This is a genomic window from Bacillus sp. FSL M7-1345 (assembly GCF_038006985.1).
Classification (GTDB): domain Bacteria; phylum Bacillota; class Bacilli; order Bacillales; family Bacillaceae_G; genus Bacillus_A; species Bacillus_A cereus_U.
Window position 1 is genome coordinate 3,477,101 of sequence record NZ_JBBOWG010000001.1, and the last position, 461,373, is coordinate 3,938,473.

The following is a 461,373-nucleotide window of genomic DNA, read 5'->3' on the forward strand; positions in this document are numbered from 1 at the left end:
CCCGAATAGTTCAGAGAATACATATTGAAACTCTGTTCGAATCCCTTCGAACGTAGTAGAAAAGCGTTTTTTCATCTCTTCATCCATTTCCATAATAAGTTGATGCAATGTCGATTTCGCTTCTTCTAGGTCATCTCTTTGCTCTAATAAGAATGTATGGCGCTCTGCTACACGTTCATATTCATCAATTGCCCCTAAATTTACTGCGCCTAACTCTTCGATGGATAGTTTAATTAGTTTCACCTTTTTACGTGCATCTTCTGCAGGCATCATCATTGTATACTTAAGTTTTGCTGCTTCAAATGAAATAGTATATGTTTCACGTAAATGTTGCAATCTATTTTCCAGCTCTACATCAAGTCGGTTAATTTTCACTTCTTGATCTTTCAGCATCTCAAGAATATATTTATGTTTACCTATTGTTTCTTTCGCACCGCGCTCTAAATGCTCGACTCTTTCTTGCAATGATACGCGTTGTTCACGACGAGAACGAATTAACTCCGAAGTTTGATTACGATCATACGCTTTCTTCTCAATCATATTCGTAATTTGTTCTTCGCCACTTGAATTAGATGTCATCTCTTGCTTTAAGAACGCTAAATCTTCCTTCGTTTTTACAAGCGTCGCATCAGTCTCTTCTTTTGCCTTCGTCAATCGTTCGACTTTTTCTTTTTGATTAGACAAACGTTGTTGTTGTTCAGCAGCTTGTACTTTTAGCTCCGTCATTTCCTTCTGAACTTTTTCTTTTGAAGAATGTTGTTCACTTTTTTGTTTCGTTAAAACGACGATTTTGCTATCTAATTCCCCAATCTCCGCTTGAAGAGTCGCTAAAATCTTTTCTAACTCTTCTTTACGCCCTTGCATTTTTACTTGATCTTGTAAAAATCCTTCAATCTCTAAATCGTAAATCGATAAACGATCATTAATACGATGTTCATCTAATTCTAAACGATTAATTTCTTCTCTTAGCTTCTGTTCATCTACACGTTCGGTCTCTACACCTTGGCGTAGCTCTCGTATTTGTACTTCTTTTTCTTGAATCTCTTGCTTTACTGCTTTAACAAAGTTTTCTAGCTTCGTTGTTTTTTCTTCCATGTCAGTTAGTTTTTTAGTCCACTCTTCAAGTTCACGTTGACGTCCCAATAAAGAGGATTTCGCCTGTTTTACAGCTCCACCCGTCATAGAACCACCCGGATTCACTACGTCACCTTCGAGTGTTACAATACGATAGCGGTATTGCAGTTGTTTCGCTAACTCATTTGCTCCGCGTAAATCTTTCGCAACAACAACAGTACCTAATAAACTGGAAACTACATTCTCATATTTATTATTGTACTGCACAAGTTCTGCCGCTACACCGACAAACGATGGATGCTGATTCACAATGCGTAATTGATCAAATGATAGCGATCGGCTTTTAATAACAGCTTGAGGTAAAAAAGTTGCACGGCCATGTTTATTTTGCTTTAAAAATGCAATTGCATTACGAGCATGTTCTTCTGTTTGTACTACGATATGTTGCATCGCTGCCCCAAGGGCGATTTCCATTGCGATTTCATATTCTTTCGGCACAGTCAGAAGTTCTGCAACAGCTCCCTCAATACCTTGTAGCCTATTTTCTCTAGCCTTTAATACTTCACGTACCCCTTGATAGAAGCCAGAATAGTCCTCTTGCATCTCTTCTAACATTTCTTTCCGAGAGCGCGCCTGTTGCACAAATTGATACGCTTGATACAGTTTCGTTTCATTTTCACTATACTGTGACTTACATTTCCCAAGTGCCGTTTCTGTCTTCTGTATGTTAGAAATAATGCCAGCTATTTTCTCTCTCGCTTGCTCATAACTTTCTACAAGTTTCGCCTTTTTCGCTGTAATTCCCACACGCATCTGTACGTACTTTTCATTTTCTTCATCAAGTCGTTCGTTTTTAGAGTTTTGCTGTTTTGATTGTTCTTCAATCATAGATAATTCATTACGAAGACTTGCTTGTTGATTTAAAAGTTCAATATAGTCACCTTTTAAATTCTCAATTTGTTCCTCTAAATTCTCGGCAAAAGTCGCAAGTAATTGCTCGTTATCATGCAATTTCTTCTCCAATTCTTTTACTTGATTCACAAATTGCATTAACGCTTCTGTACTTGTTTCAATTTCGTCATCATAACTTGTAGCTTTCTCTGTTAACTCAACAATTAGCTTTTCAAGCTGCGCACAATGCGTCGTTGCATTTTGCTTTCTTTCCTTTAACAGCTCGCGTTGCCCTTCTAGTTTTTCTAGTTCTTTACTAGACAGAAGGAGAACTTCTTGTAAGGAATTTACAGATTCATCAACGGCTTGTAATTGCCCGCGTAATTCCTCAAGCTCTTCTTCACTTTTTTGTAAGTTCGCCGACATTTTAGCTTCTTCATCTTTATTATGCCCAAATTGATTTCGAAGCGCTTCCCACTTTTCATGTAATTCTTCAATTTCATGTACAATAAGCGCAGCTTCTACTTTCTCTAATTCTTCTTTTTTCTCAAGATAATCTTTCGCAATAGAAGCTTGTCTTTCTAGTGGTTCTACTTGACTACTTAATTCGTGAATAATATCTTGTACACGATTTAAGTTTTCTTGTGTTTCCGCCAATTTCCCTTCAGCTTTCTTTTTACGAAGTTTGTATTTCAGCACACCCGCAGCTTCTTCAAATACACCACGACGTTCTTCTGATTTACTACTCAAAATCTCTTCGACTTTCCCCTGGCTAATAATTGAAAAAGCTTCTCTTCCCATACCAGAGTCCATAAATAAATCAATAATATCTTTCAATCTACAAGATTGTTTATTAATATAAAAATCACTATCACCCGAACGAGATACACGACGCGTTACACACACCTCGTTATATTCAATCGGTAAGCGTTGGTCTTCATTATTTAAAGTTAATGTAACTTCAGCAACATTAACCGCTCTTCTCGTATCACTGCCGGCAAAAATAATATCCTCCATCTTTGCACCGCGTAATGACTTTGCAGATTGTTCACCAAGTACCCAGCGAATTGCATCAGTAATATTACTTTTCCCGCTCCCGTTAGGTCCTACTACAGAAGTTACACCTGGAACAAAATCGACAGATACACGCTCAGCAAAAGATTTAAATCCTGCTATTTCTAATCTTTTTAAAAACACGAAAGGCCTTCCTCCTATTCTCCGTTGTTGTAAACGTTGTCTGTATGAAAACAAGCTACTATACGGATTTCCCACTCCTTTTATTTATAAATAAAAGGAAAGTTTCATTCTATGCATAAGGAATCCCCCTCATTCAAAGGGGGATTCCTTATGATTGTTCTTTTAATTTTTTCAATGCTTCTGCAGCAGCTTGTTGCTCTGCCTCTTTTTTTGACTTACCACTTCCAAGACCTAATGCCTCATTATTTAAAGTTACACGGGACACAAATTCTCGGTTGTGGGCCGGTCCTTTTTCTTGCAAAATTTGATACTCAACATTGCCACTACCATCACGCTGAATCAATTCTTGCAATTGACTCTTATAATCCATCACATGAGAAAAAGCACCTTCATTAATTTTTGGATATACAACTTCTTTTAAGTATCCCCAAACTGTTTCGAGCCCTTGATCAAGATAAAGGGCACCAATAAACGCTTCAAAGACATCCGCTAATAAAGCTGGTCGTTCACGTCCACCCGTCATTTCCTCACCTTTTCCTAATAAAACAAGGCTACCAAATGACATTTCGTTTGCAAAACGAACAAGAGATGGCTCACATACAATAGCTGCACGTAGTTTTGTTAACTCTCCTTCGCTCATTGTCGGATATTTTTGAAACAGATACTGTGATACAGTGAGTTCCAATACAGCATCGCCAAGAAATTCAAGACGCTCATTGTCCTCATGCGGTTTTTTTCGATGCTCATTCACATACGATGAATGCGTAAATGCTTGAATCAATAATTTTTCATCTGTAAACGTAATACCTATCTTTTCTTGAAATACTTTAAAAGCTTCACGATATTTTGTTTCGTATTTTTTTTCTCTATGTTTTCGGTACGGCATAGGTCCCTCCAGATATAAGCCGAGAAGCCCCGTTAAAAAACGGGACTTCACTTAAGCATTATAGATGACTCTCTATGTAAGTCACAGCATCGCCAACAGTAGCAATCTTTTCAGCATCTTCATCAGAAATTTCCATTTCGAATTCATCTTCTAATTGCATTACAAGTTCTACTACATCTAGGGAGTCTGCGCCCAAATCTTCTTTGAAGCTTGCAGCTGGTACTACTTCAGTTTCTTCTACTCCTAAACGATCAACGACAATTTTTGTTACACGCTCTAAAACATCTGCCATTTTATTCACCTCCCCTCAAATATTATATAAAATATTGTCCAAAAAAACTAGGTGAAATCGATTCTTTTATTACATTACCATACCGCCGTCAACATTTAACGTTTGACCTGTAACATATTTACTTTGATCAGAAGCGAAAAACGTTACAGTATTTGCGATATCTTGTGCTTCTCCAAACTGAGCCGCAGGAATTAATTTTAACATTTCTGCTTTTATATTTTCATCTAATACATCCGTCATATCAGTCGCAATAAACCCTGGAGCAATTGCATTTACAGTAATATTTCGGCTCGCTAATTCTTTTGCTGATGTTTTTGTTAATCCAATTACACCAGCTTTAGCAGCTACATAATTTGCTTGTCCTGGGTTTCCTGTTACACCAACAACAGAAGCGATATTAATAATACGTCCATGACGTTGACGCATCATATAGCGCGATACTGCTTTCGTACATAAGAAAACACCTTTTAAGTTTGTATTAATAACTGTATCCCATTCTTCTTCTTTCATACGCATTAATAAATTATCTTTTGTTACACCAGCGTTATTTACAAGAATATCAACTTGTCCAAACGTATCTACAGTTTGTTTCACCATACTTGTAACATCATCAGCATTTGCAACATCTGCTCTTACTGCAATGGCATCTGAACCTAATTTCTTTATTTCATCAACTACTTCATTCGCCTTTTGCTCATTACCAGCATAATTTACTACAACATTTGCCCCTTGTTTCGCTAAATCAATGGCAATCGCACGACCAATCCCACGTGAAGCACCAGTTACTAATGCTACTTTCCCTTTTAACATCAGCTTTCTCCTCTCAAATTTGAAATGGTATCTTTTAATGTCTCTTCATCATATATCGCATATGCTTTCACTGAAGAATCAATCGACTTCATAAGACCAGCAAGTACTTTTCCAGGTCCGATTTCAATGAATGTATCTACCCCTTGATTCACCATATACTCAATAGATGGGTACCATAATACAGGCGAATAGAGCTGTTCAATTAGCTTTTCTTGAATATCTGTACCACGTGTAATAACATCCGCCGTAACATTTGCAATAATAGGAATATTCGTGTCTTGAATTGTAATTTCATTTAAAACACTTTGGAATTTCTCAGCAGCTGGTTTCATAAGCGAGGAATGAAACGGTCCACTTACTTTGAGCGGAATTGCTCTTTTAGCGCCATTTTCTTTCGCTCTTTGAGAAGCAAGTTCTACTCCTTGCTTTGTTCCAGAAATAACAATTTGCTTCGTACTATTCATATTAGCAATTTGTACTGCGTATCCTTCACTTGTTACTTCTTCTGTAACTCGTTTCAGCATATCCGGATCCGCACCTAAAATAGCTGCCATTGCACCTTCCCCGCCTGGAACAGCTTCTTCCATATATTCCCCGCGTTTCCTTACAGCATATACAGCGTCTTCAAATGTTAATGCACCAGCAGCTACAAGAGCGCTATATTCACCCAAACTATGTCCTGCGACAAAATCAGGTGTAATATCATACTCCTTCAAAGCTGTTAAAATTGCAAAGCTCGTTGTTAATAGTGCCGGCTGCGCATTTGTCGTTAATGTTAACTTTTCCTGCGGTCCTTCAAAAATCACTTCTGAAAGAGAATCATGCAAAACCTCATCCGCTTTTGCAAACACTTTCGCAACCTCTTTATTATTCTCCGCTAACTGTCTACCCATTCCAACTGCCTGTGAACCTTGGCCCGGAAAAAGAAATGCTATTTTTCCCATTTCAAATCCTCCTCTTATTGAAGCGGCTCCTTCTCCATTACACTTGAAATTGTAGGAATTACTTCTTTCGCTACCATTTCTCTCGTTTGACGAATCGCACTAAATATCGATTGGTCATTAGAAGAACCGTGAGCCTTAATGACAGGAGCTTTCAATCCAAACAACGCCGCTCCTCCATACTCCGAATAATCCATTTTATCTTTCAATACCATAAGTTTTGGTTTTAATACCGCTGCTGCTAATTTGCTCGTAAACGAACTCATTAATTGTTCTTTTAACATAGAGAATAACGCAAGTGCTGTTCCTTCTAATGATTTTAGCGCTACATTACCCGTAAAACCATCACATACAACAACGTCTGCTACACCTTGCAATAAATCTCTTGATTCAACGTTTCCAACGAAATTAATTGGTGCATCCTTGAGCATAGCAAAGACCTGTTTTGAAAGCTCGTTTCCTTTACCATCCTCTGTTCCAACGTTTAAAAGTCCAACGCGTGGATTTTTAATTCCTCTTACCTTCTCTGCGTAAACAGAGCCCATTACTGCATATTGATATAAATGAATTGGTTTTGCATCAACGTTGGCTCCAACATCTAACATAACAAAACCTTCTCCATCAACAGTTGGCATTGTAGGTGATAAAGCTGGTCGTTCAATTCCTTCCATACGACCAATAACAAACAATCCAGCTGCCATCAAAGCTCCTGTACTACCTGCTGATATACAAGCATCCGCTACGCCGTCTTTTACTTGCTGCGCCGCTAGTACCATTGAAGCTTGTTTTTTTCGACGAACCGCTCTTACTGGTTCGTCTGTCGATTCAATTTTTTCGTCCGTATGAAGTATAGTAATTCGTTCTTCACTCGTTAAATATTGACGAATTCCCTCTTCTTTCCCTACTAACGTAATATGTAAATCTGAGTATTCCTTAATAGCTTTCATTGCTCCTAATACTACAGCCTTTGGTGCATGATCGCCGCCCATTGCATCTATTGCGATTTTCATAAGTTGTTACCTTCCTCACTATAATTACTAGATCGATACATTTCAAAAGTGCCTGTAAAAACAAGTTCTTCTCCTACAAAGCTACGCACTTTGACAACCGTCCGTCCTTTATCATTCTCTACATCTTCAACACGTGCTTTTGCAACAACACGCTCTCCTAATTTTACAGGACGAATATATCGAATGGTGGACTTTGCAGTTAAAGCTAATTCTTCATCAATAACCGCAACAGCTAGTGAGTTTGCTTGCGCAAACAAATGATGCCCACGAGCAATTTGATTTCTTTTAAATACATGTTCTACCTTTACTTCAAAGATAGAAATCGCATGTCTATCTAATTCTATATCGATAATTTCTCCGACAACCTCTTCTAACGGTAAAGATTTCACATCTTCTTCATGTTGTTTTGTAGCCACATACTTAATTCGTTCTCTTAATTCAGGAATAGATAATTCCATACGATCAAGACGAACAGTTTGTATGCTCACTTGAAATTTTTCCGCTAAATCTTCATCCGTTATAAAAGGATTCGTTTCTATTGTTTGTTGTAATAATTCTTGTCTTTCTTTTTTACTTCTTCTTTTTTTCATACCGCACCATCCATTTTTTATGACTAGGTACTAAAAGTAGTATATAATCATTAAAAGTAGAATGCAACAAAAACTTTTGCAGACTACTTTTAATCGAGCTTCTCTCCCTGGAACACACCTGTCCCATTAAGATAAGTACGCAGCGAAGCATACTGATCATTATGCCAAAACGCTTCTGAATCAACTAGTATCGCCGCATCTTGTCTTGCTGTTTCTAACGCCCGATAATCATGCACCATATCAGCAACCTTAAATTCTGGTAGACCACTTTGCTTACTTCCAAAGAAATCCCCAGGACCTCGTAACTCTAAATCTTTTTCTGATAATACAAATCCATCATTTGTTTCAGTCATAATGCGCATTCTTTCTTTTCCCGTTTCTGATTTTGGGTCCGCAATTAATAAACAATATGATTGTTCACTACCACGCCCAACACGCCCCCTCAGCTGATGGAGCTGTGATAAACCGAAACGTTCCGCATCATAAATAACCATAACAGTCGCATTTGGTACATTCACACCTACTTCAACAACTGTTGTCGACACAAGAATTTGCACTTTATTTTCACTAAACTGTCCCATTATCTCTTCTTTTTCTTGGGATGATAGTCTCCCATGCATTAATCCAACTTGGCATTTCCCTTGATAATGATGAGTCAGCATACTATGTAAGTCGATAGCATTTTGTACATCAAGCTTCTCAGACTCTTCAATAAGAGGGCAAATAACATATGCCTGTCTTCCTTTTTTTATCTCTTTCTCCACAAAGCCGAGAACACGATCTAACATATCATGTTTTGCCCAGTACGTTTCGATTACCTTTCTACCAGCTGGCATTTCATCGATAATAGAAACGTCCATCTCTCCAAATGCAGTGATAGCTAACGTACGCGGGATTGGGGTCGCCGTCATAAACAACACATCTGGACTTTCACCTTTCTCACGTAAAACCCGGCGCTGCGCCACACCAAATCGATGCTGTTCATCGGTAATAACGAGACCTAACCTATGAAATATAACTTCGTCTTGAATTAAAGCGTGCGTCCCAACAAGGATGTCTACCTCTCCTTGTTCTAATCTCGACAAAATTTCTCGACGTCTCGCACCTTTAACAGAACTTGTTAGCAATTCAACCTTCATACCGAAATGTGAAAACGTCTCCGCGAGCGACTGATAATGTTGTTCGGCTAAAATTTCTGTAGGAACCATCAAAGCACCTTGATAATGAGCCAATTTCGCCGCATAAAGAGCAATCGCAGCAACAACTGTTTTCCCAGAACCTACATCCCCTTGCAATAATCGATTCATTCGGTACGGAGATGTCATATCTTTCATTATTTCATCTACAACCCGGCGTTGTGCACCAGTTAAGGGAAACGGAAGTGCATCAGTAAACTCTTGCAATTCTACTAATGAAATTTCTTTTTTCGTCCCTTTCGAGTTTTCCCTTTCCATTTTCCGTAATGTTTGCATTTTCAACTGAAACAAGAAAAACTCCTCATATACAAAACGGCGACGCGCTTGCTTTAAGTCTTCCTGTCCCACTGGAAAATGTAACCCTCTGAGCGCTTCATAGCGTGATAATAATTTATATCGACTTAACAAACCATCTGGTAACACTTCGACTATAGAATCTCCATACTCCTTAAATGCTTGTGCAACAAAACGGCGCATCTGTTTTACTGTCAGTTTTCCTTTCACTGAATATACAGGTTCTACTTCTTGTTGTCGTACAACCGGTCCAAAATTCAGTTCTGATACAGCAATTGTTTGGCGATGCTGATCCCATTTACCAGTAATCGTTACCGTTTCATCTAGATTTAACTTTTGTTTATAGTATGGTCTATTAAAACATACAGCTGTAATTAAATAACGACCGACGAGAACACGAACTGTAAGACGTGACTTCTTCTTCCCATAATATTGCAGTAAAGGAGCACTATGAACTTTTCCCTCAACTGTTACACGCTCGTCATGCTTTACTTCAGCAAGATCTTTCATCGCATAGTCTTCATAGCGGTACGGAAAATGTTCTAATAGATGAGAAACTGTATAAATTCCCATCTCGTGTAACAACTCAGATGTTTCTCCTCCGATTCCCTTTACATCCGTAACAGGAACTTGTACAACTTCATTCAAGATTCTCACGCTCCGTCACATTATTTTCTTTGATTCATTCTATTGATTATCCATTAATATCATTGACATCTGTAATTGCTCTCTTTCACCTTATATATTCTATCATAGGCATTCTAAGAGAAACTACTCTAATCCCTCTGTATAAAGTGAAACTATAATCAGTGGGGGTTTTGTTCATCCCCCACTGATTATTAGCCTTCACCAATCGGGCGTTTACGGGCAGTTTATCTCCCACCTAACTTCTTTGCTCCAGCCGAATTTAGGGATGGAAGTTTTACTGCCCACAAATAGCGGGATAAAACAAAGTTGTACAATACGTAAGAAAAGAGCCTCACTATTAGCAGCAAGGCTCTTTTCTATCATCAATATGCTAGCCTTTTGAATAAAAACTAGTAATAAATTTCATATCACTATTTCTTATCCATTAGCAAGTAAGTAACCCATTTATTTTCAAATCTTATCTTATTCTACAGAGAAGATGAAAGAATACACCGGTTGGTTCCCTGCATGTACTTCTACTTCTGCATCTTCAAAGTTCTCTTCTACAAATGCAACTAATTCAGCCACTTCTTCATCTGTTGCATCTTCACCTTGTAGGATCGTTACGATTTCAGAATCCTCATCAATTAGCGCTTCTAGTAATTGCTTTGCAGCTCCTACTTTCTCAGCATTTGTAGATACGATTTTCCCATCTGCAAGACACATGAAATCATCTTTTTGAATCGCTACACCGTCAATTTCCGTATCACGAACAGCATACGTAATCTGACCTGTTTTCACATGAGCTAAAGCTTCTTTCATGTTTTCTTCATTCTCTTCTAGCGTTCCAACTGGATTAAATGCTAACATTGCAGCCATACCTTGAGGAACTGTTTTTGAACGAATAACAATAACTTCTTGTTCTACAACTGACGCTGCTTGTTCTGCTGCCATCACGATATTCCCGTTATTTGGTAAGATGATGATTTTTTCAGCATTCGCCTCTTCAATCGCCTTCACAATATCCTCCGTACTCGGATTCATCGTTTGGCCACCTTCGATAACTTTCGTTGCGCCAATGCTCTCAAATAAAGTTTTAATACCCGATCCCATAGCTACAGTTACAATACCATACGGTTGTTTCTCTATTGGCTGATTCGTTTGTTCAGGCACCATGGTAGGTTCATCTAATAAAGCAGTATGCTGTTCACGCATATTTTCTACTTTGATCTTAATTAGACTACCGTAACGTTGTCCATAGTTCATAGGTTCTCCAGGATGTTCCGCATGAATATGAACCTTTACAACCTCATCATCCGATACAACAAGTAGTGAATCTCCGTACACACTAATATCTTCACGGAATTTTTGTTCAGAGAAATTATGTTCCTTCATTTTTTCAGGCTCTAATTTCACCATGAATTCCGTACAATATCCATACTTAATATCTTCTGTACTCAATTGGCTTTGTACACTACGGTGATGTTCTGCGCGTACCATGTCATTCATAGATGGTTGGGCAGGCATATTAGAAGAAATCGTTTCTCCTTTTAAGTCAGCTAAAAATCCTTCATACACAACAACAAGACCTTTACCACCGCTATCTACAACGCCAACTTGTTTTAATACAGGTAATAAATCTGGCGTACGATTTAACGATGCGTTTGCTTCTTTTACAACGTCTTCCATAAACAAAACAAAGTCGCGCTGTTTTTTCGCAACTGTCACTGCATATTTACCCGTTTCTCTTGCAACCGTTAAAATCGTTCCTTCAATTGGTTTCATAACCGCTTTGTAAGCTGCCTCTACTCCAGCTTCTAAAGCTGCAGCAAAATCAACTGTCGTTAATTCTTCTTTTTGTTCAATGGATTTAGAGAAACCACGGAATAACTGAGATAAAATAACCCCAGAGTTACCACGAGCCCCCATTAATAATCCTTTGGCTAAACTTACGCCGACTTTACCAGCATGCTGTGAAAGATTTGCTTTCACTTCACGTGCGCCTGAAGTCATTGATAAGTTCATGTTTGTACCGGTATCGCCATCTGGAACTGGAAATACGTTTAATGCATCAACAAGCTGAACATTATTTGTTAAATTATTGGCTCCTTGAATGATCATTTGTGATAAACGTTTTCCATCAATTTTTTGAATTGACACAGATTTTCCTCCTTAATGCACATTACAAGTTTATTACTTTAACTCCTTGTACGTAGATGTTTACAGAATCTACTGCTAGTCCTACAGTTTGATCTAATGTATATTTCACTTTAGTCTGCACGTTATGTGCTACTTCTGAAATTTTCGTACCATAGCTCACAATAATATACATATCAATATGTACTTCATCTTCATCTTTACGAACAATAACGCCTCTAGTGAAGTTTTCTTTTCGTAAAATGTCTGTTAATCCATCTTTTAACTGATTTTTTGATGCCATACCTACGATACCGTAGCAATCTACTGCGGCACCTCCAGCAATTGTTGCAATTACATCTGTACTAATATCAATTTGACCGTACTTCGTTTTAATTTCAATTGACATCTCGTTTCCCCCTTCATAAATGGTGAAAGTGAGCTAGACTACTTTAGTTACTATCATATAATCTTTTCAAAGAAAATTCCATCGTTCTTTCTTTTTCACTCTCATATTTTATGTTTTAAATTACATTTTTTTATGATGAGCAAAATAGTCCATTGTTATTATACAACATGTACCACTATAATATGTCAAGCAATTTTTCTTGATTTCACCTTTTCTTCATTGACATATAGTGTCAAGTATTTTTTCTTGATTTCTTTTTCCTACGGTGTTGCATTCTCTTTTTAGTTGTGTTAAATTATAGTAGTGTTTTTAGCATCGCATAAAAGGCTAACATTGAAAAATTACGTATGTTACGGTAGTTAAGGGAGGGAAATATAAATGGCTCGTGTTTGTGCTATCACTGGAAGAAAAGCTCGTTCTGGTAACTCTCGTTCTCACGCAATGAACGCTACAAAACGTAAATGGGGCGCTAACCTTCAAAAAGTTCGCGTACGCATCGACGGAAAAGTTCAACGTGTTTACGTTTCTGCTAGAGCATTAAAATCTGGCAAAATCGAACGTGTTTAATAATAAAAAAAAGAGCCGCTAGGCTCTTTTTTTATTATACCAATGGAAAAAGCACCGGTAATAGGTGCTTTTTTTAGTCTTTTTTGAAGGTATTTAACATCGCACGAACAATTCCACCAAGAAATTTAGGTAACTTAATTGTATAAAATCTCATGGTTTCCCTCCTAATCCCCATTACTCCACTTGTTCACTATATGATGCAAGGAGCAAAATTGTTTCTTCAATCAGTGCTTCTTATCATCATTAATATGCCAGAAGTAAATGAAAAATTACCTTTTTCCTCAATGAGTTCATTACTAATACAAAGTGTCGATCCCCACTCTATTGTTTTATTAGTAAGAGGGTACTTAAAACCGTGAAGTGTAATACCTTCTACCCTTTCAGTAACTGGTACAAATGATACGTATGGAAAATGTTCGTTTCCTTCAATTATATACATACCAAACTTTTTCACCATTATTTCATTTTTATTGTCTACAATACACATCTCTATGTTTACTTCTAATCCCTTTAAAAGCATCTGAATATTTGCTAAACCATGATCAAGTCTTCCACCAGTAGCACCAAAAATACGAATTAACTTTGGTTTCTGTTCTAAAGCCCAGCTAATTGCAATTTCTAAATCTGTTTGATCTTTTTCTCGCGGGACAATATGTAATTCATTTGTCTGCTGTCCCATCCATGCTAATTCCTCATCAGTAACTGAATCATAATCCCCAAACGCAACAGCCGGAGTGATTCCCCTTTTCAACAAACGGTACACTCCTCTATCAACGGCCGCCCAAACTACTTCTTCATTTTCATACCGAGAAAAATCTGCGCAGTATTCTGCAGGTCCTCCCGCTAAAATATGAATAATCATTTTTCCTTCCCCTTCTATTGTAAAAAGGCAATCTGCCATTCGGTAGATTGCCTTTCTCCTTATTTGCCACTCTAACATGTATAAATAGTGAAGTCTTAATGAACTAGAAGCTTCACTAGGATAACGGTTCATTCTTTATCCGCGAATTACACGAATTGCTTCACCGCGGTCTTTTTGATTGTATACTGCTGATCCCGCTACAAGAACATTCGCTCCTGCTTCAATACAAAGTCTTGCTGTTTCAGCGTTGACACCACCATCAACTTCAATTTCCACTTGTAGATTTCGCTCTTTAACCATTTCTGCAACTTGTTTGATTTTCGGTAATACAGAATGAATAAATTTCTGTCCGCCAAATCCAGGATTTACTGTCATAAGTAATACCATGTCTATATCTTCTAATACATGCTCAATCGTTGAAACTGGAGTATGTGGATTTAATACAACTCCCGCTTTAATGTCATGAGATTTAATTAACTGAATTGTACGATGTAGATGTGGACAAGCTTCTACATGGACAGTAATAATATCAGCTCCTGCTTTTGCGAAAGTTGGGATATAGTTATCAGGATTTTCAATCATTAAATGTACATCTAACGGTAATGATGTAATCGGACGGATTGCTTCTACAATTAATGGTCCAATCGTAATATTTGGTACGAAATGTCCATCCATTACATCGACGTGAATGTAGTCAGCTCCACCTTTTTCTACATCTTTAATCTCTTCCCCTAATCTTGAAAAATCTGCTGATAAAATCGATGGTGCAATTTTAATCATGACTAATACCTCGGCTTTCTCTCTCTAATTTCTTCTACGAATTGTTTGTAATTCTTATAACGATATTCGGTAATCTTTCCTTCTTCAATCGCAGCTTTCACCGCGCATTTCGGTTCAGCAAGGTGTGTACACCCTCTAAATTTACAGTATTGGCTCGCTTCTTTCAACTCTGGAAAACAATATGTAAGATCTTCTACCTCTATATCTATGAAATCAAGCGAACTAAAACCAGGTGTATCCGCAACAAGTCCGCTTCCAACTGTAATTAATTCCACGTGTCTTGTCGTATGCTTTCCACGTCCTAAATGTGAAGAAATATCATTAGTTTTCAATTCTAAATCTGGACGTAATACGTTTAGCATTGAAGATTTCCCAACACCAGATTGGCCTGCAACGACGGAAATACAACCTTCTAAGAATGGTTTCAGAATATCAATACTTTCCGATGTATTTATAGAAGTAAACAACACATCATAACCCATTTCACGATAATCATTTGCATAAGATTCAACAGTTTCTCTCATTTTTTCATCTACTAAATCCATCTTACTAATACAAATAATCGGTTTAATGTTATGATATTCAATCAATACTAAAAATCGATCTAACAGTCCTGGATTAAAATCTGGTTCTACTGCAGAGAAAACAAGAATAGCTTGATCAACATTAGCAATAGGAGGTCTAACAAGTTCATTTTTTCGATCAAATACTTCTAACACATAACCTTCATTCGGATTATCCGCTTGAAAAACAACTTGGTCTCCTACAAGTGGTGTAATTTTATTCTTTCTAAATACACCACGCCCGCGACATTGTGTAATCCCTTCCTCATTCTGCACATAATAAAACCCACTTAGAGCTTTTACAATTTTTCCTTCTGGCATATAATTCTCCTTTATTTTGTATAAAATGAAACTGCAATTAAATATGAATAGACTAGAGTTCTTTAAACAATTATTTCAAAACCCACCAAATATATATCCAGGTTCATATATTTAATCTACCATCAAATTTGAAATATTATTTACAACAGTATCACTTTTACAGCTTTTTGAATCATATATTTTTGCCTGTTATACAGTCCACGATGTAGACAGCATAACAGGCAAGAGTAGTGAATTCCATCTTCTATATAAGGACGATGGAATTCACTATTATTGAGCTGGATATGGTACTTCTTTGTCCATAATCGTTACTCCATCTCGGACAATCTTATAGTGTCCCTTTGCACCTTCTTGAATTACAAATTCTAAAGAAATAATCGCTGACTCAGTAATTGTTCTCGTTTCAACTGGTTTATCCATTTTTTGCTGCATATCTTCTTTATAAATTTCTATTGTTTGCGGCTTTTTATCACCTGTTGCAGAAGCTTCATATGGGATAGAAATGTTATCCACTTTTACCGTTTTCGTCACTTTAGGCTTCGGACCATCGGAGATAACAATCGATACTTTATCTCCTTCTTTTAAAGGTGTCCCAGGCTTTGGTAACTGTGAAATAACAAGGCCTTTATCAACCGTATCTGAATACTCTCTTTTTATATCAGAAACGAGCTTTCTTTCATTTAAATAACCTTTTACACTATTTTCAGTCCATCCTGAAAAATCACCTGGTCTTATTTGATAAGGTCCTTTACTTACCCAAACTTTCAGTTCTTGTTCCGCCTCTATAACCATTTGATCAGGCGTTGGTATTTGCTCTACAATTTCACCTTTCGGCTTATCATTTTCAATATAATTTATTGTAACTTGTTTATATTTTTCTTCTAACTCAGCTCTTATACTCTCGAAATCTTTTCCTGTCAAATCACGCATCTTACTTTTCTTTTTTCCACCTGATTGATAGATAGTAATTTTAGAGTTTTCTTTTACTACTCTTCCTGCTATAGGATCTGTTTTTATCACTTTTCCGGCTTCAACATCATCTGTATATACAAGATTAGGTTCAGTAACTTCAAACCCTTTTTCAACTAATGTATTTACAGCTGTCGTATATTTCATACCAGCCACATCAGGAACCTTCACATCTTTCGGAATAAAGAAGCCTGGAATAACAGTAAGTGCTAAGGTTATCCCTATTGCTAAAAATAAAAATGTTGTAATTAAAACTTTCAGCCATTTATTACTTCGTTTTTTCTTCTTACCTGATTCGGTCTCTTCTTTTCTTACTTGTTCATCCACTTTACTTCCTTTTAATACAATCGTTTCATCACTTACATTTTGAAATAGTTGTTCTTGTTGAATAATCGGAATCGCTTTCGTTGCTTCCATATCTTCTGGTATGTAAAATGGTTGTTCATTTATTCGTTCTGGGTATAGTGCTGTTTCAATATCTCGTTTCATCGCGTTAGCAGATTGATATCGATGAAATGGATCTTTCGCAGTCGCCTTTAATATAATATTTTCAACACTTTGTGGAATATTTTCATTCCATCTTTTTGGAGATGGCATTTCATTTTGTAAATGTTTTAACGCAATTGCAACAGCAGATTCACCAGAAAACGGTTGTCTTCCTGTTAACAATTCAAACATAACAATCCCAAGTGAATAAATATCTGATTGTTTATTCGCTATACCGCCGCGCGCTTGTTCTGGTGATAAATAATGCACCGAACCGAGCACCGAATTTGTATGTGTAATCGTTGCTGCACTTGTAGCTGTCGCAATTCCAAAGTCTGTTACTTTTATCACTCCGTCATCTCGAATCAAAATATTGTGCGGTTTAATATCGCGATGTACAATCTCAAAATGATGGGCGTGTGCCATAGCGGACGTTAACTGCTCCATTATATCAAGAGCTTCTCCTATCGGTAACATCCCTCGATCGATTATGTATTGCTTCAATGTTCGTCCAGGTACATATTCCATTACAAGATAATATATACCATCCTCTTCCCCAACATCATACATATTCACAATATTTGGATGCGACAACGTTGTAACAGATTGCGCTTCTCGATGGAAACGTTTAATAAACTCTTCATTATTTGAATAGTCGAGTCTTAATATTTTTACCGCTACATCTCGGCCAAGTATATCATCATGAGCTAAATATACATTGGCCATTCCTCCACCGCCAATCATTTTCAGCAGCTTATAACGGTCATTTAAGCGTTTTCCAATCAGCACGTTGCACTTCACCTACTTTCGTTTGTCGAATCCGCATAATCAATAATAACGAGGGTGATATTATCTTCTCCACCACGATCATTTGCTAATTGAATGAGATGCTCTCCCTTCGCCTCGAGCTGTTCATTCAATTGTAAAATTTGTTGCATATCAGCCATAGGGACTTTGTTAGACAATCCATCAGAGCAAAGAAGCAATTGATCGTCTTCTTCGAGCACCAATGTTTTAACATCTAGTCCGACTTTTTCTTCTGTTCCTAACGCTCTTAACAGAACATTCTTTTTCGGGTGATATTCTGCATCTTCTTTTGAAATTTCACCGTGCCTAACAAGTTCATTTACAAGTGAGTGATCTTCCGTTACAAGCGATGTTTCTCCCTCTGATACCATATAACAACGACTATCTCCTATATGACCTATTGTTACAAAGCTAGGTGTACAAATCGCCACGATAACCGTTGTTCCCATGCCATTACATTCTACATGCTGCTGAGAGTAAGCATATATGCGCTCATTAATAATTCCAACGTTAGTATGTAACCACTTTTCTACCTTTTTAGGCTCATTCATATTATGCGTTTGCTTCCAATAATCATGGAATAATTGAATAGCCATCGAGCTAGCTACATCGCCAGCTCGATGACCTCCCATTCCATCTGCTACTACCGCTAAAATATTTCCATCTAAATTGCGAAAAACTCCTGCACTATCTTCATTATGTTGACGAACTTTCCCTTTATCCGATAGAAACACGGCTTTCATCTCGTCACCTCGTCTCTTCTTTGCGCTCCTTTGCACGCAACTGACCGCAGGCTGCATCAATATCATGACCTTGTTCACGGCGAATTGTTACATTCACTCCACGATCTTTTAACGTCTTTTCAAATAAGAAAATTTGCTCTCGTGGCGTACGTACATAATCACGTTCTGGCACGTAGTTTACCGGAATTAAGTTTACATGACATTTTACACCTTTTAAGAGCGCAGCAAGTTCTTCAGCGTGCTCAACTTGGTCATTTTCTCCTCCAAATAAGCCATATTCAAATGTAATACGACGCCCTGTTCTATTTACATAGTATTTAACAGCTTCCATTAAATCAGGTAGCTTATAAGCACGGTTAATCGGCATTAATTTTGAACGTATCTCTGTATTTGCAGCATGCAATGAAATCGCAAAATTGATTTGCATATCTTCTTCAGCGAACTTATAAATTTTCGGAACAATTCCACTTGTTGAAACTGTCATATGTCTTGCACCAATATGAATTCCTTTTTCATGATTTACAATGCGTAAGAATGACATTAAGTTATCATAATTATCAAACGGTTCTCCAATTCCCATAACAACAAGAGAACTTACACGTTCTTCTGTTTCATCAAGTGCACGCTGAACTTCTACTACTTGCGCTACAATTTCTCCAGCCTCTAAGTTTCGTTTTAACCCACCAAGTGTAGATGCACAGAACGTACAGCCAATGCGGCAACCCACCTGTGTTGTTACACAAATGGAATTTCCATACTCATGTCGCATTAGTACAGTTTCAATAGAGTACCCATCATATAACTGGAATAGGAATTTAATCGTTCCATCCGAAGACGTTTGTTTTACTAAAGTGTTTAAAGTAGTAATATCAAAGGAATTCGACAATTTATCGCGCAATCCTTTAGCAAGGTTTGACATATCCTCATAATTTTTTACACGTTTTTTATATAGCCAATCAAAAATTTGTCCTGCACGGAACTTAGGTTCTCCTTGTTCCTTTAACCAATCTTGCATTTCATGAAGTTGTAAAGAATAAATTGATGGTTTCTTTGTTTCTAGATTCTTCTTTTGTTTTTTTACAGTCGTTTCCATGATGCTACACCTTCTTTCTTAAACAAGCAATATAAAAGCCATCTGTTGCAAAATAATGCGGTAAAATTCGTACTTGACCTTCATCAATATACGGATTTAACTTTTCTGGCATACGGTCTTTTATCGTAGTATCCCATTCAAATTCAGGATGCTCTTGTAAAAATTGCTTTATTACTTGTTCATTTTCTATTTTTTCAATTGTGCACGTACTATAAACAAGGCGACCACCTTGTTTTAACAATGGTGCTATTTTTTCTAGTATCGCAAGTTGAATCGTTGATAACCTTTCACTATCGCCCTTATCTTTACCTAACTTAATATCAGGTTTACGTCTAATAACACCAAATCCAGAACATGGTGCATCTACTAATATTTTGTCAAAAGATTCATTTGCAAAATGCTCTTGAACTTTTCTAGCATCTAAAGCCATCGTTTCTACATTTTCTAAACCAAGTCTCTTCGCCTGTTGTTCAATTAAACGTACTTTATGTGCGTGTAAATCAAGCGACATTACCTTACCAGTTCCGTCCAAACGCTCTGCAATATGAGTTGTTTTTCCGCCAGGAGCAGCACAACTATCTAGAACTGCATCTCCTTTATTCGGTTCTAAAGCACGTGCTACAAGCATTGAGCTTTCATCTTGAATAGAAAGGAAACCTTTTTTGAACGCTTCTGTATGTGCGACATTTCCTCTTTCAATTTGAATTGCATCCTCTGACAATTCGCCACGTTTTGCTTCTATACCCTCATCAGCTAATAACGCAACCGCTTCTTCTACCGTTACTTTATCAACATTTACACGTGCTGTTGGTACAGGTGGCAACATATTTACTTCACACATTTTCTCTGCTGTCTCTAAACCATATTCGGATGCCCATTCTTGTACAAGCCACATTGGGTGACTCGTTGCAATTGCAAGACGTTCTACTGGATTTTCGATTTCTTCTAACGAAGGTACACCTTCTCGCTGAATTGAACGCAATACTCCGTTCACCATACCTGAAATCCCTTTATGCCCACGACGCTTTGCAATCTCAACAGCTTCATGAATAGCCGCTCTTTCGGGAACTCGGTCTAAATATAACATTTGATATAAAGATAGGCGAAGCAACACTCTTACCCACGCTTCAACCTTTTTTCTTAAAAATGGTTGTAAATAATAATCTAGTGTGTCACGACGTTGAATTGTTCCATATACCATTTCAGTTAATAAACCAATATCTTTTCTGTCAATTGTATTTTTTTCGATCAGATTATTTAAAAGTAAGTTGCTATATGCACCACTTTTTTCTACTTGAATTAAGCCATCCAGAGCTAACTCACGAACATTTTGTCTCATGCATTTTCTCCTAACTTCGTACCAATTTCAGGTTTTGTTCCACGTAAAAATTGTGAACAACTCATACGCTTTTTACCAGACGGTTGCAATTCAGTGATTTTAACACCTGTCTCATTCCCTGTTGCAACAACAAATCCATCTTCTTCAAGAGCTACTATTGTACCTGGTTCAGCTTTCTCTGTAATAGAGATTTTCTCTCCCCACCATACTTTAATAACTTGTCCTGCCAAAGTCGTATAAGCAACTGGCCATGGATTCAATCCGCGAATGTGATTGTATACTTCTTCACCTGTTTTTGTCCAATCAATTATCTCTTGCTCACGTTTAATATTATATGCAAACGTCACTTCAGCTTCACTTTGTTTAATTGGTTCTAGTTTACCCTGAATTAGTAAAGGAACCGTTTTAGATAAAAGGTGTGCTCCTGCTTCGCTTAACTTATCAAATAATGAACCTGTTGTTTCACGCTCTTCAATTTCTACTTCTACTTGTGTTAATATATCGCCAGCATCTAATTTTTCTACCATATACATAATTGTAATACCTGTTTTCTCTTTACCTTCCATGATCGCATAATGAATTGGTGCACCACCGCGAAGTTCTGGAAGTAATGACGCGTGGACATTAATACATCTATACTTTGGCGCTTCTAAAATTTCATTCGGTACGATTTGTCCAAATGCCGCTGTTACAATTAAGTCTGGCTCTAGTGCTAATACTTTTTCATATTCGTCTTTTTCACGAATTTTTAACGGTTGTAATACTGGAATACCATGTTTTTCCGCTTCTACTTTAACAGGAGTAGGTGTTAAAACCTTTTTTCTACCAACTGGACGATCCGGTTGCGTTACAACACCCACTACGTCATATCCGTCCTCGATAAGACGACGAAGCACCGGCACAGAAAAGTCCGGTGTCCCCATAAATACTACTTTCATCATTCAAAAACCGCTCCTTTTAAACCTATTCTAATTCGCCTGCTTCATAATATCTTTTCACTTTAGATGTAAATAAAACACCGTGTAAATGATCGATTTCATGCTGAATTGCACGCGCTAAGAAGTCATCCGCTTCTAATAAAAATATTTTACCGCGACGATTTTGCGCACGTACTTTAATGTAATCTGCACGCTCCACTTCACCATAAAGTCCCGGAAAGCTTAAGCAGCCTTCGGGACCTACTTGTTCACCACGTTTTTCTAAAATAACAGGATTAATTAATTCAATTTTACCCGTATCATCACCTATATCAACAACAGCAACTTGTAAGCTTACACCTACTTGTGGCGCAGCTAGACCAACTCCGTCTGCAATTAACATTGTTTCATGCATATCTTTTAACAATTTCACTAACTTTTTATCAAAGTTAATTACTCTTTCGCATGGTGTTTCTAACACTTCATTTGGATGCTTTACAATTTCTAAAACTGCCATATTTCCCTCCGCTACATTAACATTGTTGGATTAAAATCAATTGAGATTTGTAGCTCTTTTTGCATTTCTGCTTGATAATGTTCATTTACCATTTTGAGCACGTTCTTTAAGTTTGGTTCCCGTTTGTATTTTATCATGCATTGGTAACGATATCTATCTTTTATCCTTGGAATTGCTGAAGCAACCGGCCCTAACACCATTGTTTGCCTTGAACAATGCGTTCGTAAATGACCGACAATTTTTTCCGTCACTTGGACTGCCTTTAATAATTCCGGATGAGATACAGTTACAAGTACAACGTAGTAATATGGCGGATATTGTCTCATTTGCCTCATTTGCATTTCGTGCTCATAAAATACATCATATTGTTGATTCTTTGCTAATTCTACACTGTAATGTTCCGGCGTATACGTTTGAATTACAACTTCCCCTGGCAATTCATGTCTTCCTGCACGTCCACTCACTTGTGTCAATAGCTGATACGTCTTTTCACTCGCCCGAAAATCAGGTAGATGAAGCATCGTATCCGCCGTTAAAACGCCAACAAGCGTCACCTTCGGAAAATCAAGCCCTTTTGCAATCATTTGTGTTCCAAGTAATATATCTGCTTTCTCTTCACCAAACGCCTTTAATAATTTTTCATGCATTCCTTTACGGCTTGTTGTATCCACATCCATTCGAATGACCCGCGCCTCAGGGAATAGTTTTGTGATTTCTTCTTCAACCTTTTGCGTCCCTGTACCAAAGAAACGAATATACGTACTATTACAAGCAGGACACTCCGTTGGCATATTTTCCTCATGACTACAATAATGACATTTTAAACGATGGTTCATTTTGTGATATGTCAACGAAATATCACAATGCGGACATTGTACGACATACCCACAATCACGGCACATCACAAACGTAGAATGCCCCCTTCTATTTAAAAAGAGAACCATTTGTTCTTTCTTTTCTAATCGATCTGCTATTTTTTCATGCAGTGCCTTTGAAAACATTGAGCGATTTCCATCACGAAGCTCTTCACGCATATCAACAATTTCTACAGTCGGCAAAGCTTGTTTGTTCATACGTTTTTCCATTGTAAGCAACCCATAGACACCTTTTTTCGCTCTAGCAAACGATTCAAGTGTCGGCGTTGCACTTCCGAGAACGATTGGACACTTATGGTATTGTCCTCTCCACACTGCTACATCTCTCGCATGATACTTCGGGTTATCTTCTTGCTTATAACTCGATTCATGTTCCTCATCAATAATAATGATTCCTAAATTTTCAAAGGGAGCAAAAATAGCTGAACGCGCACCAACTACCACTTTCACTTCTTTTCTTAAAATTTTGCGCCATTCATCATACTTTTCTCCAACAGAAAGCGCACTGTGAAGAACTGCAACTTGCGAACCGAACCTACCTTTAAAGCGATCTACCATCTGGGGCGTTAGCGCAATTTCAGGAACAAGCACAATTGCTTCTTTTCCTTTCTCAAGCACCGCTGCTATAGATTGTAAATACACTTCAGTCTTACCACTTCCTGTAACACCATATAGTAAAAATGGATTGTAAGTTTCATTTGTAATTGATGACAAAATCGGTGTAATTACTTGTTTTTGTTCCTCAGTAAGCGGAAATGGTTTCGTTTGTTCAAAATCATCATCGTCATACGGATTCCGGTATACTTCTACATACTTTTCTGAGATTAGACCCTTTTTAACAAGTGATTTTATTGGAGCATCTGTTATTTGTAATTCTTCTGTTAAATTTTTCAACGGTACACTTCTGTAGTTTTCTACAAAATAATAGAGTACATCTTGTTGTTTTTTACTTTTCAGTTCAAATGCTGCTAATTCCAATTTATCTGCCGGCAACTCCGGTTGAACTACTCTTTGTTTCTTCTTCTGCACTTTATCCTTTACTTGATAAACCACTTCAGTCGTACCATTTTTAATTTCTTGTTGAATAGTGCGATATAGGTGCGGCTGCGCTTCGATAGCTTCCCAATCTATCGTTTCCTTCCCTTGAAATAAAGAAAGAATTTCTGGCACTACTTCTTCTTGGTTACGAAGTTGCAGACGCTTTTTATATGTTGCTTTTATCGCCGTCGGAAGCATCACCTGAAAGGCTGATATCATATAACATAACGTTTCATTTGTAAGCCAATACCCAAGCTTTAATAATTCATCATTTAAAACCGGAGTGACATCTAATATTTCATACAACGCTTTTAACTTTTTACTTTCTAGATCAACCGAATCCTTTATGCCAATAATAAAACCTTGCAATTTCCTCGGACCGAATGGGACTACTACACGCATTCCTGTTTGCACGATATCTTCCCATTTTTCAGGGATAATATAATCAAACGGTCGATCTGTTTGACGTGCAGGTACATCAACAATTACACTTGCAAACTTCATACATGATCATCTTCTAACATCATTTCTATTTGCTTTAATATTTCACGAGCCACTTCTTTCTTCGTTAAAAGTGGCAGCTCAATAATTTCTCCATCTTTTCTATACATTGTCACAATATTTGTATCTGTACCAAAGCCAGCTCCTTGCGCCTTCACGTCATTCGCAACAATCATATTTGCATTTTTCTCACGTAATTTTCTCGTTGCGTATTCCTCTATGTTTGTCGTTTCAGCTGCAAAACCGATAAGTAACTGTTGGTCCTTTTTCTCACCTAACGTTTTTAAAATATCCACTGTTCTTTCTAATTCAATTACAGCATCGCCATTTTTCTTTTTCATTTTATTATCATGCACATATTTTGGGCGGTAATCTGCAACTGCTGCTGTTTTGATGACAACATCCACATTCTGATAATGTTGAAGGACTGCCTCTAACATATCTTGTGCAGATTCTACTTGTATTCTTGTTACATGTAATGGTGACTCTAATGCTGTCGGTCCTGACACAAGTATGACATCAGCACCTAAGCCTGCTGCAACTTCTGCGATCGCATACCCCATCTTTCCAGAAGAAAAATTCGTCATAAAACGAACCGGATCAATCTTTTCACGTGTCGGTCCAGCTGTTATTAATATTCGCTTTCCTTGCAATGGTTTTTGTTCTGAGAAAGCCTCTTCTAGCCGTCCAATAATCGCTTCAGGTTCTTCCAGTCTTCCTTTTGCTACATAACCACATGCTAAAAAACCTTCCCCAGGCTCAATAAATGTATATCCTAATGTTTTTAACGTCATCATGTTTTTTTGAACAATTTTATTTTCATACATATGCACATTCATAGCCGGTGCAATCCACACTGGAGCTGTAGTAGCTAACAAAGTAGTTGTAATCATATCATCAGCAATACCGCCAGCTAACTTTCCAATGCAATTAGCTGTAGCCGGTGCAACAAGTACAACATCTGCCCAATCCGCTAAATCAATATGAGCGATAACAGCCGAGTCTCTCTCATCAAACGTATCCGTATATACATCATGGCGAGAAAGTGCTTGAAATGTAAGAGGCGTAACAAACTTCATTGCCGACTCACTCATCATTACTTTTACAAGAGCGCCAGCTTGTGTTAATTTACTTGTTAACGCAGCCGCTTTAAAAACTGCAATGCCTCCTGTTACACATAGAAGTATCTTTTTCCCTTTTAGCATATGACTCGTCCTCTTTCTTTTTCAAACTTATTCTACTGAAATAGAATTTTCAGCTCGTCAGTACCAGTATTTCGTTCCGTCTTTTTCGATTCCTTTTCATCCCTATCGTAAAAAAATAACAACCTACTTGTAAATAGGTTGTTACCGTTACATAGAAAATTATAAAGTCTATGTTTTAATTTGTCGAAAAGAATGTCTTAATCGATTATTTTGTCATCGCATGGTACATATTTTAATACTTCTGCATCGATTTCTTCTAATGATTTACCTACACATTTATGAGAAACAGGCTTTTCAATAACACAATTGTCAGCAATTTGCATTTCACGTGCACGCTTTGCAGCTACTGTTACAAGTGTATATTTAGAATCGATTTTTGTTAATAATGAGTCAATTGATGGATTTAACATAATTATAGACCCTCCGTCATTTCTTTATAGTATTTTGCCACTCTTTCGCGGCGGCAATGTTCACCAACCACAATTGCTTTAATTCGGTCGCAAGCTAATTCAACTTGATCGTTTTCTACAACATAGTCATAAGCGTCCATCATTTCGATTTCTTCTTTCGCTACAGTTAAACGATTTTCAATAACATCTTCAGTTTCTGTACCACGGCCGACAATTCGGTTCTTTAGTTCAGATAAACTTGGAGGTGCTAAGAAAATAAATACACCTTCAGGGAAAGCTTTCTTAACTTGAATTGCTCCTTGTACTTCAATTTCTAAGAACACATCTTTTCCTTCTTGTAACGTTTTTTCAACATAATCAATCGGTGTTCCGTAATAATTACCAACGAACTCAGCCCATTCAAGTAACTTTTCATTACGAATCATTTCTTCAAATTCTTCTCTCTCTTTAAAGAAATAATCCACACCATCTACTTCACCTTCACGCGGTTTACGTGTCGTTACTGAAATAGAGTACTGAAAACGTGTGTCTTCATGGCTAAACAGCTCTTTTCGAACCGTTCCTTTCCCGACACCAGAAGGTCCCGAAAGAACGATGAGCAATCCTCTTCTACTTCTCATAAATATGTAAAACCTACCCTTCCTCACTTAAATCTTCTTTATTATTCAAACGATGTGCAATCGTCTCTGGCTGAATTGGACTTAATACTACATGCCCATCATCCATAACAATAACCGCCCTTGTTTTTCTCCCATACGTAGCATCAAGCAAAGCATTATGTTCACGCGCTTCCTGTACTGTTCGTTTAATAGGAGCTGACTCCGGACTTACAATAGCAATAATTCGATGAGCAGATACAATATTTCCGTATCCAATATTTAAAAACCGCATGGCCATAGTTTGCGCCTCCTAGTAAGTCTATCCGATTTCTCCACCACGTATAACTTTATATATTTTTTGAAAGCTACTCAATATTTTGTACTTGTTCACGAATTTTTTCAAGGTTATTTTTCATTTCTACGACATATTTTGAAATTGTTAAGTCATTTGCCTTAGAACCTATCGTATTTACTTCCCTATGCATCTCTTGCACAATGAAGTCCATTTTCCTTCCAACAGGCTCTGTAATTTGCAGTGCTTCACGAAATTGATCTAAATGACTCTGTAATCGAACTAATTCTTCGTGAATATCTGAACGCTCTGCAAATATTGCTATTTCTGTCAACAATCGTTGTTCATCTAAATCTTGATTATGTAATTCTTTTAAGCGATTTTCTAATCGTTCACGATATTTTTGTGTGACAATTGGTGCATGTGGAATAATTGCATTTACACAATTATGAATCTCTTGCAAACGATATGCTATATCTTTATGTAATCGTTCTCCTTCGCCATCTCTCATCGTTTTCAACATATGAGCAGCTTGGCGAACAGCCTCATATAAACCGGTTTCAAATTGTTCATTTACATTTTCTATTTCTTCAACTGCCGTTACTTCTGGCATTCTCATTAGTTGCCCAAGTGTAATAGAATCTTGTAATTGAAATTTCCCTTTTATATTTTCCATAATGGATTGGTACTGTTCAAGAAGTTCCCAATTCACAGTTAATTTTCTTTCAACAAGCCCTTCACCTGTTATACTAATAGACACTTCAATACGTCCACGGCGAACTTGCTTTGCAATTATTTTACGAATCTTGTCTTCAAACACCATCATTTGCTTCGGAAGCCGAATACTCATTTCTAAAAAACGATGGTTCACCGACTTCATTTCTACTGTTATTTGAAAAGTATCGTTTTCTACCTTCGATCTTCCAAATCCTGTCATACTACAAATCATCTTTATCACATCCAAGCCATGAAATAACTCAATGAAAAAGGTAATAGAGATGCAACTCTACTACCTTCTGTAAATTATATCATATTTTCATATCATTGACTATTTCAAGTTTAATCCCTTCTTATATAACAGTGGCTTTTTCTTTTTTTCCTTTTTTCTTGTTAATAAGGATCCTACTAATAAGAAGGTAGGAATAGATGATAATCCCCCAATTAACAACCAATCTCGTGCTTGTATCGGCATTGTGCTAAAAATCGGCTGTAATGGTGGATAATATATAACTACAAGCATTAACAGTAAAGAAATAATAACCGCCCCTACTAAATATATATTTCCAAACGGGTTGCGGTGAAATATAGAATGTTCACTACGACAATCAAATACATGAATAAGCTGAGCCAGTACTAATGTTGCGAAGGCTACCGTTTGTGCATACTTCAATTCATTCGGATGCTGGTTAAATGCAATAATAAACGCTACTAATGTCACTGCTCCGATTAGAAAACCACGACTTATAATTTTCCACGCAAGCCCTCTAGCGAACACCCCTTCTTTCGGATGGCGTGGTGTTCTCTTCATCACATCTCCTTCAGCCTTATCCAAACCTAATGCCATCGCTGGTAAACCGTCAGTAACTAAGTTCACCCATAAAATTTGAATTGGAACCATCGGCAATGGCAGTGCCAGTAACATCGCAAATAACATAACTAAAATTTCACCAACGTTAGATGCTAACAAATACCGAATAAACTTCCGAATATTTTCATATATGTTTCTACCTTCTTTAATCGCCGATTTAATCGTAGCAAAGTTATCATCTAACAACACAAGTGAAGAAGCTTCTTTTGCAACATCTGTCCCTGTAATTCCCATCGCAATCCCTATATCAGCTGTTTTAATAGCTGGAGCATCGTTCACTCCATCACCTGTCATAGCTACTATATGCCCCTTATTTTGCAGCGCCTTAACGATTTTCAATTTATGCTCAGGAGACACACGAGCGAATACATACGTATCTTCTACAATATCTTCTAATGCCTCTACATCCATATTCGCAAGTTCTACACCTTCAACAACGCGTCCACCCGCTGGTAAAACCCCTAACTGTTCCGCAATTGCCATTGCTGTCACTTTATGATCTCCCGTAATCATTACCGTTCTAATACCAGCTTCCTTACACTCTTTCACCGCTTGCGCCACTTCTGGTCTTGGCGGATCTATCATTCCTTGTATTCCAACAAGCATAAAATCCTGTTCGACTTCTCTTTCGTGTTCAATTGAATCTGTAGCTTTTAACGGTTTAAATGCCACCGCAATCGTTCGTAAAGCCTGACTTCCTAAACTATGAATCGCTGCCTGCACTTCTTTTCGATACATTTCACTTAAAGGCTGCTGCTTATTTCCCCACAAAATTGTTTGACTCATTTGCAAAAGAACATCTGGCGCTCCTTTTGTAATAACAAATTTTTTACCTTCACGATCACGAACGATAACGCTCATCATTTTTCTAGTTGAATCAAAAGGAAATTCACGAATGACTTCAAACTTTCCTTTAAGAGCTTCACGTGATATTCCCGCCTTCATTGCAGCCGCAACGAGAGCTCCCTCTGTTGGATCTCCATCTAACACATACGTCTTTTTCTTTTGAATAACATTCGCATTATTACATAAACAGCCAAATGTAAGTAGTTGATACAATGATTTCGTCTTAGTAGGGTCAATTACTTCTTCACCTTTCATAAACGAACCCGTTGGCTCATAGCCTTGACCTGTTACTTTCCACAATTCTCCGCCTGACCACATATGCGTTACCATCATTTTATTTTGTGTCATTGTTCCTGTTTTATCTGAGCAAATAACAGAAGCACAGCCTAACGTTTCTACAGCTGGTAACTTTCGCACAATTGCCCTCTTTTTAATCATACGCTGTACACCAAGTGATAGCGCAACCGTAACGATAGCTGGTAATCCTTCTGGAATAGCTGCAACAGCAAGCGAAACCCCAGCCAAAAACATGTGATACACTTCATTCCCTTGATATACACCAGCTAATACAACAAGAGCTGTCAAAATAAGAGCAACAATAATCAAAATTTTCCCAAGCTGTTCTAATCTTCTTTGTAATGGCGTTTCCATTTGTACAGCATTTTGCAACATATTTGCAATTTGCCCCATAGCTGTATTCATTCCAGTCGCTACGACTACTCCTGTTCCAGCACCTCTCGTTATCATCGTCCCCATAAATGCCATGTTTTTTTGATCACCAATTGAAACATCTTGGCCTTGTAACGCCTCTACCTTCTTTTGTACAGGCAATGACTCTCCTGTAAGAGCCGATTCTTCAATATATAAACTTGAAGATTCCACAAGGCGAACATCCGCGCCAATACGGTCACCACTAGAAAACTTAATAATATCACCTAGTACAAGTGCTTTTGACGGCGCTTTTATCCACTTCCCATTTCTTAGTACAGTAACTTGAGGAGCTGCCAATTCTTTTAAAGCTTCCAACGATTTTTCAGCTTTCCTCTCTTGAAAAAAACCGAGGACACCATTGATAATAACAATTGCAACAATTGCAATCGAATCAATATACTCTCCTAAAAAAGCTGAAATAATTGTAGCACCAAATAAAACAAGTACCATAAAATCTTTAAATTGCGCTAAAAACACCATAAGCGCAGAAGGCCGCTTTGCTTCTTGCAATTCATTTGTACCAAATTTCTTTAATCGGCCCTCTGCTTCTTGCTCTGTAAGACCTACCTCCACATTCGTATTCGTTCTTTCCTCCACTTCATGTGCTCGCATTTCATACCAATTCATCCTGCCATCGACCTCCTGATTCCAGACATACTCTAATGAAAGCTTATTCAGCCTCGTCCAAAAAAATGCTATAATTAACTTTTAGTTAGAAAGGAGTGTTCATTCATGGCATTCGATGGATTATTTACAAGAGCAATTACACATGAAATTGCAAATTCTCTTCAAACAGGAAGAATTTCAAAAATATATCAACCCTCAAAATATGAAGTTTTATTACATATTCGAGCAAACGGAAAAAATCAAAAGCTGATTCTTTCATCTCACCCTACATATGCGCGTATGCACTTAACAAATCAAAACTACGATTCACCAGCGCTACCGCCGATGTTTTGTATGCTTCTTCGCAAGCATTTAGAAGGTGGATTTATTGAAAAAATTGAACAAATTGACTTAGAACGTATTATTCAAATTACAGTCCGCAGTCGTAATGAAATCGGTGACGAATCAGTAAAAACATTAGTAATCGAAATAATGGGACGACACAGTAATATTATCTTAGTAGATACGAAAACAAATGTTATTTTAGATAGCTTAAAACACGTTTCTTTAGCGGTAAACCGACATCGTACTGTATATGCTGGAGCTGAATATGTTGCCCCACCAGCACAACATAAAGTTAATCCGCTTCTTATCGAAACAGAAGATGATTTCATTAAACCGCTCGACTTTTTATCTGGCAACATGGACAAACAACTTGTCGGAGCATTCATGGGAATTTCCCCATTATTTGCAAAAGAAGTTGTAAAAAAAGCAGGTATGGCAAATGAAAAAGCATTATCTGAAGCTTTCTTCAGCTTGCAAAAACCATTGCTAACACATCAGTACGTGCCAGCAATGATAACAGCAAATGGAAAAGAGTTCTTTTACCTATTCCCTCTTTCTCACTTACAAGGAAATGAAAAAACATTTTCATCTGTTAGTGTATTATTAGATCGTTTCTTCTTTGGTAAAGCAGAGCGCGATCGTGTAAAACAACAAGCTCACGATTTAGAACGATTTATGCAAAATGAGAAGTCAAAAAATGAAAAGAAACTAATTAAACTGGAAAAAACATTACAAGATGCCGGAAAAGCAGATAAATATCAACTATTTGGAGAGCTACTTACAGCCAATATGTACGCCTTGAAAAAGGGTGATAAAGAGATTGAAGTCGTTAACTATTACGACGAAAATGGTGGGACTGTAAAAATCACATTAAATCCTTTAAAAACACCATCTGAAAATGCACAACGCTATTTCCAAAAGTACCAAAAAGCGAAAAATTCAGTTGCTATTGTAGAAGAACAAATCGTAAAAACAAATGAAGAAATTCTTTATTTTGATAGCTTACTTCAACAAATGGAGGCTGCTTCTTCAAAAGATATTGAAGAGATTCGTGAAGAACTGGCCGAAGAAGGTTATGTGCGCAATCGTAAGAAGAAAAATGCAAAGAAAAAACCGACAAAACCAGTATTGGACAAATATTTAGCTAGTGATGGTACAGAAATTTTCGTCGGTAAAAACAATAAGCAAAATGATTATTTAACAACGAAATTCTCCCGTCGCGATGAAATTTGGTTACATACGAAAGACATACCTGGGTCCCACGTTGTCATTCGTTCTCTTGAACCTACGGAAGAGACTTTACATGAGGCCGCTAAAATCGCTGCTTATTACAGTAAAGCAAAAGATTCTAGCTCTGTTCCTGTGGATTTCACAAAGGTACGCCATGTCAAAAAACCGAGCGGTGCAAAACTTGGATTTGTTACATATGACAATCAACAAACATTATATGTAACACCAGATGCTGATACAGTAATGAAATTAAAAGCGTAAATACTTAAAAATGCGTTGCTAGCAAGCAACGCATTTTTCTATGTTTTCAGCTTAGTTCATATACCCATTCACTAATTCATAACATCTTTCTTTTGTCATCTTATATTTTTCATCTGCAGCTTTGATATATCTCATCGTTCCATTATTTTCATCTGTAGCAATTGCTTTAACTTTACTTTCCTAACTTCAATATTGTCAAAAAATTTGACAGTGCTATTTCATATTTGTATAAATTTTTTGACAGTGTGTAAAGAAAGTGAATCTTGAGTTGATGTTTTTTTCATTCTCCCAACTGCTAATTGAAGTAATCTGTATTTCACGAGCAGCCCACCGCCCACAAATAATGGGCTAAATTTCTTATCTTCTCTAAAACATATGTAATTCCCACTATCTTTTCTCTAAAGATATTTTTTGGCACGCTATTTGCTTTATTCAATACTGTGAAAAGGGGGCATTAACATGACTTTAAGAATTAATAAAATCCAAAATCAACTAAAAAACTATGAAATTGACGGATTACTTATTACAAAAAAAGAAAATCGCCAATATGCAACAGGCTTTACAGGTAGTGCTGGCGTCGTCTTAATCTCTGCGGATAACGCTGTTTTTATAACTGATTTTCGCTATGTAGATCAAGCAAAATCACAAATAAAAGACGCTGAAATTATTATGCATACAGGAAATTTAGAGAAAGAAGTTGCAAATCAAGTATCGAAATTAAACATTCAAAAACTTGGAATTGAAGAAAATAACATGACATTGCAACAATATAAAAACTTACAAAAATACATACATGCGGAAATCGTTCAGGTGTGCGAAATCATCGAAGATATTCGTATTATTAAAGACACACCCGAAATAGAAACAATGAAAATTGCCGCTACTATTGCTGACGAAGCTTTCCAACACATTCTCAGCTTTCTAAAACCGGGAATAAGCGAAACTGAAGTCCGAGATGAATTAGAATTTTTCATGCGAAAAAAAGGAGCTACGTCCTCATCGTTTCAAATCATTGTAGCTTCTGGTGTTCGTTCTTCTCTTCCTCATGGCGTTGCATCAAATAAAATCATTGAACGAGGCGATATGATTACATTAGATTTCGGTGCGCTTTATAACGGATATTGTTCCGATTTAACACGTACTGTAGCAATCGGCGAACCATCAGAAGAATTCAAAAAAATATATAATGTTGTATTAGAAGCATTGAAGCGTGGAACTGAAGCCATTAAACCTGGAGAAACTGCGAAAAGTATCGATGATATAACGAGAGATTACATTACAGAACATGGATACGGTCAATACTTTGGCCACTCTACCGGGCACGGTCTCGGGTTAGAAATACATGAACCGCTTCGCCTATCCCAAGAAAGTAAGGCAACTTTACAAGAAGGTATGGTTGTTACAGTTGAGCCGGGTATTTACATACCAAACTGGGGCGGTTGTAGAATTGAAGACGATATCGTCATTACAAAAGAAGGCTATGAGGTTATTACAAAGGCAAATCGGGAACTAATTGTCATTCCCTGTTAAAAATCATGAACTTTTAAACAGGAGTTTTTTCTTTACACATAGAATTCCTTCTCTGGAGTAATTGTTTAAAGAGGGGGAATTTTAATTGAACTTTGTAATCGATAAGATAGATGGTTTACAGCTTGAATTTTCAAAACTTGTTTCCATGATGAATTACGCTCGCTATACAACAATGCAGGCTGCCGAAGGCTTAACAATTGAAGAACTTGATTATTTGTATGATGATGAAGCAAACTCAATTGGTATGCTTTTGTACCATATGGCTGCTATTGAATTTTACTACCAAATTCATACCTTTGAAGATCGTGAACCAACAGATGCTGAATTAGAACACTGGTTACCTGCTGTTGAGTTAGGAAATCTTGGACGCGAGAAAATAAAAGGCAACTCAATAGAATTTTACATCAATACATTACAAGAAGTGCGCTCTAAAACGATTGAAATATTTCAATCGTTACCTGATGAATGGCTATTTAAAACGACAGATTTTTGGCATGACAAACCAGCAAATAACTACTTTAAATGGTTTCACGTATTTGAAGATGAAATCAATCATCGCGGACAAATTCGTTTAATTAAAAAGATGCAAAAAGCTCATGCAGTGAAATAAGAAAGTGCCACCGAATAAGGTGGCATTTTCTTTTATTCATTTACAGTACATGAAATTTCACTTTTTTCTTTTTCCTATACTCACATACTTTCACTGCTTTCATACAATAAACTACACGAACGCCTAAAGGATGTGAATGTTATGGGAGTTGAATTAACGCTTTTACATGCTCTCTATGTTCTTTGTTTACTGACTATCATTACCTTCTTTATTCTTCGAAAAGATACAACGATCATTTGTATCTTTTTTATCTTTTTGTTAGCACTTACCGCAACAAGTTCTATCCCTCTTGCCATTAGCGGTATTTTTCAAAGTTTCATTTACGCCATTACTGAATTATTACCAACTATATTAATCATCTCCATTATCGTATCAATGAGCAATCTACTCGTTCATACCGGCATAAATGATACGATGATTTCACCGTTTACAAAGATGATTCGTACCCCTACCCTCGCCTACTGGATTATCGGTCTTTTAATGATGACAATTTCTTTCTTCTTTTGGCCCTCTCCTGCTGTCGCCTTAATGGGAGCTATTTTATTACCAGTCGCTGTACGCGTCGGCCTTCCTCCGATTGGAGTCGCAATTGCTATGAACTTATTTGGACACGGCATCGCCTTATCTGGCGACTTCGTTATTCAAGGTGCTCCGAAATTAACAGCGGACGCTGCTGGTCTCCCTGTTTCCAGTGTCGTATCTGCAAGTGTTCCCCTCGTTATTGTTATGGGCGTTGTTACAACTTCTGTCGCTTTTTTCTTCTTACGAAAAGAATTTCATACAGGATTATCGTTGCAAAATTCCTCTTCATCAACTGAACCATCTAAAACTACTATTTTTTTATCTCCTCGCATAAAGAAATGGCTCGCTATATGTATCCCTATCGTATATATCATTGATATCCTTTGTATGATGCAGTTTAAACTACAAGGAAGCGATGCTACAGCGCTTATCGGCGGAACGACTGTTATTATGATCATTATCATTTCTCTCATCGCCTACAAAGGAAATGGTCTAAATAAAACGACCGATTATTTTATAACAGGGCTCCAATTTGGATTTAAAATTTTTGGTCCAGTTATTCCGATTGCTGCACTTTTTTATTTAGGAGATAGTGGCTTTGTAAAAATTATTGGGGACTATTTACCGAAAGGTTCACATGGAATCATAAATGACTTAGGAATCGCATTATCTCAAACGGTTCCTTTAAATCAATATGTATCAGCTGGGACATTAACTATCGTTGGTGTTATAACAGGCTTGGATGGATCTGGTTTTTCAGGTATATCACTCGCTGGTTCAATTGCCAATCTTTTCGGAACAGCACTTGGCCATGGAACAGCCACCCTAACAGCACTCGGGCAAATTGCAGCTATATGGACCGGGGGCGGAACCTTAATTCCTTGGGCGCTTATTCCTGCCGCTGCTATTTGTAAAGTAGATCCATTTGAACTTGCACGCCGCAATTTTTTACCAGTTGGGATTGGTTTAATTGTCACCACGATTGTTGCGATGTTTATCCTATAACGTAAGCAAATATTCTCTTGCTTACGTTTTTTTATTGTACAATTCATCATAATGTACTGACTTTCAAAAGGGATTAGTTATTACTTAGCGAAATTATATTAGGAGAGTAATTCTTTTAAAACGTTTACGAAAAACAGATTACTGCAATTAGAAAAGGGGACATAACTATGAATGAATTGATTTTCGTCTTATTTCTTTGTCCATTACTTATTTTTATCGTTTCTGTTATCGGAACACGTAGAACGAAAACGTATTACGTAATGCCGATTGTAACGTTTGCTAGTTTTTTAATAATAGGTGTTTTCGCCTTTACTTCAAAATTTTTCTTTTGGGTTGGTATGTATAGTATCTTCTCATTTATCGTTTCTTATATGACTCTATTATTTGTGAAAGGATATGAAGTTGTAGAAAGCAATAAGTAGTTATTAGTAAGGAGATTGTAATATGCTTTTTTAACAATGATATAAAAAACGACTGCGTTTCCCCCCGCAGTCGTTTTTTTCGTGTTACGCTGTAACCCAAGCTTCATCAGCTGGATTTTTACGCCACTCTTGTAATTTTTTCGTTTCAGCTTGTCCGATCATACCTTTTTCTGCTGCAACTTCAGTTAATGCACTGTAATCACTTAAAGAATATGACGCTACGTTTGCTGCTTCTAGTTTCTCTTTTCCTGACTCGAGCTCGTACGTGAAGATTGATACGATTCCTAATACTTCACAGCCAGCTTCACGAAGTGCTTCTACACATGTAATTGCACTACCGCCAGTTGAAATTAAGTCTTCTACTACTACTACTTTTTGACCTTTTTCAGCTTTTCCTTCGATTTGGTTCCCTTTACCGTGACCTTTTGCCTTACTACGTACGTAGCACATTGGTAAATCCATACGTTCGCTTACCCATGCAGCGTGCGCAATACCAGCAGTTGCTGTTCCTGCAATAACTTCTACAGTTGGGAAGTGCTCTTTAATTAATTCTTCTAATCCAGCTGCGATCGCTTGGCGTACTTTTGGATAAGATAAAGTTAAACGATTATCACAGTAAATTGGTGATTTCATACCAGAAGACCAAGTGAATGGATCATTCGGTTGTAAAAATACTGCTCCAATTTCTAATAAATGCGATGCGATTTCTTTTTTCATACTGTTACACCTTCCCACTGTTGTTTTACTGTTTTATACGCTTCAAGCGGATTTTCTGCTTTTGTAATACTACGTCCAACTACGATGTAGCTTGAACCAAGTTCCCTCGCACGTTTCGGTGTTGCTACGCGCACTTGGTCATTCACATCATCACTTGCAAGACGAATCCCCGGTGTTACTGTTACAAATTCATTTCCGCATACTTCACGTAATTTTGGTACTTCAAGTGTTGAACAAACAACGCCATCAAGTCCACTTTCTTTCGTTAATTTTGCATAATGAGCAACCGCTTCTTCTAACGTTTTCTCAATACCAATCTCTTTTTTCATCATAGCTTCCGAAGTGCTTGTTAGTTGTGTAACTGCAATACAAATCGGTCTCTCTTTTCCTTCTTGCTTACCTTCCTCTAATCCCTCAATCGCAGCTTTCATCATACTACTTCCCCCAGCAGCATGAACATTTACCATATCTACATCTAGACTAGCTAGGCTACGCATAGCGCTTTTTACCGTATTCGGAATATCATGAAGTTTTAAATCTAGAAAAATCTTATGCCCTTTTTCTTTTAAGTACGTAATAATTGCAGGACCCTCTTTGTAAAATAACTCCATACCCACTTTGACAAATAACTCTTCCCCTTCAAAGTGATGTAAGAATTGTTCTACCTCTTGTTTCCCTGGAAAATCTAGTGCAACAATTAGCGACTGTGACATACTTACTTCCAGCTCCTTCCTCGACATTCCGAAATGTGATCAAATCCTAATTCATCTAGTAATGCTGGTAATTCTTCAATAATTGTCGGACATACGAACGGATCGATAAAGTTCGCCGTTCCAACTGCAACCGCGCTTGCGCCAGCATAGAAGAATTCAATTACATCTTCCGCTGTTTCAATACCACCCATTCCGATAATCGGAATGTTAACCGCTTGACTTACTTCATGTACCATACGAATTGCTACTGGCTTAATCGCAGGCCCTGATAGTCCGCCCGTACGGTTTGCTAAAATTGGTTTTGCAGTTTTTAAATCTAGACGCATACCAAGCAATGTATTAATCATCGTTAAACCGTCCGCACCCGCATTTTCAATTGCTTTTGCAATTTCCACAATGTTTGCCACGTTCGGTGACAATTTCACATATACCGGTACTTCAGAAACCTCTTTTACTCGCTTCGTTAAATCAGCAGCAATTTCAGGATTTGTACCAAAAGCGATACCACCCGTTTTTACGTTTGGACAAGAAATATTTAATTCTAGCGCATGAACATTAGGTGCCTTTGAAATTGCCTTCGCAACCGCTACGTAATCCTCAGCTTGTGAACCCGCAACGTTTGCAATAATCGGAAGATCAAATTGCTCGAGAAAAGGTAATTCAGAATTCATTACCTTTTCTAATCCAGGATTTTGAAGCCCGATTGCATTTAGCATTCCGCCTGGTGTTTCAGCAACACGAGGCGTTGGGTTTCCATAACGAGGTTGTTCTGTTGTCGCTTTAATCATAATTGATCCAAGTACACTTAAATCATAGAACTGTGCATACTCACGACCAAATCCGAAGCAACCAGATGCTGGGATGATTGGATTTTTTAATGATAACCCTGGTAATTCAACTTGCAATCTGTTCATAGTACAACCTCCCCGATTGGAAATACTGGTCCGTCGCTACACACCTTCTTGTAAGAATGTCCACTCGGATCTGCTTGTAAATGGCATACACATGCGAAACATGCTCCGATGCCACAGCCCATACGTTCTTCTAATGAAATGTAGGCTTTTCTCTCCTTATAGCGCCCTTCTAATGCACGAAGCATCGCTAAAGGTCCACATGAGTAGAGAATGTCAAAGTCCATTCCATAGCTATCAATTACATCTGTTACAAACCCTTTTGTACCATGTGTACCATCAACTGTTGCAACATACGTATCACCAAGCTCTGCGAATTTCTCTTCATAGAAGACAACATCTTTCGTTTGGAAACCTAAGATGTGAATAACGCGTACTCCTTTTGCTACAAGACGCTGTGACAATTCATATAGTGGTGGTACACCAATCCCCCCACCAACTAATAGAGCCGTTTGTCCAGATTGCGCTTCTTCTACAGGAAATCCATGACCAAGTGGTCCTAACACATCTACAAGTTCACCTTGTTTTCTTTTCGCTAATGTTTTTGTTCCTTGTCCTTCCGCACGATATAGCATTGTAAATTCGTTCTTGTCTTGATCAACATTACAAATACTAATTGGGCGGCGCAGAAGGGGCGTAATGCCCTCTGCTACCTTAATGTGTACAAACTGCCCTGGATCCTTCATTTGCTGCACTAGATCCCCTTGAAGCACTAATTCGTAAATGTTTTTTGCGATTTCTTTTTGGTTAACGACGATCATATTTTGCTTTTGCATCATGCATGTACCACCTCGTGACGCTTCGTTTGCGTAATTTCTTTCATTGAATGAGCTGAGAATGTCATAGATTCTAATACTCTCAAGATTGCTCTCGTTGTATCAAGTGATGTTAAGCAAGCCACACCATTTTCTACTGATTCACGGCGAATGCGGAAACCATCACGCGCTGGTTGTTTTCCTTTTGTTAATGTATTGATTACAAACTGCGCTTTCCCTTGACGGATAATATCAAGTAAGTTGTAGTCTTCAGAATCAATTTTGTTTACAACTTGCACCGGAATGTTTTGTTCTGTTAGGGATTGTGCTGTTCCTGCTGTTGCTAATAAATTATAGCCGATTTCATGGAAGCGTTTTGCAATTTCCAGCGCTTCTTCTTTATCTTTATCCGCTACAGTGATAATTACTGATCCGTGCGTTGGAATGTTAATTCCTGAAGCAACAAGTCCTTTATATAATGCTTTTTCAAGCGTTAAATCTTTACCCATTACTTCCCCTGTTGATTTCATTTCAGGCCCTAATGTTGTATCAACTGAGCGTAGTTTCGCAAATGAGAATACCGGTGCTTTTACATACACTTCCTTCTCTTCTGGGTGATAGCCAGTTCCATATCCTTGTTCTACAAGGTTTTGACCTAAAATAACTTTCGTTGCGATATTTGCCATCGGTACGCCTGTAATTTTACTTAAGAATGGTACTGTACGGCTCGCACGTGGATTTACTTCAATTACATACACTTCATCTTTGAATACTACAAACTGAATGTTTAGTAATCCAACAATGTTTAAACCTTTTCCAAGCGCAATTGTATGTTCAATAATTTGTTCTTTTAGTTTTTCAGATAAGCTCTGTGGTGGATATACTCCAATTGAATCCCCAGAGTGAACTCCAGCGCGTTCGATATGTTCCATAATACCTGGAATGAATACATTCTCACCGTCTGAAATTGCATCTACTTCAATTTCTTTACCAACCATATAACGGTCGATTAATACTGGGTGATCTGCGTGAACTTTAACCGCATTTTTCATGTAATGCAGTAATTCTTCTTGACGATATACGATTTCCATCGCACGTCCACCTAGTACGTAAGATGGTCTTACTAATACTGGGTAACCAATTTTGTCAGCGATCGCTACTGCTTGCTCTACAGTCGTTGCTGTTTTACCAACTGGTTGCGGGATACCAAGCTTTGTTAAAGCTGCTTCAAACTTATCACGATCTTCTGCACGGTCTAAATCTTCAAGTGATGTTCCTAAGATCTTCACACCGTGTGCTTCTAATTTAGCTGCTAAGTTAATTGCCGTTTGTCCACCGAATTGGACGATAACACCTTCTGGCTTTTCTAAATCGATAATGTGCATTACATCTTCGATTGTTAATGGTTCAAAGTATAATTTGTCAGAAATACTGAAGTCTGTTGAAACTGTTTCAGGGTTGTTATTAACAATGATTGCCTCATATCCAGCTTCTTTTATTGCCCATACAGAGTGAACTGTTGCATAATCAAACTCAACACCTTGACCAATACGGATTGGACCAGATCCTAGTACAACTACACTCTTACGATCTGTTACAATCGATTCATTCTCGTCACCATATGTGCTGTAGTAGTATGGTGTTGCAGATTCAAACTCTGCCGCACAAGTATCTACCATCTTATAAACAGGAGTCATATTGCTTTCTTTACGCATATCGTAAATTTCACGCTCTGTTTTGTTCCAAGCATTGGCGATGTAATGGTCACTGAAGCCCATTTCTTTCGCAGATTGTAACACTTCCATATTTCCTACATTCGCTTTTACTTCGCGTTCCATGTTTACGATATTTTCAACTTTTTGTAAGAAGAAGAAGTCCATTTCACACCATTCGTTGATTTCTTCTTTCGTTACACCTTGACGGATCGCTTCTGCTACAACGAACAGACGCTCGTCATCAGCTTTTATAATACGCTTTTTCATCGTTTCTTTATCAAGCTCTTTTAAGTGGTCTAACTCTAGGTGATAAACGCCAAGCTCTAAAGAACGGATCGCTTTTAATAATGATTGTTCTAAGTTACGTCCGATTGACATAACTTCACCAGTTGCCTTCATTTGTGTACCAAGTGTTCTGTTTGCTGATTCAAACTTATCAAATGGCCAACGTGGAATTTTTGAAACAACATAGTCTAATGCTGGCTCGAAGCAAGCGTATGTTTTTTGTGTTACTGGGTTTACAATTTCATCTAATGTTAAACCGACTGCAATTTTCGCCGCTAGCTTCGCAATTGGATATCCAGTTGCTTTAGATGCTAGTGCAGACGAACGACTCACACGCGGGTTTACTTCGATTACATAGTATTGGAAGCTATGTGGATCAAGTGCAAGCTGAACGTTACATCCACCTTCAATTCCTAATGCGCGAATAATTCGTAATGAAGTGTTTCGTAACATTTGATACTCACGGTCACTTAATGTTTGGCTCGGTGCTACAACGATAGAATCACCTGTGTGAACCCCAACCGGATCGATATTTTCCATGTTACATACTACAATCGCGTTATCATTCGAATCACGCATTACTTCATATTCAATTTCCTTACAACCAGCAATACTCTTTTCTAATAAACATTGTGTTACTGGACTATGTTTTAATCCACCTGATACGATTTCAATTAGTTCCTCTTCATTATTACAGATTCCGCCACCTGTTCCCCCCATTGTAAATGCTGGGCGAACAATAACTGGATAACCAATTTCTTTTACAAATTCATGTGCTTCTTCCAGCGTATGAATAATAGTACTAGATGGAATTGGTTCATTTAATTCCTGCATTAATGTACGGAATAAGTCACGATCCTCGGCTTGCTCGATTGCTGATAATTTTGTTCCTAAAATTTCAACTCCGCACTCTTCAAGTATGCCTGATTTCGCAAGTTCAACAGCCATATTCAGGCCTGTTTGACCACCTAATGTTGGTAGGAGTGCATCTGGACGTTCTTTACGAATAATACGGCTTACAAATTCTAGTGTTAATGGTTCTATATATACTTTATCTGCTGTTGCAGTATCTGTCATAATTGTTGCTGGGTTAGAGTTAACAAGGATTACTTTGTAACCTTCTTCTCTAAGAGATTGACAAGCTTGTGTACCAGAGTAATCAAACTCTGCTGCTTGCCCAATTACAATTGGTCCTGATCCGATTACTAAAATTGTGTTAATGTCTAGGCGTTTTGGCATAACTCTTCCCCTTCTTTCTTGAAGTTTTCAATCATTGCTAAGAAATCTTCGAATAAATCATTTGCATCTTCTGGTCCTGCAGAAGCTTCTGGATGGTATTGCACTGTAAATGCTGGGAATTTCGTATGACGAAGACCTTCTACTGTTCCATCATTTAAAGCAACATGTGTAATTTCAAGTTCTGTATTTCCAACTGATTCCTCTTCTACTGCGTAACCATGGTTTTGAGATGTAATTGCTACTTTTCCAGTTGCAAGATTTTTTACTGGATGATTTAAACCACGGTGACCGAATTTTAACTTACTTGTATTCGCACCAGATGCTAGCGCGAACAATTGATGTCCTAGGCAAATCCCGAATAAAGGAACTTTACCAATAATGTCTTTTAACATTTCAATTGCTTCTGGTACATCTTTTGGGTCCCCAGGTCCATTACTTAACATAATTCCATCTGGGCTAAGACGTAAAATTTCTTCTGCTGTTGTATTGTAAGGTACAACAATTACATCACAGTCACGCTTATTTAATTCTCGCAAAATACCATGTTTCATTCCGAAGTCTACAAGTACAACGCGATGACCACGGCCTGGACTTGGGTATGGGTCTTTTGTTGATACGCGTTTCACATGATCTGTAAAGACAGTTGCTTTCAATTGGCTAACGATGTCCTCTACATCCACATCCATATTGCAAAGACGTCCGCGTAAAGTTCCATATTCACGAATTTTTCTTGTTAATTTTCTCGTATCAATTCCTGCTAATCCTGGGATATTTCTTTCTTTCAAGTAATCATTTAACGAAATTTCATTACGGAAATTTGATGGGTGATCACAAATTTCGTTTACGATTAAACCATTTACAGATGGGTGAATTGATTCAAAATCATCACGGTTAATGCCGTAGTTTCCGATTAATGGATACGTAAATGTTACGATTTGACCGCAGTATGATGGATCAGATAAAGTTTCTTGATATCCAGTCATCCCAGTTGTAAATACAACCTCACCTGACTTTTCGATTTCTCCTCCGAAACCTTTTCCAATTAATACCGTTCCATCTTCTAAGATAAGTTGTCTTTTCATACTAATGCACTCTCCTTTTGCCATGCGATCTTACCACCAACGATTGTCATAACCGGCCAACCTTGGCATTTCCAACCTGCGAATGGTGTATTTTTTCCTTTTGATAAGAATGTTGTTGGATCAATTTCTTCTTCTTGTTCTAAATCGATAATTGTAATATCCGCTGTTCTACCTTCTGTTAGGCGCCCTGCTTCTAAACCGAATGTGTCAGCTGGTTTTTCTGTTAAGAATTGAATTAGTTGCTCTAATGTAATGATTTCTTTTTTCACAAGGTTCGTATATAAAAGCGGGAATGCTGTTTCAAAACCAGTAATTCCGAACGGCGCTCTTTCAATCCCTTGCGCTTTCTCTTCTGCAGTATGCGGTGCATGGTCAGTTGCGATCATATCAATTGTTCCATCTAATAGTCCTTCAATTAACGCTGCATGATCTTCTTTTCCTCGAAGCGGTGGATTCATTTTAAAGTTAGGATCAGCCGATGGGATATCATCTTCACATAATACTAAGTGATGCGGTGTTACTTCTGCTGTCACCTTAATTCCAGCACGTTTCGCGTCACGGATTACACGTACAGATCCTTTTGTACTTACGTGACATACGTGATAGTGACAATTTGCAGCTTCCGCAAGTAAGATGTCCCGGGCAATATGTACGGATTCACATACTGATGGGATACCGTTTAATCCGTGTTTCTCAGAAAACTTCCCTTCATGTACACATCCTTTATTAATAAGTGTGTTCTCTTCACAGTGTGCAACAACTGCCATATTTAATTTCGCTGCACGCTTCATTGCAGCTAACATCATGCTTGCACCTTGCACACCTACGCCATCATCAGTGAAAGCAAACGCTCCAAGTTCTTTTAACGTTTCAAAATCAGTCATTTCAGAACCTGCTTGACGTACTGTAATGGCTCCATATGGTAATACATTTACATGTGCTTTTTCTTTAATACGCTTTTGCAGGTCTTCCATATGTTCTTTACAATCTGGTACTGGGCGTGTGTTTGGCATTGCGCAAATTGTAGTAAATCCACCTTTTGCTGCTGCAAGTGTTCCTGTTTCAATTGTTTCTTTATGTTCACCACCTGGTTCACGAAGATGAACGTGTACATCTACTAATCCAGGTGCGATTAACTTTCCATTTACATCGATTACTTCAGCATTATCTGCCGTAATATTTTCTGCTACCTTCGCAATTTTACCGTCTTGTACGAGAAGATCTGTTGCTACAATTTTTCCTTCTTCATTCATATAACGACCGTTTTTAAACAAATAATTCATGTTTCATTCCTCCTAATACATTTGGTAATGCGCGTTTTAGTACAGCCATTCTTACGTAGACCCCGTTTTCCATTTGCTTAAATATGCGTGAGCGTTCACACTCGACAAGTTCACTCGCAATTTCAACATCACGGTTTACAGGGGCTGGATGCATAATAATGCTTCCTTCTTTCATACTTTTTTCTCTTTCAACTGTTAACCCATGTTGATCGTGATACTCTTTCATAATGTCCGTTTCATAATGATCATGACGCTCATGTTGTACACGAAGTAACATCATCACATCCACTTCTGGAACAAGTTCATCTAAACTCTTGTACGTTCCAAATGTGTTCTCTTCATCTTTCCACTCTTCTGGGCTTGCAAAGTAAATTGTCGCGCCCAGTTTCGTTAATGCTTCTGCATTAGAACGTGCTACTCGGCTATGACGAACATCCCCAACTATTGCAATCTTCAAACCTTCAAATCTTCCAAACTCTTGTTTAATTGTTAGAAGATCGAGTAGACATTGCGTTGGATGATTTCCACATCCATCTCCAGCGTTCAAGATTGGGATATTCACCTGATTTTTTAATTCATCGAAGTAACGATCTTGCTCATGGCGGATGACTACCGCTTTTGTTCCGATTGATTCTAGTGTTCTTATCGTATCGTATAAAGTTTCTCCTTTTTGTACGCTAGATGCATCTGCGGAAAAGTCTAATACTTCAAGTCCTAATCTCTTCTCAGCAACTTCAAAGCTAAATCTCGTCCTCGTACTATTCTCAAAGAACAAGTTCGCAACAAATGTTTGCTCTGTCGTTTTTCTCTCTTTTCCATTCGCGAAATCTTCTGCGTCTTTTAGGATTTCTGAAATTTCTTGTTCCGATAATTCACTCATCGTTAACAAATGGCTCATCGTCATCCCTCATCTTTCTGTTTTTTATGATAACACCATCGAATTTTTATAACAATAACTGTATAAAAATACCCTAGCCTTTTGAGACTAGGGTGCGTTAAAGTAGCCACCCTTTTCTATCTCACAGGACTGAATTAAAAGGTTATTTTTATGAAGCAATCTGCTTAGATTGTTTTGTTTTGTTTGTTTGTTTTGTCTCTGGTAGTAGTAGATTTAATAGTACACCTACAATTGCTGCTAGTGCCATTCCTTCTACTTGGAACGATTCACCTACGTGTAGTACCGCCCCGCCAATACCGATTACTAGTATAACTGATGCAATCATTAAGTTTCGTTTGTCGCCTAAGTCTGTTTTATCGTCTACCATCATACGTAAACCACTTGATGCGATTACACCGAAGAGTAGGATTGATACACCACCCATAACCGGTGTTGGAATCGAATGAATCAGTGCTGAAATCTTCCCGATAAATCCAAACATGATTGCGAACACTGCTGAACCGATGAATAAGTATACACTGTATGCTCTCGTAATTGCTAGCACACCGATGTTTTCACCGTACGTTGTATTCGGTGGTCCTCCTATTAGTGATGCGATCAATGTTGCTACCCCATCACCGAAGATTGAACGATGTAAACCTGGTTTTTCAATTAAATCTCTTTTAATAACATTTCCAAGTACAATTTGATGTCCGATATGTTCTGAAATTGTTACAAGTGCAACTGGTACCATTAAGAGTACAATTTTCCAGGAAAACTCCGGAGTATATGTTACAAACGGTACTGTGAAGTCTGGTATGACAAACCATTTCGCCTCAGCTACTGGCTTTAAATCTACTAGCCCTTGGAAGTAAGCGAATATATACCCACCGATGATTCCAAGTAGCACTGGTATGATACTGAAAAACCCTCTCCCGAATATGGAGCAAATGATTGTAATTGCTAATGTTACTAATGCTACTGAAAAGTGTGTAATGCTATACTTACCATCAGCACCGTTCATCGCCATGTTCACTGCTGTATGCGCTAAAGATAAACCGATTACCATTACGACTGGTCCAACTACGATTGGAGGAAGTAATTTCATAATCCACTCTGACCCAGATTTCTTAATTCCGAGTGAGATTAAGATGTACACAAGTCCCGCAAGCATTCCTCCAAGCATTGCTGCTCCAGGTCCACCTGCTGTTTTTGCCGTAATAATTGGTGCAATAAAGGCAAATGATGATCCTAAATATGCTGGTACTTGACCTTTCGTTATTAGAAGAAACGCTAGCGTTCCTAATCCACTTGATATTAAAGCTACTGATGGATTCAGTCCTGTTAAAAATGGAACAAGCACTGTTGATCCAAACATCGCGAACAAATGTTGTATACTTAATAATAACCATTTTCCCGGTTTCGGTACTTCATGAATGTCTAACACTGGCTTTTGCTCCATTGTTACATCCTCCTTCAGTTTTAATTTTTGCAATAAAAAAACTCTTTGTGCCTGTGCACAAAGAGTCCTACACTTTCGTATGCCAAATTTGACACATGAAAGCCAAGACCCTTTGGCAGCCTCACAGGACTACATTTAAAAGGGCTTTACTTATCGTATATGCTTACTCGATCTTGTTGATCTGTCTCTTGCAAATCAACTTCGATACGCTCTTCACTAGATGTTGGAATGTTCTTTCCTACATAATCAGCGCGAATTGGTAATTCTCGATGACCTCTATCAACAAGAACAGCCAATTGGATTTGTGATGGTCTACCTAAATCCATAAGAGCATCCATTGCTGCTCGAACTGTTCTTCCTGTATATAACACATCATCCACAAGGATAACTTTTTTCTTCGTAATATCTACAGGAATATCAGAACCTTTTACAAGTGGTTCTTTATGTTTCGATTGTAGTGTTAAATCATCACGATATAACGTAATATCTAACTCTCCTACTTCCATCTCTTTTCCTTCAATTTGACCAATTCGTTCTGCCAAACGTTGTGCAATAAAAATTCCACGTGTTTTTATTCCGACAAGAACACAATTATCGACACCTTTATTTCGTTCCACGATTTCATGACTAATTCGTGTTAAAGCGCGGCGAATCATTTGGTCATCTAAAACGACAGCTTTCTCTTGCATGCTCTACACCTCCAAGTTTTTTTCTTGCGTGAGAGTAATGGTATAAAAAAAGTCCTCTCAGCGTGTGCGAGAGGACTTTTGAAAAAAGGGTATAGCATACCCTAAGTATTTCAAACCGTTACCTTCTCAACCTCACGGGGCTGTGTTAAAGGATCATTATTTAACTGTTGTCAGTATCTCAGTTTTCTTATGATTTGTCAATACTATTTCCGTAAAATATTTAGCGCTTCTTCAAACACTTCTGGAATCGGTGCCTCAAACTCAATATATTCATCCGTACGAGGGTGATCGAAACCTAAAATCCCTGCATGAAGTGCTTGTCCATTCATGTCTAATGTTTTCTTCGGACCATACTTTGGATCCCCTGCAAGTGGATAACCAATATATTTCATATGAACACGAATTTGATGTGTACGTCCCGTTTCTAAACGACATTCTACAAGTGTGAAATCCTTAAATCGCTCTAACACTTGGAAATGTGTAACTGCATTCTTACCATTTTCATCAACGGTCATACTTTGACGTTCTTTTTTATCACGACCAATTGGAGCATCAATTGTGCCTTTATCATGTGGAATTACACCATGTACAATCGCTTTATAACGTCTCGTTACCGTTTTGGCTACAAGTTGATTTACAAGTGATTCGTGCGCCATATCATTTTTAGCAACCATTAATAATCCAGATGTATCCTTATCAATACGGTGTACTATACCAGGACGCATTACACCGTTAATACCTGATAGGTCTGTACAATGATGCATAAGTCCGTTTACAAGCGTACCCTTCGTATGCCCTGGTGCTGGATGTACTACCATGCCACGCGGCTTATTTACAACTAGTACATCGGCATCTTCATAATAAACTTCTAAATTCATATCTTCCGGTTGAATATCTAACTCTTCTGGCTCGGGAATTGTTACTGTAATTTCATCATTTCCCTTTACTTTATAATTCCCTTTAACTGATTTCCCATTTACTGTCACAACAGCATCTTTAATCCATTGCTGCACTTGTGAACGTGACCATTCACTGTTTATTTCTGCAACGAATTTATCAATTCGCTCGCCTTTTTGTTCTTCTGCAACTGTTACTTGTACTACTTCACTCATTCAATTACTCCTTCGTTTTCTTTCCTTCTAATACTGTTTGAATAATAATTAATACAACTCCAATACATAATGCTGAGTCAGCTATATTGAATACTGGATAGTTGTACGAGAAAATATACACGTGAATGAAATCCACTACTTCTTGTCTAAATACACGATCAATAAAATTGCCAATTGCTCCGCCTAAAATTAGACCTAATGAAATACCTAGAAGCTTGTCCGTTTTCGCATATTTTTTCATATAAAATACGATAAATGCTACGAAAATGACTGTAATAATGTAGAAAAACCACATTTTATTTTCTAAAATACCCCAGGCAGCTCCTCTATTTCGATGTGATGTTATGTATAATACATTATCGATAATCGGAATGCTCGTACCCAATTCCATGTTCTTTACAATTAGCCATTTCGATATTTGATCGATGGCAATGACAAATAACGCTATTACATAATATATCATTTTCATTTCCCCCATAAAGACAGTGTACCTCAAAATTTTAGCATAGCTGCTGCCTTTTCACAATGAACCTTTATAGAAGAATAAAATAAATTAAAAAAAGGTAACATAATATCGTTGTGCGTATTCATACATTTACCTTTTCATAGAAAAATTCATGAATAGTACGAGCAGTCGGCATTGTTTTCATTTGTTTTGTAGAAATCGCTCTTCCAGTTTCTTCACAAATACCGTACATATCTATTTCCATTTTAAACAATGCACGTTCTACATCTTTTAAATCCTCTTTTATATCATGTAATAGCAATTTTTTCTTTGTCTCTTCCTTTATGCCGTATCCAAGTTCTTGCCCAAATTCCATATAGTATGTGTGCATTACTTCTTTCGCCAGTCTATCTTGCAACTCTTTTCTCATCAATTGCAATTCTTCTTTTATTTCCATATAAATTTCATTCACGTGTACATTCCTCCCAGCTGCAATGTACAATTAGTGTGTCCGAAATTTCTACGCTTACCTCACACACATTTTTCCTTCATAGGAAAGAGAGTGAAAGTTATTTCGATATATCATCAACAAAAAACTGACTACTCTTATGAGCAGTCAGTTTTTTCATTATTTTACGTAGTTTTCTTTAACAACTGTTGCACAGCGCTCACACAATGTTTCATGTTCCGCATCTTTGCCAATTGTTTCTGAAACAACCCAACAACGTTCACACGTATCACCAGTTGCTTGAGCTACAACAACCGCTGTATGCTCATACTTAGGTGCATCTGCCGGAGCTTCTTCTATCATACCACCAAGTTTATACTCAGAAACAATAAATAGTTGCTTTAAGTCTTCACTAATAGACTCTAACATAGCTTTCATTTCTGCAGTCGGATATAGTGTAATACTTGCATTTAATGACTTACCAATTACTTTTTCATTACGAGCGACTTCTAACGCTTTTAATACGTCATCACGTAACGTCATAAATGCATCCCATTTTGTTTTTAACGCTTCGGCACCATCTACTTCTACAACTTCTGGCATATTAGTTAACTGTACACTTTCTTCTTCTGCACCAGGAACATAAGGCCATACTTCATCAGCTGTATGAGGTAAGATTGGTGTTACAAGTTTTGTTAATGCAACAAGAACATCATATAATACTGTTTGAATCGCGCGGCGATCTTGGTGATTTGCACCTTCAATGTATAAAATGTCTTTCGCAAAGTCTAAATAGAATGAGCTTAAATCAATTGTACAGAAGTTATGAATTGCGTGATATACTGCTGCAAAGTCATATGCTTCATACGCTTCTTTCACTTTTGTAATTAATTCATTTAATTTTACTAACATATAACGGTCAACTTCACGAAGCTCAGCTGCCACCACTGTATTTTCACTTGGATTAAAGTCATCTAAGTTTCCTAATAAGAAACGGAATGTATTACGGATTTTACGATATACTTCTGCTACTTGTTTTAAAATATCATCTGAAATACGTACATCAGATTGATAGTCAACAGAAGATACCCATAAGCGTAAAATATCTCCGCCTAATTGATCCATAATTTTCTTCGGTACGACGATGTTTCCAATCGACTTACTCATTTTACGTCCGTCACCATCTAGTACGAAACCGTGGCTTAGAACACCTTTATACGGTGCTTTACCTGTTACAGCAACTGCTGTTGATAATGAAGAGTTAAACCAACCACGATATTGGTCAGATCCTTCTAAATATAAATCTGCTGGACGTTGTAAATCATCACGCTCTTCTAATACCGCTTGGTGAGAAGAACCTGAATCAAACCATACATCCATAATGTCTGTTTCTTTACGGAATTCACCATTTGGGCTACCTGGATGTGTAAATCCTTCTGGTAATAGATCTTTCGCTTCACGCTCGAACCATACGTTAGAACCGTGTTCACGGAATAAATCTGCTACATTGCTAATTGTTTCATCTGTAATAATTGGGTCTCCATTTTCCGCATAAAATACTGGAATCGGTACACCCCATGCACGTTGACGAGAAATACACCAATCACCACGGTCACGAACCATATTATGAAGACGAGTTTCACCCCATGCTGGAACCCATTTCGTTTCTTCAACAGCTTGTAATAATTCTTTACGGAATGCTTCAATAGATGCAAACCACTGTGCTGTTGCACGGAAAATAATTGGTTTTTTCGTTCTCCAATCATGTGGGTATGAATGCGTAATAAATGTTAATTTTAGTAACGCACCTACTTCTTCTAATTTTTCCGTAATTGGTTTATTAGCTTTATCATAGAATAGACCTTCAAATCCAGGTGCTTCATTTGTTAATACACCTTTATCATCAACTGGACAAAGAACTTCTAAACCATATTTCTTACCAACAAGGAAATCGTCTTCCCCGTGTCCTGGTGCTGTATGAACACAACCTGTACCAGCATCTGTTGTAACGTGCTCCCCTAGCATAACTAATGAGTCACGATCGTAGAATGGGTGTTTTGCAACTGTATACTCAAGTTCGCTACCTTTTACCGTTTTCACAACTTCAGCATTTTCCCATTCTAACGTTTTTTCAACTGTCTCAAATAGTTCAGAAGCAATAATATATTTCTCATCATTTACGTTCACAATAGCATATTCAAGTTCTGGATGAACAGAAATACCTAAGTTAGCAGGTAACGTCCAAGGTGTTGTTGTCCAAATAATGAACTTCTCATCACCTTCTAATACGTTCTTTCCGTCTTTTACAGGGAATGCTACGTAAATAGATGCTGATTTTTTATCTTGGTATTCAATTTCAGCTTCTGCTAAAGCTGATTCACTCGTTGGAGACCAGTAAACTGGTTTCTGTCCTTTATAGATATAACCTTTTTTCGCCATGTCACCAAACACTTTAATTTGTTGTGCTTCATAAGCTGGCTCTAAAGTAATATATGGATTATCCCAATCTGCACGTACACCTAAACGCTTAAATTGTTCACGTTGACGTTCTACTTGCTCATATGCATACTCTGCGCATAATTTACGGAACTCAGCAACTGTCATTTCTTTACGCTTTACACCTTTATTCGTTAAAGCTTGTTCAATTGGTAAACCGTGCGTATCCCAACCTGGCACATATGGTGCACAGTATCCTGTCATTGATTTAAAACGAACAATAAAGTCTTTTAACACTTTATTTAGTGCGTGTCCCATATGGATGTCACCATTTGCATATGGAGGTCCATCATGTAGTACAAATAAAGGACGACCTTTTGTATGTTCTTGTACCTTTTCATAAATATTCATTTCAGCCCATGTTTCTTGCATTGCAGGCTCACGTTTCGGTAAATTCCCACGCATCGGGAATTCTGTTTTTGGCATTAGTAATGTATTTTTGTACTCCATGCTCAATTCCTCCTTAAATATATAAACGACAGACCTTAAAAAAGGGAATAAAAAAGAGACCTCTCATCCCAAAAAGGGACGAGAAAGTCTCCCGCGGTACCACCCTAGTAGACCATATACAAATGCATAAGGTCCTCTTTATATTCTTAACGCGAATATACGCCTACGCTTACTAAATTTGTTCAGCGCGGAACTCCAGGGTGATATTCCCATTATCTCCTTATCCTGAGCTTACACTATCCTCAGTTCGCTATATAAGGTATGAAAAAGGTACTTATCCCTATCTTCGTTTTTCTTAATAAATATGCTGTTTAAAATTATATGTAATAATGAGAAAAACGTCAAGCTTACACTGTTTCTTCTTTTTTCAACAGTTCGTCCACTTCGTCTTCTAACTCAATTAATTTGTCCCAATCATCGTTGCTTAACATTTCAAGCTGTGTTTCTAACAACATACGGAAACGAGTGCGGAATACTTTCGCTTGTTTCTTTAACTCTTCAATATCAAATGCAACTTTTCTTGATTTTACTAATGCTTCGTTAATGATACGATCTGCATTTTTTTCTGCTTCACGTACAATTAATTTTGCTTCTTTTTGCGCATTACGCTTCACTTCTTCAGCAGCTTCTTGTGCGACAATGATAGATTTGTTCAGTGTATCTTCAATATTAGAAAAATGATCTAACTTTCCTTCTAATTGTGCAACCTTTTCTTCTAAAGCTTTTTTCTCACGAATGACTAATTCATAATCTTTGATGATTTGATCAAGAAACTCATTTACTTGATCTTCATCGTAGCCACGAAATCCGCGACCAAATTCTTTGTTATGAATATCTAATGGTGTTAACGGCACAACGCCACCTCCAAGTAATTATCTAAATTTCCTCTTTCAATTATATCTTTTCTTCGACAAAATAAGAGAATTTCCTTCTAAAAAACCAATCATTTTAGTATACCATACAAAACTCTCCATTTGTCGCGCTTCGTTTTACCTTCTACAGAAAATAATTTACTTCGTCCATACCCTCTAACCGAGAAAACATCCCCCGGAAAACATTCATACGAAGTTTGCTCTACTGTTTTCCAATTGACTTTTACTAGGCCACCTTTTATAAGAGGCTGTACTTTCTGCCTAGATATATGCAGCATTTCAGCTAATAAAACATCTAGACGAAGTGACGAAACTGTTCCAGATTTTTCTCCCCACTTTTCACCTACACGCAAAACTTTCTCTACTTGTATAGGAGAGAGTGTGACTTTCATTTTCCCTATTGATTGTAAGTTCATTTCAATATAGGATACAACTTCTTTCGCAACTGCAATTTGGGCACGATCTTCTTGAAGCAAAATATCACCACATTTTTCCCTTGTTAAACCAAGTGACATGAATGCACCTAATATTTGCCTATGTTCTAGCGTGAAAAACTTGGAAGGATAGTCAATTTCTAATACTTCTACTTGAAATTCCTCTTCATTTAATTCTAGATAATCTGGATAAATTAGTGCTCTTTTTCGTTCGGCTTCAGGCATCGCACCATCAAACCGTACAGCTACATCTCCTTGCCCTATTACCATAGAAACAATTTGTTGCTGTCTTGGATCAAGAAAATCTGTTAACTTGACTTGATGGTACTCAGCAGCCTGTTTCCACTCTATTACTTTATCCACAAAGACCTCTTCATCAGGTCTAAAATGCTCGTAGATGCTCATGTATTTAACCTCACACTATAAAAAATAGTTGAATAAACTCACTAAACCACCTCTAGCAAGTTTCAAGGCAATAATAGCAACAAGTGGAGAAATATCAATCATACCCAATGGTGGAATAAACCTCCTAAACGGCTCTAAATACGGTTCACAAATACGCGCAAGAATATCTCCAAAAGCTGATTCCTTTGCGCCAGGAAACCATGATAGGAGAATGTAAATAATTAGTGCCCACGAGTAAATCTCGATAGCAGTAAGTAACACTGTTAAAACTGTTGTCATGGCGTATTACCACCTCTTTATATTTGTCTCTTCTTCTTCACCGAATAACTCTGAAATCGCACCAACGATATCAACATTTTCAGGTGTACACATAAATGTTTTCGGGCCTATTTTTTGAATATCCCCGCCTATAGCGTATACAGTACCACTTAAAAAGTCAACGATACGTACAGCTTGATCTGTAGACATTCTTTGCAAATTAATTACAACAGCTCGTCTACCTTTTAAGTGATCCGAAATGCCTTGCGCTTCCGAATATGTGCGTGGTTCTAGTAAAACAACTTTTGAAGATTGCTTCGCTGTTTCAATACTCACTACATTTTGCTTCGGTTGCACTTTCGCAAACGGAACATCTTGTTGTTCTGGGGGATCTTGTTGTTTTTTCATGTCTGTTTGCTCCTTTTCATAACTATATTGAGCTGCTTCTTTTTCTTCCGGTGTGTCAAAAAAGAAGTATTTTACTTTTGACCAACTCATAATAACTTTCTCCTTCCTCTTACGCTTTTCCTACTAAAACCGTTCCCAAACGAATATATGTAGCGCCTTCCTCAATTGCAATCGTGTAATCATTTGACATTCCCATTGATAATTCTTTACATGGTGCATGTAATAATTCTAGCTCCTGCACCTCTGTTTGTAGCATGCGTAATTCCTTAAAGCAGCGACGAATCTCTTCCTCTTCTCCTGTAAACGGAGCCATTGTCATTAATCCTACCACTTCAATCTTATCCAATTCTTGCAAACTTTGAATAAAAGAAATTGTTTCTTCTATCGCCAATCCTTGCTTTGATTCTTCAGATGATGTTTTCACTTGAATAAAGCATTTAACTTTCTTATCAGCACGTTTTTGAATTTCTTTTGCAAGCGAAAGACGATCTAATGAATGTAAATAATCAATCTCATTAATGATTTCTTTTACTTTTCTCGTTTGCAATGAGCCAATAAAATGCCAATTCACTTTTGAACCGAAATGCTCGTATTTTTGTAAGAAACCTTCATTTCTATTTTCACCTAAGTCAATAATTCCTGCTTCAATTACTTCGCTTGTTTTTTCAATTCCTACAGTTTTTGTAACTGCAACGAGCTTAATATCTTTCGTCGAACGTCCAGCTCGTGCACAAGATTCTTTAATTGCTTCGTTTACATCTGCTAAATTCCCTTGCACTGTCACTTGCTTCACTCCTCCTTAAAACCTATGAAACTCAACATTCTCCCCGTCTTACCTTGATCACGACGATGAGAGAAAAATAATTGTTCTTCACAGCTTGTACAAAGAGATGACATTACAATATGTTCTTCTTTTATACCTGCTTGTACACATAATATACGATTAACTTCTTTTAAATTAATTGCATACTGACCATCAGAAATTACTTTATAGGGAACAGATCCGTTTACTACTTGCTGTGCTGCTGTTAATACACGATCATCAACAACATAACAACATGATCCGATTGCAGGACCAATTGCGACATGAATTTCATCACTTGAAACACCTTCTGCATTCCACTTTTGAATCATTTCTTTCGCAATCTCTGTTACAGTCCCTTTCCACCCAGCATGCGCAAGTCCTATCATATCATGTGATGGTGCATAAAAATAGAGCGGAACACAATCAGCGTAACAAGATGTTAAGAGAACATCTTTGTTAGTCGTATAAATGCCATCCGTTTTTGGAATACCGTCTTCATATGAATAAACGCCTTTCCCTTTTTCTTGCAGTCCTACTTTCTCAACATGATGATCATGAACTTGTTCAGAGCAAATCCATTTTTCTAATGGTTTTTGTAACTTATTCGCTAAAATGCGTCTGTTTTCATGAACATTCTCCACGATATCATTCACATGTAATCCTAAATTCATCGCATGAAAGGAGCCTGTACTTACTCCACCATCTTTTGTCGTAAATCCAACAGTAATGTTTCCAAGTTCTTTCCACGCTTGTAAATACAGTATACCGTCCACATATTTAAATGGTTCTCTCATAAAGCGGCTCCTTTTAATTAAAATAACAGAAAAAAGCATGGTACTTCCTGTCTATTTTACCATACTTTTATTTTTTCATAATGACAACTGAAAAAAAAGGGGAATTTGTAATATTCTTTATGAAATTGTCGGTGTTTGTATTGATTCTGTTACAGAATTAATATTATCTACTCTGACAAGTATGACATCTTCCCCAATTTTCATAATTTGCTCCCAAGGAATCACAAATTCTACTTCCTTTCCAAAGAGTCCTAGCATACGTGTCTGCTTGGAAATAATAACTGTCCTAATCTTACCTGTGTCTATATCAAAATCAATATCTCCAATATTTCCAAGCCTTTTTCCATCTAAAATATTTACAACATCCTTCATTTGAAACTCCGAAATTCGTATCATATTCATCCTCTCCCTTATATCATGAATCATAAGTACACTCTCAAATAAAGTGAAACCTTAATCAGTGGGATTTTTCCCATCCCTACTGATTATTAGCCCATGCTAATCGGACTTTTTCGGGTAGCTCCGCTTCCATCTAACTTTTTACTTCAGCCGAATTTTGAAGCGGGTAAACAGTATATAACCGCTACTAATAGAACATCCATTTTATTTTCATTATATGAACCTACCCACTCTACTATGAGAGCAAAATATTATATATAAAAAAGGCCTCACCATAACTGGTGAGGACCTTATCCTTGAATCGTCTTATTCATTTGCTTAATAGCAGACTTCTCCAAACGTGATACTTGTGCTTGAGAAATCCCAATTTCTTCGGCAACTTCCATCTGTGTCTTTCCTTGGAAGAACCGTTTTCGAATAATCATTTTCTCACGATCATTCAAACGCTTCATCCCTTCTTTCAACGCTAGTTCTTCAACCCACTGCTCGTCCTTTTGTTTTTCATCACTTAACTGATCCATAACAAAGATAGGATCTCCTCCATCATTATAAATCGGTTCAAATAATGAAACTGGATCTTGAATAGCATCTAACGCAAAGACAATTTCTTCATGTGTCACTTCAAGAACTTTGGCAATATCCATTGCTGTTGGTTCTTTGGAATTTTCAGCAATCAATTTTTCTCTTACTTGCAACGCTTTATACGCAATATCTCGTAATGAGCGAGATACGCGAATTGGATTGTTATCACGCAAATATCTGCGTATTTCCCCAATAATCATCGGCACAGCATACGTTGAAAATTTTACATTTTGGCCTAAATCAAAGTTATCAATGGATTTCATAAGTCCAATGCAACCAACTTGAAATAAATCATCAACATATTCTCCTCTGTTATTAAATCTTTGGATGACGCTCAGTACAAGACGTAAGTTTCCATTCACTAATTTCTCTCTGGCGCTTATCTCTCCACTTTGCATTTCACGAAATAATTTACGCATCTCTTCATTTTTTAGTACTGGAAGTTTAGCTGTATCAACACCGCAAATTTCTACTTTGTTTCTCGTCAAAGTGTTCCCTCCTATCGGGAGTTGCTGTACAGTGTAAAGTATTTCCTTTGAAGGGGATTTTATGCATACGGTTTTCCCATCGTTTTTCACAAACATCATATTTCCTAATGCACAAAAAGAAAATAAGACCAGTCTAGATACCGACTGGTCTTATTCTTCACACCATTTTATTAAATTCTTTTCGTAATCTTTTTATAATTCTTTTTTCCAAACGAGAAATATACGACTGTGAAATTCCAAGCATATCAGCCACATCTTTTTGTGTCTTCTCTTCGCCACCAGCGAGTCCAAATCGAAGCTCCATAATTTGTTTTTCACGATCATTTAATTGATGCAATGCTTTCATTAAAAGATGACGATCTACAGTAGCTTCTAAATCTTTTGTAATAATGTCATCATCTGTACCTAACACATCTGATAATAACAGTTCATTTCCGTCCCAATCAATGTTAAGCGGTTCATCAAAAGAAACTTCCGAACGATTTTTATTATTTCGACGCAAATGCATTAAAATTTCATTTTCTATACAACGAGATGCATATGTTGCTAATTTAATTTTCTTTTCTGGATTAAATGTATTCACTGCCTTAATAAGACCAATTGTTCCTATACTAATCAAATCCTCAATATTTATCCCTGTATTTTCAAATTTTCTTGCTATATATACAACAAGCCGTAGATTACGTTCAATAAGCATCGATCTGGCAGCTTGATCTCCATTTGGTAATTTATTCAAAAGAACTGCCTCTTCGTCTTTCGTTAACGGCGGTGGCAACGCTTCACTTCCGCCAATATAATAAATTTCATCGGTCTTAATTCCTAATTTCAGCAATACTTTATACCAAAGGTATACCAAATAAAATTTAAATTTCACCATATTATCCCGCCTCTCATAATTAAGCAATTACCATCTTTTGCGAAATCAACATTTTCGGATGTACAATGCATTGATACTCTCCATTGGTAGATAATTGTTGTGTATTTAATCCAATCAGTACTTTGTTTACAACAACCAAACCTTCATGATAAACTTGCACACAATCTGGCTTAATTGCCCATAAAAATTGATTCTCTACTCCTACTGCTCGGAAAGGAATTAAACGTAGTTTCGTCGCCCACCCAGAATCATTTTCTGGTATTTGAGGAATTTCTGTTTTGGAATAAATTTGTTCTGTTAACCAAGCTGGCAAACAATGTTCTAATGATGAAATATGCATAATCATAACGGGTGTTTTTGTTAACGGGTCATAAAGTTGGTTCCCACTATCAATTAGACCTGCTAGTTCTAGTTCCTCTCCAGCTAATTGAATTTTCACTTTCACGATTTGATCATAGTGTATCTTTGTGACCTCTACGCTTTCTATACGCTTTTTAGAAAAATAATAAATTACTGGAAAACCAAAAATAACAAACAACCAACTAATTGGATCACCGTAAGAAACTGATTTAGATTGAACTAACCCATTTACCATTTCGTTCGTTTGTAAAAAGTAATGCGTTCCAATTAATCCTCCACCAACCATAAAGGTTACAAAATAGAAAGTAAAAACAGTTTGTGCATAATTTCTAAATGTTGAAAATCCAAATGCTGTATACACAATAAGTAACGAGTACAATAGTTTCATAATTGGATGTGTCATCATAGAAGCAAAAGGCGTAAAGGCGAAAATAACAATAGTTGAACCTATAAATGCCCCTAACACAAGCCTCCATCTTTTGATTCTCTTTTTTAACACGGTGGCTGTTAATAAAAGTAAAAGAAAATCAATGCAGGCGTTTAACAACCAAACAATGTCGGCGTAAACAACCAAACAATTCACCTCTTTTTTTAAGTTGAGACTAGTATAATGCATATCCAATAGGAAAGTGTGTCAATTGGTGGAGGGTTTTTTTTTGTTATTTTGTGATTTCTAGACATAATCTGTCGGTAAAAAATAAAAGTGTATTTTTCATAGAATAATATAAATCTCTTACTTGTATACATAATAATTGAATTATATATATACAAAGCTAATCTTGCTATTTGCGGGCAGTAACACCCCTGCCTCAAAATTCAGCTACAAAAAAGTACAGAAATTAAGCGGGAGTCAGGCTAACAATCATTTTGGATGAACAATCCCTACTAATTAAAGTTTCACTTTATTTATCACAGCTTATAGCTCCAAAATAGGACTGGACTCTCCATATGCAAAATAATAAAAAAAGATCTGCTTAGCAGATCTTTTCCATTTAGACAACAAAAAAAAGGAGCATGAAAGCTCCTTTTCTTTTATCGTCTACGACGGTTACGTAAGAATGCTGGAATATCGATGTCATCTGAATCTGTATGACGATCATGCATAACCGGCTCTTCACGTTTCATTTCACGCTTAACTTCACGTTGTTTTGAAGGTTGAGCTACTGGTTGTTGTTGTTGCTGTTGTGAATGATTCGCAGTCGGACGGATAATTGGTTTTGGTGGTTGCGTCGAAGCACTATCATCAAAACCAGTTGCAATTACAGTGACAACGATATCATCTTTTAATCCTTCATTAATAACAGAACCGAAGATCATATTTACTTCTGGATCCGAAGCTGAAGCTACAATGTCTGCTGCTTCTTGTACTTCATATAAACTTAAGTTTGCGCCGCCCGTAATGTTCATAATAACACCTTGAGCTCCATCAATAGATGTTTCTAGTAATGGACTAGAAATCGCTTTTTTCGCAGCTTCAGCAGCACGATTTTCACCATTACCAGAACCGATACCCATTAAAGCAGAACCTCTATTAGACATAATTGTTTTTACGTCTGCAAAGTCTAAGTTAATTAGACCTGGTGTAGCAATTAAATCAGAAATACCTTGAACACCTTGACGTAATACGTTATCAGCTTCACGGAACGCTTCTAACATTGGCGTATTTTTATCAACAATCTCTAATAAGCGATCATTTGGAATTACAATAAGTGTATCTACATTTTCTTTAAATGAAGCAATACCAGATGCAGCTTGAGTTGCACGTTTACGTCCTTCAAATGTAAATGGGCGTGTTACAACACCAACTGTTAACGCACCTAGTTCTTTTGCAACTTGAGCAACAACTGGAGCTGCACCAGTTCCAGTTCCGCCGCCCATACCAGCAGTTACGAAGACCATATCCGCACCACGAAGTGCTTCCTGAATCTGTTCTTTACTTTCTTCTGCAGCTTTTTTCCCTACTTCAGGGTTTGCGCCTGCACCAAGTCCACGCGTTAATTTTCCACCAATTTGCATTTTCGTTTCAGCTTTTGATAGATTTAATGCTTGTGCATCAGTATTCACAGCGATAAAGTCTACACCTTGTACACCATGTTCAATCATACGGTTTACAGCATTGTTTCCGCCACCGCCGACACCGATAACTTTTATATTTGCTAATTGATCTTGAGTAGTATCAAACTCTAACATGTCGAAATCCCCCTAGAACCTCATTTTTCGTGTCCAATTTTAATCCCATAAATAACGGAATACACGTTTTACTTTTGACATCATGCGGTCATCATTTTGATTAGTATTATTTTGATTACGATTTTTCTGTTTCGCAGGTTGCTGTTGTACCGGCATTGGTGCTGGTACTGGTTCAAAATGTTCTTGCTTTTCCTGCACATTTTTCCCACGTAATTTAGCTTTTTGATAAGAATGTTTAATTAATCCAACTCCACTTGTATATTGGGGCTCACGAACACCAATATAATCAGGAGTTGCTATACGAACATTTTCATGTAAAATATCGTATGCAAGATCAAGAATACCTGGCATAGAAGCTATCCCACCAGTTAGTACATATCCAGAAGCTACTTGCTTTACTCCTAACTTACGCACTTCATCTTGAACAAACATTAAAATTTCCTCTACACGAGCCTCTATTATATCCGATAATTCCAACTGAGAATATTGTTCTGTTTGATCGCTTCCCATAATAGGAACCGTAAACATCTCTTCTTCAGATGCTGTATCATAAAAAGCATGTCCATATTTCAGCTTAATTTGATCTGCATTTTCTGTTGAAGTTTTCAGCCCAATCGCTATATCCTTCGTTATATGATCTCCACCTAATGGCAATACGCTCGTTGCTTGCAACTCTCCATCTTTAAAAATAGATAAGGTTGTAGATCCTCCACCCATATCAACAAGGGCTACCCCTCTATGTCTTTCATCCGAAGATAACGCAACTGTCGCTGCCGCTAAAGGTTGCAGACAAATATCAACAATTTCAAGACCTGCTTTTTCTACACAACGAAGTAGGTTATGTAGTAAAGTTCTCGAGCCTGTAATAAGTGTACCTTCCATTTCTAATCTTACACCGATCATCCCGCGTGGATCGTTAATCTCGTCAAGACCGTCTACAATGAACTGTCGAGGTACCACATCAATAAATTCACGTTCAGGAGCAATTGACACAACTTGCGCTGCATCTAGAACGCGTAAGACATCTTCATTCCCGATTTCACGATCTTCATTTGAAACAGCGACTACTCCGTGACACGGGAGCAACTGTACCTGGTTTGCATTGACACCTACTACAACTTGCTCAATGTGGATACCCACCATGCGCTCAGCCTGTTCAATTGCTTTTTTAATTGATCGAACAGTTTCATCTATATCAACTATCGATCCCTTCTTCAAACCATTTGATTTTACGTTTCCAACACCAATAATGTTTAAGCTATCATTAACCATTTCACCAATGATGACTTTAACATTGGATGTACCGATGTCAAGACTAACATAAATTTCATTGCTGTTCATTCTTTGGCACCTCCTTCTTTATTTATACCATACAACTCAATATATGGAACAACAATCGCAACTTTACTATTTATAAGAAAAATATTCAACGTCTTTATACGTTTCCCTTTTTTAACCCTATATTTTTCTTATTTTTATTTAACATTCATTTAAGAATATCGCAGTAACCTGTGAATAACTGCTCTATCTTGAAATAATTATATTTCAAGTGTAAAGATTACCGCCAAGTATAAGTCTACACTAAGATGTACTTGTAGAAAAGTGAAACTTGTACCAATCCTAGTATGAATCTAAGAAAATTTACATTTTTTTCATCAAATTAAGCATTCTTGCAAATTAGCATCCATATAAAAGAACATTCGTTTCATTCCATACGTAATAACGCAATAAAAACTATCATTCTATTCTTTCTTTTCTTCAGCACCTAGTTCCTTCGTATATGCACCCACTTCTAAGTCAATTAAAACCTTCTTACCAGGTTCAATTGTTTTTAAAATAAGTGGATAAGCTTCCATTCGCTTTGCGAAATTTTGAATAGTGGTGCTCACTTCATATCCTTCATTCATATATAAAGTAAGATGATCTTCATTTGCGTTCGTTGGTGTATAACGAATTTCAGAAATAGACCTTAAAATAGTTGGCGTTAATTTTTCTAGTTCTGCAATTAATTCCTTCATTTTTTCCTCTTTAAACGGTTCAAAAATTGGTGCTGCAACTGGAAGCTTTCCGTTCGGAAGTACATCGAGTGTTTTCCCATTTTCTAATAACGGTTGTAATTTCCCATCTTTGTTTATATAGCCAATTGTTAAATATTCTTCGATATGAACATCAATTTTGTTTGGGAAACGTTTTTTTACATTTACCGCTTTAATTTCTTTTCGTTTCGTTAAGTTTTCTTCTGCTTTATGTGCTGTTACTCGGAAATAACTCGTATCATATGTCACACCTGATTCCTTCATAACTTGTTCATCTGTCATATAATGATTTCCAAACACACTTATCTTTTTTATATTACTAAGCGGAGACCGAAAATAAATTAAAAAGAGTACTAATAAAAATAAAATCGATATGTATAAAATTAACCGATGATTAACAGGTTTCTTATTTTTTTTCTTTTGATTCTTTAATTTTGGTACACGATCTTGTAGTTTAATCACTTTACTATTTTTCATGTACGATCCCCCTATGTAACATAAAGAACGGCATGTTCCTCATGCCGTTCTTATCTTCTTATTATAACATAAATGATAATGAGCGGAACGAACAACCGTTATCTTCCAATTATTTCTACTTCTGTATGCATATCAACACCAAATTTATCCTTAATTGTACGCTTTATCAATGCGATTAAGTCTAATACATCTTGCGCTGAAGCCACACCAGTATTAACAATAAAATTTCCATGCATTTCAGAAATTTGAGCTCCACCTATTTTATAGCCACGCAGCCCTGATTTTTCTATTAAATCGCCTGCAAAATATGGGACTGGATTTCGAAATATACTTCCTGCACAAGGGTGATTCCAAGGCTGCGTTTCACGGCGATACTCTTTATTCTTTTGCATGCTTCTTACAATTTCCTCGCGTTCGCCTACCTCCAATTGGAATTCAGCTTCTAAAACAATACCAGGGCGTTTCATTTGCAATACAGATGTGCGATAAGAAAACCCCATTTCGGTATTCGTCAACCAATTAATTGTTCCATTGTCAAACAAAATACGAGCTCTCGTTAATACACTCGATATGTCGGACTTATGAGCGCCTGCATTCATATACACTGCACCGCCAACACTTCCTGGAATACCACTTGCAAATTCCAAGCCAGCTAATCCCTGTCGACTAAGTAAAGTTGACAATTTAATAAGGGGGTATCCAGCACCAACTCTTACTCTATGTTTTTCGACTTCTAAGTGATCTAATCCTTCTCCTAAACGAATAACCACACCTTCTATACCTTGATCAGATACGAGAAGATTTGAACCACGACCAATTGCAGTCCACCCTGTCTTGTACTTCTTTACTAACTCTAGCGTCTTCTCAATACCAGCAACATGCTTTGGCACAATTAAAATATCAGCTGGTCCGCCTATTTTCATAGTCGTGTAACGCGCTAACGGTTCATTAACTAACACGCGACCAACATTTGCTTCTAAAAGCTCTTTTACTAATTGTTCCATAGACAATCTCCCCCATATTAAGTCTCCTTATTACAGTAATATGCAGGGCGTTCACCTAATGTTATTTTTTAATAAGCTTGTTCATTACTTCATATAGCTTATTTGCTGCATCTGGAATACCAAGTTGCTTAGTAGCCAGTTTCATATTTTGTAATGTTTGTGTATCCAATAAAATCTCATCAATGTCACGAATAAGCGTTTCAGATGTTAAATCTTTTTCAAGTAGCATTTTAGCTGCTCCTTTATCAACAACTGATCGTGCATTTTTTTCTTGATGGTTATTTGTTACGTACGGACTTGGAATTAATACACTTGGCTTTCCTAACGCTGTTAATTCTGCAAGCGTTGTAGCCCCTGCTCTTGAAACAACAAGATCTACACCAGTCAGTACCTCTGGCATATTATGAATAAAAGGTTTAATAATAACATTATTCGGATTCCCTTTTTGTTTCACGGCTTCCATAACTTTATCATAATGTACTTCGCCTGTTACATATAATACTTCGTAACTTTTATTCCCAAATTGTTCAATCGCTTCTACAAAAGCATCGTTAATCGGTCTAGCCCCGCGACTCCCACCAAAAATGAGCACGGATTTTTTAGAAAGGGATAGTCCTACCGAACGTTTTCCTTTCATTCCATTTTGGTCCATTACTTCTGATGCACGTGGATTACCTGTCATAACCACTTTTGACTGTGGGAAATGTTCTGCAGCTGCTTCAAAGCAAACTGCAACTTTATCGACATAACGACTTAAAAATTTATTCGTTACACCAGGTACACTATTTTGTTCATGTACAATAGTCGGAATACCTAATTTAGCCGCAGCATATACAACTGGCCCACATACGTATCCACCCGTACCAATCACAATATCAGGGTTAAAACGACGAATATATCGTTTACTATCTTGAACACCTTTTAGGAAACGCATCACTGTTTTTACATTATCAAGAGATATTTTTCGTTTAAATCCACTTATAACAATAGATTGGAACGGAATACCCGCTTTCGGTACGATGGTACTCTCTAATCCATTCTCTGTACCAATGTATAAAAATCTTGCTTCCGGATTTAGTTTTTTTATTTCTCTAATTAAAGCAAGAGCTGGATAAATATGTCCTCCAGTACCCCCACCACTTACTAATACTCGCACTACTGATTCCTCCACTTCCCTGTTCTTATTCAATCGTATTTATTTCTATATACATATTGTATTTTCACACACACACGAAAAACCCTGTCTTTTAAACAGGGTTTAATAGCGAGAATGGCGACTTATATTCAATAATACACCTACTGCCATTAACATTAAGGTCAAACTTGATCCACCATAACTTAAAAACGGCAAAGTAATACCCGTAACAGGCATCAGTCCTGTTACAACACCAACATTAATCATTACTTGAATCGCAATCATCGCCACAATACCTACTGCTAAAAACGTACCATATAAATCTGGCGCTCCTAATGCTATACGAATCCCGCGCCATAATAATAGACTAAATAATAATAACACAAATGAACCACCAATAAAACCTAATTCCTCGGATAAGATTGCAAATATAAAGTCTGTTTGTGGTTCAGGTAAATAAAGAAATTTTTGTCTACTTTGTCCAAGTCCAAGCCCAAATAAACCACCAGGTCCAATTGCGAGTAACGATTGGATAATTTGAAATCCACTTCCGAGCGGATCCGACCACGGATCTAAATATGATGTGATGCGTTTCATTCGATATGGTGCTGATGCAATTAACCCTACAAATCCCGCTGCACCAAGCAAACCAAACATTGCAAAGTGAAAAATCCTTGCTCCCGAAATGAATATCATAATAATACATGTCCCAACCATTACCGTTCCCGTACCAAGATCTGGTTGTAACATAATCATCCCAAAAGCAAGAAATACAAAACTAAGAGCCGGTAGCAAACCTCGTTTAAACGATGTAATTAATTTTTGTCGTTCCGCTAAAAATTTTGCTAAGAAAATAATCATCGCGAATTTCATAAACTCTGACGGTTGGATAGAAAATGCTCCGATTCCAATCCAACTTCGCGCTCCCCCACGAACGAGACCTACTCCAGGAATAAGAACGAGAATAAGAAGAACGAAACAAACTAGTAAAATTACTTTTGAATACGTACGCCACACCCAATAATCAATTTTCATGAGAGAAAACATAGCTACTACCCCAAGACTTGCAAATAACAATTGTCTTTTTGCAAAAAAGAATGAATCCCCCATTTTATAAGAGGCCCAAACCGCACTCGCACTATAAACCATAATCATTCCGATTGTTAACAACGCAAGTGTAACGATGATGAGAATAAAATCAGGCGTTTTCTTCATTACCCATGAACACCACCTCTTTGGGCAGAAACTTTGCCCTATGTAACAAAACATCAGTAGGTGTTAGCCTACTGATGTTTTGATTTACTTTATATAAGTTTATGCACAGCTTGTATAAAAATGTCTCCTCTTTCTTCAAATGTTTTAAATTGATCCCAGCTTGCACATGCTGGTGAAAGAAGAATAATATCACCAGCCGTAGAATGAGCATAAGCCTTCACTACTGCATCATCTAAAGTATCGACACTTTCAATTACATCTAATCCTGCTTTTTCTGCCGCTCTTACTAATTTTGGTGCAGTTTGTCCAAATGTTACAATCGCTTTGACATGTTTAAAGTATGGAATTAAATCATCAAATTCATTACCACGATCAAGTCCACCAGCCAATAATACAATCGGTTGTGTAAATGCAGATAATGCTTTTTCTGTCGCTAGCATATTCGTCGCTTTTGAATCATTATAAAATTTACGATTATTAATCGTTGTTACATATTCTAAGCGATGTTTTACACCTGTAAAACTTTTTAACACAGCAGTAATTGCTTCATTAGAAACACCTAGTAATTTAGCAATACTCATTGCTGCTAAAATATTTTCTAAATTGTGCTTACCAGGTAAAACAATATCGCTTACTTTAACTACTTTTTCGCCTTTAAAATAAAGAGCGTTATCTTTTATACACGCACCATCTTCAATTTCTTTCGTCGTCGAAAATAATACTTTCTGTCCTTTACTATATGCAGATAATGCCATTACATCTGCATCATCTGCGTTAATTACACTATAATCTGTTTCATTTTGGTTTTTGAAAATATTCGCTTTCGCCAAACCATACTCTTTCTTCGTCCCGTGATAATCTAAATGCGCTTCAAATAAATTTAAAAAGGCTGCAATTTTTGGTTGGAACGATTCCACTCCCATCAATTGAAACGATGAAAGTTCCGTAACGACAACTTCATTTTCTTTCGCCAATTGTGCAACTTCACAAGCTACAGTACCTATATTCCCCGCAATAACTGGGTGCTTTTGTCCTTCTTTTAACATTTCAAACGTTAACATTGTCGTTGTTGTTTTGCCGTTAGATCCCGTAATCCCAACAAACGGTGCTGCTGAAATGCGATATGCTAATTCAACCTCAGTTACAATTGGAATTTGCTTTTCCTTCGCCGCCACTAAGAGTGGATTAGAATATGGAATTCCTGGGTTTTTTACGACAAGTGAAATGTTTCTCTCCAGCAATTCTAACGGATGCCCACCACATACAACATCCATTCCTTCCACTTGTAACTCAGCAGCAAGCACATTACCCACTAATGGTTTCCCATCATTTACAATGACGTTTGCCCCTAATTTTTTTAATAAAGTAGCTGCTGCATAACCACTTTTAGCAATACCTAATACAAGAACATTTTTATTTTGATATTCAGTTACAGTTTTCAATTACATCCACACCCCGATATAAATTCCTAGCACAGCTAATAAAAATCCTACAGACCAAAACGTTACAACAACGCGCCACTCTGACCAACCACATAATTCATAATGATGATGTAATGGACTCATTTTAAAGACACGCTTTCCTGTTGTTTTGAACGAAATAACTTGGATAATAACAGATAAAGTTTCCGCTACGAATACACCGCCAATAATAACGAGTAACAATTCTTGTTTTAACAAAATCGCTACAGCTGCGATAGCACCACCTAAAGCTAGAGAACCTGTATCCCCCATAAATACTTTTGCTGGATTCGCATTGAATACTAAAAAGCCAAGTACAGCTCCTACAACTGCCATACAGAAAATCGCTACCCCAAATTGTTCTTGAGCTACAGCAATAATACTAAATGCTCCGAATGCAATAGCAGCTGTTCCTGATAATAAACCATCTAAACCATCTGTTAAATTAACCGCATTTGATCCACCAATAAGCATAAATAATACAAGAACAAAATATGCCCAGCCTAATTCAAATTTAACATCAGTTCCCGGAATCATGATATAAGTGTGAAATGCTTGCCCTTTTCCAATTAAAAAGAACGCAATAGCAATTACAAGCTGACCGATCAATTTTTGTTTTGATGTTAAACCAAGATTTCTTTTCTTTACTACTTTTATGTAGTCATCTAAAAATCCGATTAATCCGTACCCAAATGTAACTAATAATAACAATGATACTTCTGCACCTAAATTGTTAAATTTAATCGCCATAATAAGCGTAGTCACCATCATAGATACATATATGACAATACCACCCATCGTTGGTGTCCCTGATTTCTTTTGGTGTGACTTCGGTCCTTCGTCACGAATACTCTGTCCGAACTTTAACTTTCTTAAAAATGGAATAAATAATGGCGAAAGGGCAACAGAAATTAAGAATGCTACCCCAGCCGTTACTAATAAACCTTGTTCAAGCACATGTAGTCCTCCTCTCATGCTGTTACACTTCGTTGTTTAAACGCTCCGTGATTGCTTCTTTAGCAACTTCACGATCGTCAAAATGATGAACTTCTTTACCAATAATTTGATACGTTTCATGCCCTTTACCAGCAATAATAATAATATCTTCTGCTTTCACTTTCGAGATAGTGGAACGTATCGCTTCTTTTCGATCGACAATTACTTCATAATTATTCCCTTTTACATCATTTACCATATCATCTAAAATAGCATTCGGATCTTCACTTCTTGGATTATCTGATGTATAAATTGCGTGAGTTGCATATTCGGTTGCAACACTTGCCATTATTGGTCTTTTCGTTCTATCTCTATCACCACCGCAACCAACGATACAATATACATCACCTTTTGCAAACTGTTTTGCTGTTTTTAGTACGTTCTCTAAGCTATCAGGTGTATGTGCATAGTCAACAATAACTGTGTAATTTTGTCCACCATCAACAACTTCAAAACGTCCAGGAACGCCAGCAAGCTCTTTAATTACATCAATAATTGTTTGTAAGCTCACTCCTGAAACAAGACCTGCTGCTGTAGCAGCTAACACGTTGTATACATTAAACTTACCAATTAATTTCATCGTAACATTTACAGTTTCATACGGTGTTACAAGTGTAAATGTTGTACCGCCACTCGTCATTACGATATCTCGTGCCATAATGTCGCTTGCAACATCTATACCGTATGTTACAACAGTAGCTGCTGTACTTCTCATATACTCTTCTGCTACTGGATCATCACTGTTTAATATAGCGTATTTTTCACGATTATGATGATAACTATTGCCAAGCTGTGCAAAAAGCAACCCTTTCGCATGTTTATATTCTTCCATCGTTTTATGATAGTCTAAATGATCTTGTGTTAAATTCGTAAATACTGCAACATCGTAATCGCACCCGTGTACACGGCCAAGATCTAAAGCATGAGACGAAACTTCCATTACTGTGCTATCCACACCTTGTTCAACCATTTTTGAAAATGTCTGTTGAAGTGTTAGTGCATCTGGTGTTGTATTTTTCACCTCAAATGTTTCATCACCGATTTTCATATTAATCGTTCCAATTAGCCCTGTTTTATGACCATGTGCGCGCATAATTTCATCCATAATATGCGATGTTGTTGTCTTTCCATTTGTACCTGTAATACCGATTAAATGTAACTTGTGTGTTGGTTGGCCATAAAAATAATCAGCTAACACTGCTAGCGAACGAAAAGTATTTTTCACAAGTACAACTGGAACGTCAACATCAATTGGTCTTTCCGCAACAATAGCAGCCGCTCCTTGTGCCGCTGCTTGCTTAGCAAAATCATGGCTATCAACCGTATATCCTTTCATACATATAAATAAGCTTCCCTCTTTCACTTTACGTGAATCCGCTTCAATAGATGTTATTTCTGGATTTTCTGTTGGAACAACTGGAAAATCATGCAAACATGATACAAGTGTATGCAACTTCATTTCACTAAACCCTCTCTACATTGTTTATTTATCTCTTATTTTAGCAAGTAACACGTTACCTCCTAGTTATATAAAAATAGGAGGTAAGTGCTACTATAGTCTAATCAATAGATTTATTTATTAATGAGACACTTATCGTCTCAAATAAAGCAATTTTTCTATAAAGAACTCACTTCCACCAATTGTACCATAAAACACAATCAGTTACCTTTAATTCCCGAAGTAAATTCTAACTTTTGAACCCTCTTTTACTTTAGCTCCTGCTTCTGGTGATTGTTTAATTACTTTCCCACCATCACCACTTATATCAAGCTTCAAGTCTACAAGTTGCGTTTGTAAATCTTTCTTTTTCATACCAATTAAATTCGGAACTTCCACAGTTGGTGTATCGCCCCATTTATATTCTTTCTCAACTTGCTCTTTTCTCGGTTCCACTCCCATTACAGGAAGTGCGTCACGAAGAATATTCCCAACAATAGGTGCTGCTACAACTCCACCAAATTGAGTGACTCCTTTTGGATTATCCACTGCTACATAAACAACAATTTGCGGATCGTCAGCTGGAGCAAAACCGATAAATGATACAATATAGTTATTATCTAAATATTTTCCATCTTTCACCTTTTGAGCAGTTCCAGTTTTTCCACCTACACGATATCCATCAATATAAGCCCCTTTACCAGAACCTTTCGCTACAACATTCTCTAATGCGTAACGAACTTTCTCTGAAGTTTCCTTGGAAATAACTTCCCTTTTCGCAACAGGTGTCTTTTTGCTGACAACTTGATTATTCTTCGGATCAATAAATTCCTTCGCTATATATGGCTGATACAAAGTTCCACCATTTACAGCGGCCGCTACAGCTGCTACTTGTTGAATCGGTGTAACAGAAACACCTTGCCCAAATGAAGTCGTCGCTTGCTCGACTGGACCAACTTTATCTAAATTAAATAAAATCCCGCTACCTTCACCTTGTAAGTCAATTCCGGTCTTCTGTCCAAACCCGAAATTGCGAATGTATTTAAACAATCGATCTTTACCAAGACGATCACCGAGTTCAATAAATCCTGGGTTACAAGAGTTTTGAACTACCTCTAAAAACGTTTGGCTACCATGGCCTCCAGCTTTCCAACACCGCAATCTAGCTCCACCAACTTCAGCTGCCCCATCATCATAAAATGTATCTTTCTCTAAGTCTACCAAATTTTCATTCAAGGCTGCAGCTAATGTAATAATCTTAAATGTTGACCCCGGCTCATACGTACTCCATACAGGTAAGTTTCTGTTATATACTTCCGGAGAAACACTTTGGAAATCTGCTGGATCAAAACTTGGTCGACTTGACATACCTAAAATTTCACCATTTTTCGGATTCATTGCAATTGCTATCATACCGTCAGGATTATACGTTGATTCCGCAATATTCATTTCTCTTTCCATAATCCTCGTAATGCGTGAATCAATTGTTAATCCTAAATTCAAGCCGGCTTCTGGTTTTTTGAAATCATCTCCAACGTTAGGCATTCTCTGTCCTTTCGCGTCTGCAAAAAATCGCACATGACCTTTATCACCATTTAGCTCTTTATCATAATATTTCTCTAGTCCCATAAGCCCTTGATTATCACTGCCCGCAAATCCTAATACGTGTGATAAAAAATTACCGAATGGATAGTACCGGATAGAATCCTCTGCGATGTACACACCCTTTAAACTTAATCCGCGTACTTCTTTCGCTTTGTCATGCGATATTTTCCTTCCGCCTTTATCAAGCCTTACAATCGATTCTTTTTTTGTAATCCGCTTATAAACATCATCTTTTTCCACACCTAATACTGCAGCTAACTTCTCTGCAGTCTCTGCTGGTTTTTCAATTTGCCTTGGCACAACAAAGACGGTAGGTGCACTTTTATTCGTAGCAAGCTCCACACCATTTCGATCTAAAATTTTCCCTCGCTCTGGTTCAAAAGTAATATTACGACTCCATGAATCCTTCGCACGATCCGTTAACATATTTCCAAGAAAAAATTGCACATATCCAAGACGAATATCGATGATGGTGAAAATGAGTATACCCGATATAAGTATAAAAATAAGTCGTTTCCTAACCGTTACATTTGATACACGCATATTGGAACAAGCCTCCCTTACGCCTAGCTTGTTCCAATATATGCTTGTACTTATTTAATTAGAACTTCTTCCCTATTACCATTATGGCTTTTCTGCTTCTTGCTGCGGCTCAAGTGGTGGTACGAGTGTTACACCTAATTCCGTACCAGGTTGCAACACTGTTCCTTCTGCCACACTTTGTTCCGTTACATACCCTGTACCAGAAGGTTTTAAGTTAAGCTTTAATGTTTTTGCTAAATTCATAACATCACGCAGTGCCCACCCCTGTATATTTGGCATTGTAGGTTTATCTCCTACTAAGAAGACTCGATCACCCTTTAATGTTTGTTCAGTTGCTTTTGGCACTTGCTGCTGCACTTTACCTTCACCTAATACGATTGGACGAAGTTTTGCTTTATCAATTGTTTTTTTCGCTTCTTCCATCGTTTTTCCAGTTACATCTGGAACGACAGTTTGTTGTTCTTTCACATATTTTTTCGGGTCTTTTACTTCATTTGGCTTAATCTTTAAATACTCTAAACTATTTTTCGTTACATATTTAAAGATATCAGCTAAAGGTTTAGCCCCGTTTTCATCATCTTTTAATTTTGGTTGTTTAACGGCCACATACACAACAAGTTGCGGATCGTCCATCGGTGCCATACCTAAGAATGAGAATATATAATTCTCTCTTCCCGTCATATAGCCACCTTTCCCGTCAGGAATTTGTGCTGTACCTGTTTTACCACCGACTGAGTACCCATCAATTTTATATGCAGTCCCTGTTCCTTTCGGTGATGTAACAACACGTTCTAGTAATTGCCTTACTTGCGCTGCTGTCTCTTTGGAAACAGGTTTTCCTACTTCTTCTGGTTTATGCTCTAGCTGTACTTTACCTGTTATTGGATCCACAATTTTATCAATTGTATAAGGTTTCATCATTTTCCCATCATTTGCAATCGCTGTTGCAGCTTGTACAAGTTGAATTGGTGTAACTGTAGAACCTTGTCCAAATGCTGTTGTTACTTGTTGTATTTGTTGATCAAATAAAATTGTATTTGACCCTTCACCAGGTAAATCAATGTTTGTTTTTTCATCTAATCCAAAATTATGAATATATTTTCGGAAACGATCTGGACCAAGTTTTTGATCACCTAAAATTGCAAACGCTACGTTTGAAGAGCGCTCTACCCCTTCATCAAAAGTAATAGAACCCCATCCAGCGCCGCCGTTATGATCTTTTATTTTGCGATTACCAACTTGATATGTACCAGACTGATAAAAGTCTTGTCCATTGTATACACCTTCATTAATGGCCGCTGCTAATGTGAAAATCTTCATTGTTGATCCCGGTTCAAATGCATTTGCAATTGCGTCGTTGAAGAAATATTTAATTTGACGATCATTAGGGTCATAACTAGGTTTACTAGACATCGCTAATATTTTTCCCGTCTTTGGATCCGCTACAATTCCAATTAAATTTTCTGGCTCATAATGTTTACTTGCTTCTTTCATTGCGTCTTCTAAATAACTTTGAATACGTTGGTCAAGCGTTAAATACACATTATCTCCATTTTTAGGCGCCTTTACATTCACCTTTCCACCGTCAAGAGATACACCTTTACGGTCCCCTGTATAAGCTACCTCACCATTAGAAGCACCTAAATACTTATCTAAACTCTTTTCTAAGCCAAATTGACCTACTGCGATTCCATTCTCATCAGGGCTGGCATGCCCTATGACGTAAGATGCGAAATCACCGTTTGGATACACTCTCGCATTTTCGGTGATAAAAGAGATTCCTGGCAATTTCAATGCTTCTATTTGTTCTTTCTTTTCTTTCGTCAAGTCCTTACCTAATGTTCCAAATTCCACTTGACTTCTGCCTTCTTTAGTTAAAGTAGCTAAAATTTTATCTTCATCTTTTCCGAGTACTCCTGCGATTTTTTTTGCAGTATCCTCTTTATCCTTAACGGCATTGGCTCCTTTTAACTCGGCTACAAGTTTATAAGAATTTGCGTCTTGCGCTAGTACATGGCCATTTTGATCATAAATTGTTCCTCGATTCGCTTCGAGAACTCCTTTTTTACTATGTTTCTGTTCAGCAAGTTTTTTCAAATCATGATTATCCACTGTTCCTGTTGCTTGTATGTAAAAAAATCGGGCTAATAATAGAAAAAAGAGCAGGAGGAAAAATATCATAAAATAACCTGCTCCCTTATTGGTATGAAATTTGGTCATATTTTTATTCATCTTTTCTTCACACCTATTTGCCTTACTTTAGGCCTTTCACATTATTCGCATTAATTTCTAGCCCGTGTTTTTTTGCAACTTCAGCGATACGCTCATAACGACTTAACTTCTCTACTTCAGCCTGCAATTCTTGATTTTCCTTTTGTTTTTTCACAATTTCTTCTTCTATCGTCGCTGCTTCTACATTAACTTGATATAGACCCGCTTTATTCCCAATAAAAGCTACACAGGCATATAATAAAAATCCAATAAACGTTACGTACAATAGCTTTTCAATTCTTGTAATTTTCGTTTTAACTTTTGGTTTAACCATCTGCTGTGGCGGCGTTTGAATTTGTACCTCTTCTTGCGCCTGTTGTTTATACTTTACAGCTAAATTAGTCATACCTCTCTCTCCTTTTTATCGTTTTTCAGCGATTCTCAACTTCGCAGAACGCGCTCGATTATTTTCTTCTAATTCAATGTCAGAAGGTAAAATCGGTTTCCTTGTAATAAGCTTTAATTTCGGCTTAAATTCATCCGGAATAATCGGTAGTCCCTGTGGTAATTGCGGTGTTGTGCTATTTCGCTTAAACGTCGTTTTACAAATACGATCTTCTAAAGAATGGAATGTTATAACACTAACTCTTCCACCAGGCTTGACCATATCAATTGCAGATTCCAACGCTTCTTCAAATACTTTTAATTCATCATTTACAGCGATACGAATCGCTTGGAATACTCGCTTCGCAGGATGTCCACCTGTTCTACGTGCCGGAGCTGGAATACCTTCTTTAATTAATTCCACTAATTCTCCTGTCGTTTCAATAGCCTTATTCTCGCGATACGCTTCAATTTTCCTTACTATTTGCTTTGAAAATTTTTCTTCGCCGTATTGGAAGAAAATTCTTACGAGTTGTTCATATGACCAGCTGTTCACAACATCATATGCTGTTAATGGGGCATCTTGATCCATCCGCATATCTAACGGTGCATCATGATGATAACTAAAGCCACGCTCTGGTGTATCTAATTGTGGGGATGAAACACCTAAATCGAATAAAATCCCGTCTACTTCTGTGATACCTAATTCATGTAGTTTTTCAGATAAATAACGGAAGTTGCTCTTCACTGTTACAAATTGTTCACCATAAGAAGAAAATTTTTCCTTCGCATTTTGAATCGCTATTTCATCTTGATCAAATGCTATTAATTTTCCACCATCTGTTAGCTGAGATAATAAATAAGAACTATGTCCTCCTCCACCCAGTGTACAATCTACATATGTACCACTCGGTTTTATATCTAAGCCATCTACTGTTTCTTTCAAAAGTACTGTTACGTGTTTGAACATTGCTGCACCTACTCTTTTTCCAATTAATTATGTTAAATACATTTCTCACTCTACAAACACAATTTACTACTAGAGGATGAAATGCTACTAAAGAACGACTCATTTAACTTCCAACAAGGTAGTACGCTATACAAATCGCTATTTTATTTTATTATATACTAAATTTTATCATTTTTTGCGGGAATTTAAACAAAAACCTGTCGAAAAAGATAATAATCCGTTTACATTTTGTGCTATTTTGTCATATATATATACCTGATACATAGCGATTCATTACAATAACATAAGATGAATAATTCAGAAATATTTCACTTCACAGTTAATTCAACAGAATAAAAATAAAATCCTGCTCAAAAGAGCAAGATTCTATAGTTTTATTACATGATGTTTTCCGTCCCACGAAAAAGATTGTTCCATTACCCGGTCAACAAAATCAAGGCCGAACTGATTTAAATAATAACACACATTCCACACACGTTCTTGCGGTGCTCCTAATGGACGAAGCGCAAATTGTAAACGGCGGAATTTATTCAGTTGAACCTCATGTTTCTTCTCAACATTTCTTTTCAACATTCTTTCTAACAGTTCAATTTGCTCATTAATTTTCAGTTCATTTTTCCCTGCAAACTCATTTAACCCTGGATCTATTTTTTTCACGAATTGTTGTAATGATGTATGGATATCCATTATTTCTTTTTTCGCTTCTATAAATCGCTCGTCTATCGGTTCCTCTATTTGATTAGAAAGCCAATTGTCACGTAGATTATCTATATCATTTAGAAATGGATCAATTTCTCGCAAATCTAAATCATATAAATCTGTCGCTATATCTCGCTCCATATAAGTAATTGTAAGGCGCGGAACAACAGGTGGCATTTGGAAACCGGCCGTATGAAACACTTGTTGCAATTCACTCCAATAAGCTAACTCCCCTGGACCGCCAATAAACGCTAACGTAGGAAACACATATTCTTGCATAAGAGGGCGCGTTACAACATTATTACTAAAACGTTCTGGACTTCTTTCCATCTCTTCCATCAATTCTTCATACGAAAATGAATGCACTCCATCTTTTCCAATAAACTTCCCTTGATTCTCTTCAAGCAATACTCGCTCATTATCAATTTCCATAAATATATGCACTGCATTTGTCTTCGTTTCAATAATCGGTTTAAATCCTAATTCCTTAATTACTTCCTGTTGATTATGAAGTGCTACTTGAATTTCTTTATATTTACTTATAATTTGTTGTAAAAACGGCACTTCTAATTTTCTTAATGCAGGATGATGTGAATCTACAAGAATTAAACCAGAATTTGCGAACATTTTCGTAATAAGGCGTGCAAAGAAATCTACATATGTATGCGATTTACCTAAAGCATCATCAACAAATTGTAATACATCCTTTGTAAAATTCGTTTCCGGATATGTTTTAAAAATCTCTTCGACCCATTTTCTACAGTCTTCAATAGAAAGTTCAGACTCAGAAGCACTCGCCTTTTTCGGATAACGTTCATGAAAAATGGTCTTTTTTATTTTTTTATTTTTCGTTACAAATGTATGATTAATTTCATCCATATCATGGTCTTCACCAGCAATCCAAAAGACAGGAACAACCCGAACCCCTAAACTCTCTTCTTTTTCTTTTGCAAGCTGTAAAATTGAAATGATCTTATGCACTGTATAAAGCGGACCAGTTAATAACCCAGCTTGTTGTCCAGCTATAACTACATATGTATTTTCATCTTCAAGCGCTTTTATATTTTGAATTGTAAATTCTCCCGCTTGCAATTGTGTATTATATTCTAATAAATGCGTTACTAAATCTTGACGGAAGAACTCTCTCTCTCGCAAATCATGTAAACGCTGTTTAAAAGCATCCTCTGTTAACAGATAATCAAAACATGACTGTATCTCTTTTTTAACGTTCATATAGTCCGCTACAACACCTTGTAGTGGAACAGAGATCTCTTTTATCTCCATATAATTCTCCCTTTCGTATCCTGTTCTCTCACCAACCCACATTGTAGTCAATGTTTCACGTAAAAGCAAAGAAAAACACTTATAATTCCATTCCTTTTATTGCATTGAACAAAAATCGAAGTGTCGGAACAGATTGTTGTTGTTCCTTAGCTTCTTCTAATACATATCCAACAATCGCATTAACTTCTGTTTGTCTATTCCCTCTTACGTCCGCTAACATAGATGAAGTATTATGAGATGTTTTTTCACATACTTGGCATACCATTTGCCATAGCATTTCCCTATCTTCTTCTTTAACAAGAAATGCAACTTCCTGAAATACTTGCTCCATCATTTGATAAAAAAACGGGTTTGAAATTAACTCCCCGTTCTCAACCCGCAATAATGCCGTCAATGGATTAATACATACATTGACTACTAATTTATTACGCATAATCCCCTTCCAATCATCTTCTATCTGAATCGGAAAATAATCAAAAGGAAAACAATTAAATACCTTTTTAAAACAACTAGATTGACCACGCACTACACCAAACTTTGTAACACCTATTCCAGTATGACGAACTGTATGTCCATCCTCTTTTTTTGCACCATGCTCCACAATCCCGACTGCTATACGTTCATTTCCTATTTTTTGCATAACGTGAAGATGCGACATTCCATTTTGCAAAAAGATTAATGACGATTCTCCCTGCACAAAAGGTAATATATCAGTTACATGATATTGCTTTACAGCAATAAATGTATAATCTAACTGTTTATCCAGCATACTTTCTATCGGTAAAATAGATGGAAATACTGTTTCACGTTCTCCATTCCTAATACAACTTACACCCGTTAAGTTTAATTCTTCTGCTTGCTTAGCGTTTCTTGTAAACAACGTAACATCTTGATTGCTTTTTTGTAAATAAAATGTATATAGGAGACCAATAGCTCCCGGTCCAACAATTCCAATTTTCATCTTCACACAAAGAACTCATATTAACAAGTGATATAAGTTCCCTTGCCCTCCCCCCTTTACATCTTATTAAATTACAATTACATAGTTAAGGATTCAATTATCTTGTAACAAATGCAACCCCTTCTTTCACTATGTATATACTACCTATATACATAGTTCTATTCTTAGTTTAGCAAATCCTCAAAAAAATAATGAAAGAAATATTCTATCTTCTTCATAAAAATTAAAAAATGAGTTATAATATTATTATAAATATTTTAACTTTTCTGCATTCAACAAGATAAGAAAAGGATGTGATGTAATGGGATTCCCAAAAGTTGAACGCTTGCTCATCAATTATAAAACATTAGATGCATTTAAAAAATTTAAAGGGTGCGGAGCTCAAGAACTATCCATGTTGGAAGAATTACAAGCAAACATTATTGAAAATGATAGTGAGTCTCCATTTTATGGTATTTATTATGGAGGATCGCTAATCGCACGTATGAGTCTATACATGAAAAGGAACGGTGGAGAACCATTTGAAATTACAGGTACTTACCTAGAACTTTATAAACTCGAAGTGTTGCCGACTTTTCAAAAACAAGGATTCGGACAAATGCTTGTTAATTATGCGCAACAACTACAATTCCCAATTAAAACGATAGCACGTATCCAGTCAGCTGGTTTTTGGGATAAATTAAGTTTCCAGCCAGTATCAGTAACTAATGGTGATTTTTATATTTGGCAACCAGAAACAAATTCGAATGCGATTACAAACGAAGAATCTGCATGAGAAATAAAAAAAACAGCTGTTACGCAGCTGTTTTTATTTCTTTAATTTTTCTAATTCTCCATTCGAGCGAGCGCCATTTCTTTCTGCTACCATTACACTTCTTTTTTGATCAATATAATCAAGTAATGTTCTATATTCTTCCTCATATACTGATAATCGCTCCAGAAGACGTTCTTTCTCTGTTTGTAACGATTCAATTTGTTGTTGTAACATCATTAAAGAGCTTTCATCTTTATAATTTCGCAAGAATTCAATAACATCATTCAATGTAATAGATTTTGGCTCTAATACCGTTGTCTCTTTCACTTCATAATTTTCTACCTTACGAAGTTGCTTTGCTTCTTCAATACGTTCTTTATACTGCTTTCTAACGTAAGAATTCCACCTAAATCCACAAGCTGCAGGTGTACGAGACAAATGCCTCCCCACTTCTTTAAAAGCGGAAAGTTGCGTTCCACCTTCACGAATATGCCGGAGTACTACTTCTGCCAGAAGCAAATCTTCATCATCAGTCCAAGCATCTTGTCTTGTTGTCGCCATCTCTCTAGTCCTCCCTATGCATTTTTTATTAAGCATATGCAGTTACTAGAAAAGATAGAATACAACAAATAAAGAATAAGACAAAAAAAATAAACGTAGAAGATATCTTCTACGTTTATTTTTCGCAATTACTTGCTGATTACTTCTTTACCTTTGTAAGTACCGCATGCTTTACATACACGGTGAGCTAATTTCGCTTCACCACAGCTTGGGCACTCTACCATACCAGGTACTGATAATTTGAAATGCGTACGACGCTTTCTTTTTACTGTTTTAGAAGTTCTTCTAAAAGGTACAGCCATTCTTCCCACCTCCTTAAAAGAAATAATTATTTTCATATGAAGGCCTAAACCAGTCTTCCGATTATTTGTCAAAAAACTTTGCAAGTCCTGCTAATCTTGGATCAACAGTCTTTTCTTTGTTTTCTTCCGAAATCACTTGCCAGTCTTGACCTTGCATCGGTGCTCCACCAGAAACATCATCACTGAAAATTTGCATTGGAATCTCCAAAAGTATATTTTCCTTGATTACGGGCAGTAAGTCAAGTACTTCTCCTTCTAAACAATGAATTTCAGCTTCTGTTTCAAATTCTTCTTCTGAAGTTTGGAACACCTCAGTTGTTTTAATGTCAAATGGTAATGTCACATCTACTAAAGAGCGAGAACATGGTAAAACCATGCTTCCAGTTATATGTAGATGAAACGTAAACTTACCGGAGCCAAAATCAACTCTTCCTGTTACATGAACAGGATTAATTTCACGAATATCTTTCTCGACCTCTTTTAGCTCACTTACATCTACCATTTCATTTAATGTCAATCCTTTATTTCTCAATTTATTCAATTGATGGATGGACCATTTCATATCATATCACCTCAAGGCAACAAACAAAATTATAGCTAGCCATTTTATATTTGTCAATGTTTTTTCTTTACACTATAATGAAGTCATCATAGGAAATAATATATACATTATCACGTTTTCCAAAAAGATGCTACATCGAAAGGAGAGATTACCATAAAATCCAGTGGTATTGTTGTTGAATATAACCCTTTTCATAACGGTCATGCTTATCATGTGCAAGAAACAAAAAAGTTAACACAGTCTGATATTATTATCGCCGTTATGAGTGGTCCTTTTTTGCAGCGTGGTGAGCCCGCACTCATCTCCAAATGGTATCGTACTAAAATGGCCTTAACAAACGGCGTAGACCTTGTTGTAGAGCTTCCTTATGCATTCGCAACACAAAAGGCCGAAACTTTCGCAAATGGCGCAATTTCGATTTTAAACGCCCTTGGTGTTTCTGAAATTTGTTTTGGTAGTGAAGATGGACAAACTGAAAATTTCTACACTACCATCGCTATACAAAAAAATGAAGAAAAGACTTTTAATCGTCTTGTGAAGCAATTTATGAATGCAGGTAATAGTTATGCAAAAGCTACATCTGAAGCCTTTCTACACATCTTACCACCCGAAAAAAACGTAGATATGTCACAACCAAATAACATTTTAGGCTTACAGTACATTAAAGCCATTCTCTTACAAAATAGTTCCATGCAAGCACAAACTATAAAAAGATTCGCCTCTCATTATCATGATGAAACATTTCACGATCAACATATTGCAAGTGCAACAAGTATTCGCAAACAGCTATTTATTGAAAACAGTTCCTCTACAACTATTGAGCCTTTTATCCCGAAAATGACTGCTTCTCTTTTAGAAAACTACAAGCAAAACTACGGGACGTTACATAACTGGGAAAAATACTTTTCATTTTTTAAATACAAACTTATGACGATGTCTTCTCGAGACTTACAACATATATATGAAATGGAAGAAGGTTTAGAGCATCGTATTTTATCAAAAATACAAAACAGTTCATCTTTCTATTCATTCATGGAAGCATTAAAAACAAAACGTTATACATGGACTAGATTACAAAGAGCTTGTACACATATTTTAACAAATACAACGAAGGAAGAAATACACAAAGCAAATATAGCGCAACATGCGCCGTATATCCGTCTTCTCGGAATGTCACAAAAGGGACAAACTTATCTTTCTAAAAATAAGAAAAAAATAGAACTTCCAATCCTTACTCATACAAAAACTTTTGAACATCCGACTTTAGACATAGAACGAAAATCAAATGCTGTATATTTCTCCATAATGCAAGAACCTTTGCGGACACAACTACTAAAACAAGACGCAACGCATCATCCAATTCGTTATGATGAAATAATGAAAAAATTCCTATAAGAAAAACCTCTCTTCTTCAGAGAGGTTTACTTTATTTCACCCATTTTTTCCAAATACGTTAATGCATCATCCAGTGTATCCACCGGTACAATTTTCATCTTTGTTTTAATATCTTTCGCAGCTTCAAGAGCATCTTTATAATTCGATTTCTCTACACCTTTTTCATTTGGCGCAAAAAACACTTCAGCTCCTGCATCACTAGCAGCTACTACTTTTTGCTGAATACCACCAATTGGACCAATTTCCCCTTTATCATTGATTGTACCTGTTCCAGCTATTTCATGTCCGTTTGTTAAATCTTCTTCAACGAGCTGATTATAAATTTCTAGTGTAAACATTAACCCTGCTGATGGCCCCCCTATTTCATGGGAATCAATTTTCACTTTCGGATCTACTACTAACTCTCTTTCCGTAACGATAGAGACCCCTATACCGACACGTCCATTCCCATTAGGGATTGTCTTTACATTTAAATTTTCTTTAAACTGTTTTCCGCCCCGCTTGTATTCAATATTTACTGTATCCCCTTCTTTTTTCCCTGTCATATACTCAATAAATTGTTCCGTCTTGTCGAATATTTTTCCATCGACAGCTACTATAACATCTCCAAGCTTAAGCTTTCCTTCTGACGGCATACCCTTTGCTACACCAGCCACTAGTACACCTTTATTTTCAAAAGAAACAGAGCGATTTGCACGTTTATATGCATTATAAATTGCAGCGTTTTGTGAATCTTTCATCGCATAATCTTGACGAAATTGATATTCTTCATCACTCTCACCTTTTTGCAATATTTCTTCCGCCTTCGAAATGTGTGTATATTTATTAAATTGCGCGGCTATTAAGTTCACAACATTTGCAGGCCCCATTGAGACAGTGACAAGCATAAAATCACCAGACTCTTTAGTACCACCGTCAACTTGCACGTACGGCGCTAATTTTGCGGCCATACCTGGTTTTGTCACAAAGTATGGCAAACGCACATAAACAAGTAGCATCGCCAATATAACCCCTATTAAAATTGCATATATAAACCGAAAACGCTTAAACATTATGTTTCTCCTTCCACTGCTCAATTAGTAAATAAATGTTTGAAATGTGTTTTTCTGCTTCCACTTCTCCGACCCGAATGATGTCTTCAATATGTGTAAAAGCACGCGAACTAAATTGTTCTACTGCTGGCCGCATCATTAAATCTGATGCTATTTGCCGATTCATCACAAGTTCATGTTGCATAATTTCAATACTTTGCATAATTACATCATAAATCGATGTAACCTCTCCATTCACCTTAATTGGAGATACATCTACAGCAATAACAATATCAGCCCCTAAATCTTTTACAACCGATACGGGAATACGGTCAATTACCCCTCCATCCACTAATAAGCGGCCATCTATTTTCTCTGGAACAAACACCCCTGGCACAGATATACTAGCTCGAACCGCCTCCGCAATCGGACCGCTTGTAAAAACAACTTTTTCCCCCTTCAAAATGTCAGTAGCCACAACAGCCGTCGGGATATCTAACTCTTCTAAATTTTTATTATATGTAAACATTTTAATCATATCTTTAATACGTTTTCCAGCAATAAATCCCATTTTAGGAACTGTAAAATCCAAATAATATTTCCTTTTAAAAACAGCTGCCAATTTATACAATCTTTCAACGTCACAACTCGCTGCATAGAATGTACCAATTAACGCTCCTATACTACTACCTGCTATCATATGAATAGGGATACCAGCTTCCCTTAATACTTTTATTACCCCTATGTGAGCAAAACCTTTTGCACCTCCGGATCCAAGCGCTAAACCGATTTTTGGTTCCTTCATTTTTCTCACCCTTTAATTTTTTTCATTCCTTTTTCATACTTATGGTCTAAATTCACCACATATCCACGTATACTGAAATGAACGTTTTTGGGACAAAGGGGGATTTTCTTACATGTACGAAAAATGGAAAACTGCTTTTCTTACCATATCAATGTTATTTTTAACCTTTTCTCTTGTACTTCACCCCCAAGCTGCTTTGCAAGCTTCCATTCGCGGGTTAAATATATGGTGGGAAGTTGTATTCCCTTCACTACTACCGTTTTTCATCATTGCGGAACTTCTAATCAGTATTGGTATTGTAAAATTTATCGGTGTTATATTAGAACCACTAATGCGTCCACTGTTTCGTGTTCCAGGGGTAGGTGGGTTTGTTTGGGCAATGGGAATGGCTTCAGGATTCCCCGCTGGCGCCAAATTAAGCGCTAGACTACGCAAGAGCAATCAACTAACACAAATCGAAGCGGAACGACTCGTATCTTTCACAAATTCTTCTAATCCACTTTTTATTTTCGGAGCAGTTTCTATTGGTTTTTTCAATAATCCGAAATTAGGGCTCGTATTAGCAGCAGCACATTATATAAGTAACTTTATCGTCGGATTACTTATGCGCTTTTATGGTAATAACGATACTTACATAAAAGACAAACATACGAATCAAAAGCGTGCCTTTCAAAACCCTTTTTCCATCCTCCACCAAACACGTATGCAAGAAAAAAGACCGATTGGAAAACTACTCGGTGACGCTATCGTTTCTTCTATTCAAACATTGCTCATGATTGGTGGGTTTATTATTTTATTCTCTGTTTTAAATAAAATGATTACTGTTTTCGAAATTACAGAAGCGCTTTCTTTTATTATGCAACATATTTTATCATTCTTCCAACTTACATCCCAATTTAGTATTCCGATATTATCCGGTATTTTTGAAATGACGCTTGGAAGCCAAATGATTAGTCAAATTAATGAATCAACACTTCTTCAACAAGCGATGGTAACAAGCTTCATTTTAGCATTTAGCGGCCTTTCTATTCAGGCACAAGTAGCAAGCATATTAGCGGAGACAGATATCCGCTTTAAACCATATTTTTTAGCTCGAATTATCCAAAGTATTCTCGCTCCTATTTTCACTTTTATATTTTGGGGGCCATTTTATGAAAAGGTTCATTCTTTCTCGCCTACGCAAGAAGATCTTCCCGTATTTTTATTGAATCATTCTTACACACTAACTGATATTTGGACATCATTTATACACTACGGACCAATCTTCACCTTATTTTGTTTATATTTATATGTTATCTTATTGTTTTTACGCATTCATAAAGAAAAACCCCGTTCACTTTAACGGGGTTTGAAACTTTTCTTTTAAAGCACGCTCTACAATCGGAGGAACAAGGTCTACTACACTTCCCCCATATCTCGCAACTTCTTTCACAATACTTGAACTTAAAAATGAATATTGATTATTTGTCATAATGAAGAAGGTTTCGATATTTTCGTCTAATTTTCGATTCATTGAAGTAATTTGCATCTCATATTCAAAATCAGAAACCGCTCGCAAACCACGTAATATTGCATTTGCATTACGCATTTTTGCATATTCCACCAATAATCCACTATGTGAATCAACTTTTACATTCGGTATATCCTTTGTCGCCTCTCGAATTAACTCTAGGCGTTCTTCTACCGAAAAGAATGGTTTTTTTGATGAATTGTTTAAAACAACTACATATACTTCATCAAATACTTTTGCTCCCCTTTTAATAATATCCAAATGTCCAAGGGTAATTGGATCAAAACTCCCTGAAGAAATAGCTATACTTGTCATTCTGTCCCCTCACCTTCATACTTATAAATCGAAATTGCTGTAATCCCGTAGTTTTCTGCCCGTACTTTTACAAGTTCTCCTATGGAATCAGGTAAAACCACGTCATCCCCATGCTCTGCCATAATGATGCCATCTTTATTTAACAATCCATGTTGATCGATCACACTAATTAAAGACACAATTTTTCGACCTTTATATGGAGGGTCTATTAGTATAAGATCGAATGATATTTCACGCTTTATAAGCGCCTTTACCGCCCGTTCCGCATCATTTCGATACACTTCAGCTTGTTCTTGTATTCTACAGCTTTCTAAATTTTGATGAATGACTTTTATCGCTTTACTATCTCGGTCAACAAAAATCGCTTTATCAATCCCTCTACTTATGGCCTCAATTCCAAGACCACCACTACCACCAAATAAGTCAAGAGCGATACCACCATCATAATAAGGACCTATCATATTAAAAATAGATTCTTTCACTTTATCTGTCGTTGGACGTGTTGTATTACCAGGTACCGCTTTAAGTGGGTGCCCTTTACATTTTCCTGAAACTACTCTCATCTGTTGTCACTACCTTTATTTCAATCTATCGAGCGATTACAGTAAATCCATCTCAAGTCAGTAACCGCTACCAAACCATACAATTCTTCACTAATTCGTTACTTAACCTATAGAGAACTTTAGTTAAAATAACCGTTCGCTATTTCTTGCATATTCATCTCACTATTTGCGAACAAAAACCCTTTATGTACATCAGTTCCACTTTACCTTTTTTATCCTATCATAAAATAAAAAAAAGAAAAATAAAAAGCCTAACATAAATTTTAATTTCATTATGTATATCTTCATTCAGATTGGACATAAATAAATATAACAACATCATCGATGTTGTTGCCAACCGCGGAGAAGACTTACGTTTCCCCATAAGTTCTTCCTCCGGTTTCTCCTCTCCCTTTGCCTTCTTACTAGTAGTACATACTAGTATTAGAAGGGCCCTGCTTTGCAGGGTTTTTTTATTTGTCTACTTTTCATTTAAAAAGTGAGATGGTACAGTAAAAGAAAGAGGAGGAAAAAATATGATTCAACGCTTTATAGAACTCGGAGAAGGCTACTCTGACTTATATGAATTACTTGAAATTGCCAAAACAAACCAAGAACGTGTAACACATATGCTACAATTCGAAACTGTAAAAAACGAAAAAAAAATGTGTTCACTTGTTGTAATACTAAAACCGACAACTACTGGTGATTTCCAACCATTATACATATGTCGTGAAGGCATTCCTTTACTGGAAAATAAGAAAAGTAAACGTGTCGTTTTATTTGAAGAAATGGCGGAACAAATAGGGAAAAAAGTTACTCCCTTTACTGTAAAACCATCAACAACTTTCCCTGAAAAAGAACTATTTTTTAATCATCTAATTGGTATTTTACGAATGAACAATTTCATTCCTCCAATGAAATAACACGTTATTTCAAATAAAAAAAACCCCTGCTAAATTTAGCAGGGGTTTTTTTCACTTAGCTATAATCGTATTCTTTTGCCCGATCAGGACGCGAATTTTCGAATTCTGTTTTTAAAAATGGGCGATACGACTGTTCTACTTTTTTCACAAAAGGAAGTTTATTCAATTTTTGCATCATATGCTCAATTTGTTCCATATCACAATATACAACGGCATATTTCAAACGTTTTGATATGTAATGAATGTTACCATATTTCCTTAAAATCTTGGCATGTTTCAATGAATGTAAATAAACAATCATACTTTGTCGTTGCCCGAACATAATCTTCTCCATCTTCTCCTTTTAAAAACTTATATTCTTATATTTTATGAAAACCAATCAAAAATTTATGACATTAAAGGACAAACTCTGTATACGTTTTCTTCTATATTCTAAAAAACAGGGTAAATTACCCCGTTTTTTTACAACCACAACCGCCTCCGGTACCACAACCACCGCCACAGCCACCCGCATCAAAAAACGGATTTCCTGTTGGGACTTTAACGGAAGATGACACCTCAGAACCTATTGCTACACTAACTTCATCTAATAACTTTTGTAAAGCAGTTTCTGCTCTTTTAAAGGCTGCAACCTTATCATGCATATCTACAGAACGCTTTAATTCCCTCATTTTCGTTGAAACGAAAGTATAATCAGGATGATATTTACCAAAACGTTGCACTTCTTCGTATCGCTCTTTCATCACTGTAAATTGCTGAATTAGCGTCTGGACCTCTATATCTTCTTGTAAATCCTTATAATACTTACGATAATCTTCTGCTATATCTGAACAGATAATCGCTTTTGCAAGCTGCTCTGCCTTATCTAAAATCAATACGCTTTCCAGCGTCGCTACAATCATGAGAGACACCTCCGAGTATTCATCATAACACATTTGGAACAGAACTACTAATTGAAGTGTCTCACCTAAAAGAAAGATATGATACTAACTACTTTTCATACCATCCCCTTGCACTCTTATACACTAATATGCTCCGCAATATTATATTTAAGAACATCCCATTTCCCGCTATTCTCTTTCACGTAGCTAATACATGCGTTTTTTAACGGCGTTTTAAATGTAATTTCATCTGGTGCAATTGCGTGTAAAATAGCTTTTATTGCATGTGAATGCGCAACAATGATAATACGTTTATCTCCATGTGCTACTGCAACCTCTTGTAAAGCCGTAAAACAGCGCTCTACAATTTCTTTATCCTGCTCCATTCCTTCTACATTACCTTCTGCAATTAACTCTCTAACGGCCGCAACTGGTTTCCCAGAAGCTTCCCCAAAATTACGTTCCATAAATCGCTCATCTAATAAAATAGATGGTAATCCAATAGCCCCAGCAATTTCCTTAGCTGTTTCTTGCGCTCTAATTAACGGACTACTTATAATTATATCCCACGATTCCGCTTGCAAGGCAGCTGCACTTTGACTCGCTTGCTTCTTCCCAACCTCGTTAAGTGGAATATCTTCGCGCCCTTGAATAATCTCTTGAAAGTTCCAATCAGTTTGTCCATGTCGTACTAAACAAATTTCCGTCATGCTGCAACTCCTTTTTTAAATAATGCGATTCTATTGTAACAAAAGTTTTGCATAACGGACATAGTTTTCCCTTCCAATTACGTCGTATTTTGCTGCTTCATATACTGGAACATATCAATCATAATTGAAGCAACCGCCAATTGATTTTGAAATTTTTCCACTTTATCTGGTATCGTTTTTTTGAAATGCTGCATGGCAGCTAACTCAAAAGCTTCTTTTTCTTCTGGGTTACGCGTCAATTTCCGGTACCAGTATGGCTGTTCCCGAATATAGCGAGCTAAATCCTCATCAGCTTTTATAAACTCCATAAGCTCTGCTCTCATCCTCTTTCCCCCTAATCCTTTTGAAAGAAAAAAGGATTATTTTCAGAAGTACTTTGTTCTGGCTGCGCACGGTTCCCTTGAAATTGTTGGATAACTTGTTGCACGCTACCAATCGCACTCGTTACATTTGCTAAATGATGTTGCATTTGTTCTACGTCTAACTTTTTAAAGAAAGAAAGCATTTGCCCCATCACATCAGCAGTTTTTTCCTCTTCTGTTCGACTTTCTTTTTCTTCTTTATTTTCTTTTACCGAAGAAAAAGCAGGTGCTCCATCAGGTCTATACGCTGTCCATATTTGATCTTCTTCACCAAGTAAGTACCATTCTTCATAAAATTGCTGCCAAGTTTTTTGACCACCTCTAACCTCATGAACCATTTTAGGGTGATGGTTTACAAACTCTTTAAACTGTTGAACCGATGGATGTAACGGCCCTTTTGTTGTTGGCATAATCCTCACCTCTTCATGTATATCTACTATATTGTAAGAAAAAAAAGGCACATGGTTCGCCTATTTTTAGACGATTCATGCACCTTTTTATCTCCCTATTTGTGGACAGTAAGACTCCTACTGATTAAAGTTTCATTTTATTTTCGGATAAAGTTTTGAGTGTAAAATTTATCATATACCCCAACACCTAATCCAGTAAATTGTTCATTTAATAAATTCTTTCTATGCCCCTCACTATTTAACCAACCTTGTACCGCCGCAATTCCATCACTATGTTGCGCCGCTATATTCTCACCAGCAAGTTGAAAAGCCACTTGCCCACGTTGCAAACGATCTCCTAACGTACCAAAAGTAGGTGAATCGTGTGAAAAATAATTATTATCCTTCATATCTTTACTATGGCCAAATGCAACATCTGCAGTTTGTTGGTCCGATGTTAACAACGGTAATTGATGACGACTTCGAATAACATTTGTTAAATCGAGAATTTGTTGCATATTCCCATTTTCAACTTGCTTCATTTTTTCTGGCGTCAGCGGCTGTTCCGCTATTAATTCACCTGAATAAACAAGTTGATATGGTCTTTGTCGTAATAACGTTTCATCATCCATATAACGAAGACCAACAAGCTCATGTGTAAAGTGATCAAAGTATAATTGTGCCCATCCATCTTCTACAGGTACTAGCGGTTGTTCCATTACTTCCGTATCAGATAACTCAAATTGATAACTATTCTTTCCTCTTTTTAATGAAATCTCATGTGAAAGTGGATTCTTTTTATATACCTCTTCATACTTTTCATTTATATAATAGGGAGCCACCTTAACTTGCTCACCAGCAACATACGCCGTTACAACTTTACGTTCAGCAACTCCAAATTGAACATACTGAGCTAAATCTTGGTTATACACCCACCATTCATATCCATAAGCAGACGGCTCTATTCGAGACGGTTCGCCCCACTTCGCTAATAAATTCTCAGAGTCCCCACCAATCATACTTAAAACAGTATCTGTGGATTCTTCATTTACTTGCTTCTTCTTTTTCACAATTTTATTTTCTTGCTTAGAGTGAGATGGGGTTAATATATATTGTGATACGAGTAACTTCCCGTATAAATCAACAGCTAAAATTAAAAATGTAATCATTACGATACGCAATAATTTCTTCAAACGATATACCTCCTGAACAAAGCATAAAATCGAGATATACACAAATCCTTTTCTTTCCTTTTTTGTGTGTACCGTACTCTTTTCACTATATCATATTTTCACGAAAAAAGTCTGGAATATCCCTTTTCTCGCAATATGAATTGCACTTTCTTATTATTCATACTATTATAAAAATAATGCACTAACATTAAAAGAAGGAGGTATTCTATGCAATTTACAAATACAAACTTTAATGATGCAGTCGTTGATTTAACTCTTTTAACTGAGATTATGGAAAACAATCATTTTGTACTTGCTGGACAATGGGATTACGAACGCGTTACATATGATTATAAATTTGAAATATTAAAGGATATTTATTATTTACGTGTACAAGGATTTGCTGTTGAAGGTGACATCGGCGGCAGACACGCTCAAGTAAAACTATTGCCACCCTTATTAGGAAAACATTATTATCCTCATGGCGTTGAATATGGAGATGACGAGATTTTCCCAACGAATGTACTTCAAAAAAGCGAACAACTCCTACAAAATATTGAAAAAGAGTTGAAAGAATTTCAAATTATTGAATAACAAAAAAACTAGCGCATTAACACGATGCGCTAGTTTTTATTTCGTCTGCAAATAAGGAGGTAACTCTTGCAGCTGCTCTTTATCCTTTTCACGCTCTCTACGTGCCCAGTTAAAGAACACATAACCGATAATCGTACCGTACACTATTTCCTGGACAATTTTCATAATGATACCACCTGTTTGCTGGTCTTGTACTACCGGCATCCAATGTAAAAATTCTGGTCCAGTTATATTTAAATCTGATAAAGTACCCGCCGGTACACAGAGTTCCATTGCCTTCATCCAAGCGGCCGGATCTGTATATGTTGCAAATAATGGTGCAGTCGCAAAAATTATTAACGCACAAGCTGGCGTTAATAACATACCATTAGCAAACATATAACCAAGCTTCTTAATATCACTTAAAGTTTGATATTCTGGCAGCGGATTTAACATCGGCCACCACATCATCATTGCTGCAAAAAACAATATAGCAAGGCAAATCGGATGCGCTATTTGACTTTGTTTTACTGCATCAAAAACAATTGGCAAATGATAAAAGGAAAACAGGCCATTAAATACAAACAACGCAATAAGCGGCTTAGCAAAAAACTTTATCCCAATTTGAATGAACTTAAAAGAAGTAATATAACGATATAACCAAACTGGTATACCAAGCAGTAATAACGGCGGCACCGCAATATACATTACTGCCATCTCAAACATATGTGCACTAAATATAATATGACCAATTAAATCAATAGGTCCTCCCTTTACAAAATACAAAAGAACAATCCCAGTCGTAAAATAAAAAATTTGCTTCTTACTTACCTTCGTCGCATTTTCAAATCGCGTTCTATATGGTCCAATAATTAAAAAATAACTAATAAGAATCGAGATCATAAATAATAAAAAAATTGGACTCCATAAAGCTTGAAAACCAAATACCCATAAGTTTTCCATTTCCACACCTACCTTTTCAAAATCCTTATATTTCATATAAAAAGAGGGCTATGATAAATCAGAGCCCCCTACTATCACTGTTTAAATCCACACAATTGTCATAAAGGCTAATATTGTTAATAAACCAATTAACAATCCAGAGTACAAGAAGAAACTCGCCGCTTCATGCCCTTTATGACTCATATGCATGAAATAATATAACTGAAATATAACTTGAATGACTGCTAACAATAATATAAATGGAACCGAAAAAATCGGGCTAAATGTTTTCGGATATGCCACCGCTGCAAATGCAACTAATGTTAAAAAAATCATTAGTGAAAATGTAACAACTTGGTGCTTCATTTCCTCTGCACTTTTTCTCTTCCGATAAACAAGATCCACCTTAGGATTATTCGTTTGCTTAACCGCCATTGTTTATCCCACCATTCCCATCAAATATACTACAGTGAAAATAAACACCCAAACTACGTCAATAAAGTGCCAATAAATTGATGCAACATAAAACTTTGGTGCGTTGTATAAATTTAAACCTCTCTTCGCGTTTCTAAAGATTAATGTTAAAATCCAACATAATCCAAACAACACGTGGAGCCCGTGTGTACCAACAAGAGCATAAAATGCAGAACCAAATGCACTACTTCTCATAGTATGCTTAAATTCATGCGTATAATGATAAAACTCATATATTTCAAACCCCAAAAATCCTAAGCCAAGCAACACTGTTACAAGTAACCAAAGTTGCATTTTCTTAAAGTTAAAATTTTTCATATGATACATTGCGTATACACTCGTTAAACTACTTGTTAACAAAAGCATCGTCATAATGAAAACGAGTGGCATTTGAAACATCTCTTGAGATGTTGGTCCACCATTTGTAGAGTTCTTTAACGCTAAATATGTGCCAAATAAGGAAGCGAACAACACTGTTTCGCCTCCAAGAAATAACCAAAAACCAACAAACTTATTTTTCCCCTCAAGGGTCGCTTTTTCAGGCTCTGCTGGAAATGTTTCATTCGTTAATTTCTCATCTACATGCATTACGCCTTGCCCCCCTTATCATCTAGATCTTCCTTATGAATATGATATCCATGATCATCAATTACTGAACGAAGGAACATTGTACCAAACGTAATGATTAAACCGATAATCGCTACTAATAACCAAAATTTATCTTTGCCACCCTGCATATACATCGCACCAAAAGCAGCTATAAATAGACCTAGAGAAATAATAAACGGTGAAAATGAAGAATTTGGCATATGAATATCACCGACCGGTTCCGCTGCTGTCATCTCTTTATTACCCTCACGTTTTTCAATCCAAAACGGATCTAATCCACGAACAAATGGTAACTGTTTGAAATTATATTCCGGTGTAGGTGCTGGCATTGTCCACTCTAACGTACGCGCATCCCACGGATCACGACCAGCCTTCTCTTTTGATACCGTTGTTTTTATTACATTGAATAAAAGAACAATCGTTCCAAGAGCCATAAACACTGCTCCAATAGAACTAATCATATTCCCCATTTCCAATCCTTGCCCCTCTAGATATGTGTAGTAACGACGCGGCATACCGATTAGGCCCAGGAAATGCTGAATAAAGAACGTTAAATGGAAACCGATAAAGAATAACCAAAATGTTATCTTTCCTAACGTTTCATTTAATACTTTATTAAACATAAGTGGCCAATAATAATGCGCACCTGCAAGTAAACCAAATACAACACCACCAACAATTACATAATGAAAGTGTGCTACTACGAAATAATTATCATGAAACTGATAATCAGCTGGTGCAGAAGCAAGCATAACTCCTGTAACTCCACCCATAACGAAGGATGGAATAAAAGCTACCGCCCACATCATTGGTGTTGTAAACCTAATACTTCCACCCCACATTGTAAAGAGCCAGTTAAATATTTTAATACCCGTCGGAACTGCAATTGCCATTGTTGCAACCGAGAAGATAGCATTTGCAACAGGCCCAAGACCAACAGTAAACATATGATGCGCCCATACCATAAATCCTAAAAATCCTATTAATACTGTCGCGAACACCATCGAGGAATAACCGAATAATCGTTTTTTCGAAAATGTGGCGAAGATTTCTGAGAATATTCCGAAAGCTGGGAGTATAAGAATGTATACTTCCGGATGACCGAAGATCCAGAATAAATGCTCCCATATAATCGTGTTCCCACCTAGTGCCGGATTAAAGAAACTTGTGCCAAATAAACGATCTAACATTAAAAGTCCTAATCCTACAGTTAATGGTGGAAATGCAAATAAAATAAGTGAAGATGTTACAAATGTTGTCCATGTAAACATCGGCATGCGCATGTAAGTCATCCCTGGCGCGCGCATATTAATAATTGTAACAAGGAAGTTAATACCTCCAATTAATGTACCGATACCTGATATTTGCAAGCCGAGTACATAAAAATCAACACCATGTCCTTTAGAGGCTAAAGCTAAAGATGCATACGATGTCCACCCTGCATCAGGCGCTCCTCCTAAAAACCAACTTAAATTCAAAAATAATCCACCAAAGAAAAATAACCAAAATCCGAGCGAATTCAAAAACGGGAACGCCACATCACGTGCTCCAATTTGAAGTGGTACAGCGGCGTTCATAAATGCAAACACGAGTGGCATAGCTGCGAGGAAAATCATTGTTGTACCGTGCATCGTTAATACTTGATTATAGGCATCCCCAACAAGAAAAGCATTGTTAGGAATCGCTAACTGCAGGCGAATAAATAGTGCTTCTATTCCACCTATTACAAAAAACAATCCACCTGCAATTAAATAGAGAATGGCAATCTTTTTATGGTCTACTGTCGTTAAATAATCCCATATGACAGCACCCATCCCCTGTTTTTTTGCTACAGAACTCACGTTTTCAACCTCCCCTTCGCAAATGATCCCTCTTTACTTTTCAATCTTTAACGTTTGTAAATATGCATTTAATGCATTAATTTGATCATCCGTTAAGTTGCCATATTTACCAGTCATTTTATTACCTGGTTTCATATTTTCAGGATCTTTGAGCCATTTTTTTAAGTTCTCCTCATTATTTTCGGCAATACCAGCAACCATATCGCGATCTGCAAAGTTTGCTAAGTTCGGTGCGATACGAGCAGAAGGTGGTCTACTATCATTTGATCCAACTGCATGACAACCAATACAGCTTTTATTAAATATTTCTTGACCTTCTTGCGCCTTTGTAGAAGCTACTTCTTTTTTCCCATCAATCTTCTTCATGTCAGCAAGCCATTTTTTGTACTCGCTTTCATCCAGAGCTTTCACTTTGAACTGCATTAAAGAATGTGATGGGCCACAAAATTCTGTGCAAAAACCATTATAAGTGCCCGATTTATCTGCCTTTAACCACATTTTGTTTACATTATCTGTATTTGTATCCATTTTCCCAGCTAAAGATGGAACCCAAAACGAATGTTTAATATCGGCACCCTTCAAATTCAAATACACTTTCTTACCTGTGGGGATAACTAAATCTTGAGAAGTTACTATTTTTTCTGATTTATAAGAAAATTCCCACCAATAAAGATTCGCTGTTACATCAACAACGATAGTATCTTTATCAATATTCTTTTTCTCCATCGCACTTACATCAGCAAGCTTGAATGTATATGTAACAGTCGGAACAGCCAAGATTAACAAAAGAATAATCGGAATAACTGTCCATATAATTTCTAGTTTGTGATTTCCTTCAACTTGCTCTGGAATATAATCTTCCTCACCCTTTTTTTGTCGGAAACGCACAATTACATATAAGAAAATAATAGTAACTACAAGTACTACTCCTACCATGATTGCACTCGCTAGCAAGAGCAAATCATATTGCATTTTTGCTACTTCCCCTTGCGGAATTAAAGTAGACTGAAAAGCTTTACCGCATCCCCCTAACAGTAAAGCCAGCAGTGAAACGAACGAAAGCAGTCGCCACTGTTTCTTCATACAAACAACCCCCACTTTCTTTGTGAATTAGATTGTACTTTATAGTTAAGTAAAGTAAATCTCAACGTAAAGAAATCCAATTATGTCGTTGTCTTAGAAGAATGTAACTACAATCATTGACACAAATAAGATTGTTAAGTAATTCAGGGAATAAACAAACATTTTTACGGACCACTTGATGTCATCTTGCTTACGGAAGCCATAAAACCCTAATGCGATCCATCCGATGTTAAGCAATGTTGCAATTACCATGAATGTTATTCCAAGCCCACTCATATAAAATGGTAGTGGTAATAAACATACTGTCCAAATCATAATCTGACGTTTCGTAATATCAAATCCCTGTACAACAGGAAGCATTGGGATTCCTGCATTTCGATATTCATCAACACGCTTCATCGCTAATGCGAGGAAATGTGGGATTTGCCAAATAAACATAATTAAAAATAACATCCAAGCAATTGGATGATTTAAAGACGGATCAATTGCCGCCCATCCAATTAAAGGTGGAACTGCTCCTGATATACTACCTACAACAGTATTTAACGTATATTTTCTCTTCGTCCATAACGTATATAAAACAACATACGTGAAGGCACCAATAAATGAGATTAACACTGCCATCGGTGTAGTAAGTAATAAAAATGCAAAGCCAAGAAGTAAAATTACAAGTCCAAATGCAAGTGCAAAGCCAGGTTTATATTTACCTGTTACCGTTGGACGGTTTTTTGTTCTTTCCATTAATGGATCGATATCTCGGTCAATGTAGTTATTTAAACAACATACCCCAGCCATAATTAATGCAGAACCAACGATTGTGAAAAATAGCTTATCTAGATTGTCCATAACACTCAATCCATTAAAATGTAAAGCCAACCAAAATCCTGTAAATACAGTAAGTGTATTTGAGTTTACAATCCCCATTTTAACGAGCGCTGATAAATCTTGTAACCGAGTTGTTTCCGGTACACTTGAAACAGCTGACTCATCATGCAGCTCACTTGTTGCATGGTTCATCACTTTAACCCCCTCTTAAACCTATCATCTTTCTAAGCACATATTTCATGTGAAATATTTCGCTTCTATACAGCAATATTATTACAGTAGAAATATTGTTAACCCATTCTACTACTAATCTACGCCCATACTCCAATATATTAAATCACATTTCCCGAACATTTTGTGAAGAAAACATGAACTTTTTGTGTCGAACATTAAAAAACTTTATTCCAATTTATCCTTATCATAACATGATGTTATCTTCTATAATAAACTATTTTGTCATATTTAGCATGTATTCTCCCCATTTCTTTTCAAAACAGCCTGAATTTCACCTAAAATATGTATTTAAAATCCCATTTTTTTCTTTATACTACGTAGGTTGTCCTCGCCCTCCATTTCTTTGCTATTTTATTATTTTTTATATATCATAGGACTGTAGCACGTTTTATTCTATACATAATGGAATGAAAATATTTCGCAATAACTTCATAGCAGAAAGATGGTGAAAGAGATTGCAACGCTTTATTAAATGGTTAGCAGTCATTACAAGTCTCGATTTATTAGTAGTTTTACTAGGAGGCGCTTTAGTTACAAAAACAGGTTCAGGCCAAGGATGCGGCAAATCATGGCCACTTTGTAACGGTGAATGGTTTCCATCTAATTTATCAATGGAAACTATTATTGAGCTAAGTCACCGCTTAACATCGGGATCAGCAGGAATCCTTGTTACTCTTCTTTGTATCTTGTCCTGGAAATATTATAAACATGTGCGCGAAACAAAAACGTTAGCAATTTTATCCTTCGTATTTTTAGTTGCACAAGCATTAATGGGGGCGGCAGCAGTTGTTTGGGGACAAATGCCTGCAGTATTAGCTATTCACTTCGGTATTTCCTTAATTTCATTTGCTTCTGTCATCTTGTTAACGTGTCTTATTTTTGAAATTGATCAGAAATTTGATGCACGTTCACTTATTATGGACAAAAAAATGAAATTTCATATTTATGGTGTAACAATTTACAGTTATATTGTTGTCTACACAGGAGCTTTAGTACGTCACGAACGAGCTACCTTAGCCTGTCCAGACTTCCCTTTATGTAGTAAAAACAGACCTATGCCAACTCAACTACATGAGTGGGTCCAAATGGGGCATAGAGTTGCAGCGATGTTAATATTCGTTTGGATACTTTACGCGATGTTTATAGCTATTCGTCATTACAAGCAGCAGCGTGTAGTATACTGGGGATGGATTATTTCATTTATCCTTGTTACACTTCAAGCTATAGTAGGGATTTTAGTCGTATTTACAAATGCTAGTTTAGCGATGGCATTATTACATTCACTCTTCATTTCTTGCCTGTTTGCTGTACTATGCTATTTAGTTATGATAGGTACAAGAAGTACAGTCAATGCAAAAGAAACTGAATCAACTTCTAAACAAAACAAAATAAAGTAAAACTTTAATACCTTGCCAATTCGGCAAGGTATTATTTACACACAAAAAAGAGCTGCTTTCGCACAGCTCTTTTTCTTTATTTTAATGATCTAATTCAATGAGTAAATCTCCCGTTTGAATTGCATCCCCATCATTTACATATACTTTTTTCACTTTACCACTGAATGGCGCTTGAACCGTCGTTTCCATTTTCATCGCTTCTGTAATTGCCATGGAATCACCTTTTTTCACTTCATCGCCTTCTTTTACAACTACTTTAATAACAGTTCCCGGCATCGTTGCGCTAATATGATTTGGATTTTCACGATTCCCCTTCACACGCTGTGCAACAGTTGATTTCACGCTTTCATCTTTCACTACGATTTCACGCGGTTGTCCATTAAATTCCAAGTAAAGCACACGATTTCCATCTGGCTGCGGTTCTCCAATGGAAACTAGTTTAACCATCAATGTTTTACCTTGTTCGATTTCTACATCAATTTCTTCACCAAGTCTCATTCCATAGAAGAAAGTAGGTGTATCAAGCACAGATACATTTCCATAAAGCCCAACAACTTTTTCGTAGTCCATAAACACTTTTGGATACAATGCATATGCGACTACATCAAAAATTGTTACTTCGCGTCCAAGTTTGTGGAATAACTCTTCTTTTAAAGCATCAAAATCTACTGGCTCTAATAATTCACCTGGTCTTACTGTCAACGGCTCTTTCCCTTTTAAAATAATATTTTGTAATTCTTTCGGGAAACCACCATATGGTTGACCTAAATCTCCAGAGAACATTTCAACAACAGATCCTGGGAAGTCCATAGAATCTCCACGCTCTAAAATATCTTGTTCTGTCAGATGGTTTTGAACCATAAATAATGCCATATCACCGACAACTTTAGATGATGGTGTTACTTTTACAATATCTCCAAACATATCATTAACACGACGGTACATCACTTTAACTTCATCAAAGCGATCTCCTAAACCAACCGCCTTCGCTTGTTGTTGAAGATTACTATATTGTCCACCTGGCATTTCGTGCATATATACCTCTGTGTGAGGAGCGTTCATACCACTTTCAAATGGTGCATAATATTTACGTACATCTTCCCAATAATGAGATAGTTTTTCTAATGAGTCTATATTAACATCTGGTTGTCTTTCATTTCCGCCTAACGCATAGTATAGTGTATTCGCACTCGGTTGTGACGTTTGACCAGCCATAGAACTCACCGCTACATCGACAATATCAACGCCTGCTTCAATTGCCTTCGTATACGTTAAAATACCATTTCCGCTCGTATCATGTGTATGCAGGTGAATTGGAATCGACACCGTCTCTTTTAGTGCTGAAACTAAATCATATGCTGCGTTTGGCTTTAATAAGCCCGCCATATCTTTAATCCCTAAAATATGAGCTCCTGATGCTTCCAACTCTTTTGCTAAATTTTTATAATAATTTAAATCATATTTACTGCGTAACGGATCATGAATGTCTCCTGTGTAACACATTGTTGCTTCTGCAATTTTACCAGTATCTCGTACAGCATCAATTGCAACTCTCATACCTTCTACCCAGTTTAAGCTATCAAAAATACGAAACACATCAATTCCAGCTTGCGCGGAACATTCTACAAATTTTTGAATTAAATTATCTGGATAGTTTTTGTATCCAACTGCGTTTGAAGAACGAAGTAACATTTGGAATAAAACGTTTGGCATTTTTTCACGAAGATCTAGTAATCGTTCCCATGGATCTTCTTTTAAGAAGCGATACGCAACATCAAACGTTGCACCGCCCCACATTTCCGCTGAGAATAAGTTTGGTAACATTCTCGCTGTCGGCTCTGCAATATGATGTAAATCTTTTGTACGAACACGCGTTGCAAGTAATGACTGATGCCCATCACGGAATGTTGTATCCGTTAAAAGTACACGCTTTTGATCTTGTACCCACTTTACTAATCCATCCGCTCCACGTTCATCTAAAATTTGTTTCGTTCCATTTTGGATTGGCTCTGAGTGTAGTACATTCGGTATACGAGCATCCGGGAAAATTGGTTTCTCTTTTTTCCCTACTCCTGGGAAACCATTTACTGTTACTGTACCAATGTAATTTAACATTTTCGTTCCGCGGTCTTTACGTTTCGGGAACAAGAACAGTTCAGGTGACGCGTCAATAAACGAAGTATCATACTCTCCCGATAAGAAGTTTCTATGTTTTACTACATTCTCTAAGAATGGAATATTTGTTTTAATGCCACGAATACGGAATTCTTTTAAATTACGTTCCATTTTTGCAGCAGCTTGTTCAAAAGTAAGCGCCCAAGTTGTAACTTTTACAAGTAAAGAGTCATAGTACGGTGTAATAACTGCACCTTGGAAACTATTACCTGTGTCAAGACGCACACCAAAGCCACCGCCTGATCGATACGCCATAATCTTCCCTGTATCAGGCATAAAGTTATTAAGTGGGTCTTCTGTCGTTACACGAGATTGAATTGCATAACCATGCACAATAATCTCTTCTTGTTTCGGCACACTTACCATCTTGCTATGTAAAGCATGTCCATCTGCAATTAAAATTTGTGATTGAACAATATCGATTCCTGTAATCATTTCTGTAATTGTATGTTCTACTTGAACACGTGGGTTTACTTCAATAAAGTAAAATTCATCATCTTTCACTAGGAATTCAACTGTTCCAGCATTTAAATAATTTACATTTTTCGTTAACTTTACTGCAGCATCACAAATACGCTGGCGCAAATCATCTGAAAGCGACACGCTCGGTGCAATTTCAACTACTTTTTGATGGCGTCGTTGTACAGAGCAATCACGCTCATATAAATGTACAACATTACCTTCTTCATCTGCTAAAATTTGTACTTCTATATGTTTAGGTTTTTCAACGAATTTTTCAACGTACACTTCATCATTACCAAAGGCTGCTTTTGCTTCTGATTTCGCGCGATTATACGATTCTCTTAATTCTTCACTAGCACGTACAATACGCATACCGCGACCGCCGCCACCAAGGGATGCTTTAATAATAATCGGGTAATCATACTTTTCAGCAAATTCTTTAACTTCTTCTATTGAATCTACTGGACCATCACTACCAGGAATAATTGGAATTTGTGCTAGCTGCGCTTGTGTTCTTGCTTTAACTTTATCTCCAAACATGTCTAAATGCTTACTTTTTGGACCGATAAAGATAATCCCTTCTTCTTCACAACGTTTTGCAAATTGAATATTTTCTGACAAGAAACCATATCCAGGGTGGATTGCATCTACATGATTACTTTTCGCAATCTCAATAATGCCTTCAATATCTAGATAAGCATCAATTGGCTTTTTCCCTTCCCCAACTAAATAGGACTCATCGGCTTTATAGCGATGATAAGAACCGCTATCCTCTTTAGAATAGATCGCAACTGTGTTTAATCCCAGTTCTGAACATGCTCGGAACACACGAATTGCTATCTCTCCACGGTTAGCTACCAATACTTTTTGAATACGTTGCAGCTTTGTCATGATTTTCCCCCTCTATTTTCTTACCACTCTAGAGATAAAATACATACACACTCTAAAGAGCGTGAAGTTCTTCACTTTCTACATTATATTATACTTAGAAAGCTTCACTTTATTTTTATCCATCATACCTTATTTTTCAACAAATGATAAGTTTTCTGATCAATTTGTTTCACAAAAATAGTATAGCATACCTCTTCCTTTTCTAACAACACTATTGTATATCACATTCACTTAAATGTAATATACTTTTCATTTTAAAAGAATCAATATTATATCACATTTGAAACCTAACAAAATAAAAAACACATTGAACTCTAGAGTTCAATGTGTTTTTTATTTTACAACAACAAGATGTGGTCCACCTTGTTCTATTTCTTTAGTCATTTCATTTTGTTGTTTCTCTTGTCGTTTGACTTGACTAGCAATATTTAATAATATGCCCATTGCAAGTAGATTAGCTAATAAGGAACTCCCACCGTAACTAACAAACGGTAACGGTACCCCTGTAAGCGGTATTAACCCCGACATACCACCGACATTTATAAAAGTTTGAACTCCAAGCAAGCTTGCAATTCCGATAGCTATTAAACTTCCAAACGGATCTTTACACTTTTGTGCAATTCTAAATGAACGAATAATAATGAGTAACAAGCAAATCAAAATAACAGCTACACCAATAAAACCTAGCTCTTCAGATATAATTGCCATAATAAAATCTGTTTGCGGTTCTGGTAAGTAGCCATATTTTTGGACACTGTTCCCTAATCCTCTACCGTTTAGCTCTCCTGAAGCAATTCCAATAAATGAATTTATTAATTGGAATCCATCCTTTTGCGGATCGCTAAATGGATCAAGAAAAACTGAAAAACGTGCCTTTTGATATGGGCTTAATGCATAATTTCCGAGAAAATATAGTGCCGGAATCCACACTATAGAAGTTAAAACAATTCGTTTAATCCATAAGTTAATCCGGACTCCCGAACAAAGAAACATAATTCCTACCGTTCCCGCAATTAACAAATCGGTACCTAAGTCATTTTGAAGTAAAATTAATCCCATCGCTCCACCAACAACAGCTAGAGGAGGAATTATCCCTTGTACAAAAGCTGTTTGCGTTTCTTGTTTCTTAGCAAAAAAGTTTGCTAACGTAATAATAACCGTTATTTTCACAAACTCAGCTGGTTGTATACCTAATATCCATCCTTTTGCACCATTTACGTCCTTACCGAAAATCAAGGCTGCTGATAATAGACCAATACTCCCTATTCCCATTGCGATCAAAACTATTCGCTTTCTCCACAACTTATAAGGAATAGCAACGATAATCGCTAACATTATCGTTCCAATAGCTAAAGCAATTAATTGTTTTTTAAAAAAGTAATTTGCTGGCCAGTTATGCCTCGAAATCGCAACAATGGAACTAGAACTATATACCATTATAACTCCCAACACACATAAGATAACAAGAGGAAGTAATAATGAATAATCCATCGATTTCCATACTTTTTTCATTTCATTTCCTCTTTCTGTTTCAATTTAATTATTGTTGTATTCCATATGTATATAGGTTCTTCCTTCTTTATTATACAAATAAAAAGCCCAAACTATTTCAGTTTGAGCCCCCTTATTTGAACCCGTTATTGTTGTTTGTTTGTAAACGCTTCATGAAGTGCAGACAACTCACGTTCGAGCTCTCCTAACATGGCTTTCCCTTGTTCTTCTGCAATAAGACCAAGGCGAACCGCAAAATCGACCTCGCGGGATAGTCCAAACATTTGTGTGTCTAATACTTCTTCATATAATGGACATTGCGGCATTGTAAGATTGTCCATTTGTACCTTAATAAGTCTTAAAATCTTCTCTGCATCCGCTTGTAGAAGGGCTAGTGCCTTTTCCTGATGATTTGATACTGTCTCAGACGCCAAATTGATTCCCTCCGTTTCCGTCCTACTCTCTCATATCTATTAATATTAGCGATAGTTTTAATAAATTGCAATAGAAACATTTTTTGTGACAACAGTGCCTAATACTATTATACTGAAAAGTGGGAGTATAACACAAATGGGGGAACAACAATGAGCGAAATTTTATTTATTAATGGAAAAGTTCGTTTTCCAATCACTATCGATCCAACTGTATGGATTTTCGATGATCGAAAAATAGATTTGACAACTTACTTTGATGAAACTAGAGAAGAATCATCCGAATTAGAAACATACTTAAAACATACTTCAGAGCATTGGGATCGCGAAATCCGTGATGGCGCTGCCTTCCCGCCAATACAACAAAGTGTAAAGAAATATAAAAAAGAACAGCTTATTAACGGGACATTTGGCATACCACTTCATCCATTTCTTAAAAATGCTGAAATTTTAGAAGATGCTACTCAAGTCGAAATTGAAACCACAGACAATACAATTACACTTCCGTTAGAAACAGCCCATAAAGCTATTCTCGGTTTTTCAAAAGAAGGTAAACCATTACGAGAAGACGGGCCTGTTCATCTATATTTCCATGATGGATCTAATAGACAAAACCCGATTCGTAACATCCGTAAATTTACAATCATTTAAATTGTATAATTAAAAGAAAAAAAAGGAGTGAGCTTAGGCTCACTCCTTTTTATAATAAATCCGCTGCTAGTTGTGCTAAATTAGAACGCTCTCCTTTAACAAACTTTACATGACCACTAATACGTTGTTCTTTAAACTTCTCTACAACGTATGTTAAACCATTATTATATTCATCTAAATACGGGTGATCAATTTGCTGAGGATCCCCCATTAATACAATCTTACTTTTTTCGCCTACCCTTGTTAATATCGTCTTCACTTCATGCTTCGTTAAATTTTGTGCCTCGTCAATAATAATAAACTGATCTGGAATACTTCTCCCGCGTATATAGGTAAGCGCTTCTACTTCAATCGAACCCATTCCAGCTAAAATAGCATCTAGCTCCCCAGGCTTTTTCGTATTGAATAAATACTCTAGATTATCAAAAATCGGCTGCATCCACGGTCTTAATTTTTCCTCTTTCTCTCCTGGTAAATAGCCTATATCTTTTCCTACCGGTACAATTGGTCTCGCGACAAGTAGTTTTTTATATAACCCTAAATCTTCCGTTTGCATTAGTCCCGAAGCTAATGCAAGTAACGTTTTTCCTGTACCGGCTTTCCCTGTTAACGTTACAAGTGGAATATCTTCCCGAAGTAGCAATTCCAACCCCATAATTTGCTGCACGTTTCGTGGGCGTATCCCCCACACTTGCTCATTGTGAAAAATAAGTTTTTTTACCTTCTTACCTAAATGATCCACAATCCCAAGTGCAGAGCTAGAACCCCCTAGTGCATCTTTCATTACAACAAACTGATTTGGATAAAAAGGATGATTTGCGATTTCAGATAAAGGTAGTTCACCTTTTTCATAAAAATAATCTAACTGTTCTTTTGATATATACCCTTCTAAAAATCCTGAATATATATTTTCCACTTCGATTACTCGGTCACTTAAATAATCTTCGGCCTGCAATCCGATTGCATCAGCTTTTACCCTTACGAGTACATCTTTACTTACTAAAATAACTGATTTTCCGTCCTCTTTTTCTTGTTCTTCTAAAGAGAGGTTTTTCGCTACCGCTAAAATTCGATTATCATTTGTTTTTTCTACAAAAATATCTTGCAGTTGAACAAATGAGCGATGATTTAATTCAATACGAAATGTACCGCCGTTTTCTAACGGAATACTTTCATGCAGCTTTCCTATTTCGCGAAATTTGTCGATTAACTTAGATACATAGCGAGCATTTCGTCCTACTTCATCCATATAACGTTTTTTCGAATCAACCTCTTCTAATACAACTGCTGGAATCACTACTTCATTTGTTGCAAATGAAAAAATAGATAAAGGATCCTGCAAAAGTACATTCGTATCTAACACATAAATTTTATCCAACCTGTTACCCCCTGACTCCACTTTTAAATTTGTAGAACAAGGGTTTCATCCATAAAATATGGACGAACCATTGTTATAATTATATGTACCGTAAAAACGAGGTAGAATCGAAATTCATAGAAATTAAACCTTTTCTTTATTTTTTATTCATTTCTATTCAATATATTACTTTTTATTATAATTTTTCACATTAAATCACAATACTCACTTATAAAAGTTTATGAACGATGTTCCTATTCATCTTCTTTATAATTCTTTCATTCCTACTAATACTTGATTATCAAGCTTTTTAGCAGCTCGAAGATCATATGTTTTTTCATATGTTGGTTCAGTAGCAAGTTTCGCACCATAAAACATAACATCACGAACTTCTTGTACATTCACTTCTACTACCGTTAATTTTAGAGGAATCCCTTCCATTCTATCTGTTAAAATTTTACTTTCACCACTTATGGAAAATACGGATTCATTCGCCATTATAGTCAATACAACCCCTGCACTATGCCGTATATTCCCCACAATACGTGAGCGTTGATCTACCGCAAATCGAATACTAGTTTCACTCACTGCATATACCCAAGAAATAGCACTTACGTTAGGAATTTGTTTTTCGAAATCTATTGTTGCTATCATAACGATACACTCTTTACGCAAAGATTGTACTAAATCACCTGTCAATGTAGGCTCAACTACATTCGCCATATTTCCACCTCCAAATATTATTTATATATCCTTATCATAACCTATTTTTCGAATTGCGAAAATATTATTTTTTCCCGCTATTATTCAAAAACATTATACTTCCATGATATACTTATACTGATAGAATTCGTATTGAGGTGACGAAATGAGAGTCAAATGTATGATTTGTGATAAAAAAGATATGTTAGATGACGAAAATCCTATGGCAAAAAAACTGCGTAATCGCCCTATTCATACATATATGTGCATGGAATGTACGGAACGAATTGCAGAGCGTACTATGGAACGCCATGCGAGTGGTAATTTCCGATTATATCGTGATAAAAAAGTAGAAGACGATTGGTAAACCGGAAATAAGTCCTTAATCATATAGATAAGGACTTATTTGTATTTTTCTGGTTCACGATTCATCTGATCCAAAAAACAATCAATGGCTTCTACCGGAAATCTTGCACACCTTATTTCTCCATCAATTTCATATGTAATCAAATACATTTCCTCGTTCTTTTCAACTTCTACATTTCGTAATTTATGCTCTTCATATATCATATTTTGAAATAATACATACGTTTCTTGTGCAGCGCTATCATCTGGACGTGCTTCCGCAACCGTTTTAATTGTTAACCAATTATATAATGCATCTTGTACTGAGCGCATGAAAGCCCCTCCTTTTCTCACCCTGTTTTTTGTTGTTTGGCTTGACGTAAACGCAGTCTATAAATTCCAAGTACAATTGCCGCTACAACGAGCCCCTCTCCAACGGGTAAAAAAACTGCAAAAAAAGTTAATACCGTGCATCCAATTGCTAAAGATGTATATATCACTATATTTTTTAGTACCGATAGCTTCCTTGCAAATCCTAAATTATATACAAGTGCACTTAATAAAATTATTGTTCCATAAAGCAACCACATCCCTACCTCTGGATTTTCATCAACTTTACAAAGTTTCGCGAAAAATGACATTCTTTCTAACACTATCTTTCACCTCTCCTCATGAAACAAATTCTCTTTTATGTACTTAATACAAGAGTAACTCGCAAAAAAAATACTGTCCACAAAAAAGAGTAAATATTCAAAAAAAATAAACATAAAACAAAAAAACAGCTACCTTTTATAAAGGTAGCTGTTCTATTATTTTATGCTTCAACAGATTTCTTTTTCTTAGCAGCTCTTTCGCGCTCACTCTTATCAAGAATCTTTTTACGTAGACGAATTGATTCTGGAGTTACTTCACAGAACTCGTCATCGTTTAAGTACTCTAATGACTCTTCTAAAGTCATTAAGCGTGGTTTTTTCATTGTTGAAGTTTGATCTTTCGTCGCAGAACGAATGTTAGTTTGTTGTTTCATTTTTACAACGTTAACTGTTAAATCATTCTCACGTGTGTGTTCTCCAACGATCATACCAGCATATACTTCTGTACCTGGTTCAACGAAGATTACACCGCGATCTTCAACTTGCATAATACCGTATTGTGATGCTTTTCCTGCGTCAAGTGAAACTAGAACACCTTGGCGACGTCCACCCACTTGTCCAGCATGTACTGGTTGGTAGCAATCAAATGTGTGGTTTAAAATACCATAACCACGAGTTAATGTTAGGAATTCTGTTGTGTAACCAATTAAACCACGTGCTGGAACCATGAAAGTAAGGCGAACTTGACCGTTTCCGTTATTCACCATATCTAACATTTCACCTTTACGTGCACCCATTGATTCCATAATAGAACCAGTGTATTCTTCAGGCACATCGATTTGTACGCGCTCTACAGGCTCACTTCTTACGCCATCGACATCTTTAATAATTACTTCAGGCTTAGATACTTGTAGTTCATAACCTTCACGACGCATGTTTTCAATTAAGATAGATAAATGTAATTCCCCGCGTCCAGATACGATCCATGCATCAGGAGAATCTGTATTATCTACACGTAAACTTACATCTGTTTCTAATTGTGAACGAAGACGCTCTTCAATTTTACGAGATGTAATGAATTTACCTTCACGACCTGCAAATGGGCTGTTATTTACAAGGAATGTCATTTGTAGTGTTGGCTCATCAATACGTAATAATGGTAAAGCCTCTTCATGCTCAACCGGACATACCGTTTCACCTACGTTAATGTCTTCCATACCTGAAACAGCTACTAAATCTCCAGCTTTTGCTTCTTGAATTTCTTGACGTTTTAATCCAATGTAACCAAATAATTTAGTTACACGGAATTGTTTTACACTTCCGTCAACTTTCATTAATGCAACTTGTTGTCCTACTTTCATTGTACCACGGAATACGCGTCCAACCCCGATACGACCAACATAGTCATTGTAATCAAGAAGTGCTACTTGGAATTGAAGTGGCTCTTCGCTGTTATCAACTGGTGCTGGAATATGTTCAATAATTGTGTCAAACAATGATTTCATATTCTCTTCTTGATTTGCTGGATTTGAATCTAAGCTTGCTGTTCCGTTCATTGCTGATGCAAATACAACTGGGAACTCTAATTGATCTTCGTTTGCACCAAGTTCGATGAATAAGTCAACTACTTCATCAACTACTTCATCAGGGCGAGCGAAGTCACGGTCAATTTTGTTTACAACAACGATTGGAGTTAAGTTTTGCTCAAGAGCTTTCTTTAAAACAAATCGTGTTTGTGGCATACAACCTTCATATGCATCAACAACAAGTAGAACACCATCAACCATTTTCATGATACGTTCTACTTCTCCACCGAAGTCAGCGTGACCAGGTGTATCTAAAATGTTAATTCTTTTATCTTCATAGTGAATCGCAGTATTCTTCGCTAAAATTGTAATACCACGTTCTCTTTCTAGATCATTTGAGTCCATTGCGCGTTCTTCAATATGTTCATTCGCACGGAACGTCCCCGCTTGACGTAATAACTGGTCAACAAGTGTTGTTTTACCATGGTCAACGTGGGCAATAATTGCTATATTTCGTAAATCTTGTCGTTTTTTCAACATGTCCAACTCCTAATGTCTTTTTAATCCTTCTCTATTATAAGAGCGAAGGGGATACAATGGCAATCAAAATAAAATCAAGAATGAAAATATAGTTGTATTCTTACTTTTGTGAAAGTAAAATGAGATTGGAGGGTGAAGAAATGGAACACATTCAATATCGCTTTTTATTAACAGCAATTATCGGTGTTATCTTCTTAATTGGTATCGGAATTATGATTGCTGAAAATAGTCCCATCGGCATTATCATTTGCATTATCGGCACATTTGTTACAGTCGGATACGGTTTTGTAACAAAAAGAAAAATGCGTAAATCGCAATAACATTAAAAAGTAAGAAGCTTCTTTATGCCTCTTACTTTTTTTTATTATTGCGATACAAATGGTAATAATTCTTCGTATACTCCTGGTTTTGCAACTAACACACTGCTTTTCTCTACAATAGAAAGAGGTGTTCCCAAGAACGTTGTCACTTTACCGCCAACTTCTTCTACAATAATCTGTCCCCCGCCAAAGTCCCATGGCGATAAGCGCGGTGTTACATATGCATCTAATCTTCCCGTTGCAACATATACCATTTCTAACGCTGCACAACCATATGACCTCGTACCTCTCGCCTTCTTAACGAGCATCATCATTTTTTCCATATTAAGCAATGGATTATCAGTAAGCCATATCGCATTCAAAGCTATAATTCCATGCTCTACCGTTCCTTTTTCCAACATGGGAATAGCTAAATCATTGCAAAAAGCCCCTTCTCCCTTTACCGCATGATATAGTTCGTCATGAACTGGATCATAAATAAGACCAATCTTTCCGATACCGTTCTCATAAATCCCGATTGAGATTGCGAAATTCCTTTTTTGATGAACAAAGTTCATCGTGCCGTCAATTGGATCAATTAACCAAACAACCCCATTAGAAGAGGTAATCTCATCTCCGTAGCCTTCTTCTCCTAAAATATTATGAGCCGGGAATGTTTCTTTAATTTTCCCAATTAAAAACTGCTCCGTTTCTCGGTCCATGTTTGTTACTAGATCAGCTGCATTTGACTTTGTTTCTATAATAAGTGTTTTTTTCAGTGACGCCATTAAATGTTCTCCCGCTTCTCGAATCCACTGTTTCGCGTGTGTATCGATGTCTTTCCATACTTCTTGCATGTTTAAACACTCCGATCTATACTGTTCACAGAAAAAACGAACCCTTTATAAGGTTCGCACCAACTAATTATTTATACATATACTATTATTACGCTTCTAAACGGATCATTTCAAGTCTTAACACTTCTAATTTTTGTACGCACTCTTCTTTTTTCTGGTTGTCGTTATCCATCATCGCATCATATAAAGTTGCTAATTCATAATCTAGCTCCAAACGTAGCACCGGAATTCTCTTTTCAGCATCTGTTCTCTTTAACGCATTAATCACCTGTCTCATTTTTTTGCCTCCTCCCAATATTCGTCTGCCCTCGGACTAGAATTGATTCAATTTTCTGATTTTTTGTTTTATACTATACTATGTTGGATAAATCATCTATGCAACACAATTATATTTTTTTATTTAAATTTTTTTGTGCTGTTTTTTTTATGAATAGTACAAGCTATGCTAAAATTAAAACAAAATAGGAGTTGGAGGAACAATCATGACACTACAAACATTCACATCAACTGATTTTGAAGTCTTTACTGTTGATGGTCTTGAAGAACGAATGAGCGCAATTAAAACGAATATTCATCCTAAGCTAGAAGCTTTAGGGGAACAGTTTGCAGAATATTTATCACAACAAACCGATGAAAACTTTTTCTACCATGTAGCAAAACATGCACGCCGCAAAGTCAATCCACCAAACGATACTTGGGTTGCTTTTTCAACAAATAAACGTGGATATAAAATGTTACCACACTTCCAAATTGGTTTATGGGGTACTCATGCCTTCATATACTTTGGTTTAATCTATGAGTGTCCACAAAAAGTGGAGACGGCTCACGCCTTCTTAGAACATTTAAATGATTTAAAAACAAATATTCCAAATGACTTCGTTTGGTCCATTGACCATACTAAACCAGGTGTAAAATCACATAAAACGCTTGAAACGGAAGACTTACAAAAGATGATTGAACGTTTAGCTACTGTGAAAAAAGCAGAATTATTAGTCGGTATTCATATATCACCAGAGGAGTTTTCAGCAATGACCAACGAACAATTCCTTGCTAAGATTGAATCTACGATGCAATCACTCCTTCCTTTATATGCGATTTCTAATCGATAAATCGATAGTAGAAAACGGACAATTTATATTGTCCGTTTTTAGTTGTTATCACATTATAGCACTTTGTATTTTATTTTTCAAAATATTTTTACATTTTAACAATCTTTTTTTCCGCTACTTCTTTTGCTCTTTGAATCGTACGATATATAGAATATCCACTTACTTCTTGAAATTCTTTATCAATTGTTTTCTCCGCTGCCTTTGATGGCACAATCTCTTTAAAACGACGATATAATTCCATCAAATCTTCTCTCAAAACTCCTTTTTCATATACCTTTTCAATCGCTTCATAAAACTTTACAACTGCTACCATTTCTTCGTTTGACCAATCGTAATCAAGTGGATATTGATATTCCATTTTTGCACCTCATTCAGTATTCTTTCTTTTTCCATTATGCTACCTTTAAGAGAACCTTTTATTCCTCACTATAGCCACTCTGCATTATACACCATTTATCCATTTCGATGGAATTGTCTTCCTCTTTGTATTATTTAAAATATAACTATTAAACATACTCACCTTGAAAATGAGATTTTTCTATACATCTATAATTATTGGTGATATAATGCTTGTGTTTTATAGAGAATAAAGTGAGACTACCATCCCCAAAAAGACGCTTGCGAATGGCAGAAAAACAAGTCAAGTTCTAAAAGTTTGTCATCTTAATTTCCTTTTAGAATGAGATGAAATCATATAAAACAAACTCTAATAAATATTACGAAGAAGAAGGGGTGTATAGATTGTCCCAATACGAAACACCATTGTTTACCACTTTAGTTGAGCACAGTAAGCGAAATCCAGTTCAATTCCATATTCCTGGTCATAAAAAAGGACAGGGCATGGATCCTACATTTCGCGAATTTATTGGGCATAATGCATTAGCAATTGATTTAATTAATATTGCGCCGCTCGATGATTTACATCATCCAAAAGGTATGATTAAAGAAGCACAGGATTTAGCAGCCGCTGCTTTCGGTGCAGATCATACGTTCTTTTCTATTCAAGGTACAAGTGGTGCAATTATGACAATGGTGATGAGCGTGTGCGGTCCTGGGGATAAAATCCTCGTGCCACGGAATGTGCATAAATCAGTAATGTCAGCTATTATTTTCTCAGGTGCAAAACCAATTTTCATGCATCCTGAGATTGATCCGAAGCTCGGTATTTCACATGGGATCACAATTCAATCTGTCAAAAAAGCTCTTGAAGAGCACTCAGATGCGAAAGGCTTACTTGTTATAAATCCAACATATTTTGGATTTGCTGCAGATTTAGAGCAGATTGTAGAATTAGCTCATTCTTACGATATTCCTGTACTTGTTGATGAAGCTCACGGTGTTCATATCCATTTTCATGATGAACTGCCGATGTCAGCTATGCAAGCAGGTGCAGATATGGCAGCAACAAGTGTTCACAAATTAGGAGGGTCTTTAACCCAAAGCTCTATTCTTAATGTAAAAGAGGGTCTTGTTAACGTAAAACATGTTCAATCCATTATTAGCATGCTTACGACTACATCAACTTCTTACATTTTGTTAGCATCTCTTGATGTTGCCAGAAAACGTCTTGCTACAGAAGGAACAGCTCTCATAGAACAAACAATACAATTAGCTGAACATGTTCGTGATGCTATAAATGTTATTGAGCATCTTTATTGTCCTGGAAAAGAGATGCTAGGTACAGATGCTACTTTTAACTATGATCCTACAAAGATAATTGTATCTGTAAAAGATTTAGGTATTACAGGCCATCAGGCTGAAGTATGGCTTAGAGAACATTACAACATTGAAGTAGAACTCTCTGATTTATATAACATACTTTGTCTTATCACATTTGGAGATACAGAAAGTGAAACAGATATACTTATTACAGCATTACAAGATTTAGCAGCAACATATGGAAATAGAGCAGATAAAGGTGTTCAGGTACAAGTAGAAATACCAGAAATACCTGTGCTAGCACTTTCTCCTAGAGATGCTTTTTATTCAGAAACAGAAGTCATTCCATTTGAAAACGCAGCAGGTCGTATTATAGCTGATTTTGTTATGGTTTATCCGCCAGGGATTCCAATCTTTACTCCGGGGGAAATTATTACACAAGATAACTTAGAGTATATTCGTAAAAATTTAGAAGCTGGGTTACCTGTACAAGGTCCCGAAGATATGACATTACAAACATTACGTGTTATTAAAGAGTACAAGCCTATCAGTTGATAGGCTTTTCTTTCACCTTTTTTCTCTTTTTTTCATACGATACTAAAGAATTTGACATTCCCACCCCTAATGGGGCCAGCTGACTAACGTCAGTGGGACTCTTGCTATAAAAGGCGAAGTCCATTTCTGGTATCGCTGACGCGCTAGATTGCGGTGTGCCATCACCACTCTCACAACAGACCGTATAGGTTCGTGAGCTACGGTACTAACCGTACAGATTCGTGTTCAAGTGTTTTAGCGCTTTGTTCTTGACGACACATATCATGCTTGAATTCGGCTATCGAACTCCATATGATATCTTTTATTCAAGGAACACATTGGCGTTTTAAAGACTTGTACTTGTCTATAGTTAACGTATACCAAAATATAAATGTTTTTCTATGAAAAAGCGATACTTTCATCCTATGCTTAAAGGCGGATTAAAGTCCAATATGGGATTTCCCGTATCGCGAAATCTGTAACGTATAGGTGGGGATACCATTATGATTGTGATAGGCCGTTCTATTGTACACCCTTATATCACAAATGAATATGAGCCATTTGCAGCTGAAAAACAACAGATTTTATCCATAATGGCTGGAAATCAAGAAGTTCATTCCTTCCGAACAGCCGATGAACTCAGCTTTGATCTTAATTTACGAGTTAATATTATTACTTCCGCGCTAGAACTTTTTCAAAGTGGCTTTCAGTTTCGTACATTTCAACAATCTTTTTGCAACCCTCAGTTTTGGGAAAGAACATCACTTGGCGGATTTCAACTACTCCCAAACGTACCATCCTCTATTGCCATCCAAGATATTTTTAAAAACGGAAAACTATATGGAACTGAATGTGCCACCGCAATGATTATCATTTTTTACAAAGCATTACTATCATTATATGAGGAAAAAACTTTCAACCGTCTATTCGCAAACCTCTTACTTTATACATGGGACTACGATCGCGACTTAAAGCTCATAACAAAAACGAGTGGCGATATCGTTCCAGGTGACCTCGTTTACTTTAAAAACCCACAAGTTAATCCAGCTACGATTGAGTGGCAAGGAGAAAATACAATCTATCTAGGAAACTTCTTTTTTTACGGACATGGCGTAGGCGTAAAAACGAAAGAGGAAATTATTTATTCATTGAATGAACGAAGGATTCCTTATGCTTTTATTTCAGCTTATTTAACCGATTTTATTACTCGTATTGATAGCCGTATGATGAGTCAATATGCCTCTCCTAACACGCCACAAACATCAATAGGATTTATTCCTATTAGAGATGATGCAATCGTTGCAACAGTCGGACATACAACTACAATCTATTAAAAAAACGCCTACATGTGTAGGCGTTTTTTCTTAATTATTAAGCTTTTGTATGTTCTGTATGGTCACATTCGCAATGAGATCCACATTTCCCATAAAGTACTGTTGATTTTTCATCTTCAAAATGTCCGATTGTTCCTTCACAAACTTGGCATACGATTGTTCCCATTTTCATTTCCCCCTGAGTTTTAAGAATAATCTACTTATATATGATTAAGCTTTCGCATTGTCTCTACTAGCACAGTCACAATTTGAACCACATTTTCCATAAAGTACTGTCGTTTTCTCATCCTCAAAATGTCCGATTGTTCCTTCACAAACTTGGCATACGATTGTTCCCATTTTCATTTCCCCCTGAGTTTATGGTCCTAAAAACTTTTAGTTGTCCATTTCCTATCAATTATTGGGCTTTTGTATGTTCTGTGTGCTCACATCCGCAAGATCCACATTTCCCGTAAAGTACCGTTACTTTCTCATCCTCGAAGTGTGCAATTGTACCTTCACAATCTTGACATACGATTGTTCCCATTTTTCATTTCCCCCTAAGTTTATAATCCCAAAAACTTTTGTAACCGCTTAACTTTCTGTCTTTATTTTAATATGTTATACTTTTTACGTCAATAGGTTTTTAGTATAACACATTAAATATTTTAAAATTAAATTAGTATGCGATATTAACACAAAAAAACAGCCATATTTCATACATACGACTGTTTCTTGTTAATTATTCTTCATACTCCGCATGCAAAGAAGTAGACGGAACAAGAAATTTAAAAAACTGAGCTAATTCCTCCGCCTCCTCTTCCGATCCTAACTTAAAAGTTTCTTGTATATATGGAACATTTTCTACATCATCTCGCCCAAGCAAAGTAGATCTCCCTGTTTGCATACAAACAATAAGTGGCTTTCCAAAAAACATATTTGTATAAATAACTCCAAAATCATAACGTGTATCATGCGTCATAAATCCTAAAAATCGTACCTTCACACTTTCATGCTCATCATACAATTTTTCAAACATGAGTTTCCACCTTTCTAAATAACACTTCCTATTCATAATATATTAAACAAAAAAAGTAATACTCCTTTTAATTGTCAAAAAATTCAGTAGGATGTAGAATGATATTATTCTACTAAACTAGGGGGGGGAATTTGTATGCAACACGCCTTTATCACACTTGTACCTAAATCTAATCAACAATCTGTTTCAATAGAAGATGTAAAACACCTTTTTCATAACTATAAAACCGTTACTTCCAAGACTGGTGATCAAATTAATTATGCTTATACAAATACAGCTTTTCCTTATGAAATATTAGACACATCAGCAACAACATTAAAACTCCAATCAAGTCACGATCGATATGATTCTATTTATGTGGGGATTGGAATAGAAAAGGAACAATCTTTCATTCAGGTTTCTTTACCTACTACAGCAACATTTGGTGATAAAGGAAAAGCAAATGAATTTAGCCGTTTTCTAGCGAAGAAATTAGAAGGAGAGTTACAACTATTTAATGGAAGAACAATGTATTTCTATAAACGTTAATTTTTAAAAATAGAGAATAGAATTAAAAAGAGTATACAATTCGAACACGTAAGTAATAAAGCCTGCTTCCTTACGTGTAATAGAAAACATGCAATTACATATGCTAAATAAAGAAATACGAAAAAAAGTATTACTTTATAATGAAACTTATCACCATTCGATAATGTTAATACAACGGAAAAACCACTCCATAATAGAAAATGATAAAATATAACATGTAATATTTTCATGGAACCTTCTCCTTTGACATGCTCTATTTTATTAATATATGGGATTAAGTTTGAATCAATTACATATTATACAACGGCATATATTCTAACGATTCATTTAAAGTATTATATATTCATTCGACAAGTACATATAAAGACCTTGCAAGTCATTTTATGAAAATAAAAATAACCCATCTCTTTAAATAAGAGATGGGTTATTTACATTACTTAAATTATTTTACAATGTGAATTGGCATTCCAAGAGCAACTTCAGCTGCTTCCATTGTGATTTCACCTAATGTTGGGTGAGCATGGATTGTTTGAGCGATATCTTCAGCTGTCATTCCAGCTTCGATAGCTAAACCAATCTCAGAGATAATATCAGAAGCACCTGTACCTGCAACTTGTGCACCTACAAGAAGACCATCTTCTTTACGTGTTACAAGTTGTAAGAAACCGTCAGTGCTGTTTAATGATAACGCACGACCGTTTGCAGCGAATGGGAACTTAGATACAGCTACTGTCATTCCTGCTTCTTCAGCTTGTTTCTTAGTGTAACCAACAGATGCTAATTCTGGATCAGTGAAGCATACTGCAGGAATTCCGATGTAATCGATTGCTGATGCATGGCCACTAATTACTTCAACAGCTACTTTACCTTCGTAAGAAGCTTTGTGAGCTAATGGTGGTCCAGGAACGATATCACCGATTGCATAGATGTTTGAAATATTTGTACGGCATTGCTCATCAATTTCGATGATGCCACGGTCAGTCATTTTAATTCCAACTTGCTCAAGACCGATTTCTTGAGTGTTTGGACGACGACCTACAGTTACTAATACGTAATCTGCTTCTACAGTTTGGATTTCACCTTTAACTTCAAAGCTAACTTTTACGCCAGTTTCTGTTTCTTCAACGCCTTTAGCCATAGCTTTTGTATGGATATTTACGTTACCTTTTTTCTGTAGAGCACGTTTAACAACAGAGCTCATAGCTTTTTCGAAACCAGCTAAGATTTCGTCGCCAGCTTCTACTACAGTAACTTCTGTACCGAAGTTAGCATATGCAGTACCTAATTCCATACCGATGTAACCGCCGCCGATTACAACAAGTTTTTTAGGAATTTCAGGTAAGCTTAAAGCGCCTGTAGAGTTGATAACACGTTTAGAGTATTTGAATCCAGGAATTTCGATTGGTGTAGAACCAGTTGCAAGAACAGCATTTTTAAACGTATAAGTTTGTGCTGCATCTTCAGTCATTACGCGTAATGTGTTAGCATCTACGAAGTAAGCTTCACCGCGAATGATTTCAACTTTGTTACCTTTAAGAAGGCCTTCAACACCGCCAGTTAATTTCTTAACTACGCCGTTTTTCCATTCTTGAACTTTTGTAAAGTCAACTTTTACGTTCTCTGCAGTGATACCCATGTCATCAGAATGCATTGCATTCTCATAACGATGACCTGCATTGATTAACGCTTTTGAAGGAATACATCCAACGTTTAAGCATACGCCACCAAGGTTAGCTTTTTCAATAATCGCTACCTTTTGACCTAATTGTGCTGCACGAATTGCCGCAACGTATCCACCAGGACCTGCACCAACAACGACTGTATCTAATTCAATTGGGAAATCTCCTACTACCATTGTTATTACGCCTCCATTACTAATAATTGTGGGTCATTCAATAGACGTTTAATTTGGTTTAATGCTTTTTGAGCAGTTGCGCCGTCAATTAAACGATGGTCAAAGCTTAGAGATAATGCTAATACTGGAGCTGCAACGATTTCACCGTTTTTCACAACTGGTTTCTCAGCGATACGGCCGATACCAAGGATTGCTACTTCTGGGTGATTGATAACTGGAGTGAACCATTGTCCACCTGCAGAACCAATGTTTGTAATTGTGCAAGAAGCACCTTTCATTTCAGTTGGAGCTAAACGACCGTCACGTGCTTTACCAGCAAGTTCATTGATCTCGTTAGAGATAGTAAAGATAGATTTACGATCTGTATCTTTAACAACTGGTACTAATAGACCTTTGTCTGTATCAGCTGCGATACCGATGTTGAAGTAATGTTTATGAACGATTTCTTGAGAAGCATCGTCTAAAGCAGTATTCAACATTGGGAATTCACGTAATGCAGATGTTAAAGCTTTTACAACGTATGGAAGGTAAGTTAATTTAATACCTTTGTCAGCTGCAACAGCTTTGAACTTCTTACGGTGAGCAACAAGTTCTGTTACATCTACTTCGTCCATTAATGTTACGTGAGGAGCTGTATGCTTAGAGTTAACCATTGCTTTCGCAATCGCTTTACGGATACCACTCATTTTCTCACGAGTTTCTGGATATTCACCAGCTGGGATTGGCTGTGCTTTTGGTGCTTCTTCTTTCGCTGCTGCTGCTGGAGTAGCTTCTACTGCTGCTGGAGCCTCAGTTGCTGCTACAGTTTGTCCACCATTTGCAAATGCATCGATGTCAGTTTTCACAACACGGCCGTTCTTACCAGAACCAGCTACTTTATGAATATCTACACCTTTTTCACGAGCATATTTACGAACAGATGGCATAGCGATTACACGCTCATTTACTACTTCTGCAGTTGCTGCTGGAGTAGTTTCCGCTGCTGGAGCTTCTACTGCTGCTTCTTCAGCTTTTGGAGCTTCATCATGATCGTCACCTTTAAATTTAAGGTTTTCGTATCCAGGAGCATCAAATTTAATTAATGTATCTCCTACTATTGCAACTGTTCCTTCTTCTACAAGTACTTCAAGTACTTTACCTTTAACAGGAGAAGGGATTTCTACTACTGCTTTATCATTTTGCACTTCAAGAAGTACATCGTCTTCATTTACTTCATCGCCTGGTTTAATAAACCATTTTACGATTTCACCTTCGTGGATACCTTCACCGATATCTGGTAGTTTAAATTCAAATGCCACGGAATTCAGCCCCCTGATTCATTTCATTATTATGGAATATGTACAAAAGAAACCAGCATGTGCTGATTTCTTTTGCACATGAAAAACTAAAAATTAGAAGTTCATTACTTTGTTAACAGCTTCAACAATATCTTTATGGTTTGGTAACCATACGCTCTCAGCTTGAGAGAATGGGAATACTGTATCAGCAGCTGCAACACGAACAACTGGAGCTTCTAAGTTTAAGATTGCACGGTCGTTAATTTCCGCTACAACGTTAGCTGCAATACCAGCTTGTTTTTGAGCTTCTTGAACTACAACTACGCGACCTGTTTTTTCAACAGAAGCAATGATTGTTTCGATATCTAATGGTTGAACTGTACGTAAGTCAACAACCTCTAAAGAGATACCTTCTTTTTCAAGTTCTTCAGCAGCTTTTAATGCAGCATGAACCATAGCACCATAAGCGATAACAGATACATCTGTACCTTCACGTTTGATATCAGCTTTACCTAAATCAATTGTGTAATCGCCTTCTGGTACATCTTGACGGAATGAACGGTACAATTTCATATGCTCTAAGTAGATAACTGGATCGTTGTCACGAATCGCAGAGATTAAAAGACCTTTTGCATCGTATGGAGTAGATGGAATAACAACTTTTAGACCAGGTTGTTGAGCCACTAATCCTTCTAAGCTATCAGCATGTAGTTCTGGAGTATGAACGCCACCACCGAATGGAGAACGAATTGTTACTGGAGCAGTCCAACGTCCACCAGAACGGTAACGCATACGAGCTAATTGACCAGAAACTGAATCCATTACTTCATAAATGAAACCGAAGAATTGGATTTCTGGAACTGGACGGAAGCCTTCAAGTGCAAGTCCAACTGCAAGTCCACCAATACCAGACTCTGCAAGTGGAGTATCCATTACACGATCTTCACCGAATTCAGCTTGTAAACCTTCAGTAGCACGGAATACTCCGCCGTTTACACCAACGTCTTCACCAAACACAAGTACGTTAGGATCATTTTTCATTTCAACGCGTAAAGCATCAGTGATTGCTTGAATCATTGTCATTTGAGCCATGGCTTACTTCGACTCCTTTTCTTTGTAAATTTCATATTGTTCAGCTAAGTTGTAAGGCATTTTTTCGTACATGATTTCCATTAAATCAGTAACTTTTTGTTTTGGAGCTTGGTCAGCCTTAGCAATTGCTTGTTTGATATCTTCTTTTGCTTCTTCGATTACTTTCTCTTCAACTTCTTGAGACCATAGGCCTTTGTTTTCTAAGAATGCACGGAAGCGTACGATTGGATCTTTTTGTTCCCATTCGTTTTCGATATCTTTTGTACGGTAACGAGTTGGGTCATCACCAGCCATTGTATGTGGACCATAACGGAATGTTAAAGTCTCAATTAAAGTAGGGCCTTCACCATTTACTGCGCGCTCACGAGCGAATGCAGTTGCTGCGTATACAGCTAATGGATCCATACCGTCTACTTGAATTCCGTAAATACCTGCTGCTACTGCTTTTTGTGCTACAGTTTTAGCTGCAGATTGCTTTTCTACTGGAGTAGAGATTGCATAACGGTTATTTTGTACAACGAAGATTGCTGGAGCTTTGAATGCACCCGCAAAGTTCATACCTTCGTAGAAGTCACCTTGTGAAGCACCACCGTCACCAGTGTAAGTAATTGCAACAGATTTTTTACCACGTAGTTTCATACCTAACGCAACACCAGCAGTTTGGATGATTTGCGCACCGATAATGATTTGTGGAGCAAGTGCATTTACATTCTCAGGCATTTGGTTACCCATGAAATGTCCACGAGAGAATAAGAATGCTTGATATAATGGTAGACCGTGCCACACTAATTGTGGAACATCACGATATCCTGGTAAGATGAAATCTTCTGCTTCAAGTGCGAAATGACTTGCTAATTGAGAAGCCTCTTGTCCAGCAGTTGGTGCGTAGAAACCTAAACGTCCTTGACGGTTTAAAGAAATAGAACGTTGATCTAGTACGCGAGTATACACCATACGGCGCATTAACTCTTTTAATTGATCATCTGATAATTCAGGCATAGCTGCTTCATTCACAACTTCGCCTTTTTCATTTAAAATTTGTAATGTTTCAAATTGAGCTGCGATAGCTTTCATTTGCTCATCAACATTAAATAGGGTGTTTTTTGTTTTAGTACCCATTCCGTTCACCTCTTCCTCTCTTGAACCATATTCTGAAACGCTTTCACTATCTATTAGCTAGACTGAAAGCGCAACAATGTAAACCAACAAGTTTGTCTGTCGGTTGAGAATAATTTTGTGTACCTAACAATCTGTACTAATGTTTTTTCAAAAACATATTAATACAATCTTGATCACGTTTTTTAGTTTACAACTATTCTAATTACGATGTCAATTACTTTGAATACGTTTTTTTATAAATAATATGCAGGTTTCCTCTACACAAACATGTTTTTATTTTTCACATCTGTATTAGTAAGCAATAACCTACTGTTATATTATTCCCTTTTTAACTTGTTTTTTCTCTTAGAATAATATGTAAACGATTTAATTCTCTTTAGTTTTTCTCTCTTCTCAATAAAATTATACAAACACTTCTTCCTTTTATAGGTAAATACCTATACATTTCTAATCATTCCTCCATACATTATAGTAACCGCAGTATTAGCGGGAAATGATAAAGGAGGTCATCTCATGTACGGATACTCATATTGCTATCCAACAACTTGTTCATATCCTTCCTACGGTTATGGCGGTTCTTGTGGCGAATCTGGACGCGGCTTCGCCTTAATCGTTGTGTTGTTTATCCTTTTAATTATCGTTGGTGCTGCTTGCATTCGCTAATTAATGTAAAATGAAACAACTATGGAAAGAAACAGACGGCTTTGCCGTCTTTTCTTTTATTACATAACTTATCTATAGAAGATTTGTTTCCAAGTAGTTCTTCCTTACTTGCCGATGACTTTTTTTATCTCCTTTGGTAGACTAAAGAAGAAAGGAGAGATTACATATGCTTACAATGAATGAGGTAATTCGTGAAGGAAATCCTATTTTGCGCGAAGTCGCAGAAGAGGTCTCCTTACCTGCTAGCGAGGAAGATACAAATACTCTTAAAGAAATGATTGAATTTGTAATAAATAGCCAGGACCCTGAAATGGCTGAAAAATATAATTTACGCCCCGGAATCGGATTAGCGGCTCCGCAAATCGGTATTTCAAAGAAAATGATTGCGGTTCATGTAACTGATACGAACGATACGTTATATAGCTACGCATTATTCAACCCAAAAATCATTAGTCATTCTGTTGAACGTACATATTTACAAAATGGTGAAGGCTGTCTATCTGTAGACCGTGAAGTACCTGGTTATGTCCCTCGTTACACAAGAATTACAGTAAAGGCAACAACGATTAACGGTGAAGACGTAAAACTGCGATTAAAAGGTTTACCAGCAATTGTATTCCAACATGAAATCGACCATCTAAACGGTGTTATGTTCTATGACCATATTAATAAAGACAATCCATTTGTGGCTCCCGATGATTCAAAACCTCTCGAGCGATAATAGTAAAAAGGCGGAAGTTAACCTTCCGCCTTTTTATTATATGAAATGGGTTCCATACTTACCTATAACAAGCCAGCCCACTTTAATCCGTGATAAATACCGTCTTCATTAACATCTTTTGTCACATAATTAGCAAGTTTTTTCAAATCCTCATGACCATTCCCCATCACAATGCCCGTTCCTACTGCTTCAATCATTTCTAAATCATTTAATCCGTCCCCAAATGCATATACTTGTTCACGATTAAATCCTATTTTCTCAATAAACTTCTCAATCCCTTTTGCCTTAGAACCACCATTAGGAATAATATCCATTGAATATGCATGCCAGCGTATAAAATGAAAATCTGGATAATGATGAATAAACTTTTCTTCTTCGTTTACTTCACAAAAAAGAAGCGTTTGATAAATATCGCGTTTCTCATAAAAATCAGGTTCATATGCCGGATGCTCGAATTGTAAGCTTCCAAAACCTTCTTTTACATAATCATGATATTCCACTGACGCTCTCATTTCTTGATGGTCAAGATATACAAGTGGATATCCTTCTTGTTTTGCAAACTGAGTAAACTTATGTAGAGCATCAGGATGTAATGGATTATTAAATAATACCTCATCCTCAAATACAACATACTGTCCGTTAAAACTAACATAATTATGTATATTGAGTTCCTCACGAATATCTTCAAACATAAATGGCGCACGCCCTGTCGCAATCGCTACATGCACACCTTTTTCTTGTAAATCTCTTACTGCATCTCTTGTAGATTGCGGAATTTTCTTATCATGATCTAATAATGTTCCATCAATATCAAAAAAGACAATTTTATCATTCATTTGTCAAAATCCTTTCTGGCACTCTATATTCCTATTTTGATTATCACTTTTCAAATTTCAAAAAAAAGTATAACATATTAAACATCTGTGAAGAAAGCGTTCACTTTCTGACCTTATTTATGAAATGTGCATATACTATTAGTGAAAAAATGTGGATACTTGTTCGGATGAATTTTCTTTTCTATTCTTCCTCATACTATATCTATAACTAACGGCTACTAATCGTTACTACAAGATAACTTACACTATACTAAAAAGAACAAGATTCACTATTCACTTCTAATCTTCTTTCTTGTATGGGAGACAGAGTTATCATTAGTAATATGCATGTTTAAAATAAGGAAAGGAAGGAGTAATCATGCTGAAGAAGCTGAAGAAAAAGCTCAAGCGTTATTTAAACGATTTAGTCCGTAAGAAGACAATCGCTTAAATTGTGCCCATTTCGGGCTTTTTCTTCATTCTCATTCGAAAAAACATGAAAATCGTGACTGTTTGCTTTATAATAAGTAACAGATAATGCAAAACATAGACAAGGAGAGGTTTTCCCAATGATTTTTAAAGTATTTTATCAAGAAAAATTAACTGAGGTCCCAGTACGTGAAAATACAAAAGTTTTATATTTAGAGGCTACGTCTCAAAAGGATGTTCGTAAAAAATTAAATAAGTTCGCATATAATATCGAGTTCGTTCAGTCTGTTACTGGTGCTCATCTTGAATATGAAAAACAAAACGCTGATTTAATATTAGCGGAAATCGTATAGTCATATGAAATTCCTAAAAAATGATCAAGCTGCCGTTTTTGCCCTCGGTGGTCTTGGTGAAATCGGTAAAAATACATATGCTGTTCAATTTCAAGATGAAATTATTATAATTGATGCTGGAATTAAATTTCCAGAAGACGAACTCCTCGGGATCGATTATGTAATACCAGATTACACTTATTTTGTGCGAAACGAAGATAAAATTAAAGGGTTATTCATTACACATGGTCACGAAGATCATATTGGTGGAATTCCTTATCTATTACGTCAAGTAAACATTCCAATTTACGGCGGAAAATTAGCAATTGCCCTAATAAAAAACAAATTAGAAGAGCACGGATTACTTCGTAAAGCAAAACTTTATGAAATTCAAGAAGATGATGTTATTAAATTTAAAAAGACATCTGTTTCCTTCTTCCGTACAACTCACAGTATTCCGGATTCATACGGAGTTGTTGTGAAAACACCTCAAGGACAAGTCGTTCATACAGGTGATTTCAAATTTGATTTCACACCAGTAGGTGAGCCAGCAGATTTAACAAAAATGGCCGAAATCGGAAAAGACGGTGTACTTTGTCTCTTATCTGATAGTACAAACAGTGAAGTGCCAAACTTTACGATGTCTGAGCGCCGCGTTGGTGATAGTATTCAAGATATATTCCGCAAAGTAGACGGTCGTATTATATTCGCAACCTTTGCATCGAATATCCATCGCTTACAACAAGTTGTTGAGGCTGCTGTTGAAAACAATCGTAAAGTAGCTGTATTCGGTCGAAGTATGGAAGCGGCTATTGAAATCGGACAAAACCTTGGTTATATCCGGTGTCCAAAGGATACATTCATAGACACATCTCAGCTAAACCGCCTACCAGCTAATAAAGTTGTTATGTTATGTACAGGTAGTCAAGGGGAGCCGATGGCAGCACTTTCACGTATTGCCAATGGTACACATCGTCAAATTCAAATTATCCCTGGCGATACAGTTGTTTTCTCTTCTTCACCAATCCCAGGCAATACAATTAGTGTAAGTCGTACAATTAACATGTTGTACCGCGCTGGTGCTGATGTAATCCATGGTAAACTCTCAAATATTCATACGAGTGGACACGGTGGACAAGAAGAACAAAAGTTAATGCTACGTCTTATTAAGCCGAAATATTTCATGCCAATTCATGGTGAATATCGTATGCAACGTATGCATATGAAATTAGCGAATGATTGTGGTATTCCAGAAGAAAATTGTTTCATTATGGATAATGGAGATGTTCTTGCTTTACGTTCTGATGAAGCAAGCGTAGCTGGGAAAATCCCATCTGGCTCTGTCTATATCGATGGAAATGGTATTGGAGATATCGGTAATATCGTATTACGTGATCGTCGCATTCTTTCTGAAGAAGGACTTGTTATTGTAGTTGTAAGCATTGATATGAAAGAATTTAAAGTTGCAGCAGGACCTGATATCATCTCGCGTGGTTTCGTTTATATGCGTGAAAGCAGCGATTTAATCAACGATGCTCAAACATTAATTACAACACATTTAGAAAAAGTAATGGAGCGAAAAACAACACAATGGTCTGAAATTAAAAATGAGATTACAGACACATTAGCACCATTCCTATACGAAAAAACGAAACGTCGTCCAATGATTTTACCAATCATTATGGAAATATAAGAAAAAGGACAATGCCTCCTCGGCATTGTCCTTTTCTCTTATCTTAAAAAATGCTTAAAACGATCTACTTCATCGTCATGACCAATTACAATTAATATATCTCCCGCCTGAACGTTTTCTGTAGCTCGAGGAGATACGATAACTTCTTTTCCACGTTTAATTGCTACAATGTTCAAACCAAACTTCGCACGAATATCTAATTCAATTAAAGAGTGCCCATCAATTTTTTTATTTGCGATAATCTCTACAATACTATGCTCATCTGAAAGCTCTAGGTAATCTAACACATTACTTGATGCGATATTATTAGCAATCCTTTTTCCCATATCTCGTTCTGGATGCACAATATGATCTGCCCCTATTTTACTTAACACTTTTTCATGATAGTCATTTTGAGCTTTTACAGTAATATTTTTCACACCTAATTCTTTCAAAATTAACGTTGTTAAAATACTTGAATTCAAATTATCTCCAATAGCAACGACTACATGATCAAAATTACGAATACCAAGACTTTTTAATACCATCTCATCTGTTGAATCTGCAATTACAGCATGCGAAGCTATATTTGCAAACTCATTAATTTTATCCTCATCTGAGTCAATTGCCATTACTTCCATACCTAATTGAGCTAATTCACGGCAAATACTTCCACCAAAACGGCCAAGCCCAATAACAGCAAATTCTTTCTCTTTTTCGCCCACAGGAATTCCTCCAATAACATCAAATACTATGTACTTTTATTGTAACATACTTTAAATTCGCTACAAAAACCTGTATATACTTCTTATTTTTGTTTTTGCATATAAAAATACTGTTGTAAATAAAACGCGATACCGAAAATTAACATACCAAATACAAATATATTTCCAAATGAACTAAATGTTTCAAAAACGAACAATAGCGTTTCTTGTCCGAAAAAAGCAAATAAAAGTTGTGTAAATGCGAATAACAGTGCCAATATGTAATGATGTTGATGGAATAAATAATGTGTTGCGCCTAAAAAAGCTACAAGCGAAACAATGAAGATCCACCAAGTTTCTAAAAACAATTGCCAATTAGTAAATTGATATCCATTTACTAATATCGCAATAATTCCTATAACTGCCATCGTCGGCACACTCCATAATAATGCACGCCCTCTAAAGAAGTGCGCACCTTTTGCATCTCCTTTTTCATTTGCGATGTATGTTAGCACGACAGTACTTATATACAAAACAGAGAGGATTGTTAAAACAATGATAAGCCAAAAATGTAATTGATAATATTCATGTTCTATATTCGTCACAATTGCAGCTAACATACATGGAATAAACATCCCTGTCCAACCATCTATTTTTCTTTCGTTCCAAAACACCGTATTACCAATCCGAATTCCTAATAGCATAAAAATAATGATACCTAGTACAAATAACGTAGTCTTATTCCCCACTAAACTCGTTGAGAAAGCAATTAATCCAATAAATAAAAAAAGAACAAATCCATTCATAATTTCTAGTACAGGTGACAAATATCTTTTCACCCATTTGTATGTTTCTTCATATTCACTATTATTTGCTAAACGATAGGCGTAAAAACTTATCCCAAAATAAACCGCCGCAATAATAACATATGCATATAAGACGAAACATAAAATCGCACTGCTAATTTGCACGTAATTCCCCACCCTTTTTTCTATGTATCACATTGATTTTACACACTTTTCATACTAAAAGTAAACCTGTATAAGGTAGTTAAATAATTATCTTACCTATTAGTACTAATTAATAATGAGCAGTGGCTAAAAACCCCTGCTCATTATTAAGACGTCAAATTTAACTCTACTCATTTGTATGAAGATGTCTAACACTAACAAATACAAAAGATGTTTTCGTCTCGGAACTAAAAAATCCCCACTCTAAACTGTTGCACAATTAGCGAGTAAGTTCACTTTCTATTTCCCTTCCACTTCACATATTGATTTAAAAATACAATCGCTTTCTCAATAACCTCTTCGTCTGGTTTTAATTTCGCATGATGTAAACCATATTCTGAATTTACTCCCAGCCAAAACATAAATCCAGGTATCTCTCGAAGCATATAACCGAAGTCTTCACCTGTCATTGCCTCCGTACATTTAATTACGTCCATATTCGTTTGTTCACGTGTAAATTGCATAAACTCTCTCGTTAACTCTTCATGGTTATACACTTGATGATACATCGCTCCGTAGTCAATAACAGCTTCACATTGAAAGGAAGCTTCTATTCCCGCAACAATTGCCTCAATTCGGCTTTTAACACGTTTCATTGATTCCACTGATAGCGTTCGAATTGTTCCTTCTAAACGAGACTTTTCTGCGATAATGTTTTGAACTGTACCACCTGTAATTTTCCCAATTGTAATTACCGCACTGTCAAGGGGATCCACATTACGACTAATAACTGATTGAAGTTGTGTAACGAGATGACTCGCTGCAACAATCATATCATTTGCTGTATGCGGATATGCAGCATGTCCACCTTTTCCTTTTAAATCAACGTATAACTCTGATGTATTCGCAAATAATAAACCTTCTTTTGTCGCAATTGTTCCCACAGAGTATTCAGGCGCAATATGAAGTCCAAGAATCATATTAGGCTTCCATTCTTTTAACTCATCACTTTCTAACATAGGAAGTGCACCACCTGGACCTTCTTCAGCTGGTTGGAATATAAATACAAGATCATCATCTATTCTTTCGCTTACAGCCGCTGTTAGAAGGCCTAAACCGATTGTTGCATGCAAATCATGTCCACATGCATGCATCATTCCTTCATGGACAGAAGAGAATTCATATCCAGTTTCCTCTGTAATAGGTAGACCGTCTATATCTGCACGATAACCTATTATTTTTTCAGGATTTTTCCCATTTACTTTAACAATTACACCTGTTTTCCATGTTCTCACTTCCAAGCGTTCGTTAGGAAGCGTTCCTATATAATCTAAAATATACTGTTGTGTTTTCCACTCTTTAAATCCGATTTCCGGAATTTTATGTAAATCTCTACGAACTTGGACAAATTTGCTTACTGTCATTTTTGCACCTCTATCTATAAAAAGCGTAAGAGCACATTCATGCTCTTACGCTTTTTGTTTTTTATTTCTCTGGGTTTAATTGACGAAGCTCTTGTTTGATTTCAGTTTTTGCTTTTGTCTTCTCATCAATTTCTTTAATTACACGTGCCGGAGTTCCCGCAACAACTGTATATGGAGGCACATCTTCTGTTACAACAGCTCCTGCTGCTACAACTGCACCTTTACCTACTGTAACGCCTTCTAAAACCACTACATTTGCACCAATTACAACATCATCTTCAACGATAACTGGTTTTGCAGAAGGTGGCTCAATAACACCGGCAAGTACAGCACCTGCACCTACGTGACAGTTTTTGCCAACTGTTGCACGTCCACCAAGCACTGCGTTCATGTCGATCATAGTACCTTCACCAATTACAGCACCGATGTTAATTGTTGCATTCATCATGATAACAGCGTTGTCACCAATTTCTACATGGTCACGAATAATCGCGCCTGGCTCAATACGAGCTTTAATACCTTTTAAATCAAGCATTGGAATTGCAGAATTACGACGGTCGTTCTCAACTACATAGTCAACAATGTGCTTGTTATTTTCATCAAGAATTGTCTTAATTTCAGACCATTCTCCGAATAATACACCAGATTTTTTATTTACAAATGCTTGTACCGTTTCAGGGAATGTTACTTCTTTTAAATCCCCTTTTATGTATACCTTTACAGGAGTTTTCTTTTCACTGTTTTGAATAAACGAAATAATTTCGTTAGCGTCCATCATTTTCATTCTTGTTGCCTCCTAAATCCATTTATAATGTTACTCTACCAAACGATAGAGCGAGTAGCAAGACAATAATCTTATTTTTCCATTTGAATTTCTTCTATAATTTCTAAAAATGCTTGTACTTGCTTCAACTGCCTTGCCGAGTCACTCGTCAATAACCATGTTTCTCTCGTTAATTGAACAGGTGTTTTATACATATTTTCCTGCACTTCTTTTAAAACAGTCGAAGGTAAAAGAGCGTAACCTATTCCATTTAAAACAAGCTGTTTGCACGTTTCAATTTGGTCAACTACAATCGTTCGCTTAGGTGGATTTGAAAATAATCCATACCACCAATTTTGTATTTGTCCATAGTAGGTCGAATCACTTTTAAATTGAATAAATGGTCTATTTGTCTCTTTTAACATCGAAATATCTTTTATTTCTTTATCAACTAAATATAATTCATCTTCAAATAATTGTTGTTTCTGCCCTTTGTATTCTTGTGATCCTCTCAGTATAGCAACATGAACGTCTCCTTCATAAAATTGCTTTTGCACTTCACTACTCCAGCCAGTAAACAGAGCTATCTTCACAGAAGGATACTTATGCACAAATTTTTTCAAAACAGGTGGAAGCCAATATTGCCCAATGACTGATGCAACAGCTATTTTTAACGTACCGTATGTTTCCGTTCTAAAAAGAGCCAGTTCACTTTTAATATCCTCTTCCCGTTGTAACATTTCTTTTGCATAATTTGCAACTTTTTCCCCTTCGGGTGTAATTGTTAATCCTTTTTGTGAACGAATAAAAAATTTCATTCCCCATTGTTTCTCCATAGATTGTAATCGTTGACTAAGCGCAGGTTGGGAAACAAATAAACGTTCCGCCGCTTTTCTCATATTTGATTCCTGAGCTAACACAACCATCATTTGAAAATCATCAATTTGCAACTTTCTCCCTCTTTCCTTAGCTTCCATACACCTAATTTTAATAAGCATTTCATCCTTAATTTAATTGCATACTTTTATACATTAGAACGGTTTGTTAGTTCAAAGTTTTCTTATGCTTTATGTCTTTTTAAATATAATACATACACAACTGATATGCACGAAAAAAAGTGACTTCGCCTTTTCAGTGAAGTCACTTTCCCTACGTTATCGATTATGCTGTCTCACTTTTTTATTCAATAATTTTAAAATAGCCCGACGTGTTAAAATACCCTCGAAGTAACCTTCTTCATTGACAGCGCAAATAAAAGGATGATCAATTGTCATTTCTAAAGCTTTTGCAAAAGAATCTTCTAACATAAGAACTGGAATCTCTTCCTTCATCACTTGTTCCACTTTCATATTCTCAAGTCTTTCAAACTCAATGTGATCTAATCCTAAAATACCATCTAAAATCATAGCAGTACTAATTAACCCATGTAATTTATACATAGGGTCTAAAACAGGAATCGCCGAATATCCAGATTTCACAAGAACGAGTAAAGCATGTTCTAAACCATTCCCTATTTGGACATGTGCTACTTTTTCTGATGAAATCATTAAATCCTTCACAAGAATTTGTTGAAACTCATCTTTCGGAATACTAATCATGTTACATCCCCCATTTCTCTTGCTTATATTCTCCAATCCTACTCACATTTTATGATAGCGTTTTCATATTATTATTTTGTCCTAACATTCTTCTAATAAAAATAAAGATACACAACTATTTTAGCATACAACATAAAAAAAAGACTACCATTCCGGTAGTGCTTAATACCCTTTATTTTTTAATCGGTAAAACAATCTTGTAATTTTTTTATATTGCGTCACATCTGTCTGTTTTAAACCATTCTCAATGTCTGTAAGCTCCACCGCTAAAATTTCGCTCGCGTAATTTTGCTGAAACAGAATATCCAACAATAAATTTTCTTCTTCTCTTGTTAAAACAAATTCCTTTTCCATATGCTCCTCTCCTTGCACTCTCATTATATAAATTTTTCAGCTTATTTAGTAGATGTAATATTCAGTTTTCGTTAGGGATACTTAACGACTGCGAATATATAGACATCATTTCACATTATTTCGTATATCTGTTCGCATAACTAAATGCCGCATAAGCATCTGGTTTAATTTTTGCTGTTAATCCCATTGCTTGAATTTTCATCGTCATATCTAAAATAAATTCTTTTGTTAAACCATCATTCCCGATATCTAAATGAATTTCCATTATGAATCCTGCTCCATCTTGAGCGTATGGGTGCAATAAATCCCATATTGTTTGTATATGATTGGGAGTAAATAAATAGGCGATTTCTTGACTAAACTGTGTTTCTAAATATATTTTCTCTCGTAACGTTGCTGGCTTATTTTTCACTGATTTATGATGCAAACATCCCCATGCTCCTTTTCCAACCCGATGAATATGTATCGCTGTAATAAACCTCGTATCCTTTTGATGCGCTTGTGAGTCTGTCCCAATAGATAATCGATATAAATTTCGTGGATCCTTTTCAATGAAACTACAAATACGGTTAAATACCATATCAAAATTCAAATGTCTCTCTGAAACATTATAAAATGTATGCTCACCGTCCACATAGTCACGTCCTTTCAATTAGACAGACTTTTCGTATTCTCATTGTATGGGACAAAAATAAAAATTATAACTTACTACCCTTTATTCGTTTCAATATTTCGAATTACATAATTACAAAACCTACATGTATAAATTACATTTTGATTAGACTGGGCGGTTAATACATGATTAATTTCAGCATGACTGTGACAATTAGGACAAATAACAATCGGTAAGCGTTCCATCCTTTGCACCTCCTATTAATATTTACTATCATTGTAGGAAAAATAAAAAATTCCTATACATATACATTTGTAAAAAACCTTTTATTTAATCGCGCCTTAAATTGCAACTTCTACTACCTGTATAGCCCATTAATTAATATAACTAAAAAAGGTACCGCCATTTGGCAGTACCTTTTTTATATGTATCAATTAATGATATCATAAATCTCAATTGCAACCATATCGATGTTATCGAATTGATACACTTGAGGTTTTTCACCTTGTTGATACACTTCTAATTCATACATTTCACTTTTATCGAAAAATTTCACGCTACATTTGCGCTCACCGTTCACTTCAAAATAGCGTTGTGCTACTTCACCGCTTTCAGCTTGTTCTTGTAGACTAACAAGTCGAGTTAAAATTCCTTGGAGTAGAGACATGAAATCTCTCCTTTCTCTGATCTTCCTACCAATAGGTTTTACAGCTATACTCATTCTATCCGTCATAACAGAAAAAACGTTCCACAATCTAGGATAAAGGTTCTTGGCCAGAAACTCAACTAAAATTTGTCGAAATAAGAAGTAAAAAGATGAAAGAGCATCTTTTTACTTCTTTATTGCGCTTTTTATACTGGCAGAATATAATAAAAAACAGAAAAAGGGAGGAATTACAATGAAAAAAATTGAGGTTTATACACAACCAGATTGTCCGCCTTGTACCATTGTGAAAGAATTTTTAAAACATAATAACGTTGTATATGAAGAATTTGACGTAAAAAAAGACGCTGCTGCACGCAATCGTCTTTTATATGACTATGAATCCTATTCAACTCCAACAGTTGTAATTGACGGAGAAGTGGTCGCAGGTTTTCAAATTGAAAAATTACAACAGCTACTCGGTATAGAATAGGAATAGGGGACACCTATCCCTATTCTCATAATTGTTGTAACCTTTTTATTTCAGTCAACAGTTCCTGACTTTCATGATACCCTGCTAGTTTCCATTTCCCATTATCTTTTTGCAATGTCACAATTTGATATTGTCCACTCTTTGCCCGCTCGTAGACATATAAATTTTTATGCTCTTCATCATAAGACATTTTTGTTTCTGAATTAAAGGAAAACGGAGCTTCTTTTGCTGGAAGTAAATATTCACCACTTTGTTTTTCATTTCTACTGTTTTCATCTGTAAAAACTTGAAGGAAATTATTTGTAAAATATGGTGATAACGTCTCTATCATCTTATTCATAGATATTTGCTTCCCGCGAATTGAAAATTGCGTCTCATAACCTTTTTGTATCGTTGTAAACACTTCTTTCCGATCCACTTTCACTTCTTCTTTTCCTAAAACAGTTGTGACACTATAGCCAACTAGAAAGGCAACACATATAAATAGAACAAACCATATTCCATATTTCTTCATTTTTTCACCTTCCTTTTAAAAGAGCTTGTCTTTGTAGTATTCATTGTAACAATGATTATGCAAAGAAAGGGATGATTTCGTTCGTAAAATCTTTACAACGATAGACAGCATTTTCATCAGCATTTTCACTATTACCAATTTATGATAAAAACAAACAAAAAAAATGCACGAATCTCTTCGTGCATTAAAATAAAACATCTTCCTCATATAAATATTCATACGATAAATCTATAAATAAAAAGTTTTCATCATCAATCGGGAATGAAAATGTTCGTACCATTTCACCAGTTTCGATATCAGCATATAAATCTGAAAGTCTTGCCTTATTCTCAAAACGCATTTTCATTATATTTTCTAAAAAATACGGGCGCCAGCTCCAGTTCTTCATATAATACTCTGGCATAATGATCCATTCACCATCTTTTTTCATAATATTACCAGATTGTTGGAAACCATCTTCATTACAAATAAATATCCGAAAACTATATTGTGATATGCTTTGGCTAAATTGTAATAACCAATCATTTATATCTTCATTCTTTTTTTGTTTTGACAGAACATCACCAATTCGATCACGTAACATCTCTGTTAAATTATAAATTTTTTGTAACTTCTTCTTCTCATGCAGAATAAATTGATGACATTCATTACCAAGTCGCTCTTTTAAAACATTCGTTTCAATAAAATCAGGTAAACATTCTTTCAAATAATTACCTTGATAATATCTACCGCCGTTTTTCCAAGCATATTGTAGTTGATAAAAAGCATCAATTTCTTCATATAACAATGTCGCACCAATTCTTCTAGCAAGTAAAGATAAGGAATATAAAATATCTTGATAAGATTGTAAAAGTGCAGTTTGCCTTAAATTTGTTAAATCTACTTTTAAAATATCCGGTGCTAACACGCTAATACGCTCTAAATTACTTGTACCCGTTCCGACTTTATTAATCGAAATTTGAATACCATATGTACGATAATACATCAGTAAATGATTAAATTGTTCTATATCTTCTTTACATTCATGTTCTGTTATTTCTAGAACAATGCGTTGTAAGTTCAAACCTTGTTCTTCATACATCAGCAAAAGTTGAAGTAAACTTTCATCTTCATCATTCATTAATACATTAGCATTCCGATGTATAAATAATAATAATTTTTGATCCGTTTCTAAATACCTATTTAACGCTTTTTCTACAATGATGTTATCCGCTTCAAGTTGGAACTCACTCGGAATAGAATCATCATGGAAGAAAGATGCTAAACTTTGTATGCCCTCTTCTGTTTGAATACGTCCTACAACTTCATATCCAATTACTGTATGCTCATCAGCACTAAAAATAGCTTGATAATAAGGAAGGACTTTATCCAAGTTACTCATTACATCTAACGCATCTATCAACGTGCTTCCCTCCCTTTACTTTTCAAAAATTATAACACGATATTTACGGAAAAATAATAAAAAATCCCTTCAGTTTTCCTGAAGGGATTAGAGGGGTAAAATGCTAAGGGGAATTAGCAATTCTACTATGAAGAAAAAAGAGGTCTTAAATATAACGTATATATTCCCCTTTGTAAACACATTTCTCTCACATGTCACAACTTCGTCACATTTTACCAAAGAAAAAATAATAAATCATTCATTTTCCATCCCTTTTAAAATGGATATTGGTGCAAATGCTGGCCACCATCCATTGTCATACAAGTTCCATTTATGTATGCAGCTTCATCTGAACATAAATAATAAGCTAGACCCGCAATTTCTTCTGGTGTCCCCAGCCTACCAAGTGGGACACTTTGTATTGTACGCTTAGCCATTTCTTCTGAAATCCATAATTTATCGGCACCACCTGTACGTTCAATTGGTCCTGGTGCGATAGCGTTAACTCGTATCCCATATTTACGTCCCCACTCAACAGCAAGAGTTTTTGTCATTGCTAATACACCAGCTTTAGCTGCTGCCGAATGGATAACCCCTGGGCCTGCATCCCATGCATATGTTGCCACCATGTTAATAATATTTCCTTTTATACCTTTTTCAATCCAATATTTACCAACAGCCTGACTGCAATAAAATGTACCATTTAATACAATATTAATTACCGAATTCCAGCCATTAACAGATAAGTCCTCTGCTGGACAAATAAAGTTTCCGGCTGCATTATTTATTAAAATATCAATTCGTCCAAACTTCTCATCAATATGTTCAATCATTTTTTGAATATCATCAGTATTTCGTACATCCATTTGTACAGATAATACTTGCCCTGGAAACTGTTCAATTTCTAACTTTGCTTCTTCTAGCTTTTCTTTTGTACGCCCTGTAATAACAACTCGTGCCCCTTCTTTCGCAAAACGAGTCGCCATCCCTTTTCCCATTCCACTTGATCCACCTGTTATAATAACTACCTTCTCTTTCACATACATCCCCTCCAAAAAATGAATACACATTCATTTTATCACTTTATTTGATAGAAATCTTTATATTTTTCAATTTTTCTGATATTTTAACGTAAAGGGGTTTCTTTTCGTTCATTTTTTCGTAATCTATACTACTTTTTTAGTGTTTAAAATATATTTCCAAAAAACTGAAGGGAGATTCGAGTAACCTGTATATGAAGAAAATTACAAGAAGAAATTTTTTAAAATCTGGAATACGCACTTGTCTATATTCATTTATAACCGCTAGTATCGGCTATTATTATGCTAAATATATAGAGCCCTATTTGCTTTCTTTTACGCAACACACACTTAAATCACAGCTCATACCAAAAGGTTTTCATGGTATGAAAATCCTTCAATTTAGCGATTTACATCTAGGATACTATTTCTCTCTCCAACATTTATCTCAAATCGTTTCCAAGATTAATGCTGAAAAGCCAGATATTGTCCTTTTTACTGGTGATCTCATTGATAATTACCAAACATATACCGAGGCTCCTTTTGTTGCATCCATTTTAAAGAATATACAGGCACCCTTCGGTAAATTTTCTATTTATGGTAACCACGACCATGGTGGATATGGAACTGAATACTATGATCACATCATGCGCGAATCTGGATTTGAACTTTTGCAAAATAGTGAAAAACGAATTCGTTTACTGGATAATAGTGAAATTTCTATTTTCGGGCTCGATGATATGCTACTAGGTAAACCAAAAATAGCGGAAACTTTACAACATGCAAAACAAAACATTTATACAATTGTTCTCGTTCACGAACCAGATATCGCGCCACAAATCGCTACCTATCCAATCAATCTTCAACTTTCTGGTCATAGCCATGGCGGACAAGTACAAATTCCTTTTTTAGGTGCTATTATTACCCCGTCGCTTGCAAAAGAATATATTGAAGGTTTCTATAACATTCAAGGTTTGACTCTTTATGTCAATCGAGGTATTGGAAGAACACGTGTCCCATTCCGCTTTATGTCAAAACCTGAAATTACACTCTTCATCCTACAACATTCGTAACAATTCGCCTATTTTCTTACATATCCTTTCTTGTACGCGCTCATCCACACTTGGTCCACCATATGATAAAAATGAGTCCAGTAAAGGAGGTTTGTTCATGTATCCATATTATCAACCAATCCCAGTTCGTTCAGCATCTATTGGCCCAGCAGGCGACTCACGCTTCTTTCCATTTTTCGGTGTTCCATTTCTAGCTGGAATTGCTGGAGGGTTACTCGGTGGAGCATTAGCTTTCGGCCCTAGACCGTTTTATCCGCCATATCCACCGCCTTTCCCACCACCAGCACCCTTTCCTTGTTACGGAGGGCCTTGTCAACAACCATACTATTATTAATTTAAAACAACGATTCTTCTAATGTTTTTCTATCAACGAACCGATTTATCACACGCCTATAATAAAAAACTATTCTCTCTACTCATTCTTCCATTTATGGAAGAATGAGTAGAGAAAAAAATAAAAACCTCTTAATTTCGATTAAGAGGTTTTTACTTTTTCTCTATTATTCAGCATCTGTATTTTGGTACGCCATCTTAAATAAATTCACTTGGCTATCAATTTCTTCTATACTACTATTAATTATATAATAATAGTCACCATCTTTATTTTGTTCACGTGTTTTCACATTATCGGCTAAAATTAGCTGTAAAATTGCCTTTATTCTCGCTTTCATTTCAATATCTAAAATCGGGAAGGATATTTCTACTCGTTTTTCCATATTTCGCGTCATCAAATCAGCTGAAGATAAATATATTTTTTCATCTCCATTATGATAGAAATAATAAATACGGCTATGTTCTAAATATCTTCCCACAACACTAACTACACGAATATTTTCACTTACATTTGGAATACCAGGTCTTAAACAACATGTCCCTCTAACGATGAGCTCTATCCTTACCCCAGCTTGCGATGCTTCATACATTTTTTTTATTAACGGTTTATCTGTTAACGAATTCATCTTAGCGATAATATATCCATTTCCATATTGTCTATGGTAACGAATTTCCTCATCTATTAACTCCATAAACTGCTCTCTTATATCAAACGGGGCAACAGATAAATGATGAAAATGCGGTTTTTTTGTATAACCACTCAAATAATTAAAGAAATTTGTTGCATCTACACCAAAGTCTTTTCGCGATGTAATATATCCAAAATCGGTATACAACTTCGCTGTTGCATCATTATAATTTCCGGTTCCAAGATGTACAAACCTTTCAATTTTTCCGTTTCTTCTTCTTACAACTAACGTAATTTTACTATGCGTTTTCAAGTGACTTACTCCGTAAATAACGTGACATCCGGCCTGTTCCAATTCTTTAGCCCAATTAACATTATTCTCTTCATCAAACCTCGCCTTTAACTCAACCAATACCGTCACTTGTTTTCCTTTTTCAGCTGCTACCTTCAACGCCTGAATTATTGGAGAATCTCCACTTACACGATATAATGTTTGTTTGATTGCAAGTACATTCGAGTCATCTGCCGCATCACGGACAAAATCAACGACTGGCTGAAACGACTCAAAGGGATGGTGTAATAAAATATCATGTTCTATCGCTTTTTCAAATACATCTTCCTCATCACCTAAATCTTGAGGAGGTTGAGGAATAAGAGCCGGATATACTAGATGTTCATATAAAGGCGCTAATTTTTTATATAAGGAGAATAAACATGTTAAATCTAACGGTCCATCCATCATGTACACATCTTCATCTTTTACTTCCAACACCTCATACAATAACGCTAACACTCTTTCATCAATGTGTTCTTTACCAACTTCTAAACGAACGGCAGCTCCCCACTTACGCTTTTTCAATTCTTTTTCAATTACTTTTAATAAATCGCGTGCACCTTCTTCATGGATTGTTAAATCCGCATTACGTGTAATACGGAAACGAGTAACAGGTGATACGTTATATCCTGTGAATAATTTATGAGTAAAACCACTAATTACATCTTCTAATAAAATAAATTTATGTTTTTGCCCTTCACTCGGTAAAAATATGAAACGCTCCAGTAAAGAAGGCACTTGGACAATTCCTAACTTCGTGCGATTTTCTTCCTCTGCCTGCTTCTCATCGTATAAAATAGTAGCTAAATTCAGGCTTTTATTTAATAACATAGGAAATGGACGATACGCATCAATAGCTACAGGAGTTAACACTGGAAAGATTTGTTCATCAAAATACTCTTCGATAAATTCCCTCTGCTCTTTCGTCAAATCATGGAATGTTAGACGCTCAATCCCCTCTAGTTCAAGCGCTGGCAATACGTAACCTTTAAACGTATCATACTGTACAGTCATTAAGTCATGAGCTTTTATCGCAATCTTATTTAATTGTTTCTTCGGTGTTAAACCTGCTTTATTTTCTGGCTGATTAAATCCAGCACTTACTTGATCTTTCAAACCTGCTACGCGCACCATAAAAAATTCATCTAAATTTGAACTGAAAATACTAATAAACTTTAATCTTTCTAAAAGTGGATTATTTTCATCTTGCGCTTCTTGTAGTACACGTTCATTAAAAGCTAACCAGCTCAACTCGCGGTTATTATAATACGCTGTATCATTTAAATTTACTAAATTCCCCTTTAGCAATTCCATTCTCTTCACACTTCCCTTTGAAACTTTTTCACTATAATTTAGTTACTTTTATTTTATCAAATTATAATATTCCAAAGTGTTAATTTTTCGTAAAGACATCCGTACAACTTAACATCCTGATTCGAATAATAAGTTAATATTCGTTTTCAATACTCTTTCTAACTGCTTTTTTTGTTTTTCAGCTTGCACTTTTTCCGCTAATGCCGATTGCTCACATACAATTCTAAATGTTAATCCTTCTTTACTTTCTGTTATAGATATCGTTTCAACAAGCGCTCTTTGTCTCACATTTAAAGCGGCTGAAAATTGCAAAACAGCTCCTAATAACCGGATTTTTTTTTGTTCACTTTTATCAAACCATCCTTCAAATGGGGCTAAATGTTGTTTAAATAACATTTTTGATTTGTATGAAGCAATAAGTGCTAATCTAACTCGATCTTTATGCATCATGCCATCAATTGTTTTATTCGCTAGTAAATAAAACGTATGTAAGCGGCTCGCTTCTTCATCAATGTACTTCCCTATATTAAATACTTTCGCCGCTTGATGAAATATTTCCCAGTCTTTTTCCGACATAGAAATAAGTCCTACTCCTTCAAGTTGTTTACAAATCAATGTTCCTTGTTTAATAAGTTGAACTACAAATTCCATATCCATTTCGTATTCATATGATAATAAATATAAACTTTCTTCTACTACGTTCGGATAGTACGAAATCCCCAAATCTTTCGCTAATTCTTCATAAAAAACACCTTCTCTTAATCCTTTTTTACTCAATATAAATGCCGGTGCCTCTATAACGTTAACAAGCATATGAAAGACTTCGACTGCTGGAATAATTGTATCTGCTCGATCTTTTGCTAACCCCTCCATCTTTTGAAGCTCTATGAACGACAATTCTTTTAATTCCTCTTTTACATGTTTAATATCTTCTTCTTTCATTTTGTATAAATGTAATCCAGCTATAGGATAACAAATTAAATTTTGATGGATTTTCACCATATTCCTCGCACTCCCCCCAATTGCGATAAGGGGTAATTCTTTATCGATTAACCATGGTAGCGTTCGAAATTGATACCATAAATAGTTTTTTATTCCCTCTAACTCTTCTGTAGTAGGAATATCACCTTGAATAAATTGTTGCTTTAAAGAAAGTGCTCCAAAAGGAAAGCTATGATATTCTAAAATTTCTCTATTTTGAAAGTATGTAACTTCTGTACTCCCCCCACCAATATCAACTGTAATTCCTTCTGAAAATGAAGTGGAATTCATAACTGCTAAATAACCGTAACGTGCTTCTTCATATTCTGATAAAACTCTAAGAGTAAAATCTGTTTGCCCTTCAACAAGTTTTTTAATTTCATCTTGATTCTCAGCCTGTCTAATTGTTGCCGTTGCAACGCAAAGTACATGATGTAACTTATGGAATCGTGTACTTTCTTGAAATTGAAATAATGTTTGTAATAATACTTCTATTCCTTCTTCACTTAATACACCATTTACTAAATAATTTCTTAACCTAGCGACCACTTTCGTATTTTCAATCTCTTTATAAAAACCCCCGCTTTGTTTTTCATAAATAACTAAACGCATTGTATTAGAACCAATGTCTATAATGGCATATTGTAGTTTTAATATTTTTTTCAAACTTCTCACTCTTTCATTATCAAATTTCTGAAACATATTCTATCACTATTATACAAAATAGTTGTTTTTTGTAACAATATTGCTTTAATATTGAAAATATATACAATTACTTTTTGCATATAATAAAAACCCATTTTATTTATGCTATAATAAGGAAAACTTGAAAGGAGATTCAATATGAAACCTTCACAACCCCAATCTCAATTACATAATCAACATTCTATTAATAGACTAGCTCAATCTATTTTCGTTGTGAATCGTCATGCTAAAGCTGCAACTAACCCTAAGTACTTATATTGGTTAAAAAAGACTGCTTTAGAACGCTTAATTACTGAAAAAAAGGCTATCAAAGAAGGATTACATTTTTCTAGAAATCCACGTTTTAGTCAACAACAATCCGATGTTCTTATACGTTTAGGTGATTATTTTTTCCATATCCCTCCTACGAAAGATGATTTTCGCACCCTACCGCATCTTGGTCACCTTGAATCCTCCTATCGAAATCCGAAAACAACCTTATCTTTAACAATAGCAAAAAAAACACTTCAAGATTATATTGGTCCTGAAGCATTAAAACAAGAAAAAAAATTAAACGAAGCAGTTCCATGGTATAGCCGTACCTATACAAAAAAATAAAACAGTTTGGCCCATATTAGGCCAAACTGTTTTATTTTTTATCTTCCTTAATTTTAATATTCGCTTGTTTATAGAATGCAACTTTTTCTGTATTATATGATTTCGTATATTCATTAAACTTATCTTTTTCTGTCTCAATATCTTTATATGCTTGGTTTACTAACTTTACTTTCTCGCTAATATCTTTTAATTTTGTACCTTTATCTTGTAGCATTGTATATAATTCTTTTTCTTGCTTTAAAGATTTATTATAGCTATCGTACATCTTTTGGAATGAATCATGTCGTTTCTCATAAGTACTCTTTACTTTATCCGCCTGGTCTTTTAATTTATTATCTTCAATTTTCTTCACATGCTTATCAGCTGACTTCACTTCTTCTTGCGCTTTATTTAAAGCCTCTTTTTCTTTAATAAGAACTTTTTCCCGTTCAGCTGTATTTTTCACTGCTTGATCAAGCTTATCCTTAACAGCCTGATTATTATCTTTTCCTTCTTGGACAATTTGATTATATAATACTTGCCCCTCTTTCTCTAATGACTCTAATTTTTTCGCATCTTCAAACATTGTTTTTTCTTGCTTGGCAGCATTTTCAAATGCAACATATAGCTCCTCTTCTGGTTTTGGGCCGAAACAACCAGCTAGTAAAGTCATTGATAATGCAGTTACAATTGCTAATTTATTATATTTCAACATCTTTTCCTCCTATTAATAAACGATCATCGTGCCAAAAATTCCATGAAAAACATGTAACTTCTTTATCTATTTCACGCTCGCATCTTTTTTACGAAGATCATCAATAATTATTTATACTGCTTGTACAATTTTCGCACTTGAAATTATGTAATATCTTAAAACATAAAGGTATTTACCTTAATCTTACCTACTGCAAGAAACACTATAATGTTTCACCTGATAAAAGATGATCGTTGACCTCTCACGTCTATCATTCCCTTTCTCACTTTCTATCAAATAACCTCTTTGTCCATTTTACATAGTGCAAAGGTGACCTCGCAACTCTTACAAAGATTCTTTTAATTTCTTAAAAAGGAAAAGTGTAGAGCATGCTTTCCTCTACACTTTTAAAATGAAACGCATTGTGCAAAATGCATTGACACATCCACAGACAATTATATGCTGATTTCATATATTTTTAAAGACTTTTGTTACAAAAAAAAGTTTTCTTGTAACAAAAGACAAAAAAATGTTACAAAAAATTCTTTATATCATACTTCTTCAAATCAAAGTTTCATTCATGACTTTGCAAGTTTCTATAATTATACAATTGATTTTGTGCCTTTCTAAACAAATCTTCAAAAGTTTTCCCTTCTATCGGATAACTTGCAGCCCCAAATAATAGTGTGACACTTAATAAATCATTCGCTATTTCATTTTGAATATTTTTGATTAATCGATTTGTTATTGTTGACTTTTCATAGCCATTATCAACAGCTACGATAACATATTTATTTTCATCCCACCTCGTAACTACATCGCCTTTTCGAACTGTCTTTACAATTGTACGTTCTACTCTTTGGACTAGCTCATCTAACTTTTTTTCTTGCACTGTGTCTTTTAATACATCCCATTCTTTTACGGAAAGAATATACACTGTAATATTACGAGAATCTCTTTCTGATAAAGCAGCTACTTTCCCAAAAAAATCAACGACAAAATCGTTATTTGTCATTCCTCCTACTTCAATATTTACACGCGCATTCGCTCTTTTATCGTACCAATGTCCAAAATAATAGCTTAGTATCATTTGCAATATATAAATAATAAAGACGGTATAAAATGATCGCGAATCCAGTTTTGTAATTACGTCCTGCAGCGCAATCCATTCTGTAACTGCCACTGTATTCCCAAGTAGTAATCCACTTATTTTCCCTTTATATTTCATACTTTCCCTCCCTTCTATACTAATATATGCTTCTATAACAATAATGTTTTTCTACAAAATAAAAAATGTACATATTCCATGTACATTTCTACTTAAGCTCGTATACCTTTTCTATTTTATTTCATATATATACTATATATCGTTTTTAGAAAGGAGTGACCTATATGCCTCAAAAAGAAAATCTATCAGATATTATGCGCTTACTAGCTGGCTTTTTATTATCATTAAACTTACTATTTAACTCTTTCGGAATAAACTTCATTACAAACGATCAAATTGACGCTCTAGTAAATGTTATTTCATTTCTATTCATTCTATATTTTGGATACAAAAATAACTATGTTGGAAAAAAAGGAGTGGAACAAAAGAAATTACTCAAGAAGCACAATCTTCATTAAAGATGGAACCTTTCGCACAGGTTCCTTCTTATCATTTTCTGACAACCACTTCATTTGTTTGTAGCGGTCCATATGATACTCCTTTATATTGAAATGTATATGTAGCCTGAAATAATGAATTGGGAGGAGCTTTATCTTTATTTGCTTTTATTTGACAAATTAATTCTACCCTTTCACTCGGCGATAGATTATCGATTCGCCACCTTACAAGCTGAAATAAAAACTCACTTATTCCCTTATCTGCTTTTAAAGAGTTTGGGATATACGCGAAATAATCACGAATCATATGACTTACAACTACTCGCGAAATCATTTCAACACCTTTGTTTTCAACTTCAAGTCGAATAATTAGTATGTCATTAACATCATAGATTATCTCATATGAAAATTTTTCTTTATACATACTACGGATTTGCAATGTGACTGCTACATTAGATGCTTCCGTATCCTTTTTAGAACCATCAATCCACAAAACCGGCTGTAACGGTATAGAATACCTTCCTTGATCCGAAATTCGTTTCCATATTTTCATAATATATTCACCTCATTCCAGATGTATCATCTATACAAATTTATTCTGCCTCTCGATGCAATAAACTACACTAAGAAAAAATATTGAGCTTGTTACAAACCATTTTAAATTTTTCTTTTCCTTTTATCCTATTCGACAATATAAAGAAAAAACCATTTTTAATAGGTTGACACAGGTTATTCTTTAATTAAATATTTTTTTACAATTTCCTTCCGTAACTACATAAAAAAATAAATTCTTACTCTCTCTTTTCGTCAATATAATAAAATACTTTGGCTTAAGAAAACATTTACCTTTTAGTCAAATTTGACTATAATATAATTTATGATTTCCATCCTTTATATCATGTCAATGCAATTTTTTATAAATGAAGAGGGAACGATACAAACTGTACATAAAGTTTGTACGCATTGCACTAAAAAACTTAAGTTAGTTTAATTTTCATTAAAGGAGGGCTATATTTGGAAGCACAACTTTCAAAAAAAGATTCAAGTAAAACAAAATTTGTTGTTGCTGGTTTACTACTTGGTATTCTAATGGCAGCAATGGATAACACAATCGTCGCAACTGCGATGGCAACGATTGTCGGAGACTTAGGAGGGTTCGACAAATTCGTTTGGGTCACATCTGCCTACATGGTAGCAACAATGGCCGGAATGCCTATATTCGGTAAGCTTTCTGATATGTACGGGCGGAAACGTTTTTATATTGGCGGACTAATTCTTTTCTTATTCGGTTCTGCACTTTGCGGGACAGCATCAAGTATTGAACAACTAAGTATTTATAGAGCCATTCAAGGAATTGGTGGCGGAGCTCTTATGCCTATCGCATTTACAATTATGTATGATATATTCCCGCCTGAAAAACGCGGAAAAATGACCGGACTATTTGGTGCTGTTTTCGGAACATCTAGTGTTTTCGGACCTTTATTAGGTGCTTACATTACAGATTATATAAGTTGGCACTGGGTCTTCTATATTAATATTCCATTAGGACTTATTTCCTTCTTCTTCATTACTAAATACTATAACGAGTCTCTAGAATATAGAAAACAAAAAATTGACTGGGCTGGTGCCATTACACTTGTCATTAGTATCATTTGCTTAATGTTTGCCCTAGAACTTGGTGGTAAGGAATATGCATGGAACTCTAATGTGATTATTGGTTTATTTTCAACTGTTATTATTATGCTTATTATTTTCTTCTTCGTAGAAAGAAACGCAACCGAGCCTATTATTTCTTTCCATTTATTTAAAAAACCTTTATTTGCAGCTAGCCAAGGTGTTGCCTTTTTCTATGGCGCAGCTTTTATCATCTGTACAGTTTATATTCCAATCTTCGTTCAAGGTGTTCTCGGTGGTTCAGCCTCAAATGCTGGATTAATTTTGACACCTATGATGGTAGGTTCTGTAATTGGAAGTCAAACTGGTGGACAGTTAGCTTCACGAACAAGTTATCGTAACATCATGATAGTATCTGGAGTTTTCTTCGTTCTTGGTATTTATTTACTAAGTACTTTAACAATGGAAACACCTCGTACACTCGTAACAATGTTTATGGTACTTGCTGGACTTGGAGTTGGATTCTCCTTCTCAGTTTTAAGTATGGCATCTATTCACAAACTAGAAATGAGAGATCGCGGTTCTGCTACATCAACAAATTCATTCTTCCGTTCACTCGGTATGACTCTTGGTGTAACGATTTTCGGTACAATTCAAAATCATGTTTTCACTGATAAATTAAAAGCAGTCTTCCCTCCTGAACTAGCAAAAATGGCTCCTAAAGGTGGAGACACAAGCTTTTTATTATCACCAAATGCTACTGAAAAGCTACCTCCTGAAGTACTGAGCGGAATTAAGGAGGCTCTTGCAACATCTATTGCTAATACGTTCTTCTGGGCACTTATTCCGGCCATACTAAGTATTATTTGTATTTTGCTTATGGGAAATGAGCGCCTCTTCACAGGACCAGAAACGAAACAAAAACAAAAGAAAGTAAGTTAGTATAGAAAAAAGAAACGGCATATCCCTTTATGAAAAAGGATATGCCGTTTATAATATATATAAAGTTTCTATATACAGGAGTTGAGACAGCATGAGTATGAAATTAGTCATTCTCGGCTTGCTACTCGAAGGAGATAAACATCCATATGAAGTGCAGCACATTATGAAAGAACGACACATGGATTGTTATATTAAATACGCAAAAGGATCACTGTACTACGCCTTCGAGCAATTAGAAAAGCAAGGCGCAATTCGCATTACAACTATTGTTCGAGATACGAATAGACCAGATAAAACAATCTTTCATATAACAGAAGAAGGTAAACGGCTATTTCACACGTTACTATTAAAACAGTTCGAAGCAAAAAACCAAATATATAAACCGATCTATTCCGCACTCTCTTTTGCTCATTTTGGTGATGATCGAGAGTTAGTTCCTATTTTAGAAAAAAAGAAAAATGATACCGTTCAATATTTACATAAAATGCAAACTATATACGATTGTAGCAAAGGGAACATTCCACGTGCACAACTATACATTTTACAAAGCGTTATTGAGCATATTACCGTTGAATTACAATGGTTAAACACCCTCCTTACAGATGCAGTGGCAGGACGGCTTTCAGAAATTGATATTGATGAAGGTTAAGTTTCCGAAGAAGATAGCCCTCTTCTTCGGAAACTTAACCACAATTTATTTCAATTCTCACACCTTTTCTCCACTTATAAAAATCAGAATATTTAAAATAATAATTAATAAAAAACTTTAGAATTTTCTCTTTTTAAAACAGTGGACAAAATTCAAAAAATTGTGTTAGAATTTGTTTCAATATCATATCGCTTGTTAAATTCCTTTCAAAAGGAAAATAGGTACACGGAAATTTCGTTTCGTGTTTAAAAGGGAAGATTGGTGAAACTCCAACACGGTCCCGCCACTGTAAATGCTGAGATTTCTTTTCTATGCCACTGTGAAAACGGGAAGGTGAAAGAAATTATATAAAGCATAAGTCAGGAGACCTGCCTGTTTTAACAACACTGATAGACTCACGGATGATGATGAGGTGTTAAAAACAAAAAGGAAGGCTTATTTTTCTATGCCTTTATGCTTTTTGTTATAGGTATTTCCGAGTAAACGGAAATGCTTACTTTCAATTAGGGAGGAATTTAAAATGGCAATTCAAACAAGTAACTTAGGTTATCCACGTATCGGACTACAACGAGAGTGGAAAAAAACATTGGAAGCTTTTTGGTCCAATAAAATTGATGAAGAACAATTTTTAACGACAATGAAAGAAATTCGCCTTCAACACGTCAAAGTACAGCAAGAAAAAGGAATTGAATTAATTCCAGTTGGCGATTTTACATATTATGACCACGTTCTGGATACGGCCTACATGTTAGGATTCATCCCGTCACGTTTTTCAGAGTTTACCTCTTACCTTGATGTATATTTTGCAATGGCACGCGGCTCTAAAGATCATGTTGCTTCTGAAATGACAAAATGGTTTAACACAAACTATCATTACATTGTTCCTGAATATGAAGAAGGATTACAAATCTCTTTAAAAGACAATCGTCCTCTTCGTTTATATGAAGAAGCGAAAAAAGAGTTAGGTGTTGATGGAAAACCAGTTATTTTAGGACCTTATACATTCCTAAAACTAGCAAAAGGTTATAACGAAGAGCAATTTGCCACTATTTTAAAAGAGCTAGTTGCACCTTATGTACAATTATTCTCTGAATTACACGCAGCTGGAGCACAAATTATTCAAGTTGACGAACCAATCTTCGCATCTTTAACAAAAGATGAAATTAATCAAGCGAAAGAACTTTACGAAGCTATTCATAAAGAAGTTCCGAATGCTAATCTTCTTCTACAAACATATTTTGATAGTGTAGAAGAGAACTATGAAGAAATCATTACATTCCCTGTTTCTGGTATTGGATTAGACTTTGTTCATGGCAAAGAAGGTAATGTAAATGCTATTTCAAAATATGGATTCCCAGCTGATAAAATTTTAGCTATCGGTTGTATAGATGGCCGTAACATTTGGAGAGCTGATCTTGATGATGTACTTTCTTTATTTACAACATTACAAAATCAAATCACAGCAAAAGGTTTCATTGTTCAACCTTCTTGTAGCTTATTGCATACTCCAATTGATAAAACGGGAGAAACGCACTTAGCAACTGAATTATTTGATGCACTTGCATTTGCTAATCAAAAATTAGAAGAACTAGTCCTTATCCATTCTGCTCTTACTAAAGGTGTAGAAAGCATAAGTAGCGATTTGACAACATATCGTAATGCACATCATGCAATCCGCTCATCAGCTGCACGTAATCGTGAAGATGTAAAAGTGGCACGTACATCACTTAAAGAAGATGATTTCTCACGTCCCCTTCCATTTGAAAAACGATATGAACTACAGCAAGTAGCTTTACAATTACCGTTGTTACCAACAACAACTATCGGTAGCTTCCCGCAAACATCTGAAGTTCGTCAAACACGTAAACAGTGGCGTAACGGCGATATTACAAATGAACAATATAATCAATTCATTGAACAAGAAACTGCAAAGTGGATTCGTTACCAAGAAGATATTGGTCTTGATGTACTAGTACATGGTGAATTCGAAAGAACTGACATGGTGGAATATTTTGGCGAAAGACTTGCTGGTTTCTCCTTTACTAAAAACGGATGGGTACAATCATACGGTTCCCGTTGCGTAAAACCACCTGTTATTTATGGTGATGTTGCCTTTATAAGTGGAATGACTATTAAAGAAACTGTATATGCACAAAGCTTAACAGAGAAAGTAGTAAAAGGTATGCTCACTGGACCTGTCACTATTTTAAATTGGTCATTCGTTCGAAATGATATTTCAAGAAAAGAAGTTTCATATCAAATTGCATTAGCACTTCGTCATGAAATTGAATTACTTGAATCTTCCGGAATTAGAGTAATCCAAGTCGATGAGCCTGCACTTCGTGAAGGTATGCCGTTAAAAGAAAAAGATTGGGATGCATACATTACATGGGCAGTTCAATCATTCCTTTTAGCAACATCTTCTGTAGAAAATGAAACACAAATTCATACTCATATGTGTTACAGTAACTTCGAAGATATTGTAGATGCAATTCGTGCATTAGATGCAGATGTTATTTCTATCGAAACATCAAGAAGTCATGGAGAATTTATTAATACATTAAAACATACAACATATGAAAAAGGAATTGGTCTAGGTGTATATGATATTCATAGCCCACGTGTCCCAAGTAAAGATGAAATGTTCGCAATCTTAGAACAATCTTTACAAGTATGTGATCCTAAATATTTCTGGATTAATCCAGACTGTGGTTTAAAAACACGAAGAACTGAGGAAGTTATACCTGCTTTAGAGCACATGGTTCAGGCAGCAAAAGACGCTCGTTCTCTCCTAAAAACAAACGCATAATAAAAAAACGTGTTATCCTTCAAAAAGGATAACACGTTTTTTTATTCTACACTCTCAAAATAGAAGTCGTATTGTACTTTATACAATTCATCGTCTGTTGGCTCTTCAAGAGGAGTTGCCTGCAAGACTATCATATATTCCCCGTTAGGAATAGGAATATGCAATTTATTAGAAAGAATACTTGTTATATATACTTCTTCATTCTTCACTGTGAAAGGAACTGATATCGTTCTAACCACTTCTTCTTTCTCAATATGATTTCCGCAAGTAACTTCTACTTCACAAGTATAGTCAGAGATTGCTTCAAAAATAATAGCTCCATCCACCTCAGCATAGCCTCTTTCAAAATCTTCAGGAGTCCAATCTACATAAGGCTGCTGACCATCATAATTCATTATCATTAATTGCGAATATGAAATTGTTAATTCCATAACTACCCCTCTCCTCCACTATGAAATGTACGCCAATTACTATTTCACTTCAAATTTCACACGCGTACCATCTGGATATTTGTCTAGCTTATTCCCTACCCAAGAACCTGCACCGCGGTTATCTGCTGGACTTATATATTCAATATGGGCTCCTTTTCCACCCTCCTTACACATCGCCATCGGCCATTCATCACGATCATAACCTTTCTTCGTCGGATATGGCGCTAGCGATAATTTCCTTCTATCCGCTGCACCATTACGATCAATTGTGCACATTTCTGAATGCCCTTCTTTTATAGCATCCGTTATATGTTTCCCGGTCTCTGGATATCGTTCTTTCGGGAACTCTAGAATTTGATCATACGTAGTTGTTTTTTTAGTACTTGTCTCCTCTGGCACAAGTACTTCATATACCGCTACCAAAAGAGAAAGAATTGCAATAATTGAAATGATAATACCTTTAAATTGCTTCATGTGTACCTCCGTGTTCCTACCAATTTCTTTTCCTCAGTTATTATAACAAACTTCTTCTATGTATGTTTTCAGACATTATTTTAGCTCTTCCTCTCCATTTCGCCAAAAACATTCATTTTTCCTCATCTTTTCACTAATGCTGTAGAAAACTAATAACCTTCCGACATTCTTTTTCAAAGGAAGTCCTCATAAAAGATTGAAATGATATATACGATACTTTTTGGGGAGGAACTATCATGGAAGCTATTTATAAAACGAAAGATGTTACAAATAAAACAGGTATCCCAAAACATATAGTCCGAAAATATAGCCAACTCTTAGAGGAACACGGTTATATTATTTCCAAAACAGCTGATGCTCGTATTTATAAATTGGATGATTTAAAACTATTGAAATCTATACATGAAAGAGCTGCTACATTACAAGAAGACATTTCAGAAACAATACCTATTATTTTAAAAGAAAAAGAGGCCCCACCTGTCCCTGTTATTCAAGATAAACAAGAGATACAACCGAAAGAAGATGGACGTAACTTTGAGGAGTTCATGTTAAAACTTGAAATGCTTGCTCAATTAAATGAAGCAATTATTCATCAAAACTCTACTCTCATTACACAAAATCGTTTAAAAGACGAGAAATTAGATGAACTAATGCAACAAGTTTATGTAAAAGAAGGCTCTCAAGAAAAAATGTTACAAGAGCTAGTTGTTCACGCCGCTCAAACAGATGCACTCCAAAAAGAAAAGATGGACTTATTAATGAATCATATGTATAAGCGAGAATCCAAACAAGAAGAAAAAATGAATAAACTTGTCAATCAAATTTACAATAAAGATAGCAACCGCGATGCACAACTTATGCAAGTTATTCGCGAAATTCAAGAAACAAAAAAATTAGTCGCCGCCTCAAAAGAGCAAAGCTTCTTTCAATCATTTAAAAGTTTATTCGTTCGAACAAAACAAGATAAAATAAATGAATGAATGAAATTTCGTATATTTTTCTAATGCAAGATAAAATAAAAAGTTACCTTCTACCGGTAACTTTTATTCCTTATATCGTACAGCTGGCAATATAATAATAGCTTCAGTTCCTTTTCCGCTTTCACTTTTATATTCCAATGTACCATTATGCGCTTGTAAAATACTAAATGTTACCATAAGACCTAATCCTGTTCCTTTTTCTTTTAAAGAATAATACGGTTGTCCAAGCCTTGCTAACTGTTCTTTTGTCATTCCAACACCACTATCTTTAACTCTTATTACTATCATTTCATCTTTTTGAATAGCCGTTACTTTTAAATACCCTTTGTTTCCTTGAATTGCTTCAATACCGTTTTTAACAACATTCATAATAGCTTGCTTCAATTTCGCCTTATCGCCGATAGTATAAAGGCTCTCAGAAATCTCAACTTGCAAATAAACGCCCTGCATCGCTGCAAATGATGACATAAGAGTTGTCATTTCAATTAATTGTGCTGATAAACAAATATGTTCTTTTTTTTCAATTTGAGGCCTTGCTAAATTTAAATAATCTGAAATAATCTGTTCAGCACGATCCAGTTCAGCTAATACGAGACGCATATAATCTTTGTTTTTTACGTCTTCCGTACTCTCTAGCAATTGAATAAACCCTCGTACAACAGTGAGAGGGTTTCGAACTTCATGTGCAACACTTGCAGCTAACTCACTTATAATATTAAGTTTTTCTGATTTTTGCATTTCTGTACGCAATAATGCATTTTCGTTTAAATACTCAGTCAAATACACTTGAAATACCATTGTCATAACCATAATAAGTGATGCAAATATATACCCACTATATAGATTAGATATGTACGGTGTAAAACCTGTTTCTAAAAGGACATTCAACATCCCGACTACTAATGAAACAAGAACATAAAATGATGCAATCATAAAAGCTAATATTAGCTTCTTATCTCTTGAAAACAGAGACCATTTCTTTGACAAAAACAATGGAATTATCGAAAGAAATATAACTTCTACGATAGGCAACCAACTGAGCCCCTTAGAAATCCATTCATATGCAACAAAAATAATGGCAGGGATGAGCCCAACAATCCCACCATATAAAAAACCACTAACAATTGGGATTGGATGGAAATTGTATCCGCAAACGGTACCAAAACAAATAGAGTATGTCATGGAGAGAACGAGTGTAACGCTAGATAAAAACATAATAAAGTAGCGATTAGGCTTCGGAAGCATTTCTTGATAACGATTTAAACGAATCGCTTCATATAAAAATAGTGGTAAAATAATGATGGCAATTTGGATCATTAAATCACGAATCAGCTCCATAGCCTGTCATCCCCTATATGTATTTTGATATGATTATATCATTTTACAACTCTATTTGTTTTAAAATTTCGATTTTTCTTAACATTTTTGTTAATTATTTGTTAACAACTAATAATAAATGTTACAAATTTCCGAAATGATTGTAAACCCTGTACCAAATTTCCTTCGTGCAGTATACAATGAATACGGATTACAAAGAAAATAAAAAACACTTCACTAGACGGACAACTATTGCAAAATACAGCATATAATCCATACTATCTATGTTTACAAATAAGTGATCATTACTTTAGTAGGAGGAAGATAAATATGGCGGGTACTACGCTTGTTTTAAAAGAAGAAAATTTGGTTGTGCTAGAAAACGTTGAAAAATCAGTATACGAAGAATTGCAACATAAAGCAGGGGAAGAAGATTGTACATGTGCTGTAAATGAATCCGTTGTCCATCTTGGCAGAGTATCTTCCGTACTTTGGAACGAAGATGAAATAGATTGGGAATACGGTTATTAAAAGTCGCTTGCAGCGGCTTTTTTTTTGTTTATGCTTAAACAAATGGAGTGAAACTTTAATTAACTCACACAACTTATACTCTTATGGACATTTGGATCCTCACATAATTTCTTACTTCCACTGAATTTTAAAAATAGCGGGGGAATTTTATAAACAAAGCGTAATAGTTAAAAATATGATAAAATGAACTTAATTTTCAAACGGAAGAAAGGGAGATACAATGGAACAATTCATTAATCCTAGAGTGAAGGACATCCAAATTTCTGGAATCCGTCAGTTCTCTAACATGATTCAAAACTATGATAATCTCATCTCTTTAACAATTGGGCAACCCGACTTCCCTACACCTTCTTTAGTAAAAGAAGCTGCTAAACGGGCCATTACAGAAAATTATACAAGCTATACACATAACGCTGGTTTACTAGAATTACGCGAGGCGGCTTGTAACTTTGTAAAAGATAATTACGATTTACATTATTCACCTGAAAACGAAACCATCGTTACAATCGGTGCTAGTGAAGCGATTGATGTTGCATTTCGAACAATTTTAGAGCCAGGAACGGAAGTGATTTTACCTGCTCCTATTTATCCTGGTTACGAGCCGATTATTCGACTATGCGGTGCAACTCCCATTTTTATAGATGTTCGTGAAACTGGATTTCGTTTAACAGCTGAAGCTCTGCAAAATGCAATTACAGAACGAACAAGATGCGTCGTTTTACCGTATCCTTCTAATCCAACTGGTGTTACCTTATCAAAAGAAGAATTAGAAGATATTGTATCTATCTTAAAAGATAAGAATATTTTCGTTCTTTCCGATGAAATTTATAGCGAACTTGTATATGAAGGGCAACACACATCTATTGCTCAATTCCCAGAAATGCGTGAGAAGACTATTGTCATTAATGGCTTAGCCAAATCACATTCTATGACAGGATGGCGTATTGGATTTTTATTTGCTCCTAATTATTTAGCAAATCATATATTAAAAGTTCATCAATACAATGTGACATGCGCTAATTCAATCGCCCAACATGCTGCAATTGAAGCGTTAACAGCTGCTAAAGATGCACCTAAGATGATGCGTCATCAATATAAAAAGCGCCGTGATTACGTATATAATAGACTCATTCAAATGGACTTAACAGTCGAGAAGCCAACGGGTGCATTTTATTTATTCCCATATGTCGGAAACTTAACATCTTCATCATTTGATTTTGCACTTGATCTTGTAAAAGAAGCTGGGCTGGCCGTCGTTCCTGGAACGGCATTTTCTGAATATGGTGAAGGCTACCTTCGCCTTTCCTATGCTTATAGTATGGAAACTTTAAAAGAAGGCTGCGACCGTTTAGAAGCCTTTCTAAAGCAAAAAGCTAAGAGTTAAACTCTTAGCTTTTTTTACGCATAATGATCACAAGTTTGGCGCTTCAATAATTTATGCGGAATAATAATGCATTTTGAAGTAGACTCAGAATGCTCTACCTTATCAACTAAAGCTTTTGCCGCTTCATACCCTAATTGATAAATATTCACATCAACTGTTGAAAGCGGTGGACTAGCAATTTCTGATAATAAAGCATTATTAAAACTTACAATAGAAACATCTTTCGGTACAACAAACCCTTTTTTAGAAAGTGCACTTAGTACGCCAAGTCCAATTAAATCATCAGTTGCGATAATTGCTGTTGGTGGTTGCTTTAGTCCCATTAATTCCTCAACAGCCTGTTGACCACTCTCTCTTGAAAAATCAAAATGTAAAATGTACTCTTTCGGTAGTAGAATATCTCCTAATTTCAAAGCATCACTCATACCTGCCAAACGATCTCTCGTTACAAGTAAATCTGATCCCCCACCAATGAATGCGATTTGTTTATGCCCTAATGAAATTAAATACTCGGCTACTTCTCTTGCGGCTGTATAATTATCATTATCTACATATGTAATTTCATCTTTTCGATCATATGGTTTTCCGATTAAGACAAACGGGAAATTTTGATTATGCAGATATTGAATGATCCGATCGTTTTCTCTTGAATACAAAAGAATAATTCCACCAATTTGGCGCCCTTGTACCATCTTTACAACACCATTAAAAATTTCGTCCTCCGTTTCACCTGTCGACATATAGAGCGCATACCCTTCCATATGTGCAAATGAACTAATTCCTCTTATAACTTCTGGGAAAAATGGATTTTGAAAAGCTTTACTTGCTGAGCTCGGCATAACGAGCCCAAGTGTTTTCGTTGTTTGATTTGCAAGGTTTCTTGCATTTAAATTTGGGTGATAGCCTAGTTCACTCATCACTTTTCGAACACGGCGCTTTGTCTTTTCACTTATACTTGGATTATCAGCAATTACACGGGAAACTGTCGATGGTGCAACATTTGCCTTCTTCGCCACATCTTTAATTGTAACTGTCATAAAAATCCCCCCTCTCACTTCTCTGCCATATTTCATATATTGTTATCTTGCAATCGGTGCAAGTAATAGGAGAAGTCGTAAACTTTCATCACTTTGTTTTATCTTGCAAAAATCATCTTATTCTCCCTCTCCATGTATTGTAAGGGATATAGCTCTTTTTTCCTATACTATAATATACTATTTATTTCACATTTTTTCACATTTAATGTCAAATCTCTTTTCATCTCCCTACAAATCCTTTTATAGAGAGATGAAAAGAGAAATGGGACGTAATGTCCCATTTTCATCCTTTCGTACCACCAGCTGTTAAACCAGAAATGAAGTATTTTTGTAATGATAGGAATAAAATCGAAATTGGTATTGCAATTAATACTGAACCCGCTGCAAACGTCGTAAATTCATTACCAAATTTTTTCGCTACCATTTCATATAATCCAACTGCTAAAGTGTAATTTTCCGGCGTGCGTAAAATAATACTTGCTAAAATGAAATCTGTAAATGGACCGATGAAAGTGAATAATGCTACAACCGCTACGATTGGCTTTGCAAGCGGCATAATGATTTGCCAAAAAATACGGAAGTGCCCTGCTCCATCCATGCGGGCTGACTCATCCAACTCTTTCGGAATCGTATCAAAATACCCTTTCATTAGCCAAGTATTCATTGGAATTGCTCCACCTACATAAATGAAAATTAATGCAAGATGTGTATCAATTAATCCTGTTAACTGCGCTAATACGTATAGTGCGATTAACGCTGCAAAGTTCGGAATCATTTGTAGAATTAAAAATGTTAATAAACCATTTTTTCTTCCGACAAAACGATATCTCGAAAATGCATAAGCAGTAAAGCTAATTGCTAACACAGAAAAAATCATCGTCATAACACTAACTTTTAACGTATTTTTATACCAAAGTAAGTACTTACTTGAATCAAGATCAAGTAGCTTACGATAATGATCTAACGTAGCATTTTTCGGAATAATGCTAGAACCAGACAAACTATCTCCTGGATTAAACGATGAACCAATAATCCATAGTAATGGATAGAAAATAATCGCACACATTATGAAGATAACCAAATAACTTAATGAAAGACGTAACATCTTTTGTCGTTTAATATTCATTTACATCATATCCTCTTCTTGGAATGATTTTGTTCTCTTAAATTGCCATAACGCAACTGTAATAACGATTAACGATAAAATCATTGTAAGAGCTGCTGCTTTTCCGTACTGCGCTGAAGTCATCGTTAACTTATAAATCCATGAAATTAAAATATCCGTTCCACCTGCATCTTGCCCCGCTACAGCAGGACCTCCGCCGTTAAATAGATAAATGATACTAAAGTTATTAAAGTTAAACGTATATTGTGTAATTAAAATTGGTGCTGTTGCGTATAAAACAAGTGGCAATGTAATTTTGCGGAACTGTTGCCAAGCAGTTGCTCCATCTACTGTAGCAGCTTCATATAATTCTCCTGGAATCGATTGCAATATACCTGTTGTCATTGCAAAAACGAATGGGAAACCGAGCCACGTTTGGATCATAATTAAAGCAATCTTCGCCCAAAACGGATCTGTCATCCAAGCAATCTTTTCAATCCCGAATAAAGCTAATACTTGATTATTAATTGCTCCAAATGTTTCATTAAACATACCCGAAAAGACAAGAATAGATACGAATGCTGGAACAGCCCACGGTAAAATGAAGATTGTTCGAATAATTGCCTTACCTTTAATACCAGGCTGATTTACGATAATCGCTAAGAAAATACCAAGTGCAACTTGTAATGTTGTTGCAACAAATGTCCAAATGACAGTCCAAGAAAATACACTTAAAAATGTCTCTCTCCACATTGGTAATGTGAAAATATCAATAAAGTTTTTAAAGCCCACCCAATCTACTAATTTAGCTGGAGGAGAGTGATATAAGTCATAGTTCGTAAATCCAATTAAGATTACAAAAATGATTGGAAATACAACTACAAAGATAAGTAATAGAAATCCTGGTGAAACCATTAAATATGGAAAACCTTGATCTAATAAGTTACGGTATTGCTCTTTTACTGAGTTTAATGGTGTTCCTATATCACGTTTCTTCCCATTTTGGTATGCATCATATAAGTTAAATCCATATATTCCAAGTCCGAACACTATGACGATAAGTGCCAAAATCCCTTCTACTAATAGAAAGACAGAATGGTCACGTGGAACTTCTGTACCGAGCGTTACAATTCCCCATAATCCAATATTTAACAAATCAGCAAATGCTACAATAAATGAACCTGTTAATACTAGAAGAATAAGACCTTTTACATATTGTTTATTATATATTTGGCCCATGCCTGGAATAATAGATAACATGGTCGCCATTTTCCTATGTTTCGAACCGTTCATATCTTTCATTGGTTCCATAGATGTTTGCATGTTCCTTCCCCCTTTTTTCTTCCTACTTGGAAGGGAGAGAATTCGTGCCTCTCATATTAGAGGCACGAATTTCACCTTATTTTTGCTTACTATGATTTGCCTCAATATTTCCTTTAATTTGTTTCACTGCACTATCAAGCGCGGCTTTTGGTGCCTCTTTATCTGTAACAACTAACTGAAGAGCGTCTCCAGCTGGTTTCCATACTTCTTGCATTTCTGGAATATTCGGCATTGGAATTCCATTTTCTGATTGAGTTGCAACTGCTTTTGCAGCTTCATTATCTTTAATAATTGGATCTTCCATTACTGATTTTACTGGAGGAATTTCTTTTGTCTTCTCAAATCTAATTTTTGCGTTTTCTTCGTTCGTTACCCACTCAGTGAATTTTGTAGCTAAATCATTTTGTTTAGAGAAGCTTGTTACATGCCATCCTTTTACCCCAACAAATGTTTTCATCGGTTGACCATTTGGTAATTTCGGCATTGGAGCAACACCATAATCAATTCCGTTCTTTTCCATCGCTTGGAACGCCCACGGTCCGTTCATAATAGATGCTGCTTTTCCTTCATTGAATAATCCATCAGCAGCCGGGCCACCAGATTCACCGATAATACCTTTCGGGAATAACTTTTCTTTGTACCATTTTTGAAGATATTCAGCACCCTGTACTGCTCCGCTATTATTTAATCCAACATCACTTGCATTTGGCTTTCCGTCTTTCTCACCAAATACATATCCGCCCATACCTGCCATAAACGCGTTAGCAAAGTAGAAGTTATCTCCTAATGTTAAAAATCCGTACTTGCCATCCTTCGTAAAGTCTTTTGAGAAGTTAAATAGCTCGTCCATCGTTTCTGGAGCTTTTTGCATTAATTTTTTATTGTAAATAAAAATTGGTGTTTCAATTGCTTTTGGTAAACCATATAATTTCCCGTTGTATGTTTGTGCCTTTATTGATAAGTCAGTAAATTTACTCTTCACAGCATCATCTGCTTTTACTTCAGAAAGTAAGCCTTCTGTTACTGCATTTCCGATTTGATCGTGTGGCAATGTTACAACATCTGGTCCCGTCCCCGCTGGTCCATCAAGACGTAACTTCTTCACTTGATCTGTCATTTGCATTTCAACAACTTTTACTTTTACTTTATATTTTTCCTCAAAGCTTTTCACTGCTGGTTCTAAACCAACACCTTTTTTATCATCTTCCCAAACGAGAAGATCATAGTCTTTCTTCGCTTTACTTTCCTCTTTTTTTCCTGAATCTTTCGGTCCACATGCAGATAACATGCCAATTGACAATGCTGAAATCGTTAATAGTGATAATGCTTTCTTCATCCCAAAAACCTCCCTAAATTGTCTATGTACCTCTTTAATTGAAAACGTTTGCATTTGATTGTTTAATAGAAGCGCAAACAATATCTAAATCTATGAAAACGTTTGCGCTATTTGTCTATCATTATACATCCTTTTATTCATTTTGCAAATATTAATTTTCAAAATAATCTTATCATACTCTTTATTCATTGACTTTACATAAAATGAATACTACTCTTATAAGCAATATTAAAGTTATGTGGAAAGCAATCGTTTGCAACATAATCTTTATTATTTCATTTACGGGAACTATATGTATAGAGATATTAAAGGGGGATTTTCTATATGCTTAAAGAAGCGATCTATCATAGGCCAAAAGATAATTATGCATACGCTTACGACGAAAAAACAATTCACATCCGAATACACACAAAAAGAGATGATGTTCACAGCGCCGCTCTCATCTACGGGGATCCGTACGAATGGCAGGACGGGAAATGGATTACAGCAAGTACACCAATGAAAAAAACCGGATCTACTGAGTTATTTGATTATTGGTCGGTTTCAATCAAACCGAAATTTAAACGCTTACGTTATGGATTCGAATTAAAAAACGACGTAGAAACTCTTATTTATACAGAAAGAGGATTTTTTTCTAATATTCCAAATGACGATGTCGGTAACTTTTTCTGCTTTCCATTCATTCATGCAAAAGACGTTTTCAGGGCACCATCCTGGATTAAAGACACAGTATGGTATCAAATTTTCCCGGAACGATTCGCTAACGGGGATAGCACATTAAATCCTGCAAACACCCTTCCTTGGGGAAGTACCGAACCAACTCCAACTAATTTTTTCGGCGGAGATTTTGCTGGTATTATTCAAAACCTTGATTACCTTGTGAAGCTTGGAATTTCCGGAATATATTTCACTCCTATTTTCAAAGCTCATTCGAATCATAAATATGACACAATTGATTACATGGAAATCGATCCACAATTTGGGACGAAAGAAACTTTCAAAGAACTCATTGAAGCGTGTCATAAACGTGGTATAAAAGTAATGCTCGATGCTGTTTTTAATCATAGCGGGTACTTCTTTGATAAATTTCAAGACGTGCTGGAACAAGGTGAAAATTCCGCCTATAAAGATTGGTTCCATATTCATGAATTTCCAATTATAACCGATCCACTTCCTAATTATGATACTTTCGCATTTACACCGTATATGCCTAAATTAAATACAGCACACCCAGATGTAAAAGAATATTTACTTGAAGTAGGGCGTTATTGGGTAAGAGAATTCAATATAGACGGTTGGCGCCTTGATGTAGCAAATGAAGTCGATCACAGTTTTTGGAGAGAATTCCGAAGTGAAATAAAAGCACTAAATCCTGAAGTATATATTTTAGGTGAAATTTGGCACGATGCACTCCCATGGCTACAAGGTGACCAATTTGATGCTGTAATGAGCTATCCTGTTACAAACGCTCTACTTTCTTACTTTGCTAACGAATCCATTCATGCAAGTGAATTTATGAAACAAATTACCGATTCTCTACATTCCTACTCTATGAATGTAAATGAAGCGGCATTTCATTTATTAGACAGTCATGACACACCTAGAATTTTAGCAACATGTAACGGGGATAAAAATAAGTTAAAGTTACTCTATGTATTTCACCTTTCTTTCATCGGTTCTCCTTGTATTTATTACGGCGATGAAATCGGTATGGATGGTGGAATGGACCCTGGCTGCCGCAAATGTATGATATGGGATGAAAAAGAACAAGATACTCTTTTATTTACACATATACAAACATTAATTTCATTACGGAAACAACATAAAGCATTTGGAGGAAATGGTACTTTTCAATTCATTGAGGCAAATGATGAACATAATTATATTTCTTATACAAAAACATATGAAGATGAAACTATCTTTTTCGTTTTAAATCCTACTAACAGTGAAGTTACAACTTCACTCCCTCTTCATATTACCAGGAAGAAAATAATTAACATTTATACAAACGAAGAATTTTCAGCGGAAGCAAGTGTATTACAAGTTACACTTCCACCGTATGGATTCTCTATTTTAAAATGGTAATAGTAAAAGCCTTATGCCAGGGTGGCATAAGGCTTTTTCTTATTTCAATTTAAATACCATTGCTTCATATGGTCGTAACGTAATGTTTTCTATCGATACATTTTCTACGTCATAATTGTATATTAATAACTCTGATTCACTATAAATAATATCCTCAGGCAATTCAAATACACATTCATCTGCAGTGAAGTTTGCAATCACCAGAAGCTTTTCTTCTTCATATGTTCTTACATAAGCAAAAATAGAAGGGTTATTTTCTAGTATTAAATCATATGTTCCATACACAACTATTTCATTGTTTTTGCGTAACTCAATCAATTTTTTATAGTAATAAAAAATCGATTCTTCGTCTTGGATTGCATGTTTCACATTAATCTCTTTGTAGTTAGGGTTTACCGCAATCCAAGGCTCACCCGTTGTGAATCCAGCATGTTCTCTATCATCCCACTGCATCGGGGTTCTAGCATTATCTCGGCCCTTTATATATATAGACTGCATCACTTTATCTATATCTTCGCCGCGCTCTATAACTTTTTCTTTATACATATTTAATGTTTCAATATCTCGATATTCATCAATCGATTCAAATCGAACATTGGTCATTCCGATTTCTTCTCCTTGATAAATATATGGTGTCCCTTTCATCATATGAAGCACTGTCGCTAACATTTTTGCTGATTCAGTATGATAAGCTCCATCATTACCAAAACGAGATACAACGCGAGGCTGGTCATGGTTATTCCAATAAAGGCTATTCCAGCCTGTTTGTTCTAATGCTTTTTGCCACTTTGTTAAATTTTGTTTCAAAGTAATAAGTGAGCATGGTTTTACATCCCATTTCCCACCTTCTCCAGAATCTAAATCCATATGTTCAAATTGGAATACCATTTGCAGTTCTTTTCTAGCTTCTCCTGTATACAATTTAGCTTCTTCTGTCGTTACACCAGGCATTTCCCCAACCGTCATAATGTCATACTGAGACAATACGTCTTCATTCATTTCATGCAAATACTTATGAATGTTCGGACCGTTCATAAAATGTTTATGCCCTGAAACATATCCTTCTTCATCCGTTTCAACAGCTGGTAAGCCATCTTCTTTAGAAATAAAATTAATAACATCCATACGGAACCCATCAATTCCTTTTTCTAACCAAAACTTCATCATGTCATAAACATCTTGTCTTACCTTTTCATTATCCCAGTTTAAATCTGGCTGTTTTTTAGAAAACAGATGCAAATAATATTCATCTGTCATTTCATCATATTGCCATGCAGAGCCACTAAATGCTGCTCCCCAGTTATTCGGCTCGTTCCCTTCATTTCCAGGACGCCATATATAATAGTCTCTATATTTATTTTCTTTTGATTTACGTGATTCAATAAACCAATTATGTTCATCTGAAGTATGATTAACAACTAAGTCCATCATAAGTCTCATATTACGTTTATGCATTTCATGTAATAGTTCATCCCAGTCTTCCATTGTTCCGAACTCATTCATAATTTTACAATAATCACTTATATCGTAACCATTATCATCGTTTGGAGATTCATAGACTGGTGATAACCAAATTACATCAATACCTAGTTCTTTTAAGTAATCTAGCTTTGAAAGAATACCACGAAGATCCCCTACGCCATCACCGTTACTATCCATAAAACTACGAGGATAAATTTGATATACTACACTTTCTTTCCACCATTGTTTTTCCATTATGCTACCCCATTTCATCTATACTATTGATTCTTTTTTCTTTTTTTCCAAGGCGCAAACGTTTTCATTACTGAATGATAACAGATTCTATCCAAATTTAAAATAGCGCTTACAATATTTATTTTCTTTTTCTGATAAAACATGTGGAACTTATTATATATTCATAGGAATAATGAAAACGTTTTATTTTTTTATAGTGTTTTTATTTCTTTTTTGGATCTATTCGTTTATAATAAATCCAAAGAAAACGTTTGCATAAACTTTCTAGGGGGAAATATCATGGCAGAACTTAAATTAGAAAATATTTATAAAATATATGATAATAACGTAACAGCCGTAACAGATTTTAATTTACACATTCAAGATAAAGAATTTATCGTATTCGTTGGTCCTTCTGGCTGTGGAAAATCTACAACACTACGAATGGTAGCTGGACTTGAAGATATTTCAAAAGGAGAATTTTCAATTGATGGTAAGCTAATGAACGATGTTCCTCCAAAAGATCGAGATATCGCAATGGTCTTCCAAAACTACGCTCTTTATCCACATATGAGTGTGTATGATAATATGGCATTTGGATTAAAACTTCGAAAAATACCGAAAGATGAAATCGACCGTCGAGTGAAACATGCAGCTCAAATTTTAGGGCTTGAACAATATTTAGATAGAAAACCGAAAGCTTTATCAGGTGGACAACGCCAACGTGTCGCATTAGGTAGAGCGATTGTTCGAGACGCTAAAGTCTTCTTAATGGATGAACCATTATCAAACTTAGACGCTAAACTACGTGTTGCAATGCGATCAGAAATTTCTAAATTACACCACCGCCTTGGTACAACGACAATTTATGTAACACATGATCAAACTGAGGCAATGACAATGGCTTCCCGTCTTGTTGTTATGAAAGACGGAAAAATCCAACAAATTGGAACTCCAAAAGAAGTATATGAAACACCTGAAAATATTTTCGTTGGTGGTTTTATCGGTTCACCCGCAATGAATTTCTTCCGTGGAAAATTAACTGAAACCGATTTCGTTATAGACAGTTCACTAAAGATTAAAGTATCTGAAGGAAAAATGAAGTTATTACGCGAACAAGGCTATGTAAATAAAGAAATTGTTTTAGGTATTCGTCCAGAAGATATTCATGATGAACTATTATTTTTAGAAGCTTCACAATCTACTACTTTCACAACAAAAATTGAAGTTGCAGAGTTGTTAGGGGCTGAATCCATTTTATATATGAAACTTGGAAATCAAGATTTTGCAGCACGTGTTGATGCAAGACATATCTTTTCACCTGGTGACCAAATTAACCTTGCTTTTGATATGAATAAAGCACATTTCTTTGATAGTCAAACCGAACAACGTATTCGCTAAGTATACATGCAAATACAACACCTTCTTTTTTAGGTAGAAAAGAGAACCTAGCCATGCATAGAAACGGTCAAATTCTCTTCCTACCCCGTGCCAAATTAAAACAAAGAAAATAGTGGGTACGAAATCACTTGTATTCTGTATAGTTTCTACTTATACGATAAGAAATTAGAATGGCTGAAAATACACACAAAAAAACCGTCCACATATATACTGAGGGCGGTTTTCCATTATTATACTAGGGCTTCTATTGTATGAAATGATTGTCCTCTCGTGCTAATAATACCGAAAACTGGTAAATCACTGAGCACCACTTCTTCTTGCTGTTTCATAAAAGATGACGTTAATTGTTTTATCTCTATCCAAACGTCATTAATACAAAGTACATTGGAATCGTTCTCTTGTTGGCGAGAAAAAATAGAATCTATTTTATACAGACCAGCATTTTGAAAAAGCATATCAACACGACTATATGCCTCCATAGCAAAACTGATAACACGTTGCCAATCTCCTTGTTTTCCCATATCGTAGGATACAAAAAGTGCCTCTCCGCCTAGATTCGTAATTTCCTCAGCTGTTGCTTGTCCACTTTCTTGATCAATGTCCGTCACAATTACTTTTGCGCCTTGCTTAGCCAACAAAAGAGCTGTACTACGTCCAATACCGATGCCACCACCAGTTACAATGGCAACCTTTCCTGCAAGCTTCATTTTCATTACCCCTTCTATAAGTCTTACCGTCATTCAGTATACTCTTTTATTAGATTAATCCGCAAGCAGGAAAAGTTAACTCGACAACTTGTAAGCGATTACTTGTTTGTTTCTTTTTTTTTCTTACTATTATACTGATCGAAGGTTAAACCAATAAAAATAAGAATTCCCCAAAATATTAAGCTACCTCCAGTCATTGCAAATCCCCCTTTGTTATATAACGATATTATTTATATCCATTATACCATTCTCTTAATTTTCAATCTATTCAAAACGGAAATAGGGTGTTTGAATTAGCTACCGCTTCTTTAAACATCCTTCAGTAATATGGAAGGTACTATATAGGAGATATCCTCCCTATATAATCAAATTTTTTACGAAATTAAAAATAAGACTTTTTATATACAAACAATAAAAAGTCTTATTTCATTAGTAGCACCTATAATTTAAATATTAATTATACAAGACTCATCACTTTCGTCTTTGCAATTAAATCATGGAAGCCACAATTATCTTTGCGGAATAACATCATATATACATTGCATATTAATGGAACTCCAAGTAATAATATGCTTGGTAATAATAATACCAAAAATCGTATTATTAATGTTTGTAACGTTAGTTTTTCACTTGTTAACGAGATTATTTTTGTTCTTGTTACCTTTTTACCAAGTGTAGAACCGTTCCAAAGAAAAGGTAACACAATAAAATTTATAGCCATTAATACGAAAACAAGTGTAAGGTCATATCTATAGTCACCTAAACTTATATTAAAACGATTGAAAATAGCACTATAGTTCCCGGTAATAATAGCTACTACTGCACCGTACGTAACTGAGATTAAAAACATGTCAATAAGGGAAGCACCTATGCGATTCATTACAAGCGCTGGACGATGCATCTTTAACTTCATTTTGTGTCGACTCCTTCATATCCTTCTTTACCCGTTTCATCGTACCACTTCTAAAAAACATTGTAAACTGGCGTTTCGCTTACTTTTCTTGTACAATGTGTTACAACAGCATTGTAAAGGAGGTTCCCATATTGAAAAGATGGATAATCCTATTTGCCGCACTCTTATTAACAGGTTGTACAGGCAATACAAACCATTTAACTTATACAATTAACGATGAATATGAACTCATACATACTTCTGGAGATGCATTTGAACTTTTCCCCTCTCAGGATGCTGTATATGCTACACAATACATCCCTGCAAAAATTACAGAAATTGCTTGGGACGATAAATACATTATCACAAAACAAATTGAGGAAAAATCAGATCCAAATAATCCTGACGCAGCAATTACAAATAAAAAAAGTGAACATTATTGGATTATCGATGTAAAGCATAATAAACGATTCGGTCCTTATAATGAAAAACAATTTAACGAGCAAAAAGATGCTTTTAAAATTACAGTACCTTTTCAAAGTGTAGATTCATATGTGAAAGAGCTAAAAAAACAGTCAGCATAACTTTTTATGCTGACTGTTTTCGTTTAAAGTACACACCTTACTTAGAAAATGAGATATTGAAAGTTTGTGGCTCTTTAACAGCTTCATGAGTATCTCCCACTGCTAAATCATCTGTTGTAAACTTAATATCCTTTACCTTCTCTTTTCCATCATCGAGTATTAAACCGATAATTCCTTCTCGTGTCTCACCAGGCTTATAATCTTCCCTTGATACACTCTTTGTGCCTACAAGTGTGTCTTCTTCATATAAAAAGTTTTGAGTCGCTACATTAAAATGCTGTTTGTCATTAATAATAACATCATTCATAGAGAAGAATTGCATGTTCTTATTTCCACTATTCTCTACCTTATATGTAATTTCAACATACCGAATCGTATCGCTAATCTCTGTTCCACTTAACGATGCATATAATTCAGCGTCTTCTTGACTCACTTTATCTCCTAATCTACGCTTTACTTCTTCAGGAGTTAATGCAGTATACACTTTCAATGTATTTTTTGCATCTTTGCTCATTTGTGATAATGAGATAACTTTAACGTCTTGTACGTGAATTTTCATTGGGGCTACTTCAAATGTCTGATTCACAGAATGAATCTGTTCTAATTCAAATGTCCCCCACCCTTTTTCTTTCACTTTTTGTCCTACTTTTTTAAGCTCACGCCCACCATACTCTTTTGTTTCTGGAATAGATTCTTTCTTCTTAGGTTCTGCCTTCTTTTCTTCTTGATGGAAGCAACCACTTAACATAAGAAGAAAACTACATAAAACAAAAATACTTTTCCATGCTTTCATCATTTAATTTCTCCTAACACTATCATTCATTAAAATATATTAGTCCCTTGATTTGTAAACTATAGAAACAATAAGAAGTCCACAAAACGAACTTGTCAGTCCAGATACTATTATACCTCCTATTTGGAAAATATGAAAATAGGGGTCTAATAACGCGTGCACGATAAATATAATGGCCGCCACAACGATAGATGAAGCCCAATATTTCTTTTTTTCCGAAGTTAAACTAGTATCTTGATCAGTTTCCCTCCTATATTTCCATAGTACATATATTAGTAATAGTAGACCAAAACATGTACTCCCATGCTGTAAAAATTTATACATCGGAATACTATATACTTCTTGCTGTAACAGCGGCATTTTCATAACAAAATAGCCTGTCTTATGGGTAAAAGCATCCCAAACGACATGCGTCACCATACCGAATAAAGCAGAATAGCAAAATACAAAAAAATCTTTCCGAGTATAAAGCCCCCACTTCTCATCTACTACATATTTATAGTAACTAGCAAAAGGCTTAGGTAAATGGGTTATAAATGGTCCTTTTAAAATACGATGATATGCATATGCTAATAAAAAAACGAGTGGTAAATTCAAATATAAGAAACCAGCCCATGTATGGCCAATAATACCGTATGGCCTAAAATGTAAAAAATATTCAAAATCAGGTGCCATACTACCTAATATAAGAGCCGTCACTGAAATATAACTAGAATGTTTCTTAGCAAAAGGGAGAACAGCTGCTGGATGTGCAAATGTAAACGGCATATTTTAACTGCTACAAAAAATATAGACAAATGTATATTCTTAGAGTATTCCTGCTTCTACGTGTCCTGTCTCGCCAATCACTCGCTACTACAGTTTGCTGTAACACTCCACAGGCGTAAATTCCGATGTAGCCCACCGTACATATATACAATCTATTCACGTTAGTATTGTATATTTTTTTGCTTGTAAAAGGTTGATTGACGCGTTCAAATCTCTATCCATTACATTTCCACAGTCACATATATATACTCGGTCAGATAGCTTTACATTCGCTTTCTTTTGACCGCAACATGAACATAGCTTTGAAGATGGATAGAACCTGCCTACTTGACGTAGTTCAATTCCATATTCCTCACATTTCGTCAATAACCATGTTTTAAATGTATAAAAGCACTGCTTAGTAACTGCTTTAGATAGATGTTTATTCTTCATCATACCTTTCACATTCAAATCTTCCACTGTAATAAACGTTGGCTTGGTTTTCGCCACATCATTTACAATAGACTTTACATACGCTAATCGAATATTTGCTAGCCTGGCATGTAGTTTTTGCACTCTAAGAATATTTTTATCTATATTCGCTCTTTTTTTAGTAACAGGTTGTTCACCTCTCTTTTTTATATTTTCAAATTTACGCGATAAAGAACGTTGCTCACGTCTTAACCGTTTTTCTATTTTTTTTACTTGTATTGTTTTGTTGATGTTTTCATGAACGATACCGTCGCTACGTATAGCGAAATCCTTCACCCCTAAATCAATACCTAAACCTGTTTGATTGAGAGGTGGCTTCTTTTCTGTTTCTTCCAATTCGCAAAGCACAGATACAAAATATCTTCCTGCTCTTTTACCTATCGTTCCACTTTTTACAATCGCGTTTTTGGGGATATACCCATATTCTTTTAACCTCATCCAACCAATCGTTGGGACTTTTACTCTATGTCTTTCTACTGTCCAATCTGTTTTGTTGTTTTTAGGAAAATAGCATTTCACATCTTGATTCTTCTTTTTCTTATAACATGGAAATCCAGATAAACCCTTAAAAAATCTTTTAAAAGCTTTATCTCCATTCATAATTGCCTGTTTTACCGCTTTACTAGATACCTTTTTAATCCATTGGCTACATTCTTTTGTATAGACATTGTTTAGCCATTTAGAAAAATCATATCCACTCAAAAACTTTCCCTCTGATTCATACATCTCTTTGTTTTTGGAGAGGTACAGATTGTAAACGTACCTACACACTCCAATTGTTTGATTAATCTTGGTTATTTGTTCATTTGTCGGTTTTATCTCTATAAAATATGCTCTTCTCATATCTCTTTATCCCTCGACATTTTTTATATTTTCTCAATCATATATCTCACGACTACATACATGAATGATAGATAGCAAATCTTGAACAAGTTCTTCTTGTGGAGAGCGTTTTTCATTTTTTTTGATTTCGATAAACAGTTAAAATAAAACACCTGGATTATCCCATCTTTCCAATGTTTCAATAGACATATGAATCATCCCCAAAAATTCTTTCAACATATACAAGTTCATAATTACATTTTAATACATATGTCTATGATGGTTTACTTTTTTGATTACTGTTTAATACTCCTCTTCCTATTTCCAATAGAATACATATTATCATAACGATATGAACAATCTCTATGCAATATTTATTTTCACATTGGAATATGATAGTTTAAATGTTATAATCCACATGAAATATTCAGAAAATAAGGGAGGATCACGTGTCGTTAACACTTGTCTTTTTTCTTGTTCTGTTTACCTTGTTTTTAAGTACATACATTGTCTTCTTTCTATGGAAGCACTTAAAAATTATAAAATATATGCCTGCTCTCTTTAGCTTTATGAGCGTTCTTTTCATTTTTATATGGAAGAGAATTACTTTCGGCTGGGAAGGTCTCGGTTTTGGCATGCTTCAATATACATTATTATTCGCAAGTTGTCTTACACTTGTATTCGCTGCTTTTTTAGAAACAAAATCCCTTATGAATTGAGGTTTATATATTGATTGACGTACCCTTTTTAAAAAGTGTCACATTAAAAAAAGAAGATATCCCTAGCTTTTCCGCATATCCTTACTGTTTACCCGCCATTCGAACATTACAATCGCTCCTTTTCCATCCAAATGTAACATTCATTATTGGAGAAAATGGAACGGGTAAATCAACATTACTCGAAGCGATTGCAGTTGCTTTAGGTTTTAATGCAGAAGGTGGAACGAAGAACTTCCGTTTTAACACGTACAATTCACATTCATCTTTACATGAATACATTCGAATTTCAAAAAGTTTTAATACCCCAAAAGACGGATTCTTTCTACGTGCTGAATCATTTTATAACGTCGCTTCTTATATTGATGAAATGGATGCTGATTCAGAAGCACGCGGAAATCCAGTTATTGACTCATATGGTGGTATCTCACTACACAAACAATCCCACGGCGAATCATTCTTCTCATTATTTATGAACCGCTTTTCAGGACAAGGTTTATACATTTTAGATGAGCCTGAGGCAGCATTATCCCCGATGAGACAACTTTCAATGCTCATTCGCATGCATGAGCTAGCTGAAAAAGGTTCACAATTTGTTATCGCAACGCATTCCCCCATTTTAATGGCTTATCCTGAATCTACTATATACTCTTTAACTCAAGAAGGGATTCACGAATCGACATTAGAAGAAACGGAGCATTATCAAACGACGAAACTTTTCTTTGAAAATCGCGATCGATTATTTCATCACTTATTTGAGTCATAAAAAAAGAGGCAGCAATCGCTGCCTCTTTTTTATAATGCTTCTATAAATAAAGCTACTCCAATACCGCCTCCAACGCATAGAGAGGCAATACCTTTCTCTAATCCACGTCTTTTTAATTCGTGAATTAAACTTACCGTAATACGAGCTCCTGTACAACCGATTGGATGTCCAAGTCCTACACCACTACCGTTTACATTCACTTTCTCACGGTCTAACCCTAACTCTTTCTCTACAGCTAGGTATTGTGCAGCGAAAGCTTCATTAATTTCAAGTAAATCTGCATCTTCTAATGACCAATCTACTTTTTCTAACCCTTTGCGAATTGCTGGTGCTGGTCCAATACCCATAATTTTCGGATCTACACCTGCTACTGAATATCCAACAATTCGAGCTAACGGTTGTAAACCTTTTTCTTTCGCCTTTTCTTCACTCATTAATACTAAAACGGCACTTCCGTCATTAAGACCAGATGAATTCCCTGCAGTTACTGATCCATCTTTACGGAAAGCTGGTTTTAATCCCGCTAACTTTTCAGCTGTAATATCTGCACGTGGATGTTCATCCTTCGAAAATACAACTTCTTTTCTACGTTCTTTTATCGAAATAGGAACAATTTGATCGTCAAAGTATCCAGACTCAATCGCTTGCAACGCTAATGTGTGGCTACGAAGCGCAACTTCATCTTGTTCCTCTCTTGTAATTTCATATTGTTCAACTAAATTTTCCGCTGTTTCACCCATCATAATATGGTGAATCGGATCTTCTAAAACTTCCCACACCGTATCACGAATTTCTCCGTGCTGTAGACGTTGTCCCCAGCGGTGTTGTTTTAATGCATAAGGGCTTGAGCTCATTGCCTCTACTCCACCTGCAACAACAATATCACTTACACCTAATTGAATTTGCATTGCAGCAGACATAATTGCTTGCATACCTGAAGAACATTGACGTTGAATTGTATAACCAGTAACTGTGTCAGGAAATCCTGCCGCTAATGCAGCTGTTCTTGCCGTATTTGCTTCATCAGTTCTTTGAATACAGTGACCTAAAATTACTTCATCAACTTCATGTGGCTCTACTCCGCCTCTTTTTACAGCTTCCTGAAGTACAGGAACAGCTAATTCTACTGGTGTTATATTTTTTAGTGCTCCTCCGAAAGTTCCAATTGGTGAACGAACTGCAGCTGTAATGACAACATTATGCATTTTGTACTTGCCCCTCTCTTATGTAACCTAGTAAGTTTTTAGGTGAAATTCCATAAGTTGTATGTCTACAATTATCATACTATAAACATACCAAAAAATCAAAATATTTAATATAATAAAAATAGAAGGAATTAACCTTCTATTCTGTCAATGCATATAAGAATTTTTGTAATATCTTCTCTGTCGTTTCATTCAATTTCGGTAACTTGTCTACTGGAAAATATTGAAGTTGTAACCCTTCATGATCGAGCTTTAATTCTCCGCTTACATGATGTGCCTGATACAGATGAATCACATTAAAAATTTCATCTCCATTTGGATAACGGAAATAAACTTCCTTTCCTGAAAGAACACCAAGAAATTGCATTATTTTTGCACTTAGCCCCGTCTCCTCGAATAATTCTCTACGAGCAGTTTCTTCTGTCGTTTCTCCCAGTTCCATTGCCCCGCCAGGCACACCCCAATCATATGTATCTGAACGATATTGAAGCAATACTTCTTGATTATCATTTAATATAATAATTGCTGATCCTACTAAAATAAGTGGTCTCGTACCAACTACTTTGCGTAACTCTTCAATATACCCCAATATGTAAACTCCCCTTTCCTCACCCTTCCTTATCATAACAAAATTCTCTTCCTTTTGTTGCTGTAATTTTCAATAAGAAAAGGAAGCTTCCGCTTCCTTTTTTTACCGTTATCCCGCTATTTGCGAGCAGTAAGACCCCTACCTCAAAATTCAGCGAAAGTAAAGAAGTTAGGTGGGGGTCGGGCTGCCCGTAAAAGCCCGATTGGTGAGGGCTAATAATCAGCGGGGGATGAAAAACCACCCCACTGATTAAAGTTTCACTTTATTTCTTAAAGCTTTCGTATTTTACAGCTTCAAAAGCTTCTTCAATTTCCTCATTGCTATAATGGACATATGTAAAACGCCCTAATTCTACTAATCTAGCTATTTCTTGTAACGCTTTATGCTGATCATATGTTTCTTCAATTGTAATATGTACATAAAACTTCATTAATGGATGTTCATATAAAGGTTCTCCCACCTCTACATATACACCTTCAACCCCTTGCACAACTCTTACATAGCTCGCAAATTGATACAGAGCTTCTCTGTCTGAAACGATTTTTAATGTATACATATATTCTCCCCCTTTTCTTTACTATATCAAAAAGATGACCATACTACGTTATAGAACTATGAAATTTTTTCGACTTGTAGTCTATATATTCGTGTAATAAACAAGGCGTTTATCCATACATAGGACCTTTTCCCCACATATATTATAGAAAGAATTTTTTCCTTTGAGGTGTTCCTTATGGATTCATACATTAATATATGTGTTTGCATTACTCCAGGCGCCGATATTTCTGACGACCGTATTGCAAAAGATTTAGCAGTTGCAGAATCAATTTGGCATCCCATTACATTTCAAATTAAAGAAGTAATTGTACTAAACGAGCTTTTCCGTTTTTCTAATCGGGAAATTAGTTATAAAAACTCCATTCAAAGTCAGGAAAAATTATCATCCTTTTTTCAAACTTGTGTTAACGAAGCTCCTGAATGTGACCTTTATATTTGTTATATTGGCAGTGATTATTTCAAAGAAACCGCAGTAATCGCTTGCGCTTACTCTCTAGCGAAACAACAACAAATTACTGGTTACATCGTTCTAACAAACTCAGCTGCTCCAATGAAAAATATATACACCCTCGCTCACGAAATTGGTCATATTTTATTCACAAGACGAATTCATGGAAAACTTACGCACGCAGATCCCCACTCTCCAACCGGTTCTGAACATCACCATTCACCATCGAACCTTATGTACCCTATAGTCCCTAGCCCTAATAAAGTTCACATCAATTCATTATTAACAAATGAACAAAAAGCGCTCTCTTTACAAAGTCCCTTATTACAAAGAAAAAAACAGTAACGATATTGTTACTGTTTAAAACAATATATTCCAATCAATAAACCAAATACCGGCTGCGAGAAATAAAAACATACAACTAAAAGTAAATGTAATCCCTCTAAAAATCCCAATATAATATTTCTTTGGAAATACTTTTTTGCATATCCAAAGCAGCCCTTTTCCTATTAAACCGAAAAACAAAACATATCCTGATGTATCATCTAATAAAGTATTAAAATATTCATCATGTATTCTTTTGGTGAAAGCAGTATAAATCCCTAAAATTGCTAATCCTAGAAACATAATAGTTAATATACATATAAATATATTTTGCATATTTGTACCCCACTTAATAGAAAATTCCGTTTGCTAATTATTTGCTCGTTACTTTCGTATCGTACAGCTAGTTTATACTTTTTCGCTCTTCAATTTTTAAATACCATCGCATTAATCCATATATACTTCCATACATAAGTAAAATCTTTGCAATTCCCCAAAATACATTTCTTTCTTCTAAGTCTTTAAATATAAACATAATTGCCAAAGGAACAATTAGCACCAAAACGCCCATCCAACCAAGAACATACACTTCTCCAATGAAAAGTAATAAAAAGATACTTGCTGCTAATATATATGTTTGTATTGTCGACAATTGCAAAATAGGTGTACCGTACCATTTATCAATAAACATCAATAATACTAATAATAAGATAGGAACCATTACTATTACGTAAATAATCCCAAACTCTACAAACTTATTTTTAAAAGAAGACATTCTAAAGGCAACAATTGTTCCAATAATCGTAATGATTAAGACGATAGGATAGCCAATTAACTGTATATTTGTTAGCGTAAATTGCTGATTCGGATTATTAAACAAAATATGTGTTAATATCCAGTACCCGCCAACCCCAATTATCATCGCAAGAATACTCTTTATACTCCCGCTTTTATCCTTCTCCATCTCTTTCGCCAATTCTTCCGCATACGCTTTTGGCGAATCACCAAATATGTCACTTACCGTCTTTCCCTCTTGCTCACCTTCTATTAAATGCAGTTCTGCATCCTCTAGAAAAGTATCCACATCTTCTTCTTTAATTCCCTTCGTTATTAAATACACTTTCGTATCGATTAAAAACTTTTCCCCTTCTTTAGAAACCTTCTTTAGAAACCTTCATTATAACCCCTCCCTTATTTAACCGTTTCTCTTCTATTCGCCTTCATCATAATTTCAAGGAAAATTAAAATAAATAAACTTCCATACAAGCATACAATTTGAAATAACATTGGCATAAGATCTTCCGATGTAAATGTTTTAAACACTAACATAATAGAAAGCGGAATAATTAAATATAAGTTTTTAAACCATCCTTCAAAATATATATTTATAGCTACCGTGAGGATAAAGATCCCTCCAGCTAATATATAACTTTGGACTAGAGTCAACGTAAACATCGTTGTAGGATATATCACATCTAGTATCGTAACTGCTCCTAATAAAAACATTGGCGCGATCATGACTAAAAACCACATGGAAAACCACGTTTTTGTAAGACTTGTTACAAATGTCATTTTACGAAGCAGAAAATTAGGACCCACAACAGCTAAAATCAATGTAAAACTATAGCCAATACACTGAATAAGCGAAATCTGTAAAATCCCATTATTAACTATTAAAATAGAAGCAATAATCCAAAGCGAAACGATATTCATTACCGTAAACCCAATTTGCTTCCACGTTTCCTGTCTATCCCTTTCCATCACTTTTACAAGTTCATTCGCGTATTCTTTCGGTGAACTTCCGAAAATATCTTCTACACTTTTCCCTTCACCCTCACCTTCTATTAAATGCAACTCTGCATCTTCTAAAAAGCTTTCAATATCGCTTTCTTTCACACTCTTTGCAGTTAAAAATAATCTCATATCCAATAAAAAATTTCGCGCTTCATTTGATAGCATTATTTTTTTCTCCCCTTCCCTTCAAGTAGACGCTCTACACTACTTTGCATCACTTCCCAGCGATCCATAAATTCATCCAGTGCTTCCTCGCCTTTTTCTGTTAATGTATAATATTTTCGCTTTGGACCTGATGGAGATTCCTTCATCACACTTGTTATTAATCCTTCCTTTTGCATTCGTATTAATAACGGATAAATACTTCCCTCACTCGCCATTGTGAAACCATATTTCGCTAGTTTTTCACTCATTTCATAACCATATATTTCACCTTCAGAAATAATAGCAAGTAAGCAACCTTCTAAAATCCCTTTTAGCATTTGACTTGTCGACATATTTCAAATCCTCCCACTATCTTGTTTTACAAGATAGATAAGCGTAAGTATCTTGCTTTACAAAATAGTATAGCAGAGACTATTTTGCAAAACAAGATAGCTAAATATATTTTTCCAAATGTTTGCAGGAATTTCATTATCACCTCTCTAAATAGAGCAATAAGAGAACTTTTATTATGAAGGAGTGTTTTTCATCATGGTTACAAATCGAGTTGTCTTTTTAACAGGTGCTGCGAGTGGTATTGGTTATGAAATGGGAAGTGCTTTCGCAAAAGAAGGTGCTAAAGTTGTCATTAGTGATCGCCTTGAAGATCGTGCAAAAGAAGCTGCTGAACAATTGCAAAAAGAAGGCTATCAAGCTATCGGTTTAAAATGTGACGTTACAGCTGAAGAAGAAATTGCAGCAGCAATTTCTCAAACAGTTACTCACTTCGGTTCATTAGACGTATTAATTAACAATGCAGGCATGCAACACGTCTCACCAATTGAAGATTTTCCAACGGATAAGTTCGAACTTCTTATTAAAATTATGCAAATTGCTCCATTTATTGCAACCAAGCTTGCCTTTCCTATTATGAAGAAACAAAAATATGGACGTATTATTAATATCGCTTCTATTAACGGCCTTGTCGGATTTGCTGGAAAAGCTGCTTATAATAGTGCGAAACATGGCGTAATCGGATTAACAAAAGTGGCTGCTTTAGAGGGAGCAACTCATGGAATTACTGTAAATGCTCTTTGTCCCGGATATGTTGATACTCCCCTTGTACGAAATCAACTACAAGATTTAGCAACTACACGAAATGTACCACTTGAAAATGTTTTAGAAGATATTATTTATCCTCTTGTACCGCAGAAGCGCTTGTTGCAAGTACAAGAAATTGCAGATTATGCTATGTTTTTAGCAAGTGAAAAGGCAAAAGGCATAACTGGTCAAGCTGTTGTTATCGATGGTGGATATACTGCTCAATAAAGTGAAACTTTAATCAGTGGGGGTTTTGTTCATCCCCCACTGATTATTAGCCTTCACCAATCGGACTTTTACGGGCAGTTAATGCGGGATAAAAAATAAAGTTTGCTCACGAAGAGCAAACTTTATTTTACTTTCTATCGCGAGGATCTTCCTACTTTAGTAATTGTTTAGGGAGTTTCTCAATTGCAACAATCGGAAACCCCACATTACCTATCATCCTGATCCACTCTTCCATCTTTCTCTCCTCCCTTCATTACATAAATAAGAGGAAAAGAGAATCTTAGGCATAAAAAAACAAGCTATTTGTGATTAGCTTGTTTTTTCAAATAATGACGTAATTTCTTGCTTATAATCTCCACGTAAAATACCTTTCTCAGTTATAATTCCTGTAATTAATTCATGCGGTGTTACGTCAAATGCAGGGTTAAATACAGGCGTTCCAAGTGGCGCCACTTGTTTCCCAAAAATTTTCGTAACTTCTGTTTCATCTCTTTCTTCAATGACAATTTCAGCACCTGTTTGTTTCGTAGTATCAAATGTAGATAACGGTGCTGCAACGTAAAATGGGATACCGAAATACTTTGCTAATATAGCTAAATTTAATGTTCCTATTTTATTAGCAGTATCACCGTTTTCAACGATTCGATCTGCCCCTACGATAATCGCATTAATTTCTTTCGTTCGAATTGCATGTGCTGCAGTATTATCCGTAATAAGCGTTACATCAATGTCTGCTTGCTTCAATTCCCATGTCGTTAAACGACCACCTTGTAAAACCGGTCTCGTTTCACACGCATAGGCATGTAAACGTACACCCTTCTCTTTCCCAATATAAAATGGGGCTAATGCTGTTCCATATCTAGCAGTTGCAATACTTCCAGCGTTACAAATTGTTAAAATTTTATCACCGTCTTTAAAACATGTTAAAGCATGTTCTCCAATACTTCGGCACACCACTTCATCCTCTTGCTGAATACGAAGTGCTTCCTCTTCTAATATTTTTTGTGCTTCTTTTATTGTAGAAATCCCTCGTATAGCTTCTCTCATGCGATCAATTGCCCAAAATAAATTGACTGCCGTCGGACGTGATGTCCCTAAATAGTTACAATCTCTATTAAACTTCTTTTGAAATTCATCGATATTTGTAGCATCGTATTTCTTTGCCGCAAGCGCCAAACCAAACGCAGCTACAATTCCAATTGCAGGTGCTCCGCGTACTTCTAACATAATGATACTTTTCCATACATCTTCAACATTCGTTAATGTTTTGTATTCAGTGACATGCGGCAACTTTGTTTGGTTTAATACCGCGATGGTATCTCCTTTCCAACTTACAGATCTCGGAATAGTAATGATTGTACTCATGCCTTTACGCCTCCTGAAATTGTATGTTGAAATAATGTTCGGAACAGTTGTATATCTGCGCTCTTTGATTCATATTTTAATAGTTCTTTCCCTAAATAAAGTGCTTGTTTTTTAGCTTGAATTCTTCTTTCTTTATCTGATATTTCATCTAAATCTGCCACGTGTGCTAGACCAATTGTTCTACGAATAAGTTCACATCCAGCAAATCCAACAATATCACTAAAAATATTTTGCAAAATAATTGGTAACCATTGTTTCTCTTTCGTATATACTTCTACACCTTCTCCAATCCATAGCTTTGTAAAAGCTTCTACAAAATAACTCCATGTTTTCTCGATATGGAAAAATAGCACACTTCTTTTTTCCTCTTCACGCGATAACGCATTTAATAATAAATTTGCAATAAATTGGCCAAGATCAAATCCAAATGGACCGTACGTTGCAAATTCTGGATCAATTACTTTCGTTTCAGAAGGCGATGAAAATATACTACCAGTATGTAAATCCCCATGAATGAGCGCTTCTTTTCTCGTTAAAAACTTATACTTATACTGTGCTACTTTTAATTTTAAATTTTTGTCACTCCACAGTTCATCAACCGCTAGTTGTAACTCTGGCTCATAATCATTCGTATCATAATGACCAAACGGATCTGTAAACACTAAATCTTCTGTGATTTTACTAAGATCTGGATTAACAAATTCACTATCTAACACTCTTTTCTCTTCTGAACGTACGCCGAAATCTGAAGTATAAAATAAAACATGTGCTAGAAAGCGACCAATATGCTGGGATAAAAGAGGATACTCTTCTCCGTCTATTAATCCTTTTCTTGTAATCGTTAGCCTTGATAAATCTTCTATTACTGTCACTGCCAACTCCTCATCATGACTGTATACTTCTGGAACGTATTCCGGTACATACTTCGCGAAAATTTGTAGTGCTTTACTTTCAATCGTTGCTCTTTTTATTGACAATGGCCAACTCTCACCAACTACTTTTGCATATGGAAGTGCTTGTTTTAATATAATTGTCTTCTCTCCATCATCTAATTTGAATACGTAATTTAAATTGCCATCTCCAATTTCATGGCAAATTACATTCGCTTTCTTATCAAAGTATCCATGTTCTTTTGCGTAGTGTACAGCTGTTACTTCTGTTAATGAATAATATCCCATCGTCTTCTCCCCCTTTTAATTCAGAGGTTTTTCTAGCACAGAAAAACCTCTTCCCACAAAGAAAGAGGTTTGAAGTTTATCTTCTCCCCTCTTATCTGCCAGAAAGTTTACTTTCTGCTGGAATTAGCACCGTGCCTTTTGACGTCATAAACGCCCCATTTCACAATGGTATTGCGGTCGGTTGCTGGGCTTCATCGGGCCAAATCCCTCCACCTGCTCTTGATAAGAGTTTTATAATTTTTTGAATTTTTAACTTTATGATGAAGACTATACCAAGAATAAAAATCACTTGTCAACATTTTATTTGTATAATTCTGGACGACGATCTGCAAAAACTGGAATTCCTTTGCGAACCTCTTTAATTTTCTCGAATTTAAGCTCTCCAAATAAAATAGATTCCTCTTCATTTGCCTCTACTACAACTTCACCCCACGGATCGACAATTAAAGAATGACCTGCAAACTCATTATTCGGATCCTTTCCCGCCCTATTACATGCTACAACATAACACTGGTTTTCAACTGCTCTCGCCTGTAAAAGCAAACGCCAATGCGCTAAACGTACTAATGGCCATTCTGCTACAACAAATAAAACTTTTGCACCTTTAGCAGTATGAACACGCATCCACTCCGGAAAACGAATATCATAGCAAATTGTGCCAGCACACTCTACATCATCTAGCTTAAATTCACCTGTCTCATTACCAGCTACTAAATATTTATGTTCATCCATAAGCTGAAATAAATGTACTTTACTATATTCATTGACTAGATTCCCTTCATTGTTTACAACATACATTGTATTTGTAACACCTTGCTCTGTTTGCTTCGCTATGGAACCACCAACAATATGTACACCATATTGTTTCGACCACTCTTTCAACTTTTCTTTCGTTTCCAATCCATCCCTATCTGCAATTTCAGAAAGTCTTGTTAAATCATATCCTGTTGTCCATAATTCTGGTAAGACGATAACATCTGGTCTTTCCTTCATCGCTTCGCTTATTTTATTTTTAGCGTTCTCAATATTTTTTTCTACATCACCAAAGACAATATCCATTTGAATACATGCGACTTTCATTTTGTCCGCCCCATTCCTAATTTTTTCTTTACAAAATACTGGAAAGATTATATCATTTGTCACTAGAATTGTAACAACTTTCAAAAGAGGTGAAAAGTATGAAAAATTTTCAACCTTCCGAAGTAGTAACATCATTGCCGACACAATTTTTCGCTTCACTTGTTGCAAAAGTTAACAAAGTCGTTGCAGCTGGTCACGATGTTATTAATCTAGGTCAAGGTAATCCAGATCAACCAACACCACAGCATATCGTAAAAACTTTACAAGATGCTGCTGAAAAGGCCATTCATCATAAATATCCGCCATTTCGCGGACATGAAAGCTTAAAAGAAGCCGTGGCAACATTCTATCAACGTGAATATGATGTAGTAGTAAATCCAAAAACTGAAGTTGCTATTTTGTTTGGTGGAAAGGCTGGATTAGTAGAATTACCAATTTGTTTTACAAACCCTGGTGATACCATTCTCGTTCCAGATCCAGGCTATCCAGATTATTTATCCGGAGTTGCTTTAGCAAAAGCGCACTTTGAAACAATGCCGCTTATTGCAGAAAATAATTTTTTACCAGACTATACGAAAATTGATGACTCTGTTACGGAGCAAGCAAAGTTAATGTTTTTAAACTATCCTAATAATCCTACCGGTGCTACTGCATCAAAAGAATTCTTTGATGCAACCATTCATTTTGCTAGTAAACATAATATATTAGTTGTTCATGATTTTGCTTACGGTGCTATCGGATTTGATGGTCAAAAGCCTGTTAGTTTCTTGCAAGCAGACGGCGCCAAAGATACAGGAATTGAAATTTACACTTTATCAAAAACTTTCAATATGGCTGGCTGGCGTATTGCTTTTGCAGTGGGGAATGAAAGTGTCATCGAAACAATTAACCTATTGCAAGATCATATGTATGTTAGTATTTTTGGTGCAGTTCAAGATGCTGCCCGCGAAGCACTATTAGGCTCGCAGTCTTGTGTGGTAGAACTTGTTAATAGTTATGAATCTCGGAGAAACGCTCTTATTTCAGCTTGTCACTCAATTGGTTGGAATGTAGATATTCCAACAGGATCATTCTTTGCATGGCTTCCTGTACCAGAAGGATATACATCTGAGCAATTTTCTGATATTTTGCTAGAAAAAGCACACGTTGCAGTTGCTCCTGGTGTTGGATTTGGTGAGCACGGCGAAGGGTATGTCCGTGTTGGTCTCTTGCATACAGAAGATAGATTACGAGAAGCTATTAATCGAATTGATAAATTAAATTTTTTCAAAAAGTCATTGACAACATGAAAAATATCTGACAAAATTCAGTTATCTTAAAAATTTAAACATTTCTAAATACTTCTTATCAAGAGCAGGTGGAGGGACGAGCCCGACGAAACCCGGCAACCGATCTACAATTGTAGACACGGTGCTAATTCTCGCAGCGTTACGCTGACAGATAAGGAGCTGGTTGTAAAAAAACCTCTCCTTAGCTGAGAGGTTTTTTTATTTAACTAGGAGGTTTTAACAATGAGCGGAATTATAGCGACATATTTAATCCACGATGATTCTCACAACTTAGAAAAGAAAGCGGAACAAATTGCAATTGGTTTAACAATTGGCTCTTGGACTCATTTGCCACACTTATTACAAGAACAATTAAAACAACATAAAGGCAATGTCATTCATATTGAAGCGTTAGACGAACAAGAACATATTAACTCTTACCTTGGCAAAAAAGTATCACGTGGACTCATTAAAATTCATTATCCATCGCTGAACTTTAGCCCCGACTTACCAGCCATTTTGACAACAACATTTGGAAAACTTTCGTTAGATGGAGAAATTAAACTAATTGATTTAACATTCTCAGACGAATTAAAGAAACAGTTTCCTGGACCAAAATTTGGAATCGAAGGCATTCGAAACCTGTTACAAGTTCAAGATCGCCCTCTTCTAATGAGTATTTTTAAAGGAATGATTGGACGGAATATTGGATATTTAAAAACTCAACTACGCGATCAGGCAATTGGAGGCGTAGATATTGTAAAAGATGATGAAATTTTATTCGAAAACTCATTAACACCACTTACAAAAAGAATTGAATCTGGGAAAGAAGTTTTACAATCTGTATACGAAACTTACGGACATAAAACTTTATACGCAGTAAATTTAACAGGGCGAACTTATGATTTAAAAGAGAACGCGAAACGTGCGGTGGTAGCTGGAGCAGACATTCTTTTATTTAATGTATTTTCTTATGGATTAGATGTACTGCAATCACTTGTAGAAGACGATGAAATTCCAATTCCTATTATGGCACACCCTGCTGTAAGTGGCGCATATTCGTCATCGAAACTATACGGGTTCTCTTCTCCATTACTACTTGGAAAATTACTACGTTACGCTGGTGCTGATTTCTCTTTATTCCCATCACCATACGGCAACGTTGCATTAGAAAAAGAGGAAGCTCTTCTCATTACAGAAGCATTAACTGAGGAAGACCACTATTTCAAGAAAAGTTTTTCTGTTCCATCTGCTGGAATTCATCCTGGTTTCGTTCCCTTTATTTTACGAGATTTTGGTAAGGATGTTGTTATTAATGCCGGTGGCGGGATTCATGGGCATCCAAATGGAGCTCAAGGTGGTGGCAAAGCTTTCCGTGCTGCAATTGAAGCTACTTTACAAGGTAAACCACTCCATGAAGTGGATGAAATAAATTTGCATAGCGCACTACAAATATGGGGAAATCCTTCTCATGAGGTGAAATTATGAGCATTCAAGTATTTTGTGATTTCGATGGTACGATTACAAATAACGATAATATCATGTCCATTATGGAAAAATTCGCACCACCAGAAGCAGAGGAAATAAAGCAAAAAATTTTATCGCAAGAACTTTCTATTCAAGAAGGTGTTTCTCAATTATTTCGATTAATACCTATTAATCTACACGATGATATTATTCAGTTTTTACAAGAAACTGCTGAAATCCGTACAGGTTTTCATGAATTCATACAATTCATTAATGAAAATAACATTTCCTTTTACGTTATATCAGGTGGAATGGATTTCTTCGTCTATCCACTCTTACAAGAAATAATCCCTAAAGAACAAATTTATTGTAATGCAACTGACTTTTCAGGAGAATTTGTTGAAGTTAAATGGCCGCACCCTTGTGACGAGCAATGTCAGCATAGTTGCGGTCTCTGTAAATCATCATTAATTCGGAAACTAAGCTCTAAAGATGATTTTCATATTGTGATAGGAGATTCCATTACTGATTTACAAGCAGCAAAACAAGCAGATAAAGTATTTGCCCGTGACTTCCTTATTACAAAATGTGAAGAAAATCATATTGCTTATACATCCTTTAACACATTTCACGATATTCAAGTCGAATTACAACATTTGTTGGAGGTGAAATCATGAAACAACTTTTTCGTCAATGGTATGACTTAAGTGAAATAAAAAAAGAATTAACAACTCGGAATTGGTTTCCAGCAACAAGTGGAAATATTTCTATAAAAGTCAGTCATGATCCCCTTACTTTTCTTATTACAGCAAGTGGAAAAGATAAAACAAAAACCACTCCAGATGATTTTCTATTAGTAAATCATCAAGGAGTTCCCGTTTTAGAAACTGAGTTACGCCCTTCAGCAGAAACAATATTGCATACACATATTTATAACAGTACGAATGCTGGGTGCGTACTTCATGTTCATACAACTGATAATAATGTCATCACAAATTTGTATAGCGATAAAGTCACCCTTCAAAATCAAGAGATTATTAAAGCTCTTGATATTTGGGAAGAAGGTGCAACGATTAACATTCCTATTATCGAAAATGATGCTCATATCCCAACGCTTGGAGAGAAATTTCGAAAGCATATACAAGGAGATTCAGGAGCAGTATTAATTCGAAACCATGGCATTACCGTATGGGGCCGTGATAGCTTTGATGCAAAAAAAAGATTAGAAGCTTATGAGTTTTTATTCCAATTTCATATAAAATTATTATCAATTCAAGGAGGCGTTTCTAATGGCGCAAATTCGTATTCATGAGGAAAATACTCGTATTGAAAATGAAGTAGAAGTATCAAACTTTCTACAAGGAGAAGATGTTTTATATGAGAAATGGAATATTTCTAAACTCCCTACTCATTTAAAAGAAAATTACTCCTTAACAGATGAAAACAAAGCTGAAATATTAACGGTGTTTTCCAAAGAAATTGCTGATGTTTCAGAGCGTAGAGGTTATAAAGCATATGATGTGATTTCACTTTCAAATAGCACACCTAGCCTTGACGAGTTATTAATTAATTTCCAAAAAGAACACCATCATACTGACGATGAAGTTCGCTTTATTGTCAGCGGTCATGGCATCTTCGCTATTGAAGGAAAAGATGGTCGATTCTTTGACGTTGAACTTGAGCCTGGTGATCTTATATCTGTACCTGAAAATGCAAGACACTATTTTACCTTACAAGATGATCGCCAAGTTGTAGCTATTCGTATTTTTGTTACAACAGAAGGTTGGGTTCCAATTTATTAAGGTAGCTAGTTGAATAAAAGGTTGGAACCCCTTTTCCAACCTTTTATTCACTCTACATATATACATCCTCCTATGGAACAGGCTTATTTCATAACATTGAAGTAAGCCTGATTTTTTATTTACTAAAATGATTTGTCCCTTTCGTTTGTTTAAATCAAATATCTCGAATCATAATTCCACTTTATCAAGTACATTTCGGAATACTTTTTGAACATTTATTGAACTTTTTTTGAATTTTTTCTGAAAATTCTGTTTTACGTATGATATACTACAACTAATAAGAAGGAAAAGAATATTGCAAACAGAGGGGGATAATCATGAGTTTACTTATCGCACTTATACTAGGAGTTATATGCGGAGCTATTCCTGTCATTTTAGGAGCTATTATGGAAGAATTAGAAGTTGGTGTTTTAGGTTTTGCTGCATCGTGTGTAAGCGCTTTATTTTTCGGTTTATATGGTGCTATTCCTGTTGCTATTCTGTGCGCATTTTATATACTACGCCATGCTCGCGCGAAACAGTTGGGTCCTAATCACATTGCACAAGTTATTCCATTCCCAATTGAAAGATGCCGTCGCGCTTCCAGCCTATAGATTATCCAACTTAAATATTATGCCTGCCTAAATAAATAAAAAGTCCTCAAATGAGGACTTTTTATTTATTTTCTTCTAGAAATTGAAACAATTCTTGCAAATGAAGTGCATCCTCGCTATAGCTAACGGATACATGACATGTCCCTTCAATCTCAGCATGCATATAAAGGGCAATTCCATCCCGATCATATTTCAATGCCAAATAAAACTCCATTTCCTCTAACATCTTTTTCGAGGTTCGGATAACATAATGCCCTTTCTCATCTCTTCCATATTCAAAATCTGGTCCAAAATCGTATTTTTGTTTAAAAGCTTCTTTTTGCTTATCATTAATCTGTACACAAGTTGCTCGCTGCACAGCATCAATCATTTCGTCAAACTTTTGGAGATCCATTTCATTTACCCCCTTATATACTTTTTGTATAATACTTGTGTTCCGCTATTCTCTTTTCCATCTACGATTAGCTCTTCATACAATTCCTTCGCTAGGGTTAAACCCGGTACTGGTAATTGTAATTTTTCAGCTTCATCTAAAGCAATCTTCATATCTTTCATAAAATGCTTTACATAAAAGCCAGGTTCAAAATCTCCTTTTAACATTCGAGGAGCTAAATTACTTAATGACCAGCTACCTGCAGCTCCTGTCGAAATACTCTCTAATACTTTATCTGCATTAAGTCCCGCCTTTTTCGCATACGCTACCGCTTCACATACTCCTATCATGTTAGAAGCAATTGCAATTTGATTGCACATTTTTGTATGTTGTCCACTCCCAGCAGGGCCTTGCAACTGAATATTTGTTCCTAGTTTTTCAAATAGAGGTAAGCAAATATCATATATTCTGTTCTCTCCACCGACCATAATTGCTAGTCTAGCTTCTTTAGCTCCAACATCCCCTCCAGATACTGGTGCATCTAATGTATATATATTCTTGCTTTTCGCAACTTCATTAATACGTTTTGCCAATGTTGGTGTCGATGTTGTAAAGTCAATTGCTATCGTACCTTCATTTGCATGTTCTAAAATTCCATCTATCCCAAAGTACACTTCTTCTACATCATGAGGATAACCAACCATCGTCATAACAACATCAACTTGCTTTACTAACGCTTTCGGTGTATCACACCAAGTCGCACCCTCTTGCACTAAAGAATCCGCTTTTTCCTTCGTTCTATTATATACATATACTTTATAACCACTTTGCATTAAATGGTTAACCATACTTTTTCCCATCACACCAATACCAATAAAACCTATTGATAAATTTTTATTTTCCATCTTCTCATCCCCTTTGTTCTAATAAATCATTTACCATCTTCCGAAATTCCTTATTAAAATCATCATCCAAACCATTCTTCACATTTGAAAATAAAATAACAAACGTTCCTTTTTCTTTATTGAAATTATTAAACGTATTCCAACCAGATAGTACACCATGGTTATGGAAAAAATCAGGATATATGTAAAAGCTAAATGCATATTTTCTTTCTTGTGAAGGTGTAAACATCGCTTGTATACTTTGTTCAGAAAGAAGCTTGCCATTTATAATCGCTTCATCTAATTTCTTCATATCTCCTACTGTCGTATACATCTCACCAGAGCCATATAACCAGTCCATCCCTAATTTTTGCGCTGGTACAAGTTCTTGATCTTTCTTCACATAACCCTTCGTGAAGTTTTTATCTCCAGGCACCATATTTCCCATACCTGATTCATGCATCTCTGCCTTTGTAAATATATTTTCTTTTATATAATCTCCTAAAGGCTTTTTCGTTATATTTTCTATAATATAAGCGAGCACCATATAATTATAATCCGTATACTTCCAACCTGTTCCTGGTGGAAAATCTAACTTTTGACTTCCAATCCAATTTATTAAATTTATACGTGAAGCTACATTAACCTTTCCTTTCCCATTTTCCGGTAAACCAGATGTATGCGTTAATAAGTGATATAACGTGATGTTTTTATCTGCTGGAAATGAAGGAATGTATTTATTTACATTATCTTGGATATTTAACTTCCCTTGTTCTTGTAACTGTAGAATGGATGTAGCAACAACTGTTTTCGTAATAGAACCGATACGATATTTTGTTTGAGGTGTATTTTCTATTTTATTTTGAACATCAGCATATCCATATCCTTTATTCAATATAACATGCTCTTTATCTGTCACCAAAACTGTCCCATTAAATTGCTTTCCTACTAAATACTGATCTAATTTTTGAGATATACTAGCATAATCAATTTTTTGTACTTCTTCTATATTATCTTGTACCTCTGACTCAATAGCAGGCGTTACCTTTGTTGTTAATACTGCTTGTTCCTTTGGATCTGGACTATAGAGAAAATAGTATACTCCGCCGCAAACTACAGCAGACAGTGAAACCATAGCCATTATTTTTTTTATCATATTGTTCCTCCGTCGTTACTTCATTTAAAATGGTCCCCCATATTCTATTATCAGGTAATAAAAAAAAATCGCAACAATTTGTTGCGAAAAATCACATTTTTTCTTTCCTATATATACATACTTGATTTTTCCCATTTTTTTTTGCTTCATATAATGCAATATCCGCTCTTTGCATTAATTCTTCTTTAGTAATCCCATTCTCATGTAACGCAACTCCAAAACTCGCTGTTAACTTTGAAATTCCAGAGAATTGCTTTGTTTCAATAAAAAATCGTAATGACTCCGCAACTTGAAACGCTTCTTTTTCTACCGTATTTGTCACTAATATTATAAATTCCTCTCCTCCCCACCTTGCAAATATATGTTGATTTTCAACTTTAGATTTCATAAGATCTGCAAGCTGTACTAATGCTAAATCGCCAAAATCATGACCATATGTGTCATTTACTGATTTAAAATTATCTATATCAAACAAAATAAGTGCTATTTTTTCATCGTTACGTATTACATTCTCCCACTCTTTCTCCAATATTTGTTGGAATTTCAAACGATTATATATTTCTGTCAATGAATCTATCATTGCAAGTCTTTCTTGCTCTTGATAGATTTCATCTAATTCTGTAATCTCTGTGCATTTTACTATAAATCGCGATAAGTCTTCTGGTAATGGTATCGCACGTAATAGAAAAGTCAATGCTTCTCCTTCATGATTGTACATTTTAATTCTTCTTCCATTTGATAAAGTATCATCCAACCATGTTATATCGTGAGTCGTCGAATAATATCCGTTCTCTCTAATAAGATGTTCTGCAAACACTAAATGTTGTTCGCGATACGTAAATAAATTATCATATCCGAAGAATTGTAAAAAATTCGTATTACAATCAACAATCTCATCATCTTCTACTATAAATAATAAATCATTTTGAAAATCAAACATCGTTTGAAGCAATTCTTGTTGTAAACCTACTTGCCGCACTAAAGAAAGTTGATATAAACTCTTATTCACTTCCTCTATTACCACTTGTGGGGTTACTGGTGCTATAACAATATTACGTATTCCTAACATGAGTAAATCTGCAAACTCATTGTTTATCTGTTGATCCCAAATGATAATGAATGTACTCCGTGAATCATATATATTCTTTATATATTTTATTTGATCAACATCTGTTACATACATAATTACAATATGCGGTCTAGTTCTATGAAACAATATTTCTCCTTCTTCAAAACTATTTGCTATAAACATACATTTTGGATGGACATTTTCTATCGTTTGTTGATGTGTACATCCATCTTCTATATAAAGGACATTCAACTGAAGATCTTGTAATACATTTTGGAAAACAGTATTCTCTAATAAAAAATGTAGTATGTTCATCACTAGTCTTCACTCACTTCATATATCTTGTTTTACTGAATTCCTCACAATCATTTTATAAAAGATTGTTCTCAAAAAAATTCGATTAGTGAGGGATACATATTAACAAGCTAATTGAGAATGTTATCTTCGCCTTTTTACTCAATAAATTCCTTTTTTAGTGTATGATTGTAGGAATTGTATCGTTTGTATGAATGCCCTCCTTAGCACTTAAAACTTGACAATTAAAATAAAGTTATTATATCCTTAAATTCAATAACTTACAAAATGTAAGTAGAATATATTACATGTATTTTAAATTAAGCTGATATGTAATTTGGAGGATATATCATGACAAACAGTGACTTTTTTAACGTTTTATATGAACGCACATCTACACGTGCATTCAACCCCGAAAAAGAGATTTCATCTACAGAATTACACGAAATTTTAAAAGCAGCTGCTCAAGCACCTTCTGCTTGGAACCTGCAACACTGGAAATTCCTTGTTTTCCAAGGCGAAGATGTACAAAAACGATTACATCCAATTGCTTATAACCAACAACAAATTCTTGATGCTTCTGCAGTAGTCGCTATTTTAGGTGATTTAGAAGCTTATAAAAACGTTGAACCCGTTTATGGTCCAATCGTAGAACAAGGATTTATGAAAGAAGAAGCAAAAGAACTCTTAGCTAAAAACATTGAATCTGCATATGCTCGTGAGCAATTCCCAAGAGATGCTGCCTTTTCAAATGCTGCTTTAGCAGCAATGCAACTTATGCTTGCTGCTAAAGCAACTGGCTGGGATACTTGCGCAATTGGTGGTTTCAACCCACAAGCACTAATGGAAGAATTTAATGTTTCATCGCGTTACGTACCAATTATGCTTATTACAATTGGTGAATCAACTTTAAAAGGTCATCCTGCACCACGCATGAGCGTAGAACAAGTAAGTGAATGGGCGAAATAATAAAAACGAAGGTAATTTCATTACCTTCGTTTTTTTATATTCTGTCACACATCCGTAATATTACAATGTATTATTCGACATCTATACATAGAGAAATCGTAATTTTCATGCTATCCCCATAAACAAATATGGCGTTTTGTGTCGAAATTTGTTAAAGTATCGAAATATAACCGTGTATATTTGTTACAATTGTGATACAATGATAACAAATAGATAACAAGAGAGGGATTTTCATTGAGTTCATACGGAAGCTTTATCGCACTTTTAAGTTACATAGTAACTGTACTGCTGCTATATTTTATTGGCGATGCTGCAAACATATCAGTGTTACAATTCCCAAAAGAAGAAGCGTTACAATTAGAAGCAGAAAAACATACTGTACGATCCATTGCACCACTACTCTTAGCTCTTCCTGTATATATCATCGTTTTATATAAAAGCAAAAAAGTGTAAAGGCTACCTATTTCATTCATTTCGGTGGTCTTTACATTTTTTTGTGACATTTCCCCTATTTTAAACATCATTCCATACTAAATACCCATCTAGTCATTTAAAATGAGAAAATCCCCTAGAAAAATTTCCATTATCTGTCCAGTCACCGACTGCCGAACTTACATAGATTATAAGTGTGAAGGGGGTGATGAGGATTATGTTTGGATCATTTGGATGCTGTGATAACTTTAGAGAATGTCATCATCATGAAAGAGAGCGCAACCACAACCATCGTGAGAAAGAGAAAGAAGAAATTAGACCACAACGACATGCTGTATGTAACGTGCTTGCACATCTTTCTATAGGAACTGAGGTTTCGCTTCTTAAACTAAAAGGAAATGCAACATTCCGCAATTTAGTTTTTGAGGGGTTCTGTAACGGTGTTGCTCTATTCTCTCAATTAAGAAAAGATGACGACAAAGACAACAACAAAGATGATAAGAATGGAAACAATCGTAATGACGATAGATTTGAAGGGATTTTACGTGTTTGCCCAGAGGATGTTATCGCAATTGCTCTTTAAGATAAGTTTAATCAATAAAATCACCTAAGGTATAAGTATAAAAAAACCTGAGACCGATTTCAAATCGACTCAGGTTTTTTTATACTTATATGCTTTTAACTAATTCAACAACTTCTTCAGCAGTTGACATCATTAATGCCTTTTCTGCTAAAGTTTCCATTTCTGCTTTTGACAACTTGCTTAGTTGTGTTCTTGCAGGAAGAATTGATGTTGCACTCATACTGAACTCATCTAAACCTAATCCTAATAATAATGGGATAGCAAGTGAATCTCCTGCCATCTCACCACACATACCAGCCCATTTGCCTTCTTTATGAGCAGCATCGATAACCATTTTTACAAGACGTAAAATAGATGGGTTATACGGTTGGTATAAGTAAGCTACTTGTTCGTTCATACGGTCTGCAGCCATTGTGTATTGGATTAAGTCATTTGTTCCGATAGAGAAGAAATCAACTTCTTTTGCGAATTGATCTGCTAATACTGCTGAAGCTGGAATTTCAACCATCATCCCCACTTCAATAGAATCAGAAACAGTTGTACCCGCTTCTACAAGTCTTTCTTTCTCTTCTAATAAGATTGCTTTCGCTTGACGGAACTCATCAAGAGTTGCAATCATCGGGAACATAATTTTTAAGTTACCGTATACGCTAGCACGAAGTAATGCACGAAGTTGTGTACGGAACACATCTTGCTCATCAAGACATAAGCGAATTGCACGGTATCCTAAGAATGGGTTCATTTCTTTTGGTAAATGTAAGTATGGAAGCTCTTTATCTCCACCGATGTCAAGTGTACGAACAACGACTGGTTGATCTTCTTTTACACCTTCAAGAACTGCTTTATACGCTTCGAACTGCTCTTCTTCTGTTGGAAGATTGTCACGGCCCATGTATAAGAATTCTGTACGGTATAAACCAACACCTTCTCCGCCATTATCGATAATACCTTGTACATCATTTGGTGTTCCGATATTAGCAACAAGCTCAACGTGATGTCCATCACTTGTTACAGTTGCTTGGTCTTTTAATTTTGCCCATACAGCTTTTTGCTCTTCAAATTTCGCTTTCTTTTCTTCAAAAGAACGAAGAGTTTCTTCAGATGGGTTTACAATTACTTCTCCATCTAAACCGTCAATGATTACGATATCGCCGTTTTGGATTTTCTCCATAACAACCTTCGTACCAACAACAGCTGGAATTTCCATAGAACGAGCCATAATTGCAGAGTGAGATGTACGTCCACCGATATCAGTTGTGAAACCTTTTGCATACTCACGGTTTAACTGAGCTGTATCAGATGGTGTTAAATCTTCAGCAATGATGATTACTTCTTCAGAAATTGTACCAGGGTTTGAGAAGTTAATTCCTAGTAAATGCGCAAGAACACGTTTTGTTACGTCGCGAATATCCGCAGCACGTTCTTTCATGTATTCGTTATCCATGTTTTCAAACATAGAAATAAACATTGATGCAACTTCATCCATTGCAAATTCAGCATTTACTTTTTCGCTATTTACTTTATCTTTTACTGGATTTACTAATTCCGGATCATTTAATACTAATAAATGTGCTTCAAAGATAGCAGCTTTATCAGCACCTAGCTCAGCAAAAGCGTGGTCCTTAATAGCTTCTAGTTCAGATTTTGCTTTCTCAAGCGCAGCGTCTAAGCGTGCAATTTCAGCAGCTTCGTTTGTAATTGATTTCTTTTCAATGTTAAATTCAGGATTCTCAAGTCTGAAAGCCTTTGCAATAGCAATCCCACTTGATGCAGCGATCCCTTGGATATTAAGAGTCATTATTCTCCTAATCCTTCGTTTTTCATAGTTTCTTCGATAGCTGCTAGTGCTTGAGCTGCATCATCACCATTTGCAGTGACCTTAATTTCCGCGCCTTGTTGAATTCCTAAAGACATAACACCCATGATTGATTTTAAGTTAACGTTTTTTCCGTTATACTCTAAGTTAATGTCAGAACCGAATTTGCTTGCAGTGTTTACAAGTAGAGTTGCTGGACGAGCATGAATTCCTGAGTCGCTAGTTACTTTAAAGATTTTTTCCATGATAATTTATCTCCTTTAAATACAGTATTTTTTTAGTTGTATAGACGTGAGTACTACATCATCTATTGTATATAATAGGCGATGTTCGGTCAACCACATCGCCTATTATAATTATAAACATTTTGCGTCAAATTCCTACTGAATGTCAATAATAGCGTTTTCGCCCTTCTTAACATTTCCATCTTTTTTCAATTCGACTTGTTGCCCTTGTTGTAAATTCGTAAAGACGATTGGTGTAATAATAGATGGTGCATTTTCTTTTACAAATGCAAGATCTACTTTTAATAATGGTTGTCCTTGCTTCACTTTATCACCTTGTGCTACAAGTGCTTCAAAGCCTTCACCATTTAATTTTACAGTATCAATACCGAAGTGGATTAAAATTTCTTTTCCGCCTTCAGACTGAATACCAATCGCATGTTTTGTAGGGAATACATTTACAATCTCACCATTAACCGGAGAAACTACTGTTCCTTCTGTTGGCTCAATCGCAAATCCATCTCCCATCATTTTTCCTGAGAATACTTGGTCAGGTACTTCTGTAATCGGTAAGATTTTTCCTTCAATTGGTGAAACGATTGTTTCATTTTCATCAACCTGTTGAGGAGCTTCTTCCGCTTTTACAGGCGCTTCTTTTTCAACATGAGGTGTACGACCTGACATAATATCATGAATTTGTGATTTTAATGTGTCAGATTTCGGTCCGAAAATAGCTTGAATGTTATTTCCAACTTCAAGTACACCGGCTGCTCCAAGCTCTTTTAAGCGGTCTTTATTTACATTTTTTTGTTCGTTAACTTGAACGCGTAAACGAGTAATACAAGCATCTAACGAAGCAATGTTTTCTTTACCACCAAGTGCTACTAATACTTCACGTGGAAGTTCTCCTGCTTCTGTTTTCCCTGCGCCTTCATTAGCATTCGCTACTTCACGACCAGGTGTTTTTAAGTTCCATTTACGGATTGCGAAACGGAATCCGAAGTAGTAAATAACTGCTAGTACAAGACCAACAATAATTACCCACCACCATGCCGTACGACCTGGTAGTACACCGAATAATATGAAGTCAATTAAACCACCAGAGAATGTCATACCAATTTTAACACCTAAAATTTGCATTGTCATAAATGATAGACCAGCGAATACTGCATGAATTCCGAATAATACTGGTGCTACGAATAAGAATGAAAATTCAAGCGGTTCTGTAATACCTGTTAAGAAAGATGTTAATGCAGCAGATCCTAAAATACCAGCTGCTAATTTTTTATTTTCTGGACGTGCTTCATGGTACATTGCTAAAGCTGCTGCTGGAAGACCGAACATCATGAACGGATACTTACCAGTTGTAAATGTACCAGCTGTTAATTCTACGCCGTCTTTTAACTGTGCCATAAAGATTTTTTGGTCACCACGGATTAATTCGCCAGCTGCATTTGTATACTGACCGAATTCGAACCAGAACGGTGAATAGAAAATATGATGTAATCCAAATGGAATTAATGAACGTTCGATTAAACCGAATATAAATGCTGCTATCGTTCTATTTGCATCAATCATTTGATGTGAGAACGTATTTAAGCCACCCTGAATGTATGGCCAAATGAAGCACATGATAATACCTACTACTAAAGAGAATGTTGCAGTTGCGATCGGTACGAAACGCTTACCTGCAAAGAAACCTAAGTATGATGGTAATTCAATGTTGAAGTATTTATTATAACAATATGCCGCTACTATCCCGACGATAATACCACCAAACACTCCTGTTTGCAGCGTTGGAATTCCTAATACGTTTGCATATGCTGGATCTGAAAATCCAATTTTCACTGGATCTGTTCCAGTGCTTGTTACTTTCACTAGTTTATCTACTTCTAAGAACACACTCATCGTTTTGTTCATAATTAAGTAGCCGACGAACGCTGCTAAACCAGCTACTCCGTCTCCACCAGCTAAACCGATTGCTACCCCAACTGCGAATAATAGCGCAAGGTTAGCGAAAATAATATCACCAGATTGTTCCATAATTTTTGCAACCATTACGAACCAATCTGCTTTTAAAGCAGGAATAACATTTGTTAGTTGTGGATTTTGAAATGCATTACCAAATCCAAGTAAAATACCTGCTGCCGGTAAAATCGCTACTGGAAGCATAAGCGCTTTTCCGACTTTTTGAAGAACACCAAAGATCTTCTTAAACATGGAAACCCTTCCTCTCTTATCTATATTGATACTTTTCGACAAACGCCAAAAAGGCATGAGGAAAAAAAAGATAGAACGATAGCTATACAAAGGGTAGTATGTCCCTTTCTTTAGCTTACATTCCCAGCTTTTCTCCACTCATGCCTGATCGAATCAGTAACACGTGTCAAAAATAGGATTACGTATAAGTTCACTATAATTAAAGCAAACGTTTTCGTTATTTACCTTAATTTGTTTGTCGAATTTTGTATAACTTTGCAATAGTTATTATACATAACTATTGTAAGCGATTCAATCATTTTTTTTAACGTTTTCATTTTAGACAAAAATATATGTCTTTTTACACATGTTCTGCTTTCACTAATCGTTGTAAATGCATCGTTAAATAAATACTCTCTGCTTCATAAACAGGAAGTTGTAATTCTTTTTGCATTACCTTAACTAGCTTCCAAGCTAAGTTATAACAGACTGGATATTCTGCCTTTAATAAATCAGCAAAACTTTGTGCTTCTTCTACTTTTTCTCCTTTTTTCACCCGTTCAATAGCATATTGCAAATGACGAATAAGGCGTAAATAATGAATGCTTTCTTGGTCTAATGTAATTTGTAGGCTTATCTCAATTAAAGAAACAAGTTGTGCAATAAGACGGGAATTTTGATTAACAGAAGATAAATCAGAGTTTGTAAGCGAGCTGTAAATATGGAGTGCGATAAAGCCAACTTCTCCTTCTGGCAATGTAATTTGCAAACGAGAATTTAAAAGTTGCACAACTCCTTCAGCAATTTCATATTCCTCTGGATATAGCATTTTCGTTTCAACTAAAAAAGGATTATCTATTGTAAGTCCTTGTTTTAGCCTTTTAATTGCAAAAGAAATATGATCTGTTAAAGCGATATGAATATGTTCATTTAATGGAGACTCCGCTTTTTCTTGAATGTATAACATAATATCATTCATCAATTCAATTAGCTTTTCACTCACATGTGGCACTAAAAGTTTGTATTGTTCTCGATCACGTTCATTTTTTAAAACAAACATTTTCTCAATTTGTTCTTGCTCCAACACATCTTCAGCCTTTTTTCCAAATCCAATTCCTTTACCGATCACTACTACTTCCTCGTGTTCAGGATGGCTAGCAATGATGACATTATTATTTAAAACTTTTTTAATTTCTAGATAATTACTCATATAACACCACCCTCGTACTTAAATAGCCTACTTTTATGTTACAGAATATTCTTCTTTGTCGTCAATGTAAAACATCTACCATTTGATAAAAATTCATTTTTTAGACATGTTTGTATATGATGCGTATAATGTAAGAGCAACTGTACATAGAAAGGAGATAGCAACATGATTAAAATGTTTGTAAGTGATATCGACGGTACAATGATGCAACATGGAGGTCTAATTGATGAACAAGATATTGTAGCACTTCGCAGTCTTGCTGAGCAAAATGTTATTCTTTGTTTCGCTTCCGGGCGACTTGATAATGAAATCGCAGACTTAATGAAGGCTGTAAATACAAATTTCCATCGCATTAGTGTGAACGGTGTTTTCGTATATACACAAGAAAATAAACAACTATTATCTGCAACATTCGATTCCAGTATTCTACCTGATTTGTTATCAATGACAAATGAAGACCCTTATTTCCGTTATGTAAGTGATGAGCATAATTACTATATTGAAGAAAAGACACCTTTTATTCATGAACTCGAAAAACAAATAACAATGACTTCTGTTGAAGAACCAAATTTATTACAGAAAATCGATGATACAATTTTTCCAAATAAAATTTCTATCGGTGGAACAAAGGAAAACTTACAACTCCTTCAAAAAAAGATTGATGAAAAATTCCATGGAAAAGTTAGTACTTTCATTTCAGCTGAACAATGTTTAGATGTAATGCCACCAAATATTAGTAAAGGTTCTGCTATTTCTGTTTTATTACAAGAGTTTCAAATACAACCAGAGGAGGTTGCGTGCATAGGGGATTCTTACAATGATATTCCAATGTTTTCTTTAACTCCTCATAGTTTTGCTATGTCTCAAGCTGATGACGCGGTAAAAGAGCACGCTCACTATGTAGTAGATGCTGTCAAAGATGCCGTTAACCAAGTACTTGTTTATAATGAAGAAGCAAATAAAAATACGACTCGATCCTTATAAGGATGAGTCGTGTTTTTATTTCTTTACATGTTGAAAACATCAAAGTTCACTGTACTTCACAAACTGAAATATATTACTTGTTACGTGCGATGTTCGTAATAAACTTGTAACGATCCCCACGATAAATACATTTCACATACTCTAACGGTAACTCACCTTCTGAATATGACCATTGACGCATTACAAGTACAGGCGCCTTTTTAGGAATATGCAGATGTTCAGCTTCATTATCCGTTGCAATTGAAGCTTCAATTGATTGAGTAGCGCGAACAAGCTTAAAGCCCAGTTTTTTCTCTAAATGTTCATATAAAGATTGTTGCAATATTTCTTCGTTAATATCTTTCACAAGAGTTGGCGACAAATATGTCGTCTCAAATGCAATCGGTTCGTCATCAGCTAAGCGCGTACGCCTCACTTCATAAACCGATTCTCCCTCTTGTATTCTCAGCCGGTCTGCTATTTTAGCAGTAGCTGGAACTAGGCGGAAACTTAATAACTGGCTGCTCGGTTTCATACCACGAGAAATCATATCTTCTGTGAATCCCGTCATTCCTTGCAACTTTTGCTCCACTTTCGGAAGTTGGACGAACGTTCCAATCCCACGTTTCCGGTATAAATAACCTTGTTCCACTAAGTTATTAATCGCCTGTCTGATTGTCATACGACTCACTTCGAACTTATCACAAAGTTCATTCTCAGATGGAATTTTATCTCCCGGCTTCCATTCGCCTTCCTCAATTAGCTGTTTCACCCACTCTTGAATCTGATAATAGATCGGAAATGGTGAATACTTGTCGATGTTCATCAGCAATCGCCTCACTGCATAAAGATAGAGCTTCTGGATCTGCGATTACGGTTACATTCGGATGACGTTGTAAAACTGTAGCAGGACACGCCTCACTATATTCACCTTGCAATAGCTCTTTAATAGCTTCTGCCTTTTTAGATCCCATAGCAACAAGTAGAATTTGTTTTGCTTTCATAATACTTCCAATTCCCATTGTAATCGCATGAGTCGGCACATCTTCTTCATTTTCAAAGAAGCGAAGGTTTGCTTGGCGCGTAGATTCTGTTAATTCTACAATGTTAGTTGGAGAATTAAATGGTGTTCCTGGCTCATTAAATCCGATGTGACCGTTTTCACCGATTCCAAGAATCTGTAAGTCAACTGGGTTAGCTACTAGAATGCCTTCATAACGCTTGCACTCTTCCTCTAAATCACTTGCCATCCCATTCGGTACATAAGTTTGTTTAAATGGAAGATGATCAAACAACTGTTCTTGCATGAAATAGTGATAGCTGTTTTTATCTTCGTGTGGTAAATTTACGTACTCATCTAAGTTTACAGTGGTTGTATGACTTGTATCAAGTTTATTTTTTCGCATTTCTGCATAAATACCTAATGGAGAGCTTCCTGTAGCCATTCCTAAAGTTGGATTTTCTTTTGATTTTACAACCTCTTTAATTAACTTATAACCTGCTTCTGCTAATTCTTCTGGAGTTTTTACAACAAGAATATTCATCTTATTACTTCCCTTCCTTCATATGAATTCCTAAACGAACCGTATCATATACATGTAATTCTTCAGTCATAACAACAAAGTCTGCATCTTTGCCTGCCGCTAACGCGCCTTTATTATTTAATCCAAACTCTTCTGCTTGGTTAACTGATGTCATCAACACTGCATCCTCGATTGAACATCCTGTAAATTCAATTACATTTCGGAAAGCTTGATCCATTTTTAAAATACTACCAGCTAACGTTCCATCTTCTAATCGAGCACTGCCATCTTTTACATGTACTGGCTGTCCGCCAAGTTCATATAATCCTTCTTCAAGACCTTTTGCACGCATTGCATCTGTAATGACACTTACTTTTTTCGGCCCTTTTAATTTATACGCTAATTTCACCATATCAGGGTGAATGTGAATACCATCTGTAATTACTTCAACCATTACATCTGGATTTAATAACACATGACCAACAACTCCTGGTTCACGATGATGTAATCCACGCATTTGGTTATATAAATGTGTTGCATGTGTAATTTTTCTATTTTTCAGTTGTGCATCAATCGCATCTGTATGCCCCATTGTGCCAACAACACCTGTTTCAGCAAGATACTGTTCAAACTCTAACGCACCTTCTTCTTCCGGTGCATATGTTACTAATTTAATTAGATTACCGCTTGCTTCCTGCCATTGTTTAAATTGCTCGATACTCGCAGGAACAATATGTTCAAGTGGTTGTGCACCCGCACGTTTTTTTGAAACATATGGTCCTTCTAAGTGAATATATTCGAAATGTGCTCCTTTATCTTTCGCTTCCTTCGCAGCAAGTAGCGCCGCTTCAATCGCTTCTGGAGCTTGTGTCATTGTTGTTGGGAAGTAAGTTGTAACTCCTTCTTTTAACATTTCTTTACCAAGAGTTACTAATCCATCGCTATTTGCATCCATCGCATCAATATCGTATCCACCATGAATATGAACATCAATCATACCTGGAATCACAATCTTTCCTGCCGCATCTAACACAGTTTCATTTTCTTGTGATACATATTGAGCCATCAAACCAATTTCTTTAACTGTTTCTGCGTAACGAATAAATCCGTTTTCCACTACTTCTTTACCTGTATAAATTTTGGCATTGATGACAACTTGCGTTTTCATTTTCATCGATCCTTTCCCATGAAATACCTACTTATTATTATTACCTTATTCGCCTAATCCCATCTTAATATACACACAAGTAGTTGTCTATACATTCTAATGAAATTTCCTCTTCGTTCAGCGAAAAAAGGAAATTGATTTCTTTTTCATTATAATATATATTATCCATTTTTTCCAAAATGGATAATAACCTCTTATATAATTAGTTACTTAAGTAATGGCATAAGACCGCTTGCCCCCATAGTAATATGTTCACCATCTGTTTCTATTTCTACAGTTCGCTTGTTTGTTCCGTATATCATTATACCACGCTGTTTTAATCGTCTTACTACACTTTGATGAGGATGCCCATACGGATTTCTACTCCCGTACGAAAGAATAGCGAATTGTGGATCTACTTTTTTTAAGAATGTTTCACTCGTTGAAGTATACGAGCCATGATGCCCAACTTTTAATACATCTGCATGTACATCAAATTGCTTTAATATTTCATTTTCCGTCCGTATATCAGCATCACCCATTAATAAAAAGTCCGCTTTACCATATCGAATCTTTAACACAATTGAGGACTCGTTATTCTCGTCTTTTGATTTACCATTGTTCAATACTTGTATAGAAACATGTGGATCTAGCGGTATGTATTGTCCTTCCTTCACTGAAATGAAAGGAATGCCTCTTTTTTTAATGTTATTCCGATACGTATGATAAGTAAATGAACTATATGTTTTCCCACTATCTAATACGAGTGAAACTGGCATTTGTTCTACAATTGGAATAAGCCCCCCTATATGGTCCATATCAGGATGAGTACTTACAATCACATCTAAATGATTAATTCCTTTTTCAATTAGTTTTTGAATAATAACCTCTCCCGCTTCATAAGGGCCCCCATCTATTAACATCGTTTGACCATTTGGCAATGTAATAAGTGTCGCATCACCTTGTCCAACTTTTAAAAAACTCACTTTCATTTTACCGAAATGTTGCCGCTGCATATGTATAGAAGACGTAGTATGAATAGACATCATATATCTTTTAGCCGATGCGCTGTTTAACGAAAAACATAATAAAACAGAAACCAACAATAGAATACTCCGTACACCCTTCATAGCTCGTCTCCTTTTTTCATTTAGTATGGCACGCTCTGTAATTGATATACAAAAAAAGCTTAGCAAAATGCTAAGCTTTTATTTTGATAATTCCTGTAAAGAGCCAAAGAATAAATCTGCTTCATTCATTTGTTCATTTTCTTCCGAAAGAGGTGGTAAATCATCTAACGTTTTCAATCCAAACGTATCTAAAAACTCTTTCGTCGTTCCGTATAAAATAGGGCGCCCTGGTCCTTCCGCTCTTCCCGTTTCTTTTATAAGTAAGTGTGAAACTAACGTTTGTAATGCCTTGTCTGTTTTCACGCCTCGAATCTCTTCCATTTCTGTCCTTGTAATCGGTTGACGGTACGCAACGATTGCCAACGTTTCAAGAGCTGCTTGAGACAGTGACGCCGTTGTTGGGGTATCTATTAATTTTTGATAGTATGCAGCATGTTCTTTCTTTGTTGCAAAACGATACATTTTTGCATATTGCACAATTTGCAGACCGCGATTCGATCCTTCACCTTCTTTTTGCATTTCCTCTATACTGTTTATTACTTCTTCCACTTTAACTTCCAGAACTTTAGCTATCTGTTCCGGATAAATCCCTTCGTCACCTGCAACAAATAAAATCCCTTCAATAATCGCTTTTTGTTCTTTTCTATCCATTTTACGAACTCCTTCCTCCTATTTCCCATAAAAAATACACATAAAAAAACCGAATCACAGTAAATGCGTTCGGTTCAATATTTCTTCTCTCGTTCCAAACGATACATTAAAACCTAACATAAGATAAAATATTCCTATCCCATCTTCACATACCAACTCTATACGGATTTATTAGAGCTTGATACGAAAATTTCATCAAAATTATGTTCTTGCTCAATTATGATTTGTTGATTTTTCATTAGCTCAAGAACCGCTAAAAATGTTACAACCATTATTTCACGTTCTTCATCAGCAAACAAATCATAAAAACTTTGACGACCGCCTCTTACTTCTAACTGTTGTAGAATATCAGTCATTCGCTGTGCAATTGGTATTTCTTGGCGAGTAATTCGCGTTGTTACGGGGGTCTTTGCTTTTTTACGACGCATTAGCTTTTGAAATGCCGCTAACATATCATATAACGTAACATCAAGAGGTAAGCTTGTCTCCTCTTCTTGTTGAAATGATGTAAAATCAATTGGCGGACGTGTATATAGCTGTGCTCTTTCTTGTTCTCTTTCTTTTAACTCAGTAGCAACTTGCTTATATTTCTTATATTCAATTAACCTCTCCATCAATTCTTGACGAGGGTCATCTATAAAGTCTTCACCGTTATCAGGTACATCTTCTTCTTGTTTCGGTAACAACATTTTACTTTTAATTTGTAATAACGTTGCAGCCATTACTAAATACTCACTGGCAACATCTAATTGTAATTCTTTCATCGTATGGACATAAGATAGATATTGCTCTGTAATTTCCGCTACAGGAATATTATATATATCGATTTCGTAACGATGTATTAAGTGTAACAATAGATCTAAAGGCCCTTCAAAAGCCTCTACTTTAAAATTATACTGCACAAAGCATCCCACCACATTTTTTCTATAACACCATAAGTATAGAGCATACTCATGTTCTATCCAACCTTTTTAAGAAATTTAATTAAAAATAGACCTATGCCCATGTCATAATGCCCACCGCTTCATATGATAACAATGTAGTAAGAACAATGTAGGAGGTCAAAAAACTATGGGTCACGTTGATTGTGGTTTTAGCGGTGGGTTCGCATTACTTGTTGTACTGTTCATTTTACTAATTATTGTAGGAGCAGCTTGCTTCTGCTAATAGGACGCAATAAAGCGACTAGGGATACTTCCCTAGTCGCTTATTGTTAATATTTCTATGATAAACTGTACATATAACCGTTAGACAGGAGCGAAAAAAATGTATCCTACCGAGTACATACAATTTTTAATTCATTTTCACGGAGACTGTGATTATTTTGAATGTCATGAAATATTAGAAGAGTATTGGAAATTAAAACCTAGAGGAGAACGCGACACTTACTTAGTCGGTCTCATTCAAATTGCTGTTTCCTTATACCATCACAGACGATCCAACTGGAATGGTGCAGAGAAGATGATAAAAAGCGCAATAGCACTTTTAGAAAAGAACAGTACATCTTTACATCAATTAGGAATAGATCATAAACAACTTATATTCTTATTAAATGAAAGGTTACAATCTATCCACAAAAAGGAATTTTTCGCGCCGTTATTTTTACCATTATTAGACGCATCGTTAGAAAAACAATGCATACAGTTATGTAAGAAACAAAACCTCTCTTGGAAAGATGTGAATTTCATTCCTGGTGAATACATCATAAATAAGCACACATTGCGCGATCGAACAGAAGTCATTTCTGAACGACACGAACAACTACAAAAAAGAAAGCAGAGATAATAAACTACTTATCCCTGCTTTCATGAATGTATATTTTGTTCAAGCTCTTTACACTTTTTGCAAAAACTTGCTGTTTGCTCATTTCCGCAAATTGTAAACTCAAGAAATTTACTCTTAAGCCCTTGAACCATCTTCGTCCCAATCCCCATATGACGGTGAGACGGATTCACGCTCAAATGCTGAATTTCCAATACCTGATCTTCTTTTTTTATAATCCCCATTATCCCAACAAAATCTTCATTTTGTTTCCACAAATACAATTGCCAATCCTCTTTCGCTTCATACTCTTTCATTGTCAATTGTAATGTTTTTACATCTTTTTCAGTTGGCATAAATGAAAGAAGCCCCATTGCAATTTTTTCATAACTTTTTTTAAAACGAATTAACATAACCCTTATCCCTTCTTACAAAAGTTACAAACTATTTATCCCATCAATCACTCTTTTCATATCACATTCATTCTACAATATTTTTACCAGAGTGAGAAGAGGCTGAAACAACTTGATAATCATACAAAGCGTTAAGAAGAAAGTCAAATATATGTTTCCACGCTATTTCTTTCTATTACACCGCTCAAAAAAGAGACAATACTGTATAGGAACTAAAAGGAGAATCCCTTTCTCATCACATTTCACTTATTAACCACTTTTGAACAAAGTAGTTCTACCAAAAGCAATATGTTAAGAGAAATCCATTTATTGAAGCATATAATTCGTACTCCATCCTATGTGTTTTGTTAAAAGTGTGTTCTCATGAACAATATAATTTAACGTTAGTAGCCGTCCTATTTGTGTCATATACTTTAAAATATATACCAATTCCTGTTTATAGGAAATAAAAAAAGAGAGCAAAATCGCTCTCTTTTTCTCACAACTTATTCTTCCCAAACTTTAACTTCTTTCATTACATCGCCTTGACGCATGTTTAATACCGTTTCAATACCGCTTGTTGCTTTACCGAATACAGTATGTACGCCATCTAAATGCGGTTGTGGCTCATGAACAACAAAAAATTGGCTACCACCTGTATTACGACCAGCATGTGCCATAGAAAGTGATCCAACAAGGTGTCTACGAGGATTTCCATCAGTCTCACATGGAATAGAGTAACCTGGGCCACCTGCACCTGTGCCTGTTGGGTCTCCACCTTGGCTTACGAAGCCAGGAATAACGCGGTGGAATGTCACACCGTCATAAAATCCTTGCTCTGCTAATTTCTTAAAGTTTTCTACTGTTTTTGGTGCCTCTTCTGGGTAAAATTCTAAATCGATTTTTTCGCCATTTTCCATTAATATGTATCCTAAAGTTTTCATATGTATATGTCTCCTTTCAACTATCTCAGCACTATATTACCATATTCATGACGAGAAACAAAAAGAATCCGACAATCTGCATACTTCTTTTTCGAAATGTGGAAAAAGCTAGGTGACAAATTTTTAAAATATACTATAATAACTGTGTTGCCCGAAAATTTCAGAAAGAGAAAGGGAGCGATTTTTCGTGAAAGCGAAATTACTAGCTCTGCTATTAGCTGTAGCCGTATTTATTATGCCAACAGCTTCATTTGCAGACATCATTGAGGGAGAATCAATTGTTACACTAGGAGAAAACTTATCTGAACAACAAAAACAAGAGCTGTTAAAGGAAATGAAAGCACCAAAAGATGCTACAATCATCACTGTGTCTAATGCGGAAGAACATAAATTTCTAGAAGGAATTGTTCCAAAAGCACAAATTGGTACAAGAGCAATTTCCTCTTCTATGATTACATACACAAAACCAGGGTCAGGTCTCATTGTACGCTCAAAAAACATTAATTCGATAACAGATGCAATGTACACAAATGCACTTATTACAGCAGGTGTGAAAGATGCAGAGATTCAAATTACTGCACCATTTAAAGTTTCCGGAACTGCTGCTTTAACAGGTTTAATGAAGGCCTATGAAACAACATCGAACAAGGAAATTCCAGAAGATGTTAAAAAAGTAGCCAATGAAGAAATGGTACAAACAGCAAAACTTGGTGATAAAATCGGTGAAGACAAAGCAGTTCAACTTGTTGCAAAAATTAAAGAAGAAATTGCAAAAGAACAGCCAAAAACAACTGAAGATTTACGTTCATTAATTAAAAAAATTGCTGATCAACTTGGCATTACATTAACAGATGAACAGTTGGATAACTTAGTATCGTTATTTGATAAAATGAAAAATCTTAATATCGATTGGAACCAAGTTGGTAGTCAATTAGATAAAGCAAAAGACCATGTGTCTGCCTTCTTAGGATCTGAAGAAGGACAAAGTTTCCTAGATAAAGTAAAAGATTTCTTCTCTAGTATCATTGATTTCGTTAAATCTTTATTCAAGTAAAAAAGAAGCTCGCCAGTGACGAGCTTCTTTTTTATACAAGTAACGGTAATTTCATAATAGCTTCTTCAACCGAACGAACAACATGATTTGCTTTCTCCTTCACATACGGATGAGCATGATGGAGGGTGAAGGAGTGCGGGGTTACTTCAAACATAGAAATATCATTGAAAGAATCTCCAATACATGCAACTTCATTTGCTTCAATTTGTAAATGTTCCATTAATCGCTTCAGAGCGCTTCCTTTACTTACACCTCTTGGCATAATGTCAACATAGCGCTTACCCGATATAAAAACTTCCGCTTGGCTATGAAATGTATCTCGCAACTCTTGATCTAATGCTACAATTTTTTCTTCTTCGCCAAAAATAAATAATTTCGCAGGATGTACAGTCTTCCCAAATTCCTCTTCTAGTTCTTCGATTTCAGCAATATGCACTCCCATATACTCTTCAAAAGTATGATGATGTTCATTCTTCCTTTTTGTATATCGCTGCTCATTTGCACAAACAATATCTGCTAGTCCCTTTTTATGTATATATCGATATATTTCCTGGGCAACCCCATCTTCAAAACTCGATTCATGAAATACTTTTCCATCCGGTAGTATCATTGTCGCTCCATTTAAACTAGTTGTGTAATACGGGAACGAAAACCTTTTTACCGCCTCATCAATTCGGTGAGTAAAACGGCCAGAGGCAAAACAAATATTTGTCCCTTTTTCAGCTAGCCAACAAAGCGCTCGTTCATCTTCTTTTTGCATATGATTCACATTGTAAACGAGCGTATCATCTAAATCACTTACAAATAATTTAATCATGTCCTCTTCCCCTTTCATACACAATATCTACTCTAATTGTACAAAAAAAATGTTTGATTTTTGTTAAAAAAATAATAAATTTTCAATAAAAAATAAGCAGGAGCATAACCCCGCTTATTTTTGTCTTCGCACATTTTGAGGTCTTACAATACTTGGACGAACCTTTAAACTAGACATAGTTGGACGAAGTAAAATTTTCGTTAACGCGCCCCAATCAAACGGTAAAAACGGCCATAAATACGGTGTTTGCAAGCTTCTTATAGATGTTAAAAATAGAATCAACATCGTCATTCCAATGACAAATCCCATTTCATGAAATATGCCTGTTAAAATAATTACAAACAATTTTCCAATCTTATTCCCAAGCCCTAACTCATAACTTGGCGTAGCGTATGCTCCAATCATAGAAACTGCTACATACAAAATAACTTCTGGTACAAATAAACCTACATCAATTGCAATTTGACCAATTAATATGGCAGAAATTAATCCTGCTGCAGACGACAATGATGTCGGTGTATGAATGGCAGCCATTCTTAAAAATTCGAGTCCGACTTCCGCCATCAAAATTTGTAATAAAATTGGTAAGTGCGTCATCTTGTTTGGTCCAATGAAAGCAAGACTATCCGGTAAAAGAGTTGGATTAAAAACAAAAACTAACCAAAATGGCAGTAAGAACAGCGAAAATATAACACCTAAAAAACGTACCCAACGTAAAAATGTACCTACAGCTGGATTTTGTCTAAACTCTTCTGCATGCTGTAAATGGTGGAAATATGTTGTTGGAGTGATCATAACACTTGGTGATGTGTCAACGAGTACTAACACATGTCCTTCTAATAGATGATTTGCTGCTACATCTGGTCTTTCTGTGTATCGAATAAGCGGGAATGGATTATAACCTTGTTTAACTACAAATTCTTCTACTGTTTTATCCGCCATCGTAATCCCATCTACATCAATGTTATTTAATTCTTGTTTTATAATCTTTACTAAATCTGGATTTGCAACATCTTGAACGTATGTAATACAAATATCCGTTTGCGATCTATCTCCGACTCGAATCATTTCATTTCGAAGACGTGGATCGCGTATCCTTCTACGAATTAATGCTGTATTTACAACGATATTTTCAACAAAACCATCCCTTGCACCGCGCACTACCTTTTCTGTATCTGGTTCTGTCGGTGTCCTGCCCGGATAACTACGAACATCTATTGCGAACGCTTCCGTTTCGCCTTCCACAAATATAATAATGAGTCCTGATAATACTTGGAGCATTACCTCATCCATCGTTTTCACTTTACTTACTTGTTGATGAATTAAACGATTCTCTAAAAGCTTCACTGTATCTTCTTCTACATCCCTTATTTCATTTGTATCCACCGCTTCTTCTAAAATAGGGATAATATAATTCGTATCACAAAGTCCATTTACAAATAACACACCAATTTCTTTATTTAAAATTTGAAATTTACGAATACCAACATCGTATGTAACACCGAGTCCAACTGTTTGCTTTAAGTAGTTTTCATTATCACTTAAAAAAGATGAAATCGGGATATTCACTTTTTTAGGCTTCGTCATAAAACCCACTCCTTTCCAAAATTAATTGAATCGCTTTTCTAGTAATAGGTGATCCTCTCTCCCATTCATCATTTCCGCACATCTTACCAATATCACCGACCCCCACAATGACAGGAACATTCAGACCATCTAAACAATAAATCGTATCCCCACTAATCCTGCCAACTTCACCATCTGGGAGTCCAAATTTATCAACGCCGTATTCTGTCAAATTCCCATTCCGATCTACACTTACATCTACACGCGCCCATTCCCAATGATGTGTATTAGATGCTACTGCTAAAATACCCAGTACATCAACTTGTTTATGTGTTGCGACATACTTTAACGCCTTTTCACCAGATCCTTCTCCTATAAATCCGCTGTCATCAAACATGACAAATACAGGGTCATATGGCGTTTGCATAATAAGCTCAACAACTTTCTTCCCTGTCAATTTGGTCGGATTACTTTGCGATGCCGAAATACACCTTCCCCCAAATTCCTTTGTTAACAGCTCAATTGTCCGCTTTGCATATTCATCTCCATCTGTGACCAAAACAACCCTTCGTCTCATTTGATTTATCCTTTCGGTTTACATATAAGTGCAACAAAAAATGAAAATAATATCGCTGCTGAAATCCCCGCAGACGTTAAACTAAACATACCGATTCCAATTCCTAAATATCCATGTTTTTCTGCCGCATGCATTGCCCCGTGCAATAGTGAGTGTCCAAAACTTGTAATAGGGACCGTTGCCCCAGCACCTGCAAATTTTATAAGCTTATCGTACAATCCGAATCCGTCTAAAATAGCTCCGGCGACTACAAAAGTTGCCATTAAATGTGCCGGTGTTAACTTTGCGAAATCCAGCAACACTTGTCCAATTACACAAATAGCTCCTCCTACAAGAAATGCGTATATAAAATCCACCATTCACTCTCCTTTAACGCTTTCAAACACAACACCATGCGCAATCGTTGGAATCGTTTCCTTCTGTTGCATCATCATGGGGCTTAATAGAGCTCCAGTTGCAACGACAAAAATTCTTTGTAAATTCCCTTTTTGCATTTCACGCAATAAATGGCCGTATGTTACAACAGCTGAACACGCACAACCACTGCCCCCTGCAAACACTTCTTCTTGATTTGAATTGTAAATCATTAATCCACAATCGTTGTGTACATTCCCCAAATCATATCCTTCCTCAAGTAAAAGTTGTCTCGCAATTGGTGTCCCAACAGCTGATAAATCACCAGTAACAATAAGATCATAATCAGCTGCACTTCTTCTCAAATCTTCAAAATGCTGTTGAATTGTATGAGCAGCAGCTGGTGCCATCGCTGATCCCATATCTAAAGGATTAGCAATTCCTAAATCTTGTACTTTGCCGATTGTTGCTGCTGTTATTTTAATTGCACTCTCCTCATTGCTAATTAATATTGACCCTGCTCCAGTAACAGTTGAGTTTGCTGTCCCTGGCTTTTGTCCTCCGTATTCTGTTGGGTAACGAAATTGTCTTTCAGCCGTCGCATTATGACTACTTACTGTAGCTAAAATACGATTCGCAAATCCACCATCTATAAAAGCTGATCCAACAGCCAAAGTTTCCATTGACGTCGCACAAGCGCTGAACATCCCTAAAAAAGGAATACCATACTCACGAGCAACGTAATTTGCTGTCACTGTTTGGTTTAATAAATCTCCCGCTAAAAAGAAATCAATTTGTGATTTTTTTATATTCCCTTTTTGCATCGCTTGTTGAATCGAGTCTGACATTAACCTTCGTTCAGCAAGTTCCCAGTTTTCCTCTCCGCAATGTAAGTCAGAATATGAAATATCAAAATCCTTTCCAAGAGGGCCTTCAGCTTCTTTCGGACCGACAGCAGTACCAGTTGCATTCACGAAGATATCATTTTGAAATACCCACGTTTGTTTTCCTGTCAATCTCATACCCACCCCTCCTTTAAGACATTAAAATTTGAAATGTATATCTTATTAGCCCGATAATGTATGCACCGACGACTCCAAATACAATGACACTTCCTGCAAGCTTAAACATGTTAGTAGCGATTCCTAGAACAACCCCTTCACTCCTATGTTCTAGCGCGGCACTCGCCATAGAATTCGCAAATCCAGTAACTGGTACTGCTGATCCCGCTCCAGAAAACTGCCCGATTTTATCATATACACCACACCCTGTTAAAATCGCTGATAGTAAAACAAGAGTTGCAACTGTAGGGTTTCCTGCCTCTTTCTCACTAAAGTGAAAGTAATGTATATAAAATTTCATCAACACTTCTCCCGCCGTACAAATGAGTCCACCAACAAGAAATGCCTTCACACAATTTATGAAATAGTTCGGTTTTGGATGGTACTCCTTCACTTTATTGATGTAATCGTCCTTCAATTTTCGTCCTGCCATATATATTGCCTCCTACTTTACGAAATAAATCCAGTGAAACAACGAGCCTATTACTTTCCCAAGTACAAGAGCAACCAGTAAAACAATAATTTTCCCCTCTACCCTTACTCGTTTCGCTAAAATAGGTAAAACGTTTAATACTTCCGTTAACGCCGCAGCGAGCATTCCAATGAATGTGCCACAAAATATCCCTAATATAACAAGCCAATATTGTGACGTTTGAAATGTAATATTTTTCAAACTACACCAAGCCCCTGTTAAAGTACCTGCAATGACCGCCCACTCAAAATATTGAATATGCTTTCCACTTCTCGTTAATTGAGCCAAACGCGGGATTATACCAAGTACAGCTAAAAACGCGACATATCCGCTACCTACTGCAATCCCTCCAGCTAAACCAATTAATACAACAAATGCACACTCAATCATCAGCAATCTGTTTCATATTATCCTTGTTTTCATGCACAATTACATATTGATCAAGCGACTGCTGATATTGAAACATCTCAACTTCTAACGGGCTCGGCTCTTCATTAATTCTCTTTTGAAATACATGATTAAAAAATAAGACCATACCTAATCCAAGACCTAATGAATAAGGAATTTGAAATAAAAGTGGTTGCGCCTTAAATTCTCCAGTAATCATGTAATATAACCGTTGGTGTACTTGTTGCATACTTACATCTTCATGGAAATAAATGATCGCAAGGGCCGCTCCAATGAAAAGTAACAACCATACAAGTCCGAAGAAAACCGGATGTACTTTCTTTTTTTCGTATATAATTTCAACAAGAGTTTGTCCAGAACCAAGTAAATTAATTTGTATGTGAGCCGCTTTTTGTTGAATAATCTCAATCACTTTCATAACATCAATTACAACATGTGTTTTATCATGCGCTGTTATTTTGTAGACTATCTCATTTTGTAACGACTCAACTACCAAAGAATCTCCGGCAAGTTGAGCAACATCGCTCAGCTTTACTTCATACGTAGGAGACACTTTTAAGCGATTGCGCATTTTAATATAAATCGTTTGTTCCAATTTTCATTCACCCCTTCACTCTTCCTCGTAGTTGTAGTATGGTTATTGGAATTTTTTCTAATACAATTTTTTCATAAAAAAAACATCTGTACCGTTTCGGTACAGATGTTTTTAGCTTATGCCTTTTTCTTAAATAAATTTGCAATACTTAATGCAAGTCCTCCCCAAATGACTACCATACCTATAACCATCATCATAATCGCTGATCCGCTCATCATGAAACACCTCGGTCCTTCCATTCTTTTTCAAGCTGGGCAGAGACTGAATGTATTTGTGCATTCCATTTCTTCAGACTAATGACTAGTGCAACTATAAGAAACGCTGCCGCTATCGACCAACCATACGTTACAACAAAAAAAATCGAATAGATAGCTATTCATCTATTCGATCTTTCATCTGTTTTAATATTTTCTTTTCAAGCCTTGAAACTTGTACTTGCGAAATGCCTATGCGCTCCGCTACTTCTGATTGGGTTTGGTCTTTATAATAGCGCAAATACACAATTAGCCGTTCTCGTTCATCCAATTCTCTAATTGCTTCTTTTAAAGCAATTTTATCAAACCATTTCGTTTCCGATTGATCTGCAATTTGATCTAAAATAGTAATCGGATCTCCATCGTTTTCATACACAGTTTCATGTATCGACGAAGGAGCACGACTCGCTTCTTGCGCCAGAACAACTTCTTCCGGCGTTAGTTCAAGAGCCTCTGCTACCTCATTAATCGTTGGGGCCCTTCCAAATTCCTTCGAAAGCTCGTCTCTCATCTTTCGGACTTTGTTTCCTGTTTCTTTTAAAGATCTACTTACTTTCACTGATCCATCGTCACGTAAAAATCGTTGTATTTCACCGATAATCATTGGAACTGCATATGTTGAAAATTTCACGTCGAAAGATAAATCAAATTTATCTACCGATTTTAAGAGTCCAATACATCCAATTTGAAATAAATCGTCTGGTTCGTATCCTCGATTAAGAAATCGCTGCACAACCGACCATACGAGACGCATATTACTTTGAACGATTGTATCTCTCGCTTGTTGATCTCCATCTTGACTTTTTTGAATTAACGCTTTTAGCTCGTGGTCCTTTAACTGAGGTTTCTTCTTCTCATTTCTGACCTCTATGTCCATTGGCTATTCTCCTTAATTGCATAGAGCGTTACTATTTGATAAGTATTTTGTCAAATGGATTGTTGTCCCGAAAGATTCGTTTGAAATAACTTCTACTTCATCCATAAAATTTTCCATGATAGTAAATCCCATTCCGGAACGCTCTAATTCAGGTTTAGTTGTAAAAAGGGGTTGTCTTGCCTCATCTAAGTTAAAGATACCAATCCCTTCATCTCGAATCGTGAGTTTCACCATCGCTTCTTCCAAAATCACTGAAATATAAACAACACCTTCTGCATTCCCTTCATACCCATGAATAATTGCATTTGTAACCGCTTCTGACACAACTGTTTTAATCTCTGTTAGTTCTTCCATCGTCGGGTCTAATTGCGCAATAAAAGCAGCTACCGTAACACGAGCGAATGATTCATTCTGACTTAACGCTGAAAATTGAAGGTTCATTTCATTTCTCATCTATGCCACCCCCAACGTCGCGAGCGCATGCGCTTCACTTTCTTCTAAACGAACAATTTTGAATAGACCTGACATTTCAAATAAACGTTTAACAGGCGGTGAAATTGCACAGACAACCATCTCTCCACCTAATCCCTTTACATGTTTATATCGGCCTAATATAACGCCTAAACCTGAACTATCCATAAATGTTAAGTTCTCTAGGCTCAAAACAATATGATGAACACCATGTGTCTCAATCATATCTGTTACTTTCGTTCGCAACTCTTCAGCAGTATGATGATCTAATTCACCCTCTAGCCTCACACATAAGACGTCACGTTTTACTTCTAAATGCATGGAAAGACTCACACGATTTCCTCCTTATGCTCAAACTTTATTCTTTAACATAAGATTTTCGTGATATAAAACAAGAATCCTTCCTACTGACAAAAGAAGAACTATTTCGCCATAAAGTGAAACCTTTCAGCAATTATCCCCGTAAATACGAACAGAAAAGCGGCAAAATTTTCACCGCTATTTTGATGTTGAAAACATCCCAAAGCTTCGTTTAAATAACTCCCACCAGCTAGCTGCATCAACATCTTCTTTCGCTACAATTGTTTGTTTTAATAAAACATCTTTATCTCTTTTAATAACAAGTGTGCCAAGTGCATCACCTTTTTTAATCGGTGCCTTCACTTTCTTTTCAGCAATCACTTCTTGTTTAACTTTGTCCATATTTTCGCCCTTCTTCATAAGAAGAGACACATTGTCTGACGCAACTAAATCTACTTTTTCTTCCTTACCTTTTCCTACTTGTACAGTCTTAATTTTCTCACCACGTGTATACAATTTCTTTGTCATGTATTGTCCAAATGCATAATCAAGCAGCTTCGTTACTTGATTGTTCCGTTCTTTTGAAGTAGGTGCTCCCATTACAACTGAAATAACACGCATACCATTTTTTTCAGCTGATGCTGTTAAACAATATTTCGCTTCCGTCGTAAAGCCCGTTTTCACTCCATCTACTCCAGGATAAAAACGTACTAGCTTATTCGTATTAACGAGCCAAAATTTCTTATCCGTATTTTCACGTAAATAGTCTTCATATTTACCTGTATATTTTCGAATAAGTGGATACTTCATCAACTCTTTCGCCATAATAGCCATATCATTCGCTGTAGAATAATGATCTTTCGCTGGAAGACCTGTCGGATTTTGAAAATGTGTATTTTTCAGCCCTAGATCTTTCGCTTTTTTGTTCATCATATTTACGAAACCTTCTTCTGAACCAGCGATATGCTCAGCTACTGCAACAGATGCATCATTTCCAGATGCAATTGCAATGCCCTTTAACATTTCATTTACAGTCATCTCTTCCCCAGGTTCTAGAAAAATTTGTGATCCGCCCATTGAAGCTGCGTGTTCACTCGCTCTCACTTTATCTGTCAGTTTTAATTTTCCTTTTTCAACTTGTTCCATAATTAAAAGCATTGTCATAATTTTTGTCATACTAGCAGGTGGTAACTTTTCATTCGGATTTTTATCAAATAAAACTTTACCTGTATCTTGCTCAATTACGATCGCTGACGACGCTTGTTCCGCTAACTTCGGCGTGGCTTCTTCTGTTTTCTCCTGCTTCGTTTTCTCAGATTGTGCAAAACTAACTGAAGTACCAGAAAGCAATAACATGAAACAAACAAGTATTCCAAAAACTCGCTTCATGACTAACCCTCCATTCTATATCAAACCTATTTTTTCCAATTTATTCATTTTTAATACCATATTTTTCTATCATTTTCAGTTGACAAATAAATTCATTGCTTATATTGTATTAAGTGTATTACACACAGTAGTACACTTAATACTCATCAGGAAGGAGACATTGCTCTTGCATATTCAACTTGATCCAAGAAGCAACACTCCGATATGGGAACAAATTGTTCAAAATATAAAAGAGCTCGTACTAAAAAACATGTTAGCTCCAAGTGATAAGCTTCCTTCTGTACGCGAGCTTGCTTCTTTGCTCGTTATAAATCCAAATACAGTAAGTAAAGCTTATCAAGAATTAGAGCGACAAGGGATTATTGAAACATTACGAGGAAAAGGAACATTTGTAGCCCAATCGATTACCCCAACATTAGACGAAAGGAAAATCGCTATGGTTGAAAAGCAATTTCATCAATTATTACTAGAAGCCTCTTATCTTGGGATTACGAAAGATAAAATTCACGATTGGATAGATTCATACTATAAAGAGATTGGAGGAAATACGGATGCTGAAAGTGACAAACTTGAAGAAAACAATTGATAACCAAACGATTTTAGACGATGTTTCTTTCACATTACAAAAAGGTAGTATCGTCGGATTGCTCGGAAGAAACGGTGCGGGGAAAACAACTTTATTACGAACGATGGTCGGCATTTTAGACCCAGATGCAGGAACTGTTACATATGAGGATACGGATGTTCATAAGCATCCTGAAATTAAACAAAAGGTTGTATACGTTCCAGACTCTACTAACATACTAAACGGTTATACAGTGAAAGAAATCGTTAAGTTTTATAAAGCAGTTTATACAGCATTTGATGAACAATATTTTTATGAGATATTAGAACGTTTTAATTTACCAAACAAACGTATTCGTAGTTACTCAAAAGGAATGAAAGCACTGCTTGCGATCATTTTAGCTTTCGCTGCAAAAGCAGAATATATCATTTTAGATGAACCGACAAACGGACTTGATCCTATCGTTAAAAGACAGATTCTACAATTTCTCGTTGAAGAAGTAGCAGAAAAAGAAATTACAATTTTCATCTCCACTCACCATTTAGATGAAGTTGAAAAAATTGCCGATACAATCATTATTTTAAAAGAACATACCGTAGATTCTATTACATCACTAGATGATGCAAAATCACAATTTGCTAAAGTCCAAGTTGCTTACGAACGATCACTACCTCAAAAACTAGAAAACTTAAGCAATATTAAAATATTAAATCAAACAGGAAAAGTATATACAATCTTAATTGAGGGAAATGTGGCTACAACACTGGAGAAGTTCTATAAAGAGCAACCAATACTCATTGAAGAATTATCAATGTCACTTGAAGATGTCTTCGTTACGACACTGGAGGGGGATGGGTATGTTTCATAAGGCGTTATGGATGTGGAATTGGAAGCGCGGGAAATATGCTGTGTTACTGTTTTTCTTTAGTTCGCTTTACTTGCTATCTTTTGGCTACTATAGAAGTGCTCAGAGACAACTTGCTGAGTATTACGAATTACAAGAAAAAGGAAAACACTATTATTATTTTTATTCCTTTTCTCCAGGGGAAGGCAATAGTGTTTGGTTAACTGTTCTTATCATCGCTTTAGCCTGCTTATTGATAGGATGGGAGCGTAGTAACCAGTCTAATAGCACACTTATGGCAATGCCTTTTAATAGAAAAGATATTTTCTTAACTAAATGGGCTTTCGGTTCATTTTGTATTGTAGGTTCATTACTTATAAACTGGATTCTTATGTACGCTATTTATAGAACAACCATTCATTTTGATTATCAATCATTTAGTCCATTTCACCGATACTTTCTTTATGCGATTGTTTCTTATGTTGCAGTATATACAGCCGCACTGTGCATCGGTACTTTTACTGGAAGCGTTGTTTCGCAGATTGTTTTTTGTATTCCGTGGCTACTAATGGGACTTACATTTATTCCACTAGTGTACACTTTTACGATAAACCATTTAGAGGCTACCGATACTAAAGATTATAAGCTATATGAACAACTTTATGAAATCAATCAAAAAACAAATGTGGTCGCACCAATATATAATTTCACGCTTTATTACGAGTATGATCCTGAATTACGTAAAAAAGAAAATGCCCCAACTACTTTAAGAGACCCAGCATCTTATACGTATTATTCAGCTAAATCAATGTTAGTCCCTATTTTGTATACAATATTTTACTTACTCCTTGGCACATACTTATATACACGATCACCTAATGAAAACACTCAAAAGATATTTATTTTCCAAAATCATTTACGGATGTGGATATGGGGGGCAACCATTTACTTTGCATTACTAGGTGGCTATAAAATAACTCAATTTAGTTTCCTATTAAACTACTATATCGGTTTGTTTCTCGCTGGAATCATTACTTATGTTGTATTATCACGCCTAACAAATTATAAAGTTTTTTAAAGGAGAGATCCTATGTTTCAAAAAGCACTATGGCTAAGAACGTATCAACAAAGTAAATATGTTGTATGGCTATTTTGGCTCATCAGCTTCTATACTTTGTCGTATAAATACTATATGACTTCTATTGAACAACAACACTTTCTAAATATGAATAAAAAATGGAAATCTATATATCATTACAACTTTGATTTATCACTTATGGACTCTGTCATATTTCAAGGTGGTGTACTTATCGTTCTGGCCTGCACATTAATCGGCTTGGAAAGACAAAATAACTCTAGTGACTTGTTATGGTCTATGCCCTTTAAACGTTCACACCTTTATATAACAAAATGGTTGTTTGGAATTTGTAATATCGTTGCGATTGTCCTTTTAAACTGGGGACTATTTGCTATTATGAAAAAGTTGACTTTTCATAATAAATATCAAGTATTTTCCCCATTTCATAGTTACTTTATATACATGTTAATTGTATTAATCGCTATTTATACACTTGCCTTATGCATAGGAACAATCGCTGGGAATGTTATATCGCAAGGATTTCTCACTGCAGCTATATTAATATTCCCAGTGTTACTCCCATCACTTATTGCAGGAGTCATTGCTGTTCACTCGAATACTGAATTTCATAAAGACAATGGCAATATACAACGTCTTACGGAAAACATACGTATTTCTGGTCCAGCAGAAGAGTTTTATATTCACTTTAATTATGATCCACAAAGCGCTTATACCGATCGAAATGGAGTGAGGCATAACGAACCGAACTTTACAAAAATCCCTCCAGCAAAAACATTGATTGGACCTATTGCACATATCATCATTTTATTACCGCTTGGTATATATTTATATGTTCGTTCAGTGAATGAACGAAATGGTAACTACCTATTATATCCAAGATTACAAAAGTTAGTTATGGCTTGTGCGATTTTCTTTGGTGGGATCGCTGGAGGTTTAATGCTAAGTCGCGCGCAGTCATTGTCCAGCTTTTACATCGGATTTTTGATAACTAGTTTAATTACGTATTTCTTCCTAGCTAAAATATTAAAATGGAAAGTCTCTTGGAATTTCAAATAAAATAACCTCCTCGCCTAGAGGAGGTTATTTCACATTCTCTCTTCTTTTCCCATACTCCTTTTCTTGCTTTGTTCCAAAGCCGTCACCATTTGCCACGATTTGATCTGTTGGCGCAACTATACTTTCAGCAATTCTCCATTCTCCTCCTTGTTGAATAAATACTTGCATGAAATAATTCATTCCATTTAACTGATACGAATTCTCTTTTTTCACTTCATAACGAGCTGCTACATAATACACTTGAACATTCTCAGCCTCAAACTTAGAAATGTATTGAGATAATCTCGGAATATACTGTGAAGCTTTCTGAAGTGGAAGTTGTTTTACTTTTACAAGGGAAGATTTTGTCACATTGCTTATCGTATCTTCATGCCGGACGTTATCACTATGATGAAATAAAATCGTATTCTGCATAGAGCGAATCCATAGTTTCGAATATAAAACAGGTTGCTTATTTGAAATATGTTGTAATTCTTTTTGAACTACTTGAATTGGCGTTGCAGCATCCACGAATTTATTAAAGCAGACAACACTTCCAATCATAATGAGAAGCGTAAAAATACGTTTCATAATTTTTCACTCCGATTCTTTTTAATTAGAGTATTGGAGTTTCAAAGTGTTTTTATTCAAAAGAAAAAGGATAGGAAAGCTCTCGCTTCCTATCCTCATTTATTATAATACGCGGCCAAATAGTTCTAAAACCATTTCTATCTCTTGGTCGCTCCAACCTTTAAATTTCTCTTTATAATATTCTTTACGCACAGCTTCAAGCTTTTCAGTTACTTCTCGTCCGTTTTCAGTAATTTCTAAGTATACGATACGACGGTCCGAATTTGAACGTTTTCTTTCAACAAACCCTTTTCGCACGAGACGATCTGTTACAGCTGTAATATGACTGGAGGTTACGTTTACTTCACTCGCAATTTGCGAAGCCATCTGTGGACTTTTTAAAAATAACGCACGTAATACAGAGAATTCATTATATGGCATATGCTCTGAAAAACGTGTATTAATATCATTTTGTAATAAACGTATCATCTTTCGAAATGATGCAGATAAATCTAAAATCAGTGTTTCTCTATTTTCGTTCACTAGCCTCGTCCCTTTTTTATCATATTTACACATATTATAATCTATAAATACCTATATTGTATATGCTTTCTTCTCACAACATTCTCATTTATGTAACTTTTTTCATACGATTTTCTTTTTTGTTCACACATATACATGTAAAAAAGGATGGTGAGCATAAATGCAAGGTGGAATGAATCCGTATTTACATAATATCCGTACGACAAATACTGGTAAAGAAGCTACTATTACTGTACAAGGAGAAGGCATTATAAAGGCAAAACCAAATGTTGTCATATTAACACTGGGCATTCGAACAGATAGTAAAAATGTAAAACAAGCGCAAGAAGAAAATGCAGTGCAATCGAAACAATTGCTTGATGCACTCAAACAGCTAGGTATTGCCGATAAAGATATAGAAACCATTTCTTATACAATTACTCCTCAATACGAATATGTAAATGATAAAGCATTACTACAAGGCTACCGTGTGGAGCATTTGTATGAAATTACCGTTTTAAATGTGCAAAAAGCAGGGGAAGTATATGATATAGCCGTTACGAATGGTGCAAACGTAGCAAAAGGATTACGTTTTCGAATATCTCATCCAAATAAATATTATGAGCAAGCTCTCATTCAAGCTCTGCAACAAGCAGTAGACAAAGCTCGTACAATTGCGAGTACCTACAATTTAAATATTAATCCTGTTCCCCTCTCACTCGTTGAAGAATCTGTCCAATTACCGCGGGAGATCGCATCATATGCTACTTTGCATGCGCAAGCAGCTCCGCCCATTCAATCAGGAGAACTAGAAATCATTTCATCTATCCGGGCAATTTTTACGTATTTATAAATAAACTCATTTATAAGTAACCGTTATCATTTTCGTTGTTGTAAAAACATGATGTTCTGATATAATAAAGGACGGTGAGCTCTTACATAAGAGATATCACGGGTGGGAGAGGGATATGAAAAAGAAGGTTTAACATGAAAGGAATACTTGAAAGAACATTTAAATTAGACTTACACCAAACATCACCAAAACAAGAAGTTTTAGCTGGAGTCACGTCATTTTTCACAATTGTTTATATTATGATTGTAAATGCGTCAATCTTATCAGATGCCGGCATTCCTCTTGAGGCAGGAATTTTGGCAACTGTTTTTAGTTCATTTGTCGGATGTCTACTTATGGCATTTTGGGCAAATGCACCTGCTATTCTTGTCCCTGGTATGGGTGTAAATGCATTCTTTACGTACACTGCTGTGCATACGCTTGGTTTAACTTGGCAAGAAGCATTGGCAGCTGTTTTTATCGCCGGTATTATTTTTTCAATTGCTGCTTTTACACCGATTGCTCGCGTGCTTTCGGTATCGATTCCAAAGTCATTAAAGGAAGCGATCACTGTCGGTATCGGGTTGTTTTTAGCTTTCATCGGCTTGCAAAAAGGTGGTTTAGTCGTTTCGCATCCTAATACTGCTGTTGCAATGGGGAAATTAAGTAGTCCTGTCGTTCTTGCCACACTACTTACTCTTATTGTCGCACTTGTGCTATTTGTGCGTAACGTACGTGGAAGCTTTTTATGGACGATTGCAATTGGCACTGGTATTGCATGGCTGTTTGGTCTTGTTGATACGAGTCAACTGGGAAATAGTTCGTTTTCATTCGCTAATTATGGCGATGTGTTTGGAGCTATGTCATTTGGGAAACTTTCTTCCTTGCCATTTTGGATTGCAACATTCTCCTTAAGCATGGTGCTTATTTTTGAGAACATGGGACTACTGCACGGTTTATTAGAAGATGACCGTAAATTCCCACGTGCTTACCAAGCAAATGCAATTTCAGCAATGACATGTGGTCTATTTGGCACAAGCCCTACCGTTTCAACAGTAGAGAGTGCCGCAGGTATTACTGCAGGCGGAAAAACAGGTCTGACGTCTATCGTTACAGGGTTGTTATTCTTCGCATCACTGTTTGCGCTTCCGTTTGTCAAAATAATTCCTGATAGTGCCATTGCACCAATCTTAATTATTATTGGCGGGCTGATGATTACAAGCATTCAACAAATTCCTCTGAACGACTTTTCAGAAGGATTTCCAGCGTTTTTAATTATCGTTATGATCCCGCTCACATATAGTATCGCTGATGGCATTGCGTTCGGATTTATTGCTTATCCTATCTTGAAAGTTGCTCTTGGAAAGCGTAAAGAAGTCGCACCGTCCATGTATATCATTACATGCTTATTCTTAGCCATGTTCGTATTACACGCTATTGGCTAAGAAAAAAACACCGAGGATTTCCCTCGGTGTTTTTTTACTTAAACCAACCTTTTTTATAAAACCAAGCCATCATTCCGCCGCCAATTAACGCCATTAAAATTAAGCAAATAAAATAACTATACTTCCCGCCAAGCTCTGGCATATGTGCGAAGTTCATGCCGTATACCCCTGCAATAAATGTTAACGGCATGAAAATAGTTGAGAAAACAGTTAATGTTTTCATAATGTTGTTCATATGGTGGGAATTCAACGAAAAGTAACTATCTCGAATATCTGCTGTTAATTCACGGCTTGCTTCAATCATCTCTGTCAGTTTAAGCAAATGATCATGTATATCTTTAAAATAAATTTCATGATCGCTTATACCGTAAAAACGTGTTGAATTTAATATACGATACAATAAATCACGCATCGGAATAATCGTACGCCTTAGCTTAGATAAATCCGCACGAATATCAAATACTTCTTCTAGCACGCTTCCTGCTGTCTCACCCGTTAAATTATCATCAATTGCATTTAAATGGTCTTCAATGTAATAAACAGGTGCGAAATAATCATCTACAATTTGGTCAACAATTGTATGTGCTACATGTAAAGGACTCTTCTTAATACGTTTCTTCTCACCGAGCGTTTTCCATACTCTTTCAATCGCATTATTATGAGAGAAATGGAAAGAGACTATATATCGATCACTAACAAATAAATCGATTTCATGCGGTTCTAATCCATCTTCTCCGAATGCATGAAGAACTAAAAAGTTATATCCATCATAAAAATCTACTTTTGGCCTCTGTACATATTCTACACAATCTTCAATTGCAAGGGGATGGAACTTGAAGTGATCTTGTAAAATATATGTATACTCCTCTTTCGTCGGCTTATATAAATCAAGCCAATACCATACAATGTTTTCTTTTTTCGTTTCTTCTAGCGAAACATCATATAAAACTTCATTTTTTTTCGTTATTGCACAAATTCTAATCATAATTTCACCCATTACTATTATAAACAAAAAATAGTAAAAAAAGCCAAGGAGAAATCTCCTCAGCTTTTTTTATCCCGCTATTTGCGGGCAGTAAGACCCCTACCTCAAAATTCAGCGAAAGCAAAGAAGTTCGGTGGGGGGATCAACTGCCCGTAAAAGCCCGATTGGTGAAGGCTCATAATCAGTGGGGGGATGAAGCCCCCCACTGATTAAAGTTTCACTTTATTACTTCGTTACAATACCGTGTACTAAAGTTGGTGCATCTACGTGGTCTTTAGCGATTTTCATGTTCTCATAAATTTTCGCTTTTACGTCTTCAACATTTTCGCGGTTTGCGTAAATTGTAACAAGAGAGTCACCTTTTTTCACGCTATCGCCTACTTTTTTGCGAAGCATTAGACCAACTGCTAAATCAATTTCAGACTCTTTCGTTGCACGTCCTGCTCCTAAAAGCATTGCTGCTGTTCCGATTTCATCTGCAACGATTTCCGATACGTAACCGTCTTCTTTCGCTTCCACTTCAATTTTAAATTGTGCTTGTGGCAATTTAGAAGGATCATCAACAACAGAAGCATCGCCGCCCTGCGCCGATAAGAACGTTTTAAATGCTTCTAACGCTTTTCCATTGTTCATTACTTCAATTAATTTTTCACGTGCATCTTCTAAAGATGAAGCTTGTCCAGCAAGGTACACCATCTGACTTCCAAGTGTTAAACATAACTCTTCTAAATCTTTCGGTCCTTTACCTTGTAATGTATCAATTGCTTCTTGTACTTCTAATGCGTTACCGATTGCTTCACCAAGCGGCTGACTCATATCAGAAATAACCGCCATCGTATTACGACCAACGTTATTACCGATGCGCACCATTGCTTCCGCTAAACGCTTTGCATCTTCATCTGTTTTCATAAATGCTCCTGCTCCAGTTTTTACATCAAGAACAATTGCATCTGCACCAGCAGCAATTTTCTTACTCATAATCGAGCTTGCAATAAGCGGAATTGAGTTTACTGTTGCCGTGACATCACGAAGTGCATACAATTTTTTATCAGCAGGTGTTAAGTTTCCACTTTGACCGATAACAGCAATTTTATTTTCATTTACAAGACGCATGAATTCATCATTTTCAATTTCCACATGGAATCCTGGAACTGCTTCTAACTTATCAATTGTACCACCAGTATGTCCTAAACCACGTCCAGACATTTTTGCAACTGGTACACCTAAAGCAGCTACTAATGGACCTAATACAAGTGTCGTTGTATCACCAACACCACCTGTTGAATGCTTATCTACCTTTACCCCTTCAATGGCTGATAAGTCAATTGTATCACCGCTATTTACCATTGCCATCGTTAAATCTGCACGTTCTTGATCATTCATATCTTGGAAGAAAATTGCCATTGCAAGTGAACTTACTTGATAATCAGGAATATCACCATTTGTATATCCTTCAACAATAAAGTTAATTTCTTCTGTCGTTAATGCTTGTCCATCACGTTTTTTTGCAATTAGGTCCACCATTCTCATTGTGAGGTCACCCCTTCATTTGTTTTACGATTGCTTTTACTAATGCTAAGAAGTTAGCTTTAACACGTTCTGTCGTTTCAATTACTTCATCGTGGTGAAGTGGTTGATCTAAAATACCAGCTGCCATATTTGAAATACAAGAAATACCAAGTACTTTCATACCCGCATGACGCGCTACAATTACTTCAGGTACAGTTGACATACCAACTGCATCTCCGCCAAGTGTACGAAGCATACGAATTTCAGCAGGTGTTTCATATACAGGACCTGTCATTCCAACATATACACCTTCTTGTACTTTAATATTTAAATCTGCTGCAACTTGTTTCGCCATTTCGCGAAGTTCTGGCGTATATGATGTAGACATATCAGGGAAACGTACACCCATTTCAGAATCATTTGGTCCGATTAATGGGTTCGTACCCATGAAGTTAATGTGGTCTGAAATTAACATAAGATCGCCTGGTTCAAATGATGTATTTACACCACCAGCTGCGTTCGTTACAACAACTGTTTCTACACCTAGTTCTTTCATAACACGAACTGGGAATGTTACTTTTTGCATATCGTATCCTTCGTAGAAATGGAAACGTCCTTGCATTGCTACTACTGTTACACCTTGAAGTGTACCGAATACAAGTTGACCTGCATGTCCTTCTACAGTTGAAACTGGGAATTCAGGGATTTCACTGTATGGTACTGTTACTGCATTCTCGATTTCATCTGCTAATACACCTAGTCCAGATCCAAGGATTAGTCCTACTTGTGGTGTCTCTTGAAATTTCTCTTTTAAGTATGAAGCTGATTTTGTAATTAGTTCACGATTCATCTGTTTATCCCCCTATTTCTTTAGCTCGTTTAAGAAGCTTGTTCCATGTTCTGGCATTTTAACATTAAAGTTTTCTGCTACAGTTGCACCAATATCAGCAAATGTTTGACGAAGTGATAACTCTTGTCCGCCTTCTTTCATGCTTGGACTATATGCTAATAACGGTACATATTCACGTGTATGATCAGTACCGTAGTGAACTGGATCATTACCGTGGTCTGCTGTAATTAATAATAGATCATCTTCTTTTAGTTTTTCGAATACTTCTGGAAGACGTGCGTCATATTCTTGTAGAGCTTCTCCGTACCCTTGTGGGTCACGGCGATGACCAAATAATGCATCAAAGTCAACTAAGTTTAAGAAGCTAATACCTGTAAAGTCCATATTTAATGTATCTACAAGCTTGTCCATTCCATCCATATTTGATTTCGTACGAAGTGATTCAGTTACCCCTTCGCCATCATAAATATCAGCAATTTTACCAATAGCAATTACATCATAATCGCTATCTTTTAGTTCATTCATTACTGTGCGACCAAATGGTTTTAGTGCATAGTCATGACGATTTGGTGTACGTGTGAAGTTTCCTGGCTCTCCGACGAACGGACGAGCGATAACGCGTCCTACCATGTACTTCTCATCTAATGTTAATTCACGTGCGATTTTACAAATTTTATATAGCTCTTCAAGTGGTACTACTTCTTCATGAGCTGCGATTTGTAATACACTATCAGCAGAAGTGTAAACAATTAAAGAACCTGTTTCCATTTGTTCTTGACCAAGCTCAACAAGTACCTCAGTTCCAGAGGCTGGTTTATTACCGATAATTTTACGACCTGTCTTTTCTTCTAATTCATCAAGTAATTCTTTCGGGAATCCTTCAGGAAACACTTGGAATGGTGTATCAATGTAAAGGCCCATGATTTCCCAATGACCTGTCATTGTATCTTTTCCTGTAGATTTCTCTTGCATTTTTGTATAATATCCAAGCGGTTTCTCTACTTTAGAGATTCCTTTCATTTCACGAATATTACCAAGGCCTAATTTCACCATATTTGGCATGTGTAATCCATTCATATGTTCAGCGATATGACCAATTGTATCAGAACCTAAATCACCAAACTGCTCAGCATCCGGTGCTTCACCGATTCCCACAGAGTCCATTACGACTAGGAAAATACGTTTATATTTATTCATAACTGCAACCTCCTATATGTTCAGTTCTACTTCTTGTAGTATGTTCAAAACGCTATAAAGTGAAACTGTTATCAATGGGAATTATCTTTCATCCTCATTATTAAACAGTACTGCTTTAAATCATTCTCTAACTTTTTCGTTTTACTTTCAAACGAATCAAAAACATTTCTAGGTTTTTCCAAGTCAGATGTCAGACATCTGATATTGATATCATAACATGTTTACGCTTTCTTTTTAATACATTTTCGTAGAATTCTTCATTTTCTTTACCCTTCTATTGTAATCCATTCTGCAAAGAAGTGCTAATCATTTCATGACTTTTTTCCTAAAATAAAAAGCAGCTCTAAAGAGCTACTTTTTATTTTACTTCTACTGTTTCTTCTTTATGTTCATGTAGTTCACCTTTTCTTACATGAACTTTCACTTTATAAGCACCATTCTCTTTGAAAGTATGTTTACTTTCATACTCCCCTTTATTCCCCTCTTTCGCCGGAATAAATTCGTGTTTTTCAACGCCGTCTTTCCAAATCTCAAGTTGTACTTCAGCACCAGATAACGCTTCTTCTTTTTGTTTTAAATGAACTTTCATTGTTGACTCAGCATTTGCTTTAATATCTCCAGCCATAAGATGTATCATCGTATCACTTTTATGATCCCCATGACCTTCTTCTTTTTTCGCATCTTCAACTTTTGCATTTCCCACAGCCACTTTTACTTCTGGCATAACATGCATTTCACGTGCATTTGTATGAGCAATAACATGATATATTCCATCCGTTTCGAATGTTTTTTCTACAGCATAAACACCTTTTCCTTTATGCTTAGCATTTAACATCTCGTGCTTTTCGTCGCCTGCTTTCCAAATTTCAAACTTTACATCATCAGCATCTGTTACTTTTTCTTTTCCTTGTGTAACAAGTGCTTGTACTTCTGTTTTTTCACCTGGTTTAATTTCTTTCGGATTCGTTTGAACTGCTACTTTTACAGCTTCAAGTTTCTGTTCTTTTTTCGGTTCTTCTTTGTTTGTATTACAGCCAGCCAATGCTAGCATCACGATAAATAACGTCATAATAAGTTTTTTCATCATCATTTCCTCCTTCATACTTTATTTAGTATAGAGGAAATACATTGTAATATTCTAGTCTTCCGCTGAAAACAATGTACGAAATGTTTGTGAAGTTTCTGTGAAATGGTTTGTTCTTCTTAATCTATGAAAAAAGAGCATAGTGACTATGCTCTCGGGTGAAACTGTTTATATACATCTTTTAATCTAGTTTTTGAAACGTGCGTATAAATTTGCGTCGTTGAAATATCTGCATGTCCAAGCATTTCTTGTACAGCACGCAAGTCTGCCCCGTTTTCTAATAAATGTGTAGCAAAAGAATGGCGTAACGTATGCGGTGTAAGCTCTTTTTCAATATTTGCTTCTTTCGCTAATCGTTTTAAAATTTTCCAAAATCCTTGTCTCGATAATCGATTACCATGATGGTTTAAAAAGAGTGCATCTACTGCTTTTTTACCCATCAATTCTCTTCTTCCTTTTTCAATATACTTTTGAATCGCTTCTGTCGCTAAGCTTCCTAATGGAATAATTCTTTCTTTATTCCCTTTCCCTATGCAGCGAACAAACCCCATCGTTAAGTGTACATCTTCTAAATTTAATGAAATTAATTCTGAAACACGAAGTCCTGTTGCATACAACAACTCTAACATTGCCTTATCACGAATCCCAAAAGCACTTGCCGTTTTCGGTGTTTGAAGTAATGCTTCCACTTCGTCGATCGATAATACTTTTGGTAATTTCCGTTCCCCTTGTGGCGTTTCAATATGTACCGATGGGTCATGCTCCACTGCTCGCTCACGAAGTAAAAATTGATGAAACGAACGAATCGATGCAATATGACGCGCCAATGTTTTTGAAGATTTTCCGTTTTCTTTTAAATGCTGCAAAAAGTTAACAATATGCAAGCGTGTCACTTCATGAAACGTCTTCGTTTGTTCTACATTTTGCAAATACTTCACATAGCTTTTCAAATCGCGTTCATAAGATACAACTGTATTTTTCGCTAAACCTTTTTCAACAATCATATAATGAATAAAATCTTTTAATTGATCTTCCAATCTACACTACTCCCCATTTTCATAGAAAAACATCATTCTATTTACGAAAGCATCCTTTTCCGGCTCCTCATTCCCTGATACTTTTTCTACAGTCTCTTCTTTTGGCTTTTCATAACGATGGTAACTTTCATATTCTTCATTTATCCATAGTATAGCGAAATAAAACAAAATCGTACAACTTGTAAATAATAAAAATACTTTCATCCCATCAAAAGTTAATTTTAAAGCTCGGCGCATTGTAAATTCCTCCAAAATATAAGTTATTACAACATATGCCAAGCTTTCACCAATTTATACCTTATTCAAATAAAAAACCTCTTCCTAGTTAAATAGGAAAAGGTTATTTTTCATCCGTTTCATTTTCTTGACAATTTTTACAAATCCCATGGAATGTTAAACGATGATCTTTCACCTTAAAGCTCCAGTCTCGTTCCACTTTATTCTCCACTTCACCAAGTAAATCTTCTTGTATTTCTTGTACAGCACCGCATTGTGTACAGATTAAATGATGATGGAAACGCTGTGCACCTTCTTGGCGTAAGTCATAACGCGAAACACCGTCTCCAAAGTTAATCTTATCGACAACTTTCAACTCAGACAATAACTCTAAAGTTCGATAAACGGTTGCTAATCCGATCTCTGGCGACTTTTCTTTTACAAGGAGGTATACATCTTCTGCGCTTAAATGATCTTCTTCATTTTCTAGCAGCACACGAACTGTTGCTTCACGTTGTGGTGTCAATTTATAGCTCGCTGCATGTAATTGCTTCTTAATTCGTTCAATTCTTTCTTCCATTCGGTACTACTCCCTCCTCGCCACTCTTACACCATTATATCAGAAGAAGGGCTCCTGTCAAAAGAAAAACAATAAAAACAAATTGATAATTATTCTCAAAAAGTATTTATTGTTTGTTAATAGCCTCCACAACTTCTTTCATTAAAACTGGTGATGCATACGCTTCGACACTGGAAGCAATAGCTAATACCGCTCCAATCACGAGAAAAAAGCATGTATAGCGAATTAATAACGGTAATAGTGGCTCAGTTATTTTCCGGATAAATTGATGCCTAATCATTCGCAAGGAAAAGCTTGCAGCAATTGTTGTCATTACGAGAAATACAGGAATTATAATTAAATTTTGTGGCAATACAGATACAAATGCTAATAATAGTCCATTCCATCCGTGCTGACTTACTAAAAAACCTACTGTAAATCCAACAACTACCCCTTTTAAAAATAGTAAGATAAAAATGAGCGGCAACCCAATAATTGAAATCCCCAAAATCCAAATAAAGCCGATATATTTTAATTGCGAAAAGTAACTTTCTCGAAACATTTCTCCCGCGACAGCAAATTCTCCTTTAGAAACTTGTCCAAAAAAACGCTGTAAATAAAATGATAAATCTTGCTTTTGGTTTATTTGTAAACTATTCACAAGAATCGCTCCAAATATTACTCCCATCAGTAATAAAACCGCATTAAATATATATAGTGAAGAATTTTCCTGTATGTGAGACATTACACGGTCTTGCCACGTTTTTCGCCACATTTTCCTTCCCTCCGTTCACACTCTTACTAAAAATGTATGAAAGAAAGAAAAAAAGTATGACGAATTAGCATTGAAATTCCGCTCTACTTTGCTAAACTAAAAAGTAGAGAATAGGAGGGATTTCTCTTGAAACCATTATTATTAGATTTTCCAACATTATTTCAAACTGAGCGCTTGCAAGTACGTAAGCCGTTTCCAGGTGATGGTACAGAAGTATATGAAGCAATCCAAGCTTCTCTAGAAAACTTATTACCATGGATGCCAATTACAGCTGAAACAGAAGAACGTGCTGAAGAAATTGTTCGCGAAGCTCACGGACAGTTTTTACTTCGTGAAACACTTGATTTCCACTTATACGATAAAGTATCTGGTACATTCATCGGAGCTATTACTCTCAAGCCTGAAAACTGGGATATTCCAAAGTTTTCACTTCACTTTTGGCTACATAGCGCTTATACAAAGCAGGGCTATATGACAGAAGCCATTAAAGGTGCGATTCAATTTGCATTTGATAAACTAGGTGCTAGAAGAGTTGAAATTCGTACTGACGCAACAAATATAAACGCATGTAACTTAGCAGAGCGTCTAGAATTCATTTTAGAAGGTACAATGGAAAATGATTTCCTAGCACCCGATGGCAGCTTACGCGATGCACGTGTATATGCAAAAATCAACTAAAAACACTCGCCTTAGGCGAGTGTTTATTTTTGTAATTGTAAATATTGTACTGCAAACATCGTCTTAGCATCATGTATGCGAAGGTCTTTCATAAGATCAATCGCTTCTTCTAATGACACTTCCATTAATTCCACAAATTCATCTTCATCTAAAGCTGCTTTATTTTCTTTTTGTTTTAACCCTGTCGCTTTATATACATATAAAATCTCATCTGCAAAACCAGGTGATGTATAGAAAGATGTAATAAGCTCCATATTTTCACATACATATCCTGTTTCTTCTTCTAATTCACGAACTGCTGTTACCTCTGGCTTTTCCCCAGGTTCTAACTTCCCAGCAGGAATTTCTACAATTGCCTTTTCGAGAGCTTTACGATACTGCTCAACGAGTACAATTTTCCCCTCATCAGTAATAGCAATAATAGCAACTGCCCCAGGGTGATTTACGATTTCACGTTTACTCATTTCTCCATTTGGTAATACTACATCATCAACACGAACTTTTATAACTCTACCATCAAAAATCGGTTCAGTTTTTACTGTTCTTTCTGCAAGATTACTCATACTACTTCATCTCCCTGTTCTATTTCCTAATCGTTCTTCATACATTTTACCACATTGAAAGGAGCGTGATAGAAATGAAAGTTTACATTTTACCAAATCGCGTCACTTTAGTCGGCAAAGCATGGCAAATTCGTCATAAGCTAAAACAATATGGCAAAGAGTATACAACTGTACAAGAGTGGATTACAGCAAATAAAAAGTAAAAGTTTGTCAACCTCCTTTCCCTTTCGTACAATAAAGATAAGGAGGTTGACCTATGAAAAAACGTCAATTAGGAAACTCAGATTTATATGTTACGGAAATTGGATTTGGCTGTATGTCTCTCGGTACATCTGAGGCTGAAGCTATGCGTATTATCGATGAGGCAATCAATTTAGGAATTAACTTTTTTGATACAGCGGACTTATACGATTATGGATTAAATGAAGAATTTGTTGGAAAAGCTCTGAAAGGAAAACGCGACCAAATTGTTCTTACAACAAAGGTTGGAAATCGATGGACAGAAGAAAAAAACGGCTGGTCTTGGGATCCTTCTAAAGCTTATATAAAAGCCGAAGCAAAAGAGAGTTTACGTAGACTTCAAACAGATTATATTGATTTATATCAACTGCATGGCGGGACGACTGAAGATCCTATAGATGAAACAATTGAAGCCTTTGAAGAATTGAAAAAAGAAGGTATTATTCGTCATTATGGTATCTCTTCTATACGTCCAAATGTCATTCGTGAGTATGCAAAACGTTCAAATATCATTAGTGTATTAATGGAGTACAGCCTTTTAAATCGTCGTCCTGAAGAATGGTTCCCACTGCTTAATGAACATCAAATTAGTGTCATCGCACGCGGACCACTTGCGAAAGGCATTTTAACTAACATCAATGCAAGCAAGATAGAAAGAGTAAAGGAAAAAGATTACCTCTCCTATTCTTATGACGAATTAAATACAACACTCGCGAGTGTAAAAGAAATTATAGGAGAAAGATCTTTAACTGGATCAGCCATTCAATACTGCTTACATAATGAAAATGTTGCATCTGTTATACCTGGTGCAAGCTCTATTCAACAGTTGCAAGCAAATGTACATGCCGGGGAACAAACGTCGTTAACAAAAGAAGAATATACACAACTTCAGCAAATTGTTAAATTTGATACATATACATTACATCGTTAAAAAAACGTTACCGTACAGGTCATAGCTATCAAGTTAAAAAAGAAGGTGTCCCAAAAGCTCATTAAAAATGACCTTTTAGAGACACCTTCTTTGTATTGATCTTTATATGGGTGAGAAGTTGTTTCATGAACTAATTTAACGTTATGTTTATCTACCGAGAATAAACGACTATTATTTTTCTTATTTTGAACTAAAATCAATTGATTTGTAGAGTTCGGGCAACTTTCCCACCACTTTCTATAACCGTACAGATAGCGTTTTTATAACGTATCATATTTATCAGGATTCGTTCCTACATGTAAATTACGATTTAACGTATTAATTTGATCCATCTCTTCTTCAGTTAATGAGAAATCAAAAATAGTAAAGTTCTCTTTAATACGAGATGGCGTAACAGATTTAGGAATAGTCACAATCCCACTTTGAATATCCCACCTTAATATAACTTGTGCAGGTGACTTTTCATATTTTTTAGAAATAGCCTGAATAATTGGATGCTGGAATACTTCGCCGCCTCTCATTAAAGGACTCCACGCTTCCATTTGAATTTGCTCACCTTGACAAAAATCACGCAATTCAAATTGCGCTAACATTGGATGAAGTTCAACTTGGTTTACCATCGGCTTCACTTTGCAATTTGGTAATAACAGTTCTAAGTGATGTTTATGAAAATTAGAAACACCAATGGCACGCACTTTACCTTCTTCATATAGCTTTTCTAGAGCACGGTATGTATCAACATACTTCCCTCTTATCGGCCAATGGATTAAATATAAATCTACATAGTCCATTTGTAATTTCTTTAAACTTTTTTCAAACGCCTCGAGCGTCTCCTCGTACCCTTGATCGTCGTTCCAAACTTTTGTTGTAATAAACAAGTCTTCTCGCGGGATTCCTGATTCACGAATCGCCTCTCCGACACCGCTTTCATTTTCATATACAGTTGCTGTATCAATCGAACGGTATCCAAATTCTAATGCTGTTTTTACTGCTTGTTTAACTTCGTTGCCTTCTTTCGCTTTATAAACGCCTAGACCAATCATCGGCATTTTCACACCATTATGAAGTGTAGTTGTTGGAATATGCACACTCGTTCTCCCTTTCAATGTTACATTTTTTGTATACCACCACTTTATTTCAACAAGATTCATCCAAAAAGTCAAAACATACGTACAGTTTACATAATACTTTTATACACGTTATTTCCTTTCCATTCTTTCGCTTTTTCATCAACATTACGTACAAACTCATTTTTCCCTTCCGTATACATCGTGCCATCATATGTATATTTTTCCGCTAGTTCTTTCTTTAAAGTTGCATATGCCTCTGCTTCTTCACAATGAGCCATCATGTAATCACGAAACGATAAATGCCTTGTAATCTCAGGATTCCCTTTTTCAAATACGTGCAAGTGATACGAGCGTTTCTCCTCCGTTCCATGAATAAAAAAACGACGACCTGAAATACCATTTTCACCTTTCACGATGTAACCAAGCTCTTTAAATCGTTCATTCCAATGATCTACTCTGTCGATACTTTCTACTTCCATGATCATATCAATAATAGGTTTAGCTGCTAGTCCTGGCACTGACGTACTTCCAATATGATGGATTTTTACCGTTTCTGGCATCGCCGATTTTAATCTTTCGGCCTCCATTTGAAATTTCTCACTCCAATGATTTTCGTACGAAACGACTACAATTTTCCTCATTCTAACTCCCCTTTTCTTACAAACTCGTCAAAAAAATGATCAGCGGCATTTCACTGATCATCTTTTTATTATTTAAAGTCTTTCCAAGTAAGGCTACTTTCACTTAACAGTTCTTCAAATGATTTATTCTTTTCACGTTCTTTTTGTTCCTTACGCTTTCTTTCTTGTTCTGCTGCCTCTTTTTTCTCTTCTCTCACTTGCAACTCTTTTTTCTTATTCTTTAATTGTTGCATTAACGAATCGTTCAATTGATCACCTAGTGTAAGTGATTCTTTCTCTGGTTGATTCATTTGAGAGTGTCTTTGTGTTTGTCTTTGCTTCTTTTTCTTCATACTATTCACCTTTTACTTTTTTCTCCATTATAGAGGATACACGGTGAAATCGACAATAAAAAAGATACATGCCCCCGATTCTCTATTATTCTTTTTTTGTAAATATGTTAATTTTTCGAAAAAACTAAATTTTATTGTAGATATAATCCTAGTAATCTATTAAAATTATGTCGTATGATGTCAGATTATAAAAAAAGGAGAAATTAATTATGTGGAAAAAAATTATTCCTGCTGTTGCTGTTTTAAGCACCCTTACTTTTTCAAGCGTATTCGCCGCTCCTCCATCTCAGGCTCCTGCCGAACAAAACCGATACATAGACGTACAAATGCTTGGTATTAATGATTTCCATGGACAACTAGATACTGTAAAAAAAATTAACAATAAAGAAGCTGGTGGTGCTGATTACTTAGCTACTTATTTAAAAGAACGCAAAAAACAAAACCCTAATACACTTCTTGTACATGCTGGAGATATTGCCGGAGCTAGCCCACCAGTTTCTGCTTTATTACAGGACGAACCAACTATTGAATTTTTAAATGACTTAAAATTTGATGTTGGTACAATTGGAAATCATGAATTTGATGAAGGTATTGATGAAATGCGACGCCTTATTTATGGTGGATATCATGAAAAAACAGGGAATTTCAAAGGAGCAAACTTCCCTTATGTCGCTGCAAACTTCTATAATAAATCAACTGGCCGCTTATTTTTACCACCATTTACTGTAAAAATGGTAGATGGAGTTCCTGTAGGATTCATCGGAGTTGTTACAACGGATACACCGAATGTCGTTATGCCAACTATGCTAAAGAATGTACAAATTACTGATGAAGTAGAAGCTATTAATAAATCTACTCAGCAATTAAAGCGTCTCGGTGTTAAATCTATCGTAGTCCTTGCACACGTTGGAGGTACAACTGATGACACTGGTGTAACAAACGGTGACCTTACTCGCATTGCAAATGAAACAGATCCCGAAGTTGATGTTATTTTCGGCGGACATAGTCATACGTACGTAAATGGTACTGTAAATAATAAACTCATCGTACAGGCGAACTCTTACGGAATGGCTTTCTCGGACGTAGATGTAACAATTGATAGAAAAACAAAAGATATTGTGAAGAAAAAAGCTGAAGTTATCACAACATATCATGAAGGTGTAGAACCTGATAAACAAGTAAAACAAAAGTTAGATCAATATAAAGAAAAAATTGCACCGCTTGTAAATGAAGTTGTCGGAAAATCTACAGCACCTATCGACCGTAAACAAAACGATGCTGGTGAATCTACCCTTGGAAATTTAATTGCCGATGCACAGCGCCAAACAATGCAAACACAAATCGCTCTTATGAATCCTGGTGGAATTCGCAATGATCTAGACGCTGGAGATATTACATGGGGCGAGTTATATGGTATTCAGCCTTTCGGAAATCAATTAATTAAAATGGATTTAACAGGTCAAGATATTCGTGAAATTTTAAATCAACAATGGCAAAAAGGAACAACGAGAATGCTCCAAATTTCAGGTATCCAATACACTTGGGATGCAATTAAACCAAATGGTGAAAAGGTTACGAATATCCGTTTAACCAATGGTGAAGAATTAGTTTCCACGAAAACGTATAGCGTAGTTGCAAATGCCTTCCTAGCTTCTGGCGGCGATGGATTTGTATCCTTTAAAAATGGAAAAAATACTGAAACTGGTCCAAACGATTTTGAAGCATTAGTCGATTATGTAAAACAAGTGAAAGAACCAATTCAGCCAATTATTGATGGACGTATTCAAAAAATCAACTAAATACTATTCAAACTAGTGCGTGACACTCGAAAGAAGAAGCTCCTTTTTATATGCAAGGAGCTTCTTCTTTTAAAGTCATACGTATTGTCATTCTTCTAGTGCAGTAAAGGATAAGCACATAGCCCCTTGTTTCCTCGTAGTATATAGAAAACTATAATAGGAGGGTTTGTATGTATTTCTATCCAAACAATGACGATACATTATATCGACAAAATGACAAACTCATTCGTAGTATTGAGAAAGCAATTAATGGAGAATATAGCGCCATTCATTGTTATGCTAAATTAGCTAATTTAGCTCCAGACATAAATGAACGAAATCAAATCCTTGAAATTCGGCAAGATGAAATAAAACATTTTCACCAATTTGTACAAATCTACACCCTTTTAACCGGTAAAAACCCTCAGCCCCAAATCACTGAAGAATGTCCAACTCTTTATTTGAACGGATTAGAATTCGCTATACAAGATGAGCAACGAACAGTTGATTTTTACTTAGAAATTGCAGACGAAACGACAAATCAACAAGTGAAAGAAACATTTCGGCGCGCAGCAGCTGATGAACAAAATCATGCCGTTTGGTTCCTATATTACTTTTCGAAACAAAAAATGAAATGAAATAAGACAAAAAGGATACACGCTCTTATATGGAACATAGTATCCTTTCTTTTATTTCTCTGGATACGTTTCATGATTAACATCATACCGTTGCAAAAATTCATGTAGTGCTTCTTCTACAATTTTAGACTTTTGAATCCCTTTCGATTCCGATATAACATCTAGTCTTGCTAATACTTCTATATTAATCGAAAAGGTTCGTTTCTTTTTCTCTGTGCTCTTACTTATAATTTGAACACTTATTTCTTCTCTTTTTCTTAGCAATTCATAAATGCTTTGTAATTGTTCATAAATTAGTAATTGATAGTCTGTTTTTGCATATTGAAGGGCAGTAGCTTCTTGGATTTGCAAATGACGTGGCTCTTCACCATCACCTATAAAGATACGTTTTTTCTGCTCTCCATCATATTCATATCCAATCACCCTTAACTTCTTTGATAATGTATATGGGCTCATTTCAAGCCGTTTCGCTATAATAGCGATTGATTCGCGTCTATTTAAAGAATCAATAATTTCTCCAATCGTCACATTCTCCCTCCTCTCTTAATCGCCTAAACTTGAAATCAAACCAGTATGTTATGATACAATGATTTTCTAGTAGTATATGCAAAAGAAAGAGCCTGTGCGATTCATACCATTTAAGAAAAGGAGGTTTACATATGCTTTTTCGTAGCTATACACCACAGTTTTATAACGAAAAGAAGCAATTAATCCCTAACAGTATCGCTACGATAGAAAGCGTTATGATTAATGACCGGAAACAATCTCTCCTTATACGCGGACAAAACGTGGAACAGCCTATTTTATTATGCTGTCACGGTGGACCTGGTATGGCACAAATCGGCTTTATTCGTCATTTTCAAAAAGAGTTAGAAAAGCACTTTATCGTTATTAATTGGGATCAACGCGGGGCAGGTAAATCCTTTTTATGGCGAGATATCCAAACAAATTTTACGATTGATCAATTTATTTCAGATGCAAAAGAAGTCATTCACTATCTTCTTAGACGCTTTAAAAAACAGAAATTGTTTCTCGCTGGGCATTCTTGGGGGAGTATTATCGGATTGCAAATCGCTAGTCAATATCCCAAATATATAGAAGCATACATCGGCATCGGTCAAATCGTACATATGAAGCAAAACGAAGAATTACTATACCGACATTTAATTAGCTCTGCAAAAAAACATGACCATAAAAAGGCATTAGCTTCTCTTTTAAAGTTAGGGAAACCACCCTTTTTAGATACGAGACGTCTCATTATTCAAAGAAAGTGGCTTGGTACATTTGGCGGAGCAATACAAAACGGATCTTCCTTTTCTTTCATACGAAAAGGTTTCTTTTCTCCTGAATATACGCTATTAGACTGGTTTAAATTTCTCGCAGGAAATTTAAAATCCGGAGTTTTATGGGAAGAGATGCTAACAATCGATTTTTTTTCGTCTATTTCAAGTTTATCTGTTCCTGTTTATTTTTGTTCTGGTCGCTATGATTATCAAACTCCTTATGCACTCGTTCAACAATATTGCGATATCATTCAAGCTCCTATTAAAAAGATGGTTTGGTTTCCAAACTCGGCACATTCTCCAGATTTAGAAGAGCCTGAACTATTCGCCAAATCTTTACAATCAATTAAACAAGAACTATCTTTTCAACATACATAACGAAAGGCTCTTTTACATTTCATAGAAAACATTTTATAATGATATGTCGCAAGTATATGTCACTACAAACACTTGCTTGCCTTAACAGAATAAAAATTAGGGAGATTACATTTATTATGAACGCTGTACTCATCGCAGTAGCAGTCATGCTACTGCTTAGTTTGTTACGTGTCCAAGTCATTGTCGCCATTATCGTTGGAGCTTTAACAGGCGGACTTATCGGCGGACTCGGTATTTCAGAAACAATTAGTACTTTTACAGCCGGTCTTGGGAACAGTGCTCCTATCGCATTAAGCTACGCAATGCTCGGTGGATTTGCTATTTCCCTTTCAAAAACAGGACTTCCTGATGCAATGATCCAATCAGCTTTAAAATGGATCGGCAACGAACAAGACACGAAAAAACAAGTCTATTCTAAAATACTTATATTATTTATCATTTTAACAATGGCTTGTTTCTCACAAAATATTATCCCTGTTCATATCGCCTTCATCCCAATCTTAATTCCAGCACTTTTGAAAGTATTAAATGAGCTGAGGGTGGATCGTAGGCTTGTAACATGTCTTATTACATTTGGATTAATTACCCCTTACATGTGGGTCCCAGCAGGATTCGGAAAAATTTATCATGACGTATTACAAACAAATGCTGCGCAAAGCGGTCTTACATTTGATGTCGCACTTATTCCAAAAGCGATGACTATTCCAGCAATCGGTATGATTATCGGATTATGTGTAGCAGTTTTCATTACATACCGAAAACCACGTACATATGAAACAGAACAAATTCATGCTGCACAGAATGAAATCGTTCCCTATACGAAAAGAAGCATTACTTTTGGTTTATTATCAATACTCGCTACATTAACTGTGCAATTAGCAACAGAATCAATGATTTTTGGTGCTTTAGCAGGTATTATCGTCTTATCAGTTAGCGGTAGTCTCCCTCTTAAAGAAGCCGATGCTATTTTAACGAGCGGAATGCGTATGATGTCCTTTATTGGATTTGTTATGATTTCTGCCGCTGGATTTGGCGCTGTTCTTCGAAAAACTGGACATGTTGAATCTCTTGTGCAAACGAGTGCACATATAATCGGAAATAATAAACCGCTTGCTGCATTTCTTATGCTCGTTATTGGACTTCTCGTTACGATGGGAATTGGTTCTTCCTTTTCAACCATCCCAATCTTAACAACAATTTTCGTACCGTTATGCGTCCAGCTCGGATTTAGTCCCATGGCTACAATCGCAATTATCGGTACAGCTGGTGCACTTGGTGATGCAGGTTCTCCAGCATCTGATAGTACACTTGGACCAACGTCCGGTTTAAATGCTGATGGTCAGCACCATCATATATGGGATACATGTGTTCCAACATTTCTACACTATAATATACCGTTACTTATATTCGGCTTTATTGCCGCAATTACACTATAAAAGGTGCGTTTTAAAAACGCACCTTTTACTTTGTTGTTTCTCTCTCAATACATCTAAATTCTGTTTCCACTTCTTCTTGTTCCACTTGTTTCTTCTTTATTTTTCCTATTAACTGCTGAAAAGCTATTTCCCCATTTTCTTCGATATAACTTCCAATCGTCGTTAATGATGGACTTATCCATTCACCCTCTACACTCCCGTTAAATCCAATGATTTGCAACTTACCTGGTATATGAATATTAAGAGTTTTCGCCGCCCTGATTAGCTCAATAGCGACCTTATCACTTGAAGCTACAACCCCATCTATGTATGGATGCTTTTGTAACAATTCAAGAAACTGTTGATTCGTATACCCTTGGACAATTTCCTCTCGATAAGAAAGTCCTTCTTTCCAAGCAGTATCTAGAAATCCTGCCACATGCTCTTCCATTTCTTCACTCTCTACTCCCTCACCGATATAAGCAAGAAACTGGCAGCCTTTCTCTTTTAATAAAGAAACAGCTTTCTGTCCACTTTCATAATAGCTCATAAGAGATTGCCGTCCTTCAAGCACAGCGAAAGGAAGTGAGATCTCTCCTATACTTCGAAAAACAGATTTCGTCATTATAACGCCTGCAATGTTATTTTGCTCCAACATATCTATGTATCTATTCTTATTTTCTATATTACAAACTATTACTTGATACCCTTCTTTATATGCTATTTCCTCAACGAAACGGAGCAAAGTGATGTATGATGGATTATGCAAATTATCTACAAGTAATGCAATCATCGTTGAAGGCTGTTTAAATAAAGGCTTTGCTGTAGCATTCGGTCTATAATGTAATTCTTCAATTGCTTTTTTTACTTGTTTCACCGTATCTTCATGGACATATCCTTTTTCGTTAATGACTCTTGAAACGGTTGCGACTGAAACACCGGCCAATTTTGCAACATCACGTATAGTTGCCACATCGTCACCCCTTAATATGGTAATAGATTACAATTTTAAACTAAACCAAAATATAACATTCGTCAAGGTTATTGTTTTATATTTCTGAAAATTGTTACACAACTTCCACTCTACTCATAAAGTGAAACTTTAATCAGTGGGAGTTTTACTGCCCTCAAATGCGGGATAAAATATACTCCAGCTGAATTTCATGTGAAATCGCGATATTATCATAACCAATAAACGGAATTTCTTTCTTTATTTTTCGTGCTTCTTTTACCGCATCAATATACAAGTTCGTCATCATGAAGTTACGTTTCTGATAAAAACGAAGTGCGTTCATATTATCATTCGTCGTAATGAGCCACACTTTTTTACATTCATTCTCTTTTGCCACTTGCAGCACACAATCCACCAGTTTTGTACCAATCCCCTTTCCTTCCTCAAAACTATTTAACGATACAATTTCACACATATTTTCTATCACTTTACACGTTATAATTCCCACTATTCTGTTATTTCTAAGTGCAACAAAACCGGGTAATTCTTCTAATTGATGTACTCTGCCTCGCGAGACCATCATTGAGCTTCCCCAGTTTTCGCACATAAAATCCTGAATTGCTTCTTTCATTTCTAGTGTGATTTTTTGTATATGAACCATATACGATTTCTCCCCTTTTCACATCATTGTGATACAATGTTAGTGTATCATATGTAGAGGTATTTGGAGGATGAGGTAAAGTATGAAACGTTTTTTTACAGCATTGTTTACTATACTAGGTGCACTAACTGCGATTGGGATTTTCTTTACAAATAAAGTTATGTACTTGAAGAAAAAAACAGAGGAAGAAGTTTTAGAACGCGAAACGAAAAAGCATTTTCATTTGGACGATTTTAAGGCTATTCAAAAAGAAGAGGTTCACATCCCTTCTCAATTCGGATACGAACTTCACGGATATTACATGCCAGCTGGTCATTCCAATAAATTTATGATTTTTTGCCACGGTGTGACCGTAAATAAAATCAATTCCGTTAAATATGCAAACTTATTTTTAAATAGAGGATATAACGTATTTATTTATGATCATCGCCGTCATGGTAAAACCGGTGGTAAAACAACAAGTTATGGCTATTATGAAAAACATGATTTAAAGTCAGTAGTTGACTGGCTAAAAGATCGTTTCGGAACGAATATTACACTCGGAATTCATGGTGAATCTATGGGTGCTGCAACTCTTCTTCAATATGCAGGACTTGTTGAAGATGGTGCTGATTTTTATATTGCTGATTGTCCTTTCTCTGATTTTTATGGACAGTTACAGCATCGTTTGAAAGTTGAGTTTCACTTGCCAAAATGGCCTTTATTGCCTTTAGCAAATGCCTTTTTAAAAGTGCGTGATGGCTATACAATTCGTGAAGTTTCACCAATTGATTGTATAAAAAACATTAACAATCCTGTTCTCTTTATTCATAGTAAAGACGATGACTATATTTTATCTGATATGACGAAATCACTTTATGAAGCGAAAGAAAACAATAAACAGCTTTATATTGCAGAACATGGTGCACACGCTTGCTCTTATAATGAAAATAAAGAAGAGTACGAAGATGCCATCGATCAATTTTTAAACACATATGTAAAAGAAACAAAAAACAGGCTTGCATAAGCCTGTTTTTTTACTGCGCTAAAACGTCTGTAACTTGTTCCATATTTTCAGAAATCCACTTTACTGCCTCGTCTAGCGTTGGGAATTCCGTCGTTTGAAAAGTCACCTCATCTTGAAGTAACCAAACATCTTTCGGTTCTTGTCCTACACCTGCGATTGACCAATGAAGTAAACTATATGGATGATTATCATTCAAAAATGATGCCCATGTGCGCTCATTTGCAATATTTTGTAGTGTTTGTAATTTTTTATCCATCTTTCGTCACCTTACTCTAGTCAGTTATAAAAACTATTATAACACTCTCTTCTCTCTCAAACAAAGTGCTCTTTTTATATTGTCAAGTACTCTCCCTAATTATATGATGAGAGTAAGCGTTTGGAAAGGAGGGATAACGTTGGCAAAAGTACAAATTAAAGTAAATGATAATGGCTCTTTTCGCGTTACAGGGGACGTGGAATTAGTTGACTCACAAGGGAATGTATTCCCAGCAAAACCGGCATTTTCTTTATGTCGTTGTGGTTTATCAAAAAACATGCCTTATTGCGATGCTTCGCATAAAGGCAAATTCGAGTCTGTTGTTAGAGCACCAGAGACAGAATAAATATTTAAAGAGCATGCACATTTATTTGTGCATGTTTTTTCTTTTGATCAAAGCCTATACAGCCCTTCCCCTTTCAACATTTCTATTACTTTCGTCCCCATTCAAATCGGCATATATTTTCACACAATTCTTCACATTCGAACATTTTTTACTATGCTTTTTTCTTTTTTGTGCTATAATGTGAGCAAACAACATCCTTCGGGGTCGGGTGAAATTCCCAACCGGCGGTGATGAAGCGAGAGCTTCTAAGTCCGTGACCCGTTTTCAACGCGAAAACGGTGGATCTAGTGAAACTCTAGGGCCGACAGTATAGTCTGGATGGGAGAAGGATATGTTTTCTAGTAATTATATATAGCGAATACACTTTTATTTCAGTATGCATATTTTTAAAGGTTCATTTTGACTCTTTATATATGTTTTATTTTGTATACTTATGTTTCTATACTGAAATAAAAAGATACGACTAGCGTTTGAAAAACTCGATATTTTGCTAGGTTTTTTTCTTATACCAAAATATCAGTCATCGTTAGGTTTCTTTCCTATACTTTCGTATTCGAACTATATTTCTAGAAATCACGTCTCCCAAACCCCAAGGATTCTATATCCTTGGGGTTTTTTGATTTTTTCAGGAGAGGTGACGAGAATGACAGATCAAGAATATATGAGGATTGCCTTGCAGTTAGCACAAGGAACATCGGGACAAACAAGCCCAAATCCTATGGTTGGTGCTGTCGTTGTAAAAGATGGCAACATTGTCGGAATGGGTGCCCACATGCGTGCCGGTGAAGAACATGCTGAAATTCATGCTCTTCACATGGCTGGAGAAAGAGCAAAAGGCGCTACCGTTTATGTAACACTTGAACCGTGTAGCCATTTTGGAAAAACACCGCCTTGCTGTGAATTACTCATTGAAAAGGGAGTCCAGCGTGTTGTAATCGCCACCCTTGATTGCAATCCACTCGTTTCTGGTAATGGAAAAAGGAGATTAGAAGAAGCTGGAATCAAGGTGACTACTGGTGTTCTTGAAGCGGAAGCAACTTTATTAAATCGATACTTTTTTCACTATATGAAAACGAAACAGCCATTTGTAACAATAAAAACAGCAATGAGCTTAGATGGAAAAACAGCGACTGTAACGGGGGAAAGTAAGTGGATTACAGGTGAAGAAGCGCGAGCTGATGTTCACCAATATCGTCATATGCATGACGCTATCCTTGTCGGTGTGAATACAGTTATAACTGATAATCCACACTTAACAACACGAATTCCAAACGGAGGTAAACATCCTATACGCGTTATTTTAGATACCCACTTACGAACACCGCCATCTTCTCATGTCATAACAGATAGCTTAGCTCCGACATGGATTATTGTCGGTAAGGATGTAAATAAAGAGAAAATAGCGTCTTATGAATGTAACAATATAGCTGTATTCCAAATGAAAACGAAGCAAATTGAAATACAAGATGTCCTATCCCTACTCGGGGAGAAACAAATTCTTTCTCTGTTCGTTGAAGGTGGTCAAACAGTACATGCAAACTTCTTAAAAACAAATAGTTTTAATGAAATTGTGACCTATATAAGCCCAAAGTTAATTGGCGGAAAAGATGCACCCACTTTATTTGGCGGAGCTGGTTTTTCGAAGTTACAAGATGCACTTTCCTTAACAATTCAAGAGATGAAACAAATTGGTAATGATATAAAAATTGTTGCAACCTTAAAAAGCGAGGTGACGGAATGTTTACAGGAATTGTAGAAGAGTTAGGAACGATATCAAGCATGACTCAAAGTGGTGAAGCAATGAAGCTAACTATTAGCGCAAATCAAATTTTATCGGATGTTAAGCTAGGTGATAGTATCGCGGTTAACGGCATCTGCTTAACAGTAACTACTTTTACGACTACTTCATTCACTGTTGATGCAATGCCTGAAACAATGAATGCAACATCACTTCGTATGCTAAAGCCAAGTGCCAAAGTGAATTTAGAACGGGCAATGGCTGCGAACGGACGATTCGGTGGACATTTCGTCACCGGACATATCGATGGCATCGGTACGATTTTAACTAAAAAACAACATTACAATGCCATCTATTACAAAATAGCAATTTCTGATGAATTACTACGCTATTGTTTGCATAAAGGATCCGTTGCTATTGATGGCACTAGTTTAACAATATTTGATATAGACGAATCTTCAATTACAATTTCACTCATCCCCCACACAGTAAGCGAGTCTATAATCGGAGAAAAAAAAGCCGGGGACATCGTAAACATTGAGTGTGACATGATTGGAAAATATATTGAACGCTTTATTTCAAAGCCCGCAAAAGGAACAGATTCAATGACCGAAAGTTTTTTACAAGAAAACGGATTTCTATAAGGGGGAAGCACAATGTTTCATCGTATTGAAGAAGCTCTAGAAGATTTAAAACAAGGAAAAGTCGTTATCGTATGTGATGATGAAAACCGAGAAAATGAAGGCGATTTTATTGCTTTAGCAGAGTACATTACACCAGAAACGATTAATTTTATGATTACACACGGTCGTGGTCTCGTTTGCGTACCGATTACGGAGCAATACGCAGAGCGTCTACAGTTAGAACCAATGGTTTCTCATAATACGGATTCACATCATACTGCTTTTACAGTAAGCATCGATCACGTTTCTACAACAACAGGCATTAGTGCTCATGAGCGTGCTACAACAATACAGGAATTATTAAATCCCGCATCTAAAGGAACTGATTTTAACCGCCCTGGACATATCTTTCCATTAATTGCGAAAGAAGGTGGCGTCCTTCGCCGCGCAGGTCATACAGAAGCTGCTGTTGATTTAGCAAAACTTTGCGGAACTGAGCCAGCTGGCGTCATTTGCGAGATTATAAATGAAGATGGGACGATGGCACGTGTACCTGATTTAATACAGTGTGCAAAACAATTTGATATAAAAATGATTACAATTGAAGATTTAATTGCTTATCGCCGCCATCACGAAACACTTGTGACGAGAGAAGTGGAAATTACATTACCTACAGATTTCGGTACTTTTCATGCAATTGGCTATTCTAACTCATTAGATATGAAAGAACATATCGCGCTCGTAAAAGGTGATATTTCAACAGGCGAACCTGTACTTGTACGCGTTCATTCAGAATGCTTAACAGGAGATGTATTTGGTTCATTCCGCTGTGATTGTGGACCACAGCTACATGCTGCACTTGCTCAAATTGAGCGTGAAGGAAAAGGCGTTCTTCTCTATATGAGACAAGAAGGACGAGGCATTGGCCTTCTGAATAAGCTTCGCGCTTATAAGTTACAAGAAGAAGGGTTAGATACTGTAGAAGCAAATGAAAAACTTGGGTTCCCAGCTGATCTTCGTGATTACGGTATTGGCGCTCAAATTTTAAAAGATTTAGGCTTACAAAGTTTACGATTATTAACGAATAATCCACGAAAAATTGCTGGCTTACAAGGTTACGATTTAAAAGTAACCGAGCGTGTACCGTTGCAAATGCCAACAAAAGAAGAAAATAAAACGTATTTACAAACGAAAGTAAGCAAATTAGGACATTTACTAAACTTATAATTAAGGGAGAGATACATTATGGTATTCGAAGGTCATTTAGTTGGTACAGGATTAAAAGTTGGGGTTGTTGTTGGACGTTTTAATGAGTTTATTACAAGTAAGTTACTTGGCGGAGCTTTAGATGGATTAAAGCGTCACGGTGTAGAAGAGAATGCTATTGATGTTGCATGGGTTCCTGGTGCATTTGAAATTCCTTTAATCGCTAAAAAGATGGCAAATAGCGGAAAATATGATGCTGTTATTACATTAGGTACAGTAATTCGCGGTGCTACAACGCATTACGATTACGTTTGTAATGAAGTAGCAAAAGGTGTTGCATCTTTATCACTACAAACGGACATTCCAGTTATTTTCGGTGTATTAACAACAGAAACAATTGAACAAGCGATTGAACGTGCAGGTACAAAAGCTGGCAATAAAGGATATGAATCAGCAGTTGCTGCGATCGAAATGGCTCATTTATCAAAACAATGGGCTTAAAAAAAGAGGCTGCGGCCTCTTTTTTTATTTTTTCACCTTTTTTCGTACATCTTCTATTAATTCATCCATCGTTTTTCCTTCTGTTTTTATACGAAGAGTTTGTGCTGTTCTCCACACATTTTCTCTCTTTTTCGCTTCTTCTATAATAGAAATTTCCTTCCTTACTTCTTTTAAATCTTTTCCTTCTGTTTCAAGTCCAAAATGTTCAGCTTTCGTTCGAAAATGCTGTTCAATTCTTTGTTGCATTTCTTTTTGTTCAGGATTTTCAGCCGCCTTAACTGGATCAGCACTTATCGCTTTTATTAAAATCAGACAAGTCATAATGGCTAATATGTATTTGTACATGTAAAATCCTCCAACCCGATATAAATTACATTTTTACTATGTACAATTAGAGCTTGGAAAATTCGTCCACAGAATTATTTTTCTCGTCCAAAAGTGACTACTATCAAGCGTTAATGGACTTTTATTACATTTTATTTACAAAAAAAAGCAAACCCTTTAAAGAGTTTGCTTTTCATCTATCTTATAGCGCACATTCTTCAATCTCAAATCCTAAATCTTCAATCATACCCCAGTCCGCAGTCGGCTCTTGTCCAGCTGTTGTTAAATAGTCCCCGACAAAGATAGAGTTTGCTGCAAATAAACCAAGTGGCTGTACAGAACGTAAATTAAGTTCTCGACCGCCTGAAATACGAATTTCTTTTGTTGGATTTACAAAACGCATCATCGCCAGCACTTTTAAACATTCTACAGGTGTTAATTCTTTTTGTCCTTCCAGCGGAGTACCCTTTACAGCAACAAGGAAATTACACGGAATAGAATCCGCATCTAAACGTTGTAATTCAAAGGCAATTTCAGCGCGCTGTTCAATCGTTTCTCCCATTCCGAAAATTGCTCCAGAGCATGGAGAAATACCGGCTTGCTTCGCTTTTTGGACTGTATCAACACGATCGTCATACGTATGCGTTGAGCAAATGCTATCATAATTGTTAGCATGCGTATTTAAATTGTGGTTATAACGATGCACACCAGCTTCTGCTAACTGACCTGCTTGATCTTCATTTAAAAATCCTAAACAACAGCAAATTTTCAAATCTGTCGTTTCACGAATTTCCTTAACTGCTCCAATAACGTGATTTACTTCTTTATCCGTCGGACGACGACCAGATGCAACAATACAATATGTACCTGCTTTACGACGAATTGCTTCGTGCGCTCCTTCAACAATTTTCTCTTGTGTTAACCATGCATACTTATCAATCGGTGCTTCTGAAATAATAGACTGTGAACAGTACCCGCAATCTTCAGGACATAATCCAGATTTCGTATTTATAATCATGTTCAACTTTACTTTCTTACCAAAATGATGATGGCGAATGATGTAAGCTGCATTCATAATTTCTAAAACCTCTGTATCATCAGCTTCTAATATTGCAATTGCATCTTCTTTCGTAATCATTTTCTCTTCTACTACGTCGTATGCAAGTTTTTTCCAATCCCTTTTTGTTTGTACTTGTTTCATTTCATCTCTTCCCCTCTTTTGTTATATACGTAAATAAAGCATGATATGTTGCTACTATCCCTTCTTTTTCCGTGAAGTCTCTTTCGTATATACGAAGCATCGTACGAAAGAGTGAAGGGCTTTGACAATAAGACTCTTCATTACTATTGGTCGCTCCTACTTTTCGAATAGAATGTAGGAATTCCCTAACTTCTGCAAATCTTTCTATGTAACATGTTTCAGAAACATGCACATCCCCTGTTTCTATCTTGCATATATGAAGCAACTGATCTTTCGAATAAAAACGTTGACCAATCAAAGTTTCATTTTGAATGTTTTTTTCCTCTTTCGCTCGCTGAAACGAAGCATGGAGCTCTTGAAAAGTTTCTTGTCCAAAGGTGGAAAAGAGTACTATCCCATCTGTAGACAAATGATGAAATAAATTTCTTATCACTTGTTTTACATTGTTAAGCCATTGAAATGTGGCATTCGAAATAATAACATCATATGATTCTTCTAATCGTAATCGTTCAATATCCTCACAATGAAACGTCACATTTTCGGTATTTTGTCTAGTTTTTGCAATCGTAATCATACTTTCAGCAAAATCAACGGCTGTAATTTGTGCTTTTGGAAATAACTTTGATAATTGCTCTGTGACATAACCTGTCCCGCATCCAAGTTCTAAAATACGTATTGATGATGTTTCACTATATCGCCGCTTCAATATAGAAAGTAACGAATGTGCCATCTTTTTTTGTACATTTGCATATTGATCGTAAGATACGGCTGCCCCATTAAACCGTTTTTGTAGTAACGTTTTGTTGATCATGTCGTATCCCCTCTACAAATTGGATTATCTCATTCGCGCAATATTCGAAATTCGTTACACATAATGCATGACCAGCCCCGCTTACTACTTTTAGCGTAGCATTCGTATTCTCCGTCATATTATGAGCTGCGGATAATGGACATATCACATCCTGTTCTCCATGAAGAAGTAACAACGGGACTTTGATATCTGTTAATTCGTTTCTCATATCTGTTTCTATTAAATAATCTAAGCCTAATTGTAAAGACTGAATCGAGTCCCCTTTAAAATTCAGCGCAATCTCTTTAAAACTCGTATTCTCCTTCAGCTCATTTTTTGTAAACATATTTTCATAGAAACGATTCAAAGTATCTTCTTTCTTTCTCGTTAAATTCTTTTTCATACGTTCTACATGCAAAGAATTCCATCCGCTTGTATAGTCGCTCGTATTTGTAAATTTAGCAGTACCACCAATTAGTACAATACCTTTCGCCTTAATCTTTTTATAAGCTTGAATTGCCGCTAATGCTCCTAATGACCATCCAACTAAAATTACATTTTCATCACGTGCTACCTCTATTATTCGTCCCGCAAATTCACTTTGTTCTTTCACATTACGCCAATCTAAACATTGAACAGGATAGTCTTTAAAATACGGAAGTACAAAAGTCCAAACATCTTCTTCCATTCCCCACCCAGGAATAAAAATAACCTTTAGCTCTTTCATACTAAAAACCCCTCTTCTTTACCGATGCGTATAATATGCTGAATGGCCCATTTTAAATCCGCCATTGTATGTTGTGACGTAACAGCAAAGCGAATTCGGGAACTACCAATCGGAACAGTTGGCGGACGAATTGCAATGGCTGCGATACCTATCTCTTGTAATCTTTCACTAAACCGTAAAGCATTTTCATTTGAACCGACTACAATTGGTACAATATGAGTTGAGCTATTCCCAATGTCAAAACCAGCTTCTTGTAAATGCGTCCTGAAATATGCACCACTCGCTATAAGGTTCTCTCTTCTTTCGTTATCTTCTTTTACAATCTCAATTGCTTTTTGCACTGCTCCTAATGCTCCTGGTGGTAAAGCTGTAGTAAAAACAAAGCTTCTCATCATATTTTGTAAGTACTCTATATAAATTGCATCACCTGTTAAATACGCACCATAACACCCTAAAGCCTTGCTAAACGTCCCCATATGTATATCGATTTTTTGAGCAAGATTTTTTTCTATATGAGATAATCCAGCTCCACCGATTCCATATATTCCACTCGCATGTGCTTCATCAACTATAATGATTGCCCCGTATTTCTCTTTCAGCTTCACTAAATCTCTCAAATATGCAGTATCACCATCCATACTAAAAACAGTATCAGTTACGATTAATTTCCTCTTTTCAGGTGACGCTACTTTCAACATCTTCTCTAAATGATCCAAATCATTATGACGATACCTTTTATGTTCTGCACCGCTTAATATAATTCCATCAACAATACTTGCGTGATTTAATTTATCACTAAAAACAATATCATGACGACCAGCTAAAGAAGATAGTACACCTACATTTGCTGTATACCCACTATTTACGATTAACGCTCTTTCAGTACCTTTCCAGTTGCATATACTTCTCTCAACCTCTTCATACAGTGGATAATTTCCTACAACGAGACGAGATGCTGTCGCTCCAGTTCCATATTTTCTTGTGCAAGCAATAGCAGCTTCTTTCAACCTTTCATCTCCAGCTAACCCTAAATAATTATTTGACGCTAAATTTAGCATCCTTTTCTCATTTCGAATAAGCCATGTCTCTTCCGCTTTCTCTGTCACATGCAAATTACGATACTGTCCTTGCTCTCTTAATTGTTCTATTTTAGATTGAAGATGCGCGCGCCACTTTTGATTCATTTTGGATGGACTCCTCTAATTTTGAAATCATAATATGTTCTTTTGCCGATTCCAATAATTCTTCCCTAGTAAAATCACCTTCAAGGAATGGTAATAAACCTAAAACCGGTACCCCGCTCAACTCTTCAATCATTTCTTTGTTTTCTTGTACTCTTTCTTTTTCACATTCTTTACAACCAGACAAAATGACACCTGCTACTGTTAAGCCATGTGCCCTTGCATAAGAAATCGTTAAGACAGTATGATTCACTGTTCCTAGTGTAGGACGCGCTACTACAATAAGAGGAAGCTGTAATTCTTTTGCAAAATCGATTACTAAAGCATCTTCTGTATATGGGACTGCAAGCCCACCAGCCCCTTCTACAAATAGGCTATTAAACTCTTTTAGTAGTTCATTATAGTGATCAGTAATTTCTTTTAACGTTACTGTCCTTTCAGCTCTTTTCATAGCAAGTCTCGGAGCAAGTGGTTCTTCAATAGAATACGGACAAATTTCTTCTTCTCTTGTCGATACACCCGATAAGGCTTTTAACCTTGCTGCATCTCCCTCTGCGTTTGATGCAGCATGTCCACTTTGCAACGGTTTATATACCCCTACGTTATATCCCAATTCTCTAAATACACCTGCTAACGCACCTGCAACCACAGTTTTTCCAACTTCAGTATCAGTTGCCGTTATGAAAAAACCACTCATTATTCTTCCTCCGTAACATCCGAGATTGCTTTATATAAAATGCGTAACATCTCATCAATTTCAGCAATTGTAGATGCAAGAGGAGGCATAAATACAATGGTGTTACCAAGCGGACGTAAAATCATGCCTAACTCTCTTGAGCGTTTACATACTTGAACACCGACTCTTTCTGTCCATTCATACGATTCTTTCATTTCTTTATTTTTCACAAGTTCAATACCAATCATTAATCCGCACTGACGAATATCACCTACGTGCTTATATTCATTAAGCGCTTCTAATTGCCCCGCTACATATTCTGTTTTATGCGCAACAGATTCTATTAAATTAGTTTTTTCATATAGTTCTAGATTCGCAATTGCTACCGCACACCCTAACGGATTACCTGTGTAACTATGCCCATGGAAAAATGTTTTTTGTTCCTCATACTCTCCTAAGAAGGCATTATATATTTCGTCTGTCGTTACCGTAACAGCAATTGGTAAATATCCACCTGTTAAACCTTTCCCAGCTGTTAAAATGTCCGGCGTCACATTTTCATGTTCACACGCAAACATTTTCCCCGTACGCCCAAACCCAGTCGCTACCTCATCTGTAATAAATAAAACATTATATTTTGTACATAAATTACGTAGCCCTTTTAAATATCCTTTTGGCATTGTAATCATGCCTCCAGCACCTTGCATTAAAGGTTCTACAATAATTGCTGCAATTTCTTCATGTTTTTCTTTCAGCAATTCTTCCATTTCTTCTAAATGCTTATTCACAATTTCTTCCTTGTTATTTCCATAAGGAGAACGATATGTATACGGATACGGCATTTTAATTGCCTCAAATAATAGTGAACTATACACTTGGTGAAACAAGTCTATCGCTCCTACTGAAACTGCTCCAATTGTATCACCGTGATACGCTTCTTTTAATGTAACAAATCTTTGTTTTCTCGGTTTCCCTTTGTGCTGCCAATATTGAAAAGCCATCTTAATTGCAATTTCAACAGCGGTAGAACCAGAGTCTGAATAAAATACTTTCTTCAAGCCTTCTGGTACAACATCAATTATTTTTTCTGCTAATAAAATAGATGGAACGTTAGCAAGTCCTAACATAGTAGAATGAGCAATTTTATTTAATTGCTCACGAATTGCCTCATCTAGTTCCGGTACTTGATGCCCATGAACATTTAACCAAATAGACGAAACACCGTCCCAATATTCATTTCCATTTACATCGTATAGCTTTCTTCCCTCTCCACGTTCAATAATGACAGGATCTTCTTCTAAATAATCTTTCATTTGTGTAAATGGGTGCCATACGTAATCTTTATTCTTCTTCGATAATTCTTCATATGTATAAGACGATTTTTCACTCGTGTTACTATTAACAGCCACAATTGTCACCCCTAATGTTAACTTGTTTATAAATATAGTTAACATTAAAAACAAATGACTGTCAATTATTTTTAAATCAAATAGTTCTTAAAAAAGAACAACTTATCATACGATAAGTTGTTCTACTTTCCATGTTGTATCTTTCCAATTTCTAAAATAATCTCTTCCTCTTTTTTTCCTTCTGTATCAATTCCAAGTTGCTTAGCATGCTCAATTAATAAATCATGGCGCTGCTCAAACCTAGCGGTATCTACTTCTTTCGTAATCTCTTCTTTTGTTTTCCCTTCAGTAGAAACTCCTAGTTTTGCAGCTGATTTTTCCATCGATTTCTTCTCTTCAGTTTCTTTCACTTTCTTCACTTCTGACTGCTGTATTTGCTTTTGTTTCGACTGCTCTGATTCAGCTGCAAAAGCTGTGTAAATTCCAGCACTTCCGCCAACGACTAGTAAGGTGGTAAAAAGAATTATTTTTTTCTTCACTCTTTCCTCCCCTTTCAAATTCATTATAACGCACATTTTTACAGCATTAAAAACATTTTTCCTTTATTCCCCTAAAAAAATATCGAATATTTTTATTGACATGTATGATGAATATATGATAAAAATTTAACTAACATCATATGAATCGGCGTTGATAGGATTTAGTAGTACTTCGTTTTCTGATTTCAGAGAGCTGGTGGTCGGTGCGAACCAGTACAGAGCGATTTATGAATTACCCCCTGGAGCTTCTTTTACGAAACGTGAGGAGTAGTGAAAGACGGTTTAGACCGTTATGTCTAAAGAGTGGTGAAACGACACTGTTTCACAATTTAGGGTGGTACCGCGAATTTTTCGTCCCTGCATATATTGCAGGGGCGTTTTTATTTTATTAGCGCATATCATATGGCCCTTTATTTTGTGATACATTCCTTTCACAAGCTAGGGTGGTACCGCGATTTCTTCGTCCCTGCATAATTATATGCAGGGGCGTTTTTTTATTCCAATCTTTATTGAGCGATTATCCTAAAAATTTGAGATAGGAGAGATACAAAGCTTGATAAATCCCGATTATTTAAACTTTATGATGAAAAACAATTACCGGTAATTTGTCGAAAAATTCTAAATTTTAAAAGGAGATATACAGTATTGGCGAATTTTATATAAAAAAGAGCTATTTTAGATTAATTAGGAGGGGAAAACAATGATTTCAAAAATTGAATCTATTCTTTTAACATTTTTTATCTTTTTCTGTATTGGCTTTAGTGTTATTCAATTAGAAGTTTCACCACATATCCCAATTTTATTCGGCATCGTTATTTTATTAGCGTTTGGATTTATGAAAAAAATCTCTTGGTCTACTATGGAAAAAGGGATGATAAGTAGTATTTCAGCTGGTATTCCATCTATTTTTATTTTCTTACTTGTAGGAGTATTAATTAGTGTTTGGATCGCAGCTGGAACAATTCCAACTTTAATGGTATACGGATTCCAACTTGTATCTCCAAAAATTTTCGTTCCTACTGTTTTTGTTGTTTGTGCAATTGTTGGAACAAGTATCGGTAGTGCATTTACAACTGCAGCAACAGTAGGGCTTGCCTTTATGGGAATGGGTAGTGCTCTCGGATACGATCCAGCTCTTATTGCTGGTGCAATTATTTCTGGTGCATTCTTTGGGGATAAAATGTCTCCTTTATCTGATACAACAAACTTAGCTCCAGCTGTAACTGGTGTAGATTTATTTGAACATATTCGCAACATGCTTTGGACAACAGTCCCTGCTTTCATTATTGCTTTTATCGCATTTTTCATTTTAGGAAGCGGCACTAGAGGAGACGTTGATTTCACAAACTTTATTAGTACGTTAGAAAAAAATGCAACGATTTCTATCGTTACACTTATTCCGATTTTATTACTGTTCCTATTCGCATTTAAGAAAGTACCCGCAGTTCCAACATTACTTGCAGGAATCGTAGTAGGGATCATCATTCTCTTTATTTTTAACCCTAGTACTTCTTTAGCTGATTTAATGAAAATTATGCAAGATGGTTACGTTTCTAAAACTGGTATAAAAGATATTGATAGCTTATTATCTCGCGGTGGTTTACAAAGTATGATGATGTCAATTGCTCTTATTTTCCTAGCTCTTTGTATGGGTGGTTTACTACAAGGAATGGGCATTATCACGCAGCTGATGAATATCATCTCTAGCTTCGTAAAAAATAGTACACGCTTAATCGTCTCTACCGCTTTCACTGCAATTGGTGTAAACTTCTTACTTGGTGAACAATACTTATCAATCGTTTTAACAGGACAAGCATTCGCTAACAAATACGATGAAGTCGGTTTAGAACGTCGTAATTTATCACGAGTATTAGAAGATGCTGGTACAGTAATTAATCCGCTCGTACCATGGGGTGTAAGCGGCGTATTCTTAACAAACGTCCTTAGCGTTCCAACATTCGATTATGTTCCATACGCAATCTTCTGTTTAGCTTGCCCAGTCTTAACAATTATTGTTGGTTTCACTGGATTTGGTCTTTCATGGAAGAAAGAAAAAGCAGTACCAGTTTCATAATATAGAATAAAAAAAGGATTACCGTAATCGGTAATCCTTTTTTTCATACAACACTTTACTATCTATTTATTTGCTTTCTTTCTTCTAAATAACATAAGTAATCCCGCTCCAACAAACGCCAGACCAGCTCCAATTGTAGAAGCAATACTCGCACCTGTTTTCGGTAAATCACGTTCCTCTTTATTTTCACTTACAGTTGTTGTTTCTTTTGTATTTTGATTATCCGTTGTAGTTTGTCCAGATCCTGCGTTGTTTCCATCTTGTTTTGGTTCATTTCCATTATTACCTTCATCTGTTGGCGGTGCCGTTGGATTCTCCCCATTATTGCCATCACCTGTTGGTGGTGTCGTTGGATTCTCTCCATTATTGCCATCACCTGTTGGCGGTGTCGTTGGATTCTCTCCACCAGTTTCCTTATCACCGTCGTTCTTCTTCGTTATATCAATTGCATATTTAGCGAATTCATTTTCAGATGGTCCAACATATGATATTTTTCCATCTTTCTTTATATATTTTTGTGCATTTGGTGAAGAATCAAATGTTGTATTTAATTTATCTGCAATAATCGGTTTAAACGCCCAATTTTGATCTGCTGCTGGATTAATAACTGGTGTTTCTTGCATGTACTTCACAATAATCTGACGTGTTTCATCTTGCGATTGGTATACAACTTCGCCTTTACTTACACCAGGGAACGTTTGGCTACTTCCGCGATAGTTATTTGTAGCTACAATGAACTCTTGATTGTCAGCTACAGGCTTACCTTCATACGTCATATTTACAATACGATTCGTATTTTCATTTACAACTTTGCCATCTTTATCGTATTTCGCTGGTTGCGTTACGTCAATTTCGTATTTTAAGCCATCTAAAACATCAAAATTATATGTAGGATAACCTATATTTACTAGTGGCTGTTCTTCTGTTTTCTTTGAATCAATTTGATTAAATTGACCAGCAGACATTTCAAGCCATTCTTTCACTTGTGCCCCGCTTACTTTTACAGCATATAATGTATTTGGATATACATATAAATCCGCTACGTTTTTAATTGCTAACGTCCCTGCTGGAATATCCGTATAATATGTAGCACCGTTTCGGCCACCTGCTTTAAATGGTGCTCCTGCGGATAATACCGGAATTCCTTTATATTTACTATATTGTCCGTTTTCAGCGAATAACTTTTCTACATACCATTTTTGTGCATTCGTCACAAGTTGTACGGAAGGATCATCTTGTACTAATGAAAAATAACTATTAATTGGTGCTGTCGTTTTACCTACAGCTGTATTTACATAGTTAATTGTTGCTTCATGATCATCTTTAATTTCATTAACTAGTTTTTGATCGGATTCTACTAATGGATTCCCTTTATTATCAGCAATTGGACGAACTTGTGGTTTAGATTGCTCTTTTTGTACTTGCCATTTTCCGTCTACCTTTTTCAATTGCATATCAATAATCCCTAAATTACTTCCAAAAACACCTGGCATTACAACCGGAACACCATTAAATGTATCTGTTACTACAGTATGTGAGTGTCCCATTAATACTGCATCAACACCAGGAATTTCTGTTAAATAATACGATGCATTTTCCATTCCAACGTTGTATCCACTCTTATCAACACCTGAATGAGCTAACGCAACGATAACGTCTGCACCTTCTTCTTTCATTTTCGGTACCATGTTCTTCGCTGTTTGAACAATATCTTTCGCTTTTACTTTTCCTTCTAAATTTGCTTTATCCCAGTTCATAACTTGAGGTGGAACAAATCCCATTACACCAATTTTCACCTTTTGCTTTTGACCAGATTCATCCTCTACTTCTTTTTCAAAAATATGATATGGTTTAAAGTAATTTTTATCGTTCTCTTCATTATTATCGTGATCGTCTTTATAGACGTTCGAGTTAATAACTGGGAATTCCGTTTTACTAATTACTTTGTTTAAATAATCTAAGCCATAGTTAAATTCATGGTTTCCAAGAGAGATGACGTCATACTTCATTAAATTCATTAGACGATATAATGGATGTACATAACTCGGATCAACCGGCTTTTTCGGATCATTTATTTTATTCGCCACATAATCCCCAAGTGGCGTACCTTGTAATGCATCCCCATCATCAAATAAGACAGAGTTCTTCGCTTCTTCACGCGCTTTATTAACAAGTGTTGCAGTTTGCACGAGACCTACTTTATTATCTGTTTTCGTTTGATAATAATCGTAATTCATTAAGTTAACGTGAATATCTGATGTTTCTAAAATTCGTAAGTTAACTGTACTCTCCCCAGCTTTTTCCTCTGCATGAGCTGTTGTCGGCAGCACTTGCGGTGCTATAACGCCAATAGCAAGTGTTGCTCCAGCTAGCATTTTTGTTGACTTTTTCACAAAAAATCCCCCTTATACAATTACCCCAAAATAATGAAATGAATCTCTATCAGTCCCTAACCACATACCTTTTTGCTTCTATTAGAGCGATGATTTTCACTTTATCTGACATTATCATATCTAAAGTTCTTTCATACCGTCAATATTTTTTGACATACTTCTACAAATTTTCTGTAAAGTTATTGTGAATTTTTCATAAATATATACTATGCCCTTACATTGCTTATACTGCTGAATATGATACAATTACCAATTACAAGGAGGATGAATTTATGAAAAAAGTCATCTTAACAATTGTTTGTCTCCTCCTTCTAATCATTTCTTGTTCTAATTTTGAAAGGAACGATGAAATAGAACAAAAAGAAACTGAAGGAAAAGCAGAAAAAACATCTGCTCCGGGTTGGATTGATAAGCAAACGAGTGACTCTTTTTATCACCTCGTATTAGGTGATTCACTTGCAAAAGGATATGGCTCTACACAAGGGGGATTTGCCGAATTAGCTTCTAGACAATTAGAAGGACAAATTCATAAACCAATTACGGTAGAAAACCTCGGTGTAAATGGTCTCACTACAGATCGTCTCGTTAAGAAAGTCCAGTCAGAAGAAGTTCAACAAAAAATTAGGGAAGCAAATATCATTACTATTAGTATTGGAGGAAATAATTTATTCCGCTTAAATCGTGATGTAGGTGTTATAGATGGTATTAAAATGTTAAATAAAGAAAAAGCCCGTTTTGAAACGGATGTAAAAAATATTGTAAAGACCGTTCGAGATCAAAATCCGAATGCTTTACTCATTCTCTCTGAACTCTATAACCCTTTACAACTAGATGACTCCATCGCAAGTTATGCAGATATGTTTTTAGACGGTTGGAATGATTCTATTTATTCTATTTCAAAAGCACATCAACCGTCGATCGTTTTACCAATTCGCAAATTAATATCGAATGATAAAAAAGAGTTACTATTTGACCAAGTACACCCAAATGATAACGGTTATACGATTATTGCCAATACATTTACAAAGCAAGTGTTATCCTACAAATATTAAGGCTACCATGAAACAATTCTATTTTTATACCTTGTCTTTTTTGTTACAATGATAGTGGAAGGGGGCCGTTATATGGAATCACGCGAGTGGGAACGTATTGTTGATCATCTTCTTTCGCTAGTGCCTCTTTTTTATCGCAAATTTATGCTTCCTGGAGAGTTTTCTTCTCAAAGACATATGCCGCCATCACATACGCAAGTGTTACTGCTTTTGCATGAAAATGGTACATTAGCAGTTTCAGAAATTGGCAAGCGGCTAGCGATTTCACGGCCTAACATGACCCCTCTATTAAACAAACTTATTCAAGAAGAACTAATAGAGCGTCATTATAGCGAAAAAGATCGACGGGTCATTTTAATTTCCCTAACAACTGAAGGGAAATTGCTAGTAAATCAGTATCAGCAATTCATTTTAGACAAACTAAAAGAAAATTTTCAAACATTATCTGAGGAAGAGCGTGAAAAGCTCATTCATTCTCTTAAAACCATTCAAAATTTAATTTTGAAAACAAACGCATAAAGCTGCTTCTAAATAGAAGCAGCTTTATGATTCGTAATAATTACCATAGTATACATTTGAATATGGCCATGTCATTAAATACGGCTTTTGTTCTTGAACAGGTTGCTGCTGAGGCTGTTGCATTTGCTGTATTTGTTGCTGTGGATACACTCCGAATTGCTGCCTCATATCATTTACAGCATAATAATTTGTATACGGATATACTTGAGGTACGTAGTAATAATACATTCATTCTCTCCCCCTTTTTCTTAAACATATTCAAAGGAGAAAATGAATGTGACATTCTTTATATTTGTACAAGTGGTTCTCTCACTTGTTTCTTTCTTTTCTTCAAACGTAACTTACGATTCTTTTCATATAAATAATGCACTACGAAATATGAAATTACCCCAAACACAATTCCTATTATCGTCATACCAATTAATACATATACTTCACTCTGTAATAAGCTCTTTAACATCGTAAAAATATGGCTCGAAAACAAATTTGATATCGTAAATGGTTCATGATGTATTTTCTGTACATCAAATGGATAAATCATTTTCCCTAATGCATAAGCAAACGGAAATAAAAATACTGGGAGAAACGATATTTTCCCAATAATATTACCAATGACTGCGGCTGGAAAAGATCCCTTTGCTAACCTGACAATTGGATAAAATATTAAATATACGAGCGATGCCGTATAAATCACCAACATTTCTAAACCAAATCCAATAGCAAAACCTAACGACACTTTCTTTGCTCCTTCTGGCGATCGAAGCAACTTAAAATATTGAAACTTTAATATTCTCCACATTCGCTGAAAAAACGAATATGTTTTCTTAGTTGTTTTCAAATTCATCATCTCTTTAACTATATTTTTTTATCTAGTATGTCCTTACATGATATGAAAAATAAAGTGAAACTATAATCAGTGGGGGTTTTGTTCATCCCCCACTGATTATTAGCCTTCACCAATCGGGCGTTTACGGGCAGTTTATCTCCCACCTAACTTCTTTGCTCCAGCCGAATTTTGAGGTGGGAGTTTTACTGCCCGGCAAATAGCGGGATAAAATTAGTTTTCTCTTTTTATTATAAATGATATAGAGATAATTAACTAAATATACATCAGACATTTCAGCATAAAAAAACCTTCCTTTTAGGAAGGCTCCTCTATATTTTTAAACAAACTCACTAATAAAGCTTTTTGCGCATGCAGTCGATTACCAGCTTGCTCAAAAACGATAGACTGTGGCCCATCTATAATCTCTCCAGTTACTTCTTCTTCACGATGAGCAGGCAAACAGTGCAGGAAACGATATGTTTGCTTTGCATGTATAACAAGCTCTTTATTTACTTGGAAAGGCTGGAATAAAGTATATTTCTCTGCTTCTCCTTCTTGGCCCATACTCATCCAAACGTCAGTATAAATAAAATCCGCTCCACTTACCGCTAATTCAGGATTATGCAAAATCTCAATTTCAGCCCCTGTTTCATCTGCAATCGCTAACGCTTTTTTAACAATTTCTTCATTCGGTTCATACCCTACGGGAGTCGCAACAGTCATATTCATTCCGACTTTTGCACTTGCTAGCAATAGCGAATGACATACATTATTCCCATCACCTACGTAAGCTAATTTAATTCCTTTAAACGTATGAACTTCTTCATATATCGTCATTAAATCTGCCAACGCTTGGCAAGGGTGATGATCATCAGTTAAACCGTTAATAACTGGGATACTGGACTCTTTTGCAAGCTCTTCTACATCTGCATGCGAGAATGTACGTATCATAATTCCATCAATATAATGAGATAGTACTTTCGCAGTATCTGACACCGTTTCTCCTCTGCCAATTTGCATCTCTTTTCCACTTAAAAACATTCCATGTCCTCCGAGCTGTACCATCCCTGCTTCAAAAGAAACGCGAGTGCGAGTTGAATGTTTATCAAAAATGAGACCTAATATTTTCCCTTGTAATAAAGGCTCCTGCTTGTTCTTTTTTAAATATATAGCGAACTCAATTAAAGAAATGATTTCTTCTTGCGTCAATTCTTCTAACGTTAAAAGATCTTTCGTATTTAATTTCGGTACTTGTACAGTTGACATGAAATTTCCCCCTTATATTATTGATGCATTTTTTGTACAAACCACTTCTTTTATCATATATACTGCCTGTTCTAGCTCTTCATTCGTTACAATAAGTGGTGGTAATAGTCTTATAACATTAGGCCCTGCTTGTAATACGAGAAGTCCTGCTTTTTCTAATTGTTCTATGAAATTTGCAACCTCATGCTTACATTCGATTCCAATCATAAATCCCTTACCACGAATATTTTGAACACATTCAACGTGTCGTAATTCTTCTTGCAATTTCTTTAATACGTACTCGCCCTTTTCCTGTACCTCTTTAAAAAACGATTGTTCCTTAATGAATTGCAATACTTCTTTCGCTGCAGTCATAGCGATATAATTCCCACCGAAAGTTGAACCGTGTGACCCTGCAGTAAAAGAAGAACCCAGTTCTTTCCGGCCAATCATCGCTCCAACTGGAATACCATTCCCAAGCGCCTTTGCGATGGTAACGATATCAGGACCTATTCCCATTTGCTCATAAGCGAATAGTGTTCCTGCCCTGCCTATTCCAGTTTGTACTTCATCTATAATAAAAAGAGCATTGTACTGATTACATAGTTTTTCAATTTCCTTCAAAAAGGATGGATCAGCTAATATTACTCCTCCTTCTCCTTGAACAACTTCTACCATTACCGCCGCAACTTCTTCATTCATTACTTCCTCTAATGCTTGTATATCGTTAAATGGTGTATGTAAAAAAGACGGAAGTAATGGACCGAATCCTTCTTTCACTTTATCTTGCCCTGTTGCACTCATCGTTCCAAATGTTCTCCCGTGAAAAGATTGTTCACATGTTACTACGAGAGATTTTCCAGTATGCTTACGTGCTAGCTTTAAAGCCGCTTCATTTGCCTCCGCCCCGCTATTACAAAAAAACACATAATCTAATGCTGTATCTTCTGTTAATAACGATGCGACCTCTTCTTGTAAGGAGTTCGTAAACAAATTAGATATATGCCATATGTTTCTAAGTTGCTTTTCTACTGCCTTTACAACAGTAGGATGACAATGTCCTAAGTTACATACGCCAATCCCCGACGTAAAATCTAAGTATTGCGTACCATTTTTATCAATGACTGTTGTTCCATTCCCCTTTACAAACTCAATAGTTCTCCTGCCATACGTTTGAAAAAGATGACTTGTCATATGATACTTACTCCTTTCGTTACCGTGGTTCCAACACACTTTCCTGTGACCTCGGCAAAATCCTTTGTACCATTTACGATACTAACCTTTTTCACTCCCATTTTTAACGATGTAAGTGCCGCCTGTACTTTCGGGATCATCCCGCCTGTAATGACACCTTGTTCTATAAAAGTAAGAATTTCATATTCATCCATTTTCTTTACCAATCTTCCTTCGTGTAATACTCCATCTACGTCCGTTATAAAAATGAGTTCTTTTGCGGATAGTGCATATGCAATTCCAGCTGCAGCAGTATCTGCATTAATGTTATAAACTTCATTACCATTTATCCCGATTGGAGCAATAACAGGAATATAATTCATATCTATCAACCCTTTTAATAAGGCTGTTTCTACATAACTTACTTCTCCTACATATCCTATCTCACCAACAGGTTGAACTTGAAGTAAATTACCGTCACATCCTGAAAGCCCCACCGCAAGTAAATTATGTTTTTGTAAATTCATTACGATTTTTTTATTCGTACTTCCGCATAGCACCATTTGAACAACATCCATAACCTCTTTCGGCGTTACTCGTAATCCATCTTTCTTTTCTACCTTGATATTTGAGTCTTCTAACTTGGCATCAATTTCTGGGCCACCGCCATGGACAATAACAACCTTATACTTATTTTGCAATTTCTTTATGCAATCAAAAAACACACTATTTAATCGATTCAACATGCTACCGCCACATTTAACTACAATATAATCACTCATCTTCTCTCTCCTTATGTACGATAACAAGCATTTATTTTCACATATTCATAACTTAAGTCGCAGCCCCAAGCTGATCCCGTTTCATCTCCTAAATGTAAACACGCATCAATTTTTATTTCATGTTCTTGTAATTTCTTTTTCATTTCCTCTTCGGAAAACATTTGAGGCTCACTATTTTTTAATACGGCGATAGATTGAAGAGTGATATCAATTGTATTTGGGTTAATAGTTACTTTACTTTGTCCAATACTACTAATAATTCGTCCCCAATTTGGATCCTCACCATATATCGCTGTTTTCACAAGACTTGAACCGACTATTTGTTTTGCAATTTGCTTTGCTTCTTCATTTGTTCTAGCCCCTAACACGTTTACTTCTATTAACTTCGTAGCACCTTCACCATCTTGTGCAATTTTTTTCGCTAAATCTTCACATACCTTTTGTAAAGCAACTAAGAAAGTTTCCCAGTCTTCATGTTCCATATTCATCGTTTTCGTTTCTGATAATCCACTTGCCATAACGATGACCATATCATTTGTAGAAGTATCTCCGTCCACCGTAATTTGATTAAACGTATGATTCGTAATTTGTGATAATGCTGTTTGCAATACTTCATGCTCTATATTGGCGTCTGTTGTAATAAAACTAAGCATCGTTGCCATATTCGGTTTGATCATCCCTGAACCTTTTGCGACCCCAGCAATTTTCACTTCTTTCCCATCAATTATCATCTCATAGCAAGTTTCTTTCGTTATAAGGTCTGTCGTTAAAATTGCTTCACAAAAAGAATAAGCTTCACTTACTTCCTTTGTTGGCACAAGAGATTCAATTCCTTTTCGAATGATATCCATCGGTAAAGGTACTCCAATTACACCTGTTGAAGCGACTGCAACGTACTTTTCTTTTACTCCAAAGTGTTCCGCTCCTAATGTTCGCATCTCATAAGCATCTTGCAATCCTTTCATCCCCGTACAAGCATTTGCATTGCCGCTATTTACAACAATTGCTTGTAATTTCCCTTCTGCCGCTATGCTATCCTTCGTTACTTGCAACGGCGCTGCTTGTATTTGATTTGTTGTATACACAGCGGCACATGATGCTGGCACCTCACAAACGATTGCACCCACATCTTTTTTCACCTTTTTCAGACCATTTGCAGTACCGATTGCCGAAAAGCCTTTCGGCGTAACAATTGAACCATTTGCTAATTTTGTAATAGACGATGCTTTAATCATAATTTCCCCCTTATGGATAAAGCGGCATATGCTGTAAACCCGTTGTCTCTTCTAGTCCCGCTAATAAATTTGCATTTTGAACTGCTTGCCCTGCTGCGCCTTTCATCATATTGTCTATCACAGAAACTACTGTAATTCTTTCTGTTCTTTCATCGTAAGCCATCCCAATATCACAATAATTTGAGCCTCTTACTTCTTTCGGACTCGGAAATTCTCCTTGAGAACGAATTCGAACGAAAGCTGAATTGTGATACGTTTCTTCATACAACGTTTGAAGTTGCTGCATTTTGATTTCTTGTTTTACTTTCGCATAGAGTGTAACCATAATCCCTCTTGATATCGGTATTAAATGTGCATTAAATGTGATTGGCTTCGCTTTATCATTCCACTCTACAAGCATTTGCTCAATCTCAGGAACGTGCTGATGCTGATTTACTTTATAAATGTGAAGGTTATCATATAGCTCTGGAAAATGAGTCATTGTTGTTGGAGTTTTGCCTGCTCCAGATACACCTGACTTTGCATCAATGATAATCGAATCTTCTTCAATCATTCCGCTACGTACTAACGGCGCTATCGCTAATAATGCAGCTGTCGCAAAACATCCTGGGTTTGCAATTAAATCTGCATTTTGAATCTCGGACCTTTTCCATTCGCTTAACCCATAAACTGCTTTCTTAAGAATTTCTTCTTGTGCAGCTGGCCTTTTATACCACAGTTCATATGACGAAGGATCGATCATACGATAGTCTCCAGATAGGTCAATTACCTTTAAACCTACTGCTAATAATTTTGGAGTTAACTCTGCCGATACTCCTGCCGGGGTCGCTAAAAATACGATTTTCGCTTCCTTCTCCATTGCCTTTACATCAATTTCTTGTAATGTATGTACGAGAACATTTCGAAAATGCGGGTATACATTTGTTATACACTCGCCAACTTGCGAAAAAGAATGGAGAGATGCTATCGAAAAATACGGATGTTGCTCTAATAACCGAATTAACTCAATTCCTCCATATCCAGTTGCTCCAATAATTGCGACTTTCATAAGCTCCTCCTCATATCGATTCTTTAAGTTAAGTATGATTATAATATTGTATATTTATAGAGTCAATTAAATATTTATAAAATTTTCAAAACTTAAAAATCTTAATTTTACTGGAAAAATAATATACACAATCGAATTTTTATGCAAAAACAATGTATAGTAGTATTTCCATTTCACTTCAAGTACAATAAAACAATACATGTATACATACAGGCGGGGAAAAACATGAATGAAAAATTAATTGAGAAAATGATTATAAAAAGTTTTCGGAAATATCAATGTAATCCTGTTTCAAAAGAGGATCAGGAAATGCTAATTAAATATATTCAAATGATAATTCATTCAAATACTGAAATTGATGTATACGAGGCTGTTGAGGATATCGTTTACGATTATGTGACTGGAAAATAAAAAAATAGGAGATTTCCATATGGAAATCTCCTATTTTTTACTTAATGATTTGCCTGCAACACGTTCAAATAAACCTGGGAATAATGCGTAGAGCTTTGGCCCCATTCCCATCCACTTCGGCAAGTTTACTTCACGTTTTTTCGTTTGCATCGCCTTTACGATTTGTTCTGCTACATATGTTGGTTTTAACATGTAACGTCCCATATTTTTCACATATGTACCTGATTGATCGGCTATTTCAAAAAAGTTCGTATCTATCGGTCCCGGGTTAATTGCTGTTACATACACATTTGTGTTAGATAACTCCATGCGCAAACTATTCGTAAATCCTAATACAGCGTGTTTTGTTGCTGCATAAGCACTCGACTTCGGAGTTGCAATTTTTCCAGCCAATGAAGCAATATTAATAATTTGTCCTTCGTTCCTTTTTACCATATAAGGTAATACCGCTTTCGTACAAGCTACTAATCCAAATACATTTACTTGAAACATATCCTTTACTTCATCCATTGAAGCATCTTCAAACGTTTTAAAAATACCAAATCCCGCATTATTTACCAATATATCAATACGTCCTACTTCTTGTAATACCTTTGAAAAAACAGATTGTACTTTCGTTTCTTCACTTACATCTAATACATAGTAATAGCAAGGCGTATTATAAGTTTCTTTAATTTTGTCTGCTAATGCTTGTAGCTTCTCTTCTGTTCGGGCCATTAATACCGGCGTCGCCCCTTGCTCTGCAACCTGCATTGCAACTTGCTCTCCAATTCCACTAGAAGCACCTGTAATGACGATTACTTTTTCTTGTAAACGTCCCGTCATTGCTGTCACCTACTTTGCATAATAAATCAATTGTTGTGAAGATTCATCAATCATCACTTGTTGATTATATGCTAAAAAGTCTAATTGTCCAACAGTTTCTGAGATAGTAAGTGGCAATTGCTCTTTATATAATACCGGAAATAGTTTTACACATACTTCAAATGCTGTCATTGGCTTTTCCTTTAATAGTTCAAGCACTTTAAAAGCACGTGTCTCTTGCTTTTGTAATCTTGTTTCAATAAGTTGTTTCATATTCAGAACATCTTCCCCATGCCCTGATAAAATACGTGAAATATTCATTTCACTTAAACGTTTTAACGTTTGATTATACTGCAATAAAGGACGCGCTCTTTCTGTTTGCCCTTCATATGGTGGTTCTAATATTGGATTTGAAGAAATATGACTAATGAGAGCATCCCCACCAATTAATATTCCATCAGATTCTCTATATAATGAAATATGAGTGGAAGCATGACCCGGGGTTTCAATCACTGTAAATCCAGGTAACGAATCTATACGATCTCCCTCTCTCACGGTATGTGTTAACGATCTATTACAAGAATATTTGAGTGTCTTCGTCGTCAATAACGCCTCACCATTCAAAAACGCTGCTGGAACGCCGAACTGCAAGGCTGTCTCTTTAAAAAATTCATGATACCTCTTTAAAAATTCAGCATTCTGTGTAATCCACGGTTCATTCCAAGGATGTCCGATAATCTTTACTTTTTCAGAAAATGTATTTAAAAGTCCGCAATGATCCGCATGGTGATGCGTAATCACTACCGTTTCAATATCTTCTATCTTATACCCTAATGCACCTAATTGACTTTCTAATGCCTTCTTTGCTTCTTCTGTATTTGTCCCTGTATCAATTAACGTTAATGTTTCTCCCTCAACTAAAAACACATTCACTGTCTCAACTGCAAATGGAACAGGAATCTCCATTCGATGAATCGCCGTCATGCTTAGCCCCCCTGTCTTTTTCCGGTTCAAAATGAATACCTCTTCAGTTTACAACTTCCCTATAAATTTGTCATTATTTTCAGATAAAAAGAGGTGTTTTCCATAAAAAAACGAATGTATGTACATTTATAAGCATTTCTAACCAAATTCAAAGGAGGCACATCATGTCTATGCAAAACATTTCCTTTCTCGGTGCAGGCTCTATTGCCGAAGCGATTATTGGTGGTTTATTAAACGCAAATGTTGTTAAGGGAGAACATGTCACTGTAAGTAATCGTTCTAACGAGACAAGATTACAGGAGTTACATAAAAAATACGGTGTCAAAGGTACACATAATAAAAAGGAGTTACTTGCTGATGCAAATATTCTTTTTCTAGCGATGAAGCCAAAAGATGTCGCCGAAGCGATTATTCCTCTTAAAGAATACATAAATAATGACTTGCTTATTATTTCGTTACTAGCAGGTGTTTCTACTCATTCAATTAGAAGCCTACTTCAAAAAGACGTTCCGATTATTCGTGCAATGCCAAATACATCTGCGGCTATTTTAAAATCCGCTACTGCTATCTCACCTTCAGAACACACAACGGAGGAACATATTCGCATTGCAACATCGTTATTTGAAACGATTGGTCTCGTCTCTGTTGTAGAAGAAGAAGATATGCATGCTGTCACTGCATTATCCGGAAGTGGACCAGCTTATATTTATTATGTGGTAGAGGCAATGGAAGAGGCCGCAAAAAAAATTGGTTTAAAAGAAGATGTTGCAAAATCACTTATTCTTCAGACGATGATTGGTGCTGCTGAAATGCTAAAAGTAAGCGAAAAACACCCTTCTATTTTGCGAAAAGAAATTACTTCTCCTGGCGGAACTACCGAAGCAGGTATTGAAGTATTACAGGAGCATAATTTTCAACAAGCATTAATCTCCTGTATTACACAAGCAACGAAACGATCACACGATCTTGGAAAAACATTAGAAAAAATAGCAGAAGAAAAATAAAAAACGGAGCTCAACTTTATTTGAGCTCCGTTTTTTATTTTAATCATATGATATGCTTTTAGTTATTACTCTTACCAAAAATCTCTTCTTGCAGACGACGACCTGTTGGTGTTGCTGCAAGTCCACCTTCTGCTGTTTCACGAAGTGCTACTGGCATCGTTTGTCCAATTCTAAACATCGCCTCAATGACTTCATCACATGGAATTGTACTAGTTACACCAGCTAATGATAAATCAGCTGAAATCATGGCATTCGCAGCTCCTGCTGCATTACGTTTTACACAAGGTACTTCTACAAGCCCTGCAACAGGATCACATACTAAACCAAGCATATTCTTTAATGAAATCGCCATCGCTGTAGCTGCTTGATCTTGTGTTCCACCAGCCATCTCAACTGCTGCTGCTGCTGCCATTCCACTTGCTGAACCTACTTCAGCTTGGCAACCTCCTGCCGCGCCGGAAATACAAGCATTATTCGCAACAACCATACCGAAAGCTCCTGCTGTAAATAAAAATTCAATCATTTCTTCGCGTGTCGGCTGTAATTTTTCTTGCAGTGCAAAGAGTACACCTGGCACTGTTCCAGCAGATCCTGCTGTTGGTGTTGCACAAATGATTCCCATCGCCGCGTTTACTTCATTTGTTGCGACAGCTCTACTCACTGCGTCCAAAATTGTATCTCCAGATAAGCCTTTTCCACTCTTTAAATACGCTTGGACTTTCACAGCATCCCCGCCAGTTAAACCAGTCGGTGATTTTACACCACGAATACCTCGTTCTACTGCTTGCTCCATCACGACTAAGTTCTTTTCCATTCCAGCAATTACTTCTTCACGTGAGATACTTCTTGTTTCCATTTCACATTGAATCATAATTTCTGCGATTTTTACATTTTGCTCTTTAGCTTGCGCCACTAGTTCCGCTGCGTTCCGAAACATGGTGTGTCCCCCCTGCAATTAATCCATAATAGTTACTTGACAAATATTTTGTTGCCCATTTATTTCTGCGATTACTTCATCTGCTAATAATTCATCTGTTTCAATGACCATAAGCGCTCTTCTTCCTTTTTCTTTACGAGAAACACTCATTGTACTAATGTTAATCTCATGCTTAGCAAGGATCGAAGCTACAGCTGCGATAGCACCAAAGCGATCGTTATTTACAATAAGTAGTGCTGGACTCGTGCCTGTTAATTGAAGATCGAATCCGTTTAATTCTACTACTTCAATTTTACCGCCACCAATTGAGCAAGCAACAACTTCAATTTCCTCTTCACCTTTATACAGACGAATTTTCGCTGTATTTGGATGCGGAGCATTTGCATCTTCTTCAATGAATTCCACTTCAATCCCGCGTTCTTTTGCAATATCTAACGCACTTGGAATACGTAAATCATCTGTTTCAAATCCTAGTATTCCACCGATTAGCGCTACATCCGTACCGTGACCACGGTATGTTTTTGCAAATGAACCATATAATGAAATGCTAACTCTCTCTGGCTCATGACGAAACAGCTGACGAGCAACTTGCCCCATTCTTGCCGCGCCTGCTGTATGTGAACTTGATGGACCAATCATAACCGGACCAATAATATCAAACACTGAGCGGTACTTCATCATAACTCCCCCTAAACCTCTATGAAAATTTTTTCTACTATTCTATTAAGCTGCCACATCTGTTGCTTTTCCAGCCGTACCACGAATTAGATAGTTTTTGAATAGCAGTGGACCAATATATCCTGAAATAATACCAAATACCATAATACACAAGAAACATAACGTTACTTTCATTGGATCATTAAATCTAATCCTTCTGGTACACGTTTTTTAATTTGTTTTATTAAAAATGATATAAGATAACCAGCAATAAAGCCTGGTAGCAATCAAAATTTTAACACAGAAGCCCCTACAAGGATAGCATAAACAGGTGATACACCCATCGCTAATGCGCTACTCCGCCTAGACTACCTGCTGATTGTCCAACCTCTTTTAAAAATGGCATACCAATTAAATCTCCACCAACGTATAATTGAAAAGCTTCAACTAAGAAACTTGCAACGGCCGTATTCGCTAAAGCTCCCATTGCTTTCATACCGTTTGGTGCTTTAAAACTAAAGAGTGAAAAAAGACTTAGTACAAATAATAGTAATATCGTTCCCTTAATAATCTCCACGATGCCCTCTCACTTTTTAGTCAATTTCGTTTGTTACGAAAAATGGCTAAAACGCACGCTGTAACTTACTATAAAGTGAAACTTTAATCAGTGGGGGGTTTGTCCATCCCCACTGATTATTAGCCTTCACCAATCGGGCATTTACGGGCATTTATCTCCCAACTAACTTCCTCGCATTCGCTGAATTTTGAGGCGGGAGTCTTACTGCCGGCGAATAGCGGGATAAATTATAATGTGCCCTCATTATAGCTTGTTTTTTATGAAACGCTTACTTTTATTGAATTTTAAAATTTCTGAATAAAAGTCTGTTTTTCCTATTTGTATCACTTGTATGTCGTCCTACTTATATAACAGTTTTTCTAAAAAATCGATATTATATATTTTTATCCTATATCTCTAAACCATTACAACTTTCTGTGTTATCCAATATAAATATAAAATGATAACAGTTTTAGTAAAAAAAAAATTTATTATAAATAAAAAAAATGGCAAACATATGTTACCATTTTTTTGAATATCACTTTTCTACTGGAAATGATTTCAAATCCATCGCGATTTCTGTATTAGAAAATAACTCTCTTGCTTCTTTCAGCAATTCCTTATATGTATCTCCTTGATAACGAGAACTAATATGAGTCAATATTAATCGCTTTACATTTGCATTTAATGCAATACGCGCAGCTTGTTCTGTTGTTGAATGGAAATAGTCATGTGCTTGCTGTTCATCTTCTGCCGCAAAAGTCGCTTCATGAACAAGTACGTCAGCATCTTGCGCAAGCTCTCTACTCGCTTCGCAATAGCGTGTATCACCTAAAATTGTAATAACCCTTCCTTTTTGAGGCGGGCCGATAAAATCTTTTCCATTTAACACTGTGCCATTCTCTAATTCAACTACTTCACCATCTTTTAAACGTTTAAAAACCGGACCAGGTTTCACACCCATTCCCAGCAACTTATCCACTAAAAGAGCTCCCTGTATATCTTTCTCTACAATTCGATATCCGAAACATTCGATTCCGTGTGATAACCTTTTTGTTTCTACACAGAATTCATTATCCTCAAACACAATACCTTCTTCCGTAATCTCAACGATTTCAAGTGGATATTTAACATGTGTCGTACTTACTAATAATGCTACTTCAATAAATTGTTTAATTCCTTTTGGGCCGTACACTGTTAACGGCGTCGTTCCTCCTTGAAAAGAACGGCTCCCTAATAAACCAGGCAAACCAAAAATATGATCTCCATGTAAATGGGTAATAAATATTTTTTCAATGCGTCTTGGACGTACAGATGTATGTAAAATTTGATGCTGAGTCGCTTCACCACAGTCAAATAGCCACGTTTGCCCTCGTTCTTCTAACAATTGTAAGGCGATTGCTGAAACGTTCCTTCCTTTTGAAGGAACACCTGCACCAGTTCCTAAAAATACAAATTCCACTTTCTTTCCTCCAGCTCTTTATATAATCTATCTTTCATCTTACGGAATGTTATTTCAAATGGCAAATTGAATTTACATAGACAATCATCTAGACAACTATATAACACGAACATTTAAATAAAAAACTTAACAGTCGTTCGTGTTTTGTAGTAATATAACTATATCACATATAAAGGGAGCGTTTTATTATGAAAGAAGTATTTCGTTTACAAACTGATTTTTCATCTTCATTTGATCGCTGGATAAGTTCTTTCGTTTCTGATCACCCAGCACAACTAGAGTGGACGACTTTAAAAGAATTAATTCATGAATACACAACATCACATACAAATGAGACGTTACCAACATATATTTCTTCAGCTTTAACATATTACGCACAACGCGTTTCAACAACAAATAGCTCAGAGATTGTTATTTTTGAAAACCCTACAATCTCATAATCTATAATAAAAAGCACTGTAATCAGTGCTTTTTATTTATATCCATACTCGTTTGCTCTCCTTGTTTTCAAATTGGCATGGGGCTGAAAAAGGATTTGACCGCTTCTAGGCATGGCTAGATCCTCTCTTCCATCTAAAAAAGAAGGGTTTAAATCTCTAAAACTTTCTACATAAACTTATTTTCTAATTTTTGCTGAAACGACTTTTCTTGCTTACGTAATAGTTGACTACCTCGCTGTAAAAGAGCTGTTCCGTATTTATCATTAATTTGATTAATAACAGCAAGTAGCGGCTCTTCTTTCGCATCTTCTTCAAACGAAAACAAATCTAACTGTTTCACCGATTCTGTCTTCCACTCTAATTCAGTAGCTGTAACACCTAACAGACGAACAGAATCACCATCCCAGTGTTGCTTCCATAAACGGGATGCCGCTTGAAAAATAACCCGTTCTTCCCATATTGCATTTTTCAATTGTTTACTCCGTGTTACTGTGCGGCGATCATGGTATTTAATCATAATTTGAATGTTATAACTAACGAGAGTTCGTTTTTGTAGCCTTTTGCTTACTGATTTCGATAATCTTTCTAACATATCAAGTAATTCTTTTTCCTCGTCCATATCCTTTGAGAAAGTCATCGAATTTCCAACGCTTTTATGTTGTCCCATTTGATTCGGGTCAACTTCCCTGTCATCCATACCTTTTGCACGTTTTTGTAAATCAACACCATGCTTTCCAATTTTAGCGCGAATGATATGCTCGTCTCCTTTTGCTAACTGTTCAATTGTATGTATATGAATGTCTTTTAATTTTTCAGCTGTTTTCTCTCCGATTCCATGCATCTCTGCAACTGATCGTGGCCAAATGATTTCTGGGATATCACGTTTTCGAAGTACTGTAATACCAAGAGGTTTTTTCATATCTGAAGCAGTCTTTGCTAGGAAAAGATTTGGAGCGATTCCAATGCTACATGGAAGCTGTAACTCTGTTAGTAACGCTTGTTGAATCATCTTCGCTATTTCAGGAGGCGAACCGAGCGCATAGCAATCTGTAATATCTAAATACCCTTCATCTATAGAAACTGGTTGTATTTTTTCTGTAAAACGGGAAAGAATTTGAAACATTTGAAATGAAGCTTCTCGATATAATGTAAAATTAGGATGCCTCACAACTAATTGCGGACATAATCTCTTTGCTTCCCATAGAGGCATCGTCGTACGTATTCCATTTTCTCTCGCCTCATAACTACATGTTATGATAATCCCTTTTCTCTCTTTTTCATTCCCCGCAATCGCTAATGGCTTTCCTTGTAATGATGGGTCATGAGCAATTTCAACAGATGCGAAAAAACAATTCATATCTACATGTAAAATAACACGTCCATTTTTCGGATACATTTCTCGCATACTACTCACCCCTCAAAGAACATTTGTTCCTTCATTATATCAAATTTCTTTAAAAGTTATAATAATTATTGGCTTTTCTCTATCTATTTTTTGCTATACTGTACGTAACAAATGGATATTATTGTAAAGGAGATGAATCGTTATGAAACAACATAATAAACTCAATTATGTATTTATTATTATTATAGTAATCCTTGCGATTAATTATTTGTTACTTCCCCTTTTTAACATTAACATTTACGCTTTAGGAATCTTCTCTCATTTCATACGTTTTACAACAACTTATGTACTTCCATGGGTCTTCTTATATTGGCTTATCCGCCTTGTGAAAGCACTTGAATCAAAATAAAAAAAGACGTGTAAACCATAATTGGTTCACACGTCTTTTTTACTTTATTACTTACTTCGCTACTTCTTCGATAATAGCTACAACTAATTCTGCTGTTTTCGCTAATTCTTCAACAGGAATTTTTTCATTTGTTGTATGAATTTCTTCATAACCAACTGCTAAGTTAACTGTTGGGATACCATGTCCTGCGATTACGTTCGCATCACTTCCGCCACCACTTTGGTGAAGAGAAGGCGTACGACCGATGTTTTCAGCTGCACGTTTCGCAACTTCTACAACGTGATCGCCAGCAGCAAACTTAAATCCTGGATACATAACGTTTACTTCAACGTCTGCATGACCACCCATTTCTTTTGCAGTTGTTTCAAATGCTTCTTTCATTTTTGCAACTTGCACTTCCATTTTCTCATTTATTAAAGAGCGAGCTTCTGCAAAGATTTGAACATGATCGCAAACGATATTTGTTTGTGTACCACCTTCAAAACGTCCAATATTTGCAGTTGTTTCAGAATCGATACGACCAAGTGGCATCTTTGCGATTGCTTTTGCTGCGATAGTAATTGCAGATACACCTTTTTCTGGTGCTACGCCAGCGTGAGCTGTTTTCCCACGAATAATCGCATTCACTTTCGCTTGTGTTGGCGCTGCAACTACAATTTCACCAACTTTTCCATCACTATCTAATGCATAACCATATTTTGCTGTAATACGCTCACGGTCTAACGCTTTTGCACCAATAAGACCAGATTCTTCTCCAACTGTAATAATAAATTCAATTTTACCATGAGGAATGTTTTTCTCTTTTAAGACACGAATCGCTTCAAACATAGATGCTAATCCAGCTTTGTCATCGGCTCCTAAAATTGTAGTACCATCTGATACGATATATCCATCTTTAATAGAAGGCTTAATTCCATTACCAGGAACTACTGTATCCATATGAGAAGTGAAATAAATTGTATCAACACCGTCTTTTGTTGCTGGTAAAGTACAAATTAAGTTACCTGCACCATGACCAGTCACACCCATCGTGTCATCCTCAAATACTTCTACACCTAAAGCAGTAAATTTCTCTGTTAACACTTTGCAAATTTCTGCTTCAAATTTTGTTTCAGAATCTACTTGTACTAACTCCATAAATTCATTTACTAAACGTTCTTGATTAATCATAAGACTGCGCCTCCTGCACTACCATTATGTATGTAACAACATTAATTATAACAGAATTTCGCAAAAGTTTCGAAATACAAGACAAAAAACAGATGGTTAACACATCTAGATACCCATCTGCCTTCTATTACTCGTTTAACAATACCCAGCGCATATGATCTTCCCAGATGCCATTTACCATTAGCATTTTTCGAGATACACCTTCATATTGAAATCCTATCTTCGTCACTACTTGTATAGATGCTAAATTTCGTGGCATAACTGGTGCTTCTATACGATGTAAATGAAATTCTTCAAATGTAACTTGAATTGCTTTTCTAAGCGCTTCTGTTGTGTAACCTTTATTCAATTCTTCCTTATCTAATTTATAGCCAAGTACACAAGATTGATAAATTCCGCGAACAATTAGATTAAATGAAATACATCCAATAATTTTTGTATCATCACCCTTTTTAAAAATCCAAAGCCTGATTATCTTACCTTCCGCGAACTCTTTTCTATCCTTTTGTAACTTTTTCTTTTGATAATCTAACGTGAAAAAACCCTCCGGTCTATACTCTTCCCAAGCTTTTAAAAATTCACGATTTCTGTCGTAATATTGAAGAACTTTTTCAGTATACGACTCATCAATTTCTCTTAAATGTAAACGATCTGTTTCGTATATTTTCATCATCGTAGCTCCATTCTTCATGCTTGCATAACAAAAAACTAGTACTCTATCTTTTAATATATTCTCTACACACACACACATTTCCTGTTCTACTTTACACACACTTCTCGAAATTTGTCATTTCTCTCCCCTTGTCCACAAATCCATTTCTAGTTACAATAAATTTGTACTGATTTGCAAGGAGGTTTAACGATGCATAAAAAAGCTCAAAAAATTATGGTTTATATAATGCTAATTTCTATGCTTGTAACAACATTACTTACTGGCGCAAGTATGTTTTGGTAAAAAGGACGATTCACTCGTCCTTTTTTTACTGCTTACACATACAAAATAGACCATCTCGAAATCGAGATAGTCTATCTTGTATTGAACATTTTATTATTTTATATATATTACAATTGCTACAATGCTAAAGGAAAAGGCCATTACAAGTGCTATTACAAAACTTGTATATTGTTTCTGCTGAAATGCCCCAATAACAAAAGTAAGATTGAGTAATGCCATAAATACAATCGCTACAACGTAAGAGCATATATTAAAAGTTGCCAATATGAATGTAATAACAAATAGAAAACCAACACAAAACTGCATGTAAGAAATTTTTGGATTTAAATACATATGAGCAACCCCTTTACTCAATTATCTTTATATATTCTCATTAACGCATGGTTATGTACACATGTCAAGACAACTTATAGAAAAGAAAAAAGCCAACCGTTTCGTTGACTTTTCCAAATGCTATGGCCCCTTTTTCCTTTGCCAATTGCTGAAATGATTTTTTCGATTTCACAATCGATACTTTCGTTCCAAGTGGAATACGATCAAACAAATATTCCACATCATGTTTCTTCATTCTTATACATCCTTGCGAAATATATTTTCCAATTGAACTAGGCTGGTTTGTCCCGTGTATCCCATACTTACTTCCATCCGTTCCTCTTGCATTAAATCCCATCCACCTCGATCCAAGTGGATTTTTTGGAGAGCCCCCAGGAATATCCTTCGCAATATAATAGGGATCCTTCGCCTTCAATACAATGTCAAAGGTTCCTTCTGGGGTTAATTCATTTGTTTTCCCTGTCGCTACTGGAAAAACCTTTTGGATCTTCCCATCATCAATGTAAGCTAGTTTATTCGTTGCTTTATTTACAATTATAAAAGGATCTCCAGCACGTGGATTATCACCAAGAGGCCAGATTGGTGATAGAGAAAGACATAATAATAAAGAAAGAAGATACGGCATATATAATTCCTACCTTCTAAATAAGTTCTTTTATATTATCCTTTCCCTTAAAACGACTTTTAATGAGTAAATATTGCTCCATTTCATACACAAGTTGAACAAGTTTCGCACGTATCTCAAATTCTTCTCGCGAGACTGGTAAAGGCATTTCTCTAAATACTTCTCGCATTTCTTGAAGTTGTCTTAACGAAATGACCCCTGTACTTTCAGGACGAATAGAATTCCCTATATTTTCAATTACGTCTGCAATCATATCAGCTTGTTCATACGTCCAAGATAGTGATGCAGCTAATGGTATCATTCGCTCCAAAATTTCAAATTGTTGCATACGCATATTAAAATAACGATAGTAATAGTCATCTTCTCGCATAAATGCATTCTCAAGTTTCTTAAAGGATAAATCTTTTGCTTCTTTCAGCATCATTTCTGTTTCAATTAATTCGGCCCCACTCCAATTACTATCTCGATTTCGTAAATAAACGACCATTTCAAACAAAATCGTTCTGAAATGGTCTTCTATTTTCCCTTGATACTCTTTCAGTTTATTCTCACTGCTTGGCATGTACATGTTTACTAATAAAGCGACACTAATTCCAATCGTTAATATAGCAATTTCATTACCAACTATAGACCATGTAATTTGCTTTAATGAATACAGATGCATAACGATAACCGAACTCGTGACAATCCCTTCTTGAATTTTGCACATAACTGCAGTCGGAATAAAGGTAAGCAGTAATATGCTAATCGCAAGTGGTGTATAACCAATCGTTTCAAAAATACAAAACGCAAATACCATCGATAATACACAAGCTAAAAAACGGTGTAACGATACTTGAACGGATTTTCGTTTCGTATTTTGCACGCATAAAATGACTAAAATACCAGCTGAACTATAAAATTCTAATCCTAATAACTGAGCAATAAAAACTGCCGCTCCCGTTCCAAGCGCTGTTTTCACCGTTCTATATCCAATTTTAAACATATCATTACTCCTATATGTATAAATGTATTTAAAAATAGTATAAAAAAAGGATGACGCAATGTCATCCTTTTCTACCTATTATTCACGTACCCTTCACATATTACAATATCTTTTGCAAAAATTCTTTTGCACGGTCACTTTTTGGTGCTGTAAAAAACTCTTCCGGATTACTATCTTCTACGAGCTTTCCACCATCTAAAAAGAGAACACGGTCTGCTACTTCTTTTGCAAATCCCATTTCATGTGTAACGATTGCCATCGTCATTCCTGTCGTAACTAATGATTTCATAACTTCTAACACTTCTTTCACCATTTCTGGATCTAACGCAGAGGTCGGTTCATCAAACAACATAACTTCCGGTTCCATCGCTAACGCTCTTGCAATTGCTACACGCTGCTTTTGTCCACCTGAAAGGCGATTTGGATATGCATCTTTCTTATCTAATAACCCCACTTTTTCTAAAAGTTTCTCAGCTTTTTTTTCAGCCTCTTGCTTCGTTACTCCTTTTACATTGATAGGAGCATACGTAATATTTTCTAATACAGTCATATGAGGGAATAAGTGAAAATGTTGAAATACCATTCCGACATTTTCACGAACGTGCATAATATTTGTCTTCGGATTCGTTACTTCTTCCGTTCCAATCCTAATGTGACCAGCTGTCGGTGCTTCTAGTACATTCATACAGCGTAAAAACGTTGACTTTCCAGATCCAGACGGTCCGATAATTGCAACAACTTCTCCTTTTTCAATCGTTGTTGTAATTCCTTTTAATACTTCATTTTTTCCAAATGATTTATGAAGGTTGTCAATTTTAATCACTTTTCTTCATTCTCCCTTCAATTGCCTTCCCGACTAATGTAAGAATAATTACTAATATATAATAAATAAGGCCAACAAACAGTAATGGCTCAAGATATTTAAATGTTTCACCGCCTACAATATAAGCACGGCGCATTAAATCAGTCGCTCCTATTACAGTTACTACAGCCGACTCTTTCGTAAGTGTCGCAAACTCATTCACAAGCGCTGGTAATATATTTTTTAAAGCTTGAGGAAAAATAATATTTCTCATCATTTTACTGTACGGAATACCTAAAGCCATTGCTGCTTCTGTTTGCCCTTTATCGACTGCTTGAATGCCGGCACGAATCACTTCTGACATATATGCACCTGAGTTTAAGCTAAATGCAAGTACAGCTGCTAAAAAGGCTGGTATCTCATATCCAATCATTTGCGGAACACCGAAATAAATAATCATTAATTGCAATACAAGCGGTGTGCCACGAAATATTGACGTATAAATATCTGCTGCAATGTTTAGTACTCTTATTCTAGCAATTTTGCAAAGCGCTAATAACGTCCCTAAAATAAATCCTGCCAAAGCTGATGCAGCTACAATTTTCAATGTAACTTCTAAGCCCTTTAATATATATGGTATTGAAGGCGTAATTGCCGAAAAATCTAGATTCATCCTTTTCATTCCCCTCACAGAAAAGTGAAAGGCAGCTTATTTTCCGCTGCCAAACCATTTCTTCACTAATTTATCCATTTCTCCATTTTCTTGCATTTTCTTAATTACTTTATTAAATTCTTCTGTTTTATCACTGTTTTTCGGAAGAGCAATTGCTGCACCTACTTCTTCTGGTGCTTCTTGAATTTCAACCCCTTGTAGTTCTTTCATTTTTTCTAAATAATTTTTTGCAACTGTGTCTTCTATAATTGCAGCGTCAAAACGACCAGCTTTGATTTCTTGTACGATTTCTGGTATACGGTCACGTCCCTCTGCTTTGAAATCGACTTGTTTTTTAAATTCTTCTGCTTTTTCTTCTTGAATTGATCCTGTTTGTACTCCTACTGTTTTACCTTTTAAATCTTCTAAGGATTTAATATTAGAACCCTTTTTTGAAACAATCATATTTTTAGCAACAAAATAAATATCTGTGAAATCAGCATTATTTTTACGCTCTGCAGTTGGCGTCATACCTGCCATAACGAAATCAACTTTTCCTGAGCTAAGAGATGCTAATAATCCTCCAAAATCCATATCTTTCACTTTCACTTCATATCCAAGTTCTTTTCCGATATATTTTGCAATATCAACATCAAAGCCGATAATTTCATCACTTTTTGAAGCTTCCACGTATTCATACGGTTTATAGTCTGCTGAAGTCCCCATAACGAGTACTTTTTTATTCTCACTCTTCGTCTTTTCTTCCCCATTACTACAAGCACTGAACATACTTACAATTAAAATAAGTGCAAATGATATTGATAATAACTTCTTCATCTTTCTTCCCCCTAATAATGTATATTTAAAAGTTAAATAGAATATTTATTCGATGTTTGTATTGTATCAACACTTTCATTTTTATGCAACATTTAAAATAAAAATAAACACAAAAACATTATTAAGTTCGTTTTCACTGCATAAAAACATGCATAAAGAAACATCTCTATGCATATCCAATCATTATAAAGAATAAATAAAAAAGCGGTACGTCCACTTGTTCCTGAACGTACCGCTTTTTCTCTTCCTTATAGTTCTTCGCAATTATCTTCGAAGTAAGATTGTAGTTTTGCAATTACTTGCATTGGTTCATGACCTTCAATTTCATGACGTTCTACCATCGTTACAATTTTTCCATCTTTCAATAAAGCAAATGATGGAGATGAAGGTGGATATCCTTCAAAATATTCACGAGCTCTTGCTGTTGCTTCTTTATCTTGACCCGCAAATACCGTTACAAGGTGGTTAGGGCGTTTATCATAATGTACGGAATGTGCAGCAGCAGGGCGAGCAATACCGCCTGCACAGCCACATACAGAGTTTACCATTACAAGTGTTGTACCATTTCTTTTAAATGCTTCTTCGACTGCTTCTGGTGTCGTCAATTCTGTATATCCCGCAGAAACGATCTCTTCACGCGCTTGACGGACAACATCATTCATAAAAAAGTTAAAGTTAATCAATCTTTTCCCTCCTCTAATTCTACCTATTTGTATCTTACCAGTTAATGTTTAGAGAATACAAGTAAGTTTACTTGTATTTCAGCATAGAAAAGGTGTTAGAGCAGGGCTCTAGCACCTTTTTGTCACATTTTCATATATTCCACAATCATTTTTTTATGCGATCCTACAATATAATCAGGTAGCTCTGTTACCGGGAAGAATTTAAGCTGAACCGCTTCTTCTTTATTCATAACAAAATTCCCTTCGTATTCATCGGTATAATAGGCTGTCGTTACGGATTGAAACTCATCACCGTTTGTTAATTTTGTAAAGTAGTTCGCTCCAGAAAATACATTGATTAATCGGAGGTTCTTTACTTCTATTCCTGTCTCTTCATATACTTCACGGTAAGCTGTTTCTTCTGGTGATTCACCAAGCTCCATTAGCCCGCCAGGCAACCCCCATTTTCCGTACGGCTCTGTTCGCTGTTGTAATAAAACATAACCATTTTCATTTATAACGAGTACAACAGCACCAACTAAAATTAAAGGGCGATGACCAACTACTTTTCGTAACTCCTCTACATATCCCATGGAAACACCTCCCATTTTTCCGTTGTTCACACTATTGTATCATATGTATGAAACGACAAAATGCGTATATTTTTCATTTTTTTAACAAAACATTTATTTTATGCGCTTCATCTACTGTAGCTAACATAATGGATTCGATTTCTGCACTCTTCTCTAAACACTCTTTCGCCCACTCTTCTGTTTTTCCTAATAAAGCGAGAACATCTTGCTGAATCCTTCCATCTTTCACTAATATAAAAGCAACTGGAGCTTTTTTCCCCGCCACTTTAAGGTCAAGCCGAGAAACTGCTTCATATTCTGGATACTGAAATATAGAAACAACACCACTCGCTTCCCACAATGCTAATTTAATCGTTTGAATATCGCTCACATTTTGTACGCGAAGTTCCGAAAATAAATATTCCACCGTAATTCTCGCTTTTTTTAAGTTACTAAAATCAATGGAACCATTATGTATAAGAATAATAGGTGCAGGCTCTAAAAAACGTCTCCACCTATCCCATTTCAACATTAAAACAGAGCTTATTATATGAAGTACAACGAGTATGAACGTTGTAATCATCGAACCGAGTAATCCAACCTTTTCATCTGATAATGCGTTAGAAATATTCCCCCCTAATAATAACACTAGTACAACGTCTAAAAATCTTAGTTGCGCAATAGACCTTTGCCCCATCGCTTTCGCAACAAGAATTAAAAATATATAAGCTATAATCGCTCGGATAACCCATTCGCCATTAGAAAGATGCCGTGCTCCTTCAAAAATATGCATAACTTTGCACTCCTTAAACGTCGCAAACTACACTTCTTTCTTAGTTTGCGACGTTTAAGGGCATATATGTAAAAAAGCTGATTCGTTTAAAAACGAGTCAGCTTTTTTTTACTTAACTGAAAACATATATTTTTTATACGTTTTCCGTACCGATAATATGAGCCCCATCATAATCATATTCGAGAATAAGGAACTTCCCCCATATGATAAGAAAGGTAACGCGATACCTTTTACAGGCATTAATCCAACGATCATACCAATATTTTGGAATATTTGAACCGTTAGTATTCCTATTGATCCAGCACATAATAATGTACCAAATAAATTATCAGCAGAATAACCGATAATAATTGTTCGATAAAGTAGTAACAGGAACAAGAACACAACTAGTGCTGCTACTATAAATCCGCCTTCTTCAGCAATTGTAGCGAAAATAAAGTCCGTGTGTTTCTCCGGAATATAGACGCTCCCTTCACCGTACCCTTTACCTTCCATACCTCCACTACCTACAGCTAAAATCGATTGCTGCGTTTGATAGCCTTCATTTGCATTTTCAAATGGATCTAGCCAACCTATAATACGTGATTGTTGGTGAGGTTTTAACAGAGTAACTAATTTATTAAAGAAGAAATCTGGATATTTTACAAATATAAATATTAATGTAGACAATATGGTCACCGGAATGACTGTACATATCGCAATTAATTTCTTTTGAATTCCTGACATAAATAAAATACATGCGATAGCTGCTGCATATAAGAACACCATTCCTGTGTCTGGCTGGCTATATACAACGGCCATAGGTGGAAGAGATACTAACATAATTTTCCCGACTAATTTCAAATCAGTTTGGAATGTCCGGGCCATATACTGAGCATTATGTTTCACCGCTAAACTGGCTATTATGAGAAGCAATGAAATTTTGAAAAACTCCGATGGCTGAATTTGTCCAGCTACTGGAAAAACAAACCATCTTTTTGCACCTAATTTTTCAGGTGTAAAACTGGAAACCGGTAGTATTTTCAAAAGAATAAGTGAACCAAACCCAGCGATATAAAGTGGCCAAGACAATTTTTGCCATTGATCTAAGTCGATGCTTGCAACAAGAAGTAACAATACAACCCCAATTATGTAGTTAACTCCCTGCTTCATAGCAAAGTTTGCATCTCCATACTGTCCGGTTTGCTGACTGCTATATATAGCAGCTATACTCGTAACACATAGTGCACACAAAATTAAAATTAATTTTACATCTAAACTTTTTAGAAACTCGGTACTTCTTTTCATGACATCCTCCTGAAACATTGTTACAGCAAAATAAAAAACCAGGAGTCAACATTCTTCATGTTTTGACGACTGATTACACATTATCTATAAAACACTTATATAGAATAACTCTCTTTTTCATACAATACAATATATTATACTACAGTTTCATCAGTAAGATTTGCCAAAAAATTATTCTTTTTTTATTTTATATCTATATACCATATATCAGCAATGTATTTTCGCAAATTCCTAATACATGATCATTCATTGTAAGATTACTGGGAAAGGTTTGTACATATAGTAGGATACAAATGAAGAAATGAAATGATAAAAAGCTCGCAAACGCGAGCTTTTTATTAATATACAGATGTATTGTTCTCTGACGTATTTTCTAAAATTTCTTTTACACGTCCTAAGAATTTACCACAAATTAAACCATCAAGTACACGGTGATCAAGTGATAAACATAAGTTAACCATGTCACGAGCACCGAACATACCATTATCCATAATTACTGGGCGTTTTACAATTGATTCAACTTGTAAAATAGCCGCTTGTGGGTAATTAATAATACCCATAGATTGAACAGAACCGAATGATCCTGTGTTATTAATTGTAAATGTTCCGCCTTGCATTTCATCAGCTTTTAATGATTTCGTGCGTACTTTTCCTGCAAGTTCTGTAATTTCGCGAGCGATACCTTTAATTGTTTTCTCGTCCGCGTGCTTAATTACTGGTACAAATAGTTCTTCCTCTGTTGCAACAGCGATAGAAAGGTTAATGTCTTTCTTCTGAACGATTTTATCGCCAGCCCACATTGAGTTAATTTGAGGATATTCTTTTAGCGCTTGTGCTACTGCTTTTACGAAGAAAGCAAAGAACGTTAAGTTAAAGCCTTCACGCTTTTTGAAATCGCCTTTAATTGAGTTACGGTATGATACAAGGTTTGTCACATCTACTTCAATCATCATCCAAGCATGAGGTGCCTCGTGTTTACTGCGTAACATATTTGCTGCAATTGCTTTACGCACACCTGTTACCGGAATCTCGATATCTCCAGGCATTGTCGGCACAGAAACTGGTTTTGCAGCTTCTACTTTTGACGCTACCGGGGCTACTGCCACTGATTTTGGTGCTTCTGGACGCGCTGCTACTGCAACAACTGCCTCTTTCTTCGCACCTGCTTGCGGAATATTTCCAGATTCCACTAGCTTTAAAATATCTTTACGAGTAATACGGCCATTTGCCCCCGTACCTTCTACTAAATCTAAATCAACGTTATGCTCACCCGCAAGTTTTAACACAGCTGGTGAAAAACGTGGTTTTCCATCAGTTGGTTGTTTTGCTTTCGGTGCTTTTTCAGGCGTAGTTACTTCTGCCTTTGGTTCTTCTTTCGTTTTTTCCTCTACAGCTGTTGCTGCTACTTCATCTGCGCCTTCTACTTGAATGACACAAACAACTTCACCTACAGCTAACGTTTCACCTTCGCCAGCTATTAGCTCTTTCACAATACCAGTGAAAGAAGATGGTACTTCGGCATTTACTTTATCAGTCATTACTTCTGCAAGTGGATCATACTTGTTTACGTGATCGCCAACATTAACGAGCCATTTACTAATTGTACCCTCTGTAACGCTCTCCCCGAGCTGAGGCATTGTGATATTTTCTACAGCCATGTATAGTCCCCCCGATTAAAATTCCGCAAGTTCACGCATTGCTTTTTCAACTTTATCTGGATTTACCATAAAGAATTTTTCCATTGTTGGTGCATATGGCATTGCCGGAACGTCTGGGCCTGCAAGACGTGCGATTGGCGCATCTAAATCAAACAGACAATTTTCAGCAATAATTGCTGCCACTTCACTTATGATACTTCCTTCTTTATTGTCTTCTGTTACAAGAAGAACTTTACCTGTTTTAGAAGCTGCTTCAATAATCGCTTCTTTATCTAACGGATACACAGTACGTAAATCAAGAATGTGTGCAGAAATGCCATCTTGTGCTAATTTCTCAGCTGCTTGAAGAGCAAAGTGAACACATAATCCGTAAGTAATAACAGTAATATCATCACCTTCACGTTTTACATCTGCTTTTCCGATTGGTAATACGTAATCATCTTCTGGCACTTCACCTTTAATTAAGCGATATGCACGTTTATGTTCGAAGAATAATACTGGATCTTCATCACGAATTGCTGCTTTTAATAAGCCTTTTGCATCATATGGTGTAGAAGGGATAACAATTTTTAAACCTGGTTGGTTTGCAAACATCGCTTCTACAGATTGTGAATGATACAATGCACCGTGAACACCCCCGCCAAATGGCGCACGAATTGTAACTGGACAAGTCCAATCGTTGTTAGAACGATAACGAATTTTTGCTGCCTCAGAAACAATTTGGTTTACTGCTGGCATGATAAAATCAGCAAACTGCATTTCAGCGATTGGGCGCATACCATACATTGCCGCACCGATTGCTACCCCAGCAATTGCAGATTCTGCAAGCGGTGCATCAAGTGCACGATCTTCACCAAATTGATCATATAAACCGTGTGTCGCTTTAAACACGCCACCTTTTTTACCAACATCTTCTCCTAAAACGAATACTTTCTCATCGCGTTCCATTTCTTCGCGCATTGCTAATGTAATAGCATCAATATAAGACATTACAGCCATGAAACGTTCCCCCCTATTCTGCGTATACGTGCTTCAATGCATCTTCAGGTGCTGCATACGGAGCATTTTCTGCATATTCTGTTGCTTCATTTACGATATGCATAATTTCATCTAACATTTGTTTTTCAAATTCCTCAGTTAACACGCCAACTTCTTTTAAATAAGCTGCAAATGTTATAATTGAATCTTTTTTCTTCGCTTCTTCTACTTCTTCTTTATCACGGTAAACACGATCATCGTCGTCACTAGAATGTGCTGTTAAACGATATGATACTGTTTCAATTAAAGTTGGGCCTTCACCACGACGACCGCGGTCTGCTGCTTCTTTAACAGCTTTATATACTGCAAGCGGATCGTTTCCGTCTATTGTATATCCAGGCATACCGTAACCAATTGCACGATCTGATACGTTTTTACATGCTAATTGTTTTTCAACCGGAATAGAGATTGCATATTTATTATTTTCACACATGAAAATAACAGGTAGTTTGTGTACACCAGCAAAGTTTGCACCTTCATGGAAATCACCTTGGTTTGAAGAGCCTTCTCCGAATGTAACGAACGTTACTAAATCTTTCTTCTCCATTTTTCCAGCTAATGCAATACCAACTGCATGAGGTACTTGTGTTGTTACTGGAGATGAACCTGTCACAATACGATTTTTCTTTTGACCGAAGTGACCAGGCATTTGACGACCACCAGAGTTTGGATCTCCAGCTTTCGCGAAAGCAGATAACATAAGTTCTTTTGCTGTCATACCAAACGCTAATACAACACCCATATCACGGTAGTATGGTAATGCATAATCTTTCTCTCTATCAAGAGCGAACGCTGCTCCAACTTGTGCAGCCTCTTGTCCTTGACAAGAAATTACGAATGGAATTTTACCTGCACGGTTTAATAACCACATACGTTCGTCGATTTTACGTGCAAGTAACATCGTACGGAACATTTCTAATACTTGCTCATCACTTAAACCAAACTCTTCATGGCGCTTTTCTTTTACTTCTGCCATTTTTCATAACCTCCTAAATCCACATTTTTATGCGTGTAACGCTCTTCCATCTACAGCTAATGCAGCTTCACCAATCGCCTCAGATAATGATGGATGCGGATGAATTGTATGTGCTACTTCCCAAGGTGTTGCATCAAGTACTCTTGCAAGACCCGCTTCAGAAATCATATCTGTTACGTGTGGTCCGATCATATGAACACCAAGAATGTCATTTGTTTCTTCATCAACTACAAGTTTTACAAAACCGTCTGATTCTCCGTATACAAGTGCCTTTCCGATTGCACGGAATGAGAATTTACCTACTTTTAACTTATAGCCTTTTTCTTTCGCTTCTCGTTCTGTTAAACCAACAGAAGCAACTTCTGGACTGCTATATACGCATTTCGATACCATAGAATAATCAATTGGTGTAACTTCTTTACCAGCAATATGTTCTACAGCAACAATTCCTTCATGCGAAGCAACGTGAGCAAGTTGTAGGCCACCGATTACATCTCCAATTGCGTAAATATGAGATTCCTTCGTTTGATAAAACTCATTTGTTTGAATGTATCCTTTTTCCACAACAATATCTGTATTCTCTAAGCCCATATTTTGCGTATTCGCTTGTCTTCCTACAGATACAAGCATTTTTTCTGCTTTAAATGCTTTATTCTCACCGTTATGTTCAGCTTGAATTGTTACTCCATTATCTTTTACCAATGTTTCTGGTAATACTTTTGCACCAGTTACCACTTTAATACCTTTTTTCTTGAATAGACGCTGCATTTCTTTTGAAACGTCATTATCCTCTAGTGGTAATATGTTTTTCGCATACTCTAATACTGTAACTTCTACACCGAAGTCAGCAAGCATAGATGCCCACTCAATACCAATTACACCGCCACCAACAATAATGATCGAACCAGGAAGCGTTTCCATTTTTAGGGCATGATCCGAAGACATTACATACTCTCCGTCTAACTCTAATCCTGGTAATGAATTTGGACGAGAACCTGTTGCAACAAGTACATTTTTTGGAATTAACATTTCATTCTCTTCTCCACTTGCAAGTTCAACTGAAATTGTACCTGGCATTGGAGAGAAAATAGACGGGCCAAGAATACGGCCAATACCTTCAAACACATCAATTTTACCTTGTTTCATTAAATGCTGAACGCCTTTATGAAGCTGCGTTACAATCTTCTCTTTACGCTCTTGTACTTTAGCAAAGTTTAGTTCTACGTTACTTGCAATAACTCCGAACTCTTCTCCTTTTTTAGCAGTTGCGTATACTTCCGCACTACGTAAAAGAGCTTTACTAGGAATACATCCTTTGTGTAAACAAGTACCACCAAGATTTTCTTTTTCAACAAGTGCAGTTTTTAACCCTAGTTGTGATGCACGAATAGCAGCAACATATCCACCAGTACCGCCGCCAACGATGACTAAATCATATTCTCTTGCCATTATCTCAACCCCTAGCTACTGTTTGTTTTTCTCGTACAACATATTCTTTTGGAGCTTCTTCTTCACGTAATACACGAAGTGCTCCTTCTGCTAACGCTTGTAATTCATCTTCTCCTGGATGTACGATAACATCTGCAATCCAGTCAACACGTTCTTTTATTTCATCGACAAGAATTTTACTGTACGCAAGTCCACCAGTTAATACGATTGCATCGATTTTCCCGTGAAGTACAGCACTAGCTCCGCCAATCTCTTTTGCAACTTGATATGCCATTGCTTTATAAATAAGAGTTGCTTCAGGATCACCTTTTTCAACCATTTGCTCTACTTTAATTGCATCGTTTGTACCGATAAGACTTACAAGTCCACCTTGTCCGACAAGTTTTTTAACCATTTCGTCTCGGTAATACTCACCAGAGAAACACATTTCAACTAATTGTCCTACCGGTACTGTACCAGCACGCTCTGGACTAAATGGTCCTTCTCCGTTTAAGCCATTATTAACATCGATAACTTTTCCTTTTTTATGAGCACCAACTGTAATACCGCCGCCCATATGTGTAACTAATAAATTTAAATCCTCATATTTGTGATTTAATTCATCTGCTACTTTACGAGCAACCGCTTTTTGGTTTAATGCATGGAAAATACTTTTACGTTCCATACCAGCAATACCGCTAATACGAGCAATTGGCTCCATTTCATCTACAACGACAGGATCCACAATGAATGCAGGAATATTTAATCCAGAAGCGATTTCATAAGCTAGAATGCCTCCGAGATTGGAAGCGTGATGACCGCTAAATCCGTTTTTTAAATCTTCTAACATTGAATCGTTTACTGTGTACGTGCCACCTTCGATTGGACGAAGTAACCCACCACGCCCACAAACAGCGTTCAATTTTGAAATGTTAATACCATGAGAATGTAGAACTTCTAAAATTGTTTCTTTTCGAAACTCATATTGATCGATAATTCGCTTATATTTTCCAATCTGTTCTTCATCATGACGAATTGTTTCTTCTAAAACGGGTCTTTCATTATCAAAAACACCAATTTTTGTGGATGTACTACCCGGATTAATAACAAGAATTCGATTTAAGGACAATGTTGCTACCTCCACTAATAAATTTAAAAGGAAGTGGAAACCTCATAAGAGGTAACCACACCTTTCGTAAAAGTTGTATATGAATGATTAGCGACGGCTAATAATGTCGTGACCGTTGCGTAAGTATGTGCTACGAGTGTTTTTCAAGCTTGCGATGCGCTCTTCAGCTAGACGATCTGCTGCTACATAAGTTGCTATGCCATCGCGTTTTGAAATTTCGATTACTTTTGCAATTGTGTCATAAATAGACTCAACACGTTTTAATGCACGTTCTCTATTGTATCCATATAATTCGTCTGCTACGTTAATTACGCCACCTGCATTAATAACATAGTCTGGTGCGTATACAATACCCATTTCATGAATGATGTCGCCGTGACGATCTTCTTTTAATTGGTTATTTGCAGAACCTGCGATTACTTTTGCTTTAAGTTGTGGAATAGTTTCATCATTAACTGTTGCGCCTAATGCACATGGTGCGTAAATATCACATTCAACACCGTAAATTTCATTTGGCTCAACTGCTGTTGCACCGAATTCTTCTACTGCACGTTGTACAGCTTCTTTATTAATATCTGTAACAATTAATTTTGCTCCTTCAGCGTGTAAATGTTTGCATAGGTGATATGCTACGTTACCAACACCTTGAATAGAAATTACTCTTCCTTCTAGGTTATCTGTACCGAACGCTTCTTTTGCAGCTGCTTTCATACCACGGTAAACACCGTATGCAGTTACTGGAGATGGGTTACCAGAAGAACCGAATGATGGTGAAATCCCTGTTACAAAATCAGTTTCTTCATGGATAATATCCATATCATCTACTGTTGTACCAACATCTTCAGCTGTAATGTAACGTCCGTTTAGTCCTTGAATGTAGCGTCCTAATGCACGGAACATCGCTTCGCTTTTATCTTTACGTGGATCACCGATAATTACTGTTTTTGCACCACCTAAGTTTAAACCAGCTGCTGCATTTTTGTATGTCATCCCTTTTGCAAGACGCAATGCATCTTCAATCGCCGCTTCTTCAGAATCATATGTCCACATTCTTGTTCCACCAAGAGCTGGTCCAAGTGTTGTATCATGGATTGCAATGATTGCTTTTAAACCAGATTCTTTATCTTGACAAAATACCACTTGCTCATAATCATATTTTTCTAAGTATTCGAAGATTTCTAATGTCATTGTCGTTTCCCCCTAATTGTTTTACCCTATTTGGTTTATTTTGAAGCAGTCGCAACTGCCAATGCTAATGAATATACTTTTGTTTCTGCTGAATCAGCACGTGATGTTAAAACAATCGGTGCTTTAGCGCCAGCAATCATCGCTCCTACCTTTGCATTTGCAAAATAGACGAGTGATTTATATAACACATTTCCAGCTTCAATCGTTGGGACGAGTAAAATGTCTGCCTTACCTGCTACATCACTTACTATGCCTTTATGTTCTGCTGCAATTTGTGATACTGCATTATCTAAAGCAAGTGGTCCATCAACGACACAATTTTTAATTTGTCCGCGGCGATTCATTTGAGTTAACATCGCTGCATCAATTGTCGCTTGCATCGCAGGATTAACAACCTCTACCGCTGCAATTGGCGCTACCTTTGGCAAATCAATTCCTATTGCCTGGGCAACTTCTACAGTATTTTGTATAATAGCAGCTTTTTGTGTTACATCAGGTGCAATGTTCATCGCTGCGTCTGTAACAAAAATAAGACGATCGTAATTTGGAACTTCAAACGCTGCAACATGTGAAAGCACGCTGCCCTTACGAAGTCCCCACTCTTTATTTAATACAGCTTTCAAAATATTTGCTGTTGGGATGTTCCCCTTCATTAGTACATCTGCTTCGCCATTGCTTACAGCTTTAACAGAAAGTTCTGCAGCCTCAGCACTTGACGCTGCTGCAATCACTTCAATATGTTCTGAAGTTTGTAACCCATGCTCTTGTAGCATCCCTATTATTTTCTCTTGATTTCCATATAGACGAAATTGAGCTAGCTGTAACTTGATTGCTTTCGATACAGCTTCAATTACTTCATGATCTTCAGCTACTGCTACAGCCACAGTTTTTTTAGGCTGTCCTGCTGCTTGATCAATTAAGTGTTCTAACTTCATATTTTGTAATCAACCCTTTCCGTCGTCCCTCGTCTATTCATTAAGCAAATACCGTGCCAACTTTTAAAATTGGTCTTACCAATAATGAAAACGCATTCAAAATGCAGTGAAATCAATACTTTGGAAAACAACTAAATATTCTGTCTCGTTTTGTCACTTTTTGTATACCATGCAATAAATTGCATGGTGCGCAATTTATTGCATGCTATTTTTTGCACAGTCGTGCTTTTCTATCTTGTAATATAAGTTTCGAACTGAAATCCCTAACGCTTTTGCAGTCTTCGTTTTGTTCCCATCAAATTTCTCTAAATATTCACGGATAATATTCCCCTCAAATTCTGTCACTAGGTGTTCAAGGGCCTTCTCTTCTAATTCAGGTAATAAATTATTTTGTTTCGTCTCTACTTGTTCTTCTTTATGTAAAGGCGGTAAATGATGTACATCAATATATATCTCGTTATAATTCATAAAGATAATAGCTCGTCCTAAAATATTTTCAAGTTCCCTAACATTCCCTGGCCATTCATATGATTGTAAATACGAAATGGCTGAATCGGTGAGTCCTTCTACATTACGACCATAATCTTGATTAATTTTTTGAATTAACCTTTCTGCAATCGCTGGTATGTCTCCTTTACGCTGACGAAGGGAAGGGATTTGAATCGGGATTTTATTTAAACGATAATATAAGTCCTCTCTGAACTTCCCTTCTAAAATAGCTTTTTCTAAATTCACATGCGTCGCAGCGATCACTCGAACATTAATAGGTATCGCTTTCGTTCCCCCTACTTTCACAATTTCTTTTTCTTGTAGTACACGAAGGAGCTTCGCTTGCGTATTTGCAGATAACTCTCCGATTTCATCTAAAAAAACACTTCCATTATTCGCTTCTTCAAAGAATCCTCGTTTCCCGCCTCTTTTCGCTCCAGAAAACGCGCCTTCCTCATAACCGAATAATTCACTTTCTAATAAGGTCTCAGAAATAGCAGCACAGTTTACTCGTACAAACTTATTGTATTTTCGATTACTACCGTTATGAATAGCGTGTGCAAATAACTCTTTCCCCGTACCAGATTCCCCTCTAAGCAATACTGTTGCCGGTGTATTCGCTCCAAGTTTTGCTTGTTCAATAGCTGCCGTCGTTTCATCTGAATCACCAACAATATCATCAAATGAATATTTTGCTTCTAACGTTCGAATGATTTGTCTTGCCCTATTCAATTCATTTGTTAACTTTTGAATTTCTGATACATCGCGAATTACCCCGACGCTCCCTTTCAATATTCCATCAACAATAACCGGTGCTACGTTTACAATTACATCTCGCTTTTTTTGCCCAATCTTCATATGTATTCCTCGTACCGCTCGGCGCGTCCGAAGTACTTTCATATGCATACTTTCACCTTCTACAATATCAGTTGTAGCTGGCTTCCCTATAATATCCTCTTCGGTTAAACCCGTTAACTTCGTATAAGCAGGGTTTATAACTAACCCTCTTCCTTTCTCATCAACAACCGAAATTGCTTCCTCAGATGAGTTAATAATCGCCTCAAGTAGCGTTTGAATTTCTTTTAAATCTGTAACTTCTTCCGCTAAATCTACAACTTCTGTAATATCTTTAAAAATCGCAAATGCTCCTTGAACCTCTCCATCTTCTTTTAATATTGGAATACGCGTTGTAATGATCTTATTTTCATTTTCTAGCGTCAGTTCATGATTCACTTCTATTTGTTTCGTACGTATAATCCGAAGCAACTTACTCGTTGGAATAACTTCTAAAATATATTTTCCTATCGCCTCTTCTTTCTTATATCCGATAATACGCTCTGCACTTTTATTAAACAGACGCACTTGTCCCTCTTGGTCTATAACAATCATACCGTCGTGCGTAGAATTTAAAATTAAATTCCCTTGTTGCGTCTGTTCTTCTAGCTTCCCAATTAAGCTTTCCTTCTCATGCGCTAGTTTCGTAACAATTTTTGCAATATCCCCTGGTATAAGAAGGGTGTCTTTATGCTTGCTTCCCAATAAAACTTTATGTAAATCATAATCACCTGTCATATCAAACATTACATCAATATGCATAGAAAGAAACGGAGTTACACTATCACCAATCGGAGTCCCATATTCCTTTGCGATTTGTAATCCTTTCGCAATTGGATTAATATCAATAACTCCTATAATTTGAAATATATTCGAATTTTGTAACAGACTCAGTAGTATACTCCCACCTTCACCCGCTCCAACAATTAACACCTTTTGTTTCATACATTACACTTCCTCTCGAAGTATCTCTGCAAAATTTTTCACATCCTTATCTTACTCGTTCAGCAATCTCTTGACAAACCCCCTTTTCATATAACATCATTAAAATAAACAAAATAATCTGAAAAGGGGCGTTATGTATGCAGCGTTACCTCGCTCTATCATTAGCACTCATCCCGATTTCATTAGCCGTGCTTGGTATTAAACTAATGAGAGATACTGTATTTGGGATTTTATTCTCCCCAATCCCTATATTATGGTTACAATTTTTAATCGGCGCTCTTTGCTTTGCACTCGGGTTTTATATTTTCGGCGGCTTCGTCTTACACAGAGATCGTAAGAGAAATAAAGTGCAAGCCCGCTTCAGAAGATAGAACAAAGTTTTCACATACCGATAAAAAAATGAGACCATTATATTAGGTCTCATTTTTTTATCGGTAATAAAGTTCTTGCTGTTTCAGGATAATCAGTAATAATCGCCGATATGTTCATATCAAAATATTTACGCATAAGCGTTTCTTCATTTATCGTGTAAGGACGAACCTCTACACCACTTTCCATCGTTAATTCAGCGATGGCATCTTGAAGATAACGATAATTCGGATGCACTGCAGTAGCACCCATCTTTTTTGCATATGCCCACGGGCTATGCAAACCTTCCCGATACAAAATAGCTGTTTGAATATCAGGAGCCATCATATGGCACCGTTTCATACTATAGTGGTTAAACGAAGAAAATATAACACGATCCTCCAGACTAAACTTACGCACAAGTGTTATAACCTCTTCTTCTAAACCTCTGTATGGAATTTTATCATTTTTAAGTTCAATATTAAGTAGCAATTGCGTTTTTTCAAGCCATTCCAGTACCTCTTCTAAAAGAGGAATTTTACAAAAGCCTATTTTTTCACTAAATTTATAACTTGCATCTAACTTACATAAATCTTCGTATAAATAATTTCGAACAGCACCTTTTCCATTCGTCGTTCGATTCACAGTTTCATCATGAATAACGACAACTTTTCCATCTTTCGTTAATTGAACATCGAGTTCAATTCCGTCTGCCCCGAAAGCCTCTGCTGCTTCAAATGAAATCATTGTATTTTCCGGATACGTTCCCGCCGCACCACGGTGCGCAAATATAAGAGTCATCCTCACTCCCCCAATCTTATGCTATACTATACGAAAAAGGAGGTACTTCTATGAGACCATTACAAATTTCTCCAGACACTGCAGTCCGCCTATCAAAAGCGTTAGGTGTTCCACTTGAACAACTTATGCATATGCCTCAGCATATTTTAATCCAAAAATTAGTTGAATTAGAAAAACAAAATAAAGACGAAGAATAATATAGTCCTGTTTTGCAGGGCTTTTTATTTTTCTCTATTATATCATGGATGACTTCCCTACTAAAATTCTTTAACGGACATGCTGCGATCCAATTTAATCTTTCTTTCCTTCAATCATTCATAATCAATTATAAGTTAAACCCCCTCTTTTAATAAAAGAGGGGGTTTTTACCATTCATTTCAGCTACTCAAATTATGCAGTTTTCTTTTCTTTGTTAAAAATCGTAAACAATTTATACAACCCTAAAGAAGCTGGAATGTTCATGAATGCAAATGCCTCATAAGTATAATGAGGGGCCGTTTCCCATAGTAACAAGAAAGTAAATACCCCTAATGTACTAACCATCGCAATCCGGATAACTTCTGATTCAGTTTCATCTTTCTTTTTATACAGTATAACAGCTGCCATAACAGCTACATACACGAATAATTTGATAACATACGAATATATAGTAACGATTTTATTATTCGTTGAACTATAGTTCGATACGAAATTAGTTACCATATCATTCTTCTGCTCAAACCATTCTCCAATACGGTACATGGAGAACTGACTCGATACCCATTCTCTAGTTATTTTTTCATTTAGATGTTCTATGTAACCCATTACACCAAGTTCTTTGAAACGCTGTACTATAACTTCTTTATTGTGTTCATTCAAGTCCTTCGTATTCTTCATGTTTTCATCATCAATATAATCTGCATCCGCTTGATTCCAAACACCATACGTATCTTTGTTAACACCCATTTTTACCCAGTGGGAATACGGAATTTTTTCAATTTCATTATCGGTACTGAGATTTAGTTTTGTCGTTATACCTTTAAAACTTACAATGAGAATTAAACAAAATAAAACACTACTTAATACCTTTACAGAATATTCCTTACGAAACTTTAAAATATTTTCAATTAAAATCGCTAATGCTACCGCCAATGCTGTCGGTCTTATAATATAAGTACAAGCTGCGAAAACACCTAATAAAATCCATAAAATAATCTTCATTTTTTTTGTTTTCGCCGTTTTCAAACATAAATATGTATACATCGTTGCTGAAATGAAAAATACTACTAATGTATGGGTGTAAAAAACCGGTGCCTGCCAATATATAAAAATGTTTAGCACAGATAACACAAGCGAAATGTGAGCAACTTTAAAGTTTGTAATTTTCCTTACAATCAATACATTTAAAATAATACTACCTGTTATACATGCGATCGGTAATATTTTTATTGCTAATTCTACGCTCCCTATTAATTTTGCAAAATACCCACCGAGTAATACAATGTGTGTATTATATGGATAAAATAGAAGCTGTCCCATTTCTAAAAAATGATTATCCCCATTAAATACAGAAACAATTCCTTCTTTAAGGATGGCATAATCTCCCACAACAGGGTTAAATGCTATAGAAGTAATAATTATTTCTATCGTCAAAATGCTCATTATACCTAAAGTAATCATGATATTTGTAGACGTTCTTTTCATTTTATTAATAACCCATTTATAATACATCAAGAAGAGTGCAAATAAAAGAATTGTCGCTACTATAACAACACCTACTTCACTTGCAGTATACTCCTCAGTCGGATAAGGAAATTCTCCACTCATCAAAATTTTTTTCGGAATAAAAAATTTACTTACTATCATTGAAAACACAGACAAAAATACCGTCATGACAATGATTGGGTACGATCGACCCACTATTTTTTTTACAGACATTCTTATATTCTCCTATATCTCTAGCATTTCCCAATCAATGATACGCTATCAAAATTACACTGTCAAACCATCGTATTGTATTCCCTGTATAATCTGCTTTGCTCTTAAGGTTTTCTACATATATTTACATAATTTCCGCTATCCATTCACTAAATCACCTCACAATTTTGCGAAGACGTTAGGTCGGGAATCTCGATTGGTGAAGATTAATAATCAGTGCAGGATGAACACCATCTACTACCTCTGATTCTTCTTTTTTATCTATTTCAACACTCGCATGTTTATCTGCTGGATTATCTGCAAGTTCTAATATTTCAAAAGTAACTGCAACAGCGAGAATTCCCATAATTGCTACTATTCCTAGCCAAGTTAATATTTTATTTTCCTTCTCCCTATCTGTGCTTATTTAATCCTCTCATAAAATTAAATAACTCCCTTTCATTAACCTAAAAAACTTTGATAAAATCAAACTCACTATTCCGTTTCTTCTCGACAAAATAAAAAGACCAACGAATCATAAAATTCATTGGTCATTGAGTGAAAAGTTTATTGGTTTTAAAATTGATATTCAGTATAGATTGCAAGAATTCTTCGGCTTTAATAAAGAGTAAACCTTTGCTACTTCTAATCTCAGCTAGCCTTATGTTCAAGTCTTAGCTTATCCGCAACCATTGCGATGAACTCGGAATTCGTAGGTTTTGCTTTTGACATGGATACTGTATAACCAAATAAGGACGAAATAGAATCAATATTCCCACGGCTCCAAGCTACTTCAATTGCGTGACGGATTGCGCGCTCGACACGACTTGCTGTTGTATTATATTTCTTTGCGATATCTGGATATAATACTTTCGTAATAGATCCTAGTAATTCGATATCATTGTACACCATAGAGATTGCTTCTCGTAAGTACATATATCCTTTAATATGAGCGGGTACACCAATTTCATGAATGATACTTGTAATACTCGCATCTAAGTTTTTCGGTTTGCCATCAATCGTTGTTGCTGATCGGAAAGATGGTAACGGACGTTTAATGGTAGAATTTTCCTTACCACTAACTTGACGAATATGACTTGTTAAATTCTCCATATCAAATGGTTTTAATATGAAATATGATGCCCCTAAATCAACCGCTTTTTTCGTCACATCTTCTTGTCCGAATGCTGTCAACATAATAACGTTAGGTTGTCTTAACCTTTCAATATGTCGCATTTTCTCTAGCACAGCTAGACCATCTAAATGTGGCATAATAATGTCTAAAACGAGTATATCAGGCTGCTTTTCTTTCAATAAGTTTAAACATTCTTGACCATTGTAAGCAATTCCAATAACTTCCATATCATCCTGAGCAGCAACATAGCTCTCTAGCATCGATACCAATTCTTTATTATCATCCACAAGACATACTTTAATTTTCTCCACAGTTTTTCCTCCCTTACCGAATCGATTCTTCCGACATGTGTAAGCTTCTAGGCTACATGAATTGTTCGACAATTGTGTGAAAATTCCCTTTAAAGTTTCTTACTTTCCGATAAAATCACAAAAAAATATGTTTATCGTTCATTTTTTTCCTTTCGCAACACATTCCATCATAGAATTACAGCGAAACGTTCAACCCTTTGCTTATATTTTACAACAAAAAACAGCTCTTGCGGAGCTTTTACAAAATTTCAACGAATTTTTCAAAAGAAAAGCGAGCTAATATGTATTAGCTCGCTTTTTTCTCTTGATCATAAATATTAATTCCAGCCTCATGTAACATCCATTCAATATGAACACCGTATCCTGACGTTGGATCATTTACAAATACATGTGTAACCGCACCAATTACTTTCCCATTTTGTACAATCGGACTTCCACTCATTCCTTGTACAATGCCACCCGTTTTTGCTAGTAAACGTTTATCTGTCACTTTTATAACCATACCTTTTGTAGCCGGGAACTTTTGTGGTACTGTACTAACAACTTCAATATCAAACGCTTCCACCTTATCTTGATCAATAACTGTTAATATTTTCGCTGGCCCTTCTTTTACTTGATTGGATAATGCGATAGGCATTGCTTTATCCATTATGCCGTTTGTCATATTTGTATTTAATTTCCCAAAAATACCATACGGGCTATTTATTGTAATATTACCAATCACTTCACGATCCGGTGAAAATCTTGCTAATTTTTCTCCCGGGTTCCCGTGACTTCCTCTTTCAATAGACGTTACTGTCGAACGCATAATTTGTCCATCTTCTACTTGAATTGGCTTTTTTGTATCATTATCGGAAATTACATGACCAAGCGCTCCGTATTTCATAGAATCTGGATGTACAAACGTCATCGTTCCGATACCAGCTGCTGAATCACGAATATACAATCCAATTCGGTAAGAAGATTCACCATTGTCTTTTTGTGGTGTTAGCTTAGCACGAATATATTTTCCATCTCTTAATAAAACAAGATTAAGCGGTTCACCTGTTTCTCCACTATTATGAATAAATGGTGCTACATCACTCATTCTTTCAATTGTTTTACCATTGATTTCGGTAATCATATCTCCAATCTGTACACCAGCTGTTTCACCAGGAGATACTTTACCCTTTTCAGTTTGAATTAAATGATGGCCTACAACAAGTACACCTTTTGTGTTCAATTTTACACCAATCGATTGTCCACCTGGAATAACTTTAAAATCTTTTAATACTTTCACATTTACTTTTTTCACTGGAAAACCAGCAAGTTGAAACACCATATCAGCTTCACCATTTTGGTGAGAATTTACCATAAGTTCTTGTTCATTTGAACTTACAGTAAATACATTACGATTTGTAGATGAAGCCTTAAAAACTGGTAATGATGCTATTTCTGATTGTTGTCCTTCAAAAACAACAAGTTGCTTCGGCGATGAAATAAACGTTCGAAGCGGTTTAAAACATCCAATAAAAACTAGAGAAACAAGGAGACAAAGACCTATTATTTTTCGAAATCTTTCTAATTTCAATTTGTTCACTCTCCTCGCTCCTACCCACATTCAGCCTCTTGGCTTCACTTTTTAATCTCTCCTTGCAGTGCTTTATTTATAACCGGAAGAATTAAGAAATCGTCATTTGAGAAAAAAAAGCTATCCATTACTGGATAGCCTCTGCTGTCTGTTTGAAATGATGCGCTTGCGTAAGTAACTCTTTCGCATGCTCTGTCGTTAAATCTGTAATTTCAACACCAGAAATCATTCGAGCAATTTCTGTTACTTTTTCATCCGTACTTAACACAGTAACCGATGTAATCGTCCGATCATTCGCCACTTGTTTTCTAATAAATAAATGCGAGTCCGCCATTGAAGCTACTTGAGGTAAGTGCGTAATACAAAGTACTTGCGAGTTTACTGATACACGATAAATTTTTTCCGCAATAGCCTGCGCAACCCGACCACTCACACCCGTATCCACTTCATCAAAAATAACAGATGCAACACCTTGATGCTTAGAAAAAATGCTTTTTAAAGCTAAAATAATACGAGATAACTCTCCGCCAGAAGCGACCTTTGAAAGTGGCTTTAACGGTTCACCCGGATTCGTTGAAATATAAAATTCCACATGATCGTAGCCATCCGCCGTAAGTTTTACCGGTGTTCCTTCCACGAGAGGTTCTTCTACATTTCCTACCCTCTTCATAATTCTCACTTCAAATTTCGTTTTTTCCATATATAGTTCTTTTAATTCTTGATGAATAGCGCTTGTAAGATGATCCGCAAGCTCATGACGCATAGTACTTAACAACGTTGCTTCTTTTACAATAACACCTTCTAATTTCGTTAACTGCTTTCTCGTCGTTTCAATATGTACGTCTTTATTTTCAATCGTAAAAATTTCTTGTTCAATTTTATCAGCATACGCTAAAATCTCTTCTACAGTATTTCCATACTTTCTCTTTAACATACGGATTTCATTCAAACGTGTTTCAATTTCATCTAGACGTTTCGGATCATATTCCATCATATCTAACTTTTCTCTAAGCTGATATGCAACTTCTTCTAATAAGTAATAACTATTTGCAATGGAATCATGATTTTCTTGATACGCTTCATCTAAGTGCGTAATACTCTCCATTTGTCCCATTGCATTTCTTACGTGATCTAATCCCTGTCCGTCTCCACTTAACGAACGATACGCATCTCCTAATGCTTTATAAATCTTTTCAAAATTGGAGATTTTTAATCGTTCCTCAGTCAATTCATATTCTTCATCCATTTTTAAATCCGCCTTACGAATTTCTTCATGTTGGAATTGAATTAAATCTAGACGATGGGCCATTTGTTGTTCATTTTCACTTAAAGATTTTAGCTGTTTTTTTAACTTCTCATAGTCTGTATATACATTTTGATATATGGCCAATTGTTTAACAATGCGATTTCCATCAAAATGATCAAGCATAAACATATGACGCTCTTCATTCATTAAATCTTGTGTTTCATGCTGTCCATGAATATCAACTAGCGTTTTTCCAATCTCTTTTAATATGCTGAGTGTAACAAGTTTCCCATTTACACGACAGACACTTTTTCCGTTAGCAGCGATGTCACGCTTCAAAATAATCATGCCATCTTCTATTTCTATATCTAACTCTTCTGCCTTTGCGATACATGGATGCTTGGCATCTTCTACATAGAATAATCCTTCTATCTCAGCCTTTTCTGTTCCATATCGAACAAATTCTGCTGAACCACGGCCACCAACAAGCAAACTAATTGCATCAATAATAATGGATTTTCCAGCTCCTGTTTCACCACTTAAAACGGTTAAACCTTTTTGAAAAGAAATATTTAATGCCTCGATAATAGCAAAGTTTCTGATCGATAATTCCGATAACAATGCCCCATTCACCTCGTTATAAACTAATCCCCAATTAAGGGCTTTTCTCAGTATTCTTCATTCAAATAGTTATACTATATGTTTGTATGTATAAATTACTCTTCTAACCCGCTCCATTGTACCAAACATTCGTTTTACGGGTCAATCCACCTATTTTCTAACTTCATTCAAAAAAAATAATGTATTGTATTTGAATATCCATATTTTTCGCCAATAAAAATATCTTGTTTACTTTCCACTTTACAGAGGAAAGTAAACAAGATTTTTCTGTTACAGCATATTTAAGAAACGATCAGAGACAACACCTGTATCTTCAGGTGTACGGCAAATAATTAAGCAAGTATCATCACCACAAATGGTTCCGACGATCTCATCCCACTCTAAATGATCAATAAGTGCCCCAAGTGAATGAGCGTTACCAGGCAATGTTTTTAGCACAAGCATATGTCCTGCCGTGTCTAATTTTACAAATGAATCCACTAGATTTCGTTTTAATTTTTGCAACGGATTAAATCGTTGATCTGCTGGCAAGCTATATTTATAGCGACCATCATGTAATGGCACCTTCACTAAGTGCAGTTCTTTAATATCGCGCGATACTGTTGCTTGCGTTACATTAAACCCCACATTACGTAAAATATCAACTAGTTCATCTTGTGTTTCAATTTCTTTGTTCGCAATAATTTCCCTGATTTTAATATGGCGCTGACCTTTATTCATACATTTGCACCTCACACTATCTCTTACCATAGTTTAAACATTGGTATACTTCATTTATTTATGTTAACGTATAATCCGTTACTTGTATACAATTGTTTTTACAATAATTATACGATTACAACAAAAAGAGGAACAACATATGTTATTCCCCTTTCCCTTTTTGTTTTAGAACATTATGCGCTTCGGTAACAACTTGTTCAATAGAAACCGGAGAATGATTTTCGCCATTCTCACGCTCACCGTGCCACTTTAGATGAATTAAAAATTCAATATTTCCATCCCCACCTGTAATTGGTGAGAATGTTAAACCTTCGACATTATAGCCTTCCTTAAGAGCAAAATCGACAATCATTTCCACGACAGCTTCATGTACTTTTCTATCACGAACAATGCCTTTTTTCCCGACTTGTTCTCGTCCAGCTTCAAACTGAGGTTTAATCAATGCAGCTACATCACCATTTGGCGTAAGCATTGTTTTTAAAACCGGCAATATAAGCCTTAATGATATAAATGAAACATCAATACTTGCAAACTGCGGTAAACCACGCTCTAAATCTGCCGGTGTCACGTAACGGAAGTTCGTTCGTTCCATCACAACAACACGCTCATCTTGACGCAATTTCCACGCAAGTTGATTATATCCTACATCTAATGCGTAGGATAACTTCGCACCATTTTGAAGCGCACAGTCTGTAAAACCACCAGTTGATGAACCAATATCTATCATAACTTTATCTTGTAAATCAAGTTGAAATGTTTCTAATGCCTTTTCAAGCTTATAGCCACCACGGCTTACATACGGCATAACTTGCCCTTTCACCGTAATCTCCGTATCTTGCGAGATTTTCTCCCCTGGCTTATCGAGTCTCATTTCATTCGCATATACAAGACCTGCCATAACAGCACGTTTAGCCTTCTCACGCGTTTCTATAAGTCCTCGCTCTACTAATAGTACATCTACTCTTTCTTTTTTTATGCTCATTTGTTACGCCCTTTTTTGTTTTGATGGAATCATTGTATGAATACGGTCTACAACAGCATCTGTCGTTAAACCAATTTCTTCTAACAGTTTTGTTACACTACCATGCTCTATGAAGCGATCAGGAATACCCATTCGTTCAATTAAAGCACTATGGTATCCGTTCTCAGAAGCAAATTCAACTACTCCCGTTCCAAAGCCACCGATTAAACAAGCCTCTTCAATCGTTAAAATCGGTATATTTCCCCCTAAAAGCTCATGTAAATATGCCTCATCCATCGGTTTAATAAAGCGAGCATTCACTACTTTCACTGATACTCCAGTTTGTTCAAGACGCTCAGCTGCTTCCATTGCCATCGGGATTGTCGTACCAAACGTTAAAATTGCTGCTTGTGTGCCTTCTTTTAACGTTTCCCATGTACCAATTGGAATCGCCTTTAATTCTTCGTCCATTTGAACGCCAAGTCCATTGCCTCGTGCATAACGTAAAGCAATCGGTCCATCTTCGTATTGCATCGCTGTATATACTAAATGTTGTCCTTCATTTTCATCTTTCGGCATCATAAGTACCATATTCGGCAAATGACGTAAAAACGAGATGTCAAATACACCTTGATGCGTTTCACCGTCTGCTCCAACTAATCCAGAACGATCTATTCCAATGAAAACATTTAAATTTTGGCGACAAATATCATGAACAACTTGGTCATATGCTCTTTGTAAAAACGTTGAATAAATTGCTAAGAATGGCTTCATTCCTTGCGTTGCCATACCAGCCGCCATTGTTGTAGCATGCTGCTCTGCAATACCTACATCAATCATGCGATTTGGAAACTCTTTTTGGAATTTCTCAAGTTTCGATCCAACAGGCATTGCAGGCGTAATTGCAACGATACGTTCATCCGTTCTCGCTAGCTTAAGCACTGTTTCACTAACAACAGCACTCCATGCTGGTGCAACTTCCTTCGGTTTAACGAAGTCACCTGACTCAATTTTATACGGTCCTGTTCCATGCCAAGTTCCAATAACGTCACTCTCAGCTGGTTTATAACCTTTTCCTTTTTTCGTAATAACATGAACAAGTACTGGGCCTTTTGTTTTCTTTGCATATTGCAACGTTTCGAATAACTTTTCATAATCATGCCCATCGACCGGACCTAAATATGTAAAGCCTAATTCTTCAAAAAAGACGCCTGATACTAGTAAATATTTTAGACTATCTTTTATTTTCTCTGCTGTCGCAGCAACTTTCCCGCCGACTGCTGGGATTTTCTTCAATATATACTCTAGTTCATCTTTTACCCAATGGTACTTCCCTGCGGTACGTAAACGACCAAGTACATTATGAAGTGCACCGACGTTTGGTGCAATTGACATTTCATTGTCATTCAAAATAACAATCATGTCCGTTTTTTCATGTCCAATATGGTTCAATGCCTCTAAAGCCATTCCGCCTGTTAATGCACCATCCCCAATGATTGGTATAACGTATTCTTCCGTTTTCTTTAAATCACGTGCTAGGGCCATTCCCATTGCAGCAGATAACGACGTGGAACTATGACCAGTTTCCCAAACATCATGCTCACTCTCGCAGCGTTTTGGAAAACCACATAGACCTTGGTACTGCCTTAATGTGCCGAATTCTTTCGCACGCCCTGTTAAAATTTTATGTACATAGGATTGATGTCCTACGTCCCATAAAAATTTATCTTTCGGACTATCAAATAATTTATGCAGAGCAATTGTGAGTTCTACTACACCTAAATTAGGTGCAATATGTCCACCTGTTTGAGAGAGCTCTTCAATTAAAAACTTACGAATATCCTCACTCAACCCCTCTAGTTCACTGATAGACATATCTTTCAAAAAACTAGGGTTTTGAATTTGCGTTAGATCCACATGGATCACTCACTTTCATTTCATAATCTGTCAACATGTCAAATATTATAAGAAACATTTACACAACACAAGAAATTATCTTTTCTATTCTTCTTATCTTGTCCTGCTTTCAGAAAACACTTCCATTTTTTCACTTATCATATTATACATCATATTTCTTTACGTGATGAAAAAAATAGCCGCTAACACGAAGTGATAACGGCAATGTAATCTACATATATTTTTGCCAATAACAAGAAAAGAAAAACCTTTTCCTACATTTATATCATAAAATGATGAATGACTCAACAAATGGAAACGCTGTTATATTAGTTATTACGTTTTGCGATTAAATCACAAATAGATAGTAAATATTCATCTTGTAATTGTAAGGAGCTAATAGAATCTTTTGCTTTTGCAATTTTCTCCTCTAAAATAGATTTTGCTCTATCTACAGTAAATAACGTCGTATATGTGCTCTTTTCATTGGAAGCATCACTACCAATCGGTTTTCCAATCTCTTCTTCTGTTCCTTCTACATCCAAAATATCATCTCTAATTTGGAAAGCTAGACCGATATATTTCGCAAATGCAAGTAACTTCTCTTCTTGCTCTTCTGTAGCATCAGAAAGTATCGCTCCTGCAAGTACAGCAAACTCAAGCAGTTTACCTGTCTTATGCTTATGGATGTACTCTAATTCATTAATTGTAAGTCGTTTTCCTTCAGCTTCCATATCTGCCACTTGTCCAGCAACCATTCCTTCAGGTCCTGCTGCTTTCGCAAGCTCAAGTACAAGTCTTACTTTTTTTTCAGCAGAGATTTCTTTTTGCCCATATGCCATAATAACTTGAAAAGCATATGTCAACAAACCATCTCCTGCTAAAACTGCCATTGCTTCACCAAATACTTTATGATTGGTAGGCTTTCCTCGTCTTAGATCATCATCATCCATACAAGGTAAATCATCATGAATTAACGAATATGTATGAATCATTTCAAGGGCACAAGCTGCACCCACTCCAAGATTTCTTTCTTTTCCAAACGCTTGTAACGTTGCAAATAAAAGTAACGGGCGGAGACGTTTCCCACCCGCTTCCAAAGAATATGCCATCGCTTCACGAAGCACATTTGGACATTGTAATTCATTTGCATAGCTTACAAGATTTTCTTCTACGAAAGTTTTACTCTCTTTCAAAAAAGCATCAAAAGCTATATGTGTCACTATGCTTCATCTCCTAAAGCAGTAAACGGTTTAAGCTCTCCATCTTCTCCAAGGATAACTGCCATTTGTTCTTGTACATCTTTCAATTTCTCATCACAAAGCTTAGATAATTCCATGCCTTCTTTAAAATAAGAAATCGCTTCCTCTAAAGGTACATCACCTTGTTCAAGCTTAGAAACGAGATGCTCAAGCTGCGAAATTGCTTCTTCAAAGCTTAACTTATTTTCCATTATTCAATTCACGCTCCTCTATGCTTGATACGCTACAATCTAGTATTCCATCTTGTAATTGAACCGAAACAGCATCTCCAAGGCTAACATCTTTCACGCTTTTTAATACTTGTTTCTCTTCATCGTATACAAGCCCGTACCCTCTCATCATTACTTTAAGCGGGCTTAATACTTCAAGCTTTTGAGCCGCTCTCACAAATACGAACTCCTTCGTTTGAAGTAACGTTTGCATTTCACGTTGCAACTGCTTTTGCAACGTTTCAATTGCCGTTTTCGTTTGTATAATTTTTTGAGATGGGTGGTGCTTTTCTAAATAAAATGAAAGTTGCTTTAATTGATTTACTTTTTTATCTATATAACGCTCTTTCGCTAAAACAAGTTGTTCAAGAGCTCTGTCTAGCTGCTCTTCTTTTTGCTCATACACTTGCCTTGGATAACGGAACGCATAAGATTTTTGTAACACTTGCAGTTTTTCTTCTTTTTTATGTACTCTCTCTCTCATTGCTCTTTGCAATCTCAGAGTTCTTTGTAATACCTTTTCTTGTAACTCTATAATGTTAGGTACCGCCAGCTCAGCTGCTGCAGTCGGTGTTGGTGCACGTAAATCCGCGACAAAATCTGCGATTGTAAAATCCGTTTCATGACCTACAGCTGAAATAATCGGAATCTCACTTGTAAAAATTGCTCTTGCAACTACTTCCTCATTAAAGGCCCATAATTCTTCAATAGAGCCTCCACCACGTCCAACAATTAAAACATCAATATCTCCCATTTCATTCGCTGTACGAATTGCTTGTACAATTGAGGGAGCCGCTGACTCCCCTTGTACAAGTACAGGAAACACAATAACATTTCCAATTGGATAACGACGTTTAATTGTTGTTATAATATCGCGAATTGCTGCTCCTGTTGGCGACGTTATAACACCGATTGTTTTTGCATATGCAGGGATTGGACGCTTATAAACTTGAGAAAACAGCCCTTCTTCTTCTAATCGGACTTTTAATTGTTCATAAGCTAAATGAAGATTTCCAACTCCATCAGGCTGCATGTCTTGAATATAAATTTGATAAGAACCACTCGCCTCGTAAACAGAAATCTTTCCTTTTACAAGTACTTTCATTCCATTTTCCGGTCTGAATTTAATGTTACGATTATGACCCGCAAACATAACCGCTGCAATTCTTGCATTTTCATCTTTCAATGTAAAATACATATGACCACGACTATGATATTTAAAGTTGGAAATTTCTCCTTTTAACCAAACAGACTGTAAATGCGGATCATACTCTATTTTTGTTTTAATATAGCGTGTTAATGCTGTAACGGTTAAATATTGTTTCTCCATTGCTCTCTCCTCATAGCCGATTCAAATTATTGACAAACAACTCCTGCACGCTTTGCAGACTCCACAGTGTTGTGAAGAAGCATTGTAATAGTCATTGGGCCGACTCCTTTTGGCACAGGCGTAATGTAACCTGCAACGTCTAATACATTGTCAAAATCAACATCACCACAAAGTTTGCCTGTTTCTAAACGGTTAACACCAACATCAATTACAACCGCACCTTCTTTAATATAGTCAGCTGTTACCATTTTCGGTCGTCCAACGGCTACGATTAAAATATCAGCTAACTTCGATAATTCTTCTATATTTTGCGTCTTAGAATGACAATATGTGACAGTTGCATTTTCATTTAAAAACAGTTGCCCCACTGGTTTACCAACAATATTACTTCTTCCAATTACAACAACATGCTTTCCAGAAATATCAAGATTCGTTTCTTTTACTAATTCTAAAATGCCATGCGGTGTACATGGAAGGAATGTGTCTTGTCCCGTCATCATACGTCCTACGCTGATTGGGTGAAATCCATCTACATCCTTTTCCGGTGAAATTCTTTCAATGATAGCTTTTTCTTCAATATGTTTTGGTAAAGGCAATTGTACCAATATGCCATTAATGCGGTCGTCTCCATTTAAGCGATCGATTTCAGCAAGCAAACGTTCCTCGGTAATCGTTTCAGGAAGTTCAATTAGCTCTGAATAGATTCCTACTTGCTCACAGCCTTTTTCTTTTCCTTTTACATAAGAACGAGATGCTGGATCTTCTCCAATTAAAATAACTGCTAATCCTGGTACAATCCCTTGCTCTTTTAACTTCACAACTTCTTCTTTTAATTGTGCTCGTTTTTTCTCCGCAACTTCATTTCCTTTGATGATTACTGCTACCATTTTAAGTTTCCCCCTTAAAGAAATTACAGTGTATCTTTTATATTAGATAAAACGCCGTTAATAAAACGACGAGATTCCTCATCCCCAAATGTTTTCGCGATTTCAATTGCTTCGTTAATTGTTACATTGTGCGGAATTTCTTCCATGTATTTCATCTCACACACAGCTACACGTAAAATACTGCGATCAACAATACTAATACGCTCAAGCTTCCACTTTTTTAAATTTTGACGAATTGCTGCGTCAATCTCTTCTTTGTTGTCTACAAATCCTACAACAAGTGATTCTAGAAACTCATTTGTTTCTTCGCCTTCATCTAGCGTATTTTCCACCGCTACTTTCGGTTCTAATTCACCTGTAATATCCATTTGGTATAATGCTTGCATTGCTCTTTCTCTAGCCGTCCTACGTTTCATTGTAACTCTCCTTTATACTTCAAGTCTTTCCTTATGTTTTGTTATATTATTATAATTTATAAGCCGTCAATTCACTTACTCTTGCAGTTTTCATTGATTTTCCAACCTTATAATACAATGATAATAACACAATTTATCGTTTCACACACGGGGTACAAGGCTGAAAAATAATAAAAAGATTAACTTCAAGTTCCATATCTTATCACAATGTACGTTTTTTGGAAAAATGAAACATCCCGTTTTATATTTCTTATTTTTTAAAATAGTATAATAATTTGAGGGTTTTAATTTGTGAAGAAATGAAACGATAAAAAAGATGCCTATTTTACTAGGCACCTTTTTTCACTCTTACACTGGTTCGATTTCTGTTTTTTGTGTTTCGAATGTTACGCCAACGATGTGAACGTTCACTTCTTTTGGCTCAAGTCCTGTCATTGTAAAGAGTGCTTGGCGAATATTGTCTTGAATTTTTTGTGCAACAACCGGAATTGCTACACCAAAATACATCACAACATAAAGGTCAACAATAATATCTTCGTTTGCTAATTCAACCTTTACACCTTTACCATGATTTTTCTTACCTAACTTCTCAACAACATCTGTAGCAAAATTACCACGCATTGCCGCTACACCTTCTACTTCAGCAGCTGCAATACCTGCAATTACTTCGATTACTTCTGGTGCAATTTCTACTTTTCCAAGAGTTGTATCTTGACCCATATCTAACATATGTTCAGCCATGAAAAAAACCTCCTTTAATGTATCACTGCGTCACAAGTTCATGCTCTTCCAAAAATTTCGTGTTAAACTCACCTTTTACAAAATCAGGATGATCTAACAATTGCAAATGGAACGGGATTGTTGTATGTACGCCTTCAATGACAAACTCACTGAGCGCTCGCTTCATTTTTGCAATTGCCTCTTCACGTGTTTTTCCGTGAACAATTAATTTAGCAACCATCGAATCATAGAAAGGTGGTATTGAATATCCCGGATATACAGCTGAATCGACGCGAATACCAAATCCGCCTGGTGGTAAGTACATTTCTACTCTACCTGGAGATGGCATAAATTTTTTGGCAGGGTTTTCCGCATTAATTCGACATTCCATTGCCCAACCATTAAATTGTACTTCTTCTTGCTGTAACGATAACTTTTCTCCAGAAGCAACAAGAATTTGTTCTTTAATTAAATCCATCCCTGTTACCATTTCAGTAACTGGATGTTCAACTTGGATTCTCGTATTCATCTCCATGAAATAAAAGCTTTTCGTTTTATATTCATAAATAAACTCAACCGTACCAGCACCTGTATAATCAACCGCTACCGCCGCTTTAACTGCTGCGTCACCCATTTGCTTGCGAATATTCTCATCAAGTGCAGGTGATGGACTTTCTTCTAATAGTTTTTGCAGACGGCGCTGAATTGTACAATCACGCTCTCCTAAATGAATGGCATTTCCATGTGTATCTGCCATTATTTGAATCTCAACATGGCGGAAATCTTCAACGTACTTCTCTAAGTATACACCAGGGTTCCCAAAAGCGGTACTGGCTTCTTGCTGTGTAATTTGAATTCCTTTTACAAGCTCTTCTTCATGGCGCGCAACACGAATACCTTTTCCGCCGCCACCTGCAGTCGCTTTAATAATAACTGGATATCCAATTTGATTAGCAAGCTCGATCGCTTCTTCGGTATTTTTAATAATCCCTTGTGAACCTGGTACAATCGGAACCCCTGCTTCTTTCATTGTATCACGTGCAACGTCTTTTGTGCCCATCTTTGAAATAGCTTCCGGGCTTGGACCGATAAAAATCAAGTTACACTCACGGCATAATTCTGCAAAATCTGCATTCTCTGCTAAAAATCCGTATCCCGGATGAATTGCATCACAACCTGTCAATTTTGCAACGCTAATAATGTTCGTCAAATTTAAATAGCTTTCTTTCGAAATCGTTGGTCCAACACAATACGCTTCATCTGCAATTTGCACATGAAGTGACTCTTTGTCTGCTTCAGAATAAATTGCAACTGTTTCAATATCCATTTCTTTACAAGCGCGAATAATTCGTACAGCAATTTCTCCACGATTGGCTATTAATACTTTTTTTATCATCACAAAGACTCCCTTATTACGCTTTTACAAGAAATAGCGGTTGTCCATACTCAACAAGCTGTCCGTTATTAACAAGAATTTCAACAATTTCGCCCTCTACATCTGCGTCAATTTCGTTAAATAATTTCATAGCTTCAACAATACATACGATAGAATCTTTCGATACTCTGTCCCCAACACTTACATATTGAGGTGTATCAGGCGAAGAAGAGGAATAAAATGTCCCTACCATCGGTGATGTGATTTTATGTAGGTTTTCATTTTGAACAGCTTTCTCTTCTTCTTGTTTTTGCACTTCTACTTGCGCTGCCGCTACTGTTGTTTCTACTTCAACAGATGCTGCTGGTTGTACTACCTGTTTCGTTACCGGTGCTTGCACAGCAACAACTTCATTACCACGTTTTTTCATTTTGATTGTTGTACCGTCTTTTTTGTATTCAAATTCATCAATATTAGAGCTATCAATTAATTTAATTAATTCACGAACTTCTTGAATTTTAAACATGTAAAATCCACTCCCATACTCTTGTTTGTCCCGTTTTTACAGATTGGCATCAAACTGATTTACTGTAAAAATACGATGTATTCTATTAGAAAATTTATTCCTATGACATTTACTAATAGAAATATTTACTATTCCCATCTTACGCTAAATTTTTTAAACATTCCAATTTATATTTCTTTATTATAAATCGAAACTCCTGTAAAAATATTATTCCACCAAAAAATTATTACCTAGTAATAATACCAAGTTTCACACAAAATTGGCAAGACCACTTCCTAAAAAACATTCTTTACTTTTTCAAAACTGTACAGTATAAAAACGTAATTCCCTCAGCATTCTTCATTTTATCTACGGTAAAAAAACATATTTTTACCAAATATTTTTTTTTTGTTTACGTGCCGTTCATTCTTCCTTCATAAAAGAATAGTATGTTCAAAGTGTAGAAAATTTATTGTAGTGAGGTGCGGACATATGATATGGCTCATCCTGTTCTTGCCTGCCGTAGTGATTTGGGCATTGGTCCTCTTCATCCACGTCAAATCTGGAAAAAGTAATCACCATCATCATGAACCATTAATCTTTTACTCACAGCGTATTTCCCCGTTTCCAATTGAAAATACTAAATACAACTGCAAAGATGAAATAGAAAAAGGCTATCGAAAACGATAGCTTTTTTCTATTATTCTTTTATCTAATTTGAAGAAAAAACACCCATTATAATGAATATGCCACTTTATTTTACTGATGGATCAAATTTCACACCTACATCTTTTGAACCACCCTCACTTCTTACGAGCTGAATAATTTTATTCGCTTCTTTTTGTGAATGCTTTGCCGATTTAACTGTTACTTTAATGTCCGTTCCATCAGCTCTTACAAGAGCATCCTTATATCCACCTTGAGATTTAATCACTGTCTCAAGTAATTGTTGCTTCGTTTCCATTGTAGTGATTGCATCAAGATTATCTTTCGCTTTACTCTTTTCTTCTGCTGAAGATTTTGATGACTTCATTACATTTTGTAACTTTTCTTTCTCTACACTACGCTGATCTTCCATTTGCATACGTAACGCTGTGAAATTCTCATCGCTTGATTGAACTGTTACGCTAGCCTCTTTTTTACTTGTTTCTTTTTTATCATTCTCTTTTTTGTCTGTTTCTTTATTTGTAGTTTCCTTGCTTGTACTTTCTTTTGTTGTCTCTTTATTTGTAGTTTCTTTCGTTGTTTCTTTTGTAACTGCTTTATCAGCACCTTGCTTTTCTTGTCCCATCTTTTCACCCGTTGCCGGTGTTGCTGTATTCATTTTATCAGGAGTTGTTACGTAATAAACAGATAGCACAACCACTAAACTTAACATCGTTAATAGCCAAACCGTTTGTTTTTTTAACACTTTATTTCCTCCCTATCCATTTTTCGGTGATACTGAAACACGATGAGCTGGTACATCTAATAATCGCGTCACAGCTTCTTTTACCATTGCTTTTATTTGTATATTATCCACTCCCTTTGCTACGACCAGAACACCTCGTACTTTCGGTTTCTCTGTTCGCAAAACAATTGGAGTTTCTTTATCACCTTCACGTATAATGACTGTCTTTTCATCAAGAGACTCGTCTTCTACTTCCCTTTTACCGCCTGCTTTATCAGTTTCACCTGTCGTTTGTGAACGTTTTACTGTATTTTTCTCGAGTATTTTTTCTTCAGATGAATCTAGGTTCACTTTAATAGTTACGTCTTTTACTCCGGCTATCTCTTCTAAAGAAGCTTTCAATTCTTGTTCATACGCTTTTTCGTATTTTTCTACATTTGACATATTATCATTGTTTTTTTGACCGAAAGTTGGTACATCTTTATCTTGGCTTTGACTTGTCTTTTCTTTAAACACAGGCACTTCTTCTTTTTTAGGTGATAAGAAATTACTAGAAAACATAAGCGCAATCCCAAGTATGAGTAGGACAAGCAAAAACTTAGGTGTTACCTTTTTCCCCTTCTCATTACTTTCTTTTCCATCCCCATTTAATAGGTTTCGAAAAAATGAGAACCTCGAATTTTTATCTTTATTGTCCATTTACGCTACCTGTCCTCCCTTCCGTCTGAACTTGGATTTGTTTATCCTCTAGTTGCCACCTGCTTGAAAAGAAACCTTTCATTTCTACATTCGTTTCTTCTATTTTTTTTGGAGGTTCTTTCATATTAATTTCAATTGGCTTTACTGTTTCGATTGCATCATTTTTACTACGTTCTTTTTCTTTCAACGTCACAACAACAGATTGAATATCTTTCGCTGACTTTACTTCTTCTGCATGTTCCACTGCGACTATTTGTATTTCAGAGACTGTCATACCATACTTTTTCTCAAACTCTTTTCCTACGTCTTTTTTCATTTTGGTAGCCATCTCTTCTAAACTATATGCACGTGTTAGAGCTTGTATTTCTTTTTTCTTCGAATCTATCGAATTTTTTACAGATCCATCTGCTACGTACTTTTCTTCATTGAAATTTGCGATAACTTCATTTACATCTGTTTGTAACAACTTAAATAAAGGCGTTAAAATTAATACGACTAACAATAGACTTACAACGAATTTAACGTACTTTTGCAAATTTGAATTTGGAAGAATAAGATGAAGCATTGTCGCTAAGAGTAAAAAAACGATAATATTTCTAATCCACTCTGTAACAAATTGCACACTCTTCACCTCCTACCGCATCATGAGAGTAATGTTCCCGGCAGCAATAATAATTGTGATACTTAAAAAGAACATAAATGATACGATAGCTAAGCAAGCAAATACGTAAATGATACTTCGTCCAATGATATCTAAACATTGAATAATTGCTCCTCCGCCTACTGGTTGCAATACTGCTGCTGCGAATTTATAAATAAACGCGATACAAAAAATTTGAATCGCTGGGAAAGCGACAATTAAGCATAAAATAACGAGCCCGATAATTCCGACTGTGTTTTTTAATAATCCAGATGCACTAATAACAGTATCTGCCGCCTCAGTAAACATCCTTCCTACTACAGGAATGAAGTTTCCTGTTACAAATTTAGCCGTTTTCACAGCTATACCATCAGCAACGGCTGACGCTGTTCCCTGTACAGATAATACGCCTAAAAAAACCGTCAAAAAGATACCAATAATCCCAACACTAACGTTTTGCAAAAGCTTGGACAATTTCGTAACTTTATATTGATCACTCATCGTGCTTACAATACTTAATATAGTTGCAAGTAATAAAAGTGGTAGAACGATATAGTTCATAAGAAGCCCACTCGTATTCATTAAGAAAATGATGATTGGATGAAAAAATGATACAGAAACAACACCGCCGCCTGTTGCTATGAGTGCAAGTAAAATTGGTAATAACGCTAGTATGAAATCTACCATTGTTTGTATCGTCTCTCTTGCATATGTCATGACGACATAAAAACTATTTAAAGCGAAAATAATAAGTACCATGTATACGACTGCATCAGCGATTTTACTCACGCTACTCTTTGAAAAAGCAGATTGCAACGATTGCAACAATGCACTGAAAATCGTTAACATAATGAGCGTTCCAAGTAACTTTCCATTTGCAACAAGCTCGTGAAATAAATATTTTAGTAAACCTATCATCCACTCTTTTATGGAGAACTCTTTTTCTCCCTTTACAAACTCCATAAAGCTTCCTTTTTGACTCTCTGGTAAATAGCCTCCATACTTTGTAACAAGCCCGTCCCAAAATTGCTTCACATCTTCAATTCCGAGCTTATCCAATTGTTGATCAACGACGTTTGTTTCTATAGGAGAAGCTTGTACAACAATCGGTAAAGAAAAGAAAAGGAAGCAAGCAAATAATAGCTTAGCTCCAAACTCCCTCAACATTCACTCCCCCTTATCCCGTAGGTAAAAAACCGAGAATTGTTTCAATTACAACCGTCAAAATAGGAATTGCCATGACGAGAATTAAGATTTTCCCAGCTAATTCAATTTTCGAAGCGATTGCACCTTGACCAGCATCCTTTGTAATTTGCGCACCAAACTCAGCGATATAAGCAATCCCTATAATTTTCAATAACGTTTCTACATATACGTTGCTAACCTTCGCTTCACTCGCCACTCTCTCAATCATTTGTAAAATAGAATGAATTTGATCGATTAAGAGAAGAAACATCATGCTACCAATGAATACAATAAATAACGATGTAATACTAGACTTATGCTGATTTAAAACAGCAGCTAAAAATGTAGCAACGAGGCCTAATCCGACAATTTGTATAATTTCGATTCGAACCGCCTCCTTTACTGGAAGAGAAAGACACTTTTAATCTTGTCGAATAGAGTATTAATTAAAAATGCAACATGAAACAAAATAACGACAAAACCGACAAGGATAACCCAATTTGCAATATCCTCTCGCTTTAATTCTTTTAGTACAGTATGAATGAAAGCTAAAACAATGCCGATTCCGGCGATTTGAAATATTAATCCAACATCAATGGACATCGCCTTTCTCCCCCCTATAGCAGTAAAATTACGATAAGTAGCCCTGCTAGTACCCCTAAACTCTTTATCATTTTTTCATATTGTAGTTGTAATGCTTTCGCTTCTCCTTCTTCTCTCTCCAAATGTGTAATACATAAGCGAATATGTTTTTGCTGTGATTCACGATCATGTTGTCCAAGTGTTTCACCAAATTGTTGCAGTATTTCATACTCGGTTTGTTTAAACGCCGTTAACGTCCAGTTCTCCTTCAAACTATCAATCCAAGCTTCTCTAACTGTTTGCTCCCCGTCCTCTAGCCGTTTCGAAAAGCTTTGAAATATCCAATTTAACGGCTTCGGCATTTGTTTGACTAAACGCTCTGCAGCCTCAGATAACGGCGTGTGTCCATACATAATTTCAGCTTCTAATGATTGCAATGCTGCCTTCAATAACCTAAGTTGCCGCGGTCTCTCACTGTACCTTTTAGCGTATGAAAATCCGAAAAAAGTGCTAACAGCAACTATTAATACCGCACCAAATATTTTCACCATACGCCTTGAACCTTTCTATGGGATAATACTGGTTTTCCATCTCTATCTTTCACTTGCATAACTGTTCCTGGCCCTCTCGCTTTTGATAATTCCACAAACCTATCAAATACACCAAGTTCCAGCACCGCCTGTAACGATGGACGTTTCACAACATCATCATAAGAAAATCCATGTGCACTTATAAAAAGCTGAACGCCGGCATGTACCGCCTCCATAATCGCTTCACTATCTTCTTTACGTCCAATTTCATCTACGATTAATATGTCTGGGCTCATAGAACGAATCATCATCATCATTCCTTCAGCTTTTGGACAAGCGTCTAATACATCTACTCGCACGCCAAAGTCATATTGCGGGATTCCTTTCACACAGCCCGCAATTTCTGATCGTTCATCAACAATCCCCACTTTACATGAAGGAATTTTCGAAGCACTTACACCTTGACTCATACAGCGTGCTACATCTCTTAAAAGTGTTGTTTTCCCCGTTTGCGGTGGGCCTATTACCATCGTGTTTAACCATCGTGATTCATAAAGATATGGCAGAAGCGGCTCAGCAATCCCTATTTTTTGACGGGCAATCCGAATATTAAAAGAAGAGACATCCCGAATCATTTTCACTGCACTTTTTTCTGTAATGACTTTTCCAGCTAGACCAATTCTATGTCCTCCTCGTAGTGTCACATATCCACGTTTCAATTCCTCTTCCATCGTATAAATTGAGAATTGACTTAATTTATTCAATAAATGGATTGCATCTTCCGCTGTAGCGATATAGTCATAGAAAAACACTTCTCCATGTGCGATACACTCTAGTGGTCTTCCAATTCGAACACGAATTTCCTCTAGAGCATCGTATTGTTTACAGCCTTCAACTAACTGTCTCATCGTTTTCGGTAAAACTTCTAATACTTCTTTCATAAGCTTCTCCCCACTATACTCGACTTACTATTTCAACAACGCGATAAAAATGCAGCCAATTCCAAGCGCTAGAAAAAAGAGTTTCAAGAAAGAAATCTCACTTGCTACACTCGCTATGCCAATTGTCATTGTTAAAATTAATACGGTCGGTCCAACAAACGCCAACATACCATTTATAAACAATGCTTTCTTCGCATCATTCACGTAAAGCATAAGCAAAGCGGCGAATATTTCCGCGCTACCTGAAAACAACCGAAGTAACCCCATAACAAGCACGGATGTTTCCATTGCCGCTAGCCACTGTTTCATTCTCCCACCTTCTCCCATAACAGTTACTACTTCCTTATTCTGAAAAAAAATATATTTGTACAACCATATGCAGAGGTTGTCTATTTCAGAAGTAAAAACATAATTTTTCTCTATCGATTTTATTAAAATCTGAATATTATCATTAATTTATGGTATATTTAATAGAAAAGGAGCATAGATGATGAAGGAAGTTACTTTATTACCACTCGATTTACGATATGCAAATGTGATTTTTGAGCTATCAAGCAATCCACATATGAAAAATGCATTAGGGATAAAAGTAGATTCAGTGGAAGATACAAAGGCATTCATTCTTTTTGCAATTGGAGAGGAACGAAAAAAACACTCCTTATCAAGAGTGATTGTAAGTGAGGAAAATGAAGTAATTGGCCTCACGACACTTAAACATATTAATTACGAACAAAAGCACTCACATATTGGAAGTTGGCTCGGCTATCAATATTGGGGAAGAGGATATAACGAAGCTGCTAAAAAAGAGATCTTTAAAATCGCTTTTTTAGACTTGCAACTTACATACGTATTTGCCGGTGCTAAAACGACTAACATTCGCTCTTTAAAAGCACAAGAGAAACTACCTTACATTTCATTACATGCGGAAAAACAATTTCCAGACGTACACGCTGCTTTGGAGAAAGAAGTAAAATCACCTTGCGTACTGCATGTTGTATCATGCGAAAAATTTTCAAATTGGTTGGAAGTACAAAATGAGGGGGGGAAAATATGAAGGGATTGAAAATTAGTTTAACAATTGTAATAGAATTAGCTATTATTTATCTTTTTTCAAAAATGGTCGGCTGGTCATTTATGGAGAGCTTTTTCCTTGGCAGTCTAGCAATATTTGCAATTACGTGGTTAATTATTATGAGTACCTTTAGAAATAACAATATGGATCATGCAACGAATAAAACTTTTACCGGTATTGAAACTGGTGAAATACGCCCGTTTCAAATTGTTTTGACTCCATATATTATGGGTACCCTTTCACTCGTCACAGTTAGTTTTGTTATAACCGCAATTTACTATCTTCCCTATTTCCTATAAAGTGAAACTATAATCAGTGGGGGAGTTGTTCATCCCCCACTGATTATTAGCCCGCAAATAACGGGATAAAAAAAAGCACTCGTGATAATCACGAGTGCTTTTCTACTATGCACGAGAAACGTATTTACCTTCACCAGTGTTGATGATAAGCATTTCGCCTTCGTTAATGAAGATTGGTACTTGTACAACAAGACCAGTTTCTAATTTAGCTGGTTTTGTTACGTTAGAAGCTGTGTCACCTTTAATACCAGGCTCTGTTTCTGACACTGTTAATTCAACTGTGTTCGGAAGTTCAACACCAAGTACTTCATCTTGGTATGTCATAATAGATACTCCCATGTTTTCTTTTAAGAATTTTAATTCGCGCTCGATTTGGTTTTCGCCAAGTTCGATTTGCTCATAAGTTTCGTTATCCATAAATACGTGAGACTCACCGCTCGCGTATAAGTATTGCATACGACGGTTTTCGATGTGTGCTTTTTCTACTTTTTCACCTGCACGGAATGTTTTCTCTTGAACAGATCCTGTGCGAAGGTTACGTAGTTTAGAGCGAACGAATGCAGCACCTTTACCTGGCTTTACGTGTTGGAAATCCATTACTTGCCAAAGGGCATTGTCCACTGAAATTGTTAAACCTGTACGAAAATCGTTTACTGAAATCATGTAAAAAAATCCTCCTGTGTATTACAAAATAATAAGTTCTTTTGGTGATTTCGTTATTACTTCATTACCTTCACTTGTTACAATGATATCATCTTCAATACGTACCCCGCCAACACCTGGAATATAAATACCTGGTTCTACTGTTACAGCCATACCTGGTTCAAGTACTGTATCAGAACGGAACGCTAAACCTGGTGCTTCATGGATTTCAAGACCGATTCCATGACCAGTAGAGTGTCCGAAGTATTCACCATATCCTTTTTCCGTTATGTAATCACGCGTTAATGCATCAGCCTCACGACCCGTTAAACCAGCTTTAATACCGTTCACACCACGTAGTTGTGCTTCTAAAACGATATTATAAATTTCTTTTAATTTATCAGATGGTTCACCGACTGCAATCGTACGAGTAATATCAGAGCAATATCCTTTGTAATAAGCGCCGAAGTCTAATGTGACGAAATCTCCTTTTTCTATCACTTTTTCAGATGCCACGCCGTGCGGTAATGCCGAACGAAGACCTGAAGCAACGATAATATCAAACGAAGAAGATGTTGCTCCTTGTTTTCTCATGAAAAATTCAAGTTCATTTGACACTTCAATTTCAGATACTCCCGGGCGAATGAATGATAGAATATGCTCAAAGGCAGCATCTGCAATCTGTGCAGCTTCCTTTAATATCTTAATCTCTGAATCAGTCTTTATCAAGCGTAACTTTTCTACAAGCCCAGAAGTTGGGATGAATTCAGCTTCGATCGCTTCATTATGCGTTACGTAAGAGCTATATGTAAGAGTATCTTGCTCAAAGCCTAGCTTTTGAATTCCAAGTTCTTTAACTTGTTTCGCAACTTCATCAAGAATTAATCCTGCATGCTGCACTATTTCGTATCCAGCCGCTTGCTTACTAGCTTGCTCTACATAACGGAAATCTGTAATAAATAGAGCACGCTCTTTTGAAATTAGTACAACACCAGCTGTTCCTGTGAAATTCGCCATATATCTACGGCTATGTTCATTCGTTAATACGATACCGTCAATACCAGCCTCATCAAACGCACTTCTTAATCTCTCGATCTTTTCCATTACTTTATGCCTCCCTCAATTTCTCCATTAATGCAAATAGCGCTAGCTTATAGCCATAAAAACCAAATCCAACAATTTGTCCCGCACAAACAGCCGCTGTCACAGATTCATGACGAAACGACTCACGCCCGTGAATGTTAGAAATATGTACTTCAATAACTGGAATCGACACGCTTGCGATAGCATCCCGAATCGCGTAGCTATAATGCGTAAATGCACCCGGATTTAGAATGATTCCTTCATATATGTCATCAGCCTCATGAATGATGTCAATAAGAGCACCTTCATGATTCGATTGGAAACATTCTAATTCCACTCCCATTTTTTCTGCTTCTTGTTTCATATCTGCTTCAAGCGTCGCTAACGTTCCTTTTCCGTATACATTTACTTCCCTAACGCCAAGGCGATTTAGGTTCGGACCGTTTACGAGGAGTAACTTTTTCATTTTCTTAAAACCCCTTAATATTAAAGAATGTCTATACGACATTTTAACATAGGAATCACTTATTTGAATAGTTTGTCTTCTCGGCCCCTTCTCCTCTATTCGTATTATTCGATTCGAATGCTACAGAATACGAAATAAAAACACCATATAATATAAAGATACATATTGTCGTTACAATTGTTTCTTTCGGTAAATGGAGTGCACTTTTAATAACAGGTGCCATTAGCCCCATCCCCAAAAATAATAATGCCCACCAAAACAAACCGTATAGTACGCCAGGTAATACTCCTTCAAACTTTTTAAAAAGAGCTTTATAGAGAAATGCCACTAAAATTGAAAGAAGTCCCATACAAACGATACCTAGTACATTTCCCCAAACCCCTTCTTTCCAATCTCCAAATGCAAACGGTAAAAGTAAATAGTTAGGGCCAGCTTCTGTAAATGAGAATATATGAAGGAAATACCATATCCCTCCCCAAAATAAGCCACCAAATAAACCAATTTGTACAAAGTTTCTTATTGTTGATTGTTCTTGATTCACATTGACACCTCCGCTCAATAGTATGCCCGAAACTATTTTGAAGCATGTTTAAATCCTGCAAAATTTGTCTATAAAAAGAATAAGAAATGTCCGACTCTCGTAACATTTTCACTTGTCATCTACCTGTATTTGTCGATAAAATAAAGGAAACTCGGTGATTGTCTTATTTCAAGATGACAGAACCAAGTATGACAATTGCCTCTTTTTCTACATAAGAGAGAAACAAATACAGGTTGGTGTTAACATGGCAGAAGAGTCAAAACAAATATATGGCGGGCAGGCAGTCATAGAAGGAGTTATGTTTGGCGGTAGAGAATATACTGTTACAGCGGTTCGTCGTAAAGATAAATCGATTGAATTTTATCATTTACCACGCGTTCGTAATAAAGCATTGTCTCTACTAAAGAAGATTCCATTTTTACGAGGTATTGCCGCTATTGTGGATGCAAGTGCGAATGGAGCGAAACATTTAAACTTTGCTTCAGAACGATTTGATGTCCACCCCGAAGATGATGAACAATTTGCAAATAAAAAAGAAGAACAATCAAAATTAACGATGGTATTAGGAGTTGCAGCAGTTGGCGTTTTATCGTTCATATTCGGTAAAGTAATTTTCACAGCAGTTCCTGCACTTTTAGCTGAATTAACGAGACCGATTTTCCCATCTCATACAGGGCAAATCATTGTCGAAAGTGTCATTAAGCTCATGCTATTATTGAGCTATATATACTTCATTTCTTTAACCCCACTTATTAAGCGGGTATTTCAGTACCACGGTGCGGAACATAAAGTAATCAATGCTTATGAGAATAATCTTCCACTGACTGTAGAAAATGTTCAAAAGCAAACTCGCCTCCATTATCGCTGTGGCAGTAGCTTTATTATATTTACGGTCATTATTGGAATGTTTGTCTATTTCCTCGTCCCTACAGATCCGCTTTGGGCAAGGGTAGTAAACCGAATTTTATTAATTCCAGTTGTTCTCGGTATTTCTTTTGAAGTATTACAATTTACCAATCGATTACGAGATGTCCCTGTTTTGCGAGTACTTGGATATCCAGGATTATGGCTGCAACTATTAACAACAAAAGAACCAACAGATGATCAAGCGGAAGTTGCAATCGCATCGTTTGAAGAATTATTACGTTTAGAAAACAAACAATAATTATTTAAAAATGGTGTTCAACTCCTTTCCTCATCGTTAATATACTAATTTTAATATATGTTTTTAGGAGGTGTCCCTTATGAACGGTCGTTCGTTTACATTCGCTATATTTGTGCTTATTATCGGATTAGCAATATTCGGCCTTGTTTCATCTGTTATTACAAATCCAATGCTAGTATTGAAAAACATTGGTATCATGTTGGCTGTCGTCGGTATCTTTTACTTACTCTACAAAATGTTTACAAACTCTAGTGGTTCTGCAAATTCGCAAAGCTCATATAAGCGTGCAGCGAAACAATCGAACCGCAAACACGGGAAACAAAATGTAGCACCCCTAAGCAATTCTTTCTTGAAACGAAATGCTTCTGATGACAAGGGGAAAAAGGGTAATTCTCCATCGTTGAAAAGAAAAAGAAAACAATCTCATTTAACTGTCATTGAAGGTAAAAAAAACAAAAAGAAAGACCGTGCTTCCTTTTAGGAAATACGGTCTTTTTTTACCCCGGTTGGCGCGGAGCTAATAATCAGTGGAAGATGCGAAAAACCCTACTGATTAAAGTTTCACTTTATATGTTGAAGCACTTCTTTCAAACTTTTCTCTTTCATACTTTCGATACGAAGGTGATGGTTTTCAAATTGCAAATTTCTTGTCACATCATTAGGCACGACGACACACTTTAATCCTGCTGCCACCGCTGCTTTCAATCCATTTAATGAATCTTCAAATACAACAGCTTCTGATGGTTCAATTCCTAATTCTTCTATCGTAACTTTATAAAGAGCTGGATCTGGTTTTACCTTCTCTACATCTTCTCTCGTTTTAATCACTTCAAAATAATCTCTAATTTGTAGCTCTTCTAAAAAACGAACGACCCACTCCCTAGATGAACTAGAGGCTAATGCGATTTTCAATCCAAGTTCTTTCGCTTCTTCTAAATATTCTTTTACCCCGTCACGCGCTTTTGGTATTTTCATTTTCTCTTTATGTAAAGTTGTTACTTTTCCCTTTAATGCATGCTCGTTAAATTTTTCTTTTAATTGCTCTTTTAAATATGCATAAAGCACTTCATCTGTCGTTCCAATACATTTTGCAAATTCCTCTAAAGGTAACTCGCCGCCGTATTCACGAACAGCATCTCTGAAAGAGTGAAACCATATTGTTTCTGTGTCCACAATTAATCCATCAAAATCAAAAATAATTGCTTTCATTATTCTCCCGTCCTTTTCGATTGAAATAAAAAAGGAAACGCCACACGTTCCCCTTAATTACTTTTCTCTTCATTTGCTTTTTGAACACCACGAAGTGTTTCTACTCGAACTTCATCTTGTTCAAAGTATTGTACTAAATCACCGATACGGTCAATTGATTCCCAACTTAAATGATGTTCAATTCCTTCTACATCATTATAAATTTTGCTTTCATCCACACCGATAATGCGCATAAACTGTTCTAACAATTCATGACGATATACGAGACGTTCTCCGATTTTTTTACCTTTTGATGTTAATACAAGCCCTCTATATTTTTCATAAATTAGATATTCGTCTTTGTCTAATTTTTGCACCATTTTTGTTACAGAGGATGGATGTACACTAAGCGCTTCAGCAATATCAGATACACGGGCATAACCCTTTTCATCAATCAACAAATAAATTTGTTCAATATAATCTTCCATACTAGGGGTAGGCATCGGTTTCCTCCATCCAATTTCATTTTGCTTATTCCGTACGAAGCAATCAATAAAATGATACACCAGAAAGAATAACGTGACAAGGTGGAAACGAGCCTAAATATATAAAACAAAAAAAGAATACAGGTTCCCCTTATGTAAAATATTGAATTTCTGCATCAGGAAAATACTCATATATATAACCTCTTATTGTTTCTTCCAATACTTCTGCATCATCCTTTTGATATACATATTTCCCAATCCCGTATCGTCCCCATTTATATTTACGCTTCTCTTCATCCATTTCAAGCTTTGTATTTGGATAACGCTCTTGAATGACCTTTTTTGCCGGTTTCGTAAAGCGATGTTGAATTAATTCGAACGTTAAATTTGGTATCGTCATGTCTTTTAACGCATTGTACAAGCGCTCAAATAATTCGCGGTATCCCTCTTCCCATCCCTCATGCATATAAATTGGTGCAACAATAAAACCAAGTGGATAATTAGCTCCTGCTACTTTACGTGCCGCCTCAATTCGCTTTTCAAACGGTGATGTCCCCGGCTCAAAATTTTTAATCACATAACGTGAATTAATACTAAATCGAAAACGTGTTTTCCCATTATGCTTTGCATCTAATAAATGATCGACGTGTGAATATTTCGTAACGAAACGTAAACGTCCATATTCACTTTCTCCGATGAACTCTATCGCCCGCTTTAATGCATGCGTTAAATGATCAATTCCAACGATGTCTGATGTACACGCCGCTTCAAATCTTGTTATTTCAGGGGCCCTTTCATCCATATATTGCTTTGCCTTCTCAAATATTTCATCTAGATTCACATACACGCGAACGTAAGGTTTATTCCCAAGCGTCGTTTGCAAATAACAATAATGACAATGTCCCATACACCCTGTTGCAAGCGGAATTGCATATTCAGCTGACGGTTTTGATGTATCGAACTTTAACGTCTTCCTCACCCCAACGACAAGTGTTGCTTTTGCATTACGATACTTTTGCAATTCATTTTCGCCTGGCAAATTTCTAATTTGATTGTGTGATGTCGTTTCACGAATTTCTAATCCCATCTTCGTAAACTTCTCATAAAGCTCTTTTCCAAGCGGATATTCGAGTGCCCTCGGTTCAAAGTAAACGAGTTTTGGCATAAATGGTTTCATATGCTTCCCTCCTCTCGTTAGTATGGGAAGCAAAGAAAAATTAACACAGATTAAAGTTTTCCACGTTTTAACAGCCCTTCAAACGGCTGTTTTTCTTCTGTATAATTTTACAAATCGAAAAATTTCATAAAGAAAATAAGAAAAATGCAAAATAATTAAAGTTAATTGTTGACGTGATGCTTTTATTATCGGTATCATAAATCTTCGTGAGCAATTATTTTTCGTTATACGATTTTTTTATTATTACTGAGTTTTTGAGAGGAGAAATTTGATGTCAGTTAAGAAGAAAACGCAAGTACGCACCGGCAAAATGGTACGTGAACTAATGTTAGCAGACGAAGATGTAAATGCTTCGCTAATTATGGTATATAGTGAAAACGGTGTAAACGCAGAAATTAAAATCGAGGGCTTAACGCCGAAATGTAACGAAGAATTATTTTTGAGCGGAAACGTGGATTGGAACAAGAGTGTTATTTATAAAATTGTTGATTTCACTGGGAACGCGGAAGTTGGTAAAGTTACATTAACAGCGATGAATAAGAACAATGTTTCTCTAGAAATTGAACGCGTTATGTGGAGCAAAGAAAATAAAGAAGCTGCTGAGCAAGAAGAAACAGTTGTAGAAGCTACTCCGAACAAAGAAGTAGTTGTAGAGGCTCCTAAAGCAGTTACACCCGCTCCTAAACCTGTTATGCGTGTAGAAACACCCGCTATAACACCTAAGCCTACTCCGGTACCAACGCCGAAGTCAGTAAGTGTTGAAGCAGCTGTAGAACTATCTACTCCAGCACCTGTGAAAAAAGCAGTACCTACTCCAGTTACAAAGCAAGAGACAGCACCGGTTACTCCTGCAAAACCGAAGCAACCTGCTTTGACTGAAACAAATACAAAACTACAAGAAAATTATGTTAAACTTGTGAAAAAGACAATTGAAGTTTGTCAAGATTACGAGCTTGGCATCGACATAGATGATTCTATTGAAGGATTAAAAAAAGAGCTACAAAGCCAAGGTATTAGCGTTACATTCGACAAAGAAATTATGGACGTTGTAAATCGCCTTCGTTCTTTACAAGATAAAGGAATCAAAGTAGAAAAAGTACTTAATTTACTATAAAAATAAGGAGATGGCGGTCGCCATCTCCTTATTTTTTATAATTCCATTCATTACTTTCATACTTCTCTTTTGCTAATGTTTGAACTTCATGAAGCTGTTCTTCTGTTAGTTCATACGGCACAAGCTCTATATCTAAACCTTTTTCAAATCCAGTTTCAAACGCTTGAATTAACTGTTCAATCGTAAATGTACGGTCTGTTAATTCATTAATCGCTACCGCTTTAGAAGAAAACATGTTTTTCATACGCTCTTTTACACGTTCATTCGGGAATAAAAATAGATCGTATAACTCATCTAAATCTATTTCTAACGGAATAGAACCGTGCTGTAAGATAACACCTTTTTGACGTGTTTGAGCACTACCTGCGATTTTTCTTCCTTCAACTACAATTTCATACCAAGATGGTGCATCAAAACATACTCCTGAACGCGGATTTTTTAAATTCTCACGATCCGCTTCTGTTTTCGGAACCGCATAATACGCTTCTAATCCTAATGCCTTAAAACCGTCTAATAAGCCTTGCGAAATAACGCGGTATGCTTCTGTAACTGTTTTTGGCATATCCGGATGATCTTCAGACACAATAACACTGTACGTTAATTCTTTGTCATGTAGTACACCCCTGCCGCCTGTTTGACGACGAACGAATCCATATTTCTTTTCGTTAACTACATCCATATTTATATCTTTTTCAACACGCTGAAAATACCCGACTGTTAATGTTGGTACTTCCCATTCGTAAAAACGAATTGTTGGTGGCATTTTCTTTTCACTTTGCCAATTTAATAAACATTCATCTAACGCCATATTAAATGCTGGTGAACATTGACCAGAGTTAATATAACACCATTTTTCTTTTCCCATCCTGCACCTCATATAACCAATTATTTTTCACATTCTCTAGTCTACCAAATTCGACAAAATTTGTGAAAGAATACGAAATTTCTTCTTATATACAAATGAATCTGTTGCATAAATACATATGGGCATTATAATATTGAAAGTAGGATAAGAAAAAAGGGAGCGATAGAATCGTGTCAACAAACTTGATTATTATACTAGCCGCAATTGCAGCATTCATCGGCTACACTGTATGGATGTATTTCTATCAGAAAAAATTAATTAAAACACTTTCAGAAGAAGAATTTCGCGCTGGCTACCGTAAAGCACAGCTTATCGATATTCGCGAAGCAGATGAATTTAACGCGGGACATATTTTAGGTGCGCGTAACATTCCATTATCACAAATTCGCCTTCGCCACAAAGAACTTCGCCAAGATCAACCGGTTTATTTATATTGCCAAAGTGGATTCCGTACAGGTCGTGCAGCTCAATACTTAAAAAAACAAGGCTACACAGATTTCTACCAATTAAAAGGTGGATTTAAATCTTGGTCAGGCAAAATTAAAAAGAAATAACATACAAAAAACTAGCTGCACGATACAGCTAGTTTTTTTATTCCATATTGTTCGCAATGTACAGTAGATTTTGTTTAATCACATCTTCATCTTTCTCATCTACATTACGATATAATAGCTGGTATTCAATCCCCTTCTCTTTCCATATAAGCGTAGCAAATTCGTCCCCTCGCTCGTAATCATCCTTATTTTTAAAATAAGCAGGTGCTCCATTATTCAATTTCATTTGTTCTTGAAATCGATTCTCTTCTACGAGGTATGGAAAACTGTAAGAAAAGTTGGCCACTGTTAATTCTATATAATCGTGCCTTCCTTTCTCTTGTTGCTTATATTTAATCGTTAAGACAGCATTCTTCTTTCCCATCGTTCTTACCTCTCCCTTCACATCACTCGTAATGTCATAAGGTAAAAACGTTGGAACTTTAAACTTCGCCGGAAAATATTTTGGAATTTCCTTTAGCGGAATCGGATCAGTAACACGGTCCTTAGCCCCTCCTGTTGTTCCTACAAATGTTTTTTCTTCTTGTATCGTTTGTTGAAATGAACATGAGCTAAGTATTACACTAGAAAACACGAAACAAATGATTCCTTTTTTCAATTTGTTTCCGCCCTTTCATACCTCCCTCTTAACGAGCGAAGCGTTTATACTCTCTTCTATTCGCTTCGTTATCAAACGCTTCCTCCGAAAACTTCCCACGTTATTCTCACACATTTTGACAAAAATTCTTTGCAGACATAAAAAAGACCCCGCTACTCTTACGCCCAAATAAAAAGGTTACGCGAGCAACAGAAGTCATGCTTATAACATAGATTGTGAAAAGCTTTTCAGGTCAAGATTTTTTCATTCTTATTATTTTCCCCTTATAATTGAGTAAAGAGGTGATACATATGGCCAATATAAAACAAATTGCAAAAACTGCTGGTGTATCCATATCAACGGTTTCCCGTGTCCTTAATAATCATCCTTACGTAAAAGAAGAAAAACGTAAGCGTGTTCTAGATGCAGTTGAAGAATTGAACTATGCAAAAAATATAAATGCTATCCATTTAATAAAAGGTAAAACATATACAATTGGCGTTATGCTACCTTTTATTAATGTTCCGTACTTCAGTACCATTATTGAAGGAATCGGAAACGAAGCGTTAGCAGCTGGATATCATATTAATTTATGCCAAACGAATTACGATAGTATTGCAGAAATTCGCGTTCTTGAAATGATGAAAATGAAGCAATTTGATGGGATGATTATTTGCTCTCGCACGAGTTCATGGGAACAAATTGAACCGTTTGCAAAATTTGCCCCTATTATTTCATGTGAAAAAATGAACCATCCTCTCATTTCATCTGTCTATGTAGATCATTATGAGGGCTTCCGTCTCGGTACTTCCTATTTACTCAGTAAAGGTCATGAAAAAATCGGCATTTGTTTAGCAAGAAAAACAAGTGTTAATTCAATCGAGCGTGAAAAAGCTTTCGCCGATACCCTTCGTCACGAAGGAAAAACAGTGCACCCTGATTGGGTTTTTCATCAATGTTATACGATGCAGGACGGGGCAAAAATACTTCACCGTATTTTAAACATGAAAAATCGCCCAACCGCTATTTTCACAGCGAACGATCAAGTTGCTGCTGGTTTATTAACAGAGGCAAAAAAACATGGCATTCGCATACCTGAAGACCTCGCTATCCTGGGATTTGATAACCATGAAATTTCAAAAGCATTAGAAATTACAACTATTGAACACCCCGGTCTCACGATGGGATCACGTGCTTTTTCTTTATTTCATAAACAGATGCAAAACGAACAAATTATTGGGAACTCAGAAGAACTTTCATTCCATTTAATTGAGCGAAAAACAGTCTGAAAAAGGAGCGTTAATTATAGCGCTCTTTTTTCAGCTCCACCTATTGACTTTATATTTTTCATCTCATATAATTAATCTAACGAACGGTAGGTAGGGGATGAAAATGACAGCAAACCGCATTAAAGCTGTAGCACTTTCTCATTTCGCGCGCTACGGCTACGAAGGAACTTCATTAGCAAATATTGCTCAAGAAGTTGGGATTAAAAAACCATCGATTTACGCACACTTTAAAGGAAAAGAAGAGCTATATTTTACATGCTTGGAATCCGCTCTTCAAAAAGATTTGCAAAGCTTCACAGACGATATCGAAAATTTTTCAAAATCGTCTACTGAAGAATTGCTCTTAAATTTGTTAAAAGGCTATGCAAAACGATTTGGTGAAAGTGAAGAATCAATGTTTTGGTTACGAACTTCTTATTTTCCGCCGGATGCATTTCGCGAACAAATTATTGATAAAGCGAATGTACACATTGAAAATGTCGGAAAACTTTTATTCCCTGTGTTTAAAAGAGCAAGCGAACAAGATGAACTGCATAACATTGAAGTAAAAGACGCTTTGGAGGCTTTTTTATGCTTACTTGACGGCCTTATGGTTGAACTACTATACGCAGGTTTAAATCGTTTTGAGACACGTTTAGAAGCTTCTTGGAAAGTATTTTGGCGCGGACTTTCAAACTGACGGATTGCTCCTTTGCAATGCGTCGTTTTTAAGCCCTTCACCTAACGACTGGTAGGAAGGAGAAATGACATATGGCATGGATTTATGTAATCATAGCTGGTATTATTGAAATCTTTTGGGTTATTGGACTTAAAAAAGCGGAGGCACCACTTGAGTGGGCTGGTGTTGCTCTATTAATTACAATTAGTTTCATCTTATTATTTAGAGCTTATAAAGATTTACCTGTCGGCACTGTATACGCAGTCTTTACAGGAATTGGAGCTGGTGGAATCGTTCTGACAGAGATTTTCATCTTCGGAGAACCTTTCTCTATCGTAAAAGTTTTATTAATCGGTTTAATCTTCTTCGGAGTAATTGGTTTAAAACGAGTAACAGAAGAAAAAGAAGCGAAGGAGGCCGCATAAAATGGCTTGGGTATTTTTAATTCTAGCTGGTATTTGTGAAATTGTTGGTGTACTCTTTATGAAAGTAGCCACCGAAAAGAAAGGCTGGGCACCAAAAATTATTTTAATCGCAAACTTCGGCGTAAGCTTCTTCTTCTTATCCCTTGCGATGAACACATTACCGATGGGAACTGCTTACGCGATTTGGACTGGAATCGGAACTGCCGGAAGTGCACTTCTAGGTATTCTTATTTTCCGCGAATCAGCGGATTGGCGCCGACTTGCCTTCTTAAGCTGCATTTTATGCGGCGCTGTTGGCTTAAAATTATTAGGCTAACGTGAGGTGAATGTCATGTGGAAAGAAAAAGGAAAACAAATTTTAGCATGGATTACACTCGGAATCATTATTCTATTGCAAATCAGTTTTCATATAATAGAATGGTTGTTTCATAGAGTATTATCCATTCTTACATTCCTTCCTAACATGGCACTTGAAATTGTATCTATCACTTGGTCAATTATTGCCTCCATTGCAATCATCATTATATGGAGTATTGCCAAACTATGGAATAAGTTATTTAAAAAGGACAGTTCTTCTGAAAAAGAGTAACTGTCCTTTTTTCTGTCTATTTAGATTTTCTATAGAAATTTGATACGATAAGACAAAGCAGACCAACTATGACAACACTCATACCAATCCCTTTATGCAAACTAGGAAATAGCGGTGGTATATCCGAATAAAAATTTGCTAATATGAGACCAATTGAGCATAAAAGTACCCCTATTCTATACAACCATTTTCTTTTTTTCATCATTCTCCCTCCTAAAATTTTCATACCCTCCTTTCTTTTGGACATACTACCTAAAAAAGGAGTGGATCATATGCAAAATTCTATACATAAGCAGATCCTATTTTTATTTTTTCTCTTTCTCATTCTCATCATCGTTTTCAGCTTTATATTACATACTCCGAAAGATTTGCCGAATAGCGTTTCTGTTTATAAACTGCTGCTTTCATATTGTCATTATTGAAGAAGGTGCCTTTCATGAGGCACCTTTTAAAATTCTCTTTTTTCATATAATTTTACTGAAACGAATGCAGATGCTATGAACATGCATATTGAACCCCCGAATAATAAGCTATTATATAATTGAATTTGTTCCAGGTTGATTTGAAAGAACGTCTCTAAAATAACAATCGGTGCTATAAATATGAATATCGTAATAAAAACAGTTTTTTTATACCCTAGCCAAAATGATATCGGTAAAACAAAGCTTAAATATACTAAAATAAAGCTAATACTAGCAACCACTGTCGTTTCAATAAATTCAAATACATTAGCTCCATTCTTCATTCCCATCGTGAAACAACCAATCGTTACGCTTATGAAAAGAATAATAATTGCTACTATATACTTTGCAAATACAATTTCTTTTTTCAATATTGGTAAACTATTTAATATAACTTCACTCTCATTTTTACTATCTGCTTCAAATATTTTTACTGTTGCCCCGACTGTAACAATTACTGACATAATTATGAATAAATTTTTCGTATCTGTTAAAGCCATATAAAAGAAAATAGGATACAGTATGTACCAAATTAAAAATTTCCATTGGACGATGAAATCTTTTAAAATTAGTTGTTTCAACAACATTCCCCCCCTCACAAATCACGCTCATTATACAAATTAATTGAGAGTACCATCGACATGACATATAAAAGAAGCAGCCCTGCTATAAAACAAATATTTATGAATATACTAGTGTTCCAAGCATTTTCTACACCTAACCATACGTTACTTACAATCAGTCCACTTAAATACCCAAATGCAATTCCGATAAAAGGAGCAATTTGTTTGGCACTGCTATACCCTACTGAAAATTCAATCGGAAGTACGATTATGCTATAAACAAAGCCACCTGTTATTCCTCCAAGAATCGCTCCCCATAGCATAAATACAGTTGTATTTTCGTTTTGCAACTGTATTAAACTAACAGTAAATGGGAAAACTCCACCTAAAGCAACTAAAATACTTACAAATATGTATTTTGCTATGACAATTTCTTTACGCTGAAACGGTAAACTATTTATTATCATTTCACTTTTATTTTTATCCTCATAACTCATTGACAGCATCATGCCAAGAGTAGGTATAAACATGCTAAATGTCATCAGAAAACTATCACTACGAAAATCAACAATGACAAGGAAAAGCAAACATATTAGGTAAACAAACCCTAACTTTCTTTGCAACATCATATCTTTTAAGACTAGTTGCTTGATCATTTATTACACCTCCTAGTGGCATCTCGCAACACTAAACATTATTTTTTCTTATTAATAAAATATACAATTATCAAAGCTCCTTCTCTTTAAAAATCGCAATTGAAAAAAGCATTGAGATGAAATAACTTAAACATGCCACTATACTTAAAATACTTATAACTAGCATCACATCTGAAGATTGAAAAAACATTAACAGAAGCCTTTCATCAGCAAATATATTGCACATAAACCCTAACAAACCTATTAGAAGAAAAAATATAACTACTCCAAGGATAGTAACCGTTCGCTTATCCCCACTATATTTTATGGGGAGGATCATAACAGCATAAAGAACGGAAAAGAAAATAGCTATAAATAATGCATACCACGGAATATTTATATTTTCTCTTAATACAAATACAGGTAGTACAAAGAAAACAAATGTAACAACTAGACTACATGCAATAAAAAATACAGTAGTCATGTATTTCGCAATAACAATGTCTCTTCTAGTAAAAGGTAAACTCACTAATATTTTTTCTGTGTTATTTTTTTCTTCAACTGATAAAGAAATTGAAATCATTGAAAGACATATAACAAAACAAACATACGCCAATTGAAATGGTTCTATAGAGCTTTGGAATGCTCCGTATATTGGCAAGATTAAATAGATGAGAAACATTTTTCTTTGTAAGAAAAACTCCTTCAAAATCAACTGTTTCATACAAATTCCCCTCTCTATAAATCACGCGATCCATAAATTTTAATTGTTAGAAACATAGAAGCGATATATACACTAGCCAATATAATTCCTCCAACTATAAATACGCCAAGATGTGATGGATTCATAATCCAATTAATGAATGATGGTGCTGTTTCGTTCAGCCCATCCCCTATAAATATCCATGCAATTCCACCTACTGCCATCGATGCTCCTGACAATATACTTCTTGCTATCTTTGATTTCGTTCCGTAATAACTAGGAAAAAATGCCGCAACAAAAACCAAAGCGTAAACAGCCCCATTTACTACTCCATACCACGGAATTTCAATATACAATTTAGGATGGTATACACCGATATCATCAATAACAGCGATACCTCTTATAAGAAAAACAACTAGCATAGTGGAAACCATGCCCCCTACAATGAATATTGCACAGGAAATATATCTAGCAATAATGATATCCTTTCTGCTTAACGGTAAACTATTTATAATAATGTCACTTTTATTCCTTTCATCCATAAAGATTAACGTCATAACGGAGGAAAGAGTTATAAATAGACAGCTCATCGGAAATAACATTTCACCATCTGGCTCTAATATAAAGAATAAAAGAGGCATACTCAGATTCACTAACCAAGTTACACGAAAAAAGAATAAATCTTTATATATGAGCTGACGCATAAGCACCTCTCCCTTTCGCAGTGTAAACGATGATGTCATCTAATGTAGGCTTTTCTAGTACAATCTCATTTCCAAACCAGTCTACAATTGCTTGTTTATCCTTTGCTAAACCTTCGAAACCAAATTTGTTTTTTCGTAATCCAACAAATAGTTCTTTTCCTTCTCGATCTAATAAATCATTACTTCCCTTTACAATTACATAGTTCTCCATTAATTCGTCTTTTTCACCAGTAAATATAATTTCTCCATCATTGATGAACGTAATATAATCGGCGATGCGTTCTAAGTCTGTTGTAATGTGCGTTGAAAATAAGACAGATACTTCATCTTCCATTACAATCTCTTGCAGCATATCAAGCAATTCACTTCGAACAACTGGGTCTAATCCTGCTGTTGGTTCATCCATAATAATGAATTCCGCATGGTGTGAAAGTGCGATTGCAATTGCAAATTTCATTTTCATCCCCTTGGATAACTCTTTAATCTTTTTATACGTTGGAACTTGTAATCTCTGCATATACGATTGATACTGCTTTTCGTCCCACTTTTTATATAACGGTGCAATAATCCGTTTCATTTGCTCACACGTTAAATCTTCGTAATAATGATTTTCATCATATACAAAACCAATATTTTGTTTTATTTCCTTTTCGGCTTTCTTATTGTCCTTACCAAAAATTTTTATATCACCGCTCTCTTTTCTGATTAAATTCATAATCATTTTGATCGTCGTACTTTTTCCAGCTCCATTCGGTCCGATAAATCCCATAATATATCCACGTGGCAATGTAAAACTTACATTTTCCACTGAGAAATCTTGATAAGTTTTACAAACGTTTTTTAGCTCTAACATCTCTTATTCCCCCTCGTATAAACACGCAATCATCTGTTGCAAATCTTCCAGTGAAAGCTGCAACACTTTACTTTCATTCACAATCTCTTCCGCTTTACTTTCCAATAGACGTAGCCGCTGTTCTTTTAATAGTTCATTATTTTTACGTGAAACATAAGTCCCCTTCCCAGCAACAGTTTCTATATATCCTTCTTTTTCAAGCTCCTCGTACGCACGCTTCGTTGTAATTACACTAATTTGTAATTCCTTCGCTAAGCTACGAATAGACGGTAATTGGTCTCCACCCTTTAAACCACCATTTAAAATAAGCTGGCTTAATTGTTTCCTTATTTGCACATAAATAGGGTCTTGGGAAGAATTCGAAATAATAATATTCATGTTTTCCTCCAGTGTGTATATACTGTATATACCTTATATACACAGTATATACAAAACATCCTATTTTTGGCAAGAAAAAAAGACCAACATTTTCCTGTTGGTCTTTCGTATATGTATCACTTTTCAAAGCGATCTAACATTTCGTCTCTCATTCCGAAACTAACAACCGCAATTCCTACATACATAAAAAGAAGGAATGCCGGATGAACTGTATTGTACCAGCTGCTATCAACAATTAAATAAATCGTTAACGCCACAACAAGCACAAACGCTAAAATAAACATATAAAAGTGTCTTGTATTATCCATGATAAACTCCTCTCTTCTCTCTTCACCATTCAACAGTATATTGTATCGAATAATTCGATATGACTCAAGGTTAACTTTCTGTTATGTAATCAAGTTCTACCTTTACAATGTCCTCACACGCTATTGAAATGATTGTTCCTTGTTTATCAATCGCTGTCACTTCTCTATTATCCATTACACGGTGCGCTACTCTTTCTAACACTTTTCCTTGGTCTCTGTAACAAAATTCTTTTACATCTTTAATCGTTTCTCCATTTTCTAGATGGTATACCATTCTATAACATCTATATCCCACGCTTCCACCCCCGCCTTGCTCGTTTTTTCACATATACATAAAAATGAGTAATTTCTACCTCATCACATCTTCTTAATTTCAATAAAATTCTAACAAAAATAAATACTTTTATCAAACCGACTTTTTCAACAAAATCACCTATAAAACCGCATCTTTACAGCAATATGAAACAAAAAATATAAATTTTCAACATTTTTTCATTCTAGCCGCACCAATGTTGCAAAATAAAAAGAACCCGCATGTAGCGAGTTCTTTTTATTCCAATCACACTTGTACAGGTGCTAGCTTTTCATAACGTAAAACTGGTTTACGAGCAGCCAATGTTTCATCTAAACGTTTTATTACCGTTGTATGTGGTGCTTCTTGTACAACTTCTGGATTTTCTTCTACCTCTTTAGCAATTTGAATCATCTTATCAATGAAACCATCTAATGTTTCTTTTGATTCTGTTTCTGTTGGCTCAATCATAATACATTCTTCCACATTTAATGGGAAGTAAATTGTTGGTGGATGGTAACCGAAATCAAGCAGACGTTTTGCAATATCTAATGTACGTACACCAAGTTTCTTTTGACGACGACCTGACAATACAAATTCATGCTTGCAATGTCTATCGAACGGAAGATCATAGAATGGTGCTAATCTTCTCATCATATAGTTCGCATTTAATACAGCATACTCAGTTACTGCACGTAGTCCATCTGGACCCATAGAACGAATATATGTGTATGCACGAACGTTAATTCCGAAGTTACCATAGAATGGTTTCACACGCCCAATTGCTTCTGGACGATCATAGTTGAAGTGATAGCCATTTTCCGTTTTCTCTAAAATCGGTTTTGGTAAGTACGGAATTAAATCAGCTTTCACACCTACTGGACCAGAACCTGGGCCACCGCCGCCATGCGGACCTGTAAATGTTTTATGAAGGTTTAAATGCACAACGTCAAATCCCATATCTCCTGGGCGTGCTTGGCTTAATACAGCATTTAAGTTTGCACCATCATAGTATAATTTGCCGCCTGCGTTATGGACGATTTCTGCCATTTCTAAAATATTTTCTTCGAATAGGCCTAATGTATTTGGATTTGTTAACATAAGTGCTGCTGTTTCTTCGTTTACAACACGTTTTAAATCATCTAAGTCAACAAGACCATGTTCATTTGATTTCACCGTAATTGTTTCAAAACCAGCTACTGTTGCAGACGCCGGGTTTGTTCCATGAGCAGAGTCAGGAACAATTACTTTCGTACGGTTAAAGTCACCATTTGCTTCATGGTATGCACGAATCAACATTAAACCTGTCCATTCTCCGTGTGCACCAGCTGCTGGTTGTAACGTAACAGTATCCATACCTGTAATTTCAATTAAATGTTCTTGTAAGTCGTACATTAATTCCATTGCACCTTGCACTGTTTTTTCATCTTGAAGTGGATGAATATTTGCAAAGCCTGCGAAGCGAGCTACGTTTTCATTAATTTTCGGATTATATTTCATCGTACAAGATCCAAGTGGGTAGAATCCAGAATCAACGCCGTGGTTACGGTTTGAAAGCGCTGTGTAATGGCGCATAATATCAAGTTCAGATACTTCTGGAAGCTCTGCATCTTCAACGCGAATATAATCGCTCTCAAATACATCTTCTAATTTCACTTCTTCTACATCTAATTTGGGTAAGCTATATCCTACGCGTCCTTCTTTAGTCACTTCAAAAATAAGTGCTTGGTCTTGGTTCTTCATTGGATAGCCCCCATTTCGTTTACAAGTGTGTCAATTTCCTCTTTTGTACGAAGCTCTGTTACTGCTACAAGCATATGATTTTCATGCTCTTTATAATCACGGCCTAGGTCGTAACCACCGATAATATTCTTTTGTATTAATACATCATTTATTTCTTTAACTGGACGTTTGCAATCTACAACAAATTCATTAAAGAATGGTCCAGCGAACGTTACAGTGAAGCCTTTCGCTTCGAATTGACGTTTTGCATATTGTGCTTTAGAAATATTTTGACGTGCCATATCTTTCACACCTTGTTTTCCAAGTGCCGTCATTGCAACTGATGCCGCTAATGCATTTAACGCTTGGTTTGAACAAATGTTAGACGTCGCTTTATCACGGCGAATATGCTGTTCACGTGCTTGTAACGTTAATACAAATCCACGTTTACCATCTGAATCTACAGTTTGTCCGACAAGACGTCCTGGAATTTTACGCATAAATGCTTTCGTTGTTGCAAAGTAACCACAATGAGGTCCACCAAACTGCGTTGGGATACCAAATGGCTGTGCATCACCGATTACAATATCAGCACCAAATTTTCCTGGCGGTGTTAATGCGCCTAATGATAATGGATTTGAAGAAACGATAAATAATGATTTTTGTTGATGAACGATTTTTTCGATATCAGCTAACTTTTCAACTTGTCCGAAGAAGTTTGGATATTGAACGATTACGCAAGCAACTGTATCATCTACTTCACTTTGTAATACGTCTAAATCTGTTACACCGTCTTTATGATCAATTTCAACAACTTCAAGATGTTGACCTTTTGCATATGTTTCAAGTACCGCTCTTGATTCTGGATGAACCGCCTTAGATACAAGAATTTTCTTTTTGCGTGTATGACCAGCTGCTAACATTGCCGCTTCAGCTAAAGCTGTACCTCCGTCATACATAGAAGAGTTTGCTACATCCATTCCTGTTAATTCACAAATCATTGTTTGGAACTCAAAAATTGCTTGTAATTCCCCTTGTGAAATTTCTGGTTGGTATGGTGTGTAAGCTGTATAAAATTCTGAACGAGAAATTACATGATCAACAATTACTGGAGCGTAATGATCGTATACACCTGCTCCTAAGAAAGAAGCGTATTCTTTTAAGTTCGCATTTTTGCTAGCCATTTGAGATAGCTCTTTTAAAAGCTCTGGCTCTGATTTTGCTTCTTTAATTTTTAAATCCCCTTTAAAACGAACACTCTCTGGAATATCAGAGAATAACTCATCAATCGTTTGAACGCCGATTGTTTGTAACATTTCTTTTTTGTCTTCTTCTGTCATTGGAAGATAACGATGCAACATGAAATCTACCCCTCTCCCCGTTACTTTGAACGTTTATAAAATGGTGTTGGAACAACTACTGCTTTGACGCGTTTATTACGAATTTCAATTTCTACTTCTGTATCAACTGTTGCGTATTTCACATCAATTAGTGCTAAACCAATGCTTTTCTTTAACGTTGGAGATTGTGTACCACTCGTTACTTCCCCGATTTTTTCTTCTCCTATAAATACAGGGTAATGCGTACGAGGAATACCGCGTTCGATTACTTCGATGCCGACTAATTTACGAGATGCACCGTTTTCCTTTTGCTCTTTTAACGTTTCTTTCCCAAAGAAATCTGCTTCTTTATTTGGTTTTACTGCAAAGCCAATTCCCGCTTCAATCGGTGTAATATCTTTTGATAACTCTTGTCCGTATAACGGAAGTGTTGCTTCGAAGCGAAGTGTATCACGAGCACCTAAGCCACATGGCTTTAACCCATCTTCTTCTCCAACTTCAAGAAGTTTCACCCAAAGTTTTGCAGCATCTTCACTCTTACAGTAAATTTCGAATCCATCTTCACCTGTATAACCTGTACGAGATACAAGTGCAGGAATTCCATCTACAAGAATATCGTTTTTAAATTTAAAGAACTTAATTTCTTTCAAATCTTCTGACACAACTTTTTGTAAAATGTCTTGTGCTTTTGGTCCTTGAATTGCAAGTTGCGCAACTTCACTAGAAACATTGACTACCTTTGCATCGCCAATTACATGACTTGCTAACCATTCGTAATCTTTCTCGATATTTGATGCATTGATTACTAATAAATAGTCTTCTTCACCACGTTTGTAGATTAATAAATCATCTACTGTGCCGCCATTTTCATAGCACATAGCTGTATATTGTGCGCCTCCTACCTTTAAGGTAGATACGTCATTTGTAACAATACGTTGTAAAAATGCTAAACTATCTACACCCTTTACCTCTACTTCTCCCATATGAGATACATCGAACAAACCTGCTTCTGTACGTACAGCTTCATGCTCTTCTTTAATGCTTGAAAATTGAACTGGTAATTCCCAACCACCGAAGTCGATTGTTTTCCCACCATACTTCGCGTATACATCAAATAACGGTGTACGTTGTAATGTAATCATGCTCTTTCCCCCTTATGCTCTGACAAATCAATAAAAGTTGCTTCCCATATCTAAACATTTTCATTCTGAAAAGATAAGGTTATACGGAATCTCAGTATATTTTTTTATGAAAGCGTAAATAAAAAGTTACTTTCTTGGATAAAATACGAAAGATTCCACACATTTCACACCATTATCCTAACATCATTCGCTATATTTCATCAATATTCTAGCATAAAAAAAAATTTAGAATTTTTTATTCTTAATCATATTAAATACAACTTTCGAGATTTAGTCCTAAATCATTGCCTATTCTTTAACTTTTAGTAATTGTGATAGTGCCTTATTACGAGGCTTATAATAAAGATTTTTAAAATAATCACTTTAGTTTATAAAAGGTGGGAGAGTCTTAATGAATGTCGATATTTCCGTAGATCGAACGTGGCAAAATAATTTTTTAAAAAGAATTGATGAAGATGGTCCTTGGACAAATTGGGATTTATATCATTTAGCTTATAAAACAGAGAAATCATTACTCGTTCCTACTTTTGATGGATTGCAAGCACCGAAACATTTATCACATTTCACGCCGCTTCCGCATCAATTGGAGGTCGCTCGAAATGTCATCGAACAAATGAATGGTAAAGCGATTCTAGCAGATGAAGTTGGACTTGGAAAAACGATTGAAGCTGGACTTATTTTAAAAGAATACATGGTTCGAGGACTTGTAAAAAAGGTACTCATTCTCGTTCCAGCTTCTCTCGTGTCTCAGTGGGCGTATGAACTCAACACAAAATTTTTTATTCCTGCGGTCGCTCAAAAGAAAAGTTATTCTTGGGAACAAGCTGATGTCATCGTTTCATCAATCGATACTGCGAAACGTTCACCGCATCGCGATATCGTTTTAAACCTAGAATATGACCTTATTATTATCGATGAAGCACATAAACTAAAAAACAATAAAACAAAAAACTATGAATTTGCACAGCGATTAAAAAAGAAGTTTTGTTTATTACTAACTGCAACTCCTGTTCAAAATAAAATTGATGAAATCTTCAACCTCGTTTCTTTATTAAAACCAGGTCATTTAGGCAATCAATCTAATTTTGAAGAATATTATGCTTCAAAAAATCGTTCCACTGAATCCGATGAAGATTTAAAAGCTCTTATCAATAAAGTAATGGTTCGAAATAGACGCCATAACACTGGCATTGATTGGCCGAAGAGGCATGTACGAACAATCTTCGTTGAATTTAATGAAGAAGAACAAGCTTTGTATAATGAAATTGAAAATTGGCGTGAACAAAATGCCTTCACATCTGCTTTCTCATCCTTAACTTTAAAACGGGAAGCATGTAGTAGTCGGGAAGCTGTTTACTATTCATTAAAAAAACATGTAGAAAAACGGCAGAAAGAAAATGAGCATTACATAAAGGACCCACATATTGATGTGCTTATGGATAAAATTAATCATATTCCGTTTAACTCCAAAGCAAATAAAGCACTAGAGCTTATAAAAGAAATTGACGATAAAGTCATTATTTTCACTGAATATAGAGCTTCACAAATGTATTTACAATGGTTCTTACAACAACATGGCATTTCCTCTGTACCATTTCGCGGTGGATTTAAGCGCGGGAAAAAAGATTGGATGAAGGAGCTTTTCCAAAATCGTGCCCAAGTACTAATTGCGACCGAAGCTGGTGGTGAAGGAATTAACTTACAATTTTGTAGCCATATGATTAATTACGACTTACCTTGGAATCCAATGCGACTTGAGCAAAGGATTGGACGTATTCACCGCCTTGGACAAAAAAATGATGTTCATATTTATAACTTAGCAACAAAGCATACTGTTGAAGAGCACATTTTAAAACTACTATATGAAAAAATTAATTTATTTGAACGTGTAATCGGTGAACTCGATGAAATTTTAACGAGAATCAACATGAAAAATATTGATGCACATATTCAAGAGATTTTCGCGCAGTCAAAAAGCGAAGGTGAAATTCGAATCAAGATGGAAAATTTAACATCTATTATCGATTTTGCGAAGCGCAATGAAGCAGAGGTGCAGGACTATGCAGCAAAATGAAATTCATAATTACTTATACAACTTTTTTGAGGCGAATAACTGCGAAATTTTAGAACGTTCCCCTCACCTATTAGACGTGCAGTTAACAATTGAAATGGATAAATTATTAATGAACCGCCCTTTCTATTGGCACTATCTTGAAAAAACAGGAGGCGTTCCGAACCCGATGCGCCTTACTCTTATTACAAATCCGGAAAACGAAGAAAACGACGGTGAACTTATTCATTACGGTTCACCACGTTTGCATCAAATATTTGAAACGACAAAAGAATTAGGCTCATACATACGTTTATATGAGGAAGTGAAGCATAGCGGGGCAACTCATACCCCCCTTCATCCTTGGCTTGGTGTAAATATAAAAGTATCTTATCAATGTGACCGAAAAAAAGACATACTTCATTCCATCGGTATTCATCTTATTTCTGGGACAATGATTGCAAACTTTCATGACACTTTAGCAGAGATCAAACTCACACCGAAAATACCTGACTTTTGTTTTACGCTCTCACCTATCATTAAGCCACAAAGTGGCTTACAACGTATAGAGGATGCTTTAAAAAGTATAATTGCTGAAGATGACCACACGTGGGCAAAAGAAGCGAGAGTGCGTTGGAATCACGATTTAGACCTTTTAAATCGATTTTACGAAGATAGCGATGAACTTCCAGAAAGCTATGAAATTGAAAAGCAAGCATTACAAGAACAATACGAACCACGTATTACAATACAAATTATAAACGGTGGTCTCTTTTATGTTACCGCAAATCATTTTCTATCTTAAAGAAAGCTCCTTCAACTGTTGAAGGAGCTTTCTTTAAGATGTTTTTCCATCCTATTCTCTGTCGTCATTACGCTCTTGTTGTTTTTTCTCTGTCATACGTTTTTGATTTGCACGGTCCTTCGCGCTTACATGATTTGCATCAGTTGGAAGATTTTCTTTTGAACGACCAATTCCATTGCTCATCTTTTCCCCTCCTTTTTACACACTTCAGAATGCACCTTTATTTTCAGCTAAAAGCACAATCCTTATACAAAAAAATAAGAGCAGCCAGTAGCTACTCTTACTCATTCACGTATTTTTGAAACATATCATGGATGCCTTGATTTACGAGGTTCGAGATCTGTTCGTCAGATTTATTCGGATAACGATCACGCAATCTGATAGATGCCTTCACCATTAAATTTTCTAATACAGAACGGCCACCTTCTCCATAAATAATTTCAGCATACTTAACAAGTCTTCCATCCTCTAATGTTGCTGGATTATGATTGAAGAAAAATTTACTCATTGTCTCCACCTCTCTCTTTGATAACGTTTACATTTATATAGATTATTTATGTTATTTATTTCACAATATTGTATGCATGTATATTTAATTAGTTTCATTATAAAGCAACATATCAATAGTAAATATGTGATTTTCCGTCCATTTTGTGAACAAAGTAAAAAAATGAAAGCGTTTCCTTTATTATATACTAAAAAAACTTACTACGCTAGGGGCAATTTCTTAATCTATTAAACATCTACTTTTCTTTTTTTTCATTAACCTTATACAATTTTCAGAAATTATATTATAAAATATATGTATGACTTAAGGAGGCCATGTATGAATCAAAATAAAAAAGCTATATTAGATCTTGTCTTTTATCTCGTATTCCCATTCCTCATTTGGAAATTTGCAAAACCTTATATCGATCCTTATTACGCAATGTTAATTTCCTCTGTTCCGGGAATTATTTATACACTGTATACCTTTAAAAAAGAAAAACAGTTTAACGTTACAGGGTTCTTTATTTTAATTACACTTATTTCTAATACAGCGGTAGACTTAATATCTGGATCAGCGGAACGAATGCTATGGAATGATGCATATTATCATATCGTACTTGGCTGCATCGTTATATGTACAATCTTTATGAAAAAACCACTTATGTTATATTTCGCAGCGGATATCGCAGCGCTGCAAGGCCATGACCGCGATAAAAGTCGTGAGCTTTACCGGGATAGTCGCATATATCCAGCACTGCAATATTTAACACTATTTTTCGGTCTTCAATTTATATTAAAAAGTTTCTTAAAAATCTATTTCATCTCTGTTTTCGGTGTAGATGGATATGGTGAAATGAGAGCTATTATGACCGCTGTTGGGTGGGGCATTTCTATTTGTATCGGAATTGGATTTGTATGGGTAAACAATAAAATAAATGCGGTTACTGAAGAAAAAGAATCTGTGCAATAAACCAAAATCCCCTAGCATCTTGTTATACTAGGGGATTTTGGTTTTGCTAAACATATTACGAAAAAGTTAGCTTGATTTTTTTCTTTTATTTTTTACATTTCGATAAAACAAAGCAGCGCTCAGTGGCATAACACCAAACCATTTATTTAAGAATGGCTCTTTCTCCGCACGACGTTGTTGTTTCTGTTGTTTTCGATCCTCTTTTGGAGCATCCATATATGACACAAATTGCTGTGTCACAAAGCGTACATAATCATTAGTAGACATATTATCATCACCTCTACTTGATTAGTATGTCCACTTTTTTATTCATTAATCTTTTGCTTTAATTCATTCATAATTTGCTTTACCGACTTATTTGTCGTATCGATATGAATATCAGCCTCTTCATAATAAGCTCGGCGCGATTCAAATTTCGTTACAAATGCAGCTATATCTTTCTTCTGAAATAGTGGACGTGTCGTATCTTCCCGAAGCCTTTCTGCAATTACATGTGGATCGCAATATAAATACACAACAGTTCCATTTTCCTTCATCCACTTTCGATTTTCCTCTCGTTCAATAATTCCTCCACCAGTTGTAATAATTACATTCTGAACCGGTAGTGAACGTAACATTTCACTTTCATATTCCCGAAAAACCATTTCGCCTTCTTCTGCAAAAATATGCCGAATCGCTTTCTCTTTCTGCTCTTCGATTTTTTGATCTGTATCTACAACTTCCATATGGAGTTCTTTACTTAACGCTTTTCCAATTGTTGTTTTCCCAGCTCCCATATAGCCGGTTATGTATATAGATTTCATTTTCGTTCCTCTCAATCATCCGTTATTATTTGTTATTATAACGAAAGATGCTACTTTATTTAATAAAAAAACGTTTTGTTCTTCTTATGAAATGAAGAACAAAACGTAACATACTCCCTATTTTCTCGCAATCAAACAAGCTGGCTCACTTTTACTTATAAGTACCTCTTCTCACCCACTGCGTTGCAACCCATTTCTCGCCTTTCGTTACAGGTGCTCCTCCATGTAACGTAAGCTCATTTAGTGATTGGTCTTGATAAAAATACTCAAAGTATACTGCCATTCCCTTTCTAGGGTGTACAGAAAGATTTAATTTCGGAAAGAATGTCTCCCCGCCTTCCTCTACATCATTTAAGTACATCACAAGAGTACTTATACGATTATTAGCAGCTGATCTACTATGTTCCGCAAAATAATCATAGTGCGCTTTATATTCTTGATCCACTTCATAATTTAAAATGTGCAATCCTTCTCCATGCGCTACAGGAACATTCATGATAGATGAAATTCGTTTTTCAATCTTCGAAGTTAGTTCATTCTCTTCCAAAAATGCACCGCTACTCGTTCGAATATCATTTACATCACGTGATGAACCAATTTTAGACCGCTCTATTTTATTTTTAGACAATTCGATTAATCCGTCACATTCTTCATCACTTAATACATTTGCTAATACGACAATAAGGGGTTCTTCGAATTTTGAAATAATTTGTATTTCCCTATCTTCTGTCATAATCGTATTTCCTTTATGATCAAAAATAGTTTGTTCCTTATTTTCATCTATTTGATTGTTAGTTGTCATTTCCTTATCTCCCTAGAAAAAATGATTGGATAGCATGAATATATCATATTCTTTCTACCTTTCTCTTTTTTGAGAAAATTTAAACTTTCAACTATCCTTTTTATCCCTTTTCACAAAAAAATTGACTCTCAACACATTGGAAATTAATGCTTCTCCCCGCGTATTTTACACATTATCCTTCTACCCAATCCAATATTTTATTATCCCTTTTCCTATAGCGAAAGCTCACTTTGTAGAAAACTCTCTTTTTTGTAACACATTGCAATGAAATGTTAATAACATCATTTTCAAAGACGTACTTTCCACTCACTTCTCCTCTTTCATACTGAAATAAAAAAACATCCTCTTTTTCTTTTTGCTGTAAGTCTCTTTTTATATCTGAAATAGCTCGATCAATAAGTTCCTCCATAAAAAAACTTTGTTCTATTTCAGAATAAAATTTTTTATCCGAAAGTAACATATTCGTTTCGTACATCAAAAAAGAAATGAATAAAATAAGAAAAATAATTGTTCCTGGCATTGCAAATCCATCTTGTTTTCTCATGTTTCTATCTCAATTTCACTATAGCGTACAGCCACGCCTTCATATATTTCACCACTTATATCTTTCACATATATATAGAGCAAATGAGGTGTTAATTTATACGAAATCGCTTCAATCCTTTGCAATATAGATTCCCTTCCGCGCATATTTACTTTTCTTATTAAATTACTATTCACTTTTTCATACGTCACCTCATCGCCATTACGAAGTTGGAAGCGCAAAATATGTTCATCATTTTCTAGTGCTATCTTCCTCCCACTTAATACTTCACGAAACTCTAATTGCATTTGTCCTAAAAACACATCCCACTCCCATTCATTTAATCCTTTTGAATGTGTATTTTCTATTCCCATAATATGAAGACGTGGTAAAAGTAAAAAGAACATTGATAAAAGCAACAAACATGCAATCATTTCTATTAACGTAAATCCCGCTTCCTTTTTACCCTTTCTCTGCATAAAGGCATTGCTCCATCGCTTTTCCTCTCATATCTTTCCACATCGTACAAACCTCATCTCCTCTCCAATATGTGTAATATACAATTCCTTTTATGACTTGCTCTTTTTCTCGCTTTTCCTCATTCTCATACATAAATAAGGCCGCTTCTTTTTTTAATAATAGTAATGCTTTATAGCTCATTTTTATATTTTTTCTTTCTTGCATAATTAATAATGTTTGCGGGAGCAATAACGATACCGCCATCATTATTAAACTTAACGCTACAACCATTTCAACCATTACTGATCCTTTTTGACACTTCACGATACGTAAATCTCCCTCTGCCAAGCTGAAATACAATCTCATATTTATACCCTCGATAGGAAAGTAAAATCGTACCACCTCTATTAATATTCCCGCTCGGATTATATGTCATCGGATTCGGAAAAGTATGCAAATCAATTTGGACATCTTTATCATATTCTCTCTTAACAATTAAAAAGCCCGTCTCCGATTCCGAAATATAATACATCTGTTTCCCTTTAAACCAGCGTAACGTATAATGTTTTTGACGCTTAATCGCCAACTGCTGCATATACAAAATATCATTTGAAAACTGTTTCAAAAACTGCTCGGCTCTTTGTTTTTCATATAATGAAGTAACGTTAAAATGCGTAACAACACTCAGTACAGAAATAGCAAATAAGACAAGTAGCATTTCTAAAAGAGTAAAACCTTTTTGTTTCACGATTTCCCGGCTGATACTGTGCCATCATCGGAAATATGGATTGGTTCACCTTTCGGACAAGTTTTAGAAGTAATATACTTTCCTGTTTCAAGTTCCTCTATTGATGGAATCTTATTATGTTGCAATTGATATGCTTGTATTTGTGCTTCTATAGATTTCACATAGGCTGCACATCCTTTTCCTTGCACGGATGAGCGCTGTGTAACTACATTTGGAATAATTAATAGTAATAATACAGTTATGACAACCATAACTAATAACATTTCTAAAAGAGTAAAACCTTTCTCATTCTGCATGTAAATCCCCCCTAAATTGAATTCATCATTTGAAACATCGGCATAATCATCGCTAAGTACATCAGAATGACTATAACCCCAAGACATGTAAATAAAATGGGTTGAATCACAAATAACATACGTTTAATTTTTTGTTCTACCTTTTCAATAATGTGCTCACTGTAATCACCAAGCTCATTTGCTAAATTACCGTTTGCTTGTCCATGCGTAATGATATAAGAAAGTTCTTTCTCATAATAACCGCTTTTATCAATAATAGATTGTAACGGTTCTCCTGCAATTAATTGCCGCTCAATTCGGGCTGCTTCATACTGAAAGAATGGATGATACTTTTGCTTCATCATTATTGTTAATGCTTCGTGCACTGACAATCCACCGTGTAATAAACCACTTAATTGAGCGGAAAAATAATGCGAATGATTTAAAATAGAAAATGTTTTCATAAGGGGAATACGGATCATAATCTTTACCTGTTGAGTAGGCGGAAGTTTTCGGAAATAAAATATATATAAACTAAATCCCGTTATAACGATAAGAAAAATGATATAAATGAAGTAGGGTAATAATTTAATTGCAACTAAAATTTGCTCCGTAAGTGGTGGTGCTGTAGAACGTAAAGAACTATACATCATTTCAAACTGAGGCAATAAAATGAGGTTAAAAACAGAAAGCATAATCATTAAAAAAAATGATAAAAACATAGGATATTGCATTACTTTCATCATATCTTTCCTATATTTATCCTTCTTGTAAAGAAGTACACTCCCTTGTTGCAAAGCAAAAGAAATATCACCGTGTCGCTCTGCATAAAACAAATAACTTAACACCTCCGGATGAAACATTAATTGATGAAAAGAAGCATGCAAACTTTGTCCATTTTTCAATCCCTCGATCATATGCTGTAACTGTAATTTCTTCCCTAACGGTAGTTGAAACTGCAAAAATTCTAACGCCTGTAAAAGTGAGTAACCTTTCTCTAATAAATCACTTAATCTTTTCCATAATAATACTTGATCACTTAAACTCCATTTTCCCTTAAACATATACATCTTCTTCTAAAAAGCCTAAAGCATACCCTTTTCGCACCGACGATTCCAACGTTTCATAGTGATACGTAACATGTTCTCCACTTGCTTCTTTAATCGCTTGTTTTAATTCATATCCATATAACAGTTCATAAATGCTTGCCTGCCTCACTTGCCTCATTGATTTACATAAAGTTGAACACTTCCCTCTGCAAAACGGACATTTTAATTCAACGAGTCGCTGAGCAGCTACAGCCAATAATGATTGTTCAATTTCTTGCCTTGTAATACCATAATCCATAAATCGTAGTATCGCTCCTTTCGCATCATTTGTATGCAAGGTTGTCATCACTAAATGTCCCGTCAAACTGGCCCTTACAGCTACTTTTGCTGTTTCTTCATCACGAATTTCGCCAACTAAAATAATATCTGGATCGTGACGCAAAATAGCCTTTAATCCCGTTTCATATGTGATACCAGCTTTTTCATTTATTTGAATTTGTAATAAACCGTCTTTTCTTCTCTCAACTGGATCTTCCAGCGTAACGATGCGACGTGTTTCTCCTTTTCTTGCTACTTCTAATAACGCATACATTGTCGTTGTTTTTCCAGAACCAGTCGGCCCAGTAAATACGAGTAACCCATGAGAATGCTTTAAAAAAGAGAGTAATTTTTCCGCTGTACTTGGAAATAACGAAAGATGAGACAACGGCTGAACAGATGCTTGTAAATGGAGGCGAATAACTAGACTTTCTTGATATACTGTTGGAAGTGTTGAAAGGCGTAAATACACTTCTGATCCATCAATTTGCAAATATAATGAACCATTTTGAGGCTTTCTCCTCTCTCCTATATCCATTGATGCTAAAAACTTAAAGTGCGAAACAAGCTTTTCTCCAAATTCCTTTTCAATACACCTTTTCGTAATTAAATCTTTCCCTATACGTAATTGAATCGCCACATCCTTTTGCCTGGGCACAATATGTAAGTCTGATGCTTGCACCCTACAAGCTTCTTTCATAATCATATTTGCAAAAAGCTCGACACTATTCATCAAGTTTCCCCTCCTCACTATGTATATATCATGAAAAAATGCACAAGAAAAATTAGAGATTTTGTATTTTCACTAAGAGAAAAAGGAAAAATATGTTTGTGAAATTATGAACAATTTCCGAATTATTGTCTGAAATTACCTATATGGAAGTTTATCTGTATTATAATGTTAATATCTTGGATAAAGTGATAAAGGTGGAGATCCTAATGGAACAAGCTTTAAAAATTACAGGTGTATTATCTGACCCTACTCGTTATTATATTTATAAATATATTTCGCAAAAGCATAATTACGTAACTGTACAAGAAATTGCAGATGAGTTTAACATTCATCCAAACGTAGCGCGTTTACATTTATCTAAATTAGAAGATGTTAATATGCTCAAATCAGAAACAAAAAAAACTGGGAAAGGCGGCAGACCAAGCAGACTATACGTCTTGTCTCAAGATGTCATCCAGTTACAATTCCCATTTCGCGATTATCAATTATTAGCGCAGATAGCATTTAATTCACTGCTAAGCTTAGGTAGCGCTGGTGAAAAAGTGCTATATGAAACAGGGAAACAATTCGGCAAAGAATTAATGCAACAACATATGCATCGCTTAAATGTAAGTGCAGAAGCATTGACGATAGAACAAAAAATGCTAATCGCAAAAGAAGCATTCTCAACAGCTGGTTTATCTCCTGCTTTTGAATTAAGTACAGATGGCACAAAAATTTTCTATGATGTACACAATTGCCCATTTAAAGAAGTTGCTGCGCATCATCCGACTGAAATTTGTAATATGCACGGAGATATGATGAAGGGGATTTTTGAAATCCTATTCCCGAACGTGGAATTAACACGAAACGATAGTCTACTAGATGGATGCAAATCTTGTAACTATAAAGTGCAAATTTAATTTTCTATCTTATAAGAAGTCAATTATTATAATTGGCTTCTTCTCTTTTATATGAACGAATATTTACAATAGTATGAAAAATAAACTATAATGAAGAGAGGTTTTACTTTTTCTAGAAAAGGAGGGAGATGGCATGGAGCGCATGTTTCGCGTTCTCGGCTTTTGGACTGGAATTTTCTCGGTTATGTTTTACGTAGGGGATATGCATTCGACCGCACTACTATTTTTAGGACAAACAGGATTCTTCGTACTTTTAAGTTATTTAAAATTAACAGAGCGTATGTATATATACGTATTCGGGGCATATTTAACCGTTTTCTTCATCGGATTTACATGGTACACAACATTTTTACTTGTCCCTGGAGCTGGACATTAAAAGATGGCAATTTGCCATCTTTTTTTTAATTCCGCAATTCCCTAGTTGACTTATAGGTTTTATTACCTTATATTCTATATAACACATTGGAATTAGGGGGAATCAACATGAATACACTGCTTGTCGGAATTAACATCACAGTCATGCTCATTTTAGTTGGCGTATTGTATTATATGCAACGTAAGCATGTATCTTTTAATAGACGTGTATTTACTGCTTTAGGAGTCGGAATTATCTTCGGTCTTATATTACAATTTATTTATGAGCCTACTTCTAAAGTAATTATCGAATCAAATACCTGGTTCGGTTTAATTGGTAACGGTTATGTGAAGTTACTTCAAATGATCGTTATGCCACTTATTTTAGTATCTATTATTTCAGCATTTACAAAATTACAATTAACGAAAAACCTTGGTAAAATCAGTGGTCTTATTATCGGAATTTTAATTCTTACTACAGGAATTGCCGCAGCTGTCGGTATAGCTGCAAGCGCAGGATTTGATGTATCAGCAACAGGATTACAACAAGGTGATGCAGAATCCGCTCGTCTGAAATTAGTAGAAGAAAGATTTACTTCTATTGAAAAGACAACAATTCCAGACAAATTATTAGAACTGTTGCCTACAAATCCGTTTCTTGATTTAACAGGTGCTCGTCCAACATCAACAATTTCTGTTGTAATATTTGCAGCATTTATCGGTATTGCCTTTCTCGGTGTAAAAAGAAAGCATCCAGAACAAGCAGAGCTATTTAAGAAGATGCTTGATGCTGTATATGCAATCGTAATGCGTATGGTAACGTTAATTTTACGCCTGACTCCATACGGCGTATTAGCTCTTATGGCAAAGACAGTTGCTGGTAGCGATATAAATGCTATTTTAAAACTTGGTAACTTCGTGTTAGCTTCTTACGTAGCTCTTATCGTAATGTTTATCATTCACTTATTATTAATCGCATTATCTGGTTTAAATCCAATTCAATATTTGAAAAAAGTTTTCCCTGTATTAACATTTGCATTCACATCTCGCTCTAGTGCTGGTGCAATGCCATTAAATATTGAAGCACAAAAAGAAAAACTTGGTATTTCTGAAGGAATCGCTAACTTCGCTGCATCCTTTGGGGTATCTATCGGCCAAAACGGTTGCGCAGGTATTTATCCAGCGATGCTTGCTATGATGGTCGCTCCAACTGTAGGAATTGATCCATTACAACCACAATTCATTTTAACTTTAATCGCTGTCGTTGCTATTAGCTCATTCGGTGTTGCCGGCGTTGGTGGCGGTGCAACATTCGCAGCGTTAATCGTACTATCTACAATGAACTTACCAATCGGCATTGTCGCTCTTGTTATCTCAGTTGAACCATTAATCGATATGGGTCGTACTGCTCTTAACGTAAGTGGTTCTATGACAGCAGGTCTTATTTCTAGTAAATGGCTTGGTGAATTAGATCAGGATACGTACAATCAAGATGCTGTAAAAACTGGTGAGATTGCATCATAATAAAAAGGACGCTAACAATTTACTGTTTGATATTATCCCCTTTAAGTAGACAGTGTAAAAAGACCATGCACATACATGGATGTTACACTATTACTTGGAGGGGATTTTTCATGACTAAAAAAGGTTCAATATTTATTACATATTCAGAAGAATTAAAGTTAGCGGCTGTTCAAAGTTATTTAAACGGAGAAGGAAGTTACAATATGATAAAGGAAAAATATCAGATTAGAAGCTCTACACAACTAAAAAATTGGGTGAAAAAATATAAAGAATTTGGTGAAATTACAGATACTCGTGGAAAAAATGGTGGAATGAAAGGTATATCAAATCCTCTAAAAGGCAAACGCGTTCATTTTAAGACGATTGAAGAGGAACGTGACTACTATAAGGCACAGGTTGAATATTTAAAAAAGCAGTATCCGAATCTGTAAATGGAGGTGCACTAAAATATACGGTGAGGTATCATATCATTGAATCATTAAAGGGGAAATATCCAGTTATATGGCTTACGAAATTTGCGGGTGTACATCGTTCAAGTTACTATAAGTGGATTCATACAAAAAGTATGAAAAACATGCGACTAGAATCCGAGAAACGATTAAAAAAAGTAATACAATCTATTCACGTAAGGCACAAGGAATATGGTTATCCACGTATGAAAATCGCTTTACAGGAAGAGGGATATTTTATAAATCACAAAAAAGTATATCGCTTAATGAGCGAGCTCAACATTCAATCTATTATTCGAAAGAAGCGTCGCTTCTTTAAAGGGAACTATTCCAATGTTTTTCCGAATGTTTTAAACCGTGAATTCAAAGATCGCCAACAAAATGAAGCGCTTGTTACAGATATTACTTACCTACGATTCCAAGAGGGATTTCGGTATCTTTCTGTTGTACAAGATATTTATAATAACGAAGTTGTTTCTTGGAAAATATCCAAGCGCAACGATAATGAACTTGTATTAGATACAATTGAAATGTTGGCACAAAAAAGAGATGTGCGTGGAACCATTCTCCATTCAGATCAGGGATTCCAGTACACATCTCACGCCTACAACAAACGACTTTTAGGTTTAGGTATCATTGGCAGCCACTCTCGCAAAGGAAACTGCCATGATAATGCCTGTATTGAGTCATTTTTCTCCCATTTTAAATCGGAAATGTTGTATTTGAATCATTTTAAAACAGAAGCAGATTTAATACAAGCAATTGAAGAGTATATTTATTTTTATAACTATAAACGGTTCCAAAAACGACTCAACCACCGAGCTCCGATAGAATATCGAATCTCGATGGCTGCTTAGTCTTTTTAATATTGTCTACTTGACAGGGATAAGACCAGTTAGCGTCTTTTTTTATTATATGCCATCTCTATACATCTTATCTTGAAAGTTATCACTCCAAGTATTCTTCTAGTTGCTCTTTTAACTCCTCTTCAATCTCATAGTAAGATTCATCAACAAGTTCCCCTATTTTCTTACTCCCCAAAATTCTCGATTGAATTGGCATTCCTAAAAAAACATTTTCGCATTTCCAAATTGGAATGATGTAAAATTCAATCATCTCCTCTTCTTCATCTAATACCGCTATAGAAACTGATGAATAATAGCCCATTTCAAAGGGATTCTCCTTATCTCTTGCAAATTCCATACATAATTTTATATTTTTTTCTATGTATAAATGTGAATACTCTTTACAAAGTTTAAGTGATATTCGCTCTATTTCCTTTTCCATGCATTGAATTTTCTCTTTCAATTCCAATGTAAAATTTTGTTCTTTATACTTCATTTCCGCCTCCTTACACACAGAAAAAGAGAATACAATAACATATTCTCTTTTCTCAAATATATTTCATTATCTCACAGCCCGTCCTTTTACAAATAACCATTTTGCTCGCACCATGTATGAAATTGTCCTACATCTACTCCAACTAACACGATATCCTTTAGCTCTACAGCAATACTTTGTTCCCCAATTACAATAGCAAAGTGGGTTTCTAATTGTTTTTCATTTTTCTTTACAGTTCCAATTCGGTTCCGATGCGGCCCATCTTTTATATATGCTTTTTGTCCTACAATATCAAAGTTCAAGATTCTCACCTCTTTTACTGCGCTCAAATTGGAAATACAATCTCCACCTCGGAAAATTTCCTTTCATTGCACTATTTCTCTATATATATGACGAAACAATAAAAGAGTCCTTCCTTCTTTACAATTATTTTTTCTTTGTTTCATTTTTATGATTAAAACGTAAAGATTATAATAAAATACACTTGGAAGCGCTTTCTACGTAACTTTTTATGTTATAATATAAAAGTAGAACTTCGTAAAGAGGGTTAAAAAATGAATACAAACATGATTAAAAAAGTAATTGAAGCATTAAAAGTATATGGCTTTCAGGATGTATCATTCTGTGAAGAAACGAAGCAATTTTTATTTCATAACGAAACCGATATTATGAGCGGCTATGCAGCAATAACATATAGTAGTCAATTCGAAAAATTTAACGTACAAATTCATCCAATTGAAACGCATCACCAAGCAGAGTTACAAGAGGTTGAAAGACATATACAAGCTTGCATACGAAAAGTAGAGTATTTAAATGCACTTCTTACTGGACAAACAAAGCTAGATGATAAAATTATTATTATGTAAAAAAAAGAACGTGATATCCTCACGTTCTTTTTCTTTATATGTTCATCTTTTCTTTCAATTGTAATCCTGTAATGGATTGTAATACATCCATTACCTCTCCAAAAGTCATATCAAAAATCGTTTTATCTTCTATGTATGGAAACTGTCTAAAACGCTTTTCTAACATTTTCACTGCATCCGATGTGAAATTTGCGCTATCAATGCCAAATTCTGTTTCAAGAAGCACGATCCAATCTAACACGTGAAAACCTAATCCATTTACGAATGAAATCAGTTTTTCTTCTGGCTGTGAAGCTAAGAATACGTTTCGCTCCATCTCACTAAAAAGTTCTTCTCCTAAAATTCCTGCTAACTCATCATCATGTTCGCGTTCAATAATCTCTTCATAACCGTAATCATCAACAAGCTCTTCTACTTCTTCACTATCTGCAAAAAGTAATTGACTAAGAATTGCATCTTTCTTAAATTCACTGTTTTGTACAACTTCTAAAAAACTTGTTTCCCATCCATTTTCTAATTTCATATTTATAACTCCTTTATATGCTTTACTTATAATAACTGTGCCCAAAATAGACTAATGGTAACCTTCACTCTTTTTTGCAAGAAATATTTCTCGCTACATTCCCACGTCTAACATTCCACTTTATTCAATATATATGAGACAAGCCCCTCAATTTCTCCTTCGAAAATATCAACTTCTCGTAAATGGTAGAATGTAGTTTGCAGCTCATTGCCCTTGTGATATATATAAATTTTCTTTTCTAAAGCAATTGCCATCCCTAATTCTGTATGACTTCCATTCCCACCCTCTAGTATGAGTAAGAAAACATCAGCTTCTCGTATCGCTTCTTGTTCTTCTTCACCAATCTTTTGCAATTGTTCTCTATTGGTTGCTCTTTCATTTTTCGTCCAATCATATGTATGCTGCCATCCCACTTCTTTCAACTGGCTTGATACGAAACGAACAAGATGTTTATTTTGAAATCCTGAAGCAATATAAAATTTCATTTATATCCACTCCTTCAATATGTATGGGGAAACTCCTTTTTTAGCGTTAATGGGATTTTCCAAAAAAAAAATCCCCATCTTTAGAACTTATTTTCGTTTCAATGATGGGGTGCTTCATGGTCTTCTTTTATTTTTTTCTTTTTATAACTTTCATCAGCTAACATTTCTAGTTCAGCTGTTATTTCTGATTTTTCAAGCTCTCGTTCTTGTGAAAATTTCCGTGAAATATAAACAATAACACTACCAACGTACAACACAAAGCATATAATAAGTGCAGTATTTTCATAGAGACTTAGCTCCAACACAGTCACTCCTAATCCATTCGTATTTTCACGCTTAATCAATTGGAATTTCCCTATTAACCATTTGTTATTGTAACATAAAAATATCAATTCTTGGAATCTTTCATCCTACTAAAAAAGACATGATTGTTTAATCATGCCTCTGAAATATGTTGAATGATAGTTTTAATCGCTTCTTTTCCATTATATTTTTTTAATGCTGTTTTATACGTCTCATTATTATGAGATAGCTCTTCTATATGCTTTATAAGCGAGTTCACCGTTACATCCTCTTCGTATAATACCGATGCATACCCTTGTCTTTCAAAGGATTCAGCATTTAAAATTTGATCTCCACGGCTTGCAAATTTCGATAACGGAATTAAAACCATCGGCTTTTGCATTGTTAAAAATTCAAAAATCGCATTGGATCCCGCACGTGAAATAACAAAATCTGTTGCTGCTAATATATCCGGCAACTCTCCATGTACATATTCAAATTGTCTATATCCTTCTGTATTTTGTAAGGATTCATCAAGATTTCCTTTTCCGCAAAGATGCACAATTTGATAATTTTTCAGAAGATCTGGAAGTGCCGACCGAACCGTTTCATTAATTTTCTTTGCTCCTAAACTTCCTCCCATAACAGTAATAACTGATTTTTTACGGGAAAATCCTAGAAACTTTAAACCTTTTTCAAGATTTCCTCTTAGTACGTCTTCACGTACAGGCGATCCTGTATATATTACTTTTTCTTTCGGTAAGTGCTTCGCAGCTTCTTCAAATGTAACAAATATTTTCGAGGCAAAACGGAGCGCAATTTTATTTGCTAGTCCAGGTGTCATATCAGATTCATGTAATAAAACTGGCACCCTATTTAGCCATCCTCCAATTACGACTGGTACGGATACGAAACCACCTTTTGAAAAAATAACATCCGGTTTTAGTTTACGAATTGTTACGTACGCATCCATAACACCCTTCATCACGAGAAAAGGATCTTTTATATTTTTTAAATCAAAATAACGACGTAGCTTCCCGCTTGCAATACTATGATACGGAATTCCTTCTTTTTCTATAATCGTTTTCTCAATCCCTTGATGAGAACCAATATAAGAGATATCCCAGTTCTGCTTTTGTAAATGTGGAATAATTGCTAAATTAGGCGTTACATGCCCTGCCGAACCGCCACCTGTAAAGACTATTTTTTTCATACGTCTCCCCCTTCTACACTATAGTACACTAAAATACCTTGCCTCAGGGTGAGAAAATACCATAGCCGTTACAGACGCTTCTGGCTCCATCATAAATCCTTCTGTTAATGAAATACCTATTTCTTTTGGATGAATTAAGCGAAATAATTTTTCTTGATCAGCAAGTTCTGGGCATGCTGGATAACCAAATGACACGCGTATTCCTCTATATTTTGTGCGGAATCTCTCTTCCATCGTCAGTTCAGGTGAATCTGGAATTCCCCAGCGATCACGAATAAGCATATGTGTTTTTTCAGCAAGTCCTTCTGCTAATTCAAGTGCTAACGACTGAATCGCATGACTGCGTAAATAATCTCCCTTCGCCTTCCATTCCTCTGCAATATCTCGAACCCCTTCTCCAACGGTAACAGATAAGAAAGCGACATAATCCATCTCATCTCCAATCGGGCGTATATAATCTCCTAAAGTACGGTATGGTGCTTTCCCTTGTCTCGGAAATTCAAATCGCTCTATGATACGTGTGTGATCTTCCGGATCGTATATAATTATATTTTGTCCATCACTTTGCGCCGGGAAAAATTGATACACCGCTTTTGGTTTTAACCAAGATTGTCCTTCCACCAATAATTCGTCTATTAAATCATTCAATTCATGCGCTCTTTTATCTCCCTCTTTCAAAAGCTTCTTCACATTTCCTTTTAATCCAAGGTGATGTCCAAGTAGCATTTGTCTATTTAGAAATGGAGCGAGATGTGCAACGGGAATATCGCGTAATACAATTCGTTTTGTTGAATCAGGTAACATAACCGCCGCCTTCGCTAATGGCTCAATTACTGCGGGAATTTCTATTTTCTTCTCCTCTTGTTTCACAACATGAAGATGGCGTTCCTTTTTATCTCGCTTCATCTTTTCACGTTCTTCTTCTTTTTGTAATTTGTTAATAATATCAAGACCTGTCATCGCATCACTTGCATAACATACAAGCCCTTTATATGATGGCGAAATACGATTATCTGTAAACTTTCTCGTTAACGCTGCACCACCGACAACAATTGGAATATCAATATTCGCTGCTTTTAAATCTTCGGCAGTCGTTACCATTTGTTGTGCGGATTTTACTAACAAACCAGAAAGACCAATAATATCTGGTTTCTTTTCTTGTACTTCTTGAACAATTCGATCCGAACGAACATTAATTCCTAAATTAATAATTTCATATCCGTTATTTGATAAAATAATTTCAACGAGATTTTTCCCAATATCATGTACGTCACCTTTTACAGTCGCTAATAATACTTTCCCTTTTTTTGCACTATCACTAGATTCCATATGTGGCTCTAAATAACTTACGGCAGCTTTCATACTTTCAGCACTTTGTAATACTTCAGCAACGATAAGCTCATTACCATTAAATAATCGCCCCACCTCATCCATTCCTGTCATAAGCGGCCCGTTAATAATATCCAGAGGTTTTCGTCCTTCTGTAAGCGCGAGACTTAGATCTTCTTGTAGTCCTTGCTTCGTACCTTCTACAATATAGTTTGCCAGTCGTTCATCAAGTGTTAGCGTTTCTTGTATAACGACATCTTTCTTTTTGGCAACACGATAAAAGTTTGTAAATTTTTCTAACGTCTCTTTCGTCGTTTCAAATAATAATGCATCCGCAAGACGTTTTTCTTCCTCTGGAATTGACGCATAGCGCTCTAATTTTTCCGTGTTAACAATCGCATAATCTAATCCTGCTTTCGTTGCATGGTATAGAAAGACAGAGTTTAATACTTCACGTCCAGCTGGTGGTAAACCAAAAGATATGTTACTCACACCTAGAATCGTTAAACATTCTGGTAACGCTTCTTTAATAAGACGAATTCCTTCTATAGTCGCTGCCGCTGAGCCTATATATTCTTCATCACCTGTTCCTACAGGAAACACAAGCGCATCAAAAATAATATCAGATGGGCGTATACCATACTTCTTCGTTAGTAATTCATAGCTTCTTTTAGCAATCTCTATCTTTCTTTCTGCACTAACTGCCATACCATCTTCATCAATTGTCCCTACAACTATCGCAGCACCGTATTTCCGAAGAAGGGGTGTCACTTTTTCAAAACGTTCTTCTCCATCCTCTAAATTAATAGAATTGATAACACCTTTTCCTTGAATATAAGTAAGAGCTTTCGCCATAACATTTTCATCTGTTGAATCAATCATAATTGGTACTTTTAACACTTTCGTAACTTCTGCCAAGAATCTTTCCATATCTTCTATTTCATCACGATCAGGGTCTGCCATACAAATATCAATAATATGAGCATTTTTCTTCACTTGCGCTCTTGCCACTTCAGCAGCCTCTTCAAATTTCCCTTCTGCTACTAATCTTTTAAACTTACGCGATCCAATTACGTTCGTCCTTTCTCCAACAAATAGGGGCCTCATAGAATCATCGTATTGCAACGCTTCTAGTCCACTAATTCCATGTCCAACCCTTTCATGATGCTCACGAGGATTAATCGAGGCAAGCGCCAATTTCATTGCACTTATATGTTCTGGTGTTGTGCCACAACAACCACCAATAATATTAATCCATCCTTCTTCAGCAAAACGTTTTACTTTTTCAGCAAGTGACGCCGGAGATTCGTGATAATGCCCATCTTCATCAGGAAGACCAGCGTTTGGATAACAAGAAATATAACACTCCGATAAATCAGATAGAGAACGCATATGTTCCCTCATAAATTCTGGACCAGTAGCACAGTTTAACCCAACCGATAATGGCTTCATATGCTCTACCGATAAATAAAAGGCTTCGATCGTTTGACCCGCTAAAGTCGTTCCCATCGGTTCAATTGTTCCAGAAATCATAATAGGTACTATTTTGTTTAGTTCTTCAAACGCCGCTTGAATTCCAATGTACGCAGCTTTCACATTACGCATATCTTGACTCGTCTCAACGAGCAATACATCAACTTCTCCTCTTAATAGTCCTCTCGCTTGCCTTGTATAGGCTTCGATTAACTCTTCAAAAGTTACACCACCTGTAACACTAATCGCTTTCGTCGTTGGTCCCATCGCTCCCGCAACATATACTTCTTTCCCACTTTCTTTGACTGCTTGCTTCGCCAAAAACGCTGCCCTTTCGTTTAACTCTTCATCTAAATGAGACAATGCATAATCACTTAATACAATATTTGTTGCACCAAACGTATTCGTTTCAATAATATCTGCTCCAGCTTCAATGTAGACTTTATGAATATTTAAAATCACATCCGGTCTTGTTTTTACTAAATATTCATTACAACCTTCGTATTCTTCTCCTCCAAAATCTTCCGCTGTTAAGTCTTCTTGCTGGATCATCGTTCCCATTGCACCATCTAATATTAAAATTTCATGTTGTAATCTCTCTTCTATTCGTTTCATCAATTAATACCCTCTTTCACTTCTTGCTTTTCTCTCACATATTTCACGAGATGTTCTGTAATTTCATATTTTAAAAACGGCGTAATAAGATAAATACCGTTAAAATATTTCATTGCCGCATCAATCAACTCTTGTGAAATACGAATTCCTTCCTCGATAGCAGCCTCTTTCGTTTCATGTCCATCCATTCTTTGTCTTATCTCTTCAGGGAGCGTAATACCCGGTACTTCAAAATGAAGAAAATCTGCATTCCGCTTACTTACTAACGGCATAATTCCAATAAAGATAGGTTGTTCCAAATGCTTTGTCGCTTCATATACTTCTTCTATTAAAGCAACATCATATATCGGCTGCGTTAAGAAATATTCAGCTCCAGCATCAATTTTTCGTTCCATTCGCTTTACCGCTGCTTTTAAATGCCTTACATGAGGATTGAATGCCCCTCCGACAGAAAATCTTGTTGCCGGACCAATTGATTTCCCTAAAATAGAGCGACCGTCGTTCATCTCTTTAATCATTTTAATTAGCTCTATAGATGACAAATCATATACAGAAGTTGCACCTGGAAAATCACCAACGCGCGCTGGATCACCAGTTAAAGCTAGCACTTCCTCCATACCTAATGCTGATAATCCAAGCAAGTGAGACTGTAGTCCAATGACGTTATGGTCTCTACACGTTAAATGCGTCAATACTGGAATATCATGCTTCGTTAATAATGCACCCATAGCCATATTCGAAACGCGAGGAGATGCTAATGAATTATCTGCTAGAGTAATAGCATCCGCTCCAGCCCTTTTCAGTGCTCTTGCCCCTTCAAAAAAACGCTGCGTGTCTAACGTTTTCGGTGGATCTAATTCCACTACAACTGTCGTTTGTTTCTTTGCCTTTTCTGCGAGAGTAACATGAGCTCTCGAACGCTTCTCATGTGTATGGACCACTTTAGGCCTTTGAATCGTCTCCTTTGCTATTACAGGTGCAACATTTGCAATAGCACGTTTCATTCCTTCAATATGTTCCGGGGTAGTACCACAACAACCACCTAATAAACGAATACCTTGTTCAATAAAGTTTGGTGTCATCTCTTCAAAATACGCTGGACTTCCCTCATATACGTAACGCCCCTCCACATAATTCGGGAGACCTGCATTCGGATATGCTGATAAATAGCCATTTTGAGGAATCGATATCATTTTGAAAGCTTCCGTCATATGAAGTGGCCCTAGTTGACAGTTCAATCCAACAACATTGGCACCGTAATCCAAAAGCTGTTTTAATATTTCATTGACATCATTCCCATTTTGAGTCGTACCTGCCTCATGTAACGCTAACTGAGCAACAATCGGAATATTCGTTTGTTTACGCAATACTTTAACGGCATGCAATAATTCAAATTCATCATAAAAAGTTTCTAATAGTAATCCATCAACCTGTTCTTCTAGTAAAGCACCTGCCTGCTCAAGTAACATAAATTCTCTCTCTATATCAGTCGTTGTAACAGCACCAATATGTTTCATACCTCCAATTGTCCCTAAAATTGCATTCCGCTCTGTTACTGATGCTTTCGCAATATTCACTGCCGCTTTATTAATTTGGACAACTTGATTTTCTAGACCATACATGCGGAGTTTCGCTTCATTCGCACCATACGTATTCGTTTGAATAACATCCGCTCCAGCAGCTACATATTGTTTATGGATCGATATAATTAAGTCCGGGTCAGACAAATTCAATTCTTCAAAACTACTTTGTAAACCATGCGAATGTAATAACGTTCCAACCGCACCATCACCTATTACAATTCCTTTTGATAATAAATCTAGTAATTTCACGAATCTCCCTCATTTCTATCAATATAAAAACCCCCTCTTCACTTTGAAGAGGGGGACATAATTGTTCCTCCTCTTATTATGCAAAACACACGTTTTGCAGGTTTTAGCACCGTTTCAAACATTTAGTTTGAAGGTTGCCGGGTTTCACAGGGCCTTTCCCTCCACCGCTCTCAATAAGAGTTTGTCTTTATTATTTTATTTATGTAGCTAAAAGGAAATACGTTCCCCTTTTAACAATGTTTGTTAATTTTTTATAAATTTAGCATGCACTAAAATAAAAGTCAATGACACTTGCGGAAAAATAAAAATTATTTAAAATAAAGTTGCAATTCAATTATCTTTTGTTGTAAAGTTAAAAACATAATAAAAATTTCATACGAACATTCTTATCTAGAGAGGTAGAGGGACTGGCCCTATGACGCCTCAGCAACCATTAACATTCATTCGTTAATAAGGTGCTAATTCCAGCAAATTGTGAAAGATTTGACAGATGAGAAGAAGACTCTATTCAATCCGAAAGCCTTCTTCTTAGAAGGCTTTTTTTATTTTCACTTAGTCGTTCACTTTAAAAAGGGGGAATTTTCACATGTCAACAATCGAAACAAAACTAGCACAAATCGGGAACCGTAGCGAAGCTACAACAGGAACTGTTAATCCACCTGTTTATTTCTCAACTGCTTATCGTCACGAAGGAATTGGTAAATCTACTGGCTTTGACTATTCAAGAACTGGAAATCCGACTCGCGGTCTTTTAGAACAGGCAATTGCAGACTTAGAAAGTGGTGAGCAAGGGTATGCCTGTAGTTCAGGAATGGCGGCTGTTCTCCTTGTCCTTTCACTATTCCGTTCCGGAGATGAGCTTATCGTATCCGAAGACTTATACGGAGGAACATATCGTCTATTTTCCGAACATGAAGACAAGTGGAATATTCGATGTAGATACGTAGATACACAATCTATTAAACAAATTGAGCAAGCAATCACATCTCAAACGAAGGCTATTTTCATAGAAACACCGACTAATCCATTAATGCAAGTAACTGATATCGTAAGTGTAGCAAGTGTAGCGAAAAGGCACGGACTACTTCTTATTGTAGATAACACGTTCTATACACCTTATATACAGCAACCATTAACAGAAGGTGCAAACATCGTCCTTCATAGCGCAACTAAATATTTAGGCGGACATAACGATGTACTAAGCGGACTTGTCGTTGCGAAAGGGAAATCTCTTTGCGAGGAGCTTGCTCATTATCATAATGCCTCTGGTGCTGTCTTAAGCCCGTTTGATTCATGGCTATTAATTCGAGGGATGAAAACTTTAGCACTCCGCATGAAACAGCATGAAGAAAACGCTCATGCAATTGTTGCTTATTTAAATGATGAAGATGGTGTGACAGATGTATTTTATCCAGGAAGAGGTGGTATGATTTCATTTCGCCTTCAAGATGAAACTTGGATTAATCCTTTCTTACAATCTTTATCCTTAATTACATTTGCTGAAAGTCTTGGCGGCGTCGAAAGTTTAATGACTTATCCAGCAACGCAAACTCATGCCGATATTCCAGAAGATATTCGAACAGCACGCGGTGTGTGTAATCGTCTTCTCCGTTTTTCAGTCGGCATCGAAAATAGCAATGATTTAATTCAAGACTTAAAGCAAGCAATTAAACTTGTAAAAGAAGGTGTAAAAATATGAGCTATTCCATAGATACACTTTTACTGCATAATCAATACAAGCATGACTCACACACAGGAGCTGTTAACGTTCCCATCTATAACACATCAACATTTCATCAGTTTGATGTAGATGCTTTCGGAAAGTATGACTATAGTAGATCTGGAAATCCAACACGTGAAGCTCTTGAAGATATCATTGCTTTATTAGAAGGCGGGACAAAAGGATTCGCCTTTGCATCAGGCATTGCAGCCATTTCTACTGCATTTCTCCTTCTTTCACAAGGTGACCATGTTCTTATTTCAGAAGATGTATATGGAGGCACTTATCGAATTGTTACTGAAGTTCTCTCCCGTTATGGTGTTTCACATACATTTGTTGATATGACCAATGTGGAAGAAGTAAAAGAAAACATTAAACCAAATACGAAGCTCTTTTATGTAGAAACACCTTCTAACCCACTTTTAAAAGTGACAGATATTCGTGCTGTTTCTAATCTTGCAAAATCTATTGATGCTCTTACTTTTGTTGATAATACATTTTTGACACCACTATTTCAAAAGCCACTTGATCTTGGCGCCGATGTTGTTCTTCATAGTGCAACAAAATTTATTGCTGGTCATAGTGATGTCACCGCCGGATTAGCTGTCGTAAAAGATGAAGAGCTTGCTCAAAAGCTCGGCTTTCTACAAAACGCTTTTGGTGCTATTTTAGGACCTCAAGATTGTTCTCTCGTGCTTCGCGGCATTAAAACATTGCATGTACGTCTCGAACATTCAGCTGCAGGTGCCAACAAAATCGCACATTTTTTACAAGAGCACTCTAAAGTTCAAAATGTCTATTACCCTGGATTACAATCACATCTTGGTTATAGTATTCAACAAAATCAAGCAACATCGGCTGGAGCTGTTTTATCTTTCACCTTACAATCCGAAGATGCACTGCGCCAATTCTTATCAAAAGTTAAACTGCCTGTTTTTGCGGTTAGTCTAGGAGCTGTTGAATCTATTCTTTCATATCCAGCAAAAATGTCACATGCAGCCTTATCACAGGAAGCACGTGATGAAAGAGGTATTTCCAATTCATTACTCCGTTTATCGGTTGGTCTTGAAAATGTTAACGATTTAATATCCGATTTCGAAAATGCTCTTTCTTATGTAGAAGAACCTGTAAATGCATAGAGAGAAAAGAAGATATGAAATTAAGTTTTCATATCTTCTTTTTATGCTGTCTAGCATATTCATTTTAATGTTTTTTCTTTTTGTATCGTTCATTAAAAAATAAAAATATATCATCTATTTCCAAGTAATGGATTAATTGATATATTAAGAAATAAAAAAGGGGTAAAAATAATGGATACTTGTGCAGATATTTTAATCGTTATCGATTTACAAAATGGGGTATGTTATAGCGGAGAGCATTTATTTGATTTACAAAACTTGCTTACAAAAGTAAATAAAAGAATTTCTTCATACAGAAAATCAAATAAACCAATCATTTTTGTTCAACATTGTGATGATGATTTAGTACCCGAAAAAGAACTTTGGGCTATTCATACCGATCTAGATGTTCAAGAACAAAATTTTTTTGTACGAAAAACACATGCAAATTCATTTTATAAAACAAACTTAAAAGAAATTTTAGATCAATTATCTGTACATCGTATTGAATTTTGTGGTGCCCAAACAGAGTACTGTATGGATGCTACGATTAAATTTTCTCATGGATTGGGATACGAAAACTTCATGGTACAGAAAGCAACCTCTACTTTGAATAATTCATTTATGTCTGCACAAGAGACGATTGATTTTTATAGAAATATATGGAACCACAGATTTTTAAAGTTGATAAAAGATGAACTCTAGAATAAATGACTAATGACTTGATTATTCTAAGATTTATCAGTTACATCCAAACATTTCATTATCATCATAAAGAAGCTGATCATAATCAGCTTCTTTTCTTTTAACCTGTTATATATTCTGTATATAATATTATAATTCCTTTGTCATATTATTTTAAAAATTTCGTATATTCATTTGAAAGAATAAGAAAATCATGATAAAATTGTGTTACGAATATATCTATATCTTTCAATTTTTGAAACGCATCAAAATTTTCACCCAAAAATGTCATTTTACAAAACTGTGCAAATTTATCTATTTTATTTACATCAGGGTCTCTTTTCTTACAATTTCTTTACTTTAGGACTTTTTTTCTGCAACAACTGTTTTCTTTTCTTTAATTTTTTGGTATGTATAGTATGGTATAACAGCTCACACGGAGGTGGAAAAGAACATGTTAGAAACCTTTCAAAAAGAAATAGAACTTTATGAAAGCAATGCAGAATTATTGAAAGTGCTTGCTCATCCTGTTCGCTTATGTATTGTAAAGGGATTAATTGAACGTGGCCCAAGCAACGTTTCTACAATGTACACAGGCTTAAACATGCCACAATCTACAATTTCACAGCATTTAGCAAAGTTAAAAAGTGCTAAAATCGTTTCTAGTGAAAGAAAAGGATTGGAAATTTACTACAAAGTAGAAAACGAAACAATTATTCAACTCGTTCGCGTATTATTAGGTTAGGGACCTATAGGCAGAGAAAAAGAACGTATTCTATATTTTTCATCTCATATCTTTAATATAAATATATATCATGAGAGGAAATATATAATACTACATAAGTCGTATTAAAAAACAAGACACAGAAATATACTGTGTCTTGTTTTTTCATATTGTTAAATATTGATTCAAAAGTAAATTCTTCATATCTTTCGTGTGCATAACAACATCAAAGGCACTTCCTAAGCTTCCGTTCAAAATCATAGAACGAACTGCTCGATTTCGTTTTTGAGTTTCAGAAAAAGGGTTGGTATCTTGATGGCTAGCAAGCTGATCTAATATTCCTGCTGCTAACAAAAACTCTGATTGCTTCCTATGCCATATCGTATTAATTCCTTGTAGCTCAAAATTCATCTTCAACTCATCCCAATGAACGTGCGTAGTAAGGTCCATTTCTCCTGGATATGCAAGCGGATTACGAATTAGCTTATGCTTATAATATCCTCTTAAACTTCCTTCATGATGTGCAGGATGCATCCATTCTTCTTTTGTATATCCATAATCAACTGTAATACATATACCTTTCTGAAACCATTTCGCAATCTCTTCTATATACTCTTCCATTGCAATAGGCACTTCAAAGCGCTGTCCCTCAGCAATATGAATGTTATATTTCAATAAGTAACGACCGACTCTTTTCTCTATCGGTCTAAATACTTCTGTAAGGTTGCCCTCATCTGTATACGTGATACGTACTTCATACAAAATTCCATTTCTTTTCTCAACTATATCAACAGGAAACGCATCAAATAATTCATTCGAAAAAATAATTCCTTCGAAAGACTCTCCCATTTCAATATAAGATGTATAATACGACACATTATCAAATAAGCAAAGCCTCTCCTGTTGTAGCCTTCTATGAAAAGGGCTCACTTCAATAATTGAATAGTTTAAATTGATAAAGGTTTCCGGAGATAATTGTTTCCATTCTTGTAAAATATCATAGGCAAACTTTCCTGTTCCCCCACCAATCTCACAAATATTTGGAGAAACTTCTCCCTTTTCAACAAGCCGAATAAAAAACTTAGCAAAAGTCTTCGCAAATACAGAAGATACATTGCTACTCGTAAAAAAATCTCCCTGTCTGCCAATTTTTTCACGTTCTCTCATATAATACCCATGTTCCTCTGCATATAATACGAGGTTCATATACGTACTATATGAAATCGAATGATCCTTTTCTTTTCCCATCCATTCTCTTAAAATGAGCTCCATCCCCATAATGACTCCTTATTGTAAAAATGGATTATTTTCTTTTTCAAAACCAATGCTTGTTTCTGGACCGTGTCCACATAGCACCGCTGTTTCATCTGGTAATACAAATAATTTCTCTTCAATACTTCCAATTAATTCAGCAAAACTTCCACCAGGTAAATCCGTTCTTCCAATACTCATTTGGAACAATACATCTCCAGAAAATACAGCATTCGCTTCTTTACTATAATAAGAAATACTTCCTGGAGAATGTCCTGGTGTCTCAAAAATTTCAAAACTAAAAGAATCAATCGTTAATGTACCCTCTTCGTCAATAATATGATCTGCTGGTTTTGCTGTAATACTGCGGTTCATCATAAAAATTTGTGAGCCATTCACAGTTGCATCACCTAACCAATCCGCTTCTTCTTTATGTACGTATACAGGAATATGAAAAGCGTCTCTCACCGCATCAACAGCACCGATATGATCGAAATGAGCATGTGTTAATAAAACCGCAAGTGGTTTTAACTGTGCTTCTTGTAAATATGTAACAAGTTTCTCTCCTTCATGGCCAGGATCAAAGATAATACACTCATTTTGATCATTCGTTAAAATATAAGCATTTGTTTGTAATGGGCCTAACGGCATTTGTATCCATTTCATATGAAAATCTCCTCCAGTTATTTAATTTACTTTTAATGATACAACATTTCTTTCTCTTAGGAAAAGAAGGGGTGTTATCTCGACAATCATTTTTAAAACATGTACAATATAAAAGAGTAAATATTCTAAAAACTCATCCTGAGGAATGAGTAGACAGAGGAGGATATTGTATGGGCCTTGTTATTATTTTTACGCTAGTCACTCTGTTAGCTGTATTTGCTACGCTTAGAACACTTCGCGAAAAAAACTTATTCGCGGGCGGCTTCGCTATTGCAACCGTACTTGTTTTCGGATGGTTTACAATCATGACTGTTCTATATAATGGGTACCCACCAGCAGCTTAATCCATTTACATTTTTATTCTTCAACAAGATCTTGCATAAAAAGAGGAAGGGGACCCCTTCCTCTTCTCATTATTCACAACTTATATCATCTTCGCCTCGTATTTGTGCTTTTTTACAAGCCACGCTCCTCCAATTACACCTGCATCATTACCAAGTATTGCAATTGCTAACTTTGTGCTCTTTACAGCACGAGAGAAAGCATATTGCTCGAAATAACGTTGAATTGGCTCTAATAGTGCATCTCCAGCTTTAGATACGCCACCACCAATTACGATTTTCTCTGGGTTCAACGTACTAGCAAGGTTCGCTACAGCTAATCCTAAATAAGAAGCTACTTTTTCCACTACTTCACCTGCTAGTTCGTCACCTTGTCCAAGCGCTTCAAACACATCTTTTGATGTAATAAGCCCTTCTTCTGCTAACATAGAACGTAAAACACTTTCTTTATCTGTCTCTTGTATTTTTTGCATAGCAACACGCACAATACCTGTTGCAGAGGCTACTGTTTCTAAGCAACCCGACTTCCCGCAATTACATGGAAAAGCGTTCTCTGTAACAACTGTAATATGTCCAATCTCACCAGCAGCACCGCTTATACCATGTACAATCTCACCATTGGCGATAACACCACCACCAACACCAGTGCCAAGTGTCATACAAATTAAATCTTTTGCTCCTTCGCCAGCACCTTTCCACATTTCACCAAGCGCCGCTAAGTTTGCATCATTATCAATCACAACAGGTAATCCTGTTTCTACTTCTAGCAAGTCTTTTAACGGATAGTTTTTCCATCCTAAATTAACCGCTTCATAAATCATTCCAGATGCCACATGTACAGGACCAGGAGCTCCCATACCAATACCAATTAACTTGCTTTTTAATTCACCTAATTCTTCTAACTTTTTATCAATAGCTTTCGCTACATCAAGTGTAATATGTTTTCCTTGTTCATTTGTATTCGTAGGGATTTCCCACTTATGTAAAATTTCACCGTACACATTAATAAATGCTAATTTAATCGTTGTACCACCAAGGTCAACACCAACTAACCATTTCTCTTCCATGTTACGTACCTACCTTTATCTAATTCTTATTTATCTCTTTTTGAATTTCTTGCTTCAATAAAAATAAAGCTGTTTGATAGTCTTGTGGATCGATTAGCTGTGATTGATTTAATTCACGCAATTCATCTTGCATTAATTGTAAATCAGCAATTCGATCACCCGTATAAATAATCGTGCCAAATTTCTTTAACAATTGCTGAATATCATAAATGGATATCATTTTATCACCCTCTATGCTCACTTACTATAAAAAAATTATAATAAGAAAACGTTCACATATTTTATTATAATCAAGAAGAAAAAGTCTCGTCAATTTTTATTTGTCTATACAAGCCCATTTATAACCATTGTTCCTTTTTCTGTAATAATTTTCTCTACATTTTTATCAAATGGCTCTACCGGAATATGTTTTACAATTTGAAAATCATAAGCTAATGATAGCGTTTTCCCTTTATAGTGCACGAGATAACGATCATAGTAGCCACCGCCATATCCAATCCGTTCTCCTCGCTGTGTATAAGCTACTCCTGGCACGATAAGAAGATCAATTTCACACGCATTTACTTCTTCCGTAAGCGCTGGAATCGGTTCACGTAAATTCATATATACTGTTTCTAATTGGTTAAAATCACTAATTCGTCGGAAAGACATCGTTCTTGCCCCTTTATTACACTTCGGAACAACAATTTTCTTTCCTTCTTCCCAAGCTTTTTCGATAATAGGATATGTATTCACTTCTTGCTCCATCGAGAGAGTGATTCCAATTGTTTTAGCTTCAACCCACTCTTTTTGTCCATACACCGAAACGGCAATTTGTTCCGATAAAGTTGTATACTGTTCTTCAGATAAAGAATTCATGTGTTCTATTATTTGTTTGCGTAACCGTATTTTCTCTTCTTTCACACACTTTTCCCCCTTACAGTGACACTTTACTCTACGAGGATAGTGTATCACTTTTATGTAGAAATCGCATAAAAAAAAAGAAACAGTAGGAAAATATTCCTACTGCTTACTTTGTTTCACGGTGTAACGTAGACTTCTTGTCACGCTTGCAATACTTTTTAAGCTCGATACGCTCAGCGTTGTTACGTTTATTTTTCTTTGAGATATAGTTACGATCTCCGCATTCTGTACATGCTAGAGTAATATTCACACGCATTCTTATTTCCCTCCAGTCACTAATAACTTAAATCAGACTATACTATAATACCACTTTTAAAATAAAAATTCTACACCTTTTGATATTGTCTAATTTTTTCTATAAGATTTTTCATGTTTTCCCTTGCTATCACTGGGTTTCTAGCATGTGAATACACCAAAAATTTTGGTTGTTTTGTATCAGAAACGATATAAGACCACTCTTTTTCTGTATATTTGAACTGTATCCCTTCAAATATACCTTCTTCTTTTATTTCCATATCGGCCAATAATTTCCTCATTACTTTCCCTTTTTCCTTCCATGAACATACAACTTCATCATACAGTAGATACAGTGGCGGTGATTGCTCTGCTATGCTAAGTAATGTTTTTCCTTGCAACGCTATTAATTCAAATAATTTTCCAATTCGATATAAAATATCTCGCTTCCATCTTATTTGAAAAGAGTTTTTTTCATTATGCATATAAAAGAGGAGGTAACATTCCCCTAATTTCAAAGACATCGGGTAAACATTATCTGCTGATTCGAGTAATAAATCCGGAATATCTACTTCTTCAAAATCAGTTCCTTGGTAAATATTGCTGTGAGTGTCATATAATTCGAAGCGATTTCCATGTTCAGAAAACATAAGAGCCATATTTGCTTTACTCGATTTCATCAGAGCTTTCACATGATCTTTTTGTTCACTCGCATAAATCCATGTAACTGTGCATCCAAGCCTTTGTAGAAAGAGCATAAGTAAATGTTGTAACATATCATTTCTCTTATTAATAAGGAGATGAAACTTCTGTTTTTGTATCGTTTCAATATCAATACGCTCTAACACAGCTTCTACATAATTATTTACAGAAACGTGAACTAGCTTATTTCGTCCCATTTCTTTCTCACAAGCGTAATAAAACGACTCAGACATATATACTTGTTCTATCGCTTTTTGCTGCTTATACGTTAAAAATGATCCCTCCTTACCATACAATTGTATAACAATCCCTCTTTCGCTTTCCACTTGAACGAAAACTCCACCTGCACATTGCAAATTATGAATGGCATACTGAAAAAGCGACTCATTCATTTCTTTACATTCCATCGTATGAATCCCGCTGCCATGAATGGCATGGAGGAATAAATTTTTAAAGGAAGTTGTTTCTATATTTTCCTGACTTCCAATCAATATACTCTCTCCTTTGGCAAAAAGAGATCCATAAGCCATTGCAACTTTCACAATAAATTGAGGAGTAATTTCAACATTACCCCTTCCTACAATCCGGCTTTTTTGTAACCACCCTGCACTCTTTTCACTCTCTTTAACACCGGCAGAACCTACTATCGAATGACTATCTATCTCCTTATATGGCCATATTTTTCCTTTTTGCTTAATTACTGTACTTTTCCCTATATGACAATGGTCCGCTACAATACTTTTTTGAAAAAGTGTAACATCATCTTCGACCATTGTATGATCTCCTATTGTTGTTTCTAGCAACTCACAATTTTTTCCTATATGAGCGTTTGCAAAAATGATACTTTTTTGAAGATGAGAATAACTTGAAACGATACTATTTTTCCCGATAATAGAGTACGGTTCAATTACAGCCCCCGCACCAATCATTGCTCCTTCTCCAATAAAAGAAGGACCATGAATTTTCGTTCCTTTTCCTATCGTTACACCTTCTCCCATCCACACCATTGGTAATACTTCTGTATATGGAATAGGCACCTTCAATTTTTTCGTCAACAAATCGAATTGAGCTTGCCGATATTGATCAAATGTACCAATATCTAGCCAATAGTCTTCTGATAAATATGCAAATAAAGCATTTTTATTCGCCAATAACGGAAACACATCATGACTGAAATCCGAAAATTCCATGGATGGTATGTAAGAAAAGATTTCTGGCTCCATTATATAAATACCTGTATTCACAATATTAGAAACTACCTCATTCCAGCTCGGTTTTTCTATATATCGTATAATTTCTTGTTCTTTATTCATTACAACTAACCCAAATGAGAGTGGGTTTTCTACTTCTTTCGCAAACATCGTTACCATTCTCTTCTTCTGTTCATGAAATGCAATTCCTTCTGATAATTGAAAGTCAGTTAATGCATCCCCACTAATAACAACAAATGTTTCATCTAAAAAACTTTCCGCTTGCTTAATGCTCCCTGCTGTTCCAAGCGGAGGAGAATCTTCAAAATAATACAAGTTAACTCCCCACTTACTACCATCACCAAAGTATTGCTTAATGGCAGTACTCATATATTGAACTGTAATCGCAATTTCACGAATACCATGCTGACGTAATAATTCAATATTATATTCAAGAACTGGTTTTTCTAACAATGGTAACATCGGTTTTGGAGTATTACATGTTAATGGTCTAAGACGTCTCCCTTTTCCTCCAGCTAAAATAACCCCCTTCATATACTTCAGCCTCCACTTATATAATGTTCAAGAACTCCGTATATCATTTATCCCACATTAACTGCAGGAAAAGTCCGTTTTGGTATGATCTAACAATCAGTGAGAGACAGCCCCACTAATTAAAGCCTCACTTTATGAATAAATGTACCTTTTAACTCCCGATAAAAAAAGAAAGCGCTTACCATTAACTTAGTAAAATAATTAATAAGACGTAATTAACACATATGTACTTATTTTTCCATTAATTATGATACATCTTATCATCATAGACTAAAGGAAACAACGAGCTTTTTTTGTCATGTTTTGACTAAAAAAAGCAGGTGATTTCTCATCACCTACTTTTCCCCCTACTCATTCAATAAATAATGCTTTCCTTTTACTAAATAAAATACATTCTCAGCAATATTTGTAACATGGTCTGCTACACGCTCAATATATCTTGCAACAAAGGATAGTTGTGTAATTTGTGTAATCGCTTCTGGTTGTCCAGGGACAGAGGAAATAAATTCACGAATCGCCTTCCCATAAATTTCATCAACTGAATCATCCATTTCAGCAATTTGTTTAGCAAAAGTTAAATTTTCTTGCTCATATGCTTCTAATGCTAAATTTAACATCTTATGAGCAATCTCAAACATTTCCTCAAGATTACGCAAGCTAACGACCACTTCTTTTTCACCAAGACGAATTGTTGATTTCGCAATATTAACAGCATGGTCTGCAATACGTTCTAAATCTGTCGCTGTTTTAATTGAAATGAAAATCCTTCTTAAATCACTTGCTACAGGCTGCTGCTTTGTAATAAGCATAAGCGCAAGGTCATTTATTTCCTCTTCTAAATTATCCATGCGATAATCCCCATCAATGACTTCTAACGCTTTCTCTATATCCCTGTTGTGAAGACCTTCCATAGCAATCAATAAAGCTTCCCTTGCTAACTCACCAAGCTCGATCACCTTTTGCTGTAACGTTTTTAAATCATATTGAAACTGTTCTCTTACCATCGTTTCTTCCCCCTCAATATTATGTGCCATTTTATATAAATCCCCTACCCAGCCTCTTGTATGTTTATTAAGCCTTGAGAAAAGAGAAATATTACTCCCCTATTAGAATGAGGTGAAAGTGAGAAATGCCCTCTGTTAAGAGAGCATTTACTCTTAGCCTTACAGCAATATCAACCAAATCGTCCTGTAATGTAGTCTTCTGTACGCTTATCTGTAGGTGTTGTAAATAACTTGTTCGTATCTGTATATTCCACAACTTCTCCACTTAAGAAGAAAGCGGTTTTATCTGAAATACGTGCTGCTTGTTGCATATTGTGCGTCACGATAACAATACTAAAATCTTTCTTTAATTCCTGAATTAGCTCTTCTACTTTTGATGTTGAAATTGGATCTAGCGCCGACGTTGGCTCATCCATTAAAATTACGTCTGGCTCAATCGCTAAGCAGCGTGCAATACATAGGCGCTGTTGCTGTCCACCAGATAAACCGTATGCATTATCGTGCAAACGATCTTTTAACTCATCCCAAATAGCTGCTCCGCGTAAGCTTTTCTCAACGATTTCATCAAGTGTTTTTTTGTCACGAACACCATGGATTTTCGGGCCATATGCTACATTTTCATAAATAGATTTTGGGAATGGATTTGGCTTTTGGAACACCATTCCCACATGCGTACGCAATTCTTCAACCGGATATGACTTTTCGAATATGTTTCGTTCTCTATATTCGATAACGCCCGTAGTTCGAACGATAGGCACTAACTCTACCATACGATTTAGTGTTTTTAAGTACGTTGATTTACCACAACCACTTGGACCGATAATCGCTGTTACTTCATTCTCATGAATACTTAAGTTGATATCTTTTAAAGCGTGGTCTTCTCCGTACCATAAATTTAAATTTTTCGTATCAAATACCACTTTTTTTGGTGCTGTCTCAATCTTTTTCTCGTTTTTCACCTGTACATTTACTACTGTTGCTACCATTTGAATTCCCCTTTCATCCACTTCCAACTTATTTTCGATTTCGTAACCATAAGACAAATATATTTATAAAGAGCAACAATCCTAACAAAACAATCATCCCGGCTGCTGCTACATACTGAAATTCTTCTTGTGGTCTACTCATCCAATTAAAAATTTGAATTGGTAAAACCGTAAATCTATCAAACATACTGAACGGAACATAATTTGCAAAGGCAAGGGCCCCAATGACTAATAATGGTGCTGCCTCACCAATTGCTCTCGATACCGCTAACGTACATCCCGTTACAATTCCTGGTAAAGCTACTGGCAATACAATTTGATACATCGTTTGCCACTTCGTAGCACCTAATCCGTAAGAAGCCTCTAGTAATGAGCTCGGCACAGTTCGAATCGCTTCTTGACTAGCTACAACAACAGTTGGTAAGACGAGTAAACTCATCGTCAGTGCCGCTGCAATTATGCTCTCTCCTAAATGGAGAGCGTATACGAAAATAGTTAACCCGAGTAAACCAAACACAACGGAAGGTACCCCTGCTAATGTTTGATTATTTAATTCAATTAACTTTTTAAAAACGGACTCCTTCGCATAATGCTCTAAATAAAGAGCTGTTCCGACTCCAAATATAAAAGAGACCGGTATAACAATGCTCATAAATAGTATTGTTCCTGACAAAGCAGCGACAATCCCAGCTTCTCTCGGATTACGCGAGGCGAAGTTTGTAAAGAAATCTATTGAAAGATAACTTATACCTTTTTCAAAAATTTGAAAAAGCAATATAAAAAGTATTACTACTGAAAACAAAATTGCTATATAAAACAAACACTTGTAAATCCGATCCTTTAAAAAACGTGATGCCATATTTTCTTGTATTTTTTTATGGTTTAACATTCGCATATTATGTCACCCTCCTAAAACGGCGCATAATATATTGCGAAATGATATTCATAATAAAAGTAAACATAAATAACGTTGCACCTACAGCATACATGCTGTAATAAGTAATCGTTCCGTGCGGAGCATCTCCTAAACTCACTTGTACAATATAGGCTGTTAGTGTTTGAATAGAATGAGTCGGATCTATCGATACATTAGGTGTTGATCCAGCTGCAATAACAACAATCATCGTTTCACCAATTGCTCGAGAAGCTGCTAATATAATCGCTGCCATTATGCCCGTAAAAGCCGATGGAAACACCACTTGTTTTACCATCTCAAAACGAGTCGCTCCTAGCGCTAATGAGGCTTCTTTAATTCCTTTTTCTACAGCTCTCATCGCATCTTCAGATAGAGACGCAATCGTCGGGATCATCATGAACCCTATAACAATACCCGGACTAATAGCATTAAAAAACTGCAAATCTGGTATAACGCGTTGTAAAAGTGGTGTGACAACTGTTAACGCGAAAAAACCATATACAATTGTCGGGATGCCTGCTAGTAGCTCTAACAACGGTTTTAATATTTTCCGAGCGCCATTCGAAGCGTATTCGCTTAAAAACACGGCACAACCTAAACCAATAGGAATTGCTACGAACATGGCAATTGCTGTTACAAGGATTGTTCCACATATAAGTGGTAATATACCGAATTTCGGATCTTCAAAAAAAGGTAACCATTCTTTCTCTGTCAAAAAAGAATACAATGATATCTTTTGAAAAAACATGATTGTTTCATTTGCAAACGTAATAATAATTCCAAGTGTCGTTACAATGGACACGCTAGCAATGACTTTTAGTATTAATGGAACAATTCGATTGATTCGCTGCGTTTTTTTTCTTCTATTTGTATTTCTCTCAATCAAATGTTGTACAGAAAATGTAATTTGACTTTTGTCATTATGAGCCAAAGATGAAAACCCCTTTCCACCCTGACATTACCTTTTTATTTCTGTTAACATTCGCAGCTGTTCATTATATTTTTCTTTTGGTAATTTTACATATCCGACCTCTTCAGCAAGGCTTCCAACATGCTTAATCATAAACTCAACATAATTTGCTACATTAATTTTATTTCTGATAGATGCATGATTCACATACGTAAATAGCGGCCTAGATAATGGCTTATACGTACCCGATTGAATGGTCTCTTTCGTTGGAAATACACCATCCACCTGTATTGCTTTTACCTTATCTCGATTGGCCATATAATAAGCATATCCTACAAAAGCAATGGCATTTTTATCATTCATTACCCCTTGCATAATAACTTGATCGTCTTCAGACAAAGAAACCGTTTTTACAAGGCGATTATTTTGTAAGACAACATTTTGGAAATAATCATAAGTACCAGAGTCTACGCCTGGCGCATAAAATTTAACTTGTTCACGTGGCCATGATGAATGAATTTGTGACCACCGTTTCAATCTTCCATTTTCACTCCATAATAGACGTAACTCGTCTATCGTCATATCGTTTACCCACGTATTTTGACGATTCACAACAATCGTTAGACCATCATAAGCAACCTCAAATGGTGTAAATTGAATGGAGTTTTTCTGCATTGCATTTTCTTCTACCGGTTTCATCAATCTCGAAGCATTGTTTATATCTACTTCTCCTTTACTGAAACGATTAAATCCTCCTCCTGTCCCAGAAATACTAATAGAAATTTTCACGTTTGGATGGGCCTTTGTATATTCCTCTGCTACTGCCTCTATAATAGGAAAAACCGTTGAGGATCCATCAACTCTCACTTCTCCCATTTCATTTGTAGCGAATGCAGTAGACATATTAAAACAAAGGAAACATGTCGATAATGTCAAAACTTTAATCGATGCGCTCATCCATTTCACGTGTTCTTCCTCCTAGAAGTAACCGGAAATAACAGGATTACAGATATAAGAATACTGCTAAACTATTAATTCGGTTTTAATTGTTTGTAAAAGTTTTGTAAAGTTCCACAAAAACAACTGTATACACAAACTTTATTTTCACTTTTGTACTTTAGATGCAGGAAATTTTCTAATCATCCATAAAACTGCTATCACCTATCACACAAGACAAACTTAGAGCGTATGCACTCATCTTGTTATGTTCATCGTTTTTGAAACTACATGTTTTCTTCAACATTTTACGCTTGTCCACATTTACTAAACCATATGCATAAAGCATAAAAAAAAGCACACTATCTTTTTAGATAGTGTGCTTTTTTTACAACTTTTTTATTCATCATCTTGTGCATTACTTTTTTTCTCTTTTTCATCTTTTGGAGCTTCACCAGTTAATGCTTGTTTTTTCAAATCAAAGTAAGCGTCCATTATTTCACGACCAATATATCCATTAATCCCTGTTTTATCATCATGTACCCATGGCACAACAACAGAAAATGCTACTTCTGGATCTTCAAGTGGCGCATAACCTACTAATGTTAAGTTATATGTTTCTTTACGCTCACCTTTTTCATTTCTACCAATCTCTTTATCTCCGCCATATACAGTTTGAGCTGTACCTGTTTTCCCAGCGGCTTTATATGGTGCACCTGCAAAGTATTTTGTAGCTGTACCACCTGAATCATTAAACACTTGTCTAAATCCTTCTTGAACACGTTTAATTTGTGATTCAGGCATATCAACACGATTTAATACTTTCGGTTCCATGGATTGAACAACTTTTCCAACTTCCTCTGGCTTCGCCGATGGCTGACGAATTTCTTTTACAACTTGGGGTTGCATACGATATCCACCATTTGCAATCGTCGAAATATATTGCGCTAATTGAAGCGGTGTATACGTATCATACTGTCCGATTGATAAATCTAATAAGAAACCTGGTTGATTCCCTTTACCTATTTGACCAGCAGTTTCATTTGGCAAATCAATTCCTGTTTTTACACCAAGCCCAAACTGCCCAAAATAGTAACGCATAGTATCAAATGCTTTTTGCGGGATATCTAACGTACCGCCTCGTACGTATGGAACCCCTGCAATATTCATCGCTGTTTTAAACATATAAACGTTAGAAGACATTTTTAACGCTGTAAGGTCATTAATATACCCCATCGTTTTCCAAGATGACTTCGTAGGTGTCCCTTTTAATTTAATTGGTTCATCTAACTGTACAGATCCAGGTTGAATTGCACCAGTTTGATATCCCGTAAGTACTGTCGCACCTTTTACAGTTGAACCCATCGGATAAGAACTCGTCATCGTTCCTAATGCGAAATCTTTTACTTTCGTTTCGCCGCCTTCATTCACTAGTTGTTTCCCCGCCATAGATAAAACTTCACCATTTTTCGGGTTCATCATTACAACGAATGCACGGTCTAAAAGAGGTTCGCTCCCTTTAAATCTCATTAAGTTTTTCTCAAGAATCTCTTCTACACGCTTTTGTAATGCCATATCGATTGTTAAATTCAGATCGTTACCTCGTTGTCCTTGTGACACATTAATAGTTTCTAAAATATTACCATCTTTATCTGTAACATTTCTAACTTCAGATTTTGTACCGTGTAAACTATCTTCATATTGTTGCTCAAGGTAACTTTTTCCTACGCGATCATTACGATTATAATCACGAACAAGATAGTAATCTAATCTTTCTCTCGGTAGCCCTTCATCAGAAGAAGTTACACTACCAAGTACACTTCGGAACATATCGTCATACTTATATTTTCGCTCCCAGTCAACATTTGTATCTACACCTGGTAATTTCGCTAAATTTTCACTAATAATCGCGTATTCTTCCGGTGTTGCATTTTTTTTAACGATTTGCGGCGTCATTGCATATCCGCTTTCCATCTTACTTTTGATCGCCAATATTTCTAAATCTTTTGCTGACAGTTGATTAATCTCTTCTTCTGTTACACGATTTCGTTGACGTTCATCCAGTTCTTTATCGTCAATTTTATTTGTTTTAAGCTCTTCACGATCTTTTTTTGTGATTTTTGTTTCTGCTTCTTCTTTATGTAAAGCAAGCCAATAATCTTTTTTATCGCGATCTGTTAACTTATCTGTTGGGACTTCAATTAAATCTGCTAACTTTTTCGCCGTTTCTAAGCGATCTGCTGCAGTTGATCCCTTCATTTTTGTAAATGTAATTGTACGAATAGGCTCATTATCTACGACCGCTTCTCCATTACGATCAAATATTTTCCCGCGTGGTACAGGATTACTTATCGTTGAATTTTCTTTTTTCTCAACTTCATTTTTATATTCCTCGCCACGAACAATTTGTACGTATCCAAGCCTTACAATAACTGCGGAGAACATTAAAAACACGCAAAAAAACAACACGTTTAACCGAAAGGGAACGTGGGTTTTTGTCTTTGTTTGGTTCTTTTTCTGCTTCTTACTCATACAAACCCCCTCTACCAACAGCTATGTAATGTGAAAGGGACACCTTCATACAGGTGCCCTCACTGCTGTCTTACATCTTTTTCTATTCTAGCATAAAACAAACGATAAGTTAACCTTCTGGTTCAGTTTGATTCTGCGTGGTTCCTTGCGCTACAACGCTGGTTTTGTTCACATTTCCCTCATCATATTTGACATTTTTAACTGCAAAATAAATAAGAAAATGTCCAGCTCCTAAAATACATAGTAAGAACGGTAAACTTTTTTCAGGAGGAAAGAATGTTACAGCACATAAAAAACTTAAAATGGAACAAATTCTTCCGGCATTTAACCATAATTCCCTGACAACTACATATTCTACACGCCATTCTCTCGCCTGTTTTGCTCTACCAATTACATCGTATGTCATGGATCCGTACGGAACGAGTAAAATGGGATATGCAACCGCAATACATGCTGCATAAATAAGTAATTTCGTATATGTAACATTGAAAATAACTAAAAATACGACCGCATATAAAATAATGCCACCAAGTAAAATTGCTTTTTTTCGCCATTCTTTCTTTAACAGACGAGTAACTAAATAATAGCATACAAATGATACTGCAGAATTCACTAAACTATACTTCCCTAGTGCTAACTCGCTACCAGATGCTAAATAGACGTATACCGAAATAACGAAAATAAACGTTCCCTCTCTCAAGCCTTGGAAGAAATGAGCACGCGTAATTCTTCCCCAGTTTTCATCAACTTGCCGCTCTTTCAATACTTGCACAATTTCATAGCGTCCTTCACATTCCCTCTTCGATAAAAAAAAGCTTAGAACGACTGCAACCGCAAATAGCATTAACGAGAGGAAGAAAACGACAGTATAACCGCTCCATTTTTCCATACGTGAAATTGTATATCCTGCAGCTATCGGTCCAATCATTCCAGAGAAAGATGTAAGAAGTCCGAGAAAACCGTTAAAAAAATCTCTTGTTTCTGGTTCTGTAATCTCAAATGTCAACAAGTTAAAAGCGAGCCAATAGAAACCATACCCAACTCCTAAAAGGGCTCCCATTAGTAAAATATAGTGAGATGCACTTTTTCCCGCTACTAAAACGACGATAAAAAAAACAGCTAACGTGCCTACACCGATTCGCAATAAAATCGAGCGATCAATACGTTTCGCTAATTTCCCGCCCACAAGAAATGTTAGAGGCTGCAATACAACGCTGGCCAAATTATACAAGCCCAGATTTACATAATTTTGTGTTTGCTTCCATAAATAAATGTTTACAAACGTATTCGATAAAGAAATTGCGAGCGTGTATAAACCTCCTATAACGAGCAATAATACTAAATCCCGATTCACTTCAACATCACCAATTACATGTTTCCACTTCATACACAACTCTCCTTTACTTCATGTTCTAGTCTTCCAAAGACAAGCTCAATTATGTAAAAGGAGAGCATAGAAAAAAGCTAGGAGAAAACTCCTAGCTTTTTTCTAGCTGTATTAACTTCAATTATTTTGCTTCTTGGTAAAGTTTTTCAGCAACGTTCCAATCTACAACGTTCCAGAATGCACCGATGTAGTCAGGACGACGATTTTGGTAATTTAAGTAGTAAGCATGCTCCCAAACATCTAAACCGATAACTGGAGTTTTACCTTCAGTTAGAGGAGAATCTTGGTTTGGAGTGCTTGTTACTTCTAACTCACCATTGTTTACTACTAACCAAGCCCAACCAGAACCGAAGCGAGTTGCGCCAGCTTTTGCGAATTCTGCTTTGAATGCATCGAAGCTACCGAATTTCGCTTCAATCGCAGTTGCAAGTTCGCCTACTGGTTGTCCCCCGCCGTTTGGAGATAGGATTGTCCAGAAGAATGTATGGTTAGCATGTCCGCCACCATTGTTACGTACTGCTGTACGGATTGCTTCAGGTACTTCGTTTAAGTTTGCAACTAATTCTTCAACGCTTTTGTCTGCTAATTCTGCATGACCTTCTAAAGCAGCGTTTAAGTTTGTAATATACGTGTTGTGATGTTTTGTATGATGGATGTTCATTGTTTCTTTATCAAAGTGAGGTTCTAAAGCATCATACGCATAAGGTAAATTTGGTAATTCGTGTTTTGCCATTGTTATATTCCTCCCGGTTTATGTATTGTCACTACATATGTGACCTACAACTTCATTCTACCCTAATTGCCATAGGGTGCAAACAAATAAATCGCTTTGTCTTGCTATCATTAAAGTAGCAAAATTCCCACTTCTTTTCAATTAAAATGCTCATATATTCCGAAAAAAAGCTTCCTTCTACAAGGAAGCTTCCTGCTGACATAATAAACATATGAAATGGATATGGACCCTGTAGGACTCGAACCTACGACCGGACGGTTATGAGCCGTCTGCTCTAACCAACTGAGCTAAGGGTCCACGATTATGTATGTACCATTAAAAACAACTACATTCCCATCGGATATATCGTTTGAAAAATGTAAGATAAATTTACCATATACAAAAGAAAAGTGTCAATTGTATTTTTCTCTACTAAAAGAAGTAAATTAATAAAAAGAAATTTAGTCCTTTCTACTATATGTAAATATAATATATCTTGAGCTTCTCTAGATTCGTACGTTACAATGATTTTACACATACATAAAGGAAGTGAATCTATGTCCATTTTTACACAGCTAGCAAAAAGCGTATATTCGCCTAAAGATATGGCGCTTTTCCGTTTTCAAAAAATCGGTAAAACCATTTTGTATATTATGCTTCTTTGCCTAATCACTACTATTCCAAGAACTTTCTTGTACGGTAGCGTCATCCAAGATGGTGTTAACATGGTAAATAAAGTAATCGAAAAAGATTTACCTGATTTTAAAATTGAAAATGGCGAGCTAACAGCTGATATTGATCAACCTATCGAAAAAGAAGATGGAAATGCCCTTTTCGTATTTGATCCAAATTCAACAGACTTAGAAAAATATCAAAATAAAACAGGTTTATTTGTTTTAAAAGATAAAGTAGTCTCCATGGGGAATGGTCAAACACAAACATACTCCTACAATGACTTATTAGGCGCATCTCTTGAGAAAAAGGATTTACAAGATTTCATTTCGTTATTTGACAGTATTTATCCAATCTTATTATTCGTTATTGGGTTCTTACTGTACTTGTTCCAATTATTTATTACCTTTGTAGGAGTTACATTGCTTGCCTTCATCGGTTCTGCGATGAGCGGTCAACGCAAATTATCTTATAAACAAGTTTGGACATTAACTGCTTACAGCTACACAATTCCAACAATTTTCTTTATGATTATGGATTTATTCAAAATAAACGTACCTGGTGCAACATTCATTTACATTGCAGTTGTTTTAATCGTTCTATACTTAACAATTAAAGAAGTTCCAAAACCGAAAGAAAAACAAGAACTATAAAAAAATGCCTAAATAGGCATTTTTTTTTTGGACAAGCATATATTCCTAGCAAAGGAGTGAAGGATATGAAGAGATTAGGTGTACTCTTATTCGTGCTTGTCCTCGGTTATATATTTTATTACGACATAAAAATCGGTACTTTACCGATGTTAAGTTCATACAAAAAAACCTCTGCTGCCCAAACGATAAAACAAGAAAATACAGATACAAAACAAAATAAAGAGAAAGAAACAGAAAAAGAAACGGATACAACTTATAAAGCAATCGAAGTAAAAACTGGCGATACAGTTCTTTCTATTACAGAAGCGATTAATAAGAAAAAAATTCCTTCTATTGAAAAAGTAATTGATGATTTTAAGCAATTAAATAAAAATACATCTGCTACAAAAATCCAAGTTGGAAAGTCTTATAAATTCCCGTTATATCAATAAGCAATCACTTAATCCTTGTCAATTACATAAAGGCGCTGATACAATAGTAAAAGTGAAACCCAGTACTTTGGTTTCCATAGCCCTTTCTCACACATACTATCATTGATGTAAGGGACTAAAATAAGAAACTTCTTTTATAAGGAGAGCGATCAATTCGTGAATGAAATGACTCAGCGTACAAAAACACGTCCAGTTAAAGTCGGTAATTTAACAATTGGCGGTAACAATGAATTAATTATACAAAGTATGACGACAACAAAAACACATGATGTTGAGGCTACAGTTGCTGAAATTAAACGTTTAGAAGAAGCTGGCTGTCAAGTTGTTCGTGTTGCTGTTCCAGACGAACGCGCAGCAAATGCTATTGCTGATATTAAAAAACAAATCAACATTCCACTTGTTGCTGATATTCATTTTGATTATCGCCTTGCTTTAAAAGCAATCGAAGGCGGCATTGATAAAGTACGTATCAATCCAGGTAACATTGGACGTCGCCATAAAGTAGAAGCTGTTGTAAATGCAGCGAAAGAGCGTGGCATTCCAATCCGTATCGGTGTAAATGCCGGTTCATTAGAACGTCATATTTTAGAAAAGTATGGATATCCAACTGCTGATGGTATGGTCGAGAGCGCACTGCACCATATTAAAATTTTAGAGGACTTAGATTTCCACGATATTATCGTATCAATGAAAGCCTCTGATGTTAACTTAGCAATTGAAGCATACGAAAAAGCTGCTCGCGCTTTTGATTATCCATTACATTTAGGTATTACAGAATCAGGAACATTGTTTGCTGGAACTGTAAAAAGCGCCGCTGGTCTTGGAGCAATTTTAAGTAAAGGTATCGGAAATACACTTCGTATTTCTTTAAGTGCTGATCCAGTTGAAGAAGTAAAGGTTGCACGTGAACTATTAAAGTCATTCGGTCTTGCATCTAATGCCGCAACACTTATTTCTTGTCCAACTTGTGGTCGTATTGAAATCGACCTAATTAGCATTGCTAATGAAGTCGAAGAATACATCTCTACACTTAAAGTTCCAATTAAGGTTGCAGTACTCGGCTGCGCCGTAAACGGTCCTGGTGAAGCTCGTGAAGCTGACATCGGTATTGCCGGTGCACGCGGAGAAGGTTTATTATTCCGTAAAGGGCAAGTCGTTCGTAAAGTACCAGAAGAAACAATGGTAGAAGAACTGAAAAAAGAAATTGATGTAATCGCTGCTGAAATGGCTGCCGAACGAGAAAAAGAAAAAGAAAAAGAAAAACAGGAACAAGAACAATAAAAAAAGGTTGCCCACAATTTTTGTGAGCAACCTTTTTTCACATTTAAATTAAAAACTCGTCAGTTATATAACCGACGAGTTCTCTTATTTTGCACATTTTGGACAACGACCATATATTTCGAACTTATGTCCCGTTACCTCATAACCTTTAAAATCTTTATTCATAAAATCCATTGGGCAAGAAGTGATTTCTTTCGTACCACCACAATCTAAACAAATGAAATGATGATGATGTTCCATAATAGAGCACATAAAACGAAAATGTTTTTCACCATTTAATTCCGTTTGCTCTAAAACACCAATTTCAGCAAAAACCGTTAAGTTACGATAAATCGTATCGAAACTAAGTCCTGGATAATCATCCTTCATATGTTCTAAAACATCTTTTGCGGTTAAATAACGATTATGCGCCGCAAATAATCTTAGCATCTCTTCCCTTTTCCCCGTATGTTTATATCCTTTTTCCTTCATTAGGCGTAAAGCTTCTGTTAGATTCATACCTATCCCTACTTTATGCAGTTTTTTTCTTCTTCCATAAAATCGCACCGATTAAAATAAGAACCGCTATCATAACAATTGTACCACCTGGTGCTAGATCAAGTTGGTACGAAGCAAACATTCCACCAATTACTGCAATTTCACCAAATAAAATGGAAAAGAAAATTGTTTGTTTAAATCCTTTTGCAATACGAATACTTGCTGCAACTGGTAACGTCATTAAAGATGATACGAGAAGAACACCTACAACACGCATTGATACCGCAATTACAAGAGCAACTAATATAATGAAAATAAAGTGAATCCACTTTGCACTCAAACCGGTTGATACAGCGTATTCCTCATCAAATGATAGTAAAAACAACTCTTTGTATAATAAAACAATCGTTATAATAACTACAATTGCTACTATACCAATAATAATTAAATCTGCACTTGTCACAGCACTTACACTACCAAATAAATAACTAAATAAATCCGTATTGAATCCATTAGCAAGTGAAATGAAGATAACTCCAATCCCCATCCCTGCTGAAAGTATAATCGGAATTGCTAACTCTTGATAATGTTTATATACAGTACGTAATTTTTCAATTAGCAATGCTCCACCGATTGAAAAAAACATTCCCATATATAAAGGGTTTAAAAACCCTCCAGTAAAGATTGTCTTTTCAAGTAATAAACTGGCTGCAATTCCTGATAACGTCACATGACTTAATGCATCCGCAATAAGCGACATGCGGCGAATTACAACGAACACGCCGATAAGTGGTCCGACAAGCCCAATTAAAACACCAGCGTATAAAGAATTACGTAAAAAATCATATTGTAAAAAATCCTGTATCATTATATCCTCCCGTGATGCCCATGTTCATGTTCTAAGCGATGAACATGATGCCCATATAAAATCGACATTTCTGCATCTTCTAACTCTCGGAATTTCTCTACATTCCCATGGAAATGTAGATGCTGATTTAAACATGCAACATGCGTCACCTTCTCTGTTACAGCACCCATATCGTGCGTAACAAGAATTAACGTGATCCCTAGCCTTTTGTTTAAATCCTCTAGTATCTCATAGAAGCTTTCCACATTTTTCACATCGATTCCAACAGTAGGTTCGTCCAAAATAAGCAATTCCGGATTACTTACAAGTGCACGAGCAATAAATACACGCTGTTGTTGTCCACCAGAAAGTTCTCCAATGTTGCGACCTTGAAACTCACTCATACCTACATCAGCAATCGCTTTTTCTACTTTCGCATTATCGTCTTTCGTAAAAAAGCGAAAAAGCCCCTTTTTCGAAACGAGCCCCATTGAAACAACTTCAAAAACAGTTGCTGGGAAACCTGAGTTAAAACTACTTGCCTTTTGGGATACATAACCAACTTTATTCCACTCTTTAAATTTCTTACTATCAATGCCAAACAATCTAATACTTCCTTGCTTTGGTTTTAAAACACCCAATAAACATTTAAGTAAAGTCGATTTCCCTGAACCATTTGGTCCAACTAAACCTAAAAAAGCTCCCTTCGGAACTTGCAAATTAATATCTTCTAACACATTTCGATCTTCATATCGAAACGTTAATCCTTCTATTTCCAATATATTATTCATATCATCTCACCTATTTTAATTCAGAATGATTCCGATTTATCTCTATTTGAATTATAGTACAGCTTATTATAGTTGTAAACCAATCTGCCTAAAATATATTCTTTATTTCAAGAAACCTTATTATTATAACAAAAAGCAGAGAAGAATTCTCTGCTTTCAAAAGATATTACAATTAACTTTTTAGTGAATTGCTGATTTAAACTTACCACCATTTGTCTCTTGTGTATTCATAATCGTAACAAATGCGTTTTCATCAATTTCATGCACAATTGATTTTAACTTCGTCACTTCCAGACGTGTTACAACTGCATAAATAACTTCTTTTTCTTTATCTGTATAGCCACCTTTAGCAACAAGTTTTGTTGTTCCACGACCAAGGCGGTGTAAAATTGCATTTGATACTTCCTCATATTGATCCGATACGATTAAAACTGCTTTCGTTTCGTCTAATCCTTGAATTACCGTATCAATTGTTTTGAATGCGATATAGTACGTCATAACAGAATACATCGCTTGTTCAACACCAAAAACAAATGCTGCCCATGCAAAAATGAATAAGTTCACAAACATTACGAATTCACCAACAGAAAACGGTAATTTCTTCGTTAATAGAATTCCCATAATCTCCGTTCCGTCTAACGATCCACCATGACGAATAACAAGTCCTACACCAATCCCTAAAATAAGACCGCCGAAAACTGTTGCTAAGATCGGCTCTGTTGTAAATGGCGGTATAGCATGCAACGTTGATTCAATAAATGCTAAAGCTACAATTCCAAATGCTGAAGATAACATGAATGTTTTTCCAATTTGCTTATACCCGGAGTACATAAAAGGAATGTTGAGGATAACAACTAAAGTAGAAAAACTTAACCACCAAATATTAGGAGTAAGATAATCTAATATAAGAGAAATACCAATAATTCCACCATCAATAATTTTATTTGGCATTAAAAACAGTTCAATCGCTACCGCCGCACACGCTGCCCCAAAGACAATCATAACTAAACGATATACAAGATGAATAACACTTTCTTTTCGATGTTGCTTTTTCTCCATAAGTCCTCCTTATACTCTTTATCTATAGTTTCGTTCTTATATTATAACATAAGCTTCTTTTCCCCATTGAAAAAATGCACCTTGATACGAATATGTACAAGCTATGCTTACATATATTTCGATAGAAGAACGTGTGAAGGAGGACAACACGATGAACCTCATTAAACAAATTGTGAACAAAAAATTAAATCATATTTCTACAAAAGAGTTATTGAAATATAGTAAAGAATATGAAGTTTCAATTACGACTGCGCAAGCTGATCAAATTGTTTTACTTATGAAGGGAAAAAATATTAACATTTACGACAATAACGAACGACTAGAGCTCTTAAAACAAATAGCAAAAGTAACCTCCCCTGCTACTGCCCAACAAGTAAATACTTTATTTCAACAACTACTAAAATAAGGAGGGGAAAATCCCCTCCTTATTGCGCTTTAATTTTTTCAAGAATTCCTTCATCAAAAGTACCATTTTTCAGCATTTCAATTTCTAATTTATATGGTGGCTTCTTATCTTTTTTATCTTCACCTACATACGGCGTTTCAAGAATTTTTGGTACGTGCGTAAGTTGTGGGTGATGCACAATGTGATGCAATGCCTTATAGCCAATATGACCAAAACCAATATTCTCATGACGGTCTTTTCCAGCTCCGCGTACATTTTTGCTATCGTTAATATGAAGTACTTGTAAACGATTTATCCCAACAATTTTATCAAATTCGTTTAACACACCGTCAAAATCATTTACAAGGTCATAACCTGCATCATGCGTATGACACGTATCAAAACATACAGATAGTTTTTCATTATATTTCACACCATCAATAATTTTCGCAATTTCTTCAAAACTACGACCGCATTCTGTTCCCTTTCCTGCCATCGTTTCTAGCGCAATATTAACCGTCTGTTCTGGCGTTATTACTTCATTAAGCCCTTTAATAATTTGTTGAATACCAGCATCTGCTCCTGCACCAACGTGAGCTCCTGGGTGAAGAACAATTTGTGTTGCTACCCCTAACGCTGCCGTTCTTTCAATTTCCATACGCAGAAAATCAACACCTAATTGGAACGTCTCAGGTTTCGTCGTATTCCCAACATTAATAATATACGGAGCATGGACGATAATTTCCTCAATACCGTTTAGTTCCATATGTTTTCTTCCTGCTTCTATATTCAATTCTTCAATTGGTTTTCTTCGTGTATTTTGTGGCGCACCTGTATAAATCATGAACGTTGTTGCACCGTATGAAACAGCCTCTTCACTTGCTGCTAATAACATCTTCTTACCACTCATTGAAACATGAGATCCTATCTTTAACATACAATCACCTCTTCAATATACAATAGATATAATGATAGCATAATTTGTAGAAATATGTAGCGAATTGTTTGTTCACACAAAAGGCACTACATAGATTAAACTGACTATTTAAACACTCTGCACTCTATACTTAAATTAACCCAATAAAGTGAAACTTTAGTCAACGTTTTTTCTACCCCTCACTAATTATTAGTCTGCATTAATCGATTTTCTCTCAAGTAGTGAGATAAAAAAAAAATAAGGGAAATCCCTTATCTTTTTTTATTGCTATATTTTTTCTTCACTTTGTCACGTTCTGTTGCAAGTTTTCGTTTATAGTTTGGTTTTACTTTTTTCGGCTTTTTAACAACTTTTGTTGCCATAACATCTAGTCCATCATTTGGTTTTTTACGGCTCTTACGACGACGACGGTCACCTAAATCCGCCCATTCATCTCCGCGTAAATCTACATGCTTAAACTCGATATGACGTTGTTTTTCCAAACTATCTAACGCTTCTTCATTTGCTGGATCATAAATCGTCACTGCAATACCTGAATGACCCGCACGTGCAGTTCTTCCAACGCGGTGAACGAAGAAATCTAAATCTGATGGAAGTTCATAGTTAATAACATGGCTAATTCCTTCAATATCAATACCGCGTGCCGCCAAATCTGTTGCGACAATGTATTGGAACTCTAAATCACGAACTTGTTTCATCATTTTTCTACGATCACGTGGTGATAAATCACCGTGTATACGTCCTACTTTTAACCCACGTTCTGCTAATCCATCGGCTACTTCGTCAGCCTTCTTCTTTGTGTTTGTAAAGACAATTGCTAAATATGGTTTAAATTGAAGTAGCATATTTTTCACTAATTCAGTTTTATTACGGTGTCTTGAAGGCACAAGGTAATGATCAATATTTCCTGCTGCAACTTGCTTCGGATTAATATGAATATGTTCTGGATTCTCCATATATTTCTTCAAAAATGGTTTTAATTTTTGAGGAATTGTTGCAGAGAAAACTAACATTTGCAGATTTTTAGGCATACGTGCCGCAATTTTATCTACATCTTGAATGAATCCCATATCAAGCATTAAGTCCGCTTCATCGACAATAATAGTATCCGCTTTATAAACAAATAGCGCCTTTTCTTCTACTAAGTCTTTAATACGTCCTGGCGTTCCAACTACAATATGAGGTTGTTTTTTCAACTTTTCAATTGATCGTTGTTTATCAGTTCCACCAATTAAACAGCGTGCTGTAATCATTTGATCTTCTGCACAGAACTTTGTTAGTTTCACAATTTCTTCGTAAATTTGTTGTGCTAACTCACGAGTAGGCGCTGTAATAACAAGTTGTACTTCTTCACGACTTGCATCAATTCTGTTTAATGTAGGAAGTAAGTATGCATGTGTTTTCCCAGAACCAGTTTGGGATTGTCCAATTATACTCACACCTTTTTTCACGACCGGGAAAATTTTCTTTTGAATTCCTGTTGGCTCTGTAAAGCGTAGTTCACGAACTGCATCTATTAAAAATGGTTTAAAATCATACTGTGTAAAAGTTTGTAGTGTCATAAGTTACACCTTCTTTCTAAAATTTCTACTGCGCACAAATCAGTCAAGTCTACATTATATCGAAATCTACAAGTAAAATCCATCTTTAGTTTAGGTTTTTATCTCAAAAACTAACCTTCTTTCCTTCCATTGCATATTGTATGTGTATATACCTAACTGAAGAAAGGAGGATTTCTCATATGTATCCGAAATCCCCAATAGGGCAAATGCATCCTAATCAAGGACATCATTCTTATACACCATACCCAATTCCACAACTACCACCGATGGCACAAAAAAAGAAAAGTTTTCTTTCTAAACTCTTTAAAAAACACGATCCTACGGAGCCTTTCATGCAAATGGTCCCTCCCTATCGGCAAACAGATGGGCCACCGATGATGTACCAGCAACAGCAATACCAACAGCAATACTCACAGCAATATCAACCGTATATGCAGCAACATCCTCAACAAATGATACCACCTCAAATGTATGAATCCAATGACACGCGCGGCGTCGCAACAACTGCAGCTGCGGCAACATCTAGCAGCGGCATCGGAAGCTTTCTTTCGAATCTAATTTCGAATCCAACTAATATGATAAATAATATCGAAAAAGTATCCCAAGTTGTTCAATCTGTAGGACCTGTCGTCGAGCAATACGGTCCAATTATGCGTAGTCTACCAAATATCGTCAAAATCCTCACCTCTGGAAAAAGCACGGAGGAAAAACAAGCTGAAGACCAGCCTAGAGAAGTTGAAGTAGCCACTCCAACTCCTCCACCAAAAAAGAGAAAAAGAAAAAAAATTGTGATTGAACCCATAATAGAAAAAGAATTACCAGAAGAGCCTGTTCAACAAATAGCAACAAAACCAAAACTATATGTGTAACAATCCTTTGTTTTCTATCTCCTCCTCCTTTATAATGTAATGGACTATGCACAAAAGTATCCCTTGTTTAGAAGGAGAGGATTACTCACATGAAGATTGTTAAAATTTCCCCTCGTGGTTATTGCTACGGCGTTGTTGACGCGATGGTTATTGCACGTAACGCCGCATTAGATAAATCATTACCGAGACCCATTTATATTTTAGGTATGATTGTTCACAATAAGCATGTAACAGATGCTTTCGAAGAGGATGGCATCATTACATTAGACGGTCCAAGTCGATTAGAAATTTTAGATAAAATCGATTCTGGTACTGTTATTTTCACTGCACACGGTGTTTCTCCAGAAGTTAAACAACGTGCAAAAGCAAAAGGTTTAACGACAATTGATGCAACTTGCCCAGATGTTACAAAAACACATGACCTTATTGAAGCAAAGAAAGCTGAAGGATACCATGTCATTTATATCGGCAAAAAAAATCATCCAGAACCAGAAGGCGCAGTTGGTATTGCACCTGATATCGTTCATCTTATCGAAAGAGCTGACGATTTAAAAACATTAGAAATCCCAACAGATAAAATTTTAGTTACAAATCAAACAACAATGAGTCAATGGGATGTTCAACATTTAATGGAGGACATTCAGAAAAAATTCCCAACAGCAGAATTCCACAAGGAAATTTGTTTAGCAACTCAAGTTCGCCAAGAAGCTGTCGCTAAACAAGCTGATGTTGCAGATTTAACAATTGTTGTCGGCGATCCGAAAAGTAACAACTCAAACCGTTTAGCACAAGTATCACAAGAAATCGCTGGTACGAAAGCATACCGCGTTGCAGACGTAAGTGAAATCCAATTAGAGTGGCTACAAGGTATCGAAAACGTTGCAGTTACAGCGGGTGCTTCTACTCCAACGCCAATCACAAAAGAAGTTATTGCTTTCTTAGACCAATATGACCCGATGAATCCAGCTACATGGGATAGAACTCGAAATGTACCACTTCAAAAGATATTGCCACGTGTAAAAGTAAAAAAACAACAATAACAAAAAACCGTTGCCTACATGAGCAACGGTTTTTATTTTTCTTATACAAACGTGAATGGATCTGTATGTAACTGCGAAGCATGAATTTGTACATTGAATTTCTTTGCATCTACTTTTTCTTGCAATTGTTTTTGTACACCTTGCTTCATTACTTTTTCAACGTTATGCCCTGGATCGACTATATTTAAACCAAGCATCATCGCATCATGAGCAACATGATAATACATATCACCTGTTACATATACATCTGCCCCTTTAAATTTCGCTTGGTTTATATATTTATTACCGTCACCACCAAGTACAGCTACTTTACGCACTTTATCATCTAACTTTCCAACAACTCTTGCACCCTTCACATGTAATGATTGTTTCACATGATCAGCAAACTGACCAAGTGTCATTTCTTCTTGTAAATACCCTATTTTACCAAGACCTAAAGTTTCACCTTTATTATCAAGCGGATATACATCATATGCCACTTCTTCATATGGGTGGGCTGCCAACATCGCTTTAATAACTTTTCTTTGTAATGAAGCTGGAACAATCGTTTCGACACGTACCTCTTCCACACGTTCTAACTGTCCAGTTTCTCCGATATAAGGGTTTGTACCTTCTTTAGGGATAAACGTGCCTACCCCTTCGCTACCGAACGTACAGTGGCTATAATTACCGATATGACCTGCATCCGCATCTCCAAGAGCTTTGCGCACTTCTTCTGCATGGGTTACTGGAACAAATACAACAATTTTTTTCATTTCTTCTGCATATGTAGGAGCTAATACTTCTGTATTTTGTAACCCTAACGCATCAGCAAGTAAATCATTTACCCCGCCCTTAGCAATATCTACATTTGTATGCGCTGCATACACCGCAATATCATTTTTAATACACGTTTCAATAATTCTTCCGTACACCTTATCCGTATGAATCGCTTTTAATGGATTAAAGATTAAAGGATGGTGCGCTATAATGATATTCGCTCCTAATTGGATCGCCTCGTTCACAACTTCCTCAGTTACATCTAACGCGATTAATACGTGCTGCACAGGTTTATTAAGCGCTCCAATCTGTAAGCCAACCTTATCCCCTTCCATCGCTAAATGCTTCGGATACATACCTTCAAACAAAGAAATAATTTCATGGCCATTCGGAATTTTACTCATGATAAAACCTCTCCTATCATTTTCATTTTCGCATCTATTTCTGCACGCTTCGCTTTTGTCTCTTCAGACTCTGCTGCACGCTCTAACTGTTTTAAAATATTTTGGAAGTTTTTCAATTCTCCTTCCCACTTTTCAACAAAAGCTTCACTTTTTTCTTTTATTAGAAATGGACCCATAAACAATTCAGCTTGTTTATTTTCAGAGTAAGGTACTGCTGTATCTCCTCGCTCTCCGACTAAAATCTCGTAAATCTTTCCGTCTTCTATTACAATTTTCTCACGGATAAGCTCCCATCCATTTTCAATAAACCATTCACGAATATGGTGTGCCGCAATATTCGGCTGTAAGATTAAACGTGTTACACCTTCTAATTTTTCTTTACCACTTTCTAAAATGTCACGAATTAACGCTCCACCCATACCAGCAATCGTAATAACATCTACTTCTCCTGGTGTAATAACAGCTAATCCATTCCCTTTACGAACGTCTACTTTATCTTGTAAGCCACTTTCAGCTACAGTTGCTTGTGCAGAGCGAAACGGTCCATCTACAACCTCTCCTGCAACTGCTTTTGTAGCAATATTATTTATAATTGTATAACACGGTAAATACGCATGATCCGATCCAATATCAGCTACTGTAGAGCCTACCGGAATCTCCCTCACAACTTCTTCTAATCGTTTCGAAAGCTTTACTTCATTCATGTATTTCCATTACTCCTTCTCTTGTCAGTCTGTCTCCATGATAATGAATTTATAGTAGTTGTTGCAAGCCCATAACAATACTTCAATTCTCTATTACTAATCGTATTTTAGATAGTATAGAAAAACAAGCCTTTTGCAAAAAGCAAAAGACTTGTTTTTCTATACTTTATTTTTTCTTCGATAACCAATCAGCTACTTTTGCCGCTTGATCAGCTGGAACTATATTTGGCGGCATATTTCCTTTTCCTTTTGAAAGAACTTCTTTAATTTCATCTTTCGAAAGTTTCCCACCAATTTTTTGTAAATTAGGTCCTACCGCCCCTTGTAACTGATCACCATGACAGCTCGTACAGCTTTGCTTTACAATATCCTCTGGCTTTGATGCTGTTTGTGCTGGTTTCCCGCCATTTTTTGCATCAGCTAACTCTTTAGATTTATTTAGCCCCTGAAATGAAAATACAAACATAACGATAATACCTAATGCTGCAATAAGAGCGAACGGAATCAACGGATTACGTTTCATATCTCTTCTCCCCCCTCTATACCGCTGAATAGTTAGATGATTCAGTCATTTCAATTGTACTTGAAAACACTCTAGCAGAAAAGAGTAAACTACCATTTATTAAAAATATTCCGTAAATTCATTTTATTGATTTTCACTATTTTATCGCATATTATTTCGATAATTACTAACGTTTCTCATCATATTTTTTACTTTTCTACATATTATTTTGTAAAGAATAAACAAAATTAATCGAAAAATCGAAAAATGAGCATTTGCAAATCAAAAGACAATTCTGTAAAATAAATTACAAGAAATTGTAATCGTTGCCGATAGATAAAGTTTAACAAAAATTAACAAAAGAAAAAAGTTTACTTCACAATCGTGAAGTAAACTTAAAATAACCTATTCTAAGAAATCCTTAAGACGTTTACTACGGCTCGGATGTCTTAATTTGCGAAGTGCTTTCGCTTCAATTTGACGAATACGTTCTCTCGTTACGCCGAATACTTTCCCAACTTCTTCAAGCGTACGAGTTCGTCCATCATCTAAACCAAAACGAAGACGTAGAACATTTTCTTCACGATCTGTTAGTGTATCTAACACATCTTCTAATTGTTCTTTTAGCAATTCATACGCTGCATGGTCCGCAGGCGATGTTGCTTCTTGGTCTTCAATAAAGTCACCTAAATGGGAGTCGTCTTCTTCACCAATTGGTGTTTCAAGAGAAACTGGCTCCTGTGCAATCTTTAAGATTTCGCGTACTTTTTCTGGAGCAAGATCCATTTCTTCACCAATCTCTTCAGGAGATGGTTCGCGTCCTAAATCTTGTAATAATTGACGTTGTACACGAATTAACTTATTAATGGTTTCAACCATATGAACTGGAATACGAATTGTTCGCGCTTGGTCTGCAATCGCACGTGTAATAGCTTGGCGAATCCACCAAGTTGCATACGTACTAAATTTAAAACCTTTACGATAGTCGAACTTTTCAACCGCTTTAATTAGACCCATATTTCCTTCTTGGATTAAGTCTAAGAAAAGCATACCGCGGCCCACGTAGCGCTTTGCAATACTTACTACAAGACGTAAGTTTGCTTCTGCAAGACGGCGTTTCGCTTCTTCATCGCCTTCTTCAATACGCGTTGCAAGTCGAATTTCTTCTTCAGCGGATAGTAAGTCAACTCGACCAATTTCTTTTAAGTACATACGAACAGGGTCATTGATTTTCACACCTGGTGGCACACTTAAATCATTAAGGTCAAACTCTTCTTCCGTTTTTGTAATTTGGCGATTATTAGGACCTTCGTCGTTGTCATTGTCACCAACTAAGTCAATCCCTTGTTCACCTAAATATTCATAGTATTCATCCATTTGATCGGATTCAATTTCAAATCCATTCATGCGTTCTGCAATCTCTTCATATGTAAGAACGCCACGTTTTTTTCCAAGCTCAGTGAGTTGTTCTTTCACTTGCTCAAGGGTCATTTCAGTTTCAATTTGTTTAGAACGAGCTGGTTTATCAGCCATCTGTTCCCCTCCTTACGCGAGATACAAACATTCATTATACTAAAATTTTATCGAAAAAGCTATTTTCTTGCTTTTTGACTTTGTAAATATGCCACATAATATTTAGCAGCCTCTACAGGATCTGTTTTTTCCATTTGTTTTACTTTAAAGATAATTTCCATCTTTTCAAGTTTCTCTTTATGGCGTCTTAACGCCTCCAAATGACCTTGTAACGCTTCTTCTGTGTACTCTGGATTAATAAATTCATCCGTCGAAATATCAGTGATAATATTTTTCAACTTTTCATCAGAGAGCCAACTTAAAAATGTTCCGACTGAAGGTTCATTTCCCTTTTCATAATATGCGTATAGTTCATATAAAATCCCTTTATGTTCTTCTGTATAAAAATCTTCTATATGAGGTTCCATACGTACTGTCACTTCTGCACTTTGCAACATATGGTAGATAATTTCTCTTTCTGCCCTTTCAAAACCTGTTAACTTCGGCTTCGTTTGAACAATTTGAGATGGCTTAGAAACCTGCTTTATTTGTTTTTGCTGTACCTTTTGTTCTTTGCGATATTGGTGCAATTGATTCAAAAGTGTTTCCATTGAATACGAAAATTCTTGCGATAATGATTTTAAATATGATTCCGCCTGCATCGCATCCTGTAGCAATGATAACTCTTTTAAAACACTTTTTACATATTCTTCTTTGCCAGACTCATCTTGCAAATTTTTCCCTAAACGCAAATGATTTATTTTGAAACCAACAAAACTTATACTTGATTTCACAAGATTTTCAAAAGCGGTTGTCCCATATTGTTGCACATATTCATCAGGGTCAAGCTTATCTGGCAAGGATGTAACTTTCACTTGGCAACCAACTTGCAATAGTAATTGCCCTGCTTTCATCGTCGCTTCTCGCCCTGCTTTATCACCATCATAGCAAAGAACAACAGTTTCAACGTTACGTCGCAGAAGTTTCGCTTGTTCTTCAGTTAAGGCTGTTCCCATTGTCGCAACAGCTTCTTCCACACCACTTTTCACCGCAGCTAGTACATCGGCATAGCCTTCAAAAAGGACAACCTGCCCACGTTTTCTAATAAACGGCCTTGCTTGGTGGAAATTATACAACAGCTTACTTTTGTAAAAAATCGGTGTTTCAGGACTATTTAAATATTTCGGAGTGTCATCTCCTAACGCCCTTCCACTAAACGCTATCACCTTACCTTGTAAAGTATAAATCGGAAACATAACTCTTCCGCGGAAGCGGTCATAATGACTGCCATCCTTCTCACTTCTTACAAGAAGGCCAGCTTGTTCCATACTAGATAGCGACAAACCTCTTTTTTGTAAAATTTTCGTTGCTGCATCCCAAGCTTGTGATGCATAACCAATTTCAAATTTCTCAATCATCTCTTTTGTAATACCACGTTTTAATAAATATGAAAGTGCTTCATTTCCTTCTTCTGTATTTACTAATAAATGATGATAATACTTTTTCAAAAGTTCATGAGCCTGTTGCATGATGACAGTGTCATCAGATATGTCTTCTTGTTGTTGTTGTCCTTGCCCTGATGTATATTCTGCAACTGCAATTCCATTTCTTTCGCCAAGCTTTTGAACAGCCTCGGTGAAAGCAAGTCCTTCCATTTTCATAAGAAAAGAAAATACATTTCCACCTTCTCCACATCCGAAGCAATGAAAAATTTGCTTATCAGATGAAACAGAGAATGAAGGAGAATTCTCACCATGAAATGGACAAAGACCGAAATAGTTACGTCCCTGCTTTCTAAGTTGAACATACTCACCAATCACTTCTACAATATCAGATGATGTCCGAATCTGTTCAACAACTTCTTCGGGAATTCTGTTCCCCATAAATCCATCTCCGTGTCGTATTTTGTATTCGATATAAATTAAAAGATTCCTTTATAATTCGACAATATTTTTCTGAATTTGTTAGAAAGTACTGTCGATCACATTGTGTAAACGATTTTGGACCTTTCGTATAAGTCCCCAGTCTGCGTAAATTCGCAGATACATACTACTATATAAAATTGTATCCATTTGCTCATCTGTTACAAATGTATCTCTTGAAGACAATACATATACTCCTTTTTCACAAGAAGACTAGCAAGCACTATAACCTGTATGATCATGAGATCTGTAGCTTTTGCATGTTGATAAATATAACAATCCACTTCATCTTGCTCAGAATCTACATAGACCCAATTGCCTTGCTGTTTTCTTGAACGATGAGCATAGGATGCGACAAACAAAATTTCGACATAAAATTTTGTTCCAACTTGCACAATTACATTCTTCACGGGACACGCATCTGCATCAAATAATATCTTACTGATGTTTTGCATATTTCTGTATTCTACATCCCTTCTGTGAATCCTTCCATAATGTGCGTTTTCTTGTCTAGATTTTGTCGATTTAACGTAAATACATGTCTTTTTCGAAAATCCTATCCCTAGTTTATTCTGAAAAATTAAAGTCTAAACGTAAAATATAGGTTTTTATCACAATTTTTTATTATAATATATTTTCTTCAACTACGCTACATATCCCTTTAATTTTCATCTTACATTTAAAGATAACGAAATCGTTCCTTTAGCATAATAAAAAAAACAGAAGAATATAAGTATAACCATTCCGCTATATTCTATTACTAAGCCGAAAGTTCATGCTCTACTTCGCATCTTCCTCTACCGCCTTCTCACGAGCGAAAAAAGCACATTCACCTTTGGTAAATGTGCTAAAACATTTTTTGGTTTTGCACTGCATTCACAATAATATTTGCTGTTTCTTCAATCGCCTTATTTGATACATCAATCACTTGACAATTTATTTTATTAATTACTTCTTCAAAATGACCAAGTTCTTCTTGAATACGATTAATATTTGCATATGTTGCTCCATCACTTAATCCAAGTGATTTCAATCGTTCTTTTCGAATATGATTTAACTTATCCGGTATAATTTTCAAACCGAAACATTTCTCTTTTGCCACTTGATATAATTCCTCAGGTGGATCCACTTCCGGTACAAGTGGTACATTGGCAACTTTCAAACGTTTGTTATGCGCTAAATATTGTGAAAGTGGTGTTTTTGATGTACGTGAAATTCCAATCAACACGATATCAGCTTTTAAAATACCACGTGCATCTCTACCATCATCATACTTAACTGCAAATTCAATCGCTTCAATTTTTTTAAAGTACTCTTCATCTAATCTTCGAACGACACCTGGCTCATACCTTGGTACTTGCCCTGTAATTCCTTCAATTTGATCGATAAGAGGTCCGATAATATCGTATGCCTCTACTCCTTCTTTTGCCGCTTCTGTCAATAAATATTGACGCATATCAGGCTTTACTAACGTAAAACAAATAAGCGCTTGATTGCTCTTGGCAATCGAGATTACTTCTTTTAATGTCCCTGTATCTTCTACATACGGTACACGTCTAATATCAGGAGCGAATGGGAACTGTCCCATTGCCGCTCTAACAACCAAATCAGCCGTTTCTCCTACAGAGTCAGATACGACATATACGATTTTATTATCCATTACATTACCTCACTTTAAACAAATTACACTTATTCGTTATTTACTAAATTTACAAACGCACGTGTAATATTTGTTTTTGTAATTCGCCCAATCACTTCTAAACCTTGTTTCGTATCCTTCACAACCGGCATCGCATCAATCTGTCTTTCTATTAATTCCATCGCAATATCATATAAAGAATCCTCCCTGCGACACATCGCAATGTTTGGCATCCTTGTCATGATAATATTAACCGGAAGAGAGGTTAAATCCTGCTTTCCTAAGCTAGCTCGTAATAAATCTTTACGAGATACAACGCCAACTAATAAAGTAGATTGATCTACAACAAATAATGTACCAACGTCCTCTAGAAACATAGTACAGATTGCATCGTATACTGATACATTTTTATCAATTACAGCCGGTCTAGATTGATAATCTTGCACTTTAATTTTCTTAACAGCTTCAGATAATAGCTGTCCCCCGGTTTTACCCGTATAAAAATAACCTACACGTGGACGCGCTTCTAAATAACCAGCCATCGTTAAAATTGCTAAGTCTGGTCTTAGCGTTGCACGTGTTAAACCCAATTGCCCAGCAATTGACTCCCCTGTAATAGGACCGTGATCTTTTACAATCTGAATGATATGCTCTTGCCGTTTATTCAGCTCTATGATAATCACCACCTTTAATGCACAACGAAAAAAGTTATACTATCTCTTAAATATTATATACTAAATATGCTATTCGAAAAAGAAAGTATGTAAAAAGGACCGTATACGGCCCTTTTTATATTTGAAACTTATCAATTTGTTCCAAGAAACGCCTTGTTTTCAAATAAATCCCACAATATTCATCATAATATGTATTCAATACTGTGCGCATTTGTTTTTTTGTACTATCCTTCACCGATACATTACCGAGCCGGTGTAGATCGAAGTGAAGAAAGAGACGTAATAATTTATGAACAGCCTCTCCCACCGGAATACGATACGGATCTTGTTCCGCATGACGCGAGCACAGAAAACCGCCTTCCCTGACAGAGAAGGCGACAAAATCTGTTTCTTGATGACAAATAGCACATGTATCAAAGTACGGGTGCATCCCTAATACCGGAAGCATTTTCGTTTGATAAATTAATGATAATGCTTCTGGGTCAACACCCTCACACATATAATGCAACGTTTGATATAACATTTCAAATAAATACGGATTATGCTTCTTATCTTCTGTTGCTTTATCAGTTAATTCGATAATAAATGATGCATAAGCAGTTAAAAATATATCCTCGCGAATTTCTTTCATAGATGAAATAATCTCGCCTTGTTGCAAAGTTCCAAGTCCAGATCCAATTTGAATAAGAAAATGACCATGTGTCATAAGTTGCGAAATAGCCGCTAACCGACTCTTCGGTTTTTTCGCCCCTCTTGCCATTGCACTTATCTTACCAAATTCTCGTGAGTATATTGTAACAATCTTATTTGTTTCTCCGTAATCTGTTGTACGGATGACAATGCCCTCAACTTTTTGAAACATGTTCGTCACCATCCAAGGTTTGAACAAAACGGGTCAAGAAATTGGAGAGTCTAGATGCGCTAACTCCTCTTCATGTTGATCCATCTCATCGTTTACGTCTTTTTCCATTTCTTTCAAAAGCAAATACGTTTCAATGCTTCCTGTTTTGGAGAAAAACTTCCAGGTAAAATCTAGCATAAGAATCCACCTTTCTCAATAAGCGTAGCCTATAAAGCAATTTCTTTTGTTGTTATTAAATTGACCCATTTTGTTCATTTTCATGTGAGAAAAATTTTTCCTAATTTATCAAGGTTCATAAAAACCAATAATCAGTGGATGAACAAAACACCCACTGATCACAACTTTACTTCATATTAATACTCGTCTTCACGGAAACCAAGGTCACGAAGCTGTGACATCTTATTACGCCAATCTTTTTGCACTTTCACCCATACTTCTAAAAATACTTTAGAACCAAGAAGTGCTTCAATGTCAAAGCGAGCTCGCTTACCGACTTCTTTTAACATCTTCCCTTGCTTACCTATAATAATTCCTTTTTGTGATGCACGTTCAACAACAATAGTTGCGTTTATATAAACCGCTCCGCCCTCACGCTTTTGAATTGCATCAATAACAACCGCTACAGAATGCGGTACTTCTTCACGTGTTAAATGTAATACTTTTTCACGAATAAGCTCTGAAATAATAAATCGCTCTGGATGATCCGTTACTTGATTATCCGGGTAATATTGCGGTCCTTCTGGTAAATACTTTTTAATTGCTCCGATTAACGCTTCAACGTTATTACCGTCCAATGCAGAAATTGGCACAATCTCCGCGAACTCATATAGTTTACGGTATTGATCAATTAACGCTAATAATTGCTCTGGATGAACTTGGTCAATTTTATTAATTACTAAAAATACCGGTTGTTTCGTTTCTTGTAATTTCTCAATAATAAATTCCTCACCACGACCATATCCTTCAGTTGCATTGACCATAAACAGAACAATATCAACTTCTTTTAATGTCGTTTGAGCCATCTTCACCATGAAATCGCCTAGTTTATGTTTAGGTTTATGTATTCCTGGTGTATCAATGAAAACTACTTGTGAATCATTTTCTGTATATACACCTTGAATTTTATTACGAGTTGTTTGTGGCTTATCGCTCATAATAGCAATTTTTTGGCCAATAATACGATTTAAAAATGTAGATTTCCCAACATTCGGTCTGCCAATAATAGAGACAAAACCTGATTTATAACCTTTTCTATTCATGTAAATCCTCCGCTAAAAATGCTCCTGGTAACAATTCTCCGACTGTTGTCTCTTGAACATCACCATGTAAGTTTGATAGGTATACTTTCGTATCCTGTTTACATAATTCTACCATAACTTGTCGACATGCTCCACAAGGAGGTACTGGACGCTTTGTATCTGCTACGACTGCAATAGCTACAAACTCGTTATCTCCTTCAGAAATCGCCTTAAATAACGCTGTTCTTTCTGCACAGTTACATAAACCATATGATGCATTTTCAACATTACATCCACGATATATTTTTCCATCCTGAGTTAGTAAAGCTGCACCTACTTGAAATTTAGAATATGGTACGTACGCTCGTTTACGCGCTTCGGTTGCTTCTTGAATTAATTGTTTGCTATTCATATTCCCGCATCCTTTCCGTTCACAGATGTGAATAGATACACTCTTTCATTAAAGGCCTTCACGGCGCTCCCAAAGCTTAATAAAAGCTTCGGAATGCAACTATACCATATACGGTAAAAAGATAATAGCACCAATTACAGCAGCTATAATTGCAAACAATAAAACTGCCCCCGCCGCAACATCCTTTGCAATTTTCGCAAACGGATGAATATCCGCGGTTGCTAAGTCTACTGTTTTTTCAATAGCCGTATTCACCATCTCTAAACCCATTACAATCCCTATCACAATAAGTAATACAATCCATTCCGTTGTTGTAATATGGAAATAAAAGCCGCAGCACATAACAATGACTGCGGCTAAAGAATGAATTTTCATATTTCGTTCATGACGAAGACAAAAGTATATACCAGCTATAGCATATCCAAAACTATCTAAAAGTTTTCCTTTTTTCATCGTCCTAATCCAAAGGCCTCTAAAATTTCTTTTTGTCTTCCAAACATTTCTTTTTCATCTTCTTCTGTCATATGATCATAACCAAGCAAATGCAAAAAGCCATGTAGTGCTAAAAACCCAAGTTCTCGATCAAAAGAATGTCCATATTCTTCCGCTTGTTCTTTTGCTCTTGGAATAGAAATAATAAGATCTCCTAACATACGCGGCATCTCCGCACCGACGATTTCCATCTCGCCTTCTCCCATTTCTTCCATTGCGAAAGAAATAACATCCGTAGGTTGATCCTTATCTCGGTAATCACGGTTTATTTCACGAATACGTTCATTATCTACAAACGTAACCGATAATTCTGCCCCTTCTTCTATATTTTCCATTTGGGCTGCTTTCTCTACCAATCCTCGAATCAAACTTATATATTCGTCTTTCACTTCTTCTGTTTCATCAATAAAATCAATTAATAAACTCATTCTTTCTCCTTATCTTCCGGCAGCTCCGGATATGTAATACGAGAATGGAAAATACCATTTAACGTTTCACATAACGTTTTACAAACAATTTGTAATTCTTTAAATGTCAAATCACATTCACTAAATTGCCCATCTTGCAAACGATCTTTAATAATACTTTGCACTAAGTTATTAATTTGATCTGGCGTTGGATGATTCATTGAACGTACCGCCGCTTCTACACTATCAGCAATACCAACAATTGCCGACTCTTTAGATGTTGCTTTTGATCCTGGGTAGCGGAACATCTCTTCCTTATATTTCTCTTTATCTTCCTTAATCGCTTTATAGTAAAAATATTTAAGTAACGTTGTACCGTGATGCTGTCCAGCAATATCAATAATTTCTTGAGGAATATGATATTCCTCTAACATCCTCACCCCATCAGTTACGTGAGCGATTATAATATCTTTACTCGTTACAGGGTCTAATCTATCATGCGGGTTTTCAATCCCCATCTGGTTTTCAATAAAAAACTGTGGTTGTACTGTTTTTCCCACATCATGATAATACGCCCCTACACGAGCCAACACTCCATTTGCTCCAACCGCTTCACAAGCAGCTTCAGAAAGATTCGCTACCATTACACTATGGTGATACGTACCCGGTGCTTCTAATAAGATTTTGCGCAAGAGCGGGTGATTCGGACTTGAAAGTTCCATTAATTTCATACTCGATACAATTCCGAGCCCACTTTCTAAATACGGTAAAATCCCCATAGCTAGAACAGAAGAGATAATCCCCGAAACTGCTGCCATTAATAATTGCGTACCAATTTCAAGAGGTGAAAAGTTCCCATTTCGTAATAATAACAACGCCGCCAATACGACTACATTTAATACGGAAACGAGTATACCAGCTTGCAAAATCATCGTACGACGATTTTTTTCTCTCAAGAAGATGCTAACCGATAATGAACTTAACAAAACATAAATCCCTACACTATAATTCAGTGTACTCGTTACACCTTCATTAAACATAATACTTCCGCAAACAGAAAAAATCATACTTGTTAAAAATACAAATCGGTCACCAATCATTAATTTCACAAGTATTGTCCCCATCGCGACCGGAACAACATACGCAATTCCTGCATATTCAAGCTTTTGGAATAAACTAATGATTTTCATTAAAACAATCGTGATAGACAGAATTGTGATGTATGCTAAAACATACGGCCTATCTTCTCTTTTTCGCTGTAAAAATACTTCAAACTGCTTATGCATAAAGTATAGCAACACACAAATGAGCACCGCCAAACCAACATAAGGTTGGAAGCTATTACCTTTCTCTAGCAACCCAACTAATTTCAACTGATTATACATATCACTTGAAATCGTTTCTCCTTCTCTCACAAGAACTTGCCCTTGAAGGATATAAACAGGCGGCACTAAATCTTCCTCTGCTTTTCTCTTCTCTTTTGTTAAAGTCGGATCATAAAAATAATTTGCTGAAATTGCATATTTCCCTAGTGCCTTAATAGCTTCTTTTAAACCACTATCGACATTAACATTATTCATCTCACTTACATACCGCTCTTTAGCGTCCTTCAATTCGTCCATTTTAATATGCATAGCCATTATACTATTAACGGCTGTGACTGCTGCATCTTTTGCTAATACCAATTGGCTTGAATCCGCGTTAATCAAGTTTAGTAAGTTTGAATCCGATAAATCTTTTGTTAAATCGACAGGTAGTTTCTTTTTCAACTTGTCCACTTTATCAGCATCGGTAATCTTTTTTTGCTCATCTGGTCCAACAGCTTTAATCTCTTGCACCACTTCATCTACCTTAGCAAAAACATCATTAACAATATCCACTTTATTTTGTTTAAGCTCACTTCTATATGTATACTGATCTTCAACTTTGGTAGCGGCTTCTTTTTTCTTTTTTTCCGTTGTAACTTTATCTTCAATTTTAATAGGAGAGTGGATTGTTTTTTTAGCAATAGAGTATATTTCAACATCTAATTGCTCTGGTTTTACATTATTCATAAGTGCAAAAAACAGTACTGCTCCTAATAAAACGTAAGAAATCCAACTTAGTTTTTTCGAATGTTGTAAATTACGAAACCACTTAGAAATTTCTTGAGATCTTGACATGATTTCAATACCTTCTCCTCTCCAGAAATAAAGTGAAACTATTTATAGCTTTCATTTCTTCCAGCCAACGATGCTTTTTAGGACCATATTTTTATAGACCATCACCTATAGTTTATTTCCCTCGTCTCTAATGATAGTAAAAAATATGTCCTTCGCCAACCTTATCATACAAAAAGAAATGATCCTGACAAATAGGATCATTCCATTTTATCATATGCCTCAATAATACGTTGCACTAACTGGTGTCTCACAACGTCCGTTTGTTCCAATGTAATGAACGAAAGACCTGATACACCAGATAAAATATTAGCAGCAATAGAAAGACCTGACTTTACCCCTTTTGGCAAGTCTACCTGTGAGGGATCCCCCGTAATAACCATTTTAGAACTAAAACCTAATCGTGTTAAAAACATTTTTATTTGAACACCAGTTGTATTTTGCGCCTCATCTAATATAACAAATGAATCATCAAGAGTACGCCCTCTCATATAAGCAAGAGGTGCAATTTCAATTACACCACGTTCCATCATACGTTGTGTATATTCTTGTCCAAGAATATCATGTAACGCATCATATAGTGGTCGTAAATACGGATCTACTTTTTCTTTCAAATCACCTGGTAAAAACCCTAAGCTCTCTCCAGCTTCTACAGCAGGTCTTGTTAAAATAATTTTCTTTACATACCCTTGCTTTAAAGCTCTCACAGCCATTACTACGGCTAAGTATGTTTTTCCTGTCCCAGCAGGCCCTATCCCAAATACAATATCATTCTTTTTCATTGCATGAATATATCGTCTTTGCCCCATCGTTTTCACACGAATGGATTTACCTTTTGCCGTTTTAAAAATTTCCTCTTCATATAACTCTTCGAATTGAGCAATTTTCCCTTGTTGCCCAAGCTGAATCGCATACGCAACATCTCTTTCCGAAATTGATACACCTTTACGGATAACAACAAGTAACTGTTGTAAGATTTTTTCTACGAGCACCACAGTTTCATCTGCCCCAGATACACGAACAGATTCTCCTCTAGTCACAATCGATACACTAAGTTCTCGTTCAATTACTTTTAAATGAGCATCATTTACCCCAAAAAGAGCGATTGCTTCGTTAGGGTTTTCCAATTGTTGGTTCATTTCTACTAATTGTTCTGCCATTACTCAGTCTCCTTGAATATCGAATTCAGATATTGGTTGTGGCTCTGCAATATTTTCAATCACTGTATAATGTAATGTGACCTTTAGGTGATCCGCCTCAACCTCTTTACTCAAAATGTTATCACTTACAATCATAGCATGTTCATCCAATTTTTTCTTCAGTTCTTTTTCTGCCATCTCTTTCGCTACTTTCATTGCTTGTTTTTCGGTATATTCTCGGTTCGCTTCTTCCTCTTCTCGTACAATATCTTTCTCGTATGCAACTGGTAATGTGAATCCAAATAATTTCACATCATGTTTTACACTTTCAGTACGAGAGCGTTTATACTTATCCTGTTGAAATCCCCATATTTTTATTTTAGCACTCCCAAATTTAAGAAAATATTCATTGTACGAATTACCAGTATACACTTGAAATTGCGTCTTTAACGGAACATCCACCTCAGATTTATACCACGTTTCTCCATATACAATCCCTTTAGCCGAAACAATTGTCGGATTCTCCTCATTACCATACATCCCCGAGACGAGAAGTTGCCCCTTTTCTACATGGTCATTTTTCATGACAACAGGCTTCCCAACTTCCACAAATGTTTTTGTAATAATCCCTTCTTTTTTTGCTACTAAGTTTTGTGGCTGTTGTTCACTTTCTTTTTTCGGTTCATTTTTTTCAACAATCTTAAAATGATATGTTGTCCCTCTTATTTCTAATCCCGCCCAAGTAATCGCATTAATATTGTCTGTCAAATGACGTTGAACATCTTCTACACTCGGCATTTGGAACTGTAATTTCCCTTTTTTTATACCCATTTTGTCCAATTCTTTCATCAATATATATTCCGTTTCAGGTTTTGCTCCTGTAATTTCAATTTTCCACACCATATTTGACAATGCGATCATTCCGAAAAAAAATATTAAAAACCCAATTAAAAATCCACTATTTTTAATTAAACGCTTATTCCAAAACGGAAAACCGTAACGTCCAATAAAATATAATTTACATTCATTTTTCCTATAAATTGGTTTTATCTTTTTCACATCTCGTAATAACATACAAAAAACTAACGTTTCATCAGCTATCTTCTTTACATCCCAAACTAGTAATTTCCTCCGCACACACTCGTTAACAAAGCGTTCCGCTCCTCTACCTTCAATTCGCACCTTTACATACCCAAGCCATTTTATAAACCATTTATTTTTCATCGACTATCTCCACTACCTTTCTAAAAGTAGATACACTACTTTTCAATTCGATTATCAAACTAGCTCGTACTAAATTAGCAGATTCCTTGATCCTCACTAATTATTAACCTTCACGAGCCAGTTTTTTTACGTGGAACTCAATTCCCACCTATCCTCTTTGTACGAACCGAATATTGAGGCCAGAACGTTATCACCTGTTAATACAAGGTAACGAAGAAAAACTTCACAAACGGAAGTTTCTCCTCACTCCTCTTTCTTTTCATTTTCTAAAAACGTCACTTGTTCAATAATCCCTTCAAGCAACAGTTCTTCTGGAAGGATTGTTTTAATAACAAAGGATTGACCTTTAATTAATAATTGACCATGTTTCAATAGCAATCTTACCTCTTTATCTGAAAACACTAATAATCCTCGATGATTTTCTATATAGATATGTACTTGCCCAACAAGCGTGATCCGAGGTAGATCCATTAACACATCCACTGGCAGGTCTATTTGCTTCGTTAACCAATTCTTCATTTGTTCTAATTTCTTCATCTCAAAAGACCCCCTCTCATCCCATATGTATGAAAAAAGAGCTTGTAATATCACGTCCAAACTGAAAAAAGCATAAAAAAACGTCTCATACGAAATGAGACGCTTTTTTATGCTAATAGCTGGATAACCAGCTTATTCACAAGTGATCCGTCTGTTTTACCTTTTACTTTCGGCATAACAGCAGTCATCACTTTACCCATATCTGCTTTAGATGTAGCACCAACTTCAGAAATAACTTGCTTAATTATATCCGCTAGTTCTTCTTCTGTTAATTGCTCCGGCAAATATGCGCTTAAAATCTGAATTTCACTTTGCAGTTTATCAACAAGGTCTTCACGACCAGCTTTTTTAAATTCAAGGAGGGAGTCCTTATACTGTTTTACTTCACGAGCTAAAACTGTTAATTCCTCTTCTTCAGTAAGAGTATGTTGCAGTTTAATACCTTCATTTTGTAAAGCAGCCTTAACCATACGAATAACGGTTAATTTTTCTTTTTGTTTATTCTTCATCGCTTGTTTCATATCATCGTTTAAACGACCGAGAAGACTCATAACTTACACCCTCTCTTAGAACTTACGCTTTCTTGCCGCTTCAGACTTCTTCTTACGTTTTACACTTGGCTTTTCATAAAACTCGCGCTTTCTTGCTTCAGCAAGTGTACCAGTTTTAGAAACCGACTTTTTAAAACGGCGAAGTGCATCCTCCAAAGACTCGTTTTTACGAACGACTGTTTTTGACATTCTCTTTCCCTCCCTCCGAAACATCACACTTACATACTAACTTCAGCATGCAAAAAGAAACACTTCTTCAGCATGTCTTTTACGATTATAATACATTTTATCACTTCAGGTCAACTATTTGGCAGAATAAAAGAAGAATTGATGCTCTTCCTTTTTCAAAAACTATGTTGATAGCCTTTATCTCTTCCCCTAAAAATAAATATATTTTTATTACTGGATCTTTTTTATACAAGGATACGCTCAAAAATCACTCATTTAACGAACAACCCACTGCATCTTCTTTCAATACTTAACTTCTCCATGAACGAAAAAAAAGCATTAACGGGCAGTAAAACTCCCATCTCAAAATTCGGCTGAAGCAAAGAAGTTAGGTGGGAGATCAACTGCCCGTAAACGCCCGATTGGTGAGGGCTAATAATCAGTGGGGATGAACAACCCCCCCCCACTGATTAAAGTTTCACTTTATTATGCGCTTGCTGATTCTTTTTTTACATCATCTTCAAGAACACGAACAAACTGCGCTTCGTTATATGGATAACCAGCTTTTGTAATTTTTACTTTTACTAGCTTACCAATCAATTCTTCAGATCCTTCAAACACAATTTTTAAGTAGTTATCTGTATAACCTACATATAAACCTTCACGGTCACCATCTTTAAATGTCTCTTCCGGAATGATTTCAAGTACTTCACCTTCAAATCTAGAAGCATACTCTTTCGCTAATTGATTTGATAGCTCAATTAGACGGTGAACACGATCGTTCTTCACGTCTTCAGGAACTTGATCTTCCATACGTGCTGCTGGAGTACCTGTACGTTTTGAATAAGGGAAAACGTGTAATTCAGAGAAACGATTCTCTTTAATGAAATTGTACGTTTCCATGAATTCTTCTTCTGTTTCACCTGGGAATCCAACAATTACGTCTGATGTAATCGCAAGCCCTGGTAACGCTTCTTTCAAACGATCTAAACGCTCTTGGAAAAATTCCATCGTATACTTACGGCGCATACGTTTCAATACAGTATTAGATCCTGACTGTAATGGAATATGCAAGTGACGTACAACTACTTCTGATTTATCTAACACTTCAATTACTTCATCAGAAATTTGACTCGCCTCAATAGAAGAAATACGAAGACGTTTCAATCCGCTTACTTCCGCTTCCATATCACGCAGTAATCCTGCTAAGTTATACTCTTTTATATCTTCACCGTACCCACCTGTATGAATACCTGTTAATACGATTTCTTTATAGCCCGCATCTACTAATTGCTGCGCTTGTTTAATAACTTCTTTTCCATCACGAGAACGCATTAAACCACGCGCCCAAGGAATGATGCAAAATGTACAGAAGTTATTGCAACCTTCTTGTATTTTTAAAGATGCACGTGTACGGTCCGTGAAATATGGTACATCGAGCTCTTCATATACACGTGTTTTCATAATATTGCGGACAGCATTAATTGGTTGACGCTCTTGACGGAATTCTTCGATGTATCCTAACATCTTCTCACGATCTTGCGTACCAACAACAATATCTACACCTGGAATTGCCATAATTTCTGCTGGAGATGTTTGTGCATAACATCCAGTTACACAAATTACCGCATCTGGATTTTGACGTACAGCACGTCTAATTACTTGACGGCTTTTTTTATCTCCAGTATTTGTTACTGTACATGTGTTAATAACATATACATCAGATTTTTTTTCATATTCAGTTCTTTCATAACCACCTTGTTTAAACAATTGCCAAATCGCTTCTGTTTCATAGTGGTTTACTTTACAACCTAACGTGTGGAACGCAACAGTTGCCATTGATTATCACCCCATCAATTCAAAATGATAAGAAGCGGCACTTAACGCATAAAGCGGAGCCGTTTCTGTTCTTAAAATTCTTGGTCCTAAACTACATGGTACAAATTTATGTTCACGAAGTGCGGTTATCTCTTCCTCCGCTAAACCGCCTTCCGGCCCAAATACAATCAGCAGCTTTTGGCCTCGTTTAATCGTCGATAAAGCTTTCGCAAAATTAGATTTCTCACCTTGTTTCGCTTCTTCTTCATACGCAACAAGACAAACATCATACTCGCTACTCATCGACAGCAGTTGTTTAAATGATGAGGGAACGTGTACTTCTGGAATTTCACTTCTATGCGATTGTTCCGCAGCTTCTTTTACAATTTTTTTCAAACGCTCAACTTTTTTATCTGCTTTTTTCGCATCCCACTTTACAATAGATCGAGATGCTTGAAATGGTAAAAATGCAGCTGCCCCAAGCTCAGTTCCTTTTTGAAAAATTAACTCTAGCTTGTCTCCTTTCGGCAGTCCACTTGCAATCGTCACGAACACAGGAAGTTCGCTTGACGCCTCTACCCATTCTACAATAGTGGTATCCACAAATTCACTGGTAATTTCAGCAATTGAACACTCTGCTGTTTGACCATTTACACAGCAATAAATGTGGTCACCAGCTGACATACGCATCACTCTTGCGATGTGATGAACATCATCACCCATTATACGAATACTTGTCTCATTTACATATTTCTCTTCTACAAAATAACGTTGCATATAATCACCTTAGTAGAGTTTCGTTCCTTTCGTAAGTCAACACTTACGAAAAGAACGAAACGTTATCATTTTCATATAACAAACGGCAAGTCCCTCACCTTATACGGTGAGAGACTCCCCTGTTCTTTATAGACTAAAATCTATATTACGCATTTCGTGCAATAATTGCTACCCAATCTTCCATTCGAAGCACTTCTTCAATTGTAAATCCAGCTTTTTCTAACGCTTCAGAAATTACTTTTTCTTTCGCCCCAATAATACCAGATGTAATAAATAATCCACCTGGCTTCACAACTCTCGCTGCATCTTCAGGGAATAGAAGAATAATTTCCGCTAGTAAATTTGCTACGATTAAATCAACTGGACCTTCAATACCTTCTAATAGACTATTCTGTCCAACATTGACAATGTCATCTGTTTTATTTAAGCGCACATTCATTTCTGCACTTTCAACTGCAACTGGGTCTAAATCATACGCTTGAACAGAAGCCGCACCTAATTTTGCCGCAGCAATACTAAGTACCCCCGAACCTGTCCCCACATCAATCACAGTATCACCTGGCTGAACCGTTTTTTCTAACGCACGAATACACATCGTTGTTGTTGGATGTGTCCCTGTACCAAACGCCATACCTGGATCTAATTCAATAATTTTTTCATCTGGAGAAGACGGTGTATACTCTTCCCACGTCGGCACAATTGTGAATGTATCAGAAATTTGAACTGGATGATAATACTTCTTCCAAGCAGTAGCCCAATCTTCCTCATCGACTTCATTAATTGTAATATTTCCTGTACCAATTTCGATGTCGAAAGATGGTAGTGCATCAATAGATGATTTTACACCTGCAACCGTTTCGTGTAAAGAATCCGTTTGTGGGAAATATGCTTTTACCAAAACACCCTCACTTGGATATTCATCTGGGTTAAGTGCATAAATCTCACCGTATTGTTGCTCGCGCTCTTTCGTCAACTCCGCTGGGTCCTCAATCGCAACCCCGCTAGCGCCTGCTTCATGCAAAATATGAGAGACAGCTTCTACTGCTTCTTCTGTTGTATGAATACTAATTTCTGACCATTTCACAATTTACCAACTCCATTTTTTATTTCCATTATTCCCCTTTAAAAGCACGTTTAAGCTTTCTGAATAAGCTATCATCCTGCTCTTCTTGCCCTGCAAATTCACGCAATAAATCTTTTTGATGTGAAGTTAATTTCGTCGGCACAACAACACGAACGACTACATATTGATCTCCTTGACCATATCCACGTACGTTCGGAGCACCTTTTCCTTTTAAGCGGAATTCTGTTCCTGTTTGTGTTCCTGCTGGAATTTTCAGCTTCACTTTGCCATGAACGGTAGGAACTTCTACTTCCGCACCAAGTGCCATTTGCGCAAATGTTAATGGCATTTCGCAAATAATGTGATCCCCTTCGCGCTCAAAGAATTCATGATTTCTCACATGAACAACAACATATAAGTCACCTGCCGGTCCGCCATTTACGCCTGCTTCACCTTTTCCAGATACACGAATTTGTTGACCATTATCGATACCCGCTGGAATTTTAACATTGATTTTTTTGCGTTTACGAACTTTACCAGAACCATGGCATGTCGTACATTTCTCTTTAATCATTTGACCTGTTCCTGAACAATGCCCACAAGCTTGACGGTTTACAATACGCCCAAATGGTGTATTTTGTTCTACACTTACTTGCCCTGATCCTGAACAATGTTTACATGTTTCTTTTGAAGTCCCTGGTTTTGCTCCGCTACCCTTACAAGTATCACATGGATCCTCCACTGGAATCTCAACATTTAATTCTTTACCAAAAATAGCTTCTTCAAACTCTAAAGTAACTTGATATTGTAAATCAGCACCTTGACGCGGAGCATTCGGATCACGACGTCTGCCGCCACCGCCACCAAAGAATGAACTGAAGATATCTTCAAATCCGAAACCACCGCCGAAGTCTCCTCCGCCGAAACCTTGATTCGGACCCGCGTGACCAAACTGATCATACTGCGCGCGTTTTTGATCGTCACTTAATACTTCGTATGCTTCTTGTACTTCTTTAAACTTTTCAATTGCATTTTCTTCTTTACTTACGTCTGGATGGTACTTTTTAGCCAAACCACGATACGCTTTTTTTATTTCATCTTTAGAAGCACCCTTGCTAAGTCCAAGGACCTCATAATAGTCTCGTTTATTCATAAATTTGCAACCCCCGAATCTTTCACATAAACGTAATTTTAACACCGAAAGAAAGTGCTTTGCAACAAAGTTTCCTCACTTACAGTATGCAAAATAAAAAACTTAAGATCCTCACACATTTCTTCTTATTCGTGAAAAAAGCCAAAGCCAAGGCACGCTTGACTTTGACTTTTTGTCATCTTACTTATTTTATTTCACTGTATTACTTGTCTTCTTTTACTTCTTCAAACTCAGCGTCTACTACATTATCTTTTTTCGCGCCAGCGTCTTGTGCTCCTTGTGCACCTTCTGCTTGCCCTGCAGCTGCTTGAGCTTGCTCGTATAATTTAACAGTTAATTGTTGTACGATTTCTTGAAGAGCATCTTTTTTCACACGGATTTCTTCAAGTTCGTTTTTCTCGATTGCCGCTTGTAATGCTTCTTTCGCTTCCGTTGCTTTCGCTACTTCAGCTGCATCTACTTTACCTTCTAAATCTTTTACAACTTTGTCTGTTTGGAATACAAGTTGGTCAGCTTCGTTACGAAGTTCAACTTCTTCCTTACGTTTTTGGTCAGCGTCAGCATTTGATTCCGCTTCTTGTACCATACGATCTACTTCTTCATCAGAAAGACCTGAAGAAGATTGGATTGTAATAGTTTGCTCTTTACTTGTTCCTAAGTCTTTTGCACGTACGTTAACGATACCGTTCGCATCAATATCGAATGTTACTTCGATTTGTGGAATTCCACGTGGTGCTGGCGGAAGGTCTGTTAATTGGAAACGACCTAATGTTTTGTTGTCAGCTGACATTGGACGCTCACCTTGTAGTACGTGAATGTCTACCGCTGGTTGGTTATCAGCAGCTGTTGAGAATACTTGTGACTTACTTGTTGGAATTGTAGTGTTACGCTCGATTAATTTCGTGAACACACCACCCATAGTTTCGATACCTAAAGAAAGTGGAGTTACGTCTAATAATAGAACGCCCTCTACATCACCAGTAAGTACGCCACCTTGAACTGCAGCACCTAATGCTACAACTTCATCTGGGTTTACACCTTTGTATGGCTCTTTACCAGTTTCACGTTTAATTGCTTCTTGTACAGCTGGGATACGAGTAGAACCACCAACAAGGATAACTTTATCTAATTCGCTTGGAGAAAAACCAGCGTCTTTTAATGCACGACGAGTTGGCTCTAATGTTCTTTCAACAAGACCAGCTGAAATTTCTTCGAATTTAGCTCTTGTTAACGTTAATTCTAAGTGTAATGGACCAGCAGCTCCAGCACTAATGAATGGTAATGAAATTTGTGTTTGTGTTACACCAGAAAGATCTTTCTTCGCTTTTTCAGCTGCATCTTTCAAACGTTGAAGTGCCATTTTATCTTGGCTTAAATCAATGCTATTTTCTTTTTTGAATTCAGCTACTAAATGATCGATGATAACTTGGTCAAAGTCATCTCCACCAAGACGGTTGTCACCAGCAGTTGAAATAACTTCAAATGTTCCATCTGCTAACTCAAGGATAGATACGTCAAACGTACCGCCACCTAAGTCATATACTAGAATTTTTTGTTCTTCATCTTGTTTTTCTAAACCGTAAGCAAGTGCTGCTGCTGTTGGTTCGTTAATGATACGCTCTACTTCTAAACCAGCAATACGACCAGCATCTTTTGTCGCTTGGCGTTCTGCATCGTTGAAGTATGCTGGTACTGTAATAACAGCTTTTGTCACTGTTTCACCTAAGTACGCTTCAGCAGAAGCTTTTAAGTTTTGTAAAATGATTGCAGAAATTTCTTGAGGTGTATAATCTTTACCTTCAACTTCTACTTTATAGTCTGTACCCATATGACGTTTAACAGACATGATTGTATTTGGGTTTGTAATTGCTTGACGTTTCGCAACTTCCCCAACTTGACGCTCTTCATTTTTGAAAGCTACAACAGAAGGTGTTGTACGATTTCCTTCTGGATTTGGGATAACCTTTGGTTCTCCACCTTCCATAACAGCTACACAAGAGTTTGTTGTACCTAAGTCAATACCGATAATTTTACTCATAGCGAATCCTCCTACATTTATGTAAATTATTGATTTACTTTTACCATTGATGGGCGAATCACACGGTCTTTTAGCTTATAGCCTTTTTGGAATTCCTCCACAACCGCGTTTGATTCAAACTCACTGTCTTCTACTTGCATAACAGCTTGGTGCTCATGAGGATCGAACTGTTTACCAACAGCTTCAATCACTTCAACACCTTCTTTAGTCAGCGCTTCTAACAATTGACGATGCACCATTTCCATACCTTGTAATAAGGACTTCATTTGATCATCAGTTGCTTCCACTTGCATTGCTCTTTCAAAATTATCAAGAGCTGGCAGAATATCTGACACAAGACTTTGTGCTCTATATTTTTCAGCAGCCTGTTTATCCATTTGAACGCGGCGCTTATGATTTTCAAAATCAGCTTGTAGACGTAGTGTGCGACCTTCCGTTTCCGTTAGTTTCGCTTGTAACTCATCCACTGTTTCTTGTAAAAGAGCAGCTTCACTTTTCTCTTCTACAGCTTCTTCACTGTTGTCTGTCGTGACAGCTTCTTCAACTTGCGCTTCTTTCACTTCTTCTACCACTTGTTCGTTACGCTCTTCCACAATTTTCACCTCCTTAAAAGGTATTAGGTATCACGATTAGCACGATTACCTAAGCATTATATATTACACACAGCAATGAAATTTCCATCACTTGAGCGAATGTATTACTCTCATTTATTTTTTAAGTCCATCAGTAAATTGCCTTGTAAATAACTGCAACAAACTAATTACACGAGAGTATTGCATTCTCGTTGGACCTAAAATCGCAATCGTTCCAAGTTGCTCTTCTCCAATCGAATACGTTGCAGAAATTAAACTACAATCTTCCATAGCTATCGAAGAATTTTCCCTGCCAATTTTCACTTGAATACCTACTTGTTTATGACGCAAAATATCATAAAACTCAGCTTCGTTATCAATCATTGTCAGCAAGGATCTTACTTTTTGAATGTCATGGAACTCTGGCTGCGAAAGCATATTTGCTTTTCCTCCAAAGTATATCTTTTCCGATAAAGGAACTTGAAATGTACCATCCAACATTTTTATTGCACTATCGTAATTATGAACATACCCACGCAAGACTGTAACAATCTCTTTAAAGATTTTATTATGAAGTTCTGCCATAGGTATACCAGATAGCTTTTCATTTAAAATATTAACCATTTTTTCTAAATCTGATAAATCAACAGATTCCGGAACGGTAATCGTTTTACTTTGCACATGCCCTGTATCTGTTACAATAATAGCGACTGCTGTTTGACGATCAAGCGGTACAATCTGTACATTTTTAAGTTTATTTGTGCTCAATTTTGGACCAAGAACAATGGCCGTATAATTCGTAAGCTCTGATAAAATTTGAGCGGATTGTTGTGCAATTTTTTCTGCTTCAAAAATTCTTTCAGCAAATAAATCTTTAATTTGTACAATTTCATCAGTTGGTAAGTTTTGTGGCGCTAAAAGATGGTCTACATAAAAACGATACCCTTTTTCAGAAGGAACACGCCCAGAAGAACTATGCGTTTTTTCAATAAATCCTAGTTCCTCTAAATCAGCCATTTCATTTCGAATAGTAGCTGAACTAAACGTAATTTCATCTTTCTTAGCCAACGTCCTCGAACCAACTGGTTGCGCTGATCCAATAAAGTCATCAACAATTGTTTGTAAAATTAAGAGCTGACGTTCCGTAAGCATCTCATCATCACCTCTGTTAGCACTCTTTGTCTTCGAGTGCTAAATCTATTAATAACTTACCAAAATTGACATTCAATTGTCAACGGAAACGTCACGAAATAACGAAACTTTTTCACGCTTATGGCACATTTAATTAATCAATCAAAAATGACTGGAATACTTCATTCCCTAATAGTTTCCCTTTCCTCGTTAAACAAACATGTCCATCTCTGTTTTCAAGTAATCCTTGTTCTTGATTACTTTGTAACTGCTTTGCAAAAACATGATCCATCTCCACATTAAATTTCTTTTGGAATTCTAACTTAGAAACACCTTTTGTTTTTCGAAGTCCTAAGAACAACTCTTCTTCCATTTTTTCTTTCTCTGTCACTGCGTGAACATCTAAATATGGAAATCCTGTCTCATCAATTTTAGTGAAATATTGCTTGAGCGGACCTACATTTTGAATTCGTTCCCCGTTCACATAGCTATGCGCTCCAGCTCCAAATCCATAATACTCTTCATTATTCCAGTATGTGAGATTGTGTCTACTTTCATTATCACCTTTTGAGAAGTTACTAATCTCATACTGGCTATAACCATTTTTCTCCATTTCATCCATTACCATTTCGTACATTTTCGCTTCATGGTCTTCACCTGGAAGTCTTAATTTCCCTTTATTCATTAAGTTATAAAATACGGTTTTCGGTTCCACAATTAAGGAATATGCTGAGAAATGTTGTACACCAAGCGTAAAGGCAATGTCTAATGTTTCCTTTACATCTTCTATCGTCTGTCCTGGCAGAGCATAAATTAAATCTACATTAATATTTGTAAAACCGACTTCCTGCGCTTCTCGAATTGCTACGAATGCATCTTCTCTCGTATGCCTGCGTCCAATCTTCTCAAGTAGCTCATCACGAAACGTTTGCACACCAAAACTAATTCGGTTTACTCCACCTTCTAGCAATAAGTTCAACTTCTCTTTCGGTAAATCACCTGGATTCGCTTCAAATGTTAATTCACAATTCGGCGCAAATGGACGCAAACGACGGTTAATGATGTCGAGTAGCTGTTTTGTTTGCTCCATATTTAAAGCTGTCGGAGTTCCTCCGCCAACAAAAATCGTTTTCATACTTTCAAACGGTACTTTTTGAACCGTATTTATTATTTCTTTCTCTAAATATTGTAAGTATTGATCAACCGGTTGGCGTTCAATAAATACTTTATTAAAATCACAATAGTGACAAATATGCTGACAAAATGGAATATGAATATATGCAGCTTGTACCAAATATAACTCCTACCTTTCTAAAAAGAAAACCTCCGCGTTCCGGAGGGTCCTTTACTTTTATAAAGTGTTACGAATTTGTTCCATTCGCATTTTTCCCCAATCATACATCATTTCAACGATCGGTAAAAGCGACATACCTAATTCCGTCATATAGTACTCAACTCGCGGAGGAATTTCCGGGTATACTGTTCGATCAATAATCCCGTCCTCCATTAACTCTTTCAATTGATTTGACAACACTTTATGAGAAATGCTCGGGAACAGACGTTGTAATTCACTAAAACGATGCGGACCTTCCACACCTAAGTGCCACAATATCACAACTTTCCACTTCCCACTAATAATAGAAAGCGTCAGTTCCTTTTCGCAATTAAAATTACCTTTTTGTATTTTCTCTCGAATATCTTTTCGAATATTTTCGGACATTAATAGTCTCCTAACTCTATATCAATCACTAAAAAGCTCTCTCACTATTGTAAATGAGAGCTGCTAAGATGTCTAAAAAGTAGCATATAAAAAAAGAAGCCGAACGAACGGCTTCTACTTTTATCACAATTGGTGCGGGCTAATAATTAGCGAAGAATAGAAAAATCCCCACTAATTATAGTTCACTCTATTAGTTATCATCCATTTTCAGTACAGCCATGAATGCTTCTTGCGGCACTTCTACAGAACCAACAGACTTCATACGTTTTTTACCTTCTTTTTGCTTATCAAGAAGTTTACGCTTACGAGAAATGTCACCACCGTAACATTTTGCAAGTACGTTTTTACGCATCGCCTTAATTGTAGAACGAGATACAACTTTATTTCCGATAGTCGCCTGAATTGGCACTTCAAACTGTTGTCTTGGAATTAATTTCTTTAATTTCTCTACAATTACTTTACCACGGTCATACGCTGAATCACGATGTACAATAAATGATAAAGCATCCACTTGTTCATTATTTAAAAGAATATCCATTTTCACAAGCTTAGATGGTTTATAACCAATTAACTCGTAGTCAAATGATGCATATCCTTTCGTATTTGATTTCAATTGGTCGAAGAAATCATATACGATTTCTGATAACGGGATTTCATATGTCAATGTAACACGTGTTTCATCTAAATATTGCATATCAATAAACGTTCCACGTTTCCCTTGGCAAATTTCCATTACAGCTCCAACATAGTCATTCGGAACCATAATTGCAGCCTTCACAAACGGCTCTTCTACACGATCGATAGCCTGTGGATCTGGCATATTAGATGGATTATCAACAATAAGATCTTCACCGTTTGTTAAATACACTTTATAAATAACGCTTGGCGCTGTTGTAATTAAGTCAATCTTGAATTCACGTTCAATACGTTCTTGAATAATCTCCATGTGAAGCAGCCCTAAGAAGCCACAACGGAAACCAAAACCTAAAGCTTGAGATGTTTCAGGCTCAAATTCAAGAGCAGAATCATTCAATTCTAGTTTTTCTAACGCATCACGTAAGTCGTTATAACGTGCAGAATCGATTGGATATAAACCACAGAATACCATTGGATTTAATTTACGATACCCTTTTAACGGCTCTACAGCCTGACGTTTCGCATGTGTAATCGTATCACCTACGCGTGTATCGCCTACGTTTTTAATAGATGCTGCTAAGAAACCTACATCACCTACTGTTAACTCGTCACGTTGCGTTGTTTTCGGTGTAAACACACCTACTTCTGTTACTTCAAATTCTTTTCCAGTTGCCATCATACGTACTTTATCGCCAACTTTTACCGTTCCATTTACAACACGGATATATGCAATTACACCACGGTACGGATCATATAAAGAATCAAAAATCATACATTGTAACGGCTCTTCTGAATCACCTGTTGGAGCTGGTACCTTTTCAACGATTTGTTCTAAAATATCTTCAATACCAATGCCAGCTTTCGCTGAAGCAAGTACAGCTTCCGATGCATCTAAACCAATTACATCTTCTACCTCTTGACGTACGCGTTCTGGGTCTGCACTTGGTAAGTCGATTTTATTAATAACTGGTAAGATTTCTAAATTATTATCAAGCGCTAAATATACGTTCGCTAATGTTTGCGCCTCAATTCCTTGCGCTGCATCCACAACAAGAATTGCACCTTCACAAGCCGCTAAACTACGAGATACTTCGTACGTAAAGTCGACGTGTCCTGGAGTATCGATTAAGTGAAGAATATACTCTTCACCGTCTTTCGCTTTATACGTTAGTTGTACTGCATTTAATTTAATTGTAATACCACGCTCACGCTCCAACTCCATAGAGTCAAGCAATTGCGCCTTCATTTCGCGCTGTGCCAACGCGTTTGTTTTCTCCAAAATACGGTCTGCCAACGTTGATTTCCCGTGGTCAATGTGAGCAATGATGGAGAAGTTACGAATTTTGGACTGTCTTTTTGCTCTTTCTTCTTTATTCATCTATGTTCTCAACTCCTAATAGTCTCGCCAATATACACTAGCACTGATTATATCAATAGAGCAGCAAAGATTCAATGAAAACTCGTGCTGCTTACAATACAAATCACTCTATCTATATCTTATGCGAACAAACCATAAGAGACAAACCTTTTTCAAATTAAAGGACGACTCTCTTACAAACCAATAAGACAACCGTCCTTCCTGCTATCCTTAACTAAAAATCCCTTTTATTGCCCCAACCACTATATCCGTCCCAAACTTTGTCATATCACGAGCAACACTTGCTATCGCCATACCGATACCTTCTACAACATTAAAACTTCTTAAGCTTTCTAACTGTTTTTGTTTTTCAATAGCCGAAAACGTATCTCTCGAAATTTCTGATTCAGCCCCAGCGCCTTCTGTTCCTGTCATATGAGCAATTTGTTCATATGACAGCTGACGATACCCCTTCATACTTTTCAGACCATGATTAGCGAGTGCCACTCCAGCTATCATCATAAGCAAGCATAAGACTGTACCGCATATACATAACAGCGTAAATCGACTCAAACTATTTCTGCCTCTTTCCATCAATGTGTATAGGCCCCTGTGTTATCTTGATCAATCTGATGATGCAGTGCTGCATTTAAACCACTTGCTATTACATTTGCCATATCCTCAATAAACGCATCTACTTCTTTTGGGGTTACCATTAAATTATGACCAAGAGGAGATAACACTTCATAAATCAACTTTCTCTTTTCTTCTTCTTCTAACGTACCAATAGCCCCTAAAAACATATTTCGACTCTTTTCATCTGGCATATCTTCTTCTGTTAATTTTTTCTTTTCTCCAAATGTAAAACCAGCTGGTAATAAAGAGCGTGATGGTTTGTTTCCTTCTTTCAGTTCCCGGCCAAAATGTTTCAAAATAAAATCAATTGTATCACTCGTAATCGAAACAGCGTCTACCACAGTTGGCACACCAATTGCGATAACAGGAATACCTAATGTTTCTTTACTTAGTTCCTTACGCTTATTCCCAACACCAGATCCTGGATGAATTCCTGTATCAGAAATTTGTATCGTACTATTTACTCGTTCAATAGAACGCGCAGCTAATGCATCAATTGCGATGACAAAGTCTGGTTTTGTCTTTTCAATAATTCCGTAAATGACATCGCTCGTTTCGATTCCTGTAATCCCCATTACCCCTGGACGAATCGCACTAACAGGTCTAAAACCCTCTTCCACACTTTCAGGCTGCAATTTAAACAAATGTCTCGTCACCAGTACGTTCTCTACAACTATCGGTCCGAGTGCATCCGGCGTTACATTCCAATTCCCAAGCCCGACGATTAAACAACTCGCTTCTTTTGAAACACCAACCTCTTCTAAGAAATAAGAAAATTCTTTTGCAAAAATACGCTCTACTTTTTGCTGAAGTTCCGTATCTTGTTGTCGTATACCTTGCACCTCAAGAGTTAAATAATTCCCAGGTTTTTTCCCCATCGACTCCGATGCAATTTCATCAATAGTTACTTTTGTAATTGTAACGCCCTCTTCTTCCCTCTCTTTTACAATAACTCCCTGTATCCCTTTTTGTTCTTCTTGGCGCTCTTGCAGCATTTGGTGCGCCTCTACAGCAAGGTCAGTTCTAACACTATATTTACTTAAATCTAATGGTTCTTTCATCGTATCTCCTCCGTAATTCATAGTAAATATCGTTAGATTTCCCCAAGTTATATTAGGTCATTCTTTCCTTTACGTGAAATTTCATTGATATACTATTGCAATTCTCTTCACCGTTTGATAAAATATCACTTGTTCTATGTAAGAATCGAGTCATTCGATTGCACCAGGGAGGTGAAAAGTATGGCAAACATCAAATCTGCTATCAAACGCGCTAAACTTAGCGAAGAGCGTCGTTCACATAACGCTTCTATCAAGTCTGACATGCGTACTGCTGTTAAAACTGTAGAAACTTTAGTTACTAATAACGATCTTGAAAATGCTAAAGAAGCTTTCAAAACTGCTTCTAAAAAACTTGACAAAGCAGCTCGTAAAGGTCTTATCCACCAAAACGCTGCAGCTCGTCAAAAATCTCGCTTAGCGAAACAAGTAAACGCGTAAGGCGTTTAAAAAACGATCCATTCGGATCGTTTTTTATATACACAAAAAAGTTCACGTATTTAGTACGTGAACTTTTTTGTGTTACTACATATGATTTAACCGCATTAAGAAAAACTCAAGCACAAGTTTCTTATCCATCTTTCCAGTCTTCATACTATAATCAGCTTCCGCTAATTCTATAATAACTTTTTTTAATTCTTCAAAAGAGAAAAACTTTGTTTGATTCATCGCCAACTTTACCCGGTACGGGTGCACACCAATATGGGAAGCAATTTGATTTTGTCCGTAACCACGCTGTTGTAATTCTTTCACTTGATGGAGCAAGCGGAATTGACTTACTAATAACGCGAGCAGTTTAATTGGTTCTTCCTGCTGTGTAAATAATCCGTCTAAAATTTGCATCGCACCAGCGATATCTTTTTTCACCACTTTTTCTGTTAAAGCAAACACATTTTGCTCAACAGATTTCGGCACAAGTTCCGTGACAAGTTTTGGCGTAATTTCTCCGCCCATACCGACGTATAACGTTAACTTGTCCATTTCCTTCGCCAACATTGTTACATTACTTCCCACAAGCTCTAACAACAAACTAACAGCTGCATTATCAATATGCACATGCACCTCATCCGCACGAGAAACAATCCACTTCTGAACATCCTGCACTTGCATCGCATTTGCCTCTATTACATCCGCTGTTTTCTTTAATAGTTTTGTAATTTTTTTTCGTTCGTCTAATTTTTCATAAGGCGCAACAAAAACAAGAATAGAAAAAGGAGATGGCTCCCCAATATATTCTTCTAAAATTTTTATATTTTGTTCTAATTTTTCTTTTTGTGCCGTTAAAAATAGTGGTGATTTTATTAATATAACTTTACGCTCTCCAAAAAAAGGAAGCGTATGCGCATCCTCAACTACATCTTCTAAATACGCTTCTTCCAAATCGTATGTCACAACATTAAACTCTCGATCTTCCTCTTCAAGCGCTTCCGTTGTAATAAGCTTTATCGTTTCATTTATAAAATAGGCTTCCGTTCCATACAGTACATACAACGGAGCGAACTGTTTCTTTTTAATCTTCTTATGTATATCACTCATATTTTTTCCTACTCCCTAACTTGGCAATATATATTTATACTAATGCCCTAGCTTTTGTTTTACAAGTACAAAGGGACGGGCTTTATAACCCGCCCCTTTATTTATATAAAACGCCACGCAATAAGCCCCGGATTTCTTATTGGTGTGCGGTAATCACCTTCCCTTTATTATTTACAATAATAATCTTAGTATAAGTGCCAACTGTTAACATGATTGGAAATGAAAAATTCACGCTACTTAACTAACTAGAAAAGTATACAAATACTCTATTTCGCTTCATATGGAAATTGTAGATTTTTTTCTGACAATATTCTATACTAAAATGGAATGTTGGGGAGGGATTCTAAATGAATGATTTTGAACAAAACGTTCAAAGTAAACGCAATGACGCTATTGATTCAGGGGTAGGATTTATCGTCTCATTTGGTTTTTTCGCAACACTTTTCATTATTGCAACTGTTATTAAATTCATCGGTTCTTAAAGGCTGCTGCTTAACGGCAGTCTTCTTTTTTTCATCTTCTATGTGTTTCATCATATGTGATTTTACTTTGAAAGGTTCCTTTTTCTCCATTAAAAACATAGGAAATAGCACCTTGCTTATCCGTACGCCATATATCAATACCCATCTTCTTAAAACGCTCTATAACTTCCTTATGCGGGTGCCCATACCTATTACGCTCTCCCACAGAAATAATCGCTACAGTAGGCTGTACAAGGCTTAAAAAAGGATCTGTAGACGATGTTTTACTCCCATGGTGGGCAACTTTTAAAATATTAGCCCGCAAATCAGGATATGTCGATACTATAAACTTTTCTCCTTCTTCTTCTAAATCACCCGTAAATAGCCATGTTAGTCCCCCTAGTCTGGCCCATAGTACAATCGAAGAGTCATTTTCTCCCTTTTCTTTCCCCTTTGGAGCTAATACGAAAAATTCCGCTTCATTTACCCTCCAACCTTCCCCTTCTCCTACTACACTTATCTTCATGCTCTTTTCTAACGCCTTTTTCTTCACCACTTTTTCCAATACAGCATCTTGTTCCTTTCTCCCAAATACAACTTCTTTTACAATAATAGATGACAGCAAATCCAGCGCAGCACCTATATGATCCGCATCTCCATGCGTTACAATTAATTTATCAATCGTTTTTATACCTTCTTTTTGTAAGAAAGGTACCAGAATATCATGCCCGACAGAAAATTCATGCTTTTTCTGTTGCCACACTTCCTTCTTGACGGGAAGGGCTCCACCTGTATCAATAAGATAAACCTCTTTATCGTACGGAAGACGAATTAATATTGCATCTCCCTGTCCAACATCAAGAAATGTAACACTCCCACTTTCGCGAAAATATGGATATACATAATGACAAGTACTAATAAAAAGAAACACACCCACAACTATGCACAAAATTTTTTTCGTTATTACTCTTTCCCAAATCACAAATATACTAACGATACTAAAACAATATATAGCCACAAGAAATAAAGGAGTTTGACCAAAAGTAAGTCGGATGAAAGGGAAACTTTCACAGTAACTTAGAAAGTCATTAGAAATGGTTAAACATAATGAAAGTACATATGCAATTCCTTTTGCGAAAAATGGAATAACCGGCATACATATAAGAATAATAATGCTACACGGCAATACAATAATGGATAGAAAAGGAACATATATAAGATTGAGGAAAATGCTATAAGGAGAAAAATAACCAAAATGATATAACAAGATGGGGGTACTAGCGAGCTGTGATATTATAGAAATGTAAATAGAATTTCGAACTACTCCATTACTACGCCCTAATAATATCGGCGCAGATAGTAGTAAAGCAAAACTACCTACAAATGAGAATTGAAATCCAATGTTGAAAATAAGATATGGATCGTATATAAGCATACATATAGCTGTTATACTTAAGGCGTCTAGACTAGATAAGCGAATAGAGCACATGAAAGCTACCAACAATAAAACTCCTGTTATAGAAGCCCTCACAACAGATGGCGACGCCCCAGCTACGATCATATATAGAGGAATGCAAACTATAAGGCATACTGTTGCTGTCTCTTTCGTCACACCACTTCTTAGTAAAACAAAATACATTATAACCATTAATAATACGATATGCGATCCTGAAATTGCCAACAAATGTATAAGACCAAATTGTTGATATTGCTCTTCTACTTCAAACGTCATTTGTTGTCGATCTCCAAATAATAATGCGTTCATAAATGCACCTGATTGTTCTGGGAACATTTCTGTAACTTTCGAGATTGTTTGTTGCCTGAGAAGAAAAATCCATTGCACGAGTGACAACGATGTTTTTTGGCATTCAGAAATGTATGTCACATCAAATATAAAATGTATTTTTTGCTGATATAAATAATTACGATAATCAAAAACATGAAAATTCCGAGCAGTTTGTGGTTCTTTCACCTCCCCTTTAAATGTACACGATATACCTGCATGTAATTGTTGCAACTGCTTCTTTTCCGAAGCAGATTGTATTTTATAATTTAACTGCACTAAGTTTTTATTCTGATCCTCAATTTGAAAAGAGAGACGATCTCCATTAATTAGAGGTGTATTTTGCACGACCCCTCGTGTAACTTCGTAGGGCTCCCCTAGCGACTTATTTAGACTCTGAACATATGTGGTGTACATAGCGCCACTAAAACACGCTATCATACAAAATATGAAGGTTTTACGCGAAGTACGATATAAACAAAATAAAACATAACAAACGAAACAACAAGCAGTCAACAAATGCGACGTGGAAAAGGTAATTGCAATCCCAATTATAAACGAGATTGCAACATAGCCCCATTGTCCATTCAACTCATACTCACTCCTTATAGCATCATTTTCGCTTTAGTGAATACACGCTGTAATTCTTCCATTGATAAATTATCTTTTTCTAAAGCTGCGAATAATTCCTTTAGCTGCAAATGACGCTCTTGTTCCTCTAGCGATGTAATATCATATTCTAGCGGAACGTGCTTCACTGTTACACTCGCCTGTTCAAATAACTCTACGGCATACGGATGATTTTTATAATCCTGTGCATAATAAACTGCTGTAACACCACTTTGAATAATCGCCTTACAGCACTGCAAACAAGGAAAATGTGTGACATAAATTTCCGCTTCCTCTGTTTTTGCACCAAACTTCGCACATTGCAATAAAGCATTCATTTCCGCATGAATTGTACGAACACAATGATTATCAATGACATAGCAACCATCGTCTATACAATGTACACCACCTTTAATTGAACCGTTATATCCACCAGCAATAATTCGTTTATCACGAACGATTGTCGCTCCTACTGCAAGTCTTGTACATGTACTACGCAATGATAACAGATGGCTTTGCGTCATAAAATATTGATCCCATGAAATTCGTTCCATATTTTTCACCTACTTTTTTGTCTACTTGTAGTGTAGCGAAAAAAGAAAAACTTCGTCAATCTTTTATGGAATAATAATTTGATCTTTTATTTTTTCAAGTGACTTCGCACCAATCCCATCAATTTCTAATAAATCTTCTATTTTCTGAAACGGACCATGTTCTTCTCGGTATTTCAAAATACTTTCTGCCTTCCGAGAACCAATGCCTGTAATTTTTTCAAGTTGCTCTTTAGAAGCTGCGTTTATTTGAATCTTTGCCTCGCCCTTTGAAAAAGTGGCCACCTCTTGTACTTGCTCATTTTTATTCGGTACATAAAGGATCATTTGGTCTTGTACAATTTGCGCTAAATTCACCTTCTTCACATCTGCTTCTAGTAAAAAACCACCCGCCTTTTCAACGGCATCCTTCGCTCGGTCCCCCTCTTTCATTTCATACACACCTTCTCTTACAACCGCCCCTTTCACATCAATTATAATTATTTTTTTCTGTTCCTTTGTATCCAATACTTTCGGTTTACTTTTTTTCTCCACATCTTTCGCTTGAACTTCCGTTGTAATGAGCGATTGCTCCGTTTGCTGATTCGTTTTCCAGAAAAAAAGAAAAATCAAAGTGCCAATAATAACCACTAATCCCAACCATTTTTTCGGAAAATCCCACATCATTTTACACCTCTAATCATAAATTTATAACATCATTCATATTGTTTAGGAGAAAGCTGTTACGAAGGAGGGATGAAACATTGAACATAGGAATTATAGGGACAGGGAACATGGGGAATATACTAATCGATGCATTTTTAGAAACCCGTGCTGTCAAACCTTCGTGCCTTACTATTATTAATCGGACGCCTGCCAAAGCATATCATATAAAAGAAAAATACCCTTCTGTTCATGTAGCCAAAACAATCCAAGAGGTAATCGAACAATCCCAGCTTATTTTCATTTGCGTAAAACCGATAGATATATACCCTATTCTAAAAAAATACGCTGACCATTTTTCAGACGAAGATTGCTTAGTTTCTATCACAAGCCCCATATCTCCATCACAATTAGAAACACTTATACCTTGCCACGTCGCTCGTATCATTCCAAGCATCACAAACCGCGCCTTATCCGGCGCATCACTATTTACATTTGGAAATAACTGCTCTGAAGAATGGCAACAAAAACTATTTCGTCTATTCAAAAACATTTCTACTCCCCTTGTTATAGAAGAAGATATAACGCGCGTTTCATCTGATATAGCAAGCTGCGGCCCTGCTTTTTTTAGTTATTTATTACAATGTTTCATTAACGCTGCTGTAGATAAAACAAATATTACACATGAAGAAGCCACTACTTTAGTAAGTGAAATGGTCATTGGAATGGGGAAATTACTTGAAAAAGAAATTTTCACATTACCTACTTTACAAGAAAAGGTATGCGTTAAAGGCGGTGTTACAGGAGAAGGTATTCGTATTTTAGAAGAGCACGTTGGGGATATGTTTCATAAATTAATCGAACGGACACATGAGAAATTTGATGAAGATTTAAAATGCGTTGAGCAGCAATTCAATAAACACACATAATAAATACGCCATCGTAATCCCAAACCCTTTTTATTACTACTTATCTTTTTCATGCTACATTTTCACTAAAACTAGCATTTTTACACTTTACACATATCATCTTTTTATTTTTCTAGAACTAAAACTACATCTTTTCTATAAAACAAAAGCAACCTTATCGGTTGCTTTTCTTTTATCCATTCTTCTTCGCCATAAAAAAGATGCGCTCTGTTTGTTCTGTCACTTCGATTCGTTCAAAGTCACCTGTGACGCGAAGTACTGTAAATCCAGCTTCTTCAAGCCATTTTGTTAACACTTCAACCGAATATGCACGCTGCACGTGACATTCGTCAAAACGATGGTACACATCTTCTTCTGAATCTTGTACAAAGAATGTCAAATCATGTTCCACACTATCTGATTCTTCTCCAGGGAAGCAGTTCCAAATAAGTGATATTTCTTCGCCGTTCACTGTATATGTTTCATTTTGAAATACGTGATGTATTTTATATAAAGAGTGTACATCGAATAAAAACAAGCCATCCTGACGTAAATGGTGGAAAACTCTTCTAAATGTTTCTTGCACTCCATCTTCTTGCAATACGTAATTTAATGAGTCACAAAATATTGTCACACAATCAAATTCACCAGGAACATCGAGCTCTCTCATGTCTTGTTGGTAAAAAGGAATAAAATAACCTTCTCCCCCCAATTTTTGCTGTGCGACAGTTAACATTTCTTCCGAAAGATCTACACCAATTAAATCATAACCTTTTCGTACAAGCGGAAGTGTTACGTTACCAGTTCCACATGCTACGTCAAGAATTTTTGCCTCTTTCATAGATGCCTGTTGCAAACTTTCCTCTGTGAATTCCACCCATTTATCATAAGGGACATCATTCATCAGTTCGTCATACAGCAAAGCAAATTGTTCGTATTTCATTGATCTAGCTCATCTGCAATATCTTCACGCGGCACATCGCCCCATAGACGCTCTAAATTATAGTGATTACGCTCATCTTTATGGAATACATGAGCAACCACATCACCAAGGTCTACTAAAACCCAACGTGCTTCATCAAAGCCTTCCATACGTTGTACGTTAATTTCGAACTCATGTGCCTTCGCTTTAATTTCACGTGCAATTGCTTGTACTTGCTTGTCTGAATTTCCGTGACAAATAATAAAATAGTCTGCAATCGGTGAAATACCTTGCATATTTAGTACAACCATATCTTCTGCTCTCTTATCATCAGCTGCTTTTGCCGCTAATACTAATAACTCTTTATCTTTCATTTATTAATTTCCTCCTTGATAATTGCATTGTATGTTTGGAATGTTAATGGATAAATCGTTTGATCTTTTTCCATTAAAAATTGAATTGTTCGCTTTAAAGCAAACAGTAAAGCTTGATTTATATCTTTATATGCGAGTTTCCTCGCTTCTTCCACACCAGGAAACTTACGTCCTGGTTCAATGTAATCTGCTACATAAATAACTTTATCTAACATTGTCATTTTTTCATGACCACTTGTATGATATGTAATAGCTTGTAGAATTTCAAGATCAGTAATGCCTACTTCTTTTTCTACTAAGTATGCCCCAACAGGTGCATGCCATAACTCTTTGTTATAGTGCAATAAATCCTTTGGCAAAGCTTCTCTCTTAATAATCTCTTCCATTTCTGGAATCGCTCTACATTTTGCATAATCGTGAAATATAGCAGCCGTCTCTGCCTTTTTTTCATCTACACCATATAACCGGGCAAGTTCAATCGCTGTTTCCATTACACCAATCGTGTGTATATAACGTTTTTCATGCATTTGCTGTTTGACAATACTAAGTGCTTCCTCACGATTCATACAACCCATTCCTCTCGACATATACCTGTACTTTTTCGGGGAGTAAATATTTGCACGTTTTCTTCGTCATATATCTCTCCCGTAACAGAGAAGAAGAAACTGCAAACTCCGGAATTTCCACTTTTACGATATCATAAGGCGTATGTAATGTATAACCTGGTCTTGCAACTCCAACGAAAGTCACAAGCTTAAGTAACTTTTCAATGTTATACCACTTCGGCAAATACTCAACCATGTCTCCGCCAATAATAAAGTGAAACTGCACATCCGGATACTTCTCCGTTAATTGTACCATAGTGTCGTACGTATAAGATGGGCCTTCTCTGTCTAGCTCTTCTAAACAAATTGAAAAGTATGCTTCTTCCTCAGTCGCTATTTGCAGCATGTTTAATCGACTTTTCACACTCGTAATGTTACGTCCTTGCTTGTGCGGTGGAATCTGATTCGGCAAAAACCATACCTCTTCCAACCCTAAAGCATGATACACTTCATTTGCAATTAACAAATGCCCATTATGAGGCGGATCAAACGTGCCACCAATAATGCCAATTTTTCTCAAAAGAAACGCTCCTTCCTTTTACATACAGCAACTCTCCCCATACATATTCGAAGAGAGCCCACTGTTAATAAAAGTTCAATTGGTTTCGCTTTCTACATATCCAGCGTCCACTACGAAATAACTCACGTATATCTTTTATCGAGGAAGTTTAATCTGCTTATTTTCTCTTGATTCTTTGTATAAAACAATTGTGCTTCCGATTACTTGAACGATTTCAGCTCGTGCACCTTGTGCAAGCTCTTCTGCAACTTCACTACGATCAAATTCACAGTTTTGTAATACGCTCACTTTAAATAGTTCACGAACTTCTAACGCTTCTCCAATTTGTTTCACCATATTTTCATTCACGCCACCTTTTCCAACTTGAAAAATCGGTGTTAAATGATGTGCCTTTGCACGTAAAAATCTTTTTTGTTTTCCTGTTAACATATAATTAGCCTCCAAGCTCTCTCATTACTAATTGTTTCATTCTATCAATATTCGGCACACACCCTGTCCACATTTCAAATGCAAGTGCACCTTGATAAACGAACATATCGATTCCATTTTGAATTATTGCACCTTGTTCTTTCGCATCGCCTAAAATTTTCGTCTCAAATGGATTATAAATAATATCAGAAACAATCGTTCCTTGTTTCAATGAACGAATTTCCAGCGGCGTATACGCAACATGTGGATGCATACCTATCGTTGTTGTTTGGATGATAATATCATATTCCCCTTGATTTTCTGCTGCACATTCTAACGATAGAGCATGCGAATTAACATTTGCCATGCACCCAGCGATAAGATTTTCCGCCTTATCTCTCGTACGATTAGCAATATCAATTTCTTTCACACCTACATCTGCAAGCGAGAAGTAAATAGCTCGGCTAGCACCACCTGCACCGATTAATAAAATACGTTTCTCTTGAAGTGGATCTTCACTAATTGACTGCAGGGCACGAACAAAACCAATTCCATCTGTATTATACCCAATCAATTTTCCATCTCGATGAACTACTGTATTTACCGCACCGATTTGCCTTGCTAGCGGGGCAACCTCATCCAAGTACTCCATAACTGCAACTTTATGCGGAGTCGTTACATTAAATCCTGAAATACCTAATGCTTTCAAACCTTTTACTGCTTCCCCTAGCGCTTCTTCTTCTACAAGAAACGCATGATAATGGGCATCCATATTCAAGTGTTCAAATGCATCGTTATGCATAACGGGTGATAATGAATGTCCAATTGGATTTCCGATTACACCATATAATTGTTTCATAAATCCCTCTCCATATTAAATTAAAGATTTACGTAATGAAACACTTACTCCCTTTGGTACATGAGCAACAATTTTCGCTCCTGATTCATTTACAGTAACCCAGCCTAATCCAGAGAATACAACGTCCGTTTTTGGCTCACGAATATTAAATTCATATTTCACAAAATCTGGCATATTTTCTAATTCTTCTGGTGTCGGTGGATTCAACATTTCTCCAGCGTGTCTTTCGTACAATTCATCAGCCTTTTCAAGCTTTGTACGATGGATTGTTAAACGGTTTGAGAAATGACAAGTAAATGCACGACGACCTCCACTTACATAATCAAATCGTGCTAATCCACCAAAGAATAATGTTTGTTCTTCATTTAATTGGAATACCATCGGCTTAACCTCTGTAGTCGGTGTAATAAGCTTTAAGCTTTGTTTCCCAACATAATGCGCCATTTGATGATGATTAATAATACCTGGTGTATCGTATAAAGATGATGTTTCGTCTAATGGGATATCAATTAAATCAAGCGTTGTTCCTGGGAAATGTGATGTTGTAATTACATTCTCAGTCTCATCACTAAACTCTTTAATCATACGATTAATAAATGTTGATTTACCAACATTCGTACATCCAACAACATAAACATCTTTACCTTCGCGGTAATGCTCAATTGCATCAGCAAGTTCAGTGATTCCTTGTCCTTTAGCTGCACTAATCAAAAAGACATCTTCTGGTTTTAAACCAAGTTGCTTTGCACTATAGCGCATCCAATGTTTTACTTTATCATGCTTAACTGACTTTGGAATTAAGTCAGCCTTATTCCCTACAAGTAATACTTTATTGTTCCCTACAAAACGATGTAAGCCCGGTAACCAGCTACCATTGAAATCGAAAATATCTACGATTTTAACCACTAGTGCGTCTGATTGTCCAATTCCGTTCAAAATACGAAGGAAATCATCATCTGTTAAAGATACATCTTGAATTTCGTTATAATGTTTCAAACGAAAACAACGTTGGCAAATTACTTGTTCTTTTTCTAAAGATGATACAGGAGCGTATCCTACTTCATTTTTATTTTCTGTTTGAATTTCTACACCGCAACCAATACATTTAATTGTTTCAGTCAAACTTTATTCCTCCCAGTTAATTAAGCCTTTTTTCTTCATGTTTCTCATAATTCTTCGTTCAATTTTTCGATTAAAACGTGTCACCAATCCGTCCGTTTGCGCTACCGGTACAACTAAAATTGTATGAAGTCCCACACGATTCCCACCGAGCACATCCGTTAGTAACTGATCTCCAATTACTACAACTTCATCTGGCTGTAAATGCATCTCGTGTATCGCACGCTTAAATGCGCGGACAAACGGTTTGCGCGCACTATGAATAAACGGAATACCTAATGGATCAGCGAATTCTTTAACGCGTTGCTCGTTATTATTTGAAACAACCGTTACTTGAATATCATTTTCTTTCATTTTCAAAAACCACTCTTCAAGCTGTGGTGTTGCGTTCGGACGATCCCATTCAATTAAAGTGTTATCTAAATCGGTAATAACTCCTTTAATTCCACGTTTTTTCAAATCTTCCGGTTGAACATGATATACATTTTTCACATATTCATTTGGTAAAAATAACTTCAATTTCTTTCACCTCTTTGAGGATTTTTCATAAAATTTTTCGACAACATTTTTCGATAGATAACCTGTGGATAAACTTGTACACACTTTCCACATTAACTTTTCAGTTAATTCGGAATTTACTAACACTCTATGCACACTTTATCCACTGAGGTATGTGGATAACCTCTTGTTTGTGACTGTCATATTTTTTTGGTACATTAAATGCAACAACGAATCAATCCTTATATTATTAGGAGGTGGCTCCCCTTGAAAACAAAACATATGGAACAGTTATCTACTGATTTACTCACTGAGTCTTATTATAAAGCAAAAGAACTAAAATTAAATCCCGACTTCATTTTACTTATAAAACAAGAAATTATTAGACGCTCGTTAGAGGACAAGCTCGTCAAATCTTCTTGAGTACATATAGATTGCTGATTGACCTGTAAAAAGAGCCATCCTGCGATGGCTCTCGAATAAACAAGTACTCCCATCTAGGGGATTTCTTCATTAAGCATCTTTGTCCACATTTCTTAATTAGAGCTTCATAAGTATATTATAAAATCTTTTCTTTACTTATGAGATACTCGGGTTGCAATTTTTTCACCAAGACGTAGCTCTTGCCCACTTGTCAATTCCTGCACTGCTTCAATCATATCTTTTTCAAATAATAAAACAACTGTTGAGCCAAATGTAAAGTATGCCATCTCTTCACCTTTTTGAACAGTACTTCTTTCATGAAGGAGCTCAATACTATTAACAAACATAGCACCTACTTTTACAAGCGCCATACGTTTGCCTTCACTATTTACTTCTGTAACAGAGCGATAATTTTTTGACAATGGTTCTTTCCCATACTCCATACCCGCTGCATTTACCGGATATGATTTTCTGCCGAGTACAAATCTTTCAGTCACAGAGCCAGAGAGCGGACTATGAATACGATGATAATGACTTGGACTCAAATAAATTACCATATATGTACCGCCTGCATATCGCTTTGCACGCTCTTCATTACCTAGCATATCCACAATTGAATAACGCTTTCCTTTTATATCGAATGTTTTTGTATCCTCAATAGGACCTTGATCAGCAAAAACACCATCAACAGGACTAACGATACTCGATGCATCAGTATCAATACTACGCTTTCCTTCTTTTAGCCTACGTGTAAATAAATCATGCAATGTTCGATATTCCTTCAAACCCTTTTCCATCTCATCTTGATTAATTTGAAAAACTTTCGCATACGATGGAATAATGATAGAGCTCAAACGAGATTGTGCAAATTTACGTAATATATAAGAAGTAAAACGACCATTTGTAAGTTCGATCATAAGTCGATATAATGTCCGTCGCAAATTACGAAACCTCCTAATCAGCCTATAACTTTAGTTTCCCCTTCTTTTCTCTCTATATCATATGTAAAATTGGTTCTTATTCCCACATATAGAATGGAGCCGTCTCGTTATACACGATGAAAAACTAAGTATAATTTTTATTCTTAAATTGTTTAGCACCTTCTAATATTACAGATAGAATCCGCCATTTTCAACAGTGAACATGTATTTCTTCTTAGAACAGCTCGTTTTCTTTCCGTTTTCCCGAAAGAAAAGCAGCCACTTTTAAAGTGTAGCTGCCTACAATATACATTATTCTTTTGCTTTTTTCTCTTTCTCAGCCCGCACAAATTCGTGGAACATTTTCATTAAAGCACGCTTTTCAATTCGCGATACGTAGCTTCTTGAAATACCGAGTGCCTTCGCAATCTCCCTCTGTGTTTTCTCTTTATCAAGCCCAAGTCCAAAACGCTTCACAATTACTTCTTTCTCTCGTTCGTCTAAAATATCGATATACTCTTTAATTTTTTCTAACTCCATACTAAGCTGAATCATATCAATTACATCTTCTGATTCTGATTTTAATATATCAATAAGCGATATTTCATTACCCTCTTTATCTTGCCCGATTGGATCATGAAGTGAAACGTCTTTTTTCGTTTTCTTCAGCACACGTAAATGCATCAAAATTTCATTTTCGATACAGCGTGCTGCATATGTTGCAAGCTTAGTTCCTTTCCCTGCTGAATAGCTTTCAATCGCTTTAATAAGCCCAATGGTACCAATTGAAATTAAATCTTCTGCATCTTCTCCAGTGTTTTCAAATTTTTTAACGATATGAGCTACAAGCCGTAAATTATGTTCAATTAAAAGATTTCTCGCTTGAGCATCACCTTGCTCCATTAACTCTAAGTACTTTCTCTCATCGTCTGATGATAACGGCTGCGGAAACGCATTATTCTTCACATAAGAAACAAAGACAAACACTTCTCGAACCATATATCCAATTGCGGCGAATAGACTCAAACCTTTCACCTCCGCCAAAATAGTGGTCTTTACTATGTGTATGTGGGCGTGAGGTTGTTTGTGTCTGTACGATATAAATATGGAATCCTTAGCTTTTTGTCGAACGAAATAAGTCTTTCATACCTTGAATATTTTTTCCAATGTATTACAATATGTTAAGTTCCAAAATTTTGAAAGAGGTGTTTTCATGCAATACTTTACTTCAAAAATAACAAAACTAGTAGTACTCACACTATCTTTTTTCTTACTGTCAGCTTGCGGACAACAAACGTCTCCTACAAAAACTGAAGTTACTAAAGAGGATACTGCAGCATCAAAAGACAGTACAAAAAATGAGGATAGCCAAAAGACCGAAGACAGTGTAAAAACTGAGGACAATGCAACAAACGAGAATAACGCAACTACTGAAAACAACAAAAAAAATGAAAACAGCGTAACAGCTAAAAACAGCACAAAAGCTGAAAACAACACAACTACCGAAAACAACAAAAAAAATGAAAACAATGCAACCCCTAAAAACAATACAAAAACTGAGAGCAACGCAACTACTGAAAACAACAAAAAAAATGAAGATAACGACACAGTTAAAAATAATACAAAACCTGAAGCAGAATCTAAAAACACACAAAAAGAACAACAACCAGCTAAGCAACCAAATAAACAAACTGATACTATTACATTCACAAGTGAAGATGCTGTAAAAGTTCTAGAAAAAAGAATGGGAGCTCGCTCAGATGAAATTCGTTACGGCTCCGGCGAAGACAAACTAATTGGCACAATAAATGGTATTAAACTATACGACGTCTTATACGGACGCGAATCTCCTGAGAACTCGCGTGCTCTAAATTTTGCAGTGGGATCTGATGGAAACCTATATGATTGGTCAAAAGCTCAAGATGGTATTCTTCAACCACTTAACGGCAATTAATAAATTATTCTATGAACATAGTAAAAGCCAATCGAAACGAATCGATTGGCTTTTACTAATACTCACTCCAAATTTTCTCGCCAGTATACGCATCTATGTAACGAATTTCTCGACTACATTCGAAGGATTCTTTATGATTTTCATTCATCGTTTGTTTATACAGTAGTTCGTATTTCGTTTCCTCTGCATCAACATCTATATGCCATTCTAATTTAACTCGGATGGCCTCTTTGTATATTTCTAGCGCTTTTTCTTTTGTCACTTTTGGTGTTGTTTCATATGTGAGCAATTCTTTTATAATGCTGCTAGATTCTCCTGAGTAGTGCATCACAGCACCATTTTCTGTATTGATGTTAATCGCATATAGTCTATTGGAATCCCATTCACATATACAGAAAAGGTAAATCTTTCAATCCCATCTTCTGCTTCTTCACGTTCTTCCCAAAGACGAAGATATTGTGTGCTATCTGGAATAACTCGTTCTAAAAATTGAAGTGCTTTTTGTAAACATTCCTCTCTAGACAGTATTTATTTTACTTCTTTATCGTCTGTCAGTTTTATAAAACCAATTAATTCATTGGTTGATTTATCAATCGTAATGCAAACTAAATTATTATATTTTAACATCGGTAAATGCTTTTTAAAGAATTCATTCATTATCTTTTGGATTCATCATACTCTCTCCTTTATTACAATTTAAGGTAATTATAATAAACAAAACCAAAAGTCATTAGCAAAAAGACAAAAAGCTGAAACAATTAGTTCATACGAATTTCACATGAATCTATTACTATAAGAATTGTACATAGTGAAATTACTAACAATGACGTTTATTCATATATAATTTCATTTGAAAGGGGTTGAAAAGATGAAAACTAAATATCGCTTTATGATCTCATCATTTGCTGCTTGCGCCTACATGATTTGGTGTTTAGTATAATAACAACTTCACTTGTAAATAAGAAAAGGTGTGTATATAAATGGAATATAACCAATCAACCGTTAACTACTGGAAAGCTTTTGTATTACCTTATACATTTGCTTTAGAAGAGTTAAAAACTAAATTTGAAATTATGAACCGGGAAGCTCAATTTTTAGAAGACTACAACCCGTTTGAACATATAAAAACAAGACTTAAACAACCCGAAAGTATCATTAGGAAGCTTGAGCGTAAAAATTTATCACCAACAGTTGAAAATGCTCAAACACAATTACAAGATATTATTGGCATCCGTATTACATGTTGCTTTGTAGAAGATATTTACCATTTAAAAGGGGTTATTGAAAATCGTGGAGACATGGAAATTGTAGAAGTAAAAGATTATATTGCCAATCCAAAAGGAAATGGCTATAAAAGTTTGCATATGATTATTAAATATCCATTGTTACTAAATTCTGGTACGAAAGATGTATTTGCAGAAATTCAATTACGTACACTTGCGATGGACTTTTGGGCAAGTTTAGAACATAAACTTTACTACAAATATGAAGGAAATATACCTGATTATTTGAAGGATGAACTACATGACGCTGCTATGAAAGCTGAAGATCTCGATAATAAGATGGCAACAATCCGTCAAGATATTGATGACATTGAAGCATGTTCAAATCAAATTTTATTACCACTTTAAAAAGGTTCTCTCCTATGAGAACCTTTTTTTATTCCGCTATTTGCGGGCAGTAAGACTCCCACTGATTAAAGTTTCACTTTATTTCTTCTCTATCGTACGAACTTCTTCAATCTTCCACCCTTCGTCTTCTTTTCCAAGTGCATACTGCATTTTCTTTTGAAGAGTAACCCCTCCATCTACTTCTTTTTCCTCCGTTTCAACAATAACAAGCCCACCTTTAAGAGCTTTCATATTCATATGTTCCAATTCTATTTTCTTATTTCCCTTTTGAAATGCCGCTTCCTTTTGTGTTTTTAAGTCTTCAGCACTAGGCATCTTCTTTGAAAATAACTCCATATGCTCAGCAAGATTTTTTTCATTCGTCGTCCGTACAAATGCCTCAATAACATCTTGAATGGATTTCTCTTCTTCTTTCGTTATATGTACCTTTTCCTCAGTTTTTCCAGCAGATTTTTGTTCTATATTATTCTCTTGAGATTGACATCCAACTAGCAATAATACAAATACTAGAAGGAATCTTAATTTCCCTAAAAAAACTCTCATCTTTCCATCTCCTAAAAAGAAAAGTGAGGCATTTCGCCTCACTTTCATTTATAATTAGCGTCTTCCTTTATTCGGGTCGCCGCCGCCAACAATGTCAAAGACACGTTTAGCTATATTTGTATTCTCTTGAACGCCAGAGAATAAGTATTTACCCGGTCCGAATGCATATACGTTTACATCTTCACCTGTATGTCCACCCGTTGTCCAACCTGTAACCGAACGCTTATTGAAGATATCTTCAATTGCATTATCAATCTTTGTTACATCTTTTGATGGAGCTATATCATTTACAGCTTTAATTTCTTCTGGTGTTAATTGTAGATCAATATACTTTTTCAATGTTTCTTCTACATTTGCACCTTTTACAATCTCACTTGCCATAAAGTCTGGCGTACGTTTCGCAGCTTTAATCGGATCTACTTTAAAGTTATACTCACCATTCGCACCTAAAGATAATCCGCCAGTAGCATGGTCTGCAGTTGCAACAACTAATGTGTTCTTATCTTTTTTCGCAAACTCAATTGCTGCTTTAAACGCTTTTTCGAAGTCTTCCATTTCACTCATTGCACCGACAATATCATTATCATGTCCAGCCCAATCAATTTGACTACCTTCGACCATTAAGAAGAAACCATTTTTATTTTTGTTCAAGCGCTCAATCGCGGTATTTGTCATCTCTTCTAATGAAGGTGTTTTGTCAGTACGGTCAATCATTTTGTCTAAACCACCTGGTGCAAATAAGCCAAGAACTTGATCGCTTTTATCATTTAATAATTGATTACGATCTGTTACATAACTATAACCAGACTTCTTAAATTCTTCTGTAAGATTGCGGTCTTTTCTAACAAAGTTATTTACGCCGCCGCCAAGCATAACATCTATTTTATGCTTACCTTTAATTTTCTCATCAAAGTAATCATTTGCAATTGCGTCCATATTTTTACGACTAATATCATGTGCACCGAATGCAGCTGGTGTTGCATGCGTAATTTCAGACGTTGCAACGAGTCCCGTTGACTTCCCTTTTTCTTTCGCTTGCTCAAGCACTGTTTTCACTTCAGCTTTATCATTATCTACTGCAATAGCTGCATTATATGTTTTTATACCTGCTGACATCGCAGTAGCTGCCGATGCAGAGTCTGTAATATTTTCATGTTCATCTTCTGGATATGTTTTTTGTGTTCCTACAAGATGCTTATCAAATTCTGTAGATTCCATCTCAAATGTTTTTGGATTATCTTTCATATAACGATGAGCTGTCATATATGAAGGCCCCATACCATCCCCAATTAATACAATGACATTTTTAATTTTTGCATTGTTTCCGTTCTCATCCGCATTAACCTCACTAGAACGCGTAAAATTCCATGTTGCTACCGAAGTAACTGCTAACGACGCCACAACTGCAAATGGCCATGCTTTTTTTACAAACTTTTTCACTGTCTTGTCCCCCTAATTAGGTTATTCATTTCCCACTATCAAATTTAATATAAGACTGTTAAGAGAAAATGAGTTATATGTAAATTTTTTGTTAACTTATGTAAATTTCAGTTATAATTTGTATAAGTTTGTCTTGTCATATCAAACATACTTCCCTTTACAAAGAAAAATATAAACATGTTGGATTTTTTTAATACGAACCTATTATTTTACATTTCGTAATATTATTCTTATTTTTTCTAATTTAAATAGAAATATGGTGAACTTTATGAAAACAGTAAAACTAGACGAATCTTCCATTCCAGATTTACTCTCTCTTTGCAAATCAGTCGGGTGGTTACAGCATGAGATTTTTATGAAAGAGCAATTCCATATGTACCTTTCCATTGGCACAATTTTTGGCTATGTACATGAGAATAAACTTATTGCAGCGGGCGGGGTCTTTTCGTTTGCCCCTGGATTTTCTTCTATCGGTATGTTAATCGTGCATCCTGATTTTCAAAGAAAAGGAATTGGCCGTATTTTGTTAAACACTAGCTTAAAAGTAACTCATCCATCGCTCCCTATTACGCTCATTGCAACAAAAGCTGGCGAATCCTTATATGAATCTTATGGATTTCAATCAATAACAACAATTCATCGTTTCGAAAAACAAGCGGCTCATATAAGTACAAATTCTTTTCCCATAAAACAAATTCAGCAAGCCGATCTTCAATCTCTCATTTTTCTTGATCAAACTGCGACTGGTGCATATCGTTCTAAGCTTTTTTCATCGCTACTATCGAGAGCAACTTACTCCTTTAAAATAGAACGGGATAATCAAATAGATGCTTTTGCTTTATGCATACAAAAAGGAGATGTACTATGTATCACTCCGCTTATTTCAAAAAAAGAAAAAGACGCTATTCAGTTATTAGAAATGATTTGTAAATCGTGGAGTGGGACGATACGCATTGATGTTCCGCACTCACAATTCATATTCCGCCAATTTCTTCAAACAGCAGATTTCCAGGAAACGCTCCTTTCACCTCTTATGATAAAGAATGGTAATCAACTTCCTGGAAATCGTAATATGCTATTTGCTATGATAGATGCAGCGTTATGTTAGAAAGGGGACACCTAATTGAAGCGATTTAGCTATTTTATGGTAGGTTGTCTTACTCTTACACTATTAGTAGGATGTAGTGCAGCAGAAAAGCCAGTAGAACAAGTAAAACAAGTTAAAAATACAATTACAGCGAAACTAGCTACCGAGGAAAAAATGGTAGAGATAGATGGTCAAACGATTTACTTTAAAAAGATTGGTGATGAAAAACCACCTTTACTTATGATCCATGGATTTGGAGGATCATCCGATGGTTTTCAAAAGATTTACTCAGATTTAGCAAAAGATCATACGATTATTTCTGTTGATGCTTTAGGATTCGGACGTTCCTCTAAGCCGATGGATTTTTATTATTCTTTTCCAACTCATGCAAATTTGTATTATAAGTTAATGAAAAAACTAGGGTATGACTCATTCGCAATACTGGGACATTCGATGGGCGGAGAAATTTCTCTTAATTTAACATATTTATACCCTGAAGCGGTTACTCACCTTATTTTAACTGATGCTACAGGCGGCCCTCATACACTCGTTAATAAACAAGGTTCACCAAAACCAAAGGTGTCGACTGATTTAAGTGCCGTTTCTTCTATTGCAGATTATGATGAGAGCAAAGTTAAATTCAAGCGTAATGATGAAGAGCATTATAATAAAATGAAATTATGGCCTAGGCGTCTTCAAATCAATGCAAATGAAATTAAGCAACCAACTTTAATTATATGGGGAAGAAATGATAGTAGCGTTTCTTGGAAAGAAGGAGAAACTTATCATCAATTCTTAAAAAATAGCACTTTCCATATTATTGAAAAAGGTTATCATGCTCCATTTCGTCAAGAGCCACAAGAATTTGTAGGGTATGTAAAAGATTTCTTCGAGAAAAATCCTATAAGTGCTGAAAAATAAACGGGTATCTCATTTTGAGACACCCGTTTTCATATATTAAGCAGCTTGTCTTTGGCGTTTTTGAGTTTTTGATCCTAATACTTTCGGTATAACGAAGCCATCAATTCCAAGTTTTCCAGCATTCATACCAGAAACAAGAACGAACATGGATAAGATAACCATTTCAGGATTTACACCAATTGACCCACTAAACATATAGGAAAAGTTCATTACAAGACCGAAAAAGACCGCTGTTTTTGTTAAACAGCCCACAATTAAACCAATTCCGACTAAAATTTCTCCCCACGTCACAAGTGTATTAAATAAATCAACGTTTGGAATTGCAAAATCTTGTAAGAATGATGCCCACCAGGATTGAACAGCTGGTTGTGCTCCTTTAGATTTTTCAATTGCACCTTGTAAATAACCAGTTGCATCGAAGCCTTTTCCTTGTAGTTTACCGATTCCAGCCATTACCCATGTGTAACCAAGATACACTCGAATTATCGCTAATACAAAAGAAACTGTTTTGTTTTCTCTTAAAAATTGAATAATCATATCTTCCTCCTAAAGTTGTAATTAAGTCAGTTACAGGTAATATAATAACATTAGTTACTTACTTTTAAAATGTTAATTGTGAATAATTCTTGACATACATACAAAACATTAAATACTAACGTATATATAGTAACTTTTATTACCTGTAAAAACTTGAACATATCATACCACAGGTGATAATCATTTTCATTGAAAAAGTGTAAAAAAAATGTGAGTTAAATGTGAAACACGTTTATTCGAATATAGAATAAACGTGTTTCACACTATTTCTATAATCGAAATGTATGTGTCTCCTCATCGATTAATCTCGCTTCTTGAACACCTTCTTCTAACATTTTGTCATGGTTAATAAGCCTGTAAAATACAGCGTATTGTAAACATAAGTGCTACATTTCCATCTACATAAGCTATCGATTTAACATGTGATTTTGTATCACTATGTAAAAAGGATTCTACTAGTTCCCCCCCAAACTCATACCAACCATTTAAAATATGTGTAATATGCAATTTTGCATATTACTTAATTTCCGCTACGCCAAAGTATACTCTCTGCTCATTTAAGTCGTACACATTTCCCCCTAACTCTTCCATTACAAATCCCCCTCCTATAAGTCCATTTCATACATACCCGTTTCTTTCAAAAAATCAGCTCTAGTTAAAGCGACTTTCTGTAAATATTGCCTATACGCTGTAATTGTTCCATCATGTGAAACGATACAAACTTTTTCTGCTCTTAACTGATAGCACCAGTGCAGAAATTCATCTACTATTTGCTGAAATTCCTTCTCCGAGATAATATTGACTCCCTCATTCCATAACAATTCATTTGTACTTTCTTCTAATGAAAAATGTGGAAATAAATTTTTTATTACCTTTCGATCTAACAATTGATCGCACGGCAATGTTTTGGCGGATTCCCGATAAGGGAAAATACGCGGGGATATATATGGATGAACAATTTTTTGACAAGCAACTTCCGCACCCCATATTGCCGCAGTTTGTAAAGTTCGAAGTGTAGGACTAGCGATTAATATATCCTTTTCTTGTAATGGTACATCGCACTGAAGTAATTTAGCCTGCTTCTTTCCCACACCCGTCAATGGCGGATTCACCGCTTGTAAACTTAATGGTAAATCTTTCGTATGCTCACCTTCACCATGCCGAACAAAGACAAGTTTCATTCTCCTCTTCCTCTCACTATGAAATAGTCTCACATATTTCTTCCCTAATTTTTTCTTTACTCCTGCTATTTTAAAAAGCAGAATGTAAAAAGTGTTTGACATCAATATTCGGAAAATATTACAATTATATATATGTAAAATACTTTTTACAAGAAGAGGAGGATTACAAATATGAAATGGATTATCTTCTTTATCGGAATGATCATATGGGGATACATAAATGGCTTTTTTAATAGCGATAAAACTGCTAATCCTTGGATTACAGATGATGAACGGGAAACAAAAATTAAGCAGAAGGCAATTATCGCAAGCTGGTCTGGTGTTTTCATGTTTTGTATCTTTAACCTCTTAAACAAATGGTTAGGTTTAGGAACGAGCGATACATCACCTTACTTACCAGCTCCTGTCGCAACTATTTTAAAAGAAAATGTAGAGTTACAAGTTTTACTTATGTCATTCATTACATATGGACTATTTTACGTATACTACCGAAGAAAACTAAGCGCTTAACTTTTATCTCATGATTATCCTCCTAAATGGTTATAGTAACTAGGACGTAATGAAAAAAGGAGAGATATAAAAATGAGTAACTCAAATGATTTTTTAGATACATTACATGAAAAACAAGCAAAAGATGAACAAAACAGAAAGCGCCAAGGGAACGGAAACCCTGCGAAAAAAAAGCCAAATAAAACACATAAATAACATTGAAAAACCTGCCTAACAATTATATTTTAGGCAGGTTTTTTTACTCGTCTTTAACCGAAACGACATCTTCCCAATTCCATTTCTCATAATACCACTCTGGCACATCTATATTTTCAATCCACTTCTTTTCATATTTCCCATCGTTATGAGCAAGCCATATATCAGCTTTCTTACGATTTGAACGGATCCATAACAATTGGTTGCTCGTCTTAATAAAAATAGGATTATAATCGCCTTGGCTATTAAATGGCTTTGTAATTTGATGTTGTTCATCGCTTATACTATTTACTTCATATAAAGATGGTAGTGGTCTTTTTTCTGGCGGAGTTTCTATCCCTGCTTCTTTTGCTCGTGAAACGATAATTACATTATCGTTCTTCCATGTGAAATCCCAATCCACATAGCCTTTTGGAGTAAATGTATTTTGCTGGAGAGCCGGCAATTCTTTTATTTTTAAATGCTTATTCTCTAAAGCAACTCTCCCGCTTCCTTCAATATAGGCTAATATATTTTTTGATGGCGCCCATTTGAACCATTGTGTGTTTAATAACATTTGATCTACTGTTTCAAAACGACTGCCGTCTGATCGAATTAAGCAAAGTGTATTACTATCCGCTGACAAAGAAGCTGTTGGTACTACCAAAAACGAAATCCACTTTTGATCTGGCGACCACTTAAATCCACTTCCAACTAATGCTAAAAAGTCATCATGCTCATTCGGTAGTGCATATAAATGTTTCATCTTATGAGGATTCATATTTGCATCCTTTTGTATTTCATATAACTGAGCACCTGTCCATCCTGTTGGAAGCAAGTACGCTTCTGATGATACAAGAAACTTCTTACCATCAGGATACCATGCATAGTCACCTGCACCATTGGCTACATTTTCAAAATCTGCTTTCTTTTTTTCAACATCAAATATATTTAATGTACGTGCAAATACAAAGGCAATTATATTCTCTGTTGGTGACCATTGATAATTCGATGTTGCTGATTGAGATGGTGTAACTTTCTTGCCATCTTTCAGCCGATACAGTTCAAAATGATTTCGCTTCTTTCCTTTTGCATATGCAAGCCATTCTCCATTATGTGACCATTTCGGCCCTGTTATGTACTCTCCTTTTGTAATTTGTTTTTCTTTTTCACCGAATTTAATCCATAGATTATGATTACGAATAAAGGCAACTTTCACTCCATTGTTTTCTGCGCTAGTAATAGAACTTGAACAGAAAAAAAGGCACAGAATCACGATTCCACTTACTATAAACCTTTTCATATAGCACCCCCATTTCCCTCATAGCATTCCTCACTTTCCACTTACAATATGTGAAAAATATCCATTCGACATAATCCCAAAAAATTTCCCAAGAAATTTTCAATTCAAAGAGGATTGGTAGGAATTATGTCGAATGTATAGTTTAGCCAACATCCGTTCCTATAATTAACGACAAAAATGTAATATTTATTTTTGGAAAATTGGCACTTTTTATTAAGGGGAGTTTCAATGAAGAAAACTACATCTACACTATTAAGTATGGCGCTCGTCTTTTCGAGTTTTGGAGCTTTAAGCGCCCATGCTGAGTCACTGCAAAAAGAGAAGCAATTTAGTCCACAGTTAAAAGCGAATATTGAACAATGGGGAGAAAACAAAATCGCGCAAAATGTTGAAACAAAAACATCAAAAGAAATTTCAGTCATTGTAGAATTACAGCATGCTCCACTAGCTTCACAAAGTAACATTCAGCATGCTCCGGATCTAAAAAATAGCAATGTGCAATCATACCATGCGCAACTAAAAAAGGCACAAGAGGATACAACAAAGAAAATTAAAGAAAAAGCACCGAAGGCAACGATAAAAGAAACATATAGTACATTATTTTCTGGATTTTCTATTTCTATCCCAGGAGATCAAATTGCTGCTTTAGCTTCTTTACCTGAAGTAAAAGCAATTTATCCGAACTTAACATATAAGTTACATGAAACATCAAAAAGCCCAGCAGATCAAGAAACACCAAATGTTGGCGGCCCTACAGTTGGTGCACCTGAAGCTTGGAATTTAAAAGATCCAACTGGCAAACCCCTTGATGGAAAAGGAATGAAAGTCGCTATTATCGATTCAGGTGTCGACTATACCCACCCTGATTTACAAGCAAATTATATCGGTGGCTATGATACAGTCGATGAAGATAATGATCCGATGGATGGAAACGTCCACGGTACCCATGTTGCTGGAATTATTGCTGGTAACGGAAAAATAAAGGGGATTGCTCCGAATGCTTCTATACTCGCTTACCGTGTCATGAATGATGGTGGTACTGGTACGACCGATGATATTATTCAAGGTATTGAGCGCGCTATTCAAGATGGTGCCGATGTTTTAAATCTATCTCTTGGTCAAGATTTGAATGTACCTGATCAGCCTGTAACATTAACGTTAGAACGTGCAGCAAAGCTTGGGGTTACTGCGGTCGTCTCAAATGGAAATGATGGACCAAAACCTTGGTCTGTTGACGCTCCTGGTAACGCAAGTAGTGTCATCTCTGTTGGAGCATCTACAGTTTCTATTCCATTTCCAACATTCCAATTAGCTGGTTCCAATAAATCTTACCAAGGATTACCGTTATCAAAAGCAGATTTCCAAGTAGGAAACGATGCTCAGCTTGTATATGTTGGCTACGGTAATCCAAGCGATTACGCTAAACAAGATGTGAAAGGGAAGTTCGCCCTTGTTTTACAAGGAACTTCGAGCACGTTAGTAAAAGCAGAACAAGCGAAACAAGCTGGCGCTCTCGGCGTGCTACTAATTTCTAACGAAAAAGAAATTAATATTATGCCCGAATATTTTGGACGTGAAGATGTAGCTCTTCCAGTTATGCAACTATCAAATACAAATGGTGAAGAGTTGAAAAATTTAATTACAAAACGAAAGAAAAATATAAAAATTGGACAACCAAGCCAAACCGAACTTATTGGTAACTTCAGTTCAAGAGGACCATCACAAGGAAGTTG

Annotated in this window: 503 protein-coding genes, 1 tRNA gene, 7 pseudogenes, 6 riboswitches and 2 other annotated features (2 of these 519 only partly in view); of the genes and pseudogenes, 127 read left to right on the plus strand and 384 right to left on the minus strand. The window is 36.0% G+C overall.

Annotated features, from left to right (window positions below; genetic code table 11):
- The 10 genes from smc to MHB76_RS18100 form a co-directional block, all read right to left on the minus strand.
- Nucleotides 1–3,162 carry the 5' portion of a chromosome segregation protein SMC gene (gene smc / locus MHB76_RS18055; RefSeq protein ID WP_078172933.1) on the minus strand. Its footprint begins 408 nt before the window's first position, so 3,162 of the gene's 3,570 nt are visible here — the first part of the coding sequence; its start codon is at nucleotides 3,160–3,162; its stop codon lies off the left edge, out of view.
- 148 nt (nucleotides 3,163–3,310) lie between these two features.
- Entirely contained in the window at nucleotides 3,311–4,048 is a 738-nt protein-coding gene (gene rncS, locus MHB76_RS18060; protein WP_016106003.1) for a ribonuclease III, read from the minus strand.
- Nucleotides 4,049–4,106: 58 nt separating this feature from the next.
- Nucleotides 4,107–4,340, minus strand: a complete 234-nt coding sequence (gene acpP, locus MHB76_RS18065; RefSeq protein WP_002014515.1) for an acyl carrier protein — start codon at nucleotides 4,338–4,340, stop codon at nucleotides 4,107–4,109.
- Between the two features lie 69 nt (nucleotides 4,341–4,409).
- On the minus strand, nucleotides 4,410–5,150 hold the full coding sequence (fabG, locus tag MHB76_RS18070; RefSeq protein ID WP_016106004.1) for a 3-oxoacyl-[acyl-carrier-protein] reductase: 741 nt from the start codon (nucleotides 5,148–5,150) through the stop codon (nucleotides 4,410–4,412).
- On the minus strand, nucleotides 5,150–6,094 hold the full coding sequence (gene fabD / locus MHB76_RS18075; protein ID WP_002160730.1) for an ACP S-malonyltransferase: 945 nt from the start codon (nucleotides 6,092–6,094) through the stop codon (nucleotides 5,150–5,152). Before fabD ends, fabG begins: the two co-directional genes overlap by 1 nt.
- 14 nt (nucleotides 6,095–6,108) lie before the next feature.
- The gene (gene plsX, locus MHB76_RS18080) at nucleotides 6,109–7,101 is read right to left on the minus strand and encodes a phosphate acyltransferase PlsX (RefSeq protein WP_002160729.1); all 993 of its coding nucleotides are present in this window, start codon (nucleotides 7,099–7,101) and stop codon (nucleotides 6,109–6,111) included.
- Nucleotides 7,098–7,691: a transcription factor FapR gene (gene fapR, locus MHB76_RS18085; RefSeq protein WP_078172932.1), complete on the minus strand. Its 594-nt coding sequence runs from the start codon at nucleotides 7,689–7,691 to the stop codon at nucleotides 7,098–7,100. Before fapR ends, plsX begins: the two co-directional genes overlap by 4 nt.
- An 89-nt stretch (nucleotides 7,692–7,780) precedes the next feature.
- Nucleotides 7,781–9,829 (minus strand): ATP-dependent DNA helicase RecG, encoded by a 2,049-nt coding sequence (gene recG, locus MHB76_RS18090; RefSeq protein ID WP_078172931.1) that lies wholly within the window; start codon nucleotides 9,827–9,829, stop codon nucleotides 7,781–7,783.
- A 462-nt stretch (nucleotides 9,830–10,291) separates the two neighbouring features.
- Nucleotides 10,292–11,968 carry a DAK2 domain-containing protein gene (locus tag MHB76_RS18095; RefSeq protein WP_002160728.1) on the minus strand — a complete coding sequence of 559 codons (1,677 nt, stop codon included), beginning with the start codon at nucleotides 11,966–11,968 and terminating at the stop codon, nucleotides 10,292–10,294.
- Between the two features lie 22 nt (nucleotides 11,969–11,990).
- A complete protein-coding gene (locus tag MHB76_RS18100) occupies nucleotides 11,991–12,353 on the minus strand; it encodes an Asp23/Gls24 family envelope stress response protein (protein WP_000021109.1) in 363 nt (120 codons plus the stop codon).
- 378 nt (nucleotides 12,354–12,731) lie between these two features.
- On the opposite strand from MHB76_RS18100, the gene rpmB reads away from it, so the two are divergent.
- Nucleotides 12,732–12,920 carry a 50S ribosomal protein L28 gene (rpmB, locus tag MHB76_RS18105; RefSeq protein WP_000124776.1) on the plus strand — a complete coding sequence of 63 codons (189 nt, stop codon included), beginning with the start codon at nucleotides 12,732–12,734 and terminating at the stop codon, nucleotides 12,918–12,920.
- 73 nt (nucleotides 12,921–12,993) lie between these two features.
- Here rpmB and spoVM read toward each other — a convergent pair whose 3' ends face one another.
- The 17 genes from spoVM to MHB76_RS18190 form a co-directional block, all read right to left on the minus strand.
- The gene (gene spoVM / locus MHB76_RS18110) at nucleotides 12,994–13,074 is read right to left on the minus strand and encodes a stage V sporulation protein SpoVM (RefSeq protein ID WP_001213599.1); all 81 of its coding nucleotides are present in this window, start codon (nucleotides 13,072–13,074) and stop codon (nucleotides 12,994–12,996) included.
- A gap of 66 nt (nucleotides 13,075–13,140) precedes the next feature.
- The gene (locus tag MHB76_RS18115; RefSeq protein ID WP_033714868.1) at nucleotides 13,141–13,821 is read right to left on the minus strand and encodes a thiamine diphosphokinase; all 681 of its coding nucleotides are present in this window, start codon (nucleotides 13,819–13,821) and stop codon (nucleotides 13,141–13,143) included.
- A gap of 96 nt (nucleotides 13,822–13,917) precedes the next feature.
- Nucleotides 13,918–14,562, minus strand: a complete 645-nt coding sequence (rpe, locus tag MHB76_RS18120) for a ribulose-phosphate 3-epimerase (protein WP_002111395.1) — start codon at nucleotides 14,560–14,562, stop codon at nucleotides 13,918–13,920.
- Between the two features lie 2 nt (nucleotides 14,563–14,564).
- On the minus strand, nucleotides 14,565–15,446 hold the full coding sequence (gene rsgA / locus MHB76_RS18125) for a ribosome small subunit-dependent GTPase A (RefSeq protein WP_016106007.1): 882 nt from the start codon (nucleotides 15,444–15,446) through the stop codon (nucleotides 14,565–14,567).
- 270 nt (nucleotides 15,447–15,716) lie between these two features.
- Nucleotides 15,717–17,690 carry a Stk1 family PASTA domain-containing Ser/Thr kinase gene (gene pknB, locus MHB76_RS18130; RefSeq protein WP_016106008.1) on the minus strand — a complete coding sequence of 658 codons (1,974 nt, stop codon included), beginning with the start codon at nucleotides 17,688–17,690 and terminating at the stop codon, nucleotides 15,717–15,719.
- A gap of 8 nt (nucleotides 17,691–17,698) precedes the next feature.
- Entirely contained in the window at nucleotides 17,699–18,451 is a 753-nt protein-coding gene (locus MHB76_RS18135; RefSeq protein WP_016106009.1) for a Stp1/IreP family PP2C-type Ser/Thr phosphatase, read from the minus strand.
- Nucleotides 18,452–18,455: 4 nt separating this feature from the next.
- Entirely contained in the window at nucleotides 18,456–19,544 is a 1,089-nt protein-coding gene (gene rlmN / locus MHB76_RS18140) for a 23S rRNA (adenine(2503)-C(2))-methyltransferase RlmN (protein WP_002014500.1), read from the minus strand.
- A 4-nt stretch (nucleotides 19,545–19,548) separates the two neighbouring features.
- Complete coding sequence (gene rsmB / locus MHB76_RS18145; RefSeq protein WP_002088220.1) at nucleotides 19,549–20,883, minus strand: 16S rRNA (cytosine(967)-C(5))-methyltransferase RsmB; 1,335 nt, start codon at nucleotides 20,881–20,883, stop codon at nucleotides 19,549–19,551.
- Complete coding sequence (fmt, locus tag MHB76_RS18150) at nucleotides 20,880–21,824, minus strand: methionyl-tRNA formyltransferase (protein ID WP_002160723.1); 945 nt, start codon at nucleotides 21,822–21,824, stop codon at nucleotides 20,880–20,882. The genes rsmB and fmt overlap by 4 nt, the downstream gene beginning before the upstream one ends.
- A gap of 22 nt (nucleotides 21,825–21,846) precedes the next feature.
- Nucleotides 21,847–22,317, minus strand: coding sequence for a peptide deformylase (gene def / locus MHB76_RS18155; RefSeq protein ID WP_002014496.1), 471 nt, complete (start codon nucleotides 22,315–22,317; stop codon nucleotides 21,847–21,849).
- An 11-nt stretch (nucleotides 22,318–22,328) separates the two neighbouring features.
- Complete coding sequence (gene priA, locus MHB76_RS18160) at nucleotides 22,329–24,734, minus strand: primosomal protein N' (protein WP_340987316.1); 2,406 nt, start codon at nucleotides 24,732–24,734, stop codon at nucleotides 22,329–22,331.
- Nucleotides 24,731–25,936, minus strand: coding sequence for a bifunctional phosphopantothenoylcysteine decarboxylase/phosphopantothenate--cysteine ligase CoaBC (gene coaBC, locus MHB76_RS18165; RefSeq protein ID WP_002160721.1), 1,206 nt, complete (start codon nucleotides 25,934–25,936; stop codon nucleotides 24,731–24,733). Before coaBC ends, priA begins: the two co-directional genes overlap by 4 nt.
- Before the next feature lie 197 nt (nucleotides 25,937–26,133).
- Complete coding sequence (gene rpoZ / locus MHB76_RS18170) at nucleotides 26,134–26,346, minus strand: DNA-directed RNA polymerase subunit omega (protein WP_002111403.1); 213 nt, start codon at nucleotides 26,344–26,346, stop codon at nucleotides 26,134–26,136.
- Between the two features lie 2 nt (nucleotides 26,347–26,348).
- Nucleotides 26,349–26,966 carry a guanylate kinase gene (gmk, locus tag MHB76_RS18175; protein WP_001257739.1) on the minus strand — a complete coding sequence of 206 codons (618 nt, stop codon included), beginning with the start codon at nucleotides 26,964–26,966 and terminating at the stop codon, nucleotides 26,349–26,351.
- Nucleotides 26,967–26,979: 13 nt separating this feature from the next.
- Nucleotides 26,980–27,243 carry an extracellular matrix/biofilm regulator RemA gene (remA, locus tag MHB76_RS18180; protein ID WP_001251456.1) on the minus strand — a complete coding sequence of 88 codons (264 nt, stop codon included), beginning with the start codon at nucleotides 27,241–27,243 and terminating at the stop codon, nucleotides 26,980–26,982.
- 67 nt (nucleotides 27,244–27,310) lie between these two features.
- Nucleotides 27,311–28,186, minus strand: a complete 876-nt coding sequence (locus MHB76_RS18185) for a YicC/YloC family endoribonuclease (protein WP_002160720.1) — start codon at nucleotides 28,184–28,186, stop codon at nucleotides 27,311–27,313.
- Nucleotides 28,187–28,285: 99 nt separating this feature from the next.
- Complete coding sequence (locus MHB76_RS18190; protein WP_078172929.1) at nucleotides 28,286–31,009, minus strand: calcium-translocating P-type ATPase, SERCA-type; 2,724 nt, start codon at nucleotides 31,007–31,009, stop codon at nucleotides 28,286–28,288.
- A 105-nt stretch (nucleotides 31,010–31,114) separates the two neighbouring features.
- Here MHB76_RS18190 and MHB76_RS18195 point away from each other — a divergent pair, with 105 nt between their 5' ends.
- On the plus strand, nucleotides 31,115–32,824 hold the full coding sequence (locus tag MHB76_RS18195; RefSeq protein ID WP_002160718.1) for an Rqc2 family fibronectin-binding protein: 1,710 nt from the start codon (nucleotides 31,115–31,117) through the stop codon (nucleotides 32,822–32,824).
- A 51-nt stretch (nucleotides 32,825–32,875) separates the two neighbouring features.
- Here MHB76_RS18195 and MHB76_RS18200 read toward each other — a convergent pair.
- Nucleotides 32,876–33,004 (minus strand): annotated as a pseudogene (locus MHB76_RS18200) (lysozyme inhibitor LprI family protein); the annotation flags it as partial.
- Nucleotides 33,005–33,283: 279 nt separating this feature from the next.
- On the opposite strand from MHB76_RS18200, the gene MHB76_RS18205 reads away from it, so the two are divergent.
- From MHB76_RS18205 to MHB76_RS18220, 4 genes are all read left to right on the plus strand, one after another.
- A complete protein-coding gene (locus tag MHB76_RS18205) occupies nucleotides 33,284–34,354 on the plus strand; it encodes a M24 family metallopeptidase (protein ID WP_078172928.1) in 1,071 nt (356 codons plus the stop codon).
- 85 nt (nucleotides 34,355–34,439) lie between these two features.
- Nucleotides 34,440–34,964, plus strand: coding sequence for a DinB family protein (locus MHB76_RS18210; RefSeq protein WP_078172927.1), 525 nt, complete (start codon nucleotides 34,440–34,442; stop codon nucleotides 34,962–34,964).
- Nucleotides 34,965–35,105: 141 nt separating this feature from the next.
- Nucleotides 35,106–36,491, plus strand: a complete 1,386-nt coding sequence (locus MHB76_RS18215) for a hypothetical protein (RefSeq protein ID WP_078172926.1) — start codon at nucleotides 35,106–35,108, stop codon at nucleotides 36,489–36,491.
- A gap of 167 nt (nucleotides 36,492–36,658) precedes the next feature.
- Nucleotides 36,659–36,913, plus strand: a complete 255-nt coding sequence (locus tag MHB76_RS18220) for a YbeF family protein (RefSeq protein ID WP_078172925.1) — start codon at nucleotides 36,659–36,661, stop codon at nucleotides 36,911–36,913.
- 84 nt (nucleotides 36,914–36,997) lie between these two features.
- On the opposite strand, the gene pyrE is transcribed toward MHB76_RS18220, so the two are convergent.
- The 39 genes from pyrE to panE all read right to left on the minus strand — a co-directional run bounded on the left by pyrE (nucleotide 36,998) and on the right by panE (nucleotide 80,888).
- Entirely contained in the window at nucleotides 36,998–37,630 is a 633-nt protein-coding gene (gene pyrE, locus MHB76_RS18225; RefSeq protein ID WP_078172923.1) for an orotate phosphoribosyltransferase, read from the minus strand.
- Nucleotides 37,627–38,343, minus strand: a complete 717-nt coding sequence (pyrF, locus tag MHB76_RS18230; protein WP_000083510.1) for an orotidine-5'-phosphate decarboxylase — start codon at nucleotides 38,341–38,343, stop codon at nucleotides 37,627–37,629. Before pyrF ends, pyrE begins: the two co-directional genes overlap by 4 nt.
- Nucleotides 38,344–38,345: 2 nt before the next feature.
- Nucleotides 38,346–39,257: a dihydroorotate oxidase B catalytic subunit gene (pyrD, locus tag MHB76_RS18235; protein WP_016106019.1), complete on the minus strand. Its 912-nt coding sequence runs from the start codon at nucleotides 39,255–39,257 to the stop codon at nucleotides 38,346–38,348.
- Nucleotides 39,254–40,033, minus strand: coding sequence for a dihydroorotate oxidase B electron transfer subunit (gene pyrK / locus MHB76_RS18240; RefSeq protein ID WP_078172922.1), 780 nt, complete (start codon nucleotides 40,031–40,033; stop codon nucleotides 39,254–39,256). The genes pyrD and pyrK overlap by 4 nt, the downstream gene beginning before the upstream one ends.
- Nucleotides 40,030–43,248 (minus strand): carbamoyl-phosphate synthase large subunit, encoded by a 3,219-nt coding sequence (gene carB, locus MHB76_RS18245; RefSeq protein WP_002146052.1) that lies wholly within the window; start codon nucleotides 43,246–43,248, stop codon nucleotides 40,030–40,032. The genes pyrK and carB overlap by 4 nt, the downstream gene beginning before the upstream one ends.
- The gene (locus MHB76_RS18250) at nucleotides 43,233–44,330 is read right to left on the minus strand and encodes a carbamoyl phosphate synthase small subunit (protein ID WP_016106020.1); all 1,098 of its coding nucleotides are present in this window, start codon (nucleotides 44,328–44,330) and stop codon (nucleotides 43,233–43,235) included. Before MHB76_RS18250 ends, carB begins: the two co-directional genes overlap by 16 nt.
- On the minus strand, nucleotides 44,327–45,613 hold the full coding sequence (gene pyrC / locus MHB76_RS18255) for a dihydroorotase (RefSeq protein ID WP_078172920.1): 1,287 nt from the start codon (nucleotides 45,611–45,613) through the stop codon (nucleotides 44,327–44,329). Before pyrC ends, MHB76_RS18250 begins: the two co-directional genes overlap by 4 nt.
- Nucleotides 45,597–46,511 carry an aspartate carbamoyltransferase gene (gene pyrB, locus MHB76_RS18260; protein WP_078172919.1) on the minus strand — a complete coding sequence of 305 codons (915 nt, stop codon included), beginning with the start codon at nucleotides 46,509–46,511 and terminating at the stop codon, nucleotides 45,597–45,599. Before pyrB ends, pyrC begins: the two co-directional genes overlap by 17 nt.
- Before the next feature lie 148 nt (nucleotides 46,512–46,659).
- On the minus strand, nucleotides 46,660–47,952 hold the full coding sequence (uraA, locus tag MHB76_RS18265) for a uracil permease (RefSeq protein WP_002111419.1): 1,293 nt from the start codon (nucleotides 47,950–47,952) through the stop codon (nucleotides 46,660–46,662).
- Between the two features lie 146 nt (nucleotides 47,953–48,098).
- On the minus strand, nucleotides 48,099–48,641 hold the full coding sequence (gene pyrR / locus MHB76_RS18270) for a bifunctional pyrimidine operon transcriptional regulator/uracil phosphoribosyltransferase (RefSeq protein WP_001156489.1): 543 nt from the start codon (nucleotides 48,639–48,641) through the stop codon (nucleotides 48,099–48,101).
- A 203-nt stretch (nucleotides 48,642–48,844) separates the two neighbouring features.
- Nucleotides 48,845–49,753 (minus strand): RluA family pseudouridine synthase, encoded by a 909-nt coding sequence (locus tag MHB76_RS18275; RefSeq protein WP_078172917.1) that lies wholly within the window; start codon nucleotides 49,751–49,753, stop codon nucleotides 48,845–48,847.
- A gap of 4 nt (nucleotides 49,754–49,757) precedes the next feature.
- Nucleotides 49,758–50,216: a lipoprotein signal peptidase LspA gene (gene lspA, locus MHB76_RS18280; protein WP_002088246.1), complete on the minus strand. Its 459-nt coding sequence runs from the start codon at nucleotides 50,214–50,216 to the stop codon at nucleotides 49,758–49,760.
- A gap of 124 nt (nucleotides 50,217–50,340) precedes the next feature.
- On the minus strand, nucleotides 50,341–50,670 hold the full coding sequence (locus tag MHB76_RS18285) for a hypothetical protein (RefSeq protein WP_002160708.1): 330 nt from the start codon (nucleotides 50,668–50,670) through the stop codon (nucleotides 50,341–50,343).
- Nucleotides 50,671–50,826: 156 nt separating this feature from the next.
- Entirely contained in the window at nucleotides 50,827–53,592 is a 2,766-nt protein-coding gene (ileS2, locus tag MHB76_RS18290) for an isoleucine--tRNA ligase (protein ID WP_078172916.1), read from the minus strand.
- A gap of 71 nt (nucleotides 53,593–53,663) precedes the next feature.
- Nucleotides 53,664–53,888: a binding site (T-box leader), on the minus strand.
- A gap of 51 nt (nucleotides 53,889–53,939) precedes the next feature.
- A complete protein-coding gene (gene divIVA / locus MHB76_RS18295; protein ID WP_002088249.1) occupies nucleotides 53,940–54,446 on the minus strand; it encodes a septum site-determining protein DivIVA in 507 nt (168 codons plus the stop codon).
- Between the two features lie 89 nt (nucleotides 54,447–54,535).
- Nucleotides 54,536–55,303: a YlmH family RNA-binding protein gene (locus MHB76_RS18300; protein ID WP_002111424.1), complete on the minus strand. Its 768-nt coding sequence runs from the start codon at nucleotides 55,301–55,303 to the stop codon at nucleotides 54,536–54,538.
- A 15-nt stretch (nucleotides 55,304–55,318) separates the two neighbouring features.
- A complete protein-coding gene (locus MHB76_RS18305) occupies nucleotides 55,319–55,582 on the minus strand; it encodes a YggT family protein (RefSeq protein ID WP_078172915.1) in 264 nt (87 codons plus the stop codon).
- Between the two features lie 6 nt (nucleotides 55,583–55,588).
- Nucleotides 55,589–56,059 carry a cell division protein SepF gene (locus MHB76_RS18310; RefSeq protein WP_002014721.1) on the minus strand — a complete coding sequence of 157 codons (471 nt, stop codon included), beginning with the start codon at nucleotides 56,057–56,059 and terminating at the stop codon, nucleotides 55,589–55,591.
- Between the two features lie 19 nt (nucleotides 56,060–56,078).
- Entirely contained in the window at nucleotides 56,079–56,753 is a 675-nt protein-coding gene (locus MHB76_RS18315) for a YggS family pyridoxal phosphate-dependent enzyme (protein WP_002111427.1), read from the minus strand.
- 5 nt (nucleotides 56,754–56,758) lie between these two features.
- A complete protein-coding gene (gene pgeF / locus MHB76_RS18320) occupies nucleotides 56,759–57,568 on the minus strand; it encodes a peptidoglycan editing factor PgeF (protein WP_002111428.1) in 810 nt (269 codons plus the stop codon).
- Nucleotides 57,569–57,685: 117 nt separating this feature from the next.
- Nucleotides 57,686–57,964 (minus strand): YlmC/YmxH family sporulation protein, encoded by a 279-nt coding sequence (locus MHB76_RS18325; protein ID WP_033710824.1) that lies wholly within the window; start codon nucleotides 57,962–57,964, stop codon nucleotides 57,686–57,688.
- Between the two features lie 293 nt (nucleotides 57,965–58,257).
- Nucleotides 58,258–59,037, minus strand: coding sequence for an RNA polymerase sporulation sigma factor SigG (sigG, locus tag MHB76_RS18330; protein WP_000197755.1), 780 nt, complete (start codon nucleotides 59,035–59,037; stop codon nucleotides 58,258–58,260).
- A gap of 157 nt (nucleotides 59,038–59,194) precedes the next feature.
- The gene (sigE, locus tag MHB76_RS18335) at nucleotides 59,195–59,914 is read right to left on the minus strand and encodes an RNA polymerase sporulation sigma factor SigE (protein ID WP_002111431.1); all 720 of its coding nucleotides are present in this window, start codon (nucleotides 59,912–59,914) and stop codon (nucleotides 59,195–59,197) included.
- A 19-nt stretch (nucleotides 59,915–59,933) separates the two neighbouring features.
- Nucleotides 59,934–60,848 carry a sigma-E processing peptidase SpoIIGA gene (gene spoIIGA / locus MHB76_RS18340; RefSeq protein ID WP_002111432.1) on the minus strand — a complete coding sequence of 305 codons (915 nt, stop codon included), beginning with the start codon at nucleotides 60,846–60,848 and terminating at the stop codon, nucleotides 59,934–59,936.
- Nucleotides 60,849–61,306: 458 nt separating this feature from the next.
- Nucleotides 61,307–62,464, minus strand: a complete 1,158-nt coding sequence (ftsZ, locus tag MHB76_RS18345) for a cell division protein FtsZ (protein ID WP_002160704.1) — start codon at nucleotides 62,462–62,464, stop codon at nucleotides 61,307–61,309.
- Nucleotides 62,465–62,503: 39 nt separating this feature from the next.
- Complete coding sequence (gene ftsA, locus MHB76_RS18350; protein ID WP_078172914.1) at nucleotides 62,504–63,805, minus strand: cell division protein FtsA; 1,302 nt, start codon at nucleotides 63,803–63,805, stop codon at nucleotides 62,504–62,506.
- A 401-nt stretch (nucleotides 63,806–64,206) separates the two neighbouring features.
- Nucleotides 64,207–64,977 (minus strand): cell division protein DivIB, encoded by a 771-nt coding sequence (divIB, locus tag MHB76_RS18355; protein ID WP_002111435.1) that lies wholly within the window; start codon nucleotides 64,975–64,977, stop codon nucleotides 64,207–64,209.
- A 98-nt stretch (nucleotides 64,978–65,075) separates the two neighbouring features.
- Entirely contained in the window at nucleotides 65,076–65,981 is a 906-nt protein-coding gene (murB, locus tag MHB76_RS18360; RefSeq protein ID WP_016106027.1) for a UDP-N-acetylmuramate dehydrogenase, read from the minus strand.
- Nucleotides 65,982–66,042: 61 nt separating this feature from the next.
- Nucleotides 66,043–67,137 (minus strand): undecaprenyldiphospho-muramoylpentapeptide beta-N-acetylglucosaminyltransferase, encoded by a 1,095-nt coding sequence (gene murG / locus MHB76_RS18365; protein ID WP_002088269.1) that lies wholly within the window; start codon nucleotides 67,135–67,137, stop codon nucleotides 66,043–66,045.
- Between the two features lie 102 nt (nucleotides 67,138–67,239).
- Complete coding sequence (spoVE, locus tag MHB76_RS18370) at nucleotides 67,240–68,331, minus strand: stage V sporulation protein E (RefSeq protein ID WP_016106029.1); 1,092 nt, start codon at nucleotides 68,329–68,331, stop codon at nucleotides 67,240–67,242.
- Between the two features lie 89 nt (nucleotides 68,332–68,420).
- The gene (gene murD / locus MHB76_RS18375; protein WP_078172913.1) at nucleotides 68,421–69,773 is read right to left on the minus strand and encodes a UDP-N-acetylmuramoyl-L-alanine--D-glutamate ligase; all 1,353 of its coding nucleotides are present in this window, start codon (nucleotides 69,771–69,773) and stop codon (nucleotides 68,421–68,423) included.
- Nucleotides 69,774–70,748, minus strand: coding sequence for a phospho-N-acetylmuramoyl-pentapeptide-transferase (mraY, locus tag MHB76_RS18380; RefSeq protein ID WP_002014738.1), 975 nt, complete (start codon nucleotides 70,746–70,748; stop codon nucleotides 69,774–69,776).
- 22 nt (nucleotides 70,749–70,770) lie between these two features.
- Nucleotides 70,771–72,246: a UDP-N-acetylmuramoyl-L-alanyl-D-glutamate--2,6-diaminopimelate ligase gene (locus MHB76_RS18385; RefSeq protein ID WP_002160700.1), complete on the minus strand. Its 1,476-nt coding sequence runs from the start codon at nucleotides 72,244–72,246 to the stop codon at nucleotides 70,771–70,773.
- 210 nt (nucleotides 72,247–72,456) lie between these two features.
- A complete protein-coding gene (locus MHB76_RS18390; RefSeq protein ID WP_002014741.1) occupies nucleotides 72,457–74,373 on the minus strand; it encodes a stage V sporulation protein D in 1,917 nt (638 codons plus the stop codon).
- Between the two features lie 81 nt (nucleotides 74,374–74,454).
- Nucleotides 74,455–76,605, minus strand: a complete 2,151-nt coding sequence (locus MHB76_RS18395; protein ID WP_439823120.1) for a penicillin-binding protein — start codon at nucleotides 76,603–76,605, stop codon at nucleotides 74,455–74,457.
- A gap of 22 nt (nucleotides 76,606–76,627) precedes the next feature.
- A complete protein-coding gene (gene ftsL, locus MHB76_RS18400; protein WP_016106033.1) occupies nucleotides 76,628–76,990 on the minus strand; it encodes a cell division protein FtsL in 363 nt (120 codons plus the stop codon).
- A 15-nt stretch (nucleotides 76,991–77,005) separates the two neighbouring features.
- Nucleotides 77,006–77,938: a 16S rRNA (cytosine(1402)-N(4))-methyltransferase RsmH gene (rsmH, locus tag MHB76_RS18405; protein ID WP_078172911.1), complete on the minus strand. Its 933-nt coding sequence runs from the start codon at nucleotides 77,936–77,938 to the stop codon at nucleotides 77,006–77,008.
- Between the two features lie 366 nt (nucleotides 77,939–78,304).
- On the minus strand, nucleotides 78,305–79,921 hold the full coding sequence (gene bshC, locus MHB76_RS18410) for a bacillithiol biosynthesis cysteine-adding enzyme BshC (protein WP_002160697.1): 1,617 nt from the start codon (nucleotides 79,919–79,921) through the stop codon (nucleotides 78,305–78,307).
- 79 nt (nucleotides 79,922–80,000) lie between these two features.
- Nucleotides 80,001–80,888 carry a 2-dehydropantoate 2-reductase gene (gene panE / locus MHB76_RS18415; protein ID WP_078172910.1) on the minus strand — a complete coding sequence of 296 codons (888 nt, stop codon included), beginning with the start codon at nucleotides 80,886–80,888 and terminating at the stop codon, nucleotides 80,001–80,003.
- A gap of 295 nt (nucleotides 80,889–81,183) precedes the next feature.
- Between panE and MHB76_RS18420 the strand changes: the two genes are divergently transcribed.
- The gene (locus MHB76_RS18420; protein WP_002160696.1) at nucleotides 81,184–81,657 is read left to right on the plus strand and encodes an N-acetyltransferase; all 474 of its coding nucleotides are present in this window, start codon (nucleotides 81,184–81,186) and stop codon (nucleotides 81,655–81,657) included.
- Between the two features lie 33 nt (nucleotides 81,658–81,690).
- Here the strand turns inward: MHB76_RS18420 and MHB76_RS18425 are convergent, their stop codons facing one another.
- The 3 genes from MHB76_RS18425 to MHB76_RS18435 all read right to left on the minus strand — a co-directional run bounded on the left by MHB76_RS18425 (nucleotide 81,691) and on the right by MHB76_RS18435 (nucleotide 83,061).
- Nucleotides 81,691–82,197: an RsfA family transcriptional regulator gene (locus MHB76_RS18425; protein WP_002160695.1), complete on the minus strand. Its 507-nt coding sequence runs from the start codon at nucleotides 82,195–82,197 to the stop codon at nucleotides 81,691–81,693.
- Between the two features lie 128 nt (nucleotides 82,198–82,325).
- The gene (gene rpmF / locus MHB76_RS18430) at nucleotides 82,326–82,499 is read right to left on the minus strand and encodes a 50S ribosomal protein L32 (RefSeq protein WP_001984764.1); all 174 of its coding nucleotides are present in this window, start codon (nucleotides 82,497–82,499) and stop codon (nucleotides 82,326–82,328) included.
- 61 nt (nucleotides 82,500–82,560) lie between these two features.
- Nucleotides 82,561–83,061: a YceD family protein gene (locus tag MHB76_RS18435; protein WP_000872151.1), complete on the minus strand. Its 501-nt coding sequence runs from the start codon at nucleotides 83,059–83,061 to the stop codon at nucleotides 82,561–82,563.
- A gap of 153 nt (nucleotides 83,062–83,214) precedes the next feature.
- Here MHB76_RS18435 and MHB76_RS18440 point away from each other — a divergent pair, with 153 nt between their 5' ends.
- Entirely contained in the window at nucleotides 83,215–84,456 is a 1,242-nt protein-coding gene (locus MHB76_RS18440) for a nucleotidyltransferase (RefSeq protein ID WP_165497476.1), read from the plus strand.
- A 26-nt stretch (nucleotides 84,457–84,482) separates the two neighbouring features.
- On the opposite strand, the gene MHB76_RS18445 is transcribed toward MHB76_RS18440, so the two are convergent.
- Nucleotides 84,483–85,508, minus strand: coding sequence for a SepM family pheromone-processing serine protease (locus MHB76_RS18445; RefSeq protein WP_002160693.1), 1,026 nt, complete (start codon nucleotides 85,506–85,508; stop codon nucleotides 84,483–84,485).
- The gene (locus tag MHB76_RS18450) at nucleotides 85,501–86,292 is read right to left on the minus strand and encodes a patatin-like phospholipase family protein (protein ID WP_002160692.1); all 792 of its coding nucleotides are present in this window, start codon (nucleotides 86,290–86,292) and stop codon (nucleotides 85,501–85,503) included. Before MHB76_RS18450 ends, MHB76_RS18445 begins: the two co-directional genes overlap by 8 nt.
- A 112-nt stretch (nucleotides 86,293–86,404) precedes the next feature.
- Here MHB76_RS18450 and ylbJ point away from each other — a divergent pair, with 112 nt between their 5' ends.
- Entirely contained in the window at nucleotides 86,405–87,634 is a 1,230-nt protein-coding gene (ylbJ, locus tag MHB76_RS18455; RefSeq protein WP_016106037.1) for a sporulation integral membrane protein YlbJ, read from the plus strand.
- Here the strand turns inward: ylbJ and coaD are convergent.
- Complete coding sequence (gene coaD / locus MHB76_RS18460) at nucleotides 87,626–88,117, minus strand: pantetheine-phosphate adenylyltransferase (protein WP_000200601.1); 492 nt, start codon at nucleotides 88,115–88,117, stop codon at nucleotides 87,626–87,628. The genes ylbJ and coaD overlap by 9 nt on opposite strands.
- Nucleotides 88,114–88,680 (minus strand): 16S rRNA (guanine(966)-N(2))-methyltransferase RsmD, encoded by a 567-nt coding sequence (rsmD, locus tag MHB76_RS18465; protein WP_340987337.1) that lies wholly within the window; start codon nucleotides 88,678–88,680, stop codon nucleotides 88,114–88,116. The genes coaD and rsmD overlap by 4 nt, the downstream gene beginning before the upstream one ends.
- A 515-nt stretch (nucleotides 88,681–89,195) precedes the next feature.
- Here rsmD and MHB76_RS18470 point away from each other — a divergent pair.
- Nucleotides 89,196–89,585 (plus strand): DUF7147 family protein, encoded by a 390-nt coding sequence (locus tag MHB76_RS18470; protein WP_002111466.1) that lies wholly within the window; start codon nucleotides 89,196–89,198, stop codon nucleotides 89,583–89,585.
- Nucleotides 89,586–89,640: 55 nt separating this feature from the next.
- Here MHB76_RS18470 and MHB76_RS18475 read toward each other — a convergent pair whose 3' ends face one another.
- From MHB76_RS18475 to MHB76_RS18500, 6 genes are all read right to left on the minus strand, one after another.
- The gene (locus tag MHB76_RS18475; RefSeq protein WP_002088292.1) at nucleotides 89,641–89,907 is read right to left on the minus strand and encodes a YlbG family protein; all 267 of its coding nucleotides are present in this window, start codon (nucleotides 89,905–89,907) and stop codon (nucleotides 89,641–89,643) included.
- A gap of 127 nt (nucleotides 89,908–90,034) precedes the next feature.
- On the minus strand, nucleotides 90,035–90,487 hold the full coding sequence (locus tag MHB76_RS18480) for a YlbF family regulator (protein ID WP_002111468.1): 453 nt from the start codon (nucleotides 90,485–90,487) through the stop codon (nucleotides 90,035–90,037).
- Nucleotides 90,488–90,603: 116 nt separating this feature from the next.
- Nucleotides 90,604–91,176 (minus strand): histidine phosphatase family protein, encoded by a 573-nt coding sequence (locus MHB76_RS18485; RefSeq protein ID WP_002160690.1) that lies wholly within the window; start codon nucleotides 91,174–91,176, stop codon nucleotides 90,604–90,606.
- Between the two features lie 77 nt (nucleotides 91,177–91,253).
- Nucleotides 91,254–91,499 (minus strand): YlbE-like family protein, encoded by a 246-nt coding sequence (locus MHB76_RS18490; protein WP_002014770.1) that lies wholly within the window; start codon nucleotides 91,497–91,499, stop codon nucleotides 91,254–91,256.
- A gap of 11 nt (nucleotides 91,500–91,510) precedes the next feature.
- Nucleotides 91,511–91,948, minus strand: coding sequence for a YlbD family protein (locus MHB76_RS18495; protein WP_078172908.1), 438 nt, complete (start codon nucleotides 91,946–91,948; stop codon nucleotides 91,511–91,513).
- 137 nt (nucleotides 91,949–92,085) lie between these two features.
- Complete coding sequence (locus MHB76_RS18500) at nucleotides 92,086–93,120, minus strand: CAP domain-containing protein (RefSeq protein ID WP_078172907.1); 1,035 nt, start codon at nucleotides 93,118–93,120, stop codon at nucleotides 92,086–92,088.
- A gap of 207 nt (nucleotides 93,121–93,327) precedes the next feature.
- Here MHB76_RS18500 and MHB76_RS18505 point away from each other — a divergent pair, with 207 nt between their 5' ends.
- Entirely contained in the window at nucleotides 93,328–93,693 is a 366-nt protein-coding gene (locus tag MHB76_RS18505; RefSeq protein ID WP_002066906.1) for a YugN family protein, read from the plus strand.
- A 36-nt stretch (nucleotides 93,694–93,729) separates the two neighbouring features.
- Here the strand turns inward: MHB76_RS18505 and ctaG are convergent, their stop codons facing one another.
- The 6 genes from ctaG to ctaB form a co-directional block, all read right to left on the minus strand.
- Entirely contained in the window at nucleotides 93,730–94,635 is a 906-nt protein-coding gene (gene ctaG / locus MHB76_RS18510) for a cytochrome c oxidase assembly factor CtaG (RefSeq protein ID WP_078172993.1), read from the minus strand.
- An 81-nt stretch (nucleotides 94,636–94,716) separates the two neighbouring features.
- Complete coding sequence (gene ctaF / locus MHB76_RS18515; protein WP_002014776.1) at nucleotides 94,717–95,049, minus strand: cytochrome c oxidase subunit IVB; 333 nt, start codon at nucleotides 95,047–95,049, stop codon at nucleotides 94,717–94,719.
- Nucleotides 95,050–95,052: 3 nt separating this feature from the next.
- Entirely contained in the window at nucleotides 95,053–95,676 is a 624-nt protein-coding gene (ctaE, locus tag MHB76_RS18520) for a cytochrome c oxidase subunit III (RefSeq protein ID WP_000557861.1), read from the minus strand.
- Nucleotides 95,676–97,511, minus strand: a complete 1,836-nt coding sequence (ctaD, locus tag MHB76_RS18525) for a cytochrome c oxidase subunit I (RefSeq protein ID WP_171903074.1) — start codon at nucleotides 97,509–97,511, stop codon at nucleotides 95,676–95,678. Before ctaD ends, ctaE begins: the two co-directional genes overlap by 1 nt.
- Nucleotides 97,512–97,571: 60 nt before the next feature.
- On the minus strand, nucleotides 97,572–98,621 hold the full coding sequence (coxB, locus tag MHB76_RS18530; protein ID WP_002088304.1) for a cytochrome c oxidase subunit II: 1,050 nt from the start codon (nucleotides 98,619–98,621) through the stop codon (nucleotides 97,572–97,574).
- Nucleotides 98,622–98,714: 93 nt separating this feature from the next.
- Nucleotides 98,715–99,638 (minus strand): protoheme IX farnesyltransferase, encoded by a 924-nt coding sequence (gene ctaB, locus MHB76_RS18535; protein WP_002111479.1) that lies wholly within the window; start codon nucleotides 99,636–99,638, stop codon nucleotides 98,715–98,717.
- A 497-nt stretch (nucleotides 99,639–100,135) separates the two neighbouring features.
- Here ctaB and ctaA point away from each other — a divergent pair, with 497 nt between their 5' ends.
- Nucleotides 100,136–101,077, plus strand: coding sequence for a heme A synthase (ctaA, locus tag MHB76_RS18540; protein WP_002160688.1), 942 nt, complete (start codon nucleotides 100,136–100,138; stop codon nucleotides 101,075–101,077).
- A gap of 81 nt (nucleotides 101,078–101,158) precedes the next feature.
- Here the strand turns inward: ctaA and pyc are convergent, their stop codons facing one another.
- The 3 genes from pyc to MHB76_RS18555 form a co-directional block, all read right to left on the minus strand.
- A complete protein-coding gene (gene pyc, locus MHB76_RS18545) occupies nucleotides 101,159–104,605 on the minus strand; it encodes a pyruvate carboxylase (protein WP_078172906.1) in 3,447 nt (1,148 codons plus the stop codon).
- 333 nt (nucleotides 104,606–104,938) lie between these two features.
- Nucleotides 104,939–106,117, minus strand: a complete 1,179-nt coding sequence (gene ftsW, locus MHB76_RS18550; RefSeq protein WP_002160686.1) for a putative lipid II flippase FtsW — start codon at nucleotides 106,115–106,117, stop codon at nucleotides 104,939–104,941.
- Nucleotides 106,118–106,242: 125 nt separating this feature from the next.
- Nucleotides 106,243–106,530 carry a YlaN family protein gene (locus MHB76_RS18555; RefSeq protein WP_000135698.1) on the minus strand — a complete coding sequence of 96 codons (288 nt, stop codon included), beginning with the start codon at nucleotides 106,528–106,530 and terminating at the stop codon, nucleotides 106,243–106,245.
- 150 nt (nucleotides 106,531–106,680) lie between these two features.
- Between MHB76_RS18555 and MHB76_RS18560 the strand changes: the two genes are divergently transcribed.
- Entirely contained in the window at nucleotides 106,681–107,178 is a 498-nt protein-coding gene (locus MHB76_RS18560; RefSeq protein ID WP_078172903.1) for a hypothetical protein, read from the plus strand.
- Nucleotides 107,179–107,227: 49 nt separating this feature from the next.
- Here the strand turns inward: MHB76_RS18560 and MHB76_RS18565 are convergent, their stop codons facing one another.
- Together MHB76_RS18565 and MHB76_RS18570 are read right to left on the minus strand one after the other, a co-directional pair.
- Complete coding sequence (locus tag MHB76_RS18565; protein WP_002088317.1) at nucleotides 107,228–108,556, minus strand: PhoH family protein; 1,329 nt, start codon at nucleotides 108,554–108,556, stop codon at nucleotides 107,228–107,230.
- Between the two features lie 246 nt (nucleotides 108,557–108,802).
- A complete protein-coding gene (locus MHB76_RS18570) occupies nucleotides 108,803–109,258 on the minus strand; it encodes a pyridoxamine 5'-phosphate oxidase family protein (protein WP_002160684.1) in 456 nt (151 codons plus the stop codon).
- 145 nt (nucleotides 109,259–109,403) lie between these two features.
- On the opposite strand from MHB76_RS18570, the gene MHB76_RS18575 reads away from it, so the two are divergent.
- On the plus strand, nucleotides 109,404–109,604 hold the full coding sequence (locus MHB76_RS18575; protein ID WP_002111485.1) for a YlaI family protein: 201 nt from the start codon (nucleotides 109,404–109,406) through the stop codon (nucleotides 109,602–109,604).
- Nucleotides 109,605–109,639: 35 nt separating this feature from the next.
- Here MHB76_RS18575 and MHB76_RS18580 read toward each other — a convergent pair whose 3' ends face one another.
- From MHB76_RS18580 to typA, 3 genes are all read right to left on the minus strand, one after another.
- Nucleotides 109,640–109,915: a hypothetical protein gene (locus MHB76_RS18580; protein WP_002146008.1), complete on the minus strand. Its 276-nt coding sequence runs from the start codon at nucleotides 109,913–109,915 to the stop codon at nucleotides 109,640–109,642.
- A 17-nt stretch (nucleotides 109,916–109,932) separates the two neighbouring features.
- The gene (locus tag MHB76_RS18585; protein WP_002160683.1) at nucleotides 109,933–110,235 is read right to left on the minus strand and encodes a YlaH-like family protein; all 303 of its coding nucleotides are present in this window, start codon (nucleotides 110,233–110,235) and stop codon (nucleotides 109,933–109,935) included.
- A 161-nt stretch (nucleotides 110,236–110,396) separates the two neighbouring features.
- A complete protein-coding gene (gene typA / locus MHB76_RS18590) occupies nucleotides 110,397–112,241 on the minus strand; it encodes a translational GTPase TypA (RefSeq protein WP_078172902.1) in 1,845 nt (614 codons plus the stop codon).
- A 140-nt stretch (nucleotides 112,242–112,381) separates the two neighbouring features.
- Here typA and MHB76_RS18595 point away from each other — a divergent pair, with 140 nt between their 5' ends.
- The gene (locus MHB76_RS18595) at nucleotides 112,382–112,561 is read left to right on the plus strand and encodes a DUF5325 family protein (protein WP_000400127.1); all 180 of its coding nucleotides are present in this window, start codon (nucleotides 112,382–112,384) and stop codon (nucleotides 112,559–112,561) included.
- Nucleotides 112,562–112,605: 44 nt separating this feature from the next.
- Here MHB76_RS18595 and MHB76_RS18600 read toward each other — a convergent pair whose 3' ends face one another.
- Both MHB76_RS18600 and MHB76_RS18605 read right to left on the minus strand, forming a co-directional pair.
- Nucleotides 112,606–113,397, minus strand: a complete 792-nt coding sequence (locus MHB76_RS18600; protein ID WP_078181626.1) for an inositol monophosphatase family protein — start codon at nucleotides 113,395–113,397, stop codon at nucleotides 112,606–112,608.
- A gap of 88 nt (nucleotides 113,398–113,485) precedes the next feature.
- Nucleotides 113,486–113,674 (minus strand): hypothetical protein, encoded by a 189-nt coding sequence (locus MHB76_RS18605; RefSeq protein WP_002088326.1) that lies wholly within the window; start codon nucleotides 113,672–113,674, stop codon nucleotides 113,486–113,488.
- 205 nt (nucleotides 113,675–113,879) lie between these two features.
- On the opposite strand from MHB76_RS18605, the gene MHB76_RS18610 reads away from it, so the two are divergent.
- Complete coding sequence (locus tag MHB76_RS18610; RefSeq protein WP_002160680.1) at nucleotides 113,880–114,506, plus strand: YktB family protein; 627 nt, start codon at nucleotides 113,880–113,882, stop codon at nucleotides 114,504–114,506.
- Between the two features lie 88 nt (nucleotides 114,507–114,594).
- Here the strand turns inward: MHB76_RS18610 and MHB76_RS18615 are convergent, their stop codons facing one another.
- Nucleotides 114,595–114,864 carry a UPF0223 family protein gene (locus MHB76_RS18615; RefSeq protein ID WP_002146003.1) on the minus strand — a complete coding sequence of 90 codons (270 nt, stop codon included), beginning with the start codon at nucleotides 114,862–114,864 and terminating at the stop codon, nucleotides 114,595–114,597.
- Between the two features lie 383 nt (nucleotides 114,865–115,247).
- Between MHB76_RS18615 and speA the strand changes: the two genes are divergently transcribed.
- Together speA and MHB76_RS18625 are read left to right on the plus strand one after the other, a co-directional pair.
- Nucleotides 115,248–116,720: an arginine decarboxylase gene (speA, locus tag MHB76_RS18620; protein WP_002160679.1), complete on the plus strand. Its 1,473-nt coding sequence runs from the start codon at nucleotides 115,248–115,250 to the stop codon at nucleotides 116,718–116,720.
- Between the two features lie 482 nt (nucleotides 116,721–117,202).
- Nucleotides 117,203–118,033: a protein-glutamine gamma-glutamyltransferase gene (locus MHB76_RS18625; protein WP_002160678.1), complete on the plus strand. Its 831-nt coding sequence runs from the start codon at nucleotides 117,203–117,205 to the stop codon at nucleotides 118,031–118,033.
- A 37-nt stretch (nucleotides 118,034–118,070) separates the two neighbouring features.
- Here the strand turns inward: MHB76_RS18625 and MHB76_RS18630 are convergent, their stop codons facing one another.
- From MHB76_RS18630 to MHB76_RS18645, 4 genes are all read right to left on the minus strand, one after another.
- Complete coding sequence (locus MHB76_RS18630) at nucleotides 118,071–118,199, minus strand: GapA-binding peptide SR1P (RefSeq protein WP_002111497.1); 129 nt, start codon at nucleotides 118,197–118,199, stop codon at nucleotides 118,071–118,073.
- Between the two features lie 44 nt (nucleotides 118,200–118,243).
- Nucleotides 118,244–118,372: a GapA-binding peptide SR1P gene (locus tag MHB76_RS18635; RefSeq protein WP_002033839.1), complete on the minus strand. Its 129-nt coding sequence runs from the start codon at nucleotides 118,370–118,372 to the stop codon at nucleotides 118,244–118,246.
- A 58-nt stretch (nucleotides 118,373–118,430) separates the two neighbouring features.
- The gene (locus MHB76_RS18640; protein ID WP_002111499.1) at nucleotides 118,431–118,559 is read right to left on the minus strand and encodes a GapA-binding peptide SR1P; all 129 of its coding nucleotides are present in this window, start codon (nucleotides 118,557–118,559) and stop codon (nucleotides 118,431–118,433) included.
- 195 nt (nucleotides 118,560–118,754) lie between these two features.
- Nucleotides 118,755–119,051: a DUF3055 domain-containing protein gene (locus MHB76_RS18645; RefSeq protein WP_000462037.1), complete on the minus strand. Its 297-nt coding sequence runs from the start codon at nucleotides 119,049–119,051 to the stop codon at nucleotides 118,755–118,757.
- Nucleotides 119,052–119,186: 135 nt separating this feature from the next.
- Between MHB76_RS18645 and MHB76_RS18650 the strand changes: the two genes are divergently transcribed.
- Nucleotides 119,187–119,579, plus strand: coding sequence for a DUF1885 family protein (locus MHB76_RS18650; RefSeq protein ID WP_002014853.1), 393 nt, complete (start codon nucleotides 119,187–119,189; stop codon nucleotides 119,577–119,579).
- Here the strand turns inward: MHB76_RS18650 and MHB76_RS18655 are convergent.
- From MHB76_RS18655 to pdhA, 5 genes are all read right to left on the minus strand, one after another.
- Nucleotides 119,576–119,809: a hypothetical protein gene (locus MHB76_RS18655; protein WP_002160677.1), complete on the minus strand. Its 234-nt coding sequence runs from the start codon at nucleotides 119,807–119,809 to the stop codon at nucleotides 119,576–119,578. The two genes, MHB76_RS18650 and MHB76_RS18655, sit on opposite strands and share 4 nt — an antisense overlap.
- A gap of 212 nt (nucleotides 119,810–120,021) precedes the next feature.
- Nucleotides 120,022–121,434, minus strand: a complete 1,413-nt coding sequence (lpdA, locus tag MHB76_RS18660) for a dihydrolipoyl dehydrogenase (RefSeq protein ID WP_002145997.1) — start codon at nucleotides 121,432–121,434, stop codon at nucleotides 120,022–120,024.
- A gap of 5 nt (nucleotides 121,435–121,439) precedes the next feature.
- Nucleotides 121,440–122,732, minus strand: coding sequence for a pyruvate dehydrogenase complex dihydrolipoyllysine-residue acetyltransferase (gene pdhC / locus MHB76_RS18665; RefSeq protein ID WP_002033838.1), 1,293 nt, complete (start codon nucleotides 122,730–122,732; stop codon nucleotides 121,440–121,442).
- A 93-nt stretch (nucleotides 122,733–122,825) separates the two neighbouring features.
- Nucleotides 122,826–123,803 carry a pyruvate dehydrogenase complex E1 component subunit beta gene (pdhB, locus tag MHB76_RS18670; RefSeq protein WP_000068162.1) on the minus strand — a complete coding sequence of 326 codons (978 nt, stop codon included), beginning with the start codon at nucleotides 123,801–123,803 and terminating at the stop codon, nucleotides 122,826–122,828.
- A 3-nt stretch (nucleotides 123,804–123,806) separates the two neighbouring features.
- Complete coding sequence (gene pdhA, locus MHB76_RS18675) at nucleotides 123,807–124,922, minus strand: pyruvate dehydrogenase E1 component subunit alpha (RefSeq protein WP_002160676.1); 1,116 nt, start codon at nucleotides 124,920–124,922, stop codon at nucleotides 123,807–123,809.
- A 513-nt stretch (nucleotides 124,923–125,435) separates the two neighbouring features.
- On the opposite strand from pdhA, the gene MHB76_RS18680 reads away from it, so the two are divergent.
- Entirely contained in the window at nucleotides 125,436–125,585 is a 150-nt protein-coding gene (locus MHB76_RS18680; RefSeq protein ID WP_002160675.1) for a YjcZ family sporulation protein, read from the plus strand.
- Between the two features lie 166 nt (nucleotides 125,586–125,751).
- Nucleotides 125,752–126,306 carry a peptide deformylase gene (def, locus tag MHB76_RS18685; RefSeq protein ID WP_002160674.1) on the plus strand — a complete coding sequence of 185 codons (555 nt, stop codon included), beginning with the start codon at nucleotides 125,752–125,754 and terminating at the stop codon, nucleotides 126,304–126,306.
- 62 nt (nucleotides 126,307–126,368) lie between these two features.
- Here the strand turns inward: def (MHB76_RS18685) and MHB76_RS18690 are convergent, their stop codons facing one another.
- Nucleotides 126,369–127,142, minus strand: a complete 774-nt coding sequence (locus MHB76_RS18690; protein ID WP_002014845.1) for a Cof-type HAD-IIB family hydrolase — start codon at nucleotides 127,140–127,142, stop codon at nucleotides 126,369–126,371.
- A 548-nt stretch (nucleotides 127,143–127,690) separates the two neighbouring features.
- On the opposite strand from MHB76_RS18690, the gene MHB76_RS18695 reads away from it, so the two are divergent.
- Together MHB76_RS18695 and rnjA are read left to right on the plus strand one after the other, a co-directional pair.
- On the plus strand, nucleotides 127,691–127,903 hold the full coding sequence (locus MHB76_RS18695) for a DNA-dependent RNA polymerase subunit epsilon (protein ID WP_000576436.1): 213 nt from the start codon (nucleotides 127,691–127,693) through the stop codon (nucleotides 127,901–127,903).
- Between the two features lie 4 nt (nucleotides 127,904–127,907).
- Nucleotides 127,908–129,575, plus strand: coding sequence for a ribonuclease J1 (gene rnjA, locus MHB76_RS18700; RefSeq protein WP_002014844.1), 1,668 nt, complete (start codon nucleotides 127,908–127,910; stop codon nucleotides 129,573–129,575).
- A 38-nt stretch (nucleotides 129,576–129,613) separates the two neighbouring features.
- Here the strand turns inward: rnjA and MHB76_RS18705 are convergent, their stop codons facing one another.
- From MHB76_RS18705 to MHB76_RS18750, 10 genes are all read right to left on the minus strand, one after another.
- A complete protein-coding gene (locus MHB76_RS18705; protein ID WP_000504033.1) occupies nucleotides 129,614–130,279 on the minus strand; it encodes a potassium channel family protein in 666 nt (221 codons plus the stop codon).
- A gap of 83 nt (nucleotides 130,280–130,362) precedes the next feature.
- Nucleotides 130,363–131,229 (minus strand): hypothetical protein, encoded by an 867-nt coding sequence (locus tag MHB76_RS18710; RefSeq protein WP_002014843.1) that lies wholly within the window; start codon nucleotides 131,227–131,229, stop codon nucleotides 130,363–130,365.
- A gap of 272 nt (nucleotides 131,230–131,501) precedes the next feature.
- Entirely contained in the window at nucleotides 131,502–132,632 is a 1,131-nt protein-coding gene (locus MHB76_RS18715; protein WP_078172900.1) for an N-acetyldiaminopimelate deacetylase, read from the minus strand.
- Between the two features lie 61 nt (nucleotides 132,633–132,693).
- Complete coding sequence (gene dapD / locus MHB76_RS18720; protein WP_002014841.1) at nucleotides 132,694–133,416, minus strand: 2,3,4,5-tetrahydropyridine-2,6-dicarboxylate N-acetyltransferase; 723 nt, start codon at nucleotides 133,414–133,416, stop codon at nucleotides 132,694–132,696.
- 71 nt (nucleotides 133,417–133,487) lie between these two features.
- Complete coding sequence (locus tag MHB76_RS18725) at nucleotides 133,488–134,372, minus strand: LysR family transcriptional regulator (protein WP_033710806.1); 885 nt, start codon at nucleotides 134,370–134,372, stop codon at nucleotides 133,488–133,490.
- A gap of 177 nt (nucleotides 134,373–134,549) precedes the next feature.
- Entirely contained in the window at nucleotides 134,550–134,993 is a 444-nt protein-coding gene (cbpB, locus tag MHB76_RS18730) for a cyclic-di-AMP-binding protein CbpB (RefSeq protein WP_002145988.1), read from the minus strand.
- Between the two features lie 162 nt (nucleotides 134,994–135,155).
- On the minus strand, nucleotides 135,156–135,347 hold the full coding sequence (gene abbA / locus MHB76_RS18735) for an antirepressor AbbA (RefSeq protein WP_002145987.1): 192 nt from the start codon (nucleotides 135,345–135,347) through the stop codon (nucleotides 135,156–135,158).
- 115 nt (nucleotides 135,348–135,462) lie between these two features.
- Nucleotides 135,463–135,981 (minus strand): ribonuclease H-like YkuK family protein, encoded by a 519-nt coding sequence (locus MHB76_RS18740; protein WP_002111508.1) that lies wholly within the window; start codon nucleotides 135,979–135,981, stop codon nucleotides 135,463–135,465.
- A 74-nt stretch (nucleotides 135,982–136,055) separates the two neighbouring features.
- Nucleotides 136,056–136,205, minus strand: a complete 150-nt coding sequence (locus MHB76_RS18745; RefSeq protein WP_002033828.1) for a hypothetical protein — start codon at nucleotides 136,203–136,205, stop codon at nucleotides 136,056–136,058.
- Nucleotides 136,206–136,390: 185 nt separating this feature from the next.
- On the minus strand, nucleotides 136,391–136,627 hold the full coding sequence (locus MHB76_RS18750; RefSeq protein WP_002111509.1) for a YkuJ family protein: 237 nt from the start codon (nucleotides 136,625–136,627) through the stop codon (nucleotides 136,391–136,393).
- Nucleotides 136,628–136,859: 232 nt separating this feature from the next.
- Here MHB76_RS18750 and MHB76_RS18755 point away from each other — a divergent pair, with 232 nt between their 5' ends.
- A complete protein-coding gene (locus tag MHB76_RS18755; RefSeq protein WP_002111510.1) occupies nucleotides 136,860–137,096 on the plus strand; it encodes a glutaredoxin family protein in 237 nt (78 codons plus the stop codon).
- A 25-nt stretch (nucleotides 137,097–137,121) separates the two neighbouring features.
- On the opposite strand, the gene MHB76_RS18760 is transcribed toward MHB76_RS18755, so the two are convergent.
- The 3 genes from MHB76_RS18760 to fadH all read right to left on the minus strand — a co-directional run bounded on the left by MHB76_RS18760 (nucleotide 137,122) and on the right by fadH (nucleotide 140,031).
- Nucleotides 137,122–137,610, minus strand: a complete 489-nt coding sequence (locus MHB76_RS18760) for a DUF3993 domain-containing protein (protein ID WP_002111512.1) — start codon at nucleotides 137,608–137,610, stop codon at nucleotides 137,122–137,124.
- 184 nt (nucleotides 137,611–137,794) lie between these two features.
- Nucleotides 137,795–139,012 (minus strand): EAL domain-containing protein, encoded by a 1,218-nt coding sequence (locus MHB76_RS18765; protein ID WP_002111513.1) that lies wholly within the window; start codon nucleotides 139,010–139,012, stop codon nucleotides 137,795–137,797.
- Nucleotides 139,013–139,266: 254 nt separating this feature from the next.
- A complete protein-coding gene (gene fadH, locus MHB76_RS18770) occupies nucleotides 139,267–140,031 on the minus strand; it encodes a 2,4-dienoyl-CoA reductase (protein WP_002145986.1) in 765 nt (254 codons plus the stop codon).
- Between the two features lie 194 nt (nucleotides 140,032–140,225).
- Here fadH and MHB76_RS18775 point away from each other — a divergent pair, with 194 nt between their 5' ends.
- The gene (locus MHB76_RS18775; RefSeq protein WP_016106053.1) at nucleotides 140,226–141,083 is read left to right on the plus strand and encodes a metallophosphoesterase; all 858 of its coding nucleotides are present in this window, start codon (nucleotides 140,226–140,228) and stop codon (nucleotides 141,081–141,083) included.
- A gap of 97 nt (nucleotides 141,084–141,180) precedes the next feature.
- A complete protein-coding gene (locus MHB76_RS18780; protein ID WP_002145984.1) occupies nucleotides 141,181–141,417 on the plus strand; it encodes a hypothetical protein in 237 nt (78 codons plus the stop codon).
- A gap of 166 nt (nucleotides 141,418–141,583) precedes the next feature.
- Here MHB76_RS18780 and MHB76_RS18785 read toward each other — a convergent pair whose 3' ends face one another.
- Both MHB76_RS18785 and MHB76_RS18790 read right to left on the minus strand, forming a co-directional pair.
- Nucleotides 141,584–143,692, minus strand: a complete 2,109-nt coding sequence (locus MHB76_RS18785) for a polyphosphate kinase (RefSeq protein WP_078172898.1) — start codon at nucleotides 143,690–143,692, stop codon at nucleotides 141,584–141,586.
- Nucleotides 143,693–143,800: 108 nt separating this feature from the next.
- Nucleotides 143,801–145,375 (minus strand): Ppx/GppA family phosphatase, encoded by a 1,575-nt coding sequence (locus tag MHB76_RS18790; RefSeq protein ID WP_340987369.1) that lies wholly within the window; start codon nucleotides 145,373–145,375, stop codon nucleotides 143,801–143,803.
- Nucleotides 145,376–145,516: 141 nt separating this feature from the next.
- Between MHB76_RS18790 and MHB76_RS18795 the strand changes: the two genes are divergently transcribed.
- Nucleotides 145,517–145,975, plus strand: coding sequence for a YkyB family protein (locus MHB76_RS18795; protein WP_002160666.1), 459 nt, complete (start codon nucleotides 145,517–145,519; stop codon nucleotides 145,973–145,975).
- A gap of 31 nt (nucleotides 145,976–146,006) precedes the next feature.
- Here MHB76_RS18795 and MHB76_RS18800 read toward each other — a convergent pair whose 3' ends face one another.
- Both MHB76_RS18800 and MHB76_RS18805 read right to left on the minus strand, forming a co-directional pair.
- Complete coding sequence (locus MHB76_RS18800; RefSeq protein ID WP_002066948.1) at nucleotides 146,007–146,669, minus strand: YkyA family protein; 663 nt, start codon at nucleotides 146,667–146,669, stop codon at nucleotides 146,007–146,009.
- A 553-nt stretch (nucleotides 146,670–147,222) separates the two neighbouring features.
- Nucleotides 147,223–147,876 (minus strand): diguanylate cyclase domain-containing protein, encoded by a 654-nt coding sequence (locus MHB76_RS18805; RefSeq protein WP_078172896.1) that lies wholly within the window; start codon nucleotides 147,874–147,876, stop codon nucleotides 147,223–147,225.
- A gap of 164 nt (nucleotides 147,877–148,040) precedes the next feature.
- Between MHB76_RS18805 and MHB76_RS18810 the strand changes: the two genes are divergently transcribed.
- Nucleotides 148,041–148,274, plus strand: coding sequence for a phage holin (locus MHB76_RS18810; RefSeq protein ID WP_002160664.1), 234 nt, complete (start codon nucleotides 148,041–148,043; stop codon nucleotides 148,272–148,274).
- 31 nt (nucleotides 148,275–148,305) lie between these two features.
- Here MHB76_RS18810 and MHB76_RS18815 read toward each other — a convergent pair whose 3' ends face one another.
- Complete coding sequence (locus tag MHB76_RS18815) at nucleotides 148,306–148,806, minus strand: hypothetical protein (protein ID WP_002160663.1); 501 nt, start codon at nucleotides 148,804–148,806, stop codon at nucleotides 148,306–148,308.
- A gap of 461 nt (nucleotides 148,807–149,267) precedes the next feature.
- On the opposite strand from MHB76_RS18815, the gene MHB76_RS18820 reads away from it, so the two are divergent.
- The 3 genes from MHB76_RS18820 to metE all read left to right on the plus strand — a co-directional run bounded on the left by MHB76_RS18820 (nucleotide 149,268) and on the right by metE (nucleotide 154,267).
- Nucleotides 149,268–150,809 carry an MDR family MFS transporter gene (locus MHB76_RS18820; protein ID WP_078172895.1) on the plus strand — a complete coding sequence of 514 codons (1,542 nt, stop codon included), beginning with the start codon at nucleotides 149,268–149,270 and terminating at the stop codon, nucleotides 150,807–150,809.
- Nucleotides 150,810–150,900: 91 nt separating this feature from the next.
- Entirely contained in the window at nucleotides 150,901–151,458 is a 558-nt protein-coding gene (locus tag MHB76_RS18825; protein ID WP_002160661.1) for a PadR family transcriptional regulator, read from the plus strand.
- Between the two features lie 202 nt (nucleotides 151,459–151,660).
- Nucleotides 151,661–151,848, plus strand: a riboswitch (cobalamin riboswitch).
- A gap of 130 nt (nucleotides 151,849–151,978) precedes the next feature.
- Nucleotides 151,979–154,267: a 5-methyltetrahydropteroyltriglutamate--homocysteine S-methyltransferase gene (gene metE, locus MHB76_RS18830; RefSeq protein WP_002111534.1), complete on the plus strand. Its 2,289-nt coding sequence runs from the start codon at nucleotides 151,979–151,981 to the stop codon at nucleotides 154,265–154,267.
- Nucleotides 154,268–154,308: 41 nt separating this feature from the next.
- Here metE and comJ read toward each other — a convergent pair whose 3' ends face one another.
- The gene (gene comJ / locus MHB76_RS18835; RefSeq protein ID WP_002111536.1) at nucleotides 154,309–154,698 is read right to left on the minus strand and encodes a competence protein ComJ; all 390 of its coding nucleotides are present in this window, start codon (nucleotides 154,696–154,698) and stop codon (nucleotides 154,309–154,311) included.
- 39 nt (nucleotides 154,699–154,737) lie between these two features.
- On the minus strand, nucleotides 154,738–155,172 hold the full coding sequence (gene nucA, locus MHB76_RS18840) for a DNA-entry nuclease (protein ID WP_002014817.1): 435 nt from the start codon (nucleotides 155,170–155,172) through the stop codon (nucleotides 154,738–154,740).
- A 236-nt stretch (nucleotides 155,173–155,408) separates the two neighbouring features.
- On the opposite strand from nucA, the gene MHB76_RS18845 reads away from it, so the two are divergent.
- Nucleotides 155,409–156,152 carry a DUF3967 domain-containing protein gene (locus MHB76_RS18845; protein WP_002111539.1) on the plus strand — a complete coding sequence of 248 codons (744 nt, stop codon included), beginning with the start codon at nucleotides 155,409–155,411 and terminating at the stop codon, nucleotides 156,150–156,152.
- A 63-nt stretch (nucleotides 156,153–156,215) separates the two neighbouring features.
- On the opposite strand, the gene kinB is transcribed toward MHB76_RS18845, so the two are convergent.
- Nucleotides 156,216–157,490 carry a sporulation sensor histidine kinase KinB gene (kinB, locus tag MHB76_RS18850; protein ID WP_078172894.1) on the minus strand — a complete coding sequence of 425 codons (1,275 nt, stop codon included), beginning with the start codon at nucleotides 157,488–157,490 and terminating at the stop codon, nucleotides 156,216–156,218.
- Between the two features lie 309 nt (nucleotides 157,491–157,799).
- Here kinB and MHB76_RS18855 point away from each other — a divergent pair, with 309 nt between their 5' ends.
- Nucleotides 157,800–158,000, plus strand: a complete 201-nt coding sequence (locus MHB76_RS18855; protein WP_002111542.1) for a hypothetical protein — start codon at nucleotides 157,800–157,802, stop codon at nucleotides 157,998–158,000.
- A gap of 220 nt (nucleotides 158,001–158,220) precedes the next feature.
- On the plus strand, nucleotides 158,221–159,384 hold the full coding sequence (locus MHB76_RS18860) for an aminotransferase A (protein WP_078172893.1): 1,164 nt from the start codon (nucleotides 158,221–158,223) through the stop codon (nucleotides 159,382–159,384).
- Nucleotides 159,385–159,398: 14 nt separating this feature from the next.
- Here the strand turns inward: MHB76_RS18860 and malR are convergent, their stop codons facing one another.
- The 4 genes from malR to MHB76_RS18880 all read right to left on the minus strand — a co-directional run bounded on the left by malR (nucleotide 159,399) and on the right by MHB76_RS18880 (nucleotide 164,185).
- Entirely contained in the window at nucleotides 159,399–160,421 is a 1,023-nt protein-coding gene (gene malR / locus MHB76_RS18865) for a maltose operon transcriptional repressor MalR (RefSeq protein ID WP_002160657.1), read from the minus strand.
- Between the two features lie 283 nt (nucleotides 160,422–160,704).
- Nucleotides 160,705–161,547 (minus strand): maltosaccharide ABC transporter permease MalD, encoded by an 843-nt coding sequence (malD, locus tag MHB76_RS18870; protein WP_078172892.1) that lies wholly within the window; start codon nucleotides 161,545–161,547, stop codon nucleotides 160,705–160,707.
- Entirely contained in the window at nucleotides 161,548–162,849 is a 1,302-nt protein-coding gene (malC, locus tag MHB76_RS18875; RefSeq protein WP_002160655.1) for a maltosaccharide ABC transporter permease MalC, read from the minus strand.
- 76 nt (nucleotides 162,850–162,925) lie between these two features.
- Entirely contained in the window at nucleotides 162,926–164,185 is a 1,260-nt protein-coding gene (locus MHB76_RS18880; protein ID WP_078172891.1) for an extracellular solute-binding protein, read from the minus strand.
- A gap of 324 nt (nucleotides 164,186–164,509) precedes the next feature.
- On the opposite strand from MHB76_RS18880, the gene MHB76_RS18885 reads away from it, so the two are divergent.
- On the plus strand, nucleotides 164,510–166,270 hold the full coding sequence (locus tag MHB76_RS18885) for an alpha-glycosidase (RefSeq protein ID WP_078172890.1): 1,761 nt from the start codon (nucleotides 164,510–164,512) through the stop codon (nucleotides 166,268–166,270).
- A gap of 39 nt (nucleotides 166,271–166,309) precedes the next feature.
- Here MHB76_RS18885 and MHB76_RS18890 read toward each other — a convergent pair whose 3' ends face one another.
- A complete protein-coding gene (locus MHB76_RS18890; protein WP_139358317.1) occupies nucleotides 166,310–167,986 on the minus strand; it encodes a glycoside hydrolase family 13 protein in 1,677 nt (558 codons plus the stop codon).
- A gap of 279 nt (nucleotides 167,987–168,265) precedes the next feature.
- Here MHB76_RS18890 and MHB76_RS18895 point away from each other — a divergent pair, with 279 nt between their 5' ends.
- Nucleotides 168,266–169,366: an ABC transporter ATP-binding protein gene (locus MHB76_RS18895; RefSeq protein WP_002111551.1), complete on the plus strand. Its 1,101-nt coding sequence runs from the start codon at nucleotides 168,266–168,268 to the stop codon at nucleotides 169,364–169,366.
- A gap of 230 nt (nucleotides 169,367–169,596) precedes the next feature.
- Here MHB76_RS18895 and MHB76_RS18900 read toward each other — a convergent pair whose 3' ends face one another.
- From MHB76_RS18900 to MHB76_RS18910, 3 genes are all read right to left on the minus strand, one after another.
- Nucleotides 169,597–170,106: an SDR family NAD(P)-dependent oxidoreductase gene (locus MHB76_RS18900; RefSeq protein ID WP_033710801.1), complete on the minus strand. Its 510-nt coding sequence runs from the start codon at nucleotides 170,104–170,106 to the stop codon at nucleotides 169,597–169,599.
- 65 nt (nucleotides 170,107–170,171) lie between these two features.
- Nucleotides 170,172–170,270: a hypothetical protein gene (locus MHB76_RS18905; RefSeq protein ID WP_002145961.1), complete on the minus strand. Its 99-nt coding sequence runs from the start codon at nucleotides 170,268–170,270 to the stop codon at nucleotides 170,172–170,174.
- Between the two features lie 260 nt (nucleotides 170,271–170,530).
- Entirely contained in the window at nucleotides 170,531–170,986 is a 456-nt protein-coding gene (locus MHB76_RS18910) for an RDD family protein (RefSeq protein ID WP_002014800.1), read from the minus strand.
- A gap of 131 nt (nucleotides 170,987–171,117) precedes the next feature.
- Between MHB76_RS18910 and MHB76_RS18915 the strand changes: the two genes are divergently transcribed.
- Entirely contained in the window at nucleotides 171,118–171,549 is a 432-nt protein-coding gene (locus MHB76_RS18915) for a DUF3997 domain-containing protein (RefSeq protein WP_002033805.1), read from the plus strand.
- A 37-nt stretch (nucleotides 171,550–171,586) separates the two neighbouring features.
- Here the strand turns inward: MHB76_RS18915 and MHB76_RS18920 are convergent, their stop codons facing one another.
- From MHB76_RS18920 to MHB76_RS18930, 3 genes are all read right to left on the minus strand, one after another.
- Nucleotides 171,587–172,345, minus strand: a complete 759-nt coding sequence (locus MHB76_RS18920; protein WP_016106063.1) for a hypothetical protein — start codon at nucleotides 172,343–172,345, stop codon at nucleotides 171,587–171,589.
- 36 nt (nucleotides 172,346–172,381) lie between these two features.
- The gene (locus tag MHB76_RS18925; RefSeq protein WP_340987384.1) at nucleotides 172,382–173,110 is read right to left on the minus strand and encodes a DUF4184 family protein; all 729 of its coding nucleotides are present in this window, start codon (nucleotides 173,108–173,110) and stop codon (nucleotides 172,382–172,384) included.
- Nucleotides 173,111–173,266: 156 nt separating this feature from the next.
- Nucleotides 173,267–174,424: an RNA-guided endonuclease InsQ/TnpB family protein gene (locus MHB76_RS18930; RefSeq protein ID WP_016106065.1), complete on the minus strand. Its 1,158-nt coding sequence runs from the start codon at nucleotides 174,422–174,424 to the stop codon at nucleotides 173,267–173,269.
- Nucleotides 174,425–174,852: 428 nt separating this feature from the next.
- Between MHB76_RS18930 and MHB76_RS18940 the strand changes: the two genes are divergently transcribed.
- Both MHB76_RS18940 and MHB76_RS18945 read left to right on the plus strand, forming a co-directional pair.
- Nucleotides 174,853–175,122 (plus strand): hypothetical protein, encoded by a 270-nt coding sequence (locus tag MHB76_RS18940; RefSeq protein ID WP_016106066.1) that lies wholly within the window; start codon nucleotides 174,853–174,855, stop codon nucleotides 175,120–175,122.
- A gap of 10 nt (nucleotides 175,123–175,132) precedes the next feature.
- On the plus strand, nucleotides 175,133–175,885 hold the full coding sequence (locus tag MHB76_RS18945; RefSeq protein WP_002199470.1) for an AAA family ATPase: 753 nt from the start codon (nucleotides 175,133–175,135) through the stop codon (nucleotides 175,883–175,885).
- A gap of 29 nt (nucleotides 175,886–175,914) precedes the next feature.
- Here MHB76_RS18945 and MHB76_RS18950 read toward each other — a convergent pair whose 3' ends face one another.
- The 3 genes from MHB76_RS18950 to MHB76_RS18960 form a co-directional block, all read right to left on the minus strand.
- On the minus strand, nucleotides 175,915–177,090 hold the full coding sequence (locus MHB76_RS18950) for an acetyl-CoA C-acetyltransferase (protein ID WP_002199469.1): 1,176 nt from the start codon (nucleotides 177,088–177,090) through the stop codon (nucleotides 175,915–175,917).
- 139 nt (nucleotides 177,091–177,229) lie between these two features.
- The gene (locus MHB76_RS18955) at nucleotides 177,230–177,679 is read right to left on the minus strand and encodes an NUDIX hydrolase (RefSeq protein WP_002145954.1); all 450 of its coding nucleotides are present in this window, start codon (nucleotides 177,677–177,679) and stop codon (nucleotides 177,230–177,232) included.
- Nucleotides 177,680–177,941: 262 nt separating this feature from the next.
- Entirely contained in the window at nucleotides 177,942–178,235 is a 294-nt protein-coding gene (locus tag MHB76_RS18960; protein ID WP_002160644.1) for a DUF3928 family protein, read from the minus strand.
- Nucleotides 178,236–178,412: 177 nt separating this feature from the next.
- On the opposite strand from MHB76_RS18960, the gene MHB76_RS18965 reads away from it, so the two are divergent.
- Complete coding sequence (locus MHB76_RS18965) at nucleotides 178,413–179,030, plus strand: ImmA/IrrE family metallo-endopeptidase (RefSeq protein ID WP_078172887.1); 618 nt, start codon at nucleotides 178,413–178,415, stop codon at nucleotides 179,028–179,030.
- Nucleotides 179,031–179,045: 15 nt separating this feature from the next.
- Here MHB76_RS18965 and MHB76_RS18970 read toward each other — a convergent pair whose 3' ends face one another.
- The 4 genes and pseudogenes from MHB76_RS18970 to MHB76_RS18985 all read right to left on the minus strand — a co-directional run bounded on the left by MHB76_RS18970 (nucleotide 179,046) and on the right by MHB76_RS18985 (nucleotide 181,300).
- A complete protein-coding gene (locus tag MHB76_RS18970) occupies nucleotides 179,046–179,345 on the minus strand; it encodes a DNA-binding protein (protein ID WP_078172886.1) in 300 nt (99 codons plus the stop codon).
- A 67-nt stretch (nucleotides 179,346–179,412) separates the two neighbouring features.
- Nucleotides 179,413–180,171: pseudogene (locus tag MHB76_RS18975) on the minus strand (DUF1129 domain-containing protein); the annotation flags it as partial.
- 29 nt (nucleotides 180,172–180,200) lie between these two features.
- On the minus strand, nucleotides 180,201–180,968 hold the full coding sequence (locus MHB76_RS18980) for a DUF1129 domain-containing protein (protein ID WP_078172884.1): 768 nt from the start codon (nucleotides 180,966–180,968) through the stop codon (nucleotides 180,201–180,203).
- Nucleotides 180,968–181,300: a PadR family transcriptional regulator gene (locus MHB76_RS18985; RefSeq protein ID WP_000107983.1), complete on the minus strand. Its 333-nt coding sequence runs from the start codon at nucleotides 181,298–181,300 to the stop codon at nucleotides 180,968–180,970. The genes MHB76_RS18980 and MHB76_RS18985 overlap by 1 nt, the downstream gene beginning before the upstream one ends.
- A 196-nt stretch (nucleotides 181,301–181,496) precedes the next feature.
- Between MHB76_RS18985 and MHB76_RS18990 the strand changes: the two genes are divergently transcribed.
- Nucleotides 181,497–182,273 (plus strand): 3-hydroxybutyrate dehydrogenase, encoded by a 777-nt coding sequence (locus MHB76_RS18990; RefSeq protein WP_078172883.1) that lies wholly within the window; start codon nucleotides 181,497–181,499, stop codon nucleotides 182,271–182,273.
- 309 nt (nucleotides 182,274–182,582) lie between these two features.
- On the opposite strand, the gene mtnA is transcribed toward MHB76_RS18990, so the two are convergent.
- The 3 genes from mtnA to MHB76_RS19005 all read right to left on the minus strand — a co-directional run bounded on the left by mtnA (nucleotide 182,583) and on the right by MHB76_RS19005 (nucleotide 185,980).
- Nucleotides 182,583–183,638, minus strand: a complete 1,056-nt coding sequence (mtnA, locus tag MHB76_RS18995) for an S-methyl-5-thioribose-1-phosphate isomerase (RefSeq protein WP_078172880.1) — start codon at nucleotides 183,636–183,638, stop codon at nucleotides 182,583–182,585.
- Complete coding sequence (gene mtnK, locus MHB76_RS19000) at nucleotides 183,635–184,816, minus strand: S-methyl-5-thioribose kinase (RefSeq protein WP_002111574.1); 1,182 nt, start codon at nucleotides 184,814–184,816, stop codon at nucleotides 183,635–183,637. The genes mtnA and mtnK overlap by 4 nt, the downstream gene beginning before the upstream one ends.
- A gap of 88 nt (nucleotides 184,817–184,904) precedes the next feature.
- A riboswitch (SAM riboswitch) is annotated at nucleotides 184,905–185,045 on the minus strand.
- 71 nt (nucleotides 185,046–185,116) lie between these two features.
- Nucleotides 185,117–185,980, minus strand: coding sequence for a carbon-nitrogen family hydrolase (locus MHB76_RS19005; RefSeq protein WP_070170550.1), 864 nt, complete (start codon nucleotides 185,978–185,980; stop codon nucleotides 185,117–185,119).
- A 14-nt stretch (nucleotides 185,981–185,994) separates the two neighbouring features.
- Between MHB76_RS19005 and MHB76_RS19010 the strand changes: the two genes are divergently transcribed.
- The 6 genes from MHB76_RS19010 (at nucleotide 185,995) to MHB76_RS19035 (ending at nucleotide 191,026) form a co-directional block, all read left to right on the plus strand.
- Entirely contained in the window at nucleotides 185,995–187,185 is a 1,191-nt protein-coding gene (locus MHB76_RS19010; RefSeq protein ID WP_340987390.1) for a pyridoxal phosphate-dependent aminotransferase, read from the plus strand.
- Nucleotides 187,186–187,237: 52 nt separating this feature from the next.
- A riboswitch (SAM riboswitch) is annotated at nucleotides 187,238–187,343 on the plus strand.
- A gap of 64 nt (nucleotides 187,344–187,407) precedes the next feature.
- Complete coding sequence (gene mtnW / locus MHB76_RS19015; protein WP_078172878.1) at nucleotides 187,408–188,652, plus strand: 2,3-diketo-5-methylthiopentyl-1-phosphate enolase; 1,245 nt, start codon at nucleotides 187,408–187,410, stop codon at nucleotides 188,650–188,652.
- Nucleotides 188,649–189,308 carry a 2-hydroxy-3-keto-5-methylthiopentenyl-1-phosphate phosphatase gene (locus tag MHB76_RS19020; RefSeq protein ID WP_002111579.1) on the plus strand — a complete coding sequence of 220 codons (660 nt, stop codon included), beginning with the start codon at nucleotides 188,649–188,651 and terminating at the stop codon, nucleotides 189,306–189,308. Before mtnW ends, MHB76_RS19020 begins: the two co-directional genes overlap by 4 nt.
- Complete coding sequence (locus MHB76_RS19025; protein WP_002111581.1) at nucleotides 189,305–189,943, plus strand: methylthioribulose 1-phosphate dehydratase; 639 nt, start codon at nucleotides 189,305–189,307, stop codon at nucleotides 189,941–189,943. The genes MHB76_RS19020 and MHB76_RS19025 overlap by 4 nt, the downstream gene beginning before the upstream one ends.
- Nucleotides 189,921–190,433 (plus strand): 1,2-dihydroxy-3-keto-5-methylthiopentene dioxygenase, encoded by a 513-nt coding sequence (locus tag MHB76_RS19030; protein ID WP_002160634.1) that lies wholly within the window; start codon nucleotides 189,921–189,923, stop codon nucleotides 190,431–190,433. Before MHB76_RS19025 ends, MHB76_RS19030 begins: the two co-directional genes overlap by 23 nt.
- Nucleotides 190,434–190,750: 317 nt before the next feature.
- A complete protein-coding gene (locus MHB76_RS19035) occupies nucleotides 190,751–191,026 on the plus strand; it encodes a hypothetical protein (protein WP_002111585.1) in 276 nt (91 codons plus the stop codon).
- A 61-nt stretch (nucleotides 191,027–191,087) separates the two neighbouring features.
- Here MHB76_RS19035 and MHB76_RS19040 read toward each other — a convergent pair whose 3' ends face one another.
- From MHB76_RS19040 to MHB76_RS19055, 4 genes are all read right to left on the minus strand, one after another.
- A complete protein-coding gene (locus MHB76_RS19040; RefSeq protein WP_002122159.1) occupies nucleotides 191,088–191,420 on the minus strand; it encodes a DUF3909 family protein in 333 nt (110 codons plus the stop codon).
- A gap of 5 nt (nucleotides 191,421–191,425) precedes the next feature.
- Nucleotides 191,426–192,304 (minus strand): NAD(P)-dependent oxidoreductase, encoded by an 879-nt coding sequence (locus MHB76_RS19045; RefSeq protein WP_016106078.1) that lies wholly within the window; start codon nucleotides 192,302–192,304, stop codon nucleotides 191,426–191,428.
- Between the two features lie 4 nt (nucleotides 192,305–192,308).
- Nucleotides 192,309–193,439, minus strand: coding sequence for a serine hydrolase domain-containing protein (locus MHB76_RS19050; RefSeq protein ID WP_002160631.1), 1,131 nt, complete (start codon nucleotides 193,437–193,439; stop codon nucleotides 192,309–192,311).
- A 91-nt stretch (nucleotides 193,440–193,530) separates the two neighbouring features.
- Nucleotides 193,531–194,823, minus strand: a complete 1,293-nt coding sequence (locus MHB76_RS19055; RefSeq protein ID WP_340988212.1) for a GGDEF domain-containing protein — start codon at nucleotides 194,821–194,823, stop codon at nucleotides 193,531–193,533.
- Nucleotides 194,824–195,153: 330 nt separating this feature from the next.
- Between MHB76_RS19055 and MHB76_RS19060 the strand changes: the two genes are divergently transcribed.
- The 3 genes from MHB76_RS19060 to MHB76_RS19070 all read left to right on the plus strand — a co-directional run bounded on the left by MHB76_RS19060 (nucleotide 195,154) and on the right by MHB76_RS19070 (nucleotide 196,786).
- Nucleotides 195,154–195,771, plus strand: a complete 618-nt coding sequence (locus MHB76_RS19060; RefSeq protein WP_078172876.1) for a nitroreductase family protein — start codon at nucleotides 195,154–195,156, stop codon at nucleotides 195,769–195,771.
- A 234-nt stretch (nucleotides 195,772–196,005) separates the two neighbouring features.
- Nucleotides 196,006–196,224 (plus strand): hypothetical protein, encoded by a 219-nt coding sequence (locus tag MHB76_RS19065; protein WP_002160628.1) that lies wholly within the window; start codon nucleotides 196,006–196,008, stop codon nucleotides 196,222–196,224.
- Between the two features lie 196 nt (nucleotides 196,225–196,420).
- The gene (locus MHB76_RS19070; RefSeq protein ID WP_002160627.1) at nucleotides 196,421–196,786 is read left to right on the plus strand and encodes a DUF3915 family protein; all 366 of its coding nucleotides are present in this window, start codon (nucleotides 196,421–196,423) and stop codon (nucleotides 196,784–196,786) included.
- An 85-nt stretch (nucleotides 196,787–196,871) separates the two neighbouring features.
- Here the strand turns inward: MHB76_RS19070 and ptsP are convergent, their stop codons facing one another.
- From ptsP to glcT, 4 genes are all read right to left on the minus strand, one after another.
- Nucleotides 196,872–198,584 carry a phosphoenolpyruvate--protein phosphotransferase gene (gene ptsP / locus MHB76_RS19075; RefSeq protein WP_078172875.1) on the minus strand — a complete coding sequence of 571 codons (1,713 nt, stop codon included), beginning with the start codon at nucleotides 198,582–198,584 and terminating at the stop codon, nucleotides 196,872–196,874.
- Nucleotides 198,584–198,847, minus strand: a complete 264-nt coding sequence (gene ptsH, locus MHB76_RS19080; RefSeq protein WP_002033915.1) for a phosphocarrier protein HPr — start codon at nucleotides 198,845–198,847, stop codon at nucleotides 198,584–198,586. Before ptsH ends, ptsP begins: the two co-directional genes overlap by 1 nt.
- A gap of 135 nt (nucleotides 198,848–198,982) precedes the next feature.
- Nucleotides 198,983–201,046: a PTS glucose transporter subunit IIABC gene (ptsG, locus tag MHB76_RS19085; protein ID WP_002111599.1), complete on the minus strand. Its 2,064-nt coding sequence runs from the start codon at nucleotides 201,044–201,046 to the stop codon at nucleotides 198,983–198,985.
- Between the two features lie 340 nt (nucleotides 201,047–201,386).
- The gene (glcT, locus tag MHB76_RS19090) at nucleotides 201,387–202,235 is read right to left on the minus strand and encodes a glucose PTS transporter transcription antiterminator GlcT (RefSeq protein WP_002160625.1); all 849 of its coding nucleotides are present in this window, start codon (nucleotides 202,233–202,235) and stop codon (nucleotides 201,387–201,389) included.
- Between the two features lie 165 nt (nucleotides 202,236–202,400).
- Between glcT and MHB76_RS19095 the strand changes: the two genes are divergently transcribed.
- Entirely contained in the window at nucleotides 202,401–203,219 is an 819-nt protein-coding gene (locus tag MHB76_RS19095; protein ID WP_002160624.1) for a Cof-type HAD-IIB family hydrolase, read from the plus strand.
- A 73-nt stretch (nucleotides 203,220–203,292) separates the two neighbouring features.
- On the opposite strand, the gene phnF is transcribed toward MHB76_RS19095, so the two are convergent.
- The 6 genes from phnF to MHB76_RS19125 all read right to left on the minus strand — a co-directional run bounded on the left by phnF (nucleotide 203,293) and on the right by MHB76_RS19125 (nucleotide 208,551).
- On the minus strand, nucleotides 203,293–204,024 hold the full coding sequence (gene phnF / locus MHB76_RS19100; protein WP_078172874.1) for a phosphonate metabolism transcriptional regulator PhnF: 732 nt from the start codon (nucleotides 204,022–204,024) through the stop codon (nucleotides 203,293–203,295).
- Nucleotides 203,954–204,742 (minus strand): glucosamine-6-phosphate deaminase, encoded by a 789-nt coding sequence (gene nagB / locus MHB76_RS19105; RefSeq protein ID WP_016106083.1) that lies wholly within the window; start codon nucleotides 204,740–204,742, stop codon nucleotides 203,954–203,956. Before nagB ends, phnF begins: the two co-directional genes overlap by 71 nt.
- A 4-nt stretch (nucleotides 204,743–204,746) precedes the next feature.
- Nucleotides 204,747–205,889: an N-acetylglucosamine-6-phosphate deacetylase gene (nagA, locus tag MHB76_RS19110; RefSeq protein ID WP_002160622.1), complete on the minus strand. Its 1,143-nt coding sequence runs from the start codon at nucleotides 205,887–205,889 to the stop codon at nucleotides 204,747–204,749.
- 206 nt (nucleotides 205,890–206,095) lie between these two features.
- The gene (locus tag MHB76_RS19115) at nucleotides 206,096–206,998 is read right to left on the minus strand and encodes a ComEC/Rec2 family competence protein (RefSeq protein ID WP_002145925.1); all 903 of its coding nucleotides are present in this window, start codon (nucleotides 206,996–206,998) and stop codon (nucleotides 206,096–206,098) included.
- A gap of 78 nt (nucleotides 206,999–207,076) precedes the next feature.
- Nucleotides 207,077–207,649 (minus strand): SMC-Scp complex subunit ScpB, encoded by a 573-nt coding sequence (gene scpB / locus MHB76_RS19120; RefSeq protein WP_078172873.1) that lies wholly within the window; start codon nucleotides 207,647–207,649, stop codon nucleotides 207,077–207,079.
- Between the two features lie 158 nt (nucleotides 207,650–207,807).
- A complete protein-coding gene (locus MHB76_RS19125; protein ID WP_002145923.1) occupies nucleotides 207,808–208,551 on the minus strand; it encodes a segregation/condensation protein A in 744 nt (247 codons plus the stop codon).
- Between the two features lie 169 nt (nucleotides 208,552–208,720).
- Here MHB76_RS19125 and MHB76_RS19130 point away from each other — a divergent pair, with 169 nt between their 5' ends.
- Both MHB76_RS19130 and MHB76_RS19135 read left to right on the plus strand, forming a co-directional pair.
- Nucleotides 208,721–208,816, plus strand: a complete 96-nt coding sequence (locus tag MHB76_RS19130) for a YjcZ family sporulation protein (protein ID WP_000510194.1) — start codon at nucleotides 208,721–208,723, stop codon at nucleotides 208,814–208,816.
- A 99-nt stretch (nucleotides 208,817–208,915) separates the two neighbouring features.
- Nucleotides 208,916–209,434, plus strand: coding sequence for a DUF309 domain-containing protein (locus MHB76_RS19135; protein WP_078172872.1), 519 nt, complete (start codon nucleotides 208,916–208,918; stop codon nucleotides 209,432–209,434).
- A 20-nt stretch (nucleotides 209,435–209,454) separates the two neighbouring features.
- Here MHB76_RS19135 and ribT read toward each other — a convergent pair whose 3' ends face one another.
- Both ribT and MHB76_RS19145 read right to left on the minus strand, forming a co-directional pair.
- Nucleotides 209,455–209,823, minus strand: a complete 369-nt coding sequence (gene ribT, locus MHB76_RS19140; protein ID WP_002160619.1) for a GNAT family N-acetyltransferase RibT — start codon at nucleotides 209,821–209,823, stop codon at nucleotides 209,455–209,457.
- Between the two features lie 485 nt (nucleotides 209,824–210,308).
- Nucleotides 210,309–210,746 carry a peptidylprolyl isomerase gene (locus tag MHB76_RS19145; protein WP_002160618.1) on the minus strand — a complete coding sequence of 146 codons (438 nt, stop codon included), beginning with the start codon at nucleotides 210,744–210,746 and terminating at the stop codon, nucleotides 210,309–210,311.
- Nucleotides 210,747–210,933: 187 nt separating this feature from the next.
- Between MHB76_RS19145 and MHB76_RS19150 the strand changes: the two genes are divergently transcribed.
- Entirely contained in the window at nucleotides 210,934–211,800 is an 867-nt protein-coding gene (locus tag MHB76_RS19150) for a DUF1002 domain-containing protein (protein ID WP_078172871.1), read from the plus strand.
- 31 nt (nucleotides 211,801–211,831) lie between these two features.
- On the opposite strand, the gene MHB76_RS19155 is transcribed toward MHB76_RS19150, so the two are convergent.
- From MHB76_RS19155 to dacF, 13 genes are all read right to left on the minus strand, one after another.
- Entirely contained in the window at nucleotides 211,832–212,635 is an 804-nt protein-coding gene (locus MHB76_RS19155) for a Cof-type HAD-IIB family hydrolase (protein ID WP_078172870.1), read from the minus strand.
- 96 nt (nucleotides 212,636–212,731) lie between these two features.
- On the minus strand, nucleotides 212,732–214,204 hold the full coding sequence (spoVAF, locus tag MHB76_RS19160) for a spore germination protein SpoVAF (RefSeq protein WP_078172869.1): 1,473 nt from the start codon (nucleotides 214,202–214,204) through the stop codon (nucleotides 212,732–212,734).
- Nucleotides 214,191–214,760, minus strand: coding sequence for a stage V sporulation protein AE (locus tag MHB76_RS19165; protein WP_002111611.1), 570 nt, complete (start codon nucleotides 214,758–214,760; stop codon nucleotides 214,191–214,193). Before MHB76_RS19165 ends, spoVAF begins: the two co-directional genes overlap by 14 nt.
- 5 nt (nucleotides 214,761–214,765) lie before the next feature.
- Nucleotides 214,766–215,116, minus strand: coding sequence for a stage V sporulation protein AE (gene spoVAE / locus MHB76_RS19170; protein WP_002014916.1), 351 nt, complete (start codon nucleotides 215,114–215,116; stop codon nucleotides 214,766–214,768).
- 3 nt (nucleotides 215,117–215,119) lie between these two features.
- Nucleotides 215,120–216,136, minus strand: a complete 1,017-nt coding sequence (spoVAD, locus tag MHB76_RS19175; RefSeq protein WP_078172868.1) for a stage V sporulation protein AD — start codon at nucleotides 216,134–216,136, stop codon at nucleotides 215,120–215,122.
- 13 nt (nucleotides 216,137–216,149) lie between these two features.
- A complete protein-coding gene (gene spoVAC, locus MHB76_RS19180) occupies nucleotides 216,150–216,608 on the minus strand; it encodes a stage V sporulation protein AC (RefSeq protein WP_002160614.1) in 459 nt (152 codons plus the stop codon).
- A gap of 12 nt (nucleotides 216,609–216,620) precedes the next feature.
- Nucleotides 216,621–217,037: a stage V sporulation protein SpoVAB gene (gene spoVAB / locus MHB76_RS19185; protein ID WP_033710789.1), complete on the minus strand. Its 417-nt coding sequence runs from the start codon at nucleotides 217,035–217,037 to the stop codon at nucleotides 216,621–216,623.
- Nucleotides 217,030–217,650, minus strand: a complete 621-nt coding sequence (locus MHB76_RS19190) for a stage V sporulation protein AA (protein WP_078172867.1) — start codon at nucleotides 217,648–217,650, stop codon at nucleotides 217,030–217,032. Before MHB76_RS19190 ends, spoVAB begins: the two co-directional genes overlap by 8 nt.
- Before the next feature lie 116 nt (nucleotides 217,651–217,766).
- Nucleotides 217,767–217,868 carry a methionine/alanine import family NSS transporter small subunit gene (locus MHB76_RS19195; protein ID WP_002094424.1) on the minus strand — a complete coding sequence of 34 codons (102 nt, stop codon included), beginning with the start codon at nucleotides 217,866–217,868 and terminating at the stop codon, nucleotides 217,767–217,769.
- 154 nt (nucleotides 217,869–218,022) lie between these two features.
- Entirely contained in the window at nucleotides 218,023–218,781 is a 759-nt protein-coding gene (gene sigF / locus MHB76_RS19200; RefSeq protein ID WP_002111619.1) for an RNA polymerase sporulation sigma factor SigF, read from the minus strand.
- A 12-nt stretch (nucleotides 218,782–218,793) separates the two neighbouring features.
- A complete protein-coding gene (spoIIAB, locus tag MHB76_RS19205; protein ID WP_001243400.1) occupies nucleotides 218,794–219,234 on the minus strand; it encodes an anti-sigma F factor in 441 nt (146 codons plus the stop codon).
- Nucleotides 219,235–219,585, minus strand: a complete 351-nt coding sequence (gene spoIIAA, locus MHB76_RS19210; protein WP_002088460.1) for an anti-sigma F factor antagonist — start codon at nucleotides 219,583–219,585, stop codon at nucleotides 219,235–219,237.
- Nucleotides 219,586–219,750: 165 nt separating this feature from the next.
- Nucleotides 219,751–220,941: a serine-type D-Ala-D-Ala carboxypeptidase DacF gene (dacF, locus tag MHB76_RS19215; protein WP_078172866.1), complete on the minus strand. Its 1,191-nt coding sequence runs from the start codon at nucleotides 220,939–220,941 to the stop codon at nucleotides 219,751–219,753.
- A 166-nt stretch (nucleotides 220,942–221,107) separates the two neighbouring features.
- Here dacF and MHB76_RS19220 point away from each other — a divergent pair, with 166 nt between their 5' ends.
- From MHB76_RS19220 to MHB76_RS19235, 4 genes are read left to right on the plus strand one after another with little or no spacing between them, the layout of a single operon-like run.
- Nucleotides 221,108–221,527 (plus strand): GntR family transcriptional regulator, encoded by a 420-nt coding sequence (locus MHB76_RS19220; RefSeq protein ID WP_002145907.1) that lies wholly within the window; start codon nucleotides 221,108–221,110, stop codon nucleotides 221,525–221,527.
- Nucleotides 221,493–222,374 (plus strand): ABC transporter ATP-binding protein, encoded by an 882-nt coding sequence (locus MHB76_RS19225; protein WP_016106089.1) that lies wholly within the window; start codon nucleotides 221,493–221,495, stop codon nucleotides 222,372–222,374. The genes MHB76_RS19220 and MHB76_RS19225 overlap by 35 nt, the downstream gene beginning before the upstream one ends.
- Nucleotides 222,364–223,428 carry an ABC transporter permease subunit gene (locus tag MHB76_RS19230; RefSeq protein WP_002160609.1) on the plus strand — a complete coding sequence of 355 codons (1,065 nt, stop codon included), beginning with the start codon at nucleotides 222,364–222,366 and terminating at the stop codon, nucleotides 223,426–223,428. Before MHB76_RS19225 ends, MHB76_RS19230 begins: the two co-directional genes overlap by 11 nt.
- Before the next feature lie 12 nt (nucleotides 223,429–223,440).
- Nucleotides 223,441–224,505, plus strand: coding sequence for an ABC transporter permease subunit (locus MHB76_RS19235; RefSeq protein WP_078172865.1), 1,065 nt, complete (start codon nucleotides 223,441–223,443; stop codon nucleotides 224,503–224,505).
- A 24-nt stretch (nucleotides 224,506–224,529) separates the two neighbouring features.
- Here the strand turns inward: MHB76_RS19235 and MHB76_RS19240 are convergent, their stop codons facing one another.
- Nucleotides 224,530–225,075 (minus strand): hypothetical protein, encoded by a 546-nt coding sequence (locus MHB76_RS19240; RefSeq protein ID WP_002160607.1) that lies wholly within the window; start codon nucleotides 225,073–225,075, stop codon nucleotides 224,530–224,532.
- Nucleotides 225,076–225,177: 102 nt separating this feature from the next.
- Complete coding sequence (locus MHB76_RS19245) at nucleotides 225,178–225,597, minus strand: MarR family winged helix-turn-helix transcriptional regulator (RefSeq protein ID WP_002088468.1); 420 nt, start codon at nucleotides 225,595–225,597, stop codon at nucleotides 225,178–225,180.
- A 160-nt stretch (nucleotides 225,598–225,757) separates the two neighbouring features.
- Here MHB76_RS19245 and MHB76_RS19250 point away from each other — a divergent pair, with 160 nt between their 5' ends.
- Both MHB76_RS19250 and MHB76_RS19255 read left to right on the plus strand, forming a co-directional pair.
- Entirely contained in the window at nucleotides 225,758–226,429 is a 672-nt protein-coding gene (locus MHB76_RS19250) for an SIMPL domain-containing protein (RefSeq protein WP_002111627.1), read from the plus strand.
- A gap of 134 nt (nucleotides 226,430–226,563) precedes the next feature.
- On the plus strand, nucleotides 226,564–227,853 hold the full coding sequence (locus MHB76_RS19255) for an NCS2 family permease (RefSeq protein WP_002160606.1): 1,290 nt from the start codon (nucleotides 226,564–226,566) through the stop codon (nucleotides 227,851–227,853).
- A 34-nt stretch (nucleotides 227,854–227,887) separates the two neighbouring features.
- Here MHB76_RS19255 and corA read toward each other — a convergent pair whose 3' ends face one another.
- The 9 genes from corA to spoIIM all read right to left on the minus strand — a co-directional run bounded on the left by corA (nucleotide 227,888) and on the right by spoIIM (nucleotide 236,065).
- Nucleotides 227,888–228,850, minus strand: a complete 963-nt coding sequence (corA, locus tag MHB76_RS19260; protein WP_002160605.1) for a magnesium/cobalt transporter CorA — start codon at nucleotides 228,848–228,850, stop codon at nucleotides 227,888–227,890.
- A gap of 213 nt (nucleotides 228,851–229,063) precedes the next feature.
- A complete protein-coding gene (locus tag MHB76_RS19265) occupies nucleotides 229,064–230,368 on the minus strand; it encodes a pyrimidine-nucleoside phosphorylase (protein WP_002160604.1) in 1,305 nt (434 codons plus the stop codon).
- A gap of 7 nt (nucleotides 230,369–230,375) precedes the next feature.
- A complete protein-coding gene (locus MHB76_RS19270) occupies nucleotides 230,376–231,197 on the minus strand; it encodes a purine-nucleoside phosphorylase (RefSeq protein WP_001078443.1) in 822 nt (273 codons plus the stop codon).
- 12 nt (nucleotides 231,198–231,209) lie between these two features.
- Nucleotides 231,210–232,394 carry a phosphopentomutase gene (gene deoB, locus MHB76_RS19275; protein ID WP_002111633.1) on the minus strand — a complete coding sequence of 395 codons (1,185 nt, stop codon included), beginning with the start codon at nucleotides 232,392–232,394 and terminating at the stop codon, nucleotides 231,210–231,212.
- A gap of 358 nt (nucleotides 232,395–232,752) precedes the next feature.
- Nucleotides 232,753–233,481 (minus strand): FixH family protein, encoded by a 729-nt coding sequence (locus MHB76_RS19280; protein ID WP_340988215.1) that lies wholly within the window; start codon nucleotides 233,479–233,481, stop codon nucleotides 232,753–232,755.
- Between the two features lie 143 nt (nucleotides 233,482–233,624).
- Entirely contained in the window at nucleotides 233,625–234,515 is an 891-nt protein-coding gene (xerD, locus tag MHB76_RS19285; RefSeq protein WP_002111635.1) for a site-specific tyrosine recombinase XerD, read from the minus strand.
- 6 nt (nucleotides 234,516–234,521) lie between these two features.
- Nucleotides 234,522–234,752: a YqzK family protein gene (locus tag MHB76_RS19290; RefSeq protein ID WP_002088473.1), complete on the minus strand. Its 231-nt coding sequence runs from the start codon at nucleotides 234,750–234,752 to the stop codon at nucleotides 234,522–234,524.
- Between the two features lie 103 nt (nucleotides 234,753–234,855).
- The gene (gene fur / locus MHB76_RS19295) at nucleotides 234,856–235,311 is read right to left on the minus strand and encodes a ferric iron uptake transcriptional regulator (protein ID WP_000392654.1); all 456 of its coding nucleotides are present in this window, start codon (nucleotides 235,309–235,311) and stop codon (nucleotides 234,856–234,858) included.
- Between the two features lie 106 nt (nucleotides 235,312–235,417).
- On the minus strand, nucleotides 235,418–236,065 hold the full coding sequence (gene spoIIM, locus MHB76_RS19300) for a stage II sporulation protein M (RefSeq protein ID WP_002111637.1): 648 nt from the start codon (nucleotides 236,063–236,065) through the stop codon (nucleotides 235,418–235,420).
- Nucleotides 236,066–236,191: 126 nt separating this feature from the next.
- Between spoIIM and MHB76_RS19305 the strand changes: the two genes are divergently transcribed.
- Nucleotides 236,192–236,743, plus strand: a complete 552-nt coding sequence (locus MHB76_RS19305; protein WP_078172863.1) for a GNAT family N-acetyltransferase — start codon at nucleotides 236,192–236,194, stop codon at nucleotides 236,741–236,743.
- Between the two features lie 23 nt (nucleotides 236,744–236,766).
- On the opposite strand, the gene MHB76_RS19310 is transcribed toward MHB76_RS19305, so the two are convergent.
- A complete protein-coding gene (locus tag MHB76_RS19310) occupies nucleotides 236,767–237,306 on the minus strand; it encodes an NUDIX domain-containing protein (protein WP_002014941.1) in 540 nt (179 codons plus the stop codon).
- A 74-nt stretch (nucleotides 237,307–237,380) separates the two neighbouring features.
- Between MHB76_RS19310 and mciZ the strand changes: the two genes are divergently transcribed.
- Nucleotides 237,381–237,509, plus strand: a complete 129-nt coding sequence (gene mciZ / locus MHB76_RS19315; RefSeq protein WP_000870295.1) for a Z-ring formation inhibitor MciZ — start codon at nucleotides 237,381–237,383, stop codon at nucleotides 237,507–237,509.
- A 53-nt stretch (nucleotides 237,510–237,562) separates the two neighbouring features.
- Nucleotides 237,563–238,477 (plus strand): aldo/keto reductase, encoded by a 915-nt coding sequence (locus MHB76_RS19320; protein ID WP_078172862.1) that lies wholly within the window; start codon nucleotides 237,563–237,565, stop codon nucleotides 238,475–238,477.
- Nucleotides 238,478–238,737: 260 nt separating this feature from the next.
- Here MHB76_RS19320 and MHB76_RS19325 read toward each other — a convergent pair whose 3' ends face one another.
- The 3 genes from MHB76_RS19325 to MHB76_RS19335 form a co-directional block, all read right to left on the minus strand.
- Complete coding sequence (locus MHB76_RS19325; protein WP_016106094.1) at nucleotides 238,738–239,565, minus strand: aldo/keto reductase; 828 nt, start codon at nucleotides 239,563–239,565, stop codon at nucleotides 238,738–238,740.
- A gap of 89 nt (nucleotides 239,566–239,654) precedes the next feature.
- The gene (locus MHB76_RS19330) at nucleotides 239,655–240,188 is read right to left on the minus strand and encodes a GrpB family protein (protein ID WP_002111645.1); all 534 of its coding nucleotides are present in this window, start codon (nucleotides 240,186–240,188) and stop codon (nucleotides 239,655–239,657) included.
- 68 nt (nucleotides 240,189–240,256) lie between these two features.
- Nucleotides 240,257–240,520 (minus strand): YqkE family protein, encoded by a 264-nt coding sequence (locus tag MHB76_RS19335; RefSeq protein ID WP_002014945.1) that lies wholly within the window; start codon nucleotides 240,518–240,520, stop codon nucleotides 240,257–240,259.
- A gap of 209 nt (nucleotides 240,521–240,729) precedes the next feature.
- Here MHB76_RS19335 and MHB76_RS19340 point away from each other — a divergent pair, with 209 nt between their 5' ends.
- The gene (locus tag MHB76_RS19340; protein ID WP_078172861.1) at nucleotides 240,730–242,319 is read left to right on the plus strand and encodes a bifunctional metallophosphatase/5'-nucleotidase; all 1,590 of its coding nucleotides are present in this window, start codon (nucleotides 240,730–240,732) and stop codon (nucleotides 242,317–242,319) included.
- A gap of 170 nt (nucleotides 242,320–242,489) precedes the next feature.
- On the plus strand, nucleotides 242,490–242,936 hold the full coding sequence (locus MHB76_RS19345; protein WP_002199426.1) for a ferritin-like domain-containing protein: 447 nt from the start codon (nucleotides 242,490–242,492) through the stop codon (nucleotides 242,934–242,936).
- A 51-nt stretch (nucleotides 242,937–242,987) separates the two neighbouring features.
- Here the strand turns inward: MHB76_RS19345 and MHB76_RS19350 are convergent, their stop codons facing one another.
- The gene (locus tag MHB76_RS19350; RefSeq protein WP_002067020.1) at nucleotides 242,988–243,464 is read right to left on the minus strand and encodes a ribbon-helix-helix domain-containing protein; all 477 of its coding nucleotides are present in this window, start codon (nucleotides 243,462–243,464) and stop codon (nucleotides 242,988–242,990) included.
- Nucleotides 243,465–243,595: 131 nt separating this feature from the next.
- Between MHB76_RS19350 and MHB76_RS19355 the strand changes: the two genes are divergently transcribed.
- Both MHB76_RS19355 and MHB76_RS19360 read left to right on the plus strand, forming a co-directional pair.
- Nucleotides 243,596–244,597 (plus strand): alpha/beta fold hydrolase, encoded by a 1,002-nt coding sequence (locus MHB76_RS19355; protein WP_002111650.1) that lies wholly within the window; start codon nucleotides 243,596–243,598, stop codon nucleotides 244,595–244,597.
- 116 nt (nucleotides 244,598–244,713) lie between these two features.
- Complete coding sequence (locus tag MHB76_RS19360) at nucleotides 244,714–246,033, plus strand: Na+/H+ antiporter family protein (protein ID WP_002111651.1); 1,320 nt, start codon at nucleotides 244,714–244,716, stop codon at nucleotides 246,031–246,033.
- A gap of 25 nt (nucleotides 246,034–246,058) precedes the next feature.
- Here MHB76_RS19360 and MHB76_RS19365 read toward each other — a convergent pair whose 3' ends face one another.
- Both MHB76_RS19365 and MHB76_RS19370 read right to left on the minus strand, forming a co-directional pair.
- Nucleotides 246,059–246,985, minus strand: coding sequence for a LacI family DNA-binding transcriptional regulator (locus tag MHB76_RS19365; protein WP_002111655.1), 927 nt, complete (start codon nucleotides 246,983–246,985; stop codon nucleotides 246,059–246,061).
- A gap of 154 nt (nucleotides 246,986–247,139) precedes the next feature.
- Nucleotides 247,140–247,625 (minus strand): GNAT family N-acetyltransferase, encoded by a 486-nt coding sequence (locus tag MHB76_RS19370; RefSeq protein WP_078172860.1) that lies wholly within the window; start codon nucleotides 247,623–247,625, stop codon nucleotides 247,140–247,142.
- Nucleotides 247,626–247,707: 82 nt separating this feature from the next.
- On the opposite strand from MHB76_RS19370, the gene MHB76_RS19375 reads away from it, so the two are divergent.
- Complete coding sequence (locus tag MHB76_RS19375; RefSeq protein WP_002111658.1) at nucleotides 247,708–248,631, plus strand: alpha/beta hydrolase; 924 nt, start codon at nucleotides 247,708–247,710, stop codon at nucleotides 248,629–248,631.
- A gap of 10 nt (nucleotides 248,632–248,641) precedes the next feature.
- On the opposite strand, the gene MHB76_RS19380 is transcribed toward MHB76_RS19375, so the two are convergent.
- The gene (locus tag MHB76_RS19380; RefSeq protein ID WP_002111659.1) at nucleotides 248,642–248,887 is read right to left on the minus strand and encodes a DUF2552 family protein; all 246 of its coding nucleotides are present in this window, start codon (nucleotides 248,885–248,887) and stop codon (nucleotides 248,642–248,644) included.
- Between the two features lie 103 nt (nucleotides 248,888–248,990).
- On the opposite strand from MHB76_RS19380, the gene MHB76_RS19385 reads away from it, so the two are divergent.
- The 5 genes from MHB76_RS19385 to ribH all read left to right on the plus strand — a co-directional run bounded on the left by MHB76_RS19385 (nucleotide 248,991) and on the right by ribH (nucleotide 253,301).
- Entirely contained in the window at nucleotides 248,991–249,233 is a 243-nt protein-coding gene (locus MHB76_RS19385; protein ID WP_078172859.1) for a CDGSH iron-sulfur domain-containing protein, read from the plus strand.
- A 190-nt stretch (nucleotides 249,234–249,423) separates the two neighbouring features.
- Nucleotides 249,424–249,567, plus strand: a riboswitch (FMN riboswitch).
- A gap of 309 nt (nucleotides 249,568–249,876) precedes the next feature.
- Entirely contained in the window at nucleotides 249,877–250,989 is a 1,113-nt protein-coding gene (gene ribD, locus MHB76_RS19390) for a bifunctional diaminohydroxyphosphoribosylaminopyrimidine deaminase/5-amino-6-(5-phosphoribosylamino)uracil reductase RibD (protein ID WP_078172858.1), read from the plus strand.
- On the plus strand, nucleotides 250,971–251,615 hold the full coding sequence (gene ribE / locus MHB76_RS19395) for a riboflavin synthase (RefSeq protein WP_016096153.1): 645 nt from the start codon (nucleotides 250,971–250,973) through the stop codon (nucleotides 251,613–251,615). Before ribD ends, ribE begins: the two co-directional genes overlap by 19 nt.
- 12 nt (nucleotides 251,616–251,627) lie before the next feature.
- The gene (ribBA, locus tag MHB76_RS19400) at nucleotides 251,628–252,821 is read left to right on the plus strand and encodes a bifunctional 3,4-dihydroxy-2-butanone 4-phosphate synthase/GTP cyclohydrolase II (RefSeq protein ID WP_016106101.1); all 1,194 of its coding nucleotides are present in this window, start codon (nucleotides 251,628–251,630) and stop codon (nucleotides 252,819–252,821) included.
- 18 nt (nucleotides 252,822–252,839) lie between these two features.
- The gene (ribH, locus tag MHB76_RS19405) at nucleotides 252,840–253,301 is read left to right on the plus strand and encodes a 6,7-dimethyl-8-ribityllumazine synthase (RefSeq protein ID WP_002160590.1); all 462 of its coding nucleotides are present in this window, start codon (nucleotides 252,840–252,842) and stop codon (nucleotides 253,299–253,301) included.
- Nucleotides 253,302–253,325: 24 nt separating this feature from the next.
- On the opposite strand, the gene MHB76_RS19410 is transcribed toward ribH, so the two are convergent.
- The 8 genes from MHB76_RS19410 to MHB76_RS19445 form a co-directional block, all read right to left on the minus strand.
- On the minus strand, nucleotides 253,326–253,646 hold the full coding sequence (locus tag MHB76_RS19410) for a hypothetical protein (protein ID WP_002145881.1): 321 nt from the start codon (nucleotides 253,644–253,646) through the stop codon (nucleotides 253,326–253,328).
- 181 nt (nucleotides 253,647–253,827) lie between these two features.
- Complete coding sequence (bioB, locus tag MHB76_RS19415; protein ID WP_000815853.1) at nucleotides 253,828–254,826, minus strand: biotin synthase; 999 nt, start codon at nucleotides 254,824–254,826, stop codon at nucleotides 253,828–253,830.
- Between the two features lies 1 nt (nucleotide 254,827).
- Complete coding sequence (gene bioC / locus MHB76_RS19420; protein ID WP_078172857.1) at nucleotides 254,828–255,637, minus strand: malonyl-ACP O-methyltransferase BioC; 810 nt, start codon at nucleotides 255,635–255,637, stop codon at nucleotides 254,828–254,830.
- A complete protein-coding gene (locus tag MHB76_RS19425; protein WP_078180676.1) occupies nucleotides 255,603–256,343 on the minus strand; it encodes an alpha/beta fold hydrolase in 741 nt (246 codons plus the stop codon). Before MHB76_RS19425 ends, bioC begins: the two co-directional genes overlap by 35 nt.
- The gene (gene bioF / locus MHB76_RS19430; RefSeq protein ID WP_078172855.1) at nucleotides 256,340–257,527 is read right to left on the minus strand and encodes an 8-amino-7-oxononanoate synthase; all 1,188 of its coding nucleotides are present in this window, start codon (nucleotides 257,525–257,527) and stop codon (nucleotides 256,340–256,342) included. Before bioF ends, MHB76_RS19425 begins: the two co-directional genes overlap by 4 nt.
- Complete coding sequence (bioD, locus tag MHB76_RS19435) at nucleotides 257,493–258,221, minus strand: dethiobiotin synthase (RefSeq protein ID WP_078172854.1); 729 nt, start codon at nucleotides 258,219–258,221, stop codon at nucleotides 257,493–257,495. Before bioD ends, bioF begins: the two co-directional genes overlap by 35 nt.
- Complete coding sequence (gene bioA, locus MHB76_RS19440; RefSeq protein WP_078172853.1) at nucleotides 258,221–259,654, minus strand: adenosylmethionine--8-amino-7-oxononanoate transaminase; 1,434 nt, start codon at nucleotides 259,652–259,654, stop codon at nucleotides 258,221–258,223. The genes bioD and bioA overlap by 1 nt, the downstream gene beginning before the upstream one ends.
- 77 nt (nucleotides 259,655–259,731) lie before the next feature.
- Nucleotides 259,732–260,088, minus strand: a complete 357-nt coding sequence (locus MHB76_RS19445) for a hypothetical protein (protein WP_002111675.1) — start codon at nucleotides 260,086–260,088, stop codon at nucleotides 259,732–259,734.
- Between the two features lie 142 nt (nucleotides 260,089–260,230).
- Nucleotides 260,231–260,450 (plus strand) — a binding site (T-box leader).
- 338 nt (nucleotides 260,451–260,788) lie between these two features.
- On the opposite strand from MHB76_RS19445, the gene nhaC reads away from it, so the two are divergent.
- The gene (gene nhaC / locus MHB76_RS19450) at nucleotides 260,789–262,162 is read left to right on the plus strand and encodes a Na+/H+ antiporter NhaC (protein ID WP_002160581.1); all 1,374 of its coding nucleotides are present in this window, start codon (nucleotides 260,789–260,791) and stop codon (nucleotides 262,160–262,162) included.
- A gap of 62 nt (nucleotides 262,163–262,224) precedes the next feature.
- On the opposite strand, the gene cpdB is transcribed toward nhaC, so the two are convergent.
- A complete protein-coding gene (gene cpdB / locus MHB76_RS19455; protein WP_078172852.1) occupies nucleotides 262,225–264,555 on the minus strand; it encodes a bifunctional 2',3'-cyclic-nucleotide 2'-phosphodiesterase/3'-nucleotidase in 2,331 nt (776 codons plus the stop codon).
- Between the two features lie 272 nt (nucleotides 264,556–264,827).
- Between cpdB and MHB76_RS19460 the strand changes: the two genes are divergently transcribed.
- Both MHB76_RS19460 and MHB76_RS19465 read left to right on the plus strand, forming a co-directional pair.
- On the plus strand, nucleotides 264,828–265,607 hold the full coding sequence (locus MHB76_RS19460) for a GDSL-type esterase/lipase family protein (RefSeq protein ID WP_016106108.1): 780 nt from the start codon (nucleotides 264,828–264,830) through the stop codon (nucleotides 265,605–265,607).
- Nucleotides 265,608–265,679: 72 nt separating this feature from the next.
- Nucleotides 265,680–266,126 carry a MarR family winged helix-turn-helix transcriptional regulator gene (locus tag MHB76_RS19465; RefSeq protein WP_002111682.1) on the plus strand — a complete coding sequence of 149 codons (447 nt, stop codon included), beginning with the start codon at nucleotides 265,680–265,682 and terminating at the stop codon, nucleotides 266,124–266,126.
- 24 nt (nucleotides 266,127–266,150) lie between these two features.
- On the opposite strand, the gene MHB76_RS19470 is transcribed toward MHB76_RS19465, so the two are convergent.
- The 7 genes from MHB76_RS19470 to argC form a co-directional block, all read right to left on the minus strand.
- Nucleotides 266,151–266,354: a hypothetical protein gene (locus tag MHB76_RS19470; RefSeq protein WP_002067000.1), complete on the minus strand. Its 204-nt coding sequence runs from the start codon at nucleotides 266,352–266,354 to the stop codon at nucleotides 266,151–266,153.
- Between the two features lie 58 nt (nucleotides 266,355–266,412).
- The gene (locus tag MHB76_RS19475) at nucleotides 266,413–266,964 is read right to left on the minus strand and encodes a DUF2062 domain-containing protein (RefSeq protein WP_016106109.1); all 552 of its coding nucleotides are present in this window, start codon (nucleotides 266,962–266,964) and stop codon (nucleotides 266,413–266,415) included.
- Nucleotides 266,965–267,267: 303 nt separating this feature from the next.
- Nucleotides 267,268–268,218, minus strand: coding sequence for an ornithine carbamoyltransferase (argF, locus tag MHB76_RS19480; protein ID WP_016106110.1), 951 nt, complete (start codon nucleotides 268,216–268,218; stop codon nucleotides 267,268–267,270).
- Between the two features lie 12 nt (nucleotides 268,219–268,230).
- Nucleotides 268,231–269,391 carry an acetylornithine transaminase gene (locus MHB76_RS19485; protein WP_016106111.1) on the minus strand — a complete coding sequence of 387 codons (1,161 nt, stop codon included), beginning with the start codon at nucleotides 269,389–269,391 and terminating at the stop codon, nucleotides 268,231–268,233.
- Nucleotides 269,388–270,152 (minus strand): acetylglutamate kinase, encoded by a 765-nt coding sequence (gene argB / locus MHB76_RS19490; RefSeq protein ID WP_340987424.1) that lies wholly within the window; start codon nucleotides 270,150–270,152, stop codon nucleotides 269,388–269,390. The genes MHB76_RS19485 and argB overlap by 4 nt, the downstream gene beginning before the upstream one ends.
- Nucleotides 270,153–270,163: 11 nt before the next feature.
- Nucleotides 270,164–271,387 (minus strand): bifunctional glutamate N-acetyltransferase/amino-acid acetyltransferase ArgJ, encoded by a 1,224-nt coding sequence (argJ, locus tag MHB76_RS19495; protein ID WP_016106113.1) that lies wholly within the window; start codon nucleotides 271,385–271,387, stop codon nucleotides 270,164–270,166.
- A 10-nt stretch (nucleotides 271,388–271,397) separates the two neighbouring features.
- Nucleotides 271,398–272,435 (minus strand): N-acetyl-gamma-glutamyl-phosphate reductase, encoded by a 1,038-nt coding sequence (gene argC, locus MHB76_RS19500; protein WP_078172850.1) that lies wholly within the window; start codon nucleotides 272,433–272,435, stop codon nucleotides 271,398–271,400.
- 225 nt (nucleotides 272,436–272,660) lie between these two features.
- On the opposite strand from argC, the gene MHB76_RS19505 reads away from it, so the two are divergent.
- Nucleotides 272,661–272,846, plus strand: a complete 186-nt coding sequence (locus tag MHB76_RS19505; RefSeq protein ID WP_078172849.1) for a YqzH family protein — start codon at nucleotides 272,661–272,663, stop codon at nucleotides 272,844–272,846.
- Nucleotides 272,847–272,876: 30 nt separating this feature from the next.
- Here MHB76_RS19505 and MHB76_RS19510 read toward each other — a convergent pair whose 3' ends face one another.
- Together MHB76_RS19510 and MHB76_RS19515 are read right to left on the minus strand one after the other, a co-directional pair.
- Nucleotides 272,877–273,671: an SDR family oxidoreductase gene (locus tag MHB76_RS19510; protein WP_002199407.1), complete on the minus strand. Its 795-nt coding sequence runs from the start codon at nucleotides 273,669–273,671 to the stop codon at nucleotides 272,877–272,879.
- 9 nt (nucleotides 273,672–273,680) lie between these two features.
- Entirely contained in the window at nucleotides 273,681–274,634 is a 954-nt protein-coding gene (locus MHB76_RS19515; RefSeq protein ID WP_002111697.1) for an MBL fold metallo-hydrolase, read from the minus strand.
- A 164-nt stretch (nucleotides 274,635–274,798) separates the two neighbouring features.
- Here MHB76_RS19515 and proI point away from each other — a divergent pair, with 164 nt between their 5' ends.
- Nucleotides 274,799–275,638, plus strand: a complete 840-nt coding sequence (proI, locus tag MHB76_RS19520; protein WP_078172848.1) for a pyrroline-5-carboxylate reductase ProI — start codon at nucleotides 274,799–274,801, stop codon at nucleotides 275,636–275,638.
- A gap of 58 nt (nucleotides 275,639–275,696) precedes the next feature.
- Here the strand turns inward: proI and sdaAA are convergent, their stop codons facing one another.
- The 5 genes and pseudogenes from sdaAA to rnz all read right to left on the minus strand — a co-directional run bounded on the left by sdaAA (nucleotide 275,697) and on the right by rnz (nucleotide 279,250).
- Complete coding sequence (gene sdaAA / locus MHB76_RS19525) at nucleotides 275,697–276,575, minus strand: L-serine ammonia-lyase, iron-sulfur-dependent, subunit alpha (protein WP_016106116.1); 879 nt, start codon at nucleotides 276,573–276,575, stop codon at nucleotides 275,697–275,699.
- A gap of 18 nt (nucleotides 276,576–276,593) precedes the next feature.
- Nucleotides 276,594–277,253 (minus strand): L-serine ammonia-lyase, iron-sulfur-dependent subunit beta, encoded by a 660-nt coding sequence (gene sdaAB, locus MHB76_RS19530; RefSeq protein ID WP_002088527.1) that lies wholly within the window; start codon nucleotides 277,251–277,253, stop codon nucleotides 276,594–276,596.
- Nucleotides 277,254–277,298: 45 nt separating this feature from the next.
- On the minus strand, nucleotides 277,299–277,427 hold the full coding sequence (locus tag MHB76_RS19535; protein ID WP_033714872.1) for a hypothetical protein: 129 nt from the start codon (nucleotides 277,425–277,427) through the stop codon (nucleotides 277,299–277,301).
- 5 nt (nucleotides 277,428–277,432) lie between these two features.
- Nucleotides 277,433–277,809 (minus strand): annotated as a pseudogene (locus MHB76_RS26340) (PTS sugar transporter subunit IIC); the annotation flags it as partial.
- A gap of 517 nt (nucleotides 277,810–278,326) precedes the next feature.
- A complete protein-coding gene (gene rnz, locus MHB76_RS19545; RefSeq protein ID WP_016106118.1) occupies nucleotides 278,327–279,250 on the minus strand; it encodes a ribonuclease Z in 924 nt (307 codons plus the stop codon).
- A gap of 188 nt (nucleotides 279,251–279,438) precedes the next feature.
- Here rnz and MHB76_RS19550 point away from each other — a divergent pair, with 188 nt between their 5' ends.
- Complete coding sequence (locus MHB76_RS19550) at nucleotides 279,439–279,690, plus strand: DUF3932 family protein (RefSeq protein WP_340987433.1); 252 nt, start codon at nucleotides 279,439–279,441, stop codon at nucleotides 279,688–279,690.
- A 166-nt stretch (nucleotides 279,691–279,856) separates the two neighbouring features.
- On the opposite strand, the gene MHB76_RS19555 is transcribed toward MHB76_RS19550, so the two are convergent.
- Nucleotides 279,857–281,095, minus strand: a complete 1,239-nt coding sequence (locus MHB76_RS19555; RefSeq protein ID WP_078172847.1) for a DNA polymerase IV — start codon at nucleotides 281,093–281,095, stop codon at nucleotides 279,857–279,859.
- 142 nt (nucleotides 281,096–281,237) lie between these two features.
- Here MHB76_RS19555 and MHB76_RS19560 point away from each other — a divergent pair, with 142 nt between their 5' ends.
- Entirely contained in the window at nucleotides 281,238–281,444 is a 207-nt protein-coding gene (locus tag MHB76_RS19560; protein WP_002111704.1) for a hypothetical protein, read from the plus strand.
- Between the two features lie 51 nt (nucleotides 281,445–281,495).
- Here the strand turns inward: MHB76_RS19560 and MHB76_RS19565 are convergent, their stop codons facing one another.
- Both MHB76_RS19565 and MHB76_RS19570 read right to left on the minus strand, forming a co-directional pair.
- Entirely contained in the window at nucleotides 281,496–282,614 is a 1,119-nt protein-coding gene (locus MHB76_RS19565; RefSeq protein ID WP_002111705.1) for a tripeptidase T, read from the minus strand.
- Between the two features lie 127 nt (nucleotides 282,615–282,741).
- Nucleotides 282,742–283,287 (minus strand): GNAT family N-acetyltransferase, encoded by a 546-nt coding sequence (locus tag MHB76_RS19570; protein ID WP_078172991.1) that lies wholly within the window; start codon nucleotides 283,285–283,287, stop codon nucleotides 282,742–282,744.
- Between the two features lie 189 nt (nucleotides 283,288–283,476).
- On the opposite strand from MHB76_RS19570, the gene prli42 reads away from it, so the two are divergent.
- Nucleotides 283,477–283,569, plus strand: a complete 93-nt coding sequence (gene prli42, locus MHB76_RS19575) for a stressosome-associated protein Prli42 (protein ID WP_000549036.1) — start codon at nucleotides 283,477–283,479, stop codon at nucleotides 283,567–283,569.
- A 93-nt stretch (nucleotides 283,570–283,662) separates the two neighbouring features.
- Here the strand turns inward: prli42 and MHB76_RS19580 are convergent, their stop codons facing one another.
- The 18 genes from MHB76_RS19580 to MHB76_RS19665 all read right to left on the minus strand — a co-directional run bounded on the left by MHB76_RS19580 (nucleotide 283,663) and on the right by MHB76_RS19665 (nucleotide 301,737).
- A complete protein-coding gene (locus MHB76_RS19580) occupies nucleotides 283,663–283,902 on the minus strand; it encodes a DUF3894 domain-containing protein (RefSeq protein WP_002088543.1) in 240 nt (79 codons plus the stop codon).
- Between the two features lie 64 nt (nucleotides 283,903–283,966).
- A complete protein-coding gene (locus MHB76_RS19585) occupies nucleotides 283,967–284,527 on the minus strand; it encodes a L,D-transpeptidase (protein WP_016106120.1) in 561 nt (186 codons plus the stop codon).
- Between the two features lie 16 nt (nucleotides 284,528–284,543).
- The gene (locus MHB76_RS19590; protein ID WP_078172846.1) at nucleotides 284,544–285,512 is read right to left on the minus strand and encodes an aromatic acid exporter family protein; all 969 of its coding nucleotides are present in this window, start codon (nucleotides 285,510–285,512) and stop codon (nucleotides 284,544–284,546) included.
- 100 nt (nucleotides 285,513–285,612) lie between these two features.
- Nucleotides 285,613–286,335, minus strand: a complete 723-nt coding sequence (locus MHB76_RS19595; protein ID WP_078172845.1) for an amino acid ABC transporter ATP-binding protein — start codon at nucleotides 286,333–286,335, stop codon at nucleotides 285,613–285,615.
- Nucleotides 286,328–286,987, minus strand: coding sequence for an amino acid ABC transporter permease (locus tag MHB76_RS19600; protein ID WP_002160560.1), 660 nt, complete (start codon nucleotides 286,985–286,987; stop codon nucleotides 286,328–286,330). The genes MHB76_RS19595 and MHB76_RS19600 overlap by 8 nt, the downstream gene beginning before the upstream one ends.
- A gap of 36 nt (nucleotides 286,988–287,023) precedes the next feature.
- Complete coding sequence (locus MHB76_RS19605) at nucleotides 287,024–287,803, minus strand: transporter substrate-binding domain-containing protein (protein WP_002160559.1); 780 nt, start codon at nucleotides 287,801–287,803, stop codon at nucleotides 287,024–287,026.
- A gap of 248 nt (nucleotides 287,804–288,051) precedes the next feature.
- A complete protein-coding gene (locus tag MHB76_RS19610; RefSeq protein WP_002015097.1) occupies nucleotides 288,052–288,465 on the minus strand; it encodes a BrxA/BrxB family bacilliredoxin in 414 nt (137 codons plus the stop codon).
- A gap of 143 nt (nucleotides 288,466–288,608) precedes the next feature.
- A complete protein-coding gene (locus tag MHB76_RS19615; RefSeq protein WP_078172844.1) occupies nucleotides 288,609–289,058 on the minus strand; it encodes an NUDIX hydrolase in 450 nt (149 codons plus the stop codon).
- Nucleotides 289,059–289,131: 73 nt separating this feature from the next.
- A complete protein-coding gene (locus MHB76_RS19620; RefSeq protein WP_002199397.1) occupies nucleotides 289,132–289,830 on the minus strand; it encodes a DUF421 domain-containing protein in 699 nt (232 codons plus the stop codon).
- A 108-nt stretch (nucleotides 289,831–289,938) separates the two neighbouring features.
- The gene (locus tag MHB76_RS19625) at nucleotides 289,939–291,117 is read right to left on the minus strand and encodes an FtsW/RodA/SpoVE family cell cycle protein (protein ID WP_002111722.1); all 1,179 of its coding nucleotides are present in this window, start codon (nucleotides 291,115–291,117) and stop codon (nucleotides 289,939–289,941) included.
- 338 nt (nucleotides 291,118–291,455) lie between these two features.
- Nucleotides 291,456–292,775 (minus strand): dihydrolipoamide acetyltransferase family protein, encoded by a 1,320-nt coding sequence (locus tag MHB76_RS19630; protein WP_078172843.1) that lies wholly within the window; start codon nucleotides 292,773–292,775, stop codon nucleotides 291,456–291,458.
- A 15-nt stretch (nucleotides 292,776–292,790) separates the two neighbouring features.
- Nucleotides 292,791–293,774 carry a 3-methyl-2-oxobutanoate dehydrogenase subunit beta gene (gene bfmBAB / locus MHB76_RS19635; protein ID WP_000290070.1) on the minus strand — a complete coding sequence of 328 codons (984 nt, stop codon included), beginning with the start codon at nucleotides 293,772–293,774 and terminating at the stop codon, nucleotides 292,791–292,793.
- Nucleotides 293,775–293,787: 13 nt separating this feature from the next.
- Complete coding sequence (gene bfmBAA / locus MHB76_RS19640; protein WP_002111726.1) at nucleotides 293,788–294,789, minus strand: 3-methyl-2-oxobutanoate dehydrogenase subunit alpha; 1,002 nt, start codon at nucleotides 294,787–294,789, stop codon at nucleotides 293,788–293,790.
- Nucleotides 294,790–294,816: 27 nt separating this feature from the next.
- The gene (gene lpdA, locus MHB76_RS19645; RefSeq protein ID WP_078172842.1) at nucleotides 294,817–296,238 is read right to left on the minus strand and encodes a dihydrolipoyl dehydrogenase; all 1,422 of its coding nucleotides are present in this window, start codon (nucleotides 296,236–296,238) and stop codon (nucleotides 294,817–294,819) included.
- 4 nt (nucleotides 296,239–296,242) lie between these two features.
- A complete protein-coding gene (buk, locus tag MHB76_RS19650) occupies nucleotides 296,243–297,346 on the minus strand; it encodes a butyrate kinase (RefSeq protein WP_002160554.1) in 1,104 nt (367 codons plus the stop codon).
- Nucleotides 297,347–297,433: 87 nt separating this feature from the next.
- Nucleotides 297,434–298,534, minus strand: coding sequence for a leucine dehydrogenase (locus MHB76_RS19655; RefSeq protein WP_002145827.1), 1,101 nt, complete (start codon nucleotides 298,532–298,534; stop codon nucleotides 297,434–297,436).
- Nucleotides 298,535–298,569: 35 nt separating this feature from the next.
- A complete protein-coding gene (gene yqiS, locus MHB76_RS19660) occupies nucleotides 298,570–299,469 on the minus strand; it encodes a phosphate butyryltransferase (RefSeq protein WP_078172841.1) in 900 nt (299 codons plus the stop codon).
- A gap of 195 nt (nucleotides 299,470–299,664) precedes the next feature.
- Nucleotides 299,665–301,737 carry a sigma-54 interaction domain-containing protein gene (locus MHB76_RS19665; RefSeq protein ID WP_016106124.1) on the minus strand — a complete coding sequence of 691 codons (2,073 nt, stop codon included), beginning with the start codon at nucleotides 301,735–301,737 and terminating at the stop codon, nucleotides 299,665–299,667.
- A gap of 137 nt (nucleotides 301,738–301,874) precedes the next feature.
- Between MHB76_RS19665 and MHB76_RS19670 the strand changes: the two genes are divergently transcribed.
- The gene (locus MHB76_RS19670; protein ID WP_002111735.1) at nucleotides 301,875–302,108 is read left to right on the plus strand and encodes a DUF2627 domain-containing protein; all 234 of its coding nucleotides are present in this window, start codon (nucleotides 301,875–301,877) and stop codon (nucleotides 302,106–302,108) included.
- Nucleotides 302,109–302,157: 49 nt separating this feature from the next.
- Here MHB76_RS19670 and MHB76_RS19675 read toward each other — a convergent pair whose 3' ends face one another.
- Nucleotides 302,158–302,886: a glycerophosphodiester phosphodiesterase gene (locus MHB76_RS19675; RefSeq protein WP_078172840.1), complete on the minus strand. Its 729-nt coding sequence runs from the start codon at nucleotides 302,884–302,886 to the stop codon at nucleotides 302,158–302,160.
- Between the two features lie 50 nt (nucleotides 302,887–302,936).
- Here MHB76_RS19675 and MHB76_RS19680 point away from each other — a divergent pair, with 50 nt between their 5' ends.
- The gene (locus MHB76_RS19680) at nucleotides 302,937–303,083 is read left to right on the plus strand and encodes a YycC family protein (RefSeq protein WP_001247671.1); all 147 of its coding nucleotides are present in this window, start codon (nucleotides 302,937–302,939) and stop codon (nucleotides 303,081–303,083) included.
- A gap of 193 nt (nucleotides 303,084–303,276) precedes the next feature.
- Here the strand turns inward: MHB76_RS19680 and MHB76_RS19685 are convergent, their stop codons facing one another.
- The 16 genes from MHB76_RS19685 to accB all read right to left on the minus strand — a co-directional run bounded on the left by MHB76_RS19685 (nucleotide 303,277) and on the right by accB (nucleotide 319,967).
- Nucleotides 303,277–304,803: a glycosyltransferase family 39 protein gene (locus tag MHB76_RS19685; RefSeq protein ID WP_078172839.1), complete on the minus strand. Its 1,527-nt coding sequence runs from the start codon at nucleotides 304,801–304,803 to the stop codon at nucleotides 303,277–303,279.
- Between the two features lie 178 nt (nucleotides 304,804–304,981).
- Nucleotides 304,982–305,149, minus strand: coding sequence for a hypothetical protein (locus MHB76_RS19690; RefSeq protein WP_242476347.1), 168 nt, complete (start codon nucleotides 305,147–305,149; stop codon nucleotides 304,982–304,984).
- A gap of 284 nt (nucleotides 305,150–305,433) precedes the next feature.
- Nucleotides 305,434–306,228 carry a sporulation transcription factor Spo0A gene (spo0A, locus tag MHB76_RS19695; RefSeq protein ID WP_016100158.1) on the minus strand — a complete coding sequence of 265 codons (795 nt, stop codon included), beginning with the start codon at nucleotides 306,226–306,228 and terminating at the stop codon, nucleotides 305,434–305,436.
- A gap of 286 nt (nucleotides 306,229–306,514) precedes the next feature.
- Nucleotides 306,515–307,807: a SpoIVB peptidase gene (gene spoIVB, locus MHB76_RS19700; RefSeq protein ID WP_033711018.1), complete on the minus strand. Its 1,293-nt coding sequence runs from the start codon at nucleotides 307,805–307,807 to the stop codon at nucleotides 306,515–306,517.
- Between the two features lie 118 nt (nucleotides 307,808–307,925).
- Nucleotides 307,926–309,665 carry a DNA repair protein RecN gene (recN, locus tag MHB76_RS19705; RefSeq protein WP_016106127.1) on the minus strand — a complete coding sequence of 580 codons (1,740 nt, stop codon included), beginning with the start codon at nucleotides 309,663–309,665 and terminating at the stop codon, nucleotides 307,926–307,928.
- 270 nt (nucleotides 309,666–309,935) lie between these two features.
- Nucleotides 309,936–310,385, minus strand: coding sequence for an arginine repressor ArgR (argR, locus tag MHB76_RS19710; protein WP_002015076.1), 450 nt, complete (start codon nucleotides 310,383–310,385; stop codon nucleotides 309,936–309,938).
- Between the two features lie 142 nt (nucleotides 310,386–310,527).
- The gene (locus MHB76_RS19715) at nucleotides 310,528–311,367 is read right to left on the minus strand and encodes a TlyA family RNA methyltransferase (RefSeq protein WP_002160533.1); all 840 of its coding nucleotides are present in this window, start codon (nucleotides 311,365–311,367) and stop codon (nucleotides 310,528–310,530) included.
- Between the two features lie 3 nt (nucleotides 311,368–311,370).
- A complete protein-coding gene (dxs, locus tag MHB76_RS19720; RefSeq protein ID WP_078172837.1) occupies nucleotides 311,371–313,263 on the minus strand; it encodes a 1-deoxy-D-xylulose-5-phosphate synthase in 1,893 nt (630 codons plus the stop codon).
- Nucleotides 313,264–313,571: 308 nt separating this feature from the next.
- Nucleotides 313,572–314,465: a (2E,6E)-farnesyl diphosphate synthase gene (ispA, locus tag MHB76_RS19725; RefSeq protein ID WP_002145801.1), complete on the minus strand. Its 894-nt coding sequence runs from the start codon at nucleotides 314,463–314,465 to the stop codon at nucleotides 313,572–313,574.
- Nucleotides 314,465–314,695, minus strand: coding sequence for an exodeoxyribonuclease VII small subunit (gene xseB, locus MHB76_RS19730; RefSeq protein WP_000428422.1), 231 nt, complete (start codon nucleotides 314,693–314,695; stop codon nucleotides 314,465–314,467). Before xseB ends, ispA begins: the two co-directional genes overlap by 1 nt.
- Nucleotides 314,685–316,043, minus strand: a complete 1,359-nt coding sequence (gene xseA, locus MHB76_RS19735; protein WP_002111752.1) for an exodeoxyribonuclease VII large subunit — start codon at nucleotides 316,041–316,043, stop codon at nucleotides 314,685–314,687. Before xseA ends, xseB begins: the two co-directional genes overlap by 11 nt.
- 26 nt (nucleotides 316,044–316,069) lie before the next feature.
- Complete coding sequence (gene folD / locus MHB76_RS19740) at nucleotides 316,070–316,930, minus strand: bifunctional methylenetetrahydrofolate dehydrogenase/methenyltetrahydrofolate cyclohydrolase FolD (protein WP_002160530.1); 861 nt, start codon at nucleotides 316,928–316,930, stop codon at nucleotides 316,070–316,072.
- A 23-nt stretch (nucleotides 316,931–316,953) separates the two neighbouring features.
- Complete coding sequence (gene nusB / locus MHB76_RS19745; RefSeq protein ID WP_002067080.1) at nucleotides 316,954–317,346, minus strand: N utilization substance protein NusB; 393 nt, start codon at nucleotides 317,344–317,346, stop codon at nucleotides 316,954–316,956.
- A gap of 348 nt (nucleotides 317,347–317,694) precedes the next feature.
- A complete protein-coding gene (locus MHB76_RS19750; RefSeq protein WP_000807630.1) occupies nucleotides 317,695–318,087 on the minus strand; it encodes an Asp23/Gls24 family envelope stress response protein in 393 nt (130 codons plus the stop codon).
- Nucleotides 318,088–318,109: 22 nt separating this feature from the next.
- A complete protein-coding gene (accC, locus tag MHB76_RS19755; protein WP_002160529.1) occupies nucleotides 318,110–319,462 on the minus strand; it encodes an acetyl-CoA carboxylase biotin carboxylase subunit in 1,353 nt (450 codons plus the stop codon).
- A gap of 16 nt (nucleotides 319,463–319,478) precedes the next feature.
- Nucleotides 319,479–319,967, minus strand: a complete 489-nt coding sequence (gene accB / locus MHB76_RS19760) for an acetyl-CoA carboxylase biotin carboxyl carrier protein (protein ID WP_002160528.1) — start codon at nucleotides 319,965–319,967, stop codon at nucleotides 319,479–319,481.
- Between the two features lie 471 nt (nucleotides 319,968–320,438).
- Between accB and MHB76_RS19765 the strand changes: the two genes are divergently transcribed.
- Nucleotides 320,439–320,636, plus strand: a complete 198-nt coding sequence (locus tag MHB76_RS19765; protein WP_078172836.1) for a DNA recombination protein RecO — start codon at nucleotides 320,439–320,441, stop codon at nucleotides 320,634–320,636.
- A gap of 64 nt (nucleotides 320,637–320,700) precedes the next feature.
- Here MHB76_RS19765 and MHB76_RS19770 read toward each other — a convergent pair whose 3' ends face one another.
- Genes MHB76_RS19770 through MHB76_RS19810 form a run of 9 tightly spaced genes read right to left on the minus strand, consistent with a single transcriptional unit; the run spans nucleotide 320,701 to nucleotide 326,222 of the window.
- The gene (locus MHB76_RS19770; RefSeq protein ID WP_199708800.1) at nucleotides 320,701–321,357 is read right to left on the minus strand and encodes a SpoIIIAH-like family protein; all 657 of its coding nucleotides are present in this window, start codon (nucleotides 321,355–321,357) and stop codon (nucleotides 320,701–320,703) included.
- 12 nt (nucleotides 321,358–321,369) lie between these two features.
- Nucleotides 321,370–322,035, minus strand: coding sequence for a stage III sporulation protein AG (gene spoIIIAG, locus MHB76_RS19775; protein ID WP_078172834.1), 666 nt, complete (start codon nucleotides 322,033–322,035; stop codon nucleotides 321,370–321,372).
- A complete protein-coding gene (gene spoIIIAF, locus MHB76_RS19780; RefSeq protein WP_002160526.1) occupies nucleotides 322,025–322,657 on the minus strand; it encodes a stage III sporulation protein AF in 633 nt (210 codons plus the stop codon). The genes spoIIIAG and spoIIIAF overlap by 11 nt, the downstream gene beginning before the upstream one ends.
- Before the next feature lie 12 nt (nucleotides 322,658–322,669).
- Complete coding sequence (gene spoIIIAE / locus MHB76_RS19785) at nucleotides 322,670–323,842, minus strand: stage III sporulation protein AE (protein ID WP_002160525.1); 1,173 nt, start codon at nucleotides 323,840–323,842, stop codon at nucleotides 322,670–322,672.
- Between the two features lie 10 nt (nucleotides 323,843–323,852).
- Nucleotides 323,853–324,236 (minus strand): stage III sporulation protein AD, encoded by a 384-nt coding sequence (gene spoIIIAD, locus MHB76_RS19790; RefSeq protein ID WP_078172833.1) that lies wholly within the window; start codon nucleotides 324,234–324,236, stop codon nucleotides 323,853–323,855.
- 23 nt (nucleotides 324,237–324,259) lie between these two features.
- Nucleotides 324,260–324,463, minus strand: a complete 204-nt coding sequence (gene spoIIIAC, locus MHB76_RS19795; RefSeq protein ID WP_000020914.1) for a stage III sporulation protein AC — start codon at nucleotides 324,461–324,463, stop codon at nucleotides 324,260–324,262.
- Nucleotides 324,464–324,477: 14 nt separating this feature from the next.
- Nucleotides 324,478–324,993, minus strand: coding sequence for a stage III sporulation protein SpoIIIAB (spoIIIAB, locus tag MHB76_RS19800; RefSeq protein WP_002088574.1), 516 nt, complete (start codon nucleotides 324,991–324,993; stop codon nucleotides 324,478–324,480).
- The gene (spoIIIAA, locus tag MHB76_RS19805) at nucleotides 324,987–325,913 is read right to left on the minus strand and encodes a stage III sporulation protein AA (RefSeq protein WP_078172832.1); all 927 of its coding nucleotides are present in this window, start codon (nucleotides 325,911–325,913) and stop codon (nucleotides 324,987–324,989) included. The genes spoIIIAB and spoIIIAA overlap by 7 nt, the downstream gene beginning before the upstream one ends.
- Before the next feature lie 27 nt (nucleotides 325,914–325,940).
- The gene (locus MHB76_RS19810; protein WP_000816054.1) at nucleotides 325,941–326,222 is read right to left on the minus strand and encodes a YqhV family protein; all 282 of its coding nucleotides are present in this window, start codon (nucleotides 326,220–326,222) and stop codon (nucleotides 325,941–325,943) included.
- A 178-nt stretch (nucleotides 326,223–326,400) separates the two neighbouring features.
- On the opposite strand from MHB76_RS19810, the pseudogene MHB76_RS19815 reads away from it, so the two are divergent.
- Nucleotides 326,401–326,983: pseudogene (locus MHB76_RS19815) on the plus strand (GNAT family N-acetyltransferase).
- The gene (locus MHB76_RS19820; RefSeq protein ID WP_078172831.1) at nucleotides 326,964–327,284 is read left to right on the plus strand and encodes a hypothetical protein; all 321 of its coding nucleotides are present in this window, start codon (nucleotides 326,964–326,966) and stop codon (nucleotides 327,282–327,284) included. The pseudogene MHB76_RS19815 and the gene MHB76_RS19820 overlap by 20 nt, the downstream one beginning before the upstream one ends.
- 105 nt (nucleotides 327,285–327,389) lie before the next feature.
- On the opposite strand, the gene efp is transcribed toward MHB76_RS19820, so the two are convergent.
- Genes efp through MHB76_RS19840 form a run of 4 tightly spaced genes read right to left on the minus strand, consistent with a single transcriptional unit; the run spans nucleotide 327,390 to nucleotide 330,016 of the window.
- The gene (gene efp / locus MHB76_RS19825; protein WP_002033989.1) at nucleotides 327,390–327,947 is read right to left on the minus strand and encodes an elongation factor P; all 558 of its coding nucleotides are present in this window, start codon (nucleotides 327,945–327,947) and stop codon (nucleotides 327,390–327,392) included.
- Between the two features lie 21 nt (nucleotides 327,948–327,968).
- A complete protein-coding gene (pepQ, locus tag MHB76_RS19830; RefSeq protein WP_002160522.1) occupies nucleotides 327,969–329,030 on the minus strand; it encodes a Xaa-Pro dipeptidase in 1,062 nt (353 codons plus the stop codon).
- Nucleotides 329,031–329,034: 4 nt separating this feature from the next.
- Nucleotides 329,035–329,475, minus strand: coding sequence for a type II 3-dehydroquinate dehydratase (gene aroQ / locus MHB76_RS19835; RefSeq protein WP_078172830.1), 441 nt, complete (start codon nucleotides 329,473–329,475; stop codon nucleotides 329,035–329,037).
- 55 nt (nucleotides 329,476–329,530) lie between these two features.
- Nucleotides 329,531–330,016 carry a YqhR family membrane protein gene (locus tag MHB76_RS19840; RefSeq protein WP_016106130.1) on the minus strand — a complete coding sequence of 162 codons (486 nt, stop codon included), beginning with the start codon at nucleotides 330,014–330,016 and terminating at the stop codon, nucleotides 329,531–329,533.
- Nucleotides 330,017–330,260: 244 nt separating this feature from the next.
- Between MHB76_RS19840 and MHB76_RS19845 the strand changes: the two genes are divergently transcribed.
- Together MHB76_RS19845 and MHB76_RS19850 are read left to right on the plus strand one after the other, a co-directional pair.
- Nucleotides 330,261–331,181, plus strand: a complete 921-nt coding sequence (locus MHB76_RS19845; protein WP_078172829.1) for a DUF1385 domain-containing protein — start codon at nucleotides 330,261–330,263, stop codon at nucleotides 331,179–331,181.
- Between the two features lie 79 nt (nucleotides 331,182–331,260).
- Nucleotides 331,261–331,662, plus strand: a complete 402-nt coding sequence (locus tag MHB76_RS19850; RefSeq protein ID WP_016106131.1) for an SA1362 family protein — start codon at nucleotides 331,261–331,263, stop codon at nucleotides 331,660–331,662.
- Nucleotides 331,663–331,742: 80 nt separating this feature from the next.
- Here MHB76_RS19850 and MHB76_RS19855 read toward each other — a convergent pair whose 3' ends face one another.
- From MHB76_RS19855 to splB, 3 genes are all read right to left on the minus strand, one after another.
- Nucleotides 331,743–332,390, minus strand: a complete 648-nt coding sequence (locus tag MHB76_RS19855; RefSeq protein ID WP_002111771.1) for an HAD family hydrolase — start codon at nucleotides 332,388–332,390, stop codon at nucleotides 331,743–331,745.
- A 53-nt stretch (nucleotides 332,391–332,443) separates the two neighbouring features.
- Nucleotides 332,444–332,872: a transcriptional regulator MntR gene (gene mntR, locus MHB76_RS19860; protein ID WP_001143080.1), complete on the minus strand. Its 429-nt coding sequence runs from the start codon at nucleotides 332,870–332,872 to the stop codon at nucleotides 332,444–332,446.
- A 133-nt stretch (nucleotides 332,873–333,005) separates the two neighbouring features.
- Nucleotides 333,006–334,031: a spore photoproduct lyase gene (splB, locus tag MHB76_RS19865; protein WP_078172828.1), complete on the minus strand. Its 1,026-nt coding sequence runs from the start codon at nucleotides 334,029–334,031 to the stop codon at nucleotides 333,006–333,008.
- Between the two features lie 271 nt (nucleotides 334,032–334,302).
- On the opposite strand from splB, the gene MHB76_RS19870 reads away from it, so the two are divergent.
- Nucleotides 334,303–335,145, plus strand: coding sequence for a hypothetical protein (locus MHB76_RS19870; protein ID WP_002111777.1), 843 nt, complete (start codon nucleotides 334,303–334,305; stop codon nucleotides 335,143–335,145).
- A 28-nt stretch (nucleotides 335,146–335,173) separates the two neighbouring features.
- Here the strand turns inward: MHB76_RS19870 and MHB76_RS19875 are convergent, their stop codons facing one another.
- Entirely contained in the window at nucleotides 335,174–336,010 is an 837-nt protein-coding gene (locus tag MHB76_RS19875) for a lipoate--protein ligase family protein (protein ID WP_002145776.1), read from the minus strand.
- A 170-nt stretch (nucleotides 336,011–336,180) separates the two neighbouring features.
- Here MHB76_RS19875 and MHB76_RS19880 point away from each other — a divergent pair, with 170 nt between their 5' ends.
- Nucleotides 336,181–336,564 (plus strand): rhodanese-like domain-containing protein, encoded by a 384-nt coding sequence (locus tag MHB76_RS19880; RefSeq protein WP_002034000.1) that lies wholly within the window; start codon nucleotides 336,181–336,183, stop codon nucleotides 336,562–336,564.
- A 37-nt stretch (nucleotides 336,565–336,601) separates the two neighbouring features.
- On the opposite strand, the gene MHB76_RS19885 is transcribed toward MHB76_RS19880, so the two are convergent.
- The gene (locus tag MHB76_RS19885) at nucleotides 336,602–337,138 is read right to left on the minus strand and encodes a hypothetical protein (protein ID WP_002160511.1); all 537 of its coding nucleotides are present in this window, start codon (nucleotides 337,136–337,138) and stop codon (nucleotides 336,602–336,604) included.
- Between the two features lie 314 nt (nucleotides 337,139–337,452).
- Between MHB76_RS19885 and MHB76_RS19890 the strand changes: the two genes are divergently transcribed.
- From MHB76_RS19890 to MHB76_RS19910, 5 genes are all read left to right on the plus strand, one after another.
- Entirely contained in the window at nucleotides 337,453–338,430 is a 978-nt protein-coding gene (locus MHB76_RS19890) for a LacI family DNA-binding transcriptional regulator (RefSeq protein ID WP_078172827.1), read from the plus strand.
- A gap of 97 nt (nucleotides 338,431–338,527) precedes the next feature.
- Complete coding sequence (locus tag MHB76_RS19895) at nucleotides 338,528–339,109, plus strand: TetR/AcrR family transcriptional regulator (RefSeq protein WP_070144833.1); 582 nt, start codon at nucleotides 338,528–338,530, stop codon at nucleotides 339,107–339,109.
- 71 nt (nucleotides 339,110–339,180) lie between these two features.
- Nucleotides 339,181–339,513, plus strand: coding sequence for a DMT family transporter (locus tag MHB76_RS19900; protein ID WP_002160508.1), 333 nt, complete (start codon nucleotides 339,181–339,183; stop codon nucleotides 339,511–339,513).
- 1 nt (nucleotide 339,514) lies between these two features.
- Nucleotides 339,515–339,829 (plus strand): DMT family transporter, encoded by a 315-nt coding sequence (locus MHB76_RS19905; RefSeq protein WP_078172826.1) that lies wholly within the window; start codon nucleotides 339,515–339,517, stop codon nucleotides 339,827–339,829.
- Between the two features lie 15 nt (nucleotides 339,830–339,844).
- On the plus strand, nucleotides 339,845–340,102 hold the full coding sequence (locus MHB76_RS19910) for a DUF3975 family protein (RefSeq protein ID WP_078172825.1): 258 nt from the start codon (nucleotides 339,845–339,847) through the stop codon (nucleotides 340,100–340,102).
- Between the two features lie 16 nt (nucleotides 340,103–340,118).
- Here the strand turns inward: MHB76_RS19910 and MHB76_RS19915 are convergent, their stop codons facing one another.
- From MHB76_RS19915 to gcvT, 12 genes are all read right to left on the minus strand, one after another.
- Nucleotides 340,119–340,304, minus strand: a complete 186-nt coding sequence (locus MHB76_RS19915; RefSeq protein ID WP_002160506.1) for a hypothetical protein — start codon at nucleotides 340,302–340,304, stop codon at nucleotides 340,119–340,121.
- A gap of 246 nt (nucleotides 340,305–340,550) precedes the next feature.
- Nucleotides 340,551–341,147 (minus strand): ABC-2 transporter permease, encoded by a 597-nt coding sequence (locus MHB76_RS19920; protein ID WP_078172824.1) that lies wholly within the window; start codon nucleotides 341,145–341,147, stop codon nucleotides 340,551–340,553.
- Between the two features lie 11 nt (nucleotides 341,148–341,158).
- Nucleotides 341,159–341,782: an ABC-2 transporter permease gene (locus MHB76_RS19925; protein WP_078172823.1), complete on the minus strand. Its 624-nt coding sequence runs from the start codon at nucleotides 341,780–341,782 to the stop codon at nucleotides 341,159–341,161.
- Between the two features lie 70 nt (nucleotides 341,783–341,852).
- Nucleotides 341,853–342,485 carry an ABC-2 transporter permease gene (locus MHB76_RS19930; protein ID WP_002160503.1) on the minus strand — a complete coding sequence of 211 codons (633 nt, stop codon included), beginning with the start codon at nucleotides 342,483–342,485 and terminating at the stop codon, nucleotides 341,853–341,855.
- A 14-nt stretch (nucleotides 342,486–342,499) separates the two neighbouring features.
- Entirely contained in the window at nucleotides 342,500–343,168 is a 669-nt protein-coding gene (locus tag MHB76_RS19935; RefSeq protein ID WP_078172822.1) for an ABC-2 transporter permease, read from the minus strand.
- Nucleotides 343,149–344,021 carry an ABC transporter ATP-binding protein gene (locus tag MHB76_RS19940; RefSeq protein ID WP_078172821.1) on the minus strand — a complete coding sequence of 291 codons (873 nt, stop codon included), beginning with the start codon at nucleotides 344,019–344,021 and terminating at the stop codon, nucleotides 343,149–343,151. Before MHB76_RS19940 ends, MHB76_RS19935 begins: the two co-directional genes overlap by 20 nt.
- A 3-nt stretch (nucleotides 344,022–344,024) precedes the next feature.
- On the minus strand, nucleotides 344,025–344,399 hold the full coding sequence (locus MHB76_RS19945; RefSeq protein WP_078172820.1) for a GntR family transcriptional regulator: 375 nt from the start codon (nucleotides 344,397–344,399) through the stop codon (nucleotides 344,025–344,027).
- A 116-nt stretch (nucleotides 344,400–344,515) separates the two neighbouring features.
- Complete coding sequence (locus tag MHB76_RS19950) at nucleotides 344,516–344,707, minus strand: hypothetical protein (protein WP_002160499.1); 192 nt, start codon at nucleotides 344,705–344,707, stop codon at nucleotides 344,516–344,518.
- 70 nt (nucleotides 344,708–344,777) lie between these two features.
- A complete protein-coding gene (locus tag MHB76_RS19955; protein WP_000262495.1) occupies nucleotides 344,778–344,981 on the minus strand; it encodes a DUF3929 family protein in 204 nt (67 codons plus the stop codon).
- A gap of 285 nt (nucleotides 344,982–345,266) precedes the next feature.
- Complete coding sequence (gene gcvPB / locus MHB76_RS19960) at nucleotides 345,267–346,742, minus strand: aminomethyl-transferring glycine dehydrogenase subunit 2 (RefSeq protein ID WP_002122485.1); 1,476 nt, start codon at nucleotides 346,740–346,742, stop codon at nucleotides 345,267–345,269.
- On the minus strand, nucleotides 346,739–348,082 hold the full coding sequence (gcvPA, locus tag MHB76_RS19965; protein ID WP_078172819.1) for an aminomethyl-transferring glycine dehydrogenase subunit 1: 1,344 nt from the start codon (nucleotides 348,080–348,082) through the stop codon (nucleotides 346,739–346,741). Before gcvPA ends, gcvPB begins: the two co-directional genes overlap by 4 nt.
- Before the next feature lie 20 nt (nucleotides 348,083–348,102).
- The gene (gcvT, locus tag MHB76_RS19970; protein WP_078172818.1) at nucleotides 348,103–349,203 is read right to left on the minus strand and encodes a glycine cleavage system aminomethyltransferase GcvT; all 1,101 of its coding nucleotides are present in this window, start codon (nucleotides 349,201–349,203) and stop codon (nucleotides 348,103–348,105) included.
- 391 nt (nucleotides 349,204–349,594) lie between these two features.
- On the opposite strand from gcvT, the gene MHB76_RS19975 reads away from it, so the two are divergent.
- Both MHB76_RS19975 and MHB76_RS19980 read left to right on the plus strand, forming a co-directional pair.
- On the plus strand, nucleotides 349,595–351,277 hold the full coding sequence (locus MHB76_RS19975; protein WP_002199369.1) for a DEAD/DEAH box helicase: 1,683 nt from the start codon (nucleotides 349,595–349,597) through the stop codon (nucleotides 351,275–351,277).
- A complete protein-coding gene (locus MHB76_RS19980) occupies nucleotides 351,264–352,058 on the plus strand; it encodes a YqhG family protein (RefSeq protein WP_002088611.1) in 795 nt (264 codons plus the stop codon). Before MHB76_RS19975 ends, MHB76_RS19980 begins: the two co-directional genes overlap by 14 nt.
- A 51-nt stretch (nucleotides 352,059–352,109) precedes the next feature.
- Here MHB76_RS19980 and MHB76_RS19985 read toward each other — a convergent pair whose 3' ends face one another.
- Nucleotides 352,110–352,241, minus strand: coding sequence for a hypothetical protein (locus MHB76_RS19985; protein WP_002111807.1), 132 nt, complete (start codon nucleotides 352,239–352,241; stop codon nucleotides 352,110–352,112).
- A gap of 97 nt (nucleotides 352,242–352,338) precedes the next feature.
- Complete coding sequence (locus tag MHB76_RS19990) at nucleotides 352,339–352,566, minus strand: hypothetical protein (RefSeq protein ID WP_000032698.1); 228 nt, start codon at nucleotides 352,564–352,566, stop codon at nucleotides 352,339–352,341.
- A 72-nt stretch (nucleotides 352,567–352,638) separates the two neighbouring features.
- On the opposite strand from MHB76_RS19990, the pseudogene MHB76_RS19995 reads away from it, so the two are divergent.
- Together MHB76_RS19995 and MHB76_RS20000 are read left to right on the plus strand one after the other, a co-directional pair.
- Nucleotides 352,639–352,757: pseudogene (locus MHB76_RS19995) on the plus strand (GTP pyrophosphokinase).
- A 127-nt stretch (nucleotides 352,758–352,884) separates the two neighbouring features.
- Nucleotides 352,885–353,517 carry a VC0807 family protein gene (locus MHB76_RS20000; RefSeq protein WP_340987475.1) on the plus strand — a complete coding sequence of 211 codons (633 nt, stop codon included), beginning with the start codon at nucleotides 352,885–352,887 and terminating at the stop codon, nucleotides 353,515–353,517.
- A 66-nt stretch (nucleotides 353,518–353,583) separates the two neighbouring features.
- Here the strand turns inward: MHB76_RS20000 and MHB76_RS20005 are convergent, their stop codons facing one another.
- The 10 genes from MHB76_RS20005 to comGA all read right to left on the minus strand — a co-directional run bounded on the left by MHB76_RS20005 (nucleotide 353,584) and on the right by comGA (nucleotide 359,227).
- The gene (locus MHB76_RS20005) at nucleotides 353,584–353,784 is read right to left on the minus strand and encodes a YqzE family protein (protein WP_002015009.1); all 201 of its coding nucleotides are present in this window, start codon (nucleotides 353,782–353,784) and stop codon (nucleotides 353,584–353,586) included.
- Nucleotides 353,785–353,822: 38 nt separating this feature from the next.
- On the minus strand, nucleotides 353,823–354,320 hold the full coding sequence (locus MHB76_RS20010; protein ID WP_002160495.1) for a shikimate kinase: 498 nt from the start codon (nucleotides 354,318–354,320) through the stop codon (nucleotides 353,823–353,825).
- A gap of 151 nt (nucleotides 354,321–354,471) precedes the next feature.
- Complete coding sequence (locus MHB76_RS20015; protein ID WP_078172817.1) at nucleotides 354,472–355,122, minus strand: 2OG-Fe(II) oxygenase; 651 nt, start codon at nucleotides 355,120–355,122, stop codon at nucleotides 354,472–354,474.
- Between the two features lie 172 nt (nucleotides 355,123–355,294).
- The gene (gene comGG, locus MHB76_RS20020) at nucleotides 355,295–355,666 is read right to left on the minus strand and encodes a competence type IV pilus minor pilin ComGG (RefSeq protein ID WP_002160493.1); all 372 of its coding nucleotides are present in this window, start codon (nucleotides 355,664–355,666) and stop codon (nucleotides 355,295–355,297) included.
- Nucleotides 355,663–356,124 carry a competence type IV pilus minor pilin ComGF gene (gene comGF, locus MHB76_RS20025; RefSeq protein ID WP_002160492.1) on the minus strand — a complete coding sequence of 154 codons (462 nt, stop codon included), beginning with the start codon at nucleotides 356,122–356,124 and terminating at the stop codon, nucleotides 355,663–355,665. Before comGF ends, comGG begins: the two co-directional genes overlap by 4 nt.
- The gene (locus MHB76_RS20030) at nucleotides 356,108–356,404 is read right to left on the minus strand and encodes a competence protein ComG (protein WP_078172816.1); all 297 of its coding nucleotides are present in this window, start codon (nucleotides 356,402–356,404) and stop codon (nucleotides 356,108–356,110) included. The genes comGF and MHB76_RS20030 overlap by 17 nt, the downstream gene beginning before the upstream one ends.
- Nucleotides 356,397–356,852: a competence type IV pilus minor pilin ComGD gene (comGD, locus tag MHB76_RS20035; protein ID WP_002160490.1), complete on the minus strand. Its 456-nt coding sequence runs from the start codon at nucleotides 356,850–356,852 to the stop codon at nucleotides 356,397–356,399. The genes MHB76_RS20030 and comGD overlap by 8 nt, the downstream gene beginning before the upstream one ends.
- Nucleotides 356,849–357,148: a competence type IV pilus major pilin ComGC gene (comGC, locus tag MHB76_RS20040; protein WP_340987479.1), complete on the minus strand. Its 300-nt coding sequence runs from the start codon at nucleotides 357,146–357,148 to the stop codon at nucleotides 356,849–356,851. The genes comGD and comGC overlap by 4 nt, the downstream gene beginning before the upstream one ends.
- A gap of 11 nt (nucleotides 357,149–357,159) precedes the next feature.
- Nucleotides 357,160–358,197, minus strand: a complete 1,038-nt coding sequence (comGB, locus tag MHB76_RS20045) for a competence type IV pilus assembly protein ComGB (protein WP_016106152.1) — start codon at nucleotides 358,195–358,197, stop codon at nucleotides 357,160–357,162.
- Nucleotides 358,184–359,227, minus strand: coding sequence for a competence type IV pilus ATPase ComGA (comGA, locus tag MHB76_RS20050; RefSeq protein ID WP_016106153.1), 1,044 nt, complete (start codon nucleotides 359,225–359,227; stop codon nucleotides 358,184–358,186). Before comGA ends, comGB begins: the two co-directional genes overlap by 14 nt.
- Before the next feature lie 206 nt (nucleotides 359,228–359,433).
- Between comGA and MHB76_RS20055 the strand changes: the two genes are divergently transcribed.
- From MHB76_RS20055 to MHB76_RS20070, 5 genes are all read left to right on the plus strand, one after another.
- Nucleotides 359,434–360,129, plus strand: a complete 696-nt coding sequence (locus MHB76_RS20055; protein WP_340987481.1) for a helix-turn-helix transcriptional regulator — start codon at nucleotides 359,434–359,436, stop codon at nucleotides 360,127–360,129.
- Nucleotides 360,130–360,262: 133 nt separating this feature from the next.
- A complete protein-coding gene (locus MHB76_RS20060; protein ID WP_002015110.1) occupies nucleotides 360,263–360,505 on the plus strand; it encodes a DUF2626 domain-containing protein in 243 nt (80 codons plus the stop codon).
- A 107-nt stretch (nucleotides 360,506–360,612) separates the two neighbouring features.
- Entirely contained in the window at nucleotides 360,613–362,007 is a 1,395-nt protein-coding gene (locus tag MHB76_RS20065) for an L-cystine transporter (protein ID WP_078172813.1), read from the plus strand.
- Between the two features lie 110 nt (nucleotides 362,008–362,117).
- Nucleotides 362,118–362,438, plus strand: coding sequence for a transposase (locus MHB76_RS26345; protein WP_016103355.1), 321 nt, complete (start codon nucleotides 362,118–362,120; stop codon nucleotides 362,436–362,438).
- Nucleotides 362,439–362,461: 23 nt separating this feature from the next.
- On the plus strand, nucleotides 362,462–363,313 hold the full coding sequence (locus MHB76_RS20070) for an IS3 family transposase (RefSeq protein ID WP_016103639.1): 852 nt from the start codon (nucleotides 362,462–362,464) through the stop codon (nucleotides 363,311–363,313).
- A 91-nt stretch (nucleotides 363,314–363,404) separates the two neighbouring features.
- Here MHB76_RS20070 and MHB76_RS20075 read toward each other — a convergent pair whose 3' ends face one another.
- Nucleotides 363,405–363,797 (minus strand): hypothetical protein, encoded by a 393-nt coding sequence (locus MHB76_RS20075; protein WP_078172812.1) that lies wholly within the window; start codon nucleotides 363,795–363,797, stop codon nucleotides 363,405–363,407.
- An 86-nt stretch (nucleotides 363,798–363,883) separates the two neighbouring features.
- A complete protein-coding gene (locus MHB76_RS20080) occupies nucleotides 363,884–364,099 on the minus strand; it encodes a DUF3912 family protein (RefSeq protein ID WP_002160480.1) in 216 nt (71 codons plus the stop codon).
- Nucleotides 364,100–364,351: 252 nt separating this feature from the next.
- On the opposite strand from MHB76_RS20080, the gene MHB76_RS20085 reads away from it, so the two are divergent.
- Nucleotides 364,352–364,663 carry a hypothetical protein gene (locus tag MHB76_RS20085; RefSeq protein WP_002160479.1) on the plus strand — a complete coding sequence of 104 codons (312 nt, stop codon included), beginning with the start codon at nucleotides 364,352–364,354 and terminating at the stop codon, nucleotides 364,661–364,663.
- 34 nt (nucleotides 364,664–364,697) lie between these two features.
- Here the strand turns inward: MHB76_RS20085 and MHB76_RS20090 are convergent, their stop codons facing one another.
- From MHB76_RS20090 to MHB76_RS20115, 6 genes are all read right to left on the minus strand, one after another.
- Nucleotides 364,698–365,186, minus strand: coding sequence for a hypothetical protein (locus MHB76_RS20090; RefSeq protein ID WP_002160478.1), 489 nt, complete (start codon nucleotides 365,184–365,186; stop codon nucleotides 364,698–364,700).
- 107 nt (nucleotides 365,187–365,293) lie between these two features.
- On the minus strand, nucleotides 365,294–365,671 hold the full coding sequence (locus tag MHB76_RS20095) for a nucleoside 2-deoxyribosyltransferase (RefSeq protein WP_002034029.1): 378 nt from the start codon (nucleotides 365,669–365,671) through the stop codon (nucleotides 365,294–365,296).
- 98 nt (nucleotides 365,672–365,769) lie between these two features.
- Nucleotides 365,770–366,012 carry a DUF3966 domain-containing protein gene (locus MHB76_RS20100; protein ID WP_088099555.1) on the minus strand — a complete coding sequence of 81 codons (243 nt, stop codon included), beginning with the start codon at nucleotides 366,010–366,012 and terminating at the stop codon, nucleotides 365,770–365,772.
- A 95-nt stretch (nucleotides 366,013–366,107) separates the two neighbouring features.
- A complete protein-coding gene (locus MHB76_RS20105) occupies nucleotides 366,108–367,166 on the minus strand; it encodes an undecaprenyldiphospho-muramoylpentapeptide beta-N-acetylglucosaminyltransferase (protein ID WP_078172811.1) in 1,059 nt (352 codons plus the stop codon).
- Nucleotides 367,167–367,184: 18 nt separating this feature from the next.
- On the minus strand, nucleotides 367,185–370,583 hold the full coding sequence (gene metH / locus MHB76_RS20110) for a methionine synthase (protein WP_078172810.1): 3,399 nt from the start codon (nucleotides 370,581–370,583) through the stop codon (nucleotides 367,185–367,187).
- The gene (locus MHB76_RS20115) at nucleotides 370,583–372,415 is read right to left on the minus strand and encodes a bifunctional homocysteine S-methyltransferase/methylenetetrahydrofolate reductase (protein ID WP_340987486.1); all 1,833 of its coding nucleotides are present in this window, start codon (nucleotides 372,413–372,415) and stop codon (nucleotides 370,583–370,585) included. Before MHB76_RS20115 ends, metH begins: the two co-directional genes overlap by 1 nt.
- A 70-nt stretch (nucleotides 372,416–372,485) precedes the next feature.
- Nucleotides 372,486–372,595, minus strand: a riboswitch (SAM riboswitch).
- A 203-nt stretch (nucleotides 372,596–372,798) separates the two neighbouring features.
- Nucleotides 372,799–372,912, plus strand: a riboswitch (SAM riboswitch).
- 89 nt (nucleotides 372,913–373,001) lie between these two features.
- On the opposite strand from MHB76_RS20115, the gene metI reads away from it, so the two are divergent.
- The 4 genes from metI to MHB76_RS20135 all read left to right on the plus strand — a co-directional run bounded on the left by metI (nucleotide 373,002) and on the right by MHB76_RS20135 (nucleotide 376,682).
- Complete coding sequence (gene metI, locus MHB76_RS20120; protein WP_002160474.1) at nucleotides 373,002–374,114, plus strand: cystathionine gamma-synthase/O-acetylhomoserine thiolyase; 1,113 nt, start codon at nucleotides 373,002–373,004, stop codon at nucleotides 374,112–374,114.
- The gene (gene metC, locus MHB76_RS20125; RefSeq protein WP_002160473.1) at nucleotides 374,111–375,274 is read left to right on the plus strand and encodes a cystathionine beta-lyase; all 1,164 of its coding nucleotides are present in this window, start codon (nucleotides 374,111–374,113) and stop codon (nucleotides 375,272–375,274) included. Before metI ends, metC begins: the two co-directional genes overlap by 4 nt.
- A 171-nt stretch (nucleotides 375,275–375,445) precedes the next feature.
- Nucleotides 375,446–375,958: a cysteine hydrolase family protein gene (locus MHB76_RS20130; protein WP_340987487.1), complete on the plus strand. Its 513-nt coding sequence runs from the start codon at nucleotides 375,446–375,448 to the stop codon at nucleotides 375,956–375,958.
- Between the two features lie 433 nt (nucleotides 375,959–376,391).
- The gene (locus MHB76_RS20135) at nucleotides 376,392–376,682 is read left to right on the plus strand and encodes an ArsR/SmtB family transcription factor (protein ID WP_000894375.1); all 291 of its coding nucleotides are present in this window, start codon (nucleotides 376,392–376,394) and stop codon (nucleotides 376,680–376,682) included.
- A gap of 144 nt (nucleotides 376,683–376,826) precedes the next feature.
- Here MHB76_RS20135 and MHB76_RS20140 read toward each other — a convergent pair whose 3' ends face one another.
- Complete coding sequence (locus tag MHB76_RS20140; protein ID WP_340987489.1) at nucleotides 376,827–377,939, minus strand: class I SAM-dependent methyltransferase; 1,113 nt, start codon at nucleotides 377,937–377,939, stop codon at nucleotides 376,827–376,829.
- 9 nt (nucleotides 377,940–377,948) lie between these two features.
- Nucleotides 377,949–378,578 (minus strand): MBL fold metallo-hydrolase, encoded by a 630-nt coding sequence (locus MHB76_RS20145; RefSeq protein WP_016106164.1) that lies wholly within the window; start codon nucleotides 378,576–378,578, stop codon nucleotides 377,949–377,951.
- Between the two features lie 170 nt (nucleotides 378,579–378,748).
- On the opposite strand from MHB76_RS20145, the gene MHB76_RS20150 reads away from it, so the two are divergent.
- Nucleotides 378,749–378,922, plus strand: coding sequence for a DUF2759 domain-containing protein (locus MHB76_RS20150; RefSeq protein ID WP_002111850.1), 174 nt, complete (start codon nucleotides 378,749–378,751; stop codon nucleotides 378,920–378,922).
- 80 nt (nucleotides 378,923–379,002) lie between these two features.
- On the opposite strand, the gene glcK is transcribed toward MHB76_RS20150, so the two are convergent.
- The 14 genes from glcK to MHB76_RS20220 all read right to left on the minus strand — a co-directional run bounded on the left by glcK (nucleotide 379,003) and on the right by MHB76_RS20220 (nucleotide 393,271).
- Nucleotides 379,003–379,986, minus strand: coding sequence for a glucokinase (gene glcK, locus MHB76_RS20155; RefSeq protein WP_002145726.1), 984 nt, complete (start codon nucleotides 379,984–379,986; stop codon nucleotides 379,003–379,005).
- A gap of 19 nt (nucleotides 379,987–380,005) precedes the next feature.
- Nucleotides 380,006–380,206, minus strand: coding sequence for a YqgQ family protein (locus MHB76_RS20160; RefSeq protein ID WP_002173470.1), 201 nt, complete (start codon nucleotides 380,204–380,206; stop codon nucleotides 380,006–380,008).
- Between the two features lie 104 nt (nucleotides 380,207–380,310).
- Complete coding sequence (locus MHB76_RS20165; protein ID WP_016106166.1) at nucleotides 380,311–380,889, minus strand: 5-formyltetrahydrofolate cyclo-ligase; 579 nt, start codon at nucleotides 380,887–380,889, stop codon at nucleotides 380,311–380,313.
- 106 nt (nucleotides 380,890–380,995) lie between these two features.
- On the minus strand, nucleotides 380,996–381,145 hold the full coding sequence (gene rpmG / locus MHB76_RS20170) for a 50S ribosomal protein L33 (RefSeq protein ID WP_001265616.1): 150 nt from the start codon (nucleotides 381,143–381,145) through the stop codon (nucleotides 380,996–380,998).
- A 70-nt stretch (nucleotides 381,146–381,215) separates the two neighbouring features.
- A complete protein-coding gene (locus tag MHB76_RS20175; RefSeq protein WP_002160468.1) occupies nucleotides 381,216–383,570 on the minus strand; it encodes a sugar phosphate nucleotidyltransferase in 2,355 nt (784 codons plus the stop codon).
- A 347-nt stretch (nucleotides 383,571–383,917) separates the two neighbouring features.
- Nucleotides 383,918–384,574 (minus strand): phosphate signaling complex protein PhoU, encoded by a 657-nt coding sequence (gene phoU, locus MHB76_RS20180; RefSeq protein ID WP_033711012.1) that lies wholly within the window; start codon nucleotides 384,572–384,574, stop codon nucleotides 383,918–383,920.
- A 170-nt stretch (nucleotides 384,575–384,744) separates the two neighbouring features.
- Nucleotides 384,745–385,560, minus strand: a complete 816-nt coding sequence (gene pstB / locus MHB76_RS20185) for a phosphate ABC transporter ATP-binding protein (protein WP_002111857.1) — start codon at nucleotides 385,558–385,560, stop codon at nucleotides 384,745–384,747.
- Between the two features lie 28 nt (nucleotides 385,561–385,588).
- Nucleotides 385,589–386,455, minus strand: coding sequence for a phosphate ABC transporter permease PstA (pstA, locus tag MHB76_RS20190; protein ID WP_002145719.1), 867 nt, complete (start codon nucleotides 386,453–386,455; stop codon nucleotides 385,589–385,591).
- A gap of 1 nt (nucleotide 386,456) precedes the next feature.
- Complete coding sequence (gene pstC / locus MHB76_RS20195; RefSeq protein WP_340987495.1) at nucleotides 386,457–387,407, minus strand: phosphate ABC transporter permease subunit PstC; 951 nt, start codon at nucleotides 387,405–387,407, stop codon at nucleotides 386,457–386,459.
- Nucleotides 387,408–387,434: 27 nt separating this feature from the next.
- Nucleotides 387,435–388,352: a PstS family phosphate ABC transporter substrate-binding protein gene (locus MHB76_RS20200; RefSeq protein WP_078172805.1), complete on the minus strand. Its 918-nt coding sequence runs from the start codon at nucleotides 388,350–388,352 to the stop codon at nucleotides 387,435–387,437.
- Between the two features lie 369 nt (nucleotides 388,353–388,721).
- Nucleotides 388,722–390,854, minus strand: coding sequence for a peptidoglycan D,D-transpeptidase FtsI family protein (locus MHB76_RS20205; protein ID WP_078172804.1), 2,133 nt, complete (start codon nucleotides 390,852–390,854; stop codon nucleotides 388,722–388,724).
- A gap of 109 nt (nucleotides 390,855–390,963) precedes the next feature.
- Nucleotides 390,964–392,241 carry an MFS transporter gene (locus MHB76_RS20210; protein WP_016106171.1) on the minus strand — a complete coding sequence of 426 codons (1,278 nt, stop codon included), beginning with the start codon at nucleotides 392,239–392,241 and terminating at the stop codon, nucleotides 390,964–390,966.
- A gap of 121 nt (nucleotides 392,242–392,362) precedes the next feature.
- A complete protein-coding gene (gene sodA / locus MHB76_RS20215) occupies nucleotides 392,363–392,974 on the minus strand; it encodes a superoxide dismutase [Mn] (RefSeq protein ID WP_001052029.1) in 612 nt (203 codons plus the stop codon).
- Nucleotides 392,975–393,197: 223 nt separating this feature from the next.
- Nucleotides 393,198–393,271 (minus strand) — tRNA-Ile (locus MHB76_RS20220).
- A gap of 239 nt (nucleotides 393,272–393,510) precedes the next feature.
- Between MHB76_RS20220 and yqgB the strand changes: the two genes are divergently transcribed.
- The 3 genes from yqgB (at nucleotide 393,511) to ispG (ending at nucleotide 395,990) form a co-directional block, all read left to right on the plus strand.
- Nucleotides 393,511–394,278, plus strand: a complete 768-nt coding sequence (gene yqgB, locus MHB76_RS20225) for a protein YqgB (RefSeq protein ID WP_002034056.1) — start codon at nucleotides 393,511–393,513, stop codon at nucleotides 394,276–394,278.
- Between the two features lie 65 nt (nucleotides 394,279–394,343).
- Nucleotides 394,344–394,709 carry a hypothetical protein gene (locus MHB76_RS20230; RefSeq protein WP_016106172.1) on the plus strand — a complete coding sequence of 122 codons (366 nt, stop codon included), beginning with the start codon at nucleotides 394,344–394,346 and terminating at the stop codon, nucleotides 394,707–394,709.
- Nucleotides 394,710–394,874: 165 nt separating this feature from the next.
- Entirely contained in the window at nucleotides 394,875–395,990 is a 1,116-nt protein-coding gene (gene ispG, locus MHB76_RS20235; RefSeq protein ID WP_199709025.1) for a flavodoxin-dependent (E)-4-hydroxy-3-methylbut-2-enyl-diphosphate synthase, read from the plus strand.
- Nucleotides 395,991–396,074: 84 nt separating this feature from the next.
- Here the strand turns inward: ispG and MHB76_RS20240 are convergent, their stop codons facing one another.
- The 4 genes from MHB76_RS20240 to MHB76_RS20255 all read right to left on the minus strand — a co-directional run bounded on the left by MHB76_RS20240 (nucleotide 396,075) and on the right by MHB76_RS20255 (nucleotide 399,164).
- Nucleotides 396,075–396,488, minus strand: a complete 414-nt coding sequence (locus tag MHB76_RS20240; protein ID WP_002067192.1) for a Fur family transcriptional regulator — start codon at nucleotides 396,486–396,488, stop codon at nucleotides 396,075–396,077.
- Nucleotides 396,489–396,501: 13 nt separating this feature from the next.
- On the minus strand, nucleotides 396,502–397,335 hold the full coding sequence (locus MHB76_RS20245) for a metal ABC transporter permease (RefSeq protein WP_002160460.1): 834 nt from the start codon (nucleotides 397,333–397,335) through the stop codon (nucleotides 396,502–396,504).
- Nucleotides 397,335–398,105 (minus strand): metal ABC transporter ATP-binding protein, encoded by a 771-nt coding sequence (locus tag MHB76_RS20250; RefSeq protein ID WP_002111871.1) that lies wholly within the window; start codon nucleotides 398,103–398,105, stop codon nucleotides 397,335–397,337. Before MHB76_RS20250 ends, MHB76_RS20245 begins: the two co-directional genes overlap by 1 nt.
- A gap of 180 nt (nucleotides 398,106–398,285) precedes the next feature.
- Nucleotides 398,286–399,164 carry a YitT family protein gene (locus MHB76_RS20255; RefSeq protein ID WP_002015168.1) on the minus strand — a complete coding sequence of 293 codons (879 nt, stop codon included), beginning with the start codon at nucleotides 399,162–399,164 and terminating at the stop codon, nucleotides 398,286–398,288.
- 151 nt (nucleotides 399,165–399,315) lie between these two features.
- Here MHB76_RS20255 and MHB76_RS20260 point away from each other — a divergent pair, with 151 nt between their 5' ends.
- A complete protein-coding gene (locus tag MHB76_RS20260; protein WP_001048958.1) occupies nucleotides 399,316–399,570 on the plus strand; it encodes a DUF2624 domain-containing protein in 255 nt (84 codons plus the stop codon).
- Between the two features lie 19 nt (nucleotides 399,571–399,589).
- Here the strand turns inward: MHB76_RS20260 and MHB76_RS20265 are convergent, their stop codons facing one another.
- Together MHB76_RS20265 and MHB76_RS20270 are read right to left on the minus strand one after the other, a co-directional pair.
- Nucleotides 399,590–400,486 carry a deoxyribonuclease IV gene (locus MHB76_RS20265; RefSeq protein WP_002138366.1) on the minus strand — a complete coding sequence of 299 codons (897 nt, stop codon included), beginning with the start codon at nucleotides 400,484–400,486 and terminating at the stop codon, nucleotides 399,590–399,592.
- A gap of 251 nt (nucleotides 400,487–400,737) precedes the next feature.
- Entirely contained in the window at nucleotides 400,738–402,048 is a 1,311-nt protein-coding gene (locus MHB76_RS20270) for a DEAD/DEAH box helicase (RefSeq protein WP_002111874.1), read from the minus strand.
- A 179-nt stretch (nucleotides 402,049–402,227) separates the two neighbouring features.
- On the opposite strand from MHB76_RS20270, the gene vrrA reads away from it, so the two are divergent.
- On the plus strand, nucleotides 402,228–402,917 hold the full coding sequence (gene vrrA, locus MHB76_RS20275) for a VrrA/YqfQ family protein (RefSeq protein ID WP_078172802.1): 690 nt from the start codon (nucleotides 402,228–402,230) through the stop codon (nucleotides 402,915–402,917).
- Between the two features lie 89 nt (nucleotides 402,918–403,006).
- Nucleotides 403,007–403,957 carry a 4-hydroxy-3-methylbut-2-enyl diphosphate reductase gene (locus tag MHB76_RS20280; protein WP_002111876.1) on the plus strand — a complete coding sequence of 317 codons (951 nt, stop codon included), beginning with the start codon at nucleotides 403,007–403,009 and terminating at the stop codon, nucleotides 403,955–403,957.
- A gap of 41 nt (nucleotides 403,958–403,998) precedes the next feature.
- Here MHB76_RS20280 and MHB76_RS20285 read toward each other — a convergent pair whose 3' ends face one another.
- The 33 genes from MHB76_RS20285 to gpr form a co-directional block, all read right to left on the minus strand.
- The gene (locus MHB76_RS20285; RefSeq protein ID WP_340987502.1) at nucleotides 403,999–405,120 is read right to left on the minus strand and encodes a Nif3-like dinuclear metal center hexameric protein; all 1,122 of its coding nucleotides are present in this window, start codon (nucleotides 405,118–405,120) and stop codon (nucleotides 403,999–404,001) included.
- A complete protein-coding gene (locus tag MHB76_RS20290) occupies nucleotides 405,117–405,824 on the minus strand; it encodes a tRNA (adenine(22)-N(1))-methyltransferase (RefSeq protein WP_016106174.1) in 708 nt (235 codons plus the stop codon). The genes MHB76_RS20285 and MHB76_RS20290 overlap by 4 nt, the downstream gene beginning before the upstream one ends.
- 166 nt (nucleotides 405,825–405,990) lie before the next feature.
- Nucleotides 405,991–406,347, minus strand: a complete 357-nt coding sequence (gene cccA, locus MHB76_RS20295; RefSeq protein WP_002111879.1) for a cytochrome c550 — start codon at nucleotides 406,345–406,347, stop codon at nucleotides 405,991–405,993.
- A 384-nt stretch (nucleotides 406,348–406,731) separates the two neighbouring features.
- The gene (rpoD, locus tag MHB76_RS20300) at nucleotides 406,732–407,859 is read right to left on the minus strand and encodes an RNA polymerase sigma factor RpoD (protein ID WP_000764062.1); all 1,128 of its coding nucleotides are present in this window, start codon (nucleotides 407,857–407,859) and stop codon (nucleotides 406,732–406,734) included.
- A 59-nt stretch (nucleotides 407,860–407,918) separates the two neighbouring features.
- Nucleotides 407,919–409,721: a DNA primase gene (gene dnaG / locus MHB76_RS20305; RefSeq protein WP_002067179.1), complete on the minus strand. Its 1,803-nt coding sequence runs from the start codon at nucleotides 409,719–409,721 to the stop codon at nucleotides 407,919–407,921.
- Nucleotides 409,722–409,802: 81 nt separating this feature from the next.
- Nucleotides 409,803–409,946, minus strand: a complete 144-nt coding sequence (locus MHB76_RS20310; RefSeq protein WP_242476337.1) for a hypothetical protein — start codon at nucleotides 409,944–409,946, stop codon at nucleotides 409,803–409,805.
- Nucleotides 409,922–410,215, minus strand: a complete 294-nt coding sequence (locus MHB76_RS20315) for a DUF188 domain-containing protein (RefSeq protein WP_242476338.1) — start codon at nucleotides 410,213–410,215, stop codon at nucleotides 409,922–409,924. The genes MHB76_RS20310 and MHB76_RS20315 overlap by 25 nt, the downstream gene beginning before the upstream one ends.
- Before the next feature lie 392 nt (nucleotides 410,216–410,607).
- Nucleotides 410,608–411,420, minus strand: coding sequence for a pyruvate, water dikinase regulatory protein (locus MHB76_RS20320; RefSeq protein WP_002160452.1), 813 nt, complete (start codon nucleotides 411,418–411,420; stop codon nucleotides 410,608–410,610).
- A gap of 29 nt (nucleotides 411,421–411,449) precedes the next feature.
- A complete protein-coding gene (locus MHB76_RS20325; RefSeq protein ID WP_087947415.1) occupies nucleotides 411,450–412,082 on the minus strand; it encodes a helix-turn-helix transcriptional regulator in 633 nt (210 codons plus the stop codon).
- A gap of 106 nt (nucleotides 412,083–412,188) precedes the next feature.
- On the minus strand, nucleotides 412,189–412,935 hold the full coding sequence (gene recO, locus MHB76_RS20330) for a DNA repair protein RecO (RefSeq protein ID WP_002160450.1): 747 nt from the start codon (nucleotides 412,933–412,935) through the stop codon (nucleotides 412,189–412,191).
- Nucleotides 412,936–412,968: 33 nt separating this feature from the next.
- Nucleotides 412,969–413,112, minus strand: coding sequence for a YqzL family protein (locus MHB76_RS20335; RefSeq protein ID WP_000883924.1), 144 nt, complete (start codon nucleotides 413,110–413,112; stop codon nucleotides 412,969–412,971).
- A 176-nt stretch (nucleotides 413,113–413,288) separates the two neighbouring features.
- The gene (gene era / locus MHB76_RS20340) at nucleotides 413,289–414,194 is read right to left on the minus strand and encodes a GTPase Era (protein WP_002160449.1); all 906 of its coding nucleotides are present in this window, start codon (nucleotides 414,192–414,194) and stop codon (nucleotides 413,289–413,291) included.
- Nucleotides 414,187–414,585 (minus strand): cytidine deaminase, encoded by a 399-nt coding sequence (locus MHB76_RS20345; RefSeq protein ID WP_002111886.1) that lies wholly within the window; start codon nucleotides 414,583–414,585, stop codon nucleotides 414,187–414,189. Before MHB76_RS20345 ends, era begins: the two co-directional genes overlap by 8 nt.
- A gap of 99 nt (nucleotides 414,586–414,684) precedes the next feature.
- Nucleotides 414,685–415,038 carry a diacylglycerol kinase family protein gene (locus MHB76_RS20350; protein WP_016106176.1) on the minus strand — a complete coding sequence of 118 codons (354 nt, stop codon included), beginning with the start codon at nucleotides 415,036–415,038 and terminating at the stop codon, nucleotides 414,685–414,687.
- Nucleotides 415,035–415,505, minus strand: a complete 471-nt coding sequence (ybeY, locus tag MHB76_RS20355) for an rRNA maturation RNase YbeY (protein ID WP_002088675.1) — start codon at nucleotides 415,503–415,505, stop codon at nucleotides 415,035–415,037. The genes MHB76_RS20350 and ybeY overlap by 4 nt, the downstream gene beginning before the upstream one ends.
- The gene (locus tag MHB76_RS20360; protein WP_078172798.1) at nucleotides 415,502–417,646 is read right to left on the minus strand and encodes an HD family phosphohydrolase; all 2,145 of its coding nucleotides are present in this window, start codon (nucleotides 417,644–417,646) and stop codon (nucleotides 415,502–415,504) included. Before MHB76_RS20360 ends, ybeY begins: the two co-directional genes overlap by 4 nt.
- Before the next feature lie 197 nt (nucleotides 417,647–417,843).
- Nucleotides 417,844–418,803, minus strand: a complete 960-nt coding sequence (locus MHB76_RS20365) for a PhoH family protein (RefSeq protein ID WP_002160446.1) — start codon at nucleotides 418,801–418,803, stop codon at nucleotides 417,844–417,846.
- A 3-nt stretch (nucleotides 418,804–418,806) separates the two neighbouring features.
- The gene (yqfD, locus tag MHB76_RS20370) at nucleotides 418,807–420,006 is read right to left on the minus strand and encodes a sporulation protein YqfD (protein ID WP_002111891.1); all 1,200 of its coding nucleotides are present in this window, start codon (nucleotides 420,004–420,006) and stop codon (nucleotides 418,807–418,809) included.
- A 243-nt stretch (nucleotides 420,007–420,249) separates the two neighbouring features.
- The gene (gene yqfC, locus MHB76_RS20375; RefSeq protein WP_002088680.1) at nucleotides 420,250–420,543 is read right to left on the minus strand and encodes a sporulation protein YqfC; all 294 of its coding nucleotides are present in this window, start codon (nucleotides 420,541–420,543) and stop codon (nucleotides 420,250–420,252) included.
- 107 nt (nucleotides 420,544–420,650) lie between these two features.
- A complete protein-coding gene (locus MHB76_RS20380) occupies nucleotides 420,651–421,094 on the minus strand; it encodes a GatB/YqeY domain-containing protein (RefSeq protein WP_000054578.1) in 444 nt (147 codons plus the stop codon).
- A 15-nt stretch (nucleotides 421,095–421,109) separates the two neighbouring features.
- Nucleotides 421,110–421,283: a 30S ribosomal protein S21 gene (gene rpsU, locus MHB76_RS20385; protein ID WP_002088683.1), complete on the minus strand. Its 174-nt coding sequence runs from the start codon at nucleotides 421,281–421,283 to the stop codon at nucleotides 421,110–421,112.
- A gap of 465 nt (nucleotides 421,284–421,748) precedes the next feature.
- The gene (gene mtaB / locus MHB76_RS20390; RefSeq protein ID WP_340987509.1) at nucleotides 421,749–423,101 is read right to left on the minus strand and encodes a tRNA (N(6)-L-threonylcarbamoyladenosine(37)-C(2))-methylthiotransferase MtaB; all 1,353 of its coding nucleotides are present in this window, start codon (nucleotides 423,099–423,101) and stop codon (nucleotides 421,749–421,751) included.
- 6 nt (nucleotides 423,102–423,107) lie between these two features.
- Nucleotides 423,108–423,857 carry a 16S rRNA (uracil(1498)-N(3))-methyltransferase gene (locus MHB76_RS20395; RefSeq protein WP_002160444.1) on the minus strand — a complete coding sequence of 250 codons (750 nt, stop codon included), beginning with the start codon at nucleotides 423,855–423,857 and terminating at the stop codon, nucleotides 423,108–423,110.
- 145 nt (nucleotides 423,858–424,002) lie between these two features.
- Nucleotides 424,003–424,941, minus strand: coding sequence for a 50S ribosomal protein L11 methyltransferase (gene prmA / locus MHB76_RS20400; protein WP_002145700.1), 939 nt, complete (start codon nucleotides 424,939–424,941; stop codon nucleotides 424,003–424,005).
- A gap of 28 nt (nucleotides 424,942–424,969) precedes the next feature.
- Nucleotides 424,970–426,073, minus strand: a complete 1,104-nt coding sequence (gene dnaJ, locus MHB76_RS20405) for a chaperone protein DnaJ (protein WP_002160443.1) — start codon at nucleotides 426,071–426,073, stop codon at nucleotides 424,970–424,972.
- A 202-nt stretch (nucleotides 426,074–426,275) separates the two neighbouring features.
- Nucleotides 426,276–428,111: a chaperone protein DnaK gene (gene dnaK / locus MHB76_RS20410; RefSeq protein ID WP_002111905.1), complete on the minus strand. Its 1,836-nt coding sequence runs from the start codon at nucleotides 428,109–428,111 to the stop codon at nucleotides 426,276–426,278.
- Between the two features lie 26 nt (nucleotides 428,112–428,137).
- Complete coding sequence (gene grpE / locus MHB76_RS20415; RefSeq protein ID WP_078172794.1) at nucleotides 428,138–428,704, minus strand: nucleotide exchange factor GrpE; 567 nt, start codon at nucleotides 428,702–428,704, stop codon at nucleotides 428,138–428,140.
- 114 nt (nucleotides 428,705–428,818) lie between these two features.
- Nucleotides 428,819–429,835: a heat-inducible transcriptional repressor HrcA gene (gene hrcA, locus MHB76_RS20420; RefSeq protein WP_002067157.1), complete on the minus strand. Its 1,017-nt coding sequence runs from the start codon at nucleotides 429,833–429,835 to the stop codon at nucleotides 428,819–428,821.
- Nucleotides 429,836–429,968: 133 nt separating this feature from the next.
- Nucleotides 429,969–431,108, minus strand: coding sequence for a radical SAM family heme chaperone HemW (gene hemW, locus MHB76_RS20425; protein WP_078172793.1), 1,140 nt, complete (start codon nucleotides 431,106–431,108; stop codon nucleotides 429,969–429,971).
- A 57-nt stretch (nucleotides 431,109–431,165) separates the two neighbouring features.
- Nucleotides 431,166–431,534 carry a winged helix-turn-helix transcriptional regulator gene (locus MHB76_RS20430; protein ID WP_002160441.1) on the minus strand — a complete coding sequence of 123 codons (369 nt, stop codon included), beginning with the start codon at nucleotides 431,532–431,534 and terminating at the stop codon, nucleotides 431,166–431,168.
- A 190-nt stretch (nucleotides 431,535–431,724) separates the two neighbouring features.
- Nucleotides 431,725–433,548: an elongation factor 4 gene (gene lepA / locus MHB76_RS20435; RefSeq protein ID WP_002145694.1), complete on the minus strand. Its 1,824-nt coding sequence runs from the start codon at nucleotides 433,546–433,548 to the stop codon at nucleotides 431,725–431,727.
- Between the two features lie 210 nt (nucleotides 433,549–433,758).
- A complete protein-coding gene (locus MHB76_RS20440; protein ID WP_002199322.1) occupies nucleotides 433,759–434,121 on the minus strand; it encodes a YqxA family protein in 363 nt (120 codons plus the stop codon).
- Complete coding sequence (gene gpr, locus MHB76_RS20445; RefSeq protein WP_002111912.1) at nucleotides 434,121–435,224, minus strand: GPR endopeptidase; 1,104 nt, start codon at nucleotides 435,222–435,224, stop codon at nucleotides 434,121–434,123. Before gpr ends, MHB76_RS20440 begins: the two co-directional genes overlap by 1 nt.
- Before the next feature lie 180 nt (nucleotides 435,225–435,404).
- Here gpr and rpsT point away from each other — a divergent pair, with 180 nt between their 5' ends.
- Nucleotides 435,405–435,662 carry a 30S ribosomal protein S20 gene (gene rpsT, locus MHB76_RS20450; protein WP_002088694.1) on the plus strand — a complete coding sequence of 86 codons (258 nt, stop codon included), beginning with the start codon at nucleotides 435,405–435,407 and terminating at the stop codon, nucleotides 435,660–435,662.
- Nucleotides 435,663–435,746: 84 nt separating this feature from the next.
- Here the strand turns inward: rpsT and holA are convergent, their stop codons facing one another.
- Entirely contained in the window at nucleotides 435,747–436,757 is a 1,011-nt protein-coding gene (gene holA, locus MHB76_RS20455) for a DNA polymerase III subunit delta (RefSeq protein WP_002034073.1), read from the minus strand.
- Nucleotides 436,758–437,104: 347 nt separating this feature from the next.
- Between holA and MHB76_RS20460 the strand changes: the two genes are divergently transcribed.
- On the plus strand, nucleotides 437,105–437,239 hold the full coding sequence (locus MHB76_RS20460; protein WP_000997609.1) for a YqzM family protein: 135 nt from the start codon (nucleotides 437,105–437,107) through the stop codon (nucleotides 437,237–437,239).
- 31 nt (nucleotides 437,240–437,270) lie between these two features.
- Here MHB76_RS20460 and MHB76_RS20465 read toward each other — a convergent pair whose 3' ends face one another.
- From MHB76_RS20465 to MHB76_RS20475, 3 genes are all read right to left on the minus strand, one after another.
- Nucleotides 437,271–439,592, minus strand: a complete 2,322-nt coding sequence (locus MHB76_RS20465; RefSeq protein WP_078172792.1) for a DNA internalization-related competence protein ComEC/Rec2 — start codon at nucleotides 439,590–439,592, stop codon at nucleotides 437,271–437,273.
- Nucleotides 439,593–439,606: 14 nt separating this feature from the next.
- Nucleotides 439,607–440,164: a ComE operon protein 2 gene (locus MHB76_RS20470; RefSeq protein WP_002088698.1), complete on the minus strand. Its 558-nt coding sequence runs from the start codon at nucleotides 440,162–440,164 to the stop codon at nucleotides 439,607–439,609.
- A gap of 63 nt (nucleotides 440,165–440,227) precedes the next feature.
- The gene (locus MHB76_RS20475; protein WP_016106185.1) at nucleotides 440,228–440,827 is read right to left on the minus strand and encodes a helix-hairpin-helix domain-containing protein; all 600 of its coding nucleotides are present in this window, start codon (nucleotides 440,825–440,827) and stop codon (nucleotides 440,228–440,230) included.
- Nucleotides 440,828–440,904: 77 nt separating this feature from the next.
- On the opposite strand from MHB76_RS20475, the gene comER reads away from it, so the two are divergent.
- Nucleotides 440,905–441,732 carry a late competence protein ComER gene (gene comER, locus MHB76_RS20480; RefSeq protein ID WP_078172791.1) on the plus strand — a complete coding sequence of 276 codons (828 nt, stop codon included), beginning with the start codon at nucleotides 440,905–440,907 and terminating at the stop codon, nucleotides 441,730–441,732.
- Nucleotides 441,733–441,904: 172 nt separating this feature from the next.
- On the opposite strand, the gene MHB76_RS20485 is transcribed toward comER, so the two are convergent.
- The 8 genes from MHB76_RS20485 to MHB76_RS20520 all read right to left on the minus strand — a co-directional run bounded on the left by MHB76_RS20485 (nucleotide 441,905) and on the right by MHB76_RS20520 (nucleotide 447,037).
- The gene (locus tag MHB76_RS20485; RefSeq protein ID WP_002111917.1) at nucleotides 441,905–442,654 is read right to left on the minus strand and encodes a class I SAM-dependent DNA methyltransferase; all 750 of its coding nucleotides are present in this window, start codon (nucleotides 442,652–442,654) and stop codon (nucleotides 441,905–441,907) included.
- On the minus strand, nucleotides 442,651–443,007 hold the full coding sequence (rsfS, locus tag MHB76_RS20490) for a ribosome silencing factor (protein ID WP_000653209.1): 357 nt from the start codon (nucleotides 443,005–443,007) through the stop codon (nucleotides 442,651–442,653). Before rsfS ends, MHB76_RS20485 begins: the two co-directional genes overlap by 4 nt.
- A complete protein-coding gene (gene yqeK, locus MHB76_RS20495; RefSeq protein WP_002160435.1) occupies nucleotides 443,004–443,573 on the minus strand; it encodes a bis(5'-nucleosyl)-tetraphosphatase (symmetrical) YqeK in 570 nt (189 codons plus the stop codon). The genes rsfS and yqeK overlap by 4 nt, the downstream gene beginning before the upstream one ends.
- Nucleotides 443,563–444,132 carry a nicotinate-nucleotide adenylyltransferase gene (locus MHB76_RS20500; protein WP_002160434.1) on the minus strand — a complete coding sequence of 190 codons (570 nt, stop codon included), beginning with the start codon at nucleotides 444,130–444,132 and terminating at the stop codon, nucleotides 443,563–443,565. The genes yqeK and MHB76_RS20500 overlap by 11 nt, the downstream gene beginning before the upstream one ends.
- Before the next feature lie 135 nt (nucleotides 444,133–444,267).
- Nucleotides 444,268–444,561: a ribosome assembly RNA-binding protein YhbY gene (yhbY, locus tag MHB76_RS20505; RefSeq protein WP_002015220.1), complete on the minus strand. Its 294-nt coding sequence runs from the start codon at nucleotides 444,559–444,561 to the stop codon at nucleotides 444,268–444,270.
- 4 nt (nucleotides 444,562–444,565) lie between these two features.
- A complete protein-coding gene (gene aroE, locus MHB76_RS20510; RefSeq protein WP_002160433.1) occupies nucleotides 444,566–445,399 on the minus strand; it encodes a shikimate dehydrogenase in 834 nt (277 codons plus the stop codon).
- A 15-nt stretch (nucleotides 445,400–445,414) separates the two neighbouring features.
- A complete protein-coding gene (gene yqeH / locus MHB76_RS20515; protein ID WP_002160432.1) occupies nucleotides 445,415–446,521 on the minus strand; it encodes a ribosome biogenesis GTPase YqeH in 1,107 nt (368 codons plus the stop codon).
- Nucleotides 446,522–446,524: 3 nt separating this feature from the next.
- On the minus strand, nucleotides 446,525–447,037 hold the full coding sequence (locus MHB76_RS20520) for a YqeG family HAD IIIA-type phosphatase (RefSeq protein ID WP_002160431.1): 513 nt from the start codon (nucleotides 447,035–447,037) through the stop codon (nucleotides 446,525–446,527).
- A 246-nt stretch (nucleotides 447,038–447,283) separates the two neighbouring features.
- On the opposite strand from MHB76_RS20520, the gene MHB76_RS20525 reads away from it, so the two are divergent.
- Nucleotides 447,284–447,439: a sporulation histidine kinase inhibitor Sda gene (locus MHB76_RS20525; protein ID WP_002015226.1), complete on the plus strand. Its 156-nt coding sequence runs from the start codon at nucleotides 447,284–447,286 to the stop codon at nucleotides 447,437–447,439.
- A 152-nt stretch (nucleotides 447,440–447,591) separates the two neighbouring features.
- On the opposite strand, the gene MHB76_RS20530 is transcribed toward MHB76_RS20525, so the two are convergent.
- Together MHB76_RS20530 and sigK are read right to left on the minus strand one after the other, a co-directional pair.
- Nucleotides 447,592–448,380, minus strand: a complete 789-nt coding sequence (locus MHB76_RS20530; RefSeq protein ID WP_078172790.1) for a phosphatidylserine decarboxylase — start codon at nucleotides 448,378–448,380, stop codon at nucleotides 447,592–447,594.
- Between the two features lie 291 nt (nucleotides 448,381–448,671).
- Nucleotides 448,672–449,385 (minus strand): RNA polymerase sporulation sigma factor SigK, encoded by a 714-nt coding sequence (gene sigK / locus MHB76_RS20535; protein WP_000051382.1) that lies wholly within the window; start codon nucleotides 449,383–449,385, stop codon nucleotides 448,672–448,674.
- Between the two features lie 187 nt (nucleotides 449,386–449,572).
- On the opposite strand from sigK, the gene MHB76_RS20540 reads away from it, so the two are divergent.
- A complete protein-coding gene (locus MHB76_RS20540; protein WP_078172789.1) occupies nucleotides 449,573–450,313 on the plus strand; it encodes a hypothetical protein in 741 nt (246 codons plus the stop codon).
- A gap of 55 nt (nucleotides 450,314–450,368) precedes the next feature.
- Here MHB76_RS20540 and MHB76_RS20545 read toward each other — a convergent pair.
- A pseudogene (locus MHB76_RS20545) lies at nucleotides 450,369–450,973 on the minus strand (YcdB/YcdC domain-containing protein); the annotation flags it as partial.
- A 320-nt stretch (nucleotides 450,974–451,293) separates the two neighbouring features.
- Between MHB76_RS20545 and MHB76_RS20550 the strand changes: the two are divergent.
- Nucleotides 451,294–451,944 carry a GTP pyrophosphokinase gene (locus MHB76_RS20550; RefSeq protein WP_002111928.1) on the plus strand — a complete coding sequence of 217 codons (651 nt, stop codon included), beginning with the start codon at nucleotides 451,294–451,296 and terminating at the stop codon, nucleotides 451,942–451,944.
- A gap of 78 nt (nucleotides 451,945–452,022) precedes the next feature.
- On the opposite strand, the gene MHB76_RS20555 is transcribed toward MHB76_RS20550, so the two are convergent.
- Complete coding sequence (locus MHB76_RS20555) at nucleotides 452,023–452,487, minus strand: hypothetical protein (protein WP_016106190.1); 465 nt, start codon at nucleotides 452,485–452,487, stop codon at nucleotides 452,023–452,025.
- Nucleotides 452,488–452,541: 54 nt separating this feature from the next.
- The gene (locus tag MHB76_RS20560; RefSeq protein WP_016106191.1) at nucleotides 452,542–453,927 is read right to left on the minus strand and encodes an alkaline phosphatase; all 1,386 of its coding nucleotides are present in this window, start codon (nucleotides 453,925–453,927) and stop codon (nucleotides 452,542–452,544) included.
- Between the two features lie 268 nt (nucleotides 453,928–454,195).
- On the opposite strand from MHB76_RS20560, the gene MHB76_RS20565 reads away from it, so the two are divergent.
- Entirely contained in the window at nucleotides 454,196–455,035 is an 840-nt protein-coding gene (locus MHB76_RS20565) for a GNAT family N-acetyltransferase (RefSeq protein WP_002160423.1), read from the plus strand.
- A gap of 15 nt (nucleotides 455,036–455,050) precedes the next feature.
- Entirely contained in the window at nucleotides 455,051–455,935 is an 885-nt protein-coding gene (locus MHB76_RS20570; protein ID WP_070139960.1) for an alpha/beta fold hydrolase, read from the plus strand.
- 36 nt (nucleotides 455,936–455,971) lie between these two features.
- On the opposite strand, the gene MHB76_RS20575 is transcribed toward MHB76_RS20570, so the two are convergent.
- The 3 genes and pseudogenes from MHB76_RS20575 to MHB76_RS20585 all read right to left on the minus strand — a co-directional run bounded on the left by MHB76_RS20575 (nucleotide 455,972) and on the right by MHB76_RS20585 (nucleotide 457,653).
- On the minus strand, nucleotides 455,972–456,472 hold the full coding sequence (locus MHB76_RS20575) for a DoxX family protein (RefSeq protein ID WP_002199313.1): 501 nt from the start codon (nucleotides 456,470–456,472) through the stop codon (nucleotides 455,972–455,974).
- A gap of 269 nt (nucleotides 456,473–456,741) precedes the next feature.
- Nucleotides 456,742–457,075, minus strand: a pseudogene (locus MHB76_RS20580) (delta-aminolevulinic acid dehydratase); the annotation flags it as partial.
- Nucleotides 457,076–457,077: 2 nt separating this feature from the next.
- Complete coding sequence (locus tag MHB76_RS20585) at nucleotides 457,078–457,653, minus strand: histidine phosphatase family protein (protein WP_016106193.1); 576 nt, start codon at nucleotides 457,651–457,653, stop codon at nucleotides 457,078–457,080.
- A gap of 171 nt (nucleotides 457,654–457,824) precedes the next feature.
- Here MHB76_RS20585 and MHB76_RS20590 point away from each other — a divergent pair, with 171 nt between their 5' ends.
- Both MHB76_RS20590 and MHB76_RS20595 read left to right on the plus strand, forming a co-directional pair.
- On the plus strand, nucleotides 457,825–458,163 hold the full coding sequence (locus tag MHB76_RS20590) for a phosphoglycerate mutase (RefSeq protein WP_070146895.1): 339 nt from the start codon (nucleotides 457,825–457,827) through the stop codon (nucleotides 458,161–458,163).
- Nucleotides 458,164–458,235: 72 nt separating this feature from the next.
- The gene (locus tag MHB76_RS20595) at nucleotides 458,236–458,358 is read left to right on the plus strand and encodes a DUF4023 domain-containing protein (RefSeq protein WP_000071861.1); all 123 of its coding nucleotides are present in this window, start codon (nucleotides 458,236–458,238) and stop codon (nucleotides 458,356–458,358) included.
- Nucleotides 458,359–458,401: 43 nt separating this feature from the next.
- On the opposite strand, the gene MHB76_RS20600 is transcribed toward MHB76_RS20595, so the two are convergent.
- Nucleotides 458,402–459,640: a TolB family protein gene (locus MHB76_RS20600; RefSeq protein WP_078172788.1), complete on the minus strand. Its 1,239-nt coding sequence runs from the start codon at nucleotides 459,638–459,640 to the stop codon at nucleotides 458,402–458,404.
- A 228-nt stretch (nucleotides 459,641–459,868) separates the two neighbouring features.
- On the opposite strand from MHB76_RS20600, the gene MHB76_RS20605 reads away from it, so the two are divergent.
- Nucleotides 459,869–461,373 carry the 5' portion of a S8 family serine peptidase gene (locus MHB76_RS20605; protein ID WP_078172787.1) on the plus strand. It continues 1,243 nt past the right edge of the window, so only the first 1,505 of its 2,748 coding nucleotides appear in the window; it begins with the start codon at nucleotides 459,869–459,871; its stop codon lies off the right edge, out of view.

What these genes read in the sequence shown, in the direction of transcription:
- MHB76_RS18495 (WP_078172908.1), bottom strand. Translation starts at nt 91,948, where the DNA reads ATGCCAACAACAAAAGGGCCGTTACATCCATCGGTTCAACAGTTTAAA.
- ispG (WP_199709025.1), top strand. Translation starts at nt 394,875, where the DNA reads ATGACTCAGCGTACAAAAACACGTCCAGTTAAAGTCGGTAATTTAACA.
- MHB76_RS18985 (WP_000107983.1), bottom strand. Translation starts at nt 181,300, where the DNA reads ATGTCGACAAGTCAAATGCTAAAAGGGATTTTAGAAGGTTGCTTACTT.
- MHB76_RS18205 (WP_078172928.1), top strand. Translation starts at nt 33,284, where the DNA reads ATGACTTTAAGAATTAATAAAATCCAAAATCAACTAAAAAACTATGAA.
- MHB76_RS20105 (WP_078172811.1), bottom strand. Translation starts at nt 367,166, where the DNA reads ATGAAAAAAATAGTCTTTACAGGTGGCGGTTCGGCAGGGCATGTAACG.
- MHB76_RS19625 (WP_002111722.1), bottom strand. Translation starts at nt 291,117, where the DNA reads ATGAAAAGAAGTACCGAGTTTCTAAAAAGTTTAGATGTAAAATTAATT.
- rnjA (WP_002014844.1), top strand. Translation starts at nt 127,908, where the DNA reads ATGAAATTCCTAAAAAATGATCAAGCTGCCGTTTTTGCCCTCGGTGGT.
- bshC (WP_002160697.1), bottom strand. Translation starts at nt 79,921, where the DNA reads ATGGAGATAAAAGAGATCTCTGTTCCACTACAAGGTGTTGTAGCGGAC.
- MHB76_RS18910 (WP_002014800.1), bottom strand. Translation starts at nt 170,986, where the DNA reads ATGAAGTTAAAGATGCATCGTCCAGCGCTTGTAATGAATCGCATAGGT.
- MHB76_RS20475 (WP_016106185.1), bottom strand. Translation starts at nt 440,827, where the DNA reads ATGATGTGGGATTTTCCGAAAAAATGGTTGGGATTAGTGGTTATTATT.
- rsgA (WP_016106007.1), bottom strand. Translation starts at nt 15,446, where the DNA reads ATGCCAGAAGGAAAAATTGTAAAAGCTCTAAGTGGGTTTTATTATGTG.
- MHB76_RS18980 (WP_078172884.1), bottom strand. Translation starts at nt 180,968, where the DNA reads ATGCTATCAAATGAAGCGCGAAATTTTTTATTGGATATGAGATTATTT.
- cccA (WP_002111879.1), bottom strand. Translation starts at nt 406,347, where the DNA reads ATGAAACGTAATCCGTTGATTCCGTTCGCTCTTATTGCAGCATTAGGT.
- MHB76_RS20000 (WP_340987475.1), top strand. Translation starts at nt 352,885, where the DNA reads ATGAATCAAAATAAAAAAGCTATATTAGATCTTGTCTTTTATCTCGTA.
- MHB76_RS20210 (WP_016106171.1), bottom strand. Translation starts at nt 392,241, where the DNA reads ATGAAGTGGAAACATGTAATTGGTGATGTTGAAGTGAATCGGGATTTA.
- MHB76_RS18305 (WP_078172915.1), bottom strand. Translation starts at nt 55,582, where the DNA reads ATGACAACAGTTTTAACAGTGTTACTTACTGCTATCGAGATTTACTCG.
- mtnK (WP_002111574.1), bottom strand. Translation starts at nt 184,816, where the DNA reads ATGGGATATTATTCATTAACAGAAGTAACAGCTGTACACTACGCAAAA.
- MHB76_RS20255 (WP_002015168.1), bottom strand. Translation starts at nt 399,164, where the DNA reads ATGGAGAAAAAGCAACATCGAAAAGAAAGTGTTATTCATCTTGTATAT.
- MHB76_RS18435 (WP_000872151.1), bottom strand. Translation starts at nt 83,061, where the DNA reads ATGAAATGGTCCATCCATCAATTGAATAAATTGAGAAATAAAGGATTG.
- ptsH (WP_002033915.1), bottom strand. Translation starts at nt 198,847, where the DNA reads ATGGAAAAAATCTTTAAAGTAACTAGCGACTCAGGAATTCATGCTCGT.
- bfmBAA (WP_002111726.1), bottom strand. Translation starts at nt 294,789, where the DNA reads ATGGCAGAAGTAAAAGAAAAGCGCCATGAAGAGTTTGGTTTAAGTGAT.
- MHB76_RS20575 (WP_002199313.1), bottom strand. Translation starts at nt 456,472, where the DNA reads ATGATTATTCAATTTTTAAGAGAAAACAAAACAGTTTCTTTTGTATTA.
- bioB (WP_000815853.1), bottom strand. Translation starts at nt 254,826, where the DNA reads ATGAAACAAGTACAAACAAAAAGGGATTGGAAAAAACTTGCATACGAC.
- def (WP_002160674.1), top strand. Translation starts at nt 125,752, where the DNA reads ATGCTTACAATGAATGAGGTAATTCGTGAAGGAAATCCTATTTTGCGC.
- MHB76_RS19240 (WP_002160607.1), bottom strand. Translation starts at nt 225,075, where the DNA reads ATGAAACGTATTTTTACGCTTCTCATTATGATTGGAAGTGTTGTCTGC.
- MHB76_RS18785 (WP_078172898.1), bottom strand. Translation starts at nt 143,692, where the DNA reads ATGGAATTGCTAAAGGGGAATTTAGTAAATTTAAATGATACAGCGTAT.
- MHB76_RS20350 (WP_016106176.1), bottom strand. Translation starts at nt 415,038, where the DNA reads ATGAAAAAAGGAAAACTTTTAGATAGTTTTGGATATGCTATAGCTGGT.
- MHB76_RS19890 (WP_078172827.1), top strand. Translation starts at nt 337,453, where the DNA reads ATGGCCAATATAAAACAAATTGCAAAAACTGCTGGTGTATCCATATCA.
- MHB76_RS19565 (WP_002111705.1), bottom strand. Translation starts at nt 282,614, where the DNA reads ATGATTAATCAAGAACGTTTAGTAAATGAATTTATGGAGTTAGTACAA.
- MHB76_RS18485 (WP_002160690.1), bottom strand. Translation starts at nt 91,176, where the DNA reads ATGACGGAAATTTGTTTAGTACGACATGGACAAACTGATTGGAACTTT.
- MHB76_RS20460 (WP_000997609.1), top strand. Translation starts at nt 437,105, where the DNA reads ATGAATGATTTTGAACAAAACGTTCAAAGTAAACGCAATGACGCTATT.
- MHB76_RS20085 (WP_002160479.1), top strand. Translation starts at nt 364,352, where the DNA reads ATGAATACAAACATGATTAAAAAAGTAATTGAAGCATTAAAAGTATAT.
- MHB76_RS18890 (WP_139358317.1), bottom strand. Translation starts at nt 167,986, where the DNA reads ATGGAAAAACAATGGTGGAAAGAAAGTGTAGTATATCAAATTTATCCT.
- MHB76_RS19555 (WP_078172847.1), bottom strand. Translation starts at nt 281,095, where the DNA reads ATGCGAGAAATGTATCCGAAAAATGGACGTGTTATTTTACATGTAGAT.
- spoVAF (WP_078172869.1), bottom strand. Translation starts at nt 214,204, where the DNA reads ATGACGAAGCCTAAAAAAGTGAATATCCCGATTTCATCTTTTTTAAGT.
- MHB76_RS19025 (WP_002111581.1), top strand. Translation starts at nt 189,305, where the DNA reads ATGAAACAACTTTTTCGTCAATGGTATGACTTAAGTGAAATAAAAAAA.
- MHB76_RS18925 (WP_340987384.1), bottom strand. Translation starts at nt 173,110, where the DNA reads ATGCCGTTTACATTTGCACATCCAGCAGCTGTTCTCCCTTTTGCTAAG.
- fabG (WP_016106004.1), bottom strand. Translation starts at nt 5,150, where the DNA reads ATGTTAAAAGGGAAAGTAGCATTAGTAACTGGTGCTTCACGTGGGATT.
- MHB76_RS18635 (WP_002033839.1), bottom strand. Translation starts at nt 118,372, where the DNA reads ATGGGAACAATCGTATGCCAAGTTTGTGAAGGAACAATCGGACATTTT.
- MHB76_RS18480 (WP_002111468.1), bottom strand. Translation starts at nt 90,487, where the DNA reads ATGATTGTAGCGACGCTGGAAAGCGTATTGATTTTAGATAAGGCAGAG.
- MHB76_RS19230 (WP_002160609.1), top strand. Translation starts at nt 222,364, where the DNA reads ATGTTTCATAAGGCGTTATGGATGTGGAATTGGAAGCGCGGGAAATAT.
- ybeY (WP_002088675.1), bottom strand. Translation starts at nt 415,505, where the DNA reads ATGAGTTTATTAATTGATTTTATTGATGAAACAGAAGAAGTGAAAGAC.
- prli42 (WP_000549036.1), top strand. Translation starts at nt 283,477, where the DNA reads ATGCATAAAAAAGCTCAAAAAATTATGGTTTATATAATGCTAATTTCT.
- MHB76_RS19765 (WP_078172836.1), top strand. Translation starts at nt 320,439, where the DNA reads ATGATATGGCTCATCCTGTTCTTGCCTGCCGTAGTGATTTGGGCATTG.
- cbpB (WP_002145988.1), bottom strand. Translation starts at nt 134,993, where the DNA reads ATGATTAGTATTCCGAAAGATGAGTTTCAACAAATTCTTGTGAAGGAT.
- MHB76_RS18625 (WP_002160678.1), top strand. Translation starts at nt 117,203, where the DNA reads ATGATTGTGATAGGCCGTTCTATTGTACACCCTTATATCACAAATGAA.
- MHB76_RS20345 (WP_002111886.1), bottom strand. Translation starts at nt 414,585, where the DNA reads ATGAATAGCAAACAATTAATTCAAGAAGCAACCGAAGCGCGTAAACGA.
- MHB76_RS19985 (WP_002111807.1), bottom strand. Translation starts at nt 352,241, where the DNA reads ATGAGCAATGGAATTGGTCGTTCAAAAGAAAATCTTCCAACTGATGCA.
- ftsL (WP_016106033.1), bottom strand. Translation starts at nt 76,990, where the DNA reads ATGACTAATTTAGCTGTAAAGTATAAACAACAGGCGCAAGAAGAGGTA.
- pyrF (WP_000083510.1), bottom strand. Translation starts at nt 38,343, where the DNA reads ATGTCACAGTCGCTAATTGTTGCACTAGATTTTCCAGGGAAACAAGAG.
- lpdA (WP_002145997.1), bottom strand. Translation starts at nt 121,434, where the DNA reads ATGGTAGTAGGAGATTTCCCAATTGAATTAGATACAGTCGTTGTTGGT.
- dnaK (WP_002111905.1), bottom strand. Translation starts at nt 428,111, where the DNA reads ATGAGTAAAATTATCGGTATTGACTTAGGTACAACAAACTCTTGTGTA.
- pyrR (WP_001156489.1), bottom strand. Translation starts at nt 48,641, where the DNA reads ATGCAAGAGAAAGCTGTCGTTTTAGATGACCAAATGATTCGCCGCGCT.
- MHB76_RS20585 (WP_016106193.1), bottom strand. Translation starts at nt 457,653, where the DNA reads ATGAAACTTGTCTTTGTTCGGCATGGTGAAGGTGAGCATACGAAAGAT.
- MHB76_RS18250 (WP_016106020.1), bottom strand. Translation starts at nt 44,330, where the DNA reads ATGAAAAGACAACTTATCTTAGAAGATGGAACGGTATTAATTGGAAAA.
- MHB76_RS18450 (WP_002160692.1), bottom strand. Translation starts at nt 86,292, where the DNA reads ATGAAGGAACCAAAAATCGGTTTAGCGCTTGGATCCGGAGGTGCAAAA.
- rsmD (WP_340987337.1), bottom strand. Translation starts at nt 88,680, where the DNA reads ATGAGAGTAGTTTCAGGAAAATGTAAAGGGCACCCACTTAAAGCGGTA.
- MHB76_RS19930 (WP_002160503.1), bottom strand. Translation starts at nt 342,485, where the DNA reads ATGAAACAGTTGATTTTGAAGGAGTTTTTCTTACAAAGAAAAATGTTT.
- MHB76_RS18825 (WP_002160661.1), top strand. Translation starts at nt 150,901, where the DNA reads ATGAGTATGAAATTAGTCATTCTCGGCTTGCTACTCGAAGGAGATAAA.
- rpmF (WP_001984764.1), bottom strand. Translation starts at nt 82,499, where the DNA reads ATGGCTGTACCTTTTAGAAGAACTTCTAAAACAGTAAAAAGAAAGCGT.
- plsX (WP_002160729.1), bottom strand. Translation starts at nt 7,101, where the DNA reads ATGAAAATCGCAATAGATGCAATGGGCGGCGATCATGCACCAAAGGCT.
- spoIIIAB (WP_002088574.1), bottom strand. Translation starts at nt 324,993, where the DNA reads ATGGTGAAAATATTTGGTGCGGTATTAATAGTTGCTGTTAGCACTTTT.
- MHB76_RS19570 (WP_078172991.1), bottom strand. Translation starts at nt 283,287, where the DNA reads ATGATGAAAATATACGAAACAGATCGTTTACATTTAAGAGAAATTGAT.
- MHB76_RS19675 (WP_078172840.1), bottom strand. Translation starts at nt 302,886, where the DNA reads ATGACTCTTATATTTGCGCACCGTGGTGCGGCGGGAACGTATCCGGAA.
- bioF (WP_078172855.1), bottom strand. Translation starts at nt 257,527, where the DNA reads ATGAATCAAAAGTGGCGCGCGCATCTTCAATCTAAAATAGAACAATTA.
- MHB76_RS18220 (WP_078172925.1), top strand. Translation starts at nt 36,659, where the DNA reads ATGAATGAATTGATTTTCGTCTTATTTCTTTGTCCATTACTTATTTTT.
- MHB76_RS20280 (WP_002111876.1), top strand. Translation starts at nt 403,007, where the DNA reads ATGAAGATTGTTAAAATTTCCCCTCGTGGTTATTGCTACGGCGTTGTT.
- MHB76_RS20265 (WP_002138366.1), bottom strand. Translation starts at nt 400,486, where the DNA reads ATGTTAAAGATAGGATCTCATGTTTCAATGAGTGGTAAGAAGATGTTA.
- MHB76_RS20055 (WP_340987481.1), top strand. Translation starts at nt 359,434, where the DNA reads ATGGAACAAGCTTTAAAAATTACAGGTGTATTATCTGACCCTACTCGT.
- MHB76_RS18470 (WP_002111466.1), top strand. Translation starts at nt 89,196, where the DNA reads ATGATTCAACGCTTTATAGAACTCGGAGAAGGCTACTCTGACTTATAT.
- spoVE (WP_016106029.1), bottom strand. Translation starts at nt 68,331, where the DNA reads ATGAAGAAAACGCCTGATTTTATTCTCATCATCGTTACACTTGCGTTG.
- ftsW (WP_002160686.1), bottom strand. Translation starts at nt 106,117, where the DNA reads ATGAAAAAAGTATGGAAATCGATGGATTATTCATTATTACTTCCTCTT.
- mtnA (WP_078172880.1), bottom strand. Translation starts at nt 183,638, where the DNA reads ATGAGTACAATCATTACTATTCCGAGATCTGTAAGTTGGAAAGGAGAT.
- murB (WP_016106027.1), bottom strand. Translation starts at nt 65,981, where the DNA reads ATGGAACAATTAGTAAAAGAGCTTTTAGAAGCAAATGTTGGTCGCGTG.
- MHB76_RS18420 (WP_002160696.1), top strand. Translation starts at nt 81,184, where the DNA reads ATGGGATTCCCAAAAGTTGAACGCTTGCTCATCAATTATAAAACATTA.
- mtnW (WP_078172878.1), top strand. Translation starts at nt 187,408, where the DNA reads ATGAGCGGAATTATAGCGACATATTTAATCCACGATGATTCTCACAAC.
- MHB76_RS26345 (WP_016103355.1), top strand. Translation starts at nt 362,118, where the DNA reads ATGACTAAAAAAGGTTCAATATTTATTACATATTCAGAAGAATTAAAG.
- MHB76_RS18195 (WP_002160718.1), top strand. Translation starts at nt 31,115, where the DNA reads ATGGCATTCGATGGATTATTTACAAGAGCAATTACACATGAAATTGCA.
- ileS2 (WP_078172916.1), bottom strand. Translation starts at nt 53,592, where the DNA reads ATGGAGTACAAAAATACATTACTAATGCCAAAAACAGAATTCCCGATG.
- MHB76_RS19515 (WP_002111697.1), bottom strand. Translation starts at nt 274,634, where the DNA reads ATGACGGCGATTCATCGAATGGAGATTCCTGTTCCATTTGCAGTTGAG.
- MHB76_RS19560 (WP_002111704.1), top strand. Translation starts at nt 281,238, where the DNA reads ATGAAACAACATAATAAACTCAATTATGTATTTATTATTATTATAGTA.
- MHB76_RS20565 (WP_002160423.1), top strand. Translation starts at nt 454,196, where the DNA reads ATGAAAACAGTAAAACTAGACGAATCTTCCATTCCAGATTTACTCTCT.
- MHB76_RS18640 (WP_002111499.1), bottom strand. Translation starts at nt 118,559, where the DNA reads ATGGGAACAATCGTATGTCAAGATTGTGAAGGTACAATTGCACACTTC.
- uraA (WP_002111419.1), bottom strand. Translation starts at nt 47,952, where the DNA reads ATGGAGCAAAAGCCAGTGTTAGACATTCATGAAGTACCGAAACCGGGA.
- MHB76_RS19670 (WP_002111735.1), top strand. Translation starts at nt 301,875, where the DNA reads ATGCAGCGTTACCTCGCTCTATCATTAGCACTCATCCCGATTTCATTA.
- MHB76_RS19375 (WP_002111658.1), top strand. Translation starts at nt 247,708, where the DNA reads ATGAAACGTTTTTTTACAGCATTGTTTACTATACTAGGTGCACTAACT.
- dnaG (WP_002067179.1), bottom strand. Translation starts at nt 409,721, where the DNA reads ATGGGGAACAGAATTCCCGAAGAAGTTGTTGAACAGATTCGGACATCA.
- MHB76_RS18970 (WP_078172886.1), bottom strand. Translation starts at nt 179,345, where the DNA reads ATGCAAAATATATTTATATGTATATTAACTATTATGTTTCTAGGATTA.
- MHB76_RS20240 (WP_002067192.1), bottom strand. Translation starts at nt 396,488, where the DNA reads ATGAATCTAACAGAAGCTTTACGCCTAATGAAGGAAAAAGGATATAAA.
- MHB76_RS19380 (WP_002111659.1), bottom strand. Translation starts at nt 248,887, where the DNA reads ATGGATAAAAAATTACAAACACTACAAAATATTGCAAATGAGCGCACA.
- def (WP_002014496.1), bottom strand. Translation starts at nt 22,317, where the DNA reads ATGGCAGTTTTAGAAATTGTAAAGCATCCAAATGAAGTGTTAGAAACA.
- MHB76_RS20590 (WP_070146895.1), top strand. Translation starts at nt 457,825, where the DNA reads ATGAAATGGATTATCTTCTTTATCGGAATGATCATATGGGGATACATA.
- glcK (WP_002145726.1), bottom strand. Translation starts at nt 379,986, where the DNA reads ATGGAAGAGAAATGGTTAGTTGGTGTTGACCTTGGTGGTACAACGATT.
- MHB76_RS18695 (WP_000576436.1), top strand. Translation starts at nt 127,691, where the DNA reads ATGATTTTTAAAGTATTTTATCAAGAAAAATTAACTGAGGTCCCAGTA.
- argB (WP_340987424.1), bottom strand. Translation starts at nt 270,152, where the DNA reads ATGAGTGATTATATTGTAGTTAAATGTGGCGGTAGCATGTTGAATCGA.
- MHB76_RS20440 (WP_002199322.1), bottom strand. Translation starts at nt 434,121, where the DNA reads ATGGAAAGAGGCAGAAATAGTTTGAGTCGATTTACGCTGTTATGTATA.
- MHB76_RS18115 (WP_033714868.1), bottom strand. Translation starts at nt 13,821, where the DNA reads ATGGCAGATTGCCTTTTTACAATAGAAGGGGAAGGAAAAATGATTATT.
- MHB76_RS19135 (WP_078172872.1), top strand. Translation starts at nt 208,916, where the DNA reads ATGTATCCTACCGAGTACATACAATTTTTAATTCATTTTCACGGAGAC.
- ftsA (WP_078172914.1), bottom strand. Translation starts at nt 63,805, where the DNA reads ATGAACAGCAATGAAATTTATGTTAGTCTTGACATCGGTACATCCAAT.
- MHB76_RS18795 (WP_002160666.1), top strand. Translation starts at nt 145,517, where the DNA reads ATGAAACCTTCACAACCCCAATCTCAATTACATAATCAACATTCTATT.
- malC (WP_002160655.1), bottom strand. Translation starts at nt 162,849, where the DNA reads ATGCAAACATCTATGGAACCAATGAAAGATATGAACGGTTCGAAACAT.
- MHB76_RS18885 (WP_078172890.1), top strand. Translation starts at nt 164,510, where the DNA reads ATGCTTAAAGAAGCGATCTATCATAGGCCAAAAGATAATTATGCATAC.
- MHB76_RS19585 (WP_016106120.1), bottom strand. Translation starts at nt 284,527, where the DNA reads ATGCCGTATCTTCTTTCTTTATTATTATGTCTTTCTCTATCACCAATC.
- MHB76_RS18310 (WP_002014721.1), bottom strand. Translation starts at nt 56,059, where the DNA reads ATGAGTTGGTCAAAAGTAAAATACTTCTTTTTTGACACACCGGAAGAA.
- metC (WP_002160473.1), top strand. Translation starts at nt 374,111, where the DNA reads ATGAGCTATTCCATAGATACACTTTTACTGCATAATCAATACAAGCAT.
- MHB76_RS18960 (WP_002160644.1), bottom strand. Translation starts at nt 178,235, where the DNA reads ATGTATACATTAAAAATCGTTTCAGACAGAGAAGCTCTGTATCAATTT.
- MHB76_RS19095 (WP_002160624.1), top strand. Translation starts at nt 202,401, where the DNA reads ATGATTAAAATGTTTGTAAGTGATATCGACGGTACAATGATGCAACAT.
- remA (WP_001251456.1), bottom strand. Translation starts at nt 27,243, where the DNA reads ATGGCCATGCGGTTTTTAAATATTGGATACGGAAATATTGTATCTGCT.
- comGC (WP_340987479.1), bottom strand. Translation starts at nt 357,148, where the DNA reads ATGCAGAATGAGAAAGGTTTTACTCTTTTAGAAATGTTATTAGTTATG.
- pgeF (WP_002111428.1), bottom strand. Translation starts at nt 57,568, where the DNA reads ATGAGAGAACCATTTAAATATGTGGACGGTATACTGTATTTACAAGCG.
- lepA (WP_002145694.1), bottom strand. Translation starts at nt 433,548, where the DNA reads ATGAATAAAGAAGAAAGAGCAAAAAGACAGTCCAAAATTCGTAACTTC.
- MHB76_RS19030 (WP_002160634.1), top strand. Translation starts at nt 189,921, where the DNA reads ATGGCGCAAATTCGTATTCATGAGGAAAATACTCGTATTGAAAATGAA.
- argR (WP_002015076.1), bottom strand. Translation starts at nt 310,385, where the DNA reads ATGAATAAAGGTCAGCGCCATATTAAAATCAGGGAAATTATTGCGAAC.
- MHB76_RS18760 (WP_002111512.1), bottom strand. Translation starts at nt 137,610, where the DNA reads ATGAAGAAATATGGAATATGGTTTGTTCTATTTATATGTGTTGCCTTT.
- MHB76_RS19935 (WP_078172822.1), bottom strand. Translation starts at nt 343,168, where the DNA reads ATGCGTCAGCTCATATATAAAGATTTATTCTTTTTTCGTGTAACTTGG.
- MHB76_RS19340 (WP_078172861.1), top strand. Translation starts at nt 240,730, where the DNA reads ATGTGGAAAAAAATTATTCCTGCTGTTGCTGTTTTAAGCACCCTTACT.
- MHB76_RS19580 (WP_002088543.1), bottom strand. Translation starts at nt 283,902, where the DNA reads ATGTATTTAAATCCAAAAATTTCTTACATGCAGTTTTGTGTTGGTTTT.
- vrrA (WP_078172802.1), top strand. Translation starts at nt 402,228, where the DNA reads ATGTATCCGAAATCCCCAATAGGGCAAATGCATCCTAATCAAGGACAT.
- MHB76_RS19485 (WP_016106111.1), bottom strand. Translation starts at nt 269,391, where the DNA reads ATGACAAGTCATCTTTTTCAAACGTATGGCAGGAGAACTATTGAGTTT.
- MHB76_RS19115 (WP_002145925.1), bottom strand. Translation starts at nt 206,998, where the DNA reads ATGAAGGGTGTACGGAGTATTCTATTGTTGGTTTCTGTTTTATTATGT.
- MHB76_RS18595 (WP_000400127.1), top strand. Translation starts at nt 112,382, where the DNA reads ATGGAACACATTCAATATCGCTTTTTATTAACAGCAATTATCGGTGTT.
- MHB76_RS19020 (WP_002111579.1), top strand. Translation starts at nt 188,649, where the DNA reads ATGAGCATTCAAGTATTTTGTGATTTCGATGGTACGATTACAAATAAC.
- pyrB (WP_078172919.1), bottom strand. Translation starts at nt 46,511, where the DNA reads ATGAGCCATTTGTTAACGATGAGTGAATTATCGGAACAAGAAATTTCA.
- MHB76_RS18690 (WP_002014845.1), bottom strand. Translation starts at nt 127,142, where the DNA reads ATGAATGATAAAATTGTCTTTTTTGATATTGATGGAACATTATTAGAT.
- MHB76_RS20145 (WP_016106164.1), bottom strand. Translation starts at nt 378,578, where the DNA reads ATGAAATGGATACAAATGCCGTTAGGCCCATTACAAACAAATGCTTAT.
- MHB76_RS20005 (WP_002015009.1), bottom strand. Translation starts at nt 353,784, where the DNA reads ATGTCTACTAATGATTATGTACGCTTTGTGACACAGCAATTTGTGTCA.
- MHB76_RS19345 (WP_002199426.1), top strand. Translation starts at nt 242,490, where the DNA reads ATGTATTTCTATCCAAACAATGACGATACATTATATCGACAAAATGAC.
- coaD (WP_000200601.1), bottom strand. Translation starts at nt 88,117, where the DNA reads ATGACAAGTATAGCTATTTCTTCAGGGAGTTTTGATCCAATTACCCTT.
- MHB76_RS18860 (WP_078172893.1), top strand. Translation starts at nt 158,221, where the DNA reads ATGGAACAATTCATTAATCCTAGAGTGAAGGACATCCAAATTTCTGGA.
- MHB76_RS19470 (WP_002067000.1), bottom strand. Translation starts at nt 266,354, where the DNA reads ATGTATTATTACTACGTACCTCAAGTATATCCGTATACAAATTATTAT.
- MHB76_RS18135 (WP_016106009.1), bottom strand. Translation starts at nt 18,451, where the DNA reads ATGAAAGCCGTGTTTCTATCGGATAAAGGGAAAGTTCGTCAACATAAT.
- MHB76_RS19070 (WP_002160627.1), top strand. Translation starts at nt 196,421, where the DNA reads ATGTTTGGATCATTTGGATGCTGTGATAACTTTAGAGAATGTCATCAT.
- MHB76_RS18895 (WP_002111551.1), top strand. Translation starts at nt 168,266, where the DNA reads ATGGCAGAACTTAAATTAGAAAATATTTATAAAATATATGATAATAAC.
- pstA (WP_002145719.1), bottom strand. Translation starts at nt 386,455, where the DNA reads ATGCGAATGTTAAACCATAAAAAAATACAAGAAAATATGGCATCACGT.
- MHB76_RS20430 (WP_002160441.1), bottom strand. Translation starts at nt 431,534, where the DNA reads ATGTCCGAAAATATTCGAAAAGATATTCGAGAGAAAATACAAAAAGGT.
- MHB76_RS18655 (WP_002160677.1), bottom strand. Translation starts at nt 119,809, where the DNA reads ATGAAAATATTACATGTTATATTTTATCATTTTCTATTATGGAGTGGT.
- MHB76_RS18755 (WP_002111510.1), top strand. Translation starts at nt 136,860, where the DNA reads ATGAAAAAAATTGAGGTTTATACACAACCAGATTGTCCGCCTTGTACC.
- MHB76_RS18930 (WP_016106065.1), bottom strand. Translation starts at nt 174,424, where the DNA reads ATGAGAAGAGCATATTTTATAGAGATAAAACCGACAAATGAACAAATA.
- MHB76_RS18425 (WP_002160695.1), bottom strand. Translation starts at nt 82,197, where the DNA reads ATGGCGACAACAAGACAAGATGCTTGGACTGATGATGAAGATTTGCTT.
- ctaF (WP_002014776.1), bottom strand. Translation starts at nt 95,049, where the DNA reads ATGGCGGTTAAGCAAACGAATAATCCTAAGGTGGATCTTGTTTATCGG.
- aroQ (WP_078172830.1), bottom strand. Translation starts at nt 329,475, where the DNA reads ATGAAAAAGTTACTCCTCGTAAACGGTCCGAACCTAAATCGCCTTGGC.
- MHB76_RS18780 (WP_002145984.1), top strand. Translation starts at nt 141,181, where the DNA reads ATGTATCCATATTATCAACCAATCCCAGTTCGTTCAGCATCTATTGGC.
- MHB76_RS18715 (WP_078172900.1), bottom strand. Translation starts at nt 132,632, where the DNA reads ATGACAGTAAGCAAATTTGTCCAAGTTCGTAGAGATTTACATAAAATT.
- comGG (WP_002160493.1), bottom strand. Translation starts at nt 355,666, where the DNA reads ATGAGAAAACAAGATGGATTTGCAATGCCAGGAACAATTATTTTTCTT.
- MHB76_RS19850 (WP_016106131.1), top strand. Translation starts at nt 331,261, where the DNA reads ATGAACGGTCGTTCGTTTACATTCGCTATATTTGTGCTTATTATCGGA.
- MHB76_RS18610 (WP_002160680.1), top strand. Translation starts at nt 113,880, where the DNA reads ATGACACTACAAACATTCACATCAACTGATTTTGAAGTCTTTACTGTT.
- MHB76_RS19425 (WP_078180676.1), bottom strand. Translation starts at nt 256,343, where the DNA reads ATGAAAGAGCTAAAGGTTATTTTTATTCCTGGGTGGGGAATGGAAGAA.
- MHB76_RS19910 (WP_078172825.1), top strand. Translation starts at nt 339,845, where the DNA reads ATGTGGAAAGAAAAAGGAAAACAAATTTTAGCATGGATTACACTCGGA.
- MHB76_RS19355 (WP_002111650.1), top strand. Translation starts at nt 243,596, where the DNA reads ATGCTTTTTCGTAGCTATACACCACAGTTTTATAACGAAAAGAAGCAA.
- ribE (WP_016096153.1), top strand. Translation starts at nt 250,971, where the DNA reads ATGTTTACAGGAATTGTAGAAGAGTTAGGAACGATATCAAGCATGACT.
- scpB (WP_078172873.1), bottom strand. Translation starts at nt 207,649, where the DNA reads ATGGATAGAAAAGAACAAAAAGCGATTATTGAAGGGATTTTATTTGTT.
- MHB76_RS19950 (WP_002160499.1), bottom strand. Translation starts at nt 344,707, where the DNA reads ATGGATAATACAAGACACTTTTATATGTTTATTTTAGCGTTTGTGCTT.
- MHB76_RS19255 (WP_002160606.1), top strand. Translation starts at nt 226,564, where the DNA reads ATGAAAGGAATACTTGAAAGAACATTTAAATTAGACTTACACCAAACA.
- MHB76_RS19370 (WP_078172860.1), bottom strand. Translation starts at nt 247,625, where the DNA reads ATGGTTCATATACAAAAAATCACACTAGAAATGAAAGAAGCAATTCAG.
- ctaE (WP_000557861.1), bottom strand. Translation starts at nt 95,676, where the DNA reads ATGCATGTAGATGAGAAATTAACGAATGAAACATTTCCAGCAGAGCCT.
- MHB76_RS18575 (WP_002111485.1), top strand. Translation starts at nt 109,404, where the DNA reads ATGAGAGTCAAATGTATGATTTGTGATAAAAAAGATATGTTAGATGAC.
- MHB76_RS19050 (WP_002160631.1), bottom strand. Translation starts at nt 193,439, where the DNA reads ATGATAAAAAAAATAATGGCTATGGTTTCACTGTCTGCTGTAGTTTGC.
- comJ (WP_002111536.1), bottom strand. Translation starts at nt 154,698, where the DNA reads ATGGAATTAACAATTTCATATTCGCAATTAATGATAATGAATTATGAT.
- holA (WP_002034073.1), bottom strand. Translation starts at nt 436,757, where the DNA reads ATGAGTGATATACATAAGAAGATTAAAAAGAAACAGTTCGCTCCGTTG.
- spoIIAB (WP_001243400.1), bottom strand. Translation starts at nt 219,234, where the DNA reads ATGAGAAATGAAATGAACCTTCAATTTTCAGCGTTAAGTCAGAATGAA.
- pyrK (WP_078172922.1), bottom strand. Translation starts at nt 40,033, where the DNA reads ATGATGCAAAAGCAAAATATGATCGTCGTTAACCAAAAAGAAATCGCA.
- lspA (WP_002088246.1), bottom strand. Translation starts at nt 50,216, where the DNA reads ATGATATATTATGTAATAGCGTTATTTGTCATTGCCATCGATCAAATA.
- MHB76_RS18325 (WP_033710824.1), bottom strand. Translation starts at nt 57,964, where the DNA reads ATGATACGAATTTCGGAGTTTCAAATGAAGGATGTTGTAAATATTTTA.
- glcT (WP_002160625.1), bottom strand. Translation starts at nt 202,235, where the DNA reads ATGAGTAATTATCTAGAAATTAAAAAAGTTTTAAATAATAATGTCATC.
- MHB76_RS20250 (WP_002111871.1), bottom strand. Translation starts at nt 398,105, where the DNA reads ATGAATAATATATTGGAAATAGAAGGATTAACGTTTCGATATGAAGAT.
- MHB76_RS19875 (WP_002145776.1), bottom strand. Translation starts at nt 336,010, where the DNA reads ATGGGAAAAGAAAAATGGTGTTATATTAACTCTGGTCAATGTTCACCA.
- MHB76_RS19915 (WP_002160506.1), bottom strand. Translation starts at nt 340,304, where the DNA reads ATGAAAAAAAGAAAATGGTTGTATAGAATAGGGGTACTTTTATGCTCA.
- MHB76_RS19195 (WP_002094424.1), bottom strand. Translation starts at nt 217,868, where the DNA reads ATGATGAGCGGATCAGCGATTATGATGATGGTTATAGGTATGGTAGTC.
- era (WP_002160449.1), bottom strand. Translation starts at nt 414,194, where the DNA reads ATGAATAGAAAAGGTTATAAATCAGGTTTTGTCTCTATTATTGGCAGA.
- MHB76_RS19010 (WP_340987390.1), top strand. Translation starts at nt 185,995, where the DNA reads ATGAAAAATTTTCAACCTTCCGAAGTAGTAACATCATTGCCGACACAA.
- nusB (WP_002067080.1), bottom strand. Translation starts at nt 317,346, where the DNA reads ATGAAACGTAGGACGGCTAGAGAAAGAGCAATGCAAGCATTATACCAA.
- MHB76_RS20015 (WP_078172817.1), bottom strand. Translation starts at nt 355,122, where the DNA reads ATGACAACTAACAATCAAATAGATGAAAATAAGGAACAAACTATTTTT.
- comGB (WP_016106152.1), bottom strand. Translation starts at nt 358,197, where the DNA reads ATGTATATGTTTAAGGGAAAATGGAGTTTAAGTGATCAAGTATTATTA.
- MHB76_RS19975 (WP_002199369.1), top strand. Translation starts at nt 349,595, where the DNA reads ATGAATGTCGATATTTCCGTAGATCGAACGTGGCAAAATAATTTTTTA.
- MHB76_RS19685 (WP_078172839.1), bottom strand. Translation starts at nt 304,803, where the DNA reads ATGTCTGTAAAAAAAATAGTGGGTCGATCGTACCCAATCATTGTCATG.
- MHB76_RS18560 (WP_078172903.1), top strand. Translation starts at nt 106,681, where the DNA reads ATGAGCGAAATTTTATTTATTAATGGAAAAGTTCGTTTTCCAATCACT.
- ctaG (WP_078172993.1), bottom strand. Translation starts at nt 94,635, where the DNA reads ATGGAAAACTTATGGGTATTTGGTTTTCAAGCTTTATGGAGTCCAATT.
- coxB (WP_002088304.1), bottom strand. Translation starts at nt 98,621, where the DNA reads ATGAAGAAACAGTGGCGACTGCTTTCGTTCGTTTCACTGCTGGCTTTA.
- ctaD (WP_171903074.1), bottom strand. Translation starts at nt 97,511, where the DNA reads ATGGGTGCTGTCATATGGGATTATTTAACGACAGTAGACCATAAAAAG.
- rsmB (WP_002088220.1), bottom strand. Translation starts at nt 20,883, where the DNA reads ATGAGACAAAATGTTCGTGAGTTAGCTCTGGATGGCTTAATTCAAGTA.
- MHB76_RS19810 (WP_000816054.1), bottom strand. Translation starts at nt 326,222, where the DNA reads ATGAAACAGTGGCTAGCGGCAATGGAAACATCCGTGCTTGTTATGGGG.
- bfmBAB (WP_000290070.1), bottom strand. Translation starts at nt 293,774, where the DNA reads ATGGCTGTAATGTCTTATATTGATGCTATTACATTAGCAATGCGCGAA.
- spoIIIAG (WP_078172834.1), bottom strand. Translation starts at nt 322,035, where the DNA reads ATGGACAATAAAGATAAAAATTCGAGGTTCTCATTTTTTCGAAACCTA.
- deoB (WP_002111633.1), bottom strand. Translation starts at nt 232,394, where the DNA reads ATGAATAAATATAAACGTATTTTCCTAGTCGTAATGGACTCTGTGGGA.
- MHB76_RS19060 (WP_078172876.1), top strand. Translation starts at nt 195,154, where the DNA reads ATGACAAACAGTGACTTTTTTAACGTTTTATATGAACGCACATCTACA.
- acpP (WP_002014515.1), bottom strand. Translation starts at nt 4,340, where the DNA reads ATGGCAGATGTTTTAGAGCGTGTAACAAAAATTGTCGTTGATCGTTTA.
- MHB76_RS19035 (WP_002111585.1), top strand. Translation starts at nt 190,751, where the DNA reads ATGAGTTTACTTATCGCACTTATACTAGGAGTTATATGCGGAGCTATT.
- comGA (WP_016106153.1), bottom strand. Translation starts at nt 359,227, where the DNA reads ATGAATAGTGTCGAGCTTTTTGCAAATATGATTATGAAAGAAGCTTGT.
- MHB76_RS19265 (WP_002160604.1), bottom strand. Translation starts at nt 230,368, where the DNA reads ATGAGAATGGTGGACCTAATTGCAAAAAAACGTGATGGACAAGCATTA.
- MHB76_RS20010 (WP_002160495.1), bottom strand. Translation starts at nt 354,320, where the DNA reads ATGAAATCTATATACATAACCGGCTATATGGGAGCTGGGAAAACAACA.
- pstB (WP_002111857.1), bottom strand. Translation starts at nt 385,560, where the DNA reads ATGGTAGCAACAGTAGTAAATGTACAGGTGAAAAACGAGAAAAAGATT.
- MHB76_RS19465 (WP_002111682.1), top strand. Translation starts at nt 265,680, where the DNA reads ATGGAATCACGCGAGTGGGAACGTATTGTTGATCATCTTCTTTCGCTA.
- MHB76_RS20380 (WP_000054578.1), bottom strand. Translation starts at nt 421,094, where the DNA reads ATGAGTCTTCTCGGTCGTTTAAACGATGATATGAAACAAGCGATGAAG.
- MHB76_RS19990 (WP_000032698.1), bottom strand. Translation starts at nt 352,566, where the DNA reads ATGAGTAAATTTTTCTTCAATCATAATCCAGCAACATTAGAGGATGGA.
- MHB76_RS20290 (WP_016106174.1), bottom strand. Translation starts at nt 405,824, where the DNA reads ATGAATGAAGTAAAGCTTTCGAAACGATTAGAAGAAGTTGTGAGGGAG.
- MHB76_RS18745 (WP_002033828.1), bottom strand. Translation starts at nt 136,205, where the DNA reads ATGGAACGCTTACCGATTGTTATTTGTCCTAATTGTCACAGTCATGCT.
- carB (WP_002146052.1), bottom strand. Translation starts at nt 43,248, where the DNA reads ATGCCAAAACGCCTAGACATTAACACAATTTTAGTAATCGGATCAGGA.
- MHB76_RS19600 (WP_002160560.1), bottom strand. Translation starts at nt 286,987, where the DNA reads ATGAATCTAGATTTTTCGGCAATTACGCCTTCAATACCATATATATTA.
- sigE (WP_002111431.1), bottom strand. Translation starts at nt 59,914, where the DNA reads ATGGTGAAATTTAAATTTTATTTGGTATACCTTTGGTATAAAGTATTG.
- malD (WP_078172892.1), bottom strand. Translation starts at nt 161,547, where the DNA reads ATGAATATTAAACGACAAAAGATGTTACGTCTTTCATTAAGTTATTTG.
- gcvPA (WP_078172819.1), bottom strand. Translation starts at nt 348,082, where the DNA reads ATGTTGCATCGTTATCTTCCAATGACAGAAGAAGACAAAAAAGAAATG.
- MHB76_RS19235 (WP_078172865.1), top strand. Translation starts at nt 223,441, where the DNA reads ATGTTTCAAAAAGCACTATGGCTAAGAACGTATCAACAAAGTAAATAT.
- MHB76_RS20060 (WP_002015110.1), top strand. Translation starts at nt 360,263, where the DNA reads ATGGAGCGCATGTTTCGCGTTCTCGGCTTTTGGACTGGAATTTTCTCG.
- ribD (WP_078172858.1), top strand. Translation starts at nt 249,877, where the DNA reads ATGACAGATCAAGAATATATGAGGATTGCCTTGCAGTTAGCACAAGGA.
- MHB76_RS20135 (WP_000894375.1), top strand. Translation starts at nt 376,392, where the DNA reads ATGTTAGAAACCTTTCAAAAAGAAATAGAACTTTATGAAAGCAATGCA.
- MHB76_RS18920 (WP_016106063.1), bottom strand. Translation starts at nt 172,345, where the DNA reads ATGATGAAAGCATGGAAAAGTATTTTTGTTTTATGTAGTTTTCTTCTT.
- MHB76_RS18750 (WP_002111509.1), bottom strand. Translation starts at nt 136,627, where the DNA reads ATGTCTCTACTCCAAGGAATTTTAACTCGACTTGTTAGTCTACAAGAA.
- MHB76_RS18580 (WP_002146008.1), bottom strand. Translation starts at nt 109,915, where the DNA reads ATGCGCTCAGTACAAGATGCATTATATAATTGGTTAACAATTAAAACG.
- pyrC (WP_078172920.1), bottom strand. Translation starts at nt 45,613, where the DNA reads ATGAATTATTTGTTTAAAAACGGTCGTTATATGAATGAAGAAGGAAAA.
- MHB76_RS18615 (WP_002146003.1), bottom strand. Translation starts at nt 114,864, where the DNA reads ATGGAATATCAATATCCACTTGATTACGATTGGTCAAACGAAGAAATG.
- rsfS (WP_000653209.1), bottom strand. Translation starts at nt 443,007, where the DNA reads ATGAAAGATAAAGAGTTATTAGTATTAGCGGCAAAAGCAGCTGATGAT.
- spoIIIAA (WP_078172832.1), bottom strand. Translation starts at nt 325,913, where the DNA reads ATGAAAGAAGTATTAGAAGTTTTACCGAAAACGATGAGACAGTTAGTT.
- nhaC (WP_002160581.1), top strand. Translation starts at nt 260,789, where the DNA reads ATGATTTCAAAAATTGAATCTATTCTTTTAACATTTTTTATCTTTTTC.
- MHB76_RS18845 (WP_002111539.1), top strand. Translation starts at nt 155,409, where the DNA reads ATGGAAGCTATTTATAAAACGAAAGATGTTACAAATAAAACAGGTATC.
- MHB76_RS20270 (WP_002111874.1), bottom strand. Translation starts at nt 402,048, where the DNA reads ATGACACTACAAACTTTTACACAGTATGATTTTAAACCATTTTTAATA.
- yqeK (WP_002160435.1), bottom strand. Translation starts at nt 443,573, where the DNA reads ATGAATCGTGAGGAAGCACTTAGTATTGTCAAACAGCAAATGCATGAA.
- pdhA (WP_002160676.1), bottom strand. Translation starts at nt 124,922, where the DNA reads ATGGGTACTAAAACAAAAAACACCCTATTTAATGTTGATGAGCAAATG.
- MHB76_RS18190 (WP_078172929.1), bottom strand. Translation starts at nt 31,009, where the DNA reads ATGAATTGGTATGAAATGCGAGCACATGAAGTGGAGGAAAGAACGAAT.
- MHB76_RS19680 (WP_001247671.1), top strand. Translation starts at nt 302,937, where the DNA reads ATGAGACCATTACAAATTTCTCCAGACACTGCAGTCCGCCTATCAAAA.
- abbA (WP_002145987.1), bottom strand. Translation starts at nt 135,347, where the DNA reads ATGGAAAAGGAATTTGTTTTAACAAGAGAAGAAGAAAATTTATTGTTG.
- corA (WP_002160605.1), bottom strand. Translation starts at nt 228,850, where the DNA reads ATGGGTGAAATTATGATTAGAATTTGTGCAATAACGAAAAAAAATGAA.
- MHB76_RS18385 (WP_002160700.1), bottom strand. Translation starts at nt 72,246, where the DNA reads ATGAAGTTGCATACACTTGTATCATGTTTGCATGATTTTCCAGTTGTT.
- malR (WP_002160657.1), bottom strand. Translation starts at nt 160,421, where the DNA reads ATGACAGTTACAATTAAAGATGTGGCGAAGAAGGCAAATGTTGCACCA.
- MHB76_RS18600 (WP_078181626.1), bottom strand. Translation starts at nt 113,397, where the DNA reads ATGCAAGAAGTATGGAAAGACATCGATACACACGCGAAACAGTGGATT.
- spoVAC (WP_002160614.1), bottom strand. Translation starts at nt 216,608, where the DNA reads ATGGCAGGACGAAAATTGAAGGACGATTACATCAATAAAGTGAAGGAG.
- MHB76_RS19335 (WP_002014945.1), bottom strand. Translation starts at nt 240,520, where the DNA reads ATGAAGAAAAAGAAGCAAAGACAAACACAAAGACACTCTCAAATGAAT.
- rlmN (WP_002014500.1), bottom strand. Translation starts at nt 19,544, where the DNA reads ATGGAAACGACTGTAAAAAAACAAAAGAAGAATCTAGAAACAAAGAAA.
- ylbJ (WP_016106037.1), top strand. Translation starts at nt 86,405, where the DNA reads ATGTACGAAAAATGGAAAACTGCTTTTCTTACCATATCAATGTTATTT.
- MHB76_RS19130 (WP_000510194.1), top strand. Translation starts at nt 208,721, where the DNA reads ATGGGTCACGTTGATTGTGGTTTTAGCGGTGGGTTCGCATTACTTGTT.
- MHB76_RS19250 (WP_002111627.1), top strand. Translation starts at nt 225,758, where the DNA reads ATGCAAGGTGGAATGAATCCGTATTTACATAATATCCGTACGACAAAT.
- MHB76_RS20595 (WP_000071861.1), top strand. Translation starts at nt 458,236, where the DNA reads ATGAGTAACTCAAATGATTTTTTAGATACATTACATGAAAAACAAGCA.
- argF (WP_016106110.1), bottom strand. Translation starts at nt 268,218, where the DNA reads ATGTCAACTGTACAAGTACCGAAATTAAATACGAAAGATCTTTTAACG.
- rpsT (WP_002088694.1), top strand. Translation starts at nt 435,405, where the DNA reads ATGGCAAACATCAAATCTGCTATCAAACGCGCTAAACTTAGCGAAGAG.
- aroE (WP_002160433.1), bottom strand. Translation starts at nt 445,399, where the DNA reads ATGAAACAATTATATGGTGTAATCGGAAATCCAATTGGACATTCATTA.
- comGF (WP_002160492.1), bottom strand. Translation starts at nt 356,124, where the DNA reads ATGCAGAGAAAGGGTAAAAAGGAAGCGGGATTTACGTTAATAGAAATG.
- bioD (WP_078172854.1), bottom strand. Translation starts at nt 258,221, where the DNA reads ATGAGTGGTTTTTTCATAACGGCAACTGATACTGAAGTTGGAAAAACT.
- gpr (WP_002111912.1), bottom strand. Translation starts at nt 435,224, where the DNA reads ATGAAAGAACCATTAGATTTAAGTAAATATAGTGTTAGAACTGACCTT.
- MHB76_RS20030 (WP_078172816.1), bottom strand. Translation starts at nt 356,404, where the DNA reads ATGGTTGAAATGGTTGTAGCGTTAAGTTTAATAATGATGGCGGTATCG.
- MHB76_RS18990 (WP_078172883.1), top strand. Translation starts at nt 181,497, where the DNA reads ATGGTTACAAATCGAGTTGTCTTTTTAACAGGTGCTGCGAGTGGTATT.
- metH (WP_078172810.1), bottom strand. Translation starts at nt 370,583, where the DNA reads ATGAAACGAATAGAAGAGAGATTACAACATGAAATTTTAATATTAGAT.
- MHB76_RS19690 (WP_242476347.1), bottom strand. Translation starts at nt 305,149, where the DNA reads ATGGGAATTCTCGCTGTTGCAGTTACTTTTGAAATATTAGAACTTGCA.
- MHB76_RS19535 (WP_033714872.1), bottom strand. Translation starts at nt 277,427, where the DNA reads ATGAAAGTAACGTTATGTTTCTTGTGTATTATGGTATTTGGTATTATT.
- MHB76_RS18680 (WP_002160675.1), top strand. Translation starts at nt 125,436, where the DNA reads ATGTACGGATACTCATATTGCTATCCAACAACTTGTTCATATCCTTCC.
- MHB76_RS19550 (WP_340987433.1), top strand. Translation starts at nt 279,439, where the DNA reads ATGAAAGAAGTATTTCGTTTACAAACTGATTTTTCATCTTCATTTGAT.
- MHB76_RS19040 (WP_002122159.1), bottom strand. Translation starts at nt 191,420, where the DNA reads ATGGATCTCCAAAAGTTTGACGAAATGATTGATGCTGTGCAGCGAGCA.
- MHB76_RS20540 (WP_078172789.1), top strand. Translation starts at nt 449,573, where the DNA reads ATGCAATACTTTACTTCAAAAATAACAAAACTAGTAGTACTCACACTA.
- MHB76_RS18475 (WP_002088292.1), bottom strand. Translation starts at nt 89,907, where the DNA reads ATGTTCGGGCAACGACAAAGTATGATTGTTTATTTACATTCATTGAAA.
- priA (WP_340987316.1), bottom strand. Translation starts at nt 24,734, where the DNA reads ATGAAGTTTGCAAGTGTAATTGTTGATGTACCTGCACGTCAAACAGAT.
- sodA (WP_001052029.1), bottom strand. Translation starts at nt 392,974, where the DNA reads ATGGCAAAACACGAATTACCAAATTTACCTTATGCGTATGATGCTTTA.
- MHB76_RS18790 (WP_340987369.1), bottom strand. Translation starts at nt 145,375, where the DNA reads ATGTTTCAGAAATTTGATAATGAAAGAGTGAGAAGTTTGAAAAAAATA.
- metI (WP_002160474.1), top strand. Translation starts at nt 373,002, where the DNA reads ATGTCAACAATCGAAACAAAACTAGCACAAATCGGGAACCGTAGCGAA.
- ribH (WP_002160590.1), top strand. Translation starts at nt 252,840, where the DNA reads ATGGTATTCGAAGGTCATTTAGTTGGTACAGGATTAAAAGTTGGGGTT.
- fapR (WP_078172932.1), bottom strand. Translation starts at nt 7,691, where the DNA reads ATGAAAAAAAGAAGAAGTAAAAAAGAAAGACAAGAATTATTACAACAA.
- MHB76_RS18605 (WP_002088326.1), bottom strand. Translation starts at nt 113,674, where the DNA reads ATGAGACAGGTGATTAATGCGTTAAAGAGAACAGATGCTGAAAAGAGA.
- MHB76_RS19820 (WP_078172831.1), top strand. Translation starts at nt 326,964, where the DNA reads ATGAAGGGATTGAAAATTAGTTTAACAATTGTAATAGAATTAGCTATT.
- MHB76_RS19895 (WP_070144833.1), top strand. Translation starts at nt 338,528, where the DNA reads ATGAAAATGACAGCAAACCGCATTAAAGCTGTAGCACTTTCTCATTTC.
- MHB76_RS20160 (WP_002173470.1), bottom strand. Translation starts at nt 380,206, where the DNA reads ATGATATCCATTTATGATATTCAGCAATTGTTAAAGAAATTTGGCACG.
- MHB76_RS20205 (WP_078172804.1), bottom strand. Translation starts at nt 390,854, where the DNA reads ATGAGTAAGAAGCAGAAAAAGAACCAAACAAAGACAAAAACCCACGTT.
- MHB76_RS19750 (WP_000807630.1), bottom strand. Translation starts at nt 318,087, where the DNA reads ATGGCTGAACATATGTTAGATATGGGTCAAGATACAACTCTTGGAAAA.
- MHB76_RS19155 (WP_078172870.1), bottom strand. Translation starts at nt 212,635, where the DNA reads ATGAAAGGGGAAGAGGACATGATTAAATTATTTGTAAGTGATTTAGAT.
- MHB76_RS20065 (WP_078172813.1), top strand. Translation starts at nt 360,613, where the DNA reads ATGAATACACTGCTTGTCGGAATTAACATCACAGTCATGCTCATTTTA.
- argJ (WP_016106113.1), bottom strand. Translation starts at nt 271,387, where the DNA reads ATGATTAAAGCATCGTCTATTACAAAATTAGCAAATGGTTCAATTGTT.
- pdhB (WP_000068162.1), bottom strand. Translation starts at nt 123,803, where the DNA reads ATGGCTCAAATGACAATGATTCAAGCAATCACTGATGCTTTACGCGTT.
- MHB76_RS18900 (WP_033710801.1), bottom strand. Translation starts at nt 170,106, where the DNA reads ATGACGGTAAGACTTATAGAAGGGGTAATGAAAATGAAGCTTGCAGGA.
- phoU (WP_033711012.1), bottom strand. Translation starts at nt 384,574, where the DNA reads ATGGTAAGAGAACAGTTTCAATATGATTTAAAAACGTTACAGCAAAAG.
- MHB76_RS20260 (WP_001048958.1), top strand. Translation starts at nt 399,316, where the DNA reads ATGAACCTCATTAAACAAATTGTGAACAAAAAATTAAATCATATTTCT.
- MHB76_RS19310 (WP_002014941.1), bottom strand. Translation starts at nt 237,306, where the DNA reads ATGAGTAATCTTGCAGAAAGAACAGTAAAAACTGAACCGATTTTTGAT.
- MHB76_RS19225 (WP_016106089.1), top strand. Translation starts at nt 221,493, where the DNA reads ATGCTGAAAGTGACAAACTTGAAGAAAACAATTGATAACCAAACGATT.
- MHB76_RS18490 (WP_002014770.1), bottom strand. Translation starts at nt 91,499, where the DNA reads ATGAGAGCAGAGCTTATGGAGTTTATAAAAGCTGATGAGGATTTAGCT.
- MHB76_RS19165 (WP_002111611.1), bottom strand. Translation starts at nt 214,760, where the DNA reads ATGAGACGAAGGGTTGTTTTGGTCACAGATGGAGATGAATATGCAAAG.
- pyrE (WP_078172923.1), bottom strand. Translation starts at nt 37,630, where the DNA reads ATGAAAAAAGAAATCGCATCGCATTTATTAGAAATTGGAGCAGTATTT.
- MHB76_RS20470 (WP_002088698.1), bottom strand. Translation starts at nt 440,164, where the DNA reads ATGGAACGAATTTCATGGGATCAATATTTTATGACGCAAAGCCATCTG.
- proI (WP_078172848.1), top strand. Translation starts at nt 274,799, where the DNA reads ATGTCTATGCAAAACATTTCCTTTCTCGGTGCAGGCTCTATTGCCGAA.
- spoVM (WP_001213599.1), bottom strand. Translation starts at nt 13,074, where the DNA reads ATGAGATTTTATACAATTAAGTTACCTAAATTTCTTGGTGGAATTGTT.
- gcvT (WP_078172818.1), bottom strand. Translation starts at nt 349,203, where the DNA reads ATGATTACATTACAACGTACACCGTTATTTGATGTATACGCGAAGTAT.
- MHB76_RS18880 (WP_078172891.1), bottom strand. Translation starts at nt 164,185, where the DNA reads ATGAAGAAAGCATTATCACTATTAACGATTTCAGCATTGTCAATTGGC.
- MHB76_RS18855 (WP_002111542.1), top strand. Translation starts at nt 157,800, where the DNA reads ATGGCGGGTACTACGCTTGTTTTAAAAGAAGAAAATTTGGTTGTGCTA.
- MHB76_RS19630 (WP_078172843.1), bottom strand. Translation starts at nt 292,775, where the DNA reads ATGGCTGTAGAAAATATCACAATGCCTCAGCTCGGGGAGAGCGTTACA.
- MHB76_RS20555 (WP_016106190.1), bottom strand. Translation starts at nt 452,487, where the DNA reads ATGAGAGTTTTTTTAGGGAAATTAAGATTCCTTCTAGTATTTGTATTA.
- MHB76_RS19845 (WP_078172829.1), top strand. Translation starts at nt 330,261, where the DNA reads ATGGCAGAAGAGTCAAAACAAATATATGGCGGGCAGGCAGTCATAGAA.
- ftsZ (WP_002160704.1), bottom strand. Translation starts at nt 62,464, where the DNA reads ATGTTAGAGTTTGATACTACTCAAGATCAATTAGCAAATATAAAAGTT.
- MHB76_RS18185 (WP_002160720.1), bottom strand. Translation starts at nt 28,186, where the DNA reads ATGATTTGTAGTATGACAGGATTTGGAAGATCGAAGGTAGAAAACGAT.
- gmk (WP_001257739.1), bottom strand. Translation starts at nt 26,966, where the DNA reads ATGAGAAGTAGAAGAGGATTGCTCATCGTTCTTTCGGGACCTTCTGGT.
- nucA (WP_002014817.1), bottom strand. Translation starts at nt 155,172, where the DNA reads ATGAAGCAATTTAAAGGTATTATCATTTCAATTATTGCAATTCTTTCT.
- MHB76_RS19615 (WP_078172844.1), bottom strand. Translation starts at nt 289,058, where the DNA reads ATGGGATATGTAGAGGAGTTACGAAAAGTAGTTGGTCATCGCCCTTTA.
- MHB76_RS19270 (WP_001078443.1), bottom strand. Translation starts at nt 231,197, where the DNA reads ATGAATCGTGAACTAATTACAAAATCAGCTTCATACTTAAAAGAGAAA.
- MHB76_RS19360 (WP_002111651.1), top strand. Translation starts at nt 244,714, where the DNA reads ATGAACGCTGTACTCATCGCAGTAGCAGTCATGCTACTGCTTAGTTTG.
- MHB76_RS20395 (WP_002160444.1), bottom strand. Translation starts at nt 423,857, where the DNA reads ATGCAACGTTATTTTGTAGAAGAGAAATATGTAAATGAGACAAGTATT.
- hrcA (WP_002067157.1), bottom strand. Translation starts at nt 429,835, where the DNA reads ATGCTTACGGAACGTCAGCTCTTAATTTTACAAACAATTGTTGATGAC.
- MHB76_RS18810 (WP_002160664.1), top strand. Translation starts at nt 148,041, where the DNA reads ATGCCTCAAAAAGAAAATCTATCAGATATTATGCGCTTACTAGCTGGC.
- metE (WP_002111534.1), top strand. Translation starts at nt 151,979, where the DNA reads ATGGCAATTCAAACAAGTAACTTAGGTTATCCACGTATCGGACTACAA.
- pyrD (WP_016106019.1), bottom strand. Translation starts at nt 39,257, where the DNA reads ATGAACAGATTGCAAGTTGAATTACCAGGGTTATCATTAAAAAATCCA.
- spoIIIAC (WP_000020914.1), bottom strand. Translation starts at nt 324,463, where the DNA reads ATGTCCATTGATGTTGGATTAATATTTCAAATCGCCGGAATCGGCATT.
- MHB76_RS20230 (WP_016106172.1), top strand. Translation starts at nt 394,344, where the DNA reads ATGAAGAGATTAGGTGTACTCTTATTCGTGCTTGTCCTCGGTTATATA.
- MHB76_RS20130 (WP_340987487.1), top strand. Translation starts at nt 375,446, where the DNA reads ATGGATACTTGTGCAGATATTTTAATCGTTATCGATTTACAAAATGGG.
- spoVAD (WP_078172868.1), bottom strand. Translation starts at nt 216,136, where the DNA reads ATGAGATTGACAGGAAAACAAACGTGGGTATTTCAAAATGATATCTTC.
- MHB76_RS19505 (WP_078172849.1), top strand. Translation starts at nt 272,661, where the DNA reads ATGAATGAAAAATTAATTGAGAAAATGATTATAAAAAGTTTTCGGAAA.
- MHB76_RS19510 (WP_002199407.1), bottom strand. Translation starts at nt 273,671, where the DNA reads ATGACGGGACGTTTACAAGAAAAAGTAATCGTCATTACAGGTGCTTCT.
- xseA (WP_002111752.1), bottom strand. Translation starts at nt 316,043, where the DNA reads ATGGAGAAACAATATTTAACCGTTACAGCATTAACACGCTATATTAAA.
- MHB76_RS18905 (WP_002145961.1), bottom strand. Translation starts at nt 170,270, where the DNA reads ATGACTGGAGGTAGCTTAATATTTTGGGGAATTCTTATTTTTATTGGT.
- mntR (WP_001143080.1), bottom strand. Translation starts at nt 332,872, where the DNA reads ATGCCTACCCCTAGTATGGAAGATTATATTGAACAAATTTATTTGTTG.
- rpsU (WP_002088683.1), bottom strand. Translation starts at nt 421,283, where the DNA reads ATGTCAAAAACAGTCGTTCGTAAAAACGAGTCTTTGGAGGATGCACTT.
- MHB76_RS20365 (WP_002160446.1), bottom strand. Translation starts at nt 418,803, where the DNA reads ATGGCAGAACAATTAGTAGAAATGAACCAACAATTGGAAAACCCTAAC.
- MHB76_RS19715 (WP_002160533.1), bottom strand. Translation starts at nt 311,367, where the DNA reads ATGAGCATAAAAAAAGAAAGAGTAGATGTACTATTAGTAGAGCGAGGA.
- MHB76_RS20285 (WP_340987502.1), bottom strand. Translation starts at nt 405,120, where the DNA reads ATGAGTAAAATTCCGAATGGCCATGAAATTATTTCTTTGTTTGAAGGT.
- rncS (WP_016106003.1), bottom strand. Translation starts at nt 4,048, where the DNA reads ATGCCGTACCGAAAACATAGAGAAAAAAAATACGAAACAAAATATCGT.
- dacF (WP_078172866.1), bottom strand. Translation starts at nt 220,941, where the DNA reads ATGAAGCGAGTTTTTGGAATACTTGTTTGTTTCATGTTATTGCTTTCT.
- xseB (WP_000428422.1), bottom strand. Translation starts at nt 314,695, where the DNA reads ATGGAAAATAAGTTAAGCTTTGAAGAAGCAATTTCGCAGCTTGAGCAT.
- bioC (WP_078172857.1), bottom strand. Translation starts at nt 255,637, where the DNA reads ATGATCAACAAAACGTTACTACAAAAACGGTTTAATGGGGCAGCCGTA.
- MHB76_RS18965 (WP_078172887.1), top strand. Translation starts at nt 178,413, where the DNA reads ATGGATTCATACATTAATATATGTGTTTGCATTACTCCAGGCGCCGAT.
- bioA (WP_078172853.1), bottom strand. Translation starts at nt 259,654, where the DNA reads ATGTTAACTATATTTATAAACAAGTTAACATTAGGGGTGACAATTGTG.
- MHB76_RS18775 (WP_016106053.1), top strand. Translation starts at nt 140,226, where the DNA reads ATGAAGAAAATTACAAGAAGAAATTTTTTAAAATCTGGAATACGCACT.
- MHB76_RS20095 (WP_002034029.1), bottom strand. Translation starts at nt 365,671, where the DNA reads ATGAAATTTTATATTGCTTCAGGATTTCAAAATAAACATCTTGTTCGT.
- MHB76_RS18950 (WP_002199469.1), bottom strand. Translation starts at nt 177,090, where the DNA reads ATGCATAATGTTGTCATTACAGCTGCAGTTCGTTCACCAATTGGAACT.
- accB (WP_002160528.1), bottom strand. Translation starts at nt 319,967, where the DNA reads ATGTTTAAAATTCAAGAAGTTCGTGAATTAATTAAATTAATTGATAGC.
- MHB76_RS18300 (WP_002111424.1), bottom strand. Translation starts at nt 55,303, where the DNA reads ATGAGCATCTACGAGCATTTTAGACCTGATGAAGAGGTCTTTGTGGAT.
- MHB76_RS20320 (WP_002160452.1), bottom strand. Translation starts at nt 411,420, where the DNA reads ATGGATAATAAAATCGTATATGTCGTATCTGACTCTGTAGGAGAAACG.
- MHB76_RS19665 (WP_016106124.1), bottom strand. Translation starts at nt 301,737, where the DNA reads ATGAAACAAAAGGTGTTAATTGTTGGAGCGGGTGAAGGTGGGAGTATA.
- recO (WP_002160450.1), bottom strand. Translation starts at nt 412,935, where the DNA reads ATGTTTCAAAAAGTTGAGGGCATTGTCATCCGTACAACAGATTACGGA.
- nagA (WP_002160622.1), bottom strand. Translation starts at nt 205,889, where the DNA reads ATGAAAACGCAAGTTGTCATCAATGCCAAAATTTATACAGGTAAAGAA.
- MHB76_RS19290 (WP_002088473.1), bottom strand. Translation starts at nt 234,752, where the DNA reads ATGCGCCGAGCTTTAAAATTAACTTTTGATGGGATGAAAGTATTTTTA.
- yqfD (WP_002111891.1), bottom strand. Translation starts at nt 420,006, where the DNA reads ATGAAAAATAAATGGTTTATAAAATGGCTTGGGTATGTAAAGGTGCGA.
- MHB76_RS18805 (WP_078172896.1), bottom strand. Translation starts at nt 147,876, where the DNA reads ATGAAATATAAAGGGAAAATAAGTGGATTACTACTTGGGAATACAGTG.
- MHB76_RS20140 (WP_340987489.1), bottom strand. Translation starts at nt 377,939, where the DNA reads ATGGGGATGGAGCTCATTTTAAGAGAATGGATGGGAAAAGAAAAGGAT.
- MHB76_RS18725 (WP_033710806.1), bottom strand. Translation starts at nt 134,372, where the DNA reads ATGGAAGCTAAGGAAAGAGGGAGAAAGTTGCAAATTGATGATTTTCAA.
- spoVAB (WP_033710789.1), bottom strand. Translation starts at nt 217,037, where the DNA reads ATGATTGAGTGTGCATTTGTTGTATTAATTGGTTTAGCTGGAGGGATT.
- fabD (WP_002160730.1), bottom strand. Translation starts at nt 6,094, where the DNA reads ATGGGAAAAATAGCATTTCTTTTTCCGGGCCAAGGTTCACAGGCAGTT.
- MHB76_RS18505 (WP_002066906.1), top strand. Translation starts at nt 93,328, where the DNA reads ATGCAATTTACAAATACAAACTTTAATGATGCAGTCGTTGATTTAACT.
- yqiS (WP_078172841.1), bottom strand. Translation starts at nt 299,469, where the DNA reads ATGAAGTTAGAACACTTAATTGATCAAGCAGCAGGACAGCCTAAAAAA.
- MHB76_RS19055 (WP_340988212.1), bottom strand. Translation starts at nt 194,823, where the DNA reads ATGAACATACTACATTTTTTATTAGAGAATACTGTTTTCCAAAATGTA.
- MHB76_RS18650 (WP_002014853.1), top strand. Translation starts at nt 119,187, where the DNA reads ATGCAACACGCCTTTATCACACTTGTACCTAAATCTAATCAACAATCT.
- MHB76_RS20600 (WP_078172788.1), bottom strand. Translation starts at nt 459,640, where the DNA reads ATGAAAAGGTTTATAGTAAGTGGAATCGTGATTCTGTGCCTTTTTTTC.
- MHB76_RS18630 (WP_002111497.1), bottom strand. Translation starts at nt 118,199, where the DNA reads ATGGGAACAATCGTATGCCAAGTTTGTGAAGGAACAATCGGACATTTT.
- MHB76_RS19980 (WP_002088611.1), top strand. Translation starts at nt 351,264, where the DNA reads ATGCAGCAAAATGAAATTCATAATTACTTATACAACTTTTTTGAGGCG.
- MHB76_RS19385 (WP_078172859.1), top strand. Translation starts at nt 248,991, where the DNA reads ATGATGAGAGTAAGCGTTTGGAAAGGAGGGATAACGTTGGCAAAAGTA.
- phnF (WP_078172874.1), bottom strand. Translation starts at nt 204,024, where the DNA reads ATGAACATCGACAAGTATTCACCATTTCCGATCTATTATCAGATTCAA.
- MHB76_RS20335 (WP_000883924.1), bottom strand. Translation starts at nt 413,112, where the DNA reads ATGCTAGATTTTACCTGGAAGTTTTTCTCCAAAACAGGAAGCATTGAA.
- MHB76_RS18275 (WP_078172917.1), bottom strand. Translation starts at nt 49,753, where the DNA reads ATGAGTGAAGTAGTACAAGTAACAGTTGCAGAAGAACAAAAAGGCGAG.
- accC (WP_002160529.1), bottom strand. Translation starts at nt 319,462, where the DNA reads ATGATAAAAAAAGTATTAATAGCCAATCGTGGAGAAATTGCTGTACGA.
- divIB (WP_002111435.1), bottom strand. Translation starts at nt 64,977, where the DNA reads ATGAAAAATAGTAAAGTGATTAAACTACAAGATCGTGTACCAAAATTA.
- MHB76_RS19330 (WP_002111645.1), bottom strand. Translation starts at nt 240,188, where the DNA reads ATGAGGAAAATTGTAGTCGTTTCGTACGAAAATCATTGGAGTGAGAAA.
- MHB76_RS18215 (WP_078172926.1), top strand. Translation starts at nt 35,106, where the DNA reads ATGGGAGTTGAATTAACGCTTTTACATGCTCTCTATGTTCTTTGTTTA.
- MHB76_RS18645 (WP_000462037.1), bottom strand. Translation starts at nt 119,051, where the DNA reads ATGTTTGAAAAATTGTATGATGAGCATGAAAGTGTGAAGGTACGATTT.
- MHB76_RS18815 (WP_002160663.1), bottom strand. Translation starts at nt 148,806, where the DNA reads ATGAAAATATGGAAACGAATTTCGGATCAAGGAAGGTATTCTATACCG.
- sdaAB (WP_002088527.1), bottom strand. Translation starts at nt 277,253, where the DNA reads ATGAAGTACCGCTCAGTGTTTGATATTATTGGTCCGGTTATGATTGGT.
- MHB76_RS20550 (WP_002111928.1), top strand. Translation starts at nt 451,294, where the DNA reads ATGGAATATAACCAATCAACCGTTAACTACTGGAAAGCTTTTGTATTA.
- coaBC (WP_002160721.1), bottom strand. Translation starts at nt 25,936, where the DNA reads ATGCTAAAAGGGAAAAAGATACTTCTATGTGTAACAGGAGGCATTGCA.
- MHB76_RS18445 (WP_002160693.1), bottom strand. Translation starts at nt 85,508, where the DNA reads ATGTTTAAGCGTTTTCGGTTTATATATGCAATTTTAATAGGGGTTATA.
- rpmG (WP_001265616.1), bottom strand. Translation starts at nt 381,145, where the DNA reads ATGCGTGTGAATATTACTCTAGCATGTACAGAATGCGGAGATCGTAAC.
- yqfC (WP_002088680.1), bottom strand. Translation starts at nt 420,543, where the DNA reads ATGAAGAAATTAGAACAAATGAAGAATTGGTTAACGAAGCAAATAGAC.
- MHB76_RS19925 (WP_078172823.1), bottom strand. Translation starts at nt 341,782, where the DNA reads ATGATCAAGCAACTAGTCTTAAAAGATATGATGTTGCAAAGAAAGTTA.
- dapD (WP_002014841.1), bottom strand. Translation starts at nt 133,416, where the DNA reads ATGAAAATGATGGACGCTAACGAAATTATTTCGTTTATTCAAAACAGT.
- dnaJ (WP_002160443.1), bottom strand. Translation starts at nt 426,073, where the DNA reads ATGAATAAACGAGACTATTATGAGGTCCTTGGACTTAGCAAGGGTGCT.
- splB (WP_078172828.1), bottom strand. Translation starts at nt 334,031, where the DNA reads ATGAAACCATTTATGCCAAAACTCGTTTACTTTGAACCGAGGGCACTC.
- rpe (WP_002111395.1), bottom strand. Translation starts at nt 14,562, where the DNA reads ATGATTAAAATTGCACCATCGATTTTATCAGCAGATTTTTCAAGATTA.
- ptsG (WP_002111599.1), bottom strand. Translation starts at nt 201,046, where the DNA reads ATGTTTAAGAAGATCTTTGGTGTTCTTCAAAAAGTCGGAAAAGCGCTT.
- MHB76_RS20245 (WP_002160460.1), bottom strand. Translation starts at nt 397,335, where the DNA reads ATGATACAGGATTTTTTACAATATGATTTTTTACGTAATTCTTTATAC.
- MHB76_RS20485 (WP_002111917.1), bottom strand. Translation starts at nt 442,654, where the DNA reads ATGAAATACGAACAATTTGCTTTGCTGTATGACGAACTGATGAATGAT.
- nagB (WP_016106083.1), bottom strand. Translation starts at nt 204,742, where the DNA reads ATGAATATTCTTGTTGTAAAAACTCCAGAAGAATTAGCAGAAGCAGGT.
- ctaB (WP_002111479.1), bottom strand. Translation starts at nt 99,638, where the DNA reads ATGAACCATGCAACAAGTGAGCTGCATGATGAGTCAGCTGTTTCAAGT.
- ribT (WP_002160619.1), bottom strand. Translation starts at nt 209,823, where the DNA reads ATGTTAATTCGTTTTAAAAAAAGTTATGAAAAAATTGCAATGGGGCTT.
- argC (WP_078172850.1), bottom strand. Translation starts at nt 272,435, where the DNA reads ATGAAAGTCGCAATTATTGGAGCAACTGGATATGGAGGAATTGAGTTA.
- ribBA (WP_016106101.1), top strand. Translation starts at nt 251,628, where the DNA reads ATGTTTCATCGTATTGAAGAAGCTCTAGAAGATTTAAAACAAGGAAAA.
- MHB76_RS20075 (WP_078172812.1), bottom strand. Translation starts at nt 363,797, where the DNA reads ATGAAGTATAAAGAACAAAATTTTACATTGGAATTGAAAGAGAAAATT.
- efp (WP_002033989.1), bottom strand. Translation starts at nt 327,947, where the DNA reads ATGATTTCAGTAAACGATTTTCGTACAGGTTTAACAATTTCAGTGGAC.
- MHB76_RS20175 (WP_002160468.1), bottom strand. Translation starts at nt 383,570, where the DNA reads ATGAAGGGGGTTATTTTAGCTGGAGGAAAAGGGAGACGTCTTAGACCA.
- folD (WP_002160530.1), bottom strand. Translation starts at nt 316,930, where the DNA reads ATGGTAGCAGTAATCATCAAAGGAAATGAAGTTGCGGAGAAAAAACGA.
- rpmB (WP_000124776.1), top strand. Translation starts at nt 12,732, where the DNA reads ATGGCTCGTGTTTGTGCTATCACTGGAAGAAAAGCTCGTTCTGGTAAC.
- MHB76_RS19045 (WP_016106078.1), bottom strand. Translation starts at nt 192,304, where the DNA reads ATGGAAAATAAAAATTTATCAATAGGTTTTATTGGTATTGGTGTGATG.
- MHB76_RS19280 (WP_340988215.1), bottom strand. Translation starts at nt 233,481, where the DNA reads ATGATGAAAAAACTTATTATGACGTTATTTATCGTGATGCTAGCATTG.
- MHB76_RS18100 (WP_000021109.1), bottom strand. Translation starts at nt 12,353, where the DNA reads ATGTCAATTGAAATTAAAACGAAGTACGGTCAAATTGATATTAGTACA.
- MHB76_RS19955 (WP_000262495.1), bottom strand. Translation starts at nt 344,981, where the DNA reads ATGGTATACCATCTAGAAAATGGAGAAACGATTAAAGATGTAAAAGAA.
- mciZ (WP_000870295.1), top strand. Translation starts at nt 237,381, where the DNA reads ATGAAAGTTTACATTTTACCAAATCGCGTCACTTTAGTCGGCAAAGCA.
- yhbY (WP_002015220.1), bottom strand. Translation starts at nt 444,561, where the DNA reads ATGTTAACAGGAAAACAAAAAAGATTTTTACGTGCAAAGGCACATCAT.
- sigF (WP_002111619.1), bottom strand. Translation starts at nt 218,781, where the DNA reads ATGGACATAGAGGTCAGAAATGAGAAGAAGAAACCTCAGTTAAAGGAC.
- MHB76_RS19460 (WP_016106108.1), top strand. Translation starts at nt 264,828, where the DNA reads ATGAAAAAAGTCATCTTAACAATTGTTTGTCTCCTCCTTCTAATCATT.
- mtaB (WP_340987509.1), bottom strand. Translation starts at nt 423,101, where the DNA reads ATGGCAACTGTTGCGTTCCACACGTTAGGTTGTAAAGTAAACCACTAT.
- MHB76_RS19870 (WP_002111777.1), top strand. Translation starts at nt 334,303, where the DNA reads ATGTCAGTTAAGAAGAAAACGCAAGTACGCACCGGCAAAATGGTACGT.
- MHB76_RS19410 (WP_002145881.1), bottom strand. Translation starts at nt 253,646, where the DNA reads ATGTACAAATACATATTAGCCATTATGACTTGTCTGATTTTAATAAAA.
- spoIIIAE (WP_002160525.1), bottom strand. Translation starts at nt 323,842, where the DNA reads ATGTTGAGGGAGTTTGGAGCTAAGCTATTATTTGCTTGCTTCCTTTTC.
- MHB76_RS18800 (WP_002066948.1), bottom strand. Translation starts at nt 146,669, where the DNA reads ATGTTGAAATATAATAAATTAGCAATTGTAACTGCATTATCAATGACT.
- sdaAA (WP_016106116.1), bottom strand. Translation starts at nt 276,575, where the DNA reads ATGTTTCGGAACGCAGCGGAACTAGTGGCGCAAGCTAAAGAGCAAAAT.
- spoIIM (WP_002111637.1), bottom strand. Translation starts at nt 236,065, where the DNA reads ATGTGGCGAAAAACGTGGCAAGACCGTGTAATGTCTCACATACAGGAA.
- rsmH (WP_078172911.1), bottom strand. Translation starts at nt 77,938, where the DNA reads ATGTTCAAACACGTAACAGTACTTTTGAAAGAAACAGTAGATGGCTTA.
- MHB76_RS19605 (WP_002160559.1), bottom strand. Translation starts at nt 287,803, where the DNA reads ATGAAGAAGTTATTATCAATATCATTTGCACTTATTTTAATTGTAAGT.
- ptsP (WP_078172875.1), bottom strand. Translation starts at nt 198,584, where the DNA reads ATGACTCTTAATATCCAAGGGATCGCTGCATCAAGTGGGATTGCTATT.
- MHB76_RS19620 (WP_002199397.1), bottom strand. Translation starts at nt 289,830, where the DNA reads ATGCATATTTTTGAAGGAGCACGGCATCTTTCTAATGGCGAATGGGTT.
- MHB76_RS19900 (WP_002160508.1), top strand. Translation starts at nt 339,181, where the DNA reads ATGGCATGGATTTATGTAATCATAGCTGGTATTATTGAAATCTTTTGG.
- MHB76_RS20090 (WP_002160478.1), bottom strand. Translation starts at nt 365,186, where the DNA reads ATGAAATTAGAAAATGGATGGGAAACAAGTTTTTTAGAAGTTGTACAA.
- rpoD (WP_000764062.1), bottom strand. Translation starts at nt 407,859, where the DNA reads ATGGCTGATAAACCAGCTCGTTCTAAACAAATTGAAACTGAAATGACC.
- MHB76_RS20150 (WP_002111850.1), top strand. Translation starts at nt 378,749, where the DNA reads ATGGGCCTTGTTATTATTTTTACGCTAGTCACTCTGTTAGCTGTATTT.
- yqgB (WP_002034056.1), top strand. Translation starts at nt 393,511, where the DNA reads ATGTCCATTTTTACACAGCTAGCAAAAAGCGTATATTCGCCTAAAGAT.
- rpoZ (WP_002111403.1), bottom strand. Translation starts at nt 26,346, where the DNA reads ATGTTAAATCCATCAATTGACTCATTATTAACAAAAATCGATTCTAAA.
- gcvPB (WP_002122485.1), bottom strand. Translation starts at nt 346,742, where the DNA reads ATGAAGAACCAAGACCAAGCACTTATTTTTGAAGTGACTAAAGAAGGA.
- MHB76_RS20315 (WP_242476338.1), bottom strand. Translation starts at nt 410,215, where the DNA reads ATGCAAAACATCAGTAAGATATTATTTGATGCAGATGCGTGTCCCGTG.
- fmt (WP_002160723.1), bottom strand. Translation starts at nt 21,824, where the DNA reads ATGATGAAAGTAGTATTTATGGGGACACCGGACTTTTCTGTGCCGGTG.
- pyc (WP_078172906.1), bottom strand. Translation starts at nt 104,605, where the DNA reads ATGACAAAGCTGCAACGTATTCAAAAAGTATTGGTAGCTAACCGTGGA.
- MHB76_RS19905 (WP_078172826.1), top strand. Translation starts at nt 339,515, where the DNA reads ATGGCTTGGGTATTTTTAATTCTAGCTGGTATTTGTGAAATTGTTGGT.
- MHB76_RS19655 (WP_002145827.1), bottom strand. Translation starts at nt 298,534, where the DNA reads ATGACATTAGAAATCTTCGAATACTTAGAAAAATATGATTATGAGCAA.
- MHB76_RS19940 (WP_078172821.1), bottom strand. Translation starts at nt 344,021, where the DNA reads ATGTTAGAGCTAAAAAACGTTTGTAAAACTTATCAAGATTTCTCAGTG.
- MHB76_RS18390 (WP_002014741.1), bottom strand. Translation starts at nt 74,373, where the DNA reads ATGCGTGTATCAAATGTAACGGTTAGGAAACGACTTATTTTTATACTT.
- pepQ (WP_002160522.1), bottom strand. Translation starts at nt 329,030, where the DNA reads ATGGAAAAGATCGAGAGATTAAGAAGTGCGTTTGATGAGGCTGGTATT.
- MHB76_RS19945 (WP_078172820.1), bottom strand. Translation starts at nt 344,399, where the DNA reads ATGAATATTATTATTTCGAATTCTTCCCAAGACCCTATTTATGTGCAA.
- typA (WP_078172902.1), bottom strand. Translation starts at nt 112,241, where the DNA reads ATGTTGAAAAAACGACAAGATTTACGAAATATAGCAATTATTGCCCAC.
- kinB (WP_078172894.1), bottom strand. Translation starts at nt 157,490, where the DNA reads ATGGAGCTGATTCGTGATTTAATGATCCAAATTGCCATCATTATTTTA.
- MHB76_RS19855 (WP_002111771.1), bottom strand. Translation starts at nt 332,390, where the DNA reads ATGAAAGCAATTATTTTTGATTTTGATGGATTAATTGTGGACACAGAA.
- MHB76_RS19610 (WP_002015097.1), bottom strand. Translation starts at nt 288,465, where the DNA reads ATGAATGATGTTGTCCGTCAAGCGCGTGAAGAGATCGTTTCTGCGGGA.
- lpdA (WP_078172842.1), bottom strand. Translation starts at nt 296,238, where the DNA reads ATGGCAAGAGAATATGATTTAGTCATCGTTGGCGGCGGTACTGGTGGA.
- MHB76_RS18570 (WP_002160684.1), bottom strand. Translation starts at nt 109,258, where the DNA reads ATGGCGAATGTAGTTGAGCCTACATTGACAGGTGATTTAGTACAATCT.
- fur (WP_000392654.1), bottom strand. Translation starts at nt 235,311, where the DNA reads ATGGAAGAAAGAATTGAACGAATTAAGAAGCAATTACATGCAGCGAGC.
- MHB76_RS20360 (WP_078172798.1), bottom strand. Translation starts at nt 417,646, where the DNA reads ATGTCAAGATCTCAAGAAATTTCTAAGTGGTTTCGTAATTTACAACAT.
- MHB76_RS19320 (WP_078172862.1), top strand. Translation starts at nt 237,563, where the DNA reads ATGAAAAAACGTCAATTAGGAAACTCAGATTTATATGTTACGGAAATT.
- MHB76_RS18395 (WP_439823120.1), bottom strand. Translation starts at nt 76,605, where the DNA reads ATGAATAAAAATATGACCAAATTTCATACCAATAAGGGAGCAGGTTAT.
- MHB76_RS19590 (WP_078172846.1), bottom strand. Translation starts at nt 285,512, where the DNA reads ATGTTTAAAATTGGATATAGAACGGTGAAAACAGCGCTTGGAACGGGA.
- MHB76_RS19145 (WP_002160618.1), bottom strand. Translation starts at nt 210,746, where the DNA reads ATGAAAACTTTAGGATACATATTAATGGAAAATGGCGAAAAAATCGAT.